387 protein-coding genes, 3 tRNA genes, 21 pseudogenes and 1 riboswitch (2 of these 412 cut by a window edge) are annotated in these 461,373 nt (G+C 62.5%); of the genes and pseudogenes, 168 read left to right on the top strand and 243 right to left on the bottom strand.

Going from position 1 to position 461,373, the window contains the following annotated elements; all coding sequences use genetic code 11:
• The 5 genes and pseudogenes from nagE to ABIE53_RS03320 all read right to left on the bottom strand — a co-directional run.
• On the bottom strand, window positions 1-1,609 hold the 5' portion of the coding sequence (gene nagE / locus ABIE53_RS03340; protein ID WP_114155763.1) for an N-acetylglucosamine-specific PTS transporter subunit IIBC. It extends 167 nt beyond the left edge of the window; only the first 1,609 of its 1,776 coding nucleotides appear in the window; the start codon lies at window positions 1,607-1,609; the stop codon falls past the left edge of the window.
• Between the two features lie 73 nt (window positions 1,610-1,682).
• Window positions 1,683-4,248, bottom strand: a pseudogene (ptsP, locus tag ABIE53_RS03335) (phosphoenolpyruvate--protein phosphotransferase).
• Between the two features lie 38 nt (window positions 4,249-4,286).
• On the bottom strand, window positions 4,287-5,294 hold the full coding sequence (locus ABIE53_RS03330; RefSeq protein ID WP_029969676.1) for an SIS domain-containing protein: 1,008 nt from the start codon (window positions 5,292-5,294) through the stop codon (window positions 4,287-4,289).
• Window positions 5,287-6,390, bottom strand: coding sequence for an N-acetylglucosamine-6-phosphate deacetylase (nagA, locus tag ABIE53_RS03325; protein ID WP_192700004.1), 1,104 nt, complete (start codon window positions 6,388-6,390; stop codon window positions 5,287-5,289). The genes ABIE53_RS03330 and nagA overlap by 8 nt, the downstream gene beginning before the upstream one ends.
• A gap of 56 nt (window positions 6,391-6,446) precedes the next feature.
• Window positions 6,447-7,181: a GntR family transcriptional regulator gene (locus ABIE53_RS03320; RefSeq protein ID WP_029969675.1), complete on the bottom strand. Its 735-nt coding sequence runs from the start codon at window positions 7,179-7,181 to the stop codon at window positions 6,447-6,449.
• A 364-nt stretch (window positions 7,182-7,545) separates the two neighbouring features.
• Between ABIE53_RS03320 and ABIE53_RS03315 the strand changes: the two genes are divergently transcribed.
• Window positions 7,546-8,472, top strand: a complete 927-nt coding sequence (locus ABIE53_RS03315) for a helix-turn-helix domain-containing GNAT family N-acetyltransferase (RefSeq protein WP_192700003.1) — start codon at window positions 7,546-7,548, stop codon at window positions 8,470-8,472.
• A 6-nt stretch (window positions 8,473-8,478) separates the two neighbouring features.
• Here ABIE53_RS03315 and ABIE53_RS03310 read toward each other — a convergent pair whose 3' ends face one another.
• On the bottom strand, window positions 8,479-9,291 hold the full coding sequence (locus tag ABIE53_RS03310) for a MetQ/NlpA family ABC transporter substrate-binding protein (protein WP_006048057.1): 813 nt from the start codon (window positions 9,289-9,291) through the stop codon (window positions 8,479-8,481).
• A gap of 286 nt (window positions 9,292-9,577) precedes the next feature.
• Here ABIE53_RS03310 and ABIE53_RS03305 point away from each other — a divergent pair, with 286 nt between their 5' ends.
• Complete coding sequence (locus ABIE53_RS03305) at window positions 9,578-9,868, top strand: YciI family protein (protein WP_006048058.1); 291 nt, start codon at window positions 9,578-9,580, stop codon at window positions 9,866-9,868.
• A 54-nt stretch (window positions 9,869-9,922) separates the two neighbouring features.
• On the opposite strand, the gene ABIE53_RS03300 is transcribed toward ABIE53_RS03305, so the two are convergent.
• The 5 genes from ABIE53_RS03300 to ABIE53_RS03280 form a co-directional block, all read right to left on the bottom strand.
• Complete coding sequence (locus ABIE53_RS03300) at window positions 9,923-10,540, bottom strand: SCO family protein (RefSeq protein WP_006048059.1); 618 nt, start codon at window positions 10,538-10,540, stop codon at window positions 9,923-9,925.
• A gap of 6 nt (window positions 10,541-10,546) precedes the next feature.
• Window positions 10,547-11,452 (bottom strand): heme o synthase, encoded by a 906-nt coding sequence (cyoE, locus tag ABIE53_RS03295; RefSeq protein ID WP_006048060.1) that lies wholly within the window; start codon window positions 11,450-11,452, stop codon window positions 10,547-10,549.
• A gap of 6 nt (window positions 11,453-11,458) precedes the next feature.
• Window positions 11,459-12,568: a COX15/CtaA family protein gene (locus ABIE53_RS03290; RefSeq protein WP_006048061.1), complete on the bottom strand. Its 1,110-nt coding sequence runs from the start codon at window positions 12,566-12,568 to the stop codon at window positions 11,459-11,461.
• Between the two features lie 22 nt (window positions 12,569-12,590).
• Entirely contained in the window at window positions 12,591-13,319 is a 729-nt protein-coding gene (locus ABIE53_RS03285; RefSeq protein ID WP_107710504.1) for an SCO family protein, read from the bottom strand.
• 69 nt (window positions 13,320-13,388) lie between these two features.
• Window positions 13,389-14,105, bottom strand: a complete 717-nt coding sequence (locus ABIE53_RS03280; RefSeq protein ID WP_006048063.1) for an SURF1 family protein — start codon at window positions 14,103-14,105, stop codon at window positions 13,389-13,391.
• A 111-nt stretch (window positions 14,106-14,216) separates the two neighbouring features.
• Between ABIE53_RS03280 and ABIE53_RS03275 the strand changes: the two genes are divergently transcribed.
• Window positions 14,217-14,426: a twin transmembrane helix small protein gene (locus ABIE53_RS03275; RefSeq protein WP_006048064.1), complete on the top strand. Its 210-nt coding sequence runs from the start codon at window positions 14,217-14,219 to the stop codon at window positions 14,424-14,426.
• A gap of 190 nt (window positions 14,427-14,616) precedes the next feature.
• Here ABIE53_RS03275 and ABIE53_RS03270 read toward each other — a convergent pair whose 3' ends face one another.
• From ABIE53_RS03270 to ABIE53_RS03235, 8 genes and pseudogenes are all read right to left on the bottom strand, one after another.
• The gene (locus tag ABIE53_RS03270; RefSeq protein ID WP_006048065.1) at window positions 14,617-15,474 is read right to left on the bottom strand and encodes a cytochrome c oxidase subunit 3; all 858 of its coding nucleotides are present in this window, start codon (window positions 15,472-15,474) and stop codon (window positions 14,617-14,619) included.
• Window positions 15,475-15,625: 151 nt separating this feature from the next.
• Window positions 15,626-15,835, bottom strand: coding sequence for a DUF2970 domain-containing protein (locus ABIE53_RS03265; protein ID WP_013587014.1), 210 nt, complete (start codon window positions 15,833-15,835; stop codon window positions 15,626-15,628).
• A gap of 54 nt (window positions 15,836-15,889) precedes the next feature.
• Window positions 15,890-16,504: a cytochrome c oxidase assembly protein gene (locus ABIE53_RS03260; RefSeq protein ID WP_006048067.1), complete on the bottom strand. Its 615-nt coding sequence runs from the start codon at window positions 16,502-16,504 to the stop codon at window positions 15,890-15,892.
• A 41-nt stretch (window positions 16,505-16,545) separates the two neighbouring features.
• Window positions 16,546-16,680, bottom strand: a complete 135-nt coding sequence (locus tag ABIE53_RS03255; RefSeq protein WP_006048068.1) for a cytochrome oxidase small assembly protein — start codon at window positions 16,678-16,680, stop codon at window positions 16,546-16,548.
• 153 nt (window positions 16,681-16,833) lie between these two features.
• A complete protein-coding gene (ctaD, locus tag ABIE53_RS03250) occupies window positions 16,834-18,447 on the bottom strand; it encodes a cytochrome c oxidase subunit I (protein ID WP_006048069.1) in 1,614 nt (537 codons plus the stop codon).
• A 43-nt stretch (window positions 18,448-18,490) separates the two neighbouring features.
• On the bottom strand, window positions 18,491-20,149 hold the full coding sequence (gene coxB, locus ABIE53_RS03245; protein ID WP_107710508.1) for a cytochrome c oxidase subunit II: 1,659 nt from the start codon (window positions 20,147-20,149) through the stop codon (window positions 18,491-18,493).
• An 80-nt stretch (window positions 20,150-20,229) separates the two neighbouring features.
• Window positions 20,230-20,703 (bottom strand): DUF2244 domain-containing protein, encoded by a 474-nt coding sequence (locus ABIE53_RS03240; RefSeq protein WP_006048071.1) that lies wholly within the window; start codon window positions 20,701-20,703, stop codon window positions 20,230-20,232.
• Window positions 20,704-20,982: 279 nt separating this feature from the next.
• Window positions 20,983-21,949 (bottom strand): annotated as a pseudogene (locus tag ABIE53_RS03235) (methyltransferase domain-containing protein).
• Between the two features lie 83 nt (window positions 21,950-22,032).
• Between ABIE53_RS03235 and ABIE53_RS03230 the strand changes: the two are divergent.
• Together ABIE53_RS03230 and trmL are read left to right on the top strand one after the other, a co-directional pair.
• Window positions 22,033-22,818 carry a ComF family protein gene (locus tag ABIE53_RS03230; protein ID WP_114155759.1) on the top strand — a complete coding sequence of 262 codons (786 nt, stop codon included), beginning with the start codon at window positions 22,033-22,035 and terminating at the stop codon, window positions 22,816-22,818.
• Window positions 22,819-22,836: 18 nt separating this feature from the next.
• On the top strand, window positions 22,837-23,307 hold the full coding sequence (gene trmL / locus ABIE53_RS03225) for a tRNA (uridine(34)/cytosine(34)/5-carboxymethylaminomethyluridine(34)-2'-O)-methyltransferase TrmL (RefSeq protein ID WP_114155758.1): 471 nt from the start codon (window positions 22,837-22,839) through the stop codon (window positions 23,305-23,307).
• Here the strand turns inward: trmL and ABIE53_RS03220 are convergent.
• The 5 genes from ABIE53_RS03220 to ABIE53_RS03200 all read right to left on the bottom strand — a co-directional run bounded on the left by ABIE53_RS03220 (window position 23,280) and on the right by ABIE53_RS03200 (window position 26,296).
• Window positions 23,280-23,828 (bottom strand): O-acetyl-ADP-ribose deacetylase, encoded by a 549-nt coding sequence (locus ABIE53_RS03220; RefSeq protein ID WP_029969656.1) that lies wholly within the window; start codon window positions 23,826-23,828, stop codon window positions 23,280-23,282. The two genes, trmL and ABIE53_RS03220, sit on opposite strands and share 28 nt — an antisense overlap.
• A 140-nt stretch (window positions 23,829-23,968) precedes the next feature.
• A complete protein-coding gene (locus ABIE53_RS03215; protein WP_114155757.1) occupies window positions 23,969-24,967 on the bottom strand; it encodes an NAD(P)H-dependent glycerol-3-phosphate dehydrogenase in 999 nt (332 codons plus the stop codon).
• Window positions 24,968-24,988: 21 nt separating this feature from the next.
• On the bottom strand, window positions 24,989-25,459 hold the full coding sequence (gene secB / locus ABIE53_RS03210) for a protein-export chaperone SecB (RefSeq protein ID WP_114155756.1): 471 nt from the start codon (window positions 25,457-25,459) through the stop codon (window positions 24,989-24,991).
• A gap of 154 nt (window positions 25,460-25,613) precedes the next feature.
• Complete coding sequence (gene grxC / locus ABIE53_RS03205; protein WP_006048078.1) at window positions 25,614-25,874, bottom strand: glutaredoxin 3; 261 nt, start codon at window positions 25,872-25,874, stop codon at window positions 25,614-25,616.
• Window positions 25,871-26,296, bottom strand: coding sequence for a rhodanese-like domain-containing protein (locus ABIE53_RS03200; protein ID WP_029969654.1), 426 nt, complete (start codon window positions 26,294-26,296; stop codon window positions 25,871-25,873). The genes grxC and ABIE53_RS03200 overlap by 4 nt, the downstream gene beginning before the upstream one ends.
• 137 nt (window positions 26,297-26,433) lie before the next feature.
• Between ABIE53_RS03200 and gpmA the strand changes: the two genes are divergently transcribed.
• From gpmA to ABIE53_RS03185, 3 genes are all read left to right on the top strand, one after another.
• Window positions 26,434-27,180, top strand: a complete 747-nt coding sequence (gene gpmA / locus ABIE53_RS03195) for a 2,3-diphosphoglycerate-dependent phosphoglycerate mutase (RefSeq protein WP_006048080.1) — start codon at window positions 26,434-26,436, stop codon at window positions 27,178-27,180.
• A gap of 329 nt (window positions 27,181-27,509) precedes the next feature.
• Complete coding sequence (locus ABIE53_RS03190; protein ID WP_006048081.1) at window positions 27,510-29,087, top strand: S41 family peptidase; 1,578 nt, start codon at window positions 27,510-27,512, stop codon at window positions 29,085-29,087.
• A 63-nt stretch (window positions 29,088-29,150) separates the two neighbouring features.
• Entirely contained in the window at window positions 29,151-29,909 is a 759-nt protein-coding gene (locus ABIE53_RS03185; RefSeq protein WP_114156664.1) for a HesA/MoeB/ThiF family protein, read from the top strand.
• Window positions 29,910-29,993: 84 nt separating this feature from the next.
• Here ABIE53_RS03185 and ptsP (ABIE53_RS03180) read toward each other — a convergent pair whose 3' ends face one another.
• From ptsP (ABIE53_RS03180) to ABIE53_RS03150, 7 genes and pseudogenes are all read right to left on the bottom strand, one after another.
• Window positions 29,994-31,742 (bottom strand): phosphoenolpyruvate--protein phosphotransferase, encoded by a 1,749-nt coding sequence (gene ptsP, locus ABIE53_RS03180; protein ID WP_053857456.1) that lies wholly within the window; start codon window positions 31,740-31,742, stop codon window positions 29,994-29,996.
• Between the two features lie 248 nt (window positions 31,743-31,990).
• Complete coding sequence (locus tag ABIE53_RS03175; RefSeq protein ID WP_006048084.1) at window positions 31,991-32,260, bottom strand: HPr family phosphocarrier protein; 270 nt, start codon at window positions 32,258-32,260, stop codon at window positions 31,991-31,993.
• 97 nt (window positions 32,261-32,357) lie between these two features.
• On the bottom strand, window positions 32,358-32,846 hold the full coding sequence (locus ABIE53_RS03170) for a PTS sugar transporter subunit IIA (protein ID WP_006048085.1): 489 nt from the start codon (window positions 32,844-32,846) through the stop codon (window positions 32,358-32,360).
• A 340-nt stretch (window positions 32,847-33,186) separates the two neighbouring features.
• The gene (gshB, locus tag ABIE53_RS03165; protein ID WP_114155755.1) at window positions 33,187-34,143 is read right to left on the bottom strand and encodes a glutathione synthase; all 957 of its coding nucleotides are present in this window, start codon (window positions 34,141-34,143) and stop codon (window positions 33,187-33,189) included.
• 156 nt (window positions 34,144-34,299) lie between these two features.
• Window positions 34,300-35,589 (bottom strand): glutamate--cysteine ligase, encoded by a 1,290-nt coding sequence (gshA, locus tag ABIE53_RS03160; RefSeq protein ID WP_006048087.1) that lies wholly within the window; start codon window positions 35,587-35,589, stop codon window positions 34,300-34,302.
• Window positions 35,590-35,864: 275 nt separating this feature from the next.
• Window positions 35,865-37,364 carry an ammonium transporter gene (locus ABIE53_RS03155; protein ID WP_006048088.1) on the bottom strand — a complete coding sequence of 500 codons (1,500 nt, stop codon included), beginning with the start codon at window positions 37,362-37,364 and terminating at the stop codon, window positions 35,865-35,867.
• Window positions 37,365-37,408: 44 nt separating this feature from the next.
• Window positions 37,409-37,748: pseudogene (locus tag ABIE53_RS03150) on the bottom strand (P-II family nitrogen regulator).
• A gap of 466 nt (window positions 37,749-38,214) precedes the next feature.
• Here ABIE53_RS03150 and ABIE53_RS03145 point away from each other — a divergent pair.
• Together ABIE53_RS03145 and ABIE53_RS03140 are read left to right on the top strand one after the other, a co-directional pair.
• Window positions 38,215-38,472, top strand: a complete 258-nt coding sequence (locus tag ABIE53_RS03145) for an accessory factor UbiK family protein (RefSeq protein ID WP_006048090.1) — start codon at window positions 38,215-38,217, stop codon at window positions 38,470-38,472.
• A gap of 123 nt (window positions 38,473-38,595) precedes the next feature.
• Window positions 38,596-40,179 carry a YifB family Mg chelatase-like AAA ATPase gene (locus ABIE53_RS03140; protein ID WP_192700002.1) on the top strand — a complete coding sequence of 528 codons (1,584 nt, stop codon included), beginning with the start codon at window positions 38,596-38,598 and terminating at the stop codon, window positions 40,177-40,179.
• Between the two features lie 342 nt (window positions 40,180-40,521).
• On the opposite strand, the gene ABIE53_RS03135 is transcribed toward ABIE53_RS03140, so the two are convergent.
• Window positions 40,522-41,052 (bottom strand): hypothetical protein, encoded by a 531-nt coding sequence (locus tag ABIE53_RS03135; protein ID WP_502922725.1) that lies wholly within the window; start codon window positions 41,050-41,052, stop codon window positions 40,522-40,524.
• Between the two features lie 379 nt (window positions 41,053-41,431).
• On the opposite strand from ABIE53_RS03135, the pseudogene ABIE53_RS03130 reads away from it, so the two are divergent.
• A pseudogene (locus ABIE53_RS03130) lies at window positions 41,432-41,967 on the top strand (TlpA disulfide reductase family protein).
• A gap of 106 nt (window positions 41,968-42,073) precedes the next feature.
• Here the strand turns inward: ABIE53_RS03130 and ABIE53_RS03125 are convergent.
• The 8 genes from ABIE53_RS03125 to ugpQ all read right to left on the bottom strand — a co-directional run bounded on the left by ABIE53_RS03125 (window position 42,074) and on the right by ugpQ (window position 52,114).
• A complete protein-coding gene (locus tag ABIE53_RS03125; RefSeq protein ID WP_192700001.1) occupies window positions 42,074-43,426 on the bottom strand; it encodes a sigma-54-dependent transcriptional regulator in 1,353 nt (450 codons plus the stop codon).
• Between the two features lie 16 nt (window positions 43,427-43,442).
• A complete protein-coding gene (locus ABIE53_RS03120) occupies window positions 43,443-45,443 on the bottom strand; it encodes a sensor histidine kinase (RefSeq protein WP_192700000.1) in 2,001 nt (666 codons plus the stop codon).
• 61 nt (window positions 45,444-45,504) lie between these two features.
• The gene (locus tag ABIE53_RS03115; protein WP_029969651.1) at window positions 45,505-46,785 is read right to left on the bottom strand and encodes a dicarboxylate/amino acid:cation symporter; all 1,281 of its coding nucleotides are present in this window, start codon (window positions 46,783-46,785) and stop codon (window positions 45,505-45,507) included.
• Between the two features lie 393 nt (window positions 46,786-47,178).
• On the bottom strand, window positions 47,179-48,249 hold the full coding sequence (locus ABIE53_RS03110; protein ID WP_006048097.1) for an ABC transporter ATP-binding protein: 1,071 nt from the start codon (window positions 48,247-48,249) through the stop codon (window positions 47,179-47,181).
• Window positions 48,250-48,268: 19 nt separating this feature from the next.
• Window positions 48,269-49,060, bottom strand: a complete 792-nt coding sequence (locus ABIE53_RS03105) for an ABC transporter permease (protein ID WP_114155751.1) — start codon at window positions 49,058-49,060, stop codon at window positions 48,269-48,271.
• Window positions 49,057-49,995, bottom strand: coding sequence for an ABC transporter permease (locus ABIE53_RS03100; RefSeq protein WP_006048099.1), 939 nt, complete (start codon window positions 49,993-49,995; stop codon window positions 49,057-49,059). The genes ABIE53_RS03105 and ABIE53_RS03100 overlap by 4 nt, the downstream gene beginning before the upstream one ends.
• 96 nt (window positions 49,996-50,091) lie before the next feature.
• Window positions 50,092-51,204, bottom strand: coding sequence for an ABC transporter substrate-binding protein (locus ABIE53_RS03095; RefSeq protein ID WP_107709275.1), 1,113 nt, complete (start codon window positions 51,202-51,204; stop codon window positions 50,092-50,094).
• Window positions 51,205-51,349: 145 nt separating this feature from the next.
• Window positions 51,350-52,114, bottom strand: coding sequence for a glycerophosphodiester phosphodiesterase (gene ugpQ / locus ABIE53_RS03090; RefSeq protein ID WP_006048101.1), 765 nt, complete (start codon window positions 52,112-52,114; stop codon window positions 51,350-51,352).
• A 308-nt stretch (window positions 52,115-52,422) separates the two neighbouring features.
• Between ugpQ and ABIE53_RS03085 the strand changes: the two genes are divergently transcribed.
• Window positions 52,423-53,193: a DeoR/GlpR family DNA-binding transcription regulator gene (locus ABIE53_RS03085; RefSeq protein WP_006048102.1), complete on the top strand. Its 771-nt coding sequence runs from the start codon at window positions 52,423-52,425 to the stop codon at window positions 53,191-53,193.
• Window positions 53,194-53,237: 44 nt separating this feature from the next.
• Here ABIE53_RS03085 and ABIE53_RS03080 read toward each other — a convergent pair.
• A pseudogene (locus ABIE53_RS03080) lies at window positions 53,238-54,906 on the bottom strand (Na/Pi cotransporter family protein).
• Window positions 54,907-55,140: 234 nt separating this feature from the next.
• Here ABIE53_RS03080 and ABIE53_RS03075 point away from each other — a divergent pair.
• A pseudogene (locus ABIE53_RS03075) lies at window positions 55,141-55,825 on the top strand (histidinol-phosphatase).
• Window positions 55,826-55,865: 40 nt separating this feature from the next.
• On the opposite strand, the gene ABIE53_RS03070 reads toward ABIE53_RS03075, so the two are convergent.
• The 3 genes from ABIE53_RS03070 to tauA are packed head-to-tail and all read right to left on the bottom strand — an operon-like array spanning window position 55,866 to window position 58,593.
• Entirely contained in the window at window positions 55,866-56,735 is an 870-nt protein-coding gene (locus tag ABIE53_RS03070) for an ABC transporter permease subunit (protein WP_006048105.1), read from the bottom strand.
• Window positions 56,732-57,529 carry a taurine ABC transporter ATP-binding protein gene (locus tag ABIE53_RS03065; protein WP_114155748.1) on the bottom strand — a complete coding sequence of 266 codons (798 nt, stop codon included), beginning with the start codon at window positions 57,527-57,529 and terminating at the stop codon, window positions 56,732-56,734. The genes ABIE53_RS03070 and ABIE53_RS03065 overlap by 4 nt, the downstream gene beginning before the upstream one ends.
• A gap of 41 nt (window positions 57,530-57,570) precedes the next feature.
• Window positions 57,571-58,593, bottom strand: coding sequence for a taurine ABC transporter substrate-binding protein (gene tauA, locus ABIE53_RS03060; RefSeq protein WP_114156662.1), 1,023 nt, complete (start codon window positions 58,591-58,593; stop codon window positions 57,571-57,573).
• Window positions 58,594-58,869: 276 nt separating this feature from the next.
• Between tauA and ABIE53_RS03055 the strand changes: the two genes are divergently transcribed.
• Window positions 58,870-59,316: a hypothetical protein gene (locus ABIE53_RS03055; protein ID WP_114155747.1), complete on the top strand. Its 447-nt coding sequence runs from the start codon at window positions 58,870-58,872 to the stop codon at window positions 59,314-59,316.
• 54 nt (window positions 59,317-59,370) lie between these two features.
• A complete protein-coding gene (locus ABIE53_RS03050) occupies window positions 59,371-59,505 on the top strand; it encodes a hypothetical protein (protein WP_006048109.1) in 135 nt (44 codons plus the stop codon).
• A gap of 136 nt (window positions 59,506-59,641) precedes the next feature.
• On the opposite strand, the gene lipA is transcribed toward ABIE53_RS03050, so the two are convergent.
• The 3 genes from lipA to ABIE53_RS03035 all read right to left on the bottom strand — a co-directional run bounded on the left by lipA (window position 59,642) and on the right by ABIE53_RS03035 (window position 61,786).
• Window positions 59,642-60,649 carry a lipoyl synthase gene (gene lipA, locus ABIE53_RS03045; RefSeq protein WP_114155746.1) on the bottom strand — a complete coding sequence of 336 codons (1,008 nt, stop codon included), beginning with the start codon at window positions 60,647-60,649 and terminating at the stop codon, window positions 59,642-59,644.
• Window positions 60,650-60,662: 13 nt separating this feature from the next.
• Window positions 60,663-61,388: a lipoyl(octanoyl) transferase LipB gene (gene lipB / locus ABIE53_RS03040; RefSeq protein WP_192699999.1), complete on the bottom strand. Its 726-nt coding sequence runs from the start codon at window positions 61,386-61,388 to the stop codon at window positions 60,663-60,665.
• A gap of 71 nt (window positions 61,389-61,459) precedes the next feature.
• A complete protein-coding gene (locus tag ABIE53_RS03035) occupies window positions 61,460-61,786 on the bottom strand; it encodes a DUF2917 domain-containing protein (protein WP_029969638.1) in 327 nt (108 codons plus the stop codon).
• Between the two features lie 98 nt (window positions 61,787-61,884).
• Here ABIE53_RS03035 and ABIE53_RS03030 point away from each other — a divergent pair, with 98 nt between their 5' ends.
• On the top strand, window positions 61,885-62,901 hold the full coding sequence (locus ABIE53_RS03030) for a transcriptional regulator GcvA (protein WP_006048113.1): 1,017 nt from the start codon (window positions 61,885-61,887) through the stop codon (window positions 62,899-62,901).
• 25 nt (window positions 62,902-62,926) lie between these two features.
• Here the strand turns inward: ABIE53_RS03030 and ABIE53_RS03025 are convergent, their stop codons facing one another.
• From ABIE53_RS03025 to ABIE53_RS02980, 10 genes are all read right to left on the bottom strand, one after another.
• The gene (locus ABIE53_RS03025; protein WP_006048114.1) at window positions 62,927-63,196 is read right to left on the bottom strand and encodes an HP0495 family protein; all 270 of its coding nucleotides are present in this window, start codon (window positions 63,194-63,196) and stop codon (window positions 62,927-62,929) included.
• Between the two features lie 17 nt (window positions 63,197-63,213).
• Window positions 63,214-64,119: a D-amino acid aminotransferase gene (locus ABIE53_RS03020; protein WP_114155743.1), complete on the bottom strand. Its 906-nt coding sequence runs from the start codon at window positions 64,117-64,119 to the stop codon at window positions 63,214-63,216.
• Between the two features lie 13 nt (window positions 64,120-64,132).
• Entirely contained in the window at window positions 64,133-65,362 is a 1,230-nt protein-coding gene (locus ABIE53_RS03015) for a D-alanyl-D-alanine carboxypeptidase family protein (RefSeq protein ID WP_006048116.1), read from the bottom strand.
• Window positions 65,363-65,695: 333 nt separating this feature from the next.
• Window positions 65,696-66,340 (bottom strand): alpha/beta hydrolase, encoded by a 645-nt coding sequence (locus ABIE53_RS03010; protein WP_114155742.1) that lies wholly within the window; start codon window positions 66,338-66,340, stop codon window positions 65,696-65,698.
• Between the two features lie 8 nt (window positions 66,341-66,348).
• Window positions 66,349-66,672: a (2Fe-2S) ferredoxin domain-containing protein gene (locus ABIE53_RS03005; RefSeq protein ID WP_006048118.1), complete on the bottom strand. Its 324-nt coding sequence runs from the start codon at window positions 66,670-66,672 to the stop codon at window positions 66,349-66,351.
• A gap of 212 nt (window positions 66,673-66,884) precedes the next feature.
• Entirely contained in the window at window positions 66,885-68,042 is a 1,158-nt protein-coding gene (locus ABIE53_RS03000; RefSeq protein WP_114155741.1) for a VanZ family protein, read from the bottom strand.
• A 31-nt stretch (window positions 68,043-68,073) separates the two neighbouring features.
• Entirely contained in the window at window positions 68,074-68,715 is a 642-nt protein-coding gene (locus ABIE53_RS02995) for an ABC-type transport auxiliary lipoprotein family protein (RefSeq protein ID WP_029969633.1), read from the bottom strand.
• Window positions 68,716-68,745: 30 nt separating this feature from the next.
• Entirely contained in the window at window positions 68,746-69,708 is a 963-nt protein-coding gene (locus ABIE53_RS02990) for an MlaD family protein (RefSeq protein ID WP_114155740.1), read from the bottom strand.
• A 30-nt stretch (window positions 69,709-69,738) separates the two neighbouring features.
• A complete protein-coding gene (locus tag ABIE53_RS02985; RefSeq protein ID WP_029969630.1) occupies window positions 69,739-70,617 on the bottom strand; it encodes an ABC transporter ATP-binding protein in 879 nt (292 codons plus the stop codon).
• On the bottom strand, window positions 70,614-71,747 hold the full coding sequence (locus ABIE53_RS02980; RefSeq protein WP_029969629.1) for an MlaE family ABC transporter permease: 1,134 nt from the start codon (window positions 71,745-71,747) through the stop codon (window positions 70,614-70,616). The genes ABIE53_RS02985 and ABIE53_RS02980 overlap by 4 nt, the downstream gene beginning before the upstream one ends.
• A gap of 106 nt (window positions 71,748-71,853) precedes the next feature.
• Here ABIE53_RS02980 and ABIE53_RS02975 point away from each other — a divergent pair, with 106 nt between their 5' ends.
• From ABIE53_RS02975 to ABIE53_RS02965, 3 genes are all read left to right on the top strand, one after another.
• The gene (locus ABIE53_RS02975; RefSeq protein WP_192699998.1) at window positions 71,854-72,771 is read left to right on the top strand and encodes a biotin--[acetyl-CoA-carboxylase] ligase; all 918 of its coding nucleotides are present in this window, start codon (window positions 71,854-71,856) and stop codon (window positions 72,769-72,771) included.
• On the top strand, window positions 72,768-73,589 hold the full coding sequence (locus ABIE53_RS02970; protein ID WP_114155739.1) for a type III pantothenate kinase: 822 nt from the start codon (window positions 72,768-72,770) through the stop codon (window positions 73,587-73,589). Before ABIE53_RS02975 ends, ABIE53_RS02970 begins: the two co-directional genes overlap by 4 nt.
• Before the next feature lie 96 nt (window positions 73,590-73,685).
• On the top strand, window positions 73,686-73,925 hold the full coding sequence (locus tag ABIE53_RS02965; RefSeq protein ID WP_006048127.1) for a hypothetical protein: 240 nt from the start codon (window positions 73,686-73,688) through the stop codon (window positions 73,923-73,925).
• 25 nt (window positions 73,926-73,950) lie between these two features.
• Here ABIE53_RS02965 and rfaE2 read toward each other — a convergent pair whose 3' ends face one another.
• From rfaE2 to ABIE53_RS02935, 6 genes and pseudogenes are all read right to left on the bottom strand, one after another.
• Window positions 73,951-74,433, bottom strand: coding sequence for a D-glycero-beta-D-manno-heptose 1-phosphate adenylyltransferase (gene rfaE2, locus ABIE53_RS02960; RefSeq protein WP_006048128.1), 483 nt, complete (start codon window positions 74,431-74,433; stop codon window positions 73,951-73,953).
• Window positions 74,434-74,646: 213 nt separating this feature from the next.
• Window positions 74,647-75,520: pseudogene (locus tag ABIE53_RS02955) on the bottom strand (ferritin family protein).
• Window positions 75,521-76,111: 591 nt separating this feature from the next.
• Window positions 76,112-76,996: a PhaM family polyhydroxyalkanoate granule multifunctional regulatory protein gene (locus ABIE53_RS02950; protein ID WP_114155738.1), complete on the bottom strand. Its 885-nt coding sequence runs from the start codon at window positions 76,994-76,996 to the stop codon at window positions 76,112-76,114.
• A 277-nt stretch (window positions 76,997-77,273) separates the two neighbouring features.
• Window positions 77,274-78,125 (bottom strand): enoyl-CoA hydratase/isomerase family protein, encoded by an 852-nt coding sequence (locus ABIE53_RS02945; RefSeq protein WP_006048131.1) that lies wholly within the window; start codon window positions 78,123-78,125, stop codon window positions 77,274-77,276.
• Window positions 78,126-78,185: 60 nt separating this feature from the next.
• Window positions 78,186-79,487, bottom strand: coding sequence for an ABC transporter substrate-binding protein (locus ABIE53_RS02940; protein WP_192699997.1), 1,302 nt, complete (start codon window positions 79,485-79,487; stop codon window positions 78,186-78,188).
• Window positions 79,488-79,619: 132 nt separating this feature from the next.
• The gene (locus ABIE53_RS02935) at window positions 79,620-80,603 is read right to left on the bottom strand and encodes a fumarylacetoacetate hydrolase family protein (RefSeq protein WP_114155737.1); all 984 of its coding nucleotides are present in this window, start codon (window positions 80,601-80,603) and stop codon (window positions 79,620-79,622) included.
• 163 nt (window positions 80,604-80,766) lie between these two features.
• Between ABIE53_RS02935 and ABIE53_RS02930 the strand changes: the two genes are divergently transcribed.
• The 7 genes and pseudogenes from ABIE53_RS02930 to ABIE53_RS02900 all read left to right on the top strand — a co-directional run bounded on the left by ABIE53_RS02930 (window position 80,767) and on the right by ABIE53_RS02900 (window position 88,931).
• Window positions 80,767-81,666: an IclR family transcriptional regulator gene (locus tag ABIE53_RS02930; RefSeq protein ID WP_006048134.1), complete on the top strand. Its 900-nt coding sequence runs from the start codon at window positions 80,767-80,769 to the stop codon at window positions 81,664-81,666.
• A gap of 41 nt (window positions 81,667-81,707) precedes the next feature.
• Entirely contained in the window at window positions 81,708-82,976 is a 1,269-nt protein-coding gene (locus ABIE53_RS02925) for a DUF3108 domain-containing protein (RefSeq protein WP_114155736.1), read from the top strand.
• A 205-nt stretch (window positions 82,977-83,181) separates the two neighbouring features.
• Window positions 83,182-83,976 (top strand): alpha/beta fold hydrolase, encoded by a 795-nt coding sequence (locus ABIE53_RS02920; protein WP_114155735.1) that lies wholly within the window; start codon window positions 83,182-83,184, stop codon window positions 83,974-83,976.
• A gap of 111 nt (window positions 83,977-84,087) precedes the next feature.
• Window positions 84,088-84,345: a BTH_I0359 family protein gene (locus tag ABIE53_RS02915; RefSeq protein ID WP_006048137.1), complete on the top strand. Its 258-nt coding sequence runs from the start codon at window positions 84,088-84,090 to the stop codon at window positions 84,343-84,345.
• 306 nt (window positions 84,346-84,651) lie between these two features.
• Entirely contained in the window at window positions 84,652-85,722 is a 1,071-nt protein-coding gene (locus ABIE53_RS02910; RefSeq protein WP_006048138.1) for a homocysteine S-methyltransferase family protein, read from the top strand.
• Between the two features lie 77 nt (window positions 85,723-85,799).
• Window positions 85,800-88,526, top strand: a pseudogene (gene metH, locus ABIE53_RS02905) (methionine synthase); the annotation flags it as partial.
• Window positions 88,527-88,724: 198 nt separating this feature from the next.
• The gene (locus tag ABIE53_RS02900; RefSeq protein ID WP_006048141.1) at window positions 88,725-88,931 is read left to right on the top strand and encodes a hypothetical protein; all 207 of its coding nucleotides are present in this window, start codon (window positions 88,725-88,727) and stop codon (window positions 88,929-88,931) included.
• A gap of 186 nt (window positions 88,932-89,117) precedes the next feature.
• Here ABIE53_RS02900 and ABIE53_RS02895 read toward each other — a convergent pair whose 3' ends face one another.
• Entirely contained in the window at window positions 89,118-89,444 is a 327-nt protein-coding gene (locus ABIE53_RS02895) for a DUF1840 domain-containing protein (RefSeq protein WP_006048142.1), read from the bottom strand.
• A 444-nt stretch (window positions 89,445-89,888) separates the two neighbouring features.
• Here ABIE53_RS02895 and argS point away from each other — a divergent pair, with 444 nt between their 5' ends.
• The 6 genes from argS to ABIE53_RS02865 all read left to right on the top strand — a co-directional run bounded on the left by argS (window position 89,889) and on the right by ABIE53_RS02865 (window position 96,877).
• Window positions 89,889-91,679: an arginine--tRNA ligase gene (gene argS, locus ABIE53_RS02890; RefSeq protein ID WP_053857434.1), complete on the top strand. Its 1,791-nt coding sequence runs from the start codon at window positions 89,889-89,891 to the stop codon at window positions 91,677-91,679.
• Window positions 91,680-91,740: 61 nt separating this feature from the next.
• Entirely contained in the window at window positions 91,741-92,568 is an 828-nt protein-coding gene (locus tag ABIE53_RS02885) for an SPOR domain-containing protein (protein ID WP_006048144.1), read from the top strand.
• A gap of 203 nt (window positions 92,569-92,771) precedes the next feature.
• On the top strand, window positions 92,772-93,410 hold the full coding sequence (locus ABIE53_RS02880; protein ID WP_029969595.1) for a thiol:disulfide interchange protein DsbA/DsbL: 639 nt from the start codon (window positions 92,772-92,774) through the stop codon (window positions 93,408-93,410).
• A 16-nt stretch (window positions 93,411-93,426) separates the two neighbouring features.
• Entirely contained in the window at window positions 93,427-94,200 is a 774-nt protein-coding gene (locus tag ABIE53_RS02875) for an SDR family oxidoreductase (RefSeq protein ID WP_114155734.1), read from the top strand.
• Between the two features lie 3 nt (window positions 94,201-94,203).
• Window positions 94,204-95,031, top strand: a complete 828-nt coding sequence (locus ABIE53_RS02870) for a helical backbone metal receptor (RefSeq protein ID WP_192699996.1) — start codon at window positions 94,204-94,206, stop codon at window positions 95,029-95,031.
• A gap of 259 nt (window positions 95,032-95,290) precedes the next feature.
• Entirely contained in the window at window positions 95,291-96,877 is a 1,587-nt protein-coding gene (locus tag ABIE53_RS02865; RefSeq protein ID WP_006048148.1) for an ABC transporter substrate-binding protein, read from the top strand.
• 125 nt (window positions 96,878-97,002) lie between these two features.
• Here the strand turns inward: ABIE53_RS02865 and ABIE53_RS02860 are convergent, their stop codons facing one another.
• Complete coding sequence (locus ABIE53_RS02860) at window positions 97,003-98,073, bottom strand: MBL fold metallo-hydrolase (protein WP_053857431.1); 1,071 nt, start codon at window positions 98,071-98,073, stop codon at window positions 97,003-97,005.
• A 123-nt stretch (window positions 98,074-98,196) separates the two neighbouring features.
• Between ABIE53_RS02860 and ABIE53_RS02855 the strand changes: the two genes are divergently transcribed.
• From ABIE53_RS02855 to ABIE53_RS02820, 8 genes are all read left to right on the top strand, one after another.
• Window positions 98,197-98,664: a MerR family transcriptional regulator gene (locus tag ABIE53_RS02855; protein ID WP_006048150.1), complete on the top strand. Its 468-nt coding sequence runs from the start codon at window positions 98,197-98,199 to the stop codon at window positions 98,662-98,664.
• 231 nt (window positions 98,665-98,895) lie between these two features.
• Window positions 98,896-100,752 carry a bifunctional isocitrate dehydrogenase kinase/phosphatase gene (gene aceK, locus ABIE53_RS02850; RefSeq protein WP_192699995.1) on the top strand — a complete coding sequence of 619 codons (1,857 nt, stop codon included), beginning with the start codon at window positions 98,896-98,898 and terminating at the stop codon, window positions 100,750-100,752.
• A gap of 103 nt (window positions 100,753-100,855) precedes the next feature.
• Window positions 100,856-101,632 carry a carbonate dehydratase gene (gene can / locus ABIE53_RS02845; RefSeq protein ID WP_029969583.1) on the top strand — a complete coding sequence of 259 codons (777 nt, stop codon included), beginning with the start codon at window positions 100,856-100,858 and terminating at the stop codon, window positions 101,630-101,632.
• A complete protein-coding gene (locus ABIE53_RS02840; protein ID WP_114155731.1) occupies window positions 101,625-102,845 on the top strand; it encodes an acetyl-CoA C-acetyltransferase in 1,221 nt (406 codons plus the stop codon). Before can ends, ABIE53_RS02840 begins: the two co-directional genes overlap by 8 nt.
• A 46-nt stretch (window positions 102,846-102,891) precedes the next feature.
• Window positions 102,892-103,569, top strand: coding sequence for an SDR family oxidoreductase (locus tag ABIE53_RS02835; protein WP_114155730.1), 678 nt, complete (start codon window positions 102,892-102,894; stop codon window positions 103,567-103,569).
• Window positions 103,570-103,631: 62 nt separating this feature from the next.
• Window positions 103,632-104,762 carry an acyl-CoA dehydrogenase family protein gene (locus ABIE53_RS02830; protein ID WP_006048155.1) on the top strand — a complete coding sequence of 377 codons (1,131 nt, stop codon included), beginning with the start codon at window positions 103,632-103,634 and terminating at the stop codon, window positions 104,760-104,762.
• 7 nt (window positions 104,763-104,769) lie between these two features.
• Window positions 104,770-105,219 (top strand): YchJ family protein, encoded by a 450-nt coding sequence (locus ABIE53_RS02825; RefSeq protein ID WP_114155729.1) that lies wholly within the window; start codon window positions 104,770-104,772, stop codon window positions 105,217-105,219.
• Window positions 105,220-105,851: 632 nt separating this feature from the next.
• A complete protein-coding gene (locus tag ABIE53_RS02820) occupies window positions 105,852-107,168 on the top strand; it encodes a dienelactone hydrolase family protein (RefSeq protein ID WP_029969578.1) in 1,317 nt (438 codons plus the stop codon).
• An 11-nt stretch (window positions 107,169-107,179) separates the two neighbouring features.
• Here the strand turns inward: ABIE53_RS02820 and ABIE53_RS02815 are convergent, their stop codons facing one another.
• Together ABIE53_RS02815 and ABIE53_RS02810 are read right to left on the bottom strand one after the other, a co-directional pair.
• A complete protein-coding gene (locus ABIE53_RS02815) occupies window positions 107,180-108,934 on the bottom strand; it encodes a ShlB/FhaC/HecB family hemolysin secretion/activation protein (RefSeq protein ID WP_192699994.1) in 1,755 nt (584 codons plus the stop codon).
• A gap of 71 nt (window positions 108,935-109,005) precedes the next feature.
• Window positions 109,006-109,272 (bottom strand): hypothetical protein, encoded by a 267-nt coding sequence (locus tag ABIE53_RS02810; protein ID WP_114155727.1) that lies wholly within the window; start codon window positions 109,270-109,272, stop codon window positions 109,006-109,008.
• A gap of 190 nt (window positions 109,273-109,462) precedes the next feature.
• Between ABIE53_RS02810 and ABIE53_RS02805 the strand changes: the two are divergent.
• Window positions 109,463-110,524, top strand: a pseudogene (locus ABIE53_RS02805) (hemagglutinin repeat-containing protein); the annotation flags it as partial.
• Between the two features lie 691 nt (window positions 110,525-111,215).
• Here ABIE53_RS02805 and ABIE53_RS31965 read toward each other — a convergent pair.
• From ABIE53_RS31965 to ABIE53_RS31955, 3 genes and pseudogenes are all read right to left on the bottom strand, one after another.
• Window positions 111,216-111,395: pseudogene (locus tag ABIE53_RS31965) on the bottom strand (hemagglutinin repeat-containing protein); the annotation flags it as partial.
• 105 nt (window positions 111,396-111,500) lie between these two features.
• Window positions 111,501-115,304, bottom strand: a pseudogene (locus ABIE53_RS31960) (beta strand repeat-containing protein); the annotation flags it as partial.
• 407 nt (window positions 115,305-115,711) lie between these two features.
• Window positions 115,712-117,526: a two-partner secretion domain-containing protein gene (locus tag ABIE53_RS31955; protein ID WP_502922724.1), complete on the bottom strand. Its 1,815-nt coding sequence runs from the start codon at window positions 117,524-117,526 to the stop codon at window positions 115,712-115,714.
• Between the two features lie 425 nt (window positions 117,527-117,951).
• On the opposite strand from ABIE53_RS31955, the gene bioA reads away from it, so the two are divergent.
• From bioA to bioB, 4 genes are read left to right on the top strand one after another with little or no spacing between them, the layout of a single operon-like run.
• Window positions 117,952-119,313, top strand: a complete 1,362-nt coding sequence (gene bioA / locus ABIE53_RS02795) for an adenosylmethionine--8-amino-7-oxononanoate transaminase (protein WP_114155725.1) — start codon at window positions 117,952-117,954, stop codon at window positions 119,311-119,313.
• Complete coding sequence (bioF, locus tag ABIE53_RS02790; RefSeq protein ID WP_114155724.1) at window positions 119,313-120,497, top strand: 8-amino-7-oxononanoate synthase; 1,185 nt, start codon at window positions 119,313-119,315, stop codon at window positions 120,495-120,497. Before bioA ends, bioF begins: the two co-directional genes overlap by 1 nt.
• Window positions 120,494-121,222, top strand: coding sequence for a dethiobiotin synthase (gene bioD / locus ABIE53_RS02785; RefSeq protein ID WP_029969564.1), 729 nt, complete (start codon window positions 120,494-120,496; stop codon window positions 121,220-121,222). The genes bioF and bioD overlap by 4 nt, the downstream gene beginning before the upstream one ends.
• A 35-nt stretch (window positions 121,223-121,257) precedes the next feature.
• Window positions 121,258-122,352 carry a biotin synthase BioB gene (gene bioB / locus ABIE53_RS02780; RefSeq protein WP_006048162.1) on the top strand — a complete coding sequence of 365 codons (1,095 nt, stop codon included), beginning with the start codon at window positions 121,258-121,260 and terminating at the stop codon, window positions 122,350-122,352.
• A gap of 6 nt (window positions 122,353-122,358) precedes the next feature.
• Here the strand turns inward: bioB and ABIE53_RS02775 are convergent, their stop codons facing one another.
• Complete coding sequence (locus tag ABIE53_RS02775) at window positions 122,359-123,390, bottom strand: sulfate ABC transporter substrate-binding protein (RefSeq protein ID WP_192699992.1); 1,032 nt, start codon at window positions 123,388-123,390, stop codon at window positions 122,359-122,361.
• A gap of 125 nt (window positions 123,391-123,515) precedes the next feature.
• Window positions 123,516-124,118: an RBBP9/YdeN family alpha/beta hydrolase gene (locus ABIE53_RS02770; protein ID WP_006048164.1), complete on the bottom strand. Its 603-nt coding sequence runs from the start codon at window positions 124,116-124,118 to the stop codon at window positions 123,516-123,518.
• A gap of 318 nt (window positions 124,119-124,436) precedes the next feature.
• Here ABIE53_RS02770 and ABIE53_RS02765 point away from each other — a divergent pair, with 318 nt between their 5' ends.
• The 6 genes from ABIE53_RS02765 to ABIE53_RS02740 all read left to right on the top strand — a co-directional run bounded on the left by ABIE53_RS02765 (window position 124,437) and on the right by ABIE53_RS02740 (window position 128,563).
• Window positions 124,437-125,378, top strand: coding sequence for a 2-hydroxyacid dehydrogenase (locus ABIE53_RS02765; RefSeq protein WP_192699991.1), 942 nt, complete (start codon window positions 124,437-124,439; stop codon window positions 125,376-125,378).
• Between the two features lie 36 nt (window positions 125,379-125,414).
• The gene (locus ABIE53_RS02760; protein WP_006048166.1) at window positions 125,415-126,341 is read left to right on the top strand and encodes a hydroxymethylglutaryl-CoA lyase; all 927 of its coding nucleotides are present in this window, start codon (window positions 125,415-125,417) and stop codon (window positions 126,339-126,341) included.
• A gap of 62 nt (window positions 126,342-126,403) precedes the next feature.
• A complete protein-coding gene (locus ABIE53_RS02755; protein WP_006048167.1) occupies window positions 126,404-126,925 on the top strand; it encodes a YbaK/EbsC family protein in 522 nt (173 codons plus the stop codon).
• 5 nt (window positions 126,926-126,930) lie between these two features.
• The gene (locus ABIE53_RS02750; protein ID WP_114155719.1) at window positions 126,931-127,158 is read left to right on the top strand and encodes a DUF1289 domain-containing protein; all 228 of its coding nucleotides are present in this window, start codon (window positions 126,931-126,933) and stop codon (window positions 127,156-127,158) included.
• Window positions 127,155-127,628 (top strand): MaoC family dehydratase, encoded by a 474-nt coding sequence (locus ABIE53_RS02745; RefSeq protein WP_192699990.1) that lies wholly within the window; start codon window positions 127,155-127,157, stop codon window positions 127,626-127,628. The genes ABIE53_RS02750 and ABIE53_RS02745 overlap by 4 nt, the downstream gene beginning before the upstream one ends.
• The gene (locus ABIE53_RS02740; RefSeq protein ID WP_192699989.1) at window positions 127,625-128,563 is read left to right on the top strand and encodes an MBL fold metallo-hydrolase; all 939 of its coding nucleotides are present in this window, start codon (window positions 127,625-127,627) and stop codon (window positions 128,561-128,563) included. Before ABIE53_RS02745 ends, ABIE53_RS02740 begins: the two co-directional genes overlap by 4 nt.
• A 374-nt stretch (window positions 128,564-128,937) precedes the next feature.
• Here the strand turns inward: ABIE53_RS02740 and ABIE53_RS02735 are convergent, their stop codons facing one another.
• Window positions 128,938-129,837, bottom strand: a complete 900-nt coding sequence (locus ABIE53_RS02735; RefSeq protein ID WP_192699988.1) for a DMT family transporter — start codon at window positions 129,835-129,837, stop codon at window positions 128,938-128,940.
• A 114-nt stretch (window positions 129,838-129,951) separates the two neighbouring features.
• Here ABIE53_RS02735 and ABIE53_RS02730 point away from each other — a divergent pair, with 114 nt between their 5' ends.
• On the top strand, window positions 129,952-130,422 hold the full coding sequence (locus tag ABIE53_RS02730) for an Lrp/AsnC family transcriptional regulator (protein WP_192699987.1): 471 nt from the start codon (window positions 129,952-129,954) through the stop codon (window positions 130,420-130,422).
• Window positions 130,423-130,450: 28 nt separating this feature from the next.
• On the opposite strand, the gene ABIE53_RS02725 is transcribed toward ABIE53_RS02730, so the two are convergent.
• On the bottom strand, window positions 130,451-131,341 hold the full coding sequence (locus ABIE53_RS02725) for an alpha/beta fold hydrolase (RefSeq protein ID WP_192699986.1): 891 nt from the start codon (window positions 131,339-131,341) through the stop codon (window positions 130,451-130,453).
• A 287-nt stretch (window positions 131,342-131,628) separates the two neighbouring features.
• On the opposite strand from ABIE53_RS02725, the gene ABIE53_RS02720 reads away from it, so the two are divergent.
• Window positions 131,629-132,588: an NAD(P)H-dependent flavin oxidoreductase gene (locus ABIE53_RS02720; RefSeq protein WP_006048174.1), complete on the top strand. Its 960-nt coding sequence runs from the start codon at window positions 131,629-131,631 to the stop codon at window positions 132,586-132,588.
• Window positions 132,589-132,605: 17 nt separating this feature from the next.
• Here the strand turns inward: ABIE53_RS02720 and icmF are convergent.
• The 5 genes and pseudogenes from icmF to ABIE53_RS02695 form a co-directional block, all read right to left on the bottom strand.
• Window positions 132,606-135,994: pseudogene (gene icmF / locus ABIE53_RS02715) on the bottom strand (fused isobutyryl-CoA mutase/GTPase IcmF).
• A gap of 66 nt (window positions 135,995-136,060) precedes the next feature.
• A complete protein-coding gene (locus ABIE53_RS02710) occupies window positions 136,061-136,996 on the bottom strand; it encodes a LysR family transcriptional regulator (protein WP_006048176.1) in 936 nt (311 codons plus the stop codon).
• Between the two features lie 262 nt (window positions 136,997-137,258).
• Window positions 137,259-138,344 (bottom strand): porin, encoded by a 1,086-nt coding sequence (locus ABIE53_RS02705; protein WP_006048177.1) that lies wholly within the window; start codon window positions 138,342-138,344, stop codon window positions 137,259-137,261.
• A 587-nt stretch (window positions 138,345-138,931) separates the two neighbouring features.
• Window positions 138,932-139,363 (bottom strand): hypothetical protein, encoded by a 432-nt coding sequence (locus ABIE53_RS02700; protein ID WP_029969549.1) that lies wholly within the window; start codon window positions 139,361-139,363, stop codon window positions 138,932-138,934.
• A 243-nt stretch (window positions 139,364-139,606) separates the two neighbouring features.
• Complete coding sequence (locus tag ABIE53_RS02695; protein ID WP_310073918.1) at window positions 139,607-139,729, bottom strand: hypothetical protein; 123 nt, start codon at window positions 139,727-139,729, stop codon at window positions 139,607-139,609.
• 201 nt (window positions 139,730-139,930) lie between these two features.
• Here ABIE53_RS02695 and ABIE53_RS02690 point away from each other — a divergent pair, with 201 nt between their 5' ends.
• The 9 genes and pseudogenes from ABIE53_RS02690 (at window position 139,931) to ABIE53_RS02650 (ending at window position 152,177) form a co-directional block, all read left to right on the top strand.
• Window positions 139,931-140,956: a bile acid:sodium symporter family protein gene (locus tag ABIE53_RS02690; protein ID WP_006048180.1), complete on the top strand. Its 1,026-nt coding sequence runs from the start codon at window positions 139,931-139,933 to the stop codon at window positions 140,954-140,956.
• 307 nt (window positions 140,957-141,263) lie between these two features.
• A pseudogene (locus ABIE53_RS02685) lies at window positions 141,264-143,116 on the top strand (EAL domain-containing protein).
• Window positions 143,117-143,336: 220 nt separating this feature from the next.
• Window positions 143,337-144,323, top strand: coding sequence for a LacI family DNA-binding transcriptional regulator (locus ABIE53_RS02680; RefSeq protein WP_114155714.1), 987 nt, complete (start codon window positions 143,337-143,339; stop codon window positions 144,321-144,323).
• The gene (locus ABIE53_RS02675; RefSeq protein ID WP_006048183.1) at window positions 144,320-145,612 is read left to right on the top strand and encodes an AGE family epimerase/isomerase; all 1,293 of its coding nucleotides are present in this window, start codon (window positions 144,320-144,322) and stop codon (window positions 145,610-145,612) included. The genes ABIE53_RS02680 and ABIE53_RS02675 overlap by 4 nt, the downstream gene beginning before the upstream one ends.
• A complete protein-coding gene (locus tag ABIE53_RS02670; RefSeq protein ID WP_006048184.1) occupies window positions 145,609-146,526 on the top strand; it encodes a carbohydrate kinase family protein in 918 nt (305 codons plus the stop codon). The genes ABIE53_RS02675 and ABIE53_RS02670 overlap by 4 nt, the downstream gene beginning before the upstream one ends.
• A gap of 134 nt (window positions 146,527-146,660) precedes the next feature.
• Window positions 146,661-146,891, top strand: a complete 231-nt coding sequence (locus tag ABIE53_RS02665) for a hypothetical protein (protein WP_006048185.1) — start codon at window positions 146,661-146,663, stop codon at window positions 146,889-146,891.
• Window positions 146,892-146,956: 65 nt separating this feature from the next.
• The gene (locus tag ABIE53_RS02660) at window positions 146,957-147,202 is read left to right on the top strand and encodes a hypothetical protein (protein WP_006048186.1); all 246 of its coding nucleotides are present in this window, start codon (window positions 146,957-146,959) and stop codon (window positions 147,200-147,202) included.
• Between the two features lie 138 nt (window positions 147,203-147,340).
• A complete protein-coding gene (locus ABIE53_RS02655; protein ID WP_006048187.1) occupies window positions 147,341-148,300 on the top strand; it encodes an ion channel in 960 nt (319 codons plus the stop codon).
• Window positions 148,301-148,589: 289 nt separating this feature from the next.
• Window positions 148,590-152,177 (top strand): indolepyruvate ferredoxin oxidoreductase family protein, encoded by a 3,588-nt coding sequence (locus tag ABIE53_RS02650; protein WP_192699984.1) that lies wholly within the window; start codon window positions 148,590-148,592, stop codon window positions 152,175-152,177.
• Between the two features lie 81 nt (window positions 152,178-152,258).
• Here the strand turns inward: ABIE53_RS02650 and ABIE53_RS02645 are convergent, their stop codons facing one another.
• Both ABIE53_RS02645 and ABIE53_RS02640 read right to left on the bottom strand, forming a co-directional pair.
• A complete protein-coding gene (locus tag ABIE53_RS02645; RefSeq protein ID WP_029969539.1) occupies window positions 152,259-152,951 on the bottom strand; it encodes a copper homeostasis protein CutC in 693 nt (230 codons plus the stop codon).
• Between the two features lie 35 nt (window positions 152,952-152,986).
• Complete coding sequence (locus ABIE53_RS02640; protein ID WP_006048190.1) at window positions 152,987-154,264, bottom strand: sensor domain-containing phosphodiesterase; 1,278 nt, start codon at window positions 154,262-154,264, stop codon at window positions 152,987-152,989.
• A gap of 287 nt (window positions 154,265-154,551) precedes the next feature.
• Here ABIE53_RS02640 and ABIE53_RS02635 point away from each other — a divergent pair, with 287 nt between their 5' ends.
• Entirely contained in the window at window positions 154,552-156,201 is a 1,650-nt protein-coding gene (locus tag ABIE53_RS02635; RefSeq protein ID WP_006048192.1) for a Na+/H+ antiporter, read from the top strand.
• A 19-nt stretch (window positions 156,202-156,220) separates the two neighbouring features.
• Here ABIE53_RS02635 and ABIE53_RS02630 read toward each other — a convergent pair whose 3' ends face one another.
• From ABIE53_RS02630 to ABIE53_RS02615, 4 genes are all read right to left on the bottom strand, one after another.
• Window positions 156,221-157,528, bottom strand: a complete 1,308-nt coding sequence (locus tag ABIE53_RS02630; RefSeq protein WP_029969535.1) for a solute carrier family 23 protein — start codon at window positions 157,526-157,528, stop codon at window positions 156,221-156,223.
• A 167-nt stretch (window positions 157,529-157,695) separates the two neighbouring features.
• Window positions 157,696-159,261, bottom strand: a complete 1,566-nt coding sequence (locus tag ABIE53_RS02625; protein WP_114155712.1) for a methyl-accepting chemotaxis protein — start codon at window positions 159,259-159,261, stop codon at window positions 157,696-157,698.
• Between the two features lie 375 nt (window positions 159,262-159,636).
• Window positions 159,637-160,260, bottom strand: a complete 624-nt coding sequence (locus ABIE53_RS02620; protein WP_114155711.1) for a DUF2239 family protein — start codon at window positions 160,258-160,260, stop codon at window positions 159,637-159,639.
• Between the two features lie 87 nt (window positions 160,261-160,347).
• Complete coding sequence (locus ABIE53_RS02615) at window positions 160,348-161,877, bottom strand: sensor domain-containing diguanylate cyclase (RefSeq protein ID WP_114155710.1); 1,530 nt, start codon at window positions 161,875-161,877, stop codon at window positions 160,348-160,350.
• Between the two features lie 402 nt (window positions 161,878-162,279).
• Between ABIE53_RS02615 and ABIE53_RS02610 the strand changes: the two genes are divergently transcribed.
• Together ABIE53_RS02610 and ABIE53_RS02605 are read left to right on the top strand one after the other, a co-directional pair.
• A complete protein-coding gene (locus ABIE53_RS02610) occupies window positions 162,280-164,034 on the top strand; it encodes a methyl-accepting chemotaxis protein (protein ID WP_192699983.1) in 1,755 nt (584 codons plus the stop codon).
• 334 nt (window positions 164,035-164,368) lie between these two features.
• Window positions 164,369-165,289 carry a restriction endonuclease gene (locus tag ABIE53_RS02605; RefSeq protein ID WP_114155708.1) on the top strand — a complete coding sequence of 307 codons (921 nt, stop codon included), beginning with the start codon at window positions 164,369-164,371 and terminating at the stop codon, window positions 165,287-165,289.
• 562 nt (window positions 165,290-165,851) lie between these two features.
• Here the strand turns inward: ABIE53_RS02605 and ABIE53_RS02600 are convergent.
• From ABIE53_RS02600 to ABIE53_RS02525, 16 genes are all read right to left on the bottom strand, one after another.
• Window positions 165,852-166,115, bottom strand: coding sequence for a PAAR domain-containing protein (locus ABIE53_RS02600; RefSeq protein WP_114155707.1), 264 nt, complete (start codon window positions 166,113-166,115; stop codon window positions 165,852-165,854).
• Window positions 166,116-167,515: 1,400 nt separating this feature from the next.
• Complete coding sequence (locus tag ABIE53_RS02595) at window positions 167,516-168,595, bottom strand: 5-methylcytosine restriction system specificity protein McrC (RefSeq protein ID WP_376914556.1); 1,080 nt, start codon at window positions 168,593-168,595, stop codon at window positions 167,516-167,518.
• Window positions 168,592-170,427, bottom strand: coding sequence for an AAA family ATPase (locus ABIE53_RS02590; protein WP_192699982.1), 1,836 nt, complete (start codon window positions 170,425-170,427; stop codon window positions 168,592-168,594). Before ABIE53_RS02590 ends, ABIE53_RS02595 begins: the two co-directional genes overlap by 4 nt.
• Window positions 170,428-170,510: 83 nt before the next feature.
• On the bottom strand, window positions 170,511-170,960 hold the full coding sequence (locus ABIE53_RS02585) for a M48 family metallopeptidase (protein WP_376914553.1): 450 nt from the start codon (window positions 170,958-170,960) through the stop codon (window positions 170,511-170,513).
• On the bottom strand, window positions 170,947-171,540 hold the full coding sequence (locus ABIE53_RS02580) for a patatin-like phospholipase family protein (RefSeq protein ID WP_376914551.1): 594 nt from the start codon (window positions 171,538-171,540) through the stop codon (window positions 170,947-170,949). The genes ABIE53_RS02585 and ABIE53_RS02580 overlap by 14 nt, the downstream gene beginning before the upstream one ends.
• Window positions 171,541-171,612: 72 nt before the next feature.
• Window positions 171,613-172,329 (bottom strand): M48 family metallopeptidase, encoded by a 717-nt coding sequence (locus ABIE53_RS02575; RefSeq protein ID WP_192699981.1) that lies wholly within the window; start codon window positions 172,327-172,329, stop codon window positions 171,613-171,615.
• Window positions 172,329-175,430 (bottom strand): type I restriction endonuclease subunit R, encoded by a 3,102-nt coding sequence (locus ABIE53_RS02570; protein ID WP_192699980.1) that lies wholly within the window; start codon window positions 175,428-175,430, stop codon window positions 172,329-172,331. The genes ABIE53_RS02575 and ABIE53_RS02570 overlap by 1 nt, the downstream gene beginning before the upstream one ends.
• Window positions 175,423-176,670 carry a restriction endonuclease subunit S gene (locus ABIE53_RS02565; protein WP_192699979.1) on the bottom strand — a complete coding sequence of 416 codons (1,248 nt, stop codon included), beginning with the start codon at window positions 176,668-176,670 and terminating at the stop codon, window positions 175,423-175,425. Before ABIE53_RS02565 ends, ABIE53_RS02570 begins: the two co-directional genes overlap by 8 nt.
• Entirely contained in the window at window positions 176,661-179,141 is a 2,481-nt protein-coding gene (locus ABIE53_RS02560) for a type I restriction-modification system subunit M (RefSeq protein ID WP_192699978.1), read from the bottom strand. The genes ABIE53_RS02565 and ABIE53_RS02560 overlap by 10 nt, the downstream gene beginning before the upstream one ends.
• An 8-nt stretch (window positions 179,142-179,149) precedes the next feature.
• Window positions 179,150-180,052 carry a helix-turn-helix transcriptional regulator gene (locus ABIE53_RS02555; RefSeq protein WP_192700090.1) on the bottom strand — a complete coding sequence of 301 codons (903 nt, stop codon included), beginning with the start codon at window positions 180,050-180,052 and terminating at the stop codon, window positions 179,150-179,152.
• 624 nt (window positions 180,053-180,676) lie between these two features.
• Window positions 180,677-181,156, bottom strand: coding sequence for a YbjN domain-containing protein (locus ABIE53_RS02550; protein ID WP_192699977.1), 480 nt, complete (start codon window positions 181,154-181,156; stop codon window positions 180,677-180,679).
• A 92-nt stretch (window positions 181,157-181,248) separates the two neighbouring features.
• Window positions 181,249-182,235, bottom strand: a complete 987-nt coding sequence (locus tag ABIE53_RS02545; RefSeq protein WP_376914547.1) for an ADP-ribosylglycohydrolase family protein — start codon at window positions 182,233-182,235, stop codon at window positions 181,249-181,251.
• A gap of 42 nt (window positions 182,236-182,277) precedes the next feature.
• The gene (locus tag ABIE53_RS02540; RefSeq protein ID WP_192699976.1) at window positions 182,278-182,775 is read right to left on the bottom strand and encodes a hypothetical protein; all 498 of its coding nucleotides are present in this window, start codon (window positions 182,773-182,775) and stop codon (window positions 182,278-182,280) included.
• Between the two features lie 130 nt (window positions 182,776-182,905).
• Window positions 182,906-183,259: a hypothetical protein gene (locus ABIE53_RS02535; RefSeq protein ID WP_192699975.1), complete on the bottom strand. Its 354-nt coding sequence runs from the start codon at window positions 183,257-183,259 to the stop codon at window positions 182,906-182,908.
• Window positions 183,260-183,498: 239 nt separating this feature from the next.
• On the bottom strand, window positions 183,499-183,927 hold the full coding sequence (locus tag ABIE53_RS02530) for a DUF3293 domain-containing protein (protein WP_192699974.1): 429 nt from the start codon (window positions 183,925-183,927) through the stop codon (window positions 183,499-183,501).
• A 28-nt stretch (window positions 183,928-183,955) separates the two neighbouring features.
• Window positions 183,956-184,061: riboswitch (SAM-I-IV-variant riboswitch) on the bottom strand.
• Between the two features lie 556 nt (window positions 184,062-184,617).
• Window positions 184,618-184,920, bottom strand: coding sequence for a hypothetical protein (locus tag ABIE53_RS02525; RefSeq protein WP_192699973.1), 303 nt, complete (start codon window positions 184,918-184,920; stop codon window positions 184,618-184,620).
• A gap of 137 nt (window positions 184,921-185,057) precedes the next feature.
• Between ABIE53_RS02525 and ABIE53_RS02520 the strand changes: the two are divergent.
• Window positions 185,058-185,552, top strand: a pseudogene (locus ABIE53_RS02520) (DUF932 domain-containing protein); the annotation flags it as partial.
• Window positions 185,553-185,816: 264 nt separating this feature from the next.
• Here ABIE53_RS02520 and ABIE53_RS02515 read toward each other — a convergent pair.
• From ABIE53_RS02515 to ABIE53_RS02445, 15 genes are all read right to left on the bottom strand, one after another.
• A complete protein-coding gene (locus ABIE53_RS02515; RefSeq protein ID WP_192699972.1) occupies window positions 185,817-190,271 on the bottom strand; it encodes a helicase-related protein in 4,455 nt (1,484 codons plus the stop codon).
• Entirely contained in the window at window positions 190,261-190,668 is a 408-nt protein-coding gene (locus tag ABIE53_RS02510; RefSeq protein WP_376914543.1) for a hypothetical protein, read from the bottom strand. Before ABIE53_RS02510 ends, ABIE53_RS02515 begins: the two co-directional genes overlap by 11 nt.
• Window positions 190,631-192,295, bottom strand: coding sequence for a phospholipase D-like domain-containing protein (locus ABIE53_RS02505; protein WP_376914541.1), 1,665 nt, complete (start codon window positions 192,293-192,295; stop codon window positions 190,631-190,633). The genes ABIE53_RS02510 and ABIE53_RS02505 overlap by 38 nt, the downstream gene beginning before the upstream one ends.
• The gene (locus ABIE53_RS02500; RefSeq protein WP_192699970.1) at window positions 192,292-193,590 is read right to left on the bottom strand and encodes a hypothetical protein; all 1,299 of its coding nucleotides are present in this window, start codon (window positions 193,588-193,590) and stop codon (window positions 192,292-192,294) included. The genes ABIE53_RS02505 and ABIE53_RS02500 overlap by 4 nt, the downstream gene beginning before the upstream one ends.
• Window positions 193,591-193,725: 135 nt before the next feature.
• Entirely contained in the window at window positions 193,726-194,334 is a 609-nt protein-coding gene (locus tag ABIE53_RS02495) for an OmpA/MotB family protein (RefSeq protein WP_376914539.1), read from the bottom strand.
• A 20-nt stretch (window positions 194,335-194,354) separates the two neighbouring features.
• Window positions 194,355-196,274, bottom strand: a complete 1,920-nt coding sequence (locus ABIE53_RS02490; protein WP_192699968.1) for a hypothetical protein — start codon at window positions 196,272-196,274, stop codon at window positions 194,355-194,357.
• Window positions 196,274-197,539 carry a hypothetical protein gene (locus ABIE53_RS02485; RefSeq protein ID WP_192699967.1) on the bottom strand — a complete coding sequence of 422 codons (1,266 nt, stop codon included), beginning with the start codon at window positions 197,537-197,539 and terminating at the stop codon, window positions 196,274-196,276. The genes ABIE53_RS02490 and ABIE53_RS02485 overlap by 1 nt, the downstream gene beginning before the upstream one ends.
• Before the next feature lie 28 nt (window positions 197,540-197,567).
• Window positions 197,568-198,476 (bottom strand): ATP-binding protein, encoded by a 909-nt coding sequence (locus tag ABIE53_RS02480; RefSeq protein WP_192699966.1) that lies wholly within the window; start codon window positions 198,474-198,476, stop codon window positions 197,568-197,570.
• Between the two features lie 904 nt (window positions 198,477-199,380).
• Window positions 199,381-200,211, bottom strand: coding sequence for a glycosyltransferase (locus tag ABIE53_RS02475; protein WP_376914536.1), 831 nt, complete (start codon window positions 200,209-200,211; stop codon window positions 199,381-199,383).
• Window positions 200,208-200,546 carry a glycosyltransferase family 2 protein gene (locus ABIE53_RS02470; RefSeq protein ID WP_376914534.1) on the bottom strand — a complete coding sequence of 113 codons (339 nt, stop codon included), beginning with the start codon at window positions 200,544-200,546 and terminating at the stop codon, window positions 200,208-200,210. Before ABIE53_RS02470 ends, ABIE53_RS02475 begins: the two co-directional genes overlap by 4 nt.
• A gap of 50 nt (window positions 200,547-200,596) precedes the next feature.
• Complete coding sequence (locus tag ABIE53_RS02465; protein ID WP_376914532.1) at window positions 200,597-201,337, bottom strand: glycoside hydrolase family 16 protein; 741 nt, start codon at window positions 201,335-201,337, stop codon at window positions 200,597-200,599.
• Window positions 201,297-202,598, bottom strand: a complete 1,302-nt coding sequence (locus ABIE53_RS02460) for a nucleotide sugar dehydrogenase (protein WP_192699963.1) — start codon at window positions 202,596-202,598, stop codon at window positions 201,297-201,299. The genes ABIE53_RS02465 and ABIE53_RS02460 overlap by 41 nt, the downstream gene beginning before the upstream one ends.
• Window positions 202,582-203,703, bottom strand: a complete 1,122-nt coding sequence (locus tag ABIE53_RS02455; RefSeq protein WP_192699962.1) for a hypothetical protein — start codon at window positions 203,701-203,703, stop codon at window positions 202,582-202,584. The genes ABIE53_RS02460 and ABIE53_RS02455 overlap by 17 nt, the downstream gene beginning before the upstream one ends.
• A 30-nt stretch (window positions 203,704-203,733) precedes the next feature.
• Entirely contained in the window at window positions 203,734-204,930 is a 1,197-nt protein-coding gene (locus ABIE53_RS02450) for a hypothetical protein (RefSeq protein ID WP_192699961.1), read from the bottom strand.
• A 371-nt stretch (window positions 204,931-205,301) separates the two neighbouring features.
• Window positions 205,302-206,627 carry an EAL domain-containing protein gene (locus tag ABIE53_RS02445; RefSeq protein WP_376914529.1) on the bottom strand — a complete coding sequence of 442 codons (1,326 nt, stop codon included), beginning with the start codon at window positions 206,625-206,627 and terminating at the stop codon, window positions 205,302-205,304.
• Window positions 206,628-206,797: 170 nt separating this feature from the next.
• Here ABIE53_RS02445 and ABIE53_RS02440 point away from each other — a divergent pair, with 170 nt between their 5' ends.
• A complete protein-coding gene (locus tag ABIE53_RS02440; protein ID WP_192699959.1) occupies window positions 206,798-207,388 on the top strand; it encodes a recombinase family protein in 591 nt (196 codons plus the stop codon).
• Between the two features lie 2 nt (window positions 207,389-207,390).
• On the opposite strand, the gene ABIE53_RS02435 is transcribed toward ABIE53_RS02440, so the two are convergent.
• On the bottom strand, window positions 207,391-207,963 hold the full coding sequence (locus tag ABIE53_RS02435) for a recombinase family protein (RefSeq protein WP_192699958.1): 573 nt from the start codon (window positions 207,961-207,963) through the stop codon (window positions 207,391-207,393).
• Window positions 207,964-208,093: 130 nt separating this feature from the next.
• Between ABIE53_RS02435 and ABIE53_RS02430 the strand changes: the two genes are divergently transcribed.
• A complete protein-coding gene (locus ABIE53_RS02430; RefSeq protein ID WP_376914526.1) occupies window positions 208,094-208,789 on the top strand; it encodes a hypothetical protein in 696 nt (231 codons plus the stop codon).
• Here ABIE53_RS02430 and ABIE53_RS02425 read toward each other — a convergent pair.
• From ABIE53_RS02425 to ABIE53_RS02360, 14 genes and pseudogenes are all read right to left on the bottom strand, one after another.
• Window positions 208,786-210,420 (bottom strand): ATP-binding domain-containing protein, encoded by a 1,635-nt coding sequence (locus ABIE53_RS02425; protein WP_192699957.1) that lies wholly within the window; start codon window positions 210,418-210,420, stop codon window positions 208,786-208,788. The genes ABIE53_RS02430 and ABIE53_RS02425 overlap by 4 nt on opposite strands.
• 24 nt (window positions 210,421-210,444) lie before the next feature.
• Entirely contained in the window at window positions 210,445-211,464 is a 1,020-nt protein-coding gene (locus ABIE53_RS02420) for a WYL domain-containing protein (RefSeq protein ID WP_192699956.1), read from the bottom strand.
• A 175-nt stretch (window positions 211,465-211,639) separates the two neighbouring features.
• Window positions 211,640-212,176 (bottom strand): SIR2 family NAD-dependent protein deacylase, encoded by a 537-nt coding sequence (locus ABIE53_RS02415; protein ID WP_376914523.1) that lies wholly within the window; start codon window positions 212,174-212,176, stop codon window positions 211,640-211,642.
• A 130-nt stretch (window positions 212,177-212,306) separates the two neighbouring features.
• Window positions 212,307-212,378 (bottom strand): annotated as a pseudogene (locus tag ABIE53_RS02410) (hypothetical protein); the annotation flags it as partial.
• Window positions 212,379-212,649: 271 nt separating this feature from the next.
• On the bottom strand, window positions 212,650-213,063 hold the full coding sequence (locus tag ABIE53_RS02405; protein ID WP_192699954.1) for a hypothetical protein: 414 nt from the start codon (window positions 213,061-213,063) through the stop codon (window positions 212,650-212,652).
• A gap of 106 nt (window positions 213,064-213,169) precedes the next feature.
• The gene (locus tag ABIE53_RS02400; protein WP_192699953.1) at window positions 213,170-214,711 is read right to left on the bottom strand and encodes a hypothetical protein; all 1,542 of its coding nucleotides are present in this window, start codon (window positions 214,709-214,711) and stop codon (window positions 213,170-213,172) included.
• A gap of 34 nt (window positions 214,712-214,745) precedes the next feature.
• Entirely contained in the window at window positions 214,746-216,878 is a 2,133-nt protein-coding gene (gene recD, locus ABIE53_RS02395; RefSeq protein ID WP_376914521.1) for an exodeoxyribonuclease V subunit alpha, read from the bottom strand.
• Window positions 216,875-220,696, bottom strand: coding sequence for an exodeoxyribonuclease V subunit beta (gene recB / locus ABIE53_RS02390; protein WP_192699952.1), 3,822 nt, complete (start codon window positions 220,694-220,696; stop codon window positions 216,875-216,877). Before recB ends, recD begins: the two co-directional genes overlap by 4 nt.
• Complete coding sequence (gene recC / locus ABIE53_RS02385) at window positions 220,693-224,301, bottom strand: exodeoxyribonuclease V subunit gamma (protein WP_376914518.1); 3,609 nt, start codon at window positions 224,299-224,301, stop codon at window positions 220,693-220,695. Before recC ends, recB begins: the two co-directional genes overlap by 4 nt.
• 201 nt (window positions 224,302-224,502) lie before the next feature.
• On the bottom strand, window positions 224,503-225,339 hold the full coding sequence (locus tag ABIE53_RS02380) for an SIR2 family NAD-dependent protein deacylase (protein WP_192699950.1): 837 nt from the start codon (window positions 225,337-225,339) through the stop codon (window positions 224,503-224,505).
• Window positions 225,340-225,680: 341 nt separating this feature from the next.
• Window positions 225,681-225,935 carry a hypothetical protein gene (locus tag ABIE53_RS02375; RefSeq protein ID WP_192700098.1) on the bottom strand — a complete coding sequence of 85 codons (255 nt, stop codon included), beginning with the start codon at window positions 225,933-225,935 and terminating at the stop codon, window positions 225,681-225,683.
• A gap of 137 nt (window positions 225,936-226,072) precedes the next feature.
• Window positions 226,073-226,381, bottom strand: a complete 309-nt coding sequence (locus tag ABIE53_RS02370) for a hypothetical protein (protein WP_376914516.1) — start codon at window positions 226,379-226,381, stop codon at window positions 226,073-226,075.
• 265 nt (window positions 226,382-226,646) lie between these two features.
• On the bottom strand, window positions 226,647-227,114 hold the full coding sequence (locus ABIE53_RS02365) for a hypothetical protein (protein ID WP_192699949.1): 468 nt from the start codon (window positions 227,112-227,114) through the stop codon (window positions 226,647-226,649).
• Between the two features lie 1,560 nt (window positions 227,115-228,674).
• Window positions 228,675-228,926: a helix-turn-helix domain-containing protein gene (locus ABIE53_RS02360; protein WP_376914513.1), complete on the bottom strand. Its 252-nt coding sequence runs from the start codon at window positions 228,924-228,926 to the stop codon at window positions 228,675-228,677.
• A 121-nt stretch (window positions 228,927-229,047) separates the two neighbouring features.
• On the opposite strand from ABIE53_RS02360, the gene ABIE53_RS02355 reads away from it, so the two are divergent.
• From ABIE53_RS02355 to ABIE53_RS02345, 3 genes are all read left to right on the top strand, one after another.
• A complete protein-coding gene (locus ABIE53_RS02355; protein ID WP_192699947.1) occupies window positions 229,048-229,443 on the top strand; it encodes a hypothetical protein in 396 nt (131 codons plus the stop codon).
• Between the two features lie 65 nt (window positions 229,444-229,508).
• Window positions 229,509-229,778: a hypothetical protein gene (locus ABIE53_RS02350; protein ID WP_376914511.1), complete on the top strand. Its 270-nt coding sequence runs from the start codon at window positions 229,509-229,511 to the stop codon at window positions 229,776-229,778.
• On the top strand, window positions 229,775-229,975 hold the full coding sequence (locus tag ABIE53_RS02345; RefSeq protein WP_376914509.1) for a hypothetical protein: 201 nt from the start codon (window positions 229,775-229,777) through the stop codon (window positions 229,973-229,975). The genes ABIE53_RS02350 and ABIE53_RS02345 overlap by 4 nt, the downstream gene beginning before the upstream one ends.
• 309 nt (window positions 229,976-230,284) lie before the next feature.
• Here ABIE53_RS02345 and ABIE53_RS02340 read toward each other — a convergent pair whose 3' ends face one another.
• Window positions 230,285-230,524: a hypothetical protein gene (locus ABIE53_RS02340; RefSeq protein WP_192699945.1), complete on the bottom strand. Its 240-nt coding sequence runs from the start codon at window positions 230,522-230,524 to the stop codon at window positions 230,285-230,287.
• A gap of 1,029 nt (window positions 230,525-231,553) precedes the next feature.
• Here ABIE53_RS02340 and ABIE53_RS02335 point away from each other — a divergent pair.
• Together ABIE53_RS02335 and ABIE53_RS02330 are read left to right on the top strand one after the other, a co-directional pair.
• A complete protein-coding gene (locus tag ABIE53_RS02335) occupies window positions 231,554-232,603 on the top strand; it encodes a hypothetical protein (protein ID WP_192699944.1) in 1,050 nt (349 codons plus the stop codon).
• Between the two features lie 58 nt (window positions 232,604-232,661).
• On the top strand, window positions 232,662-233,450 hold the full coding sequence (locus ABIE53_RS02330) for an N-acetylmuramidase domain-containing protein (protein ID WP_192699943.1): 789 nt from the start codon (window positions 232,662-232,664) through the stop codon (window positions 233,448-233,450).
• 362 nt (window positions 233,451-233,812) lie between these two features.
• On the opposite strand, the gene ABIE53_RS02325 is transcribed toward ABIE53_RS02330, so the two are convergent.
• Both ABIE53_RS02325 and ABIE53_RS02320 read right to left on the bottom strand, forming a co-directional pair.
• A complete protein-coding gene (locus ABIE53_RS02325; RefSeq protein ID WP_192699942.1) occupies window positions 233,813-234,793 on the bottom strand; it encodes a hypothetical protein in 981 nt (326 codons plus the stop codon).
• Between the two features lie 99 nt (window positions 234,794-234,892).
• Complete coding sequence (locus ABIE53_RS02320) at window positions 234,893-236,008, bottom strand: M12 family metallopeptidase (RefSeq protein ID WP_376914505.1); 1,116 nt, start codon at window positions 236,006-236,008, stop codon at window positions 234,893-234,895.
• Between the two features lie 782 nt (window positions 236,009-236,790).
• On the opposite strand from ABIE53_RS02320, the gene ABIE53_RS02315 reads away from it, so the two are divergent.
• Entirely contained in the window at window positions 236,791-237,255 is a 465-nt protein-coding gene (locus ABIE53_RS02315; RefSeq protein WP_192699940.1) for a hypothetical protein, read from the top strand.
• Window positions 237,256-238,146: 891 nt separating this feature from the next.
• Here the strand turns inward: ABIE53_RS02315 and ABIE53_RS02310 are convergent.
• From ABIE53_RS02310 to ABIE53_RS02285, 6 genes are all read right to left on the bottom strand, one after another.
• The gene (locus ABIE53_RS02310) at window positions 238,147-239,409 is read right to left on the bottom strand and encodes a tyrosine-type recombinase/integrase (RefSeq protein WP_192699939.1); all 1,263 of its coding nucleotides are present in this window, start codon (window positions 239,407-239,409) and stop codon (window positions 238,147-238,149) included.
• Window positions 239,410-239,597: 188 nt separating this feature from the next.
• Window positions 239,598-239,673 (bottom strand) — tRNA-Ala (locus tag ABIE53_RS02305).
• A gap of 64 nt (window positions 239,674-239,737) precedes the next feature.
• On the bottom strand, window positions 239,738-240,085 hold the full coding sequence (locus ABIE53_RS02300) for a c-type cytochrome (RefSeq protein ID WP_006050466.1): 348 nt from the start codon (window positions 240,083-240,085) through the stop codon (window positions 239,738-239,740).
• Window positions 240,085-240,876, bottom strand: a complete 792-nt coding sequence (locus ABIE53_RS02295) for a BON domain-containing protein (RefSeq protein ID WP_006050467.1) — start codon at window positions 240,874-240,876, stop codon at window positions 240,085-240,087. Before ABIE53_RS02295 ends, ABIE53_RS02300 begins: the two co-directional genes overlap by 1 nt.
• Window positions 240,877-240,901: 25 nt before the next feature.
• Window positions 240,902-241,489 (bottom strand): phosphoheptose isomerase, encoded by a 588-nt coding sequence (locus tag ABIE53_RS02290; protein ID WP_006050468.1) that lies wholly within the window; start codon window positions 241,487-241,489, stop codon window positions 240,902-240,904.
• Window positions 241,490-241,744: 255 nt separating this feature from the next.
• Window positions 241,745-242,296, bottom strand: coding sequence for a YraN family protein (locus tag ABIE53_RS02285; RefSeq protein ID WP_192700085.1), 552 nt, complete (start codon window positions 242,294-242,296; stop codon window positions 241,745-241,747).
• A 37-nt stretch (window positions 242,297-242,333) separates the two neighbouring features.
• On the opposite strand from ABIE53_RS02285, the gene rsmI reads away from it, so the two are divergent.
• A complete protein-coding gene (rsmI, locus tag ABIE53_RS02280; RefSeq protein ID WP_006050470.1) occupies window positions 242,334-243,212 on the top strand; it encodes a 16S rRNA (cytidine(1402)-2'-O)-methyltransferase in 879 nt (292 codons plus the stop codon).
• A gap of 148 nt (window positions 243,213-243,360) precedes the next feature.
• Here the strand turns inward: rsmI and ABIE53_RS02275 are convergent, their stop codons facing one another.
• Window positions 243,361-243,963 carry a septal ring lytic transglycosylase RlpA family protein gene (locus ABIE53_RS02275; RefSeq protein ID WP_374710149.1) on the bottom strand — a complete coding sequence of 201 codons (603 nt, stop codon included), beginning with the start codon at window positions 243,961-243,963 and terminating at the stop codon, window positions 243,361-243,363.
• 644 nt (window positions 243,964-244,607) lie between these two features.
• Here ABIE53_RS02275 and ABIE53_RS02270 point away from each other — a divergent pair.
• The 3 genes from ABIE53_RS02270 to ABIE53_RS02260 all read left to right on the top strand — a co-directional run bounded on the left by ABIE53_RS02270 (window position 244,608) and on the right by ABIE53_RS02260 (window position 246,427).
• Window positions 244,608-245,252, top strand: a complete 645-nt coding sequence (locus ABIE53_RS02270) for an MBL fold metallo-hydrolase (protein WP_006050472.1) — start codon at window positions 244,608-244,610, stop codon at window positions 245,250-245,252.
• A complete protein-coding gene (locus ABIE53_RS02265) occupies window positions 245,249-245,878 on the top strand; it encodes a 3'-5' exonuclease family protein (RefSeq protein ID WP_006050473.1) in 630 nt (209 codons plus the stop codon). The genes ABIE53_RS02270 and ABIE53_RS02265 overlap by 4 nt, the downstream gene beginning before the upstream one ends.
• Before the next feature lie 90 nt (window positions 245,879-245,968).
• The gene (locus ABIE53_RS02260; RefSeq protein ID WP_006050474.1) at window positions 245,969-246,427 is read left to right on the top strand and encodes an Lrp/AsnC family transcriptional regulator; all 459 of its coding nucleotides are present in this window, start codon (window positions 245,969-245,971) and stop codon (window positions 246,425-246,427) included.
• Between the two features lie 186 nt (window positions 246,428-246,613).
• Here the strand turns inward: ABIE53_RS02260 and ABIE53_RS02255 are convergent.
• The 3 genes and pseudogenes from ABIE53_RS02255 to ABIE53_RS02245 form a co-directional block, all read right to left on the bottom strand.
• Window positions 246,614-247,856: pseudogene (locus ABIE53_RS02255) on the bottom strand (cation diffusion facilitator family transporter).
• A 325-nt stretch (window positions 247,857-248,181) separates the two neighbouring features.
• Window positions 248,182-248,484 (bottom strand): H-NS histone family protein, encoded by a 303-nt coding sequence (locus tag ABIE53_RS02250; protein WP_006050476.1) that lies wholly within the window; start codon window positions 248,482-248,484, stop codon window positions 248,182-248,184.
• A gap of 395 nt (window positions 248,485-248,879) precedes the next feature.
• Window positions 248,880-249,542: a HugZ family pyridoxamine 5'-phosphate oxidase gene (locus ABIE53_RS02245; protein WP_006050477.1), complete on the bottom strand. Its 663-nt coding sequence runs from the start codon at window positions 249,540-249,542 to the stop codon at window positions 248,880-248,882.
• A gap of 291 nt (window positions 249,543-249,833) precedes the next feature.
• On the opposite strand from ABIE53_RS02245, the gene ABIE53_RS02240 reads away from it, so the two are divergent.
• The gene (locus ABIE53_RS02240) at window positions 249,834-251,045 is read left to right on the top strand and encodes an MFS transporter (RefSeq protein WP_107709180.1); all 1,212 of its coding nucleotides are present in this window, start codon (window positions 249,834-249,836) and stop codon (window positions 251,043-251,045) included.
• A gap of 253 nt (window positions 251,046-251,298) precedes the next feature.
• On the opposite strand, the gene ABIE53_RS02235 is transcribed toward ABIE53_RS02240, so the two are convergent.
• Both ABIE53_RS02235 and ABIE53_RS02230 read right to left on the bottom strand, forming a co-directional pair.
• Entirely contained in the window at window positions 251,299-252,444 is a 1,146-nt protein-coding gene (locus ABIE53_RS02235) for a branched-chain amino acid ABC transporter substrate-binding protein (RefSeq protein WP_006050479.1), read from the bottom strand.
• Window positions 252,445-252,912: 468 nt separating this feature from the next.
• Entirely contained in the window at window positions 252,913-254,025 is a 1,113-nt protein-coding gene (locus ABIE53_RS02230; protein WP_114156659.1) for an NAD(P)H-dependent flavin oxidoreductase, read from the bottom strand.
• Window positions 254,026-254,335: 310 nt separating this feature from the next.
• Between ABIE53_RS02230 and ABIE53_RS02225 the strand changes: the two genes are divergently transcribed.
• Together ABIE53_RS02225 and ABIE53_RS02220 are read left to right on the top strand one after the other, a co-directional pair.
• Complete coding sequence (locus ABIE53_RS02225) at window positions 254,336-255,034, top strand: dienelactone hydrolase family protein (protein WP_006050482.1); 699 nt, start codon at window positions 254,336-254,338, stop codon at window positions 255,032-255,034.
• A 209-nt stretch (window positions 255,035-255,243) separates the two neighbouring features.
• Entirely contained in the window at window positions 255,244-256,782 is a 1,539-nt protein-coding gene (locus ABIE53_RS02220) for an amidase (protein ID WP_114155703.1), read from the top strand.
• A gap of 33 nt (window positions 256,783-256,815) precedes the next feature.
• On the opposite strand, the pseudogene ABIE53_RS02215 reads toward ABIE53_RS02220, so the two are convergent.
• The 4 genes and pseudogenes from ABIE53_RS02215 to ABIE53_RS02200 all read right to left on the bottom strand — a co-directional run.
• Window positions 256,816-257,065: pseudogene (locus tag ABIE53_RS02215) on the bottom strand (MFS transporter); the annotation flags it as partial.
• A gap of 49 nt (window positions 257,066-257,114) precedes the next feature.
• Window positions 257,115-257,426: a high-potential iron-sulfur protein gene (locus ABIE53_RS02210; protein ID WP_006050484.1), complete on the bottom strand. Its 312-nt coding sequence runs from the start codon at window positions 257,424-257,426 to the stop codon at window positions 257,115-257,117.
• A 155-nt stretch (window positions 257,427-257,581) separates the two neighbouring features.
• Window positions 257,582-258,688 (bottom strand): NAD(P)/FAD-dependent oxidoreductase, encoded by a 1,107-nt coding sequence (locus ABIE53_RS02205; RefSeq protein WP_114155702.1) that lies wholly within the window; start codon window positions 258,686-258,688, stop codon window positions 257,582-257,584.
• A 253-nt stretch (window positions 258,689-258,941) separates the two neighbouring features.
• Window positions 258,942-259,919, bottom strand: a complete 978-nt coding sequence (locus tag ABIE53_RS02200) for an AAA family ATPase (RefSeq protein ID WP_029969498.1) — start codon at window positions 259,917-259,919, stop codon at window positions 258,942-258,944.
• A 290-nt stretch (window positions 259,920-260,209) separates the two neighbouring features.
• On the opposite strand from ABIE53_RS02200, the gene ABIE53_RS02195 reads away from it, so the two are divergent.
• The 3 genes from ABIE53_RS02195 to ABIE53_RS02185 all read left to right on the top strand — a co-directional run bounded on the left by ABIE53_RS02195 (window position 260,210) and on the right by ABIE53_RS02185 (window position 263,178).
• Window positions 260,210-260,749 (top strand): hypothetical protein, encoded by a 540-nt coding sequence (locus ABIE53_RS02195; protein WP_114155701.1) that lies wholly within the window; start codon window positions 260,210-260,212, stop codon window positions 260,747-260,749.
• Window positions 260,750-260,905: 156 nt separating this feature from the next.
• The gene (locus tag ABIE53_RS02190; protein ID WP_006050488.1) at window positions 260,906-261,703 is read left to right on the top strand and encodes an endonuclease/exonuclease/phosphatase family protein; all 798 of its coding nucleotides are present in this window, start codon (window positions 260,906-260,908) and stop codon (window positions 261,701-261,703) included.
• Window positions 261,704-262,407: 704 nt separating this feature from the next.
• Window positions 262,408-263,178, top strand: a complete 771-nt coding sequence (locus ABIE53_RS02185) for a ferredoxin--NADP reductase (RefSeq protein ID WP_006050489.1) — start codon at window positions 262,408-262,410, stop codon at window positions 263,176-263,178.
• A 258-nt stretch (window positions 263,179-263,436) separates the two neighbouring features.
• Here the strand turns inward: ABIE53_RS02185 and ABIE53_RS02180 are convergent, their stop codons facing one another.
• Window positions 263,437-263,598 carry a hypothetical protein gene (locus tag ABIE53_RS02180; RefSeq protein ID WP_161966559.1) on the bottom strand — a complete coding sequence of 54 codons (162 nt, stop codon included), beginning with the start codon at window positions 263,596-263,598 and terminating at the stop codon, window positions 263,437-263,439.
• Here ABIE53_RS02180 and ABIE53_RS02175 point away from each other — a divergent pair.
• The 10 genes from ABIE53_RS02175 to ABIE53_RS02130 all read left to right on the top strand — a co-directional run bounded on the left by ABIE53_RS02175 (window position 263,597) and on the right by ABIE53_RS02130 (window position 275,061).
• Window positions 263,597-264,493 (top strand): sensor histidine kinase, encoded by an 897-nt coding sequence (locus tag ABIE53_RS02175; protein ID WP_114155700.1) that lies wholly within the window; start codon window positions 263,597-263,599, stop codon window positions 264,491-264,493. The two genes, ABIE53_RS02180 and ABIE53_RS02175, sit on opposite strands and share 2 nt — an antisense overlap.
• Window positions 264,494-264,503: 10 nt before the next feature.
• Window positions 264,504-265,160, top strand: a complete 657-nt coding sequence (gene rqpR, locus ABIE53_RS02170) for a response regulator transcription factor RqpR (RefSeq protein WP_006050491.1) — start codon at window positions 264,504-264,506, stop codon at window positions 265,158-265,160.
• Window positions 265,161-265,428: 268 nt separating this feature from the next.
• On the top strand, window positions 265,429-266,820 hold the full coding sequence (bcaP, locus tag ABIE53_RS02165; protein WP_192699938.1) for a branched-chain amino acid transporter BcaP: 1,392 nt from the start codon (window positions 265,429-265,431) through the stop codon (window positions 266,818-266,820).
• 557 nt (window positions 266,821-267,377) lie between these two features.
• The gene (locus ABIE53_RS02160) at window positions 267,378-267,932 is read left to right on the top strand and encodes a (2Fe-2S)-binding protein (protein ID WP_006050493.1); all 555 of its coding nucleotides are present in this window, start codon (window positions 267,378-267,380) and stop codon (window positions 267,930-267,932) included.
• Window positions 267,933-267,942: 10 nt separating this feature from the next.
• Entirely contained in the window at window positions 267,943-270,330 is a 2,388-nt protein-coding gene (locus tag ABIE53_RS02155) for a xanthine dehydrogenase family protein molybdopterin-binding subunit (RefSeq protein WP_029969485.1), read from the top strand.
• Window positions 270,331-270,352: 22 nt separating this feature from the next.
• Window positions 270,353-271,150: an FAD binding domain-containing protein gene (locus ABIE53_RS02150; protein ID WP_006050495.1), complete on the top strand. Its 798-nt coding sequence runs from the start codon at window positions 270,353-270,355 to the stop codon at window positions 271,148-271,150.
• A gap of 102 nt (window positions 271,151-271,252) precedes the next feature.
• Window positions 271,253-272,140: an AAA family ATPase gene (locus ABIE53_RS02145; RefSeq protein ID WP_006050496.1), complete on the top strand. Its 888-nt coding sequence runs from the start codon at window positions 271,253-271,255 to the stop codon at window positions 272,138-272,140.
• A 64-nt stretch (window positions 272,141-272,204) separates the two neighbouring features.
• Complete coding sequence (locus ABIE53_RS02140) at window positions 272,205-273,467, top strand: vWA domain-containing protein (RefSeq protein WP_044021450.1); 1,263 nt, start codon at window positions 272,205-272,207, stop codon at window positions 273,465-273,467.
• On the top strand, window positions 273,458-274,066 hold the full coding sequence (locus ABIE53_RS02135) for an SRPBCC family protein (protein ID WP_029969481.1): 609 nt from the start codon (window positions 273,458-273,460) through the stop codon (window positions 274,064-274,066). The genes ABIE53_RS02140 and ABIE53_RS02135 overlap by 10 nt, the downstream gene beginning before the upstream one ends.
• Window positions 274,039-275,061 carry an XdhC family protein gene (locus ABIE53_RS02130; protein ID WP_053857380.1) on the top strand — a complete coding sequence of 341 codons (1,023 nt, stop codon included), beginning with the start codon at window positions 274,039-274,041 and terminating at the stop codon, window positions 275,059-275,061. The genes ABIE53_RS02135 and ABIE53_RS02130 overlap by 28 nt, the downstream gene beginning before the upstream one ends.
• A gap of 54 nt (window positions 275,062-275,115) precedes the next feature.
• Here ABIE53_RS02130 and ABIE53_RS02125 read toward each other — a convergent pair whose 3' ends face one another.
• The 3 genes from ABIE53_RS02125 to ABIE53_RS02115 all read right to left on the bottom strand — a co-directional run bounded on the left by ABIE53_RS02125 (window position 275,116) and on the right by ABIE53_RS02115 (window position 277,487).
• On the bottom strand, window positions 275,116-275,856 hold the full coding sequence (locus tag ABIE53_RS02125; protein WP_006050500.1) for a PepSY-associated TM helix domain-containing protein: 741 nt from the start codon (window positions 275,854-275,856) through the stop codon (window positions 275,116-275,118).
• A 296-nt stretch (window positions 275,857-276,152) separates the two neighbouring features.
• Window positions 276,153-277,178 carry a serine/threonine protein kinase gene (locus tag ABIE53_RS02120; RefSeq protein ID WP_114155698.1) on the bottom strand — a complete coding sequence of 342 codons (1,026 nt, stop codon included), beginning with the start codon at window positions 277,176-277,178 and terminating at the stop codon, window positions 276,153-276,155.
• 96 nt (window positions 277,179-277,274) lie between these two features.
• Entirely contained in the window at window positions 277,275-277,487 is a 213-nt protein-coding gene (locus ABIE53_RS02115) for a hypothetical protein (RefSeq protein ID WP_006050502.1), read from the bottom strand.
• 416 nt (window positions 277,488-277,903) lie between these two features.
• Between ABIE53_RS02115 and ABIE53_RS02110 the strand changes: the two genes are divergently transcribed.
• Window positions 277,904-279,178: an MFS transporter gene (locus ABIE53_RS02110; protein WP_244230958.1), complete on the top strand. Its 1,275-nt coding sequence runs from the start codon at window positions 277,904-277,906 to the stop codon at window positions 279,176-279,178.
• A 325-nt stretch (window positions 279,179-279,503) separates the two neighbouring features.
• Window positions 279,504-279,689: a hypothetical protein gene (locus tag ABIE53_RS02105; protein WP_006050504.1), complete on the top strand. Its 186-nt coding sequence runs from the start codon at window positions 279,504-279,506 to the stop codon at window positions 279,687-279,689.
• A gap of 78 nt (window positions 279,690-279,767) precedes the next feature.
• On the opposite strand, the gene mgrA is transcribed toward ABIE53_RS02105, so the two are convergent.
• Window positions 279,768-280,811: an L-glyceraldehyde 3-phosphate reductase gene (gene mgrA / locus ABIE53_RS02100; RefSeq protein WP_006050505.1), complete on the bottom strand. Its 1,044-nt coding sequence runs from the start codon at window positions 280,809-280,811 to the stop codon at window positions 279,768-279,770.
• Window positions 280,812-281,021: 210 nt separating this feature from the next.
• Between mgrA and ABIE53_RS02095 the strand changes: the two genes are divergently transcribed.
• On the top strand, window positions 281,022-281,228 hold the full coding sequence (locus ABIE53_RS02095) for a DUF3185 family protein (RefSeq protein WP_006050506.1): 207 nt from the start codon (window positions 281,022-281,024) through the stop codon (window positions 281,226-281,228).
• A gap of 80 nt (window positions 281,229-281,308) precedes the next feature.
• On the opposite strand, the gene ABIE53_RS02090 is transcribed toward ABIE53_RS02095, so the two are convergent.
• Window positions 281,309-282,070, bottom strand: coding sequence for a phytanoyl-CoA dioxygenase family protein (locus tag ABIE53_RS02090; RefSeq protein WP_114155697.1), 762 nt, complete (start codon window positions 282,068-282,070; stop codon window positions 281,309-281,311).
• Between the two features lie 509 nt (window positions 282,071-282,579).
• Here ABIE53_RS02090 and ABIE53_RS02085 point away from each other — a divergent pair.
• Window positions 282,580-282,951, top strand: a complete 372-nt coding sequence (locus tag ABIE53_RS02085) for a hypothetical protein (RefSeq protein ID WP_006050508.1) — start codon at window positions 282,580-282,582, stop codon at window positions 282,949-282,951.
• Between the two features lie 82 nt (window positions 282,952-283,033).
• On the opposite strand, the gene metK is transcribed toward ABIE53_RS02085, so the two are convergent.
• Window positions 283,034-284,224 carry a methionine adenosyltransferase gene (gene metK / locus ABIE53_RS02080; RefSeq protein WP_006050509.1) on the bottom strand — a complete coding sequence of 397 codons (1,191 nt, stop codon included), beginning with the start codon at window positions 284,222-284,224 and terminating at the stop codon, window positions 283,034-283,036.
• A 273-nt stretch (window positions 284,225-284,497) separates the two neighbouring features.
• Here metK and ABIE53_RS02075 point away from each other — a divergent pair, with 273 nt between their 5' ends.
• The 9 genes from ABIE53_RS02075 (at window position 284,498) to hslU (ending at window position 293,902) form a co-directional block, all read left to right on the top strand.
• Window positions 284,498-285,382: a lipid A biosynthesis lauroyl acyltransferase gene (locus ABIE53_RS02075; RefSeq protein WP_029969470.1), complete on the top strand. Its 885-nt coding sequence runs from the start codon at window positions 284,498-284,500 to the stop codon at window positions 285,380-285,382.
• Between the two features lie 35 nt (window positions 285,383-285,417).
• Entirely contained in the window at window positions 285,418-286,281 is an 864-nt protein-coding gene (dapF, locus tag ABIE53_RS02070) for a diaminopimelate epimerase (protein WP_044021421.1), read from the top strand.
• Between the two features lie 93 nt (window positions 286,282-286,374).
• Window positions 286,375-287,094, top strand: a complete 720-nt coding sequence (locus ABIE53_RS02065; protein ID WP_114155696.1) for a DUF484 family protein — start codon at window positions 286,375-286,377, stop codon at window positions 287,092-287,094.
• Window positions 287,095-287,166: 72 nt separating this feature from the next.
• Complete coding sequence (gene xerC, locus ABIE53_RS02060; RefSeq protein ID WP_107709152.1) at window positions 287,167-288,090, top strand: tyrosine recombinase XerC; 924 nt, start codon at window positions 287,167-287,169, stop codon at window positions 288,088-288,090.
• A gap of 90 nt (window positions 288,091-288,180) precedes the next feature.
• Entirely contained in the window at window positions 288,181-289,383 is a 1,203-nt protein-coding gene (locus tag ABIE53_RS02055; protein WP_114155695.1) for a class I SAM-dependent rRNA methyltransferase, read from the top strand.
• A 210-nt stretch (window positions 289,384-289,593) separates the two neighbouring features.
• Window positions 289,594-290,718: a CobW family GTP-binding protein gene (locus tag ABIE53_RS02050; protein ID WP_192699937.1), complete on the top strand. Its 1,125-nt coding sequence runs from the start codon at window positions 289,594-289,596 to the stop codon at window positions 290,716-290,718.
• A 608-nt stretch (window positions 290,719-291,326) separates the two neighbouring features.
• Window positions 291,327-291,746, top strand: a complete 420-nt coding sequence (gene dksA / locus ABIE53_RS02045; protein ID WP_006050516.1) for an RNA polymerase-binding protein DksA — start codon at window positions 291,327-291,329, stop codon at window positions 291,744-291,746.
• A 263-nt stretch (window positions 291,747-292,009) separates the two neighbouring features.
• Entirely contained in the window at window positions 292,010-292,546 is a 537-nt protein-coding gene (gene hslV / locus ABIE53_RS02040) for an ATP-dependent protease subunit HslV (protein ID WP_006050517.1), read from the top strand.
• 9 nt (window positions 292,547-292,555) lie between these two features.
• Window positions 292,556-293,902: an ATP-dependent protease ATPase subunit HslU gene (gene hslU / locus ABIE53_RS02035; RefSeq protein ID WP_029969460.1), complete on the top strand. Its 1,347-nt coding sequence runs from the start codon at window positions 292,556-292,558 to the stop codon at window positions 293,900-293,902.
• 95 nt (window positions 293,903-293,997) lie between these two features.
• Here hslU and ABIE53_RS02030 read toward each other — a convergent pair whose 3' ends face one another.
• Together ABIE53_RS02030 and ABIE53_RS02025 are read right to left on the bottom strand one after the other, a co-directional pair.
• Complete coding sequence (locus ABIE53_RS02030) at window positions 293,998-294,540, bottom strand: response regulator transcription factor (RefSeq protein ID WP_006050519.1); 543 nt, start codon at window positions 294,538-294,540, stop codon at window positions 293,998-294,000.
• Window positions 294,537-295,847, bottom strand: coding sequence for an ATP-binding protein (locus ABIE53_RS02025; protein WP_006050520.1), 1,311 nt, complete (start codon window positions 295,845-295,847; stop codon window positions 294,537-294,539). Before ABIE53_RS02025 ends, ABIE53_RS02030 begins: the two co-directional genes overlap by 4 nt.
• A 112-nt stretch (window positions 295,848-295,959) precedes the next feature.
• On the opposite strand from ABIE53_RS02025, the gene ABIE53_RS02020 reads away from it, so the two are divergent.
• Window positions 295,960-297,588 carry a tetratricopeptide repeat protein gene (locus ABIE53_RS02020; protein WP_114155693.1) on the top strand — a complete coding sequence of 543 codons (1,629 nt, stop codon included), beginning with the start codon at window positions 295,960-295,962 and terminating at the stop codon, window positions 297,586-297,588.
• A 56-nt stretch (window positions 297,589-297,644) separates the two neighbouring features.
• Here ABIE53_RS02020 and ABIE53_RS02015 read toward each other — a convergent pair whose 3' ends face one another.
• Window positions 297,645-297,869 carry a cysteine-rich CWC family protein gene (locus ABIE53_RS02015; RefSeq protein ID WP_081653027.1) on the bottom strand — a complete coding sequence of 75 codons (225 nt, stop codon included), beginning with the start codon at window positions 297,867-297,869 and terminating at the stop codon, window positions 297,645-297,647.
• Window positions 297,870-298,130: 261 nt separating this feature from the next.
• On the opposite strand from ABIE53_RS02015, the gene argB reads away from it, so the two are divergent.
• The 7 genes from argB to ABIE53_RS01980 all read left to right on the top strand — a co-directional run bounded on the left by argB (window position 298,131) and on the right by ABIE53_RS01980 (window position 305,343).
• On the top strand, window positions 298,131-299,030 hold the full coding sequence (gene argB / locus ABIE53_RS02010; protein WP_006050522.1) for an acetylglutamate kinase: 900 nt from the start codon (window positions 298,131-298,133) through the stop codon (window positions 299,028-299,030).
• A 103-nt stretch (window positions 299,031-299,133) separates the two neighbouring features.
• Entirely contained in the window at window positions 299,134-299,937 is an 804-nt protein-coding gene (locus ABIE53_RS02005; RefSeq protein WP_006050523.1) for a pyrimidine 5'-nucleotidase, read from the top strand.
• Window positions 299,904-300,578, top strand: a complete 675-nt coding sequence (gene slmA / locus ABIE53_RS02000; protein ID WP_114155692.1) for a nucleoid occlusion factor SlmA — start codon at window positions 299,904-299,906, stop codon at window positions 300,576-300,578. The genes ABIE53_RS02005 and slmA overlap by 34 nt, the downstream gene beginning before the upstream one ends.
• Before the next feature lie 307 nt (window positions 300,579-300,885).
• Entirely contained in the window at window positions 300,886-302,031 is a 1,146-nt protein-coding gene (gene metX, locus ABIE53_RS01995) for a homoserine O-succinyltransferase MetX (protein WP_006050525.1), read from the top strand.
• On the top strand, window positions 302,028-302,636 hold the full coding sequence (gene metW / locus ABIE53_RS01990; RefSeq protein ID WP_006050526.1) for a methionine biosynthesis protein MetW: 609 nt from the start codon (window positions 302,028-302,030) through the stop codon (window positions 302,634-302,636). The genes metX and metW overlap by 4 nt, the downstream gene beginning before the upstream one ends.
• A 14-nt stretch (window positions 302,637-302,650) precedes the next feature.
• Complete coding sequence (locus tag ABIE53_RS01985; RefSeq protein WP_114155691.1) at window positions 302,651-304,045, top strand: AmpG family muropeptide MFS transporter; 1,395 nt, start codon at window positions 302,651-302,653, stop codon at window positions 304,043-304,045.
• Window positions 304,042-305,343 carry a M48 family metallopeptidase gene (locus tag ABIE53_RS01980; RefSeq protein ID WP_192699936.1) on the top strand — a complete coding sequence of 434 codons (1,302 nt, stop codon included), beginning with the start codon at window positions 304,042-304,044 and terminating at the stop codon, window positions 305,341-305,343. Before ABIE53_RS01985 ends, ABIE53_RS01980 begins: the two co-directional genes overlap by 4 nt.
• Window positions 305,344-305,456: 113 nt before the next feature.
• Here the strand turns inward: ABIE53_RS01980 and ABIE53_RS01975 are convergent, their stop codons facing one another.
• The 5 genes from ABIE53_RS01975 to gatC form a co-directional block, all read right to left on the bottom strand.
• Window positions 305,457-306,239 (bottom strand): exodeoxyribonuclease III, encoded by a 783-nt coding sequence (locus tag ABIE53_RS01975; protein WP_114155690.1) that lies wholly within the window; start codon window positions 306,237-306,239, stop codon window positions 305,457-305,459.
• 67 nt (window positions 306,240-306,306) lie between these two features.
• A complete protein-coding gene (locus ABIE53_RS01970) occupies window positions 306,307-307,143 on the bottom strand; it encodes a PPK2 family polyphosphate kinase (RefSeq protein ID WP_006050530.1) in 837 nt (278 codons plus the stop codon).
• A gap of 175 nt (window positions 307,144-307,318) precedes the next feature.
• Window positions 307,319-308,794: an Asp-tRNA(Asn)/Glu-tRNA(Gln) amidotransferase subunit GatB gene (gene gatB / locus ABIE53_RS01965; protein ID WP_114155689.1), complete on the bottom strand. Its 1,476-nt coding sequence runs from the start codon at window positions 308,792-308,794 to the stop codon at window positions 307,319-307,321.
• Window positions 308,795-308,799: 5 nt separating this feature from the next.
• Window positions 308,800-310,287, bottom strand: coding sequence for an Asp-tRNA(Asn)/Glu-tRNA(Gln) amidotransferase subunit GatA (gene gatA, locus ABIE53_RS01960; RefSeq protein ID WP_053858938.1), 1,488 nt, complete (start codon window positions 310,285-310,287; stop codon window positions 308,800-308,802).
• A 217-nt stretch (window positions 310,288-310,504) separates the two neighbouring features.
• Window positions 310,505-310,804 (bottom strand): Asp-tRNA(Asn)/Glu-tRNA(Gln) amidotransferase subunit GatC, encoded by a 300-nt coding sequence (gene gatC / locus ABIE53_RS01955; RefSeq protein WP_006050533.1) that lies wholly within the window; start codon window positions 310,802-310,804, stop codon window positions 310,505-310,507.
• Between the two features lie 377 nt (window positions 310,805-311,181).
• Between gatC and ABIE53_RS01950 the strand changes: the two genes are divergently transcribed.
• The 5 genes from ABIE53_RS01950 (at window position 311,182) to rodA (ending at window position 317,828) form a co-directional block, all read left to right on the top strand.
• The gene (locus ABIE53_RS01950) at window positions 311,182-312,225 is read left to right on the top strand and encodes a rod shape-determining protein (protein WP_004189550.1); all 1,044 of its coding nucleotides are present in this window, start codon (window positions 311,182-311,184) and stop codon (window positions 312,223-312,225) included.
• 151 nt (window positions 312,226-312,376) lie between these two features.
• Window positions 312,377-313,501: a rod shape-determining protein MreC gene (gene mreC / locus ABIE53_RS01945; protein WP_114155688.1), complete on the top strand. Its 1,125-nt coding sequence runs from the start codon at window positions 312,377-312,379 to the stop codon at window positions 313,499-313,501.
• Window positions 313,498-314,010 carry a rod shape-determining protein MreD gene (gene mreD / locus ABIE53_RS01940; protein ID WP_006050535.1) on the top strand — a complete coding sequence of 171 codons (513 nt, stop codon included), beginning with the start codon at window positions 313,498-313,500 and terminating at the stop codon, window positions 314,008-314,010. The genes mreC and mreD overlap by 4 nt, the downstream gene beginning before the upstream one ends.
• A 139-nt stretch (window positions 314,011-314,149) precedes the next feature.
• Window positions 314,150-316,669, top strand: a complete 2,520-nt coding sequence (mrdA, locus tag ABIE53_RS01935) for a penicillin-binding protein 2 (protein WP_114155687.1) — start codon at window positions 314,150-314,152, stop codon at window positions 316,667-316,669.
• Between the two features lie 10 nt (window positions 316,670-316,679).
• Window positions 316,680-317,828, top strand: coding sequence for a rod shape-determining protein RodA (rodA, locus tag ABIE53_RS01930; RefSeq protein WP_029969445.1), 1,149 nt, complete (start codon window positions 316,680-316,682; stop codon window positions 317,826-317,828).
• Window positions 317,829-317,945: 117 nt separating this feature from the next.
• Here the strand turns inward: rodA and ABIE53_RS01925 are convergent, their stop codons facing one another.
• The 14 genes from ABIE53_RS01925 to def form a co-directional block, all read right to left on the bottom strand.
• Window positions 317,946-318,665, bottom strand: a complete 720-nt coding sequence (locus ABIE53_RS01925) for a tetratricopeptide repeat protein (protein WP_114155686.1) — start codon at window positions 318,663-318,665, stop codon at window positions 317,946-317,948.
• Window positions 318,662-319,444 carry an HpcH/HpaI aldolase family protein gene (locus ABIE53_RS01920; RefSeq protein WP_114155685.1) on the bottom strand — a complete coding sequence of 261 codons (783 nt, stop codon included), beginning with the start codon at window positions 319,442-319,444 and terminating at the stop codon, window positions 318,662-318,664. The genes ABIE53_RS01925 and ABIE53_RS01920 overlap by 4 nt, the downstream gene beginning before the upstream one ends.
• Window positions 319,445-319,671: 227 nt before the next feature.
• Entirely contained in the window at window positions 319,672-320,115 is a 444-nt protein-coding gene (queD, locus tag ABIE53_RS01915; RefSeq protein WP_107709344.1) for a 6-carboxytetrahydropterin synthase QueD, read from the bottom strand.
• Window positions 320,116-320,124: 9 nt separating this feature from the next.
• Window positions 320,125-320,757: a 7-carboxy-7-deazaguanine synthase gene (gene queE / locus ABIE53_RS01910; RefSeq protein WP_006050541.1), complete on the bottom strand. Its 633-nt coding sequence runs from the start codon at window positions 320,755-320,757 to the stop codon at window positions 320,125-320,127.
• Between the two features lie 98 nt (window positions 320,758-320,855).
• Entirely contained in the window at window positions 320,856-321,587 is a 732-nt protein-coding gene (gene queC / locus ABIE53_RS01905) for a 7-cyano-7-deazaguanine synthase QueC (RefSeq protein WP_192699935.1), read from the bottom strand.
• A gap of 383 nt (window positions 321,588-321,970) precedes the next feature.
• Window positions 321,971-322,046: transfer RNA gene (locus ABIE53_RS01900), tRNA-Phe, on the bottom strand.
• 108 nt (window positions 322,047-322,154) lie between these two features.
• Window positions 322,155-322,844 (bottom strand): response regulator transcription factor EsaR, encoded by a 690-nt coding sequence (gene esaR / locus ABIE53_RS01895; protein WP_006050543.1) that lies wholly within the window; start codon window positions 322,842-322,844, stop codon window positions 322,155-322,157.
• Window positions 322,845-325,259: a sensor histidine kinase gene (locus tag ABIE53_RS01890; protein WP_029969436.1), complete on the bottom strand. Its 2,415-nt coding sequence runs from the start codon at window positions 325,257-325,259 to the stop codon at window positions 322,845-322,847.
• Window positions 325,249-325,848, bottom strand: a complete 600-nt coding sequence (locus ABIE53_RS01885; RefSeq protein WP_114155683.1) for a DUF4390 domain-containing protein — start codon at window positions 325,846-325,848, stop codon at window positions 325,249-325,251. The genes ABIE53_RS01890 and ABIE53_RS01885 overlap by 11 nt, the downstream gene beginning before the upstream one ends.
• Complete coding sequence (gene rsmB / locus ABIE53_RS01880; RefSeq protein ID WP_029969434.1) at window positions 325,845-327,284, bottom strand: 16S rRNA (cytosine(967)-C(5))-methyltransferase RsmB; 1,440 nt, start codon at window positions 327,282-327,284, stop codon at window positions 325,845-325,847. Before rsmB ends, ABIE53_RS01885 begins: the two co-directional genes overlap by 4 nt.
• 179 nt (window positions 327,285-327,463) lie before the next feature.
• Window positions 327,464-328,321 (bottom strand): zinc metalloprotease HtpX, encoded by an 858-nt coding sequence (gene htpX, locus ABIE53_RS01875; RefSeq protein ID WP_006050547.1) that lies wholly within the window; start codon window positions 328,319-328,321, stop codon window positions 327,464-327,466.
• Between the two features lie 114 nt (window positions 328,322-328,435).
• On the bottom strand, window positions 328,436-329,077 hold the full coding sequence (locus tag ABIE53_RS01870; protein ID WP_053857366.1) for a LysE family translocator: 642 nt from the start codon (window positions 329,075-329,077) through the stop codon (window positions 328,436-328,438).
• 113 nt (window positions 329,078-329,190) lie between these two features.
• The gene (gene fmt / locus ABIE53_RS01865) at window positions 329,191-330,174 is read right to left on the bottom strand and encodes a methionyl-tRNA formyltransferase (protein WP_192699934.1); all 984 of its coding nucleotides are present in this window, start codon (window positions 330,172-330,174) and stop codon (window positions 329,191-329,193) included.
• 37 nt (window positions 330,175-330,211) lie between these two features.
• Complete coding sequence (def, locus tag ABIE53_RS01860) at window positions 330,212-330,715, bottom strand: peptide deformylase (RefSeq protein WP_006050550.1); 504 nt, start codon at window positions 330,713-330,715, stop codon at window positions 330,212-330,214.
• Between the two features lie 244 nt (window positions 330,716-330,959).
• Between def and dprA the strand changes: the two genes are divergently transcribed.
• From dprA to ABIE53_RS01845, 3 genes and pseudogenes are all read left to right on the top strand, one after another.
• Entirely contained in the window at window positions 330,960-332,258 is a 1,299-nt protein-coding gene (gene dprA, locus ABIE53_RS01855) for a DNA-processing protein DprA (RefSeq protein ID WP_114155681.1), read from the top strand.
• Window positions 332,259-332,357: 99 nt separating this feature from the next.
• Complete coding sequence (locus ABIE53_RS01850; RefSeq protein ID WP_006050552.1) at window positions 332,358-332,735, top strand: thioredoxin family protein; 378 nt, start codon at window positions 332,358-332,360, stop codon at window positions 332,733-332,735.
• Window positions 332,736-333,044: 309 nt separating this feature from the next.
• A pseudogene (locus ABIE53_RS01845) lies at window positions 333,045-335,718 on the top strand (DNA topoisomerase III).
• A 147-nt stretch (window positions 335,719-335,865) separates the two neighbouring features.
• On the opposite strand, the gene ABIE53_RS01840 reads toward ABIE53_RS01845, so the two are convergent.
• Both ABIE53_RS01840 and ABIE53_RS01835 read right to left on the bottom strand, forming a co-directional pair.
• Entirely contained in the window at window positions 335,866-336,966 is a 1,101-nt protein-coding gene (locus tag ABIE53_RS01840) for a transcriptional regulator GvmR (protein WP_006050554.1), read from the bottom strand.
• Window positions 336,967-337,309: 343 nt separating this feature from the next.
• A complete protein-coding gene (locus tag ABIE53_RS01835; protein WP_053857364.1) occupies window positions 337,310-339,178 on the bottom strand; it encodes a phosphoenolpyruvate carboxykinase (GTP) in 1,869 nt (622 codons plus the stop codon).
• A gap of 374 nt (window positions 339,179-339,552) precedes the next feature.
• On the opposite strand from ABIE53_RS01835, the gene ABIE53_RS01830 reads away from it, so the two are divergent.
• Window positions 339,553-340,566: a D-2-hydroxyacid dehydrogenase family protein gene (locus ABIE53_RS01830; RefSeq protein ID WP_044021454.1), complete on the top strand. Its 1,014-nt coding sequence runs from the start codon at window positions 339,553-339,555 to the stop codon at window positions 340,564-340,566.
• Between the two features lie 30 nt (window positions 340,567-340,596).
• Here the strand turns inward: ABIE53_RS01830 and ABIE53_RS01825 are convergent, their stop codons facing one another.
• Window positions 340,597-341,460, bottom strand: a complete 864-nt coding sequence (locus tag ABIE53_RS01825; RefSeq protein ID WP_107709121.1) for a patatin-like phospholipase family protein — start codon at window positions 341,458-341,460, stop codon at window positions 340,597-340,599.
• Between the two features lie 42 nt (window positions 341,461-341,502).
• Window positions 341,503-341,907 carry a PaaI family thioesterase gene (locus tag ABIE53_RS01820; protein ID WP_029969424.1) on the bottom strand — a complete coding sequence of 135 codons (405 nt, stop codon included), beginning with the start codon at window positions 341,905-341,907 and terminating at the stop codon, window positions 341,503-341,505.
• Window positions 341,908-342,110: 203 nt separating this feature from the next.
• Here ABIE53_RS01820 and ABIE53_RS01815 point away from each other — a divergent pair.
• Window positions 342,111-342,186 (top strand) — tRNA-Lys (locus tag ABIE53_RS01815).
• Window positions 342,187-342,260: 74 nt separating this feature from the next.
• Here ABIE53_RS01815 and ABIE53_RS01810 read toward each other — a convergent pair.
• Window positions 342,261-342,746 carry a hypothetical protein gene (locus tag ABIE53_RS01810; protein ID WP_192699932.1) on the bottom strand — a complete coding sequence of 162 codons (486 nt, stop codon included), beginning with the start codon at window positions 342,744-342,746 and terminating at the stop codon, window positions 342,261-342,263.
• Between the two features lie 405 nt (window positions 342,747-343,151).
• On the opposite strand from ABIE53_RS01810, the gene ABIE53_RS01805 reads away from it, so the two are divergent.
• The 5 genes from ABIE53_RS01805 (at window position 343,152) to ABIE53_RS01785 (ending at window position 348,885) form a co-directional block, all read left to right on the top strand.
• Window positions 343,152-345,377, top strand: coding sequence for a TonB-dependent receptor (locus tag ABIE53_RS01805; RefSeq protein WP_192699931.1), 2,226 nt, complete (start codon window positions 343,152-343,154; stop codon window positions 345,375-345,377).
• Between the two features lie 54 nt (window positions 345,378-345,431).
• A complete protein-coding gene (locus ABIE53_RS01800) occupies window positions 345,432-346,118 on the top strand; it encodes a Fe2+-dependent dioxygenase (RefSeq protein WP_006050561.1) in 687 nt (228 codons plus the stop codon).
• 286 nt (window positions 346,119-346,404) lie between these two features.
• Window positions 346,405-347,058, top strand: coding sequence for a peroxiredoxin (locus ABIE53_RS01795; protein WP_006050563.1), 654 nt, complete (start codon window positions 346,405-346,407; stop codon window positions 347,056-347,058).
• Between the two features lie 78 nt (window positions 347,059-347,136).
• Window positions 347,137-348,207: an MBL fold metallo-hydrolase gene (locus ABIE53_RS01790; RefSeq protein ID WP_192700084.1), complete on the top strand. Its 1,071-nt coding sequence runs from the start codon at window positions 347,137-347,139 to the stop codon at window positions 348,205-348,207.
• Between the two features lie 90 nt (window positions 348,208-348,297).
• Window positions 348,298-348,885 carry a LysE family translocator gene (locus ABIE53_RS01785; protein WP_053857334.1) on the top strand — a complete coding sequence of 196 codons (588 nt, stop codon included), beginning with the start codon at window positions 348,298-348,300 and terminating at the stop codon, window positions 348,883-348,885.
• Between the two features lie 48 nt (window positions 348,886-348,933).
• Here ABIE53_RS01785 and ABIE53_RS01780 read toward each other — a convergent pair whose 3' ends face one another.
• The 7 genes from ABIE53_RS01780 to ABIE53_RS01750 form a co-directional block, all read right to left on the bottom strand.
• Entirely contained in the window at window positions 348,934-349,779 is an 846-nt protein-coding gene (locus ABIE53_RS01780) for an AraC family transcriptional regulator (protein ID WP_192699930.1), read from the bottom strand.
• Between the two features lie 150 nt (window positions 349,780-349,929).
• Window positions 349,930-350,724, bottom strand: coding sequence for an ABC transporter substrate-binding protein (locus ABIE53_RS01775; RefSeq protein ID WP_053857332.1), 795 nt, complete (start codon window positions 350,722-350,724; stop codon window positions 349,930-349,932).
• 130 nt (window positions 350,725-350,854) lie between these two features.
• Window positions 350,855-352,009, bottom strand: coding sequence for a pyridoxal phosphate-dependent aminotransferase (locus ABIE53_RS01770; protein ID WP_192699929.1), 1,155 nt, complete (start codon window positions 352,007-352,009; stop codon window positions 350,855-350,857).
• A gap of 243 nt (window positions 352,010-352,252) precedes the next feature.
• Entirely contained in the window at window positions 352,253-353,656 is a 1,404-nt protein-coding gene (dbpA, locus tag ABIE53_RS01765; RefSeq protein WP_006050569.1) for an ATP-dependent RNA helicase DbpA, read from the bottom strand.
• 35 nt (window positions 353,657-353,691) lie between these two features.
• A complete protein-coding gene (locus ABIE53_RS01760; RefSeq protein ID WP_053857329.1) occupies window positions 353,692-353,892 on the bottom strand; it encodes a hypothetical protein in 201 nt (66 codons plus the stop codon).
• A gap of 44 nt (window positions 353,893-353,936) precedes the next feature.
• Entirely contained in the window at window positions 353,937-354,368 is a 432-nt protein-coding gene (cadR, locus tag ABIE53_RS01755) for a Cd(II)/Pb(II)-responsive transcriptional regulator (RefSeq protein WP_029971152.1), read from the bottom strand.
• 48 nt (window positions 354,369-354,416) lie between these two features.
• Entirely contained in the window at window positions 354,417-354,683 is a 267-nt protein-coding gene (locus ABIE53_RS01750; RefSeq protein WP_310073761.1) for a hypothetical protein, read from the bottom strand.
• Here ABIE53_RS01750 and ABIE53_RS01745 point away from each other — a divergent pair.
• The gene (locus tag ABIE53_RS01745) at window positions 354,678-356,789 is read left to right on the top strand and encodes a heavy metal translocating P-type ATPase (protein ID WP_310073759.1); all 2,112 of its coding nucleotides are present in this window, start codon (window positions 354,678-354,680) and stop codon (window positions 356,787-356,789) included. The genes ABIE53_RS01750 and ABIE53_RS01745 overlap by 6 nt on opposite strands.
• Window positions 356,790-356,837: 48 nt before the next feature.
• Here the strand turns inward: ABIE53_RS01745 and ABIE53_RS01740 are convergent, their stop codons facing one another.
• Entirely contained in the window at window positions 356,838-357,902 is a 1,065-nt protein-coding gene (locus ABIE53_RS01740; protein WP_192699927.1) for a helix-turn-helix domain-containing protein, read from the bottom strand.
• Window positions 357,903-358,247: 345 nt separating this feature from the next.
• Here ABIE53_RS01740 and adh point away from each other — a divergent pair, with 345 nt between their 5' ends.
• Window positions 358,248-359,768, top strand: coding sequence for an aldehyde dehydrogenase (gene adh / locus ABIE53_RS01735; protein WP_192699926.1), 1,521 nt, complete (start codon window positions 358,248-358,250; stop codon window positions 359,766-359,768).
• Between the two features lie 73 nt (window positions 359,769-359,841).
• The gene (locus ABIE53_RS01730) at window positions 359,842-360,237 is read left to right on the top strand and encodes a DUF779 domain-containing protein (RefSeq protein ID WP_192699925.1); all 396 of its coding nucleotides are present in this window, start codon (window positions 359,842-359,844) and stop codon (window positions 360,235-360,237) included.
• A gap of 8 nt (window positions 360,238-360,245) precedes the next feature.
• Here the strand turns inward: ABIE53_RS01730 and eutC are convergent, their stop codons facing one another.
• The 23 genes from eutC to dnaA form a co-directional block, all read right to left on the bottom strand.
• Complete coding sequence (gene eutC / locus ABIE53_RS01725; RefSeq protein WP_029971156.1) at window positions 360,246-361,061, bottom strand: ethanolamine ammonia-lyase subunit EutC; 816 nt, start codon at window positions 361,059-361,061, stop codon at window positions 360,246-360,248.
• Window positions 361,058-362,452, bottom strand: a complete 1,395-nt coding sequence (locus ABIE53_RS01720; RefSeq protein WP_192699924.1) for an ethanolamine ammonia-lyase subunit EutB — start codon at window positions 362,450-362,452, stop codon at window positions 361,058-361,060. The genes eutC and ABIE53_RS01720 overlap by 4 nt, the downstream gene beginning before the upstream one ends.
• 56 nt (window positions 362,453-362,508) lie before the next feature.
• A complete protein-coding gene (gene eat, locus ABIE53_RS01715) occupies window positions 362,509-363,912 on the bottom strand; it encodes an ethanolamine permease (RefSeq protein ID WP_192699923.1) in 1,404 nt (467 codons plus the stop codon).
• Between the two features lie 576 nt (window positions 363,913-364,488).
• Window positions 364,489-365,214 (bottom strand): DUF6708 domain-containing protein, encoded by a 726-nt coding sequence (locus tag ABIE53_RS01710; RefSeq protein WP_376914465.1) that lies wholly within the window; start codon window positions 365,212-365,214, stop codon window positions 364,489-364,491.
• Window positions 365,171-365,569 carry a hypothetical protein gene (locus tag ABIE53_RS01705; RefSeq protein WP_376914463.1) on the bottom strand — a complete coding sequence of 133 codons (399 nt, stop codon included), beginning with the start codon at window positions 365,567-365,569 and terminating at the stop codon, window positions 365,171-365,173. Before ABIE53_RS01705 ends, ABIE53_RS01710 begins: the two co-directional genes overlap by 44 nt.
• A 248-nt stretch (window positions 365,570-365,817) precedes the next feature.
• Window positions 365,818-366,537 (bottom strand): hypothetical protein, encoded by a 720-nt coding sequence (locus ABIE53_RS01700; protein ID WP_310073751.1) that lies wholly within the window; start codon window positions 366,535-366,537, stop codon window positions 365,818-365,820.
• 88 nt (window positions 366,538-366,625) lie between these two features.
• Complete coding sequence (locus tag ABIE53_RS01695) at window positions 366,626-368,038, bottom strand: hypothetical protein (protein WP_192699920.1); 1,413 nt, start codon at window positions 368,036-368,038, stop codon at window positions 366,626-366,628.
• The gene (locus tag ABIE53_RS01690) at window positions 368,038-370,722 is read right to left on the bottom strand and encodes a type VI secretion system Vgr family protein (RefSeq protein ID WP_376914461.1); all 2,685 of its coding nucleotides are present in this window, start codon (window positions 370,720-370,722) and stop codon (window positions 368,038-368,040) included. Before ABIE53_RS01690 ends, ABIE53_RS01695 begins: the two co-directional genes overlap by 1 nt.
• 253 nt (window positions 370,723-370,975) lie before the next feature.
• Window positions 370,976-371,263 carry a PAAR domain-containing protein gene (locus ABIE53_RS01685; RefSeq protein ID WP_192700584.1) on the bottom strand — a complete coding sequence of 96 codons (288 nt, stop codon included), beginning with the start codon at window positions 371,261-371,263 and terminating at the stop codon, window positions 370,976-370,978.
• Between the two features lie 16 nt (window positions 371,264-371,279).
• Complete coding sequence (locus tag ABIE53_RS01680) at window positions 371,280-371,429, bottom strand: hypothetical protein (protein ID WP_192700585.1); 150 nt, start codon at window positions 371,427-371,429, stop codon at window positions 371,280-371,282.
• Window positions 371,417-371,728, bottom strand: a complete 312-nt coding sequence (locus ABIE53_RS01675; RefSeq protein ID WP_192700586.1) for a hypothetical protein — start codon at window positions 371,726-371,728, stop codon at window positions 371,417-371,419. The genes ABIE53_RS01680 and ABIE53_RS01675 overlap by 13 nt, the downstream gene beginning before the upstream one ends.
• Before the next feature lie 2 nt (window positions 371,729-371,730).
• Entirely contained in the window at window positions 371,731-372,054 is a 324-nt protein-coding gene (locus tag ABIE53_RS31950; protein WP_502922723.1) for a hypothetical protein, read from the bottom strand.
• Window positions 371,940-372,380 (bottom strand): hypothetical protein, encoded by a 441-nt coding sequence (locus tag ABIE53_RS01665; RefSeq protein WP_192700588.1) that lies wholly within the window; start codon window positions 372,378-372,380, stop codon window positions 371,940-371,942. The genes ABIE53_RS31950 and ABIE53_RS01665 overlap by 115 nt, the downstream gene beginning before the upstream one ends.
• Before the next feature lie 113 nt (window positions 372,381-372,493).
• Window positions 372,494-372,916: a hypothetical protein gene (locus tag ABIE53_RS01660; protein WP_192700589.1), complete on the bottom strand. Its 423-nt coding sequence runs from the start codon at window positions 372,914-372,916 to the stop codon at window positions 372,494-372,496.
• Window positions 372,917-373,687: 771 nt separating this feature from the next.
• On the bottom strand, window positions 373,688-378,340 hold the full coding sequence (locus tag ABIE53_RS01655; RefSeq protein ID WP_376914457.1) for an RHS repeat-associated core domain-containing protein: 4,653 nt from the start codon (window positions 378,338-378,340) through the stop codon (window positions 373,688-373,690).
• Between the two features lie 45 nt (window positions 378,341-378,385).
• The gene (locus ABIE53_RS01650; RefSeq protein WP_376914455.1) at window positions 378,386-381,448 is read right to left on the bottom strand and encodes a type VI secretion system tip protein TssI/VgrG; all 3,063 of its coding nucleotides are present in this window, start codon (window positions 381,446-381,448) and stop codon (window positions 378,386-378,388) included.
• A 332-nt stretch (window positions 381,449-381,780) separates the two neighbouring features.
• Window positions 381,781-382,815, bottom strand: coding sequence for a T6SS immunity protein Tli4 family protein (locus ABIE53_RS01645; protein ID WP_192700430.1), 1,035 nt, complete (start codon window positions 382,813-382,815; stop codon window positions 381,781-381,783).
• A complete protein-coding gene (locus ABIE53_RS01640; protein ID WP_376914453.1) occupies window positions 382,815-384,710 on the bottom strand; it encodes a phospholipase D-like domain-containing protein in 1,896 nt (631 codons plus the stop codon). The genes ABIE53_RS01645 and ABIE53_RS01640 overlap by 1 nt, the downstream gene beginning before the upstream one ends.
• A 26-nt stretch (window positions 384,711-384,736) precedes the next feature.
• On the bottom strand, window positions 384,737-385,267 hold the full coding sequence (locus ABIE53_RS01635; protein ID WP_192700428.1) for a phospholipase D-like domain-containing protein: 531 nt from the start codon (window positions 385,265-385,267) through the stop codon (window positions 384,737-384,739).
• Window positions 385,267-388,218, bottom strand: a complete 2,952-nt coding sequence (locus tag ABIE53_RS01630; protein ID WP_192700427.1) for a type VI secretion system Vgr family protein — start codon at window positions 388,216-388,218, stop codon at window positions 385,267-385,269. Before ABIE53_RS01630 ends, ABIE53_RS01635 begins: the two co-directional genes overlap by 1 nt.
• 908 nt (window positions 388,219-389,126) lie before the next feature.
• Window positions 389,127-391,598, bottom strand: coding sequence for a DNA topoisomerase (ATP-hydrolyzing) subunit B (gene gyrB, locus ABIE53_RS01625; RefSeq protein WP_006050600.1), 2,472 nt, complete (start codon window positions 391,596-391,598; stop codon window positions 389,127-389,129).
• A gap of 113 nt (window positions 391,599-391,711) precedes the next feature.
• A complete protein-coding gene (dnaN, locus tag ABIE53_RS01620) occupies window positions 391,712-392,815 on the bottom strand; it encodes a DNA polymerase III subunit beta (RefSeq protein WP_006050601.1) in 1,104 nt (367 codons plus the stop codon).
• Between the two features lie 236 nt (window positions 392,816-393,051).
• Window positions 393,052-394,680, bottom strand: coding sequence for a chromosomal replication initiator protein DnaA (gene dnaA, locus ABIE53_RS01615; protein ID WP_029971174.1), 1,629 nt, complete (start codon window positions 394,678-394,680; stop codon window positions 393,052-393,054).
• A gap of 382 nt (window positions 394,681-395,062) precedes the next feature.
• On the opposite strand from dnaA, the gene rpmH reads away from it, so the two are divergent.
• The 4 genes from rpmH to yidC all read left to right on the top strand — a co-directional run bounded on the left by rpmH (window position 395,063) and on the right by yidC (window position 397,741).
• Window positions 395,063-395,197, top strand: a complete 135-nt coding sequence (rpmH, locus tag ABIE53_RS01610; RefSeq protein ID WP_004198824.1) for a 50S ribosomal protein L34 — start codon at window positions 395,063-395,065, stop codon at window positions 395,195-395,197.
• 14 nt (window positions 395,198-395,211) lie between these two features.
• A complete protein-coding gene (locus ABIE53_RS01605; RefSeq protein WP_006050603.1) occupies window positions 395,212-395,709 on the top strand; it encodes a ribonuclease P protein component in 498 nt (165 codons plus the stop codon).
• A gap of 112 nt (window positions 395,710-395,821) precedes the next feature.
• Window positions 395,822-396,052 (top strand): membrane protein insertion efficiency factor YidD, encoded by a 231-nt coding sequence (gene yidD / locus ABIE53_RS01600; RefSeq protein WP_006050604.1) that lies wholly within the window; start codon window positions 395,822-395,824, stop codon window positions 396,050-396,052.
• A 30-nt stretch (window positions 396,053-396,082) separates the two neighbouring features.
• Window positions 396,083-397,741, top strand: a complete 1,659-nt coding sequence (gene yidC, locus ABIE53_RS01595; protein WP_006050605.1) for a membrane protein insertase YidC — start codon at window positions 396,083-396,085, stop codon at window positions 397,739-397,741.
• 109 nt (window positions 397,742-397,850) lie between these two features.
• Here yidC and ABIE53_RS01590 read toward each other — a convergent pair whose 3' ends face one another.
• Window positions 397,851-398,258, bottom strand: a complete 408-nt coding sequence (locus tag ABIE53_RS01590; protein WP_006050606.1) for a transcriptional regulator — start codon at window positions 398,256-398,258, stop codon at window positions 397,851-397,853.
• A gap of 385 nt (window positions 398,259-398,643) precedes the next feature.
• Here ABIE53_RS01590 and mnmE point away from each other — a divergent pair, with 385 nt between their 5' ends.
• The 3 genes from mnmE to ABIE53_RS01575 all read left to right on the top strand — a co-directional run bounded on the left by mnmE (window position 398,644) and on the right by ABIE53_RS01575 (window position 401,826).
• On the top strand, window positions 398,644-400,038 hold the full coding sequence (gene mnmE / locus ABIE53_RS01585) for a tRNA uridine-5-carboxymethylaminomethyl(34) synthesis GTPase MnmE (RefSeq protein ID WP_114156644.1): 1,395 nt from the start codon (window positions 398,644-398,646) through the stop codon (window positions 400,036-400,038).
• 171 nt (window positions 400,039-400,209) lie between these two features.
• Window positions 400,210-401,421, top strand: coding sequence for a tyrosine-type recombinase/integrase (locus ABIE53_RS01580; protein ID WP_114156643.1), 1,212 nt, complete (start codon window positions 400,210-400,212; stop codon window positions 401,419-401,421).
• Window positions 401,422-401,664: 243 nt separating this feature from the next.
• Window positions 401,665-401,826, top strand: a complete 162-nt coding sequence (locus ABIE53_RS01575) for a hypothetical protein (protein ID WP_006050609.1) — start codon at window positions 401,665-401,667, stop codon at window positions 401,824-401,826.
• A 105-nt stretch (window positions 401,827-401,931) separates the two neighbouring features.
• Here ABIE53_RS01575 and ABIE53_RS01570 read toward each other — a convergent pair whose 3' ends face one another.
• Window positions 401,932-402,264 carry a hypothetical protein gene (locus tag ABIE53_RS01570; RefSeq protein WP_006050610.1) on the bottom strand — a complete coding sequence of 111 codons (333 nt, stop codon included), beginning with the start codon at window positions 402,262-402,264 and terminating at the stop codon, window positions 401,932-401,934.
• 255 nt (window positions 402,265-402,519) lie between these two features.
• On the opposite strand from ABIE53_RS01570, the gene ABIE53_RS01565 reads away from it, so the two are divergent.
• Window positions 402,520-402,945 carry an HIT family protein gene (locus ABIE53_RS01565; protein WP_006050611.1) on the top strand — a complete coding sequence of 142 codons (426 nt, stop codon included), beginning with the start codon at window positions 402,520-402,522 and terminating at the stop codon, window positions 402,943-402,945.
• A 64-nt stretch (window positions 402,946-403,009) separates the two neighbouring features.
• On the opposite strand, the gene ABIE53_RS01560 is transcribed toward ABIE53_RS01565, so the two are convergent.
• Entirely contained in the window at window positions 403,010-403,222 is a 213-nt protein-coding gene (locus tag ABIE53_RS01560) for a hypothetical protein (RefSeq protein ID WP_006050612.1), read from the bottom strand.
• Window positions 403,223-403,688: 466 nt separating this feature from the next.
• On the opposite strand from ABIE53_RS01560, the gene sap1 reads away from it, so the two are divergent.
• Window positions 403,689-404,027, top strand: a complete 339-nt coding sequence (gene sap1 / locus ABIE53_RS01555; protein WP_006050613.1) for a surface attachment protein Sap1 — start codon at window positions 403,689-403,691, stop codon at window positions 404,025-404,027.
• A gap of 273 nt (window positions 404,028-404,300) precedes the next feature.
• Here sap1 and ABIE53_RS01550 read toward each other — a convergent pair whose 3' ends face one another.
• From ABIE53_RS01550 to ABIE53_RS01530, 5 genes and pseudogenes are all read right to left on the bottom strand, one after another.
• Window positions 404,301-406,034 (bottom strand): IlvD/Edd family dehydratase, encoded by a 1,734-nt coding sequence (locus ABIE53_RS01550; RefSeq protein WP_029971179.1) that lies wholly within the window; start codon window positions 406,032-406,034, stop codon window positions 404,301-404,303.
• 39 nt (window positions 406,035-406,073) lie between these two features.
• The gene (gene araH, locus ABIE53_RS01545) at window positions 406,074-407,078 is read right to left on the bottom strand and encodes an L-arabinose ABC transporter permease AraH (RefSeq protein ID WP_006050615.1); all 1,005 of its coding nucleotides are present in this window, start codon (window positions 407,076-407,078) and stop codon (window positions 406,074-406,076) included.
• An 86-nt stretch (window positions 407,079-407,164) separates the two neighbouring features.
• The gene (araG, locus tag ABIE53_RS01540) at window positions 407,165-408,691 is read right to left on the bottom strand and encodes an L-arabinose ABC transporter ATP-binding protein AraG (protein WP_376914445.1); all 1,527 of its coding nucleotides are present in this window, start codon (window positions 408,689-408,691) and stop codon (window positions 407,165-407,167) included.
• Window positions 408,692-408,825: 134 nt separating this feature from the next.
• Complete coding sequence (locus ABIE53_RS01535) at window positions 408,826-409,830, bottom strand: arabinose ABC transporter substrate-binding protein (protein ID WP_006050617.1); 1,005 nt, start codon at window positions 409,828-409,830, stop codon at window positions 408,826-408,828.
• 145 nt (window positions 409,831-409,975) lie between these two features.
• Window positions 409,976-411,426: pseudogene (locus ABIE53_RS01530) on the bottom strand (aldehyde dehydrogenase family protein).
• Window positions 411,427-411,573: 147 nt separating this feature from the next.
• On the opposite strand from ABIE53_RS01530, the gene ABIE53_RS01525 reads away from it, so the two are divergent.
• Together ABIE53_RS01525 and ABIE53_RS01520 are read left to right on the top strand one after the other, a co-directional pair.
• Window positions 411,574-412,551 (top strand): LysR family transcriptional regulator, encoded by a 978-nt coding sequence (locus tag ABIE53_RS01525; protein WP_006050620.1) that lies wholly within the window; start codon window positions 411,574-411,576, stop codon window positions 412,549-412,551.
• Window positions 412,552-412,692: 141 nt separating this feature from the next.
• A complete protein-coding gene (locus ABIE53_RS01520) occupies window positions 412,693-413,247 on the top strand; it encodes a YaeQ family protein (RefSeq protein WP_107710105.1) in 555 nt (184 codons plus the stop codon).
• Between the two features lie 36 nt (window positions 413,248-413,283).
• Here the strand turns inward: ABIE53_RS01520 and ABIE53_RS01515 are convergent, their stop codons facing one another.
• Window positions 413,284-413,709 carry a VOC family protein gene (locus ABIE53_RS01515; RefSeq protein ID WP_114156642.1) on the bottom strand — a complete coding sequence of 142 codons (426 nt, stop codon included), beginning with the start codon at window positions 413,707-413,709 and terminating at the stop codon, window positions 413,284-413,286.
• 417 nt (window positions 413,710-414,126) lie between these two features.
• Between ABIE53_RS01515 and ada the strand changes: the two genes are divergently transcribed.
• The 4 genes from ada (at window position 414,127) to ABIE53_RS01495 (ending at window position 418,815) form a co-directional block, all read left to right on the top strand.
• Window positions 414,127-415,302 (top strand): bifunctional DNA-binding transcriptional regulator/O6-methylguanine-DNA methyltransferase Ada, encoded by a 1,176-nt coding sequence (ada, locus tag ABIE53_RS01510; protein WP_114156641.1) that lies wholly within the window; start codon window positions 414,127-414,129, stop codon window positions 415,300-415,302.
• Window positions 415,299-416,216, top strand: coding sequence for a DNA-3-methyladenine glycosylase family protein (locus ABIE53_RS01505; RefSeq protein WP_114156640.1), 918 nt, complete (start codon window positions 415,299-415,301; stop codon window positions 416,214-416,216). Before ada ends, ABIE53_RS01505 begins: the two co-directional genes overlap by 4 nt.
• A 318-nt stretch (window positions 416,217-416,534) precedes the next feature.
• The gene (gene gshA / locus ABIE53_RS01500) at window positions 416,535-418,151 is read left to right on the top strand and encodes a glutamate--cysteine ligase (RefSeq protein ID WP_114156756.1); all 1,617 of its coding nucleotides are present in this window, start codon (window positions 416,535-416,537) and stop codon (window positions 418,149-418,151) included.
• 136 nt (window positions 418,152-418,287) lie between these two features.
• Entirely contained in the window at window positions 418,288-418,815 is a 528-nt protein-coding gene (locus tag ABIE53_RS01495; RefSeq protein WP_029971187.1) for a hypothetical protein, read from the top strand.
• Window positions 418,816-418,834: 19 nt separating this feature from the next.
• On the opposite strand, the gene ABIE53_RS01490 is transcribed toward ABIE53_RS01495, so the two are convergent.
• A complete protein-coding gene (locus ABIE53_RS01490) occupies window positions 418,835-420,433 on the bottom strand; it encodes a DHA2 family efflux MFS transporter permease subunit (protein ID WP_006050793.1) in 1,599 nt (532 codons plus the stop codon).
• 131 nt (window positions 420,434-420,564) lie between these two features.
• On the bottom strand, window positions 420,565-421,110 hold the full coding sequence (locus tag ABIE53_RS01485) for a MarR family winged helix-turn-helix transcriptional regulator (RefSeq protein ID WP_192700424.1): 546 nt from the start codon (window positions 421,108-421,110) through the stop codon (window positions 420,565-420,567).
• A gap of 217 nt (window positions 421,111-421,327) precedes the next feature.
• On the opposite strand from ABIE53_RS01485, the gene ABIE53_RS01480 reads away from it, so the two are divergent.
• Both ABIE53_RS01480 and ABIE53_RS01475 read left to right on the top strand, forming a co-directional pair.
• Window positions 421,328-421,753, top strand: coding sequence for a hypothetical protein (locus tag ABIE53_RS01480; RefSeq protein ID WP_053858921.1), 426 nt, complete (start codon window positions 421,328-421,330; stop codon window positions 421,751-421,753).
• Between the two features lie 178 nt (window positions 421,754-421,931).
• Window positions 421,932-423,515, top strand: a complete 1,584-nt coding sequence (locus ABIE53_RS01475; protein WP_114156638.1) for an efflux transporter outer membrane subunit — start codon at window positions 421,932-421,934, stop codon at window positions 423,513-423,515.
• A 658-nt stretch (window positions 423,516-424,173) separates the two neighbouring features.
• Here the strand turns inward: ABIE53_RS01475 and ABIE53_RS01470 are convergent.
• The 8 genes from ABIE53_RS01470 to gspG are packed head-to-tail and all read right to left on the bottom strand — an operon-like array spanning window position 424,174 to window position 430,197.
• On the bottom strand, window positions 424,174-424,953 hold the full coding sequence (locus ABIE53_RS01470) for a type II secretion system protein N (protein WP_114156637.1): 780 nt from the start codon (window positions 424,951-424,953) through the stop codon (window positions 424,174-424,176).
• A 22-nt stretch (window positions 424,954-424,975) separates the two neighbouring features.
• The gene (locus ABIE53_RS01465) at window positions 424,976-425,479 is read right to left on the bottom strand and encodes a type II secretion system protein M (protein ID WP_006050798.1); all 504 of its coding nucleotides are present in this window, start codon (window positions 425,477-425,479) and stop codon (window positions 424,976-424,978) included.
• Entirely contained in the window at window positions 425,476-426,897 is a 1,422-nt protein-coding gene (gene gspL / locus ABIE53_RS01460) for a type II secretion system protein GspL (protein ID WP_029971194.1), read from the bottom strand. Before gspL ends, ABIE53_RS01465 begins: the two co-directional genes overlap by 4 nt.
• A 28-nt stretch (window positions 426,898-426,925) precedes the next feature.
• Window positions 426,926-428,044 carry a type II secretion system minor pseudopilin GspK gene (gene gspK / locus ABIE53_RS01455; protein WP_114156636.1) on the bottom strand — a complete coding sequence of 373 codons (1,119 nt, stop codon included), beginning with the start codon at window positions 428,042-428,044 and terminating at the stop codon, window positions 426,926-426,928.
• Between the two features lie 43 nt (window positions 428,045-428,087).
• Window positions 428,088-428,789: a PulJ/GspJ family protein gene (locus tag ABIE53_RS01450; protein ID WP_114156635.1), complete on the bottom strand. Its 702-nt coding sequence runs from the start codon at window positions 428,787-428,789 to the stop codon at window positions 428,088-428,090.
• Window positions 428,767-429,201: a type II secretion system minor pseudopilin GspI gene (gene gspI / locus ABIE53_RS01445; protein ID WP_029971197.1), complete on the bottom strand. Its 435-nt coding sequence runs from the start codon at window positions 429,199-429,201 to the stop codon at window positions 428,767-428,769. Before gspI ends, ABIE53_RS01450 begins: the two co-directional genes overlap by 23 nt.
• A gap of 1 nt (window position 429,202) precedes the next feature.
• Window positions 429,203-429,742: a GspH/FimT family pseudopilin gene (locus ABIE53_RS01440; RefSeq protein WP_114156634.1), complete on the bottom strand. Its 540-nt coding sequence runs from the start codon at window positions 429,740-429,742 to the stop codon at window positions 429,203-429,205.
• Window positions 429,733-430,197 carry a type II secretion system major pseudopilin GspG gene (gspG, locus tag ABIE53_RS01435; RefSeq protein ID WP_006050804.1) on the bottom strand — a complete coding sequence of 155 codons (465 nt, stop codon included), beginning with the start codon at window positions 430,195-430,197 and terminating at the stop codon, window positions 429,733-429,735. Before gspG ends, ABIE53_RS01440 begins: the two co-directional genes overlap by 10 nt.
• Before the next feature lie 157 nt (window positions 430,198-430,354).
• Between gspG and ABIE53_RS01430 the strand changes: the two genes are divergently transcribed.
• A complete protein-coding gene (locus tag ABIE53_RS01430; protein ID WP_006050805.1) occupies window positions 430,355-430,768 on the top strand; it encodes a type II secretion system protein N in 414 nt (137 codons plus the stop codon).
• 60 nt (window positions 430,769-430,828) lie between these two features.
• On the opposite strand, the gene gspF is transcribed toward ABIE53_RS01430, so the two are convergent.
• From gspF to gspD, 3 genes and pseudogenes are all read right to left on the bottom strand, one after another.
• Window positions 430,829-432,046 (bottom strand): type II secretion system inner membrane protein GspF, encoded by a 1,218-nt coding sequence (gene gspF, locus ABIE53_RS01425; RefSeq protein WP_006050806.1) that lies wholly within the window; start codon window positions 432,044-432,046, stop codon window positions 430,829-430,831.
• A 4-nt stretch (window positions 432,047-432,050) separates the two neighbouring features.
• Window positions 432,051-433,611 (bottom strand): annotated as a pseudogene (gspE, locus tag ABIE53_RS01420) (type II secretion system ATPase GspE).
• Window positions 433,608-435,953 (bottom strand): type II secretion system secretin GspD, encoded by a 2,346-nt coding sequence (gene gspD / locus ABIE53_RS01415; protein ID WP_114156633.1) that lies wholly within the window; start codon window positions 435,951-435,953, stop codon window positions 433,608-433,610. The pseudogene gspE and the gene gspD overlap by 4 nt, the downstream one beginning before the upstream one ends.
• A 519-nt stretch (window positions 435,954-436,472) precedes the next feature.
• Here gspD and ABIE53_RS01410 point away from each other — a divergent pair.
• Both ABIE53_RS01410 and ABIE53_RS01405 read left to right on the top strand, forming a co-directional pair.
• A complete protein-coding gene (locus ABIE53_RS01410) occupies window positions 436,473-436,919 on the top strand; it encodes a lytic transglycosylase domain-containing protein (protein WP_006050809.1) in 447 nt (148 codons plus the stop codon).
• 144 nt (window positions 436,920-437,063) lie between these two features.
• Window positions 437,064-438,428, top strand: coding sequence for a GTP-binding protein (locus ABIE53_RS01405; RefSeq protein WP_114156632.1), 1,365 nt, complete (start codon window positions 437,064-437,066; stop codon window positions 438,426-438,428).
• A 133-nt stretch (window positions 438,429-438,561) separates the two neighbouring features.
• Here the strand turns inward: ABIE53_RS01405 and ABIE53_RS01400 are convergent, their stop codons facing one another.
• Complete coding sequence (locus ABIE53_RS01400; RefSeq protein WP_006050811.1) at window positions 438,562-438,840, bottom strand: HU family DNA-binding protein; 279 nt, start codon at window positions 438,838-438,840, stop codon at window positions 438,562-438,564.
• 414 nt (window positions 438,841-439,254) lie between these two features.
• Here ABIE53_RS01400 and mnmC point away from each other — a divergent pair, with 414 nt between their 5' ends.
• The 7 genes and pseudogenes from mnmC (at window position 439,255) to ABIE53_RS01365 (ending at window position 448,595) form a co-directional block, all read left to right on the top strand.
• Window positions 439,255-441,273: a bifunctional tRNA (5-methylaminomethyl-2-thiouridine)(34)-methyltransferase MnmC2/FAD-dependent 5-carboxymethylaminomethyl-2-thiouridine(34) oxidoreductase MnmC1 gene (gene mnmC, locus ABIE53_RS01395; RefSeq protein WP_006050812.1), complete on the top strand. Its 2,019-nt coding sequence runs from the start codon at window positions 439,255-439,257 to the stop codon at window positions 441,271-441,273.
• Window positions 441,274-442,133: 860 nt separating this feature from the next.
• A complete protein-coding gene (locus ABIE53_RS01390) occupies window positions 442,134-443,339 on the top strand; it encodes a cation:proton antiporter (protein ID WP_029971201.1) in 1,206 nt (401 codons plus the stop codon).
• Between the two features lie 127 nt (window positions 443,340-443,466).
• Window positions 443,467-444,583 (top strand): annotated as a pseudogene (locus tag ABIE53_RS01385) (YbdK family carboxylate-amine ligase).
• A gap of 539 nt (window positions 444,584-445,122) precedes the next feature.
• Window positions 445,123-445,761, top strand: a complete 639-nt coding sequence (locus tag ABIE53_RS01380) for a MarR family winged helix-turn-helix transcriptional regulator (RefSeq protein ID WP_006050815.1) — start codon at window positions 445,123-445,125, stop codon at window positions 445,759-445,761.
• A 123-nt stretch (window positions 445,762-445,884) separates the two neighbouring features.
• On the top strand, window positions 445,885-446,598 hold the full coding sequence (locus ABIE53_RS01375; RefSeq protein WP_006050816.1) for a glutamine amidotransferase: 714 nt from the start codon (window positions 445,885-445,887) through the stop codon (window positions 446,596-446,598).
• 97 nt (window positions 446,599-446,695) lie between these two features.
• Window positions 446,696-447,808, top strand: coding sequence for an NADH:flavin oxidoreductase/NADH oxidase (locus tag ABIE53_RS01370; RefSeq protein WP_029971203.1), 1,113 nt, complete (start codon window positions 446,696-446,698; stop codon window positions 447,806-447,808).
• A 229-nt stretch (window positions 447,809-448,037) separates the two neighbouring features.
• Entirely contained in the window at window positions 448,038-448,595 is a 558-nt protein-coding gene (locus ABIE53_RS01365) for an SET domain-containing protein (protein WP_029971204.1), read from the top strand.
• Window positions 448,596-448,658: 63 nt separating this feature from the next.
• Here ABIE53_RS01365 and ABIE53_RS01360 read toward each other — a convergent pair whose 3' ends face one another.
• Together ABIE53_RS01360 and ABIE53_RS01355 are read right to left on the bottom strand one after the other, a co-directional pair.
• Window positions 448,659-450,161, bottom strand: a complete 1,503-nt coding sequence (locus tag ABIE53_RS01360; RefSeq protein WP_171800247.1) for a sensor histidine kinase — start codon at window positions 450,159-450,161, stop codon at window positions 448,659-448,661.
• 132 nt (window positions 450,162-450,293) lie between these two features.
• Complete coding sequence (locus ABIE53_RS01355; protein WP_006050820.1) at window positions 450,294-450,980, bottom strand: response regulator; 687 nt, start codon at window positions 450,978-450,980, stop codon at window positions 450,294-450,296.
• Window positions 450,981-451,159: 179 nt separating this feature from the next.
• Between ABIE53_RS01355 and ABIE53_RS01350 the strand changes: the two genes are divergently transcribed.
• Entirely contained in the window at window positions 451,160-451,384 is a 225-nt protein-coding gene (locus tag ABIE53_RS01350; protein WP_006050821.1) for a DUF3717 domain-containing protein, read from the top strand.
• Between the two features lie 39 nt (window positions 451,385-451,423).
• On the opposite strand, the gene ABIE53_RS01345 is transcribed toward ABIE53_RS01350, so the two are convergent.
• Complete coding sequence (locus ABIE53_RS01345; protein ID WP_006050822.1) at window positions 451,424-451,753, bottom strand: 4a-hydroxytetrahydrobiopterin dehydratase; 330 nt, start codon at window positions 451,751-451,753, stop codon at window positions 451,424-451,426.
• Window positions 451,754-451,945: 192 nt separating this feature from the next.
• Here ABIE53_RS01345 and ABIE53_RS01340 point away from each other — a divergent pair, with 192 nt between their 5' ends.
• On the top strand, window positions 451,946-452,437 hold the full coding sequence (locus ABIE53_RS01340) for an Lrp/AsnC family transcriptional regulator (RefSeq protein WP_006050823.1): 492 nt from the start codon (window positions 451,946-451,948) through the stop codon (window positions 452,435-452,437).
• Window positions 452,438-452,465: 28 nt separating this feature from the next.
• On the opposite strand, the gene ABIE53_RS01335 is transcribed toward ABIE53_RS01340, so the two are convergent.
• Both ABIE53_RS01335 and ABIE53_RS01330 read right to left on the bottom strand, forming a co-directional pair.
• Window positions 452,466-453,005, bottom strand: a complete 540-nt coding sequence (locus tag ABIE53_RS01335; RefSeq protein WP_006050824.1) for a class IV adenylate cyclase — start codon at window positions 453,003-453,005, stop codon at window positions 452,466-452,468.
• Between the two features lie 259 nt (window positions 453,006-453,264).
• Window positions 453,265-454,164 (bottom strand): LysR family transcriptional regulator, encoded by a 900-nt coding sequence (locus tag ABIE53_RS01330; RefSeq protein WP_114156629.1) that lies wholly within the window; start codon window positions 454,162-454,164, stop codon window positions 453,265-453,267.
• A 156-nt stretch (window positions 454,165-454,320) separates the two neighbouring features.
• Here ABIE53_RS01330 and ABIE53_RS01325 point away from each other — a divergent pair, with 156 nt between their 5' ends.
• The 6 genes from ABIE53_RS01325 to ABIE53_RS01300 form a co-directional block, all read left to right on the top strand.
• The gene (locus tag ABIE53_RS01325) at window positions 454,321-455,859 is read left to right on the top strand and encodes a CoA-acylating methylmalonate-semialdehyde dehydrogenase (protein ID WP_006050826.1); all 1,539 of its coding nucleotides are present in this window, start codon (window positions 454,321-454,323) and stop codon (window positions 455,857-455,859) included.
• A gap of 133 nt (window positions 455,860-455,992) precedes the next feature.
• The gene (locus ABIE53_RS01320) at window positions 455,993-457,705 is read left to right on the top strand and encodes a GMC family oxidoreductase (protein WP_006050827.1); all 1,713 of its coding nucleotides are present in this window, start codon (window positions 455,993-455,995) and stop codon (window positions 457,703-457,705) included.
• Between the two features lie 322 nt (window positions 457,706-458,027).
• On the top strand, window positions 458,028-458,807 hold the full coding sequence (locus ABIE53_RS01315; protein ID WP_006050828.1) for an ABC transporter ATP-binding protein: 780 nt from the start codon (window positions 458,028-458,030) through the stop codon (window positions 458,805-458,807).
• Complete coding sequence (locus tag ABIE53_RS01310) at window positions 458,804-459,562, top strand: ABC transporter ATP-binding protein (RefSeq protein ID WP_006050829.1); 759 nt, start codon at window positions 458,804-458,806, stop codon at window positions 459,560-459,562. Before ABIE53_RS01315 ends, ABIE53_RS01310 begins: the two co-directional genes overlap by 4 nt.
• Before the next feature lie 53 nt (window positions 459,563-459,615).
• On the top strand, window positions 459,616-460,830 hold the full coding sequence (locus tag ABIE53_RS01305) for an ABC transporter substrate-binding protein (protein WP_006050830.1): 1,215 nt from the start codon (window positions 459,616-459,618) through the stop codon (window positions 460,828-460,830).
• 164 nt (window positions 460,831-460,994) lie between these two features.
• Window positions 460,995-461,373, top strand: partial view of a branched-chain amino acid ABC transporter permease gene (locus tag ABIE53_RS01300; protein ID WP_006050831.1) — the start only. It continues 506 nt past the right edge of the window; the window shows 379 of its 885 coding nt (coding positions 1-379); its start codon is at window positions 460,995-460,997; its stop codon lies beyond the right edge, outside the window.

Raw genomic sequence — 461,373 nt, 5'->3', positions numbered from 1 at the left:
CGACGATACGCAGACGCGTCGCCGCGACGGCATCGAGCGACACCACATTGCCCGCGCCGCCAAACACCGCGAGCCAGCGCAACGGATCGGGATCGAGAGGACCGTTCGCCGCGCCAGTTGCAACGGCCGCGGGAGCCGAAGCAGCAGGAGCCACTACAGCAGCCGGCTTTGCCGCAACCGCGTCACCGCCGCCCTGCCCGATCACCGTGCGAATTTCATCGGCGATGATGTCCGCTTCCGGTCCGATGATTACCTGCACGTTCGTCGCGCCGCGCTTGAGCACGCCGCGCGCGCCGATCGTCTTCAGTTCGCTCTCGGAGACCTTGTTCGAATCGACGACGGACAGACGCAGACGCGTCGTGCACGCATCCACCACCGACAGATTCGCCGCACCGCCCAACGCCGCGATATAGCGCTGCGCACGCGGCACGGCCGCGCCGGCAGCCGGCGAAACGAAGCCGCCAGCCGTGAACGATTCGACCTGCTCGTCGGCCGCGGCCGGTTCGCGGCCCGGCGTCGCCATATTGAACTTGCGGATGAAGAAGCGGAACAGCCCGTAGTACACCACCGAATACGCGATACCGACCGGAATCGCCAGCCAGCCCTTGGTGGACAGGCCGTAGTTCAGCACGTAGTCGATGGCGCCCGCGGAGAACGTGAAGCCGAGGTGAATGCCGAGCGCCGAGCAGATCGCGAGCGCGAGACCCGTCAGCAACGCGTGGATCACGTACAGCACCGGCGCGAGGAACATGAAGCTGAATTCGATCGGCTCGGTCACGCCCGTGAGGAACGACGTCAGCGCCATCGAGAACAGCAAGCCGCCCACGACTGCGCGGCGCTCCTTCGGTGCTTCATGGAACATCGCGAGACACGCGGCCGGCAGGCCGAACATCATCACCGGGAAGAAGCCCGTCATGAACGTTCCGGCAGTCGGGTCGCCCGCGAAGAAGCGATGCAGGTCGCCCGTCACCGCCGCGCCGCCCGGCGGCGTGAAGCTGCCGAACACGAACCACGTCAGCGAATTGAGGATGTGATGCAAACCCGTCACGAGCAGCAGCCGGTTCAGCACGCCGAACACGAATGCGCCGAACGCGCCCGCCGTGGTCAGCCAATGGCCGGCCGTATCGATCACGCCCTGCACCGGCTGCCACACGTAGCCGAACACAATGCCGAGCGCGAGACAGACCACGCCCGTGACAATCGGCACGAAGCGTTTCCCTCCGAAGAACGCGAGGTAATCCGGCAGCTTGATGTCCTTGTACCGGTTGTACAGCAGTCCCGCGACGACGCCCGCCACGATCCCCGACAACACGCCCATGTTGAGCTTGTCGTTGATGTCCTTCATCACCGCGACTTCGATCAGGTAACCGATCGCGCCCGCGAGACCCGCGACGCCGTTGTTGTCCTTCGCAAAGCCAACGGCCACGCCGATCGCAAACAGCAGCGGCAGGTTATCGAAGATCGCGCCGCCGGCGTCGGCGATCATCTTGATGTTGAACACATCGGGCTGGCCGAGGCGCAGCAGCAGGCCGGCAACCGGCAGCACCGCGATAGGCAGCATCAGCGCGCGTCCCAGGCGCTGTATCTTCAGAAACGGATTCCCATCCATTGATTACCTCCAATCCTTGTCTCGTTGTCGACGGACGTCGTTAAGTTATGTAGCGATGCAAGCCGTGCGGAGTTCAGTCCAACGGCCAGGTTTCGCGGCTGACTGCTCTTACCGCCTGCGCCGATTCGAGCGCCAGTGCATCCTGGGCGCGCTGGCGGCACAGTTGATAATCGAGGTTGCGCACACGCGCCTTGATGCCCGGCACCGACACCGGGTCCACCGAAAGCTCGGTCACGCCGAGGCCGACAAGCAGCGGCATCGCAAGCGGATCGCCCGCAAGCGCGCCGCACACGCCGACCCATTTGCCATGCTTGTTCGCGCCCTGCACCGTGGCCGCGATCAGACGCAGCACAGCCGGATGCAGACCGTCGGCCTGCGCGGCGAGATCGGCCTGACAGCGGTCCATCGCGAGCGTGTATTGCGTGAGGTCGTTGGTGCCGATCGACAGGAAGTCCGCGTGTTGCGCAAGCTGATCGGCGAGCAGCGCCGCCGACGGCACTTCGACCATCACGCCCACTTCGATCGGCTCGGTGCGGCCAAGCTCGCGAGCGAATTCGTCGATACGTTTGCGGATGCGGATCAGTTCGCCGACGTCGGTCACCATCGGCAGAAGAATGCGCACGGCGCCGAACGGCTTGACCGCGAGCAGGCCGCGCAACTGATCGTCGAGCAGGTCGGGGCGCACCTGCGCGAGGCGAATGCCGCGCAAGCCGAGCGCCGGGTTCGGCTCCGGCGGCAGCGTGAGGTAATCCACTTCCTTGTCGGCGCCCACGTCGAGCGTGCGGATGATCGCGGTTCGCCCGCCGAGTGCGTCGGCAATGCCCTGATAACTCTGCCGATGCTCGTCCGTGGTCGGCGCGGCGGCGCGGTGAATGAACAGCAGCTCGGTGCGCAACAGGCCAACGGAGTCGGCGCCGTTTTCCACAGCCGTCTTTGCGTCGTCGAGCGTGGCGATGTTCGCGGCCACTTCGATCGCGCGGCCATCGGCTGTCACTGCCGCTTGCTGCGACATGCGGCGGTTCGCTTCGCGCACGCCCGCGAGACGATTGCGCTCGAGGCGCGCGCGCTCGACATCGAGCTCAGTCGGCGCAAACTCGAGACGGCCGTTCGTCGCGTTCACCACGACCTGCGCGCCCTCAGGAATCGCATGCAGCGCGTCGCCGACGGCGACCATCGCCGGAATGCCCGCCTGGCGCGCGAGAATGGCCGCGTGCGAAGTTGCGCCGCCGCGCGCCATCACGAGCGCCGTGACACGCGAGCGGTCGAGAGACGACAGATCGGACGGCGTGAATTCGTCGGCGGCGAGCACGGCTTCATCCGGCAACGTGCGCGCGGCCGCGTTCGTATAACCGAGCGCGCGCAGCACGCGCTTTTCGATGTCGCGCAGATCGGCAGCGCGTTCGGCGAGCAACGCGTCTTCGACATTGTTCAGGATGCCTATCTGTGCCCGGATCGCTTCGCGCCACGCGAAGCCCGCGCTCTTGCCGAGGCTGATCAGATCGCGCGCGGCGTCGAGCAGCGTCGGATCTTCGAGCAGCACGCGATGCACCGCGAAAATGCCCGCCTCGCCGACCGCGCCGCGTTGCGACGCGTCGCGCACTGTCGTGCCGAGATCGGCGTCGACGGTCGCGATCGCCTTGTCGAGCAGGCGGCTTTCCGCAGCGGACGTGCCGCTCGCCTGTTCCGGCGGATCGAGGTCCGCGTCGTCCCAGCGCACCAGCTTGCCGACCGCGACGCCCGGCGACGCGCACACGCCCGCGAGCGTATTCGGCGCGAGCGCTTCGCCGGCGGCAGGCGCCGCCGTTTGCGGCGCCTGCGAACTTTGCCGCGCCGGCTTCTCTTCCACTTCGCCGTGCGCCTCGCGCGTCAGTTCGTGAGCGATTGCGTCGACTGCGGCTTTGGCTTGCGGGCCGACGCCGAGCAGTTCGACCGTCGCACCCTGGCCCGCGCCGAGCCCAAGCAGACCAACCACGCTTTCGATCGCCGCCTTGCGTCCTTCATAACGCACTTCGACGCGCGCATCGAACGCACGCGCCGCTTCGCGGGCGCGCGCTGCCGGCCGTGCATGCAGGCCGCCCGCGTGGACCAGCGTGATCTGCGCACGCGCTTCCCTCGGTCACGCCGGTCGCGCTCAACTGACGCGACGCCGCAGCCGCCGCGCCGTCGCGGGCACGCAGCAGCAACAGCGGCGTTTCGCCCGCCTTCAGCATGCCGCCTTGCGCGCGCTCGACAATTTCGAACGCATCGGAATTGGCGATCGCAATCACCGAGACGAGGCTCGGCGCACGCAGCGCCACCTGATCCTGATCGAACTCGATCAGCACATCGCCGGCACGCACCTTGGCGCCTTGCTCGACCATCGGCGCAAAGCCCTTGCCGTTCAGCTCGACGGTGTCGATGCCGATATGCAGCAGAATCTCGGCGCCTTCCGCGGTCGCCAACGTCACCGCGTGACCGGTGCGCGCGAGATGCGTGACGGTTGCGTCGCACGGTGCGACGAGCCGGCCCTCGAGCGGATCGACGCCGATGCCGTCGCCGAACATGCCGCCCGAAAACACCGGATCGGGCACGTTCGCGAGCGGCACGACCGGACCGGTCATCGGCGCGAGCAAAACAATATGGCCTTCAGAATGGCTCATTAAACGGGACTCCTCGACACGTCGCATCTGATTTCTCGTCAGTGAGTTTCGGTGACTTTGTTGAGATGGCGCGGCGCATCGGGATTGCGCCCGCGCGCGGCCGCAAGGCCGGCGGCCATCACGTAAAAGGACAGGATTGCGGCGATCGGATCGAGCGCCGCATGAGCGGTGGTGGCGAGCGGCAGCGTGGCTTCGGGCACGTCGGACGGCGCGGCCAGCAGCACGCGTGCGCCGCGCGCCTGCATATCGCGCGCGAGTTGCAGCAGGCCTGCCTGCTCCGGTCCGCGCGGCGCGAATACGAGGAGCGGATAGTCGCGGTCGATCAGTTCCATCGGACCGTGACGCACTTCCGCGCTCGAGAACGCTTCGGCCTGAATGCCGGAGGTTTCTTTCAGCTTCAACGCGGCTTCCTGCGCGATCGCGAGACCCAGACCACGGCCGATCACGATCATGCGTTCGATGCCGCGCAGTTCGTCGACTGCCTTCGACCAGTCGAGCTTGCCCGCGTCTTGCAGCGCATCCGGCAGCGTGTTCAGCGCGCCGAGCAGCGCCGCGTCGTTCTGCCAGTGCGCGACCAGTTGCGCGGAGATCGACAGCATCGCGATATAGCTTTTAGTAGCCGCGACGCTCAACTCGGGACCGGCGACGAGCGGCAGATGCCATTCGCAAGCATCCGCGAGCGGCGAGCTGGGCGCGTTCACGGCGGCAACGGTCAACGCGCCGGCTGCGCGCAGCGCCTGCATCGTGCCGACGAGATCGGGACTCTTGCCCGATTGCGAAAACGCGAGTGCAAGCTGATCGCGCACCTGAAGCGGCGCCTGCTGCAGCGTCGCGACCGACATCGGCAGCGAGGCAACCGGCACGCCAAGGCGGCTCATGGTTAGCGATGCGAAGTAACTCGCCGCGTGATCCGAACTGCCGCGTGCGACCGTGAGCGCGACATGGCGCAGCTTTTCTGCGAGCCGCGCGGCCAGCGCCTCGACGCGCGAGGTGTCCGTGAGTTGCGCGGCGACCGTTTCAGCGGACGCCAGCGCCTCTTTAAGCATATTCGACAATTGCTTCTCCTTCGACGTAAGTCGCGCTCAACGCCAGTTCACGATCGAACACGACGACGTCGGCCCACGCGCCGCGCGCCATACGGCCACGGTCTTCGATGCCGAGATAGTCGGCGGCGTAGCGCGACAAACGGTTTGATACATCGGCGATCGGCAGACCGATCGACACCAGATTGCGCAGCGCCTGATCCATCGTCAGGGTGCTGCCGGCAAGCGTACCGTCGGCGAGACGCACGCCGCCGAGACACTTCGTCACGTGTTGGCTGCCGAGGCGATATTCGCCGTCGGGCATGCCGGTCGCCGACGTGCTGTCCGTGACCACGTAGAGGCGCGGGATCGCGCGCAACGCGGCGCGGATCGCGCCCGGATGGACGTGCAGCAGGTCGGGAATGATTTCGGCGAATTCGGCGTGCGCGAGCGCGGCGCCGACGAGGCCAGGATTGCGGTGATGCAGCGGCGACATCGCGTTGAACAGATGCGTGAAGCCGCACGCGCCGTGCTTGAGCGCGGCGACGGCGTCGTCATAAGTGCCGAGCGAATGGCCGAGCTGCACGCGCACGCCGCGCGCCGCCATCGCCGAGATGATGTCCATGTGCCCGGCAATCTCCGGCGCGAGCGTGACCACGCGGATCGGCGCAATGGACAGGTACTTCAGCACCTCGTCCATCACGGCGGACACGGCTGCGTCGGGCTGCGCGCCGAGCTTGCCGGGGTTGATGTACGGCCCTTCCAGATGCACGCCGAGCACGCGCGCGCAGCCCGGCGTGCGCACCCGCGCGACGTCGCCGAGACCGGCGACCACGCTCATCAGCTCGTCGCGCGGCGCGGTCATCGTGGTGGCGAGCAGGCTCGTCGTGCCGTAGCGCGCATGCGTGCGGGTGATCGTCTGGATCGCGTCGCCGGCTTCCATCACGTCCGCTCCGCCGCCACCGTGCACATGCAGGTCGATGAAGCCAGGCAGGATGTACGGCGCATCGTTCGTTGCCGGATCGACGCGCTCGCCGGTGAGCGCGGTGATGCGGCCGTTTTCGAATTCGAGCGTGCCGTGAATCCACCCTTCGGTGGTGAGTATGTTTCCGGTCAGCATGAGTCTCTCTTGCAAGGCGTGATACGGGGCATGGCTGAACTGGTCGGCGGCGCCGCTTAGGTCCGCAGTTCAGCGACGAAGTCGTAGTAGTCGTCGCGGCAATAGGTGTCGGTCAATTCGATTGCGCGCTGGTCGGCGCTGTAACCGATACGGGTAATGACCAGCAGCGCCGAGCGCGGTTCGATGTCCATGAGTGAAGCGATCTCGCTCGAAGCGTTGACCGCGCGAAAGTGCTGCAACGCGCGCACGACTGCCGCGCCGCGTTGCTCGAGATAGCTATAAAGCGAGACGCCGATGGCGAGCGGATCGGGAACGATTGCAACCGGCAGCGCCGAATGTTCGACCGCCATCACGATGCCGTCGGCGCGGCGCAAGCGACGCAGGCTGGCGACCGCGGCGCCCGGCGACAAGCCCAGGTGCACCAGCTCCTCGCGATTGGCGGCGCGAATATCGCGCTCGAGCCAGACGGAGTCGGGACGAAAGCCGCGCTGCTGCATCTTCTTCGTGAAACCGGTGAGCCTGGACAGCGGGTCTTCGACGCGTGGCGTGATGAAGCTGCCCGCACCACGCGCCCGCCGGATCAGACCTTGCTCGACCAGCAGTTCGATTGCCTTGCGCGCGGTGATGCGCGACACGCCGATTGCGTCCGACAGCGTGCGCTCCGAAGGCAGCGCCTCGCCCGCGGACCACACGCCGCAGTGGATCGCCGTCGCCAGATTGCGCGCGAGCTGCAAGTACAGCGGCGTGACGTTGCGAGCGTCAGGCATGAGTGCGGACCAGCGAGTTTCCATGGCGCTCCGGCGGCCTTCGACCAGGTTCGGCCTGCAAAAATGAGAGCCCATTATATAACCAACATAATACCAGTCAACGGACTGGTTATAAGCCGGTACGTTCTGGCGCGAAGCCTTGCCGCATAAGCGTTGGCGGCGGTCAACGCGCGCTCACGGCCCCTTTCTACGCCCCAGGATTTACCCGTATTCGAGTCGTTTGCGACGCGCAAATGACCAGTTGCAGACCAATTGCGCGGGCACGCGCGCCGCAGCTTCATACCGCCTTGATACCAGTCGATTCCCGCCTGCCGGACACGCGGCTTTGTTAATGAGGGCGCGTTCCAATATAGTGATAGCGAACGCATAAAAATCCGGAGATCAGCATTTGACCGATTCCGAGGCGCTGCGGCGGGCTCAGGCAGTCCGCCGCTTCAATCGCTTTTACACGCGGCTTATCGGCGCTCTGCACGAGCATCTGGCTCACAGCACTTTCTCGCTGACCGAGGTGCGCGTCCTGCACGAGCTGTCGCGCGGGCGCGAGCAAACCGCGTCGGTACTTGGCCGCGCGCTTGGACTGGACAGCGGTTATCTGAGCCGTCTGCTGACCAATTTCGAACGACGCAATCTCATCACGCGACGGCCGTCCGAGACCGACGCGCGTCAGTCGCTGATCGCGTTGACGGATAACGGCCACGCTGCGTACGCGCCGCTCGACGCCGCCGCGAGCCAGGAAGTGCTCGACCTGCTGGGCCGGCTCACCGCGGGCTCGCAGGAGCAGTTGATTGCCGCGATGAACATCGTCGAAAGGCTGCTTGGCGACAAGCCTCGGCCGGACACGGTGGAATTGCGTGCGCCGCGCCCCGGCGAATGCGGGTGGCTCGTGCATCGGCAGGCGCAGTGGTTCGCCGCGCAATACGGTTGGGACGAATCGTTCGAGGGACTGCTCGCGCGCGTGGTCGCCGACTACACGCAGCGCAACGATACGGTTCGCGAACGGTGCATCGTCGCCGATCAGCACGGCATGGTGGCGGGTGCGGTGTGCGTCGTCGCGGTATCGACGACGGTAGCGGGCCTGCGGCTCTTATGGGTCGAACCGGACCTGCAACGCCTCGGCATCGGCACGCGGTTGATCGCCGAAGCGACGCGCTTCGCGCGGCGTGCCGGCTATACGAGATTGACGCTGACCACGGCCAGCGCTTTGGAGGAACCGCGGCGCCTGTGCGAGCGCACCGGTTTCGAACTGGTCAGCGCGGCGCCGGAGCGCCGTTTCGGCAAGGACCTGATCGTCGAGCGCTGGGAGCTCGGGTTATAGGCCGCGTCAGAACGACGGCACCACCGAACCCTTGAACTGCGTCTTGATGAACTGGCGCACGTCTTCCGATTGATACGCGGCAACCAGCTTCTTCACCCACGGCTTGTCCTTGTCCTGCGTGCGCACGGCGATCAGGTTCGCGTACGGGCTGTGAACGTCCTCGAGCGCGATCGCGTCCTTGGTCGGCTGCAGGCCCGCGGCCAGCGCGAAGTTGGTGTTGATCGCGGCCGCGTCGACATCGGCGAGCGAGCGCGGCAATTGCGCGGCATCCAGTTCGACCAGCTTGATCTTCTTCGGATTCTCCGCGACGTCGAGCGCCGTCGCGTTGTTGCCGTTCGTGCCCGCGCCGGCCTTCAGCTTGATCACGCCTTGCGCTTGCAAAAGCAGCAGCGCGCGGTTCTCGTTCGACGGGTCGTTCGGCACCGCGACCTTCGCGCCTTGCTGCAAGTCCTTCACCGACTTCAGCTTCTTCGAATAGATGCCGAGCGGCGAGATATACGTGAGACCCGCGCTGACGATCTTGTAGCCGCGCTGCTTGATCTGGCTGTCGAGATACGGCTGATGCTGGAAGCTGTTGGCGTCGAGATCGCCGGCGTCGAGCGCGGCGTTCGGCTGCACGTAGTCGTTGAATTCGACGACCTTCACGTTCAGCCCTTCACGCTTGGCGACCTTGGTGACGACTTCCCAGATCTGCGCATCGGGGCCGCTGATCGTGCCGACCTTGATGGCTTTGTCGTCGGCGTGCGCGCCGAAGCTGGCGACGATCGCCGCGCCGGCGACTACTGCGGAGAGGGCTTTGATGATAATTCTGCGCTGCATGTCATTCTCTCTGTTTCTGGTCGAGTCCATTTGCAAGGGACTCGGGTGATAGCCGAAGACAGACGCTGACGACACGCGCGTCACCGCGCAATGAAGGGCGTCGCCGGCTGGACCGTAAATCGTCTCATATGCGCTGCAAGATGGGAAATACCGCAATCGCATATGAGTATGCAGCGCGCGGCTCGCGGTTCACGGTTCGCGGCGAAAGGTCACGCCGTGACGGATAATCTGGAACGTTGCCGCGAGTGTGCGCGGCATGTTCATTTGCGTGTGAGGACGCCTATCCATGTATGTCATCAACCTGATCTACACCGCTTCGCTCGAACGGATCGACGACGCGCTCGAAGCGCATCGCGCCTTTCTCGCGGAGCAATTCGAAGCAGGCGTATTCGTGGCTGCGGGGCCGAAAGTGCCGCGCGACGGCGGGATCATTCTGGCGGTACGTATCGAGCGCGAGAAGCTGGATGCGATCCTTGCGACCGATCCGTTCGCCGTGCAAATGCTCGCGCGTTATGAGGTGACGGAGTTCAAGACCACGCGGCTCGCGCCGGGATTGAATCTGCCGATGCCGGCTTGAGGTTGTCGCGGGTTGGTGTGGTCGCTACGTGGTTTCGACGCGGGTTTCGCTGCATCAATCCAGCAGCAGCTTGATGTCGTGCACCCAGGGCGCGGCGCCCTGGCCGTCGCGTGCGAAAAGGCGCAGCTTGCCGTCGGTGTCGAACACATAGCTCGCCGCGGTATGGTCCATCGTGTAGCTGTCTGGCGTCTTGCCCGGCACCTTCGCGTAGTAGATGCGGAAGTCTTTGGTCACCTTCTTGACCTGTGCGTCGTCGGCGGGACGCAGACCGACGAAGCTCGGATTGAACGCCGGCACGTATTGCCCGAGCAACGCGGCAGTGTCGCGCTCGGGATCGACGGTGACGAACAGCACTTGCACACGCTTGGCATCGTCGGGACCGAGTTGCTGCAGCGCTTGCGAGAGTTCGGCCATCGTGGTCGGGCAAACGTCCGGGCAATGCGTATAGCCGAAGAACAGCACGACCACCTTGCCCTTGTAATCCGCCATCGTGCGAATCTTGCCGGACGTGTCGGGCAGCGAGAAGTTGCTGCCGAATTGCGTATTGCCCGTAATGTCGAGATTCTGGAATGCCGGCTGCTCTTTGCCGCAGCCCGCGACAAACAACGCGCCGCCGAGCGCGCAGGCGATCACAGCAGCACGCGCGGCGCGCGCGAAGCGGATATTGAGCATGGGTTATTACACGCCGATCAGGACGCGCACATAGTGGTCGACCAGCAGCGCGGCGAACAGCAGCGACAGATAGACGATCGAATAACGGAAGGTTCGGCGCGCCAGATCGTCCGAATACTCGAGATAGATCTTCCACGCGTAGGCGAGAAACAACGCGCCGAGCAGCACGGCCGCGGCAAGGTACACCACGCCGCTCATGCCGGAGATGAACGGCATCATCGTGACGGCGAACAGGATCACCGTGTAAAGCAGAATGTGCAGCCGCGTGTACTTCTCGCCGTGAGTGTTCGGCAGCATCGGCAGGCCGGCATTTTCGTAATCTTTGCGGCGATACAGCGCGAGCGCCCAGAAGTGCGGCGGCGTCCACACGAAAATGATCAGCACGAGAATCCACGCGTCGCCCGGTACATGGCCGGTGACCGCAGCCCAGCCGAGCGCGGGCGGCATGGCGCCCGACGCGCCGCCGATCACGATGTTCTGCGGCGTGGCCGGCTTCAGCAGCAGCGTATAGATGACCGCATAGCCGACGAACGTGGCAACCGTGAGCCACATGGTGAGCGGATTGGCGAACGTGTAGAGCGTCCACATGCCGAGGCCGCCGAGCACGGCCGAGAACAGCAGGATCTGCGACGTGGTGATTTCGCCGCGCGCCGACGGACGCCACGACGTGCGCCGCATCTTCGCGTCGATCTTCTGTTCGACGAGGCAATTGATCGCGAACGCCGCGCCGGCCAGCAGCCAGATGCCGACCGTGCCGCCGATCAGGACGGGCCACGGCACCATGCCCGGCGTCGACAGAAACATGCCGATGACGGCGCAGAACACCGCGAGTTGCGTGACGCGCGGCTTGGTGAGCGCGATGTACTGCGACATCCTGCTGCCGGGCGTTTGGGGAAGTGTTGTGCTGTCCATGTGGAGTCACGCTGGCGCGGCATCGTGCGCGGGCAATACGGCACGGCCGGGACGGCTATAAGCGATTCGAAAGTTTAGCATAACGAGCAGGAGCAGCAGGACCGCCGCGCCGCCGTTATGAGCTACCGCGATAGGCAGAGGCCATTGTAGGACGATGTTCGACAATCCCGTGATGAACTGGATCAACACCACCAGCAATACGCCGTTCGCCGGACGCCGCAGCGACTCGAAGCGGCGCAGCTTGAGCGCAAACCACACGAGGTAGGCAATCACCACGAACGCAAACGTGCGATGCGTCCAATGGATTGCCACGAGCGCCTCCTGCGTGATCATGTCGCCGTCGCCCGTCATGCCGAGCGCACGCCACAGATGGAAGCCGTGAGCGAAGTCCATCGGCGGAAGCCATTGGCCGTTGCAGGTCGGGAAATCGGTGCAGGCGAGCACCGCATAGTTCGTGCTGACCCAGCCGCCCAACGCGATCTGCGCGATCAGCAACGCGAGACCCGCTAGCGCCGCCGTGCGCCAGCGCGCGGCTTCGGGCTCGTAGGCGGGCAGCGGCGTTTGGCGCGCGGCGAGCCAGCCGAGCATGCCGAGCAACGCGAGGCCGAGCAGCAGATGCGTCGTCACGATGACCGGCTGCAGTTTCAGCGTAACCGTCCACGCGCCGAACGCGCCTTGCACGAGGATCAGCAGCAGCAGCGACGTCGGCCACCACGGCGACACATGCAGCGGACGGCGCTTGATGCGCGCGACCCACGCGATGACCGTCTGCGCGACGATCAGCACGCCGATGGCCATTGCGAAATAGCGATGGATCATCTCGATCCAGGCCTTCGTCATGCTGACGGGGCCGGTCGGCATCGCCTGATGCGCGGCCGTGATGGCCGCGTGCGCGATAAACGGCGACGACGTGCCGTAGCAGCCCGGCCAGTCCGGACAGCCGAGCCCGGAATCGGTGAGACGCGTGAAGCCGCCGAACATCACGAGGTCGAGCGTGAGGAACGTGGTGAGCCAGACGAGCTTGCGGAATTTGTTGTCGTCGGCCTTGACCCACACGTAGGACAGCGGCAACAACGCGATACACAAACCGATCAGGCCCAATTGCAATACGAACATCTTGATTACCCTGGTTGCGGCATCAGCCGATGCGGGACCACTTGAGCAGCTTGGTCAGGTCGCCCTTGATCTTGCTCGGGTCGGGATCTTTCGGGAAACGCATCATCAGATTGCCGTTCGGATCGACCATATAGAGGTGGTCGGTCACTCGAGTGCCCTTGTCGACGGGCAGCCATGCCGACACTTGCGCCGGATCGGCAATCAGCATGTTGGTGTCGGGATACGCTTTTTGTATCACGTCAGCGACGTTGCCCGCATCCGTGCGCAGCCACACTTCTACTACACGCTCGCGTTCCGGGCCCTGTGCCGCGCGGATTTGCCGCATGAAGTACAGCTTCGTGACGCAGGCTTTGTCGCAGGCGCTGTTGTCGACGGAAACCAGCAGCCAGTGGCCGCGCAGCGTGGCGAGCTTGAGCGGCTTGCCGTCTTCGCCGGTCACGACGAGCGACTCGGGAATCGGCCGTTGCGGTTCGACGAGCGTGCCGTAGCTCGTCGAACCGCCCGTCGGCTTGACGACGTAGTACATGAAGTACGAGATGGCGATCGGCGCGCCGCAGACGATGGCCAGCAGCAGCAGCATCCAGCGGCCGCGCTGCCACGAGCCGCGGCCATTCGGTTGGCCGGGCATTGGTTTCGCTGCAGCGCGTTGGGCGGCGGCGGGGCTCGCGTTGCCAGGTTTCGCGTTGGACTGTCCGTTGGATTTGCCGCCGGATTTGCCGGTCTCGGGCGAACGGGGAGATTGCGTCGACACTACGTGACCTCTTTCAATGATTGTGCGGCTCGCGTCGAACTCACATGGAACGACACGAAACACGCTGCGTCACACGCCGGGCGCGTGCTCTTTTCTGGCGGCGCGGCGCGCGGCGTAAAGGCCGAAGGCCACCGCCGCCGCCGCCATGCCCCACCACTGGAACATGTAGCCGTAATTGCGCTCCACGCCGCTGGTCGGAGCCGGCCAGTCGCGCACGAGCTTGTCGCCGTCGTCGCTCAATTGCTGGATCACGAACGGCTGCAAAGGCAGTCCGGTTTCAGCGGCGTAAGCGGCGATATCCAGGTTCTGGCGAATCGGCTGATGCGCGGCCGAACCGCCCTGCCCGAGTTCGTAAGCACGCGACGCATCGGCGCGCGCTATGCCTTCGATCTCGATCTCACCCTGCGGCGTGACGTACGGCGCGATCGTCTCGCGATTGCTCATATTGCGCGGCAACCATCCGCGATTGATCAGCACATAACCGCCGTCCGCGAGTTTAAAAGGCATCACGACGTAAAAGCCCGGCTGATCGTTATACGGACGATTGTCCAGGTACACGACCTTGTCCGCGACAAACGTGCCGCGCGCCTTCACGCGATGAAATTCGATGTCCTTCAATGCCACCGGCGCGCGGGTCACGGGTTGAGCGGGCGCGTTTTCGAACTGCGTGATGCGCGCCTCGAGCGCTTCTTTCTGATGCGCGCGGTCGCGCTGCCAGAAGCCGAGCCGCATAGTGACCGCGACCACCAGCAGGATCAATAACGCGGGCACGAGCCGGAATTTCATCGACGATACTCCCTGCCTGCATTGAGCGCCGCGGGGAACGCAGGGCAAACGCCGACGCGCGGTGAGATAATAAACGTCTCGCCTTTGCGCTTTTCCGTTTCAGCAGATTCCATGCACATTCTCGTTCCCATTGCCTTCGCACTGATCATCGCCAGCATGGTGTCGGCGCTGTACTTCATGATGCATGACAAGGGCAAAACCAAGCGGATGGTCTGGTCGCTCGCCACGCGAGTCGGACTATCGATCTCGCTGTTCCTCTTCATCCTGTTTGCTTACTGGATGGGCTGGATTCACTCGACGGGCATTCCGTACGGGCGCTGAATCTGGCAAGAGGTTTTACTGCTCTAAACAAAACGCCGCCCTGACAGGGTCGAGGGCGGCGCTGCATCAAACCGGTATGCCTGCTTCTGCGTACTGCTGATTGCGTACAGCCTGAGCGCCCGCCGAAAAACACGTTGGGCAACAGCCCGCGCAGTTCCGGCAAGCGCCGGCCCGCGCGGACAGTTCAGCCTTACAGCCAGTACACGACAACGTACAGTCCGAGCCAGACCACGTCCACGAAGTGCCAGTACCAGGCCGCGCCTTCGAACGCGAAGTGGTGCTCCGCCGTGAAGTGACCGCGGATCATGCGCGCCAGCACGACCGCCAGCATCGTGCCGCCGAGGAACACGTGGAAACCGTGGAAGCCGGTCAGCAGGAAGAACGTCGAGCCATACACGCCCGAAGCCAGCGTCAGGTTCAGTTCGTTGTACGCGTGGAAATATTCGAAGCCCTGCAGGAACAGGAAGCAGACGCCGAGCACGAGCGTGGCCGCCAGCCAGATGATCGCCTTCTTGCGATGATCTTCGCGCAGCGCGTGGTGCGAGACCGTCAGCGTGGCGCCCGACGACAGCAACAGCGCGGTATTGATAGTCGGCACCGGCCACGGCGTCATCGACTTGAAGGTCGACACGAGCGCCGCAGGACCGTTGTTCGGCCACACCGCCGAGAAGTCCGGCCAGATCAGCTTGTAGTCGAGGCTCGACAGTTCATGCAACGCGATGGCGCGTGCGTAGAACAGCGCGCCGAAGAACGCGCCGAAGAACATGACTTCGGAGAAGATGAACCAGCTCATGCTCCAGCGATACGACTTGTCGACGTTCTTGCCGTACATGCCGCCTTCGGACTCGGCAATCGCGTCGCCGAACCAGTGCCACAACGTAAAGAGCAGCCACAGCAGACCGACGACAACTCCGATCGGCGCCAGTTCATGTTCGTTGATCCAGGCCGCCAGCGATCCGAGCATGATCAGCAAGCCAACCGCGGCGGTGATCGGATGCCGCGACGGATGCGGTACGAAATAGTACGGGCTCTCGTTTTGACCGCTCATTCTTGATTCTCCACTTCAGTCCAGTTGTTCCGGAAGCTCCGGCTGTATCTTCGACGGCGCGTGGCTACCGCACCGCTTCACTCTAATTCGTGGGCGCTGCCGCGCCCGGTCCTTCCTGCATCGTCGCACTGCGCGAGTCGCCTCGATGGTCTCAGCCGACCACCGCGCGAACCACCAGAATCAGCACGCCGATGAAAATAGCCGTGCTGATCAGCGCCGCGATAATCACATGCAGCGGGTTCAGTTGCGTCGCGTCGCTTTCAAGATCGCGCCGCTTGCGCACGCCGAAAAACGACCAGAACACCGCCCGCATCGACTGGCCAAAGCTGCTCTTGCGCGGGCCGCCGCTGTTATCGCTCATTGCTGTCTTCCTTCGCCTGGGCCTGCGCCTTGGCCTGGGTTTCGGCCCTTACCATCAGGCGGGATTGGCGGCCGTGGCCCCCGTCTCAGCCGGAAGCGCCGCGCTTCCAACCTTCGCCGTTGCCGGCGTGTTCAACTCGAAAAACGTGTACGACAACGTGATCGTTTTCACATCCTTCGGCAGCTTCGGATCGACGACGAACACCACCGGCATCCGCTTCGTTTCGTTCGCCTTCAACGTTTGCTGCGTAAAGCAAAAACACTCGATCTTCTTGAAGTACTCGGTCGCCTGCTTCGGCGCGTAGCTCGGAATGGCTTGCGCCTGGATCGAGCGCGCCTGTTCGTTGCTCACCTCGTACATCACCGTGGTCACTTCGCCCGGATGCACGTCGAGGCTGCGCTGCTCCGGCTTGAAACCGAGCGGGCCGCGCGCGTTCGCATCCAGTTCGATCGAAATCGTGCGGCTCATGTCGACTTGCGTGTTCTTCGCCTCGCGCACCGTCGCGTCGCGCTGCACCAGGTTGTTGATCCCGGTGATCTGGCAGATCGCGCGGTACATGGGCACCAGCGCAAAACCAAAGCCGAACATCATCAACGCGACGACGAACAGCTTGATCAGCATCGAACGGTTAAAAGAGCGATCGGCCTGAGCCGGCGGCTGCGTCGACATCTCAATCCTTAACAAACCTGCAAACCAGAGTTACCGCCTGGTCAGGAAAACCAGCCCTGATTGATGATGACGGCGGTGAAAAAAACCGCTGCGATGGCAAGCAGCACGAGACCTAACCGCCTGTTGCTCGCGCGAATCTGCTCCGGGGTACGTCTTTCCTGTGGATTGCGCGTCATGCTCGAGTTTCTGAATACCTTGCTGCTGCTTTTGTCACCGCGGTTGCCGCGATCACCGCGATCACCGCGGTCACCGCTTCGGCGGCTGTCCGGTTCCGATGACGGCACAACCATCATGCCGCCGCCGGAACCGGCCGTCTCGCCCGACGCCGATTACTCGACGGTCGGCGGGTGTTCGAACGTGTGGAACGGAGCCGGGCTCGGCACAGTCCATTCGAGGCCCGTTGCGCCGTCCCACGGCTTGTCGGCCGCTTTTTCGTGCTCGCCGCCGCCGCGATACGCCGGCAGCGCGACCGCGAACAGGAAGTAGACCTGTGCGAGACCAAAGCCGAATGCGCCGATCGAGATGACCTGGTTCCAGTCGGTGAACTGCGCCGGGTAGTCGGCATAACGACGCGGCATGCCGGCGAGACCCACGAAGTGCATCGGCAGGAACGCGAGGTTGAAGAAGAACATCGACGCCCAGAAGTGGATCTTGCCGCGCGTCTCGTTGTACATCCAGCCGGTCCACTTCGGCGCCCAGTAGTACCAGCCCGAGAACAGCGCGAACAGCGAACCCGCCACCAGCACGTAGTGGAAGTGCGCCACCACGAAGTAAGTGCCGTGGTACTGGATGTCGAGCGGCGCCATTGCCAGCATCAGGCCGGACAGACCGCCGAACGTGAACACCAGCAGGAAGCCGACTGCGAACAGCATGGGCGTTTCGAACGACAGCGAACCGCGCCACATCGTCGCAACCCAGTTGAACACCTTCACGCCGGTCGGCACTGCGATCAGCATCGTGGCGTACATGAAGAAGAGCTGACCCGTAACCGGCATGCCGGTTGCGAACATGTGGTGCGCCCAGACCATGAACGACAGAATCGCGATCGACGACGTTGCGTACACCATCGAGCTATAGCCGAACAGCGGCTTGCGCGAGAACGCCGGGATCACCTGCGACACGATGCCGAACGCCGGCAAGATCATGATGTACACCTCGGGGTGCCCGAAGAACCAGAAGATGTGCTGGTACATGACCGGGTCGCCGCCGCCTGCCGCATTGAAGAACGACGTGCCGAAGTGGCGATCGAACAGCACCATGGTGATCGCGCCTGCCAGAACCGGCATCACGGCGATCAGCAGATACGCGGTGATCAGCCAGGTCCAGACGAACATCGGCATCTTCATCAGCGTGAGGCCCGGTGCGCGCATGTTCAGGATCGTCACGACGATGTTGATCCCGCCCATGATCGACGAAGCACCCATCAGGTGGACCGCGAAAATCGCGAAGTCCATGCCCGGGCCCATCTGCGTGGAGAGCGGCGCGTACAGCGTCCAGCCCGCGGCGGTCGCGCCGCCCGGCGAGAAGAACGAACCGACCAGCAGAACAGCCGCGACCGGCAGAAGCCAGAAGCTGAAGTTGTTCATGCGGGCGAAAGCCATGTCCGATGCGCCGATCTGCAGCGGCACCATCCAGTTTGCGAAGCCGACGAAGGCCGGCATGATCGCGCCGAACACCATGATCAGGCCGTGCATGGTGGTCAACTGGTTGAAGAACTCGGGACGCATGATCTGCAGACCCGGTTCGAACAGTTCGGCACGGATCATCAGCGCCATCACGCCCCCGGAGAGGAACATGGTGAACGAGAAGATCAGGTACAGCGTACCGATGTCCTTGTGGTTGGTTGCGAACAGCCAACGACGCCAGCCGTGCGGCGTTTCGTGGGCATGGTCGCCGTGCACGTGCTCGTGGCCCGCGACTACATCGTGTCCGATGCTAGACATGACAATCTCCTAAAGCGAATACTGCGGTGCGATCATGAACACGTCAGGCAGCCGGACTTGCAGCCGCACTAATTTCAACACGTCGGGCTTCTTTCGCGTCGCCGCCGCCCGTGATCGTTTCCGGCTTTTTCAAAATGATATGGTCTTCGGCGATGCCGGCTGCTTTCAACGCGTCGCGCACGGCTTCGGCGCGGCTCTTGGCGAGCTTCGCGTTGGTGTCGGCGGAACCGGATGCGTCGGTGAAGCCCGACAGCGTGAACTTCGCGTCCGGATGCGCTTTGGCATACGCCGAGGCTGCCTCGACTGCCGCTTTCGCGTCGGCCGGCAGCGTGCTCTTGCCGGTATCGAAGTAGACGCTGGCGGGTAGCGCAGCTTGCGATGCGCCCGCGCTTTCCGAACCCGCTGAAGCTGCCTGTGCACCCGCCGCTTGCGCACCCGATGCTTCCGAAGCCGCGGCGCCCGAAGCAGCAGCGCCGCTTGCGGCCGCGCCTGCGTCGGCCAGATGGTTGCCGCCTTCGGGCAGCTTGCCGTTGCGGGCGTCCGCGACCTGCTTCGGCTGGAGAATGTCGCCGGTGTGGTTGCCCCACGAGTTACGCTCGAATGTGACGACCGATGCGATCTCCACGTCGTTCAGCGTAGGCGCCCACGAAGGCATGGCGTTCTTGCCCTTCAGCACGATGCTGACGTGCTCGGCGATCGCGCCGTTGGCAACCTTGCTGCCGTCGAGCGCGGGAAACGCGCCCGCGCCCTTGCCCGTCGGCTGATGGCAGACCGCGCAGTTCGCCGCGTAGACCTTGCCGCCGCGTTCCATCAGTTCCGCCATGGTGTACGTCTTGTTCGGATCGTCCTGACCCGCGGCCATTTTCTTCTTCTGCGCGTCGACCCACTTCGCGTAGTCGTCGGTGGAGAGCACTTCGACGACGACCGGCATGAACGCGTGTTCCTTGCCGCACAGTTCGGTACAGAAGCCGCGGAACGTGCCGACCTTCTCGGCCTTGAACCACGTGTCGCGCACGAAGCCCGGAATCGCGTCCTGCTTCACGCCGAAAGCCGGCACGTACCAGGAGTGGACCACGTCGTTCGCGGTGGTGATGATGCGAATTTTCTTGCCGACCGGCACGACGAGCGGATTGTCGACTTCCTGCAGATACGTAGTGGAAATCGGCTGACGCCCGTCGGTTTCCGAACGCGGCGTGGCGAGCGTGGAGAGGAAGCTGATGCCCTCGCCCGGACCCTTCACGTAGTCGTAGCCCCACTTCCACTGGTAGCCGGTGACCTTGATGGTGACGTCGGCATTGGTCGTGTCCTTCATCGCGACGACCGTCTTGGTGGCCGGCAGCGCCATCAACACGACGATGATGAACGGCACGATCGTCCAGATGATTTCGACGGTGGTGCTTTCGTGGAAATTCGAAGCCTTATGTCCTTTCGACTTGCGGTGAGCGAAGATCGAATAGAACATCACAGCGAACACGCCGATGAAAATCACCGTGCACAGAATCAGCATTAGCGTGTGGAGGCTGTAGAGCTCCTCAGCGATTTTCGTCGCAGGCGGCTGGAGATTGATCTCGTTGACGGCGGGGCCGCCCGGAACATCGCCCACTGCCAGGGCGGCACCGGCGAAAAGCAGTCCGCTCATCGCCAGCACGCCCATGAGCGCTCGCTTGATTGTTTTCATAGCTTCCTTACCCAAAATTTCCATTCAAACCTTCGACCCCGCCGGCCCGCTCGCCCCGATCACCCGCTGCTCCGCTGCGGCGAACGCCGCATGCCCCGACGCGACTAACAACGCGCGAGCCATCTGCGCAATTCGCCGGCAAACTGCGCGCGCCGGTGCTGCGCGAGGTGCTGCCCGATCATGATCGTCTCGCCGCGCGAGACCAGTCTGATCTGATCACGCGGTGTTGCGCCAGCCTCGATCCGCACCCAGCGCGGATTGAACTCGAACTGCGTGACCTGCTCGGCGCTCACCTGTTCGATCACGAGCCGGTTGGGAAACAGCCGGATGCGTTCGTAATCGACAGCATGACGCGCATAGATGGCAAACGCGACGCCCACCGCCAGCAATTCGATACCGGTGAACGGCAACACCAGCCAGGCGCCGACCAGAACCAGCATGAAAGCAATTGCCAACGAGAACAACGCAAGCGACACGTAGAAACATACGAACTGCCGCGGCGACATGGAACAGTTGCGCTTCATCGTCCAGTCTTTAAGGACTGGTTCCGAATCCGCCAGCAGATCAGATGCTTCCATCGCTGCCTCCTGCCGATCGTCCCAAAGGCCCGCTATCGACCTCTATTGACCATTACCGCACCAACCAGTCTTGCTGCCCTGTGCCTCGGGCCTGCCGCCCCAAATGTGGGAACTCCGGGCGACAAACTGACGCATTATAGGCGCGATCCATAGCATCCACAAGCAAGCCCCGGCTGCCTCACAAGCCAGGCGCGACAAGCCTCCGCGCCGTTTTGCCGCACGTTTTGCGCGTGTCTGGAAACGGTAATTTCAGACATAACAGATGTCCTCTTTACCGCTTCAGCGATTCCTTGACGAGCCTCGTCCAATGTCCTCGATTCGCACGATGCCATGCCCTTCGGCCGTCGTGCGCGGCACCGCTTTCCATGCGTGTCCGTAGATCACCTCGAAGGTCAGCGCGATCGTGCCGTCGCCGCGCCGGCGCGCTTCGAGCGCCGCCAGCAATGCCTTGTGCAACCGCCGTGCCGCCGCACCCGACGACGCTTCGCGCTCGAACGGATACGCGCCCCAACGGCGCACGTCCGCGAGCAGCGAGTCGGGTGACTTATAGGTGATTGTGATAGTTTCCTGGTCCATCACGGGAATCTCGAAACCGCTTTCGACCAGCATGTCGCCAAGATCATGCATGTCGACGAAGTCGATCACGTGCTTGCGCGAGCCGACGCCATGCGCCGCTTCGACTTCGGCATAGGCGCCGCGCAACTCCTTCAGCGTGTCGGGGCCGAGCGTGCTGAACATCAGCAGGCCGTTCACCTTCAAGACGCGCTGCCATTCCGGAAAGACGAGATCCGGGCGCGAGTGCCAGTGAAGCGCGAGATTGGACCAGATGAATTCGAACGCGCCCGCCGCGAACGGCAGCGCGGCAAAGTCGGCTTGCGCGAAACGCGGACCGCGCGCGCCGAGCGCCTTGCCGAGCGTGGCCGGCAAGAAGCGCCGCCAACTGGTATCGCCGGAATCGTGGCGCAGCGCGCGCGTGAGCATGCCGCGCGACAGGTCCGTGCCGAACACCGGCGCTTCGAGGAAAGCGCTCGCGCAATGCGGGGATGTCCTCGCCTGCACCGCAACCCGCGTCGAGCACGGCCGCCGGCGCGACCTTGATGTAATCGAGACGCTCGCGCATGCGCTGCGAAATTTCGCGCGGAAGGAAGGCGACGTCGTCGAAAGTCGCTGCGCGGCGGTCGAAAATCCGCCGCAGGCGCCGGGAGTCATAGGCCGGACGGCCAGATTGAGGGGGCGTTGGGGACATGGGTGTCGTGCTGGCGTGGAGCCCGAAGTATACTCGTTCGCTTCCTTCGATTCAGCGCCAAAGGCCTTTGCGGCCGCCCATGCATGCCATTCCGAGCCCGTTTTCCGTCTTCACGAAGCCCCTTCACGCGATTCGCGCGCGGCTTCCGCTCGGCGTGGCCGCATGCGATGCAGGCGATACTGCCTAACGCATGCGCGTTATGCGGCAATTTGTCGCATAACGCGCTGTGCGGCTTTTGCGACGAATCCTATTGGAATGAAGGCGCTTTGCGATGCTGCGTTTGCGCGGTTCCGTTGCCTGTCACATATCGGGGGCGTCGAGCGTCATATTGCTGTGGAGATTGCATCGCCGAAAAGCCGCCGTTCGACGCCACCTTCGCGCTCGCCGACTATCGTGCGCCGCTCGACACGCTCGCCGTCGGCCTCAAGTTTCGTGCGCAGTTGGTGCTTGCGCGGGAATTCGCGCGGCGCCTCGCGCTTCTCGCGCACGATGCCTGGCAAGATCCGTCGGAGTGGCCCGACGTGATCGCTCCCGTGCCGCTTGCGGGCCGGCGTCTTCGAAAGCGCGGCTATAACCAGGCATGGCAAATCGCGAAACCACTGGCTCGCGCGTTGCATGTGCCGCACGACGCGACGCTGCTGCGCCGCGTGATCGACACGGCGCCACAGTCGCGGCTTGACCTCGATGCGCGCCGAATGAACGTCGGGCGCGCATTCGAAGTTGCCGGCAACGTGCAAGGGCTGCACGTCGGAATCGTCGACGATGTCATGACGACCGGCGCAACACTGGAAGCGCTGGCTCGCACACTGAAAGCAGCGGGCGCGCGGCGCGTCACCAACTTCGTCGCGCTGCGCACACCGAAAAACTAGTCCCTACCTGGTCACCTTATGTTCAATGTCGTTCTCGTCGAACCGGAAATTCCGCCGAACACCGGCAACGTCATCCGCCTGTGTGCGAACACCGGCGCACGTCTGCATCTGATCGAGCCGCTCGGCTTTCCGCTCGACGACGCCAAGCTGCGCCGCGCCGGCCTCGACTATCACGAGTACGCGCAAATGAACGTGCACGCCGATTGGGCCGCGTTTGTCGCGAAGGAATCGCCTGATGCCTCGCGCATGTTCGCGTTCACCACGCGCGGCTCGGGCCGCTTTCACGAGCACGCGTTTCAGGAGGGCGACTGGTTTGTGTTCGGCGCGGAAACGCGCGGCCTGCCCGACTCGGTGCTCGGGAAATTCGCCGGCGAGCAGCGCGTGCGCCTGCCGATGCGTCCCGGCAACCGCAGCCTGAATCTGTCTAATACGGTGGCAATCGTAGTGTTCGAAGCGTGGCGTCAAATGGGATTCGAAGGCGGCGCCTGACGGCTTTTCAATTCGGACTGATAGCGCTCGAACATCGCGTCGTCGAAGCAGGCGAAGATCACGCTGCGCAGTTGCGGCATGCGCGGCAGATTTTCCAGTACGGTGTCGACCGCAATGCGGACTGCCTGATCGGCGGGAAAACGGTAGATGCCGCAACTGATCGCGGGGAACGCAATGCTCGCGCAATTCGCCTCGCGCGCCACTTCGAGCGAGCGCTGATAGCACGACGCGAGCAAGTCGGCCTCGCCGTGCGTGCCGCCCCGCCATACGGGGCCCACCGCGTGGATCACATAGCGCGCGGGCAAACGGTAGCCGCGCGTGAGTTTCGCGTCGCCGGTTGCGCAGCCGCCGAGTGCTTCGCATTCGCGCAGCAATTCGTTGCCGGCCGCGCGGTGGATCGCGCCATCCACACCGCCGCCGCCGAGCAACGAAGTATTGGCTGCGTTGACAATGGCATCCACGTCAAGCGTGGTGATGTCGGCCACGCGGGCTTCAAGCGTGCAACGATCGATACTGAGCATGTGAACCTCGCTGATCCGAAGCGTCGATAGACAGTGGACAGCGAGAGCAGACAGCCGTTCAGCGTTTTTTACACACCGAACGGCCGATTGAAACGGCTCAAGGAAGAACCGCAAGACGGCTCGCTTCGGCTTATTCCAGCTTATTCAGCCTTGGAATCGCGCCGCAACAGAGCGCTGACGGCGTCGCGGGGCGCCACGCCGTCGAACAGCACGGCGCAGACGGCCTGTGTGATCGGCATTTCAATCGCATGAGCGCGTGCGATCGCGAGAACCGCTTGCGCGCAGCGCACGCCTTCGGCCACATGCCCGAGGCCGCCGAGAATATCGGCCAGCGAGCGGCCTGCGGCGAGTTGCACACCCACCGTGCGGTTGCGCGACAGATCGCCGGTCGCGGTCAGAATCAGATCGCCAAGACCGGTCAAGCCGGTGAACGTCTCCGCCCGTCCGCCCAACGTCACGCCGAGGCGCGACATTTCGGCGAGACCCCGCGTGATCAACGCGGCGCGCGCGTTCAGGCCGAGACCGAGGCCGTCCGCGATACCCGTCGCGATAGCCAGCACGTTCTTCACCGCGCCGCCTACTTCGACGCCGACAACATCGTCGCCGGTATAAATGCGCATCGCGCCGTGATGAAACGCGGCGACCGTGCGTTCGCGGCACGCCGCCGAAGCACTTGCGATAGTCAGCGCGACCGGCAAGCCCTGGCCCACTTCGCGCGCGAAGCTCGGCCCCGACAGCACGCCGTTGCTGCCGTGTTCCGGCAATTCGGCCGCGACGACCTGGTGCGGCAGCAACTGCGAGTCGGCCTCGAAGCCTTTGCAAAGCCACACGACATGCGCCGGCACTTTGCCGGCATCGCGCATCGACTGGATGAGACTGCGCAGTCCGGCGACGGGCGTCGCGACGACGCATAACGCGTCGTCGGCGAGCGCATGGTCGAGCGCTGCGTTGAGATCCGCTTCGTAGCGAAGCGCCGCAGGCAAAGCAACGCCCGCCAGATAGCGGGCGTTTTCATGCGAAGCGGCGAGATCCGTAACGAGCGCAGGCTCGCGCGCCCACAGCACCGTGTCGTGCCGAACGGCCAGATGGCCGGCGAGGGCTGTGCCCCACGCGCCGGCTCCGAGGACAGCAACCTTCATAGCCGGCACTGCCTGGGACACTTAATGCGTGACGCCGTTTTGCGCCGCGCCGTTCTCGCCGCCCATCTGCGCGAGGCGTTGCTCGTACAGCGCCTGGAAGTTGATTTCGGCGAGGTGGATCGGCGGGAAGCCGGCGCGCGTGATCGCGTCCGCGATGTTCGAACGCAGATACGGGAACAGGATCGTCGGGCATGCAATGCCGACGAGCGGATCGACCTGCTCAGCCGGAATATTGCGGATGTCGAAAATGCCCGCTTGCTTCGCTTCGATCAGGAACGCAACCTTGTCCGCGACCTTGGCCGTAACGGTGCCCGTCACGAGGATTTCGAAGACGGTGTCGGCGAGACGCTCGGCCTTCACGTCGACTTCCACTTCCACCGACGGCATATCCTGCTCGAGGAAAATGCCGGGCGAATTCGGCTGCTCGATCGACATGTCCTTCAGATAGATGCGCTGGATGTTGAAGAACGGCTGGTTATTCTCGTCGGACATGATGGTGTGATTCCCTGATAGATATGCGTAGCGGCGGCCCCTGAGTCTCAAGGGCCGCCAGATAGTTGCGGCGCGCCGTCCGCCCCTTTCAGGAGCAACGATGCGCCGGCTTGTGTTTCACCCGCCGACACGCGCGCGCAACAGGCGCGCGAATTCAGGCGGCTTCGAGCAGAGGCGTCAGACCGCCCGCGCGATCCAGCGCGGAAAGGTCGTCGTACCCGCCGACATGCTTCTCGCCGATGAACACCTGCGGCACCGTGCGACGACCGGTCCTGGTCATCATTTCCTCACGACGGGCCGGGTCCTTGTCGATCAGTACTTTTTCGATATTCTCGACGCCGCGCGACTTTAAAAGACGTTCGGCCATCTGGCAATACGGGCACACCTGCGTGCTGTACATGATCACTTTGTTCACTTGGCTACTCCTTGTTTCACAACCGGCATGCCGGCTTTCTGCCAGGCGTCGACGCCGCCTTCCAGAACGTGGACTTCCGCATATCCTGCGTCCTGCACGATACGCGCTGCCTTGTTCGACTGCTGGCCGGTCTGGCAGACCAGCAGCACGGGGTTGTTCTTATTCTTCACCAGTTGCGCGACCTTTGCTTGCAACTCGGCGAATTCGAGGTGCCGCGCCGCGGGCAAATGACCCTTGGCGAAGTCGGCCGACGGACGCAGGTCGATAACGGCCGCGTTGCGCCGGTTGATCAGTTGCGTGGCTTCGGCGGCCGACAGGCCACCGCGGCCGCGCCGGCTGATGGTCGGCCACAGCAGCAACCCACCGGAGATGAGGACGATCGCGATCAGGACAAGGTTTGTGTAATCAGTGAAAAACTTCACGGAAAATCCGCCGAAAAAGAGAGAAATCGGAAAGGGCAATCCGCCCATTATAAAATAAGCGTCTGACGCGATGGCGGCGCTCCTCGGCGGGCGCTTCGCAGCGCTTTACCGCTTCCTCACTACCGACCGGCAATCTTATGTACAAACTCGTTCTCATCCGCCACGGCGAATCGACGTGGAACAAGGAAAACCGCTTCACGGGCTGGGTCGACGTCGACCTGACCGAACAGGGCAACCGTGAAGCGCAGCAGGCGGGCGTGCTGCTGAAGGAAAACGGCTATACGTTCGACATCGCGTACACGTCGGTGCTCAAGCGCGCCGTTCGCACGCTGTGGCACGTGCAGGATCAGATGGATCAGATGTATATCCCCGTCGTCCATTCGTGGCGTCTGAACGAGCGCCACTACGGCGCGCTGTCGGGTCTGAACAAGGCCGAAACCGCAGCCAAGTTCGGCGACGAACAGGTGCTGGTCTGGCGCCGCAGCTACGACACGCCGCCGCCGGCGCTCGAGCCGACCGACGAGCGCGCGCCGTACAACGACCCGCGCTACGCGAAGGTGCCGCGCGAGCAACTGCCTCTCACCGAGTGTCTGAAAGACACGGTCGCGCGCGTGCTGCCGCTGTGGAACGAGTCGATCGCGCCGGCCATCAAGTCGGGCCGCAAGGTGCTGATCGCCGCGCACGGCAACTCGATCCGCGCGCTCGTGAAGTACCTCGACAACATTTCGGACGACGACATCGTCGGGCTGAATATTCCGAACGGCGTGCCGCTCGTCTATGAACTCGATGAAAACCTGAAGCCTATCAAGCACTACTATCTGGGCGACCAGGAAGCGATCGCGAAGGCGCAGGCGGCCGTCGCGAAGCAAGGCAAAGCCGGCTAAGGTTGGCCGGCATGGCGTGCTCATTGGCCGCCACTCTTTGTTAAAGAAGGTGACGAGAAACGCAGCAGCACGTCGCCAGCGGACCGCGCCGACCGGCAAGACGTACCGGTCAGCGTGGTCCGTTTGTTTTGAGCGCGCCATTCTGGCCGCCGTCTTCCGTTACGGCACATTACTTCGCAGCCGCGCGCACATTGCGCCGAACCCGGCACGCATCCCGCTGTCGAATCACGATTGCCTGCCCCGCGCCCTCTGTTGGCGGGTGTGCAGTTATACTTGTCCGTCCCCATCTCTATCGACGCTGCCACGCGCTTCCGACCGCAACAGACTCTATGCGAAAGAACCTGAAAAATATCGGCCTGATCGCCGCGGGCCTTGCTACCGGTGTATTTGCCACCCTGCAACTTTCCGCTTCGGCGCAGCAGCCCGCCAGCGCCGCCGCCGCGCCCTTGCCGCTGGACCAGCTCAGGCTCTTTGCCGAAGTGTTCGGTCAGATCAAGCACGAATACGTCGAACCCGTCGACGATAAAAAGCTCCTCACCGCCGCGATCAAGGGCATGGTGTCGAGCCTCGACCCGCATTCGTCCTACCTCGACAAGACCGATTACGAGGAACTGCAGGAGCAGACCAAAGGTCGCTTCGCGGGCCTCGGCATCGAAATCTCGTCGGAAGACGGCCTGATTAAAGTCATTTCGCCGATCGAAGACACGCCCGCGTTCCGCGCCGGCATTCGTCCGGGCGACCTGATCACGCGCATCAACGACAAGCCGGTGCGCGGCATGACGCTCGACCAGGCCGTCAAGCAGATGCGCGGCGAGCCGGGCACGAAGGTCACGCTCACCATCTTCCGCAAGACCGACGACCGCACGTTCCCGCTCACCGTGACGCGCGCCGTCATCAAGGTGCAGTCGGTGAAGATGAAGATTCTTGCGCCGGGCTACGCGTACGTGCGTATCACGAGCTTCCAGGAACGCACCACGCCTGACCTCGCGGCGAAGCTGCAGGACATCGCGCGTCAGCAGCCGAACCTGAAGGGCCTCGTGCTCGACCTGCGCAACAACGGCGGCGGTCTGCTGCAAAGCGCGGTCGGCGTCGCCGGCGCGTTCCTGCCGCCGAACTCCGTCGTGGTGTCCACCAACGGACAGATTCCGGATTCGAAGCAGGTCTATCGCGACACTTACGACAACTACCGTCTGCAATCTTTCGACAGCGATCCGCTGAAGGACGAAGCGCCGATCTTCAAGACGGTGCCGATGGTCGTGCTGACCAACGCGTATTCGGCGTCGGCCTCGGAGATCGTCGCGGGTGCGTTGCAGGATCAGCATCGCGCGTTGATCGTCGGCAAGACGACCTTCGGCAAGGGCTCGGTGCAGACCGTGCGCCCCATGACCGCCGACACCGCATTGCGTCTGACCACGGCGTATTACTACACGCCGAGCGGCCGCTCGATCCAGAACAAGGGCATCCGTCCTGACATCGCGGTGGATCAATACGCGGAAGGCGATCCGGACGACGCACTCGTCACACGCGAAGTCGACTACTCGAACCACCTTGCCAACACGCAAGATCCGAACGAGAAGAAGGAAGCCGAGAAGCGCGAGCAGGATCGCATGGACCAGTTGCGTCAGCTCGAAGAGCAGAACGATAAGAAGACGCCGGAACAGCGTCAGAAAGATCGTGAGCGCAAGCCGGTCGAATTCGGTTCCGCCGACGACTTCATGCTGACGCAGGCGCTGAACAAGCTCGAAGGCAAGCCGGTGCAGGAGTCGAAGTCGGTGACCGAACGGCGTCTCGCGCAGAACAAGCCGGCTACGTCGGCGTCCGCGCCGGTTGCTGTGAAGCCCACGCAACCGGTGCCCGGCGCGTCGGGTCCGGCTCCGGCGTCGGCTCCGGCCACGCAAGGCAAGTAGTCGCGCAAGCAACCTCCTGTGTCTTCGCGGTCAATGCGCCGCGAAGACACGCCGGCTCCCGCCATGAACGACGATCAACTCCTTCGCTATTCCCGCCACATTCTCGTCGACGAAATCGGCATCGAGGCGCAGCAGCGTTTTCTCGATGCGCACGCGATCATCGTCGGCGCGGGCGGGCTGGGTTCGCCTGCCGCGATGTACCTCGCGGCGGCGGGCATCGGACGCTTGACGCTGGTCGATGCCGATACGGTCGACCTCACCAATCTGCAACGGCAGATCCTGCATGTGAGCGCGTCGGTCGGACGCAAGAAGGTCGAGTCCGGCCGCGACACGCTCGCGCAGATCAATCCCGAAGTGCATGTGAACGCGGTCGCCGAACGCGTCGACGATGCGTGGCTCGATCGGCAAGTGCCGGGCGCCACGGTCGTGCTCGATTGCACGGACAACTTCGCGACGCGTCATGCGATCAATCGCGCCTGCGTGAAGCACGGCGTGCCGCTCGTGTCGGGCGCGGCGTTGCGCTTCGACGGCCAGATCAGCACATTCGATTTCCGCGACGAAGCATCGCCGTGCTACGCGTGCGTGTTCCCGGAAGACCAGCCGTTCGAAGAAGTTGCGTGTTCCACGATGGGCGTGTTTGCGCCTACGGTCGGCATCATCGGCTCGATGCAGGCGGCCGAAGCGCTGAAGGTGATCGGCGGAATCGGAACGTCGCTCGCCGGGCGGCTGACCATGCTCGATTCGCTGCGAATGGAATGGACCACGATGCGCATTGCGCGTCAGCCGGACTGCCCCGTCTGCGGAAAACGCCACGGCCACTGAGCACGAGCATGAGCGGGACTGCGAGGTAAGCCACAACGACAAACGCCGCACATGTGCGGCGTTTCTCATTGCACCTCTAATCAATCAGGCTTGCGCGACCCGCTTCAGCGCAGCCTGCACCTCTTCCGGTTCAAACGATGCAAGCACATCGGCCACCGGCTTCTCCAGCGTCTTCAGATGCGAGCGCAACACTTCCTGCTTGACCTCGAGCAACTGGCTCGGATGCATCGAAAACTCGGTGAGCCCCATGCCGAGCAATAGACGCGTCAACGTCGGATCGCCGGCCATCTCACCGCAGACCGACACAGGCACGCCCGCCCGCTTCGCCTCGCGCAACGTGAACGCGATCAGATGCAGCACCGCCGGATGCAGCGGGTCGTACAGATGCGCGACCGAATTGTCCGCGCGGTCGATAGCGAGCGTGTACTGGATCAGATCGTTGGTGCCGATCGACAGGAAATCGAGCCGCTTCAGAAAGAGCGGCAGCGCAATCGCGGCGGCCGGAATCTCGATCATCGCGCCGACTTGCACGTTCGGGTTGTACGCGATCCCTGCGTCGTCGAGTTGACGCTTCGCTTCGCGGATCAGGTCGAGCGTCTGATCGATCTCCTGCGCATGCGCGAGCATGGGCACCAGAATCTTCACCGTGCCGAACGCCGATGCACGCAGAATCGCGCGCAATTGCGTGAGGAACATTTGCGGCTCGGACAGGCTCCAGCGAATCGCCCTAAGCCCGAGCGCCGGGTTGGGCGCGGTCTCGTAGCCGTCGCCGCCGCCCATCGAATCGAGCGGCTTGTCGGCGCCCACGTCGATCGTGCGAATCGTGACGGGCAGCCCGTTCATCAACTCGACCGCGCGCCGGTAGGCTTCGAACTGCTCCTCCTCCTCGGGCATGCGGTCTTTGTGATTCATGAACAGGAACTCGGTGCGGAACAGGCCGACGCCGGTCGCGCCCGCATCGAGCGCGGCGCGCGCGTCGTCCGGCAACTCGATGTTCGCGCACAGTTCGATGCGCGTGCCGCACAGCGTCTGCGTCGGCGAAAATTTGAGGCGCTGCAGCTTGCGTTGCTCGAGCGCCTTTTCGCTTTGCCGGTACGAGTATTCCTCCAGCACGATCGGCGCGGGATCGACGATCACAATGCCATGATCGCCGTCGACGATAATCAGGTCGTCCTGACGAATCAGCGCGCTCGCGTGCTGCACGCCGACCGCGGCAGGAATGCCAAGGCTGCGCGCGACGATCGCCGTATGCGACGTGCGGCCGCCGAGATCGGTGACGAAGCCCTGAAACGTTTGCGTTTTGAACTGCATCATGTCGGCCGGCGCGATGTCGTGCGCGACCACGATCATCTCGCTGCAGGCGCCGTGCACGCCGTCCACGAGCGTAGCCGACGCACCCGCCAGCGCCTTGAGCACGCGCTCCACCACTTGCTCGATATCGGCTTTGCGCTCGCGCAGATATTCGTCTTCGATGTCGTCGAAATGACGCGACAGCCGTTCGAGCTGCTCGGTCAGCGCCCACTCCACGTTGTAGCGGCGCGTGCGAATGAGGTCGATGGTTTCCTGAACGAGCATTGCATCGTTCAGGATCATTGAATGAACGTTGATGAACGCGCCCATTTCGCTAGGCGCGTCTGCGGCGAGGTCGGCGCGCAACGCGTCGAGCTCGACATGCACGCGTTGCTGGGCCGTGCGAAAGCGCTCGACCTCGCTCTCGATCTGCGCGGGTTCGATCAGATAGTGGTCTACGTCAAGTGCAGCCGGGGCGATCAGGTAGGCCCGCCCGATGGCGATACCGCGTGACACGGGAATTCCATGCAGCGTGAACGACACGCGCACCTCCTCTAGTTGTGTGATGCCGCGGCAAACCGCTGCAATGCTCTCAGACTCTCGTCGTCATTATAAATTCCGCGCCGCCGCAGACGTACGCGAATGCTGTGTGCAGTGCAGCACGAAAGCGCGTAAGAGCGAGGCATAACGCCCGCGTAGTCATGCGCGTCCGCATATTGTCGCGCGCTAAAAAAAACGCCGCGGAGCGATAGCCGCGGCGTTCTTCTACATTGCACTGTCGATTCGCCAGCTCACTGGCCTTCGCCGAATTTATCCGCGATCAGTTTCAACAATGCGTCCATGGCTTCTTTTTCGTCGGCGCCCTCGGTTTCGATCAGCACCGTGCTGCCGATGCCCGCAGCCAGCATCATCACGCCCATGATGCTTTTCGCATTGATGCGGCGGCCGTTGCGGCTCATCCAGATTTCCGACTGATAGTTGCCTGCGAGTTGCGTCAACTTGGCCGACGCGCGCGCGTGCAGCCCCAGCTTGTTCACGATAGTCGTTTCCTGTTGCAGCATGTGTTGGTCCGAAGCGCGGGTAAGTGTTGTTGTGAAAAGTAGAACTGCGAATCAGGGTGTACTGCGAGGTTGCACTGCAAGCTTGCACTGCGAGCGACTATAAACCGGCCGGCCCGGTCTTCTGTGCGAGGTCCGCATCGGCCGGCAACGCGGGCAGACAGTCGGCGGTGACAGCCGCGGCCTCGGCGGGCGCGGGTGCTGCCGGGCCGATCGCGTGAATGCCCTTGGTCGCGCCGGCGAGCGCTTTGTCTACCAGCGTGTCGAGCGGCGTCGCGCGATAACAGACCGCGCGCACGAGCATCGGCAGATTGACGCCGCACAGCACGCGCACGTCGGGCACGGAAGCCAGCCGCCCGGCGATATTCGCGGGCGTGGCGCCGAACATGTCGGTGAGCACGAGCGCGCCGTTCTCTTCTTTGAGGCGCGCAATCTCGGACTCGGCGAAGGAAACCATTTGCGCGGGATCGCAGTCGGGCGATACGTCCATCACGCCGATGCGAGCCGGCAAACCGCCGTAAATATGCGAAATACAGTCGCGCAACGCGGTGGCGAACGGTGCGTGCGCAATGATCAGAATGCCTGCCATGTCAGCCTACTGCAAAAAGACGGCCCCAAACGTGGATCGGAACGCTGTCCGAAACGCTCGCGCCCTCGGCCGGCCGTTGGCCATGAGAGCCGGAAATACGCCTTTCGCGCACAGAACCTCGAATGCGACGCCGCAGCGGCGCCCGTCGAACCTGCCCGTTTCAAGGCTCCGCCGTGCATGCGATGACTCCTTGCGGAGCGTATCGCTACAAATCGACGCGGAGAGCGGGCATTGTAGCAGGCCCGTTTTTCGGGCCCGCGCCGCCGTTCCGCCCGCAGCGGACATGATGCTCATCCTGTCTGTCAGTTTGGGGGCCGCCGCCCAGTTTCAAGACGGCCGCTCAGCCCGCCGCGCGCTCCAGCGCGTCCACGAACATGGCGGCGACGTCAAAGCTCGTCTGATCCATGATCTCGCGGAAGCACGTCGGGCTCGTCACGTTCACTTCGGTCAGCCAGTCGCCAATGGCGTCCAACCCAACCAGCAGCAGACCGCGTGCCGCCAGCACGGGCGCGAGCGTGTCGGCGATCTTGCGGTCATGGTCGGTCAGCGGACGCGCCACGCCCAGCCCGCCCGCGGCCAGATTGCCGCGCACCTCGTTGCCTTGCGGAATCCGCGCGAGCGAATACGGCACGGCTTCGCCGCCGATCAGCAGAATGCGCTTGTCGCCGTCCTTGATTTCGGGGATGAACTTTTGCGCCATCACTGAGCGCGCGCCGTCGTGGCTCAGCATTTCGACGATCGAGCCCAGGTTCATGCCGTCCGGCTTCACGCGGAATACGCCCATGCCGCCCATGCCGTCGAGCGGCTTCAGAATCACGTCGCCATGCTGCTCGTGAAACGCCCTGAGTCGCGCCGGATCGCGCGTGACCAGCGTGGGCGCGACGAACTCCGGGAACTCGCCGATAGCGAGCTTTTCGGAATGATCGCGAATCGCCTGCGGCTTGTTGAAGATGCGTGCACCCGCGCGCTCGGCCAGTTCGAGCAGCCACGTGGACGTCACGTATTCCATGTCGAACGGCGGGTCCTTGCGCATGACGACCGCGCTGAAGTCCTTCAGCGAGCGCGGCGCGGCGGCGTCTGCCGCATACCATTCGTCGCGGTGCAAATCGGTCACGTCGCCGGTGATCGCAAAACGCCGCACGTTGGCTTCGACGTCGCCGCCCGTCCACGCGAGATGCTTCGGCTCGCAGAAGTACAGCGTATGGCCGCGGCGCGCGGCCTCGGCCATCATCGCGTAAGTGGAGTCCTTGTAGATCTTGAACTGCGTGAGCGGATCGGCGATGAAAAGAATGTCCATGAAGGTCCCGTTGCGCCCTGGAGGGCCTGGCATTGATCGTGAATCGAGCGTGTATTACGCGTGAATGCGGCGTGAATGCGGCGTGAACATCGTCGATGAAAACGGCGCGGGGCGGCCTACGCGCTGCCCGCGCCTGGCAATCTCACGTGGCTGCGTTCAAACCTGAATGGCTTCCGGATCGGTCTTTTCCAGTTCAACCGATGCAGCCAGCAAGCCGAGCCGCGCCACCACGCCGTACATGTAGAAGCGGTTCGGCGGCGCCGCGCCCGGCTTCGCGTGCGCGTCCGGCAGCGCGGTGTGCTCGAAGCCGAGCGGCACGAAGTGCATGCCCGGCGCGTTCAGGTTCTGGTCGCGCTCGCGGCTGCCGTGCACACGGTAGAAGCCGCCCACCACATAGCGGTCGATCATATAAACGACCGGCTCGGCTACTTCCTCGCCGATGCGCTCGAACGTGTACACGCCTTCCTGCACGATCACGTCGTGCACTTCGAGGCCGTCTTTCGTCGCCGCCATCTTCGCGCGTTCGCGTTTCGTGAGCGCGGCCACTTCCGACGCGTCGTGCACCGTCATCACGCCCATGCCGTACGTGCCCGCATCCGACTTGATGACGACATACGGTTTTTCGGAGATGCCGTACTCGCGATACTTTTTGGCGATCTTCTTCAGCACGCCGTCGATCGCGTCGGCCAGCGCCTGCTCGCCGGTGCGCTCCTGAAAATCCACGCCTTCCACGTGCGCGAAGTACGGATTAATCATCCACGGATCGATCTCGACCATCTTCGCGAATTTCTTCGCGACGTCGTCATAGCACGAGAAGTGCGTCGATTTGCGGCGCACAGCCCAGCCGGCATGCAGCGGCGGCAGCAGATACTGCTCATGCAGATTTTCCAGCACGGGCGGAATGCCGCCCGACAGATCGTTATTCAACAGAATCGAGCACGGATCGAAATTCTTCAGCCCGAGGCGGCGCTGCGAACGCTCGAGCGGTTCGAGCACGAGTTTCTGGCCGTCGGACAGCGCAATGGTGACGGGCCCGTTGATGCTTTCGTCGAGCGTGCCGAAACGCACGTTCAAGCCGGCCTGGCGCATGATCGCGGCGAGCCGGGCGACGTTCTCCAGATAAAACGCGTTGCGTGTGTGGCGCTCGGGAATGACGAGCAGATTCTTCGCGTCCGGGCAGATTTTTTCGATGGACGCCATTGCCGCCTGCACGGCAAGCGGCAGCACTTCCTGCGGCAGATTATTGAACGCGCCGGGAAACAGATTGGTGTCGACGGGCGCGAGCTTGAAACCCGCATTGCGCAGGTCGACCGAGCAATAGAACGGCGGCGTGTGCTCCTGCCACTCGAGCCGGAACCAGCGTTCGATTGCGGGAGTAGCGTCGAGGATCTTCCGCTCGAGATCGAGCAGCGGGCCGTTTAACGCCGTAACTAGGTGCGGAACCATTGATCACTCGCAGACTGGAGAAAAAAGATTGTAGAGCAAATGCTTTGCCCATTTGGGGATGGTTTCTCCATTCGCAAGCCAGCCGGAATGCATTCTCCCTATCGCAATGATAGGCAGGGGAAACTGTCGTGAACAAGAAGGCCAGCAAGAAAAAAGCCCGCCATGAAGGCGGGCCAAATCGCTGCGCTTGTTGCTACCTGTTGCTGCCTGTTGCTACCTTTATGAGCCGGTGAGGCTCGGCGAGCCCGGGAGCGCGGGCTCGTGAAACGCCTTCGTTATTCGACGTGTTCGCCGTGCAGGCTCACGTCCAGACCTTCGCGTTCCTGTTCTTCCGTCACGCGGATGCCCATCGTCATGTCGATGACCTTCAGCAGGATGAAGCTCACCACGCCGCTGTAGACCAGCGTCGTCACGACGCCCTTGGCTTGCAGCAGCACGCTGCCGTCGAAGCCGCCGATGTCCTTCACCGCGAACACGCCGGTCAGCAGCGCACCGACGATACCGCCGACGCAGTGCACGCCGAACGCGTCGAGCGAATCGTCGTAACCGAGCTTGTGCTTGAGCCACGTTGCCGACCAGAAGCAGACCACGCCGGCCACGATGCCGATCACGAGCGAACCCGTCATGCCGACGAAGCCCGAAGCCGGCGTGATGGCGACCAGACCCGCCACTGCGCCCGACACGATACCGAGCACCGAAGGCTTACCCTTCGCGGCCCATTCGGCGAACATCCATGCGAGCGCTGCCGCTGCGGTTGCCACTTGCGTTGCGAACATCGCGAAACCGGCACGGCCGTCTGCCGCCACTGCCGAACCCGCGTTGAAGCCGAACCAGCCCACCCACAGCATCGCGGCGCCGACCAGCGTCAGCGTGAGGTTGTGCGGCGCCATCGCTTCCTTGCCGTAGCCGACACGCTTGCCGAGCACGAGGCAGCAGACCAGACCGGCGATACCGGCGTTGATGTGCACCACCGTGCCGCCCGCGAAGTCGAGGATGCCCGCGGTCGCCAGCCAGCCGGTCGGTTCCCAGACCATGTGCGCGATCGGCGAGTAGACGATGATCGACCACAGGCTCATGAAGACGAGCATCGCCGAGAACTTCATGCGGTCGGCAAATGCGCCGGTGATCAGCGCCGGCGTGATGATCGCGAACGTCATCTGATAGACGAAGTAGACCGTTTCGGGGATCGTCTGCGCGAGATGGCTGACGGTCAGCGTCGTGGCCTTGTCGCCCTTGATGTAGTTCATGCCCGACATGAAGAAGCGCGAGAAGCCGCCGATGAACGAGCCGCCCGGCGTGAACGCGAGGCTATAGCCCACGACCGCCCAGATGATCGTCACGAGGCAGGTGATCGCGAAGCTTTGCATCAGCGTCGCCAGCACGTTCTTCTTGCGGACCATGCCGCCGTAGAAGAGCGCGAGGCCCGGGATCGTCATGAACAGCACGAGCGCGGTGGAGGTCAGCATCCAGGCGGTGTCGCCCGAATTGATTTTCGACGAGTCGACCGAGAACGGCGCGGTGGGCGCAGCCGGAGCGGCGTCCGATGCGGCGGGGGCGGCCGCGGCGGCGCTTGCTGCAGGTGCAGCCGAGGCGTCGGCGGCGGGCGCCGATGCTGCTGCGGCCGCCGAAGCGTCCGCTGCCGGCGCGCTTGCCGCCGTATCGGATGCAGCGGCCGAGGCGGCTACGGGGGCGGAAGCGTCGTCCGCGAGGGCGGCGCCGATACCGCCCGCAAGCAGCGAACCGGCCATCAGCAAGGACATCAATAATTTGCGCATCTTTCGTTTCCTCTTGTCGCTATCTGTGTCGCTATCTTTTGGTGTTACAGAGCATCCGCGCCGGTCTCTCCGGTGCGAATCCGGATGACCTGCTCGATCGGCGTGACGAAAATCTTGCCGTCGCCGATCTTGCCGGTGCGCGCCGCGCGTTCCAGCGCCTCGATGGCCTGATCGACGATGTCGTCCGAGACAGCCGCCTCGATCTTCACTTTCGGCAGGAAATCGACGACGTACTCCGCGCCGCGATACAGCTCCGTATGGCCCTTCTGACGGCCGAACCCCTTGACCTCGGTTACCGTGATGCCGGAGACGCCGATCGCCGACAAGGCTTCGCGCGCCTCATCGAGCTTGAACGCGCTTGATGATTGCGGTGATGAGTTTCATGAAATCCCTCGCTTAGTTGCCAAAAACCGTTGCTAACCCGTTTGCGTAACCGCCGCGGAACCGCTGCGTAACCGTCTCGTAAGCTGCCTGTAGCCCGCTCGCGCAAGCCTGGTGGTACTCGTTGCCCTTTCGCCTGGTCTCGTTGCCCTGCCGGAAATTCGTGCCGGCAGAACGCGCGGGGCAGTAAGAGCAACTCGTATGCCATGTTGTGTCAGACTGCCGCCGGTGCACGCCCGGCAAGGGGCGCAGCCGCCCTTGTCCAGATGGCCAACGCGCGCGCTGCGCTGTGGCGCGCCGCCTGGATCATTGCTAGAGTGTCCGCAGGGTCTGCAAGCGCCGACGCGCACCAAACGGGCTCACGCGGCGAAGCACAGCCGGCGTGCACGCACCAACGCAGCGCATCGTCAGACGCGAGGCACAGACGTAACGAAACGCTGCACATTTTTTGTGCATCAAGGGGAACACCATGAAACAACCAAACGACGTTTTCAACGACATCCAGGCGCGCATGAGCGAGCTGTTCAAAAACTCGCCGGCCAAAGACGTCGAACGCAATGTGAAAGCGATGCTGTCGCAAGGCTTCTCGAAGCTCGATCTGGTCACGCGCGAGGAATTCGATACGCAGACCCAGGTGCTGGTGCGCACACGCGCGCGCCTCGAAGAACTGGAGCGCCGCGTCGCGGAACTCGAACAGAAGCTGCCCGTCACGACGCAAACGCTCTGACGGTTTCACAAGCAGCGCGTTAGCTGCGTCGAGCTGCACATCACAGGCAAGCGAGCCGTGACGTCATCAGCGTATTAAGGGGACCGCAGCGCGCCACTTGCGCGCGGTCCGACGGGAGAAAACATGTCGCTTGCCGTGGTGCGCAGTCGCGCGCCGGCCGCCGGCCGCGCGCCCGAAGTAACCGTCGAGGTTCACCTCGCCAACGGGCTACCCTCTTTTTCGATCGTCGGACTTCCCGATCTGGAAGTCCGCGAAAGCCGCGAGCGCGTGCGCGCAGCGCTGCAAAACTGCGGCTTCGATTTTCCCGTGCGGCGCATCACGGTCAACCTCGCTCCCGCCGATCTGCCGAAGGAATCCGGCCGCTTCGATCTGCCGATTGCCTTGGGCATTCTCGCGGCGAGCGGGCAAATCCCGGCCGAATCGCTCGTCAACCGCGAATTTGCCGGCGAGCTTTCCTTAACCGGCGCGCTGCGTCCGATGCGCGGCGCCTTCGCGATGGCTTGCGGCACCGCGCGCGGCGCGGCGGTTTGCGCGGCGGCTCCTGGTCTCGCCGAAACCGCGGCCGGGCACGCGCCGCCCGAGCGTAATCCGCAGCTCTATCTTCCCGCGGCCAGCGCGGCGGAAGCCGCGCTCGTCCCCGGCGTGGATGTGTACGGCGCGAGCGATCTGCCGTCGCTGTGCGCGCATCTCGCCGATGCGCCCGAGTCCCGCCTCTATCCGGTCGCCGCGCCAAACCTGGCCGACACGCGCCCTGCCGCCGTGCCCGACATGGGCGACGTGATCGGCCAACGCGGCGCGCGCCGCGCGCTCGAAGTCGCCGCGGCCGGCGGCCACCATGTACTGCTGATCGGCCCGCCGGGCGCGGGCAAGTCGATGCTCGCCGCCCGCTTGCCCGGTCTGCTGCCGCCGATGACCGACGACGAGGCGCTCAGCTCGGCCGCGTTGCTGTCCGCGAGCCGCGCCGGTTTCACGCCGGCGCAATGGCGGCAGCGGCCGTTCCGGGCGCCGCATCATTCGTCGAGCGCGGCGGCGCTGGTGGGCGGGCGCAATCCTCCGCAACCGGGCGAGATCACGCTCGCGCACCTGGGCGTGCTTTTCCTTGATGAACTGCCGGAGTTCGACCGCCACGTGCTCGAAACACTGCGCGAGCCGCTCGAAGCCGGGCGAATCACGATTTCACGCGCGGCGCTGCAGGCGGACTTTCCGGCGGCGTGCCAACTGATCGCGGCGATGAATCCGTGTCCCTGTGGATGGCGCGGTGACCCGAATGGGCGTTGTCGCTGCACGCCGGAGATTGCGGCGCGTTATCTGCGCAAATTATCGGGCCCGCTGCTGGACCGAATCGATATTCAACTGGAAGTGCCGGCGCTGACGTCGGCGGAATTGTCCGCGCGAGCGCATGCCGCCGGAGAAACGAGCGCGGTCATCGCGCGGCGGGTGCTCGCCGCGCGCGAACGGCAATTGGCTCGGCAAGGCAAAACCAACCGTGAGTTGACGGGCAAAGAAGTCGACGAAGTCTGCCGTCCCGACGCGGCCGGGGAGGCGCTGCTGCGGGAAGCGGGCGAGCGTTTCGGCTGGTCGGCTCGCGCGTATTACCGCGTGCTGAAAGTCGCACGAACGATTGCCGACCTCGCGGGCGCGAGCATGCCGAGCGCCGCGCAGATCGGCGAGGCGGTTCAGTACCGACGGGCTTTTGGCTCTGGTTGAGGAGAAAAAAATGCTGTCAAGACTTGACTTATGCACATGCCCGCGTTCCAGATAGATTTAGAAACATCTGAAAGGTACTTAGAAACTCAGATCCAAACGGCATTGATTTCAAAGGATTTTTTCTTCTGCGTCAACTACATTCAGACTGACGGAATGCCCACGGCGCGGGCATCTGCGGCAAAAAAAGCGGAGTTCTCAACAGAGTTATCCACAGGACGCCCGGCGAGGTGGAAAACTTCAACGTAAACCGCGAATTAGCGCCGAAAGCTGCGAAGGAACTTTCAGTACGTCCGCGCGTCGCTTCGGCGTCAGGTCGGCGCCGAGTCGGCCAAATCTACCGGTTCAATAGAGTTGGAACGACGAGAAAAATTGGTCCACCTGTTCCCGGGGCAGCGGCCCTGACGCGATGATCGCGGCCTGATACGCGTGCCGGCCACGCGCTACGAGGCGCGCATAGACGGTCCGCTTTTCATGGCTGGAGCCGGCCTCGCCGCTCAGCGTCATCTCGAGCCCCAGGACTTTGCCGCCTGCCGCGAGCGGAATTTGCACCGCGCGCGCCTCTGGCGTCACGCCCACGTTTCGCGCGAGGCCGGTGCGCAGGAACTCGAGCGCCTTACGCTGCGTCGCTTCGCTGTCGTCGGGCAGCATGATCGTGCCGACCGCGAACACGGCGTCGCCGGCTTCGGCCGTCTGCATGGCCATCTGCATCGGCGTGCCGTCGACCTGCACCGCGCGCTGATCGTTGCCGGGCTTGGCAGGCAAGTCGATGCTGTAGCCGTTGTCGTTATTCATGACGGTGCGCCAGTCGAAGGTCGGCGAGCAGCCGCTCAGCGCGACGCCGATAGCAAGCGCGCAAAGCGCCGCGCGGGTCATCGACTGCGCGCTTGGCGGGCGAGCCGCCGCATTGCCATGGAAGACGAGGCTGGAAAACAGACGCGAGGGAATTCGAACGAACAGGGAATAGATGCGGAAAACTGTCTGGAACATGAGCAAGAGAGACCGTGAAGCGGTGAAGTTGACGTGAAGCGCAAAACGCCATTATCCGCTGCAAACTGATGGAGCGCGTGGAAGCGGTCAAGCGGCCAAGCGGCCAAGCGCCCGTTTGGCTGTGCCGGCGCAACGCGGGTTGCGAGTTGCGCTCCCTGCCCCGCATCCCGAATAGGACTACAATATCAACGCTCCGTTGCGGCACGCTCCAAGCCACAGCCGACGCACTGTCCTGCGCCCTTGCGCGACTTCCGAGGTTCCGCTCATGAGTTCCATCGCATCGACCAGCGCCGTCAAGCGCACGAATCCGCTTCGCTATCTGATCATCGCCGCGGTGGCGATTGCGATCGGCATCGCCGGCTATTTCGCGTTTGCCGGCCAGCAGCGGGTGCCCGACGCGACCTTTACGCTGCTCTCCGGCCAGAAAGTCACGACCGCCGACCTCAAAGGCAAGGTCTACCTCGTCAACTTCTGGGCGACGAGTTGCGACACCTGCATGAAGGAAATGCCGCAGATGGTGCAGACGTATAACCGCTTCAAAGGCAAAGGGCTCGGGAATTCGTCGCGGTGGCCATGAGCTACGACGCGCCGATGTACGTGACCAATTACACGCAAACGCGCCAGTTGCCCTTCAAGGTCGCCATGGACGACGGCTCGGCCGCCAAACAGTTCGGCAACGTGCAGCTCACGCCGACCACCTTCCTCGTCGACAAAGACGGCAAGATTCTGAAGCGCTACGTCGGCGAACCGCAGTTCGCGGAACTCGATCAGTTGCTCGAGAAGGCGCTGAACGCGGCTTAAACAGTCGCGAAGCAAAGGCAAGCCAACCCAGGCCAGCCCAGGCCACGCCACGCCACCGCAAGCTCAAACAAAAACGCCGGCACTCCCACTTGCCGGCGTTTCTATTTCACCTCTCCCCATCGCCCTTGGCCGCGAGGCCATATCGCTTGATCTTCTCGTAGAGCGTCGCCTTGCCGAGCTGAAGTCGGTCGGCGGCGACTGCGACCGCGCCGCCGCACTGCTCGAGCGCTTCCGCGATCACCGCGCGCTCGAACTGCTCGACGCGCTCCTTCAGCGGCTGCGCCTGTCCGCCGTCGTCGCCGAAAGACATCACGGGATCGTCGGCGACACCGAGCACGAAGCGGTCCGCGGCGTTGCGCAGTTCCCGCACGTTGCCCGGCCAGTCGCGCTGCATCAGGCTCGCGCGCTGACGGTCGGTGAGAATCGGCGCGGGCCGCTGATAACGCACCGCCGCGTCGAGCAGAAAGTGTTCGAAAAGCGGCACGATGTCCTCGCGCCGCTCGCCGAGCGGCGGCAATGCGATCGTGACCACATTCAACCGGTACAGCAGATCGCGGCGGAACGAGCCGTCCGCGACGTGTTCCGCCATATCGCCTTTCGCCGCCGCGACCACGCGGCAATTCACGCGAATCGGCTGATTGGAACCGAGCCGCTCGAGCACGCCGTCCTGCAACACGCGCAACAGCTTGACCTGCAGCGCGAGCGGCATGCTTTCGATTTCGTCGAGAAACAGCGTGCCGCCCGACGCATGTTCGAGCTTGCCGATCCGGCGTTTCGCCGCGCCCGTAAACGCGCCGGGCTCGTAGCCGAACATCTCGGACTCGAACATCGGCTCGGGCAGCGCGCCGCAATTCACCGCGATAAACGGCTTGTCGCGCCGCGGCGACAACTCGTGCAAACTGCGCGCGATCAGTTCCTTGCCCGCGCCGGTATCGCCGTTGATGAGTACGGACGCATCGGTCGGCGCGACGTTCGCGATGAGCCGCCGCACCTGCTCGATCGCCGGACTGCGGCCGATGATCCGCGGCGCCACCGTGTTCTGCCCCGCGAGTTCGCGGCGCAGCGCGAGGTTTTCGAGCACGAGCTTGCGCCGCTCCAGCGCGCGCCGCACGGTCTCGATCAGACGCTCGGAGGCGAACGGCTTTTCGATGAAGTCGTAGGCGCCGTCGCGCATCGCCTGCACGGCCATCGAAATGTCGCCGTGACCGGTGACGAGAATCACGGGCACATCGGGCGCGCGTTCGTGGCACTGCGCGAGCAACTCGAGACCGCTCGCGCCAGGCAGCCGAATATCGCTGACGATCACGCCGGAAAAATCCGCACTGATCGACTTCGCCGCCGATTCCGCCGACGCATGGCCGACCACCTCGAAGCCCGCCAGTTGCAAACTCTGCACGCTCGCGCGCCGCACCAGTTCGTCGTCTTCGATATACAGCACTTGCAAGCCGTCGTTCAGCATGTCGTTCTCATCGGAATCAGGAACCCGTGGTGAGCGGGTCCGCGGTAGGGCTCGTCTGCACGCGGGCGCGGCGCAGCGTCAACACGAAGAGTGCACCGCCTTGCGGCGCGTTGCGCGCCACCAGCGTGCCGCCGCAATCGCGTGCGATCGACGATGAAATCGCGAGCCCGAGACCGAGTCCCTGGCCCATTTCCTTGGTGGTGAAGAAAGGTTCGAACAGGCGCGGCAACACGTCTTCGGCGATGCCTGGACCGTTGTCGCCCACCGCGAACGAGAGATTGTCCGAAGCCACCTCGATATGCACCGAAATACGCGGCGCGCTCATGCCGGCGGTGGCGTCGAGCGCATTGCCGAGCAGATTGATCAGCACCTGTTCGAGACGCAGATCGTCGCAATGCGCGATCAGGCCGGGATGATCGTCGGCAAGATCGAGCGGCGTGCGCGTACCGCTTTCGACATCGAATAGCGCAAGCTGCAGTTCGACGCCCTGAAAGCGCTTCTGCAACAGCGCGAGCGCATTGCGCAGCGCGCGCACAGCCGACGCGCGCGCGCTGCGCGGCCGCGCCCTTCCGACGAACAGCTTCAACTGGTTCGTGATCTTGCCCATGCGCTCGGTGAGCGCCGCGATCGCTTCGAGATTTTCACGCGCCGACGCCTGATCGCCGCGCTCGAGCAGCACGCGCGTGTTGTCGGAAAAACCGCGCAACGCAGCGAGCGGCTGATTCAGTTCATGCGTGATGCCGGCCGCCATCTGACCGAGCGCGGCGAGCTTGCTGGCCTGGATCAACTCGTCGTGCGCGGCGCGCAGTTCCTGCTCGGCGCGCGTGCGCTCGGCGACTTCCTTCTGCAACTGCTCGTTCGCCTGCGACAGATCGGCCGTGCGTTCCGCGACGCGCTGATTCAGTTCGGCATACGCCTTTTGCAACAGCGTACGGCTGCGCATCACCTCGCGCACGCGCGAGCGGCGCATTCTCCAGTAGAACGCGAGCAGCACGAGCGACACATAGCCGAAGCCCGTGACGATGGTCGCGTTGCGCGCGTCGGCATCGACGGGGCTCACGGGCGCCATCGTGATCAGATGCCAATCGGGTTCGCCCATGCCGCGCCGCGACGCGAGATAACGCGGCGCATAGCGGCCGCCGCCCACGCGCACAATCTGCGCGTCGCCTTCCAGCTTGCGCTCGATCGTCACCGGCAGCGGCGCGATCGGCTGCTGCGCATATTGACGCGCCTGGTAAATCGAATCGGCGACCTGGCCCGACAGCGGCCGTATCGTGTGGTATTTCCAGGCGGGCACCGACGACAGAAAGATCACGCCATGATCGTCGGTGACGAGCAACGGCTCGGACGCGTCCGAGCCCTGAAACCATTCGAGATCGAGTTTGACGACCGCCGCGCCGACAATCTTGCCGTCGCGCCGCACCGGCTGCGAAATGTAATACCCCGGCGCCTGCGAGATCGTGCCGATGCCGAAGAAGCGGCCCACGCCGCCCTTGATTGCATCGACGAAATACGGCCGGAACTGATAGCCCGCGCCGATGAAACTGCCCGGCCCTTGCCAGTTGCTCGCGGCCACGCAGTAGCCGTCGAGCGGAATGATGTAGGTGACCGTCGCGCGCGCGTGGCGGTTCAGGTCTTCGAGATAGAGATTCGCGCGCTCGACGTTGGCCGGCGACGGATCGACCAGCACGTCCTGCACGATCGGATGTTCGGCGAGCAGATACGGCAGCGATTCGTAGCGCTCGAGCGTGCTCTTGAGCGAACTCGCGGTCCGGTCGACGCGCCCCGCGGCATTCAACCGCAAGCTGTCGATGCCGCTTTGCCACGCGACGCTATAGGTGAGCCCGCACGCCGCAACGAGCCCGGCGACGAGCGCGAAGAGAATCAGCAGGCGGCGGGTCACGTTGGCACTATCCGGTCGGGTGGGATCGGATATTGTGGCATAAGGCGAAGCGCCGTCGGCCTGCGCTTCCCCGGCCGACGGCACTGGGGTTGGGCGCGCGTTCACCGGTTGCATGGGCTGGTGTCCGCGGCCGCAAACATCACGCTATTTCAGGCGATGCCCGACGACGTCCGGCTTAGACGCTGGCCGGTTCGTCGACCGGCACATCGCCGCGCAGCGCCGCTTCCAGCTTGCTGCGGTCCAGTTCCTTTTCCCATGCCGACACCACGACGGTCGCCACGCCATTGCCGACGATGTTGGTCAGCGCACGGCATTCGCTCATGAAGCGGTCGATGCCGAGAATCAGCACCATGCCCGACAGCGGAATGGTCGGCACCACGGCAAGCGTCGCGGCCAGCGTGATGAAGCCCGCGCCGGTCACGCCGCTCGCGCCCTTCGAGGTCAGCATCGTCACCGCGAGCAGCGTGAGCTGCTGCGTCCACGTGAGGTCGGTGTTCGTCGCCTGGGCGATGAACAGCACGGCCATCGTCATGTAGATGTTGGTGCCGTCGAGGTTGAACGAATAACCGGTCGGCACGACGAGGCCCACCACCGAACGCGAGCAGCCGAGCTTTTCGAGCTTCAGCATGAGTTGCGGCAACGCGGCTTCGGACGAGCTCGTGCCGAGCACGATCAGCATCTCTTCCTTGATGTACGCGATGAAGCGCAGGATATTGAAGCCCACCGCACGCGCAATCGCGCCGAGCACCACCACCACGAACACGATCGCGGTCAGATAGAACGTGCCGATCAGCTTGAGCATCGGCAGCAGCGAGCCGATGCCGTACTTGCCGATGGTGAACGCCATCGCGCCGAATGCGCCGATCGGCGCGAGCTTCGTGATGATGCCGACCATGCCGAAGAGGATGCTCGACAGGCTTTCGATAAAGCTCGTCACCGGCTTGCCGCGTTCGCCGATGTGCGCGAGCACCGCCCCGAACAGCAGCGCGATCAGCAGGATCTGCAGGATTTCGCCTTGCGAGAATGCCGACACGAGCGTGTCCGGAATGATGTGCATCAGGAAGTCGACGGTCGTCTGACCGTGCGCCTTCGCGGCATACGATGCGACTTCCTTGCCGTTCAGCGTAGCCGGATCGACGTTGAAGCCGACGCCCGGCCGCAGCAGGTGCGTCGCCGCCAGGCCGAGCAGCAGTGCGAACGTCGAGACGATTTCGAAGTACAGCAGCGCCTTGCCGCCGACGCGCCCGACCTTCTTCATGTCTTCCATGCCGGCGATGCCGGTCACGACCGTACAGAAGATGATCGGTCCGATCACCATCTTGATGAGCTTGATGAACGCATCGCCGAGCGGCTTCATGTCGACGGCGAAGGTCGGATAGAAATGGCCGAGCGCGATACCGATGATGATCGCCACGATCACCTGGACGTACAGCACTTTGTGGATAGGTTTCTTCACGATGTTTCCTGCGATGTGGGTGAGCCCATGGCCTGCCACGCTGCGCATCATGCGAACGAATGAACGTCGCCTCTGCACGGCATTAGGCCGCGACAAGACGACGAATTCAGAAATACCGGGAAGGGAAATCAGACATCGTTGTCTCCTTGCTTTAGTTGTCGGACCGTTGCGGCCGCGTTATCTATTTTGCAAGGTCGATGCCAGCTTGATGCCTAAGACATACCCTTGATTCTTATGGGTTTGCGCGTAAGACCTGGCGCGCGCGTTCCGGGATTCCGGAAATCCGGACGAGCGGCGTCGGGAAACCCGGACTCGCCGCCGCGCAAACCCTCGGGAAAACCCGAAGCCTTTGCGGGCGGGCTTCGGCGGGCGTTGGCGGGCTTTGGCGGATTGTCAGGCGTTGCCTTCTTCGAGCACCAGCAGGTTGTCGTGCGAAAAGCCGAGCGACACGGGCTGCCCTCTTTCGGGTAAACCGCGATTCGGGTCGTTGAATACGTCGAGCGAAATCACTGCGTCTTTTACACGCGTTCTGATGCGCACTACCGCGCCGAGAAAATTCACTTCTTCGACGGTCGCATTCAGCGTGTTGCGGCCGGGCGCCGCAGGTTCGAGCACGATCGCTTCGGGACGCAGCGCGAGCAGGCGCTTCTTGCCGGCATCGGCGGAAGGAAGTTGCTGCGTGGTGATGAGCTCCTGACCGTCCACGGCCATCTTGCCCGTCGCCGGATCGATCACATGCCCGGCCAGAATATTGAGCGTGCCGACGAACGACGCGACAAAACGCGTGCGCGGATAGTTGTAGATTTCCGATGGCGAGCCGATCTGTTCGACGCGACCCTCGTTCATCACGACGATGCGGTCGGAAATGGACAACGCCTCTTCCTGATCGTGCGTGACGAAAATCGACGTGATGCCGAGTTCGCGCTGCAACGCGCGAATGTCCTGCCGCAACGAGATGCGGATTTTTGCGTCGAGCGCGGACAGCGGCTCGTCGAGCAGCAATACCTGCGGCTTGCCCGCGAGCGCGCGAGCGAGTGCCACGCGCTGCTGCTGACCGCCCGACAGTTGCCACGGATAACGCCCGCCGAGCTGCGGCAGCTTGATCAGATGCAGCATCTCTTCGACGCGCTGATTGATCTCTGCCTGCGGCCGATGCGTGATCTTTAGCCCAAAGCCGATGTTCTCGGCCACCGTCATGTTTGGAAAGAGCGCATACGACTGGAACACCATGCCGACCTTGCGCTGCCGCGTGCGCAGATGCGTGACGTCCTTGTTGTCGAGCCGGATAATGCCGCGCGTCGGCGTCTCGAATCCGGCGATCATGCGCAGCACGGTCGTCTTGCCGCAACCGGACGGTCCGAGGAACGTAACGAACTCGCCGCGCTCGATTTTCATGTCGAAGTGATGCAGCGCGATGTTCGACGCGAAGGACTTGTGCAGATTTTCTATCTCGAGAAATGCCATGGTTCGCTGCCTCAGTGCGTCAGATTTTCTGGCCGCTCAACGCGCGGGCCGAGCCGAACACCTGTATCAATCCCATCGACGCCCACGTAATCATGAACGCGATAATCGCCAGCGCCGAGGGCTCATACGCGCGGTTCGCGCCGATCAGTTGCAGATACGGACCGAATGCGGGACGGTCGAGCAGGCTCGCGAGCGTGAACTCGCCGATCACGACCGCAAAGGTGAGAAAGGCGCCGGACAGAATGCCCGAGCGGATATTCGGAAAGATCACCTTGAACAGAATGGTCGGCCAGTTCGCGCCGAGACATTCGGCGGCTTCGGTGAGCGAGCGGACGTCCACGGCGCGCAGGCCCGCATCGACCGCGCGGTACATGTAGGGCAAGGAGAGCGTCACGTAGCCGAATACGAGCAGCAGATCGGTCGCGCGCTCGTTGCTCGTGAGCGGCAGAATCGAACTGCTGTTGTAGATGCGCAGATAGCCGAACACGATCACGATAGCCGGCACGACGAGCGGCAGCAGCGTGATGAATTCGACGACCGGCCGCAGCCTCGGCAAGCGCAATTGCACCCAGTAAGCGGTCGGCACCACCAGCAATATGCCGACGACGATCGTCAGCAGCGCCATCAGAATGGAATAGCCGAACGACGCCTGAAAGCGCGGATCGCTCAGCACGACGCTATACGCCTCGAAGCTGTAGGTGCCGCGTTTCATCCGCAAGCTGAATTCGAACGTGGCGATCAGCGGGATCAGGAAGTACAGCGAACCGATCACCGTCGCGGTCCACGCTCCGACGCGGGATTGGCTTTTCATCGACGGCCCCTTTCGGCGCGCGAACGCAGCCAGATGTAGCCGCCATTCGAGAGCCCCGTCACGAGCACCATGCCGAGCGCGAGCGCGTAGCCGAGGTTCTGGTTATGCATGACGTCCCCGCGTATTTGTGCAAACAGCAGGATCGGCACGATGTTCAGCGAGCTGCCCGTCAGCGCGTAAGCCGTGGCCACCGCACCGAACGCATTGGCAAAGAGCAGCAGCGTCGCGCCCAGCACGCTAGGCCACAACACGGGCAACGCGACGTGGCGCCAGTATTGATACGCGGTGCCGCCGAGGCAATCGCATGCTTCGCGCCATTCGCGCTTCAGGCCGTCGAGCGCGGGGGTGACGATCAGCACCATCAACGGAATCTGGAAGTACAGGTAGGTCAGCGTGAGCCCCGAGAAGCTGAGAATGCTGAAGCCCGTCGAGTAAAGATTGAAGCCGAGGTATTTCTTCAGCAGCACGGTGACGAGCCCGACGCGCCCCAGCGTGCAGATGAACGCGAACGCGAGCGGCACGCCCGCGAAGTTCGACGCGACGCCCGAGAATGTCATCAACGTCGGACGAATCCAGCCGGGCAGCTTGCCCTGCACCGCCGCCCACGCGAGCAGCGAGCCGATCAGCGCGCCGCCCGCCGCGGACGCCGCGCTCACCTTGAAGCTGATCCAGTAGGCGTCGAGTATCGACGGCTGAAACAGATCACGCAGATTGGCGAGCGTGAAGTGGCCTTGCGCGTCCTGGAACGCGCCGATCATCAGAAAGCCGGTCGGCAGAATCAGGAACAGCAGCGCGAACGTGAAGAACGGCACGACGCCGATCCACGCAAGCATCTGCGACGCGCGGCCCGGTCCGTCGACGCGCGGCGTCGGCGTGGGCACGGGCGGCACCAGCAGATCCGGCGGCACCGATCCAGCATCCGATGAAGCGCTCATAGCTCACCTTTGGGCTTGATGACTAACGCCGCAAACGCCGCTCTTTGCGAACGGCGCCGCGGCGCACACATGACTTCGCGCTTTCTAAAGCTGCGCTTACTTGACGTTCGCGCCGACCACTTCGTCCCAATGCTTCGTGATGGTTTCCTTGTACGCGTCCTGCTGCTGAAGCGTCGGGAACACCACGTTCTTATACGACGACGGCGGCGGCAATTTGTCGAGCAACGCTTGCGGCACTTTCTTCGCGGCCACGAGTTCGTTGTAGCGCATCGGATGGCAATAGCCGGCCAGCCAGCCAAGCTGGCCTTCGTCGGAATAGAGGTACTCCATCCACAGCTTCGCCGCGTTCGGATGCGGCGCGTAGGCGCTAATTGCCTGAACATAGACGCCTGCGACGACGCCCGTTTTCGGAATCACGACCTGCACCTTCGGGTTGCCCTTCAGCGTATCGCGATCGGCCAACGCGTTGTAATCCCAACGGACGACGATCGGCGTCGTCCCTTGCGCAAGCGATGCCGCCTTGCCGATCACCGGCACGAAGTTGCCGCTCTTGTTCAGGTCCGCGAAATACTTGAGGCCGGCTTTATCCGCCTTCGCCGCGTCGCCCTTGCTTTGCGACAAGCCCGCCGCATAGACGGCCTGGATCGCCTGATTCGCCGAGCGCGGATCGCCCGCGAGCGACACGGCGTTCTTGTAATCGGACTTGAGCAGATCGCTCCAGTCGGACGGCGCCTTGTCGATCATGTCGGCGTTGACTTCGAACGCAAGCACGCCGTAGTAATCGCCGTACCAGTAGCCGTCCGGATCTTTCGACTCCTTCGGAATCGAGTTCCACGACGACACCTTGTACGGTTGCAGCAGCCCGTCGGCCTTCGCGGTCGGACCGAACGACAGACCCACGTCGATCACGTCGGGCGCTTGCGGACCTTTGTTGCCCTTGTTCGCCTTGATGGCTTCCACTTCGTCGCCCGAGCCCGCGTCCGGATTCAGCTCGTTGATCTTGATGCCGTACTTCTTCTGGAAACCCGCGACGAGTTGCCCGTAGTTGCACCAGTCGTGCGGCAATGCGATCACGGTGAGCTGGCCTTCCTGCTTCGCGGCGGCGATCAATGCGTCGAGCGGCGCGGCCGATGCGCTGCTCGCGCCAACGGCGGCGACACCCGCGACGGCCGACATCGAAAGTATCCGAGCTAACACGGTGCGGTTCATAGTTTTCCCCATCCTCTGCCGAAGTTGTTGCGTTTGGAAAGTTGCTGGTTCGACTTCAAGGGCACAGCTCGCTCGCACTCGTCCGCTTGTGCTTTCGTGCTTTCGTGCTTGCGCGCCCACGCCATGCCCGCGCCGGCTGCGGCGCTCAAAGCATGTCGTGCGACAGCTTATCGATGCGATCTGTACAAATCATGTCGACGCCCCATTGCGCGAGCAATTCGGCGCGCGCGGGATCGTTGACGGTGTAAGCGAGTACATGCAAGCCGGCCGCGCGAATTTCCGCGACGAGCGGTTCGGTCAGATAAAGGTGGCTCGCGTGCAAGGACACGCAGTCCAGTTCGCGCACGATACGCAGCCAGTCCGCGGGCACTTCCTCGAACAGCATGCCGCGCCGCAATGAAGGCGCGGCGTCGCGCGCGGCCGCGAGCGCGTCGAAAGAAAACGACGACAGCAGCGGCGGCGTCTGGTCTTTCCACAACTCGAGCGCGGCGCTCGCGACGAGCTGGCCGGTGATCTCATCGCGGCCAGGACAGGGTTTGATCTCGATGTTCGCCGCGATGCCATCGCGCGCGCAACGCGCGGCCGCATCGGCGAGCGTCGGCAAACGCGTGCCCGCGAATTGCGGCCCGTACCAGGCGCCGGCATCGAGCAACGCAAGCTGCGCCCATGTGTAGACCGCCGCCGCGCCATACCCGTTGGTGGTGCGCTCGAGCGTGTCGTCGTGCAGCAGGAAAAGCTGGTTGTCGACGGAAAGCTTGGCGTCGAATTCGACCATGCGGTAACCGTAACGCACGCAGGCGTCGAAGCCCGCTAACGTGTTCTCCGGCGCAAGCGTGCCGCCGCAGCGATGCGCGACGAGCGGCGGATACGGCCAGTCTGCAGGTGATGCACGATCGATCCCGTTTGCCACGTCCCGTCACCTTTCACTCAGAATAAGCGCGTTTCGCCGCGCGCCGACGCCAAAGGTCTTGTCAAAAAACGCCATGACAATGCGCGAAAGCACAGATTAACTTTGCCTTCGACGATTCGATGTTCGAATCAGGCGGCGCTTCGATTTGCGAAGGCTAAAGTCAAATACACAAACTTGCAAGCTACCAAAAAAATACAACACAATCCGGCTGAAGTAGTACGCTTGACATCGTCTCGACACACATTCATGTCCACGATGTCGTCAGTCGAAACACGTTGTGCGAGCGCCTTCGCATCCAAGGAAAATGCATGTGGCAGGAAGACCGTCATCAGAGAATACGCGCGTTATTGTCGACGCTCCATAGAGTGTCGACCGAACGGATCATGGCGGACCTGGGCGTGTCGCGCGAAACCGTGCGGCGCGACCTGCTCGATCTCGAAGCGCTCGGTGAACTGCGGCGTGTGCACGGCGGCGCGATCAAACCCGCCGACGAAGCGCCGATCGCCGAGCGCGCCCACATGCGCGTCAAATCGAAAACGGCCATTGCCAAAGCGGCAATCGGGTTGATTGCGAGCGGCCAGACGCTTTTTATCGACGCGGGCACGACGACCGCCGCGCTCGCCGAGGAACTCGCGAAGCTCGCGAATCTGACCATCGTCACGAATTCAATCGACGTCGCGTTGAAAATGCGCGGAGCGGCCGAGCAGTCGGAAGCCGGCAACGAAGTGATTCTGCTCGGCGGCACGATCAGCGACCGCGCAATGGCGACCACCGGCGCGACCACCGTGCTCGACATTCAGCGGTATCGCGCGGACCTCGCGCTGCTGTCGCCGGTCGGCATCGACCACCGGCATGGCGCGACGAATTACGATCACGCCGAAACCGAAGTGGCGCGCGCGATGGTCGCGAATGCGGACCGTGTGGTGATCCTCGCCGACTACAGCAAGATCGGGCAGCGCAGCCGGATTTCGTATTGCCCCGTTGAGCAGATCGACGTGCTCGTCACCAATAAAAAGGCCGCGGATGCGGCTGATTTCGGTGCGCTGAAAAAGAAGCTGGAAGAAGTGGTGCTGGCGTGAAGCGCGACGCGTAAAGCTTCACGCGCATTGCCGCGCTTCGCGATTCATTCCTTCACATGCATGGTATCGAGCACACGCTTGCGCAAGCGCGTGTCGTGCAGCGCGCCCGCGGCATCCAGAACCGGATAAGCCGTCGAGCAAAACAGCGAATTGAGCCGCTTCATGTCGCTGATCAGATCGAGATGCAGCGCGCTGGTTTCGATGCTGCGCAGCGTCTGCCCGGCGAGTCGATCCAGATGTCGATACGAATACGCGCGCTCCAGATCGCGAAAGCGCTCTTTCTCGGCGAGAAGCCGCTCGGCGCAACGCAGATCGTTATTAAGGAACACGGACAAGCCAAGCTGCAGATTGCTGACGAGCCGCGTCTGCAAATCGTCCAGTTCGCCGAGCCCTTCTTCGGAAAACGACAGCCGGTGCGCGATCTTTTTCTCTTCGATGTCGCCCACGATCCGCTCGATGATGTCGCCCGCGTGCTCGAGGTTGATGGTCAGCGAAATGATGTCGGTCCAACGGCGGCTATCGGCTTCGTCAAGCTGCTCGCGTGAAATCAGCGTGAGGTAGTTCTTGACCGCGGCGTACAGTTCGTCGACGTCGTCGTCCATACGAACCGTTTCGCGCGCCTTGTCGAGACGGTTGTGATGAATCAGCTCGGCCACATTGTCGAGCATGGTCCGCACGATGTCGCCGATACGCAGCACTTCGCGCGCGGCATTGGCAAGCGCGAGCGTCGGCGTGGACAGCGCGGCTGCATCGAGATGCAGTGGCCGCAGTTCGCCATTCGGCATCGGCCGGTCGGGCAGCACCCGCTCGCAGATACGCGCGACCGGATCGATCAGCGACAGGCATACGCCGCAGCGCAGCGCGTTGTAGATCAGGTGAAAGCCGACCGTGGCTTCGCGAGGATTGGCGATCAGCATCGGCAGCCAGCGCGCGAGCAAGGACGCGAACGGCAGGATCAGCAACGCGCCCGCGAGCTTGAACGTGAAGCTGCCGAGCGCAAGACGCCGCGCCGCCGAATTCTGCGCGGCCCGCGCCGAGCAAGGCGACGAGACCGCTGCCGAGATTCGCGCCGATCACAAGGCACAGCGCCACCTTCAACGAAATCACGCCCGACGACGCGAGCGTCGCCGTGAGCAGCACCGCTGCCAGGCTCGAGTACGACAGGACGGCGAACGCGGCGCCCACCAGCGCGTCGAGCATCGTGTCGCCCGTCAATGCGCCGAACATCACGCGCACGCCGGCGCCTTGCATCATCGGCTGCGCGGCCTCGACGATCAGATGCAGTGCGAGCAGGATCAACCCGAGACCGATCAGCGTACGGCCGACCTGACCGGCGCGTGTTTGCTTGCGGGACAGAAAGAGCGGCACGCCGAACAGGATAAGGATGGGCGACAACCACGAGAGATCGAGTGTGAGAACCCGCGCCATTAGCGCCGTGCCGACGTCGGCGCCGAGCATGATGGCGAGCCCGCTGGTGAGCGGCAACAGCCCTTGGGCCGCGAACGACATGAGGATGACCGCGGTCGCGTTGCTGCTCTGTACGAGACTCGTCACGCCGACGCCGGACAGAAACGCGCGCCAGCGGTTGCGCGTGCTGCGCCCGAGCACGCCGCGCAGATCGGCGCCCAGCACGCGAAGGATGCCCGTGCGCACGATATGCGAGCCCCACACGAGCAGTGCCACGCCTGCGAGAAGGTTAAGGAGAATCAACATAAGGCACTGCGCACTCGTTCTCTGCTGCCGTAACCGGAACCGCATGCCGCGCACGGCATCCGGGGCGTATGACAGTAGTGTTGCACATTTTTGCCTTATTGTAATTTTGTGCTTTTAAATATACGCTCGCGCAACGATGTCGAGCGCGGCGTGGCGGCTTTTTGCTGCGCACGTCGTGCTCATATCAACCGTATGCCGCTAACGCTTTGGTCACCTGATCACGAGGACAACCGGATGAGCCGCAATCTCGCGCTGTTCGACCTGGACCATACGCTGCTGCCGCTCGACAGCGATCAGGCATGGGCGCACTTTGTCGGCCGGACTCGGAATAGACGGCGCGGCGCGGCACGCGCAGGACATCGACGAGTATTACCGGCAATACGTGGCCGGCACGCTCGACATGGCGGCCTATCTGGAGCGCACCCTGGCGCCGCTCGCTCGCCATTCGCGCGAGCAACTCGACCTCTGGCACGCGCGCTTCATGCAGGAGGTGATCGCGCCCGCCATCCTGCCGGCCGCGCGCGAGCTCGTGCAACGTCACAGGGACGCGGGCGACCTGTGCTGCATCGTCACGGCGACGAATGTGTTCGTGACCGCGCCGATCGGCAAGGCGCTCGGCTTCGAGCATCTGCTTGGAATCGAGCTCGGCACCGAGGGCGGCGATCCGCTCGCGCGCTTCACGGGCGCGTCGGTCGGCATTCCGACTTTCCGCGAAGGCAAAATCACGCGCACCGAGAACTGGCTGGCGTCGCTCGGTCACCGCTTGCACGATTTTCCGCAGAGCTGGTTTTATAGCGATTCGATCAACGACGTCCCCTTGCTCGAACGCGTCACGCATCCTGTCGCGACGAATCCCGATGCGCGCTTGCGTGCGATCGCGAACGAGCGGGGTTGGCCGGTGATTGAGCTTTTTGCATAGCGCACGCGGTGGCGCGCCGTTCAACGCATATGCGGGGTTGTTAAGCCCGGCCCTTCCACGGCACGAGCCACCGCTCAAGCGCGCGCATGCCCAGGTCGAACACCCACGCGATCAAGCCGATCAGCACGATGCCCATCACCACGACATCGGTGCGCAGAAAGCTCGACGCGTTGAGCACCATCTGACCGAGCCCGGCGGTGGCCGCGACCATTTCGGCGGCAACCAGCGTCGTCCAGCCGAAGCCGATTGCAATCCGCAGACCGGTCAGAATCTCCGGCAGCGCAGCCGGCAATACAACGTGACGCACGACCTGACCGAAGCTGCCGCCGAGCGAATACGCCGCATGAATCTGCTCGGTCGTCGCACTGCGCACGCCGGCGCGCGCCGCCATCGCGATCGGTGCGAAGCAGGCAAGATAGATGACGACGATCTTCGCCGTTTCGTCGATACCAAACCAGATCACGACCAGCGGCAAATAAGCGAGTGGAGGAAGCGGTCGATAAAACTCGAGCGGCGGATCGAGCAGACCGCGCGCGACGCGGCTCACGCCCATCAGAATGCCGACCGGCACCGCGGTAAGCGCAGCCAGTGCGAACGCGCCGAACACGCGCAGCGCACTCCACGCGAGATGCTGCGCGAGCGGCAAGCCGCCCTGAATGTGTCCGCGCGATGCATCGACGAAAGCCGCCCACACGGCTTCCGGTGTCGGCAGAAAGAGCGGAGGCAGCCAGTGCAGATGCGTGGCCACCCACCAGAGCGCCGCGAGCCCCGCCACCGACGCCGCGCTAAGCGCGGCAGTCGGCCCTTCGCCCGGCAGACGCCAGGCTTTCGGCGGCCGCGTTCGACGCCGCTCGCCTTGCGCGGCGTCGGCCAGCCGCACATCGGCCAATGAGTCGCGCGAAGCCGTCATGAACTCACCTCTTCCTCGTTGCGCCGATGCAGGTGCCGCACCAGCCGCTCGCGCCATTCGATGAATTCCGCCGACGACTTGACCGCGCGCGCATCGCGCGTCTTCAGAAAGCGCCGCGCGAACGGCAACTCGTAGCTCTCGGCGATGCGGCCGGGACCTGGCGTCATCACGACAAGACGCGTCGCGAGAAAAAGCGCTTCCTCGACGCTGTGCGTGATGAAGAACACCGTCTTGTGCGTGCGCCCCCAAACATCCAAGACGAGTTCCTGCATCGACTCGCGCGTCATGGCGTCGAGCGCGCCCATCGGTTCGTCCATCAGCAGCACTTGCGGATCGCTCGCCAGCGCGCGAGCAATGCCGACGCGCTGCTGCATGCCGCCGGAGAGCGCATGAACGCGCGAATGCGCGTGCTTCTCGAGCCCGACCAACGCAAGCATGTCACGCGCGACGCGCTCGCGCTGCGCCTTCGGCACGCGCTGAAAACGCAGACCGAGCGCGACGTTGTCGAGCACGTTAAGCCACGGCATCAGCGCGTACTTCTGAAAGACCACGCCTCGATCCACGCCGGGTCCGACGACGCGCTCGCCGTTTAACCGCACCTCGCCTTGCGTCGGCGAAACGAAGCCGGCGATGCAGTTGAGCAAAGTCGTCTTGCCGCAACCGGACGCGCCCAATGCAACGACGAACTCGCCGCTTTCGATATGCAGATCGACGTCGTCGAGCGCGAGTTGCGGCGCCGCGCCGCGCGCGCCTTCGTAGGCGACGCGCAATCGGCGGATTTCAAGAGCGCTCATCGGCGGACCTCGTCATGCTCACGTGAAGCCTCATGCGGCGGTCATTGCGCCGCGCGCTGCACGAACCGCGGATCGACGCCAGCCGAATAATCGGCCAGCACGTTCTGAATCGTGCCCTGCGTTTTCAGGAACGCAGCCGTTGCCGCAAGCGACTTCGCCGCGCCCGATTGCGCGCCGCCGCCAAGCCACGCATTCGACGCCTGCTGCGCCGGCGTCGGGAACGCATAGAGCGCGAGGCTCGCCGGCACTTCCTGCGCGTTCGCGCCGGACTCTTTGGCGACGGCCTGGACTTGCGGCGAGGCCGCTGTCCACGCCGATGCGTGATCGCGATAACTCGCGTCGTTGGCGGCCAGCACCTTCACGAAGCGCGCCACGAACTCCGCGTTGTCCTTCGCGAACTTGCGATCGACGACGAATCCGTCGAACGTCGCCTTGCCGGTTTGCTGCGCGATCTGGCCCGAAGTAATGAGCACCTTGCCGTTCTTCTTGACCTTCGCGAGCACCGGGTCCCAGATATACGTTGCGTCGATGTCGCCACGCTCCCACGCGGCCGCGACTTCAGGCGGACGCAGATTGACGATCTTCACATCCGACGGATTCACGCCCGCGCTCTGCAGCGCCACGAGCGTATGAAAATGCGACGTCGACACGAACGGCACGCCGATTTTCTTGCCCTTCAGGGCAGCGATGCTCGCGACATTCGAGCCGTCGCGCGCGACGAGCGCTTCGGCGTCGTTGATGTTGTCCAGAATCCAGAACAACGAAATGTCGACACCTTGCGACAAGCCCGCCGCGATCGGGCTCGATCCGGCCTCGCCCAGTTGCACCGAGCCTGAGGCGAGCGCGCGAATCACGTCGGCGCCGCTGCCGAGTTTGCGATACGTGACCTTGTAGCCCGTCGCCTTTTCTACCTCACCGGTTGCCTGCGCATAGCGCCACGGCACCACCATGTCCTGATACGCAATCACGACTTCTTTGGCGTCGGCGCGCGCGGTGGAAGCGAACAGCGCGGACAGGGCAAGCAGCGTCGCAAACGCGGCGAGCGGACGGCGGAGACGGTTCATCAAAAGCCCCTTGTAGCGGATGTTGTCTGGGAGGCTTTCGACTATAGGGAGTTTGCCCTTATGCGGTTCTAACAAATCCGCGATTGCAAATCACGCTGTTCGAGCATTGCTTTTCACGTTGCGTTGGTTGCGAGCCGCTGCTCGAACGCTCAGTGCGCCGGCTTCCGCACATGATGCGCGATTGCGATGCCTTAAAACAAGCTGGCCATTCGGCTGATTGACGCTTGTAGGATGCGTTCGGGATGATGCGTGAGTCTTCATCGCCTGCCCTCTTTCATGATCGAATTTCTTAGCCGCTCGAGCTGGCTCTTTTTCAATATCGGCGTACCCGCGCTGGGTCCAATTGCGCTGCTGCCGCTTCTCAGTTTCTCGCGCTCGTATCGACAGACGTCGAAGGGAATTGCCGCCCGATCGATACGCGACGGACAACTTTTATGGGTCGTCATTTCGATGTGCGCAAGCGCCTGCTACGAGATCGGATGCGCGCTGGGCGATGCACCGACGCGCGGCACACTTGCGCTGGTGCTGGCGGGCTTGTTGTGGTACGTCGGCTTTATCGTCGTCGCGTCGATTCTGGTTTCGTTCGGCGCGGCGGATTCCACACGCCGCCCTGGCTATCGGCGCCGTGACGGCAAGCAGGAAGGAACGCTGATGTGGCCATCACTCGTCATGACCGCTGTGGTCGCCGCGTCATTCGCCGCATCTCATTATTCGTTAACCTAACTAAATTTAACGTGATCAGATATACTTTTTGCTCACGCTTACCGGAGAACTCACATGCCCAATCTCATCGACTACGTCATCGAAAATCCGGCTGTGCGCGACCGCTTTATCGCATTCACGATTCCGTTTTCGATAGTCGGCGGCACGCTCGCATCCGTTTGCATGTTGCTCGCGCGGTACTACCGGTAGCGCGCCGCAGTCGCCGCGCTCGCGGGCCGGCGTTTCGCGTTTTGCGTTTTGCGTTTTGCGTCTTGCCTACCGCGAATAAAAATGCCCGCAGCATGTGCGGGCACTCTTCAAACTGCCGGAGCAAAGCGCGAGGCGCTTACACCACGCCGGCTCCATGCGCCTGCAAATCGGCGTGGTAGCTGGAGCGCACCATCGCGCCCACTGCTGCGTGCGTGAAGCCCATCTTGTACGCTTCTTCCTCGTACATCTTAAAGGTGTCCGGGTGCACATAAGAACGCACCGGCAGATGGTGTTCGGAAGGCTGCAAATACTGACCGATGGTGAGCATGTCCACGTCGTGCTCACGCAGATCGCGCATGACCTGCAAGATCTCTTCTTCGGTTTCGCCGAGGCCCACCATCAGACCTGACTTGGTTGCGACGTCCCGATGCAGTGCCTTGAAGTCCTTGAGCAGCTTCAGCGAATGCGCGTAGTCCGAACCCGGCCGGGCTTCCTTATACAGACGCGGCACGGTCTCGAGGTTGTGATTCATCACGTCGGGCGGAGCGGCGTTCAGAATGCCGAGCGCGCGGTCGAGACGTCCACGGAAATCCGGCGTCAGAATTTCGATGCGCGTGTCAGGCGACAGTTCGCGCGTCTGACGGATACATTCCACGAAGTGCGCCGCGCCGCCGTCGCGCAGATCGTCGCGATCCACGCTGGTGATCACGACGTACTTGAGCTTCAACGCGGCGATGGTGCGCGCGAGGTTCGCGGGCTCGTCCGCATCGAGCGGATCGGGACGGCCGTGTCCGACGTCGCAGAACGGGCAGCGCCGCGTGCACTTGTCGCCCATGATCATGAAGGTCGCGGTGCCCTTGCCGAAGCATTCGCCGATATTCGGGCAGCTTGCTTCCTCGCACACCGTATGCAGGTTGTGCTCGCGCAAGATCTGCTTGATTTCGTAGAAGCGCGAGTTGCCGGTTGCCGCTTTGACGCGAATCCAGTCCGGCTTCTTGAGCTTTTCAATCGGAACAATCTTGATGGGAATACGGGCGGTTTTGGCTTGAGCCTTCTGCTTCGCCGTGGCGTCGTAGGCAGCAGCGGATGCCGGCACGCCTTCGGGCGCGGGAGAAGCTGCGAGGTTCGCGGTAACGTCAGTCATTCGTTCGATCCAGTCAGGCGGTGAGCGCACCGGCCTGCGGTTGGTCGACGGCCGCGGGACTGCCGTCGAGGTTTGCGGTGAGGCGTGCTGCAAGGGTGCGGGCCACGTCGTCCCAGCCGGCCGCAACGCCGAGCGTTGCCATGTCGACTGTTTCGAGCCCCGCGTAGCCGCAAGGGTTGATGGCCAGAAACGGCCGTAACTCCATTTTCACGTTCAGGCTGACGCCGTGATAGCTGCAGCCGTTGCGGATTTTGAGGCCCAGCGCGGCAATCTTCGCGCCGGCATGCAAGCCGGCCTGCGGCCCGGGCGCGACATAAATGCCGGGCGCGCCCGCCTTGCGTTCTCCGGCGAGATTATACGCCGCAAGGGTGTCGATCACGGCCTGCTCGATCCGCGTGACCATCTCGCGGACCATCAGTTTGCGGCGCCGCAGATCGAGCAGCAGATAGGCCACCACCTGGCCGGGGCCGTGATACGTGATCTGGCCGCCGCGGTCCACTCTCACGAGCGGGATGCCGCTGTCGGCAGCCAGCAGGTGCGCGGGATCGCCGGCCTGGCCAAGCGTGAAGACGGGCGGATGTTCGACCAGCCAGATTTCGTCGGATGTATCGGCGGTGCGCGCGTCGGTGAACGCGCGCATCGCTTCGAAACTGGCTTCGTAGGGTTCGTTGCCGCGCCAGCGCAGCGTGAGCGGCGCCGCGGCGGGCAATAGAGATGAAGAAACCGGAGAGGCGGACATGATCCCGGCAGTTTACCGAAATACGGCAATGCCCGCCCGACGTCGCCGCGGACGCGCCGCGGCGTCCGCCGTCAAACGGTGCGCCAGCCTCCACGCATCCGCGCCGCGAGGCGCTCGCCGATGCGCGCAAACCAGTTCAGCGCGCGCTCGTCGCAACGCGTCGGCACCGAAAACGCGACCGTCGCGCGGGGCGTGCCCTCGGCGCTCAGCCACAGCCGTTCGCCGCGCCGCAATCTCAGCGTGTGGCCGGGCTGCAGCCAGTAGTCTTCGGTATCGTCGCTGCGCGTCACCCACACCGCGCCGCCACGCACGACCAGCTTGGTGCTGCGCGCCACCTTCAGGGGCAGCGTTTCGCCGCTATGAATTTCATACGCGATGCTAGAGGATATTTCTCGCATGATGCCCTCGCCAAAAGTCGTTTCATGGCTACAATCGTAGGCGTAGCAAGGGCTTACGCAAAACGATCAATTTTCACCTCTATGTGAGAAAAATTGCGATGGAGCTGCGCCATCTTCCACCACTGAATGCGATCAAGGCCTTTGAGGCGGCCGCCCGCCACGAAAGCTTTTCGCGCGCCGCGGACGAGCTTTTCGTCACCCACGGCGCGGTCAGCCATCAGATCCGGGCGCTCGAGGCCGAGCTTGGCGTGTCGCTCTTTGCGCGCGACGGCAAGCGCGTGCGGCTCACCGAAACCGGCAGGCGCTACGCCAGCCACGTGCGCACGGCGCTCACCGCGCTGTCCGACGCCACGCGCGAAATTCGCGCCGGCGACCGCGAACGGCGGCTGGTGGTGTCGATGCTGTCGTCGTTTGCCGCGCGCTGGGTGACGCCGCGCATCGGCAGCTTTATCGAGGCGCATCCGCAGTGGGACCTGGAACTGCTGTCCACCAACGCGTTGACGGACTTCGCGCGCGACGACGTCGACGTGGCAATCCGTTTCGGCTACGGCAAATATGCGGGCCTGTATTCCGAGCTGCTGCTGGAGGAAATCTTCTTCCCGGCTTGCGCGCCGAATTTCAACGGCGGGAAGCTGCCCAAAACGCCGGCCGATCTGGCCAATCTGCCGCTGCTGCGTTCCGACGACGAACTGTGGCGTCCGTGGTTCGACGCCGCCGGACTCACCGACTGGCCGGAGCCGAAACGCGGCGTGCTGTATCAGGATTCGTCGAATCTGTTGCAGGCGGCTATCGACGGTCAGGGCATCGCGCTCACACGCCGCTCGCTGGCGATGCACGAGATCGCCGCGGGCCGCCTCGTGCGGCTTTTCGACGTGGATGGGCCGAGCCCGTGGCAGTACTACTTCATCTGCACGCCGCAGATGCTGGAAACCGCGAGGGTGAAGGCGTTCCGGGACTGGGTGTTCGGGGAGGTGGGGCGGTTCAAGCTGCTTTTCGACCAGGTCTGCGAGGCCGGGCCGGCGGCGCGTGTCGCAAGCAAGAGCGCTGAAGATGCCGCAAACGCAACAAGCACCGGCGGGACGGCGAACGCGAACGCATTGCGCGTCGCGCCCTAACGCGGCACCAACCGGCGCGTAAAACTTAAAGCACCACCTTGACCATCGGATGTCCGGTCAGCGCGCGATAAATGTCGTCGAGCTGCGTGCGGCTGATCGCACGCACGGTCACCGTCAGTCCGGTGTAGTTGCCGCCGCTCGACGGACGCGTTTCGACGCGCGATGCGTCGACTTCGCTATCGAACTGCCGGACCACCGAGACGATCGTCTCGGCGAACTCGGGATGCGATTTACCCATGATCTTGATCGGGAAATCGCACGGATACTCAATAAGTGATTCTTCCGCCGGATTCATGGCTTGCTCCTTGCCGCTCACGCCTGTTCTGCCTTGGCTCGCTGATACGCCGCATACAGCGCCGCAAACACCGCGCCCGGCTTGCCGTCGCCGACCGGCTTGCCGTCGAGCTGCGTGACGGGCAGCACTTCCTTGGTCGCGGAACTGATCAGGATTTCGTCGGCAGCGCGCACCTCGGCTTCGGCGATCTCGCGCACTTCGAAGCGAATGCCGCATTGCGCCGCGAGTTCCTCGATCAGCCCATAACGGATGCCTTCGAGAATCTTGTGGCTGCGCGGCGGCGCGGCCAGCACGCCGTTCTTCACCACCCACACATTCGACGACGACCCTTCGGTCAGCACGCCATCACGGAACTGGATGGTTTCGAGCGCATCGTTTTCGGCTGCGTATTGCGCCATCAGCACGTTGCCGAGCAGCGAAACGGACTTGATGTCGCAATGAAGCCAGCGGCGATCCTCGGCGCTCACGCAGCGCACGCCCGCCGCGCGCTGTGCGGCGCCCGGCAGAGTGAGCGGCGTGACCATCACGAACACCGTCGGCTGGATGCCTGCGGGAAACGCGTGAGCGCGCTTCGCGACGCCACGCGTGATCTGGATGTACGCAATCGCGTCCTGGTCGGCGGCGAGGCCGGCCTCGGCTTCGTTCGCCGCGGTCACGCGCTCGATCAGCGCGCGCCAGCCGGCATTGTCCAACGGATTGGCGATGCCGATCTTCTCGAGCGAACGCGCAAGGCGCGCCAGGTGATGCTCGAAGCGGAACGCCAAGCGGCCGCTCGCGCGCGCATACAGCGGCGCGACTTCGTAAATGCCGTCGCCGAAAATAAAGCCGCGGTCGAGAACCGGCACGCGCGCTTCGGACAACGGCACCACTTCGCCGTTCAGATAAACGATCGGTTCGAGCGAAACATCGGGAAGAGCGGTCATCGCAGTCAGGTCTTTACTTTTTCTTGTTGAACATGAGCATCAGCGAATCCCACACGCGGCCCACCACGCCGGCCTGCGGCACGGCCTGCAATGCGACCACCGGGAATTGCGCGAGCACCTTGCCGTCGGCAACCAGCTTGGCGGTGCCGACCTGCTGACCGTTGGCGATCGGCGCGATCAGCGGATCGATCTGCTCGATCTGCGGCTTGACCTTGTCGGCCATGCCCTTCGGCACGGTGATGTACTGATCGCTCTTCACGCCGATCTGCACCGTATCCTGCGCACCCTTGTAGACGCGCGGCGTGCCGACCACCTGATTCGCCTTGTAGAGGCGCGCCGTGTCGTACGCGGAGTAGCCGTAGTTCAGCATCTTCAGGCTGTCCTGCACGCGGTCGTGTTCCTTGGTCTCGCCCATCATCACGGAGACGAGCCGGCGCGATGCGTCCGGCGTGCCCGGCAGCGAACGCTTCGCGCTTGCGATGAGGCAGTAGCCGGCGGCCTGCGTGTGGCCGGTCTTCAGGCCGTCCACCGTCGGGTCGATCCACAAGAGACGATTGCGGTTCGGCTGCTTGATCTTGTTGTACGTGAAATCCTTGACCGAGAAGATGTTGTAGTAGTCAGGGAAGTCGCGAATCAGACGCGCCGACAGCACCGCGAGGTCGCCCGCGGTCGTGTAGTGCTGCGGGTCGGGCATGCCGTTCACGTCGGCGAAATGCGTGTGCTTCATGCCGAGGCGCTGCGCCTCGGTGTTCATCATGTTGACGAACTGCGACTCGCTGCCGCCGACCAGTTCGGCCAGCGCGATCGCTGCGTCGTTGCCCGACTGCACGATCATGCCGTACACCAGATCGTGCACAGTGACGGGCTTGTTCGCCTCGATGAACATGCGCGATTCGTCCGTGCGCACGCGGCGCACCGCTTCGCCCGGCGTCACCGTCTGGTCCATCGTGATCTTTTTCGTCTGCAATGCTTCGAAGACGAGATACGCGGTCATCAGCTTCGTGAGCGAAGCGGGTTCCACGCGTTCGTCGGGATTGCCCGACGCGAGCACCTGATTGCTGGTCGCGTCGACGAGCACCCACGAGCGCGCGTTCACCGCCGGCGGCGGCACTTGCGCGAACGCGGTGCTGGCCACGAGCGTTGCGGGCAGCACGACGCCGAGCGCGAATGCGCGGGCTGGCGTGGAAGGAACAAAGGATGCAACAGAGGGGAAAGACAGGCGGCCGGAGGTCGAAAAACGCATAGGGTCGGTTCGTGCAGAAAAATACAACGCGCAGGGCGCAGAGTGGGAAGAGCCGGTCGGCGAGCGTCGGGCCGCAACAACATCAAGCGTAACGGCGCGGGCGCCCATTGGACTTCCGGCCACGCGATCGGTTCGCGCAGCACACTTGCAGGCGGCACCGCTGCGCGCGTGAAAAGAAGCTACGCGTCGCGCGAACTGCCGCACAAGCCGTGCTGCGCCCAAAAAAGAGCGCCCATTATACGCGCGCTGCTCGGGTAACTTCGCGTAGTGGCAGGCGATTAATTGTGCGTTTTCGCGTACCTGTACCCCGGAAAACGCGCGGCGCCCGCCGCATCAACGCCATGCGTCGACGATGATCCGCTTCAGAATGTGCAGCTTGCGATGCAGGAAATGCTCCGCGCCCGGAATCACGACGACCGGCAATTCCTGCGGCCGCGCCCAGTCGTAAACCGATTGAATGGGAACGGTATCGTCGGTTTCGCCGTGAATCAGCAGCGTGTTTTCCGGCACCGGCGCGACTTCCCAGCGGCTCGCCGCGGTGCCCACGAACACCATGCGCTCGATGGCCTGGCCTTCGTCGCGCAGCTTCGCGGCCACGTGCGACAACACGAACGTGCCGAATGAGAAACCCGCCAGCACGAGCGGCAGGTCTTCGTGCCCCGGCTGCGCGCGCATGTGATCGAGCACGGCGCGCAGATCGTCGCGCTCGCCGATGCCGGCGTCGTGTTCACCTTGCGTTTGCCCGACGCCGCGAAAATTCGAGCGATACGTCACGTAGTTCAACTGGACGAGCGTGCGCGCGAGCGTCTGCGCGACCTTGTTGTCCATCGTTCCGCCGAAGAGCGGATGCGGATGCGCGACGAGCGCAATGCCGCGCGGCGCGGCGCCGTTTTCGCGCGCTTCGTCGGGCAGGTCCAGCGCGACCTCGATCTTGCCGACCGGGCCGTCGATCAGATACTTCTTGGTGTGTACGTTCATGGCGGCGCTTATTGATCGATCTTCAGACGCTCTACGATTTTGCCGTTCGCGAGATGGGAGTCCACGATTTCGTCGATGTCGCTTTCATCCACGTACGTGTACCAGACGCCCTCCGGATAGACCACGAGCGTCGGACCCAGCTCGCAGCGGTCGAGACAGCCGGCCTTGTTGATGCGCACCTGGCCGGGCCCCGCGAGGCCGAGTTTCTTGACGCGCTTTTTTGCGTGCTCCTGCATGGCCTGCGCGTTGCAATTCGCGCAGCTCGGCCGCTCCGCGCCCGGCTCGCGCTGATTCAGGCAAAAGAAGACGTGATACTTGTAGAAGGAATCCATGATGTACGCAGAGGGAGACTGTCGGAAGGGCAATAGTGCAGCAGAACGCCGTTCGGCGCAGCGGCGCGAGGTTTTGTTCGCTGATCGTAGCGGCGGGCAATTGCTGTTGGGGTGCGGACGACCGAGCCGAGAGCCTCTTGCCGACCGCCCGTAGCAAACAATTATAGCGAGCGGGCAAGCCCCACCCCGCCACACGCATCCCGCCCCCGCCCTCAAGCGCGCCGCGTGCGCCGCCCCAACCACACGCGTTCGACGACAAACGCGAGCCACACCAGCGCCGCATAAGGCCAGACCCACGCGAGCCAGCGCGCGAGGCCGTTGAAGTGCAGATACCGTCCTTGCCGCCAGTCGGCCAGCACGACGTCGAAATAAGGATTCACCGGCAGCAGATTGACGAACACCAGCGTCACGACGAGCGCACTGGCGGCCAGCCCCGCTCGCGCGCTGCGCGTGAGACGCAGCGCGGCAAGCCCGAGCAGCGCGCCGCAGCCGAGCCCCGCGAGCGCGCCGGGCGTCGCCCAATCGAACGCGAGGCCGGATTGCGATTGCAGAAACGTCGCGCCCGCCTTCACGCCCAAAGCCACGACGATGAACAGCAGCAGCAGCCGCACGCGCGGCGCATGCCGGCGCACCGTTAGCGACGCGAGCGCCAGCGCGGCGAACAGATTGAGCGTCGTAATGAGCGCTTCCCAGCCGTCGTCCGGCAACCACGCGGCGACCCACGCCGGCCATGTGCCGACGTGCCAGCCGGCCGGCGCCCACGCGAAGAGCGCGTCCTGCGTCGTCGAATCGAACCGTGTCCACAACGCACGCGGCCAGTTGCCGAGTCCGAACAGACGCGGCGACGGATACATCGTCGCAAACGGCCATGCCGTTACGAGACACGCGAGCGCCGCGCTGTCGCGCTCGAACCACATGAGCCGCAAACGCCGCAGCAAGCCGCGGTCGAGCAGCGCGCCGGTGGCGGGCGACATGATCGCCGCGCCGAGCAGCGCGCCGAGCGCGTTGGCCGCGAGATCGAGGTTGGAAGCGACGCGCGTCGGCAGATAGGTTTGCACGGCTTCCATCACGCCCGACAGCAGTCCGCCCAGCACGAACGCGAGCGCAACCGCGAGCGGTCCGCGCCAGCGCGGGTAAAGCGCGAGCACCATCAGCGCGCCGAACGGCATATAGCCGAGCACATTCGTGACGACGTCGAACGCCGTGAGGTACTGCGGCATCGGGTCCGACAGGTACGCCAACGGACCGAGGCCGAGCGAACGCCAGCCCGAAAACGGGTACCACGAACCGTAGACGATCAGCGCGGTGTACAGCACCAACGCTTGCCGCGAGAGCACCGACGGGCGGCGCAGCCAGGATCGTTCGCTCATGCAGCGCTCCGTTGCGTGCGCTGCGCGGACGTCATTGCGCGGCGACCAGCGCCTGGACGCCGAGCCACGCGCCGATTTGCGCGACGAGGTCGTCGCTGGCGGCGGCGAGCGCCTGCGCGCCGCCGGCGGCGTCGGCGGAACGGGACGGCGCACGCGAAATGAAAGTGCGCTGGCCGATCACCTTGCCGTTCTGCGTCAGCGTGGCGCGCGCGGTCACTGCCGCATGGCTTTGCGCCTGGCTGTCGAAAACCTGCTCGAACTCGTTCAGATCGACTTTCAGCACCGGCGCCGGGACGCCGTCGGCGCCCGTCAGCACCGTGCCGCGCGAACTGAGCGCGCCGCGCAGACGCTGCGTGAGCAGCTCGGATGGCGGCATCGTCCAATGGCTGTTCGCGTACGCGGCGACCTGCTGCGAGTCCGCATAGCCGATCCGGTACACGAGCTTGTCGGAGCGCAGCACTTCGGGCGCGCTCACGTCGAGCACTTTGACAGCCGGCTGTGTTCCCGCCGACGATGCCGGCTTCGGCGGACCGAAGTCATAACGGATGTCCGACAGCGCCGCCGGCGTGCTCGTGCAGCCCGCGGCCAGCAGACCGACGGCGACGAGCGCCGCGCACGCCGCACCCGCACGCGTGACGCGCGAGGACAACAACCGGTGAATGGAGCGTGACATGACAATCTTCCTTTCTTCAAACCTTCAGATTCATTTCCCGGCGCTCGTGGCGGGCCACGTAAAGCCGGCCTCGCCGGGCCCAGGCGCCGCAGTCGGTGCACCGAAGAACACGCTGCGCGGACTGGTGCTGAACGTATCGGCGGCCCGGTCGACCGAGCGCGCCGCCGAGCGCACGTCCTCGGCGAGCGAATTGACGCGCGGCAGCGTGTCGTAACCGACTCGCGCCGACAGTTCCTGCAACGAGCCGTTCATCTGCGTCAGCGCGCCGCCCGCCTGCTGTGCGGCGGTGCCTACCTTGTTCAGGTTCATCTCGAACGGACCATCGGGGCGGTTCAAGCTCGTGATCAACTGGTTGGTCGAGACGAGCGTCCTGTCCAGCTTGTCGATGGTCGCGGGCAACTTGCCCGCCGCCGGCGCCATCTGCTGCGTAAGCGTGGCGACGCCGTCCGCGGCCTTCTGGATGCTGGCCGCCGTGCCGTGCAACTGATCGACCATTTCCTGCGACAACAGATTGTCGACGTCGTCCGTGACTTTTTCGAGCTTCTTCAGCAGCACGTCGCCGCGTTGCTGCAACTGATCGAGCAAGCCTGGACGCATCGGCAACTGCGCAACCTGTTTCGGCGACGAAGCGAGCGGCGACGGATCGCGCCCGGTGTCGTCGAGCTGAATGAACGCAATGCCGGTCACACCCTGAAAACCGAGACTGCCGAACGTGGAATGCGTGATCGGCGCATGCGTGTCGACGAGAATGCGGATCACGATCTGCCCAGGATGAGCGCGGTCGAACTTGATGGACTGCACCTTGCCGACGTCGAGCCCGCGATAGCGCACGGCGGCGTCGGTAAACAGGCCCGTCACGTTGGTGCGCGCAATCAGATCGTACGGCACGCGCACGGCGCGGTCGACATTGAACAAAAATGCCGCCGTGGCAATCGCGCCGAGCAGCACGATCGTGAAGAGCCCAGCCCAGAACGCATGTGATTTGTTTTCCATTACCAGGTTCCCTGATTTACAGCGGCAATTTCACAGCGGCAATTCCGACGACGCCGGCTCGAGCGCCGCGCGCGGCAGCTTCGCACGGCGCTCGGGCGGCAGCGCCTGCAACGCGCGGCGTCCGCGCAAGCCCAGAAAATATTCGCGGATAAACGGATGATCGACGCCCGCCGCTTCTTCAACGGGCGCGGCGACCAGCACCTTGCGGTCCGCGAGCACCGCGACGCGCGTGGACAGCGCGACCATCGTATCGAGGTCGTGCGTGACCATCACGACCGTCAGGCCGAGCGCGCGATGCAGCGCCGAGATCAGTTCGACGAACTCATCGGACGCCTGAGGATCGAGGCCGGCCGTCGGCTCGTCGAGAAACAGCAGCTCCGGTTCGAGCGCGATCGCACGGGCAATGCCGACGCGCTTGATCATTCCGCCCGACAGCGCCGACGGCATTTTCGACGCGTGCTTGCACGGCAGGCCGACCATCTCGAGCTTCAGCATCACAATGTCGCGCAGCAGGTCTTCGGGCACCTTGCCGAGTTCGCGCACCGGCTGCGCGACGTTATCGAACACCGACAGCGACGAGAACAGCGCGCCTCGCTGAAACAGCATGCCGGAGCGGCTGCGCATCAGCAGCGCGGTTTCGGGCGAAATGGTCGCGAGGTCCTCGCCGAACAGCTTGATGGTTCCCGACGACGGCCGCTCCAGGCCGAGAATCTGCCGCACGAGCGTGGTCTTGCCCGATCCCGAACCGCCGACAATCGACAGGATTTCGCCGCGCCGCACGTCGAGATTCAGATGCTGATGCACGATGTTGCGGCCATAGCGCTTGGTGACGTCGATCACCTCGATCACCGGCTCGGCGATCGAAGGCATCGGCTGGCCGCGCACGGCCTGAGTGAGCGGCGCGATCATCCGAGCCCCACGTTCTGGAACAGGATGGCGAACACGGCGTCCGCGAGAATCACGATCGTGATCGACGTCACCACCGATGTCGTCGTGCCCTCGCCGAGGCTCTGCGAATTCGCCTTGATACGGAACCCGAAATGACAGCCGGCAATCGCGATCAGCATGCCGAACGCGACGCCCTTGCCGAGCCCGATCCACAGATTCGCCACCGGCACGACGCCCGGCAACGCGCGCGCAAAGTAGCTCATGTCGATGCCGAGCACGATCTTCGCGGCGACTGCGCCGCCCGTCAGCGCGATGATGTCGGTCCACATCACGAGCAGCGGCATCGCCACGCCGAGCGCGATCACGCGCGGCAGAATCAGCCGCAAGCCGTGTGGAATGCCCATCACGCGCATCGCGTCGAGTTCCTCGGTCACGCGCATCACGCCGATCTGCGCGGTGATCGCCGAGCCCGAGCGGCCGGCCACGAGAATCGCCGACAGCACGGGGCCGAGTTCGCGGATCACCGAAAGCCCGAGAATATTGACGATGTACTGATTCGCGCCGAAGAGCCGCAGTTGCTGCGCGGACAGATAGCTCAACACGATGCCGATCAGGAACGCGACGAGCGCGGTGATCGGCAGCGCCTTCGTGCCGGCGTTGTAGATGTTCGCGGAGATTTCCGTCCACGGCGTGATGGCCGGCTTGCGCGCGATGGCGAGCAGATCGAGCACGACGCGCCCGAGCATCGCGACGCCGCCGTACAGATGCTCGAAGAACGAGAAAATCGCGAGGCCGAGCCGCGTGAACGGATCGAATCTGACGACCGGTTCAGCCGTCTCGCGAACCGTGTCGAGCAACGCGATGCGCTCGAAAATGTCGCGCTGGGTGTCGGTCAGCTCGGTGTCGGGCGGCATTCTGTGGCCCCACACGCGCCACAGCGCCTGGCCGCCCACATGGTCCATCCGGTCGATACGCGACAGGTCCCACTGGCCGATGCCTTCGGCGCCCTCGAGCGAGCGCAGTTGCGGGATCACGTGTCCGGTTGCGCGATCGCGCGCGAGCGCGAGCGCCGTCCACTGGCCCGAGAGCCGGACGATCTTGCCTTGGCTGCCGGCCGCGACTTCGAGGCCGGGCGGAGTGTCGTAGTTCAAGGATCGCTGCAATCTGGTTATCGGATTAGCGGCCATTGTAGCGAAGGCGCAGCGGAACGACCGTGCGGGCGGCCTCGCGCGGTTCGCTGTCGTTACAATATGGGACATGAACGCTTCCCGCACTCCGCCCCAACGTCCAGCCGCTGCCGCGAACGCAGCTGACTGGCGCATCGACCGTGAACGCGCCGTCGCGCTTTTCGGCGCGCATGCGCATGACTGGCCGATCGAAATCGTCGAGGAAACCGGCTCGACCAATGCCGACCTGATGTCGCGCGTAAAGGCGCTGCCGCGCAAAGCGGGCGCGCTGCCGCGGCCGATCGTGCGGGTCGCTTATCTGCAGACCGCCGGGCGCGGCCGGCGCGGCCGTCCGTGGTACGCGGAGCCGGGCAATGCGCTGCTGTTTTCGGTGGCCTGTGTGCTGCCGCGTCCGCTCGAAGGGCTCGCGGGATTGAGCCTCGCGGTGGGTGTTGCGCTCGTCGACGGATTGCGTTCGTTGCCGGTCGCGGGCCCCGGCCAGATTGCGCTGAAGTGGCCGAACGACGTGCTGCTCGAAGGCGACAAGCTCGCGGGAATTCTGATCGAAACCGCGTGGAGCACGGAGCACGCGAGCGCGGTCGTGATCGGCATCGGCACGAACGTGAAGGGCGCCGACGAACTCGCCGCGAAGATCGGCGCGCTGAACGCCGACGCGCCGCCGCAGGCGCGCGGCACGGCGCCGACCGCGTTGCAGCGCGCGCTGCCGAACGCCAATCTCACCGATACGCTCGCCGCCGAACTCAATGCGCTCGAACCCGCGTTGCAGCGCTTCGGCGCGGAAGGTTTTGCGCCCTTCCAGGCGCGCTGGAACGCGGTGCACGCGTACGCGGGCCGCGAGGTCGTGCTGCTCGAGCAAGGCCAGGAAGTCACGCGCGGCGTGGCTGCGGGCGTCGATGAACGCGGTCAGTTGCTGCTCGACACGGCTGCGGGACGGCAGAGCATCGCGACCGGCGACGTGTCGCTGCGTCTCGCCGACGGTGCCGCATGACGCGCGGCGCGCCTTATCTTTTGATCGACGCGGGCAATAGCCGCGTCAAATGGGTGATGGTGGCGGCGGACGGTGCGCAGATCGCGGCCGGGGCGCTTGCGCATGGGGATGGCGATTCGCCGGAGTGGTCAAAGCTGCCCGCGCCGGGCGGCGCGTGGTTATCGAATGTCGCCGGCGATGCGGTCGCGGCGCGCATCGCCGAACTCGTTCACACGCAGTGGCCGGGCTTGCCGCTCACCACGATCCGCGCACGCGAACGCCAATGCGGCGTGACCAACAGCTACACGACGCCGCATGCGCTCGGCAGCGACCGCTGGGCCGGCATGATCGGCGCGCACGCGGCGTTTCCGGGCGAGCATCTGCTGATCGCGACGTTCGGCACTGCGACCACGCTCGAGGCGTTGCGCGCGGACGGCTGCTTCGTCGGCGGACTGATTGCGCCGGGCTGGAGCTTGATGATGCGCTCGCTCGGCGAGCACACGGCGCAATTGCCGACGCTCGACGCGGACGCCGCGCGCGGCCTTCTCGACGACGACGCTCGCGGCACGCGGGACGCGGCCCGTCGCGGGCCGTCCTTTGCGACAGACACGCCGCGTTCGCTCTCTGCCGGTTGCACGCTCGCGCAAGCGGGTCTCGTCGAACGGATGTGGCGCGACTTGCAGGATGAATGGCAGGTGCCGGTGCGCCTTGTGATCGGCGGCGGCGCGGCGGACGAAGTGGCGAGCGCGTTGAAAGTGCCGCATACTCGCCACGATTCGCTGGTCTTATCCGGGCTCGCATTGATCGCTTCGGAGCGCGCTTCGGATCACGGCGCTTGAAGCACAGTCGAATATCATCGGCACGGCTCGATGTCGTGGTGCAGCGGCGATACCGGCGGCTAAACTGACTCAGCTTATAGATGGGAAAATAAAACGATGCTGCGCTGGCTGATTGCCATTTTGTTTCTAGCCAACCTTCTGGCATTCGTCGCGGTGCGCGGCGTATTCGGTCCGACGCCCACCGCAAGCGGACGGGAACCCAATCATCTGAGCCGGGAAGTGCATCCCGATGGGCTGAAGGTGCGCCCGATCACTGCCGCCGAGGCGGGCGACCAGGCGGTAGTCGGCGCGCCGGCCCCGGCTGCGCCGATCGCGGCGTCAGCGTTACCGCAATAAAGCACGGTGAAACCGCGCGCCACATTCAACCCTGCGTGCGAACCTTGTTGAGCAGCGCCGTGGTCGAGCGATCGTGCTCGAACGGAATCGCCAACGCCTTACCGCCCCAGCCACGCACGATGGCCGATTCCGGCAACGCATCCATGTCGTAATCGCCGCCCTTCACGAGCACGTCCGGACGCACCGCCGAGATAAGATCGACCGGCGTCTTTTCCGTGAAGCAAACCACGTAATCGACGCTTTCCAGCGCCGCGAGCAGCGCCATGCGGTCGGCTTCGTTGTTGATCGGACGGTCGTCGCCCTTGCCGAGCATGCGCACCGACGCGTCGCTATTCACGCCGACAATCAGGCAAGCGCCCTGGGCTTTGGCATCGGCGAGATAGGTCACATGCCCGCGATGCAGGATGTCGAACACGCCGTTCGTAAAGACGACCGGCGACTTCAGTGAAGGGCGCAATGCGACGAGTGCGTCGCGCGCGAGAATCTTGCGTTCGAAAATGGCAGCCATGAGGATGTGGAAGAGACAGAAGGAGCGCCGTCACGATACACCGCGAGCCGTATCGAGAACGCAAAACCGATCAAAAAAGAACCTGATGAAGCCGGTCAGATAGAGCGAATCGAACTGAGTCATGAAACGGAACGGCCCGGCAAGCTGATGCCTGCCGGGCCGTCTTTTTTACGAATCAGAAGCGTCGAACCGGAACTTACGAGCGCTCGGCCATTAAGCCGGCTGTTCGGCCGATTTCTGGTCGGCCTGCAGGCGCGCCACCACTTCCTTGCGATAGCGGTTCAGTTCCTGCGCGGTGTTGAACGTGCGTTCGAACAGCAGCGACAGATTGTGCAAAATGCGCTCGACGACCTTCTTTTCCCAACCGTCGTCGAAACGGATCTGCTCGTCGAGCCAGCGCTCGAGCCATTCGGGGTCGGGCAGACGCGACTGGATCGTGTCGCGCGGGAACAGAGCCTGATTGACGTGCAGATTCGTGGGATGCAGCGGCTTTTCGGTGCGGCGCGCGGACGCCATCAGCACACCGATCTTCGCAAAGGCAGCGCGCGCGATGTCGCCGGTTTGCACCATCGCCTTCTTCATGTAGCGCAGGTAGGCGCCGCCATGCCGGGCTTCGTCGCGCGAAATGGTTTCGTAGATGTGCTTGATGACCGGCTCGGTGTGCCATTCGGCCGCACGGCGATACCAGTGATTCAGGCGGATTTCGCCGCAGAAGTGCAGCATCAGCGTTTCGAGCGGCGGCGCCGGATCGAATTCGAAGCGCACGGCGTGCAGTTCTTCTTCGGTGGGGGCACATTTCGGGCTTGAAGCGGCGCAGGTATTCCATCAGCACCAGCGAATGCTTTTGCTCTTCGAAGAACCACACGCTCATGAACGCGGAAAAATCGCTGTCGTGATGGTTGTCACGCAAGAACATTTCCGTGGCGGGCAGCGCCGACCATTCGGTGATCGCGTTCATCTTGATCGTCGCGGCCTGCTCGTCGGTCAATAGCGATGCATCGAACTTGTCCCAGGGAATGTCTTTCTCCATGTCCCATCGAACGGATTCGAGCGATTTATAAAGTTCCGGATAAAGCATGGTGTTCATAGTCCCACCCCTGTTCTGCACATACTGTGTGTGTCTGTCACTACTACGTGTAGCACTCTTGCTGACGACGAACCTGGTGCACCGGGCGTTGTGCCCGAATGCCGCGCCGTTCGCCGGCCAAAGCTTCAATTTTACGCGGTAACCGGCCGCCTGGATGCACGGGCAGCGAAGAAGTCCGGGCGCTTGCGCGAAGAGCGGCTAACGCAAAATTTGCATGCTCAACGTTACGCGCTGCGCGGCCAACCGTGGGTGAGGGATACCCTATGCCTGAGGTCGAGCCAGTCTGCGATGAAAACCGCACCGTCCAGCCCTGCGCCGGTCCTGCCGGCGGCGAATGGAGCAAGGGCGGCTGGATTGGTTGTTTTTCAGCGCACGCCCAAAAGCCAAACAAATACCTTCCAATGATAGCACGCTGATTTGCCCAAACCCGCGCGGGAACAGACGCAATTCCGGTGCCCGCTTGACGTGTCTCAATGACGCGCGCAATCGGCGGAGTGTGACGGGCGATCGGGGACAAAACGGTGACAGTCGGCGATTTCTGCTGTTGTTTGCCGCCGACAGTCGATGCGCGCCGCCGTCCGGCGCGCGTGCTTACAGTGACTTTTTGGGCGCTTTCGACGCGTTGCTGCCGGTGCCGGCGGCGGTGCGCTTCGTCGCGGTCGGCGCGCGCTTCGCCGCGGGACGCTTGGCGGCAGACTCAGCGCTGCCGCTCGATCCACCGGACGCCGCGGCTGCCGCTGCAACGTCCGCCGGCGATGGACGCGGCACATCCGTCGCGCCGCCTACCGCTTCGCTCGCCTCGTCCAGGTGGTCTTCCGTCGATGCCGCCTGCGCGCCGCCGCTCGTGGCCGCGCCGGCAGCACCCGCTGCGCCGGCCGCTGGCTGCGTCATCGCGAACTGGGCGATCTGATTGAATTGCGATTGCAGCAGATTCCACCATGCCGATGCATCGAAGCTCGGCGTGGCGGGCTCGGCTTGCTCATCGCTCGCAGATTCAGCGGCGCTCGCGCTTTCCGCGGAACTGGAGGCCGAAGCCGACGCTGGCGAATTCGGCCAGCCGCTCGCCGCCGACGGGCTCGGCGCGGGCGCCGGCGACTTCGCCTCGGCCGCCGCCGCAGGCTGCGCCATCGACTGTTGCGCGAACGCGCCGAACGCACGCAGCGTCGCAAGCGTCGCGCGCTGCACCTCGAGCGCCTGAATCGCGGACTGCAGCATGCTCAGGTTCAGCTTGAGCCACTGCTCGACGGCGCGCATGTCGGTGATGCGCTTGTCGAGTTCCTCGACATTGGTGAGCGGCGCCATCATGTCGGACATCATCGACAGCGATGGGCCGAGGCTCGCGCCCGGCTGCGCGCCCGAAAACGCGGAGCCGAACGGCGACAGGCGCATCATGCCCCACATGCTCTCGAGCATGTCGGCGGGCGGAAAACCAGGGAAGCCAGGAAACGGCGGCGTTGAGCCAGGTGTGTCGGTCATGCTTGTCGCCTCGCTGCATTAACTGAAAAAACACGGAACAAAGAGCGCACAAACGCGCTGAGTACCGCGCACACGCATCTGAATCCGATCATACCGCGCGCGGCGTTGCCTGATCGCACCGTGGCTGTCGCCGTACTCGCGACGCGCTGATGCCGCCAGATCGGGCCGCGGCTCACAGCGTACTCACCATGCGCCGCCTCTACCCAATCACGCCACGGCTCTCATGGTGCGCATCAGGCGCACGAGCCGTCAGAACGAGCCGCCGCCCTCACCGCCCTCACCGCTCGCGCCACGGATCTGCGCCGCCGAAATCCGGCGCGCGCCGCTCGCGCAGCGAGTTCACGCCTTCGCGCACGTCGGGCCCTGCGAAGCCCATGAACTCCAACGCAAGCGACGTATCGAACGCCGGGCCGGCCGAGCGCAGCCAGTTGTTCAACGCATACTTGGTCCAGCGGATCGCCGTCTGCGAGCCGTGCGCGAGCTTTTGCGCGACCTCGAACGCTTTGGGCAGCAGATCGTTTTCGTCGACGGCAAGCGAGACGAGGCCGATGCGCTCCGCCTCCGCGCCGCTCACCGGCTCGCACAGCATCAGGTAGTACTTGGCCTTCGCCATGCCGCACAAAAGCGGCCAGACAATCGCCGCATGGTCGCCGGCAGCGACACCGAGCCGCGTGTGCCCGTCGATGATGCGCGCCGTTTTCGACGCGATCGAAATATCCGCGAGCAACCCGGCGACAAGTCCCGCACCGACCGCCGGACCATGCATCGCCGAGACAATCGGTTTGCTGCAGTTGATCACGTTATAGACGAGGTCGCGAGCCTCGCGCCACACGCGTGCGCGCACATCGAAATCGGTCGCCATGTCTTCGACGAGTTGCAGATCGCCGCCCGCCGAAAAGCCCTTGCCCTCGCCGCGAATAATCGCGACGCGCGTGTCGGGATCGCGGTCGATGTCGCGCCAGATTTCCGCAAGCTCGTAATGCATGCGCGCGTCCGCGGTGGCGAGCGCGCTTTTGTTCGCGCCCTCGCCGCTCATCACCACCTCGAGCACGCCGTGCTGATGGCGACGCAGTCGAAGCGACCGGTAGTGTGCGTAAAACGCGTCGTTGCTGTGAGCTTGCTCTGACATGGCGATCGATCCGTGTGTCGGTAAAGGCGCGCGTGGCGCGCGTCGTGAGTCGATTTAACGCTAACGCGGCTGATAAACCCACTTGCCGTTCCTGATTTCGACCATCACGCGTGCGCGTTGATCGAGACCGAGGTGGTCCGTGGGGCTCATGTTGACGACGCCGTTGGTGTCTGCGAGACCGCGCGTGGTTTCGAGCGCGTCGCGCAACGCGCGGCGGAATTCGGGCGTGCCCGGCGAGGCCGCCTTCAATGCGATCGGCACGGCATGATTGAGCAGCATGCCCGCGTCCCAGGTGTAGGAGCCGAACGCCGACACCGTGCCTGCGCCACGCAGCGCCTCGAAACGCGCGATGTAATCGAGTGCAAGACGCTTCGCCGGATGATCCGCCGGCAATTGCGCCGCCACCAGCACCGGGCTCGCGGGCAGGAACGTGCCGTTGCAATCGGCGCCGCACACGCGCAGGAAGTCGTTGTTGCCCACGCCGTGATTGTGATAGATCAGCCCTTTGTAGCCGCGCTCGCGCAGCGTCTTCGGCGGCAGTGCGGCGGGTGTGCCGGCCGCGCCGACCACGACGGCATCGGGATGCGTCGCGAGGATTTTCAGCACCTGGCCGGTCACGCTCGGATCGGTGCGGTTAAAGCGCTCGCTCGCCACCATCTGCATGTGATGCAGTTGCGCGAACTTCGCGACTTCGTTGTAAAAAGTCTCGCCGAGCGCGTCCGCCTGGCCGATGAACGCGACCGTTTTAACGCCGCGCGTGCTCGCGTGCTCGGCAATCGCCGAGGCCATCATCGCGTCCGTTTGCGGGGTCTTGAATACCCAGTGGCGCTTCGCATCCACGGGCTCGATGATTTTCGCCGACGACGCCAGCGAGATCATCGGCGTCGTTCCGTCGGCGACCACGTCGATCATCGCGAGCGAAATCGGCGTGATCGAAGAACCGATAATCGCGTCGACGTGATTTTCGGAGATCAGCTTCTTCGTGTCCTGCACGGCCTGCGTGGTGTCAGAGGCATCGTCGAGCACGATGTATTCGACGCTCTGCCCGCCGATCTGTTTAGGCAGCAAGCTCGCCGTGTCGCGCGCGGGAATGCCGAGCGACGCGGCCGGTCCTGTCAGCGACAGCACGAGCCCGATCTTGACCTGAGCAAGCGCGACGGCAGGCGACAGTGCGGCAAACATCGCGAACAAAATCGCCGGGCGACGCACAAGAGGCATCAAGCGCAGAAACCAGGCAAACCGCTTCTCCTGTCGCGCAACCTGCTGCGCGAACCGCTCCGCGAACTCGCGCCCTATGCCCGCACGCGCAGGCTGCCCGCAAGCGCCCGCCATCCCCGCTTCCAACGATCCAGCTCGCCGCATGGTGTCTCCTCACATGAGTTTTTGTTCTGCTTCGTTCTAATCATCCGCCGATGCCGCTGCGCCAGTCAGTGTAGCGGCGCGCGATGGCAGCGGCATCGGGCGAAACCCTTTCGGACCGGCGCGCGTGCCGCGTCAGTCAAGCGGTGCGATGCTCTGCTCGATGGACCCGAAAATCGACTTGCCCGCTTCGTCGAACATTTCGATTTTCACCGTGTCGCCGTACTTCATGAACTCGGTCTGCGGCGCGCCGTGCTCGATGGTCTCGAGACAGCGCTTTTCGGCGATACAACAATAGCCGCGCTTCGCGTCCTTGTTCGACACCGTGCCCGAGCCGACAATCGCGCCCGCGCGCAAATTGCGCGTTTTCGCCGCGTGTGCGATCAGTTGGCCGAAGTGAAACACCATGTCAGTACCGGCATCCGGCTGGCCGACTTTCTTGCCGTTCCAATGGACGATCATCGGCCGATGCACGCCGCCTTCGCGCCAATGCTCGCCGAGTTCGTCGGGCGTGACCGCAACGGGCGCAAACGACGTGGCCGGCTTGCTCTGGAAAAAGCCAAAGCCCTTCGCGAGTTCGGCGGGAATCAGATTGCGCAGCGAGACGTCGTTGACGAGCGTGATGAGGCGCACGCTTCTGAGCGCCTGGTCGGGCGTGGCGCCCATCGGCACGTCGCTCGTGATGACGGCAACTTCCGCCTCGAAGTCGATGCCGAACGCTTCGGACGCGCACACGACGTCGTCTTTCGGGCCGATGAAATCGTCGCTGCCGCCCTGGTACATCAGCGGATCGGTCCAGAATTCCGGCGGCATTTCCGCGCCGCGCGCGCGCCGCACGAGTTCGACATGATTCACATACGCGGAGCCGTCGGCCCATTGGAACGCGCGCGGCAGCGGCGCCATGCAGTCGCTCGCGTCGAACGAAAACGTGTTGCGCGCGCGGCCCTGATTGAGCGCGTCGTACAGGTCGAGCAATTGCGGCGCGTAGAAGGCCCAGTCGTCGAGCACGCGCTGCAACGTGGGCGCGATCGCGTCGGCAACGGCAGCGGTATGCAGATCGCGGGACACGACAATCAGTTGGCCGTCGCGCGTGCCGTCCTTCAGCGTGGCAAGTTTCATGGAGGAATGAACCGTGTTAGTGACGATAAGGGGAATCTATTCTACGATGGTGAATCGGCGCCGCCCAAGTCCGGCGCGCCCTGGCCGGCAAGAGGCGCATTGCATGCGCGCGGCAGCCGGTTCTTCCTACATTGCTTTTGAACGCGCTTAGCGCCTTTTGCTCATGCCGCACACTGCCCGCTCCGGCGCCATTGCTCACGATGCTGACGCCGCTGCCGAACCGCTCGACGCATCGGAAGCGCCCGACACCGACGACGATACCGCCGACGCCGGCGAAGAAAAACTGCGCTCGGGAATCCAGTCGATCGAAGTCGGCTTCAGGCTGCTCGACGTGCTCACTCACGAGCCGCGCGCGATGATGCTGCGCGACCTCGCGCAGCGCGCGGGCATGAGTCCGGCGAAAGCGCACCGCTATCTGGTGAGCTTTTTGCGGCTCGGCGTCGTCGCGCAGGATCCGTTGTCGGGGCGCTATGAACTCGGCGGCTTCGCGTTGCAACTCGGACTCGCGCGGCTGGCGCGCGTCGACGGCGTGAAGCTCGCGCGTATCGCGCTCGCCGAATTGCGCGACCGCCTGGACCTGACGGTCGGCATCGCCGTGTGGGGCAACCAGGGGCCGACCATGGTCCACTGGATGGAGTCGAGTCATCCGGCAAAAGCGTCGCTCAAGCTCGGCGACGTGATGCCGCTTCTCAGTTCCGCGACCGGCTTGCTGTTCGCGGCCTATCTGCCCACAGGCAAAACCGCCGCGATGCTCGAGCGTGAGTTGGCCGACACGCGCCGCTCGTCGCATATCGGCGTGCCGCGCACGCGCGAGGAAGTCGAACGCGCGCTCGCGGAAGTGCGCGAGCACGAAGCGGCGCGCGTCGAAGGCATGCTGCTGCCGACCATCCACGCGTTCTGCATGCCGGTGTTCGACTCGACCGGCGAACTCGCGCTCGGCCTCGTCGCGCTCGGTCACGAAGGCGCGTTCGACATTAGCTGGGGCGGCGAGATCGACACGGCCCTGCGCGAATGCGCGCGCAAGCTGTCGTACGAGCTGGGGTATAGTCCGACGCCTCGCTAAAGCGCACGCCGCTTTCCGTCCGCTCGCCCATTTTTCCGCCGATGGCCTTCCCTTTCGCCGCACGTTCCGCCGAAGCCACTGTCACGCCGCCAGACGAGCCGCGCGCCCGTTCGCGCATGTGGCGATGGATCGTCGTGCTGCTCGTCGTGGGCGTGCTTCACTGGATCGCCGCGCAATGGGTCGAGCGTCATCGCGCAACCCTGAATCCTTCGGATGACGAACACGTGCCCGTGCAGGTCGCGCTTCTGAAGCCCGAACGTATCGAGCGCAATCCGGCGGCCGTGCCGCCCGCGCCGGCCGCGCAGCCGGCGACGCGCAAGCCCGCCGCGAGCAAGCCGCGAGAACATGTGCTGACAGCAATGCAATCGGCCGAACGGGCGGCAATGCAAGCGGCGCGCGCCGCATCGGACGCCGCGGCGAGCGCGGCCGCCGCAAACGCGATGCCCGCGAGTTCAGCGAGTTCCGCGAGCGGCGCGTCGGCAAGTGCATCGGCAAACGCAACCGCGCCGCAGCCAGTTCCCGGCGCAAAGTTCTCTGTCCCGCCGTCCGGCGATCTTCAATACGACACGTTTTACAACGGCGTGCGCAATCAGCCTGGCACCATCCATTGGACGAGCAGCGGCGAGCGCTACGAAATGGTGGTTTCGGTGCCCTTACCTTTTGTCGGCACGTTCGTCTATTCGAGTCATGGCCGTATCGACGCATTCGGTCTCGCGCCGGAGCAATATGTGGAAAAACGCGGCCATCGCGCGGAAGACATTTCAATCTTCAACCGCGCCGACCGGAAAATCGCCTTCACGCGCACGCCGGCCACCTTGCCGCTGCCCGACGGCGCACAGGACCGCTTCAGCATGGTGATGCAGTTGGCGAGTCTCGTGCGCGGCGACCCGACTGCGTACAAGCCGGGCGTCACGCGGCAGTTCTTCGTGGTGGATAGCGACAGCGGCGAGAACTGGCCGGTCGAGACCATCGGCGACGAAACCATCCGCACCGCGCAGGGCTACCTCGAAACGCGCCATTTCAAACGCCTGCCGCGTCGCGAGGGCGATCAGCGCCGCATCGACGTATGGCTCGCGCCTTCGCTCGGCTGGCTGCCCGCGCGGATCGTGCAAACGGAGCCGAACGGCACGCAATTCGAGCTGGTGTGGCGCGGCAAGCTGAACGCGGAGAACGGCGCGGGCACCGATTCGCCGGATGGGTCCGCCAATACCTCGTCTTCCGCTGCGCCCGCAGCGGCACCCGACCCAGCGCCACCCGCACCGGTCGATTCGACCGCTCCCGACGACACTTCCGGCAACATCAAGCCATAACGACATGCCATTCGGCTAAACGCGCAAAGGCAAGCGCCGCACCCGAATGGTGCCTCTGACATTCCGCGAAACTTCCGCCTGGCCGCCGACTCTTCATCATCTGATGCGACCGTTCGGCGGACCGCTGCGCATAAACGCCAGGCAGCGACATGCAACAACCAGCGCCGACGGACTCTCCCACTGCATTCCCCTCGAAGGAGCTTGCATGCAAGTGAACATCAACGGTATCGAGACACGCTACGTGCTGAGCAATGAAGGTGGTGGCCCGTGGCTGACGTTCATTCATCAGCTCGGCGGCGATCTGTCGGTCTGGGACCAACTCGCCGGCTATTTCCGCGACGACTACACGGTTCTGCGCTACGACGTGCGCGGCCACGGCGAGACGGCGGTGTCGAAGGAGCCGTTCACGATTGCCGATCTCGCCCGCGACCTCGCCGCACTGCTCGATGCGCTCGGTGCACCGAGCACGCACCTCGTGGGCATGTCGATGGGCGGCATGATCGCCCAGCAGTTCGCGCTCGATCACCCTTCGCGCGTGGACACGCTCACTATTGCTGACAGCAGCGCGGCCAATCTCCCGGAAGCCCGCCCGCTATGGGATCAACGCGCTGCGAGCGCACGCCGGGACGGCATGGCATCGCTTGCGCCCGCCACGCTCGAGCGCTGGCTGACGCCTGAGTTTCGCAGCGCGCATCCCGAAGCCGTCGAGCCGATCCGCGAGGCGCTCGTGCGCACGTTGCCGGAAGGCTACGCCCTGGCGTGCGAAGCGCTGCGCGATTTCGATGTACGGGGTAAGCTGGGAAGCATTCGCTGCGCAACCCTGGTGGTGGCTGGACGCCACGACACGGGCACGGCGCCTGCTGCTAGTCAGGCAATAGCAGATGCCATTGAAGGCGCGCAGTTCGAATTGCTCGACGCCGCTCATCTCGCGCCTGTCGAGCAGTCCCAACGGTTTGCCGCACTGCTTGAAACGTTTCTTGAAGGCCGGTCTAACCGGTAGGTTCGGAACTTTTACATGCGTCAATCCGGACCCACCCCTTGAATTCCAGACCACAAGCTCCACGTAAGGCGCAGGAACGGCCAGGAGCCAACGGAAATAAGGAGTGTCGCCATGCAAATGATCTACAACAGCCCCAACTATTGTGTCGTCGAATTTCCGCCGCAGGAAGGTCCGCTGGCCATGAAATCGGGTGGCTATGAGATCGTCGACAAGAACATGCAGCGCGAGATTTACATCGACGGTGCAATGGCGGCGCGGTTTCGCGAGAGCGTGCAAAAGCTGATCGAAGAGGAACCGTCGCTCGATGAGGTCGACGAATTCCTCGGCCAGTTCGACAGCCTGATGCATCAGCCGGTCATTCTTCACTAACCGCAAGGAGTGCAGGAAGCGCCAAGGTTTTTGGCGTGCGAGCATCTCGACGTTGTTGGCGACATTTGCCGACGCCGCCGCCCGGCTTCACGGGCGCGCTTCACAAGGCGGTCGGTTTTAATGGAATCGGTTCAGCGGGCTTAAGGCGCGCTGGACCGTTTTCTTTTGCAAAGCGCGTTTCGCGCGGCCGGGCGCGCTGTGTCGTCCAGTGCTGCCACGTGCCGCCCAGTGCCGCGCCCGGCGCGATAGCCCGGCTGCGGCTACAATGACAGGTCCCAGAAAAGCCGGCCCAAGCCATCGTCAGCCATGAACCAGCCTGCCCAAACCGTCAAGCCTATCCGTCCCGAGCGCGATTACACGCGCGGCGCGACACTGCCCGCGCTGCTCAAGTCGCGCATCCTGATTCTGGACGGCGCGATGGGTACGATGATCCAGCGCTACAAGCTCGACGAAGCACGCTATCGCGGCGAGCGCTTTGCGGACTACGGACGCGACATCAAGGGCAACAACGAACTGCTGTCCATCACGCAGCCGCAGATCATCAGCGAGATTCACGAGCAGTATCTGGCTGCGGGCGCCGACATCATCGAAACGAATACGTTCGGCGCGACCACCGTCGCGCAGGCTGACTACGGCATGGAAGCGCTTGCAGTCGAGATGAATCTGGAGTCGGCGAAGCTCGCGCGCGCCGCGTGCGACAAGTATTCGACGCCCGACAAACCGCGCTTCGTCGCCGGCGCGATCGGACCGACGCCGAAGACCGCGAGCATTTCGCCTGACGTGAACGATCCGGGCGCGCGCAATGTCACGTTCGACGAACTGCACGCCGCCTATTACCAGCAGGCGAAAGCGTTGCTCGACGGCGGCGCCGACCTGTTCCTCGTCGAAACGATCTTCGACACGCTCAATGCCAAAGCCGCGCTGTTCGCGCTCGACGAACTGTTCGAAGACACCGGCGAGCGTCTGCCCATCATGATTTCGGGCACGGTCACGGACGCCTCGGGGCGCATCCTGTCGGGACAGACCGTCGAGGCGTTCTGGAACTCGCTGCGCCACGCGAAGCCGCTTACGTTCGGCCTGAACTGCGCATTGGGCGCGGCGCTGATGCGTCCGTACATCGCCGAACTGGCGAAGCTGTGCGACACCTACGTGTCGTGCTATCCGAACGCGGGCTTGCCGAATCCGATGAGCGATACGGGCTTCGACGAATTGCCGGCTGACACCTCGGGCCTGCTGAAGGAATTTGCCGAAGCGGGTCTCGTGAATATTGCCGGCGGCTGCTGCGGCACGACGCCCGAGCACATCGCTGCGATCGCCCGCGCGCTTGCCGAAGTGAAGCCGCGCAAGTGGCCGACGCAATACCGCGACGCCGCCTGAGCGGCATCGAAAAACAGCCGCCGCTCAAGCCGCATCAGACGCACCCAGGCCGCACCTAACGCACGCATTCGACTCGCACCTACGCCATGACCGATCACACCATGCGCCTTGCCGGCCTCGAGCCGTTCAACGTCACGTCCGGGACGCTTTTCATCAACGTTGGCGAACGTACCAACGTGACGGGCTCGAAAGCCTTCGCGCGAATGATTCTGAACGACCAGTTCGACGAGGCGATTGCCGTCGCGCGTCAGCAGGTCGAGAACGGCGCGCAGGTGATCGACGTCAACATGGACGAGGCGATGCTCGATTCGAAAGCGGCGATGGTGCGCTTCATGAATCTGATCGCGTCGGAGCCGGACATTGCGCGCGTGCCGATCATGATCGATTCGTCGAAGTGGGAAGTGATCGAAGCGGGCCTGAAATGCGTGCAGGGCAAAGCGATCGTCAACTCGATCTCGCTGAAGGAAGGCGAAGAGGCTTTCCGCCATCACGCGAAACTGATTCGCCGCTACGGCGCGGCAGCCGTGGTGATGGCCTTCGACGAACAAGGCCAGGCCGACACGTTCGAGCGCAAGACGCAGATCTGCAAACGCTCGTATGACTTTCTCGTGAACGAAGTGGGCTTCCCGCCGGAAGACATCATCTTCGATCCGAACATCTTCGCGATTGCCACGGGTATCGAAGAACACAACAACTACGCGGTCGACTTCATCAACGCGACGCGCTGGATCAAGCAGAACCTGCCGTACGCGAAGGTGAGCGGCGGCGTGTCGAACGTGTCGTTCTCGTTCCGCGGCAACGATCCGGTGCGCGAAGCGATTCACACCGTGTTCCTGTATCACGCGATTCAGGCCGGCATGGACATGGGCATCGTGAATGCGGGCCAGCTCGGCGTGTATGCGGATCTGGATGCGGAACTGCGCGAACGCGTCGAAGACGTCGTGCTGAATCGCCGCGCGGACGGCACCGATCGTCTGCTGGAAGTCGCCGACAAATACAAAACCGGCGCAGCGAAGAAAGAAGAAAACCTGGAGTGGCGCAATCAGCCGGTCGAGAAGCGTCTGTCGCATGCGCTCGTGCACGGCATCACGAACTTCATCGTCGAAGATACTGAGGAAGTGCGCGCGAAGATCGCGGCGCAAGGCGGCCGCCCGATCAATGTGATCGAAGGCCCGCTGATGGACGGCATGAACATCGTCGGCGATCTGTTCGGTCAGGGCAAGATGTTCCTGCCGCAAGTCGTCAAGTCGGCGCGCGTGATGAAGCAGGCGGTCGCGCATCTGATCCCGTTCATCGAAGAAGAAAAGAAGCAGCTCGCGGCCGCGGGCGGCGACGTGCGCGCGAAGGGCAAGATCGTGATCGCCACCGTGAAGGGCGACGTGCACGACATCGGCAAGAACATTGTGTCGGTGGTGCTTCAGTGCAATAACTTCGAAGTGGTCAACATGGGCGTGATGGTCCCGTGCAACGACATTCTCGCGAGGGCGAAAGTGGAAGGCGCGGACATCATCGGACTGTCGGGCTTGATCACGCCGAGTCTCGAGGAAATGGCCTACGTTGCGTCTGAAATGCAGCGCGACGACTACTTCCGCGTGAAGAAGATTCCGTTGCTGATCGGCGGCGCAACGACCTCGCGCGTGCATACGGCCGTGAAGATCGCGCCGCATTACGAAGGGCCGGTCGTGTATGTGCCGGACGCGTCGCGCTCGGTGTCGGTCGCATCGAGCCTCTTGTCCGACGAAGGCGCGGCCAAGTACCTCGACGAACTGAAGGCCGACTACGATCGCATTCGCAATCAGCACGCGAACAAGAAAGCGCTGCCGATGGTCACGCTCGCCGAAGCCCGCGCGAACAAGACGCCGATCGACTGGAAGAGCTATCAGCCGGTCAAGCCGAAGTTCATCGGCCGCCGCGTGTTCAAGAACTTCGATCTGAGCGAACTCGCGAACTATATCGACTGGGGTCCGTTCTTCCAGACGTGGGATCTCGCCGGTCCCTACCCCGCGATTCTGAACGACGAGATCGTCGGCGAATCGGCGCGGCGCGTGTTTTCGGACGGCAAGTCGATGCTCGCGCGCCTGATCCAGGGCCGCTGGCTCCAAGCGAACGGCGTGATTGCGCTGCTGCCGGCCAACACCGTGAACGACGACGACATCGAAATCTATACCGACGATTCGCGCAGCGAAGTTGCGCTGACATGGCGCAATCTGCGGCAGCAAAGCGTGCGGCCGGTGGTCGACGGCGTGATGCGGCCGAACCGCTCGCTTGCCGACTTTATCGCGCCGAAAGATTCGGGCGTGGCCGACTACATCGGCATGTTCGCGGTCACGGCGGGTCTGGGCGTCGACGTGAAGGAAAAGCAGTTCGAGAAAGATCACGACGACTACAGCGCGATCATGCTGAAGGCGCTTGCCGATCGTTTCGCCGAAGCCTTCGCCGAAGCGCTGCATGCGCGCGTGCGACGCGACTTGTGGGGCTACGCGAGCAACGAGACGCTTGCGAACGACGAACTCATCGCCGAAAAGTATCGCGGCATTCGCCCGGCGCCCGGCTATCCGGCGTGCCCGGATCATCTGGTCAAGCGCGACATGTTCGACGTGCTGCAGGCGAATGAAATCGGCATGACCGTAACGGAATCGCTCGCGATGCTGCCTGCGGCGAGCGTCTCCGGTTTCTATCTCGCGCATCCGGACAGCACTTATTTCTCGGTGGGCAAGATCGGCCAGGACCAATTGGAAGATTACGCGCAGCGCATGTCGCTCTCGAAGGCGGATGCCGAACGCGCGTTGGCGCCGTTGCTATAAGCCGTTCCGGCAAGGCAGCGTTGAATGCATCGATGAGCCGAGCCGGCGTGGCGCGAAACCCACTATATCCGGCGAGAAAGACTGAATATTTGCGGCAACGTAATTTTCGGCTTTGTAGACTGAGGCGGCTTGACCCGCCAGACGCAACCAGAATGCGTCGGCTCATCTAATTGCAACCGTCAACGGAGAGAAAATCATATGAAGAAGCTGGCGCTGTTATTGACCGCTGTTTCGTTTGCCGTGGGCGCTTCGGCGGCGCTCGCACAAACCGCCGCTCCGGCCGCATCGAGTTCGGTCAGTTCGTATTCGCCGCCCACGACGAAACACGTCAAGAAGCCGAAGAAGCAGAAAATGAAAAAGGGCGCGTCAGCTCCCGCGGTTGCTCCGGAAGCCGCAAGCCAGTAAACCGCTTTCGCGTTTCTGGCTTGCAAAGAAAATGAGCCCGCTTCGAGCGGGCTCATTTTTTGGCGCCGTACACACATTGGACACGGCGACAGGCCGTGAGTCACAGCAAGTGCCGCGGCCACGATGGCCGTGTTTGTCGCCCTGGCCACGACAGTCGCCGCGGCCGTCCCGGCGAACCTGCCTCGACTACAGCCCCCAGACGATGTCCGCGTTTTCCTTCTGGGCGGCGCGCAGCATGTCGAGGAACGGATACGCACGTTGCGCAAGACCCGGCGGAATCTCGTGATGCTCGTGGCCTTCTTCGCCTTCGTGGAAATGGCCGTCGTGTTCGGCGCGTTCCTGCTTGTCGAAGTTGATAGCCGCTTCGAGTTTGGCGATCGCTTCGCCGGTTTCGGCGTGCGTAATCACACCGCGCTCACCGAGGCGCTTGCCGACAATGCCGACCAGATACTGCGCCAGATTCTCGAGCATCATCACATCTGGACAAGCTCGGCATTTGAAAGTAATCAGCATGACAATTCCCTTTTTCGTTATGTTGGCTTCACGCGCAAGCGGAGCCGAAAGCGGCCTCTCGCATGTTCCGTTAGCCGCGCGAACAGACGCGGCGGCCACGGCCCTTGCTGGGCTTCTCATTGAACATATTAGCACCTGCTAAAATCCGTCTGGACGGAAAAGCGCGCCGCATTGCACCGCGCGCGGCAAGGCGCAGCGGCGCGGCCGGCCAGCCGGTTGCGGCCTGCATGCCGCAGCGGCCAAGCCTTCGCCTCGCGGCCGAACGGCGCGCTGATTGCATTGCAGGCAAAGTGCCCAACAGCTCGCCTCGTCATGCCGATATGTCATGACAGACCGCGCCGCCGCGCAACCGCCGCTTTCCACGCTTCTGCCGAATCGGCCGCGCTCGAGGCGGCCGGCGCTTCCTCCGTATCACCGGATTGCCTCACTGGACTCGCAACAAGCATGCTGCCCGCACATAAACACACTCTGGAAACACTGCTCGCCGACACGGTGAAGCAGGTCGCTCTCGCCACGCAAGGCGCGACGGAAGCCGCCTTCGTGTCGCCCACCATCGCGCTGGAACGTCCGAAGGTCGCCGCGCACGGCGACGTCGCGTGCAATGTGGCGATGCAACTCGCCAAGCCGCTGCGCGCGAATCCGCGCCAGTTGGCGCAGCAAATCGTCGACACGCTGCTCGCGCAGCCGCAGGCACAAGGCCTGATCGAATCCGCCGAAGTCGCGGGCCCCGGCTTCATCAACCTGCGTCTTGCCGCTGCGGCGAAGCAGGCGGTGGTCAAGGCCGTGCTCGCGGAGAAAGACGTGTATGGCCGCTCGCAACGCGACGCGGGCAAGCACGTGTTGATCGAGTTCGTATCCGCGAATCCGACCGGACCGCTGCACGTCGGCCACGGCCGTCAGGCCGCGCTTGGCGACGCGCTGTCGAACGTGCTCGCGTCGCAAGGCTGGGACGTGCATCGCGAGTTCTATTACAACGACGCCGGCGTGCAGATCGGCACGCTCGCGCTGTCCACCCAGGCGCGCGCACGCGGCCTCGCTCCGGGCGACGCCGGCTGGCCCGCTTCCGCGTACAACGGCGAGTACATTGCCGACATCGCGAAAGACTATCTGAACGGCGTCACGGTATCGGCGAGCGACGGCGAGCCCGTCACCGGCGCGCGCGACGTCGAGAATCTCGACGCGATCCGCCGCTTCGCGGTGGCGTATCTGCGCCGCGAGCAGGACATGGACTTGCAGGCGTTCGGCGTGAAGTTCGACCAGTACTACCTGGAGTCGTCGCTTTACACTGAAGGCCGCGTCGAGAAGACGGTGCAGGCGCTCATCGCCGCGGGCAAGACCTACGAGCAGGAAGGCGCGCTGTGGCTGCGCACGACGGACGACGGCGACGACAAGGACCGCGTGATGCGCAAGACCGACGGCACGTACACGTACTTCGTGCCCGATGTCGCGTATCACGTCGCGAAGTGGGAGCGCGGCTTCACCAAGGTCATCAACATTCAGGGTTCCGACCACCACGGCACGATCGCGCGCGTGCGCGCCGGGCTGCAAGGTCTCGGCATCGGCATTCCGAAGGGCTATCCCGACTACGTGCTGCACAAGATGGTCACGGTCATGCGCAATGGCGAAGAGGTGAAAATCTCCAAGCGCGCGGGCAGCTACGTGACGGTGCGCGATCTGATCGAATGGTCGGGCGGCGCGCTGCCCGGCACCGAGGCAGCCGTCGATCAGATCGACGAAGAGACGATTCGCCGCGGCCGCGACGCCGTGCGTTTCTTCCTGATCTCGCGCAAGGCGGATACGGAGTTCGTCTTCGACATCGACCTCGCGTTGAAACAAAATGACGAAAACCCCGTGCACTACGTGCAATATGCGCATGCGCGGATCTGCTCGGTCATCGCCGAATGCAAAACTCGCTACGGCGCGGACGAAAGCACGCTTGACAGCGTGGACCTCGCGCCGCTGTCGAGCGAGCGCTCAATGGCCTTGCTGAACAAGCTCGCGGAGTTCCCGGACATGCTGCAACACGCCGCCGACGAACTCGCGCCGCACGCGGTCGCGTTCTATCTGCGCGACCTCGCCGGGGAATTCCACTCGTTCTACAATGACAGAGCCGAACGCGTGCTGGTCGACGATGCGGCCGAACGCAATGCACGCGTCGCGCTGCTCGCAGCCACGCGTCAGGTGCTCGCCAACGGTCTTGCGATCATCGGCGTCTCCGCTCCCGTCAAGATGTAAGTCCTCCGGCGCAACATGCATGCGGCCGTCGTTATAATCGGCGGCCGTTCCAGGATTCTTTTTGCAGGTGATTCATACGATGGCAAAACCACGCCGCACAACAAAGCAATCGAAACAAACCGGGGGTACTTTTCTCGGCATCGTGCTGGGCCTGATTGTCGGCCTCGCGATCGCGGTAGTGGTGGCGCTGTATATCACCCGTGCGCCTACGCCGTTCGTGTCGAAGGTCGCGCCGCCCGCGGCGTCCGAGTCGAGCGCGAGCCAGGCGCAATACGATCCGAACCGTCCGCTGCAAGGCAAGACGCCGGGTCAGCCGGTGCCGCAGGCCGCGCAACCCGCGCCGCCGAACACCGCGCCTGGCCAGACCAACTCGCAGACGCAGTCGGGCATGCTCGAGCAGCCGCAAATCATCGAAGTGCCGCCGACCCTCGGCGGGAACAATAATGCCGCGGGCAATGCCAACGGCACGGCGGTCGCGCCGAAGCCCGCGCCGGATAACGGCAGCAGCGCCACCGCCGCGGTGAAAAAGCCGCAAGCCACGAGCGCGCCGGCTGCGACCACAGCGGGTTCCGCGCCGAAGAGCACGTCGTCGGCGGCGGTCGCGAACGTCAAGCCGGGTTCGGGCGCAGCGCCCGCGCCGGGCGACGCGAACACGGGCTACTTCCTGCAAGTGGGCGCGTACAAAACCGCTGCGGACGCCGAACAGCAACGCGCGCGTCTCGCGTTCCAGGGCTTCGAGTCGAAGGTCACGCAGCGCGATGCGGGCGGGGTCACGTATTATCGCGTGCGTATCGGGCCGTTCTCGAAGTTCGAGGACATGAACGCGAGCCGTCAGCGTCTGTCGGACGCGGGCGTTGACACCGCCGTGATCCGCTTCACCAAACAATAAGCAGCGCGGGACCCGCAGGCAGGCGCCGCCGCCGAACTATCGGCGCGCGGCGCCTGTCACAGGAATCGCAGGCAACAAGCACAGTAAGCACGATTGAGCATGATTGAGCACGACGGCCGATAGAGCCGTCCAACGCCGATTTGAAAACGGTGACGGGCATTTGCGTGGCGCCACTGTTTTACGCCTACCTGGGTCAAGACAACATGAAAAAACTGCTGAGCATTCTGTTCCTCTCGTTGGGCCTCGTCGCGGCCTCGGCGCACGCGTCGCCGACCGCGCCGGTCTCGGGCAAGGACTACACCGTGTTGCCGAGCGCGCAATCCACCGACGTGCCCGCCGGCAAGATCGAAGTCACCGAATTCTTCTGGTACGGCTGCCCGCACTGCAACGAATTTGACCCGTATCTCGAAGCATGGGTGAAGAAGCAGGGTCCGGACGTCGTGTTCAAGCGCGTGCCGGTTGCCTTCCGCGACGACTTCATTCCGCATTCGAAGATGTATCACGCGCTCGACGCGCTCGGTCTCGCCAACCAGCTCACGCCGAAGGTCTTCAACGAAATTCACGTCAACAAGAACTATCTGCTGACGCCGGAAGATCAGGCCAAATTCCTCGCGAAGAACGGCGTCGATCCGAAGAAGTACATGGACGCGTACAACTCATTCTCGACGCAAAGCGCGTTGCAGAAAGACAAGAAGCTGCTCGAAGACTACAAGATCGACGGTGTGCCGACCATCGCCGTGCAGGGCAAGTACGAAACCGGCCCGGCTGCGACCAACAGCCTGCCTGGCACGGTCCAGGTGCTCGATTACCTGGTCCAGCAGGTTCGCGCGAAGAAGATGTAAAGCGCGAGGCGCCGGAATGAGCTCACCGTTGAAAGTTTTCATTACCGGCGCTTCGAGTGGAATTGGCCTCGCGCTCGCCGCCGAATACGCGCGGCGCGGCGCGACGCTCGGCCTCGTTGCCCGCCGCGGCGAAGCCCTCGCCGCCTTCAGGCGGTCTCATCCGCAAAACTCCATCTCCTGCTATAGCGTCGACGTGCGCGACGCCGAGGCGCTCGCCGAAGCGGCCGCGCAGTTCATCGCGGAACATGGCCAGCCGGACATCGTGATCGCCAATGCGGGCGTAAGCCGCGGCGCGGTCACCGGCGAAGGCGACCTGCGCACCTTCCGCGAAGTGATGGACATCAACTACTTCGGCATGGTCGCCACCTTCGAGCCGTTCGCGGCCGCGATGGTTGCCGCAAGACGCGGCACGCTCGTCGGCGTTGCGAGCGTCGCGGGCGTGCGCGGCTTGCCCGGTTCGGGCGCGTATAGCGCGTCGAAGTCGGCGGCGCTCAAGTATCTCGAAGCGTTGCGCGTCGAAATGCGCCCGCACGACGTGGGCGTTGTCACGATCGCGCCCGGCTATATCCGCACGCCGATGACCGCGCACAATCCCTACACCATGCCCTTTCTGATGGACGCCGACCGCTTCGCCGCGAAAGCCGCGCAGGCCATCGAGCGCCGCACCGCTTTCGCGGTGTTTCCGTGGCAGATGCGTGTCGTGGCGATGCTGCTGCACGTCGTGCCGCGCTGGCTCTACGACCGCGTGTTCGAACGCGCGCCGCGCAAGCCGCGCGCCGTCGTCGAGTAAATCATGTCTGCCTGTGCGGTCGATGCAGCCGGCGTCGCGCACGAAAAAACGGGTGCCGGCGCGCGCATCGTCTCGCTGGTGCCGAGCATCACCGAACTGCTGTTTGCGCTGGGTCTAGAACGCCAGGTCGTCGGGCGTACCGGTTTTTGCGTGCATCCGCGCGACAAGGTGCGCAATGTGCCCAAGGTCGGCGGCACGAAAGCCGTGAAGGTCGACGCCGTTCGCGCGCTGCGGTCTACTCACCTGATCGTCAATATCGACGAGAACGAGCGCGACACCGTCGAGCAACTGCGTGCTTTCGTGCCGCATGTCGTCGTGACTCATCCGCTCACGCCGCACGACAATCTCTCGCTGTACGCGCTGCTGGGCGCGATCTTCGATCGCGAGCACGAAGCGCAGCGTCTCGCCGATGCGTTGCAGGCGCGTCTGCATGAAGCCGCCGCGCATGCATTCGCCGCGCAAAACGTGCTGTATCTGATCTGGCGCGAACCGTGGATGACCGTCGCGCGCGACACCTACATCTCCGCGATGCTGCGCGTCGTGAACTGGCAGACGCTGCCGGAGGTGCAAGGCGGCGCGACAGGCGCGGGCCGTTATCCATCGTTCGAATTCGACGACGCCGAGCACGCGCCGTGGCTTGCCGGCGTCGACCGCATTCTGTTTTCGAGCGAACCTTATCGCTTCACGCAGGCGCATTGCGATGCGCTGAAAAGCGATCCGCGCATGGCCGGCAAGCGCATCGAGTTGATCGACGGCGAGATGGTCTCGTGGTACGGCGTGCGCGCGATCGACGGCATCGCTTATCTGATGCAGCGTGCGAGCGCCGCGTGAAGCCAGCACGCGCACGGCACAGGCTCCATACGATCCCATATGGATATGCGGATTATGTTGTTGTCGCGCGAACTGCCCTTCGATAAGCTTTCGCGAAGGCCGGCGCGCACGTGAGCCCGCATTTTGGCGAGCATGCGCGAGCCCCGGAAAGGTATCAGAATGAAGTCGACGGCGAGGCCATAAACGTCGCTGTCACTCGTCAACGGAATAACCACACAACCAGACGCACTGCCTGACTGCGCTTGTTATCGGAGATCTTATGCGCTTCAAACTGCTCGCAGCCGCCGTACTCTTCACGGCGCCCGCGCTCGTGCTCGCCAAACCGCTGACCGTCTGCACCGAGTCGAGCCCCGACGGCTTCGATGTCGTGCAGTTCAACTCGCTCGTTACGACCAATGCATCGGCGGATGTGATTTTCAATTCGCTCGTCTCCTACGATGAGGCCGCGAAGAAAGTGGTGCCGTCGCTGGCCGACAAGTGGGACGTGAGCGCGGACGGCCTCACGTACACGTTCCATCTGCGCCCGAACGTGCAGTTCCAGACCACCGACTACTTCAAGCCGACGCGGCCGCTGAATGCCGACGACGTCGTCTTCACGTTCGACCGCATGCTCAACGACAGCAACCCGTGGCACAAGGTGACGGGCGCGAGCGGCTTTCCGCATGCGCAGTCGATGGGCTTGCCGAAGCTCATCAAGGCGATCAGCAAGGTCGACGACAACACCGTCAAGTTCGAACTGAACGCGCCGGACGCGACCTTCGTGTCGATCCTGACGATGGGCTTCGCGTCGATCTACTCGGCTGAATACGCGGATCAGTTGCTGAAAGCCGGCAAGCAGGTCGATCTGAATTCGAAGCCGGTCGGCACGGGCCCGTTCGAGTTGAAGAGCTACACGAAAGATGCGGTGATCCGCTACGACGTGAACCCCACCTACTGGGGCTCGAAACCGAAGATCGACCGTCTGATCTACGCAATCACGCCCGACGCCACCGTGCGCGCGCAAAAGGTGAAAGCCGGCGAATGCCAGATTGCGCTGTCGCCGAAACCGCAGGATCTCGCAGATGCGAAGAACGACAAGTCGCTCGCCATCGTGCAGACGCCCGCGTTCATGACGGCATTCGTCGCGTTGAACACGCAGAAGAAGCCGCTCGACAATCAGAAGGTGCGCGCCGCGCTGAACATGGCGTTCGACCGCGGCACGTATCTGAAGACCGTCTTCGACAACACCGCGACCGCAGCGGTGAATCCGTATCCGCCGAACACCTGGAGCTACGACAAGGCCGTGAAGGCCTGGCCGTACGATCCGGCCAAGGCAAAGAAACTGCTCGCCGATGCCGGCTACCCGAACGGCTTTGAAACGACCATCTGGGTGCGTCCGAACGGCAGCGTGCTGAATCCGAATCCGAAAGCGGGCGCCGAGCTGTTGCAAGCGGACTTCGCGAAGATCGGCGTGAAGGCTGACGTGAAGGTGATCGAATGGGGCGAGCTGATCAAGCAGGCCAAGCAAGGCCAGCACGACTCGCTATTCATGGGCTGGGCGGGCGACAACGGCGATCCGGACAACTACCTGTCGCCGCTCTTTAGCTGCAATGCGGTGAAGTCGGGCATCAACTTCGCGCGCTTCTGCGATCAGGATCTCGACAAGCTGATCGCCGACGGCAAGTCCACGCCGGACCAGGCCAAGCGCACGAAAGCGTATCAGGCTGCGCAGCAGATCATTCACGATCAGGCGCTGTGGATTCCGCTCGGTTATCCGACGGCGGCGGCTATCACGCGGACCAATGTGAGCGGTTATCACGTGAGCCCGTTTGGGCGGCAGAACTTCGGGGCGGTGTCGGTGCAGTAATACCGCACGAACATACCGCACGAACCCGAAGCAGCAGAAGCCCGGTCGCCCAATGCAATGCAATGCAGTGCAAACGCGCGACCGGGCTTTTTTTTATGCGTAGGCCACCGACATCGAGCAAGGGCTCACGCCGAAAACCGCATCACGCCATCCGCATCGTGCGTGCGTTTTAACGCGCCCGCCAGCCACAGCAGATGCAAATGCGCGAGCGCCTCGCCCATCGCGAACGTCATCTGGTGAATATCCAGCGCGCGCTTGAACATGAGCGGCACGATGTCCGCCGCGCTTTGCGGCTTTTGCGCGCACGCCTCTCGCACTTCGGCGAGACGCGCGTCGTGATGCTCGCGCAACTGCTTCACGCGCGTACGCACGCCGCGAAACGGCTTGCCGTGCGACGGCAACACGAGCGTGTCTTCAGGCATTACCTCGTAGCGCGCGAGCGACTCGAGATAAAGCGCAAGCGGCGAGCCTTCGGGCTCCATCGCGAACACCGACACGTTCGTCGAAATACGCGGCAGCACCATGTCGCCGGAAATCAGCACGCCCATCTCTTCGCAATGCAGCGCACAGTGCTCCGGTGAATGGCCATAGCCCGTCACCACGCGCCACGTTTTTCTGCCGATCCGCACGCGGTCCGCTTCACGCAAACGCCGGTATTGATCGGGCACCGACGGCACCAGATTCGCGTAATAACTCTGCCGGCTGCGCAGCTTCTCGAGCGAGTCCTCGTCGGTGACGCCGTGCAGCGCGAAGTGCCGCGCCGCCGCTTCGCCGCCCGCGTTGGAGCCGTCGCCGGCCGCCATCACGCGAGCCTGCATGTATTCGCCGAGCGTCATCCACAGGCGCGCGTTCCAGCGCTTCTTGTCGCCGCCGCTGCAAACCCAATCCGCGAGACCGACGTGGTCGGGATGGCAATGCGTGACGATCACGCGCAGCACCGGCAAACCGTCGAGCACCGACTCAAACACCTTTTCCCAGTTCTCCCGGATCGCGTCCGACGCGATCCCGCAGTCGATCACCGTCCAGCCTTCCTCGCCGTCGATCTGATCGCGCAGCAGCCACAGATTGATATGGTCGAGCGCGAACGGCAACGGCATGCGCAGCCAGAACACACCGGGCGCGACTTCCTGCGCGTGGCCGGGCTCGGGCAGCGTGTCGTTGAACGGATAGTCGAGTTGATGTTCGAGTGCATTCATTCGGTGTCTTCCTCCACGCTTTCCGCGTACTTGCCGCAGGTTGCATTCAACCCAAGTTGACGATAACGTAAACGTCGATTCTATCGTTCAATCTGACTTTGTGCCCGGCCAGTGAATGCCCCGATGACCACTCAATACACGATCACCGAACTCGCGCGGGAATTCGACGTCACGCCGCGCGCCATACGTTTCTACGAAGACCAGGGTTTACTCTCGCCGAGCCGCGAAGGTTCGAGCGGCTTGCGGCGCGTCTATTCGGGCCGCGACCGCACGCGCCTGAAGCTCACGCTGCGCGGCAAGCGGCTCGGCTTCACGCTCTCCGAAATTCGCGATCTGCTGGACGTGTACGAATCGCCGACAGACACCGTCCCGCAACTGCACGCGTTTCTCGGCACGGTCGCGCGTCATCGCGAGGTGCTGGAGCGGCAACTGGAAGACCTGAACGCGACGCTCGAAGACCTCGCCCAATACGAAGCGCAGGCGCGCGCGCTGCTCGAAGGCGGCAAGCATGCGGCTTCCGAGGCACGCAAAGCGACGCAAGCGCAAGAAACGCAACAAGGGCGACGAGCGCGCGAAGCCAAGCCCGCATGACGAGACCCGCGCACCAGGTAAGGTCGTGAACGAAATTTTTTCTTGCCGCAAATTGAGCCGTTTAACAACGCCGAACCAGGGCATTGAGCGCAGTTGCCCGGAAAAGTCCGCAAATGCCCGGCACCGCTCACACGGCGCCGGCGCACGAGCCGGTTGACGCAATGCGTCGCGAGCGCACCCGACGATACAATCACGGGTGTCTTCACGACACGAGACGAATGCACGGTCGACATGAATCACTTCCCCAAACTGTTGTCGTCGCAAATCGGCTTTGACGTCGCGCAAACCATGCTCGAAGGATTCAACCGGCACTACCGGATCTTTCGCGACGCGGCGATTCATGCCAAGACGCTGTTCGAACACGGCGACTGGCACGGTCTGCAAAAGCTCGCGCGCGAGCGCATTACTTCATATGACGACCGCGTGCAGGAATGCGTCGAGCTGCTCGAAGACGAGTACGACGCGGAGAACATCGACAGCGAAGTGTGGCAGCAGATCAAGCTGCACTACATTGGCCTTCTCACCACGCACCGTCAGCCCGAGTGCGCGGAAACGTTTTTCAATTCGGTGTGCTGCAAGATTCTGCACCGCTCGTATTTCAACAACGACTTCATTTTCGTGCGCCCGGCAATCTCGACCGAATATATCGAGAACGACGAGCCCGCGGCGAAGCCGACTTATCGCGCGTATTACCCCGGCAAGGACGGCCTCGCCGCGACGCTCGAGCGCATCGTCACGAATTTTCAACTCGAGCCGCCGTTCGAAGATCTGACGCGCGACGTCGGCTGCGTGATGCAGGCGATTCACGACGCGTTCGGCACCTTCGACGAAGCGCCGAACTTCCAGATTCATGTGCTCTCGTCGCTGTTCTTTCGCAACAAGTCCGCGTATATCGTCGGGCGAATCATCAACGGCGACAGGCTGCTGCCGTTCGCCGTGCCGCTGCGTCATGTGAAGCCCGGCGTGCTCGCACTCGACACGGTGCTGCTGACGCGCGAACAGTTGCTGATCATCTTCAGCTTCTCGCATTCGTACTTTCTTGTGGATATGGAAGTACCGTCGGCATACGTCGAATTTCTCGGCATGATCATGCCGGGCAAGCCGAAGGCGGAAATCTACACGTCGGTCGGTTTGCAGAAGCAGGGCAAGAATCTGTTCTATCGCGATCTGCTGCATCACCTGTCGCATTCGAGCGATCAGTTCATCATCGCGCCCGGCATCAAGGGGCTCGTGATGCTGGTGTTCACGCTGCCCTCTTTTCCGTACGTGTTCAAGCTCATCAAGGACAACTTCCCGCCGCCGAAGGAAACCACGCGCGCGAAGATTCAGGAGAAGTACCAGCTCGTCAAACGGCACGACCGCCTCGGCCGCATGGCTGACACGCTCGAATATTCGAGCGTCGCGCTGCCCATTTCGCGGCTCGACGAAGCGCTCATGCGTGAACTGGAGAAAGAAGTGCCGTCGCTGCTCGAGTACGACGGCGACAATGTGGTGATCCGCCATATGTATATCGAGCGCCGCATGGTGCCGCTGAATCTGTTCCTGCAAAACGGCAGCGACGACGACGTCGATCACGGCATCAAGGAATACGGCAACGCGGTGAAGGAATTGATGCAGGCGAACATCTTCCCCGGCGACATGCTGTACAAGAACTTCGGCGTGACGCGCCACGGCCGCGTGGTGTTCTACGATTACGACGAGATCGAATATCTAACCGACTGCAACGTGCGTGCAGTGCCCGCGCCGCGCAACGAAGAGGACGAGATGTCGGGCGAGCCGTGGTACTCGGTCGGGCCGCACGACATTTTCCCCGAGACGTATGGCACTTTTCTGCTCGGCGACCCGCGCGTGCGCCGCGCGTTCATGCAGCATCACGCGGACTTCTTCGATCCGGCGCTGTGGCAAAAGCACAAGAATCATCTGCTGAAAGGCGAACTGCCCGACTTCTTTCCGTATGACAGCAGCGTGCGTTTTTGCATTCGCTATCCGGAGCGTTTTGTCGATGCAGAATCCGCAGAGTGGAACGCAGCAGATGCTATCAGTGCCGCTGGACCGCAGGCCGACGAGCGCAGCGTGAGAGTTGCTTAACGCATGCACACAGAATCCAACGTAACGAAACCGGCCGCTGAAAGCGGTCGCCTAACCGCCAGATAACCACTGAATAACCGTCGATTAACCGCCAAGACGCATCATGAACATGAACGCTTCCAACCCCGCCCATCCGCTCGCGCATCTATTCGATAACAACGACGCGTGGGTCACGCGCAAGTTGTCCGAAGATCCCGAGTACTTCTCGCGCCTCGCGCATCAGCAGACGCCCGAGTATCTGTGGATCGGCTGCTCCGATTCGCGCGTGCCCGCGAACCAGATCATCGGTCTGCCGCCGGGCGAAGTGTTCGTGCATAGAAACATCGCGAACGTGGTCGTGCATACGGATCTGAACTGCCTCTCGGTGATCCAGTTCGCCGTCGATCTGCTGAAGGTCAAGCACATCATGGTGGTCGGCCACTACGGCTGCTCGGGCGTGGCCGCCGCATTGCACGGCCGCCGCGTGGGTCTCGCGGATAACTGGCTGCATCACGTGCAGGACGTGCGCGCGAAACATGCCGCACTGATCGACGAGTGGCCCATTGGCGAGACACGTCACCGGCGTCTCGTCGAACTGAACACCATCGAGCAGGTCGTGAACGTGTGCCGCACGACCATCATCAACGACGCATGGGCGCGCGGCCAGGAACTCACGGTGCACGGCTGGGCCTATGGCGTGCACGACGGCAAGGTGCGCGACCTCGGCATGACGATCAACAACGCGGCCGCGCTCGATGAAACCTATCGGCGTTGCGTGGCCGGCGTGTCGGCGAGCACCGCGCATACGGCGGACAACGACGTCGTCGCGTCAGACGCGGCGCAGCTTGGCGACGTGCCGGCGATAGTCCAAGGCGTAATCAAGGAGCTAAAACATGAGTGAGACGAAGACAAAGACAGAGACGAACGGCACGACGGCCGATCCGATTGTGATCGTGAGCGCGGCGCGCACGCCGATGGCTGCATTTCAGGGCGATTTCGCATCGCTGACCGCGCCGCAACTCGGCTCGATCGCGATCGAAGCCGCGGTTCAGCGTGCGGGCCTCAAGCCCGAGCAGATCGATGAAGTCGTGATGGGTTGCGTGCTGCCCGCGGGCCTCGGCCAGGCGCCCGCGCGGCAAGCCGCGCTCGGCGCCGGCTTGCCGCTTTCGACGGGCAGCACGACAGTCAACAAGATGTGCGGTTCGGGCATGCGCGCGGCCATGTTCGCGCACGACATGCTGGCCGCCGGTTCGGTCGACGTGATCGTCGCGGGCGGCATGGAGAGCATGACGAACGCGCCGTATCTGCTGCCCAAAGCGCGGGGCGGCATGCGCATGGGTCACAGCCAGGTCATCGATCACATGTTCTACGACGGCCTCGAAGACGCCTACGAAAAAGGCCGTTTGATGGGCACGTTCGCGGAAGAATGCGCGGCCTCGTTCGACTTCACGCGCGAAGCGCAAGACGCGTTCGCCGTCGAGTCCCTGAACCGCGCGAAACGTGCGAACGAAGACGGTTCGTTCGCGTGGGAAATCGCGCCGGTGAAAGTGCAAAGCCGCAAGGGCGAAGCGACCATCGACCACGACGAACAGCCGTACAAGGCGAACCTCGAAAAAATTCCGACGCTCAAGCCCGCGTTCAGCAAAACGGGCACGGTGACGGCCGCGAACTCGTCGTCGATTTCGGACGGCGCCGCGGCGCTCGTCATGATGCGCGAATCGACGGCGAAGCGTCTCGGCGTCACGCCGCTTGCGCGCGTGGTCGGCCACTCCACGTTCGCGCAGGAGCCGGCGAAGTTCACCACCGCGCCGGTCGGCGCGATCCGCAAGCTGTTCGACAAAAACGGCTGGCGCGCGGACGAAGTCGATCTGTATGAAGTCAACGAGGCTTTCGCCGTCGTGACGATGGCCGCGATGAAGGAACACAAGCTTCCGCACGACAAGGTCAACGTGCACGGCGGCGCGTGTGCTCTCGGCCATCCGATCGGCGCATCGGGCGCGCGCATTCTCGTCACGCTGATCGGTGCGCTGAAAAAGCGCGGCGGCAAGCGCGGCGTCGCCACGCTTTGCATCGGCGGCGGCGAAGCGACGGCAATGGGCATCGAACTCGTTTGACGCGTCGCGCGCATGTTCAGGCGCGTCACATAGTCGGAGGTGATTCATGAAGACAGTGTTGATTGTCGGTGCGTCGCGTGGCATCGGCCAGGAATTTGTCCGGCAGTACAAACAAAGCGGCTGGCGTGTGCTCGCCACCGCGCGCGACGGCGCCGCGCTCGACGCGCTCACGCAACTCGGCGCGCAAACCTATTCCGTCGACGTAACCGAGTCCGCGGACATCGCCGCATTGGGCTGGAAGCTCGACGGCGAGCAGGTCGATGTGGCCATCGTCGTGTCGGGCGTTTATGGTCCGCGCAGCGACCGCATTGAAACCATCACCGCCGAAGACTTCGATCATGTGATGCACACCAACGTGCGCGGCCCGATGCAACTGATGCCGATCCTGCTGCCGATCGTCGAGGAAACGGGCGGCGTGCTGGCGGTGATCTCGAGCAAGATGGGCAGCATCGCCGATTCGAGCGGCACGAGTGGCTGGCTGTATCGCGTGAGCAAGGCCGCGCTGAACGACGCGCTCAAGCTCGCGTCGCTCGAAGCACAGAGCGCGACGTGCGTGTCGCTGCATCCCGGCTGGGTGCAGACGGACATGGGCGGCGCGCACGCGGCAATCGATCCGACGACGAGCGTCGCCGGCATGCGTGACGTGCTCGCGCAGGCAGCGGCCTCGCGCGACGCGTTCAATGGCCGCTTCTACCAATACGACGGCACGCAGCTGGAGTGGTAGCACGAGCGCGTGAGTGGTCTGGTCGGCCCTTATGCACGAGGCCAGAGTGAGGAGGCAGATTCATGGTGCTTGATCAGGATCATCTGATGGTCCGCGACGCGCTGCGCACCTTCGTGCGCGAAGCCGTCACACCGCACGCGGCGGCGTGGGACCGCGAGCGCACTTTTCCAAAAGAAGTGCATAGGCAACTTGCGGAACTCGGCGCGTATGGCGTGCTCGTGCCCGAAGAGTACGGCGGCGCCGGCATGGACGCGCTCGCGCTCGCGCTGATTCTCGAGGAAATCGCAGCCGGCGACGGCGGTACATCGACGGCGATCTCCGTGAACAATTGCCCTGTGTGCAGCATTCTGCTGAGTTACGGCAACGACGCGCAAAAGCGCGACTGGCTCACGCCGCTCGCGCGCGGCGAGATGCTCGGCGCGTTCTGCCTGACCGAACCGCAGGCGGGTTCCGACGCGTCGGCGCTGCGCACCACCGCAACGCGCGATGGCGACGCCTACGTGCTCAACGGCGTCAAGCAGTTCATCACGAGCGGCAAGAACGCGAATGTCGCCATCGTGATGGCCGTCACCGACAAGGCCGCCGGCAAGCGCGGCATCAGCGCGTTTATCGTGCCGACCGACAGCAAGGGTTATCTGGTCGCGCGGCTCGAAGAGAAGCTCGGCCAGCATTCGTCGGATACCGCGCAAATCATTTTCGACGATTGCCGCGTGCCCGCCGCGAATCTGATCGGCGCAGAAGGCGAGGGTTATCGCATTGCGCTGTCGGGGCTCGAAGGCGGGCGCATCGGCATCGCCGCGCAAAGCGTCGGCATGGCGCGCGCGGCGTTCGAAGCAGCGCTGAGTTACGCGAAGGAGCGCGAGAGCTTCGGCCAGCCGCTGTTCTCGCACCAGGCCGTGCAGTTCCGTCTCGCCGATATGGCGACGCAACTCGAAGCCGCGCGTCAGTTGATCTGGCACGCCGCGTCGTTGAAAGACGCAGGCCAGCCTTGCCTTACCGAAGCCGCGATGGCGAAACTGTTTGCGTCGGAGGCCGCGGAGCGCATCTGTTCGGCGGCGCTGCAAATTCACGGCGGCTATGGGTATCTGAGCGACTTTCCGGTCGAACGGATTTATCGCGATGTGCGCGTGTGCCAGATTTACGAAGGCACGAGCGACATCCAGAAGATATTGATCGCACGCGGTCTTGGTTAGGAGTTCGATGAGCAAGCACGAGTCGTCCACACAGCGGCCCGCCGACTGTCCATGCGGCGGCGCGGCGCCTCGCCAGTCCGCGGCCGCGAAAGCACCGCGTTTCGCGGCGTGCTGCGGCCGTTATATCGACGGCGGCGAATTGGCGCCGCGCGCGCTCGAACTGATGCGCTCGCGCTACAGCGCGTATGTTGTCGGCGCAACGGATTATTTGCGCGCCACGTGGGCGCCCGCCACCTGCCCCGCCGATCTCGACGCCGACCCTTCCGCGCCCGATGCGCCGCGTTGGCTCGGACTGCAGATCAAGGCATTCGCCGAAACGGACGCGCAACACGCGACCGTCGAGTTCGTCGCGCGATACAAGGTGGCCGGGCGCGCGCATCGGCTGCACGAGTTAAGCCGTTTCATTCGCGATGATCGCGGCCACTGGCTCTACGTCGACGGCGATGTAAGCGAATAGTTTTTTAAGCGTCAACGGAGAATCCGCCGTCATCGCATATGGCCCCTTAGCGGGGCCGCTTCAAGGCGTTGGCTCGACGCGACAGTCCGGTCAGCCCGCTATCGCGCGATGCAAAGCGAGCCCGGCCAACGCATCGCCCCAATCCGCCGATTTAAGGCCCTTTTCGCGGCTTTATTGCCCCCACCTGCGCGGGTTTTCACCGCGCGTCTTGCTCATCGAGCCTGCCGCTCTGCCTCTCGCGCGACGCGGCAATTTTTTCGTCAGGGGTTCTCCTTGATTGCACAAAACAAAATTGTCGTGCCAGGATGAGGCCGTTGCTTCGTGACGCCATCAAGCGAGGACCCGCTGGTAAGGGTTCCGCAAGTTGCGCCGGCGCCTGCCGATAACCAGTTAACGAGGTTATGGCAGCGGCGTCCGGCAGCGGAGGTGGCGTTCATCATCGGCGCGTGGGGTCGCGTCGGCCGTTGGGTTTATCCCGTGCGATCTCGATTGGCGTGCGTGCGCTTCGCGCAATGCGTACGTGAGCATGTTTTTGTTTGTCGCAAACGCGCGTGCGAAAGATAAATGTCAGCCGCGCGATTCGATGAACAGACACGAGATGTCGAGGCAGATTTTTTGAGGCAGGTGGGTGAATGGCGTTGAGCAAGGTTCTGGCGAAGTGGGCAGCGATGTGTGCAGCAGCAGCGGCGGCGTGCGCTGTCGCAGCGGCGCACGCGACCCCGCTCGCGGACGCCCAGCCCGGACCGCTCGCCCGCGCTCACGTGCCGCGCATCGCACTGCCGGACGACGTGTATCTGCCGAGCGCGCGGCTGAACGAACAGATCATCCGCGTACCCGTCGATGCGGACGGCGACGTCACCCTTCAAACGACGATCTACAAGCCGGACGGCCCAGGCCCGTTTCCTATGATCGTCTTCAATCACGGCAAGATTCCCGGCGATCCGCGTATGCAGGAACGCAGCGACCCGCTGCCGTTCGCGCGCGAATTCGTGCGCCGCGGTTACGTGGTCGTGGCGCCGAACCGCCAGGGCTTCGGCCAGTCGGGCGGCGTCTATCAACAGGACGGCTGCGACGTCGAACGCAATGGCATGTCGCAAGCCGGCGACGTCGCGGCGACGATCGACTACATGTCGAAGCAGCCTTACGTCGACGCCACGCATATCGTCGTGGCGGGCACGTCGCATGGCGGCCTCGCGACGATGGCCTACGGCACCGAGGCGGCGCCGGGCGTGCGGGCGCTCATCAACTTTTCCGGCGGCTTGCGCCAGGACGCGTGCGGCGACTGGCAGGGCAATCTGACGCGAGCATTCGGCGCGTATGGCGACAAAACGAAAGTGCCGTCGCTGTGGATGTACGGCGACAACGATTCGGTGTGGAATGCGCCGCTCGTGGCCGGCATGCACGCGGCGTACGTCGCGCACGGCGCGAGCGCGAAGATGGTCGACTACGGCACGTATAAGAACGACGCGCACCGGCTCGTCGGCGACCGCGACGGCGTGCATGTCTGGTGGCCGGCTGTGGAGTCGTTCCTTGCACGCGTGGGCATGCCCACGGGCGTGCAGTATCGCGTGTCCGATCCTTCGGCGCCGAAGGCGAGCGGCTTTGCTTCCGTCGATGCCGTCGACGCGGTCCCCTACGTCGATGAAGCCGGGCGCAACGGTTATCGCAACTTCCTGCACCAGTACCCGAGCCGTGCCTTCGCGGTGTCGGACACGGGCGCGTGGTCGTGGGCCGAGGGCGGCGACGATCCGATGTCGGTTGCGATTGCGAATTGCCAGAAGCAGAGCTCGGCGCCTTGCCGGTTGTATGCGGTCGATAACTCCGTTGTGTGGGGTGATCAGGGATCGCGGACGGCTGATAGTGGTGCGGGTGGGTCTGGTTCTTCGGTTTCTTCTTCCTCTGTGTCTTCCGATGGTGACGTGCGACCGGCTATTGCTAGTCGGGAGTGAGGCCCTTCCCGCTAGAACTGCGCTGTCGCCTGGAAGCCAAGCGTGACACGCGCGGTTGGGAATGCTGCCGGTTTGTAGACGGGCGTGCCGGCGAACACGTCATAGGCGAGTCCGCCGATCCGCGTGCCGACGCTACCGCGTAGGCCGATTACCGCGCCGGCCAGTTGCGTGCCCGCCAGGAACGCCGTGTTTGGTCCGAATACGTGGCCGTAGTCGATCCCCGTGTAGAGCGTCTGCCCTGTTTGGCCTAGGGGCATCTGTAGTTCATTGCGCCAGTAGAAACCCTTCTCCGCCGCCAGCATCGTCTCGCCGTCGAAGCCGCGTACCGTGTAGCGGCTGCCGATCGTCAGGTCGTCTAAATAGAACAGCGTGTCGTTCATGAACTGTGCGTGAACGGTTGTCACGTAGCGGAAGTTTTGTGTCTTGATTGAAAACGGCACCGACAGGTTTGTGTCCAGCACGGCGAGATGGTAACGGTACGTCGGACCGTCCGGGTGCGGGTCAGGCGTCGCACCCAGTCCGCCGATGCCCTGACGGTACGCGAGCGTCCCGTCGAACTGTGCCGCGCCAAAGTAATGCCGGTCGGTCAGCCCCGCCTCGATGAACGTGTTGTTGCGGCGCTGCGTTGGAATGTCGGTGCCGTCGATGAAGCTCTCGCCGAAGCGCTTCGATAGCTGGAATTCCACGCCGAACACGTCGGTCTGGCTGCGTCTCAGGACACGCGCGAGTCTCAGCGCGGCGGTCTGCGAATTGCCGCTGGAGACGAACGTCTGATTCACGCCCGCAATGTTCTGGTAATAGGTGTTCGCAGTGGCCGACAGTGTGGCCGTCCAGTAACCCCACGGCAGCGAGTACGATCCGTTGAAGCCGTGCGAGCCCAGGCGCTTGTCGCCGAATTCGAGATCCTGACTGGCGCCCGCCGTGAGAACATCATTCAGGCCGAGCGGGTTGTCGATGCCGACGCTAAGGTTGCCCTGTAGCTTGCCGGTTGCGCGCGAACCCGAGTTGTCCACGGACGCGACCACGCTCCACGGCTTAGCGCGTTTCATCGATATGACCACGTCGCTTTCGCCCGGCATGTCGGTCGGCTCGATCTTCATATCGACATCCTGGCTCGCGACGCGCTTCGACTGTTCCAGACCTTGCTCAAGATCGCGCAGGTTCAGCAGGTCGCCATCGCGTGCCGGGAATGCGGTTTTCCATGTGCCGCGCGTGTCGGGATCGGCATAGCGCAGCTTGCGGATGACGCCGGGCACGAGCGCGAATTTCAGGGTGCCGGTTGACAGATCCTGTGCAGGTAACAGCACGCGTGTCGTGATGTAGCCCTCGCTCAAAATGGCTTGCTGCAATCCTTTCGTGATGACATCGAGCCCGGCCTTGCCGATGCACTGGCCGCGATAGTGCGCAAGCCATTCGCGCGCGAACGCGAAGCGGTCGAGCGGCAGTTGCGAGGCGCCGTGACTGCGTACTGCGTCAGGCAGATTGGGCGGCACGTCGAGTGAAAGGGAGTCGATGCGGAAGCACGGTTGCTCTGCCGGCAGATCGGGCCAGCCTTGCACGCGTGGGACTTCGGAACGCACGACCGGCGCCTGCACTGTTGCGTCGCGCTGCTGGGCGTCGCGTTGCTGCTGGAGTTGCTGGTTCTGTTCTGCGTTGGCGCGTGCCGCGGCGGCTGTGTCCGCGGGTGTGGGTGCCTGCTGCGCGTTGGACGCGAGTGATACCAGGGCTGTGAGCGGGAGTACCGCCAGCCTATTTCGAATTTTCATGGGTGTTTCATTCCGTGATTCGATACGACATGCAGCGGCGGGCATCGTTAGCCCGCTGCTGCATCAACGGTTTATTTCCCGTTTTCGTCGTCCTTCGTTTTGTAGCTGTCGCGTGCTTTCTTGTAGCTGTTATCGAAGGGCTTGATATTTAGCAATTTGGCCCGACTGGTCATTCCGCCGACAAGCACTGAAAGAAAGCCGACTAACAAGAAAACTCTCGCCCAAAGGACTGGGAGTTCACATTCAAGTGCGATAGCGGCAAGTCCTATTCCAATAACGATTAGCGTCAAGCGAAGCCATGAAGCTAGGTTGCCGTTGTCGATGAATCTGATCTTCATTTTCTCCCCTTGGAAGTTTGCGGCCCGAAAATGCCATCTATCTTTTCTTGCACGTTCTTAGCCACGCCACTACCGTTCACTTGATTCACCAACTCATTCACGGCAGGGGTCAATAGGGGAGATGCCGCTGAAATGTAGTTCGATGCAATAGACGTAGAACCATTAAAAACGTACTGCCCCGTATTCGGCTTGGGGCGTGGACGCGTCGATGTCGAAGGCGCACGGCGACGGCAATAGCGATGCGGCCATGCAGAACAACGCACACGTGACGGCGGCGAATACCGCGACGATCATCTCGGGAGGCGATACCAACATCATCGGTTCGAACGTCAATGGCCGTCAGGTGAATGCCGATGTCGGCGGCAACCTGAACATTGCAAGCGTGCAGGACACGATGACGAGCAGCGCGCATCAGGAGAGCACGGGCGGCGGCTTCAGCATCAGCCAGGGTGGCGGCAGCGCGAGTTTCAGTCACACGAACGCGAGTGCGAACGGCAGTTACGCGGGCGTGAACGAAGAGGCCGGCATCCAGGCGGGCGATGGTGGTTTCAACGTCAACGTCAAGGGCAATACCGATCTGAAGGGCGCGGTGATTGCGAGCGATGCCGATGCGTCGAAAAACAATCTCGCCACAGGCACGCTGAGCTATAGCGATGTACAGAACTCGTCGAGCTATAACGCGCATACGGGCGGCATCGGCGGAGGCGTGACGGCCGGCGACGGCGGCGCGAACTACGGCACGACCGGCAGCACGTCGGGCCACAACGCAGGCGGCGCTGCGCCGATGCTGAGCCAGAACGACAGCGGCAGCGATAGCGCGACCACGCGTAGCGGCATCAGCGCGGGCACGATCAATGTGACGGATGCGGCTCATCAGACGCAGGACATCGCGAGCCTCAATCGTGATACGTCGAACGCCAACGGCACGGTCGCGAAACTGCCGGACGTGAATAATCTGCTCGACCATCAGGGGGACATGATGGCGGCCGCGGGTGCGGCGGGTGAGGCGGTGTCCCGGCGTATTGGTGACTATGCAGAATCGAAGTACAAGGAGGCAAAGGCGAACGGCGATCAGGCCGGCATGGATGCGTGGAAGGAAGGCGGCTTAGCGCGCGCCGGAATGCAGGCCGCGGGCGCTGCGCTCGTGAGCGGGCTTGCTGGCGGCAATGCAATTGGCGGCGCAGCGGGTGCTGGCATCGCTTCGATCGAGGCGGGCAAGCTGAACGAGCTGAGTGGCGACATTGCCGGTTCGAAGCCGACCGGCAATGCGGATATGAATGAAGCGCTGGGCAATATTGTTGCAAACGCGATTGCTACAGGGGCGGGTGCGGTGGTTGGCGGCAATGCGGGGGCGTTTGAAGGCTACAACGTGGATAGGTTCAACCGGCAGTTGCATCCCGAAGAAAAGGCCGTAGCCAAGCAGCTTGCAGATAAGAGCGGTGGCAAGTACACGGAGGCGCAAACTGAGGACCAGATGCGTATTATGGGCGTAACCGTGAACGGGACCAACGAATCAGGCGCACCGACGACGCTGATTGGCCAGGCGCCCACGGATTCCGGCGCAAAGTGGATATCGGGTGGTACGACGGCGGACGGCAAACCGATTCTGACGCAGGTTACGGCGCAGGCGAATCCGGAGTTGCAGACATACATCCTGTCGAACTATGTCACGGACGTGCCGGGCACAGTTTCGTATGATCCGTTGTCCGGCTCAAAGTCATCAACTATAACGGGGCCGTTCACCAAGTTCGACAAGAGCGACGCGGACTTTATGCGTAACACAACGGCAGATGCAGCGGGGATGGTTTCGACTAACGCCGGACGTGTATCGTCACTTGCGGCAGCGGGTGCGTCAATAACGCCTTGCTCAGTAGTCTGTGAGGGTATTGCATACGGCGGAACAATCATAGCAATCGCCGCAGATGCGGTTGGGCAATTGGCTAACCCTGCGTGCCATACGAAATACCGACGCTTGCGCTGCTCGACTGGTTCGTGCTGCGCGTCGAATCGGTGTCGGTCGTGTTCACGACATTGACCTGATTCTTTGCCGCGAGGATCACGGCATCTGCCGAAACCATACTGCCCTGCGACAACGTCGTCGTGCTGTTGCTCGAACTCGACACTTCCTTGCCGCTCACCACATTGCTGTGCTTGTGCTGCTCCTGCGAATTGTCGACGTGCGTCTCCGTCGCCGCGCCGATATTGACGTTGCCTGTCGCCGCGAGCGTCGCGGTTCCCTTGTCGAGACTGATTGCGCTGCCCGTGACGTTGATATCCTTGCCTGACGCGACCGTCAGCGAGTTGCCGGCATTAAGCGTCGTCGCAGTAAGCGTGTCGTCCGACCGGTGCAAGGACTCCGAATAACTGCCGTGGCCATCGCTGCCTGAACTGTTGCTGTTCGTGGTCGACGTGGCTTTTGCAGCCTGCAAGGTCACATTGCCGTTCGCAGCGAGCGTTCCGCCGCCCGCGAGGCGGATGTCTGCCCCGGTTGCAGTCAGGTCGCCGCGCACGCCAATCTGCGAAACGCCACCGACCTTGATGGAACTGCCGGTCGTCTGGTTAAAGTCGGTGTTCGACACACCGTTCGCGCGCTCGACAATCTTGTGTTCGCCGGTCTGCACCGCGCCGATATCGTAGTTGCCACCCACGGCCATACCGAGGTTGCCGCCGACGTTCAGATTGCCCGCGTTCTGCTCGACGTTGCCGCCGGTGACGATGACCGCGTTACCCGCGACGTTCAGGTTCGCAATCGGGCCGAGCGTGGTCGTCGTGCGCGTGGCGCCGGTTGCGCTCACCTGGTCAACCGTCTTGACCGCCGTATTGAGCAGCAGGTCGCCGCCCGCCTTCAGCGCAAGACTGCCCGCATTCACGGTCGCCGAGGTGAGGTCAATATTGCCCTTTGTGTTCAGCGACATGAGGCCGCCGCTTTGCAGCGTGCCGAATGCGTTGTTGATCTGGTTGCCCTGGATTGACAGCGTATTGCCTGCCTGCACCGTGCCGCTGTTCGTGAAGGTCTGCGCGTTCTGGATGTCGATGTCGGTTGCGGCGATCAGCGGACCATTCATGTTCTGCTGACTGGCCTTCGCAAGATAGACGACCGGCACGAGCACGGCCTGGCCGTCGACCATCTCGGTCTGCATGATGACGACGTTGCTGGTGAGCGCGGCCACCTGCTCGGGCGACAGGCTCATGCCGAGCGGCAGGTTCAGCGACTGCGAGAGCGAGGCGCCCGCAGCAAGCAGCGACTGGTACATCGACTGGAGATCGGTGTAAGGACCGAGCACGGCCTTGCCAGTCAGCGACGTCACCTGGTTACGCACGAGCTGCTGCTCGTAGAAACCATCGCCGAGACGCTTTTCCGTCGTCTGCGGATTCACGCCAAGCTGTTGCAGGTAGTAGTCGCTCGAAATGAACGTCTTCTGGTTCGTGAAGGCCGGGTTCGTCTCGATCAGATAACGGGCGCCCGGTGCGCTCGCCGGTCTGAACAATCCGCCCTGCGGAACCGTCAGGTTTTGCAGGACGGTCTGCGCCGTCGCACTCGCGATGACCGGATTGACCATGCCCGCGCCACCGTTGACCGACGCCGCGCCGGACTTCGCGCCGCTCGCGTTGCCGCTCAGGCCGCTGATATTCACCCCGGACATGGCCTGGCCAGGTGCGAGACCGATCGACGGAATGCCCGCGTTGCCCGCCGTGTTGTTGATGCTGATGCCCGTGCCCGAGAGCGTGCCGCCCGCGACAAAGCTCGATTCGTAACCCGGCAGCGCGTAATAGCGGATGTCGGCCGGCGCCGCCTGCGTGTAGCCGCCCGGCCGCTTGCCGACGAACGGCGCATCGCCGAACGGCAATTGCCAGTCGTGTTCGCTGTTGTCGTAGTTGTTGTAGTGGTACTCGCCGGAATACGTGACCTGCACTTGGGGAGCCGTCTGGCCCTGCCAGCTATTCTGGTCGAGTGTCATGGGCGCGGCGATGTTGCCGACCGCTGCCACCGCGCTCCAGTAGTTCTGGAACAGTCCCACCTTCGACGCGTCCAGATTGCCGCCCGCGATGATCTGCGCCTGCGGGCTGATGCCTGCGATCAGGTTCGCCAGCGCGACGCCTGTGTAGGTGGTGTACTGGTAGGTCGAATTCCATTGGCCTCCGTGTGGCGGATCGGTAAAGACGCCACCGATGCTGTTCGGGTCCTGTATGCCGACCTGGCCGGTGCGGCCGGACAGGCTGATGCCAAGTTCGTCGAGCAGCGCCGGAGCGACCGGCTGGTTCAGGCCGGTCGTCGTCATCGTCGTGCGCGTGTTCGTCACCTGGGCGGCGTGCAGTTCCATGTCGCCGGCCGATTCAATCAGCGCTGACTGGTTGCGGATCAGGGCCGCGTTCGTGTAGCTGCCGTCTGCATTCTTGCCGCCCGCCAGTATCATCTTGCCGAGACCGTAAATCGCGGTGGTCGCCTGCGTGTCGGTCGCCGTGGTGTCGTCGCGGTTCTCGATGTCGTTCGACAGCAGTTCGAGCGTGCCGTTACTGTCGGTTGCGCCGATCAGCGCCGTCGGCCCCGTGTTCGTCAGCGATTGCGTCGCGTTGAGCGAGACGCTTCCGCCGACCATCGTCCCGGTGTTCTCCAGCGTATTCGAGTGCGTCGTGAGTGTGCCGCCCGCCATCATCACGCCGCTGTTCTGCACGTCGGCCGCGTTGATGTTCAGGTTGTTCGCCGCTTCGACGAGCGCGCCGTTGCTGAATGTTCCGGGCAGGGTGAAGGACAGGTCATGGCCTGCGGCGAACTGCAGGTCGGGCGTCGGCGTGAAGTCGCCCTGCACGCTTACCGCTACGTCGTTGGCCGCGCTATATGCGCCGCCGCCGGTGAGCGCCGCCGCATTGACGGCAAGGTTATGCGCCGCGCCAATCTGCCCGTTCGTGTTCGTGACCGCGCCGGTCGTCGTGATCGCGACATCGCCATTCGAACCGCTCAGGTTGCCGATCTGGCCGTTGCTGTTGTCAACCGTGTCCGCCCGCACGGCGACATTCACGCCGCTGATCTGGCCACCGCGCTGGCCGTTCTGCGTGTTCACGAGCGCCGACGTATCGACGGCAACATTGCCGTTGCCCGTCATGACGCCGCCGCTGTTCACGGTCTGGCTGCCACCTTGCACGGTCATGTCGCCCGTGCCGAGATTGCCGACGAGGCCGTTCGTGTTGTTGACCGACGCGGCCTGAATCGCGAGCGTGCTCGCGTCGCCAGCCGCGCCCGTGCCGGACTGGATCTGTCCGTTCGTGTTCGTCAGCGTGCCGCCGCTCGCGAGCGTCAGCGACGAGAGGGAGCGAACCGAGCCTTGCGTATTGTTCACATCGCCCGCGATGTTTGCCGCGATGTTTCCCTGCGCGGCGAGCACGCCATTCGCGTTGTTCAGGCTGCTGGCCCGCGCGGTGAGCTGCCCGGCCGTGATGATGCGGCCGCCGACGTTCGAGAAGGCACCCGCGCCATTGCCCGGTGCAATCGTCAGCGTGCCCGTGCCGGCGTCGAGGATCGTGCCACCGTCGTTGATGAGCGCGCCAGGCGCGAGCGTCAGGTCGGTGCTGTTGGTCTGGAATGTGCCGCCGCTTGAATTGTCGAAGGTGCCGCTGACGTTAAAGCCCATCGACGACGCGCCGTATTGCGTGATCGTGCCGCCGTGGTTCACCAGGTCGGTCGCGTTCAGCGCAAGCTGGTTCGCCTGGATGTCGCCGCCGCTGTTGTCCAGTGTCGACCCGGTGGTAAGCGCCAGGTTCGGCGCGACAATCGAGCCGCCGCTGTTGGTCAGCGAGCCCGTGCGAATCGTTTCGTTTGCGCCCGCGCCGATCTGGCCGCCGTTGTTGTTCAGCGTGCCACTGGCGAGGCTCAGGTCCGTATTCGAAAGCAGCTTGCCGTTGGTGTTGTCCAGCGTGCCGCCGACGCTTGCCGTGAGACCGTTCTGGCCGATGATCGAGCCAGCCGTGTTGTCGAGCGTTCCGGCCTGAAGCGCAGCCTGGCCGTTACTGGCGATCGTGCCGCCGACGTTGGACACCGCGCCCGCGCCATTGCCGGCGTCTATCGTCAGCTTGCCGTTCCCGGCATGGCTAATCCTGCCGCCGTCATTGTCGAGTGTGGCCGGTGCAAGCGTCAGGTCGATGCTGTTCGTTTGCAGCGTGCCGCCCGCCGAGTTGTCGAGCGTGCCCGCTACATCGACCGTCGTCGCGCCGGTTCCGGTCTGCGTGATCGTGCCGCCGTGATTGACGAGGTTCGTCGCGTGCAGTGTGAGCAGGTTTGCGCTCGTCGAGCCGCCGCTGTTATCGACGGTCGCCGCGCTGATCACTGCCTGCTGGCCGGCCGTGAATGTGCCGGCGTTCGCGAGTGTCGTGCCTGCCGATGCGTTCACGTTTCCGTTGGCGGCCAACGTGCCGTTGCTGAACAGGCTTTGCGCCGCAGCCGCAGTCAGGTTCTGCACACCGCCGTGATCGAACCCGCGTTCGCAATCTGTCCGGCCTGCACGGTCACATTGCCGTTGCCGCCGATGGTGCCCAGACCCGTGCCGCCCGCGCCGTTATTCAACGTGCCCGCCGCGGAGAGCGTCAGGCCGTCCGCATTGAGCGATGCGATATGGCCCGCGGTGTTGTCGAATGACCCAGCGTTCGCCGTCAGCGCGCCTGCGGCCTGCATCGTGCCGCCCGTGTTGGACACGGCCCCCACGACGTTTGCATTTAAAACACTGCCCGAAACGATCTGGCCGTTGCTGTTCGAGAGCGCGCCCACATTGACCGTCTGCGTGCCACCCGATGAAAGCGCACCGCCGTCATTGGTCAGCGAGCCCGCTGCATTAACCACGAGCGTACTGCCGGCGGTTGTCGTCGCGCCAGCGGTATTCACATCACCGCCCGTCGCGGTCAACGCCATGCTCCCATTCGCCGACGTACTGCTGCCCGCGACATTGACCCACTCGCCTTGCAGATTCGCATTCCTGCCCGCTGCATTGCGCCCGGTTGCCGCGAGGGCACCGCCCGCCGTCACCGACAGATCGCCGGATGTTGCCAGGCTGCCATCGCTGTTCACGCCCGCGCCGAGCGTACCCGTCGATGCCACGCTGCCCGCGTTGACGGTGGTGCTCTGCTGCGCGGCAAACGTGCCGCTATTACTCAGCGTACCTGCGGTACTCGCGCTGACATTCTGCTGCGCATACGTGGTCCCGCTATTGTCGATCCCGTCACGCGCGTTAATCGCGATATTGCCGCTCGCGTTCGTCTGCCCGCCGAGGACCAGCTTGCCCTGCGTGGTCAACGTCACGTCACCCGCCTGCGCAGCGAGCACGCCCTTCGTCGACACGCCCACACCGTTCTCGGTGCCCACCAGAACGATACGATTTGCGTACATGCCACCGAGACTGCTCACGTCGATGGACACCCCCGGCGCAGCGCCACTACCCGCGATGGCCGTCGCGTTCAGCGTCCCATAATCGACACTGTTCGCGCCCGTGATGACGTTCAGGTTCTTCGCGTAAATCGCGGCATTCGCCTGCACGGCGCGCGCAATCAGATCGACCTGATCGACGTCGCCCGCATTCAGCCCCGCGCCCTGCACGGTGATATTGCCGCCGCTCACGTTAAACCCGGTGAGGCTGCCGTCCGTGCCGTAGTTCGGCGTGCCGGTGGTGAGCGTCGCGCGCGACGTGTTGATGAAACCGCCACCATTCACGCTGATCCCCGAGCCGTTGGCGATCACGACCTGCGCCTTCTGCCCGGCGACTTCGAGATAACCGTTAATCTGGCTCGCCGCGCTGCTATTAACCTGGTTGACGATGATCCGCGCGGACTGTCCCGGCGCGAAGTTCGGATTGCCGTTGATCATGCCCGCCTGCTGCGTCTGCACGATGGTCGGCGAGTTGTTAAGGATCGCGCCGCGCTGCTGCACGTCGAACTGGTTATATGTGTTGACCGACACGCCCGCGCCGGACGGCCGGTTGATGTTCACCTGGTTCAGCCCGTTCGGCGTCGTGATGACGCCCGGCGCGTTCGCGCCGCCCGGCACGATCTGCGCTACGGTGAAAGCGGGCAGGGCGCCGAGCAGCACAAGGGCCGCAAGTGCGATGCTTCGCAGCGCGAAGCTGTGCTGTTGCGTGCTGGATGGAGTCGCGAGCACGCGCCTCGTTGCAGCGGTCTCGCCATTACCCTTGCCTGTTGCCGTGGCCGATTCCTCGACGGCAACCAGCATTGCCCTTAGCCGGCTGAATACCAGCCTGAATGCCCTGCGGTTCATCGTTTTTCTGTTGCGGATTGGTAAGAAGGCCGTAACGTACCGAACCGCGCGAGGCAGATGTGTCAAGATTCGTCAAGGTCAGCATCGACACAACGATTGCCACAAAATAGGTCATATCTGATTGCGAGGCCCCCGAGCGCCCATCTTTTGCTCCACTACCCCCAATACTTTTCCGTCGCTAATTCCGCCCTTCTGCGCCCTTTACGGCAAAACGCAAATCACCTGCCGCGAACAGCGCCGAACCCCGCACCGGCAGCCGAAATTCGCCGCCAAACCGCTAGTGCAAAGCCCCGAAGAAACCGCTAATCTCGACCCCGCACGCTAGCCGTAGGGTCGCGCATCGCTGAAAAACGCGACGCACCGCGCCCCAAAAACCTGACAAAAAGAACCCACGGCGGCCGCAAAAAAGCACCCTGGAGTACGCCTTGGAAATGTCAGCAACATCACCCACATCCACGGAAGACTGGATCGCCCGAAGCCTGCGCGCGGTCTGGCATCCCTGCACGCAGATGAAGCATCACGAGCGTCTGCCCCTGATACCCGTCGCGCGCGGTCAAGGCGCGTGGCTCTATGACCAGTCCGGTCATCGCTATCTGGACGCGATCAGCTCGTGGTGGGTCAACCTGTTCGGCCACGCGAATCCGCGCATCAACGCGGCGCTGAAGGATCAGCTCGACACGCTCGAGCACGCGATGCTTGCCGGCTGCACGCACGAGCCCGCAATCGAACTCGCCGAGCGCCTCAACGCGCTCACCGATCACACACTGGGCCACGCGTTCTTTGCATCGGATGGCGCATCCGCCGTCGAAATCGCGCTGAAAATGAGCTTCCACGCGTGGCGCAATCGCGGCTTCGCCGACAAGCAGGAATTCGTCTGCATTGCGAACAGTTACCACGGCGAGACGATCGGCGCGCTCGGCGTGACAGACGTCGCGTTGTTCAAGGACGCCTACGACCCGCTGATCCGCAACGCTCACGTCGTGGCTTCGCCGGACGCGCGCCTTGCACAACCCGGCGAAACAGCCGCCGATGTCGCGCGTCGCGCGCTCGAAGCGGTGCGTTCGCTCTTCGAAGCACGCGCCACCAGAATCGCCGCGCTGATCGTCGAGCCGCTCGTGCAATGCGCAGCCGGCATGGCGATGCACGACGCGTCGTACATCGCCGGTTTGCGTGCGCTGTGCGATCAGTACGGCGTGCATCTGATCGCCGATGAAATCGCCGTCGGCTGCGGCCGCACCGGCACTTTCTTCGCTTGCGAACAGGCAGGCATCTGGCCGGACTTCTTGTGTCTGTCAAAGGGCATTAGCGGCGGTTATCTGCCGCTTTCCATCGTGCTTTCACGCGACGAAATCTTCGAAGCCTTCTATCACGACGACACGGCTCGCGGCTTTCTGCATTCGCATTCGTACACCGGCAATCCGCTCGCGTGCCGCGCGGCGCTCGCAACGCTCGACCTGTTCGCGAGCGACAACGTGCTCGCGGTCAACGCGCAAAAGTCGGCAACGCTGAAGGCCGCACTCGCGCCGCTCGCGGAACACGCGAATGTGCGCAATCTGCGCCAGTGCGGAACGATTTTCGCGTTCGACGCAGTCATCGAAAACGCTCAGCATGCCAAAACCTTTTCGCGCCGCTTCTTCGAAAATGCCTTGCAGCGCGAGCTATTGTTGCGCCCCATTTCGACCACCGTGTACCTGATGCCGCCATACATTCTCGACGACGAAGAGATCGCGCTGCTCGCCTCGCGCACGCGCGAAACGTTCGACGCCACGCTCGCGGAGCTGCGCTAATGCATCTGCTCGACAAACTTTCGCAGGGACTCAAGGAGATCGACGAACACGGTCTGCGCCGTCGCCGCCGCACCGTCGACACGCCGTGCGCGGCTCATATGACGGTCGACGGCCGCGAGATCGTCGGCTTTGCGAGCAATGACTATCTCGGACTCGCCGCGCATCCGCAGTTGATCGCGGCCATCGCGGAAGGCGCACAACGCTATGGTGCGGGCAGCGGCGGTTCGCATCTGCTCGGCGGCCATTCGCGCGCGCATGCGCAGCTCGAGGACGATCTCGCGGAGTTCGTCGGCGGATTCGTCGATGCGCCGCGCGCGCTGTACTTCAGCACCGGCTACATGGCGAATCTCGCGACGCTCACCGCGCTCGCGGGCCGCGGCACGACGCTGTTCTCCGATGCGCTCAACCATGCTTCGCTGATCGACGGAGCGCGTCTGTCGCGAGCCGACGTGCAGATCTACCCGCACTGCGATATGGAAGCGCTGAGCGCGATGCTCGACGCGTCGGACGCGGACGAGAAGGTCATCGTCTCCGATACGGTGTTCAGCATGGACGGCGACATCGCGCCGCTGCCGCGTCTTCTCGAACTTGCGGAGCGGCACGGCGCGTGGCTGATCGTCGACGATGCGCACGGTTTCGGCGTGCTCGGTCCGCAAGGCCGCGGCGCGATCGCCGAAGCCGCGTTGCGCTCGCCGAATCTGATTTCCATCGGCACGCTAGGCAAGGCGGCGGGCGTGTCGGGCGCATTCGTCGTGGCGCACGGGACCGTGATCGAGTGGCTCGTGCAACGCGCGCGTCCGTACATTTTCACCACGGCTTCGGTGCCGGCTGCCGCGCACGCGGTGTCGGCGAGTCTGCGCATTATCGGCGGCGATGAAGGCGATGAGCGGCGCGCGCATCTTCGGCAATTGATCGAGCGCACGCGCGCCATGCTCAAGACCACGCCGTGGCTTCCCGTCGATTCGCATACCGCCGTGCAGCCGCTCATTATCGGCGCGAACGACGCGACGCTCGAGATTGCCGCGTCGCTCGATCGCGCGGGTTTGTGGGTGCCCGCGATTCGGCCGCCGACAGTGCCGGCCGGCACATCGCGCTTGCGCATTTCGCTGTCGGCCGCGCATTCGCATGCGGATCTCGACCGGCTCGAAGCGGGCTTGCAAGCCGCGGGGGAGCAAAGCGCATGACGTCTGCGAACACTGCACTGTCACTCTTCGTCACCGGCACGGACACGGAAATCGGCAAGACCTTCGTGTCGTCGGCATTATTGCGAGGCTTCGTTCGCGAGGGACTGCAAGCGGCCGCGATGAAGCCGATCGCAGCGGGCGCGTTCGAGGTGAACGGCGAACTGCATAACGAAGACGCGGACCAGCTCGACGCGGCCTCCAACGTGCTGTTGCCGCCTGCGATGCGCACGCCGTATCTGCTGAAAGAACCGGCCGCGCCGCACATTGCCGCCGCGCTGGAAAACGTTGCATTCGATATCGACCACATCGTCGCGTGTCATAGCGAAGCGTTGACGCGCGCGGACGTCGTCGTCGTGGAAGGCGTCGGCGGCTTTCGCGTGCCGTTGACGGCGACGCACGACACGGCCGACCTCGCCGTCGCCCTGAAGCTGCCCGTTGTGCTGGTGGTCGGCATGCGCCTTGGCTGCATCAACCACGCGTTGCTAACCGCCGAGGCCATCGCCGCGCGCGGACTCACGCTTGCCGGCTGGGTCGCGAATCGCGTCGATCCCGACATGACTTTTCCCGACGAAAACATCGCGTCGATCCACGAGCATCTCGCGCGCGAACATCACGCGCCGTTGCTCGGCATCGTGCCGCATATGAGCCCGGCATCGCCCGAACTCGCGGCTGAACGGCTCGACATTCACCGGCTATTGCAAACGCTGCGCGACGCGCAGCGCTGAATTGAACATCACGTCCACTCATGAGGATCGACCACATGACGCAACTGAACATCGCTGCTGCATCCGCTGATACGGCTGCCCTTAACAATGCCAACGTCAACGCGAACGCCAATGCCAACGCCGACGCTGCGGGCAAACAGCTCGCGCGCTGGCGCGTCGCCGACATCGTCGCGCTGTACGAACTGCCGTTCAACGACCTGATGTTTCGCGCGCAGCAAACGCATCGCGAGCATTTCGACGCCAACACCGTGCAACTGTCGACGCTGCTGTCGATCAAGACCGGCGGCTGCGAGGAAGATTGCGCCTACTGTCCGCAGTCGGTGCATCACGACACGGGCCTGCAAGCCGACAAGCTGATGCCGGTCGACGAAGTGCTCGCCGCCGCGAAAGCCGCGAAGGAAAACGGCGCGACGCGTTTCTGCATGGGCGCCGCATGGCGCAATCCGAAGGACCGCCATCTCGAGCCGATCAAGGACATGATCCGCGGCGTGAAGGCGATGGGACTCGAAACCTGCGTGACGCTCGGCATGCTCGAGACGCATCAGGCGCAAGCGTTGCGCGAGGCCGGCCTCGACTACTACAACCACAATCTGGATACGTCGCCGGAGTTTTACGGCCAGATCATTTCGACGCGCACGTATCAGGATCGTCTCGACACGCTGGAACGCGTGCGCGATGCGGGCATCAACGTGTGCTGCGGCGGCATTGTCGGCCTCGGCGAATCGCGCCGCGAGCGTGCGGGCCTGATCGCGCAACTGGCGAACATGGAGCCGTATCCGGAATCGGTGCCGATCAACAATCTGGTGCAAGTGGAAGGCACGCCGTTGACCGGCACGGAAGCGATCGATCCGTTCGAATTCGTGCGGACCATCGCGATTGCGCGCATCACGATGCCGCGCGCGATGGTGCGCCTGTCCGCCGGCCGCGAGCAGATGGACGAGGCGTTGCAGGCAATGTGTTTTCTCGCGGGCGCGAACTCGATTTTCTACGGCGATCAGTTGCTGACTACCAGCAACCCGCAAGCCGAAGCGGACCGCAAGCTGCTCGCGCGCCTCGGCATTCGCGCCGAAGCCGCGCAGCAGATGCCGCTCGACAAGAGCGGCTGCGAGCACGGCTGCGAACACGCGTAAAGCGCATTACTTCCTGTCGACGATGATCTGATCGAAAGTCCCGCCGTCGGAGAAATGGGTTTGCTGCGCTTTCTGCCAGCTACCGAACATTTCTTCGACGGTGAAGGTCTTGATCGGCTTGAACTCCGCGGCGTGTTTCGCGAGCACGTTCTTGTCGCGCGGACGCAAGTGATGTTGCGCGATGATCTCCTGCGCGGCCGGCGACCACAGATAGTCGAGATACGCCTGCGCTTCCTTGCGCGTGCCGCGCTTGTCGACCACCTTGTCGACGATCGACACCGGCGGTGCGGCCAGCAGGCTCACCGACGGATACACCGCCTCGAAATTGCCGCCGCCCACGTCGCTGTTCATCAGCGCGACTTCGTTTTCGAACGTGACCAGCACGTCGCCGATACCGCGTTGCGTGAACGTCGTCGTCGCGCCGCGGCCGCCCGTGTCGAGCACCGGCACGTTTCTGAACAGCGCCTTTTCGAAGTCGAGCGCCTGCGCATCGGTGCCGCCGTGCTGCTTGCGATAACCCCACGCGGCGAGGTACGTGTAGCGTCCGTTGCCGGACGTCTTCGGATTCGCGATCACCACTTGCACGCCGGGCTTCGCGAGATCGTCCCAGTCCTTGATGTGCTTCGGATTGCCCTTGCGCACGAGGAACACCATCGTCGTCGTGTACGGCGCGCTGTCGTCCGGCAGACGCGTGCGCCAGTTTGCGGGCACCAGTTGGCCTTTTTCCGCAAGGAGGTCGATGTCGTTCGGCTGGTTCATCGTCACGACGTCGGCCTGCAAGCCCTGCAATACCGACAACGCCTGTGCGCTCGACGCGCCATGCGACTGGCGAATCGACACCGTCTCGCCGCTCTTCTGCTTATACGCGGCGATGAAGCCCGCGTTGATGTCCTTGTACAACTCGCGCGTTACGTCGTACGACACATTCATCAACGACGTCTCGGCATGCGCCGCCGATATGCCGCCAGCGCCGAAGCCGAGCGTGAGCGCCGTAAAGCCGGCCGCCAGCCAGCGTGAAGTCCCCGTCTTGCCTGCCATCTTGTCCCCGCTATCGATGTTAAAAACCTGTGGCCGCGCAATCGCGCAGCATCAAGCGGGATTCTAGCGGATCGCTTATACGCGGCGAGCCGGGCAGGCCCGAGCAACGCACTCGAGCCCGCGCGTTAAACCAGCGCGTGCTGCCCGATCTCGAGCGCTTCGTCGCGAAAGCGCAGCGGCGCCGCGCAGTGCACGAGCGTGTCGATGAAATACTTGGCCCGCGGCCACGGTCCGAATCCGGCTGCGGTATTGATGTGCCCCGCATCGCCGAGATTGACGAACGCACTGCCGAAACGCTGCGCCAGTTCGCGAGCGCCGGCAAGCGGCATCCACGGATCGGTTTCGCTGCCGATCAGAATGGACGGCACGCCCAGCCGCCGTGCCTCGAACGATCCGGCGAAGGCGAACTTTTGCGGGCTCGCGGGCGCGACGAGGAGCACGCCGACCACTTCGTTCGCATACGACGCCTGCTGCAACGCGTGAGCGGCAGCAAGACATCCGAAGCTGTGCGCGGCGAGCACGAACGGCCCGCGTTCGCGCGCGAGCAACTCGCGCAGCGAGTTGGCCCAACCGGCGACGTCCGGTGCATCCCAGTCGGCCTGCTCGACGCGCAACGAGCGCGCGAACTGGCGTTCGAGCCACGTTTGCCAATGTGCGCCCTCGCTGCCGTGCAGACCCGGAACGGTCACGAGCCGCGGCGGCCACGGCGATCTGGTGCATGAAAGCATGTCTGTCCCTCGCAAAGGGAAAACCGGGTAGTCATTGTCCCGCCGCCCGTCGCGCGGACGAACCAAGTTTTTGTGCTTTGTTTATCGGTTGAATCTGCGGAGCGCGAAGCCGAAAACGGACGGTCGTGCGCAAGCGCGCGGGATCGTCGGCGAAAAAGTAGAATGAAGCCTGCCCATAAAAGGAGGAGCCCTCATGTCGTCAGCGTCGCGCGCCGCGCCGCAGCCGTCGCGAGCCTTGCAGCCGTCCCGCCGCCCGACGCGCCCGCACCGCGCGCGCGGCGTGACCCGGGGCCGTTGCGCGTGCAACGGTGAGGCCGCATGAAAGTCCTCTTCTATATGCCGAACGCCGAAGCCGCGGCCTGGCTGCATGACTTCGCCCGCTTGCTGCCGCAAGCCGATCTGCGCGAGTGGCAACCCGGCGACACCGCGCCCGCCGATTTCGCGGTCGTCTGGCGGCCACCGCGCGAGATGCTGGCCGGCCGTGCCGATTTGCGCGCGATCTTCAATCTGGGCGCGGGCGTCGACGCGATTCTGGCGCTCGAACGCGAGCAGCCCGGCACCTTGCCGCCCAACGCGCCGTTGATCCGTCTCGAAGACACCGGCATGGCGCCGCAAATGGCCGAGTATGTGACGCACGCGGTGCTGCGTTATCTGCGGCGCTTCGACGAATACGAAGCGCTGCAGCGCGAGCGCCGCTGGCAAGTGCTCGATCCGCATCCGCGAGACACGTTCACGGTCGGCGTGCTCGGGCTCGGCGTGCTGGGCGCACATGTCGCGCAAACGGTCGCGCGATTCGGCATGCCGGTGCGCGGCTACAGCCGCAGCGCGAAGCAAGTGGAAGGCATCACGACGTTCGCCGGCGAAGCGCGTTTCGACGCGTTTCTCGACGGCGTCAAAGTGCTCGTCAATCTGCTGCCGCATACGCCGGATACCGCGAACGTGCTGAACGCCCGCACGTTTTCGAAGCTCGCACGCGGCGCGTATCTGATCAACGTTGCACGCGGCGCGCATCTGGTGGAAGCCGATCTGCTCGACGCGCTGGCAAGCGGTCAACTCGCCGCGGCCACGCTCGACGTGTTTCAGGAAGAGCCGTTGCCGCCCGATCATCCGTTCTGGCAGGAGCCGCGCATTACCGTCACGCCGCACATGTCGGCGCTGACCTTGCGCGAAGAAAGCGTCGCGCAGATCGCGCAAAAAATGCTCGCGCTCGAACGCGGCGAAGCCGTCGGCGGCGTGGTGAATATCGAGCGCGGATATTGACGGCGTGGAGTCACAATCACGTCAAGGAGACACAACATGGCCGTACCCCAGCAAGTGAAAATTGTCGAAGTCGGTCCGCGTGACGGTCTGCAAAACGAGAAGGACTTCGTGCCGACGGCGATCAAGGTCGAGTTGATCAACCGGCTCGCCGCAGCGGGTTTTCGCAACGTCGAAGCGGCGTCGTTCGTGTCGCCGAAATGGGTGCCGCAAATGGCCGACGGCGCCGACGTGATGGCCGGCATCGAGCGGCGCCCCGGCACGATCTATTCGGTGCTCACGCCGAATCTGCGCGGCTTCGAAGGTGCGCTCGCCGCGCGCGCCGACGAGATCGTGATCTTCGGCGCAGCGAGCGAAGCGTTCTCGCAGAAGAACATCAATTGCAGCATCGCGGAAAGCATCGAGCGATTCGCGCCGGTCGCGCAGGCGGCGAAGCAGCACGGCTTGCGCATGCGCGGCAGCGTGTCGTGCGCGCTCGGGTGTCCGTATCAGGGCGAAGTGCCGGTGGCGTCGGTGGTCGACGTGGTGCAACGTTTCGCGGCGCTCGGTTGCGACGAGATCGATATCGCCGATACGATCGGCGTGGGTACGCCCAAGCGCACGCGCGAAGTGTTCGAAGCCGTGACCCGCGTGTTTCCGCGCGAGCGTCTGTCCGGGCACTTTCACGACACCTACGGCCAGGCGCTCGCGAATATCTACGCGGCGTTGCAGGAAGGCATCGAGATTTATCACGCGTCGGTGGCCGGGCTCGGCGGCTGTCCGTATGCGAAGGGCGCAACAGGCAACGTCGCCACCGAAGACGTGCTGTACTTGATGAACGGCCTTGGCATCGAAACGGGCATCGACCTCGCGCAAGTCGTGGGCATCGGCGATTTCATTTCGACGGCAATCGGCCGGCCGAACGTCTCGCGCGCGGGCAAGGCGTTGCTTGCGAAGGCGCGCAGCGAAGCCGCCAATTGCGTATGAGCCGGACCGAACGGCATGCTTGAGGCGCAACACCCATACTCAAACCATCAGGACCTGAAACGATGACGGACCACGCTTTTCTCGACTCCGACGACCTCACCGCATTGCCGGATTCCGCACGCCGTGTCGCGCTGCTGCTGCGCGAACGCGGTCACGCGGGACGGGTCGTGATGCTGCCCGAAACCGGCAAGACTTCCGCGGAGGCCGCCGCGGGCCTCGGCTGTTCGGTCGCGCAGATCGCGAAGTCGATTCTGTTTCGCCGCCGCGAAGACGACGCGCCGGTGCTGGTGGTCGCGAGCGGCGCAAATCGCGTCGATGAAAAGAAAGTGGCGGCGCAGGTCGGCGAGATTGGCCGCGCGGATGCGAAGTTCGTCCGCGAAAAAACCGGCTATGCGATCGGCGGCGTGTGTCCGGTCGGGCATGCGGTCGAACCCGTCACGCTGATCGACGAAGACCTGCTCGCGCTCGACAGCCTGTGGGCCGCCGCGGGTCATCCGCACGCGGTGTTCAATCTGACCGCGCAGGAACTGATTGCGTTGACGGGCGCGCCGGTGGTCGACGTGGCGCTGCGCGAGACGGCCTGAATCCGATGACAGCGCGAATCGATCACGCAGCGACAGGCGGCGGCGTGCCGTCGCCGTGCATCAACGTGTGCCGGATGGACGCGTCGAGCGGCTGGTGCGAAGGGTGCCTGCGCACCATCGACGAAATCGCCGGCTGGTCGCTCTACGACGACGACGAAAAACGCGCGGTGTGGGACGCGCTCGAAGCGCGCCGCGCCGAATTGATCGCCCGCCAGGCGAAGGTGCAACGATGAACGCGGCGCCGCGCATTGTCACCATCGGCGAGACGTTTAGCGCGACGCTCGCGCTGTCGGCGGATTCGGTGAAAACGTTCGCGACGCTCGTCAACGATCTGAACCCGCTGCATCACGACGAGGCCTATGCTGCGCAAAGCCGATTCGGCGGTCTCATCGCGTCGGGCACGCAGCCCACCGCGCATTTCATGGCGCTTCTCGCCACGCATTTTTCGACCTACGCGCAGCCGCTCGGACTCGAGTTCGACATCAAGCTGAAGAAGGCTGCGCACGCCGGCGACACGCTCGTCATGACATGGCGCGTGCGCGATGCTTACTGGAAGCCGAGCCTGCACGGCGACCTGACGCATCTGGAAGGCACGGTCAGAAATCAGCGCGGCGAAGTGACCGTTGTGGGCGCATCGACCATTCTCGTGATGCCGAAGCCCGAGGCGTCCGTCGACGCGAGCATCAACACGGGCACGCTATGACCGAGTTGACCACTGCATTGACCATCGCATTGCCCGCATCGGTGCGCGTGTTCGAGCGCGGCTGGCTGTCGTCGAACAACGTGCTGCTCATCGACAACGACTGCGCCGCGCTCGTCGATACCGGCTACGCGACGCATGCGCAGCAAACACGCGCGCTCGTGCAGCAGGCGCTGGGCGAGCGGCCGCTCGATCTGATCGTCAACACGCATCTGCATTCGGATCATTGCGGCGGCAACGCGCTGTTGCAAACGACGTGGCCGTGCCGCACGCTCATTCCCGCCTGCGAAGCCGACGCGGTGCGCGACTGGGACGAAGCGCGTCTGACTTTCCGCGCGACCGCGCAGACTTGCGAGCGCTTTGTGTTCACCAGCACGATCGCGCCGGGCGCGATGCTGCGCCTCGGCGCACTCGACTGGCAGGTGCTCGGCGCGCCCGGCCACGATCCGCATTCGCTGATGCTGTACTGCGCGGCCGAGCGCCTACTGATCAGCGCCGACGCGCTGTGGGAAAACGGCTTCGGCGTGATCTTTCCGGAGCTCGAAGGCGACAGCGGTTTTGCCGAGCAGCAGGCGGTGCTCGAGGCGATTGCCGCGCTCGACGTGCGCGTCGTGATCCCCGGTCATGGCGCGCCCTTTACGAACGTCGAGCAGGCGCTGGAGCGCTCTTTCTCGCGGCTCGCGTGGCTGCGGGCCGATCCGGCGCGCAATGCAAAGAATGCGCTGAAGGTATTGATCGTCTTCAAGCTGCTCGATGTGCGCGCAACGAGCTTCGCGGCGTTGCTGGAGATGCTCGACGGCGCTGCGGCAATGCGCGCGGCGGCCTCGATGCTGAAACCGCGCGGCGAGTGGCCCGCGCTTGTCAAAGCGATCGTCGGCGAGCTGGCTGCCGGGAATGGGCCGCTTACGGTGGATGGTGAAAGGATCGTCGCGCGATAGCGCTGCAACCGGGAATGCAGTCGTGCAGTGAAGTAAGGCAGCGACGTGCAGCAGCAGCAGCGCTCACGCAAAAACCGCCGCCACAAAAAGAAAGCCGCTCAACCTGTGAAGGCGAGCGGCGGAAATTCTGTCGGACGTGATCAGCGTCTGCCCGAATGATACGCGCGCGCGATTTTCGGCCGCATCAGTGATTTCCCTACAGATGCATGACGGCGGCTGTTAACCCGCATACACGCCGGCGCGCGCAAACCGGCGCCGACATTAGCTTTGCGAACCATTATTCCGCTGATATGAACAAACGTGGTTCGTTTGCAATCCGTAGCATTTGGGCGTTTGCATCGGCTGCCTCCGGCTGAAACAGGAAAGCGCCGCATTCAAACAGACGGCGCGCGTCTTTGCGGCACGATGCGCCAGCCGAGATTGACGCCCGCGGCGGCAAGCAGAATCAGCACCGCGCCCAGCACCTGAATCCACGCAAGCGTCTGTCCGAACGCGATTCTGTCGACGATGATCGCGACCACCGGATAGATGAACGACAGCGCGCCGGTCATCGAAGTCGGCAGCTTCTGGATCGCGCCATACAGCAGCACATACATGAGCCCGGTGTTCACCACGCCCAGCACGACCAGCTCGAGCCACTGCACGCCCGTGGCCGGCAGCGCGTCGAAACGCACGAGCGGCGCGAGCATCACCACGCCGAGCAGCACCTGGATCAGCGCGATCAGATGCGGCGGCGTGCCCTTCAAATGCTTGGTGATGATCGACGACACCGCGTACATCGCCGCCGCGCCGACCGCATAGCCGATGCCGACCAGATACTGCCCCGGCACGGCCAGCACCGCGGGCTCGACCTTCACGACGAACACGAGCCCAATGAACGCGAGCACGAGCCATAGCACCGTCGACGCGCTGATCCGCTCGCGAAACACGATTGCGCCGAGCGCGACCAGCATGAAAGGCTGCGTGTTGTAGACGGCCGTCGCCATCGAGATCGACGCACGCGAATACGCGGCGAACAGCAGCACCCAATTGGCGACGATCGCCGCGCCGCCGAGCAGCGCGAGGCCAATCATCTTCCACGAGAACAGCTTGCGCCTGAAGAGGCCGAGCGCTGCGCATACGAGCGCGAGCGTCGCGCCGCCGAAAATGCAGCGGAAGAACACCACGTTAAATGCGCTTTGCTGCGACGACACGACCAGCCAGCCGATTGTGCCCGACATCAGCATTGCCACGCTCATCTCCGCCGCGCCGCGGCGGATGTCGTTTGAAGCCATGATTCGATCCTCGAATGGATTCCTGTATGGCAAGCAGTGTAAATAATCCGGTCGAGCGAATACATGGATAAACTTAAGCCATACCGCCATACCACCTAAAATTCGAAGGCCGTCATGACGAAACGCCTTACTCCGTTAGCGCCTGTCCCGCTCGACGAAACCGATCGCGCGCTACTCGCCGCGCTCGCCGAAGATGCGCGCCGCCCGGTCAGCGAACTGGCGCGGCTCGTCGGACTTTCGGCGCCGAGCACGGCCGAGCGCATCCGCAGGCTCGAGGCGCAAGGCGTGATCGAGCGCTTCACGGTGCAGCTCGATCCGCGCGCGCTCGGCTTCACGCTGCAAGCCATCGTGCGTGTCAAGCCGCTGCCGGGGCAGTTGCATCTGGTGGAAGAAGTGATCCGGCGAATTCCGGAGTTCGTCGAATGCGACAAGGTGACGGGCGACGATTGCTTCATCTGCCGTCTTTATCTGCGGACGATCGATCAGCTTGACGAGATTCTGTCGAAGGTCACCGAGCGCGCGGAGACAAGCACGGCAATCGTCAAGTCAACGCCTTTGGCGCGGCGGCTGCCGCCGCTTGGGTAGGCGCGCGAAGCACAACGGCCTTCGCGCTTTACCGCTCTATCGCTTCAAAGAAGGACAGCATTTCGGCGAGCAATTCGTCCGGCGCCTCTTCCGGCAGATAGTGGCCACACGGCAACGAACGCCCGCTCACGTCGCGCGCCACATGACGCCATTCGGCGAGCGCGTCGAAGCACTTTTCGATGACGCCGTTTTCGCCCCACAGCACACGCAATGGGCAAGCAATCTTATGTCCGCGTTCGATGTCGGCGCGGTCGTGTTCGAGATCGATGCTCGCCGACGCGCGGTAGTCCTCGCACATCGCGTGCACCGCGCCTGGTTGCGCGAGCGCCGCGCGATACGCGTCGAGCGAGGCCGGTTCGAACGGCGCGAGGCCAGCATGACGGCTGCCCATCACCGCATCGACATACGCGGCGGGATTGGCGCCGATCAGCGTCTCCGGCAGCGGCTCGGGCTGGATCAGGAAGAACCAGTGGAAGTAATGCGTGGCGAACGTGCGGTCGGTGGCTTCGTACATCGCTAGCGTCGGCGCGATGTCGAGCAGCATCAGACGCTCGACGGCATCCGCGTGATCGAGCGCCATGCGATGCGCGACGCGCGCGCCGCGATCGTGCGCGCAAACCAGAAAGCGCTCGAAGCCGAAGTGGCGCATCACGGCGATTTGATCGGCGGCCATCGCGCGTTTGGAATACGGCGTGTGCGCCGTGTCGCTCGCCGGCTTGCCCGATGCGCCGTAGCCGCGCAGATCGGTGGCGATGACCGTGAAGTGCTGAGCCAGTCGCTCGGCGCAGCGCGCCCAGATCAGATGCGATTGCGGATGGCCGTGCAGCAGCAGAAGCGGCGGCCCCGCTCCGCCCTTCACTCCAAAGATATCCGCATCGCCCGCGGCGACGCGAAAGGGCGTGAAATTCTCGAAGGCCATGGCCGTGTCTCTTGTCGTTTGGAGTGCGTGCATTGTAAAAGCCCAATGTGTCCGCACGCGGTGGGATAGCCCACGCAAGCATAGAACCTGAACACTCCTTCCAACCGTTCTAAACGATGCGGCGAACGCGGCGCGAGCGCTTCGCCTATAATCGAACGACCGTTCTTAAACGTTCCAGCATCTATGCATGCTGTCGGCTGCAACGCGGCGCGCGCCGCATGCCGCTAAACTCATCAAATAGCCGGGCGCCTCGCGCACACCGGCTCGTCAATCAGGAGACTCGCACTATGGCATTGCCCGCCGTTCTGCAAAATCTGGCGTTGCCTGTCGTCGCCTCGCCGATGTTCATCGTCAGCTATCCCGAGCTCGTGCTGGCGCAGTGCAAGGCCGGCATCGTCGGTTCGTTTCCGGCGCTGAATGCGCGCCCTGCCGAGTTGCTCGACGAATGGCTCACGCAGATTCAGGCGCAACTCGCCGAGCATCGCGCTGCGAATCCCGACGCGCGCATCGGACCGATTGCCGTCAACCAGATCGTTCATCAATCGAATACGCGGCTCGAGCACGACGTGCGCGTATGCGTCGAACACAAGGTGCCGATCTTCATCACGAGCCTGCGCGCGCCGGCGCGAGAAATTGTCGACGCCGTGCACAGCTATGGCGGCATCGTGCTGCATGACGTGATCAATCTGCGTCACGCGCAGAAGGCGCTCGAAGCGGGCGTCGACGGTTTGATCCTGGTGGCGTCGGGCGCGGGCGGTCATGCGGGCACCACGTCGCCGTTTGCGCTGGTCGGCGAAGTGCGGCGCATTTTCGACGGCCCGATCGTGCTGTCCGGCGCGATCGCGAACGGCGGCTCGATCCTCGCCGCGCAAGCGATGGGCGCAGACCTCGCGTACATGGGCACGCGCTTCATCGCGACCAAAGAGGCGCACGCGGTGGAGAGCTACAAGCAGGCTATCGTGAGCTCGTCGGCGTCGGACATCATCTACACGAACCTGTTCACGGGCGTGCATGGTAATTACATTCGCGAGAGCATCGTCAACGCCGGGCTCGATCCAGATGCGCTGCCGGAATCGGACAAGACCAAGATGAACTTTGCCAACGAAAAGGCCAAGGCGTGGAAAGACATCTGGGGCGCGGGCCAGGGCGTCGGCCTGATGGACGACGTGCCGAGCGTGAGCGAACTGGTCGCGCGTTTGTCGAAGGAATACGACGACGCGAAGGCGCGCCTCGGCATCGCGCGCTGACGCCAGGCTTCGCCCGCCTACATGTTCCGCCGATACTGCCCGCCAACCTCGAACAGCGCGTGCGTGATCTGTCCGAGCGAACACACGCGGACCACGTCCATCAGCACCGCAAAGACGTTTTCATCGTCGATCACCGCGCGCTTCAGACGCTCCAGCGCGGCAGGCGCGGCCTCGCGATGCCGCGCCTGAAAATCGCGCAGGCGTTTTAGCTGGCTTTGCTTTTCTTCGTCGGTGGAACGGGCGAGCGCGATGGGCTGCGGCGCCTCATGCGGATGCGCGCTCACGAATGTATTCACACCCACGATCGGATACGAGCCGTCATGCTTGCGATGCTCGTACAGCATCGACTCGTCCTGAATGCGTCCGCGCTGATAACCCGTCTCCATTGCGCCGAGCACGCCGCCGCGCTCGGTGAGCCGGTCGAACTCGGCGAGCACCGCTTCTTCGACGAGATCGGTCAATTCGTCGATCACAAAACTGCCCTGATTCGGGTTCTGATTCTTCGCGAGTCCCCATTCGCGATTGATGATCAACTGAATCGCCACCGCGCGACGCACCGACTCTTCGGTGGGTGTGGTGATGGCTTCGTCGAAGGCATTGGTGTGCAGCGAGTTGCAGTTGTCGTAGATCGCGATCAGCGCTTGCAGCGTGGTACGAATGTCGTTGAAGTCGATCTCCTGCGCATGCAGGCTGCGCCCCGACGTCTGCACGTGATACTTGAGCTTCTGGCTGCGCTCGTTCGCGCCGTAGCGTTCGCGCATCGCGATTGCCCAGATGCGTCGCGCGACGCGGCCGAGCACCGTGTATTCCGGGTCCATGCCGTTCGAAAAGAAGAACGACAGGTTCGGCGCGAAGTCGTCTATCGACATGCCTCGTGCGAGGTACGCCTCGACATAGGTGAAGCCGTTGGCGAGCGTATAGGCGAGTTGCGAGATCGGATTCGCGCCGGCCTCGGCAATGTGATAGCCGGAGATCGACACCGAATAGAAATTGCGCACGCCGTGTTCGACAAAGTACGCCTGAATATCGCCCATCACTTTCAGGCTGAATTCCGTCGAAAAGATGCAGGTGTTCTGGCCTTGGTCTTCTTTGAGGATGTCGGCCTGCACGGTGCCGCGCACATTTTCCAACGCGATGTGGCGCGTCGCGGCGAGTTCGTCGTCGGTGAGTGCGCGGCCTAGTTCGTGTTGCTTGCGCGTGATCTGCTGATAGATCGCGACGTTGAAAAACATCGCGAGGATGGTCGGCGCGGGGCCGTTGATCGTCATCGACACCGACGTTTCCGGCGCGCACAGATCGAAGCCGTCGTAGAGCGCGTGCATGTCGTCGAGCGTCGCGACCGACACGCCCGAATTGCCCACCTTGCCGTAGATGTCCGGCCGTTCGTGCGGCTCTTCGCCGTACAGCGTGACGGAATCGAAAGCAGTGGAAAGACGCTTGGCCGGCATGCCCTCGGACAGCAGCTTGAAACGCCGGCTGGTGCGCGACGGGTCGCCTTCGCCCGCGAACATACGCGTCGGGTCTTCGTTTTCGCGGCGGAACGGGAATACGCCTGCGGCGAACGGGAAGTAGCCGGGCAGGTTCTCGAGCATGAGCCAGCGCAAAATCTCGCCGTGATCGACGAACTTCGGCAGCGCAACTTTGCGGATCGGCGTGCCGGACAAGGTGGTGACCGTGAGCGCCGTGCGGATCTCGCGGTCGCGAATGCGGATGACGTGTTCGTCGCCGGAATACGCGGCGACGGTTTGCGGCCAGGCGTCGAGTAGCTTGCGTTCGTGTTCGCCTAGTGCGGCTGTACGTTGCTCGATTAGTGCGTCGAGTTGGGCTGTGGGTGCGTTGGCGTTTGTGTCGTTGTTTGTGTCGTTGTCATTCGTGTCGGCTTCGCCGAGCATTCGGCGCGCTTCGATGAGTTGCCAGCGTTCACGCGCGATGCGCGCCTGCGCATCGGCGCGCTCGCGATAAACGTGAACGGTCTGCGCGATTTCCGCGAGATAGCGCACGCGCGCCGGCGGGACGATTGCATGACGGCCGCTCGAAAACCGCAGGTCGGCTCGCGCGGCAAGACGTCCGCCGCCGTCCGCGCGCAGGCCATGCTTGTGCAACGCGTTCGCGAGATGCACGTAGAGCGCGGTCACGCGCCGTCGTCGTTGAAACGCGAAGCGATCGTGCCGAACACCGGCATCGCGTCGGGCGGCTTCACGAACTCGCCGCGATTGCGCTGCACCTGCTTCGCGACATCGCGAAGCGCATCGGCAGCACCCTTGCGGTCGAACTTGTTGATCGCGACGAAGTCGGCGAAATCGAGCATGTCGATTTTTTCGAGCTGGCTCGCCGCGCCGAACTCAGGCGTCATCACGTACAGCGATTCGTCGACGAACGGCACGATGGCGGCGTCGCCCTGACCGATACCCGACGTCTCGACGACGATCAGATCGAAGCCCGCTGCCTTGCAGAGCATCAGCGCGTCGGGCAGCGCGTTCGAGATTTCGCTCGACGCCTCGCGCGTCGCCATCGAGCGCATGTAGATACGTGCACCGCCGCGCGCGCCGCCGTCCCAATCGCCGATCGCGTTCATGCGGATGCGGTCGCCAAGCAGCGCGCCGCCCGACTTGCGGCGCGATGGGTCGATGGCGAGCACGGCAATGGTGAGCGCGTCGCCGTAATCTAGGCGGAAGCGGCGGATCAGTTCATCCGTCAGCGACGATTTACCCGCGCCGCCCGTGCCGGTGATGCCCAGCACGGGAATCTGCGCGGCTTGCGCCAGGGTCGCGATTTTGCTGCGCTCGGCGGCGGTGACGGCGCCGGTTTCGAATGCGCTGATGAGTTGGGCGAGGTGGCGGAACGCGATGGTGGTGGGGTGTTCGGTGCGTCCAGCCGTCAAACCGTCGATCCATTCGCCGACTGCGCCGGCTGTGCCCCTCGGCACCGCGGCGCTCTCGCGCGCAAGCGCTGCGCACCGCCCAATCATGTCGTCGATCATGCCTTGCAGGCCAAGCCGCTGGCCGTCGTGCGGCGAATAGATTTTTTCGACGCCGTATCGTTCCAGCGCGACGATTTCCTCGGGGACGATCACGCCGCCTCCGCCGCCGAACACCTTGATGCGCTCGCCGCCGCGCGCGCGCAGCAGATCGACGAGATAGCGGAAGTATTCGTTGTGGCCGCCCTGGTAGCTCGACACCGCGACGCCGTCGGCGTCTTCCTGAAGCGCGGCGGTCGCGACTTCATCGACGGAACGGTTGTGGCCCAGGTGGATGACCTCCACGCCGCTTGCTTGCAGAATGCGCCGCATGATGTTGATCGACGCGTCGTGGCCGTCGAACAAGGCTGCGGCAGTGACGAAACGCAAGCGCCGGCCGGCGGGCAGCTCGTGGCTGGCGGCGCGCTGCGGCGAGGACAGATCGGTCATGTCTCCCCCAATCGTTACGCTGTTTGCGTGTGCGGGTGCTGGCAACCAGTATAGCGAAAGGGGGCGCTACCTCACCGCCATCGCCTTGATCTGCTCAAGCGACGGCCACAGCGATTCGTTCGCGAAGCGGTCAGCCAGAAAATCCACGAACGACCGCACCTTCGCCGACAAATGGCGACGGCTTGCGTAGACGACATGGATCGGCAGCTCGCGCGGCGGCACTTCATCGACGAGCAGCGGCACGAGACGCCCTTCCGCCAGATCGGCGCCGATCACCTCGGTGCCGAGCAGCGCGATGCCCGCGCCATGCAGCACCATCACGCGTTGCGCCTCGAGATGGTTGACGATCAGATTGCCGGACAAGCGCACGCGCGCCGCCTCGCCCGTGGTTTGCATGACATCGAGCGCCGACACGCCCGCGTACTGCAGATAGTTGTGGCGCGCGAGATCGGCGGCTGTTTTGGGCGTGCCGCGCCGGCGCAAGTAATCGGGCGACGCGCACAGCAGCAGATGCGCCATCGCGATCGGCCGGGCAATCAGCGACGACGACTTCATGCCGCTCGGCGAAGCGCGAATCGCAACGTCGAAGCCCTCGTCGATCAGCTCGACCACGCGGTCGGACAACGTGATGTCGACGGTGACCTGCGGATACTGCGCGGCGTAGTCGGCGACGGCGGCCATCACGTGGCTGAGCCCGAACGCCGACAACGACGACACGCGCAAGCGCCCTTGCGGCACCACGCTCGCCGCGCCGACCACCTGCTCGGCTTCCTCTAGTTCGGTGAGCACCTGACTCAGACGCTCGTAGTATTCGCGGCCCGCCTCGGTCGGCGCGACGCGGCGCGTCGTGCGATTGAGCAAGCGCGCGCCGAGCTGCTGTTCGAGATGCATCACATGCTTGCTCGCCATCGCCGCCGACATTTCCATCCGCTCAGCCGCGCCGACGAAGCTGCCCACCTCGACCACTTGCCGGAACACTTTCATGCTGACGAGGGTGTCCATCGAATCGCTCGCTCAAGGAATTAATCGGCGTCATTTTGCATGGTTTATCAAGAACCGGTGGGGAAAGGCCGCGTGCGAGCAATGCCGAATGACTAAAACGACGAAAGCCCGCGTTCGGTGAGAACGCGGGCTTTGTGGTTACTGCGAGCCTGGCTGCGACTTCGACTGCGGCTGCGACTTCGACTGCAACGTTAACTGCGCCGAACATCGCTTGGCGCGCAGCGACACAAGCGAGCCGCCGCGCCCCGCGTTTCAGCCGCGCCTAGAACTTCGCGCGCAAGCCGACGCCGTACGTGTTGCCGCTCGACTGATTGCTGATGTGGTCGTACAGATAAGCCGCATAAACGTCGGTGCGCTTGGACAGCGGATAGTCGTAGCCGACCGCGGCCGTCTGACGGGTCTGGTCGAAGCCGCCGCCATCGCGCGAGTACGCGTACGACGCCATCACCGTGCCCGGCCCGAACGGCACTGACACGCCGCCTTGCGCCGTGTTCACATGCCAGCTCGTCAGCGTCTGGTCGTTATGCGTGTACATGTACTGACCGAACAGCTTCACGTACTTCAGGTCGTACGACAGGCCGAGTTGCGCGACGCTTTGCGCCTTCAGGCCCGGCACGCCCGACGAATCGAAGCTGCCCAGATCACCCGGCGTGTTGTTGAAGTTCACGTACTGATAGACGGCGGTCGCGGCGAACGGGCCGTGGAAATACAGCACCTGGCCGCTCCACTTCTTCGCGCCGTTCTGCGTCGTGTTGCCGAGCGCGTACATCGCGCTTGCCGACAGTCCGTTGAAATTCGGCGATTGGTACTGCACCGCATTATTCCAGCCGGAGTCGCCGGTCACGCCCTGGTCCGTCGAGTACGTCGGGAACGTGCCGAGCCCGAGATAGACGTGGTAGACCATCGGCGAGAAAACGTACGAGTCGATGAACGGGTTGAACAGAATCGTCGACACGAACAAATGGGTGGTCAGACGGCCGGCCGTGACCGTGCCGTACGGCGATTCGATACCGACGTAGGCGTTGCGCGAGAACGTGCTGTCGCCGGTGAAGCGGCCGTACTGGCCGTTTTGCGCGCGGAAAAATCCTTCGAGTGTGAAGATCGCCTTGTAGCCGTTGCCCAGGTCCTCAGCCCCTTTGAAACCCCAGTACGAGGTCGACATGCCGCCGCCGGACACGCCCACTGCGGTCTTGCCGCCGGGGAATTTCTGCGCGCCGACCCATTCGTCGACCTGGCCATAAAGCTGCACGCTCGATTGCGCGAAAGCAGACGATGCGCCGGCCAGCAAAGCGGCACATGCGGTCGCCTTGAGGGTGGTCTTCAGCGCACGGCTGATGTTTGTTTTCATGGATTCTCCAGTCTTTGTCAAAAAGGGTGTGGCTGTGCGAAAGGGCAAGCTCGCGCGAACCATTGTTGTTGTCCGTCCGATCATCGAGCCAATCTGGGCGGGACCATCTTTGCGGACCATTTTTATAAACAAAAACATGGCTCGTTATTGCCGGTATATCGGTCTGATTAGGTTCGTCGTTTATCGGCCGGTTAAAGACCGTTGTGCAAGCCGTTTCGCGGTGCCGCGGCAGACGCAATGAATCGCGCCAGGCAGCGCTCGCGGCACGCCAGCCGGTTAATAACGCTTCACATGACATCCCGATGACGCAGCGCCGCATAACCGCCCCGATTTGACGACGGGAGACGGTCTGCTGCCGAGTGTTTTCAAAAAAGTGTGGCGTCGAAACGTCAACTAGAGCGGAGGCGTTTCAATGCTTGTGACAAGAGAATTGAGATGTAATGCGGATGCGAAGCGGATTGAAAGGCGGAGTTGCTTGTGAAATGCGCGGGATACGTCGTGGAGCAACGGACGTTGTATGCGTATGCGACGTGCGCGTGTAAACGCCTCGGGCCAAACCGGCTGCAAGCGGCCAACGTCAGCGCAAGTTAGTTACGGTAGGGCGAAGCTTCGGGCGGGCGGCTGTCGTCGCCCTGGCGCTGGATCGAGCGGATGGAGCTGCGTTCTTCGTTATATCGCGCGACGTCGGCGCGGATCGAGCCCGAGCGAACCGGCGGGTTGGACTGCGGCCGCTGTCCGGGACGCGATTCGGCGCTGACGGGCGTGATCACGCCGGGGTACGGTATGCCGCCGCGGCCTTCGCCGGGATAAGAGCCCGGTCCGGCGACACGGCGAATATTGGAGACAGGCGCGCCCGAGCGGTGGAAGGCGCCGCCCACGTCGCGGTTGACGTAATTGCCGTGACCGTAGCTGTCGACGGCGAAACCGGCAACGCCCGGCCCTTTGGCGTAGGCGAACGAGCACAGCGCGACAACAAGCGCGCCCCACAGCCAGTGCTTCGTTCTCGACAACCCGTCCACCCGTGACTCACTTGCCCGAAGACTTGCCTGAAGCCCACCGTTCGAGCTGCGGCGGACTTGTTGAGGGACTGGCGCGGGCGCCGCGGAAAAGCTCGCGGCGCGGGGCATTCCCGACGGCCTTTGAACGGTAATTTATGGTCGTCGGCAGAGGGTGTCGAGCCAAAAAGTGTTAGGCCTCGCCCGCTGTTGTAACACCTTGTTACTGCGACGTTTTTCTACGACATAACCCTTGCGGAAACCGCCTTATGGCGGTTCCGGATCGCGCTCCTGGCATTCGCGGAACGCGTAGCGGAAACGGGTGGCAAGGGTCTGTTGTGCGCGCATGATGTCGGGACCGACAAAGCCAAAACCGTGCGCCTCGCGCATGCACAACCGCCTGCGAATTCACGGCCAACCGTGGACAGCACGCAGCTCCGAATGCGCATCACTCATCAATAGATTCGGCAAATGAATTTGCGTTTTCAATCGCTTTCGCGGGAGAATACTGGTTTTCCCTGGCGCTGATCCGCGGCGCTTCGCGCACGCCCCTTGCGTGCAGTCCCGCATTACCGATTTCGAGAATCCGACATGGCCCGCCCGAAACTGCTTCCCGACAACTTCACCTTGTGCCTCGTCGGCACCGTGATATTCGCCAGCCTGTTGCCGGTTCACGGGCAGGCCGCCGTCGGGTTCGACTGGGTCACGAACGTCGCGGTCGGCCTGCTGTTCTTCCTACACGGCGCGAAGCTTTCGCGGGAAGCGATTGTTGCGGGCGCCACGCACTGGCGTCTGCATATAGTCGTACTGCTCAGCACGTTCGCGCTGTTTCCGCTGCTCGGCCTCGCGCTTAAACCGCTCCTTTCGCCACTTGTCACGCCGGCGCTCTATGCCGGGGTCCTCTTCCTCTGCACGTTGCCGTCGACGGTTCAGTCCTCTATCGCGTTCACGTCCATTGCCAAAGGCAACGTGCCGGCCGCCGTTTGCAGCGCGTCGGCCTCGAGTCTGCTCGGCATCTTCGTCACGCCAGCGCTCGTCAGCGTCCTCGTTACGAATCAGGCGGCGGGCGGTAGCTCCCCGTGGCACACCGTCGGCAATATCGTGCTGCAATTGCTGGTGCCGTTCGTGGCGGGCCAACTGCTGCGCCCGCTGATCGGCAAGTGGATCGAGCGGCATCGCAGCGTGCTCAAGTTCGTCGACCAGGGCTCGATTCTGCTGGTGGTGTACGGCGCGTTCAGCGAGTCCGTTACCGAGGGCCTGTGGCACCAGATTCCGCTCTCCGCCCTCGGCGGCGTGCTGCTCATCAGTGTCGTGCTGCTCGCGCTCGCGCTGGGCGTCACCATTCTCGTGAGCAAGCGGCTCGGCTTTTCGCGCGCGGACCAGATCACCATCATCTTTTGCGGCTCGAAGAAAAGCCTGGCCGCCGGCGTGCCGATGGCGAAGGTCATCTTCGCCTCGCAGGCCGTGGGCGCAGTCGTTCTCCCGCTCATGCTGTTCCATCAGATCCAGTTGATGGTGTGCGCCGCGCTCGCGCAGCGCTGGGGCGCCCGCGACATGAGCGGCGAAACGCGCGCCGCCTCGCGCGGGCAAACTGCCGCCGCCGTGGCTCGTCGTTGAACTCGCCGCTGAGTTCGCCGCTGAGTTCGCCGGTAAGCTCGCCGTTGAATACGCGCGCAATGCAAATAGAACATTCATAAGCGCCCTCCCTGAGCGTCGTTTTTCGAAAAGCCGCCTTGCGCGGCTTTTTGCTATTTCACGCGCAAACGCCGCGGTTGTCGCCTCGGCCGGATGGCATAGGCCGATTCCGCAAAATTCCTGGGACGACGCTCGCGCACCACTCAAGTGCAACGCTTCATCAAAAGTTCACTTAATTCTTCGCATGGGCGGTCGTTAAGCCGCAGGTCCATCGCTACGCCGACCTGCCATGCAACTTCGCTCGCCCTCCCGATCCGCCGCGCCGCGCATCGATGAACTGATTGCCCGGCGTGAGCTGTCCGCCGTGTTCCAGCCGATCATCGACTTCGAGGACGGCGCGATTCTCGGCTACGAAGGCCTGATCCGCGGCCCGGCCGGCACGCCGCTCGAAGCGCCGTTCGCGCTCTTTTCGCAGGCGCTCGCCGAAGGCTGCACGATCGAGCTCGAGCAGGCCGCCGCGCGCGCGTGCATCGACGCGTTCGCGCAGCTCGGTCGCGACGGCAAGCTGTTCCTCAACTTCAGCGCGGGCGCGCTGCGGCGCCTGGCCGACGCGCCCGACGAAACGCTCGCGCTGTTGCGCCACCGCGGCGTGGACCCGCAGCGCATCGTGATCGAGTTGACGGAGCAAAGCACGATTCCCGACGTCGGCGCCTTTCTGCCCGTGATCGCCTGCCTGCGCACGGCGGGCGCGCAATTCGCGCTCGACGATTACGGCACCGCGAACGCCAGCATGAATCTGTGGGTGCGGCTGCAACCGGACGTCGTGAAGATCGACCGCTTCTTCATTCACGACATCGCCTGCGATCCGCTGAAATTCGAAGCTGTTCGCGCGATGCAGCACTTTGCGAGCGCGAGCGGCGCGCGGCTCGTCGCCGAAGGCATCGAGAACGAAGCGGATCTGATCGTCGTGCGCGATATGGGAATCGGCTGCGGGCAAGGCTTTTTCTTCGGCCGTCCGCATGCGCAGCCGGCCAGCAAGGTCACCGACGACGCCCGCGACGCGCTGCGCGCCGGCCACATCGCCGTGTTTCCCGAAGCGACGCGCACGCTCGGCGGCGCATCGCCATCGGGCGGCATGGCGTCGGAAAAGATGCTCGTGCACGCGCCCGCGCTGCCGCGCCACGCGACCAACAACGACGTGCTCGAACTCTTCAACCGGCTGCCCGAACTGCACGCGGTGGCCGTCGTCGAACACGACGAGCCGGTCGCGCTGATCAACCGCCGCAGCTTCATGGACCGCTACGCGCTGCCCTATCACCGCGAACTGTTCGGCAAGCGGCCGTGCCTGCTGTTCGCGAATGCGTCGCCGGTCGTGATCGAAAAATCGATGACGGTCGAGCAAATGGCCAAGCTGCTCGCGAGCGACGACCAGCGTTATCTCGCCGATGGCTTCGTCATCACCGAAAACGGCAAGTACGCGGGGCTCGGCACCGGCGAAAACCTCGTGCGCGCGGTCACCGAAGTGCGCATCGAAGCGGCGCGCTACGCGAACCCGCTGACTTTCCTCCCGGCAACATTCCGATCAGTTCGCACATTGCGCGGCTCGTCGGCAACCACGCGGGTTTCTACGCGTGCTATGTGGACCTGAACCACTTCAAGCCCTTCAACGATCAATACGGCTACTGGCAAGGCGACGAAGTGCTGAAGTTCGCCGCCGCCGTGCTCGCCGACGTCTGCGACCCGACGCGCGACTTTCTCGGCCACGTCGGCGGCGACGACTTCCTGATCCTGTTCCAGAGCGACGACTGGCGCGGGCGCGTGCTGCGCGCGATTCACGCATTCAACGAAGGCGCGCAGCGTTTCTATGCGCCCGCGGACCGTCTGGCCGGGGGCATCCACGGCGAGGACAGGCGCGGCAATCCGACCTTCTTCGGCTTCGTGACGATGGCGATTGGCTGCGTGCGCGTCGAGCCGGATTCCGCCGACGGCGTGTCGCTCTACAACAGCGAGGCAATCGCCACGGTCGCGGCGCTGGCCAAGCGGCGCGCGAAGATGGAAGCGAGCGGCTTCGTGCTGATCGACGCCGAGGAAAGCGTGGCGTTGTTACGCGGACAATCGGAAGCCGCGCTGCACGCAGACTGACGGACTGATAGCGCTCATAGAGGCGAGAGCGCCGCCGAACGCTTTTCCCCGGGCGTGTTTAGCTAGTTTTACTAAACACCAAAAACTCACAAATAGCCCGTACATGCGGGTATTTACGGGTGTGGTCAGCGCTTTTTTCAGGCTGTTTCGGCTACGTTTTACTATACAATCGCCCGGACCCAAACACCGCGCGGCCGCCTTTGCACGGCCGCCTGCTTCGATGGCGATAACCATTCGCGACGTCGCGCGCGCGGCCAGCGTGTCGATCGGCACCGTATCGCGCGCACTGAAAAACCAGCCAGGGCTTTCCGAGGCCACCCGCGTGCGCGTGGTCAAGGCCGCGCGCGAACTCGGCTACGACGCCGCGCAACTGCGTCCGCGTATTCGCCGCCTGACCTTCCTGCTGCATCGGCAGCACAACAACTTCGCCGTCAGCCCGTTCTTCTCGCACGTTCTGCATGGTGTCGAAGACGCGTGCCGCGAGCGCGGCATCGTGCCGTCCGTGCTGACTGCCGGACCGACCGAAGACGTGATTGAGCAGATGCGTCTGCATGCGCCGGACGCCGTCGCGATCGCCGGCTTCGTCGAGCCCGAGACGCTTGCCACGCTCGTCGCGATGCAGCGGCCGCTCGTGCTGATCGACCTGTGGGCGCCCGGCCTGCGCTCGGTCAATCTCGACAACGCCGCGGGCGCCGCGCTCGCCATGCGCCATCTGTTCGAACAGGGGCGCAAGCGCGTCGCGTTCATCGGCGGATCGCTTGCGCACTTCAGCATCGCGCAGCGCGCGCTCGGCTACCGGCGCGCGTTTTTCGAAGCGGGGCTGCTGTTCGACCCGTCGCTGGAAGTGACGATCGACGCCGGCCTCGACCCCGACAGCGGCGCGGCCCGCGCGATGCAGCAACTGCTCGATGCGCCCGATCCGCGTCCGGACGCGGTATTCGCCTACAACGACGCCGCCGCGCTCGCGGCGCTGCGCGCCTGCTTCGCGCGCGGCGTGCGCGTGCCGGAGGACATCGCGGTGATCGGCTTCGACGACATTCCCGCCGCCGCGCATGCCACGCCGCCGCTCTCCACTATCTCCGTCGACAAGGAAGCGCTCGGCCGGCGCGGCGTCGAATTGCTGCTGGAAGACGCGCCCGCCGAAACGGAAGTCCGCTTGCCCGTCCATCTCATCGCCCGTGCCAGTACTTTGGTGAAAACGCCATGACGCAATCCGCCACGCCTCATTCCGCGAACGGCCCTGCCGTGCCGCCCGTCGCCAGTTTCAGAAGCCGCGAGTTTCTGCTCTCGCATATCGAGGACACGCTGCGCTTTTACGCGCCGAACGTGCTCGATCCGAGCGGCGGCTTCTTCCACTTTTTCCGCGACGACGGTTCCGTCTACGACAAAACCACGCGGCACCTGGTGAGCAGTTGCCGCTACGTGTTCAACTACGCGATGGCGTATCGCCAGTTTGGCGACCCGAAGCATCTGGAATACGCGCGCCACGGTCTGCGCTTTCTGCACGACGCCCATTGGGACGCGCAGCACGAAGGCTACGACTGGGAGATCGAGTGGCGCGACGGCAAAAAGCGCACGCTCGACGCCACGCGTCATTGCTACGGCCTGGCCTTCGTGCTGCTCGCGTATTCGCATGCGGCCATGGCCGGCATCGAGGAAGCCAAGCCGATGATCGGCGCGACCTTCGAACTGATGGAGCACCGCTTCTGGGACGCCGCCGCGGGTCTCTATGCCGACGAAGCATCGCCCGAATGGCGCGTGAGTTCCTATCGCGGGCAAAACGCGAACATGCACACCACCGAGGCTTTGCTGACCGCACACGAAGCGACCGGTCATCTCGTCTATCTGGATCGCGCCGAGCGCGTCGCGTCGAACATCACGCTGCGTCAGGCGAAACTCTCGCAGGGTCTCGTGTGGGAGCACTTTCATGCGGACTGGTCGGTGGACTGGCACTACAACGAGGAAGACAGCTCGAACATTTTTCGTCCGTGGGGCTTTCAGCCGGGTCATCAAACCGAATGGGCGAAGCTGCTGCTGATTCTCGAGCGCTACCGTCCGTTGCCGTGGCTCTTGCCGCGCGCAATCGAACTGTTCGACGCCGCGATGACGCACGCATGGGACGAAGACCACGGCGGCCTCTACTACGGCTTCGGCCCCGACGGCACCGTCTGCGATCACGACAAATACTTCTGGGTCCAGGCGGAGACCTTCGCGACCGCCGCGCTGCTCGGCAAGCGCACGGGCAACGAGCGCTTCTGGGACTGGTACGACGAGATCTGGCGCTATAGCTGGACGCACTTCGTCGATCACAAATACGGCGCCTGGTATCGCATACTCACCTGCGACAACCGCAAATACAGCGACGAAAAGAGCCCGGCCGGCAAGACCGACTATCACACGATGGGCGCGTGCTACGAGGTGCTCGCGCACGCGCTGCCCGACGGCGCGGCAACGGCCGGAGCCACTGCAACCGCTCAAACGGAGCAGGCAAAATGACGAACGCGGACACAAACCATGAACTGCCGGTTTTCGTTTCGGCAGGCGACATCCTTACCGACCTCGTGCGCACGGGCGCCTCGCAATGGCTGTCGCGTCCGGGCGGCGCCGGCTGGAACGTGGCGCGCTGCGTGGCGCAGCTCGGCTTGCCGACCGCGTGCGCGGGCTCGCTAGGCGTCGACAATTTCTCCGACGAGCTGTGGGACGCGAGCGTCGCCGCCGGCCTCGACATGCGCTTCATGCAGCGCGTCGAGCGCCCGCCTTTGCTCGCGATCGTTCATCGCACGCATCCGCCCGCCTACTTCTTCATGGGCGAAAACGGCGCCGATCTCGCGTTCGATCCCGCGCACCTGCCGGCCGGCTGGATGGAGCGCGTGAAGTGGGCGCACTTCGGCTGCATCAGTCTCGTGCGTCAACCGCTTGGCGATACGCTCGCGGCATTGGCCGCCGAGTTGCGCTCGCGCGGCGTGAAGATCAGCTTCGATCCGAACTACCGCAACCTGATGGAGCATGGCTACGAACCCACGCTGCGCAAAATGGCCGCGCTCGCCGATCTCATCAAGGTCTCCGACGAAGACCTGCGCCTGCTCTTCAAGACCGACGACGAAGCGCAAGCTCTCAGCCAGTTGCGTTCGATGAACCCGAGCGCCACGGTCCTCGTCACGCGCGGGCCGGAAACGGCGCTGCTGATCGACGGCGCGATGACGGTCGAAGCGCGGCCGCCGCGCGTCGAGGTGGTGGATACGGTCGGCGCGGGCGACGCGTCGATCGGCGGCTTGCTGTTCAGCCTGATGACCGCTTCGCAACGCGCGTGGCCCGAGCATCTGGCGTTCGCGCTGGCGGCGGGCGCGGCGGCGTGCCGGCATGCGGGCGCGCATGCGCCGTCGCTGGATGAAGTCGTCGCGCTGTTGTAACGCGGGTGGTTTATGTTGGCGTTGCGCTGTCGTTGCGCGCGGCCTGCGCCCTGCGGCACGTCGCCGCTTCTGCCGATGCGCGATGGCCGTGCTAGCATGAAAACACGGCAACCTTTGGAACGAGGAGCGACGCCATGGAGGACATCACCTACACCAAAGGCATCTACACGGCCACTGCGTCGGTAAGAGAACTCGATCGGGACACCTGGCAAGGCGTAGTCACACTCGCGCGCGACGAAGGCGAAGCGAGCGAGGACCAGGAAACCACCGTCTACGAAGTCGAGGCTACGTCGTCCACGCCAGGCGAGGCACTGGAAGAAGCGAAGGCGCTCGCTCATCGCATACTCGGGGAAATCGAACTCTAGGCAGGCCGGCGCCGCGCTCGTGCACCTCGCGCCGCGCCGCCTGAACGCAATGGTTGGAGGCGATCATGGCTGAACAGCTGTTCCTCTACGGCGTGTACTCGATTCACGTGCGCCCGATCGAACTCAGCGGCGCGCGCTGGGACGCCGAGTACGAAATCCGGCATCGCGAGAAAGCGGTCAAGCCGTGGACGACCGTCGGCGGCGACAACGGTTATGGCGACTCCGCCGAGGCGATCGCGGCCGCGCATCAGCAAGCGGTCGAGGACATCGAACACGGCGCGGGCATTCCGAAGCCGCGGGCGTTTCCATAAAGCGGCATTAAGGCTTGCGAGTGCGAAGCGCGGCGCGGCGTGCGGCTTTCGGGCGCGCCGCGCTTCGCACTCGCAAGCCGCGTTCGGCGAGCCAGGCGCCGTGCTACGCTTGCGCCGTTTTCATTCCTCGAGCACGCGATGGCTACCGAACCGACCGACCGTTTTCCCGGCATCGGCGACGCTGAAGAGCGCGCGCGAAAACGCCGCTTGCGCGGCAGCCGCGAACTGCGTATCGAGGATCAGGTGGTCGTCGCGCACGGCATGCCGATGCGGTTCTGGCAGGATCTCTATCACCGCGCGCTAACGGTTCGCTGGCCGACGTTTTTCGTCTCGCTCGCGGTGCTGTTCATGCTGCTCAACACGAGCTTCGCCGCGCTCTACATGCTCGGCGACGCACCGATTGCCAACCTGTATCCAACGGGCTTCGGCGGCGCGTTTTTCTTCAGTGTCGAAACGCTCGCCACCGTCGGTTATGGCGACATGCATCCGCAAACGGTCTACGCGCACTGGATCGCCACGCTCGAAATCTTCGTCGGCATGTCGAGCATTGCGTTGGCAACGGGGCTGATATTCGCGCGCTTCTCTCGCCCGCACGCGAAGATCATGTTCGCGCGCTACGCGGTCATCCGGCCGCTCGACGGCCACATGACGCTGATCGTGCGCTCGGCCAACGGACGTCAGAACGTGATCGCCGAAGCGCATGCGCGGCTGCGCATTCTGCGGCGTGAAACCACGGCCGAAGGCTACACATTGCGGCGGCTTCATGACCTGACGCTCGTGCGCGATCAACATCCGGTGTTCAAGCTCGGCTGGAGTCTGATGCATGTGATCGACGAAGAGAGTCCGCTGTTTGGCGAAACCGCCGAAACGTTGAAGGCGCGCGACACCTCGCTGCTGCTGACGCTCGAAGGCGTCGACGAATCGACGTCGCAAACCATGCAGGCGCGCCATATGTGGTCGTGCGACGAGATCTTCTGGCATCACCGTTTCGTCGACATCATGAGCGAGCAGGACGGCGTGAGCCATATCGACTACTCGCATTTCGACGAGATCGTGCCGCTCGACGAAGCGCCTGTCGCGGCAAGCGTGCGGCCGTAAGCGGCGATAAACGGCCAAAGCAGCAACACGCGAAGCGCGGGCGACAATCGCCCGATATAACCCGGCGAAGCACCCAGGGCATACCCGAAGCCATCCTTCGCGTGGCATATCCATCTCAAAACCGCGTCAAAACGCGGCGCTCTTCGCGCGCATTCGCGTGCATGCGCGGAAAGTAGAAAAAATCCACTCTGATTGGCGCTAAAAAATAGAGTCTCTTTCGCTGCGCGGGCTTCGTGGTTCCCACCGGTCCCCATCGCGCGCGCGAATGCAAAATTACGGAGACTCACCCATGACCGCTCGCCTGCCCATCGACGGCACGCCCGCTCTCGCCGACTACAAGCTGTCCGACAATCTCACCGCGACCCGCGGCCGCATCTTTCTGACCGGCACGCAGGCGCTCGTGCGCCTCGCGTTGATGCAGCGCGCGCTCGACAAGGCGTGCGGCATGAACACCGCGGGCTTCATCAGCGGCTATCGCGGCTCGCCGCTCGGCATGGTCGATCAGCAATTGTGGAAGGCGAAGAAACTGCTCGAAGCGAGCGACGTGCGCTTTCTGCCCGCGATCAACGAAGAACTCGGCGGCACCGCCGTGCTCGGCACGCAGCGCGTGGAAGCGGACCCGGAACGCACGGTCGAAGGCGTGTTCGCGATGTGGTACGGCAAGGGCCCAGGCGTCGACCGCGCGGGCGACGCGCTCAAGCACGGCAACGCGTACGGCTCGTCGCCGCATGGCGGCGTGCTGGTCGTGGCTGGCGACGATCACGGCTGCGTGTCGTCGTCGATGCCGCATCAAAGCGATTTCGCGATGATGGCGTGGCACATGCCGGTCGTGAATCCGTCGAACATCGCCGACATGCTCGAGTTCGGGCTGTACGGCTGGGCGCTGTCGCGCTTCTCGGGCGCGTGGGTCGGCTACAAGGCGATCTCCGAAACCGTCGAATCGGGCTCGACCGTCGATCTCGATGCGCTGCGAACCGACTGGACCGTCCCGCACGATTTCGAAGTGCCGGCAGGCGGCCTGCATAACCGCTGGCCCGACTTGCCGAGCCTCACCATCGAATCGCGGATGCACGCGAAACTCGACGCGGTGCGCCATTTCGCCAGGACCAACAGCATCGACAAATGGATCGCGCCGAGTCCGCATGCGAACGTTGGCATCGTCACGTGCGGCAAGGCGCATCTCGACCTGATGGAGACGTTGCGCCGCCTCGATCTGACCGTCGCCGATCTGGACGCGGCCGGCGTGCGCATCTACAAGGTCGGCTTGTCGTTTCCGCTGGAAATGACGCGCATCGATACGTTCGTCGACGGTCTTTCCGAAGTGCTCGTGATCGAGGAGAAAGGCCCGGTCATCGAGCAGCAGATCAAAGACTATCTGTACAACCGCACGCAAGGCGCGCGGCCGGCCGTGATCGGCAAGCATGCGGAAGACGGCAGCATGCTGCTGTCGTCGCTCGGTGAATTACGGCCTTCGCGCATTCTGCCGGTGTTCGCGAACTGGCTCGCGAAGCACAAGCCCGCGCTTGATCGCCGCGAGCGCGTGGTCGATCTCGTCGCGCCGCAAATTCTTTCGAACGCCGCCGACAGCGTGAAGCGCACGCCGTATTTCTGCTCGGGCTGCCCGCACAATACATCGACGAAAGTGCCTGAAGGTTCGATTGCGCAGGCGGGCATCGGCTGTCACTTCATGGCTTCGTGGATGGAGCGCGACACCACCGGTCTCATTCAGATGGGCGGCGAAGGCGTGGACTGGGCATCGCATTCGATGTTCACGAAAACGCGCCACGTGTTCCAGAATCTCGGCGACGGCACGTACTTTCATTCGGGCATTCTCGCGATCCGCCAGGCCGTCGCGGCGAAGGCCACGATCACGTACAAGATTCTCTATAACGACGCGGTCGCGATGACGGGCGGCCAGCCGGTCGACGGCAGCATTTCCGTGCCGCAGATCGCGCGTCAGGTGGAAGCCGAAGGCGTATCGCGCTTCGTCGTGGTCAGCGACGAGCCCGAAAAATACGACGGCCATCATGATCTTTTCCCGAAGGGCACGACGTTCCATCACCGCAGCGAAATGGATGCCGTGCAACGCGAACTGCGCGACACCGACGGCGTGACCGTGCTGATCTACGACCAGACCTGCGCCGCCGAAAAACGGCGTCGCCGGAAAAAAGGCGAATTCCCCGATCCGGACAAGCGGCTCTTTATCAACGAGGAAGTGTGCGAGGGTTGCGGCGATTGCGGCGTGCAGTCGAACTGTTTGTCGGTGGAGCCCGTTGAAACCGCGTTGGGACGCAAGCGCCGCATCGATCAATCGTCGTGTAATAAAGATTATTCGTGCGTGAACGGCTTCTGTCCGAGCTTCGTGACCGTGGAAGGCGGCAAGCTGAAGAAAGCCGCGGGCGTCGCGTTCGATCCGCAAGCGCTGACCGAACGCGTGAACGCATTGCGGCTGCCCGCCACGCAGCTCGATGCCGCGCCGTACGACATTCTCGTGACGGGCGTCGGCGGTACGGGCGTCGTGACGGTCGGCGCATTGATCAGCATGGCTGCGCATCTGGAAGGCAAGAGCGCGTCGGTCCTCGACTTCATGGGCTTCGCGCAAAAGGGCGGCTCCGTATTGTCGTTCGTGCGTTTCGCGGCGCGCGACGAATGGCTGAACCAGGTGCGCATCGACACGCAGCAGGCCGACGTGCTGCTCGCCTGCGACATGGTGGTGGGCGCAAGCGCCGACGCATTGCAAACGGTACGTCATGGGCGCACGCGCATCGTCGTCAACACGCATGCAATTCCAAACGCGACCTTCGTCACGAACCCGGACGCGACGCTGCACGCCGACGCGCTGATCGACAAGATGCGTCATGCGGCCGGAGCCGAACGCATGTCCGCCTGCGACGCGCAGGCGCTCGCCACACGTTTTCTCGGCGACACGATCGGCGCGAACATTCTGATGCTCGGCTTCGCGTGGCAACTCGGCCTCGTGCCCGTGTCGTTCGGCGCGTTGATGCGTGCGATTGAGTTGAACAACGTCGCGGTGCAGATGAATCAACTCGCGTTTTCGATCGGCCGTCTTGCCGCCGACGATCCCGCCGCGCTCGAATCGCTGTGGCAGGCGCGGCATGCCGCGAAGCAAACGGTGCGCGTCGATACGCTCGATGAACTGATCGCGCATCGCGAAGGCCGTCTGCAGACTTATGGCGGCGCGAGCTACGTGACGCGTTATCGCGCGCTGGTCGACGCCGCGCGTCGCGCCGAACATGCGGTAGATGCAAGCAGCGAACGCGTGACGCGTGCAGTGGCTACGACGTTTTATCGCTTGCTCGCGGTGAAGGACGAATACGAAGTCGCGCGCCTGCACACCGACGCCGCGTTCCGCGAAGCACTCGAAGCGCAATTCGAAGGCGTCGCGGGCAAGGACTTCGGCATCAAGTTCAATCTCGCGCCGCCGACGCTCACGCGCCCGCATGACGGCGCGCATCCGACGAAGAAAACCTTCGGTCAATGGATGTGGCCGGTTCTCGGCGTACTCGCAAAAGTGCGTGGACTGCGCGGCACGATGCTCGATCCGTTTGGCCGCACGCTCGAACGCAAGATGGAACGCGAACTCGCCGACGACTACGAAACCACGTTACAGCGCGCGCTTGCCAAGCTCGACGCAGGCAATCTCGAAGACGTCGCGAAGCTCGCCGATCTGCATGCTCGCGTGCGCGGTTATGGTCATGTGAAGGTCGCGAATCTCGCAGGCGTGAAGCGTGGCGAACGTGAACTCGCGGCGCGCTTGCAGATTGAAGCGGCGACGGGAGCGTCGGTGAAGAAATCGCTGGAGGATGTTAAAGGCGCGGGGCAGTTGCGCGGCATTCCGGTTGTGGTCGGGAAGTAGTACGCGTTGTAGAAACCGGCGCAACGCTTGCTGCTGCGCAAACGATGAAGCCGCTTCATGTGTCGACATGAAGCGGCTTTTTTATGCGTTCAGCAATGCCCTGACTCGCGCAACTTTGTCGATGTCGATCGGCGCAAGTCCGTTGCCGCCCACACGCACACCAGAGCCGAAGTGCACCGCTTGCACTTGCGTCCGGCTCACGAAGCCGGCGACTGCATCGACTGTCAGACCCGCGCCCGCGAGCACCGTGCAATGCGATCCCGCCGCCTGGCGCACAAGCGCGCGAATCGTCGCCTCGGCATTCAGTACGGAAGGCTGTGCGCCTGACGTCAGCACGTTCGTCACCGCATCGAAACCGAGCAGCACGTCCAGCGCTTTTCGCTGATCGCGCACTTCATCGAACGCGCGATGGAAGGTGACGGCAAGGCCATCGGCGGCGTCGATTGCGCGCGCCAGTTGTTCGCGATCGATCTCGCCGTCAACGTTCAACATGCCGATCACCACGCCGTTCGCGCCCGCCGCTTTCACGGCGCGCACGTCATGCAGCATCAGCGCATGATCGTCGGCGTCGTAGACAAACGAGCGGCTGTGAGGACGCACGATCACGTTGACGGGAATGGAGACCGCGTTCACCACGGCTTCGATCAGACCGATGCTCGGCGTGAGCCCGCCCTCGCCCATCGCGGTGACGAGTTCGAGACGGTCAGCGCCCGCCTGCGCGGCGAGCCGCGCGTCGGCAACGGTAGTGGCAATGACTTCGAGCAGAACGGACATGAGCGCAACCGGGTGTCGTTGAAAACGACATGATGTCAGAAGCGCTCTTCGTCCACCCAGTCGATATCTCCGCACAGCACGCAGATTTGTCCGCCAACCTGCGTGGCCACCGACAACGTCACGCACGGCAACGCCTCGTTGATCGACAGATACGGACGCGTGACATGCACGCGCTCAGGTGCATTGATCGCATCGCGAAAGTACGGACGACGCAGCCAGTTCGCACCTTGTGCGTCGGCGAGCGGCAAGAAGCGCGTTTCATGCGCCGCGCGGTCGGCGCGCAGCACGACGTTGCGGCCCGCTTGCCGCCCTTTCGCGTCGAGCAGAAAGCAGCGCGCGGCGTGATCGAGCGCGAGAAAATTCCAGCACACTTCTTCCAGCGGCTCGCCGGCCGCAAGCCGCTCGGCCGCGCGTTCGAAGGCGCGCAGATACGGCGCGAGGCGAGTCGCATTGCGGCGCTCGCCCGCTTCAGTCTGGTCGCGATAACGCTCGGTGAGTTCGCCGATGCAACTGGCCGCATGCGTCGCGTCGGCCGCGCCAGGATTCGGGCGTCCAAAGAAAAAGCCTTGCACGAAGTCGGCGTTGCAGGCGAGCGCCATCTGCGCTTCGTGCTCGGTTTCCACGCCTTCGATCAGCACGAGCTTGCCCGCTTCGTGCAACAGCGCGACGAGGCCCGGCAGGATCGTCGCCATGTCGGCGCGATGCGCGGCGTGCGACAGCATGATGCGGTCGAGCTTCACGATGTCCGGGTTGAGTTGCCAGATGCGCTCGACGTTCGAGTGTCCCGCGCCGAAGTCGTCGAGTGCGATCAGAAAGCCGCGCTCGCGGAATTGACGCACGGCATCCGCGAGACGCTCGAGGTCTTCCGCGCGCTGCTCGAGCACCTCGAGCACGATGCGCCGCGGCGGCAAATCGAGGCGCTTGAGCGTGGCCAGCAATGCAGCGGACAGATACGGATCGGTCAACGCGCCGGGATGCACGTTGAGAAAAAGCCACTCGCGTTCGGCGCCGAGCACCTTGAAGTTTTCCAGATGCAGCGTCTGCGCGAGCCGGTCGAGTTGCAACACGTCGCCGACGCGCGCCGCCTCGCCGAACACGTCGAGCGGCGACACCGGCCGGTCGAGCATATCGTGCGCGCGCAATAGCCCTTCATAGCCGACAGCCCGCATGTGCGACAGACTGAAGATGGGTTGAAACACGCTCGTGAGCGTCAGCTCGCCGTGCTGCACCGAAAATCGTTCGAGGCCCGATGTCACTTCGACGTCGAAGCCATGAGGCGCGGCGGCCGTTCTTTCCTGTTGCGCAATCGTCATGCAATCCTCTCACGCGAGAGCCGGGCCGGTCAGAACGCGGATGCGAACAACCCACGGCGCCATTGCTCCAAAATGTGCGTCATCGATATGGCTTAAGCAAGCTCCATGCGCACGCTTGCGCACATAGCGATGTAACTCGCGTGAAAGATTGCACCGACGGTATGGCGCGTGCGCCACCAGAGGGCGAGCGCGCACCGTTAAGGTGCGATGGACGTGCGTGTGCGCGCCCTGGCTCCGATGCGCCGATCCGTCGGATAATCCCCGTTGTCTTTTTATGCCCTGTACCGATGGATATCGTCTTCACCGTATTGATTCTTCTGCTTGCCGTGGCCGCCTCCGGTGTCGTGACCCGCTTGCTGCCCTTGCCGTTGCCGCTCGTGCAGATCGCGATGGGCGCGATGCTCGCATGGCCGAAGCTCGGGCTGCATGTCACGTTCGACCCTGAAATCTTCATGATGCTGTTCATTCCGCCGCTGCTGTTCGCCGACGGATGGCGCATCCCGAAGCGCGAATTTTTCATGGCGCGCCGCTCGATCCTGATGCTCGCGCTCGGCCTCGTGTTCATGACGGTGCTGGCCATCGGCTACTTCGTGCACGCGCTGGTGCCGTCGATGCCGCTGCCGGTCGCGTTCGCACTCGCCGCGGTCCTCTCGCCGACCGATGCCGTCGCGCTCTCGGGTATCGCCGGCAAAGGCAAGGTGCCGGGCAGGCTGATGCATATTCTCGAAGGCGAAGCGTTGATGAACGACGCGTCCGGCCTCGTCGCGCTCAAGTTCGCGATCGCCGCTGCGTTGACCGGCGTGTTTTCATTGCGCGATGCGTCGATCAGTTTCGTGATCATCGCCGTCGGCGGTCTCGCGACGGGCGCGGCGGTGAGCTGGCTGTTCAGCTTCGTGTCCGTGCGCTTTCTCAATCTGACGGAAGAAGGCGACCCGGCGCCCGGCGTCGTGATGACGCTGCTGATTCCGTTCGCCGCCTACCTGATCGCCGAACGTTTCGAGCTCTCAGGCATTCTCGCGGCGGTCGCCGCCGGCATGATGATGAACTACACGACGCTCGCCACGTCGGGATCGGTCTCGTCGCGCCTGCGCGCAAACAATACGTGGATGATGATCGAGTTCGTCTTCAACGGCATGGTGTTCATTCTGCTGGGGCTGCAGTTCCCGCACATTCTCGGCCGCGCATTGCTCGACGCGCATCAGACGAGCGACGCGCAAGTGGGACGCCTGATCGGCTACATCGCGGTCGTCGCTGTCGCGCTGTATGCGTTGCGCTTTACGTGGGTGTGGCTGCTGCGCTGGTTCTCGAGCCGCGGCGCAGCGCGGCATGGCCTCGTGAACGCGGTGCCGGGGCTGCGCACCGTGGCGGTTACGACAGTTGCCGGCGTGCGCGGGGCGGTGACGCTTGCCGGCGTGTTGTCGTTGCCCGAGACATTGCCTGGCGGCGCAGCGTTGCCTGGGCGCGACCTCGCGATCTTTATCGCGTCGGGTGTGATTCTCGTGTCTCTCGTCGTCGGCGTGATTGCGTTGCCGTTGCTCCTGCGCGGATGGCGCCGCGGCAAGGACCCGCACGCCGCGGAAGAAGCGCTTGCGCGCACGATGGCGGCGCAAGCGGCGATCCGCGCCGTCGACGATCTGCATGACAAGGAGTGCGCGAATCTCGATGAATCGGCCTCGGCCTATGCCGCCGACGTGACCGCGCGCGTCATGGACATTTATCGCCGCAGGCTGACGGCACTCGCCGGAGATCAGGAACCGCGCGACATGGCGCGGCGCGCGGACGCATTGGAATTTCGCATGAAGCTCTCGGCAATGCGTGCCGAGCGCCAGGTATTGCTCAGCTTGCGCAGCAATCAGACGATCAACGACGAGACGTTCAACAAGCTCATGCACGAAGTGGATTTGTCGGAGACGGCGCTGACCGCGCGCTGGAAGTAACGTCGTCTCCTGAAAACGCTCAGGCCACCGGCCCTTGCGCCGGCTTCCGTCTGAGAAGCGCGTAAAGAATGATTGCGCCGAACGTCGCCGTGCCGATGCCGCCAAGACCAAAGCCGCCGAGCTTCAGCGAGAAGTCGCCGGCGCCGAGCACGAGCGTGACCGCGGCCACGATCAGATTGCGGTTATCCGAGAAGTCGACCTTGTTGACGACCCAGATGCGCGCGCCGGTCACAGCGATCAGACCGAACACGACAATCGAAACGCCGCCGAGCACAGGGCCCGGAATGGTCTGGATCACCGCGCCAAACTTCGGCGAAAAACCGAGCACGAGCGCGATCAAGGCGGCGATCACGAACACCAGCGTCGAATAGATTTTGGTCACGGCCATCACGCCGATATTTTCCGCGTAGGTGGTCACACCCGTACCGCCGGCAAAACCGGAAACGACGGTCGCGAGTCCATCGCCGAGAAAAGCGCGGCCGATATAGCGGTCGAGGTTCTGTCCGGTCATCGCGCTAACCGCCTTGATATGCCCGAGGTTTTCGGCGACGAGGATCACCGCGATCGGCGCGAGCAGCGTCATGGCCTGCATGTTGAACACGGGCGCCGTGAAATGCGGCATGCCGAACCACGCAGCGTTCGCAACGATCGAGAAGTCGACTGGCTTGCCCATGCCGAGGCCGTTCGTCACGATTGCGTAGATCACGTAGGCCATCAGCAGGCCGACGAGAATCAGCAGGCGTTGCAGCATGCCGCGGCCAAACACCGCGACCGCGCCGACGCACAGCACGGTGACGAGCGCCATCCACGAATCGAAGTTGCTGCCGCTCACGCCGCGCACGGCAATCGGCGCGAGATTCAAACCGATCACGCAGACAATCGCGCCGGTCACGACTGGCGGCATCAGCGTTTCGATCCAGCGCGTGCCGACCGCCGACACGATCAGGCCGATGACCGCATACACCACGCCGCACGCGATGATGCCGCCCAGCGCGACCGGAACGTTCATGTTCGGCCCGTGGCCGCCGTAGCCGGTGACCGCGATCACGAGACCGATGAACGCGAAGCTCGAGCCGAGATAACTCGGCACGCGGCCGCCGACCAGCACGAAGAACAGCAGCGTGCCGATGCCCGACATGAAGATGCAGAGGTTGGGATCGAAGCCCATCAGCAAGGGCGCGAGCACGGTCGAGCCGAACATCGCGACGACGTGCTGAATGCCCATCGCGAACATCTGCGGCCAGGCAAGGCGTTCGTCAGTACCGACGATGCGCCCCTCGACGGCATCTGGCTGCGCGCGCCAGCGGGGAAAATAGGAATCGGCCATCGCGGGGGTTCTCCTCTATTCGGCGTTTTTCGTGGACGACGGCGCGCAAAAATAGCGCCGTGCGGGAATTACGCGCGAGTGTACGGAGTGCGATTGGAGGTGGCAAGCGCGGACAATATCGCGCGCGGCCAGGCACAAACGCGACGCGCGCGATGACGCGACGTTCGTCACGCGTGCTTCGGCTCGAGCGAGAACACCGTCACCGCCGCCTGCAACTGCCTCGCCTGATCCGCCATCGACGACGCCGCGGCCGCGGCTTGCTCGACGAGCGCGGCATTCTGCTGGGTCACGTCGTCCATTTGCGCGACCGCGCGATTCACGCCTTCGATGCCTGTGCTTTGTTCCTGCGACGCCGCGGAAATCTCGTTCATCAAGTCCGTGACGCGACTGATCGCCTGAGTCACTTCGGCCATCGTCTGGCCGGCCCGCTCCGCGAGTTCCGCGCCGCTGTCCACGCGCGCAGTCGAGTTTTCGATCAGTTCCTTGATCTCTTTCGCCGACACCGCGCTGCGCTGCGCGAGCGAGCGCACTTCGCCCGCGACGACCGCGAAGCCGCGTCCCTGCTCGCCGGCGCGCGCGGCCTCGACCGCGGCGTTCAGCGCAAGAATGTTGGTCTGGAACGCGATGCCTTCGATCACCGCGATGATGTCGGTCATGCGCTTCGAGCCGGCCGCGAGTTCGCGCATCGTTTCGACCACATCGCCGACGAGATGGCTGCCGCGCGCCGCCACTTCCGAAGCGCCGTGGGCAACGCCGCCCGCCTGCTGCGCGTTGCCGGCGTTCTGCTTCACCGTCGACGTCAGTTGCTGCATGCTCGACGCGGTTTCCTGCAAGGCCGCGGCCTGCTCTTCGGTGCGTTGCGACAGGTCGGTGTTGCCCTGCGCGATTTCGCCCGATGCAGTGAGGATCGATTCGCTCGATTCGCTGATGCCTGCAACGATGCCCGAGAGCCGCTCGCGCATGTTGCGCAGTGCGAAGAGCATGCTCTGCGTGTCGCCGGGACGGGTTTCGACGCGCACGCTGAGGTCGCCGTCGGCGATGCGGTTCGCGATGTCCATCGCGTAATCCGGTTCGCCGCCCAACTGACGCGCGAGGCGCCGCGCGATGATCGCGGCCAGTACGCCGCCCGCGACGATCGCGCCCAGCACCAGCACGAGCATCGCCATGCGCATGCGCTGATAATTGGCGGCGGCTTCGGCCTGCGCGTCGTTGCCTTGCTGACGGCGATAGTCGATCAGCGCCGTGATGCGGTCGCGCAATGCCTCACTCGACGCGATGGCGCGGCGCACCAGTTCGTCGTTGTCGACGCCGGCCGGGATCGGCGCAAGGCCGATCTGCTGCTGCACGATGCCTTCCCAGACCGCGGACTTCTGCAGCACGTCGTCGAACATCTGGCGGCCCTGGGCGGTGACGATCGTCGCGCGATAATTGTCGTAGCCCTCGTGCATTCGCTTGAGCGACGCCACGATGCTGTCCTTGAGCTTCTGCCGGCCGGCGTCGCCGCTCACATAGCCGAGGTTCGCGGCGGCGAGATCCGAATCGATCTTGTGGCGGTTCGCTTCTTCGAGCCAGTAAAGGCCGTCCATATATTTATCGCAGATGGCATCCGTGATGTCATGCATCGACGACAGCGTCTTCAGCGAGGTGCCGCCGATCACCACGCAAAACGCAATCACCACGGCGAATGCCAGCAGCAGTTTCCTGAACACGGTCATGCGGTCGAACCACTTCATTGGCCTATCCTTCACAAGTCACAACAAAAATGCTCGCTGCCGCGTCACGGCCGGAACATGCCAACGACTCGTCATGAGCGAGAAGGCAGGTTCGGGACGCAGCGCTCGGCAGCGTTCAGTTCGTTTTACGGCGCGCAGCGCGCGGACTTGATGCAATGAATCCCGGAATAAGCGGGACAGGATAATGTAAGGAATGCCTGGCAGATGCAAACGAGCTACGCGTTTGAGATTCGTCCGATAGCGAAGCAGCGATTGGGCTCTTAGACTTGCCCCGCTGCGTTGACCCCAATTAACGCATGCGATGTTGTTGTAACTCTCCGACTTTCCGCTCACGCTCTCCGGGTGTGAGCGGTTTTTTTTTCGCCTTGCTTCGGTTCAGGCGTGCGGTTCGAACGCATTCTCAGCGAGCCGCAGCGTGTACCTGCGGACATCGTCCGGCCATTGCGCGATTTTTTCTTCGAAGCGCGGCCGGTCGCCGGCATAGAGCGCACGAGTCGCATCTTCGTAATCGGGCAGGTTGCCCGCCAGCGCCGTCATGAAGCGATACACCGCTTCCTGCGCTGCGCGTCTGCGGTCGACATGCTCGCCGGTTGCGCGCGCCGTCTCTACCAGCTTGCGTAGCGCGACCGACGCGCCGCCCGGCTGCGCATTCAGCCAATCCCAATGACGCGGCAACAAGGTGACCTCGCGCGCGACGACGCCAAGCCTCGGCCGTCCGCGACCGCGTGGCGTGCTGGTGTCGGCGGCGGCGGCGGTGGTTGCGTCGGTGGTGGGATATGCGGCGCGGTCGGCCTGATTCAAGCGCGCGACGATGTCCTCCGCACTGCCGCGCAAATCGAATTCGACGGGAGCCGCGCTGACGTCGTCGAAAACGAGGACGGGCGCCTGTTCGCCCCGCGCGAGGACCTCTTTGACGGCGAGCGCGACCCGCGGCAATTCGCCGGAAGCGATAAGGCGATGGCCCTCAAAGGCCGTACAGGTGCGGGAATACGTGGTCACGACAATCTCCGGTTCGGGAAGTTGTCGAATTATATCCGGGTTAAATAAAAGCGCAACATATTATCCGGGTATTATTGTGAGGCAGCGCTATCGACCAACGACAGTTGTCGCGCTGCCTTCCGCCGCCGGCACACCCGGCCCGTACGAAGACACGCGATTGCGGCCCGCATCCTTCGCGGCATACAACGCCTGATCGGCGGCGTCGACGAGCGCGCGGCTCGACGTGAACGCCTCGCCCTGCATCGTCGCGACGCCGATGCTCACGGTCAGCACATGGTGCGAGCTGGCCACGTGACCGAGCCCAACCGCCTCCACGGCCGCGCGGATTTTCTCGCCAATGGACATTGCGCCGGCCTGGTCGGTGTCCGGCAAAAGAACCGCGAACTCTTCGCCGCCGTAGCGCGCCGCCGTGTCGCCCGGACGCTGCACGTTCTGCGTGATGCAGCGAGCCACCGTGATCAGCGCATCGTCGCCGGCCGAGTGGCCGTACAGGTCGTTGAATCCCTTGAAACTGTCGACGTCGATCAGCAGCATCGAAAGCGATCCGCCGTTGCGGTGTACACGGCGCCATTCGTTCTCCGCGGACTGCTCGAAGGTGCGGCGGTTGTCGACGCCCGTGAGACCGTCCGTGCTCGCGAGCGTGCGCAGTTCTTCCTCGGCGATGAGGCGCCGCCGTATCTGCTGCGCGAACAGCACGGCGAGCGCGATCATCGTGAGATCGAGCGCGCCGATCAGCGAGCCGATGATCCATGCGCGCCGCCGCCAGCCGACGTAGATATCGCGCGTGGACAGCGCGACGTCGAGAATCAGCGGATACATGTCGATGTGGCGAAACGCGTACCAGCGCTCGACGCCGTCGATCGCCGCCGTTCCGAAGAAGTCGCCGCTCGGCTGCTGGACGAAGCGCGAATAATTGGCTGTGCCCATCAGATTGATGCCGATCGTCTTCGGATCGTACGGACGCCTCATCAACATCGTGCCGTCGCTCAGCATCAGCGCCATCGATCCGCCGGCGCCGAGGTTCATCCCGTCGAACAGGCTGCGGAAATACTTCAGGCGCATCGTGCCCACGACTACGCCGCCGAAGCTGCCATCCAGCCGCGTGATGCGCCGGCTGAGGCCAATGCTCATGTCCGCGCCCGTCGTGCGCGGCATGAACGGACGGCTCACGTACAAACCGACGCTAGGCGAATCGCGATGCACCTTGAAGTAGTCGCGGTCGCCGAGATAAACGTGGCGCGGCGGCAGCGACTGCGAATCGATCGCGATATAGCCCGTTTCATCGATGACGAGAATCGAGCCCATGTCTTTCGCCGACGCCGAGCCGTCGAACAGCACCATCTGACGCAGCGCCGGATCGAGTTGCATCACGCGCGACTGCTTGAGCCCGTCGATCACCGTTCGGATCGACAAATCGTAAATTTCCAGGTTGCGCGAGACGTCGCGCTCAACCAGCAGCGAAACGTTGAAGACCGAGTCCTGCGCGCGCCGCAACGCGTCGTCGTGCATCTGCGCGAGCACCCACACAGCGAGCGCGAGGATTGCGCTCGCCAGCACGCCACTGATCGCGATGATGAGGTTGGGACGACGCGTGACCATGTTGTTCGGTTCGGACATGCGCGGCCTTGGCGCGCGGTGGGGAAAGGACGCGCCCGTGGGCACGTATGGCAAGCCGGTAGCGTAACAGAGGGAACCGCGGCCCAAATCGTGGAAAAGACGGGGGTTTGACGGCTTGCGCGGGGCTTACGGTTGTCTTTTGGTTGTCTTTGGTTGGCGGTGAGAGTTGGGTGGAAGTCTAGACGGCGGCGGACGTTAACGGGTCGTGGATTACCCGGCTTCTCTCAAGTCCATCTGCGAAGCTCCGATAACCAATAAATGGGATGCCGCTTTTTGTGCTCGCACGAAGCGGCAACACCGCGCGAGGTCGTCGACTGTCCGGCGGCCGCATAGACGCTCCCATTCCCGGACCTGAGAGTCCATTACGAAGCGCTCGTTTCGTCCCTGGAGAAATACAGATACATGGCCGCTCTGAACCAGTTCACCATTAAAGCGAAGCTGATAGCCGGCTTCGGCATGCTGTCCCTGATCGTCGTTGCGGTCGCGGGACTTTCGCTCAAGTCGCTCGCCGATTCCACCGATGGCTTTTCCAGTTTCGTGCGCGGCATCAACGCGCGCGCCGACATGGCGGTTCAGGTGCGAACCGCGGTTGATCGCCGCGCGATCGCGGCGCGCAATCTCGTGCTCGTCGTCAAGCCCGAGGATCTCGAGATCGAAAAAGCGCAGGTCACGCGTGCACACGAAGACGTGGCGGCGAATCTCAAGAAGCTGAACGAGATGGTCAGGGACGCCGGCGCCGACGACAAGGCGCGCAGCCTCGTGGCCGAAATCAATCGCGTGGAGACCGCGTATGGCCCGGTCGCGACCGACATTGTCGGCCTCGCGCTCGCCAACAAGCGCGACGAGGCGATTGTCAAAATGGACGATCAGTGCCGGCCGCTCCTCGCGGCGCTGATTCGCGCGACCGACGCGTATGCCGGGCACGCGCATGCGCGGCAGGAGACGATGATCGCCGACTACGCGGCGCATTACGAGAACCAGCGCAATATGCTGATCGTCATTTCGCTGCTGGCCGTTGCGCTTGCAGTCGGCGCGTGCCTCGCGATCACGCGTGCCGTGAGCGGGCCGTTGAGCGTTGCGATCGACGTCGCGCGGACCGTGTCGCAAGGCGATTTGCGTACGCGCATTCGCGTCGACGGCAAGGATGAGGCCAGCAAACTTCTCGGCGCGCTGCGCGAGATGAACGAGCGTCTGACGACGGTCGTCGGACGCGTGCGCGACGCCAGCACGAGCATCGCGGGCGCGGCTCGCGAGATCGCGGCGGGCAACATGGATCTGAGCCAGCGTACGGAACAGCAGGCGGCGTCGTTGCAGGAGACGGCGTCGAGCATGGAGCAGCTCACGTCGACGGTGAAGCAGAACGCCGATAACGCGCAGCAAGGCAGCACGCTCGCCGCGAATGCTTCGTCTGTCGCCCGGAAAGGCAGCGCCGTGGTCGGCCAGGTGGTGAGCACGATGCAGGACATCAGCGATAGCTCGACGAAGATTGCCGACATCACGGGCATCATCGAAGGGATCGCGTTTCAGACCAACATTCTTGCGCTGAACGCAGCCGTGGAAGCGGCACGCGCGGGCGAACAGGGACGCGGGTTCGCGGTGGTCGCAAGCGAGGTGCGGAGTCTTGCGCAGCGCTCGTCGAGCGCGGCGAAGGAGATCAAGGATCTGATCGCCGATTCGGTGGGAAGGATTCGCGACGGCTCGTCGCTTGCCGGCGAAGCGGGCAAGACGATGACCGAAGTCACGCATGCCGTGGCGCGCGTGACGGACATCATGTCGGAGATTGCGGCGGCCTCGAGCGAACAGAGCCGCGGCATCGAGCAGATTAACCTCGCGATCACGCAGATGGACAACGTCACGCAGCAAAACGCGGCGCTGGTGGAACAGGCGGCGGCGGCTTCGCGGTCGATGGAGGAACAGGGGGAGCGGTTGAGTGAGACTGTGGGGTTTTTTCGGGTGGGGGTGGGTGTTGACCTCGTGCTGAGGGAAGACGCGGGGGCTGGGGTGGCTGGGGTGGGTAAGCTAGCCAATGGTGCTCACGTCAAGCCGGTGAGTGCGGTCCGCGTTGGGGCGAAGGCTGAACCGGTGCGTGTGCCGGCGAAGGAGTTGGCGTCGCCGGTTGCTACCGTCGGTGGCGATGACGGGTGGGATAAGTTTTGAGTGGATGCTTCGGTGGATGGGTTGCGAGGGCGGGTGAAGAAAAACCCCCGGCAGTTTGAGGCTGCCGGGGTTTGTGCGGCGGTGAGACATCAAGCAATTTCTTCCAATCAGTTGGAACCTTCTCTTTGCACCTCAACTACGGGCAGCTTGAACCTCGCAAAGCTGCGACCAACGGCACTCGGCACGGACCGTCACCATGGCAAAGTGTCAATGAGGCGTCCCTGACAGGAGCGGACGTTCGGTGGGGAAGTCACCGGTCGAGGTAAGCGGTATGATCTTCCGGAGCACCGCAAAGAGCCAGCATCGGCACCGTTCTACTAATTGACTAGCGATAATGGCCATTCCTGATTTTCAGACATTGATGCTTCCCGTCCTACGTTCGTCCGAAATGGGCGAGGTGAAAATTTCTGATGTCGTCCAGTTGTTGGCGGGCAAATTCCAACTGACAGAGGACGAGCGCTCAGAACTACTGCCATCCGGAAAGCAGACGACCTTCGCTAACCGTGTGCATTGGGCCAAGAGCTATTTGGGCAAAGCGGGCCTGGTTGAGTTGACCAGGCGCGCCCACTTCCAGATAAGCGATCGGGGACGTGATGTATTGGCCAATCCGCCGGGAAAAATCGACATTCGCTTTCTGGAACAATTCCCAGAGTTCATACTGTTCCGGGACGCCAGCAATGGTAGCGACAACGCCGGAAAAAACTCGCCGGCGGTGGAAGCTGTCCAGGCGAGCGGCATGACGCCGGACGAAATCATCCGAAAAGCTCACGGTGAGTTGGACGACGAACTCAGTCTTGATCTGCTCGCCCGTGTCATTGCGGCGCCGCCGGAGTTTTTCGAGCGTCTCGTAGTCCAATTGCTGCTGGCCATGGGTTATGGGGGGTCCACAAGTGACGCCGGCCGTGCGTTAGGCAAGAGCGGCGACGGCGGGATTGACGGCGTTATCGATCAAGACGCCTTGGGCTTGGACCGCATTTACGTACAGGCCAAGCGCTATTCCGACGGCAATAACGTCAGCTCGGGTGCGATCCGGGATTTCTTTGGATCACTGGATCGTTTCAAGGCGGCAAAGGGACTTTTTGTTACCACTTCGGCGTTTTCGGCTTCTGCCAGAGAGACGGCCGATTTCCTCAGTAAGCGTATCGTCCTTATTGATGGTCGCCAGCTAGCCAAGCTGATGATCAGGTACAACGTTGGCTGTCGCGTTGAGGAAACAATCCAGCTGAAGAGGGTCGACGAAGAATTCTTTGAGTAGTCGTTGAACGGCAGCGTACTGAGCGGAGCCCGGTCTGAGGGGCCTAGATAACGGCGCCTGCGAACGACGCCTCCTGGGCGACGCGTGCCGGTCGCAGCGCTTATTGACATAAAGACGACGACGATGAGACCGCGACCAACCGGATGACGATATTGCAAAGTTAGTACGTGGAAAGGTAAACGCCGCCCCAAGGGGCGAGCCGGCTGCCCATCAACGCTCTTCCTGTCGAAGCTTCTAATGCCCGTCATTGTACTGAACGGGGCGCGAGGCGCGCTGTTGATCCTGGGGAAGATTGGTCACCGATACCAATCAATGCGACCGCGCCGAAATTGTCTTTTCGCGGGACAAGAAAGCTACCGGTGGAAGGCGAATACCTCTTTTAGACGCGACCGAAGGTTTGCTTCCATCTGAAATCGAAACAGATTGCTACGACGCGCAGTCGCCACTAATCGCGAGTTCCAACGCCATGCGGTGAGAACATGGTCAGCGTGCATGACGAGCGAACATGAACCATAGATAGACCCTCTCTCTATGACTTCAACTTCGCGGCGCCAATTGTCGACTATGACTTCCCCGACGACGACAGACTCGAAATCAGCGTCGCTCCGCAAGACGTCTTGTGTCCGTCAAATGCCACGGCGCGGCCGTTGATCTTCACATTCTCATCCCCCTCTGCAATCACGCAGTCGCGATGGCCACTGGTCGGGCAGGTGCATCTATCGCCTATGCGCGCCACGCCCCTCCCCATAACCAGCGACGTTTCGCTGCCAGTAACCACCTTACCGCCGTGACTTGTACTGTCACCAATGCGTATCACACCTCGCATTCTGTACCTCACTGGTCCTTTCAAAAGACGAGGCATCCCCTGACGCGTTGCCTAAACCCAGTGACAGCTTCCCGAGTTTCGTTGTCCCTGTAGGCCTCATCGATCAGGCCTCCGATGTATGACCAGCTGGTTGCGCTTTTCACGGACGACCCGCTCTTGGTGCTTCCTCTGCAATTCCGCGACGCGTGCGACCAGTGCATCCACCGAGTGCCGCGCCGACTCGCCGCCCGCACTACTTGGTCCTCGCCCCTGCACGGAAGCGCGGACAATGCTGCCCCTCAAATCATCGAGCGGCATGACTCACCACCTGACGTCGTTCTGCGCGCGCTTCGCTACTGATTCGGCCTTAGTTGGGCGACCCCGCCGGCGCTTTTCAGGTGACGCCAGTGCCGTCGCGTTCGGAGAGTCGGCTGCGGCGACGTGTAGACCAATCCATCTCTCTACATCTTCAGCGCGCCAAAGAAGGCGCTTCGTGTTGGGGAGGCGGCAGATCGGCGGAAGGGACTGAGGATTACGCGTCGCATCGCTACGGATGCTGGCGACAGATTTCTGTAGATGCTCAGCGAGCTGATCGACCGTGAGTAGCGCTTGCATGGACATTGGCCCCTTGTTGGCGCCATGTCACATTTGTGCACACAGCGGCGTTGGTTAGCTGATGTATGCAAGGTTGACCCGTGGGGTCACTGAAATCTCGGTAGAGACACGAAGTGTTTTCTACCAATGAGCTGCGCGATCTCGAATCACTGCGCAGCGCCACAAATTTGCCACACCCCGTGTGCAAAAACCTGCGCCGGAATGCAAAACAACGCACTACATCGCAAGACGTAGTGCGTTGTTTCTAAAGAAAAACTTGGTGGGAGGAGGACAACCTAACTAATCCGCCAATCAGCCTACAGAAAGACACTCTAGGAACCATTCCTGGATCATGCCCCCCAAACATGCCCCCGTCCATGTTCCTCTGCGACTTACCTACGTTTTGCCGTACGCTCCGCCTGAACCTCGCCCTTCCATTGTCGCGGAAATGCCACGCAAGCTTTCCGCTCATGGGCCACACGTTCATCGTGGCCGACGACGTAATGATCTTCGGCTCAACGAACTTCACGCAGGCGCGCGACAAACGGAATTCCGAAAATTTCAACGTGCTTCACGGTCCGGGCTGCGCTCCCCGACGAATGTGTCAAGTTGGTCCAGTGGTCGAGCTGTCCGCACAAGCTATTCGGACAAACCGAGATAAGGATGGCTTCCCGTGACCGCGAGCCCTTCACCGGCCTAAGTTCTCTCCCGGGGAAAACCACTGGGCGGCGCTGTCCCACTCCGGCCGGACGCGCAGCCGGCTGCGATATTAGTTAGTACGTTCGTTGGAGCGCCGCCGATCAGTACCCGACAGTATGTCGCGAAGCTCAGCCCGGATGGTTTGCGCTTCCTGCGCAAGGTCCACCGTGGCGAACGAGATGGCATGCCCTTGAATCATGACTGATTCGCGAATGCGGACATTGACTGCTGGGTGCAGAAACAATCCCGACGCCTGGTCCCATAGCAAGCCGAGCCCCTCTTGCGATCGCAAATACGCGTACATCTGGTACAGATACTGGCTTTTCAGACTCGCACCGCCCAAAACGGCTAGCACCGAGAACCGATGTGAACTTGGTGTCGATGACAAGCCTGCGACCAGCGCCGGGATCATCAATGATGATGTCCGTGATCATGCCTGGCAGAATCTCGGCAACCCCATCGGACGCCGCCGACGTCTGCCAGTCCATATGCGTGCCACCACGGACACGCCACCCGATGGGCTCCAGCTCAACGCGCGCGAAACCGAGTACTGCCTTTTCGAACAGGCGACGTACCCATACGTCACCCCGCTCAGGAGAAACCAGTGTCGTCGGGCCAGCCTCTTCGGTCGGAAGAGCCAGATCAAATGCCAATTTCGCCAGTTCAACCATGAGACGGTCATCGTGGTCATTTCGGCCGATCTGGTCTTGCGCCAGTTCGGCACGAGACGGGCGGGCACCGATCACCCCGGAACGACCGAGGGTCGCCGCAAGGGAGCGACATCGCCGGCCTAGGTCACGATCACGCACGAGAGCCGCCAGCACGTCCAATGCTGCTCGAACATGACGGTTTCGCGGCGTGTTGGTCGTCAGCTCCTCAAAACGGCAATACACCTCGCCTCGGGATAACAACTGCTGCGCTTCGGTTCTCAAGATATCGATGCGGCCCCGGACACGGGTGAGGTTCTGCGCCCGATGCTGATATCCGCGCGAAACGTTCCGGCGCAAACGCTGCTCCACGGCATGAGCCAGCAGTTTTGCGATCAGATCGGGAATATCCTCAAGATCGTCCTCGACGAGCGCATTGAATGCTTCCTTGATCCGCATCAGATCCGAGGCATACAGCATCAGGAGCCACAGGTTACGCACCGGAATGCGGCCAATCTTCCGGCTCCCAATAACGACATTCTGTCCGGCGAACGTGTTCAATCCAGCCCCGCGAGTAGCTTCTGTTTGGCCTCGCGAGCCGTTGCTGGCGAGTCGTACCAGTACTCATCCAGCAACGGGCCAATTTCCGTTTCGACCTTGGCCTGGAACCAGGCTGCACCGTCGTCAACCGTGCCATCCGGCGTCAGATACGAATGACCAATCCGAAACTGCGGCCCCAGCGAAACCGTCGTTTCGATCTTGCCATTCAGATCAACAATCCGGCGTTCGATTTCAGCAATCAGCCCGTCTTCAAGACCGCGCGCGGCGCACCATGCGCGCCATGGCGCATCAAACCGTGGCGCAAGGTCGATGAAGGCAAACCGGCGCCGAAGCGCCAGATCAACAATGGCGAGCGAGCGGTCCGCAACATTCATGGTGCCGATAACGTACAGATTGTCCGGCACGTGAATCCGCTCGCCCGGCTCCTTGCGGTACGCCAGCTCCATTGCCTCGGAGCGATGGCGTTTCGATGCTTCCAGCAACGTCAGCATTTCACCGAGGATCTGCGCCGGGTTTCCTCGGTTGACTTCCTCGATCACCAGCACAAACGGCAGATCGGGTTCGCTCTCTGCCGCCTGAATGGCCTGCATGAGGATGCCGTCCACCAACGCAAGTTGACCGTTTCCAGCAGGGCGCCAACCACGCACGAAATCTTCATACGCCAATGACGGGTGAAACTGCACGATCCGCAAACGGGAGCGCGTTGCATCGCGGTCATCCGATCCCACAAGCGCGAAGCCCAGACGCTTCGCGAGCCAGGTCTTGCCCGATCCAGGTGGCCCTTGGAGGATCAGGTTTTTCTTGGTTCGCCACCGCCCCAATATCGTTGCAAGCTCGTCGACCGACAGAAAACACCCATCGGCGATGATCTGATCGACTGTATAGGACGGGGTGGCCTCCTCCGTGACTTCTTCCGCATCCTCAAGGGAAGCCGGTTCGATCTCGCTAGGCGCAGCAATAAAGCCGACGCGATCGCCGTACTTGTCTTTCCAGTAAGGCTGAGCCAGGAATGATGCGTAATCCTGCGAGGCCCCTTTGAACGTAAATTCGATCAGGCGACGCCCGTTCTCTGCTTCGGGATCGACTTGGGCAATGGTGTTGCGGTACGTGTAAAAGAACCAGTCACGTGGCTTGGTCGCAGGGTCCCAGGCCACGCGCACCGTGCGACCATCGTCCAGGTTTTCCAGCACGGTACCCGTTGCCTTGATTCGCATCGCCGAGACGGACTTGCCCCCGACATCAAACGGTAAGCGCCGCTTCTGAACAAAGGCCGCCTTGACAGCAATCTGGTCTCCCGGCCGAATCTTGCGAACCTGATCGAGGAATTGATCCGTGTATCCGTTTTGCCAGATACCCTCGCTCAGGAAACGTGGGAGTTGATCATCCTTCCATAGCGCCCCGACGAACCAGTAAGCCTTGCTGTCGTCCGAATCTTCCTCAAGATCAGGGGCGGAAACCTCATCTTCAGGAGCCGCATTTGCAGGGCGGCTCGCATCGCGGATGCGAACGTATAGATCCCATGTCTCGTCGGGCGTCAAATGGGTGCCACGACCTTCGGGCGTCAGCGCCCAGACACCGCGTTTTGCATTGCTGATGAGCCCACCCTTTACGAGGTAGAAACGAGCCCAATGCACATCGTTTTCGAATATTGACTGGTCACCTCCTTGAATATGGCGAGCCAGATCCTCCTCAGCAACGGCACCCTGCGCTCGAATCCAGGCCATCGCTTCGGCTGGACGCATTGGATTCGGATCAACCGACCGCAAAGCATCCAGCAATAGCGGGAAGTATTTCGTAAAGCGATTTTTTCTCTCTTCTGCAGCAGTCGTCACAAATTAATCCCGTATGGTCGTATTAAATCGGCGCCCCCATCTTCAGCCCCGTACGTTGGGGGCGCGACTGCAATCACCACGCACTAATAAGCCCAGTCCTCGTGCCGGACTGGCAACCGGTTCACCTCGTCGCGAATCTGCCGCCACTGCGGCATGAACCGATCCATCAACGACTGAAACCGCGCGTTATGGGCCGGCTCAATCAGGTGCAACAACTCATGCACGAGGATGTATTCCACGCATTCTGATGGTTTGCGTGCCAGGTCCGTATTCAGGCGAATATTGCCGGTCACCGGGTTACAGCTTCCCCACTTCGTTTTCATGTGCTGAACGAGGATACGTCGGGTCTTGACGCCCAGCATGGGCTCCCACTTTTCCAGCAACGGGGGCACCGCAACCGGGAGTTGCTCCCGATACCATGCTTCAAGCGCCTCGCGGCGCTTGCTCACATCGCTGCCGGGGCGCAAAGCTAGCTCCAGAATCGGATGCTTCAGCTTTACCGTCGGTGCGGCATCGGTTTCAACGATACGCAACAGGTAACGCTTTCCCCAGACATAGTGGCTCTCCCGGTCCCAGGTATTCGCGGGCCGTCTCCCGTTCCTGCGCCAGCAGCTTGCGCTGCTGTCGACTGATCCAGTCCAGCCGGGTGATGGCATATTCGAGGCTTGGTGCTGAAGTCGTAAATAATGTCTTCGACAACCCGATCCATGCGCGAGCGCGAACTAAGCACGTGCTCTGCATCGTGCCCCACTGCTTCTTCGGTTCGTTTTTCTGCCAGTCGTTTAAGCTCTTGGTTTTGGCTTCGAACCAGGTATCGATCTTGTCTTGGGAGCCGAGCGTCTGGTCAATGTCCCGGCTTCGCGACAGCGCCGCCCGAATGTCCATCTCTTCGGTCTGAAGATAACTCGGCCCCTCTTTGCGATAGAGCTCCGTCACCTTTAAAATCGGGATGCCAAATGCAATCGCGGCGGCGATGATGGAACCAGTGCTCGTCCCAGCGATCAGATCGAATTCACTATGGAATACAGTATTGAATTCCCTCTGAATACGTTCAAGGACATGGCTGGCATAGGTACCACGAATACCGCCACCATCAATTGCGAGCAATTTCATCGCAGCGAATTCTCCTTGGACAAATTCGCAAAGGCGCTTGCAGCTGTACTGAGTAAACCTTTCCTCATCCAGTCATTCCTTCCAAACCTCTGCCGCCAGCGGCAACTCATTGAGCTCGGCACGCGCCTCTCGCCAGCTGGGGTAATGCTCTTCAAGGATTGCGATGAAGCGATCACTGTGCGTGGGCTCAATCAAATGGGCCATTTCATGCACGATGACGTACTCAAGCAGATCCTTCGGCTTTTTCACCAGCTCCGTATTGAGGCGTATATTTCCCGCTGCGTGATTGCAACTGCCCCACTTGGTTTTCATTCGTTGCAGGAAGTAGCCTGAAACGCTCACCTTAAGTTTGCGCTCCCACTTTTGAATCAGCGGCGGTACGACCTCATGCAGCAGCGACTTGTGCCACTCATGCATCACCTCTGCGCGCTTTTCTGCGCTGCAGCTAGGACGAACAATCAAGGTGATCCGCTTATTACTTAGGGTAACGAATGGCTTCACATCCTGGTAGTCGACCGTCATCAAATAGCGCCGCCCCCAAACATGGTGGCTCTCGCGTTCGATGAACTGGCGCGGTGTTTCCCGCGCCTGGCACTCCAGCTTTCTCTGCTGTTCACGAATCCAAACCAACTTCGAGATCGCGTAGGCACGCGCTACTTCAAGGCGTGTGTTGCTTGGAGCTGCAAGGGTCACACGTCCATCAGGCGGATGAACGGTGAGGTGAACATTCTTGATGTCCTTCCTAGTCACCGTTATCGAAATTTCGCCCAGTTGGATCGTCTCGCTCATCAGTACCCCGGTTGGTTCTTGATGATTTCAAAAATGGCCTGCGTCGCCACGCGATCACGAGACATGATGGGGAACAGGGCATTGAGCACCTGCTTCTCCCGGGTGTCATCGCCTTTCCAGCCTGCCGGTGCCTGCTCTCGCATCGCCTGATCGAGTTCAAGCGCGAGCGTAGCTTTGCCATCGTCGTCAGCCGGACAAACGAAATTTGTGGCCACGATGCTCCCCAAGTTGTTGAAGAGAGCGATAGCTTCCGAGTGGCCGTTGAGTACATGGGGATGGCTGCCCGTATTCTTTGCCGCCATCTTTTTCACCAACTCTTCGGCCTTCTGGAGAAATTTCTCGTAGGCAGCGGTGTCGTCGCGCTTTTGCTTGATCAGGTCTTCGAGGAGCTTGGAGATCTCGTCGTAAAACTTCGGATCAGTCAGCTGATCACGAATGATCGTCTTGCGAACGTTGTTGATGATGCCTTCCGCAATCGCATTTCTCGACAGCTTCCCTTTTTGGTTCAGCTTTTTGGCAATGGCGTCATGAATGCCGGTTTCAATGATCAGCTCGGTGAGCGAGAGTGAGCTCAAGTTGCCCAAGTCCTGTGCCGGGTCTGCTTGGATGTAGGTATTGATGAGGTGACGCATGTCCGCCTCGTAAGGCTTGATGTCCAGCTCTTCACCTGAGTGCTTTTTGATCGCAGTGCGCGTGTCGCTGTAGAACTCGATTTCTTTTTCGAGCGCAGCAATATCAGCCGCTGAATACCCTGCGTCTTCGAGGTTCTGGGCAATTGCCGCGTAGGCTCGCAGGAACGCTGCGGCTGACTTGTAGAACGAGATGCGCAGCGGCTCGGTGTTCAGCAGCGCTTCCGGGTCATTAGCATCACCGCAGAAATAATGCAGGTACTGCTCCATCTCGCGCGGCATGGCCACCGGCTCGCACAGGTAGCGCAGCGCCTCGCGGGCCGCATGGAGCTGCGCCTTGCCTTCCTTCAGCCAGTTTTTCACGGTGACGTTGCCGTCGTCGCCACCTTCGTCGATGTCCAGCTCGTCCGAGGTGTAAACGGCGATGGAGTCCTGCACCTGCTCGAACAGCTCTTTGTAATCGACGATGTGGCCATAGTCCTTGTCGTCGCCGTCGAGCCGGTTGGTGCGGCAAATCGCCTGGAACAGGTTGTGATCGCGCAGCTCGTTGTCGAGGTAGATGTAGGTGCAAGAAGGCGCGTCGAAACCGGTCAGCAGTTTGCTCACCACAATCAGCAGCTTCAGGTTGGCAGGCTCGTCGATGAAGCGCTGCTTGGTCTTGTCCTCGTAGTCCTTGGTCGTCTGGTCTTTTTGCAGGACGTGCTGGGTGTAGGTGTCGAACTTGTAGCGCTCGTCGCTGTCCTTGGGCTCGCGCGAGATCGCGTTGTGATTGGGCTCGTAGGAAGTAACGATTCCGCAGTACTTGCCGAACGACGTGTTCTGGAACAAGCGGAAGTAATGGCAGGCGTCGTAGATGGAGGCTGCCACAAGGATGGCCGTACCCCGGTCATTGTTCAGGCGCGGCTGCACACCGAAGTCGTGGATGATGTCGGCAAGGATGCGCTGCTTGCGCTCACCGGCACTCATCAGCTCTTCCATCGTCGCCCAGCGCTTACGCAGGACCGAGCGCTGGAAGTTGTTCAGCCCCTTGGTCTTCTGATCGAACCAAGCATCAATGGCCTTCTTTGAGGTCAGTCGCTGCGGTACATCACGTGCTTCGTATTTCAGGTCGAGCACCACCTTGTCGGCCACCGCTTCATCGAACTTGTAGGTGTGGATGTAGGTGCCGAATACCTCGCGGGTGGTCTGCTTGTCTTTGCGCAGCAGAGGCGTGCCGGTGAAGCCGATGAAGATTGCGTTCTCCAGCCAACGCTTCATCTGCTTGTTCATGTCGCCGCCTTGCGTGCGATGACATTCATCGACGAAGACGTAGATGCGGCCCACCACCTTCGGAGGCTCACCCTTCAGATCGGTCGTATCAAACTTGTGGATCAGCGCACACATCAGGCGCGGCGTGGCCGCCCCCAGCTTTTCGACCAATTCCGCGCGGGAGGTGATGCGCGGCGATGCTGCATCCTCGCCAATCACGCCAGCATTCTTCATCACACCCACGATCTGCTTGTCCAGTTCATCGCGGTCGGTGATGACCAGGATGCGGGCGTGCGGGTCAAACTCCAGCAGCCACTTGGCAATCAGCACCATCAGAATGCTCTTGCCGCTGCCTTGGGTATGCCAAATCACACCGCCTTCCTGCTGCTTCACCCGCTCCTGGGCGGCTTTCACGCCCTGGTACTGATGGACGCGGGGCACCTTCTTCTGGCCGCCATCGAAGATGATGAAGTTGCGGATCAGATCCAGCAGACGCACCTTGTCAAACATCTGCGCCAGCGGCTTATCCAGCAAAGCACCCTCAGCAAGCGGCTCTGACGTGGTGGCGCTTTTATCTTTGCGCTCCTTCCACTCCACGAAGAACTTCTCTGGGGTGCCGGTGGTGCCGTAACGCAACCCCTGCGAATCGCTGCCCGCCAGAACCAACTGCACCGTGCTGAAAAAGCCCTTGTTGAAAATCTCTTCCTGATTCGTGATGAGCTGGCGAACACCGTCGGCCACCTCCACCGAGCTGCGTTTCAGTTCGATGACTGCAACGGCGATGCCGTTGATGTACACCACCAGATCGGGCCGACGCTCATAGCCCCCTCGCAAGGTGACCTCTTCGGCCAGGCCAAAGTCGTTGTTGCCGGGCGTCTCCCAGTCGATGAGATGCACTGTCTCGTGTGCCTGCCCGGCAGCAATCTGCACTGGAACGCCATAGCGCAACAGCTGATACGTGCGCAGATTGGCCGCATAGAGCGTGATCCCGGTGGAGTCTGCTGCGGTCAGGAGTTTTTGCAGCGCTGCAGAAATGTGCTCATCAGAATAGCCACGCTTCTTGAGGTTGCTGCGCAGGAAGTCAGCTTCGATAGGCCGGTTGTTGTCGCGCTTGCTCCACTCACCCAGGTGGTCGTAGCCAAGGCAGTCCGGGCGACTCATATCTGTAAACAGTACCCCCACGCGGTTCTGCGTCTTGCGCTCAGAGCGGGCTTGTTCAGACATGGCTTTCCTCCTTGGCAATCAGACGTGTGCTACCCGTTAGTAGCTCCTGCATCATTGCTTGTTTCAGCAAGCGTAATTTCTCAAGACTTTTCTCTAATGCCTCCAACTCAGCATCCATGTCGGAGAGTGATGCGCTGATGGCAATTTGTTCTGACACAGAAGGGAGCCGAACTAAAAACTTCCTTAAAACCGACCAATCTGAGCGCGGCATATGGGTTCCGTATGACACGCAAGCCGCGTCAACAAAGGAATTCATTTGCACCAACAAATGAAGATAGCCCCCGTCGAGACGTTCATCGCGCGGGATCAAAGGCCAAATCTCGGTCGAGCAAACGCCATCGAAAGTGGCCATCCAATACTTCCTAAGATAGGCACGAAGTCTGCCAAACAGCACATCGCCCTTCTTAAAGCTGTATTTCGATGACGCACCCGTGGCTTCAATAAATCCATTTAACCTTCCATTCGCTTGGCCAATGAATTCAAGCTCCACGCAGGGCGTTCCCTCCGGGGTAGACGAACACAAAACTTTCCCATTACGAATTGTTGCCACGTCGCCAAACTCTGCCAGATCCCAATCTCCACTAAACCCAGGCAGACGAGTTTCGCAAGTGAGCAACTGCTGCATGGTCGCTTGCTTCAGGTCGCGCTTCTTGGCGATCTTTTTTTCGAGTGCGGCAAGCAATGCGTCCATATCGCCCAGCGCGTTCGCGATGGCGCGTTGTTCCGAAAGAGGCGGAACAATGATCGGCAACTTCAACAAATCACGGGTATAAATAGCCGCAACACTCGTCGTTCCGGTAGCAAGTCCGCGAAGTCGGGAAATCACACCCACGGTGTTCAGGGCGTAGTTTGCGTACTCATTAGAGCAAACCTGGCCAGCGTCGAACTCCAGCCGCATAAGGTTGGAGTTGTAGTAAGCAACAGGAATTTCGTCGCGCCAAATGGCAACTTTGCCAACCAGGTCCAATGTGTTCCGAGTATTGAACAAAACATCGCCGTAAACGAGGCGGTGCGAGGGTTCCGGAAGAACTCTTGGCGCGATGAACTGCACTTTCGACAGATCGAAAGTTCCACGAGCAAGATTGCCCATCTTCATCAGCGGTAGTTCAGCCTCCGCGTCCTGATTCGCATAGTTGCCTCCGAGTCGTCCTTTACTCAGTACTGAACCAAGCGGCTTGATATCCCAATCCTCCGGAATCAACCCTGCCTCAGTCAGGTTGTAACCGGTCGTCAATTCCATACAGCCCCCATCTTCTTCAGGTGCTCATCAACACGGGCCGAAAGCGTTGACAGCTCTTTGGTGAGCGTCGGCAATGGGGTGGCATACCGCTCTGCAAGCTGGCGGATGCGGCCTGTGAGGGTCTGAGAAACTCGATCCAGCTCGCCTTGCACGTCGTTGGCCAAAGTCGCGAGCCATTTGTCGTCCACCACGAGGTTCTTGATCTCTTCCTCGGTCAGCTTGGGGTACTTGGCATCCAGCTTGGCCTCAAGGTCGTCCTGCGCAGATTTCAGCTTGGCCTTGATATCGGTTTGCTTGTCGAGCAATGCAGCGTAGTCCTGCAGCGCCTGCCGTTCGTCTGCGTAGTCAGGGTCTTTGCCGATTTCCTTCAGGCGCGCTTTGACGGCCTTGGCGGTGATCTTCTGCTTGTCGCCTTCGCCCTCAATGACCTCGGCCAGCAGCCCTTCCTCGCCGCTGTTTTCTTCCATCATTTCCTGAAGTTGCTGCTCGACATCGGCCAGCTTGGCCTCGAGCGCTTCAATCGCGTCGCGTTCGCTGATGAAGTAACGGGCGATCAGAATCGGTGCTGGAATCAGATCGGATTTGAAGCGGCGCTTACCTTTCTTATAGTCATGCGCTTCGGGCCAAGCCAGCTTGCCGTCCTTATTCTTGACTTGCAGAATCTCGCGCGGCTGGGCACCCGCCTGCCAGCCTGCGTCGGCGATCAAATAGCAGTCGTCTTGCATCGTCTCTGCCCAGTAGTCCATGAGGTGCTGGTACACGTCATAGGCATTGACCAGGGGCGTCGGCTTGAATCGGGTAAGCAAATCCTCAGACAGCGCCTCGATCAATTGCTTTGGGTGGCCGTTTTGCGCAAAGGCCTTCAGCTGCAGGGTGCTGGCCTGCTTCCAGTCAACAAACACCTTGGTGGCGGCCTGATTGAATGCAGTGAACTCGGGATGCGCAAAGATGGTGGTCTTCACCTCGGCGATGGGCAACTTCAGCTGGGCATAACCAGCGCGCCCGGCTGACTCGAACAGGGCGCTGCGCACACCTGGAATGACCTTCCAGCAGTCGTCCAACGCATCGAGGTCACGCTCAGGAATGCCGCCCCGCAGATGGCCATCGATGTCCTGGATGTCTTCAGGCTCGGTGCTATCGATGTAGCGCGGCAGGTTGAGGTTGTAGTCGTTCTTGGGGTCTGCGATCTCGGTGAGCGGCACCATGCGCGAGTAGCGTGGCAGCTCAGCCAACTTTGTGAAGGCATCGACGATCTTGTGAATGTCCTGCTCACGCAGGCGGTTCTTGGGGCCATCTTTGATGAAGCCCTTGGAGGCATCGATCATGAAGATGCCTTTGCGGGCAGATGCGTTTTCCTTGTCGAGCACCAAGATGCAAGCGGGAATGCCAGTGCCATAGAACAGGTTGTCCGGCAGGCCGATGATGCCTTTGAGGATGCCGGATCGCACCAGCTTCTCGCGGATGACAGCCTCAGCATTACCCCGGAAGAGGACGCCATGCGGGAGAATGCACGCACCTTTGCCGGTGCTTTTGAGTGAGCGGATGATGTGCAGCAGGTAGGCATAGTCACCTTGCTTCTTCGGCGGTTCGCCCCAAGCAAAACGCTGGTACGCATCGCTGACCGGGATCAGGCCGGTACTCCAGGTCTTGTCGGAGAACGGCGGATTGGCGACGACGTAGTCATAGGTACGCAGCGACTCGCCATCCTTGAATTTCGGCGAAGCCAGCGTATTGCCCTGCAGGATGTTGGCGGTTGGAAAGTCGTGCAGGATCATGTTCATGCGGGCGAGACCGGCGGTGGTCACGTCCATTTCCTGCCCCTCCAACGTGATGTGCTTACCAGCCTCTGCCGCAACCTTGAGCAGTAAAGAGCCGGAGCCGCAGGTAGGGTCATAAGCGGTGGTCGAGGCCACTGCATTGGCCGGGGAGATACCCACGACCTTGGCCATGATCCGACTGACTTCGGATGGGGTGTAGAACTGGCCTTTGCTCTTGCCACTCTGCGAGGCGAAGTGCCGCATCAGGTATTCGTAAGCATCGCCCAGGATGTCGTCGTTCTCGGCACGGTTCTTTGAGAAATCCAGCTCGGGCTTTTGGAAGATGCCGATCAAGTTGCTGAGGCGATCCACCATCGCCTGACCTTCACCGAGCTTGTTCGGGTCGTTGAAATCAGGGAAGTCGCTGCGTGCAAGGCGAGAGTTGGTGTCGATCAACGGCTGAATGACCTGTGTGTTGATCTTGTCGCCGATATCGCTCTTGCCCTTCAGGGCAACCATGTCCTTGAAGCTGGCTCCGGGCGGAATGGTGACCGGCGGGGCAAAGTCATCAGAGTCGCCGTACTTGTCCGAGACGTACTTGATGAACAGCATGAACAGGACGTAGTCCTTGTACTGGCTGGCATCCATGCCGCCGCGCAGTTCATCGCAAGACGCCCAGAGAGATGAGTAAAGGTCTGATTTCTTGATGGCCATTTGCGATCCTATTTCCGTGTTGTGCTGTTCGCCGGGGCGCGGTAGCCGGGCGCGAGCTTTGCGTTTTCGACGCCATACAAGGCCAGCGGGTCGCTGAGCCATAGGCGGTACTGTTCTTCTTTAAGACTGTGATCGGGCGACGCATCAACGCTCCAGCGCAGCAGCATGTAGCCCGCAACCGCTGCGCGCACACGCATGCGTATCGAGCCGTCGGTCATTCCGTAGTCCATCTTGATGATCTCGGGGCGCGCGAGGCGTGGATGCACTACTAGATCCAACTCCACGATCCGCGTCCACTGAATGTCGTTGTCCGGGCGCTCGTTGGCCTTGGGTTCTTCATCGACCAAGGTTGGAGCTTCGATGCGCGTGACGACGAAATCGCGGAACTCGCCCCTCTTGCGATCAAAGGCCCGAACGTGCCAGCGCAGGCCGGTGTCGACCAGGGCGAACGGGACGATGACCCGCTCGGACTCTCCGTTGCTCATCGAGTGGTAGCGAATCGCCACCGGGCGCTTGCCATGGATGGCGCGGCAGATCGGAGCCAGTACGTCCATCCGAGGGCTGCTCAACGCCGCAGGGGACTCGCAGGGCAGCAGCGGCTGCGAGTCGACGTTCACTCCATCGCCAAACCCAAGAGCAAGCGCCGACAAGACACGCTGCGTCGCGTGCTCGAAGATCGGGACGAAAGCCTTACCGATGCGGTAGATCTTGTTGCTGCCGTCGAACTCGATGTTCTGCGGCGCGATTTCCCGATACAGCGCCAAATCGCGCGTTGCCCCGGCAGGGGCCACCCCAAAGCGGTTCGCCAAGTCTGGACGGCCGATTTCACCCATGAAGTACAGGCGAAAGTCGATATAAGCCATCCGCTCGCGCTGGGCATGGCTCAGGCTCTCGACGCGTTGGAGATGCATGGTCAGGCAGTCTTCATCCACATCTGATGGCCGTAAGACCGAAAACAGGAGTCCGATTGCTCATTGGCAGGCGCTCAATATCATCAAATCGATGACATTATCCGGTACTGCTTGTAACTGAGCAAGCAATCGAAATGGACGAGTCGTCGAATCCACGCCCTCAAGGCCCATGCGTTACTATCGGGTTCTGTAAGCGGACGCGGGTTCGGTTCCGTGTTTTCACCACCCGTTTCTCCGGTCGAAATTTCAACTGCTATCCGCCCTGTTAAGTCGGAACCTTCCCATTCGCACATCGCAGATTTCTTTAAACCTATATCACCCACCTGAGCCAGGTCCTGATGCCGCTCCGTTGGCACGTTTCCGTGCTGACGCATTCCGACTCCGGAGTAAGGTGATGATCCCGATTTCCCCCTCGATTACCTGATCGCCTTCGCGATCGCATTCCTTCTTGGCGCGCTCCGGACGTTGCGCTTCGGCTGCCACACCGACAAGAATCCGGCGGCAGGCGGCCCGTGCGTGATCCGCGTTTCTATCTCCATCCTCACGAGCCGTACGATCTGGGGACGACATGGACCCACTCGAACGTCCACCCTACCGAGTTCGCCTGACGGCGTCGCTGAGCCATCAGTGCAACCGCTCACCGCCGGCGTCAAGCACGGGCATCGCTGATACGGCTTCCGGCGCACCGAAGTCGATGAGCCCGTCGTCGTTGTAGGTCTGAACTATGAATTCCAGCACGGACGCGAATCGGTTGACGACGGAGACGAAGTTCCCGGCAATCAGGCCATGCGTGTAAGGCAGCACATAGGCGACCGTCAGGTCTTCATCGCGGTCCAAGGCGAACACGGGCAAAAAGACCTCTTCGTTCAGTCGTCGCGCGAGTGCTTGCTTCCGATCAGCGGGGGCCAGCCGGTTTAAGGGAAGGTACGTGCTGAAGCGGATGAACTTCTGCTCAGTGATGAGAAAAACGCTATAACCGATACCGGTCTCGGTCCGCAGCGAAATGCGATCGGGCTGTACCTTGTACGGCACCAGGCCGCTATCGCGGATATGGGCGACAAGGGTTTCGATGGTGAGCTCGGATTCCGCAAAGATTTTCGGCAAATGTTTCTCCTGATGGTAAGTTCGCTCTACAGATGCGATCCAGCAAGCGACGACACGGATTTGAGGCGTCGTGCCGTGCCGCAGGCGGAACCTTAGGCCCGAATATCCATGAAGCGTGTGATCAACGGTTCGACAAGGGCAAACCCTCGAAGCTGTTGGAGCCAGCGTTCGGGGATGCCATCCAGACCGAACTTGATCCCGGCCAGGCCGCATGCGACTGCGGCCGTCGTATCTGTGTCGTTCCCGAAGCAAATCGCAGCCCGGGTAACATCTTCGAACGATTGCTCTTCCAGTGCCTTGCGTGCCGACCAGATCGTATCAACCACGTAGCCGGTCCCGCGTGCTTCGCTCGTCTTCGAAAAGCTCCTCAGTTCGCCGAGTTCTGCAAGAAGCGTTTTCCGTTCCTGAGGATCTGACCAGTCCTGGTAAATTGCTTCGAGACGCTGATCGGCCCACGACCAAGGGTCCGATAGTTTCTTCAAATACCCGCGTCCGGTGAGGCAGTAGAACGCACAGGCGACCAACGAACGAGGGTGTGCATGTGTCGGCATCGATTGCAGATGAGCGTTTCTTACCAGCTCGCAATCGTTACCGTCATGCCACAACGCCAACGGCAGCACTCTCATCAGCGAGCCGTTGCCGTTATCCCATTCGGACGCGCCACCTGATTCAAGCGCTGGCACGCCATCGCGTAGGCGATCCAGGGCGCGGGCGGTTTGACTGCCAACATCAAAGACGTCGCCGTCGACTGCGAAATAGCCCGTATCAAACCATCGCATCAGCCTGTCCGCGAAGTCTGTTAGTGAGAATTTGCCGCGTTCAATCAGGCTGGCAAGCAGGCACAGCGCCTGCGCCCCATCATCCGACCACGTTCCGGATGGCACGTGGGACCACGTACGCCTGAACGTGGCCGGCATGGTCATTTCAATCTCTGCACGCGGAGGAATCTGTTTCGGATTCTTGAACTCGAATCCCACGCCGAGTGCGTCACCGACTAGCAGGCCGACGAGTCCACCGATAGCTGCATTGGACTTGTGATCTTGCAACAATGCTACGAACCCAATGTTCTTTTCCATCATTTGATCTCCCACGATCGAATTTTTATTTATGGCACATCAAATCTACCGAATCCGGAGATATGAGACCGCGTGTGACAACGGCTCACGTTGCAGTTCGAGATCTCCGGTGACGTTTAGCTGGATCGGTTCGCTATCAAACGTCGGACGGTAGAGGTAGCCAATGATCTTTCCTGTGAAATACGTTCGTCCGTCGTGTTTCGCAAAGTTCTCGGGCACAACCTGTTTCAGATAGGCGAGTTGTTTTCCCCACGGCCATGCCGATATGTCGTCCGGCAGTCGGGTCCCAAATCGTCGATTACCGCCCGTGAGGCAGAACGACGTTATCTGTGTCGGGCGTGATAGCTCCGGGATCACATCGAGGTAAGGTTGAAAAGCTTTTCTCGCCTCAGCTTCCTCACGCTTTGCTACCGCCTCACGCTCCCGCTGTAACATGACATCGTTTTCGGCCATTGCCTGCTTCAGCAGATTTCCCTCGATGGCAAACCGGCTAGATTGAAGTCTTTCTAGCAGCAGGATGTTTCCTTCTCCGCGCTCCAGCAATCAAGTCGTTCTACCGCCTTGGAGAAATTTGCGAATCCAAGTTCCGAGAGGAACGCTTTGGGATCCAATCCAGATTCATCGATCACGTTCAGAAGCAGCTTGCCGATGGGGTTATTGGAATAACGCGCTCTCATAGTTCGATTCTCGCCTTGCAAACGAACCGCTCGTGTTCGGCATACGGAACAAGCGCAGCGAAGAAGCTGGCAATGTGAGGTGGGTCGTAGGCATAAACGGGAAGCAAACCTTGCTTCATCCATTGTGCAGAACGGATTGCGCGAAAGCCGCCGATGACGCCATTCGTGCAGCGTGCTGCAATGGCTTCACGCACGTCTGCGCGCGGTCTGGCGAACAGGAATGATCCGGTACGGATGGTGCCGGGAAGTCCCGTCAGCAGTACGTGATTCTCAGGCGTATCGATTTGAAACTGGAAGCCTTCGAATAGGCTGTCCAGGGAGGCCAGAATGCCCAGTAGAGCTTGCGTCATTTTTCTCTCCATCCCCGTGGTTCGGCGTGCACCGGCCTTTGGGGTAGAGAGGCGTGGCGACGCTTTAGCAGAATTTATGAGTCGCGCTGCAAGTTGTGCTTTAAATCCGCGACATAAACGAAACAAAACCGTCCAAATTGCGCTAAAACGGGATTGACCCTCGCGTTAGCTGCATTTGCAATGCCCTGTCGGCTGAGATCCGAAACGCGGCAGATAAGCCGGATCAGGTCAACCGCGACTCAACGCAATAGCACGAGTTGAGGCGTGGCGTCGGTTGCGGACCAGACAATCGCGTTCTGACCGTATTGCGCACCGAGTGCCTTTGCGGCTTCAAGCGAGAGTCCAGGAACAAGATAGCTTTCCTCGCCAGGCCAGTTGTTCGACTGGTGCTTGCCGATACCGGCGATAGGAGTGAAGCCAAGTCGCTTCAGTTCACACGCCAACGCCTCCTGACTGGCAGCGTTGAACTCGGCACTACAATTCCGGCTAAAGGGATTACATGCAGTGATGAATGCACTGCAATTGACGTCGTGAGCTTTGTGCAGCGCGGCCAACTTCGGATTGATCTCGCCAACCCTTAACGTCGTGGACGCGTCGTCAAAAGCGAAGTATTCCGTCTCCAGGTAAGCCTGGATCGTTTCGCAAGGAATCTCTGAGCCTGAAAACAAAAAACCCTCCGTTAAAGGAGGGTCGACGCGTTACCCGCTTGGTTGCTCTCGTTAGAGCCACATTCGCTTTCGCGTTCCACCTTGCCCGGGGAGGCAGGTTGGCATGGGCGTCGACCCAATTCAGAATGCAGGCCAGATTAAACTACAGACTTCTCCCATCTGTCAAGTCAACAGTACGGGACGATCTTTCTGCGGAAGATGGTGGCCCAGCCACTCGCTAGGCATGTGTCCGGGTCTCGGTCATTCGACAGGTGTGTGACTGAATGACCGAAACGGGTTCGAAATGCGCCGGATGTCATAGCCGCATATCAGTCACCCGTCCCGATTCAAAAAAATAGACTTATATCACCGCTCCGAGCACGGCAGCATCCTGCCGCTCCGCCCGCACAGTCCTGTGCAGACGCAACTCTCCGGGAGCCGTGATGCCTACCTACCCTTCCCCTTTTGAATTTCTGCTCGCATTCGGCCTTGTCTTCAGCGCCGGTGTGCTCACGTCGATCGGCCTGCGCCAGTATGCCCACAGGATACAGCGGGAGGCGACTAGCCGTGCATGACCCTCGCCTTTTCCATCCTCACGGGCCGCATGCCCCGGACGATATGTACCTGCACGAGCACGACGAAGACCAACAGTTCGAGCCGGCTTTCGTCCCGCCACACGTCCGGCAGAGCCATGCCCGGGCCAGCATCCAATCACGCTCGATCCCAGCGTGCCCGAAATGCCAGTCCGATTCTGTCGATGCTCGCCATCGCCCCCACAAGACTGGCGGTGCAATTGGCGCGGTCGCCGGAACAGCCAGCGGTGTCGCGTTCGCCCTGTCCGGCGCGGAAACCGGCGCGGCGGTCGGCGTACTGGTTGGACCAGCCGGCGCCGTGTGCGGAGCCATCGCCGGCGCCGTGATCGCCGGCCTCATCGGCGGCACGACAGGTTGCGCCACCGGATCCGTCTTCGGCGAAGTTATCGATGACAAGGGGCTCGACAATTTCTGTTGCCATGCCTGCGGGTACACGTTCAGTCGGTCCAAAGCATCTACCTGATCCGTAGTTTTTTCCTTCAGCAGTGTCCCCTTCACTTTTCTCTTGCATCTACCCGGCCGCGTGTCGGGCTTTATGCCGTTTACAAGGAGCTATTCATGCGTTTCGTCAAAACGATGGCCTATGTCGGTGAGCGACCATGGCATGGGCTTGGCAATCAGCTTTCCCCACGCCAGCCGATCGAAACATGGGCCCGTCAAGCCGGCATGGACTGGCAGATCGAATCGGCTGAGCTCCGCTATGTCGCCGGTGGTTCCAGCAACCTCGGATCGATTCATGCATTCCCCGAACAGCGCGTGCTGTATCGCTCGGATACCAAGGAACCGTTGTCGGTCGTGTCATCGCGCTATCAGGTCGTGCAGCCGATGGACATCCTGAACTTCTACAAGGATCTCACCGAGGTTGGCGGCTTGAAGCTGGAAACCGCGGGCGTGCTCAAGGACGGCAAAAAGGTGTGGGCCTTGGCTCGCACGGGTCAGTCCGTCACGCTCAAGGGCAAGGACACGGTCAACGGCTACCTGCTGCTCGCCACCGCCTGCGACAGTTCGATGCCGACGACGGCGCAATTCGCGTCGGTTCGTGTGGTGTGCAACATTCCACGCGACGCCCCACGGGCTGCGCATGATTTTGCTCGAGTGCCGCCGGCGTGCTGATTCGCCGCAGAGAGGAGGTGCTGACCCCGGCTGCCTCACACGCATACTGCGAAGTATCATGCGCACGACCTGACATTAGCGTACAAGAGCCGTTCCTAACCCAGATAAAAGAAAGCCGGCGCCCAGGGATCCGGACACCACAAGCGTGGCCGCACAGCTATACCCTGTTTCTGTGCGACGGCCCGATGTTGCAAATTCCTCTGCTCACAAATCCACTTTCACCGCACCGACTGCTTCTACAAACGCATCACGACAGGCCTTCTTTTGAAAGTTGGCCAGCGCCTGCGTCTTCATCCGAACGACTTGCCATGCCTCCAGCAGTCCAGCCCGAGCGCTGTCCCACGACCCCGGTGCGTGATACACCGCCACGAAGCGGTACTTATCGCCTTTACAGGTGAAAGCACTGCACCCATCGGAATGCTCTCCTTCCCATGCGTCCATCGAGACGTGGGGAAACTCATGGAGTTGCGATAACGGCAAAACCGGTCTTTGTCCTTTCGAAATTGGACTTGCAGCTAGTTCCCACAACATTTTGGGTCCCGCAAACACGCTGCCCCCCGAAATTGCATCGTTCAGGTCCAGATAAGCCTGCAAGCGGAAATGCTCCGCTCCGTTGGTGCTCAAACGCAGGACACCGCCTTCCAAAAACTCAAGGGGTGTCACGGTCAGTCGGCGCTCCGCAGAGTCACCGCCCTCCTCATACAACGCGTCCAGAACTGCGTCGAAAGCCTCCGAAAACCATGCCCGAACCCCGGCAAGCACCTGTCCACAAACCATCAGATCTTCGTGTTTCATATTGGAGATGTCACCGCCTTTAGCTTTGTTGAGTAATCGCGAAACGCGCAGGTCACCGCCGCCGGAATAGGCCGCGCTCAACGTATCAACAGAGGGAAAAGCGCACCGCGACCGATACGTAGCCTCCACATGCACGGCCGCGTTTGTAACCAGACTTCGGTAAAAAAATGCCACCCGTCCTGCGTGCCCAGCGAGTTGCGCGAGCAGACGCCACTCGGCGCCGCCGGCCTCGCGCACCATGGCCGCGAACCAGATGATGCCCGCGTCCTCCATCAGATAACCCCATCGCCGCTCGCCGTTTTGCCCTGCAAGCCATCGCGGCACGTTTTTCCCATCTTGGATCTCGCGCACCGCGTCGGTTGCGCATACGGCTGCACGCAGCAACCAGAACTCGCCGCCGATCGACTCCAGCAGCACCTTGCCGGCCACGCTCCCAGCAGCGGTGAAGGCGAACGACACGTCTACCTCGCACGCAACCGTGTTGCGCGAACGATCGAATGAGAACCGGCTGTCGGGTACGTGACGCACGCCCCATGGACCGCCGTCGCGTAGCGCCGTGGCCGAAGATCCGGCCAGATCGGCAGTGAACGGAACCAGAACCTCTTCCGTGCACCGGATCTGCGGATCCTTCGCGGACGCTCTCGAGAGCCGCAGGACATTCGATCCGCTCGTGACCACGCGTCGCACACGCGTGCTATCGAACGCAGGCAGGTACACGGTCGATTCCGGCAAAGTTTCGTCGGCGAGTTGCGTTGGCCGCACGGTCTCGCCCGCGTGCTTGTGCCGGATCCCGCGCGGCAAGGCGATCGGCACCGCCACGTCGCCGTCCTGCACAAACATCGCGCTGTCGGGATAGAACACTGCATCGCCACTCTTCGCGCCCGTCGCGGCCGTGACGAGTATCGAATCATCGGCGTCGAGCGAGTTGACATCGAGTTCGCCGATTTCTTCCTTGCGTTTGCCAAGATCCATCCGCAGGTCGCTGGCGATCTTCCCCCTAATTACGCGGTCTACCTGATAGCGGTCAAGTGTACCGTCGAGATACGGGAATGCCACACCGAGGCGAGGCAGCCCTTCAGTTGTGCCCGGTTGCGCGCTCGCGTACTTTTCGATCCGTCGCCCGATCAGGCTCCCGAGGCGGTCGATCCGTCCGATACGCTGCTCAAGGTCGCCCGACGTCCACGCGACACCGTAATGCACGATGTTGTCGCAGAAGAGGTGCATGTCGACGCCTTCCTTGAGTACGTCCGTGCAGACAAGTACATTCGGGTGAGTGGGAAACTTGAACTGCGTAACGGCGTTCTGGTTTTCCAGCCGGCTCGATCGTCCAATCACCGGCGACATCAGGCGAAACGCCATGTGAACGCGTTCGCGGCAAATTTGCTCCCAGTCGACCGCCGTTCCGCCGCGCAAACATTTATCGACGATCAGGTCGAAATGCTCGATCCAGCGCCGGAACTTCTCCTTCCAGTTGGCGATATACGTCGCCAGCCCATGCAATACCGACGTCTGGGCGTTCTCGAGCATCCACAGCAGCTTGTCGGGCAGTTCGGTTGCACCGTCAGGTGTGTTCGAGACGTGCGTGTTGAGCATGTAGAGATCGATAATGAAGTCGGTCTGCCGCATCGACTGCAGTACGCACAGTTGCAAGGCGGCGAGCTTCCACGCATCGGGCGACGAATGCGTAGTGTTTGCGAAAAGCCACCCGTGCGTGTTGTCGGCGCGAAGTTGGGTCACGCGTTCTACGCCCAGAATCGCCGCCAGGAAACGCAGCCAGCGTTCACCGTTCTTTACCCAGATTGCTTCGTGCGCATGGCCTGATTCGTCATTGCTGTTTTCCGGGCGTTTCAAAAGAAATCCGCGCAGGGGCTTCTGCGATGGATCCTTCGCGCTCAGAAGTCGCGACCCGAATGACACCAGCTTCCCGTGGTGCTCCTTGATACCCGAGGCCCGTTTCAACGCTTCGAAGTAAGGCAGGCTGACCGCATCGCGAAACTGGCTACCGCGGACCGTTACGCCTGAAGCGCCGAAATCGTCGTCCTCGTCACCGTCGAGCGACTGCGTGGGGATGTCGATGCTGTCCTCGTCAATCACCTCGCCTGAGTCATCCACTCGGTTCCACCAAGACGCACCCGAATCCCATAATGACTTGCTCCGCTGCTCGAAATCCGGTTTGACGAGCAAGGCTCGCCACACGGCAATCCGCTGATCGACCTGCTGCTGGAACCGCACGTTCAGCAGATCGCGAATCTCCTCGACTGTGTCGATGCGACGGACAAACACCAGCGTCTTATCGTTGCCACCGTCTTTCAGACTGTGCTCGAAGAGTTCGTCGGCGGTGCGGTTCAGCTTGGCGTGAGGCAACGCGACAGACTGAGATGCGAGCGGTTGCGCGCGGTTCTGGGGCGTCATCGCTTTCACGAAACTGTGATTCAGATCGTCGATGACGGTCCGGTCCAGCGCCACGTTCGGCTGGTCGTTCTGCTTGCCCTGCTTGCCGTCGCGAGCCGCCTCATACTCGCGCGCAGCCTCAGGGGAGGCCACGGCAGCCGCCCTGCGTCCGATGATCCGCCCAACGGACGTCGAGAGCGACTCGAACGACGCGCACTCGCCCTGCCGGAACCTGTTCTGCTTGCCCGCAAGCGCGCCGACCAGCTGCTTTTGGACGAGTGCCATGGTCAGCGAGAGGAACGGATCGTCGGCGCCTGAATGCCGCACGCGCTTGTATTTCCGGTACTGGATTTTGCCGTAACGATTGTTCTGGCTATCAGCATAGGTGCGCGTGCGACGCACCATCATCTGGCCGAGCAGTTCCACCACGTCGGGCTTGGTGCCGGGCTGCGAATCGAGCTGCCACGTGACGCGACTGCATCTGGCCTGATGTTCGCAATCTCCGCAGTCGCGGGGGATTTGCACGGCGCGCTCGCGACCACCGGCTTCAGCGACAGACACCTTGCGGCATAAATAGGTGTCGAGGCTCCTGATATCGCGCGTGCTGGAGTGCAATGGCGTGGCGCTCATGAAGAGCCAGCGGTCGACATGGCGCCGAAAGATCTGGGCGATGTGCTGATTTTGATAGTTACCCGTGTGACGCAGGTACTGTGCTTCGTCGAAGATTACGAGGTCGAGTGGCTGGTTCGGCCTCGGTTCGCAGTTTTCGTCGATTGTCGTGCCGTTGGTCAGCAACGCTCCAATGCGTCGACAGTAAGCCGCGCCGAGCGCGTGTGTCGCGTCCTCCTTCCACGTATCCGACCGCTCGAAGAAACTTTCAGCGATTGCCTTTTCGTCCTCATCCAGCTCCCCTGAGTCCGCCACGCCGACGAGCGCCGCATATTCCGCCAACATCGATTCGGGATTGGCGCCTTTGAGCGTGAGCGGCCGGCTGAAAGACGAATACCGCAGCAAGTGAATACGTGCATCACCGAGCCGCATCGCTTTGATGAAATCGCGCAAGTTGTGGTGGAAGTGCAATTCCTCGAGCTGGCTGGCGTCGGCGGAACTGAGGAGCCGATCATCCAGCAGCGTATAGCAGGTGCGCAGGAACTCCGACCATTCGCTTTGCCACTGGCGCTGCAGCGTAGCGCTCGAACAGACGATTACCACCCGCGAATCCGGCTTGCGCAGGAATTGCGTCGCGATTATGCCCATCGCCTGACGCGTTTTCCCCATGCCGACTTCGTCGGATAGATAGGCGAAACCCCTGTGCTCGAGAAGATGCCAGAGTCCGGCGACACCTTGGCTTTGCAGCTTGGCCTGCAGACTGACCATCGCCGAGCGTGCCGCATCGTGTCCGTCGAAGTCGATGTACGACCGCACCATTCCCGCAGTCAATCGGGCAGGGATAAGGTTTTTGTTATTCGGCATGCGCTACTCCGGTTTCCTGACTGAACTCCTTGCTGATCTCGTGGTGGAACCAACCGAGGAAGTCTTTGACCCGCTCGGGCGTCGGCGTCCCGAACATCGAGATGAACGATGGTGAGTTGCTGAGCAGTGACACCATGTCTTCGTGAAGTTCGTCGATCTTCTCGTCGATATCCTTCCGGAACGACGGGCTTGACACATACTGTCCGGTCGCATCCAGTCGATCCACGACGTCGCGCATTTCCGTCAGCTGGATATACCGGCCGATCTTTTCCTCGGGGGATGTGGCAGGTTGTAGCGTTATTGCGCGGTACAGATTCGTCGCACCATATGGCGCCTGCTTGTCATAGGGATCGCGCTTCTTACCAGCGCTGCGCGGCTTCTGGTAGTACTCGAGCAACTTCCACGTGCCTTGGAACAGGCCGAAGAAATCGAACGTCGGCTCGGCCGGTTCCCTCTTCGCCGTCGCCACCGCCAAGGCCAAGCGCAGCGCGTTCACGCGTCTTGCTATCTGGGGCATCGGGATTGAGACTGCGCAAGAGTTCGAGAACTTTCTTCAAGCGCGGACGCGGCTGGTAGCCGAGTTCGTCGGGCAACGCGTTCATCTGCGTAACGAGACCTCGAAACGTCGCCGTGCCATCTTTACCAGACGTGTATGAGACGGAAAACGAACGCACCGGCTGGGCGCCCTTGAACGGCAGGGGCGGCATCGCCTGCGTTTCGCCTGCCGGCGTCACGGCAAACTGATGCTGGAAACCATCGACACGCAGAACGATATCGCTAATCGATTGGTCGCTGGTAATGGTCAACTGAGCGCAAAATACGCGCGCCCTCCAGTCACACAGCACGATGGCATCGAAAGGCGGGAGAGGCGGCGCGTTGTCTTCGTCTTGTCCCGGCTCGGATGGTGTGAGTTCGCCTTCGCCCAGCGGCTGAAAGCGGTGATTCCAGAGATCGGGAGCATTCTTCAGGTCGTAACGAAGCATCGCCTCGACGTTTGCGAGCGACTGGCCTTGAGGCGCAAGCATCGCTGCCTGCGTGAAGTTTGCAGAGCCAATGCACAGCACGCGCGCTTTGTTAGCGTCTTCGAGCATCAGCGCTTTAGCGTGCGTGTAGCGCTCGCCGTCCTTGCTGAATTTGCGAAATCCACGCAGATAACCGGGCGACGCGCTGAGCGTTTCGACTGGGAACCGGTACCTGCCGTCGGCATTGAGCGACGGCACGAAGAGGCATTCCTCGACTCCGAGCTTTTGAACGAGCGTTTCGACGCCGCTCCAGTATGGAGATACTACTGTCGCGGAGCGCCACGGCCGCGGTCCTTTTAACGTGTTAAGCAACGAGTGTCGCGTATCGCGCTCAAACGGCAGAGACAGATGCAATGTCGGCATGTCTGCGGTGTCGGGCGCGAGTTGGCTGACGTCGGAGAGCGCTTCGAGCAGCGCCGCGAGGATCGCGCGCACATCGCCTTCTTCCTCGTGCGGTTGGCCACCGGCAAATGCGAAGTGGCCCTCCGCCTGGCTGGCGAGCCATGCGAGCAAAGGGCGCAACTCATCGGCGTGCTGGCGTGCCACGGCGGTCATGCCAACGACCTCGCGATTCACCGCCCAGCCGGACAGCGTGAGATTGCCGCTGCCAACGGACAGCCACAAACCCTTTTCCTGCGTTTGCTTTAACGTGCCGGCCATCAGCATCAGCTTCGGATGGAAGCGACCTTCGGGGAGTCCGACAGGCAGCAAACCGTAACGCATATCGCCTTTCGGCTCCGGGCACGTCGAGCGATCGCAGGCAACCAGACACTTGATGACACTCAGATCTTCGTTGATCACATAACGCGTTTCCGATGTCCCTTTCAGTTCATCGACGGTATCGCCTACCAGCAGCGGCAACACATTTGCCTCGAAGAACTGCGACACGAAGTTAAATGTCGTGAAGAGGACGTAGCGAGGATGGCCCGTTGAAAAGCGGTCGCGAATATGTTCGAGCGTGCCGCGCATCACGGGATCGATCCTGGCTGGTGCTGCGCTCATGCCGGCTCTCCAAAAACTTGCGCGTAAAGATTAGACGCGGTGTTGAGGTAGTAGTCGTTCATCCACGGAAAGCCGTCAACGAGCCGCTTTTTCGCGTCCTGCGGATCGCGGTCGCCTACGACCGGCAGCACGATGACGTCGCCTTCGATCACCACCAGCGGATCGCGCCCGCGCTCGGTCATACATCGCTTGTGATAGTCCAACAGCTCGCACGTGAAAGCGATCAGACACGCGCGGTGCGCGGCGGAATTCGCGGCGGGAGCGCTGGCTGCGAGGATGTCGGCGAGCATCTGCATCTGCTTCATCCGAGGTGTTTCGAGCTCGCTTCCGAGCCACTGGAAGGCCGCAGCACGCTCGCGCATCTGAGAGAACACGTCTTCGAGTTCGCGTGCAAGTTGCTCAAGTTTCTTGCCCGGCGATCCGCGCAGAAAGTCGAAAACGTCCTGCATCACCAGGAGGAACGGCTCGCAGCGAAGCACGCAGTCGATGTCGTGCGCCAGTTCTTCTGATTGAAGACGGCGAACACGCTGTTCGAAGCGCAAACCCTCCATCTCCGATGATCGTCTCAGCGCGAGAAAATCGCGCGCAAGTGCTCGCTGGAATTCCTGACCGAACAGGCTCTCCTGCAGCGTGTGCAGGAGGGTACCGTTGTCGAAGATGCGATTGAGCGCCTTCGACAGCGCTGTGCCGTCAAGGTAGCGATCCGGCACGAGAGCGGTCTTCGCATTCGAGAGAGGGCCTGTCAGCGCGCCGAGCAGTTCATCGGTGGCTTTCGGAGTCCAGTGACGATTCAGCTCTTTGCAGACTTCGGGCTCGACGTTCCAGTTGTCGTCGACCAGACCGGCGCGTCGACTGCTACCTCGGTAGTATTGGTACAGGCCATTCGCGACGGTCTTGCCGGTCTTGGTCGTCACATAAAAGTTATTCTGTTCGGCAGCGAGCGTGTTGTTGCCAAAGCAGTAAGGGCGACCGTTATGATAGAGCCAGTATTCGACAAGACCTTCCATTAGTCTGAAAAACTTGCGGGCCGCGTCGTCGCCGGCCAGTAGGGGCCGAAGCTTCTCTTGCTCATTCGCGAGCCACTGAATCAGGACGACGGCCTTGATACCGTTGACTTGCCCAACAGGCGACGCCACGTGAGGAACCAACTTTCGCCCGAACGCGCTCCACACCGGCAAGAGCCCGAGTGGATCGCGGCCGCCGGACGAGCGGCTTAACGCAGGATCGGGTTCCGTGAAGTAAGGCAAGCCGATGGCGATGCCATCGGCGGCGGTACTGCGGTCGAGTTCAGTCATCGAGAGGGGATCGGATTCGTGGCGGAAAAGGGGCAATCGATACGGCTGCTGGCGTCGCCGAGTAGACGTAGGCAAACCGAAATCACCACTACATGGAGGCGAAACTGCATGTTTGGCTTAACTGGCTAACGTGGGTTACATGCCGAAGCTGACTTCCACCCGGCGATTCCGCGGGTCACCCGGATCGATTTCGGGCAACGGACGAGAGTCTCCGAACCCCGCCACGATGACGCGCCTTGCCGCACCCGGATCAAGCGTGCTCGTCAACAACTTGCGCGCTTCGCGGGCGCGGGCCGCCGACAGTGTGTAGTTGTCGTCATACACCGTGCAAAAGCGGGCGAAATCGACTACAGGCTTTTCAACGGGTAGATTGTCGGTATAACCTTCGACGACAATCTGCCCACTTTGCGCCTGCTGCAGATAGCGGACGATTTCGGGCTCGACGCTCTCGAACGCGGTTTGCGCCTGCTTGGTGACGCACGCGCTGCCCCGCGCGAAGACGTTGTCCTTGAGCGTCATCTTGTTCGCCTGCATGTCGAAGGAGACAAGGTTCGACGCGCCTTGCTCGTCGAACGAGCGTTTAATGTCGGCGAGAATGATGCCGACGCGCTGCTGCTTCGTGACGGCGCTTTGCGCAAGCTCCTGTTTGTGCTTGATAGCCGCGTACTGATTCTGCAGCACGGCGACGACGAGTAGGAGCATAACTACTGCCATCGTGCCTGCCATCAGGTCGGCAATCGACACCCATTCATTTGGCTTTTCTTTCATGAGAGGCTGGGGCGTCGCGTACGTTCGGGCGTGGTTTTCGAATTGCGCCGGGCACGCTCGGGAGCCGCCTTGGTCCTGGGCGCCGGGGCGCTGCGTTGCGAGATTTCCTCGAAAATCTTGCTGATCCTGACGTTACCTTCGGACACCGAGATCAACCCCAGTTCAATCGGCTTGGTGAGATCTTTAATCATCTCAGTGGACTCGGCAACGGATTGGGACAACTGGTCAGTCAGCGCTCCCAGTGAAATGGACGCAGTGGCCTGCGATTTGGTGGAATCATTGATGGCGCTCTCGACGGTATCGCTTACCTTGTCGAGTGTCTTGCCCACCGAGCTCGACAATTCAGTGACCGACGTCCTGATCCCATCCGTTGCCGTTTCCAGTTGTGCGCCCATCTTGCCGAGCGTCTTGTCCACGTTGCTCGACAACGAGACGACGGAATCGCGGATGCCGTCGGTTGCCGCTTCGAGTTGCGTGCCCATCCTGTCGAGCGTTTTATCCACGTTGTTCGACAAGGAAGTGACCGAGTCGCGAATGCCATCCGTCGCCGCGGCCAGCTTCGCGCTCATCTCATTGAGATTGCTGTGGAAGCTGCCGTTCATCGAAGTGATGCTGTTCGCGAGACCTTCCTTCACATCACTGAGGACCGAGACCAACTGTTCTTGCAGCCCGCCAATGGCGACCTGCAGTTGGCCTGCGCTGCCGGACATGTCCTGTGCTGCCGTCGACATCGTCTCGCCCGCTTTGCCGAGGCGTTCAATGTTCTCGATATTGGCCTTCACGAAGGCCTCAATAGCCGCGCGCGTATGGTCCGCGTGCGTGGTCGCGGCGCTGATTTGCTCTGTTTGGGCGTCGAGTCTTCCATGGATCGCCTCGGTCGCCATGACACTTGCGCGCGATACGTCGTTCAGGCTATGAAGCAGGTCTGACTGCTTCGTGGCGGCGCGTTGCTGCGCTTCATTCATGTGACCGAGCCCAGCGACGATGCGTGCCGAAGAATCTTCCACCGCCGAAACACCCGCCCGCGAGAGGTCGATCAGGCTCAGCAGCATCCGCGAATGCTCCGCGAATTCGGTCTGACGTCGCCCGTTATGGTCCTGCATCACAGCGGCTACTCGTCGCGTCGCTTCGCCGACGATTGCGCCAAGCTGCTGCGTTTGCGCATCGAGTTTCGCGTGCGTGGTGGCAATCCCGGCAACACATGCACTCGCTGTTTCCTTCAGGCTCTGAAGCAGTGCGGTGTGTTCGGCAGACTCCGCGCGTCGTTGCTCATCCGTCTGCTTCAAACCGGTGACGATGCGCTCGCCCACACTTTCCAGCGTACTCACGAGGCGATTCTCGGCACGCCCCTTTTCTTCCGTTTGCAGACGGGCAACCTCCGCAGCGTGGGTCTTCAGCGTCGCGACGCACCAGCGCAGACGCCGGTCTTCGTAGCCGTTGACAACGGTCCACGCCTTCAAGGTGAGGAAGGCCATGATCCCCCACGTAGACGTCTTGAACTTCGTTCCGAGGCCCTCCATCATGCCCTTCAGGTTTTCCATCGTGCCGTCCATCGAGACGCTGCCCGCGCTCGAGTGCTGCAGGATGTAGGACGCCTTGTTCAGCGCGATACCGAGACCAAGGAACGTGCCGAGCAATCCAAGAATCAACAGGATGCCCGGCATGATGTCGGCGAGCTTCTCCCACCGCGTCGCGACGATGTCGCTCAATTCGTGGCTCGATCCATATTCGGCGGCCAGCACGTCAGTCTCTGCGGTGTCCGTCCGGCGGTGCCAGTTCATCTCCCATCGACGCTCATTGGCACTGAGCCTGACGCCGACGATAGTGAAGGCGAGCAGGAGCGCCATCACCGAGGAAAAGACGATCTGTAGGAATTCTTCTCGAGGAAGCAGAAACGTGAAAATGTCTTGAATCATCAGCCGGCCACCATCACAGCAAATTGCTCCGTGCGGGCCTTGCTCGCCGCAGCGAAGATATTGGAAAAGTCGTTGATCAAGGAGAGTTCTGCTTCGGGCAGATCGCTGAAGCGCTTCTTGCTCTGCACACAGGTGATCACCATCTTGCCGACGCTCACCGCGCTCTCGGCGAGCCAGGCGAGATCTTCTTCTTCAAGCGTCGCCTCGTCCTTTTCGATGATTTGCAGGAAGCCTTCCGAGGCCTGGATGAGAATCTGGAACTCGCTGTTCCTGCTTCGATCCTCGCTGATCTCTTCGTCAAGCTGTTTGACCTGGTCCTGTAACGATTTGAGTGTGACCTTCTCGGCTTCGCCCAGAAGATTCAACTTGTCGGCGAGTTCGAGCTTCTTCATCTGAATCTTCTTCTGTGCCAGAGTGGCTTCCTTGCCCGTCTGCTGTTCGCGCTCGGCTTTGAGGTCGTTGCCCCACGCGACCACCAGTTCCTCGAACACGAACGCGATCAACGGCTTGCCGTAGCGCTTCTGCAAGATCCTCTCCAGTCGTGCGGCGTCGACATCGCTCAACTTCGGATTCTGGTCCAGCAGGTTTGTGCTGACCTGAATGAGGAACATATCGTTGTCGCTGATCTTCTCGATGTCGCTGAGCTTGCGGATCTTCTTCTCGGCATTCGCGAGCAGGCGCTGCGCCGCTCTCAGGCGCAGGTAGTGGTCTACGTCCTCGGTCGCGCTGTGGTTGAGCAGTTCGTCGATGCGGGTTCTCAGCAGAATGGAATTGTTGATGAACTCGGCAATCTTGACGCCGCGCTGTAATTCCTCTGGGGCCATTTCTTTAGCCTTCGCCAGCACTTCCTTATATGCTTCCGCGGCATCGACCTCTTCTTGCGTCTGGTAGTGTCGCCGCGCTTCCTTCGCCATCTTGATGACCCATTCGATGGCGGCTGCAATGCGCTTGGCCAGCGGATGCTCGTCGATGGTGATCACGAAATCGAGCACCTTGGCAACCGCGGCTGCGGCGGCCCTGATCTCAGGGTACGGTATCGTGGCAGCGGCCGCCGCAGCCACATCGCGCGCCTTCACGAGCCATGGCTTGACCACGGTCCAGACTTTCTTGATCTTGGCGACGGTGTGCTCGGCCTCGTCGGCGAGAAATATAACGACCTTGCCGGTCACTTCCTTGGCCTTGCGAATGACCGGGTTGATCACTTCGTTAACGACGAAGTGCTTTGCTGCCCGAAAGGCGGAACCTACGAAGGAAAACAAACCCATGGTTACCCCGATGAATGATGTACTTGATCTATGAATTCAGGCCGAGCAGCCGGGTCGCCGCCTGCGTGGATGCCCCGAGCGTATGGCCGCCAGACGCGACGTTCGCGCGAGCATTGAGGATCTGCTCGATGGCCGAAGCGATGTGGCCCGACGTCAGTTGCGCAGCGTGACGCGTGTGATTCGTGGCGAGAATCGCCTTGGGTAATGCAAGCCGCATCGCGTTGCGAATATCGCGGCCGGAGAAGCCATCGGACAGCGCGGCGGCTTCTTCGATGATTGCGTCGCGCGCCTCGCCGAGCGGGATGCCGGGAACGAGCATGCGCGCCCACAACTTCCGACGCGCATCGAGATCCGGGAGCCGGAACGAAACGTGGTGAGTGATCCGCCCGAGAAACGCCTCGTCGTAGTTGCGCGCAAAATTGGTCGCGAAGACGACGACGCCTTCGAAGCGCTCGAGTTCGATGAGAAGCGTGGAGCGCATCGAGTTCACTTCGTTGTCGATACCTTGTGTGACCGACGACAGACGCTTGCCGAGCAGCGTGTCGGCTTCGTCGAAGAAGAGCAGCGCGCCCGCCTCATACGCGCTTGCAAAGGCCGCCTGGATGTTGCGCGCCGTTTCGCCCATGAACTTGCTCTCCAGCTCGGCTATGCTGATCTCGATAATCGGCAGGTTGAGCACGCCGGCGAGCGCATCGGCTGCCATCGTCTTGCCAGTGCCGGGTGGCCCGTAGAAATTCAGAATCGTCGAGCGCCCCATCAGATCGACTGCACCGAAACCCCAGTCCAGATAGATCGTTCGGTGAAAGCGTATTTTGGCGAGACTCTCCTCGAGTTCGAGACGTGTATCAACTGGCAGAATGAGATCGTCATCCAGCTTGAAGCGTGCTTCCCGGCAAGAGAACGATGGCACCGGCTCAAGTGCGGTGTGAGTGGTCATAGATAGTCGAATACGCGAATTGATCAGCGTCAACGCGGATGCGGCAATTCCTGTATTTGCCTGACGCCGTTACATAGGTGTTATCGACAGACTTAAGCGGATCTTTAGTATTCTGCGCGTTAGCGTCCAAGTGCGTGGCGTTACCCACGCGCCGGTTGCAATCCAGAGGCAGAAATTATGCGATTCGCATTGAACAATGCGTCGCCGTCGTGATCGGGCGGCGCCCGAGCTGCTTCAAGGGAAAGACGACACGAACGCAGCGCATCGTACGGTGTAACCTAGATATTTCGTGTCCCAATGGAATCCGACGGTGCTCTCCATCTGGACACTGCGGCAAATTCTAGGCTTGGGCTGTGAGCGCTGCGCTCCTGAAGCAGCACACATCCATCATTCTCGGGCCGCCGGTCAAGCCGTAATCTGCAGGTCCTTTTAGGCCGATCCTGCACACGACCCGAGTTTTCCCATCGCCACGGCCCGTCACCGCGAAGAGAACCGCTGTCCTGCGTTTGCCTCGAGTCCGCAGACCGCGCCCCAGCCGGCGTCTCGAGACAGGCCAGCGCTTCTCGGGTCTACGGATCGCCTCGCCGCAACTTACTCGCCACGTCTTCCGACGTCTGATACCAGAGTTGGTCATCGACGGAGGTGATCCAGTGATGGCATCGCGCACGACGTGATGGCAGCTAGGCTCGTACCGTGACGGAAACGTTCCATGGAAACGGATTCGTTCCGCTGTGCCCCGAACTTCTTTTGCGACACAGTCCCCCAGCGGATTCTTGTCCTGTTGAGAGCTCTGACCGACGGGAAAACTTCTGCTGATCGAGTGCAAGGCACCCGCGACCAGCCCGGACGCCGCATGAGCGGCGTCCGCCTTCTGAAACGAGCCGCACAATATTCCTTGTATCGCTCAAACCTTTCTCGACGACGTACCCCGCGTCCCCCACTCCCCGACGTCGAACGTACAGAGCGCAACGAGGGTAATCAGAAAAGAATCCGCGATAAACCACATCCCAAGCGCACCGATGATCAATGGATTCACTTTCTGTTCAGGGTTATGCCACCGGACGTACAGGTTGTAGAGCAAACCGATTACAACCCACAATCCGAAATAAAGCTGCATGTCGCGCAGAAGATTTTCCGCAAGCCAACCCGACGCAAGACCGTAAATGCACATTGCAGGCCAAAGCACTTGCAGTGCGCCCGGGATCAGGAGATTCACGACTGTCAATGGATGCAGCACTTCGAGATTTGTCCAGAACTTTCGCACCGTCCAGAACAGATCGCGCAGACCGCTGCGCCGCCAGCGCAGCTGCTGCATGAATAGTTGCCTGAAGTTGTTCGGTGCCGCTGTCCAGCATTGCGCGCTGATGTTGATATAGGTCTTCAGGCCTTTCAGCAACAGCAGGTGCGTCATGTAGCGATCTTCGCCGTCTCGCACGCCGACACCAAACCAGTTCCGGTGCTTCACCTGCTCCTCGATGGCCTCGAAATGCTCGCGCCGTACCGCGAACAGGCACCCCGAGATACAGATCACGTTTCGCGTCCAGTTCTGCAACATCTTCATGATCTGGAAGCTGTAGTAGTAAACGACCGTCTGACATTGAGTCAACACGTTTTCGCGCGCGTTACTTATACCGACCCGGCCTCCCACTGCACCGATCGTCTCATCCACGAAGCATGCGGTAAGTTCTGCGATGGCGCGTCTGTCGAAAATGCAATCGGAGTCGATGCAGATCAATATCTCGCCCGAGACGAATGCGACAGGGCATGCGAGAGCGTCTGGTGCTTGCCGGAATTGACCGGGTTACGGAACGCCCTTACGTTCTTCCAGCGCCGCGCAGCGCGTTCGATCCATTCGAACGTGTCATCGGCGGAACAGTCGTCGACGGCGATGACGTCGACCTTCTCCATCGGATAATCGCTCGCGAGAATGCTTTCTATCGTCCGGAACACATGCTCTCCTTCATTGAAGCAAGGAAGAAGCACGCTCACTCGCGGCTGCAAAGCGTAGTTTTTTTCCAAAAACGTCGATTTCGCGCCGAACCGCAACATCAGCGTCACGCCGAAGTTCATCACCATCACCATCAGCGGCAACGCAAAAATCAACTGAACAAATATATCGGTCACAGTGGCCTCAAAGACTTGATCATGAACTCGATCTCTTGCTGGCTTCGCGGGCAAGGCCGCTTGAATAGCCATAGGTTGATCACCAGCGTCTGGGGTCGATCGCCAATATCTCCTCGAAAGCTCACTTCACGGCCCTGCTGCAAAGGCGACTCCCAGCTCACTGAATCACGTTGCCAGTTAAAGGCGAATCTCGAATGCGTGATGTGTTTCGGCATGCTCAGCGCCGCATGACGTTTGCCGATATGGCTTCGATTCCACACCGTGTAGTTGACTTGCGGCGCATCCACTTCGCCCCATCGCGCGATCTCGATGTCGATCTCGTTGGTGCCGTCCGGGCCCACGTCTGCGGGCGGATACATGAACACGCCGAGTACGACGTCAGGATCGACGCTGCCGATCGGGCCACGAACATCGAATCCGTACCGGCCAAAACCGAATCGTCTTGTCGACTCGAGTTCGACGCAGGCAAACCGACCGTCCGGCAAGCGCGCGATCTTCAGATGCAACCATCCGTCCGGATCGACCCAGGCGCCATCGGCATTCCATCGGTCCGAAGCGCATGGCTTGCCCGCCCCCGTCCTGACGCGCCATTCGGAGCCCGCCCACTCGATCCCTGTCGCCGATGCCGCCGACACCCAGAGCAGCGCAAGGATCGCGCACAACAGCCTTTTCATCGGATTCACCTCTTGCGTAGGCTCAGGCTCGCACCAGCGTGACATTGTGCGGTTCGCTGCCACGGGCGAGCACACCCTTCACGTCTGTGACAACGGCTCCATGTCGCGGATGAATGTGTTGGAGAATCATGTTCCAACCGCCATACACGAATTCGGTGTGAGCGACGGTCAGCACCACGGCGCGAGCCGGTTCGCGCCGCTCGAAACTCGTGAGCCTGATGCCGTATTCCCGCTCGACTTCTTTCGGGTCAGCGAGAGGGTCGATCACCTGCACGTCGATGCCCCAGCTCATGAATTCCCGAACGAGTCCCACCGCTTTCGAATTGCGAATGTCGGGCACGTTCTCCTTGAACGTAATGCCCAGCACGGTGATTCTCGAATCGAGCGGCAAGCCGCGATGACGCATCGCCTTCAAGGTCTTTTCCGCGAGAAGGCCCGGCATCTTGTCGTTCACTTCTCGCGCCGCAAGGATCAGCGATGGTATGTAGCCAACCTGCGCGGACCGGTGCGTCAGATAATACGGGTCGACGGAAATGCAGTGACCACCGACAAATCCCGGTACATACCGGTGAAAATTCCATTTCGACGCAGCGGCGTCGATTGCGTCATGCGTGTCGACGTCGAGCCGCGAAAAGATTTGCGACAACTCGTTCATCAGCGCGATATTGACGTCCCGCTGGGTGTTTTCGATCACCTTGGCTGCTTCCGCGACCTTGATGCTCGCTGCGCGATACGTCGTCGTGATCTTCGAATACATTCCGTCGACCAGCTCAAGCGTTTCGGGCGTATCGCCCGACACGATCTTTGTGGTGGAAGTGAGCGTATGAACCTTGTCGCCGGGATTGATGCGTTCCGGCGAGTAAGCCACCCAGAAGTCCACACCATGCTGTAACCGGCGCGCACCCGAAAGCTCGTCTCGATGCTCGAGCAGCGGCACGCAGATGTCCTCCGTCACGCCGGGATACACCGTGCTCTCGTAGACAACCGTTGCGCCCGCTTTCAAATGCGCGGCGATCGTCCTCGTCGCACCGATAACGGGCCCGAGGTCGGGCACATTCGCGTCCGTGACGGGCGTGGGAACGGTGACTACGATGAGGTCGGTGTCACGCATGGCTTCACGTGCATCGCTCACGAGCCGCCAGTTCGCGGACTGAAGATCGGCTTCTGCGAGTTCGCCTGTCCTATCGCGGCCAGCGAGCAACTCGTCTATCCGGTTACTATCGATATCGTAGCCGGTCACATCGAAATGCTTGGAGAGTTCCAATGCAAGCGGGCATCCAACGTAACCCAGTCCGACAACCAGAATCTTATTGATCTTGCGCATAGTTCTGAGAAAGTAGCGTGATTTGCAGACGTGCCAGATGGACTTTCATGGCAGCCATGGCGAGGCTGACGCGGACCTGCGATTTCATCCTTAACGCTTCTGGCGAATCCAGCTTGCGCAGCCGCTCATACTCTTCGCTCAGGCGGACCTGTTCATCGATCAGTTGCGGCAGGACCTCGTTCTGCACGCTCAAAAGATCGGCCATGTTTTTTTGCAGTCCGTCGACTTTTTGTGCAAGCTCGTCGTTCAGCTGTCGCCGCATCGTCATCAGCGAATTCGTCGCGTTATCCAGCTTTCTGCCGTACGACATCGCATTGAAGTTATAGGTGAAGGTGACAGAAACGAACGGCTGATACCCCGTCGACGTGTTAAACGGTGCGCCCGAAATTGGCTTTTGCACACCACCGATCAACGACACATCCCACGCCCGCAACTTCTGCTTGTGATTCAGTTCGTCCTGAAGGGCCAGCGTCGATTCGTCGATCTGCGTCATCGCCTCCTTCAGATTAATTTGCGGAACATCGGGAATCTGCTGCGACGCCACGTCAGTTCTCGCGGCAACGTACTGCGTGCTCACCTGGTCGCGCTGCTGCCTGAGCGTAAGCATGTCCGACAACGTCCCGTTGCCGGTGCGCAGACGCTTTTCTGTCGACGTAATCTCTTCGTTCAGGATATCGAGCACGTCCTTCAGATCCGCTGCCTGCTGAGCGGCAATCTGCTTTTCGATAGAAGGCATGCGATATTTGACAACGCGATCGACACTCAGCGTACGGCTGTACAACTCGCACTCCAGCTCCGCGGCCCGTGTGGCCGACCTGCCCTGCAGATCTTTCGACAGGCTTTTCGACAGACCGACCACGACCTGTTTTAGCGACGGATTCGAGTCCGATTGCCCTAGGCGGCCAAAGCCCTCAACGCCGGAATCCAGCGTGCGTTCGGCGTCCGCCTGGTCCTTCACGTACTGGCAATAGGCCTGCTTCTCGCCTTCCGACGAAGTTTGCGCAACCGCGGCAGCGTTCAGCGTACCGATCAGCGCGAATACAAACACTCTTCTGATTTTGGATGACATCAATTCGGCTATGTTGTTACTGGAGAGATTCTTCAATCGGCGTGCGGCAATAGATTGGCCGGCTTCCTAAAACAGAAGCGGCTTGTGTCCGATAAAGACAACAGGCGACTGTTCTGCAACCTTCACCGAAAAATCCACTCTCGCAAACCTGCCTTTGATATCCGTCTTGAACAGAGGCTGTCGCGCATATTCCTCGGCCTCGTACACCTGCTCGATGGAGCCCACCCTCCGGCACACGACAACCTGGAGATAACAATCGAATACGGGCGCCCCCGGCGTCGCATTGACGAGGTTGTCATACTCGACGAAGACAACGGGGACGCTGCGGGTCAACGCGAGGTAGTACGGGGAACGCTTGGCGACGTTTAATACGCGTTCCGCATTCGCCACCGTTGCGCGCAACTGGTCGACGGATTGGCGCGCCGTTTCGGCGTCGACGGTGGCTTGCGCGAGCGTCATGCGCAATTGCGCCTCATTGGTCAACGATTGCAGCGCGCTCAGCGACGATGCCTCCCCTCCGCCAAGCGTCCTACTTGCAGCGGCTGCCGTGCGCGCCTGTTCTCGGAGCGTGATCTCACTGATGTGCGTGTTCGTTATCGCATTGATCGCAGACTGGATATTGAGGCGCCGCGACATGGCCTCGTCTTTGGTAATCAGACCGGCAGTCAGATCGGAGTCGACGGAAGCAAGCATCGGCTTCACATCGGATGCGGCCTTTTCAGTTTGCGCGGCGTCGATGCGCTTTCTACTCAACGCAGACCGTATATCGGACTCGCTTAGCGCGAGTGCGTGCGACTCGCTATGCGCCGCGGCATCGAATCGCTCGATGAGCTTCTGCGTGTCGGCAATCTGTTCATTGATGACGCGGTATTTTTCAGTCGCCGTGGCAAGGTCAACACGGTTCTTCAGCAACTCGGCCTCGAGCGCCGATACCTGGGGCTGATACGCCAACACCTTTTCCTGCGTCGGCGACAGGACGATCGGCGCGGACCAGTTGCGATTGACCGCGTAGAAGCCCATCAAAAACAGGTACGACAGGACCCCTATCACGATTACCAGAAGAATTCCGGCCATCGTAATTCGGTACGTGGAAACAATAGTGCTTTGAAAGCGCTTGAAGTTCATTGATCGATGTGCTCTTCTTTTGCCTGCTGCCTGTTTTATTTTCAGTCCATGCGAGCGGCCGTTTTCTCCGTACGCGATGGATGAATGAATCTGCTTTATTTGCCGCGTTCGTCGGGTCAAGTAAACACCACCCGACATACTGTAGACACTGATCCGGACATCTCATGTCCAGACTGAAGAGAATCGCGCCTCTCTCAAGTTCGGTCTCGTTCCGCACTCCCGGAAGTACGCAAACCTGCGGAACGCGCTCTACAATTTCGGTTCAGTTCCGCGCACGTGGCATGTCCGCTACTTGACACGCGTTTGTTCGATTGCAGTGGTTCGCATTGTGCGTGGCTGTCTAGACAAACGATGTTTCTATCGCCGCGGGGAAAACAGAAGACGGCTGAACCGGAATAGTTGGTTTAACGAATAGACGTCCGCGTGATGGTGAAAACGCTTTCGAAGGGTGTCGTATCTTCTTTGAACCGGTCACTCTGTATGTTCCGGACCAAAACCACTGACATGCGCTACCGGTTCGCTACCCTGTTCGCATACGTGGGATACAAATAGCCTTGCAGACCTGTTGCGCCGTTTGCACAAGCCGTCCGCGCATCGTCCGCCGTTTCAATTCCCTCAACGACAATCGATGTGGCGCAGACTTTCGCGAACCCGATGAGTTGGACCAGACGTGCCGCCGCTGCCTTGTCGTGGCGGCTCTCAGCCACCAGCGAGCGGTCGATCTTGACGATGTCGACACCGAGGCTGAGAACGTTTCTCAAACTGCCGAAGTCGTGCCCGACATCGTCGAGCGCAACGCGGCAACCAAGCCATTTGATGACCGAGACAAATTCGCGTGCACCGTCGAGATTGACGAGGGGAAAGGTTTCTGTGATCTCTATTGTCAGGCGCGATGCAACTTCAGGTTCTTCGACCAAGGTGAGGATGATCGATGCCCACCATGCATCGATTGCTGCGCTTGCAGCCGATACGTTGCAGCCCATTCGCGCGTCGGGGTTCGCCCTCAACCTGCCGATGATCGACTCGACGACCCACCTGTCGAGACGTCGCACCACGCCCAGACGCTCGAGCGCGCGCACTTCCGAGCCGATCCGGCAACGCTCGTCAGGACCATCGCCTGTCTTGCTTAGCAGCGCTTCGTGATAATGCGTCGTCCCTGGCTCCTTCGCGTCGCATATACGCTCGAGGTCGAAGTCGAGCTGGCGTTCGTGCATTGCGCGGAACACCCGTTCGGCCACTCTAGTATCCGCGAGGAACTGTTCGCGCCATTCGTCGCCAGACTGCATTTCTGACACGCGCGCGGCATTGACGGAATCGATATCGAAGGGCTCGTCGGCGAAGTGGGCAACGTTCGCCTCGATCACAGGGAACGCGACAGCGGAGCCTGATCGCACGGGACGATCTGCAAGATCCGTCAGAATGCGATCCAGCAGAAGCGAGGGAAGCGCGCCAAGACCGCGATGGGTGTCTTGCATATCCGACGACGCGTCGAACACAAACAATATATGTTCTGCGCTCATCGCCACTGTGCCGGGGTATTGCCTGCACAATTCGCGGGCCCGCTCGCGGACCACATGGCGCACCGTTGTCGCGAACATCGGACCGTAAGCTCGCTCGATCTGCGGAAGATTGACAAATGTCGCGACGATGCACAGTGCCGCGGGCCAGTCGCTTCTCGCAGCCGGTCCGATGCCGAAGCGTTTCAGCAGCGACTCGAGCTCCGGCCGAAGCCCAGGTAGTCTTTCGTGACTCATTGCGCCGAACCCGTCCTGCCGTCGCGCAGACCAGCCCCGCAGCGGGGTACAAAAGGGTTCCTTTGTGTCACGATCCATCATAGTTCAAGGCTTCAGAAAAACCAGAGAGAAATCATGAATCTGCTGTGCCCGCTGACGCGGCTTTGTGCGGCGACAAAAGGGAACCTTTGTGTCAATGCATGAAGACCACTTTCTTGCACGGTATGCATGCACGCCGAAGCCAGGGAGATAAGTTTCAGTGAGGCGCTACGATGAAGATCGGCTACGCTCGCGTTTCGACGGAAGAACAGAACCTCGATTTGCAGGTCTCGGCGCTGACAGCAGCAGGCTGCGAACGGCTCTTTCACGATCATGGCGTCTCGGGCTCGACGTTCCGTCGTCCAGGACTGGATGACACGCTCGCGCAACTCGATCGGGGCGACACGCTAGTCGTATGGCGCCTCGACCGCCTGGGCCGATCATTGATGAAGCTCGTTGAGCTGATCGAGACGCTCAATTTGCGGGGCATCCGCTTTCAATCGCTCACGGAAGCGATCGACACCACAACGTGTAGCGGCATGTTCATCTTTCACATGATGGCTGCCATGGCTCAATTCGAACGGACGCTGATAAGCGAACGGACGCGCTGTGGCATGCAAGCGGCACGCGAGCGCGGCCGTCGAGTGGGACGGCGTGCCGCGATGACTTCAGCGCAATGCGCTGAGGCGCTTGTGCTTTCGCGCACAGTGTCTGTTGCCGAACTTGCCGTGCGGTTCAGTGTGCATCCGCGAACGGTGCAACGCGTGCTGCGCAATTCGACCTTGCCGGCCCCGCCATCGGAATCATGTCGCGACCAGGAATAGCGTTAGGCCAGCCGATGCGCTTCGAGCCCATAACGGCGCAAGCTGCGAAGCAGCGTGCGTGGATGGACGTCGAACCGTTTGGCAACGATGTCGGACGAATGAAGCGTCAGCAATTGCTGGGCTTCGACGCACTCGATCTGCGTCATCGCGTGGCGTCTGCCGACGTGCTGCCCGCGCGCTTTAGCGGCGAGCATGCCGGCCCGCGTTCTTTCGCCAATCAGCGAGCGCTCGAATTGTGCGAGCGCGGCCATGATGTGAAACAGCAGCGTTCCACCCGGCGAGGTCGTGTCGATGCACTCGGTGAGAGAAACAAACTGAACGCCTCTTACGCCGAGCTCGTCGACCAGTTCGACGAGCTTCGTCAGCGAGCGCCCCAGACGGTCCAGACGCCACACGACCAGCGTATCGCCTCGGGTCAGCGCAGTTATCGCCTGGCCGAGGCCGGGGCGAGAGAACCTTGCACCCGAGATTCCCTGATCGGTGAAGATGTCGTCGCAGCACGCCGTTTTCAACGCTGCTAGTTGCAGGTCGAGATTTTGATCATCGGTAGAAACTCTCGCGTACCCAATTCTCATTCGTTTTGGAGTTGTGCAGCGCGGCCAGGCCCGGCAAGCGAACCCGAACTGGGCATCGCATCGTTGCGGCTCTGCGATGTGCGGTTGGACAATACGACTAAGTAACACTGGACATCATTGATGGAGCTCGATGAACACTCTCTTCGTCAAATGCCCGGATGCGCACTATAGAAATCGAACAGGACAAACTGTGTCTGAATTGATCGCGCGCATCGTCGGCTTGTTTGGGACATGGTTTGACTCAAGGGTCCCGCACACTGCGCACTCAGACAACGACCGGGAGTTCCCCAGACACATGACTAAACCGACCAACACGGTTCACGCAGGCGCAACGCAGACCGATCGCAATGCACACGGTATCGGACAGACGCTGTGCATTGCGTTGCGGCTTTGGGGATACGAAGAATCGGAGGTTCAGTCGTGGATGAGAGAACTGCCCGGACTGAACGGCGCAATAACGTGGAAGATTTCTCGTGACAGGATTGCGCGCGGCGCTGACGTGGTCGTGCACATCGTCAAGCCTTCGCGTCGCGCAAGCGCCGCGTTCTGCTGGAATTGCGCAGGGGCCAACTACGCCGTATCGCAATCACTGGCGGACTGCGGGATTGAAATGATCCTGTTTGAGGGTAATGCGGATCAGTTGCCGCGCAAACGCGCAGGTCATTGGGCAGTGGCCGGCACGTTGTCGCCGCAGGCCGCGCTCGGCCGCCTGGGCTGTCTGATCGCTGCTTCCTCTACGCGTCAGCCGCACATGCCTGCCGTCGTGCGGCGCGATCTGCTCTGCATGATCACGCCACAACTCGACGCAGCCCGATGCGCGCTTTAGCTCATTCTCTCGAGCAACAGCGCCGCAGTCGGCTCTGACATCACAACAATCAGCTTCATCGTCGCACGCGTCGCGCCAACGAAAAGACGCCGGAACGTCGCGTCGTCGAACTGCTCGAAGTCGACCTCCGTCAGGATCACGCAGGGCGCGCTTTGCCCCTTGAAGCGATAGATCGTTTCGACCGTGACGTCGCCGTCGCGATAGACGGGCGCGCCGTGCTCGTCGTACGTACCCGTGAAGCTGCGCAGCGCGTAACGTCCGAGCCGGTCGAGCACGGGCAACACTGACTTGTCCCGGCCATTGAAGGTCAGCAGCGCGATATCCGCGGGAGCAAAGCCCGCGGATATCGCCTGCTCAAGTGCTTCACGGGTCGCTTGTGTCGCGCTGCCGCCGGAATACGTGATCAGGGCAACATCCGACTCGGTGAACGGTCCCGCCGCTTCGATCGACATGGGCGCGCCCGCCAGCATGCCGATAAAGCGCACCACGTCGTGCGGACTGCGATGATTGGCCATTGCGCGCACTTCGACCCAGCCGGGCAATTCGACGTTCTTGCGCAGGTACAGGTTTTGCATCGGATCTTCCAGCCACCAGAAGCGCCCGTTCTTGCGCAACAGCCGCTCGATCGGCAGCACCCATTCCTGACGGAAGTCCTGGCCTTCATCGACGATGACCGTATCGAAGCATTCAGCGTCGTCCGGCTGCGATGCCAGCAACGCACGTTCGAGCGAATCGAAGACGTGCTCGTCAGCAAAGTCGATCACCTGACTCACGCGCGCCGCCGCCTGCTGGCAAAGCTGGTGATACGTGAGTACCGTCGAACCGGCAGGCGCGATGCGCCGAATGTGATCGGCAAGGGGCCGATTGAAGCACAGATAGAGCGCGCGCTGTCCGGCGTTGACGACATCGTCGAGAATGCGGATGGCAAGCTGTGTCTTGCCTGACCCCGCCGTACCGATCACACGCAACCTGAACGGCTGGAACTCGATCGAACGCGCCCACGTCGCGAGTCCGCCCGAGACGCGCGTCACGAACTTCGTGACCTCGCCGATCATCGCGCGCACGTCCGGCGTCAGCGAGAGCTCGTCCGCAAGAAACGCATGAATGCGGCCAAGACAAGGCAACGGCGGTTCGTCAGCGGGCAGAATGGCCTCGATCAACGACACGAGGTCGTCCCTGCGCGCAGCATCGACGATTCGCGTGGGATTGACGCCGGAAATCGCTGGATATTTCACCTGGTAGTCCGGGCAGTACAGCATTTCTTCAAGCCTGTAATTTTGGCCGCCAAATGCGGCCTTGAAGCGGCCATGCATTCCGCCGATCGTTCGTGCGATCTGAGAAGACACGCTTTTGCTCTTGCCCGCATACAGTTTAGCGAGGCCGTCGGGCGTCTCTTCCAGGCCGCCCGATTTCTGTTCGATCACGAGCACGCGGCCCGCCGGGCTCACGACCACGAAGTCAGCCTCGCCGAAAATTGAAAACCCTTTGTTCAACTGCGTCCAGTGAACACCGTGATAGACGGCATACGTATCGGGCAGACCGCGTTGCAGAACGCTGAGCGTTTCGATTTCACGCTGCGCGGCGCCGCTTACCAGCTGGTCGTTCCAGCCGGCAGGGAATATCTGGGCCATGCTTCAATGCCTCTCGCACAGTGGCTATTTGCCGTAGATTCTCGCCAGCTCGCCGGCTTCCTCGGCAAGCTCGCCGCGCAGGCTCGCCGGTCCGATTACCTCGACGTACGGCCCGAACGAGCGCAACCACCAACGCAACCTCTGACTCAGCATGACGCTTCCCTGCACATGCAGCGCGTCGTCCTTGCGCGCGCTCTTCTGATCCTTCGACATGGGCGCTTCAAGCAGATGATCGCCCGCTCCGCCGACAAACCTCAGCTTGAGCTGCACTTCCTTTTCGACCATGAAGTCGAAGCTGCGTTGCTGCTTGACATACGCATCGAGCGAAAACGTCGAAGGATAGGCAAACGATTCGAGCAGTGCCGCGGCGCGCGCGAGACGGTCCAGGCGATACATCGTGGGATTGGCCTTGCCTTCCGTGCCCGCCACGAGGTACACGAGTCCACCCACCTCGACGAGACCGAACGGCAATACGACCTTCGCGCGATCGTTATCGGTGTTGTGACGCGGACGGTAGACGATCTCCAGCTTGCGTTCTTCGAACAGCGCACTCGAAACCGTAGCGAACAGTTCGCGATCGATCACGGGATAGTGCAGCGCGAAGCCACCGCTCTCCACGGCAACCTTGCTCGTCCAGCGCGAGTATTTCCGCTCGGTTTCGCTGTTGGTCCTCCGCAGCCGCGTGTCTGCAATTTCAAACATCGCCGAAAGCGACTCGGCCACCAGTTCCGGAATCTGCCGGGAAGAGAAGCGTCTGAGGGTCTGCAGCGCCAGTGCTTCGTCGAAGTTCATCAGCCCGCCGCCTTTAGCCGCCATGCCGCTCGCTCCCGCCTTCTTGCGCCATACGGATGCGGTTCCGCGCTGGTCCATCTCGACGAGTCCCTCTTCCTCGAGCTTCGCCAGATGCCGGTATATCGTCTTCGACGAAGGCATGTCCGGCACGGTATTCGTCAGACGCCGATGGATTTCGGGGGTGCTGAGGTAGTTGCTTTGCGTGGCTGCGTCGGGAAGGACGCGCATGATTTCGCGGTCGATGTCAGACATTGAACGATTCGGTGGTTTGGATGGATAGTCTCGGGTATATCGGCACCTTTTGGTGTTTTCTTGAGTGCGCGTAGATATATTGCCGGCCACCAACACTGACGTAATGCAGGCTCGCCTATCGGCCCATGCGAAGGACGCATCCTTTGCATCGGCCGACACGAACGCTGGCGCGAGATCAGGCCCTGGCGAGCGCCGCGTCGATTGCGGAAAGCACGTCGAGCGACGTGCCGCGAATGCCGACGCCATCGCCCACCACCTCGCTTTCGTCGAGATTGACGCGGATCAGCGGGCCGCGCACTGATTCCGCGAACATGCGCACGCTCGGCACAGCCGTTCCCGCGCCGAGTTCGATCACCACCGGCCTTTGCACGGTGCGCAGCCAGATACGCAACCGTTCCCATTGCGCGGAAGAGCGTGTCTCGACCCAGAAGCCGTCGTCGAACAACAGGAAGTTCGGCCGCGCGAGATGGCCACAATGCGGGCAACGCGGCAACGAGGGAGCAGCGAGCGCGTCGATATCGATCCCATTGATCATGCTGCACGATGGCCAGATCGCGTCGCCGCATGGTTTGCCGCACTGCATGAAGTTGATGGTGCCGTGACACTCCAGAACGCGTGCCTCGTCGTAGCCCGCCGCCTGAAAGTGGCCATCGACGTTGCTTGTGAAAACGAAGGCGCCATGACGCGCACCCTCGGCCCAATGCTTCAGCATCGCGTAGCCCGCGTGGGGTTTCAGTTGCCTGCACACCTGAAGAGCGCGTCCCGTAGAATCGCCAGGCGTCAACGGGTTTTTCGACGAAACAGTCGCCCTGCGTCAGCGAGCCGACGTCGCGTTCGGTCATGCCCGCGGGCAGCAGCGACGTCCATAGCCCGTCCGTGCCGCGAAAGTCGGGCAGACCCGAGTCCGCGCTCATGCCAGCGCCTGCCGCAATCACAATGCCGTCCGCGTTGCGGATCCAGTCTGCTGCGCGTTGAATGTCGGTGCTATCGATCATAGTCGTTTTTCTCGTTTTTCTCGTTTTTCTCGTTTTTCTCGTTTTTCTCGTTTTTCTCGTTTTTCTCGTTTTTCTCGTTGTTCTCGTTGTTCTCGTTGTTCTCGTTGTTCTCGTTGTTCTCGTTGTTCTCGTTGTTCTCGTTGTTCTCGTTGTTCTCGTTGTTCTCGTTGTTCTCGTTGTTCTCGTTGTATTAGAAGCGTTCGGCCCAGCTTTCCCAGAAGCCCGGCTCGTCATGGTGTGCGTTCTTTTGCGCATAGTCGAGGCCGATTACGAGGAAGCGCATATGTGGCATGCGCAACGAGCCGTCCGGGTACTCGAGGAACGCCTCGAGCGCGCGGTACGACGGATCGCCGGAATCGTACGGAACATCGATATAGATCGAACCGCGATAGCTGATCATCATCCGTTCGTCCGCGACTTCTCCGCAGGGCTGCCAGGGATACCCGTGAGCGTCGAGCCACTCGACGACGGCCGCCCGCACAGGATGCGATTTCCAATGATGCGGCGACCGCTCGCCGGAAGGATCGTCGAAGAACGTCACGGAGAGCACATCGCGTTGCTTGCGACGCGCGATCGCGTCGATATGGTCGATCATCTGCGGCATGACATGGGTCCATGCTGGAAGGAGGACTCACATCGTGGGAGATTGTCGGGACATTTTATGTCCCGACCGATACGACTGGCTAGCGTGGGTCCGCGTCGCGGCCATTTCAATCGACACCGAGCCGGTTTCGGAAATACTCGAAACCGTCGCCGAAGAAGCGGTGGAAAAGGGCGGTCGGCCTGTTGTCGTCGTCGAGCAAGCCGAAGTGTTTGCCCACGCTGCGGCCAGTGGTCAACAGCAAGTTTGCTGTGCTCTCCTTACCCGCGAAGCCCTTATCCACAAGACGTTTGACGCGGGCGTTGGCGTCCGATACGCCGACTACACTGGAGTTGATCAACTGACAGTACCCGGCCAGGCCTGTACAAACCAAGCAGACCTGTTGGCGCTCGTCCCCTTCGATGAACTCTCGTTCTCCGTTATTCGCGAGATACAGTCCGTCTTCGACGCCCGACTCTATCAATCGGACATCCTCAAGCGAGCGACAGGTGATATTCAGTTCTCGTTCACCAAGCGGATACCGATAGCTCTTGAAATTTCCAGCCATTGCCTGATAGCGAACAGCTTGTGGAGCGGTTGCCAGCCATTGCTCAAACCCGTCCAGACCAGAGTTAGCCGAGACTTCGCGGTACTCGAGATAGGCCTTCAACGCAGTATGGAAGACATGCCCAGTCGGCACCCACATCCCGGCTTGCGTCGAACGCCGTCGTGGGCGTCCAGTTTCGCTGACAGAGCCCAACTCACCTTCGTCTAGCAGACTCCGAAGGTCATACCCGATCATAAAGAGTGCGGCCTCGAATGCATGGCAACGCGCGGCAACATGGCTCGCGGAGTCGCCGGCGGGTTCGCTCGCGAACAGCGTGCTCCGTTCGAGAACCGCTCGAATGATCCAGCCCGCCCGCAGTTGCCAGCGCGCCCAGTCCTCACGAGGAACCTGAGGCGTGTAAAACTGAGGCGACGCCGTAAAGCTCAGCTCACCGGGATTGCGCATCTGCCGTCCACGCGCCGGCCCCGATGGAAAACCCAATGCTTCATGCTGAATACCATTGGTCCGGGCGTCGCACCTGAACATTTCATGCAGCATCGCCAGCGCAGCGCCGACACGGCTGTCGTAGATCGGCGAGCCTGTCGTATCGAGCAGCGCATGAATCTTGGTCAATCCCGAGTCGAAGCGGTGCACATTGCCCGCGTGCAATCCGTCGAGCGTCTTGTCGCCGTCGAGCGCAAAGAGCGGCGCCAGTTCTTTCAGATACGCGCACCACGCGTTTTGCCTGACCTTCGATTCGATGAAGGGAATCGCGCTCCGCACGCCTCCCCAGCGCAGCGCTTCGCGCGCCGCAGCGCCTGCGGCAAATTCGTCGCCACTCGCGACGCTCTCGCGCAGCCACGCACTCAGACGTTCGAGCGACGCGCGCGTCGATGCCCAGTCGCCGGACTCAACCGGCTTGCCACTGCGCGGATCCAACCAGGTGGCCCGCCAATGGTAGTGCGCATGAACCGCTTCGATACCGTCCACCCGTGTATCGATTCCACCTGGGACAAACTGGCTGTGTGCAAAGCGCAACCGAACGGGCAGCGTCGGCAGCCGCTCGGCCAGCCACGCCACAAAAGCTTTCACGTCGGATTGTGCAAGAAACGCGTTACGGTTCATCAGCCCATGCCCCTCAAAAGAAGTTTTCAAAAAGTCACTGAAAATCGAAACCAGCGGAAAGACCGCTCGCGCGCAGCACGCCCACACTCACGGCCCGCTCGACGACCGATCTGCCACCCGCGCTCGCGATCGTCAGATAGCTGCGCGCGCGCGTGATGCCTGTGTAGACGAGCTCGCGCGTCAACACCGGGCTAAGGGTGTCGGGCAACACGAGCGCGGCGTGAGTAAACTCCGAGCCTTGCGATTTATGGACAGTCAGCGCGAACACCGTTTCGACGGCCCGCAAGCGGCTCGGCAGCACCCACTTGATGCGTCGCGAGCCGTCGCCCGCAGCGAACACGACCCGCAGGCTCCAGCCGCCATTGGGCGCAGGTAGTGCGAGCGTGATGCCGATGTCGCCGTTCATCAGCCCCAGTTCGTAGTCGTTGCGCGTCACGAGAACTGGCCGGCCCAGATACCATTCGCCCGTCGCCGCGATCAGCCGCTCCTCCTGTAGCAGATGCGCGACGCGCCGGTTCAGTCCTTCGACGCCCCACGCTCCGCGCCGCAACGCGCACAACAACTGAAATTTGCCATGTGCGTCGAGCACGGCGTTCGCCCACACATCGAATGCCGCCTGATCGGCGTCATGCGGCGGCTGCCTGTCACGCAGGGTCTGCAAATAGTGGCGATAGCCATGTCGCGCACTGGCGTCAGGCTTATGAACGCCAGCTTCGCAGTTCAGCTGTGCGCCGTCGGCCATGCCGTCCACGACGAGCGCCTTGAGTGCTGCGTCGCCCTTCTCGATGGACTCGATCACGCCGAGATCGGCGTGGCCGCACGCCCAGACGCTCGCAACTTTTTCCGGCTCGCCGCTGTTGACCGCTTCCGCCAGTTGACCGATGCCGCTTTCCGCTGAAAAGCGGTGGCTGAAACGCAACATCGCAATCGACTGGTCGAGTGCGCTGCCCGACTCGTCGATGAGCTCGGCATCGATGTGCTCGCCCGTCGCTTCCTGCAGCCACGCCTGGGTCGCGCGCGTGTAGTGGCCTTTGCTCGCGCGCTGACACAACTCGCCGAGCACGGCACCCGCCTCCACCGAAGCGAGCTGATCCTTGTCGCCGAGCAGAATCAGGCGGGCGTGTTCGGGCAGCGCATCGAGCACGGCGTTCATCATCTCCAGATCGACCATCGACGCCTCGTCGATCACCAGCACATCGAGCGAAAGCGGATTGCCCGCGTGATGCCGGAAGCGTCGCGTGTCAGGCCGCGTGCCGAGTAACCGGTGCAGCGTCGTGACGACGACGGGAATCGCTGCGCGTATCGCCTCGCCTTGCGGAAAACCGCCGAGTGGCAGACTCGCGACCGCGTTGGCAATCGATTCATTCAGGCGCGCGGCCGCCTTGCCCGTCGGCGCTGCGAGGCGAATGCGCAACGGCTTGCCCGCGCCACCCGCGAGCGTCTGCGATTGCAGCAACGCGAGCAGCTTCACGACGGTCGTCGTTTTTCCAGTGCCCGGTCCTCCCGTAACAATGCTGAACGCGCTACGCGCGGCGAGCGCGCAAGCGAGTTTCTGCCAGTCGGCGTGCGCGTCGCCCCGCTTTGCCGGTGCGGGAAAGAGCGTCGCAAGTGCATCGCGCAGACGATTGGCATCCAATTCGCTTTCAAGCTGGCTGGCCGCTTCGAGACGCTGGCCAATCGCGCGGCACACGTTCTGTTCGTATTGCCAGTAGCGGCGCAAATAGAGCCGCGTGCCAATCAGCACCAGCGGCGAGCTACCCGCGCCGTCGCCAACCAGTTCGGAATGAACGAGCGCCGCCCGCCAGCGCTCCAGCGTGACGTTCGCCAGCACGCTCGAAGGCAGCACGATGTCCTGGTCGGCTTCGTCGACGTCACGGGCGGCGCGCCCGTCAGGTGGAAGCGACAACACGGAGGCGGGATCCGCAAGCGTCGCGGCAAGATCCAGGCACGCGTGGCCTCGGCCCAACTGATGGCTCGCAAGCGCTGCCGCGAGGATAAGCAGCGCGTGTGCATCCGGCACTTCGCGCGCGAGAAATCGCGCGAAGGCTGCATCGACATCGCGCAGCCAGCCGCGCCCAACCCAGCCTGCCAGCATCCGCTCGACCTGCTCGCAGCTCTCCACGCCCTGAACCATCAAGAAGGAGCCTTCATAAAGAGTCGTGGTCATGCAGCCTCCCGATCGGCGATCCCGGCGTCGCCCGTGAACAGTGCATCGAGCCGTTCGATCAGCTCGCGCGGCGGCCGCTCGGCGTATATACCCTGCGTCGACGCATTCAGGCCGCGCAGGAACAGATAGACAGCGCCGCCAATATGCGTGTCATAGTCGTAGCCGGGCTGCCGCGCCTTGAGCAGCCTGTGCAGCGCCAACAGGTACAGCACGTATTGCAGGTCGTAGCGCGAGCGCAGGATCTGCGCGCGAATCCGCTCCGCCGTGTAAGCGGCGTCGCCGGAACCGAGCCAGTTCGACTTGTAGTCGGCGACGTAGTAGCGGCCTTCATGTTCGAACACGAGATCCATGAAGCCCTTGAGCATGCCGTTCAGTTGCGCCGGTTCAATCGCGGTGCGTCCGGCGTGGCCGACCGTGTATTCGCTCACGAGCCGGTCGACGGCCGCTGTATCGACGCGATGCGCGGCGAGCCAGAACTCCATTTCGCCGATCGATGTACGCAGTTCCGACAGCGTGATCGAGGTCGCCTCGACACCATGAGCGGCTTTCAACGTCAGTGGCGTCGTGACGATCTGCACAATCCATTGCGTCAACGGATCAATCCAGCGCTCCCAGCCGCGTACGCTGCAACGGCGCGCGATCACTTCGCGTAACGGCCCGATGTCCGCCGCGACCTGCCTGAACCCGTGTTGTGCGGCCCATTCGAGCAGATCGTGCAGGAAGCTGCCTTCGTCGGAGCCCCGCGGGAAGTCGTGCAAGGCGCGAGCGGCCAGCTGCGTTGCGACGCGGCGCAGCGGTTGTGCGGACAAGGCCGTGTCGTCTTCCTCGATCTCCACCTCGGCGTCGCGCTCTTCGATGAATTCTTCTTCGCGCGATGTGTCGGGCGCCACGCGCGCGCCGTGGCTCAGCTTCTTGAGGCTCGAATAACTCTCGACCGACCATGGCTCGCGCATCACGCGTACCGACTCGTGCGCCTTGCCTTGTTGCGACACCTGGTCCTGACGCGCGAGCTTTTCGTCGCCTGGCTCGGGCGCCGGCGTGACCGCGATGTCCGTCGACGCGCCGAGCACCTCTTCGAGACAACGCACAAGGTCGCCCGCCGCCAGCATCTTTCCACCGTTGAGCAGATAGCCAATCGCGCTGCGCTCGAATTCCTTGAGTTCCGCCATCCCAATCCACGTCGCGTAACGGGCGCGCGTCAGCGCCACGTAGAGCTTGCGGAGGTCTTCGCCTAGTCGCTCGCGGTCGACCTTTTGCAGTACGCCACCCGTGTCGGTGAGCGAGACCTGCAGCGTACCCTGTGCGTCGTGCCATTTGAAGGGCACATCCTTCGGGTCCGCTGGACGGTGTGCGCAAACGAACGGCAGGAACACCAGCGGATATTCGAGCCCCTTTGACTTGTGAATGGTCACCACTTTCACGAGGTCGCCGTCGCTTTCCAGACGGATCTGCCGGGCGTCGCCGCCGCCATTGCCATCTGCCGCCGCCTCGCGCTGTTCGACGAGATAGCGGATCAGGCCATGCTCGCCCTCGATCATCGGGCTGGCCTGCTGCAGCAGTTCGGCCAGATGCAGCAGGTCGGTCATGGTCCGCTCGCCACCCTGCACGCCTTGCGTGTCGTGGGCATGCAGGCCGAGCAGGCGCGCAGGCACGCTGAAATCGTTCATCAGGCGGCGCAGCATCGGCAGCACGCCCAGGCGACGCCAGCATTCCCGATAGCCACGGAACTGCAACACGCACGTTTCCCAGGCCATTCCGTTACTGTAGAGCGCATCGAGCTGCGCCCAGCCGAGCCCAAGCGTCGCGGTGGCGAGCGCGGCCCGTACGAGCCGTCCGTCATCCGGGTCCGCGCAGGCAACGAGCCAATGCTGCATTTCGGCCGCCTGCGGGCTCTCGAACACGGAGTCCTTGTCGGACAGATAGACCGTGCGCACGTCGCGTTTCGAGAGCGCCTTGCGGATCGCGCCGGCCTCTATGCGGTTGTTGACGAGCACGGCCATGTCGGCGGGGCGCAGCGATCGCAGACGGCCAGCGTCACCCGCTCCCGCAAACCCGGCGCTGCCGCGCCGCCCGAGATCGAGCAGACGCACCATCTCCGTCGCGCAACTTTCCGCCATGCGATCGATATATGTGGACTTGGCGAGCGGCTTGCCGTCGCTGGATGCCGGTAGCCACCATGCTGTCAATGCGCGCGGTGTTTCACTGTCAACGACGAACGCATCGTCACGTCCTTTCGCGCCGACTTGGATAAACGGCACAGGGTTGCCGTCGCTCGTGCGAAAGAGAAACGCCCCCTCGCCTTCGTCGCGCTGCTCCGCGACGTTGAAGCAGTGATTCGTCGCATTGACCATCGCATGCGTCGAGCGAAAGTTCGTCGCGAGGGTATAGAGCTGCGCGCCGCACGAACGCCGCGCCGCGAGGTACGTGTAGATGTCCGCGCCACGGAACGCGTAGATTGCCTGCTTCGGATCACCGATCAGGATGAGCGCGTTTTTGGCCTCGCTTTCGGCCTCGACATTCGCGCCATCGTTGGCCGGTCGATAGACGGCATCAAAAATGCGGTATTGAATCGGGTCGGTATCCTGGAACTCGTCGATCAGCGCGACGGGGAACTGCTTGCGGACGATGTCGGCAAGACGCTCACCGTTCGGGCCATGCAACGCGGCGTCGAGGCGCGTCAGAAGATCGTCGAAGCCCATCTGCGCGCGCCGCCCCTGTTCCAGCGAGAAACGCTCGGCCACCCAGCGAGCCGCATGCGACAGGAGATCGTCGCGCGCGTCCGGCAACGCGGCGATTTCGCCGCGCAACTTCGCGAGTTCGTCGAAGCCGGGATGCGAAGGGGGGGTGCCATGCTGGCAGTGTCTTGCGAGCGCTTCATGCGTGAGTCTGTCCCACGCAGTATCGGTCAGGTTGGGCTTCGTCTTCAGCGGATCGTCGGCCCATCCAGCCAGTTCCTTCAGCCAGCGGTCGCAGGTGGCCTGCGCAAACTCTCTGCCCAATTGCCCATCTGCGCGCGCGACATCCAGCACGGCCTTTATCTGCAACGGCAGCGTCTTCCATGGCGCCTTGATCGCGGCGAGGCGGCGCGCGAACTCTTCGCGTGCCGCCTGCAACGCGTCAGCGGGCGCGGACGCGTCAACCAACTGCGGTGCGACGTCGATCAGATTGCGCAGCTTCTTCTGCAAGTCCAGCGGACCGCGCACCCATTCGGCGACGGTTGCCGCGTCCGCGGCATCGAGCGGCGTCATAAACGTGCGCCAGTAGTCGCGCACGACTTCGGCGAGCAGGTTGCTCTGGTCGGTTTCCAGCGTCTGGGTGAACAGGCTGTCGCTGTCGAATGCGTGCTCGCGCAGGATGCGGTTGCACCAGCCATGAATGGTCGATACTGCCGCTTCGTCCATCCACTCCGCCGCGAGCTGCAGGCGGCGCGCGCAGCCCGCCCATTGCTGCTGGGAGTACGCATCCCGCAACGCGTGCAGCAAATCGGTCTCACCCGGCCCGAGGGAGGTCACGCCGGCCGGGGCGGCCTGGAAATACGCCGCCGCTTCCGTCAGCCGTGCGCGGATACGGTCGCGCAGCTCCTTGGTGGCGGCGTCGGTGAAGGTCACCACGAGAATTTCGGGGGGCGTCAACGGACGCGCACGCTCATTCGACACACCGTGTCCCAGCACGAGCCGCACATAGAGCATCGCAATCGTAAAGGTCTTGCCGGTGCCCGCGCTGGCTTCGATCAGACTGCGGCCGGACAACGGGAAGCACAGCGGGTCGAGCGTCTGCGGGGTGTGCATCGCATTCGTCGGATGGATCGGCGCATTCATTCGTTAGCTCCTGCGTTGTTCTTCACAGCGACGATGAGCGGCCCGAGCAGCGTCGCGGCAAGAGACGCAAACTCACCACTCGCGGACAATGCATCGAAGTCAGGATACGCGCGGCTCAGGCTTGCGCTCCTGTCGACCTCTCCTGGCGAGTAGCCGCCGTTGTACTTGTCACGCGCGGCCTTGCCGGCAGCCGCAAGATCCTGCTCCGACCGCCCGTCATCGCGAGGCGCGCCGCCGCTCGCGAACAGCCATTCGAAGGCTGACTCCACGGCAAGCGGCAGCGGCCTGCGCATCCCTTCTTCCCACGCGCGCAGCAACGCGCCAAGATGCGCCGCGGCCACACCGTCCTTCAGCGGCGGGAACTCGACCGTTCCCTTCTTGCTGACGATCACAGTCGTCACGCAGCGGCCTTCGAGATTCGCCGCCAGATGTTGCACCCAGGGCCCAATGAGCTTCGGATAGCGATACCGCCTTGCCCTTGCGTCGACGAGTTCACTCGTTTCGAGCAACAGGCGCGCGAGCTTGCCGCCGGCGTCGGCGCGCCACTGGCCGAGCCAGTCGGCGATGGCCAGCGGCCCGTGTTCGCCCGTCATCTGGAAGCCGATCTCGTGCTCACGCGCGATAGCAGCCGGCCAGCGCTCGAGCTGCGCGCGATATTCCGCGAAGAGCTTGTCCATCGGCTCGACGAGGCTGGCGCTCGCGAGGTCGCCGAAACCGCCCTCCATGACGTCGCCGCGGCGGCGGATAACACCGAGGTGCGCTTCGAGCGCGGCGACGACGACGGCTTCATCCTGGCCGCCTCTGTGAACTTCGGTGGCCTGCGCGCGGATCAATTCATCCTGCAGCTTCCATGTATCGAGCGCATTGAGTTCGAACGGCTCCTGGTCGTCGCTTGCCGTTTCCTGCGCATCCAGCGCAACGCGCAAGCGCTGGCTGAAGAACGCTTTGACGGGGCTCTTCAGGAAATCCGCGAGTTCGCGCAGCGACAAGGGCTCGTCGCGCGTGACGGCGGCAAGCGGCGCGTCCGACGCAGACGCGCACGTTCCGTTTTCACGCGGCGCGGAGCGCCACTCGGCCGCATACGTGAAGAGCGGCGAGCCTGTAGCGACAGCAGCATCCACGGGGAAATACTCGGCGCTGAACGGCTGCAGGCGATGTTCGACTGTCAATGCTTCGATGAGCGCATAGCGGTCGTCACGGCTTGCGTGCGAGAGCTGCCAGCCTTCAGCGAGATGGTCGCGAAGCTGGCCGATCAGCACCGACGGCGGGCGCTCACTGTTGTCGTTGATGCTGCGTCCCACCCACGATACGTGAAGATAGTCGCGCGCCGACAGCACCGCTTCGAGCAGCAGATAGCGATCGTCCTCGCGGCGCGAACGGTCGCCCGGCCGGTAGTGGCCGCGCATCAGGTCGAAATCCATCGGCACGCGAGTACGCGGATAGTCGCCGTCGTTCATGCCGAGCAGACACACGCGGCGAAACGGGATCGCGCGCATCGGCATCAGCGTCGCGAACGTCACCGCGCCCGCGAAGAAGCGTTGCGACAGGCCGCCCTCGTCGAGCTGGGTCAACCAGTAGTCGCCGACGACGGAAAGCGGCAGCGCGTCGACGAGACCCGCTTCCGCGCAGGCGTCGAGCCACGTTTGCAGAATGTTGTCGAGGCGCGCGAGCGTGTATGCATCGGTGCCGTCCTCTGCGCTGAAGAACGCCTGTTTCAGCGTGCGCAGACGTTCGCACCACACGGCGGGCGTCGCCGGTTCGCGCAATGCGTGCCACGCATCGTCGAGTTCGTCGATCAGCCTGACGAGCGGCCCGAGCAGCGCGGCATCGAGTCCGCCCACTTCGCCGAACGGCTCGATATCTCGCCACGCGCGCGCGTCGCCGCCGACGGCATAGCCCAACAGCATCCGGCGCAGGCCGAACATCCAGGTGTGCGGCGCCGCTGCGTGGTCGTCGCGCGGCAGGTCGAGGCTCGCGCGATGCTCGGCGTGCAGACCCCAGCGCACGTTCGCGCCACGTATCCATGCGCGCAGCGTCGGCAGATCGCTTTCGTCGATGCCAAAGCGCCTGCGCAGTGCGGGAACGTCGAGCAGATCGAGCAGATCGTTAACGGTCACGCGCGAGTGCGGCAAGCCGACTAGCATCTCGAGCGCGCCCACCAGCGGGTCCGCCTTGCGCTGTCCGCGATCGGCGACGCTGAAGGGAATGTAGCGTGGGTCTTCGCGGTCAAGCAGTCCGAACACCGACTGGATGTGCGGCGCGTAGGCTTCGATATCCGGCACCATCACAATGATGTCGCGCGGCCTCAGGCTCGGGTCTGCGTTGAAGGCCGCCAGCAACTGGTCGTGCAGAATCTCGACTTCGCGTTGCGCGCTGTGCGCGACATGGAAACGGATCGAGTTGTCTGTGGCGGGATCGACGGGCGGCCATTCGGTTTGCGACTCGCGCAGCGGACGCAGATCGCGGATGTCGTCCTGCAATTGCTGAAGCAGGCTCGCCGCATGGCGCTCCTCGAACAGGTCGATACGCTGACCGATGCCCGCAAATTGCGGACGATAGCGATCGCGCGCTTCGGCACTGTCGAACTCGTCGAGCAAGCCGATGAAGTCGCGCCCCTGCTTGCCCCACGACGCGAGCAAAGGATGCACGTGCAGATGCAACTGGTCGGCGGGCAGTTCGGCGGGCGCGCCTTCGCGGCGCTGCTGCCGCGAGTGTTGTGCGCGCAGAAGTTCCTTGTCGGGCACGATGTCGGCCCAGTAGTGCGCGCACGGATTCGGCACGCACATCAGCACCTGGGCCCAGCGCGCGAGCGCAGCCAGCGCCTCCAGCGACTGGCGCGGCAGGCTCGAAATGCCGAACACGATGATCCGCCGCGGCAGGCCCGCCGGACGCGCATCGCTACCCCATGTCTCGACGCGTCTCAGGAACGCCTCGTGGACAGCTGCCCGTCCGCCGTTTGACATCGCGTCCTGTGCCGCGCCGCCGTCCGTCGAATGCGCCACGTCGGCAATGAGCGCGCGCCACAGGTCCGCCTGCCAGCACTGTTCTCCGGGAAGGGGATGTGTCTCGCCTCGTGCGTCCAGCACAATGTCGTCACCCCGCGCCCAGCGCGCCAGCCAGTCGGAGCGGTACATCTGGTACTGGTCGAAGAGATCGGCGATGCGCTCGGCGAGCTGGAACCGCTTGCGACGGTCGTCGTCGTGGCTGATGAAGCGCCGCAGAGGCTCGAACGCGGGACGGTCGATGAGCGCGGGCAAGACCCGCATCAGCCGCCAGACGAGGCGCGATTCGTCGAATGGCGAAACCTCGGCCACTGCCGACGCGCCCAGCACCGCGCGATACGCCTGCCAGATGAAGCGCGAAGGCAGCGAGATTTCCAGCGCGGCCGCGATGCCGCAGCCGCCGGAGCCTGTCGCGGGATCGCGATCGGCGGCGAGCGCGAGCTTTAGCCATTGTGCAATGCCATTGCTCTGCACGAGTATCGTCTCGTTCTCGAGCGGCGCGAGCGGGTAACGCCTCATCCATTCGACAAGCAGGTCGCGAAGCCGCTCGGACCGGTTGCCGTGGATGAGCATCAGCCCTGGAGAAATGGAATTCGATGTCAAGAAAAGCTCCATGAGCGCGAGCAAACAAAATCGGCACACTCGGGCGATACGCGCCCCGATTCCGTTTGCGCAATGCGCGTGGTCGTGAGTTGACAGGTGCTACGCACGTCTGCAGGCGGCATCACAGCGCGACATTCTCGTCATGTTGCAAAAGTGCGCCGGCATTTGACGGGGCCGTTACAGCCCGCCCTTGTCTCGATGTCATCGGGCCTGCGTGCCGAGGGCGTGGTCGAGCGTGGTGAGAGCATCGAGCGCGGTGCCCCGAATGCCAACGCCCATCGCCGGAGCGATCTTTGGCTCTCGCGCATTGATGCGGATGACGCGCGGTCCGTGTCGCTCGCTGAAACGGCGGATGGTCGGCAGCGCAGTGCCTGCGCCGATCTCGACGATCACTGGCCGTCCGACAGATGCAATCCAGCGCTGAAGACTCGCTTCCTGTTCATCGGTGCGCCTCGGAAGCCAGGCGGAGTCGCCGAACATCAGGATGTTGGGACGGGCGATTCCGCCGCATTTCGGGCAACGCGGCAGCGCGGAGACAAGGCGGCAGGCCTGCCCGTCGAGTTTCGGCTCGAACCCGGCTGCGGGCCAGGTGCGCGAGCAGCACGGCGCCACGCATTGCATGTAATGAATCGAACCGTGGCACTCCGCGACAAGTTCCTCGGCAAAGCCCGAGCGCTGAAACTGGCCATCGACGTTGCTGGTGTAAACGAATGCACCGCGCGGCATGCGCTCCGCCCAGCGTCTGAGGATGGCGAAGCCAGCGTGCGGCTCGATCTCGCGATACAGCTTCAGGCGATGGCCGTAAAACCCCCACGCCAGCGCGGGGTCTTCGTGGAACGATGCCGGATTGGCAATCGATTCGAAGCCGATCTGTGCCGCGCCGAGCGCGGGATAGGCGCGCCACAGCCCCTCATTGCCGCGAAAGTCGGGCAGCCCCGAGTCCACGCCCATGCCCGCGCCTGCGGTCACCAGCAGGCCGTCCGCATCGTGCAGCCATGCAGCGGCCTGCGCAATTGCCCTTTGATGTTGTTCTTCCATCACGTTCGGCCCTCGTATCCCCGCCTGCGTATTGCCCGCTGCTGCGTATATGTTATCGAAGCGTCCCAATTCCGTACTAAGGCTTCATACGTGAGCCGACCTTGAGTCGGAGCAAAATCAGTTCGGCAAGCGCTGCGGGGCCGTCCAGCAGACCCGCCACGGTTCGCTCCAGGTCTTCGCCGCCGCATGCCGCGCACGCGCCGGGCAGCACCACTGAGTCGCTGCGCTGCGGATACACGTGACGCCAGCAACATGACCGACACGTCAGTTTTATCGAAGGAGCGGGAATTGGCATGAGGAGGACGCACGCTGGAAAAGCGATTCGACGCCGGAGTGGCAGGTCAAGCTGCGCCGGACGCGGCGTTCTGTGCGTCGCGGCGCACCTTTTCAATGTACTTTCCAAGCGCGACCGTCGACAGAATGCCGGTGGCGAAGACAATTGCAAATGCTGCGAGGCTTTCGAGTGGAGAATTGTTGTTCAGCATATCGGTCTCTTCCAGGTTAGTACGGCGGGTTGATGCCGCCAACGTCGCCCTGCTCTGACGAGCTGCGCGGCCCGAGGCACTTTCAATTAAGTTTGCGCAGATAGTTTGCATGGCGCTTTGGACAAACGACGTCCTGATTGCACGAGCCGATACCTGGTCACACCTGCGTATTTACGGCACATAACTCGATTTCTTTAATCATTCGCTCACAAAGTTTCGCTTGGCGAATCGCAGCGAGCGTGTCGCCGCTATCTGACCGTGCGCCAGATCAACGCCGAAAGCTGATTGCCCGTGCCGATGATCCGGTAATGGCTGTCGCGTGTCAGATCGGCCTTGGGATCGTATTCACCGACCCGGTTGTAACGCGCGTCACGGGCAATCTGTTTGCCGCTCGACTCGGTCACGATAGTGCCGATGATGTGATAGTGGTCGTCTCTCAGGTATTCGGTGGCCATCAGTGCTCCCCGTAGCGCCTGGATATGTGCAGGCTTCGCGATGACCGGAATATAGACGCGCATCGGGACAATTCGCGTCCCGGAGACGTCGGTAAAGCACATGGGCGGCGCCATCGATTTGCCTGAAAACGATTGCGCAGGTCGTCACAGAACATATACGCTGATCCGAGACAATAAAGTCGGTGACAGCCACCTCTCGTAGGCTGCTGTTTAAAGGGGCACTTTTTTCGACCACATTTTTTCGACCATACGTCGGGGAGAGTCAGTCACGGATTGTGTGGGACAGCCCAACCGCGCCCCCCCTTTGGCATGTCGCAAAGGATCAGCGGTATCGGTCGACCCGCTACCGCAGTTCGACCCGGCGTGGTTACAACGACTGCTTTTTGTGCGGAGCGGCGGCTTGAATGGCCGTCTGAGCGTGAAGGTGAGAATCCCACTTCTCACCAAACCATGTTTCAGGTGTGTTCAGTCGTTGGCCGAGTAAGGAATTCCCAGTGCTTTGAAAAGATCTTCCACGCTCTCGTTCGTTGTCCACTAAGTTTCGTCTTCCGGTTTGAGCAGTTTCAATTTGTCCACAACCCGGTCCTGTCTTCTGACTCCCGCCGAACGATATTTCATACAAGACACCATCAATAGCCTGGACGACTGTTGGACTCATTACAAGGAACTTGCGGGGCTCTCGGTGGAAATTTTCAGTGGTGCTGTCGCTATCAATAATGCGCACTTCGGGATCGAAACGCAGTGGCAGGTTCAGCAGTTCAGCGAGCGGTGAATACGCAAGCGCATAGCGGATCCGGCTTCCCTTTCTGTATTCGCCCCCCCAACTGCTCAACATCGTCCCGCAACTCATAGCCGACGCCACGAAGGCACAGGCGATGGCTTCCGGTAAGCTCGCCGGTGCCGCTGTCCATTCCCAATTGCGGAAGAGCTGAAGGTATTCGATCGCGGCCGCATCATTTTCGCCGGCAGTACGGTCGGGCGCTCACTTCCCGCGCTTCGTTCAGGTACGCGGTCGCGCCCACATGCCCGAATACCTGGAGCAGAGCAGGACTGATCTTTAGCAGCGAGAAGATATCCCGAACGTAGACTTCTCCTTCGAAACGCACAGTCTCCATCAGGTACGCCACCGGGCAAGTCCTGTATCCGCCGTGCGCGGGCCATGCGCTTTCGCCTGCTCTCCGGCTCGCAGGTGGAGCGCATTTTATTGTTTCACCGAAACGCATTTTTAACGCACTCGGTTTGTGCTACGTGTGACCATCTTGACGCACGTCCGTACGCACGAGGTACACACACAGATGCGCAACGCCGCACGAGTGAGGTTCGCAATTTTCTCGCACTCGGTTTGACCTGAACCGGGAGAGCATGGCGTACGGGGAAACGCATTTTTTACGCACCGGTAACACACGACGTTCGCGTTCTCACGACGACTGTTACACCATTGCTCCGCCAAGGAGTTACGCAACGTTTCTAACAGCGCCTGAACTGTCATTTGCGTGAAAGCCGCGACCTCCGCGCAAAACGTTTATTCCATGCAACAAAAAGCGCAATGAAAATGAGTGAGTGCAGGATAGGCTAGCGCCGGTTTTGGGCGCCATGGACGATTATGCCGGTGCGATTCTGCAGGCGGGATGATCGATATAGCAGGAAAACAGGTGGGCGACGTGATCGCCATCAATCGCAGACCTCGCAATCGCGAAAGCCTCGGCATGCGGCTGAGCGCCCCTGAGCAGCGAGGCGTTTGTCCCGTTGCTCTCGCGACTCGACCTCGGAACTCTCGACACATTCACGACAAAGCAATTGCCGACAGGCTGACTTTCGATGGTCCGCCATAGGGTCCGTTTGCGATCACGCAATACCCCTTGAAGCTGAAGGCGCATGCCGAGAATTTCGCAAGACGATCGAGGAAACCAGTGATCCAGAGCCCTACGTCAGACGCCCCGATAATCGGCGATCACGCTCAAGCGTGGTCGAAGGGCAGTCCACGGCTGTCCTGAAGGAGACTTCTTAGATACGAATCGCAATTTTCGATTCAATACCGGGCGCTGCTAGGCAGACTCACGAATGACCATCTCGGCAAACTGATCTACAGGAGGACCAACGGCAGCGTGTGCGATGGGCACGCATAGGAAACGTCCCGTGCCGCACCTCCTCCGCCGGCGTTCACGACTGTCATCATCCGATATTCCTGAACAGTCGGCCGGTTCTGCGGCAAAAATGTCGGCGTCAACAAATCTCTCCTGAAAGGAAGACCGGTCAGCAGACGATACTCGTCGGTGAACGCCGTAGACCGGCGCTGTATTACCGCGGAAATTCGGCGATCGCCTTGACGAGCGCCAGCACACCACTCTTCTCTCGCGCTTTCAACTCGCGAAACCCAGCCAGAAGACGCTCCTCATCATCCGTTAACGCGAGCGTGGCTGGCGAAGCCGTTCGACCGGTCAACAAGAAACTGAACATCGACGCCGGCCTCAGCGACGCCGACCAGATAACTGGCGTCCGGATATCTCAAGCCTTTCTCATAATTGGATTGCGCCTGTTTCAAAACGCCGCCCGCGGTACCAAGTTCTGTCTGGTTCAAGCCCAGGCGCCGCCGTTCCTGCTTCAGTCGAAGCGCAAAGTTACCCAAACGTGGATTTTCTGTTGACATGATCGTTTTTGTTGACTAATGTGATATGTACACAATTGAGTACAACGGTACTGCGCGGGCCGCGAAATATGCCTGCTTGCGCCCCGTAAAACGGCCATCCCTTGTTGCAGGAGGCAGCCCCATGCCGTTCACCTACGAAATCTGCGGCGCTTTACCCGTCCTCGAGAGTTTCCGGCACAGTCATGCCCAGCAATTCGCCGAGGCCGTCGCGAATCCCGCCCGTGTTTACTTTGCCACCGACGCTGTCACGCATACCTTGGTGATCCGCATCCGCGGCGTGCTCACCGACGACGAGGTGGTATCGGTGGAGAATGCACTGGAGGAATTGTCCTATAAATGGGCGCGCGCAGGCGCCGTCTTCCGCCGTTTGCGCTATGGCGAACCGTCGTTCGTGCCAATCGGGCTCGCTCAGCACGTTGAACTGCTTGAGGAGCTTGCAGACGAGCACGTGCAACTGGATGCATTCCTGCAACGGCAGGCCCGGATTCTCGAAAAATTTCGATCGTCGATTAACTGACCCAGGAAAGGTTTAATACCCTAGTACCGACCGCCAATCCTTAACTGAAGCAAGGGAGATGCGTGATGGATGAACCGGCACCCTACGTCTTATCAGGCGCTCTAGCCGTGCAGGAGGATTTTGAGGACGAGCAACTCGATCGGGTATCGCGCCATCTGAGCGGCATCGCCACTGTGCATCTGAAGCACGACAAGGTGGCGCACGCTGTCTCGCTATGTATCTCGGGCACTCTGCTGCGCGACGACGCACGCTACATCGAGCAGCGTGTCGAACGATTTGCGGAGAGGAAAACGCACGCGCCGGCGCAATTCTCCTTTGCGAGTGGAATGGCGTGACGAGCGAGATCGTCGTGGGGATGAACTGGGATGCGCAGTGCCTGATGCAACTTGGCGCTGTACAAGGACAGATCGCCAAGCTCTCTGGACGGCACTTCGATTTCCTGCTTCGGCTGGAGCCTCCTGGCTCTCCCGTCAAGGGCAAACCACTCATGTGCATCTCGATTGAAACCGACGACGAACCGCCGGCCCGATGATGCGCTAGCTCGTGGCAACTACCGCAATCGACTTCTGCTGCCCGCATCAAAGATGCGTAAAGTTTCAGCGCTGCCTGATCAAGCCGGTTGCTCTAGCTCGTCGACCAAGTGCCGTTCCGTTCTTGTTTTGCCGAAGTAACCGACAAGCCGAATTCTTAAATCGCCAGACGGACGCTTTCGATCCGGACATCAAGCGCTCACTTACGGGCCTGCAATTGAATGCGGCGGCAAATCGCGCGGTTATGGGGCAGAAAACCGGCGAATTCACTCGCTTTAAGCTCGGCTTATCCTGGTTCTCGTGAATCAATTTCAGGAACCCGAACCGAAAATCTTCCCGAATCCGAACTGGCAAAGCTTCGACATGTCCTCTGGGACCGGTTGACGGTCGCTGGGGATGGTTGCTGCCTCGCGAACGGTATCATTAACTTCCGAGAACAGCTCCTTGACGCCGGCGCTTGCCAGCTTGCGCTGTTTGTCGGTCAACATCGCCTCAAGGTCTTTCCAGACTGGAGCTAGCTCGTCGATCGACGCACCGAATAGCTCCAGCACATCGTGGATGTTCAGGACGTCCTAGGTCGCTTTGCCGACATTCGCGACTATGCGTCGACGACTGTGGGCTTTCATTTGGTGCGAATGAGTCTTTTCGACCCACTCCGGTCAGACGATTCTCTCTAAAGCGGTCAGTCAGTCTAGCCAGCGTTTTGCAGACTGGAGCACCATGAAGCGGACGTTGACGAGCTCACCCGATCGGCCAGGAAGCGCCATTGGCCTATCGCGTCGTCCGGTCGCTCAGACGGCTGCTCCGACTCACACAGAATCCATTCGATAACTGGCCAGTCGCCGGCTTCGCGGTTGCCGTCAGACAACAACCGCATGGCGCCGTTGTATTTGCTTCGAGCATTCAGATCAGAGTCTCCGCATTGTGCCGTCTCTGATCTTCCCAGTTGTCGGTCTACATGCCAAGCGAGTTACCTTGATTGCAGCCAGTCGCTCTCAACCGAGATGGAAAACACACTGGTCGCCCGTCGTGGGACAAGGTCCAGCAGAAACGCGAACCTTCTCAGTGACCGAGCGGCATCTCGCCAAAGTGGAATTTCGACACGTCCACCTGAGGGACCGAGAGCCAAATGGATGCTACGACATACGAACGGGATGCCATAAAGCAGATTTTGCAAACGTACTGGGTTGAAGCGCAAACGAGCGAGACAGCCAATCGCCGCTTATCAAGCATCTGGGCCTGCGGCAGGCTCACCACGCAGGTCGCCGTCTCAAAGTGTTCGGTAGGCCACATTAGAGTTCATAAAGACGATTCACACTGTTCCGCACCGCCCAGAGTAGCAGGGCAGCGCGCCCAAAGGCGCCCTGAGAGGAGCGTCCGTGAAAGCTTCGTGACCGCCGCGTTCAGGCCAGCACACCAAAAAAGTGAGGAGATTCATCTTGCCAACGCGGTCTCGATCCGGCGGTCGGGCAATGTGGACGAAGGCGTTTGCGGGGGTTGTTATCCTGGTTACGCTATCTTTTCTCGCCGGGTGCCCAACTGCCAACGGGCCACAGCCGATCATGACGGCATCAGGGCCAATGACTGACGGCAGGACGGGGGCGCTCGCGGAGAATTTCAACAACTATTCCAAGAAAGCGTTCGCTGACGGCGCCACCAACGAAGACGCAAGAAAGATGCTTCGCTCAGGTTTTTCGTTGATCGTCGCCTCCTGCGACGATTACTTTAGATCGGCAGGAACTACGCAACGCTGGGTGATCGTGGCCGGTGACTACGTTGCCGCTGCGGGAACCTTGGCGACGTCGATTCTCGCGCTTACGCATGCCGGCGCGGCGGCGGTTTCCGCGACGGCCCTTGGCACTTCGGCGGTCCTCACTGCCACGTCCATTTATACAAAAGACTTCCTTTTCGCATCTGAGAACATGGACTCGGTCAGAACGCTGACCATGAACGCGATCCACGAACATCAGAAACTCGTCAACGCGACTGTAACCGGTAACCTCGACGCAAACGACGCTGTTACCGCGATTTTTGACGACCAGGTTATCTGTACGCTTCCGCATATTGCGACGATGGTTAGATCTGCGATCAAAAATGCGAAACCTAGGCAATCCTCGAGCACTGAAACGAACGACGAGACGGGCGGTGGCACAGGAGGAACTACTCCGCCGACGCAAGCACCGGCCCAACTGGCAAAGGACGACGCATCGGTGACCGCGAGCCTGAAAAAATTGATCAGTTCGGATCTCTCCCCCGCTCAGACGGAGGCCCTGTATTGGCTATTGTTCATGAACCCAACACAACAGGAAAAGGATGGCCCGATCTGCGCGCAGATGTTGACGCTACCTGCGAACAACAGTCCAGTCATCAAGACAAAAAGCTCCCAAGGGAAAGTCATATGCACGTACAGGCCGTGGTCGAACCAACAGAGCGTTAAAGACCTACTGGGCAAGCTGTCGCCCACTTCGCGCTCGGCACTGGAACAAGACATCGCTCGAGCGCGGGCGAGCGCGGCTACTGGCGGCGCTGCTGGAACTCCGGGAACTCCGAAAAGTGGAGCGCCGGCCGGCGAGAAAGCGGGAGGCTCAGGACGTCAACCGTCGACCCATATCAACGTCGATATTTTGTGACTGCTGGCCGAGCCTCTGGGCCTTCAGTATGTCGCCCGGAGGCAGTGAGGAGGCAACGATGATCCTACTTGGGAAGGGTGCTCCGCTTACGGCGCCCGGTCTTACAAGTGTGTGCAGCCAACTCGGCGTCGGGGCAGCCGAAGTATGGGCTCCGGCGTTTACTGAAGCCGATTATCCGTACTCTGGGTTCTGGGCGGACCGCAGGCCACAGATTCTCTACGAGCAGCACATTTTCAGCCGCCTGACGAACGGCATCTATGACAAACACGCGCCCGATATCAGCAATCCAACGCCCGGCAATTACGGGGCAAGCGGCGACAACCAGTACATGAGACTGCGCAAAGCAATGGACCTGGATGCGGATGCCGCTGTGCAAAGTGCATCTTGGGGGATCGGGCAGGTACTGGGTGAGAACTATAAGTCGGCCGGTGCAAGTTCCTCTGAGGACTTTTTGAGCAAGATGCTGGCCTCCGAGGATGAGCAACTGCTGGCTGCGGCAAATGAGATCCTGTCGCACAAGACGGTGAGCGTTTGCGGCTTTCTGGCGACGCACGACTGGCCAAATTTCGCGTACTACTACAACGGCAGCAAGTATGCGGCATCAGGCTATGACAAGCACCTGTCGAGCTGGTATGCGAAGTTCTCAGCCGGCGCATTGCCCGACATCAGAGTGCGCGCGGCGCAAATCTACCTGATGTACCTCGGGTACAACCCGAACCTGATAGACGGCATATGGGGACCGAGAACGGCATCGGCGGTATCGGCGTTCCAGAAGGATATGGGCGATCCTGTGACGGGCGAAATCGACGATCCAACGTTGCAACAATTGATCAACGCGAACACTTAAACGATAGCCGCAGCGGCCGTCTCCCCTCAAGGCATAAACCCGTCAAGTCCAGCGATGTCTGGCTAGCATTGAATCTGAACGTCCGAAAGGTCTCCGGAAGCAGCCGTCGAAGTTGGGCCAGCCTGATCGGCAACTAGCGGGCGTCCTGAGCCGGCCGCCGGTGGGCTCACTGCGGCCATGAAAAGTCACTCGCTCGCTCCGTCGCTCCGACATTCAGGCGTCGGTTCTACTCAGGATCCGGCCATTCAGCTCGCAACCAAACCAACAAATAGAGGAACCCTTCCCTCCCCCCTTTAAACAGATGCATATATCGATGGTCCCGCCAGCCTTTAGCTCATCCCGGCACATGCGCGATTTTGGTGTTATTGCTGCTGGTCCGTTTTTTCGTTGTCCTGATTCTCACAGGCCGACCCGCTTAGTATATCCGGGCTAAGTGCATGTCTTTCCATAAAAGCTGTACATAACGTCTTGAATGTTTCAACGCTAATTTTGTTCGAGGCGCTGCAGCTGAGTTCGAATTCTGTTGCGTCGTCATTTCTTTCGTTCCAATCAGGATAGGGGTCGACCACAGCAAGGATCGCGATTGAGGAAACGTAAGACTTATCGTTTTTATAGACCGCAAGAGACTCCGTATTCAAATCGACGCCGTCCTCGTAGACCATTTTTCGGCGTATTGAAAGGTCACCCACCTTCTGCTGCCTCATCGTTGACAGCGTTTGTGCCAAATCTGTACCGGGGTCTGCGTACAGTAGTTCCGAAGCTTCGGCCGGAATAATGGCCAGCTCCGCAGGAACGAGTTCTCTAATTTTTTCTACCCGTTGAAAGAATTCTTGAGTCCAACCTGGAAGCTGCTCATGGACTGTATCCCAGTCGAGTTGATGAACATATACAAAACTGGATTGACTCCCACCAGAAGGTGAGACTCCGAATCGAAAATCGTATTGGGCGAAATATGTGCCCGCGTTCGGGAAAATTCGGTTTCCATTATTGGCGCTGTCCTGCATAATGGTCCACCCCATCGATGGGGTCGTCAGAGGACATTGAGCAATCCAGCTTCCGTTCACAACTGCCTGGACAAGCTTTTTCTCGGTGGGAATATCGCATGTTATGTTGACGGTTACGTTCATCCCCGCTTGAACATTTTGGAGAATTGTGGCGCAGTCGCCCGCATTTGTTTCGCTTACTTGGGCTTTAGGTTGCGAGGCAATACTTGGTTGATTCGAGGACGCGCTTGCCACGGCATCTGACGACGCCGCTGCGGGCGTGTCGTTTGCAGTCTTATCGCACGCGCCTAACGCCAGACAGGCGAGGCCCAATGCAAACACGGCGCTTTTGGAACTCATTTTATCTCCGGTCGATGGCAGCAGAAGCTGAGCGTGATCACCAAGCCCACCCAGGTCCGGCAAGGAACGGTGATTCAAAATTAATCCGTCGCGGCTCTGCTATTTTCCCGGTGCGCCAACATTGATATCTTTCGACGAGCCGATGCACGTTGTAACGTTGGAGTTCGAACCTGCATTGATCGTGACACCTGAAACGTCTTTGCATACTGTTATGTTCGTCGACGTCAGATCAATCTTGTAGCCGGGAGCGGCGGTCTGTGCTGCCGAACCGATCAAGTCCTGGCTCCATTGCTTCTGTTGATCTGTGGTCAACAACTTCTGCAGAATAGGTTTCGACTGCTCACCATAGCGATTTATTAACGCTACCTGTTCTTGTGCCGTTTTAGGATACGTTTCGGCAATGGTTTGTTTATCCACAGATGATAGGACGAAATTCTCGTTACTCGAGCAGGGACTAAGGCTCCCGTTCTTGAACATCCATGCTGCAAAGTAGTAATTCATGATCGACGACCTGTCATACGGTGTCGTCCGCAATCTTGGAGACGAAATCAGCGCCCGTAAATTGTCGTCGACCTTCTTTTGATCCCACCCGTAGTCTTTCGAAAAGGTGCTGTAAATTTTTGGCCAATCGAATTCTGCCTCGCAGTTGGCTTTCGGGCTCTGATGCTCATGCTGAAGCCCCAAGGCATGGCCCGTCTCGTGCAGGATTACTCCTTTTAGACGAATTTTGTCTACGGATGGAAAGGGGGCAGACGTCGCATACGCGATGTTCATGGACGGTGAGTCATAAGCAATTTTTGTACTATCCGTTCCAACATAAGACCAGTTTCCGAGGGTGTGATCGAAGGACACACGAATGTGATAAGGAGTCCCGTCACATTTGTTATATGCGTCAGGTTTCCCAAAATCGATTTTTAGATTCGCGTAAATCACAATCTCTTGAATCGAGTCGACAAAGAATTTTTGGATCTCGGAAGGACCACCAATGAAGCAGCCGGCCAACGTGCTTCCGGTTGTCCACAGACGGAACTGATCAACCACGCCTTCGACTGCATGCGGATCAAAAGCTCCTCCTGCCGCTGGCTGGGGAATTCTCGGGCGCGGCGTTTGAATGTCTGGCGGTTGACCCGCGTCTATTCCGTGAGCAAGAGCTGGTTTCGGAAATATCGGCATCAAAGCCAAAATCATCGGAGCGATAAACCCGAGCCTGTACATGTATATTCTTAAATACATTTTATCTCCGTCGGTTTGATGCAACACCAATAATAGTAGGCGAGCAGCTCGGTACTTTCTAGGCTGCGCTTAAGTTAGTTATAACCCGTAAGCCTTGGTCAAAGTGATCTTCGAACCAGTTCGGCATTCGCCATATGAAGCGCACCTTTTCTCGTCGTAGATGGAGTACGTTCGCATGTCGACTTAACATCAACAGTATTCGACGGGGAAACCGCAGCTCCAACATCCGGGAATACCCGCATCAGTACGGCTTGCCATTGTCGCGACCACGCCGAGGGAAAGCGGCCTTCGGATCGATGGTTGCCTGCGCTACAGCGGCTGATACGCGACGTGAAGCAAAGAAAATTGATTTCCAAATCATCTCGGATTGCGACATTAAGCTTGGGGGACCTAAATATGCGCGAGACTGAAACTCTGTGTTTCATCGGGCTGGTCGTTCTGAGTCGGGACTGGTAGCCGTCCGTTTTCGCTTCGAAAGCGGCCCCGCACATTAGCGGTGCGCGAGCGTGTGATTCGGGTCGGGCCGAGTCAGTCCGCTCATCAAATGCATCGCCCTAGAGCGGTCAGTGGAATTTCGCTGCCCGGAAACGGCCAGTCGTCAGTGCGTACTCCCCATAGCGGAAACTGGAAGGGCGCGGAAGCAGACGTTCCAGCTTCATTCGGTTCGTGAAAAGACGGATCGCGGTGGGGACGCGCCCTTGCTGACTGGCAAAGATCGGCATACAGTGATCACGGATCCAAGTTTGACCTAGACGTGCCGCGATATGCACAATATCGTCAACCTGATCGTCAATAAAAGTCGAGACAGTGATCCCGGCTTGGAGGCTTCGATGTACCGGGCTAAGGCACAGCACCCCTTGAGCGATGCACGAAGTCCCCTGCCGGAGGAAGTGAACGAGGCGATGTGGCGACTCTTCGTCGCGATAGGAACGTTCTGGGAAACCGTCGCCGATCCCACGCCCTTTCGCTCCAGATTGCAGTCGTTCATGGCAAACCGCATCGCACTGATGCCTCTGTACGCCGACTACTATGCGATTGCCAAGCGCGTCATCGATGACCTTGTCGTGGAATGCGGCAGCGAGGCCGCCGCGTACGAGCGACTCTTCACGAGCAAGGACGCAGCCAAGTCGCCTCCTACGACTCCCCTTGCGTTGACCCGGCAGTCAGTCTCTAACGAGTTCCTCACGCTGCAAATGGCCCTCGGAGTGTTGATTTGCACTGAATCCTGACCCACGGGGGGTCAGGTTTCAGTGCAAATCAACACTCCGACCTTTGTCTGCAGACACTGCGGCGCCCCGATGATCATCATCGAGATCCTCCCGCGCACCCATCCGATTCGCGCGCCCCCGACATTCCGAGGCAGCGTATGAGCGCAAATGACCAGTATCTTCATTCGGACCGTCGGCTCTTCGGCAACGAGCGCAACAGGAGACACTCACGTCTGCCGCTCCAGGCAGCCCCCAGCGCCGCTCGCGGCATCGTCACATCATCCCGGTCGACACCTTCGAAACCGCCTTCGACACCATCCCGACCCAGGTTCGCTTCAGCATCCGGTGGCAAGGCTGACGGTGAGCCCGCTTTATTCCCCATAGCCGATCAAGGTTCCGGCCGCGTCGGTTCACTCCGCGGTTTCCTCCCTCGAGCCTTGTCCAACGCCTGCCCGCACGCGTCGCCATGCACTCATGGGCTGCGGACAAGGGCAGGCATCGAACAACGCTTAACGAGAGGACCCGTTCGCGATTCTCGTGAGCGGACATTCGGCCGTGTCCCGTCGCCGAACGACTGCAAAGCGGCGCACTGCGGCCGCATGGCCGCGCGATGGTGAGCGTCGGCTATGGCCGAATTGTGCACGCAGCTCGTTCGACAGGTTCCGGAGTATTCGAGCCGTTCGAACGGCAGAGTTCTCCGCTCGCCGAACGGCAGATTGTGGCCCGAATTGAGCCGGTCGCCATCTCGGGCGCGACCCACCACGCCGTCTGTTGGTCGTCCCGAATCAGGAAGCCACCGCGGCGACGCCACCTCGCTTTTCCGCTCGTCAGATCCGGGCCGCCTGGCGCGCGCAGCGCAGACTTGAGTAGACAAAGTTAAGAGTTACGGGATACCTCGACACCTCGGTCGTGCTACGGGGTCCTCGCATTGAGGTTTTCAGCCTGCTGCAGCAGATCATGCCGACTATCGTTCGCCCGACTCATTCCAACATCCGCCTTCGTTTTCAGCCGATCTAGATAATCGGCCCATGCCTGCATCATTGCGATGCGGTCGTCGATGAATTTCGTGCGGTTATAGGCCGATCCGAGCGCGTCCGGTACTTTGTGCGCAAGCTGGTGCTCGATGACTTCGGCTGGAAATCTGAGCCGTTCGTGGAGGATCGTTCGCGCCATCGCCCGGAACCCATGGCCAGTGATCTCGGTCTTGGTGTCGAAGCCTAATCTCTGGAGCGCGGCATTGATCGCGGCCCCACTCATTGGTTTTCTGCGGTCCCGCCCGGGAAAGACGTAGCGCCATTGCCCGGTCAGCGCCTGCAGCTCTTTCAGGATCCCGACCACCTGCGTGGCCAGCGGCACGAGATGTTCAGTCTTCGTTTTCGACACGGTGTAGCGCCACTCACGCCGCTCCAGATCGATGTGCGCCCATTCGGCTTGCCTTAGCTCGCCAGGGCGCACAAATAACAGCGGCGCGAGCTGCAGAGCCGCGCGCACCACGAAAGTGCCCGAAAAACTGTCGAAAGCGCGCAGCATTTCGGCAACCTTGGTTGGGTCCGTGATTGACGCGAAGTGCGTGTGCCGATTAGGCCGAAGTGCGCCGCGCAAGTCGGCGCTCACATCTCGTAGGGCGCGCCCGGTAGCTATCGCATAGCGGAAGATCTGTCCGCAGTTTTGATGGATGCGATGGGCGGTGTCATTCGCCCCGCGCCTTTCGGCCCTGCGCAAGACCTCGAGCACTTCTGGCGCAGTAATCTCAGCGATCGGGCGAGGCCCTAGCCACGGCAGGACATCTTTCTTGAGCCGCCCCATGATTTTTTCCGAGTGGCTCGGTGCCCATGCAGAAGCCTGCCGTTCGAACCACTCCAGCGCCACCGCCTCAAAGGTGTTGGCAGCGCTGAGTCGTGCCAAGCGCTTCTTGTCCTTCTTGGCTTGGCCGGGATCGATACCGTCGGCGAGCATTGCGCGAGCCTCGTCCCGCTTCCTGCGAGCATGAGCGAGCGTCACGTCAGGATAGACCCCCAACGCCAGGCGCTTCTCGCGGTCGTTGAATCGATATTTCAGCCGCCAATACTTTCCGCCGGCCGGGGAAATCTCCAGATACATCCCGCGGCCATCCGAAATCCGATACGTTTTCTCTTTGGCTGGCGCGCGGCGAACTTCCAGATCCGTAAGGGGCATGGGGCACTCCCGGTCCTAGGGGGCATAATTTTCGCCGGTGGCGAAAAAAGACCTGATGCCCCCTAACGTGCGCCGAAATGCCCCAAGCTGTCAAGGGAATCGGTGAGGCAATCTAGGAACAAAAAACCCCGCAAGCCTTGCTGACTGCGGGGTTTCAGGAATACTTGGGAACTGCTGAGAACATCCGATGGTGGAGAGGAGGAGGATCGAACTCCCGACCTTCGCATTGCGAACGCGACGCTCTCCCAGCTGAGCTACCCCCCCACTATCGAAACAATTCTAGCACAGCCCTTTTCGGTTTTGCCAAGCCGCAACGGGCCACAAAACCTCACTTCGACGGCGCCCCCGCAAGCACCCAACCGACTACAGTACGGACATCCGCATCGCTCATCGACTGATGCGCCGGCATGGGAATCATGCCCCACACGCCCGAGCCGCCGTCCTTCACCTTGCGCGCCAATTTTCCGGCCGCCTGCGCATCGCCCTTGTACCGGGCGGCGATCTGCTGGAACGACGGGCCGACCAGCTTGCGATCCACCGCATGGCAGCCCATGCACGCATTCGCATTCGCGACACGCTGACCAGCGGGTACATCGGCGGCAAACGCTTGAGATGCAAACACAAGCGCCACCGAGCCCGCCATCAACGCCATAAAAACACCGCCAACCCCACGCATCACTGCGGCGCCTTCGGATTGCCCGGATGCACCGCGTTCGAATTCGTGACCGGCGCCGGCGCCTGCTGTTCAAGCGGCCGCGCGCTCACCGACGAATCCGGAATCGCGCCCACCGTCGCCGCGCTCGCGTCGGGCTGCGACGCGGCGACCGGAGCCGTTGCCGCAGCAGCGGCCGCCGCAGCGGCTTCCTGCGGCTGGATGTACTGGAACACCTTCACGACCTGCGTCACGCCCGGCACCCGGCTCGCGACGTCCGCGCCGCGATTGCCTTCATCCATCGTGACGAGGCCCATCAGATACACCGAACCGCGCTCGGCCACGACCTTGAAATCGTTCGCCGAAATATCCTTCTCGGCGATCAGCGCCGTTTTCACGCGCGTCTCGAGATACGTGTCGTTCGTGCGCGACGAGAACGAACTCGCGGGCATGATCGCCAGTTCGTTGACGATCGTATTCACGTTGTTCAGTCCGCGCACGATGCTCTCTGCGCGCTGCTTCGACGCGTCCCCCGCGACTTCGCCGGTCAGCAGCACGCGGCGATTGAACACCGTCACGTTGACGTGCGCCGAGTCCGGCAGGTTCTGGCTCGTCTGCGAAAGCGCCTTCACCTGAATCTCGCGGTCTTCGGTCTGCGCGCCGAGCGTGCGCCGGTCGGTAGCCATCAACGCGCCGCCGCCCGCCGCGCCCGCAACGGCGAGAAAGCAACCCTGCAACGTCGCGGACAACCCCGCCGCAAAACCCACCACCAGCACGGTTCTCACCAGTGTCTTCTTGACGCGGAATACGCTCATCAACTAGCTCTCCTTCGGATCGTTCTCAGTCTTCGCCCAGCAACATGGCATCGATGCCGTCGCACAGACAATGGATGGTCAGCAAATGCACTTCCTGGATACGCGCGGTGCGATCCGACGGCACGCACACGTGGATGTCGGTATCGCTCAGTATTTCCTGCATGCGTCCGCCGCCTTTTCCGCTCAGCGCGACGACGATCATTTCGCGCTCATGCGCAGCTTCGATCGCGGCGATCACATTCGCGGAATTGCCGGACGTGCTGATCGCGAGCAACACATCGCCCGGCTGTCCGAGTGCCCATACCTGCTTCGAGAAAATCTGCTCGAACGAGTAGTCGTTGGCGATCGCGGTAAGCACGGACGTATCGGTGCTGAGCGCGACGGCCGGCAAGCCGGGCCGCTCGCGCTCGAAGCGGCCAATCAGTTCCGCGGCGAAGTGTTGCGCGTCGGCGGCCGAGCCGCCATTGCCGCAAGAAAGAATGCGATTGCCGTTGGCAAGCGCGGCGAACATCGTGTCGATCGCTGCAGCGATCGGCATCGACAAGGTTTCCAGGGCTTCGAGTTTGACTGCCGCGCTATCGCGGAAGTGTTGTTGAATGCGTTCGACTGACATCGAGTCTCTATCTTCTACCGCGAGTGGGCCGCAATGCGCAGCCATGTTGTGAAGTCGTATGAATGAAGTCGTGCAGCCTGCCGTGCCGCTGCGGTGAACGTGTTACGCAACGCGTGACGCGACATACGTGAATCCGAAGAACACCTCGCGAAATGCGCTGTACGGAGCACTGTTATGCCGCATGTCGTCCGCCGCCCCGTAGCTCGCACGCGAGCGCAAGTTTATCGCACTAACACGCGTTGTCCGCGCATTGCGTCAGACTTCGTCGGCGCGGAAAGCATCGCGCAGCCACACGAGCCGCCCCGCTTCGAAGGCAATCACGTCGAAGCGGCAAGCGGGCTGGGCGCCTTGCTGCGACACCTGCGTCGCGAGGTAATGCTGCGCGGCGCGCACGATCCGCTGCCGCTTCTGCCACCCGATGCTCGCCGCGGCGCCGCCATACTTGCGTTGAGCGCGCGCCCGGACTTCGACGAAGACCAGTGCGCCATCGCGCTCGCGCATGACCAGATCGATTTCGCCGCCGCGGCACGACACATTGCGCGCGACCAACCGCAAACGCTGGCGCTGCAGAAACTCCTGCGCGTGTGCTTCGAAAGCGGCGCCGACGAGCTTGGACCCGGGTTGCGTGGAAAAGTTGTCGCGCATGGGCGCATGCGGTTTTGGCGGCCTACGCTCCTGCTCCTGCTCCTGCTCCTGCTCCTGCTCCTGCTCCTGCTCCTGCTCCTGCTCCTGCTCCTGCTCCTGCTTCGAGCGAGACGCGCTCCGAGCACGCACGCCGCCAGGACCTGGTGCCCCTGCGTGGCACAATGACGGCCTCATTCCGTCCGTCTGCGTTTTCTGCCTCATGACTTCTCTCTCCGAACTCGCGCAAGGACAGCAGTACCCTGCCGCCGCGCTGTATGTGGTGGCCACGCCGATCGGCAACGTCGCCGACATCACGCTGCGCGCGCTGCACGTACTCGGTCTCGTCGACCGCATCGCCGCGGAAGACACGCGCAACACGGGTCAGTTGCTCGCGCGCTATGGAATCTCGAAGCCGCTCATCGCCGTCCATCAGCACAACGAGCGAGCCGCGGCGCAACGCATCGTCGAACATTTGCAGGCGGGCGAGCGGGTGGCGTATGTGTCCGACGCAGGCACGCCCGGCATCTCGGACCCAGGCGCAAAGCTCGTCGATGCAGCGCGCGAAGCGGGCTTTGCGGTCGTTCCGCTGCCGGGCGCAAGCGCGCTTGCCACCGCACTGAGCGCGGCGGGCGACTGGGTCGCGACGTTCTCGTTCCTCGGCTTTCTTCCGCCGAAAGCCAAAGCGCGCGCCGCCACACTTCAGGGGCTCGCCCATCATCCGCATGCGCTGGTCTTCTACGAAGCGCCGCATCGCATCGTCGAAACGGTGCAGGCGCTGGCCGATACGTTGGGCGGCGAGCGCAAGCTGCTGATCGCGCGAGAACTGACGAAGTTACACGAAGCGCTGCATTGCGGCACCCTGGCCGAAGGGCCAACGTGGCTCGCCGCCGATCCAAACCGGCAACGCGGAGAATTCGTACTGGTAGTGGAAGGCGCGCAGCAGGAAGCGGCCGGCGAACACGATCATGATGCGTTGCTCGAAACGCTGCTCGAAGAATTGACGGTGAGCAGCGCGGCCAAAATAGCGGCGGCGATCACCGGCGCGTCGCGCAACGCGTTGTACACGCGCGCGCTCGAGCTCAAGAAAGAAGAGGACTGACGCGCGAAGCGGCCGCGCCGCAAGCACAGCGGGATACGTCACGCAAAACAAAAGGGCCGCTCATACCGATGAGCGGCCCTTCTTGCATTTACACGCAGCAGCGTGGCTGTTCGTCATGCGAGGCAGCGCCCAAAGCGCCGCCGCAAAATCATTTCTGCGCAGTCGATCCCGAGTTGGACGCCAGCGTTTCGTCGCGTGCGGCGCGCGCTTCTTCCTGCGTCAAACCTTCGATCTTCACGCGCGCCGTGCCGGCGTGGCGCATATCGAGCACGTTCGCCGCCGCCATCGACAGATCGATCACCCGGCCGCGCGCATACGGACCGCGGTCGTTGATTCGCACGACGACCGAGCGCGACGTGGCGGGATTCGTCACGCGCACATATGAGCCGAGGGGCAGCGTGCGATGCGCGGCAGTCAGCGCGTGCATGTCGTAACGTTCGCCATTCGCGGTGCGGCGGCCATGGAAACCGCGGCCATACCAGGAGGCGCGGCCGATCTGATGAAAGTCCGACACGTCGGTGCCGTCATCGGTGAGCGGTTTGGCGTCGGCCAGCGACGAGCCCTGGACGGCGACGTCCGAGGCCGGCGCGCTGCCGTAGGCTTGCGGTCCGAAGGACGCTGCTTGCGCGTTTTTTGTGCGGAGCGGCACAGCGTTTGCAACGCTGTTGTCGGCCCCCGGCGGCGTGGCGCAACCGGCCAGCACAAAAAAGGCGAAAAGAGTCCCCAGACTACGGGATAACCGAGTTTTCATAAGACGTGCAATCACATTGTCGAGCCGCATCACGCGAAGTTGAGCGTGTTGCCTGCGACTCCGGCGGCAAAGGACGACAACGCGCCGCGCAGACGAGCGCAGTACGTCGAAGCCCGGATGCAGCTCACTGAGCCGCTACCGCACGGTTAATTTTCACGTCTGGCGCAACCTGTCCCCGGCAGCCTGACCAGACCCCACATGCCGCCATCGAACGTGGCAAACACGTTCTTGCGCGCGAAAGTTCAGCGCGCAGGAACGGCGGCGTAGGCCCCACCCAGCGTCACGACCGTTAAAGTCGTAGCAGGCGCGCGGCGCCTGGCTGGGCAAGACGTGTGCATCGAATGCATCGATACCTGATGGCCGTCATACCGCGACGGCCCTTACTTGAGTGGCGATCCGCGCGCCCATTTTTGATGGGGACGCATCGCCTTGTGGCAGCACGATTCCTCGTGCATGGGGTCCATTATACCCAAAACAGAAGTCTGCGTTGCTAAGCGACTGAAAACCTTGATGAATCTTCACCATTGCTGCAAGAATCGACAGACAAAAGCCGCAGGCGCGGCGTTTGCGGGGAGGCGACAAGCCTCGGCGCGCGCCGGAAAGACGCCGGTACAATCAACGTTTTCACTGCGGCGCCGTCATCCATGAAAGTCACCTTGATCCCCGTTACGCCGTTCCAGCAAAACAGCTCGCTGCTCGTTTGCGAGGCGACCGGACGCGCGGCCGTCGTCGATCCGGGCGGCGATCTCGACATCATTCAAGGCGAGATCGCGCGGCAGAAGGTGAGCGTCGAAAAAGTGCTGCTGACGCATGGCCATATCGACCACTGCGCCGGCGCGAAGACGCTGGCCACGCATTACGGCGTGCCGATCGAAGGCCCGCATCCGGACGAACGTTTCTGGCTCGACAAGCTGCCGGATCAAAGCACGCGCTTCGGCTTTCCGGCTGCGCAGGCGTTCGAGCCCGACCGTTGGCTCGACGACGGCGACACCGTGCAGTTCGGCGATGAAACGCTCGAGGTCTATCACTGCCCCGGCCACACGCCGGGCCACGTCGTGTTCTTCAGCCGCGCGCATCGGCTCGCGCTGGTCGGCGACGTGCTCTTCGCGGGCTCCATCGGCCGCACGGATTTTCCGCGCGGCAACCACGCCGATCTGATCCGCTCGATCCGCGAAAAACTCTGGCCGCTCGGCGACGACGTCACGTTCGTGCCGGGCCACGGTCCCACGTCGACGTTCGGCGCGGAGCGTCGCAGCAATCCCTATGTCGCCGACGGAGTCGCCGCATGAGCAGCGAAATCTATGTCAGTACCGACGTCGAAGCGGACGGCCCGATTCCCGGCCCGCATTCGATGCTGAGTTTCGCCTCGGCCGCCTACACGGAGGACAAGCAGCTGATCGCCACGTTCTCCGCCAATCTGGAATTGCTCGACGGCGCGGCGCCCCATCCGGTGCAGGAAGCGTGGTGGAAGACGCAGCCCGAGGCGTGGGCGGCCTGCCGTACCGACTTGCAGCGTCCGGACGCGGCGCTCGCGGCCTACGTCGACTGGGTCGAGGCGCTGCCCGGCAAGCCGGTGTTCGTCGCCATGCCCGCCGGCTTCGACTTTACGTACATGTTCTGGTACATGATGCGCTTTGTCGGCCGCTGCCCGTTTTCGTGGTCGGCGCTCGACATCAAGACGCTCGCCTTCGCGATGACCGGCCTGCCGTATCGCAAGAACATCAAACCGCGCTTTCCGAAACACTGGTTCGACGAGCATCCGCACACGCACGTCGCGCTCGATGACGCCATCGAACAGGGCGCACTTTTCTGCAACATGCTGAAGGATCTGCGCACGATGCAGGCCGCCAGCCTTGCGTCGGCGCAAGAAGGGGACGCCTCAGGACAAAATCCCGCTGAGGAACCGGCAAATTAGGTAATCTCCCTCGCGGGAGGCGTTTTGCATTGCGTTTCGTTTTCGCGCCCTCTACCATGCGGTGATACGGCGACGCAAACGGAGGCGCAGTTGACACTCGATACGTTCTCTCAAAAAATTCTGCGCCTTTTGCAGTTAGATGCACGCCGTTCGGTGCAGGAAATATCCGATCAGGTCGGCCTGTCGAGCACGCCATGCTGGCGGCGCATCAAGGACATGGAGCAGTCGGGCGTGATCCAGCGCTACACCGCGCTGCTGGATCGCGAAAAACTGGGGCTGCACGTGTGCGCGCTCGCGCACATTCACCTCACGCGTCACACCGAAGGCGGCGTCGAACAGTTCGAGCGGGAGATCGCCACCTGCCCGGAAGTCACCGAGTGCTACAGCACGACCGGCGAATCCGATTACATCCTCAAGATCGTCGCGCCGGACATCAAGGCGTACGACACGTTTCTGCACGAACGCATCTTCAAGATTCCCGCGGTGGCGCAAGTGCGCACGAGCGTCGTGCTGCGCGAGATCAAGTTCGATACGCAGTTGCCGCTTTGAGGGGATGCGCTTTGATGCGCTTCGCTTCGATGGGGTTTGATGCGCGTCGGTGTGCCAGAGGTGCACGTGTGATGCGCCTGATGGTCCGCAATCCGCCGATGATGCGCCGGCGAGCCGCCGCAATCCATCAAGAGCGCCGTTCGGCATGGCGACGCGGCCCGCCGCGCGTTGCGTTGCTCTCAAGCCTCAGTTAGTGCCATGCGGCACTGTGGTACGGCGACGACCATGGCCCGTAGCGCCCGCCTGCGTGGACGAACCGCTTTGCGTCGACGGCGTGCTCACCTCGCGTAACACCTCCAGCATTGCGCGCACCGAGCCGGCGCTTGAGCGCGGCGAGATCCACGCGCTCGAGCCCCTCTGCGTCGCCCTTGCCGGACCCATGCGAAGGCAGCGCCGGCAGCACGACTTCGACGTCGAGCCCCGTGCTCAGATAATGAATGTTGACCGCGGCCGCCTTCACGCCGCCGGCGGCCAATGCCGCGTTGACGTCCGCGACGATCCGCTCGCGCGGCGGCAAACCGACGGGCGGATGCGCGACGGCATCGTTCTCGGGATCGACGTGAATCAGCGCGTCCAGCACGCGGCTGTCGTTCAGCACGCGCAGGCGCGCAGTCTCCGCGATGTAGTGCCCCTCGGAAACCGAGATGAGCGGATCGACCAGAATATGCGCGTCGACAAGCGCGAAATCTCCCATTTTCCGCGTGCGTAATTCGTGGACGTCGCGCACGCCTGGCGTGGACAGCAGCAGCGCGCGCATGTCGGCGGTGGCGGCATCGTCGAGCGCGCGGTCGGACAGATCCTGCAGCGCGTCCCATCCGAACATCCAGCCCATGCGCGCCACCATGAAACCGACGATCGCCGCCGCGATCGGATCGAGCAGCCGCACGCCCGCAAGGCTGCCGAGAATACCGAGCGCAACCACCAGCGACGACGCCGCGTCCGAGCGCGCATGCCACGCATTCGCGATCAGCATGGCCGAACGCACGCGCTGAGCTTCCCGCAGCATGTAGCGAAACAGTCCCTCTTTGGAGACGAGGACGAGCACGGCCACGATAAGCGCGCTCAGATGAACGGCGGGGATGCTCTCGAGATCGGCGAGACGCGTACCGGCACGCCATAACATGCCGAAGCCGACCGCAATCAGCAGCGCGCCGAGAAAGAGCGATGCGACCGTTTCGTAACGGCTATGGCCGTAATTGTGATCGGCATCCGGCTTTGCGCCGCTGTGCCGATTGGCAAACAGCACGACAAAATCGGAAATGAGATCGGCGAGAGAGTGGATGCCGTCAGCCACCAATGCCTGCGAGTGCGCGAACACACCGACGGCGATTTGCAGCGCCATCAATACCGTATTCAGCGCAATACTGACAAACGTACTTTTGCGCGCGACGCGGTGTTTTTCAGCGGACTCAATGGCGGCGGAAGGCATCATGGAAGCGGTGGGTGTTCAACCTCTCCATTCTACCCGTCCGGTCTTAAGAATGAGCGCCCACGCCAACAAACATCTTTTAGAATCAATCGCTTATGAAAACGAAAAGCATTCGCATTCGAATTGCGCGAAGCGGCAGTGCGCGTGGCACACACACGATTTGAACGGACGACAAAAAAGCCGCGCCTGGAAACTGCGCGGCCTTAGTGAATGAGTCCAGCGCACTCGCGACGCGAGCCTCATTCGTATTACGTTAATGCTACACATGCGAGAGGCATTACACCTGATTAATTCCGGGCAAGCACTCAGTAAGCCTGGCGCCTGATTACTTCTGAATGAGAAACTTGTCGCGATCCATGCCCGCAATCCAGCGCGGCGGTTTGCCGCGGCCCGACCACGTGCTGCCGCTTTCCGGGTCACGATATTTAGGCGCAACGCCGGCACGCGGACGAGCGGCTTTTGCACCCTTGGGCGCGCGCCCGCCGCCGAGTTCGCTCAGCGAAATGCCGTAGTCGGCCATTTTCTGTTTGATTTCGTTCAGCACTTCCGCGTATTCGCGCGACTTCGCCTCTTCGATCTGCTTTTCCAGCTTCTCTCGCTGCGCGAGTAGTTCCTTGTAGGAAGACATAGGTTCCCTTGTGGTTTGGATTAACGACTGCCAGTCTTAAGCCGGCTTGCCCTTTGAAGGTGTTCATGCCTCGGAATTTGAACGCGAGATTAACACAAAATAGAAAGACTACAAACGCGTCCGCGTAAAACTAATACTTGTCCGTTTCAAAAACTTTCGCGGCGAGGCGCTGTCACGCGTCAGCTTTCATTTAGCCACTCCGCGTTTTTTGCAGACGAAGCGTCGCGCGAATCGGTAAATATGGGATTAATTATCAGCGCATGAAAATTAAGACAGTTTCCGCAAGCAAACATTTCATTGCATGAGAGCTTCGACATGAAATGTCGGCACATATTTGAAGCACTTTGGGCCCACCGTTTTCGGCGATAAGGTTTTCCCGAATAGGCAATAAACGCCTAATTGGCCCGCCGTCGAATGCAATCTTCTAGCGCCGCACGCAATGTTTCCATGTCCAGCTTCGCGCTTTCGAATGCGAAACGTTTGCGCAGACCGTTTTGCCGCAAATCGACGCCATATCTGTCGACGCCGATTAGCCGGTAGCCGCAGGCGTCGGACACTGCGTCGGCAAATTCGCCGATCAGCGCGTCTTCCTCGTCGTGCTCAAGCACCGGCAGCGGGTCGAGTTCATCGCCGCCGAGCCAGCCCATCGCGCCGAATCCGCCGATATAACGCAGGCGGTCGAGCTTCATCGTCCAGAACGTGAAGTCGCCGAGGACAAGATAGCGCTCCGCGTCTGGGTGATAGCGCAGATACCGCGCGACGAGTTCCGGTGCCGGGTCGACCGGTTCGAAGGTGCCGAGCAACGTGACGCGCTGACCGTTGAGCACGTCGCCGTCCGGCGCATCGACGACGAGGAAGCCGGCACGCGGATCGGCGTGCAGGTTATGCGTGTGCTCGGCGAGCCGGCTCACCAGAATCGTCGGCCGATGCTGTTCATCAGGCGCAAACGGCAGCACCGACGGATAAGGGAAGCCTTCGGGCTGGCGCGCGTGCGTCGCCAGCGTGCCGACCGCGGCGGTATGCAACAGGTGCAATGGAGCTTGTGCGGGAATGTTCAAGTGCGTTCCTTTCGTCGATGAGCGAATTCTTGCCGTCCGTGATGCGCGGATTGGCGTGACGTGCAATGCCGGCTGCCCGCCTATATATATATTGCATGCACCTCGTGGATTCGCGGATTCGCGGATTCGTGAGTCGCTGGGCGCTCACATCCGCGAACCGTCTGCCAACGCGCGACGAATCCAGCAAAAGCGCAATTCCGTGGGTTCAAGCATAAGACAGCGCCCTTCGTTAGAATCGGAAATTCGCTTTCAGTGCGCTTTCTTCCGCATCTTCCTCCTCACGAGACTCCCGTGTCCGATCGCTCCACCGACTTCGCCGCCATCCCCGCCGCTCACCGGAACCTGTCCGACACCGCGCGTCAGCGAGCGCGCATCGCGACGATGGCGCTGTTTTTCATCGCCGGGATGGTGTACGGCTCGTGGGGCGTGCATGTGCCGACCGTGCGCGACCGCTTCCACCTGAGTCCCGCCTTGCTGTCGGTCGCGCTTCTCGCGGTTGCCGGCGGCTCGATCGGCGCGATGGCCGCGAACGCGTCGTGGATTGCGCGCGTCGGCACGCGCCGCGCCTGCCTCACCGGCGGGCTCGTGATGTCGGTCTGCGTCGCGTTGATCCTCGTGGTGCCGTTCTACTGGATGCTGCTGGTCGTGCTGGCCCTGTTCGGCGCGGGCATGGCCACGCTCGACGTCGCGATGAACGCCGAAGCGAGCGCCGTCGAAAAGGCGCTGCGCAAGCCGATCATGTCGTCGTTGCACGGCATGTTCAGCGTCGGCGGGATGGTCGGCGCGGCGGTCGGCGGCGCGCTGCTCGCGCACGGCATGGCGCCGGCCGTGCATCTCGGCTTGGCCGCGGCCGTCAGCGCGCTGGTGCTGATCGCGGCCTGCCCTTCCGTGTTGCCGCACGTGCCGCACGACGAACATCCCGACTCGGCGACGCCGCGTGCGAACCGCTGGCGCTCGCCCGCGTTGTGGGCGCTCGGCACGGTCGCGCTCGTCGCGCTGATCGCCGAGGGCGCGATGTACGACTGGGCGACCGTCTATATGCGCGATGTCGTCCTCTCTTCGCCGGCCGCCGCGAGCGCCGCGTATGCCGCGTTTTCGGGCGGCATGGCAGCCGCGCGTTTTGCCGGCGACGCGGTGCGGGCGCGCTTTGGCGCTCCGCAACTGGTGATGGCCAGCGCGACGCTGGCGCTCGCCGGCATGATCGGCGCGCTGTTGGTGCCGACGCCGGTCGCGGCGCTGACCGGCTTCACGCTGATGGGCCTTGGTCTCGCCAACATGATGCCGGTGCTGTTCGCGGCCGCCGCGAGCGTGAAAGGCATCCACGCTGCCGAAGGGCTCGCGCACGTCGCCGGGCTGGCTTACTTTGGGATGCTGTTTGGGCCGGTCCTGATCGGCGCGGTGGCGCAGGTGACGAATCTGTCGATCGGACTGTCCGTGGTCGCGGTGTGCTGTGCGCTGATTGCGATCGCGGGGCCGAAGGTGCTGCAGCGGCTGAAGATTTAGCGGCCAGGCGCTGCTGCCCTCGCCTGTTTCGTCGATTGGCGCGGAGGGGGCGGGTCGCGTTGGTTGCGATAGCCGTTACTCCTCTTAGAACGCAAGCAACGCGGGCAACGCGCCCGACGCACGCAACGCGACGAACACGGCTGACGCCAACCACCAACCACCACCCCAAAACAAAAGGCACGCGACCGAAGGTACGCGTGCCTTTCCAATCATGCGATCACGGACAGCGCAAGCTGCCCGCACCCATGCGGTATTACATCTTCACCACGTCGAGCAGCGTCTTCTTGCCCGACTTGTAGTTGTACAGCGAGATCACGCCGTGCTTCAGATCGCCCTTCGAGTCGAAGGTCGTCTGGCCGATCACACCCTTGTAGTCGGTGTTCGGCATTGCAGCGAGGATCTTCGACGGATCGGTCGAGCCAGCGCGCTTCATTGCGTCGACGATGATGTACACAGCGTCATACGTGAACGGAGCGTAGATCTGGATCGGTTGACCGAAACGCTTCAGGTACTTCGCCTGGAACGCCGAACCGCCTTCCATCTTCTCGAGCGCCATGCCGGCTTCCGAGCAGACGATGTTGTCGGTTGCGTCGCCAGCGAGGTCCGACAGCTTGTCGGTACACACGCCGTCGCCTGCCAGCACCTTCGCGCGCAGGCCGAGCTGCTTGGCTTGCTTCGCGAACGGGCCGCCGGTGGCGTCCATGCCGCCGTACATGATCGCGTCCGGGTTTTCGCCCTTGATCTTCGTCAGAATCGCGCGGAAGTCGACAGCCTTGTCGTTCGTCGCGTCATGCGACATCACGTTCAGGCCCAGCGACTTTGCGGTCTTTTCGAATTCGTTCGCGAGACCCTGGCCGTAAGCGGTCGAGTCGTCGACGATCGCGACGCTCTTCACTTTCAGACCCTTGGCTGCGTAGTTAGCCAGTGCCGGACCTTGTTGCGCGTCGGTCGCAACGACGCGGTACGTCGTCTTGAAACCTTGTTGCGTATAGGCCGGGTTCGTTGCCGACGGCGAGATCTGCACGATGCCTGCATCGCTATAGATCTTCGAAGCCGGAATCGACGTGCCCGAGTTCAGGTGGCCGACCACTGCCACAACCTTGTCGTCGACCAGCTTCTGCGCGACTTGCGTAGCAGTACGCGGGTCGGCTGCGTCGTCTTGTGCGTCGAGTTGCAGCGTGACTTTCTGGCCGCCGATCGTCAGGCCCTTCGCGTTGATTTCTTCAACCGCGAGGCGTGCGCCGTTTTCGTTGTCTTTCCCCAGGTGAGCGATACCGCCAGTCAGCGGTGCAACGTGACCGATCTTGACGACCGTGTCGGCTGCAGCCGATGTTGCCAACGTCGCGAACAGCATCGCCGCAGCGCTGATCGGCAACAGCTTTTGAATCTTGATGTTCATGTAAGTCTCCAGTTTCGGTCCCAAAAACAACGTAATCGCCCTGTGCCCCCGCTTCCCCAACACGTGTCGCTCAGTCCCGTGGACGACCACGCCGGTTGCATCGTTCATGCACTTGGCCAGTACGTCTGCCGGACTGTTTGTGACAGGCGGCAACCCGTACTTGCGCGCAAGTGTAGGCTATCAAATTAATTTGTGGGACTTTTTTGAGGAAGTGGGATGAACACTAATAGCGTTTATCCAGTGGCGCCGGCTTCCGGCTTGCGTCGCGGGCTGGAAAGCACCGGCCCATGCGGGTTTCCGCTATATGAGCAACGCATCGGCGAGTAAGCGCTAAAGGTTTTAGCGAGTCAAACCGTTAATGGTTCGAATGAGGCGGAATACGTCGAAATGGATTCGAGCGGCCGGCACTTTTTTTGAAAACGACGCGCGCCGCAAGCGGGGGCGGCACGCGTCCTGACTCGTCGCGGTTCAGCGTTTAAATCCAGCGACGAACGCCGCGATGCCGGCGCTTGCCGCACGCCATTCGTCGTCGAGTTGGGCCATCAGTTCTGCCGCGCCGAAGTCCTCGCGCCGCGAGCGGCCGAGCGGCGCACCTTGCCCCGACCACAGCGACAGATAATCGCCGTTCTGCGCGCGGCCGGCCGTCTGACGCAACTCCTGCGTCAATGCGTTCTGCACGGGATACGGCGCGATCTTCTGCGGCGCTTCGCTCAGGCGCTGCATCAGCGGATTGCGGATGCCGCGCGCGTGGCGGCCAGTGATCGCGTAGGTCACCGAAGTCGACGTGTCGGAAATCGAGCGCAGCCGGTCTTTCCATGCCTGCGGTATCGCGCTTTCGCGGGAAGTCAGGAACGCGGTGCCCATGACCGCGGCTTGCGCGCCGAGCGCGAGCGCGGCGACGATTCCCCGTCCGTCCATGATGCCGCCGGCGGCGAGCACCGGCAGTCCGGTTGCGTCGACGACTTGCGGCACGAGCGCCATCGTGCCGACCAGCGCTTCTTCGAATGAACCGATGAACGTGCCGCGATGCGCGCCCGCCTCCGAACCCTGCGCGGCGATCGCATCGGCGCCCGCGTCGCGCCACGCGACGCCTTCCGCAACATGCGTCGCGGTGCCGATTACATATTGACCGTTCGCCTGCAGCCGCGCGACGTCTTCGCGTGACAGCAGCCCGAACGTGAAGCTGACCACCGGCACACGCGATTCGATCAGCGCCTCCAACTGCGCGCGAAAATCCGGCGCGTAGCGTTCGAGCGGCCGGCCCGGCGGCAAACCTAGGTCCGCGCGCACCGGGTCGATGGCTTCGAGCGCGCGGCGCACGGTGGCGTCGTCGGGCGCGGCAGGCTGCAGCACGAACAGATTGACGCCGAACGGGCGATCCGTCAGCGCGCGAATCGCCGCGACGTCGCTCGCGATTTTCTCCGGCGACAGCGCCGCACCGGCCAGCGTGCCGAGGCCGCCGCTATTCGACACGGCCGCGACCAACTCGGGCGTCGTGGCGCCCGCCATCGGCGCCTGCACGACCGGCACACGCAAGCCAAAACGCTCGGCAAACGGCGTCACAAAACTGCCTTCACTCATGATCGATTCTCCTTCGCGCAATCCGCTCGCCATCCCCGCGAGACCTTACCGTGGACTCTACCGGCGCGACGCGCAACAGGAAAATGAATAATCGAGAACGTTCGGATCGTCCAATGAGATTGCCTTGACGATGCCCGTCGAACGGGCTTTCGAAGGCTGTTCGCAAGGCTTTGCCGGGGGTGCCTGCACCGGCTTTCTTTTGGTGGCACACTGACCGCCCGCTTCAGGCATTCGCGCCTCTTGCATTCGTTTTGTCTCAACTCGCCCACTCAATTCATTCGCGCGACCGCGCGCGATTACGGAGGACACCATGAGCATCACTTCGCGATGGATCGACATTCCCGCCGGCAACGACACGTTCGGCGGCTATCTCGCGCTGCCCAAAAGCGGCAAGGGACCGGCTGTCATCATCATTCAGGAAATCTTCGGCGTGAACAGCCATATCCGCTCGGTCGCGGATCAATATGCGCAAGACGGCTACGTCGCGCTCGCACCCGACGTGTTCTGGCGCGTGCAGCCGCGCGTCGAGTTGACGTATGAAGGCGCGGACCGCGCGAAGGGCGTCGAACTGATGCAGAAGCTCGACGCAAACCAGGCGGCCGACGACATCGGCGCAACGGCCGCGGCGCTGCGCGCGATGCCCGAAGTCACCGGCAAGATTGCGGCAATCGGCTTCTGCTTCGGCGGACTGCTTGCATATTTGACGGCCGCGCGCGGCAGCGTCGACGCCGCGGTCGCCTATTACGGCGGCGGCATTCAGAACAAGCTCGACGAAGCCGCGAAGGTCAAAGTGCCGATGCAGTTTCACTACGGCGAACTCGACCAGCATATTCCGCTGTCGGCCGTCGGTCAGATTCAGGAGCGCTTTGCCGGCCGCACCGATGCCGAGTTCCACATCTATCCGAACGCGGATCACGGCTTCAACTGTTCGGACCGTGCGTCGTACAACCAGCGCGCCGCCGCGCTCGCGCATGGCCGCACGCTGACGTTCCTCGGCGAGCGGCTGTAAGTCGGGCAAGTGACGCAAGTCACGCACTGACGCGATAGGCTCGCCGCGGCGGCGCGCGAGTCGGTTACGCTTGATGGGCGGCGCGCCGCGTCCGCTCTCTTTGCGTCGATGCACGCGGCGGCAAATCACGGCGTAGCTGTGCCGCCGCGTCGCCGCTTGCGTGCATCGACGATGGACATCCCACATCCGCCAGCGAGGTCCTTTCCGCCGTGCTATCAGACTATCTCGCCCATGACGCCCTCGGCCTGGCCGAACTCGTGCGGACTCGCGAAGCCAGCGCGCGCGAGTTGCTGGACACAGCGATCTCGCGCACGGAAGCGGTCAATCCCGCGATCAACGCGATCGTGCTGAAGGACTACGAAGCCGCCCGCGAACGCGCGTCGCGTTACGACGCGAGCATGGCGAACGGCATCAACGGCGCAAATGGCGCGGACGCCGACAGCCCGCAAACCGCGCAGACCGCGCTCGCCGGCGTGCCGTATCTGATCAAGGATCTGGGCGCCGCCGTCGCGGGCCTGCGCATGACGATGGGCAGCCGTCACTATCGCCACTTCATTCCCACCGACGACGCGCCCGTCGTCGCACTCGCCAAAGCGGCGGGCCTCAACATCTTCGGCAAGACGAGCACGTCGGAGCTCGGTCAAATGCCTTATACGGAGCCCGAACTATTCGGTGCGTGCCGTAATCCGTGGAATCTCGACCATACGCCCGGCGGCTCGAGCGGCGGTGCGGCAGCGGCAGTCGCGGCGGGCATCGTGCCGCTCGCGCATGCATCGGACGGCGGCGGCTCGATCCGCATCCCCGCGTCGTGCTGCGGACTGTTCGGGCTCAAGCCCTCGCGTGGACGCGTGCCGCGCATGCCCGCCGCGGTCGCGGCCGGCGAACTCGGCGTCGATCACGCCATCTCGCGCAGCGTACGCGACAGCGCGGTGTTGCTCGACCTGCTCGCGGGCAACGCGGACCGTCCGCTCGGCGCGCCGGGTACGTTTCTCGGCGCGAGCCGCGAGCCGTGCAAACCGCTGAACATTGCGTACGTGACCGAGCCGATGCTCGCCCCGTCGCTTTCCGCCGATGCACGCGCCGCGCTCGAAGACGCCGCGCAACTTGCAAGCTCGCTCGGACACAACATCGAGCCTGTTTCGCTCGGGATCGATTTCGACGCGGTCAGGCACGCGTTTCTCACGCTGTGGTCCGTCACGGCGGAAGACCTCGTGCTGAACGCCGAGCGCATCACCGGACGCAAGCCGTCGCGCGACGAGTTCGAAATCTCGACGTGGGCGATGGCGCACGTGGGCCGCAAGCTCGGTGAGCGCGGCCTGCCCGGGGCGCTCGAAGAACAGCGCCGCATCACCGAACGTCTGACCGATCTGTTGAGCCGCTACGACGTGATCCTCTGCGCGACGCTCGCCGCGGCGCCCATCAAGATCGGCGAGATGCATCCGACGCAGGCCGAGCGCATGCAGATGCGCGCAGTCAGCGCGATGCCGCTCGAGCCGCTGATGAAGAAGTTGCTCGCCGAGGCGTCGAACAAGGCGTTTGCGTGGGCGGGCTGCACCGAGCTCTTCAATCTGAGCGGCCAGCCGGCCATGTCGATACCGCTTTACTGGAATGCGCGCGGACTTCCCGTTGGCGTGCAGTTCGCGGCCCGCGACGGCGGCGAAGCCACGCTGCTGCGCCTTGCCGCGCAACTCGAAGCGGCACGGCCGTGGTTCGACAAGCGTCCGCCGCTGATCAAGGCGCGCAGCTAGGCGGTGCGATGTGAGGTGAACGGTTTGCGTCGCGCGTGCGTCGGCATCGACGTGACGATGGCCCGGCATGCAAGCCACTGCGACGATCGACGCAGCCAGTCCGCGCATCAAGTAATAAGTCGGTGGGAGCGGCGAGCCGCTCGCCTCGGTAAGCGACGTGACGACGAACGGTCCAAAGCCGCCGAACATCGTCACGGCAATGCGGTAGACCAACGATAAACCCGTGCAGCGCAAATCCGCAGGGGAACAGTTCGGCGATCAGCGCGCCGAACTGCCCGTCATATTGCAGCGCACTTCAGCCAACGCATGAAGGCAGCGTGAGAACCACGCGATCAGGCCTTCTTGTTATACGCACTGCACCAGCCCTTCGCCGCAACCTGCTTGCCGGCGAACATCGGACACGGCGCGTACGGATCGCTCGCTTTGCCCTGATAGAAGCTGCAATTGCCGCAGTCCTGGCCCGGTGCGTACTTGGCGAACTTCGCCTTGTCGACCTTGCTGGCGTCTTCCTTGTAGCCGAGCGCCTGTGCGGTCGGGTCGCTTTCTGCGACCTTCGGTGCATCGGCGAATGCCTGGCGGGACAGTGCCAGCGACGAGGCCACGCCGATACTGGAAATCAAAAACGTGCGACGGGAAGCTTTCATGGGGACTCACTCCATTTATATTGAACTGATCGCCGTTCTGATGACAGCGGTCCCCAAGGATATCAATGAAGCCGTCTCAGGTGACGGGTCAAATGATAGAGATAAGCGAATCGCAACGACATCAGGCCGCCCGCGTGAAGCGCAACGGCGTGCGCTCATGCGCGGCCGCTCAATTCGCACACCCGCTGCGCGATCGCCAGGCAAGCCGTGAGTCCCGGCGATTCGATGCCGAACAGATTGACGAGTCCGCGCACGCCATGCGCGGCCGGTCCCTGGATCACGAAATCGGCGGCGGGTTCGCCGGGGCCCGACAGCTTCGGACGGATTCCCGCGTAAGCCGGCTGCAGCGCGTTGTCCGGCAGCGCCGGCCAGTAAGCGCGAATCGCTGCGTAGAAAGATTCGGCGCGCTGGGGATCGACGTCGTAGTTGATGGCATCGACCCATTCGACGTCCGGACCGAAGCGCGCCTGGCCGCCAAGGTCGATCGTCAGATGCACGCCGAGTCCTGCTTCGTTCGGCATCGGATAGATCAGGCGGCTAAACGGCGCGCGTCCGGAGATGCTGAAGTAGTTGCCGCGCGCGAGGTAGAGCGGCGGCACATGGCGCGCGTCGAGTCCGCGAATCTTGCGCGCCAGCGCGTTCGCGTGCAGCCCGGCGCTGTTGATCACGCAAGCGGCGCTGATCGTGGTGGGCGCGTCGCCGCCGACCTTGATGATGAAGCGGCCATTGCCCGCCTCGATTGCCTCGACCGGCGAGTGGAACGCGAACATCACGCCGTCGCGCTCGGCGTCGCCTTGCAAGGCCAGCATCAACTGATGACTGTCGACAATGCCTGTCTGCGGCGAGAACACGGCCGCCACGCATTCGAGCGCCGGTTCGAGCGCCTGCGCCTCGCTGCCCGTAATGCGCATCAGGTCGAGCACGCCGTTGTCGCGGCCCTTGGCCATGATGCTGTCGAGCTGCGGAATCTGATTGTTCGACGTCGCGACGAGCAGCTTGCCGCAGCGCGAATGCGGCACGTTACGCTCGACACAATAGTCGTAAAGCATCTCGCGGCCGCGCACGCACAGCGTTGCCTTCAGCGAGCCGCGCGGATAGTAGATGCCCGCGTGAATCACTTCGCTGTTGCGCGAACTCGTGCCCACGCCGATTGCCTCGGCGGCTTCGAGCACGATCACTTCGCGCCCGCGCGCCGCGAGCGCACGCGCCACCGCGAGCCCGACCACGCCCGCGCCGATTACGACACATTCGATCTGGTCCATGTCCCTCGACGCAGCCGACTTCGCTACGCGCCGCCTCGTTCATCCATGTAGATGGCAACAGCATGCGGCCAACGAACGCCGTACACCGCTCGCTGCCGAACGCACTGCCGTTTTGCGACCGTTTTACAACGGTCATCCGACCGCTGCCTCAAATTGTACGACGCCGCGCGCACGGCGATGCGCTCCCGCTGTTTCCAGCGGCAGCGCATCGTGCGGACACTTGCAGTTTTTGGCGGGAATGGACAGTGGCTGCCTAGAAGCCGATCGGCCTGCGACGGTTGCCGAAGTCGAGCCGGATGTCGCCGCCGCCGATCTCGTCGCGTCCGTCGATGCGCGCCGCGCCGAAGCCGTTCAGAATCGCCCGGCGCATTTCGCGAGGCGACGCGTTTTTCAGCGCGTCGAGCGCGTCATCGCCGAGCTGCTCCGGAAAGCGCAGACCCCAGTTGTGGGCGCCGCGGATCTCCGCGTAGATGGACTGCGCGATGCGGCGCGCGCCGTCGCGATCCGGCGGCGGAATCTCATACACGTTCATCCGGTTCATGATCGGCTCGGGAATCGAGCGCGCGTCGTTCGCCGTCGCAATCCATATCACGTGGCCGGCATTGATCGGAATTTCCGCGAATTCGTCGATGAAACTCTGCGCCGTGTCGTGCTCCAGCAGCGCGTACAGCGCACCGAGCGGATCGTATTGCGAGTCGCCGGTAGCCTTGTCGATTTCGTCGACGGTAATCACCGGGTTCGCGTAGCTGCCGTTCACGAGCGCGTCGAACACCTTGCCGGGCTTGGCGTTTTTCCATTGCGACGACGCGCCCGAAAGAATCCACCCGGCCGTCAGCGAGCTCATCGCGACATACTGATAAGCCGTGCCGAGCAGGCGCGCTAACTGCTTCGCAAAATGCGTCTTGCCGATGCCGGGATCGCCGAGCAGCAGAATCGGCATCAGCTCCAGGCGGTCCTCGGTCTCGAGACAGAGCGCGACCTGCTTGCGGATGTCGTCGAGCGGATCGGCGAAGTTCGGCAATGCGTCGATCAGATCGTCGATCGACGGCATGCGGTTCGGCTTCACGCAGAACCGCAGATTGCCGGTTTTCAGCATCTTTTCGTAGGTTGTGCGCAGGGCGTCGTTGGCGCCTTCGCTCAGATCGTTCAGCGCGGTCTCGACCTGATCGAGGTCGTACACCTGACTGAAAGACGCTACGGCGATTTCCTGTCTGACCATTGCTGTTGTCATTGCTCACCCCGTCTGACTGGCCTTGCTAGGCGGCATCCGATGGACGCCGTTTCAGGTCCAGTTTAACGAGGACAGATCGGCACGCAAGCCAGCAGTCGTGCGGCTCTGCTGCTAACAGCCGGTTATGCTGCAAAGCCGCGCCAGGCGCGCAGCGAGCACAACCGGCGCGCTTCGAAATAGATTGTTGCTGAACCCGGCCCCGTTTAACGTGTCAGAAAAGCGTTGCGCTCATCAGGCGTAAGATGGCCCTCTGACCAGGCTGCCGGACGCAGTCACCGGAGATTCGTTCTATGTGGAAAACGTCTATCGCGGCCGTGCTGATCGGCACTTCGATGCTGGCACAGGCGCAGCAGCGGCCGCAGCAGCAGGTCGTGCAATGGCAACTGCAAGTGCTGCTCAATGGGCAGCAGATCGACACCTTCGACGGCACGACCACGGTCGGCCAGGCGCGCACGGACACGCATCACAAGGTGGTGCAGCACAACGTCGGCTGCAAGGATCAGCCGGCGGGCAGCATCGACCTGGCGCGCACGCTCACCGTGTCGCCGCTGCAGGCGGACAGTAACGAAGTGACGCTTTCCATCGAGGCGCAGGAAACGTTCGAGGACAGTGCCGCGCGCCAGACCGACACCGGCTGCAAACTGCCGCCGCAGCCGCGCCAGGTGAGCGCGAGCCATCCTGGTCTGAAGGTGGCGGCAGGTCAATGGGCGAGCTGGACGATCGTCGACAAAGACCCGGCGCTCGTCTACCGCGTCCGCGCAAATCTGACGAATGGCGCCAATGCGGCAAGCGCGACAGATGCGGCGAGCGCGGCCAGTGCGGTGAACTGACTGCGCTGCGAGCCAGCGACAAACCCGCGGCAAATCAGGCGCAAGCGCGTTCCGTCGACGGGGTTGAAAAGCGAAGCTGAAGAGCCAACCTGAGAGACCCGCGAACAACGCATGAACAATCGAAGCTCCGAAAACAGAACACGTGGATAACGCGGCATGCGAAACCCCGAAGAATTGATCCGCGAAAGCACAGCACCCAAGGATTTCGTGGCGGTGAGCTGGAACCTTCACAAGGGCCGCACGCCGCTCGGCTTTCAAGCCTGGCAAGCCATGCAGCGCTGGGTTCAGTCGACCCACGCGGACGCCTATTTTCTGCAGGAAGCGATGGCGCGCCGCATGCCGTCGCCGGTATTGGCGAGCAGCTTCGGCGCGCCCGTCGCCGATCCCTTGAACGATGTCTGGCATTGTCAGGCGACCGAAATCGCGCAGGCGCTGCAACTGGAAATCGCGCTCGGGCCGAACGTGTTCAAGCCATCGTGGCGGCACGGCAATGCGATTCTGTCGCCGCATCCGCTGGATCTCGGCGGACGCTGGGATATTTCCGCGCATCGCTTCGAGAAACGCGGGCTGCTGGTTGCGCGCGCGACCTTCGGCGGACACTCGGTCACCTTGCTGTGCGCGCACCTCGCGCTGACGCGCTCGGCGCGCTTGCGTCAGATGAACTGGATCGCTCACTGGATCGCGAAGGAAGCGCCGGACGGTCCGCTCGTGCTGGCCGGCGACTTCAACGACTGGCGCAACGATTCGGTGCCGCTTTTCGGCGAGCACGGCCTGCATGAAGTGGCCACGCTGCTCGGCGAGGCGGGCCGCACGTTCCCCGCTTTTTCGCCCGCCCTCGCGCTCGACAAAATGTTTGTGCGCGGCATGAAGCCGATCGAATGGATTCCGCCGACGCAGGAAACCGCGTGGCTGTCGGATCATTTGCCGTATATGGCGCGCTTGCGGGTGGAGTGACGGCGCAGGCGTGGTTTTGCATGCGGGCCGGAACGAAATGCGCGCTTTCGATCGACACGATTGCGCTTGCGAACTGTCTGTCACGTAGAAACAAACCAGACGCCGGCTGGGCCTATGCGCTTTCTGCCGAACGCGAGCCTCGGCGCGACGTCACTCGTTGCGCGGTTGCAGCGGGCAAACGCTGACATTCCCGAGCCTGGTTTTCCGCCCGTTTGCCTGCTTTATTGGCAGGGTCTATGCTGCGCCGCACGGCAGCTTTCTGTATCATCCTGAAAATGTTGCCCGCGCGGCGCGCCTACCCGGCGCGAGCCGGACAGCCGGTGGCAGCCGCCCCGCGCGGCCTTCGTCCATCGCCGTACCCTTGGTGACGCGCGGCGGCAAGCACGCCTGGCACTGCCCGTCGCCGGTCGTAATCGGACCCGGCGGACCCGGCGGACCCAGCGAAAACCGGCGCCCGCGCTCTTCGGCCGGAAATCCGCATGATGAGTTCGACGAACGCCGGTTGATCACCGCCGCTCGACCGCTTGATTCGCTGTTTGATTCGCTTTTCGCGCCCCATCGCCGCGTCTCGGCCCGCTGGCGGCGGGCGCGGTAAAATAACGGATTGCGCGCCATTCCGCCCGCGGGTGAGCGCAGCATCGCCCTTGCCGTGCCGGCCGGCTCCAACGACTGGCCGCCTTTGTTTTCGCACTATCCAAGAAGCCATGAGCAACCTCAATTCACAAACCGTCCTGAGCGTCCATCACTGGACCGATACGCTTTTCAGCTTCACCTGCACGCGCGATCCGTCGTTCCGTTTCGAAAACGGCCAGTTCACGATGGTGGGCCTCGAAGTCGACGGCAAGCCGCTCTTGCGCGCGTACAGCCTCGCGAGTGCGAACTACGAAGAACATCTCGAATTCCTGAGCATCAAGGTGCAGGACGGCCCGCTCACGTCGCGTTTGCAGCATCTGAAGGTGGGCGACCAGGTGCTGATCGGCAAGAAGCCGGTCGGCACGCTGATGGCGGACAACCTGCTGCCCGGCAAGACGCTGTGGCTGCTGTCCACCGGCACGGGCCTCGCGCCGTTCATGTCGATCATCAAAGATCCGGACATTTACGACCGCTACGAGCGCGTGGTCCTCACGCACACCTGCCGTTTCGTCGACGAACTGGCGTACAAGGAATACATCACCGACCACCTGCCGGCGCACGAGCACCTCGGCGAACTGGTGCAGGAAAAGCTGCTGTATTACCCGACGGTCACGCGTGAAGCGTTCGAGAACCGCGGCCGCATCACCGAACTCATCGAGACGGAAAAGCTGTTCGCAGACCTCGGCGTGCCGGGCTTCTCGCTCGAAAACGACCGCGTGATGCTCTGCGGCAGCCCGCACATGCTGCGCGACACGCGCAAACTGCTCGACGACCTGGGCTTCCAGGAAGGCAGCAACAACGAGCCGGGCCACTATGTGGTCGAAAAGGCGTTCGTCGGTTAAGCGATTTTTCGCGGTTCGCGCCGCGAAACCAGGGAAAAGGAGCCTTCTGGCTCCTTTTTTTTCGCCGTTACAATTGGGCGTCGGATATTTGACATTTTCTGTCGGCAATCTTCCTACAGAACGGCATGAGCGGCATGTCAGGCGTTACGTGAACTAATGCCGGTAAGCCTTGGTGGGCCTGCATCTTTTTCTTTTTTGGGATATGATCGCGGCGCGCCGCCGGGCGATTTCACTGCCGCTCATGGCACGACCCGGTTGTTACTGAATGTAAATTTCGTTACGTTGCTGCGTAGTGATCTGCCCGTCGTAGTCATCCGAGGCGGCCATATTGGAGGCCCGAGACCTGATGCGCTCTTTCGTCTTCGCGGCGCCGATGCGCCACCGCTTCGCCGTCCGCGCCGCTTTCTGAGAGAAAGTCATGGATACGTCGACTGTCGTCCGTTTCACCAGCCATTCGTCGGCCTTGTTGCCGCGCTCCGCCGAAGACGCGGGCCGCGCGGCGGCGTCGGCGTCGGCGTCGGCGGAACGGGAATTGGCTCGCCTGCGCTCGCGCGTGCGGGAGCTTTCCGCCGAACTGGTCCGGGCGCAGGAAGCGGCCTGCCGTCACGTCGCGCGCGAACTGCATGACGGCGTGGGCGCCGAATTGACCGCGACGCGCTTCGCGCTCGCCGGCGTGGAAACCTGGCTGCCCGCCGACGCTCCGGCGCAATGCTCGGCCGCGCTCGCCGTCGCCAACCGCTCGCTCGACGCCGTTTGCGCCGCGACCCGGCAGGCGGTGGCCGAACTGCATGCGCCGGCGCTCGAAGCCGGCATCGTCGGCGCGCTCGCCCAGTGGACCGGCGACTTCGCCGCCCGCACGCAGTTGCGCACGAGCTTCGTCTGCGCGGCCGACGTGCGTCTCACGCGCCTCTCCGCCGACGCCGCGCTCGCCGTGTTCCGGGTCGCGCAGGAAGCGCTGAATAACATCGCCAAGCACGCGCGCGCCGAATCCGCCGACGTGCGGATCGAAACGAGCCGTCGTCATCTGACGCTGATCGTCAGCGACGACGGCGTCGGCGTTTCGCGCCACGCGCATCGCAGACACGGCCATTTCGGGCTGAGCGGGATGAAAGCGCGCTGTGCGGCCTTCGACGGCACGCTGAGCGTGACCGCCCGGCGCGGCGGCCAGCCGCTGGTGCAAAACCCGACGCAAAAGCCGGCGCAACGCAGCGATAGCGAAGGCCCGCGCGGCACGCTCGTGCGCGCGCGCTTCGCGTGGGACTCGATGCTCGCCGACGCGCAGCCAGGCGGCGGCCTGCGCGCGCTGCAATCGTGAGCGAGCCGTCATGAGCCTGCGCATCCTGCTCGCCGACGATCACGCCGTGGTTCGCCAGGGCGTGCGCCAGTTGCTGCTGGATCGCGGCGTCGCACGCGAGGTCACCGAGGCGCAGACCGGCGCCGAAGCGCTCGACGCCGTCGCGGCCCACAGTTTCGACGTCGTGCTGCTCGACATTTCGCTGCCGGACATGAACGGCGTCGAAGTGCTCAAGCGCCTGAAGCGCAAGGCGCCGCGCGTGGCGGTGCTGATGTTCTCGATGTATCGCGAGGATCAGTACGCGGTGCGCGCGCTGAAGGCTGGCGCCGCCGGCTACCTGTCCAAAACCGTCGATGCCGCGCAGATGATCGGCGCGATCCAGCAGGTCGCGGCCGGCCGCAAATACGTGAGCCCGGCGATGGCCGAGGCGCTCGCCGATTATGTCTCCTTCGACGGCGAGCAGTTGCCGCACGAAAAGCTCTCCGACCGCGAATACCAGACCCTGTGCATGCTCGCGTCAGGCAAACGGCTGACCGACATTGCCGAGGCGCTGTCGCTGTCGGTGAAAACGGTGAGCGTGTACCGCACGCGCCTGCTCGAGAAGATGAAGCTGCGCAACAACGCCGAACTCACTTTCTATGTGATGAGCAACCGGCTCGTCGACCTCAATCCGGCGATGGCGGGGTAAGCTCGCGGCTGCGGCAGGTCGGATGCCGCCGGGTTGCCGCCGGGTTGCCGCCGGGTTGCCGCCGGGTTGCCGCCGGGTTGCCGCTGGATTGCCGCTGGATTGCCGCTGGATTGCCGCTGCGATGCCGCTCGGTCACGCCAGCGCCACGTATCCAGAGTCCCGTCTTTTTAGTGCGTCCCAAAAAGGTGCATGCGCGCGCATCCGCTAAAATCGCGGGTTTCCCGACATTCGGCGCGCGACACGCGTGCACTACTGGAGACCCCCGCCAATGTCCCTGTTCCGCAAGAAGAGCGTCGAGCACATGCTCGCGACGAGCGCCCAGAACGCCGGCCTGAAGAAAGCGCTCGGTGCGCTAGACCTGACGTTTCTCGGCGTCGGCGCCATTATCGGCACCGGCATTTTCGTGCTGACCGGCACGGGCGCCGTGCAAGCCGGCCCGGCGCTGATGATCTCGTTCCTGATTGCGGCTGTCGCGTGCGGTTTCGCGGCGCTCGCCTACGCCGAATTTGCATCGACGATTCCGGTCGCGGGCTCCATCTACACGTATTCGTACGCGACGCTCGGCGAACTGGCCGCGTGGATCATCGGCTGGGATCTGATGCTCGAATATGGGCTCGCGACGTCCGCGGTTTCGGTGGGCTGGTCCGGTTATCTGCAATCGCTGCTGTCCGGTTTCGGCGTGTCGTTGCCGGTCGCGCTGACGGCGGCGCCGGGCGCGTTGCCCGGCCATGAAACGCTCTTCAATCTGCCCGCGTTCCTCGTGATGATGGCGATCACCGCGCTGTTGTCGGTCGGCGTGCGCGAGTCGGCGCGGATCAACAACGTGATGGTCGCGATCAAGGTGACCGTGGTGCTGCTCGTGATCGCGGTCGGCGTGTTTCATGTGGCGCCGGCGAACTGGCACCCGTTCATGCCGAACGGCTGGAACGGCGTGTTCGGCGCGGCCGCGGTGATGTTCTTCGCGTTCATCGGCTTCGACTCGGTATCGTCCGCGGCCGAAGAGGTGAAAAACCCGAAGCGCGACTTGCCGATCGGCATCATCGCGTCGCTTGGCGTGTGCGCGGTGTTGTATGTCGCGGTGGCCGCTGTGGTGACCGGCATCGTGCCGTCGGCGCAGTTCGCGAACGTGTCGCATCCGGTGTCGTATGCGTTGCAGGTTGCGGGTCAGCCGTGGGTGGCGGGCTTCATCGATCTTGGCGCGGTGCTCGGCATGCTGACCGTGATCCTCGTGATGGCTTACGGACAGACGCGCGTGATCTTCGCGATGTCGCGCGATGGTTTGTTGCCTGCACGGCTTTCGCGTGTGCATCCGCGGTTTGCGACGCCGTTCTTCACGACGTGGCTCGTCGGCATTTTCTTCGGGCTCATTGGAGCGCTGGTGCCGTTGAATGTCTTGGCGGAACTGATCAACATCGGCACGTTGGCGGCGTTTTCGATGGTGTCGATCGCGGTGCTGGTTTTGCGTAGGACGCATCCGGAGTTGCCGCGGGCGTTCCGGTGTCCTGGTGTGCCGGTGGTGCCGGTGCTTGCTGTCGCTTCGTGTCTGTTTTTGATGGTGAATTTGCAGGCTATTACCTGGGTGGCTTTTTTGGTTTGGTTGGTGGTGGGGATGGGGATTTATTTTGGGTATTCGAGGAGGCGGTCGCATTTGGCCCGATGAGGGCAGGGGTTTTTGTTGTTGTTGTTGTTGTTGTTAGTAACCCCCTTGGCCTTTCCTTGATTTCGCGGTGGTCTATTTCGCGTTGCCCCTGTGCGGGGCGGCACTCACTTTCTTTGCCGCCGCAAAGAAAGTAAGCAAAGAAAGCGGGCTCACACCGGTGGCTTATAAATGGGTCCCACTGGCTCGCTTTGGCCTTTCCTTGATTTCGCTTTGGTCTATTTGTGTTGCCCCTGTGCGGGGCGGCACTCACTTTCTTTGCCGCCGCAAAGAAAGTAAGCAAAGAAAGCGGGCTCACACCGCCAGCTTTTAGATGGCTCCCCCAGCCGCCCCGCACAGGGGCAACGCGAATAGACCACAGCGAAATCAAGGAAAGGCCAAGGGTGTTAAAAAAAGCGCCGAAAGGCAAAACAACCCCCATAGCGCCCCCGCCCAATTTGTGCTTTACTTTTCGGCAGACTCATAAAAAACCGCAGCACCCTAATCGGACCTCGCGAACGAGCAGCAGGCTGAAGGCAAAACAAAAGCGGTCCGGTTTCCCCCCATCAGGAGACGACTTCATGGCGATCAGCATTAGTCTGACGGTGAACGGTGCGCCCATCAGCGCTTCAGTCGAGCCCGGCACCCTGCTTGTTCAGTTCCTTCGCGATCAACTCCGACTCACCGGCACGCACGTTGGCTGCGATACGGCCCAGTGCGGCGCGTGCACCGTCCACCTCGACGGCCGCGCGATCAAATCGTGCAACATCCTCGCGGCACAGGCGGACGGCGCGCGCATCACCACCATCGAAGGTCTCGCCAAAGACGGCGCGCTGCATCCGATGCAGGCAGCCTTCAAACACTGCCACGGCCTGCAATGCGGCTTCTGCACGCCCGGCATGGTGATGAGCGCAATCTCGCTCGTCGAACGTCAGCCCAATCTCACCGGCGACGACGTCCGCGCGCAACTCGACGGCAATCTGTGCCGCTGCACCGGCTATCACAACATCGTGAAAGCCGTGCTCGAAGGCGCCGCAGGCATGAAGTCCTCGGGCGCGGCTAACGCGGACGCAAACGCGACTGCAAACGCCAATGCAAACGCGAACGCAAGCGCCACCGCGCAAGCCACCGCCTGAGGAGCCGACGATGAACGCACCCGACACTCACAACCTGATCGGCGCTTCCGTCGAACGTAAGGAAGACTACCGATTCCTGACGGGCAACGGCCAGTACACCGACGACATCCTGCTGCCGCAGCAAACCTACGCGGTGTTTCTGCGCTCGCCGTATGCGCACGCGCGGATCAACAGCATCGACACGACCGCGGCCAGGCAGTCGCCGGGCGTCGTCGCGATCTTCACCGGCAAGGACATGGCCGCGGAAAACGTCGGCGGCCTGCCGTGCGGCTGGCTGATCCACAGCACCGACGGCAAGCCGATGAACGAGCCGCCGCATCCGGTCATCGCGCATACGAAAGTGCGCCACGTCGGCGACCAGGTCGCGCTCGTCATCGCCGATTCGATCAAGGCCGCGAAAGACGCCGCCGAACTGATCGAAGTCGATTACGACGTGCTGCCCGCCGTGGTCGACACCGCGCACGCAGCCGACGCCGGTCAGCCGGCCGTTCACGATGAAGTGCCGGACAACGTCTGCTACAACTGGGGCCACGGCGACAAAGCCGCGACCGACGCCGCGTTCGCCAAAGCCGCGCACGTGACCACGCTCGACATCGTCAATAACCGCCTCGTGCCGAACGCGATCGAACCGCGCGCGGTCAACGCGAACTACTCGCCGCAGGACGACAGCTACACGCTCTACGTCGCGAATCAGAATCCGCACGTCGAGCGCCTGCTAATGGCCGCTTTCGTGCTGTCGCTGCCGGAGTCGAAGTTGCGTGTGATCGCGCCGGACGTCGGCGGCGGCTTCGGTTCGAAAATTTTCCTCTACGCCGAAGACGTCGCGCTGACCTGGGCGTCGAAGAAAATTCGCCGTCCGGTGAAGTGGACCGCCGAGCGCTCGGAGGCTTTTCTCTCGGACGCACATGGCCGCGATCACGTAACGAAAGCCGAACTCGCGCTCGACGCCAACGGCAAGTTCCTCGCGATGCGCATTCACACCATCGCGAACATGGGCGCGTACTTGTCGACGTTCGCCTCGAGCGTGCCGACCATCTTGTACGCGACGCTGCTCGCCGGCCAGTACGCGACGCCCGCCATTTACGCCGAGGTCAAAGCGGTCTTCACCAACACCGTTCCCGTCGATGCTTATCGCGGCGCGGGTCGTCCCGAAGCAACCTACGTGGTCGAGCGTCTCGTCGAAACAGCCGCGCGCGAGATGAAGATCGACCCGGCCGAGATTCGCCGCCTCAACTTCATCCGCGAATTTCCGTACGCGACGCCGGTCGGCCTCACGTACGACACGGGCGACTATGAAACGATTCTCGCGCGCTCGCTCGAACTCGCCGATGTCAAAGGCTTCGAAGCGCGCCGCCAGCAATCGGAGAAGAACGGCAAGCGGCGCGGTCTCGGTTACTCCTGCTATATCGAGGCATGCGGTCTCGCGCCGTCGAACATTGCGGGCGCGTTGGGCGCACGCGCGGGCCTCTTCGAAGTCGGACAGATTCGCGTGCATCCAACGGGTTCGGTCACCGTGTTCACCGGCTCGCACAGTCACGGCCAGGGGCACGAAACGACCTTCGCGCAAGTCGTCGCAGACCGGCTCGGCATTCCGCTCGACAGTGTCGAGATCGTGCACGGCGACACCGGACGCATTCCGTTCGGCATGGGTACGTACGGCTCGCGCTCGATCGCAGTCGGCGGCTCGGCGATCATGAAAGCGCTCGACAAGATCGAAACGAAGGCGAAGAAAATCGCCGCGCATCTGCTCGAAGCCGCGGCGGAAGACATCGAGTTCAAGAACGGCGTGTTCCGCGTTGCGGGCACCGATCGCACGAAAGCATTCGCCGAGATTTCACTCGCCGCGTATGTGCCGCACAACTATCCGCTCGAAGTGCTCGAACCGGGCCTCGAGGAAAGCGCGTTCTACGATCCGAGCAACTTCACGTATCCGTCGGGCGCGTATATCTGCGAGATCGAAGTCGATCCTGATACCGGCGTGTGCGAGATCCAGCAGTTCACGGCCGTCGACGACTTCGGCAATGTGATCAATCCGATGATCGTCGAAGGCCAGGTGCATGGCGGCCTCGCGCAAGGCATCGGACAGGCGATGCTGGAGCGCTGCGTGTACGACAACGAAAGCGGCCAGTTGCTATCCGGCTCATACATGGACTACGCGATGCCGCACGCGTCAGACTTGCCCGACTTCACCGTCGAAACCGCGAAGGGCACGCCGTGTACGCACAATCCGCTCGGCGTCAAAGGTTGCGGCGAAGCGGGCGCGATCGGCTCGCCGCCGGCGGTGATCAACGCGATCATCGACGCGCTCGCGCCACTCGGCGTGACCGATCTGCAAATGCCGGCCACGCCGCATCGCGTGTGGTCGGCGATTCACGCGGCAAACGTGGCAGCCCATTGAGATCCTGAGCGGAGCATTCGACATGTATTCATTCGAGTATCAACGCGCGACGGACCCGCAAGCGGCCGCCGCGGCCATCGCCGCCGACAGCGAAGCGAAGTTTCTCGCCGGCGGGCAGAGCCTGTTGCCGACCATGCGGCTGCGTCTCGCGCAGCCGTCGCAACTGATCGACGTCACGCGCATTCCCGCGCTCAAGTCGATCGCCGTCGACGCCAACACGGTGAAGATCGGCGCAGCCGTCTGTCACGCCGATGTCGCGGAACACGCGGAACTGCGGCGCGTGTTGCCGGCGCTCGCGGAACTGGCCGCGCATATCGGCGACCGGCAGGTGCGCGCGCTCGGCACGCTCGGCGGGTCGCTGGCCAACAACGATCCGGCCGCCTGTTATCCGGCGGCGGCGATGGGTCTGGACGCCACCATCGTCACGCAGCGGCGGCGCATTGCATCGAGCGAATTTTTTGTGGGCATGTATGAGACCGCGCTGGAACCGGACGAACTAATCGTCGGCGTCGAATTTCCGGTCCCCGAGCGCGCGGCTTATGAAAAGTTTCGCAACCCCGCGTCGCATTTCGCGCTCGTCGGCGTGTTCGTCGCGAAGTTTGCAAGCGGCGTGCGCGTCGCGGTGACGGGCGCGGCGGCTTCGGTGTTTCGCGTGCCCGAACTGGAAAGCGCGTTGTCGGCAAATTTCACGCCCGAGGCCGCGCGTGCCGTCAGCCTGTCCGCCGCGAATCTGAACGACGACATGCACGCGAGCGCCGAGTATCGCGCGCATCTGATTCCGGTGCTCGCCGCGCGAGCGGTGGCGAAGGCGAATAGTTAGCGATCCTTTGCATGTCCGGCCGGCCTTGAGATGTTGAACGACACGCTCAGGTCGGCCGCATTCGCTCACCCGCGTCGCTGACCGCGCAGATTCAGGAACGCCATGCACCCCGCTTCAATCGACGACACCCTCGCGCAACTCGCCGCGCAAAACTATTTCGCGAGCCGCGAACTGGCGACGGCGTTGTACCTTGCGTTGCGCATGGAGCGTCCGTTGTTCGTCGAAGGCGAGCCGGGCGTCGGCAAGACCGAGCTTGCGAAAGCGGCGGCGGGCATGCTCGGCACGTCGATGCTGCGGCTTCAATGCTACGAAGGACTCGATACCGCGAGCGCGCTGTATGAGTGGGACTATCCGCGGCAGATCATGGCGCTGCGTCTCGCCGAAGCCGCCGGCGAGCGCCCCGATAACGACACGCTGTATCGCGGCGAATTTCTGCTGAAGCGTCCGCTGTTGCAAGCGCTGATGCCCGACGAAAACCATCCGGGCGCGCGGCGCGTGCTGCTGATCGACGAGATCGATCGCGCCGACGAACCGTTCGAAGCGTTCCTGCTCGAACTGCTGTCCGATTTCCAGGTGTCGATTCCCGAGTACGGCACCGTGCGCGCGGCCGTGCCGCCGCTCGTCGTGATGACGTCGAACCGCACGCGCGAAGTGCACGACGCGCTGAAGCGCCGCTGTCTCTATCAGTGGATCGGTTATCCCGAGCGTGATCGCGAGCTTGAGATCGTGGCGGCGCGCGCGAGCGCGACGTCGGCGGAACTGCAGCGGCGTGCGGTCGATTTCGTGCACCGGCTGCGCGGCATGGATCTGTTCAAGGCGCCGGGCATCGCCGAAACGATCGACTGGTGCCGCGCGCTCGAAGCGCTTTCGGTGACGGAACTCGATCCGCAATCGGTGCAGAACACCCTTGGCGTGCTGCTGAAGTATCAGGACGATCTCGCGCGCGTCGACGCGGAGCAGATCGCGCAGTGTCTCGCGGCGCCGGGATAGCGGCATGACGACGCCAACTCGCGTTGACAGCATGGGAGACGGCGATACCGCGCGCGTTCAACGGATGACGGACGCCATGAACTCAGCCCCCACCGCATCGCTAACCAACGACACGCCCACGCTTGCCCGCAACGTCGTGCATTTCGTGCGCGTGTTGCGCGGCGCCGGTTTGCCGATGTCGCCCGCGCATGCCGTCGACGCGCTCGCCGCTCTGCATTGGATCGACCTCGGCCGCCGCGACGACGTACGCGCCGCACTCGCCGCAACGCTCGTCTCCGCGCCCGACGAACGCGATCTGTTCAACGCCGCGTTCGAGCTCTTCTGGCGCGATCCCGATTGGGAAGGCAAATTGCGCGCGCTGCTGTTGCCGAAAGTCCGCGACGGCCTGCCGCCGCCCAAACGCAACAACCGTCTCGCCGACGCGCTCGCGGTCCGCGCGCCGCCCTCGCCGAATACGCACAAGCCGCAGGAAACCGAGCAGCATGAACTGCGCGCGCACGCGACGTTCAGCGCCGAAGAGCGGCTGCGTCATCGCGACTTCGACACCCTTTCCGCCGATGAGTGGCGCACGCTGCGTCACCTGATTCGCGCTCAGCGCCTGCCGCTCGCGAAAGAACCGACGCGGCGCCTGAAGGCCGCCTCGCACGGCACGCATGCCGACTTGCGCGCGAGCGCGCGGCAGGCTGTGCGCGCGGGCGGCGACTGGACCGTGTGGAAGTATCGCGCGGTGGTCGAGCGCAAGCCGCCGCTCGTGCTGTTGCTCGACATCTCCGGCTCGATGAGCAGTTACTCGCGCGCGGTGCTGTATTTCTGCCATGCGCTCGTGCAGTCGCGCGAACGCTTGCAGGTGTTTCTGTTCGGCACGCGGCTCACCAACGCGACGCGCGCGCTGCGCGAGCGCGATCCCGACGTGGCCATTGCGGCGCTGACCGAGCAGGTTGTCGACTGGTCGGGCGGCACGCGCATCGGCGCGGCGCTCGCCGAATTCAATCGACGTTGGGCGCGGCGCGTGCTCGCCGGGCGCGCGAGCGTGCTGCTCGTGACCGATGGACTCGATCACGAAGCCATCGACGTGCTCGACACCGAAATGGCGCGCTTGCGCCGCTTCGCGCATCGCATCGTATGGCTCAATCCGCTGCTGCGTTACAGCGGCTTTTCTCCGAAGGCGCGCGGCGTGCTGGCGATCCTGCCGTATGTCGACGCCCATCGCCCCGTTCATAATCTCGAGAGCCTGGCCGCGTTCGGCCACGACTTCGCGCAACTCACGCGCGCGCCGCGTCCGCGCGTTCTTGCCACGCCAACCGCAGGAGCAAGTTCATGGAACTGACCGAAACTCATACGCTGCCGGTTTCGCAGCAGCGCACGTGGGACGCGCTCAACGACACCGAGGTTTTGCGCGCGTGCATTCCCGGCTGCGAAAGCATCGACCCGGACGGCGAAAATGCGTATCTCGTCGCGCTGAGCGCGGCGGTCGGGCCGGTTAAAGCACGCTTCAAAGGACGCATGCAGCTCACCGACATCGACGCGCCAACTTCATACAACATCGTGTTCGAAGGCCAGGGCGGCGCGGCCGGCTTCGCGAAGGGCAACGCGCGCGTCGTGCTCGAAGCCGACGGCGACGCCGCGACCAAGCTCAGCTACACGGCGAGCGCGCAGGTCGGCGGCAAGCTTGCGCAGATAGGCTCGCGGCTCGTCGACGGCGCGGCGCGCAAGATCGCCGGCGAATTCTTCAAGCGCTTTAGCGCCCAGGTCGGCGGAGACAATACGAATGCCGCCGAAGCCGACGACGCCGGCAATGTTCCGGACGCTGCAGCCGCCGACGCGGCGGGGCACAATACTGCATCGACCGACGCCGAGGAAGGCGAGTCCGGTGGCGATGCAACGAAGAGGAAGAAATCATGGACAGCGTGGATCTCGAAGTCCTGAAGTCCAGCGCACGTTGGCTGGAGGAAGGACATCGCGCGCTACTGGTGACAGTGGTCAAGACGTGGGGCTCGTCGCCGCGGCCCGAGGGCGCGATGCTCGTGGTGCGCGACGACGGACTCGTGGTGGGCTCGGTATCGGGTGGCTGTATCGAAGACGATCTGATCGATCGCGTGCGGCAAAGGGGCATCGAACAGACGCATCCCGAGGCGGTGAAATACGGCATCACGGCCGAAGAAGCGCATCGCTTCGGGTTGCCTTGCGGCGGCACGATTCAACTGGTGCTCGAACCGTTGACGCCGCAAAGCGGCATCGCCGAACTCTGTCATGCGGTGGAAGAAGGACGGCTCGTCGCGCGCGAGCTCGACATGGCGAGCGGCAAGGCGCAACTCGGCAAGGCGCTCGCGACCGACGGCGTGCACTTCGACGGCGAGCGTCTTCTGACGATTCACGGCCCGCGTTACCGGATGCTCGTGATCGGCGCGGGACAGTTGTCGCGCTATCTGTGCAACATTGCCGTGGGGCTCGATTATCAGGTGACGGTCTGCGATCCGCGCGAAGAGTACACGGAAGAGTGGAGCATTCCCGGCACGAAGATCGTGCGGACCATGCCCGACGACACCGTGCTCGACATGAAGCTCGACGAACGCTGCGCGGTGATTGCGCTCACGCACGACCCGAAGCTCGACGACCTCGCATTGATGGAAGCGCTCAAGACGCCGGCGTTTTATGTGGGCGCATTGGGTTCGCGGCGCAATAACCAGGCGCGGCGCGAACGGCTGAAGGAATTCGATCTCAGCGAGACCGAGTTGGCCCGTTTGCATGGGCCCGTGGGCATTTATATCGGCAGCCGGACGCCGCCTGAAATTGCGGTGTCGATTCTCGCGGAAGTGACGGCGGCCAAAAACGGCGTTTCGCTGCCGACACTGCTTCAGGTGGAGGGCGCAAAGGCCGCGCGGGAAATCGCGGCGTCGGGCGGAGCGGCCTGCAGCGCGTAGGCTAGTGTCGGGTGCTGGGTCGCGCGCTGCGAGCGTGCGCGCGCGTCGGCATGCTTACACCAAGCCGCACACCACGGCGGCGATGATCGATCCGCCCACCAGCACCACGCCCACCACGCGTCGTTTGTTCAACTCGGTCCACAACAGCACGCCCGTCAGCGAAAGCAGGATCAGCGAGCCGGCAATCGTGTCGACCAGCAGCATCCAGCCGATGCTCAGGCCCACGCCTTTGTGCAGGTTCGTCATCGTCGCGAGAAAGGTGTTTTGCGTGCGCTTCACGGCGACGAAACCATTGCCGACCCAGTATTCGGCCTGCACGTTCTGCGTCGGCGCGGCGAATGCCACCTGCCAGAATTCCGGCTGAATCGTGCTCTGATCGCCCCACGCCACCGGATGCGCCGGTTCGCGTTTCATCCGGCCCGGCTTGCCGTCTATTTTCAGCTCGCCCTTGAGCCACTTCGCCATGTCCATCGGCGAATGGAATGGCTTGTCGGGCACGGCCATCTGCAATTCCTCGACCTGCGGCTGCCCGGTCGACACCTTCATCGGACCCGCGCGATGGTTCAGCAGAAAGCCGGTCGCGCCGAACAGCAGTCCGAGCACGGCGCCCCACAGGCCGACCCATCCATGCACCTTGCGCAGCCACTTGATAAAGTTCGCGCGCCGCGAACGCTGACGCCGCGCCGCCTGCTCGGCGCCGTCCATCAGATGACGGCCCGGCGGCTCGTCATGCGCGACGTAGCGCGTGGCGCCATCGGCTGCGGGTTTCATATCGATCGAGTCAGGCGCGTTCACATCCATGCTCCGGTGCAGCAGGTTAAGCCGCCGCCGGGGCGCACGCGCACAGCACGCGCGCGCTCGCAAACCGGCAGCGAAGGAATTCGAAAAAGGAGAAAGCAGACGGCTCCGGCTTGCGCTCGGCAGCCGCCCCATTGAGAGGCTGGCTGGCAGTCACAGAGGAGGAGAAATGTGACAGGAAGCTGGCGACGCCCTTCAATTGAGAATGGCTATCATTACACAATTGATGCGTTTGCTCAATCGCGGCGTGCCGGGAATGTGGCGTCGGCGCTTCGGTTCACACGTTCACACGTTCACACGGGCCAGAGCGGCCCTTCCTGCATCGCGCCGAGCTGCTCGCGCATTTCGAGGATGCGGTCTTCCCAGTAACGCTGCGTATTGAACCAGGGGAACGCGGCCGGAAACGCGGGGTCGTCCCAGCGTCGCGCGAGCCATGCCTGATAGTGGATGAGCCGCAGCGTGCGCAGCGCTTCGATCAGATGCAGTTCGCGCGGTTCGAAGTCGCAGAAGTCTTCGTAGCCGGCGAGCAGGTCGGTGAGTGCGCGCGACGCCTCCGCGCGTTCGCCCGGCAGCAGCAGCCACAAATCCTGCACGGCCGGACCCATGCGGCTGTCGTCGAAGTCGACGAAATGCGGGCCCGCGTCGGTCCACAACACGTTGCTCGGATGGCAGTCGCCGTGCATTCGCAACATGCGAATCTCGCCCGCGCGTTCGAAGGCGCGTTCGACGCCTTCCAGCGCGAGATTGATGACGGTTTCCCACGCGCCGCGCACGTCGTCGGGAAGAAAGCGGTGCGCGAGCAGAAAGTCGCGCGGCTCATAGCCGAAAGTCTGGATGTCGAGCGCGGGACGCTCCGTGTAGTTTTGCGTCTGCCCGACCGCATGAATCCGCCCGATAAAACGCCCGAGCCACTCGAGCGTATCCCGACGATCAAGGTCGGGCGCGCGTCCGCCGCGGCGCTCGAAAATCGAAAAGCGGAAGCCGTCGAACGTATGCAGCGTGCGGCCCTCGAACGTGCGCGCAGGCACGGCGGGAATTTCGCGCGCCGCAAGTTCGGCGACGAACGCATGTTCTTCGAGAATGGCGGCGTCGCTCCAGCGCTCCGGTCGATAAAACTTCGCGACCACGGGCGGCCCGTCTTCGACGCCCACCTGATACACGCGGTTCTCGTAGCTGTTAAGCGGCAGCATGCGCCCGTCGGTGCGAACGCCGACGGAGCCGAGCACGCTGTCGAGCGCGTCGAGTACGACTTCCGGCTGAAGCCGGGCGAAAGGCACAGCGCGCGCGGCGCCGTCCTGTGGATCGAGAATGTCGTTCATGCCCGCATTGTGCGCCGCGCCGCCGTCAAAGACGAGTGGCCCGGTTCGCGGCGCGCGTCTGCGAGATAGCGGCAGACGCGCGAAACCGCAACCGCTTCAATGCATCTGCGCGCTTGACGGACGCACGAGTTCGCCGGTGTCGATAAGGTCTTCGAGGAAAAAGGGTTCGGTGTTCAGTTGCGGCGAAGCGCCGGGCTCGCCGGCGTACCACGCCACCATGGCCATGTCGCCGAGAATGCGCATGACGATTCCGCGCGCGCCTTGCGGCACGGCGATATGCACCGATCGGACAATGGAACCGATTTGCATGATGTTTCCCCGTTCTCCCATAGCCGGCTTTCTGGATTCATGCCGGTCAAGGTGATGATAAAAGCGCCGCTTCGCCGGTAACGTTGCGTACGCACCCAAACTGCTGCGCGTGAATACGCGTGAGAGCATCTCGTCATTGTTCCCGTTTTGCGGGGCCCTTGAAAGCCGGAACTCGGGGCGCTTCACCCGTCGTTTCGCTGGATTCGTCGCGACGCGCGCATCGCAACGAGACCATCATAAACCCTGCTGGGCGCGGAGATCAAAAACGCGGAGCGTCGGCGCAACGCGCGCAGCGCTCGCACACCAGGGCGCGATTTTCAGCGTATCCTTAACTGCTTTGCATGCGCGGCGTCTCGCGAATAGCGGCCGTGATCGTGGCAATGATCATGACCCCGGCGCTTTAGAACGCTTCGACTATGCGGCCGTTTGCACTTCCGCCTTTTCCGCTTTCGTCTTTCTTCGTCTTTGCCGTGCCCAACGCCTCTCACGCCTCCCACCTCTCTTACCTCGAACGCGGCACTCGTGCCTATTGGCGCGCCAGCATCGCCTTGTTGTTTGCCGGCTATGCCACGTTCTCGTTGCTGTATTGCGTGCAGCCGCTGCTGCCGTCGTTTTCGTCGACATTCAACGTGACGCCTGCGCAAAGCAGCCTCACCGTTTCGCTGTCGACGGCCGCGCTCGCCGTCTCCATCTTCACCGCGGGCTTTGTCTCCGAAGGCTGGAGCCGTCACAAGCTGATGACGATGTCGCTGACGGCTTCCGCGTTGCTGACCATCGGCGTGTCGATTGCGCCGCAGTGGCATCAGTTGCTCGTGTTGCGCGCGCTCGAAGGACTCGCGCTCGGCGGCGTGCCGGCCGTCGCGATGGCCTATCTCGCGGAAGAAGTTCACCCCGACGGTCTGGGCCTCGCGATGGGGCTGTATGTCGGCGGCACCGCGATTGGCGGAATGGCGGGGCGCGTGATTACCGGCGTGGTCGCGGATCTGTTTTCGTGGCGCGTCGCGATCGGCACGATCGGCGTGCTAGGCATTCTGTCGATGCTCGCGTTTCGCGCGCTGCTGCCGCCGTCGCGTCACTTCGTGCCGCGGCGCGGGCTCGGCTTCACGCATCATCGCAGCGCGCTGCTGCGGCAATTCACGCGGCCGGGCTTGCCGTTGCTGTTCCTGCTCGGCTTCGTGCTGATGGGCAGTTTCGTCACGCTGTACAACTACATCGGCTACCGGCTGCTCGCGCCGCCGTATCGCCTGAGTCAAACGGAGATCGGCGCGATCTTCGTCGTCTATCTGACGGGCGTCATCGCGTCGCCCTGGTCGGGGCGCATGGCCGATACGTTCGGGCGCGCCCGCGTGCTAAGCGCGAGTCTTCTGCTGATGGGCGTGGGGCTCGCGCTCACGATGCTGAGCGCGCTTGCGGCGATTGTCGGCGGCATTGCATGCGTGACGTTCGGCTTCTTCGCGGGACATGCTGTCGCGAGCGGCTGGGTCGGGCGTCTCGCGAAAGAAGCCAAGGGCCAGGCGGCCGCGCTTTATCTGCTCGCGTATTACATCGGCTCGAGCGTGATCGGCTCATATGGCGGCCATATGTGGGCCGGCTATGGATGGAGCGGCGTTGCCGGACTCGTTGCCGCGCTGCTCGTGATCGGTCTGCTCGCGGCGTTCAGATTGCAGCGGCTCGACTCGGCTCACGGTTGAGTCGAACACGACTCGATCGCGACTTGGCCGCGACGCGCTCGCCGACCGCGCCGACGATTCACCTCGCATCGAAAATCGATAAAAAGTAAGGGGTGCGTAAGCAAACGCTTCACTTTTTGCGGCGTATTTTGCTGCGCCGCCACAAGCGCCGCGAGCCTTGCAGGCGTTGGCTTCTGCGGCCTGCGAATAAGCGTCGCGAAGCTCGTGGACGCGGCTACGCCGCTTCAGGCGTCATCTATACTCAAATCGAGCGTTGGCACTGCACGGCTCTTGAACAGAGCTGCTGTTTGGCGGCCACACGCGGCCAATACAACAGGAGACGAGTATGACGACCTACTTCACGATTGGCGACTTCATCCTGGTCATTCCGATGGCGCTTGCCGGGGCATTGTTCGTAGGCGCGCTGCCTTGCAAGACGGAGTTGCGGCACAACGCGCTGCGCGTGCTGGGCGCGCTGCTCGGCGTCGTCTTCGCAGTCGTGCTGGTCGAAGGCTTGCCCGCGCTCGTCTAGCGAAAAAAAGCCGCCTGTGCGGCGGCTTTCTGTTCATCTGTTGATCTGTTCGTTTGCAAGGCGGCAGCGTCGCCGGAATCAGATCGCCTGATCCGTCGACGGTTTCTCCCACAGATTGACGCCGCCTTCAGTCGCGTAACGATCGATCTCCGCGAGTTCCTCCTTCGAGAACGCGAGGTTCTTCAACGCGCCGACGTTTTCGCGCACCTGCTCCGCGCGGCTCGCGCCGATCAGCACGGAAGTCACGCGCGGATCGCGCAGCGCCCAGGCAAGCGCCATTTGCGCGAGGCTTTGTCCGCGACGCTGCGCGATGTCGTTCAGCTTGCGCACGTGCTCGATGTTCTGCTCGCTCAAATGTTCCTGCTTCAGTGATCCGCCGCCCGGCTTGTTGACGCGCGCGTCTTGAGGCACGCCGTTCAGATACTTGCCGGTCAAGAGGCCCTGCGCCAGCGGCGTGAACGCAATCGTGCCCGCGCCGACCTGTTCGAGCGTGTCGAGCAACTCACGTTCGATCCAGCGATTCAGCATGTTGTACGCAGGCTGATGAATCAGCAACGGCACCTTGTATTCGGCGAGCAGCTTCGCCATTTCGAGCGTCTTGCTTGCCGAGTACGACGAAATGCCGATGTACAGCGCCTTGCCCTGCTGCACGGCGCTGGCCAATGCGCCCGCGGTTTCCTCGAGCGGCGTGTTCGCGTCGAAGCGATGCGAATAGAAAATGTCCACGTAGTCGAGGCCCATGCGCTTAAGACTCTGATCGAGACTCGCGAGCACATACTTGCGCGATCCGCCGCCTTGTCCGTACGGACCCGGCCACATGTCCCAACCCGCCTTCGACGAAATCAGCAGTTCGTCGCGATACGGCTTGAAGTCGTCCTTGAAATGACGGCCGAAGTTCGTCTCCGCGCTGCCGTACGGCGGCCCATAGTTGTTGGCGAGATCGAAATGCGTGATGCCGAGGTCGAAGGCGGTACGCAGAATTTCGCGCTGCGTCGAGAGCGGCGTGGTGTCGCCGAAGTTGTGCCACAAGCCGAGCGACAGCGCGGGAAGTTTGAGACCCGTCTTGCCGCACACGCGGTACTGCATGTCCGAATAGCGTTCTGAAGCTGCTTCGTAAGCCATTGCTAGTGTCCTTGATGATGATGTCGCCCGGTGATTTCGGGCATGGGCAAGCGCATTCTGCGGGAGGCGTGCTGCTGCGATCTGTTTTTATAGGCGGCGAGACCGCTATGGTAGCCAATCGACGCGATGCGTGCAGACGCCCGCCATGCACGATGGACGAGTGCTTGCAGGTCCCCTACACTTTCGCCGACCAGGCTTAGGGAGCATTCAATGGCGAAGGCGATTTCGATTGCGCTGATTGTCGGCGGCGTATTGCTGCTGTACTTCGGCGGACAGGCATTCAATTCGGTGAGCAGCGACGTCTCGCGCGTATTTACGGGTTCGCCGACGAACAAGGCGATCATGCTGATTGTCGGCGGCGTCGTGGCAACGCTCGCGGGAATTACGGGCATGGCGTTGTCGGGACGCAAGCGCTAGCCGGCTAAGCGGCGGCGCCAGGGTTAAACGCTCTCGCGCGTGCGTTTGGCGCCGTCACAAAGCGCTAGTGAATCGTCGGATCAGAAAGCAATTTCAGGCTTCGCGGCCGACCGCGTTCCGGGCAACGGCACATTGCTCGCGCCGTGATACGTGTAGACGAGCGAGAACTTCACGCGGTCGCTCAGATTCTTGCCCGCCGAGTGCAGCGTATTGCAGTGGAAGAACACCACGTCGCCGGCTTTCAGTTCGGGCGAAACGGCCGCGCGAATCCACGCCTGGTTTTCCTCCAGATCGGAGCGGAAGAACTTGGCTTCGTCGAAACGATCGCCGGTGAATGGCGCGCTGTGCGAGCCGGGCACGAGCCATAGCGCGCCGTTGTCGACGGTTTCGTCGCCCAACGCAAGCCACACCGAAACGAGATCGTCGCGTTCGAACGACCAGTAACGCACGTCGCGATGCCAGCCGGTCAGGCTGCCGTACGCCGGGTGCTTGGTCATCATGCAGTTGTGATGCGCGCGCGACAGGCGCGGCTCCTCGCCGAAATACAACTCCATCCAGCCGCGAATCTCGGGCGCGGTCGCCCATTGCGCGAAACTGGGATCGCGGCCGTAGGCGTCGAGCAAACGGCGCACGGTATGACCGCCGGGCGCGAGTTTCGACGACGGCGCGCCGGGATATTGCAGATCCGCTTCGAACTCGATCGGCGCGGCGGCTTCTTCAAGTTGACGTTGCGCGATCTGCTTCATCTGCTCGCAACGCTCGGCCGACACGAGACCCGGCACGACGACAAAACCCTGCTCGCGCAACGTGTGAATCTGCTCTTTCTTCGAATGGAGTGACATGGTGATCCGTGACCGTCGACTAACCGATCTTCGATTGTAAAACGGGCGCGATCATACCGCGTGCTGTTTCACCGTCGCGCGTCGACATGAAGTTGATGCAGGTCCGCAATGCCGCGCACTATTTGCAGGCGGCGTGCGGCTTGCCGACGCACGCGGGCTGTGCGGGCACGCACGGTAACGTGCATGAAGAGTGTCCGCGAAACCCGTGTGCACTTGCCCTTTGCCGCTCTGCGAACTACGTATGAACCCTCATCCGCAGGGTAAAAACCGACTTTCAGACGTCATGAATCACGTGTAGCCTGCACGCATGTTGATCGCTATTCCCGTCTGTTTTCGCGTCCCACGGGCCATGAAGCCCAAGGCGCTGTTCTCCGCGCAGTTCCCCGCCGCGCAGTTTTCCACCGGATTCCGGGCTCCCGAACCATCTATCGCGAGACCGCCATTGGCACGCTTGGTGCTGCTATTGGGCGCACATTTCGTCGCGCGACACGCTGCCTACTTGTGAAGCCATGCATACTCTTCTGAGCACACGTTTTACCCGAGCCGCCCTCAAAGCCGCCCGTCCGGCGCGCCGCCATGTCGTGCGCGCGCTGCGTCATCACGCCACGCGCACACGCGCCTTGGGCGAACAATGGCGCGACACGAAAGCCGTCGACGGCATTCGCACCTGGTTCAACACATTCTTCTCGGCCTTGCGTACGCGAGGCGGTTCGCGCCGCTTCTCGCTGCGCACGCTGCTGCGCAAGCCGACGCCGCTGCGCCTCACCGCAGCGCAGCGCGCGCCGGTTGCCGTGCCGTCGCAAAGCACCAGTCGCCGTCCGCGTCGTATGTCGACGAACGGCAGCACGGGCTGGTTCGCGTTCGCTTTCGCGAGCCGCTAGGAGCCACCACGAGCGCCAAATAAAAAACCCTGCGCGGCGCAAGCCGGCAGGGTTTTTCGCATTCAGACGCCTGAATCTAGCGTTAGTCCGCCAGCGCAGCGACCGGCTCAGTGCCGGCGGCCTCCGCGAGGGCCAGCGCCTTGTCCGTGGCTTCCCACGTGAATTCCGGCTCTTCGCGGCCGAAGTGGCCATAAGCCGCGCTCTTCTCGTAGACCGGACGCAGCAGGTCGAGCATCTGAATGATGCCCTTCGGACGCAGATCGAAATGCTCCTGCACGAGGCGCGTGATCGTCGCGTCCGACACGCGGCCGGTGCCGAACGTGTTGACCATGACCGACGTGGGCTGCGCGACGCCGATCGCGTACGACACCTGGATCAGGCAGCGCGACGCGAGGCCCGCGGCCACGATGTTCTTCGCGACATAGCGGCCGGCGTAAGCGGCCGAACGGTCGACCTTCGACGGGTCTTTGCCCGAGAACGCGCCGCCGCCGTGCGGAGCCGCGCCGCCGTACGTATCGACGATGATCTTGCGGCCCGTCAGACCGCAGTCGCCTTGCGGACCGCCGATCACGAACCGGCCGGTCGGGTTCACGAGGAACTTGATGTCGCCCTTGATGAGTTCAGCCGGCAGCGTCGGCTTGATCACCTCTTCGATCACGGCTTCGCGCAGCGTATCCAGATCGATGTCCGGCGAATGCTGCGTGGAGAGCACGACGGTGTCGATGGAATGCGGCTTGCCGTCCACATACCGCACGGTGACCTGCGACTTCGCATCCGGGCGCAGCCAGGGCAGGCGGCCGTCGCGGCGCAGATTCGCCTGACGCTCGACCAGACGATGCGACAGGTGGATCGGCAACGGCATCAGCTCAGGCGTTTCTTCGCATGCGTAGCCGAACATCAGGCCCTGGTCGCCGGCGCCCTGGTCGAGGTTGTTGTCGTGCGCGCGATCCACGCCCTGAGCGATGTCCGGCGACTGCTTGTCGTACGCGACCAGCACCGCGCAACCGCGATAGTCGATACCGTAGTCGGTGTTGTCGTAACCGATGCGCTTGATCGTGTTGCGCGCGATCTGGATGTAGTCGACGTTGGCAGTGGTGGTGATTTCACCCGCGAGCACGACGAGACCGGTGTTGCACAGCGTTTCCGCTGCAACACGCGAGTACTTGTCCTGCGCCAGGATGGCGTCGAGAATCGCGTCCGAAATCTGGTCCGCGACCTTGTCGGGATGGCCTTCTGAAACGGATTCGGAGGTGAAGAGATAGTCGTTTGCCACGTTGCAGACTCCTGTTATGTGGTTACGGTTAATGTTCACGTAGCCAGCTTCGGGAGCCTGAAGCGGCGACGCTTTAGCGGATTACCTGACTGGCAGGCGCTTATCACATGGATCGCGCCGCCTGGCTTCGCCCCGCAAGTTGTCTATTAACTCGGCGAAGCCCTTATTATAGCGACTTCCGATGATTGTCACAGAGTGTCTACGAGTGCGGTATTACGTCAACTTCTCCGCTTTCCTTAAATGCATCACGCCGAGCGCCTTCCAGGAGGTCACATGCTGAGCCGCCTTGGTCCCCGGCTCGCGATCGGCCTTCTCAAACTGTTTGCACTATTGCCGTATGGTTTCATCGCCCGCCTCGGCGACGGACTCGGCTGGCTGCTCTATCAGATTCCGAGCCGCCGCAAGCGCATCGTCCACATCAATCTGAAACTGTGCTTTCCGGAGTGGAACGACGAGCGCCGCGAAGAAGTCGCGCAGAAGCATTTCCGTCACGCGATCCGCAGTTACCTTGAGCGCAGCGTCCAATGGTTCGGCTCCGCGAAGAAGCTCGAAAAGCTGATTCAGGTCGACAGCGCAATCGATCTGACCGATCCGAACCTGCCGCCCACGCTGTTCCTCGGCTTTCATTTCGTCGGCATCGAGGCGGGCTCGATCTTCCTCAATTACTCGCTCAAACGTCAGTGCGGCTCGCTGTATCAGCCGATGTCGAACCCAGAACTCGAGGAGGTCGCCAAGGCCGCGCGCGCCCGCTTCGGCGCGGACATGGCAAGCCGCGCCGACAGCGCGCGCATCGTGCTGCGCTGGCTGCGCGAGCGCAAGCCGGTGATGCTCGGCGCCGACATGGACTACGGCGCGCGCAATTCGACTTTCGTGCCGTTCTTCGGCGTGCCGACCTGCACGCTGACCGCCGTCGGCCGCCTCGCGAAAGTCGGTCACGCGCAGGTCGTGCCGTTCATCGGCGAAGTGCTGCCGAACTACAAGGGTTATCGGCTGAGGGTGTTCAAGCCGTGGGACAACTACCCGACCGGCGACGACGACGCGGACGCGCGGCGCATGAACGCGTTCCTCGAAGAACAGATTCCGTCGATGCCCGAGCAGTACTACTGGGTGCACAAGCGTTTCAAGACGCGGCCGCCCGGTGTGCCGAGCGTGTATTGAGGGCGCTCGAGGGGCGCGTCACTTACAATAGCGTGATGAAACTGAAATTCACCAAGATGCACGGCGCGGGTAACGACTTCGTCGTGCTCGACGGCTACACGCAAGCGCTCAACCTGACGCCGGAGCAGGTGCGCGCGCTCGCCGACCGCCATTTCGGCGTCGGCGCCGACCAGTTGCTGCTGGTCGAAAAGCCTACCGTGGATGGCGTCGATTTCAGGTATCGCATCTTCAATTGCGACGGCGGCGAAGTCGAGCATTGCGGCAACGGCGCGCGCTGCTTCGTGAAGTTCGTGCGCGACAGCGGGCTGACCGATCAGCGCAGCGTGCGCGTGCAAGTGCAGAACGGCACCATCACGCTGACCATGCAGGAAAACGGCGAGGTGCTCGTCGACATGGGCTCGCCGGTGTTCGAACCGGAACGTGTGCCTTTCGCCACCAAAGGTCTCCAGGGACGTCGCGAAGGCGCGGATACGCTCTGGCCGCTCGACGTGAACGGCACGACGCGCTGGATTTCGGTCGTGTCGATGGGCAATCCGCACGCCGTGCAAGTGGTCGACGACGTCGAGGCGTTTCCGGTGCTCGTCGAAGGTCCGGTGATCGAGCGGCACGCGCGCTTTCCGCAAAAGGTGAACGCGGGCTTCATGCAGATCGTCGGCCGGAGCGAAATCAAGCTGCGCGTCTATGAGCGCGGCGCCGGCGAAACGCTGGCGTGCGGCACGGGCGCATGCGCGGCGGTGGCCGCGGGCATTCGGCGCGGACTGCTCGACGCGCCGGTGCTCGTTCACACGCACGGCGGCAAGCTCACCATTTCGTGGGACAGTAATAAGGAAAGCGAACCGCTGCTGATGGCGGGTCCGGCCACGACCGTTTTCCAGGGCGAGATCGAACTGGCCGACTGAACGTGTCGCCTTCGATCGCGCATGAACGATTCATTAACTCACTGACCGACGCGTCGCATGAAGGCGTCGTCCTGTAGTCCTTTAGCCGAAACCATGAACGATCGCGAAGTCGCCGAATACCTGCTCGCCAATCCCGAATTCTTCGCCGAACACGCGGAAGTGCTCGCCACCATCCGGCTCGCAAACCCGCACGGCAAGGCCGCGGTGTCCCTGCAGGAGCGGCAGATGGAAATGCTGCGCGACAAGAACAAGCATCTCGAACGTCGTCTCGCCGAACTGCTGCGCTACGGCCACGAAAACGACAGCATCGCCTCGAAGTTCAACCGCTGGACGATTCGCGTGATCGCCGAGCGCGATCCGTACGCGCTGCCGCGTACCGTCGCCAATGGCCTGCGTGAGATTTTCGACGTGCCGCAAGCGGCGCTGCGCGTGTGGGACGTCGCCGAGCCGTATGCTCAGGCCGACTTCGCGCGCCACGTCGGCGAAGAAGTGCGGATCTTCGCGAACAGCCTCGCAGCGCCTTACTGCGGCGCGAACACCGGTTTCGAGGCGGCGCAATGGCTCGTGCCGGCTGCCGGCAGCGCCGACGAAAACCCGTCCGGCGGCGCTGCGCCGGAGCCCACGCACGTCACCGAATCGATTGCACTGCTCGCGTTGCGCGACCCGGAAGCCAATGAAGAAGCGTCGGCCTTCGGCCTTCTCGTGATGGGCTCCGCGGACGCGCGCCGCTTCCACGACGGCATGGCGACCGACTTCCTCACGCAGATCGGCGCGCTCGCAAGCGCCGCGCTGAGCCGTCTGCTGCCGCGCTGAACGCGCGAGCGCACGCGTCCGCCGTCAGCAAAAGTTAGCCGAACCCTGCTCGATCAAGCCAAACCGCCCATCGTGACCGAAACCGACTTCATCGCCGCGTATCTGTCGAATCTCGAGCACGAGCGGCGGCTGTCGGCGCACACCTTGCGCGGCTACACGCACGAACTCGAACAATTGCGGCTGCTGGCGAAAGGCCGGCCGCTCGAAAGCCTGACCGCTGTCGATATTCGCGGCGCCGTGTCGCGCGCGCACGCGGGCGGGCTAACGGCGCGCTCGATCAGTCACCGTCTGTCGGCGTGGCGTGCGTTTTACCGCTGGCTCGCGGGCCGCATCGATCTGCCGGCCAACCCCGTCGCCACCGTGCGCGCGCCCAAGCAGCCCAAGGCGCTGCCGAAGGCGCTGTCCGTCGACGACGCGAACCGCCTGATGGAAAGCCCGCCTGCCGCATCGGCGGAAGGTTTGCGCGATCACGCGATGCTCGAACTGTTCTACTCGTCGGGGCTGCGTCTGTCGGAACTCGTCGGTCTGGACGCCCGTTTCGCCGACGCCGACGGTTATCGCTCGGCCGGCTGGCTGAAGCTCGATTCCGCGGAAGTCGAAGTGCTCGGCAAGGGCAAGCGGCGCCGCATCGTGCCGGTCGGCAGCAAGGCGCTCACCGCGCTGAACGCGTGGCTCGCCGTGCGCGATCAGATGGTCAAGCACGATCCGCATCCGCTCTTTCTGTCGGCGCGCGGCAATCGCCTGTCGCCGAACGTCGTGCGCGAGCGTGTGAAGCGCGCGGCGCTGCTCGCCGGCATTCCGGCCAATGTGCATCCGCACGTGCTGCGGCACTCGTTCGCGACGCACGTGCTGCAGTCGAGCGGCGACCTGCGCGCCGTGCAGGAATTGCTCGGCCACGCGAGCATCACCGCGACGCAGGTGTACACGGGGCTCGATTTCCAGCACCTCGCGCGCGTCTACGATCAGGCGCATCCGCGCGCCAAAAAACGCGACTGACGCCGCCCTTGCGGCTCGATAGTCACCGCCCTTGCTTCATCCGCCGCGCGCGCAGCAGTTTGCGCGGCCCTTGCTTCTGCTGACACCCTCATGAATATCGTTACGCTCAAACCGTCGAAAGAAAAATCGCTGCTGCGCCGCCATCCGTGGGTCTATGCGAACGCGATTGACCGGATCGACGGCAATCCCGCGCCGGGCGCGACCGTGCTCGTGCGCGCGCACGACGGCCGGTTTCTCGCGCGCGCCGCCTACAGCCCGCACTCGCAGATCCGCGCGCGCGTCTGGAGCTTCGACGAAAGCGAGCCGATCGACCACGCATTCTTCAAGCGCCGCGTGCAGCGCGCGCTCCTCCATCGTCAAACGATGGTGCGCGACACCGGCGCCGTGCGGCTGATTTTCGGCGAAGCGGACGGCCTGCCGGGCCTGATCGTCGATCACTACGTCGCCGAGGACGAAGGCCAGCGCAGCCAGCTCGTCTGCCAGTTCATGGCGGCGGGCGTCGAGGCGTGGAAGGAGGCGATCGTCGCCGCGCTCGTCGGCGCGACCGGCTGCCCGAACGTCTACGAACGCTCGGACGTGTCGATTCGTCAGAAGGAAGGGCTAGAACAGACGACCGGCGTGCTGGCGGGCGAAGCGCCGTCGGAAGCGCTGATCGCGAGCGAAAACGGCGTGCGTTATCACGTCGACGTGCGCAACGGCCACAAGACCGGCTTCTACGTCGACCAACGCGATAACCGCCTGCTCGTGCAGCAGCTCGCGCAGGACCGCGACGTGTTGAACTGCTTCTGCTACACGGGCGGTTTCTCGCTGGCGGCGCTCAAAGGCGGTGCCAAGCGGGTCGTTTCAATCGATTCGTCCGGCGAGGCGCTCGCGCTCGCGCAGCAGAACGTGGCGGCGAACGGCTTCGACGCCGAGCGCGCGACCTGGCTCGACGCGGACGCGTTCAAGACGCTGCGCCGCCTCTACGACGAAGGCGAGCGTTTCGACCTGATCGTGCTCGATCCGCCGAAATTCGCGCCGTCGCGCGAGCATGTGGACCGCGCGTCGCGCGCGTACAAGGACATCAACCTGACCGGGCTGAAGCTGCTGCGCCCAGGCGGCCTGCTGTTCACCTACTCGTGCTCCGGCGCGATCGATTCCGAGCTGTTTCAGAAGATCGTGGCAAGCGCGGCCGCGGACGCGCGCGTCGACGCGCGGATTCTCAAGCGTCTTGGCGCCGGGGTGGATCATCCGTTGCTCACAGCATTTCCGGAAGGCGAATACCTGAAGGGCCTGCTGTTGCAAATCGCCTGATCGCCTATAACTTCACGGTTATTTCGCAGCGGGACGCGAGCGGCGGCGGCCCGGCCGTGCCGGCTGCCAGCGCCGCGTGGGCAGATATGTTTCAATAACCGGCTAGACAGGCTGCGCGCCGCGAGGTTGCCGCGCCCGGCTCATGCATACCGCTATGCATCCGCTAAGCATACGATTACGCATCGTTTCACGACTCTATAGGCGAACAACATGATCCCAGTCACCATCCTGACCGGCTTTCTCGGCAGCGGCAAAACTACCCTGCTCAAGCGCATCCTGAACGAAAAGCACGGCATGAAGATCGCCGTGATCGAGAACGAGTTCGGCGAAGAGAACATCGACAACGAGATTCTCGTGCAGGACACGAGCGAGCAGATCATCCAGATGAGCAACGGCTGCATCTGCTGCACGATCCGCGGCGACCTTTCGCGCGTGCTGAGCGATCTTGCGGCGCAGAAGCAGTCGGGCAAACTGGACTTCGACCGCGTGGTGATCGAAACCACCGGCCTCGCGAATCCCGGCCCCGTCGCCCAGACCTTCTTCATGGATGACCAGATCGCCAGCGAATTCCTGCTCGACGCGATCATCACGCTGGTCGACGCGAAGCACGCGAATCACCAACTGGACGAGCACGAAGTCGTGCAGCGCCAGGTGGGTTTCGCCGATCGCCTGTTCATCACGAAGGCCGATCTCGTCGACGAAGCGCAACTGGGCGATCTGCGCCACCGTCTGCTGCATATGAATCCGAAGGCGGCGATCAAGGTCGTCAATTTCGGCGACGCGGACATCAAGGAAATCTTCGACCTGCGCGGCTTCAATCTGAATTCGAAGCTCGAGATCGATCCGGACTTCCTCGTTGAGGACGAACACGCGCATAACCACGCGCATGCGCACGACGAGCACGGCCACACGCACGGCCACGATCACGACCACGCAAATTGCGATCATGACCACGGCCATTGCGATCACGAAGGCCATGAAGGCCATGAAGGCCATGAAGGCCACGATCATGCGCATCATCATCACGCGCATCACGACGACAAGATCAAGTCGTTCGTGTACCGCAACGATCGTCCGTTCGATCCGAACAAGCTCGAAGACTTTCTCGGCGGCATCCTGCAGATCTACGGCGAGCGCCTGTTGCGTTACAAGGGCGTGCTGTACATGAAGGGCGTCGACCGCAAAGTCGTGTTCCAGGGCGTGCATCAGATGATGGGCAGCGACCTCGCGGCCAAATGGCAGCCGGCCGAGAAAAAGACCAACAAGATGGTGTTTATCGGCATCGAATTGCCGCAAGACCTGATTACCGACGGCCTCGACGCCTGCCTCGCCTGAGCGTCGCGCCTGGCAAAAGCGTATTGGTCTGCTGTTACTCGGGGCGCGGGGGCCAAATGGCCGCCGCGAAATGTGCGGTGGCGCACATGTATGAAAAACGCGTGAAAACCCTGCTGTATTAGTGGGCGCTCAACCATCGCTTTTTGACCGTTCGCGCGTTATATTTTCGGGATACCAGTGCGCCGCCGAGGGATTTCCACCAGTTGCGGCGCCGGATTGTGATTCAGTTACAATACGTGCCCACTGGAGAATGAGAACGATTTGCCCGGTCAGTGCGCGGTGATTACATATTGCGCAGTGGGGCGCACCGGGCTTGTAGCGGCGCCGGAAAATCTTGTCCGGGGAACTCGCCGACAATACCCGCCGCAGCAGCCCGAGGAGGCTCGCTGCCCGGGAGCAAATACCTCAGGAGCATTTGAGAACCGGTTTCCAGAGGAGTTCGGCCCCGCATTGGCGTTGCGACGCCCGAGGTGGGCGTGAGGCGCTTCGGCGTCACGACAGTTCATCGTCCGTGTCAGCTTGTGCTCAACGTCCCAGGCGCCTTGCGGGCAATACGAAAGTGCGGGCACTATGTAAGAGTTTTGCCTCACATTGAAGAAGTAAGCCAGATGACGACGAAACGACTCTTGACCGAAGCCGAAATCCTGAAGATGAGCGACAAGGATTACATGAATGAGGATCAGCTCGCTTTCTTCAAGAACAAGCTCGAACAGCTGCAGGCGGAAATTCTCCGCAATGCCGGCCAGACGACCGAGAACCTGCGCGAAACAGTAATCGTGCCGGACCCGGCCGACCGCGCAACGATCGAGGAAGAGCATGCACTCGAGCTGCGCACGCGCGACCGCGAGCGCAAGCTGCTGAAGAAGGTGCAGCAGTCGCTCGCCCGCATCGACTCTGGCGACTACGGCTGGTGCGAAGAAACCGGTGAGCCGATCGGCATTCCGCGTCTGCTCGCGCGGCCCACGGCCACGCTGTCGCTCGAGGCGCAGGAGCGCCGCGAACTGCGCCAGAAGCTGTTCGGCGACTGAACGCCGGCGGCGCGGCTTCGGCGCCGCGCCCACAAACGCTGCTTCGTCGAGAGGCGCACGGTGATCCGTGCGCCTTTTTTCTTTTGTCCTATCCCATTTGCCGGCTCTTGATATGCCCGCGCGCGCCCTAAAATAAATCCGACATGCGCTGCACGAGCGCGCGAGGCGGCTCACTTCCCGCGTCGCGCGCCGTCTGCTTCCAGGATTCATGCGGTCGCGCATCGCGCTGCCGCGTCCTACCCGCTTTGCAAAGAGGAACGCATATGGAGCAATTTCACGGCACGACGATCGTCTCCGTGCGCCGCGGCGACAAGGTCGCGCTCGGCGGCGACGGCCAGGTGACGCTCGGCAACATCGTCATGAAAGGCGGTGCGAAGAAGGTCAGGCGCATTTACAACGGCAAGGTGCTGGTCGGTTTCGCGGGCGGCACGGCCGACGCGTTTTCGCTGCTCGACCGCTTCGAGGCGAAGCTGGAAAAGCATCAGGGCAATCTCACGCGCGCCGCGGTCGAACTCGCGAAAGACTGGCGCACCGACCGCATGCTGCGCCGTCTCGAAGCCATGCTGATCGCCGCCGACGCAACCACCACGCTCGTCATCACCGGTAACGGCGACGTGCTCGATCCGGAAGGCGGCATTTGCGCGATCGGTTCGGGCGGCGCGTATGCGCAGGCCGCCGCGAAAGCGCTCGCCGACAACACGGAGTTGTCGCCGCGCGAAATCGTGGAGAAGTCGCTGGAGATTGCCGGCGACATGTGCATCTACACGAACCACAACCGCGTCATCGAGACGATCGAGTAAGGACCCACGATGAGCACCATGACCCCTGCCGAGATCGTCTCGGAACTCGACAAACACATCATCGGCCAAGGCCGCGCGAAGAAAGCGGTTGCCGTGGCGCTGCGCAATCGCTGGCGCCGTCAGCAGGTCGACGACCCGCTGCGTCAGGAAATCACGCCGAAAAACATTCTGATGATCGGACCGACCGGCGTCGGCAAAACCGAAATCGCGCGGCGCCTCGCCAAGCTCGCCGACGCGCCGTTCATCAAGATCGAAGCCACCAAGTTCACCGAAGTGGGCTACGTGGGCCGCGACGTCGACAGCATCGTGCGCGATCTGATCGAGATTTCGGTCAAGCAGACGCGCGAATCGGAAATGCGCAAAGTGCGAACCAAAGCCGAAGATCAGGCCGAAGACCGCATTCTCGACATTCTGTTGCCGAGCGCGCGTCCGGTCGGTTTCGGTTCCAGTTCGAGCACGATCGACACGGCCGACGAAGGCAGCACCACGCGCCAGACTTTCCGCAAGCGTCTGCGCGAAGGTCTGCTTGACGACAAGGAAATCGAGCTCGACGTCGAGCAGCCGCAAGTCGGCATGGACATCATGGGGCCGCCGGGCATGGAAGACATGACCGAGCAGATCCGTTCGATGTTCGCGAACATCGGCGGCGGCAAGAAAACGCGCCGCAAGATGAAGGTGAAGGAAGCGCTGAAGGTTCTCACCGACGAAGAAGCCGGCAAGATGCTCAACGACGAAGAGGTGAAAACCAAAGCCGTGCAGAACGTCGAGCAGAACGGCATTGTGTTCCTCGACGAAATCGACAAGATTGCGTCGCGCAATGAAGCCGGCGGCGGTGAAGTGTCGCGTCAAGGCGTGCAGCGCGATCTGCTGCCGCTCGTCGAAGGCACCACCATCAACACCAAGTACGGCATGGTGAAGACGGATCACATTCTGTTCATCGCGAGCGGTGCCTTTCATCTCGCGAAGCCGAGCGATCTGATCCCCGAACTGCAAGGGCGTTTTCCGATTCGCGTGGAGCTCGATTCGCTGTCGGTGAACGACTTCGAGTCGATCCTCGTGTCGACGGATGCGAGCCTCGTCAAGCAATACCAGGCACTACTGGCAACCGAAGACGTGCATCTGGAATTCGCCGACGACGGCATTCGCCGTCTCGCGGAAATCGCTTATTCGGTGAACGAAAAGACGGAGAACATCGGTGCACGCCGTCTTTACACGGTCATCGAAAAGCTGCTGGAGGAAGTGTCGTTCGCCGCCGGCAATCACTCGGGACGCACGGTGCAGATCGACGCGGCGTATGTGGATCGCGCGCTGAACGAAGTCGCCGAAGACGAAGACCTGTCGCGCTACGTGCTGTGATGTAACGCCGAAGCGACGAAGCAAAACGGGCCGCCTGCAGAAAGGGCGGCCCGTTTTCTTTGCGCCACATCAAACGATGCGGCGATGAAGGCAACTTACTGCTTGACCGGCCGCTTCGCGAGTTTGCGCTGCAAGGTCCGGCGATGCATGTTCAACGCGCGCGCCGTCGCCGAAATATTGCCGCCGTGCTCGGCCAGCACGCGCTGAATGTGCTCCCATTCGAGACGCGCAACCGAGAGCGGCGTGGGATGCTCGATCGCCTCTTCCGCCTGCAGCGCACTCGCCTCGCTTTGCAGCGCCGACAGAATGGTTTCGACGTTCGCAGGCTTCGCCAGATAGTTGTCGGCGCCGTCTTTCACCGCTTGAACCGCGGTAGCAATGCTCGCGTAACCGGTCAGCACGAGCATGCGCGCGTCGGGTTGCAGGTCGCGCAACGGCGCGACGAGCGTGAGGCCCGAGTCGTTGCCAAGATGCAGATCCACTGTGATCTGACTGAACTTCTGCTGGTTGGCCAGCCTGATCGCTTCGTCCGCGTTGTGAGCTTCGCTCACCGTATAGCCGCGCCGCGTCAAACCGCGCGCGAGGATACCGGAGAACACTTCGTCGTCGTCGATCACCAGAAAATTCATCTCGCTCATGCCTGTTTCTCCGTGTTGGATGGCGCGGCGCCTTGGCGGCCCGGGCCGGAACTTTTGCGACCGGTGAGCGGCAGCCGCAAGACTGCGCGCGTGCCACGCGGTTGGGTCGCATTGACGTCCGTCAATTCAATCGATCCTTTCAGGCGCGCCGCCGCCGAAAACGCCAGGTACAGGCCGACGCCGTGCCCGCCTTGCGTGCTGTCCACCGGCATCGCTCCGAGTGAGCCGCGCAGCGCAGCCGGAATGCCGGGGCCCGCGTCGCAGACTTCGAATTCGATCTGATCGCCGCGCGCCGTGAGCCGGCACGACAGCGTGACGTGATCGCGGCTCGCGCGCGCGGCGTTGTCGAGCAGAATCGTCAGAATCTGGCTGACGGCTACCGTGTCGTCGAGACTGACATCCGCGGGCGGAGCGCCGAGCCGCTCGAACTTCACATGCGGATGGCGCAAGCGCCATTGCTCGGCGAACGATCCGAGCCACTCGTCGACCGGCTGGCGATTGGTGGCGGTCGTTGCACGGCTCCTCAACCTCGCGAGCGCGGATGTGCACAAGCTCATCTGCTGTTCGAGCAGTTCGAGATCGGCGCTGTATGGCGCGAGCCCTTTGTCGGTACGCGCCGCGTCGCGCAATTCTTCGGACAGCATTGCAATTGTAGACAGAGGCGTGCCGATTTCGTGAGCGACGGTAGCGGCCTGGACACCGAGCGCGACCGCGCGTTCGTCCTGGAGCAAGCGCTGCTGCGCTTCTCCGAGCGCTGCGTCACGTAGCCGCAGGGCTCGCGACATGCGCGCGACGAACCACGCGATCAGCCCGACGCTCACCATGAAGTTGACCCACATGCCGGCACGGTAGTAGTCGAACAGGTTGGCCGGGTTGTCGAGATTCAGCGGCACCGAATCGAAGCCGAGGACTGCATAGCAGGCCACGGCGAACGCGGCGAGCCACGCCATCAGTCGCCAGGGCAGCACGGCCGCCGCGATGGCAAGCGACGGCAGGTACAGCGAGACAAAGGGATTGGTCGTGCCGCCGGACAGAAACAGCAACGCGGACAACGCGCCGAGATCGACCCAGATCTGGCCGAACAGCTCCATGTTCGACTCGGGCCGCTGCTGCGTGACGCGCCACCATGTGAGTGCGTTAAAGATCACCTCGAGCGCGATGACGAGCAGCATGGCCGGCAACGGCAAATGCACGCCGATGAAGATCTGCACGAACGCGATGGTCAGCAACTGCCCGATGATCGCAAGGCTGCGCAGCCAGAACAGATGGCCGAGATTGACGCGGCCGGTGTTGGTTATACGATGCATGACTTCAGTTCACTTTACCCGTTCGGACGCTTCCCAATAGTGCCGCCGCAGCCCGGTGATACTATAGCTTTCTCCGTTAGCGCCTCGCGCCGATCTCTCGGCCGCAATCCTCATGGTCGACTCCGACATCCCGTCAGCTTTCCTTAATTTCATGCAGCAAGCCGCCGCAGCGCGTGTGAGCGGCGCGGTTGAGCCGGAAGCACAAGCGCTTCGCGCGGCAGCGCAGCTTCATCCGCTGGATGAGGACTCGCTGACCTCGCTCACTCAGAATCTGATCGGGCAACAACGCCTGGGCGATGCGATCGAACTGGCCTCCATTATTGCCCAACTGGATAGCGGCAACGCGCGTGCGCACTTCCGTCTCGGTTACGCGCTTCAGGTCGCGGACCGGCACGGCGAGGCGGTCGCTCCCTACCGCCGCGCGCTCGCACTCGAACCCACGTTGCCGTCGCTACGCAGCAACCTCGCTGGCGCGCTTTCGCTGTCGAATGGCGACCTTCGCGAGCAAACTGCGCTTCTTGAACAAGCCGTGCTCGCACATCCCGACGATGGAAACGCCTGGACCAATCTTGCAAACGCTTATCGCCAGAACCTGGATTTGTCGGGCTCGCTCAAAGCCGGCGAGCGAGCGGTTCAATGCGCGCCGTCCAGTGCGCTCGCCCACAACAACTATGCACTGGCGCTAAGAGAGGCACAACGTTGGGACGCGGCTTTGCAGGCCGCTGAAACAGCCTGCACACTCGCGCCCGACCACGCGGGCATGCGTTCGAATCTGTCGATGCTGCAACTGATGCGCGGCGACTACGCGAACGGCTGGCTCTCGCATGAGGCGCGCTGGAGCGGCTCGTCGGAGCTGCGCGGCAATCGTCCCGCCTTCCCGGCGCCGACCTGGAAGGGCGAGCCGCTCGCCGGCAAAACATTGCTGGTATGGGGCGAGCAGGGCATGGGCGATCTGCTGCAATTCTGCCGCTACATTCCAATGCTGGCCGAGTACGTGCATCGCGAAGGCGGCCGTCTCGTGTGGAACTCGTTCCCGCAGATGGGCGGCTTGATGGCGCGCAGTCTGGCCGCTCACGTCGATCAGTTTTCGGCGGGCGGCGGTGTCGAATCGCTGCCGCCCTTCGACTTCGAGATTCCATTGCTGAGCCTGCCGCTGGTCTTCGGCACGAGCGAGGCGACCATCCCGTCACCCGGGCCTTATCTTCACGCGGACGCCGCTGCTCTCGAGCGCTGGCGTCAACGGCTCGCCGGCGAGCCGAGGCTCAAGGTCGGACTCGCGTGGACGGGCAGCCACGGGCATCAACGCAATCCGTTTCGGCGTGTCGGCTGGGAACGCTATGCGGAGCACTTTGCGGGCATGCGCAATGTGGCGTTCTACTCGCTGCAACCGGGCGCGAGCGCCGACGTGAACGCAGCCGCGGCCGCCGGCCTGCCGATCACCGACTACACCGCCGAATTCGCCACGTTCGACGACACCGCAGCGTTCGTCGGCGCGCTCGATCTCGTCATTACCGTTTGCACGTCGGCCGCGCATCTGAGCGGCGCACTCGGGCAACGCACGTGGGTGCTGCTCGACGTCAACCCGCACTGGGTCTGGCTGATCGATCGACGCGACAGCCCGTGGTATCCGAGCGCGACGCTGTACCGGCAGCCGGGCTTCGGCGAGTGGACGCCGGCGCTTGAAGCCGTCGCCCGCGATCTGGAAGCGCTCGCGGCACAGCACGTCGCCGTACAACGCTAAGCGCTAAAGCGAGGAGCGAGCGTGACCGTGAGCCTGACCGCCCATAGCAGACGCGTTCACGGCACGTCCGCACCGGGCTCCGGCTGAGCCGTCCGCGCGATTTCCGCAGCGAGGCATTCGGGGCAAAGGCAACGGCCGGCGGGGTCCAGCCGCTCGCGCGGCAGTGCCGGCATCTCGCGGCACCAGCAGTCGAAAGGCTCTGCGTGCATCGCGCAATCGAACGCATTGCCGCAGCGCGGGCAGCGCGCGCTGCCTGGTGGGCGGGAAACAGACGGTTTCATGACAGGCGGACGGTCTCGCGGGCATCGACAGGGAAATGATGCCACGGCTTGCGTCCTACCGTGAGTCGTCCATTCGGCTAGTTCACAGGCACACGGAAGACGCGCTACGCTTGACTCCGAGTTGCCGCTGCAAAGCACGGTTTCATAGCACGCAAACGCGGCGTTGCACGCCGCCGCCGCACGCGTCGAAAACCCTGTTGCAGCGCGCCAGTCCTGTACAATTCGCCCTGTTTTAACTGTTCCGTGCCCGAGCCTGCCGCCATGTCCGAGCTTCCCGACCTTTCGCAGATTGCGCCCACCCTGAAGGCTGAAATCCTGGCCGAGGCGCTGCCCTACATTCGCCAGTATCACGGTAAGACCGTGGTCATCAAATACGGCGGCAACGCCATGACGGAGGAGCGGCTGAAGCAGGGCTTCGCGCGCGACGTCATTCTGCTGAAGCTGGTCGGCATCAATCCCGTCATCGTGCACGGCGGCGGTCCGCAAATCGACCACGCGCTGAAGAAGGTCGGCAAGCAGGGCACGTTCATTCAAGGCATGCGCGTTACCGACGAAGAGACGATGGAAGTCGTCGAATGGGTGCTCGGCGGCGAAGTGCAGCAGGACATCGTCACGCTGATCAATCACTTCGGCGGTCACGCGGTCGGTCTGACGGGCAAGGACGGCGGCTTGATCCACGCGCGCAAGATGCTGATGCCGGACCGCGACAATCCCGGCCAGTACGTCGACATCGGCCAGGTCGGCGAGGTCGAGGCGATCAATCCGGCCGTGGTGAAGGCGCTGCAAGACGACGCGTTCATTCCCGTCATCTCGCCGATCGGCTTCGGCGAAGACGGGCTGTCGTACAACATCAACGCCGATCTCGTCGCGGGCAAACTGGCGGTCGTGCTGAACGCCGAGAAGCTCGTGATGATGACGAACATCCCCGGCGTGATGGACAAGGAAGGCAATCTGCTGACCGATCTGTCCGCGCGCGAAATCGACGGGCTCTTCGCCGACGGCACGATCTCGGGCGGCATGCTGCCGAAGATTTCGTCGGCGCTCGATGCCGCGAAGAGCGGCGTGCGCTCGGTGCATATCATCGACGGGCGTATCGAACATTCGGTGCTGCTCGAAATTCTCACCGAACAGCCGTTCGGCACGATGATCCGCTCGCATTGATGCCTGCGTCACACGGGGCACACGGGGCGCGCCGCTGCACCGCGCCTCGTGTGTCCATCACGCCGCTAGCCGCAGCGCCCGGCGCCTGAACAGCACTCTTCCCATGCGCACTCCGACTTCCCGGCGCCGTCGTCCGCAGATCGCAAGTGGCGGTCCGGTCTGGCTGTTCGATCTCGACAATACGCTGCATCACGCGTCGCACGCGATTTTTCCCGCCATCAATCAGGCGATGACGCAGTACATCATCGACGCGCTGCAAGTCGAGCTCGACGAAGCGAACCGCCTGCGCACCGGCTACACGCAACGTTACGGCGCGGCGCTGCTGGGCCTCACGCGCCATCATCCGCTCGATGCAAACGACTTCCTGAAGGTCGTCCACACGTTCCCCGATCTCGGCTCGATGATCCGCCACGAGCGAGGCGTCGCGCGTCTCGTCGCGGCGCTGCCGGGCCGCAAGATCGTGCTGACCAACGCGCCCGAAAGCTATGCGCGCGCAGTGCTCGCGCAACTGCGAATCGAGCGTCTGTTCGAGCAGGTGATCGCCATAGAGCATATGCGCGACCGGCGCCGCTGGCGCGCGAAGCCCGATCACGCGATGCTGCGCAAGGCGATGCGCGACGCGCATGTGTCGCTGAAAGACGTGATCCTCGTCGAAGACACGCGCTCGCATCTGAAGAACTATCGGCGGCTCGGCATCCGCACGGTGTGGATTACCGGCCATCTGCCGCGTAAGCCGCATATGGACGGCGTGCCCACGCGTCTGCCGGGCACCGGCCGGCCGCATTATGTCGATCGCAGCATTCGTTCGTTAAAATCGCTACGACTGAGCACCCGCTCGGTTCGATTGAAGCGCCAGCAGACGGGACGACAGCCATGCAGCCGATCGACAAGCCTGACGAAGCCCTAGCCGAACCCGACCCCGCTGCAGCGGCTGTCCCGCGAGCGCAGCGTCTGAAGCCAGGCGAGCGCCGCGTGCATATCCTGCAAACGCTCGCCGCGATGCTTGAAGCGCCGAAAAGCGAAAAGATCACCACCGCCGCCCTCGCCGCGCGGCTCGGCGTATCGGAAGCGGCGCTTTATCGTCACTTTGCGAGCAAGGCGCAAATGTTCGAAGGACTAATCGAGTTCATCGAACAGACCATCTTCGGCCTGATCAATCAGATCGTCGACAAGGAAAACAACGGCGTACTTCAGGCGCGCGCGATCGCGTTGATGCTGCTGAATTTCTCCGCGAAAAATCCTGGCATGACGCGCGTGCTGACATGCGAGGCGCTCGTCGGCGAACATGAACGGCTGACGACGCGCGTCAATCAGATGCTCGAGCGCGTCGAAGCTTCGCTGAAGCAATGTTTGCGCTTGGCTGCGGTGAGCGTCGATGCGTCCGCACACGAAGCGCTCGCGCCTCTTCCGGCGGACTACGATCCTGCGGTGCGCGCGAGTCTGCTGTTGAGCTATGTCATTGGACGCTGGCATCGCTTTGTCCGTAGCGGCTTTGTGCGCATGCCGGCCGACGACGCCGATTCGCAATTGCGAGTGATCCTTCAGTAGCGTTCTCGGGAAGCCGCGTGGGCTGCCGGCCAGACGTTGCCGCCCGGAATTTTCCGCTATACTTTGCGCCTGACTGCGGCCCTTGCATTACCTGAAAGCACATGACAGGTATCGAGGGAACCGCCTTCCAGAACACACGTACTACGCGCCGATTTGCTGACTCGATTGCGGGCGCGCGAACCAGTGGAACAATTCCGCGGTTCACTATAAATGCGGCTAAAGAGGTCGTCAGCCGCGCACAAGTCGTTCTCCTCCGTGCTTTGCCGACGCCGTCTAGCCGCCCTGTCTTTGTCAAATGGCGGAATGAATGGAATCGATCGGTATCGTCGCTCCACAAAAAATGCATTTCACCGAGCCGTTGCGTCTGCAAAACGGCAGCTCGCTTGCCGGCTACGACCTGATGGTCGAGACCTACGGCACGCTCAACGCCGCGCGCAGCAATGCGGTGCTCGTGTGTCACGCGCTCAACGCATCGCATCATGTGGCGGGTGTCTATGCGGACAATCCAAAGGACATCGGCTGGTGGGACAACATGGTCGGCCCAGGCAAGCCGCTCGATACGGATAAGTTCTTCGTGATCGGCGTGAACAATCTCGGCTCGTGCTTCGGCTCGACGGGGCCCATGAGTATCGATCCGGCCACCGGCAAGCCGTATGGCGCGGCCTTCCCCGTGGTGACGGTGGAAGACTGGGTCAATGCGCAGGCGCTCGTCGCGGACCGGTTCGGCATCGAGCGCTTCGCTGCGGTCATGGGCGGCAGCCTCGGCGGCATGCAGGCGCTCGCGTGGAGCATGATGTATCCGCAGCGTGTCGCGCATTGCATCGTGGTGGCGTCCACGCCGAAGCTGTCCGCGCAAAACATTGCGTTCAACGAAGTGGCGCGCTCGGCGATTCTGTCGGACCCCGACTTTCACGGCGGCAACTACTACGCGCACAACGTGAAGCCGAAGCGCGGCTTGCGCGTCGCGCGCATGATCGGCCACATCACCTATCTGTCGGACGACGACATGGCCGAGAAATTCGGCCGTTCGCTGCGACGCGCGGAAGGCGCGCTCGACGCGTACAACTTCAACTTCGACGTGGAGTTCGAGGTGGAGTCGTACCTGCGCTATCAGGGCGACAAGTTCGCCGACTATTTCGACGCGAACACGTACCTGCTGATCACGCGCGCGCTCGATTACTTCGATCCGGCGAAAGCCTTCGAAGGCGATCTGACAGCGGCCCTTGCGCACACCACGGCGAAATATCTGATCGCCAGCTTCTCAACCGACTGGCGTTTCGCGCCGGCCCGCTCGCGCGAACTCGTGAAGGCGCTGCTCGATCACAAGCGCACCGTGACGTACGCGGAAATCGACGCGCCGCACGGCCACGACGCCTTCCTGCTCGACGACGCGCGCTATCACAACCTGATGCGCGCCTACTACGAACGCATTGCGAACGAGGTGAACGCATGAACCAGCGAGCACTCGATTATCTGGCGCTGCGCCCGGACTTCCGCGCGATCGCCCGCTGGGTCGAACCGCGCGCCACGGTGCTGGACCTGGGTTGCGGCGACGGCTCGCTGCTGTCGCTGCTCACCGAGGAACTGGACGTGCAAGGCTACGGCATCGAAATCAACGACGCGGGCGTGCTGGCCGCGACGCAAAACGGCGTCAACGTGATCCAGCAGAATCTCGAAGACGGCCTGCGTCTTTTCGAAGACGGCAGCTTCGATTTCGCGGTTTTGTCGCAGACGCTGCAAACCATTCATCAGACCGCGGCGATTTTGCGGGAAACCGTGCGCGTCGGTCGCGAATGCATCGTGTCGTTTCCGAACTTCGGCTATTGGGCGCATCGGCTTTCCGTAGTTCGGGGACGCATGCCGGTGTCGAAGTCGCTGCCCTATCAATGGCACAACACGCCTAACGTGCGCGTGCTGACCATCAAGGACTTCGAGGCGCTCGCGCCCGAAGTCGGCATCGAAATTCTCGACCGTGTCGTGCTGCACGACGGTCAGACGGTGCGGTGGGGCGTGAACTGGCGTGGTAGTCTTGCGGTCTATCGCGTCAAGAAAAGCTAACGCAAGCTATCCACATGTCGAACCCGCCGCACGAGGCGCCTGCACTTACCGCTCACGAAGAACATCCCGGCTGGCGCGCGTTTTTTAATACGCGCATGCTGATCTGCGTCTTTCTCGGCTTTACGTCGGGATTGCCGCTGTTCACGCTCGTCTATCTGGTGCAGGCATGGTTGCGCTCTGAAGGCGTCAATCTGAAGGAGATTGGCCTTTTTGCGCTGATCCAGTTTCCCTATACCTGGAAGTTCATCTGGGCGCCGCTGATGGATCGCTACGTCCCGCGCTTTCCGGGCTGGCGTCCGGGCAGACGGCGCGGCTGGATGCTCGTCACGCAGATTCTGGTCGCGGGCGCTATCGGCACGCTTGGGTTCGTGTCGCCGAGCGACTCAATCTGGACCGTCGCGGCATTGACGGCGCTCGTCGCGTTTTTCGGCGCAAGCCAGGACATTTCAATCGATGCCTACCGGCGCGAGTTGCTAAGCGACACGCAACAGGGTCTCGGCAATGCGGTGCATGTCAATGCCTACAAGATCGCGGCACTAGTGCCCGGTTCGCTGGCGCTTATTCTGTCGGATCATTTGCCGTGGACTACCGTGTTCATCGTGACCGCTGCGTTCATGGTGCCCGGCATGGTGATGACGCTTGTCGTACGCGAGCCCGAAGTGCACGGCACGCCGCCCAAGAATTTGCGCGACGCGATCGTGCAGCCGTTCCGCGAATTCGTCGAGCGCGATGGCTGGCGCGGCGCGCTGTTCGTGCTCGGCTTCATCTTTCTGTACAAGCTCGGCGACACGATGGCGACGACGTTGTCCACATCGTTCTTCCTCGACATCGGTTTCTCGCGCACGCAGATTGGCGTGATCGCGAAAACGACGGCGTTTGGCGCGAGTCTCGCGGGCGGAATTGTCGGCGGCATCTGGCTGATGAAGATCGGCATCGGCCGCGGCTTGTGGATCTTCGGCATCCTGCAGATGGTGTCGACGCTCGGCTTCGCCTGGCTCGCGCATCTCGGACCGGCATCGCCTGGCTTGACGGCGATTTACGACATCGCCGTGTGGACCAGCGAAGGCACGACGAAGCTGCTGTCGTGGGTCGGCATCGACTGGTCGGTGCAACTCGAACCGCGCTCGGTCGCGCTCGCGCTCGTCTACGGTTTCGAAACTTTCTCCACCGGTCTGACGATGGCGGCCTTCACCGCGTACATCGCCAGCACGACCGATCCGCGCTATACGGCCACGCAGTTCGCGCTCTTTACGAGCTTGGCTTCGGTGCCGCGCACGTTGGCGTCGGCGGCGAGCGGCTATGTGGTCGCGAAGATCGGCTGGTTCGACTACTTCATTGTCTGTACCGCGTTGGCTGTGCCGGGCATGCTGCTTCTGTTGCGCATCGCGCCGTGGAGAGTGCGGTCGTGAAGGTGCTTTTCGCAAAACAGCCATTGCGCCTGGGTGCGCGCCGCGGCGTCGCGTTGCGCGATGCTGGCCGTGGTGCGCTTCGCGCAGCGTTGTGGGTCGGCTGTTCGGGGTTTGTGAGTTTGATCGCGCCGTCCGCTGCTGTTTACGCAGCCGCTGGAACGCCGGCCGCCGGAACGCCAGCCACTGGAGCGCCGGCCGCCGCCGCGCCGACCACCGCTGCACCGCCCGCCGCTAACAGCGCCGCGGCCGGCACGTCGCTCAACGCTGCAACGGCTGCAGCGCCGCAACCGCCCGGGCCCGCGGCTAAATCTGCTGCGGCGGCCACGAACGCCGAAAGCGCGCCGGCTGCACCGCCGGCCGCGAACAGCGCGACGAGTTCCGGCAACGCGCCGCCAGGACCAACCGCTCAACCATCCGCGAGCGCGAAAGCCGCGGCGCCGACGTCATCGCCCGCTGGCGCTGCGAAGCCGGCTGCGTCGTACGGCCCGAGCAACCAGTTGCGTTACGGCGGCTATCTGGTGTTCCGCAACCTGATTCCGTCGCCGATGCTCGAGGCGCAAGCCGCCGAAGAGTTCAGCCAGATCGCGTACGGCGCCGAGCACGCCAACCGTCTATACGGCGACGCCGACGCGCACGTCACGCGCGTGCGCTCGATCGTCGACAAGATGGTTCCGTACTCGCTCAAATGGAACGAGCGGGCGAAAGGCTGGAAGTGGGACGTCGCCGTCGTGCGTTCGCCCGACATTCGCATGTACTGCCTGCCGGGCGGCAAGATCGTCGTGTACGGTGGGCTGCTCGACCGCGCGCATCTGAACGACAACGAGCTCGGCATGCTGATCGGCCATGAGATCGCGCATGCGCTGCGTGAACATGCGCGTGAGCGGCTCGGTCAGTTGCAGGCAAGCCAATTGGATTCGTCGGGTACGATCCCGCAGCTCTTCGGTCTCGCGGACCTGGGCGCGGCGCCGCTTGGCATCGGTTCGCGCCTGCTCGAAATGAAGTACGAAAACACGGACGAAACCGAAGCCGACGTGATCGGCAGCGACATCGCCTCTCGTGCGGGCTTCGATCCGCGCGCGGCAGTCACGCTGTGGGACAAGCTCGCGCAGGCCACGCGCAGCAATCGCGAGCAGGGCTTTATCTACGTGCATCCGTACTCGCCCGCGCGCCGCCAGGACATCGTCAAGCGTCTGCCGGACATGCTGCCGCTTTATGCCAAGGCCATCGGCAAAACCGTGGATGCGCTGCCGGACTATGCGGGCATAGGCCGTCCGCGCCGCAAGCTGGCGCGCGATTAACGGGCGTCACGCTTCACGCCTCCGCGATCTCGAGCGCGCGTCTTGCGGACGCCGCTCAAGCGCTCTTACCGACGCGGCGCTTCAACTCAAGGCCGCCGCGCAGAATCTAAAACTCACTTCTTCGTCACGTCGTGATCGTAGTCGACCGTCAGCGGCGCGTGATCGCTGAACTTGATGTCGCGAAACACGTCAGTGCGTTTCGCCTTGCTCGCGATGCCCGGTGTCGCGATCTGATAATCGATCCGCCACCCCACGTTCTTCGCATACGCCTGGCCGCGATTGCTCCACCACGTATATTGCTCGGGCCGCTGATCGAGCGTGCGGAAGACGTCGACGTAACCGACTTCGTCGAACAGTTTGGTGAGCCACGCGCGCTCTTCCGGCAGGCAACCCGAATTCTTCTGATTGCTCTTCCAGTTCTTGATGTCGATTTCCTTGTGGACGATATTCACGTCGCCGCACAGGATCACTTCGCGCTCGCGCGCGAGCTGCGCGAGATGCGGCATGAACTCGTCCATGAAACGATACTTGGCCTGCTGACGCTCTTCGCCGCTCGACCCTGACGGCACATACACCGACACAACCGACAGCTTGCCGAAACGCAGTTCGACATAACGCCCTTCGGGATCGAATTCCTCGCTGCCGAAGCCGATCACAACCTCATCCGGCTCGTGACGCGTATAGACGCCCGCGCCGCTATAACCCTTCTTCACCGCGTGCTGGAAATAGCCGGTGAAATCATGCGGCGCGAGGAATTCCGGCGTCATGTCGTCCTGCGAACATTTGATTTCCTGCACGCAAAGTACGTCGGCATTCTGCTCGCCGAACCAGTCGAAAAAACCCTTTTTGGCCGCTGAGCGGATGCCGTTCAGGTTGGCGGTAATCACACGCAACATGTCGTTCCTTTGTGTTCGATTCGTTTGGAGATTCGTCTTCGAGATGGTTTTCCGACGACGCCGAAAGTCATTCGATCTTCACGCCTTTCAGCGATTCCTTGGCCGGCGGGAATTCCAGCTTCAGGTCCTGGAAAGTGCGCAATAGCAACTCGGCGACCATCACATTGCGATGCGTTTTCGAGTCCGCGGGAATGACGTACCACGGCGCGTATTCGGTCGAAGTCGCGGCCAGCGCGTTGCGATAAACGCCCTGGTATGTGTCCCACTGCTTGCGTGCGTCGAGATCCGCTACGTCGAACTTCCAGTGCTTGGTCTCATCGTCGACGCGCGCCTGAAGCCGCTCGCGCTGCTCGTCCTTCGAAATATGCAGCATGCACTTGATGATCGTCGTGTCGCTATCGGCAAGCAGTTCCTCGAACTGGCGAATGTGGCGGCAGCGCACGTCGAATGCATTCGCGTCGATGTTGCCGAGCACGGTCGGCACCAGCAGGTCTTCATAGTGGCTGCGATTGAAGATTGTCAGTTCGCCCGCAGCGGGCGCTTGCGCATGCACGCGCCACAGGAAGTCGTGCGCGAGTTCGTCGGGCGTCGGCGCCCTGAACGGCGCGATGCGCAGGCCGAGCGGGTCGACTTCGTGAAATACGGCGCGAATCGTGCCGTCCTTGCCGCTCGTGTCCATGCCTTGCAGGACCAGCAGCACGCGGCGTTTTCGTTGCGCGTGCAAGCGTTCCTGCAAGACGTCGAGCTTCGCGCCGATCTCGGAGAGCCGCTCGCGGTCGGAATCTTTCGATCCCGTGGAAAAAGGCTTCGACGCGGGATCGAAATCGTCGAGCGAGAATTTGCCGTTCTTTTTGCCCTCGAAATAAGGCACGCGGAAATCGTCGAGGTCGGGTCGCTTCGCCATCCACACACTCCGTAATCTGCGTTCGGGTTCGCAAAAGCGGGCCCGCAAATGAAACGGGCCGTTGCCGCACTTTCGTTTCCGGCAACAGCCCGCGGTCGCCGAAGCGCAAACAATGCCTCGGCTATAGACGTTCGACCGCACGTCTGTCAGGTTTCAGCCTGGCCCGAACGAGGCGTCAGCCCAGCTTCTTCTTCAGCAGTTCGTTCACCTGCGCCGGATTCGCCTTGCCCTTCGTCGCCTTCATGGCCTGGCCGATCAGCGCGTTGAACGCCTTCTCCTTGCCCGCGCGGAATTCTTCCACCGACTTCTGGTTCGCCGCGAGCACCTCGTCGATGATCGCTTCCAGCGCGCCGGTATCCGAAATCTGCTTCAAGCCCTTCGCTTCGATGATGCGGTCCGCGGCGGCCTCGTCGGTCGCCTTCTCTTCCCAGATCGCGAGGAAAATTTCCTTCGCGATCTTGTTGGAGATGGTGCCGTCGGCGATACGTTGCAACAGCAGCGCGAGTTGCGCGGACGACACCGGGCACTCGGCAATGTCGAGACCTTCGCGATTCAGTTGCGACGACACTTCGCCCATCACCCAGTTCGCCGCGACCTTCGCGTTGGCCGCGCCGAGCTTCTCGACGACCGCTTCGAAATACGCGGCCGTCGCCTTGCTCGACGTCAACACGTTTGCGTCATACGGCGTCAAACCGTATTGCGACACGAAACGCTGCTGGATCGTTTCCGGCAACTCCGGCATGTCGCGCTTCACGCGCTCGACCCACGCTGCGTCGATCACGAGCGGCATCAGATCGGGATCGGGGAAATAGCGGTAATCGTGCGCGTCTTCCTTGCTGCGCATCGAGCGCGTTTCGCGCTTGTCCGGATCGTACAGACGCGTTTCCTGCACCACCGTGCCGCCGTCTTCGATGAGTTCGACCTGACGGCGCACTTCATACTGGATCGCTTCTTCGAGGAAGCGGAACGAGTTGAGGTTCTTGATCTCAGCACGCGTGCCGAATTCGGCCTGGCCGACCGGACGCACCGACACGTTCGCGTCGCAACGGAACGAGCCTTCCTGCATGTTGCCGTCGCAAATGCCGAGCCACGTGACGAGCGTGTGCAGCGTCTTGGCGTAGGCCACCGCTTCAGCCGCGCTGCGCATTTCCGGCTCAGTGACGATTTCGAGCAACGGCGTGCCCGCGCGATTCAGGTCGATGCCGGTCATGCCCGCGAAATCTTCGTGCAGCGACTTGCCCGCGTCTTCCTCGAGATGGGCGCGCGTCAGATTGACGACCTTCGTGTAGGCCGCCGTGCCCGCCTTCTCGTTGGCCGGCACCTGGATCGTCACCTGGCCGCCTTGCACGACGGGAATCTCGTACTGGCTGATCTGATAGCCCTTCGGCAGATCGGGGTAGAAATAGTTTTTACGCGCGAAGATGCTGCGCGGCGCGACCGTTGCGCCGATAGCAAGACCGAACTCGATTGCGCGCTCCACGGCGCCGCGGTTCATCACCGGCAACGTGCCGGGCAAGGCCAGATCGACGGGGCAAGCCTGCGTGTTCGGCGCGGCGCCGAATTGCGTGGGGGCGCCGGAGAAAATTTTAGATTGCGTGGACAGCTGCGCGTGGGTCTCCAGACCGATCACGACTTCCCATTGCTTGGTCATGGTGCTCACACTCCTGCCGGTGCCTTGCGGTGCCAGTCGGTCGCGCGCTGGAACGCGTCGGCCACCTGCAGCATCCGGGCTTCATTGAAATAGTTGCCGATGATCTGCAATCCCACCGGACGCTGTGCATTCGTGCCCGCGCCGAAGCCGCACGGCACGCTCATGCCCGGCAAGCCGGCGAGGCTCACGGACAGCGTGTAGATATCGGCGAGATACATCTGCACCGGGTCGTCGCCCTTCGCGCCGAGATCCCACGCCACCGAGGGTGCGACCGGTCCCATGATGACGTCGCACTGTTTGAACGCCTCCTGGAAATCCTGCGCGATGATGCGGCGAATTTTCTGCGCCTGAAGGTAATACGCGTCGTAATAGCCGTGGGAAAGCACGTAAGCGCCGACCATGATGCGACGCTTCACTTCGGGCCCGAAGCCTTCGGCACGCGACTTCTTGTACATGTCGAGCAGATCGCGATATTCCGCGGCGCGATGGCCGAAGCGCACGCCGTCGAAGCGCGACAGGTTCGACGATGCCTCCGCCGGCGCGATCACGTAATAGACCGGAATGGACAGCTCGGTCTTCGGCAGCGATACGTCGACGAGCGTGGCGCCGAGCGCCTCGTATTGCTTGAGCGCGGCGTCGACCGATGCACGCACGTCGTCGGCGAGACCGGCGCCGAAGTACTCTTTCGGCAAGCCGATGCGCAGACCGTCGAGCGGCTTGCCGGCGCCGTCCTGCTTCCATGCCTGACCGAGATAGCGCGTGTAGTCTTCGTCGTCGCGCACGAGGCTCGTGGAATCGCGCTGGTCAAAACCGGCCATTGCGTTAAGCAGCGTTGCGCAGTCAGCGGCGCTTTGCGCCATCGGACCGCCCTGATCCAGCGACGACGCAAACGCGATCATGCCGTAGCGCGACACGCGGCCGTAAGTCGGCTTGATGCCGGTGATGCCCGAGAACGACGCCGGCTGACGGATCGAGCCGCCGGTATCGGTGCCGGTTGCAGCAGGCGCGAGACGCGCGGCCACAGCCGCCGCGGAGCCGCCTGACGAACCGCCCGGCACTGCCTGACGATCCCACGGGTTCTGGACGGGGCCAAAATACGAATTTTCGTTCGACGAGCCCATCGCGAACTCGTCCATGTTCGTCTTGCCGACGCACACCATGCCGGCGCTCTGCAGACGCTCGACCACGGTGGCGTCGAACGGGCTTTCGTAGTTCGACAGCATTTTCGAGCCGGCCGTGGAGCGCCAGCCTTTGGTGACGAACACATCCTTGTGCGCGATCGGCACGCCGGTCAGCGGGCCGCCGTGGCCCGAGTGAAGCAGCGCGTCCGCGGCTTTTGCCTGAGCGAGCGTGAGATCCGGGTCCACCTGGATGAACGCATTGAGGCCGCGCGCCGCGTCGATGCGTTTTAGATAGAGCTGAGCCAGCTCGACTGCGGAGCATTCCTTGGCGGCCAACGCGGCGCGCAGTTCGGTCAAACTTTTTTCATGCATTGCGTGTTGTCCTGGAAAGCGCGGCAACGCGGATCGCGCTGCCGTGGAAGCGTTCGGTTGCGGGCCGGCGAACCGGGCCGAGGTGTCGACGAACATATCGGCGAACATACCGGCGACAAGCGAAGCTGCGCGCGCCGGATTCGGCGCGGCATGCCGCTCGCGGTGGTGGCTCGCGGCCCGCAAGCCGCGCCGCGCCCGCCGCGCGCTGATATCGCCGTTATTCGATCACCTTCGGCACGAGATACAGACCGTCCTGCACGGCCGGTGCGGGACGCTGGAAAGCCTCGCGCTCGATCGTTTCGGTCACCGCGTCGTCGCGCAGACGCAGCGCGACGTCTTCGATCTGCTCGATCGGATGGGCAAGCGGTGCGATGCCCGTGGTGTCGACCGCCTGCATCTGCTCGACGAGGCCAAAAAACTCGTTGAGCTGGACAAGCGTGTGTTCGGCGTCGGCGTCGGCCAGTTCGAGCCGCGCGAGATGCGCGATGCGCTTAACATCGGTCAGGGTCAAAGCCATGCAGTCACCGGAAAAAGTGGCGGACCGCCGCAGCCGGAAAAGCGCGCTGCGACAGCGAGTTAGGACGCTGGAGGAAGACCTCGAAAAAGGGGCCGGCGGCGGCAAAAAGTGCCGTCCGTTTCCTTCAAATCATCCAAAATTATAAGGTATCATTACGCGTTCGACCCAAACCCGGACCGACTTACCCAGGCCTTTCTGGACATTTCGTAAAGAGAGTTCGGATATTTCTGACCTGGCTTTGTATCGGCCTCCGGTAGACTCCCCCGCAGCTTCAAGTTCCAGTGGCGCCGCTTCGCCAGGTTGAAGCTGTTATTTTTTTTCCGCTGCCGCCCTGCGCAACGTTGCGAGGCCCGGCCCCAAGCGAGACAGGATTTTGAATGTTCGGTTTTTTGCGCAGCTACTTCTCCAACGATCTGGCGATTGATCTAGGCACCGCCAACACGCTTATCTACATGCGTGGCAAAGGCATCGTTCTTGACGAACCGTCGGTGGTGTCCATCCGCCAGGAAGGCGGTCCCAACGGCAAGAAAACCATTCAGGCAGTCGGTAAGGAAGCCAAACAGATGCTCGGCAAGGTGCCGGGCAACATCGAGGCGATCCGCCCCATGAAAGACGGCGTGATCGCCGACTTCACGGTGACCGAGCAGATGATCAAGCAGTTCATCAAAACGGCTCACGAATCGCGCATGTTCTCGCCGTCGCCGCGCATCATCATTTGCGTGCCGTGCGGTTCGACCCAGGTCGAGCGCCGCGCGATCAAGGAAGCCGCTCACGGCGCGGGCGCATCGCAGGTCTATCTCATTGAAGAACCCATGGCCGCGGCAATCGGCGCTGGCCTGCCGGTGTCGGAAGCCACCGGCTCCATGGTCGTCGACATCGGTGGCGGCACGACGGAAGTCGGCGTCATCTCGCTCGGCGGCATCGTGTACAAGGGCTCGGTGCGCGTAGGCGGCGACAAGTTCGACGAAGCCATCGTCAACTACATCCGCCGCAACTACGGCATGCTGATCGGCGAGCAAACCGCCGAAGCCATCAAGAAGGAAATCGGTTCGGCCTTCCCCGGTTCCGAAGTCAAGGAAATGGAAGTGAAGGGCCGCAATCTGTCGGAAGGCATTCCGCGCAGCTTCACCATCTCCAGTAATGAGATTCTCGAAGCGCTGACCGATCCGCTGAATCAGATCGTGTCGTCGGTGAAGATCGCGCTCGAGCAAACGCCGCCGGAACTCGGCGCGGACATCGCCGAACGCGGCATGATGCTCACGGGCGGTGGCGCACTGCTGCGCGATCTGGACCGCCTGCTCGCCGAAGAAACCGGCCTGCCGGTGCTCGTCGCCGAAGACCCGCTGACGTGCGTCGTGCGCGGCTCGGGCATGGCGCTCGAGCGCATGGACAAGCTCGGCAGCATCTTCTCGTACGAGTAAGCGAGCGAGTTCGATGTCAGCAGCGCGGATCTGGCAAACGGCCCCTTGCGGGCCCGTTTGCCGTTGGCTGCGCCGCCCAGCGTCCGTACGCTGAACCGCGTTTTTAGCGCGCCGCCGCCTCACACAACCGCTTACGCCCCCGGCGCCGACCATGGAATACAGTCCGCCGCCTCTGTTCAAGCAAGGCCCGTCCGCCCTCGCACGACTCGTGTTTTTCGTCGTGCTGGCGCTCGCCCTGCTGATCTCCGACGCACGCTTCAAGACGCTCGAAATCGTTCGCGGCGTGCTCGGCGTGGGTCTCTATCCGTTGCAGCGCGCAGCGCTGGTGCCACGCGACGTCTTCATGGGCGCCGCCGATCTGGCCGTGACGAGCGCCACCTTGCGCAGCGACAACGAAAAGCTGCGCACGCGCAACCTTCAACTGTCGCAGCAGGCCAATACAGCCGCCGAACTCTCCGCTGAGAACGGCCATTTGCGCGCATTGCTGCAACTGTCGCAGCGCGCGACCACGCAATCGTTGCCCGCTGAAATCCAGTACGACACGCGCGATCCGTTCACGCAAAAGGTCGTCATCAATCGTGGCGCGCAGCAAGGCATTCAGAACGGCTCGCCGGTCGTGAACGAAGACGGCGTGATCGGTCAGGTGACCCGCGTGTTCCCGCTGCAGGCCGAAGTCACGTTGCTGACCGACAAGGATCAGGCCGTGCCCGTGCAGATCGTGCGCACCGGCTTGCGCAGCGTCATTTACGGCACGCTTAAGGGCGATACGCTCGACCTGCGCTTCGTGCCGATCAGCGCCGACGTTCAGACGGGCGACGAACTCGTCACGAGCGGGCTCGACGGTGTGTATCCGCCGGGGCTGCCGGTCGCCAAGGTCGTGCGCGTCGACAAGCAGGCGGACACCGCCTTCGCGCGCGTGATCTGCCTGCCGATTGCGCCGGTGCGCGGCGCGCGTCAGTTGCTGGTGCTGCATTATGTGAACGACGTGCCGCCGCGTCCCGCCGAAGAGCCCGACCCGGCCGCAGCCGCCAAAGAGGCGGCCAAAGCGAAAAAAGGCGCGAAGGCAGACGGCAAGGCCGCCGCCGACAAATCCGCGAAACCGGCGGAAAAACCCGGCGCGGACAAAACCGCCGCGGCCAAACCTGCGGACAATACGCCAGCCCAAGCTGCGCAAGCAGGCAAGCAAGGCGCCGCCGACCAGAAATCCGCTGCATCGAAGAAACCCGCCGCCGCCGAAAAAGCGAAGCCGCAAGCCGCGCCCGGGGCAAAGCCATGAACCGCCCTCAATACATTCTGCAGCCGGTCAATCCCTACTTCATCGCATTCAGCCTCGCCGCGGCGTTTCTGCTGAATCTGATGCCGTGGGGCCGCATGATCGGCGTGCCCGATTTCGTCGCGCTCGTGCTGCTGTTCTGGAACGTGCACCAGCCGCGCAAGGTCGGCATGGGTATCGCGTTCTTCCTCGGCCTGCTGATGGACGTGCACAACGCAAGCCTGCTCGGCGAGCACGCGCTGGCGTACACGCTGCTCTCGTACGGCGCGATCACGATCCATCGCCGCGTACTGTGGATGTCGCTCGGCGTGCAGACTTTTGCAGTCATGCCGCTGCTCGTGACTGCGCAAGTAGTGCCGTTCGTGATCCGTCTGCTGACGGGCGCGGCATTTCCCGGCTGGGGCTATCTGGTCGACGGTTTCGTCGAAGCCGCCCTCTGGCCGGTCGCGAGCGTGCTGCTGTTGATGCCGCAGCGCCGGCCCGCCGACCCCGACGACACGCGGCCGATTTAACCAGGCGTCGAGCGCGCCGGCCGTCCATGGAACGTATGTTTTCTGCCCGCCCGACGCCCACTGCCGTTCATGCCTTCCGGTTTCGCCCGGATCAGGCGCACACTCATGATGGCCGTCGCCCGGCCTTTTGCAGAATCGCATGACCGAATTCAAGGACACTCAGCAACAGCTCTCGAAGTTCCGCCTGCGCGTCGCGGCGGCGGGCCTGTTCGTGTTCGTCTGCTTCGGGCTGATCGGCTTTCGCTTCCTGTTTCTGCAGGTCTGGCACTACAGCAAGTACTCGCTGCAAGCCGACGAAAACCGCATTTCCGTCGCGCCGATCGTTCCGAACCGCGGCATCATCACCGACCGTAACGGCGTGGTGCTGGCCAAAAACTATTCGGCCTACACGCTGGAAATCACGCCGTCCAAGCTCGGCGCGCCGCTCGAAACGGTTATCGACGATCTGGCCACGGTTGTCTCCATCGACGCCCGCGACCGCCGCCGCTTCAAGAAGCTGCAGGAAGACTCGAAGAACTTCGAGAGTCTGCCGATCCGCACGCGCCTGACCGACGACGAAGTCGCGCGCTTCACCGCGCAACGCTTCCGCTTTCCCGGCGTCGAAGTGCGCGCGCGCCTGTTCCGCCAATATCCGCTCGGCCCGACGGCCGCGCACGTGATCGGCTACATCGGCCGGATTTCGCAGCGCGACCAGGAGCGCATCGACGACGCGAGCGATCAGAACGACAGCGATCCCGAGCACTACGATCCGCGTCTGGACGCCAACAACTACAAGGGCACCGACTACATCGGCAAGATCGGCGTCGAGCAGAGCTACGAGACCGAGTTGCACGGGCAGACCGGTTTCGAGGAAGTCGAAGTCACCGCGGGCGGCCGGCCCGTGCGCACGCTGTCGCGCACGCAGGCCACGCCGGGCAACAATCTCGTGCTGTCGCTCGACATCGGCCTGCAACAGGTCGCCGAGCAGGCGTTCGCGGGCCGGCGCGGCGCGCTGGTCGCCATCGAACCGGCCACCGGCGACGTGCTCGCGTTCGTGTCGGCGCCGAGCTTCGATCCGAATTCGTTCGTCGACGGCATCGACCAGCAGACCTGGGACGAGCTCAACAACTCGCCCGACCATCCGCTGCTGAACCGGCCGCTGCACGGCACGTATCCGCCGGGTTCCACCTACAAGCCGTTCATGGCGCTCGCCGCGCTCACACTGCACAAGCGCACGCCGGGCTGGGGCTTCCAGGACCCGGGCTCGTACACGTTCGGCGGTCACACCTTCCGCAACGACGTGCGCTCCGGTCAGGGCTGGGTCGACATGAACCGCGCGATCGTCGTCTCGAACGACACGTACTTCTACATGCTCGCGCACGATCTCGGCGTGAACAACATCGCGAACTTCATGAAGCCGTGGGGCTTCGGCCAGATCACCGGCATCGACATCGCGGGCGAGGCGCGCGGCATCCTGCCGTCGACGGAATGGAAGCGCAAGGCGTACCGCAAGCCCGAGCAGCAAAGGTGGTACGAAGGCGAGACGATCAGCCTCGGCATCGGGCAAGGCTACAACTCGTTCACGATCCTGCAGCTCGGGCACGCCACGGCCACGCTCGCCAACAACGGCGTGGTGATGAAACCGCACCTCGTGCGCGACATCGAAAATCCGATCACGAAAGATACGCGTCCGGTCGTGCGCGATCCGAGCGACAAGATTCCCGTCAAGCAGTCGGACATCGACATCATCAAGCGCGCGATGGAAGGCGTGGTGACGAACGGCACGGCGTCGAAGGTGTTCATCGGCGCGCCGTATCTGGCGGCGGGCAAGACCGGCACGGCGCAGGTCTACTCGCTGCAGGGCGCGAACTACAAGGGCCACGCGATCGCCGAACATTTGCGCGACCACGCGCTTTTCATCGCTTTTGCGCCGGCCGAGCAACCGAAAATCGCGCTCGCGTTGATCGTCGAAAACGGCGGCTGGGGCGCGGAGTCGGCGGGGCCGATCGCGCGCAAGGTGCTCGACTACTACCTCGTCGGCAAGAACAAGCCGGGCGCTCAGGCGGCGGCTGTGGCAGCGGCGGCATCGGCGACCGAGGACGCGTCCGCGCCGGAAGTCGGCGGTGCGCCGGCGCCGCAGGAAGCGGCGCAACCGGTGAAGATCGCGGCGGGGTATACGGCGTTGCCGATGCCGGGGGTTGCGGCGGCGGGTGCGAGTGCGAGTGCGGCCGTGAATGGTGCGTCTGGGGCGGCGGCATCGGTGAACGGCGCCTCGGGGGTGAATGGTGCGTCGGTGAGCGGTGCGCCGGCGAATGGCGCGCAGGCGAACGGAGTTCCGGCGAAGGGCGCATCGGTGAACGGTGCGCCTGGGGCAACAGCATCGCCTGCCGCTTCGGCTCCGGCCGCGGCGACATCGAGATCTCCCGCGCCGGTGGCGCAAACCGGCGCAGCGCGCAATCTGCCGGCATCGGCGACATCGGCTGCGGCCACACCAGCCTCAGCGACAAAAGCCCCCGCCCAGCGCAAATCCGCCGCCCCCCGCCAGCCACGACCGGCAAGCGAGCCGGCCCCTGCTGCGGCCGCACACTCTACGCCCCACCCGGCCCGGGAATCATCGCGCGACAGCGGCACTGAGCCCGCGCCGCCACGCCAGCCGGTTTCCGGCGGCATCGACGAATAAGGAGAAAGGCATGCAATTCGACAAGCGCGCCTGGCTCGACCGCATCAAGCGGATGTTCGCGGGCTTCGATCGCCCGCTCGCACTGATCGTGTTTCTGCTGCTGTGCGTCGGCATCATCACCTTGTACAGCGCGAGTCTCGACGTGCCCGGCCGCGTGGAAGACCAGTTGCGCAACATCATGCTGACGTTCGTGCTGATGTGGGCGCTCGCCAATGTGCCGCCCACCACGCTGATGCGTTTCGCCGTCCCGCTCTATACGTTCGGCATTGCCTTACTCGTCGCGGTCGCGCTGTTCGGCCTCACGCGCAAGGGCGCGAAGCGCTGGATCAACGTGGGCGTGGTGATTCAGCCGTCGGAGATTCTGAAGATCGCGACGCCGCTGATGCTCGCCTGGTACTATCAGCGGCGCGAAGGCGTGATGCGCTGGTACGACTTCGTGGTCGGACTGCTGATCCTCGCCGTGCCAGTCGGTCTGATCGCCAAGCAGCCTGACCTGGGCACTGCGGTGCTCGTGTTCGCGGCCGGCTTATTCGTGATCTATTTCGCGGGCCTGAGTTTCAAGCTGATCGTGCCGGTGTTGATTGCCGGCGTGATCGCAGTCGGCTCCGTCGCGGCATTCCAGGACAAGATCTGTCAGCCCGACGTGCAATGGCCGCTGATGCACGACTACCAGAAGCACCGCATCTGCACGCTGCTCGATCCGACTTCCGATCCGCTCGGCAAGGGCTTCCACACGATTCAGGCGGTGATCGCAATCGGCTCCGGCGGGCCGCTCGGCAAGGGCTGGCTGAAGGGCACGCAAGCGCACCTGGAGTTCATTCCTGAGAAGCACACCGACTTCATCTTCGCGGTGTTCTCCGAGGAATTCGGGCTCGCGGGCGGCATCGTGCTGCTCACGCTTTACATGCTGCTCATCGCGCGCGGGCTGTATATCGCGGCGAACGGCGCGACGTTGTTCGGACGCCTGCTCGCCGGCTCGCTGACCATGGCGTTCTTCACCTACGCGTTCGTCAATATCGGCATGGTGAGCGGCATCTTGCCGGTGGTCGGCGTGCCGCTGCCGTTCATGAGTTACGGCGGCACCGCGCTGACGACGCTCGGCGTCGCCATCGGCCTCATCATGAGCGTCGCGCGCCAGAAGCGGTTGATGCAGAGCTAGCGTCCCGGCATCGCGAGCGCGAACGCAGGCGCAAGCGCTGCAAAACAGAAGGGGCGCACCGCAAGGCGCGCCCCTTCTTGTTCACTGCGTCGACCGCATGCACCGCGCTCACTGCGCCTACTGCGGCTTCACTTCCTTATGATCCCGCAACTGCGCACTCAGTTGCTGATACTTCAGACGCGCCGCCGGATCGCCCTGCGCGGCCGCCGCTGCGTAATACGCTCGCGCCACGTTCAGATTCTTGTCCACACCGTCGCCGCCGCGCTCGTAGAACGAGCCGGTCACGTACTGCGCGGTCATGTCGCCGCCCTCCGCCGCCTTCTTGTACCAGACGAACGCCTGCTTGTTGTCGCGGTCCGTGCCGCGTCCATCGAGGAACTGATTGGCGAGCGCCAGTTCCGCCTGCACATGGCCCTGCTGCGCGGCCCTGAGAAACCAGCGGTGCGCCTCGACCGGATCGCGGCCGACAAACTCGCCATCGTCGTACATCTTGCCGTACACATACTGCGCGTGCGACATGTTGGCATCCGCCGCCTTCCGCAGCCATTTCTTGCCTTCGTCGACGTTGACCGCCGTGCCCTCGCCGTTGAGCAGCATCATCGCGTAATTGAACTGCGCGAGGCGGCTGCCGCGCTCGGCCGCCTTGCGGAATTCGGCAAGCGCCGCAGCGAAATTGCCGGCGTTGTAGTCGGCAACCGCCGTTTGCGTCTCGGGATCGTTCGGTTTCGCGAGGCGATCCTGCGCCTGCGCCGCCATGCCCGTCATGCCCGTCATGCCCGCCGTCAGCGCCGCCGCGATCGCCAGCCGCACGACGACGCCACGCATCATCCACTTCATGCTCTTACCTCCTGCAACGCCTGGCGGGTTGCGCGCAACATCCACATGACGTCGGCGGCCAGAGCGATAAAACGAAAACCGCTATCGCGATGCTGCCTTGCGCTCGCGGCGTCCATCGAAAAAATGCCGGCTGCGATGCCCGCCTTGTCGGCCGCGCTGACGATGCGCGCCATGGCCGCCTGCACGTCGGCATGCTTCGAATCGCCGAGATGGCCGAGGCTCGCCGCGAGATCGGCGGGGCCGACGAACAGGCAATCGACGCCCGGCGTCGCCGCGATCTTTTCCACTTCGTCGAGTCCGCGCGCCGACTCGATCTGCACGATGGTCGCGATCTGCGCGTTAGCCGTTTGCACGTAGTCGCGCCGCATGCCGTAGGCCGCGGCTCGCACCACTCCGGCGACGCCGCGCAGACCATCGACCGCCTCGGCGCTCGGATATTGCGTGAGCCGCACCGCGTGCGCCGCTTCTTCGGCGGACTCGATGTTCGGAAACATCAGCGTGCGCGCGCCGGCATCCATCACACGCTTGACGAGCCACGCCTCGCTGGCCGGCAGACGCACCACCGGTTCGCTCGGCAAATGCGCGGCGGCGATCGCACGCAATTGCGAGGTCACGTCGCCGCTGTCGTTGGGCGCGTGTTCCATGTCGATCAGCAGCCAGTCGAAGCCGGCGTGCGCGAGCGCCTCCGCGGCGGCATCGCTGCCGAGCGACAGCCATAGCCCGAACAGCGGATCGGCTTCTTTCAGACGTTGCTTGAGGGGATTCGTGGAGGTGCTCATCGCCCCGCTCCATGACGGTGAAGGCCGCCGCCGATGGGCCAGCGGCAGCCGACGAGCGTGCCTGCCGGATGAATGCGGCGAGAAGCCTGGCCCGGACGCGGGCGGCCTCTCTGCCTGCTGCGACGCAATGCTGTGACCGGCATGTCTCGCTCCGTGTGGTTGTGGGAGCGATCATACCGTGACAATAACGCGGCAGCAGGGCCGCGCAGCCGCAGCGTTCGGAAGCGTTAGTCGCGGACCACGTCGGCCCAGCAATTCGGCGTCTCGTACAGGCGCACCTTATGCAGACGCAGATTCACGCCGTAGTGCGCGTCGTAGACGTTGGCGAGCACGTCGAACGCAACAGCCGCGAGATTTTCCACGGTTGGAATGCGGTCGAGCACGACCGTCTTGTGGCCCGCCATGGTTTCGAGGAAGCCGCGCACTTGCGAGTCGCCTTCGTAGACGAGGAACGCGTGGTCCCACTTGTCGACGAGATGCTCGACAGCCAGCGACTTCACGTCGGCGAAGTCCATCACCATGCCGCGATCGGGCGCGCCTTCGGTGTCGACCAGGTCGCCTTGCAGCGTGATTTCGAGCACATAGCGATGGCCGTGCAGATTACGGCACTGGCTGCGGTGATCGGGGATGCGGTGACCCGCGTCGAATTCGAGTTTTCGTGTAATCGTCAGCACGGCAAATCAGGGAATGTTCAGATACTTGTGGGTCTGCATCGACAGGCGCCATTGCGGATGGCGTTTGCACCAGTCGATCGCGAGCCTGGTGTTGATGTCGCGCGACGGGCCGTCCATCGGCTGGACGAGGAAATAGTCGAAGTCGAGCTTCGCGTAGTCGGACAGGCGCTGGTTGTCCTGCGGAATCACGACTTTCAGTTCATTGCCCTTCGTGACGACGAGCGGCGCGTCGGCCTTCGGGCTCACGCAAATCCAGTCGATCGTCTCGAGCACCGGCAACGAGCCGTTCGTTTCAATGGCGATTTCGAAGCCGGCCGCGTGCAGCGCGTCGACGAGCGGCTGGTCGATCTGCAGCATCGGCTCGCCGCCGGTGCACACGACAAAGCGCTGGCCCTCGCCCTCGGGCCATTGCGACGCGATCATCTGCACGAGGTCGGCGGCGGTGCGGTACTTGCCGCCGTTCTCGCCATCGGTGCCGACGAAATCCGTGTCGCAGAAGCGGCACACGGCGTCCGCGCGATCTTCCTCGCGACCCGACCATAGATTGCAGCCGGCGAAGCGGCAAAACACGGCCGGGCGTCCGGCATTCGCGCCCTCGCCTTGCAACGTGTAGAAGATTTCCTTGACCGCGTACGTCATGCTGCTTTCCGCCCTGTACCGTGTGCTTGTACTTTCGTACCTTGTAGTGCTTGTGTACCTAACAATGATTGCGAAACCCGCGCCGCTGCGCGGAATTCTCACGCCGGCTCGGTTACCTTCTCGCCGACGAGATACGCTTCATAGCCACGCTTGCGCAAGCGGCACGCCGGACATTCGCCACAGCCGAAACCCCATGCATGCAGTTCCGCACGCTCGCCGACGTAGCACGTGTGGGTCTCGACGCGCACCAGTTCCACCAGTTCGTCGCCGCCCAGTTCATGCGCGAGCCGCCACGTGTCCGCCTTGTCGAGCCACATCAGCGGCGTTTCGAGCGCGAAGCGCGAGTCCATGCCGAGATTCAGCGCGACCTGCAACGCCTTCATCGTGTCGTCGCGGCAATCGGGGTAGCCGGAGAAATCCGTCTCGCACATTCCGCCGACCAGCACCTCCAGACCCCGCCGATAAGCGATGGCCGCGGCGATCGTCATGAACATCAGGTTGCGGCCCGGCACGAAGGTGTTCGGCAAACCGCCCGCCGTGGCCTCGATCTCGATTTCGCGCGTCATTGCCGTTTCGCTGATCGCGCCAAGCACCGACAGGTCGATCATGTGATCGTCGCCGAGGCGCTCGCCCCATGCGGGAAACGTGCGCGCCACTGCATTGCGAAAACCCTCGCGGCATTCGAGTTCGACGCGATGCCGCTGACCATAATCGAAGCCGAGCGTCTCGACCGTGTCATATCGTTCAAGCGCCCATGCGAGGCACGTGGCGGAATCCTGGCCGCCGGAAAACAGCACCAGAGCGCTACGTTTAGCGTCTTTGCGGATCACCGTGAAACTCCGTGAATGATGAGTGCCGCGTCGCGCTGCGCGAGGTGCGCCATGCAAGCAACGCGGCGCGACGCGAGCCGGCACTGCTGCCGGCCCAAAGCAGTATAGGCCGCGCCTTTAGCCGCAAAGCTGCTGGGCGCTTATACCGTTGATCGTCGGGCGAGGGGTTCGGTGCGGATCGCGGCGTGGTCGCACGCGCTTCGACACATTCGGCGGCGGGCGACGCACTCGCATGCAAGTCATTGAACTGGCGCGATTTTATCACGCGATGCCGAAACTCGCCGGGCGCCCCAGCCTACTGCTGACGCCACACGGATGACGCAATGAAACCCACCGCAAAAGGAAAAGCCCCAGGAATCTTGCGATTTCCTGGGGCTGAATCCTGGTGGCCTGGGACGGAATCGAACCATCGACACGCGGATTTTCAATCCGCTGCTCTACCAACTGAGCTACCGGGCCAACGAAGAACGAAATGATATCAAAGGGTCATCTACTGGGCAAGCCCCCTTGTCCAAAAAATCTGCGAAAGCAAAGTCGGCCCGCGATCCGCGGTCTCCGCTCGCCCTTTCACTCACCTTTGTTCTTGCCGAGATCGACGCCGAGTTGCTTGAGCTTGCGATACAAATGCGTGCGCTCCAGTCCGGTCTTTTCCGCGACGCGCGTCATGCTGCCGTTCTCGCGCGCGAGGTGATATTCGAAGTACGCGCGCTCGAATGCATCGCGTGCATCGCGCAGCGGAATGTCGAACGAAATGGACGCCGTTTGCGCCGCAAGCACGCCGCTGCCGTGACCGTCGGCGGACAGCATCGGCAGAGCCGCGGCCGAAGCCACCGTCGACGAATTCATCGGCAACGGGGATTTCGCCGCCACGCCGCCAGGCGCGACCGCCGCCGTGCCGCGCGCGAGGCCCTGTTCGACGGCTTTCAGCAGTTTCTGCAACGCGATCGGCTTCTCAAGAAAGTTGAGCGCGCCGATCTTGGTCGCTTCGACTGCCGTGTCGATGGTCGCGTGACCGGACATCATGATCACCGGCATGGTCAGTTGCCCTTGCGCAGCCCATTCCTTGAGCAACGTCACGCCGTCGGTATCGGGCATCCAGATGTCGAGCAGCACCAGGTCCGGCGCCTGACGCAAGCGGAACTCGCGCGCCTGCTGCGCGTTTTCCGCCGCCTCCACGACATGCCCCTCGTCGCTTAGGATCTCCGAGAGCAATTCCCGGATGCCCATTTCATCATCTACCACCAGGATGGTTGCCATTTACGCTGCCTTTGTCTGCACTGTTGCTTTTGTCTTTCCCTGCGACGTACCGCCGTGCGCAGGACGCGGTCCCGCTTCGGGAGCCGCGGCGTCGTCTGCCAGTTGAAGGAAGAGAATCGAAATCTGCGCGCCTTCGATCACATCGCCCGCTTTCATGCGGTTGCGAATGTCGATGCGCGCGCCATGTTCGTCGACGATCTTCTTGACCATCGCAAGACCCAGGCCCGTGCCCTTGGCCTTGGTCGTCACGTAAGGTTCGAATGCACGCGTGAGAATGCGCGTGGGGAAACCCGGTCCGTTATCCGACACTGTCAGCCGCACCGCGATGCGCGCCTTGCCTTGCGCATCGGGGTCTCCGTATTCTACTGTCCTCGTCTCGAGCAGCACACGCGGGCGCTCGACGTCGGCCACCGCGTCCTGTGCATTCTGCAGCAGGTTGTGGATCACTTGGCGCAATTGCGTGGCGTCGCCGCGAATCGCGGGCAGTTCGGAGAGCTCGACCTGAATGGCGCCCTTGCCTTCTTCGATACCGTACAGCGTCAGCACTTCGCTCACGAGTTCGTTCAATTGCAGATGCGCGAGCACAGCGGGCGGCGTGCGCGCGTAGTCGCGGAAGTTGTCGACCATCTGCTTCATCGCCGCGACCTGGTTCACGATCGTGGTCGCGCCGCGCTTCAAGACATCGGCGTCGGACGGCGTCAGCTTGTCCGCTAGCTTCATCTGCAAACGCTCGGCCGAAAGCTGGATCGGCGTGAGCGGATTCTTGATCTCATGCGCGAGCCGCCGCGCCACTTCGCCCCACGCAATGGAACGCTGCGCGGAGATCACGTCCGAGATGTCGTCGAACACAACGACGTAGCCCGACGTCTGCATGTCCTGCGCGTCGCGATCGGTTGCGGACACAAGGCGCGCGCCGCGCACGAGCAGCGTGAGCGGCTCGGATTCGCCCGCCACCTGAACCGAAAACTGTTGCTGCCAGTGACCGCCGTCGTCGTGACCGTCGCCGCTTGCCGCTTCGCGATCGGCAAAGGCCTTGCGCACCATGCCGCCGAATTCGCTTAGCACGCCGATCTGTTCGAGCGCCGAGCCGAGCACTTCCTGGAACTGCTGACGGAAGATGCGCTCGGCGCCGCGATTCGCGGTAGTGAGGCGGAACTGCCGGTCGAACACGAACACGCCGGCCGTCAGGTTCGCGAGAATGCTCTCCAGATACGCCTTCGAATGCTCGAGCGCGATGCGGTTGTTCTCAACCGCGGCGCGCGCCTCGGACAACTGCCGCGTCATCGCATTGAACGACTGCGTGAGAAAGCCGAGTTCGTCGCGCGACTTGATTTCGCGCTTCGGCGTGTAATCGCCCTCGGTGATTTCCTTCGTGCCTTGAGCGAGCAGGAAGAGCGGCCGTGCGAGCTGATTGCCGAGCGCGAGCGCGAGCATCATCGCGATGAAGGTCGCGAGGAACAGCGCGAGCGTCAGCGTGCCGATGTACATCTTGCGCAGCCCCGTACGTCCGAGCGCTTTCTCCTGATACTCGCGATACGCGCGCTGCACGGCGTCGGCATTGCGTGCAAGCGATTGCGACACCGGCTGCGTGAGTTGCAGGAAGCGCTCGGTGGGCTGCAGCAGCGACGCGTTCGAATCGGGAATGCGCTGCACGACGCGCAGCCGCAGCGCGCCCTTGCTGCCGTGCGCGCGAGGATCGCCGTCGACTTCGCCTTCGATCGCCGCGTAGCCGCGCCCGCGCGCCGCGTCGACCATCAGCGGCGTGGGCAGATCGTTCGGCACGAGCGACGCGTAGTTACTCGATGCCTGCGCGACCACGTGCATGTCGGGCGTCGCGCCGGACATGCTGCGCGTCGGTTCGACGATGGTCGCCTCCTGCACGCCGAACTGATCGCGCAGACGCAGCAACGTGAGCGTCGTGCCGGCGGCGTCCGCGCTCGCGAGCTGCTCCGACATCAGGCGGCCCTTGGTTTGCAGATCGGACAGCGACGCGTCGAGCATGCCGCGCCCGAGATTCAGGCCCGACGTCAGCGCGGTTTCCACATTCACGTCGAACCACGATTCGATGCTGCGCGACACGAACTGATACGAGACCACATAGATGATGCCGCCCGGCACCACGCCGACGAGCGCCATGAAAAACGCCAGCTTCGCAAGCAGCCGCGTGCCGAACTTCCCCTTTCGCAATCGCACGATGATGATGATGACGAGCGTCGCCACCACCAGCAGAAAGATCATCGCGACCACCAGATTCGCGGCATACAGCCACTGGTAATAGCGGTCGAAGAATTCGGTATTCGCGCTTGCCGCGGCGAGCAGCACGAGCAGCAGCACGGCCGTCACGGCGACCGTGGAGACCAGCACGCGCACGACGATGCTGCTGACACTGGTGGCGGAGCGCACTTTATTTAGCACGTTCGGTCACCGTGAAAGTAAAGCGCTTCCATTCGGAAGCGAGGTTCCAGTCGCGGTTATTCACCGCGTCGATCTGAAACGGCTTGGGCATCAACGCGATGTCGAGCTGCATGCGCACCGACGCGTTGTAAGTCTCACCGGCATGCACGTCGTTGCGCTCGATCACATGCCACGACGACACATGCTTGATGACCGCGAGCGCGTCTTTCAGCGTGGAAAAGCCAAGCTGCAAACCGCCGGACGACACGCTCGACACGCGATATTCGCGCGTGAGCGGCTGGAACGACAGACGCAGACTCTGCGACACGTTGACCGGCTGTTCGTCGAACCAGTACCAGCGCGGCCGGCTCAATTCGAAGTCGGTCGTGAAGTAAAGCGGAATGCCTTTATTGACCGCGTCTTCGAGATTGCTGTTCAAATCGAAGTCGAAACGCGCGTCGAGGCTCCAACCGGTGTTGTCCGCTTGCAGCGAAGCGCGCTGCACGGCGATCGAGTCGGCGTGCGCCACGCCGGGTGCCGCAAGCCAGACGGCTAGCGCGACCCAGAGCACGGCAGCGAGCCGAAGCGGGAAGAAGCGTTTGATGGTCACCGTTTCTGAAAGCGCGCGTAGAAAAATCCGTCGTGGTCTGAGTTCGCGCCGGCGCTGATGTCAGCGAATTCTCCGGCATGGGAACCGGCCGATGTGTCGGCGGGCGCGCGGGCGACTGAAGGTAGAAGTTGCCCCGGCGCGTCCAATCGTACCGCATCCTGATATTTGTTTCCAAACCACTGCGCCTGCAACTCGCCTTCTTCGGGAAAGATCGAGCACGTAACGTAAAGCAATTCGCCGCCAGGTTTCACGAGCGGCCAGAGCGCGCCGAGAATGCGCCGCTGTTCGTCGACGAGAGCGGGAATATCGGACGCGCGGCGCAACCAGCGAATGTCCGGATGACGCCGCACGATGCCCGACGCCGAACACGGCACGTCGGCGAGAATGCGGTCGAACGGCTGGTCGATGTCGTCGTGCCATTTGGACGGCGCGCCGGCGTCGCCGATTCGCACCTCCGCTTCGAGCTTGAGCCGCTGCAGGTTTTCGCCGATCCGCCGCGCGCGCGACACGTCGCTTTCGAGCGCCACCAGCTGCAGGTTCGCGAGTTCGAGCAGATGCCCGGTCTTGCCGCCCGGCGCGGCGCACGCGTCGAGCACGCGCATGCCGTCGCGCACGCCGAGCAGTTGCGCGGCGAGCTGCGCGCCCGCGTCCTGCACGGACACGACGCCCTCGTTAAAGCCAGGAATGCGATCGACCGGCATCGGTGTGGCGAGCATCACCGCGTAGTCGCCGACCTTGCTCGCGCTGATGTGATGGTCCTCGAGCACTTGCAGGTACGCTTCGACCGTCGAATGACGCGCGTTCACGCGCAGCGTCAACGGGCCTTGCGTATTGCCGGCCGCGAGCACGTCTTGCCATGCGTCGGGCCATGCGCGTCTCACCGCGTCGATCCACCATGTCGGGTAATTCCAGCGCGCGACTTCGTCGGCTTGCGCTTCTGTCAGCAGCGCGTCGCGTTCGCGTAGGAAGTTGCGCAGCACGGCGTTGACGAGCCCCTTCGCGAAAGCGAATTCACGGCGAGCCGAGATCGCCCCGACCGCCTGGTCGACCACGGTGAACGGCGTGTAGGCGGCGCTCGCTTCGTCGTCGATTAATAACGCGAGCGCGCAGGCCAGTACGTGACCGACATGCGGCGGCGGCGCTTTCTTGACGAGCTTCGCGATCAGCCACTCAGCCGTCCCGAGACGCCGCATCGTGCGATACGCGATGTCCTGCACCGCGCCGCGCGCGGCAGCGGCACTGCCCTCGGGTGCGGCCACGAAAACGGTTTGCAGCGCGGCCGGCAAAGCCGCGCCGAGGCGCACGGCGCCGACGGCCTGCGCGGCGCAATCGAGCGCGAAGCCGAGCGATTCCGGCGCGAGATGCAGCACGGACAAGCGGGATTCGCGCGGACGCGCCGACGAAGAAGCAGAACGCGAAGAAGGCTTTGGGATCATGGAAGAACAAAGGCAGGCCGCGCGGTAGGCGCGGCACAATGAGCACACATTGTAGCGTGGCGCGGCGTGTGGACCGCGAGCGGGCGTGTGCAGTGCGCGCGGCCGCGTCGATCACCGCGGCCAGCAAATAAAAAGGCGAGCCCGAAGACTCGCCTTTCGTCACGCCGCGCGCTACGCGCTTATTCGAAGCGCCCTGTGCGGGCCATTTCCATCAGGCGGGCAATGCGCTCTTCCGTTGCCGGGTGCGTCGAAAACAGATTCGCGATGCTCCCGCCCGCGAGCGGGTTCATGATCATCATCTGCGCGGTGGCCGGATGCTGTTCGGCTGTGGGAAACGGAATGCCGCTCGCATAACGATGAATCTTGTCGAGCGCCGACGCCAGCGCCTGCGGGTCGCCGGAAATCTGCGCGCCGCCGCGGTCGGCCTCGAATTCACGCGCGCGCGAAATCGCCATCTGGATCAGCGCACCGGCGATAGGCGCGAGCAGCGCGACCGCGATGCCGGCGATCGGGTTCGTGGTACGCCCGTTTTCGTCGCGGCCGCCGAAGAACATCGCGAAGTTCGCGATCGCCGAGATCGCGCCGGCCATGGTGGCCGAGATCGTCGAGATCAGAATGTCGCGATGCTTGACGTGCGCGAGTTCGTGCGCCATCACGCCGCGCATTTCGCGCTCGGACAGCACGCGCAGAATGCCGGTGGTCGCGGCAACCGCCGCGTGCTCCGGATTGCGGCCCGTAGCGAACGCGTTCGGCGCATCTTCGTTGATCAGATAGACGCGCGGCATCGGCAAGCCGGCACGCGTGGAGAGTTCACGCACCATGCGATAAAACTGCGGCGCACTGGTTTCGTCGACTTCCTGCGCGTTGTACATGCGCAGCACCATCTTGTCCGAGAACCAGTACGAGAAAAAATTCATACCGAGCGCAATGACGAGCGCGATCGTCATGCCGCGCGACCCGCCTATCATTCCGCCGATCACGATGAAAAGGGCCGTGATCGCGGCCATCAACATCGCGGTTTTGACCCAATTGAACATGTCTGCAACTCCTTGCCCTAACGCGGGGTTCATATCCGTGCCGCATCATCGCGGCGCCTGATTATGCCTGACTGTAAGCGAAATGTTAGATATGGACGCGCGCGAAAAATTCAATCATCTCGATGCAGTGGCGAGCTTGATGCCCAAGCCGACAAAGGCGCTGCCGACACCGCGGTCCAGCCACTTCTTGACCGACGGCTTGCCGGAGAAGCGCTGCGTGACGCTGCCGGCGATCCACGCGACAAAGCTGTTCCACAGCATGCTCATCACCACGAACACCGCGCCGAGCGTCAGAAAGGCGAGCGCCTTCTGATCGGTGCCCGCCGTAACGAACTGGGGGAAGAACGAAACGAAGAAAAGCACCACCTTCGGGTTCAGCACGTTGGTCCAGAAGCCTTGCAGAAAAAGCTGTCGCAACGACTTCGGCGCACCGGCCCCGCGTGCGTGGCCGCGGGCCTCGTCGGCGGCTGGCTTCGCAAAAATAAGGCGTACGCCGAGATAGATCAGATAAATCGCGCCGACGAACTTGATGACGGTGAACGCAGTGGCCGACGCCGCGAGCAGCGCCGTCAGGCCGAACGCGCACGCGAGCGAGTGCACGCAGCAGCCCGCCGAAATGCCCAGCGCGGACATGAGCCCCGCCCCGCGCCCCTGTGCGACGCTGCGCCCGACGATATAAGCCGTATCCGGCCCGGGCGTGACGTTCAGCAGAAAAACGGCGACGACGAAAAACTCGAAATGGGTGATGCCGAACATGGGAATCCTCGAAAGCTGGGCCTTTGCATGACGGATTCTAACGCGCGGCGGACGCGCGACGGGGCCGCTCGCCATCGGCCGAATGGACGATGGGCAAGCGCCGCGAGGCCGTGCTAGTTTGCGTCGGGAATGTGGAAGCGCTGACCTGCGGCGAGTCCGAAGCCAGCCAGGAATTCGCGGACCGGCAGCCGTTTGCCGCCGGGTTTTTGCAGTTGCGTGAGACGCAACGCGTCTTCGCCGCAGGCCACGACGACGCCTTCCGGCGAAACACCGGTGATCGTGCCGGGCGCCGCGTTGTTTGTGCTGTCTTGGGCGGCGGCCGCCCAGATCTTGATCGCGGTTCCGTCCTCGAGCGTCGCCACGCCGCCAGGAAACGGATCGAACGCGCGCACCTGGCGCGCGAGCACCGCGGCCGGCCGGCGCCAGTCGAGCGCGGCCTCGTGCTTGCCGATCTTTTCGGCGTAGGTCACGCCGTCGGCGGGTTGCGGCGTCGAGGCCAGCTTGCCGCTGCGTTCGAGTTCGACGAGCGCTTCGACGATCAGCTTCGCGCCGGCCTGCGCGAGGCGGTCGTGCAAGGTGGCGGTGGTGTCGTCGGCGGAAATGGGCGTGCGGATTTCGGAAATCATCGCGCCCGTGTCGAGGCCGGCGTCCATCTGCATCAGCGTGATGCCGGTTTCGGCGTCGCCCGCCTCGATCGCGCGATGAATCGGCGCCGCGCCGCGCCAGCGCGGCAACAGCGACGCGTGAATATTGATGCAGCCGTGCGGCGCGATGTCGAGCACTTCCTGCGGCAGGATCAGGCCGTACGCGGCCACCACCATCACGTCGTGCGGCGTGGCGCGCAACTGCTCGATGGCCGCCGCCTCAGCCGGATACTTGCCTGCGCGGCGCAACGAAGGCGGCTGTGCGACCGCGATCCCATGTTCCACGGCGTAGCGCTTGACGGGACTCGCCTGCAATTTCATGCCGCGCCCCGCCGGCCGGTCCGGCTGCGTGAGCACGAGCGGCACCGCAAAACCGGCGCCGTGGATGGCCGCCAGAGCGGCCGAAGCGAATTCCGGCGTGCCGGCAAAGACAACGCGCAACGAATGACTCATGAGCGGGAGGGCAAGCAGGTAGCGGAATGGGCGCGCATTACATCGCGTGGGCGAGCTTCTTCATCTTGCTCTTGATGCGCGTTTGCTTGAGCGGCGACAGATATTCGACGAACACGTGGCCCATCAGGTGATCCATCTCGTGCTGGATGCACACGGCAAGCAGTCCCTCGCAGTCCATCTCGAAGGTTTCGCCCTTTTCGTTGAGCGCCCGCACGCGCACTTTCTCCGCACGCTCGACGTTGTCGTAAATGCCCGGCACGGACAGACAGCCCTCTTCCGACAGCTTCTTCTCGTTGCTCGACCAGACGATTTCCGGGTTGATGAACGCGAGCAGTTGATCGTGCGCGTCCGAGACGTCGATCACGATCACGCGCTCATGCACGTCGACCTGGGTGGCCGCGAGGCCCACGCCCGGCGCGGCGTACATGGTTTCCGCCATATCCGCGACGAGGCGGCGGATACGGTCGTTAACCTCTTCCACCGGCTTTGCAACCTTGTGCAGCCGTTTGTCCGGGTAATTGAGGATGTTCAGTAAAGCCATGATTTCGAGAGTGATTTTCAGACGCCGCTGACCATGAGAAGGCCCGCGTTGGCCATTCGGCCAGGTTGTCGGCACGTCGCAATGCGCACACGATAGATGGTGTCGAACCGGTTCGATTCAACGCGCCACACGCGCTAGACGACGAGCCCGCGCGGGTGGGCGCGGCGCTGCAGTTATTTCGGATGATGAAAATTTTAGCATGGCGCCCGCCTGCCCGCTGGCGCTGCACGAGGATCGACCCGCAATGCACACCTTGCCTTCAACGGATCTTGAACTCGCCGCGTGGCTGCGGCTCTCTCTCGCGCCGGGGCTCAAACCCACCGCGCTGCGCCTGCTGCTGGGCGCTTTCGGGCTGCCCGAGGCGATTCTTCGGCAGGAGCATGAGACGCTCGCCGCGATTGCCGGCGACGCCGCGGCGCGCGCGGCGCTGGCGCCGACCGGCCCGGACTTCGACGCCCAACTGGAAGCGGTGATCGCATGGCGCGAGTTGCCCGGTAACCAGGTCGTCACGCTCGACGATCCGGCCTATCCACCGGCGCTGCTGACCATGCCCGATCCGCCGCCGCTGCTATATATAAAGGGGCGGCTCGAGCTGTTGCACGCGCGCGCGGTCGCGCTGGTGGGCAGCCGCAGCGCGACGCCGCAAGGTGAGGAAGACGCCGAACGCTTCGCGCGGACGATTTCGGCGGCGGGCGTGACGGTTGTGTCGGGGCTCGCGAGAGGCATCGACGGCGCGGCGCATCGCGGCGGGCTCGCGGGCGTCGGCAGCACGGTCGCGGTGATCGGCACCGGCGCGGATCTCGTTTATCCGGCCGCGCACCACGCGCTCGCGCGGCAAATCGCGCTGCAAGGCGCGATTCTGTCGGAGTGGCCGCTCGGCACGCCGGCGCGCGCGGCCAATTTTCCGCAGCGTAACCGGCTGATCGCCGGTCTCGTCAGCGGCGTGCTGGTCATCGAGGCGGCCATGCGCTCGGGCTCGCTGATCACCGCGCGGCTCGCCAACGAGATGGGCCGCGACATCTTTGCGTTGCCGGGCTCGATCCACGCGCCGTTGTCGCGCGGGTGTCATCGGATGATCAAGCAGGGCGCGAAGCTGGTCGAGACGCCTGAGGAAGTGCTGGAGGAACTGGGGTTTGCGAAGACTGCGGCTGTGGGCGTTGGCGCAGGCGTTCGCGGACAGCGGGCGTCGACGCGCACGTTCGACGACGACGCAACGGCGGCGGACTGCACGGCGCCGGCGCGACATTCGGCGCAGCGCGACGAGGCGGCGACATACGCGCAGTCCCAGGCGAAGGCGCAGGCAAACGCCGACCCGCAACCCATAGCCGCCGAAGCACGCGCCCCGAACGTACGCGATGTACCCCACCCCGACGCGCAAAAACTTCTGGCGGCGCTGGGCCACGCGCCGACCAGCCTTGAAATTCTCGCCACGCGCACCGAGATGGAATACGCGGTCCTGCAGACGACGCTGCTGCAACTGGAACTCGCCGGCCACGTCAGCGCGCTGCCCGGCGGGCGCTACACGCGGGCAAGCCACGGCTAACGCACATTGACGCCCCTTGACCACTCTCCGGGATCGGCCATGCTACATTCGCGCCAACGCATCCGCCAAAGCATTCGACAAAGCACTAGAGGAACCACCATGCCCGCGCTGAATCTCGACACCGACCACGACCGGATCGCCGAGCGCGTCAATGAGCCCGACACGCTGTTCGTGGCCTGCCTGTGCGCGGAATGGTGCGGAACCTGCCGCGAGTATCGCGAGGCGTTCGACAAGCTGGCCGAGCGGCATCCGCAAATCTGCTTCGCATGGATCGACATCGAAACGCATGCGGATCGATTCGACGATCTCGACGTCGAGAATTTTCCGACCATCCTGATCGAAGACTCGGTAACGACACGTTTTTTCGGCACCGTTTTGCCGCAAGCAGGGATTGTCGAGCGGATGCTCTCGGACCTGACCGCGCTGCCGGGCGTCGTCGGCGCGCCCAAATTGCGGCCCGCGCTGGCGGCTGCCTGAGCGCCAGATTCACGGCTTCGTCGACAGCGCCGAGCGGATCGCGACGGCCTCGGCGGCACGGCGGTTGCGAGCGGCGCACAGCGCGTTTGCCGCAGCTTGTCCGAGCGCCGGACGCGCAATCATGATGGCGCGCTTTTAGGGCCGCTTTTAGGGCCGCTTTTATGCCCGCTTTTATGGCAGTTGACACGCCGCTTTCGCGCCGTGTGCTATAAAGCGGTCGTTAATGGGTAGCAAGGTCGCAAACGAGGGTCGCGCCAACTGGGCGCGCTCAAGGCCACCAACCCGGATATACCAACCTCACATCGAGTCATGTCTAAAGCACTGATCATCGCCGAAAAGCCTTCCGTCGCGAACGACATCGCGCGCGCTTTGGGCGGTTTTACCAAGCATGACGAGTACTACGAGAGCGACGAGTACGTTCTCTCATCGGCAGTGGGCCATCTGCTGGAAATCGCCGCGCCCGAAGAATACGAAGTCAAACGCGGCAAGTGGAGTTTCGCCAATCTGCCCGTCATTCCGCCGCATTTCGATCTGAATCCGATCGCGAAGAGCGAGTCGCGCCTGAAGGTGCTGACCAAACTGCTCAAGCGCAAAGACATCGACCGCCTCATCAACGCATGCGACGCGGGGCGCGAGGGCGAGCTGATCTTCCGCCTCATCGCGCAGCACGCGAAAGCCAAGCAGCCGGTGCAGCGCCTGTGGCTGCAATCGATGACGCCCGCGGCGATCCGCGACGGCTTCGCGCGTCTGCGCAGCGACGAAGAGATGCAACCGCTTGCGGACGCGGCTCGTTGCCGCTCCGAAGCGGACTGGCTCGTCGGCATCAACGGCACACGCGCGATGACCGCGTTCAACAGCAAGGGCGGCGGCTTCTTCCTGACCACCGTCGGACGCGTGCAGACGCCGACGCTCTCCATTGTCGTCGAGCGCGAAGAAAAGATTCGCCGCTTCGTGCCGCGCGACTATTGGGAAGTGAAGGCCGAGTTTGTTTGCGCGGCCGGCTTCTACGAGGGCCGCTGGTTCGATCCGAAGTTCAAGCGCGACGAGTTCGACCCGGAGAAGCGCGACTCGCGTCTGTGGGCGTTGCCCGCGGCGGAGACGATCGTCGCCGCTTGCCGCGGTCAGATCGGTGTCGTTAGGGAAGAGTCGAAGCCGTCCACGCAACTGTCGCCGGCACTGTTCGACTTGACGAGCTTGCAGCGCGAGGCCAACGGCCGCTTCGGCTTCTCGGCGAAGAACACGCTGGGTCTCGCTCAGGCGCTGTACGAAAAGCACAAGGTGCTGACCTATCCGCGGACTGACGCGCGCGCGCTGCCCGAAGACTATATGGACACGGTCAAGCAGACGCTCGGCATGCTCAAGGAGAGCAACAACTACTTGCCGTTTGCCAAGCAAGTGCTCGACAAGGGCTGGGTGAAGCCGAACAAGCGCATCTTCGATAACTCGAAGATCAGCGACCACTTCGCAATCATCCCGACGCTGCAGGCGCCGAAGAACCTGTCCGAGCCGGAACAGAAGCTTTACGACCTCGTGGTGAAGCGTTTTCTGTCGGTGTTTTTCCCGGCTGCCGAATACCGCGTGACCACGCGTATCACCGAAGTCGTCGGTCATCACTTCAAGACCGAAGGCAAGGTTCTGGTGGAGCCGGGCTGGTTGCAAATCTACGGCCGCGAAATCAGCGGTGAAGATGCCAACCTCGTGCCGGTGCAGAAGGACGAGAAGGTCAAGACCGACAAGATTGCCGCGCAGCAGCTCGTCACCAAACCGCCGGCACGCTACAACGAAGCCACGTTGTTGTCAGCAATGGAAGGCGCGGGCAAGCTCGTCGAAGACGACGAATTGCGTGAGGCGATGGCCGCGAAGGGGCTCGGTACGCCGGCCACGCGCGCCGCCATCATCGAAGGGCTGTTGGGTGAAAAGTATCTGGTCCGCGAAGGCCGCGATCTGATTCCGACCGCCAAGGCATTCCAGTTGATGACGCTCTTGCGCGGGCTCGGCGTGAAGGAATTGACCGCGCCCGAACTGACGGGTGAATGGGAATACAAGCTGTCGCAAATGGAACGCGGCAACCTGCCGCGCGACGCGTTCATGCAGGAAATTGCCCGCATGACGCAGACCATCGTCAAGCGCGCGAAGGAATACGATTCCGACACGATCCCGGGCGATTACGCGACGTTGCAGACGCCGTGTCCGAATTGCGGCGGCCAGGTGAAGGAAAACTACCGCCGCTTCGCGTGTTCGAAGTGCGAGTTCTCCATCTCGAAGATTCCGGGCGGCCGCCAGTTCGAGATTGAGGAAGTCGAAGAACTGCTGAAGAACAAAACGATCGGGCCGCTGTCGGGTTTTCGCAGCAAGATGGGCCGTCCGTTCTCGGCGATCCTCAAGCTGTCGCTCGACGACGAGATCAAGAACTACAAGCTCGAGTTCGACTTCGGCCAGGACGCGGGCGGCGAAGACGGCGAACCGCCCGACTTCTCCGACCAGGAACCGGGTCGGCGCGTGCCCGAAGTGCAAGGGCCGCGTGTTCGAGCACGGCATGAGCTACGTCTGCGAGAACTCGGTTGCGAACCCGAAGACTTGCGACTTCCGCTCGGGCAAAATGATCTTGCAGCAGGAGATCGCGCGTGAGCAGATGGCCAAGCTGCTTGAAGAAGGACGCACGGATCTGCTGACGAACTTCAAGTCGTCGCGCACGGGCCGTAACTTCAAGGCGTTCCTCGTCAAGCAGAACGACGGCAAGATCGGCTTCGAGTTCGAGAAGAAGGAGCCGTCGGCCAAGACCGCAGCGAAGACGGCGGCGGCGAAATCGGCTGCGAAGGCAGGCGGTTCGGAGTTCGAGTCCGATGACGGCGATGCGGCGGTCGCGGTGAAGGCAGCGCCGGCGGCGAAAAAGGCTGCGGCGAAGAAAGCGCCCGCGGCTAAGACAGCGGCTGCGAAGAAGGCGCCGGCCAAAAAGACTGTAGCTCGTAAGACCGGTTCGTGATTCTTCGGTAGGCGCGATGGGCGCCTGCGGTGCATATCGAAGCCGATGACAAAAAGCGCGATCACCTGCAAGGTGACCGCGCTTTTTTATGCGTTCAGCCAGCCGCGCTGGACGCGCCGACATCCTACATCGGCGCCTGAACCGCCTCTACAGCGGCGTCAACGCCGCCGGCCGCGTACGACTTCCGGGCTTCGCCAACGTCTTCGGCACCGGCGATAACTCGCTGTCCAGCAGACGCGACAGCGGCTCCGCGCCGTCGAATGCTTCCGGCGGCATCGACGCATCCGCCGGTTCAAACGACGCCGACGCCGGGCGTCCAACGCCGTCCTTGATCCATTGCTCGCCGAGCAGGCTATTCGGCGTCTGGCTGAAATGCTCGACCAGATGATCGATGAACGTGCGCACCTTTGCCGGCAAATGACGACGGCTCGGATAGGCGATGTTGATCTCGACTTGCGGCAAACGGTAATCGCCCAGGAGGCGCACCAGCCGGCCGCGCGTCATGTCGCGCCCGATCAGATAGCTCGGCAGAATCGCGATGCCCATGCCGAGCAGCGCGAACTGACGCAGCATCTCCGTGTTGTTCGCCACGATCACATTCGACGGACGCACGCGCACTTCGCCTTCGGGACCGGTAAACACGCGCTCGTCGCCCCAATACTCGGAGGGCAGGCTCAAACACGGATGCTCGAGCAGATGCTCGGGACGCGTGGGCGTGCCGTGCTTCTCCAGATACGCCGGAGTGGCACACACGGTCATGCAGCCCGTGGTCAGACGCCGCGTGACGATGCTCGCGCTGCGCATCTGCCGCGCGATTACCACGCCCACGTCGAAACCTTCTTCAACCAGATCGACCTGACGATCGACGAGCGTGACGTCGGGAATGACCTTCGGATAGCGCTCCGCGTACGTTTGCAGCACCGGAGCGAGATTGTGCAAGCCGAACACGACCGGCGCGACGATGCGCAACGTGCCGACCGGCTCGTGATTTCGCGCGACCACCATCTGCTCGACGTCTTCAAGCTCGTCGAGAATCTGGCGCGCGCGTTCCAGATAAACCTGACCCGATTCGGTCAGGGACAGACTGCGGGTCGTACGGTTGAGCAGCCGCGTGCCAAGACGCCCTTCGAGGTCGGCAACGTGACGGGTGGCAACTGCGTTGGAAATATCCATCGCGCTCGCAGCGCGGGCAAAACTGCCGAGATCCGCCACTTTGACGAAAACTCGCATCGACTGCAAATGATCCATATCACAACTCCTGCCGTGTTACGGCTCCCTGACAATTGGTGATAACCAGTGGAAGCGAATTAGGGATTCTCCTACGACTCGCGCAATCGTGCAGAAGTTGCCCGCAAAAGCGGAAATTTCGTCAATTTTCGTGCGACTGTATGCCCGAATGTGGGGCATCGGGGGCGATTGTTCCGTCCTTAGAAACAATGTGCTGCGGCGCAGCTTGCCCACGCGTGCCTTTCGAACAGATGAAAGATCAGTGCGTCGAGCGCTGAACGCGGCTCTCGCCCGGCTTGGCGGCGCTGAAAATGAAAAAAGCCGCCCGAAGGCGGCTTCTGCGAGTTAGCGAACACTCACGTCGTCAAGCCGCGAGCTTGCTCTCCAATTGGCTCTTGGCTTTCGCCAGCGCGGGCGGAAGGCCGTGCTGCAGCGTGTCAAAGAGCTCCGTATGCAGCGCGAGTTCGGCGCGCCAGGCCGCGTCGTCGACGGAAATCACCTGCTCGAACTGCTCGCGGCTGAAATCCAGACCGCTCCAGTCGATGTCCTCGTAATGCGGCGACACGCCGAACGCGTGCTCCTCGCCCTGCGCCGTGCCCTCGATGCGGCCAACCATCCAGCCGAGCACACGCATATTTTCGCCGAAGCCCGGCCACACGAACTTGCCGTCCGCGCCCTTGCGGAACCAGTTGACGCAGAAGATTTTCGGCAGCTTCGCGTTCAGTTGCTGCAGCCGCTCGCCTGTCTTCAGCCAATGGCCGAAGTAGTCGCTCATGTTGTAGCCGCAGAACGGCAGCATCGCGAACGGGTCGCGCCGTACGACGCCTTGCTGGCCCGCCGCGGCGGCGGTCGTCTCCGAACCCATGGTCGCGGCCATGTAGACGCCCTCGACCCAGTTGCGCGCCTCGGTGACGAGCGGCACGGTCGTCGAACGGCGGCCGCCGAAGATAAACGCGTCGATTGGCACGCCCGCCGGATTCTCCCAGTCGGCGTCGATGGACGGACATTGCGACGCCGGCGCCGTGAAGCGTGCATTCGGATGCGCCGCCTTGCGGCCCGTTTCCTTCGCGCTCGCGGGCGTCCAGTCCTTGCCTTGCCAGTCGATCAGGTGCGCGGGCGGTTCGTCGGTCATGCCTTCCCACCAGACGTCGCCGTCGTCGGTCAGCGCGACGTTCGTGAAGATCACGTTTTCCTTCAGCGTGGCCATTGCGTTGAAGTTGGTTTTTTCGCTCGTGCCGGGCGCGACGCCGAAGTAGCCGGCCTCGGGGTTGATCGCGTACAGGCGGCCGTCCTTGCCTGGTTTGATCCACGCGATGTCGTCGCCGATGGTCGAGATCTTCCAGCCGTTCAGCCCTTCGGGCGGAATCAGCATCGCGAAGTTCGTCTTGCCGCACGCCGACGGAAACGCGGCCGCCACATGGTGTTTGCGTCCTTCGGGCGAAGTCACGCCGAGAATCAGCATGTGCTCGGCAAGCCAGCCTTCGTCGCGGCCCATCGTCGATGCAATGCGCAGCGCAAAGCATTTCTTGCCGAGCAATGCGTTGCCGCCATAGCCCGAGCCATAGCTCCAGATTTCGCGCGTCTCCGGGAAATGAACGATGTACTTGGTCGGATTGCACGGCCACGGCACGTCTTTGGCGCCCGCTTCGAGCGGCGCGCCGACCGAGTGCACGCACGGCACGAACTCGCCGTCTTCGCCGAGCACGTCGTACACCTTGCGGCCCATGCGCGTCATGATGCGCATGTTGGTGACCACGTACGGGCTGTCGCTCAGTTCGACGCCGATATGCGCGATCGGCGAGCCGAGCGGGCCCATCGAGAACGGCACCACGTACATGGTGCGGCCGCGCATCGATCCTTCGAAGAGGCCGTCGAGTGTCGTGCGCATTTCGTCCGGCGCGACCCAGTTGTTGGTCGGACCGGCGTCCTCACGACGTTGCGCGCAAATGAAAGTGCGGTCCTCGACGCGCGCGACGTCGGAAGGATCGGACCATGCGAGATACGAGTTCGGACGTTTCGCCGGATTGAGCTTCCTGAGTGTGCCGGCTTCGACCATCTGCGCGCACAGGCGGTCATACTCTTCCTGCGAACCGTCGCACCACACGATGTTGTCCGGACGGGTCATAGCGGCAACGCGCTGGACCCAGTCGATCAGTTTCCGATGTTTCACCCACGCTGGCGCTTCTACTGCCGCCTTGACTGCGGGCTGTGCCTCGAATGATGGAAGATTCATCGACTTGTCTCCGTTTGTAGGGATTGGAAAACGGTACAAGCCCGGCGACGCTGCATGCGAGAGGCATTTTGTTCGTTGCGCCAGTTTCTACAAACCGACGCGCAACTGCACAGGTCATCACGGGCTTCAACGCAGCTTGTTGGGCCAGGGCGCATGGGACGGGCGTCTGCAACCGTCTGTAAAGCGGCTTGCCTGTACACTCAACAAACTGTTAAAAACGATGTCAATTGGCCTTGCTGTAGCGCTATCGTTCTACGCGGTAGTTGCTACGGTAAGGCATTCAGCTAAACCGGCATGTGACTTGGGTCACATGATGGGACAGTCAGCATAACACTCCGTTCCGCACCGCCATGGTGCGCCGCAAGACACATACCATGAAGATTGCCATCCTCGACGACTATCAGGACGCCGTTCGCAAGCTCGACTGCTTTCAATTGCTCGCCGATCACGAAGTCAAAGTTTTCAACAACACCGTCCGCGGACTCGGGCAACTCGCGAGCCGTCTTTCGGAAGTCGACGCGCTGGTCCTGATCCGCGAACGCACCCGCATCAGCTCGCAACTCCTCGACAAACTGCCGCGTTTGCGCATGATCAGCCAGACGGGCAAAGTGTCCAGCCACATCGATCTCCCGGCCTGTACCGAGCGCGGCATCGCCGTGCTCGAAGGCAGCGGCTCACCGATCGCGCCCGCCGAGCTGACGTGGGCTCTCATCATGGCGGCGCAGCGGCGCATTCCGCAATACGTAGCGAACCTGAAGCAGGGCGCCTGGCAGCAGTCGGGGCTCAAGACTTCGGCGCTGCCGCCAAACTTCGGTTTGGGTCAGGTGTTGCGCGGTCAGACGCTGGGCATCTGGGGCTATGGCAAGATCGGGCGGCTTGTCGCCGGTTACGGCAAGGCCTTCGGCATGAACGTGCTGATCTGGGGCCGCGAGCATTCACGCGAAGCCGCTCGCGAGGACGGTTATGGCGTGGCCGAGAGCCGCGAAGCCTTGTTCGAGCAGAGCGATGTGCTGTCGCTGCATTTGCGGCTGCACGACGACACGCGCGGCATCGTCAAGCAGGAAGATCTGATGCGCATGAAGCCGACCGCACTGCTCGTGAACACGAGCCGCGCCGAGCTGCTCGACGACAACGCGCTCCTCGGCGCGCTGTCGCACAATCGCCCGGGGATGGTCGCCATCGACGTGTATGAAAGCGAGCCGATCCTGCAGGGCTACAGCCTGCTGCGTATGGAGAATGTGATTTGCACGCCGCATATCGGCTATGTCGAGCGCGAGAGCTACGAGTTGTACTTCAGCGCGGCGTTCAAAAACATTCTGGCTTTCGATGCCGGCGACACGGCCAGCGTGGCGAATCCCGAAGCGTTGCAGGGTGGACGTCGGCGCTAAGCGATAGCCGCGGGCGTCAGGCGTCCTGCGTCAGGCGGCAAACTCCAGCAGGTCGGGCATGCGTTCGAGGAAGGTCTCGCCGTCCGCGCGGCCGAGGTTGTACGCATGCACCATCTGCGAGGGGCTCGTGTAGTCCCAGCTCGAGATCGGCACTTTGCGCGACGGCTGCACATACAGGCGCTGCTGCACGCCGTGCGGCACCACGAACATCTGCGGCCGCGGATAAAGGCGCGTCACCATGACGAGCACGTTGCCGGGCGCATCGGCGTCAAGCGCGCCGACCGGCACGTTGTCGACCATGCCGCCGTCGAGCACCGGGCGGCCGTTGCGCCGCAAGACCGGCGTGAAAGGCGGCGTGCTCGACGATTGCAGAATCAGATCGGCGAGATCTTCGACGGTCGCGCAATCCTGCGCACGCACGAATTCCGGATGAAAACCGAGCGTCTGACCAAGCGTCGGGTGCAAGGTCTTGCGCACATATTTTTCGATGTTGTACGCGATGAGTCCGGCCGCGACTGCGCTGCGCGCGCCAAGCCAGCGCGGCAAATGTGAAACGCCGATGCGAATCTCGGGCGCATCGGCAAGCGACGAAAACTTCTCACCGTAGATGTCGAGCAATGCCTGACGATAGATGCGGTAATGCGGAAACACCGACTGACCGCGCAGCAGGTTGCCCCAATAGGCGTTGCGCGAATTGTGGCGCAGCGCGTCTTCGTAATAGCGCATGACCCACTCGGAATCGCGCGTGTAGAGCATGCAAGCGGTGGCCGCGCCCGCCGAAATGCCCGTGATGACGCGTGGACGGATGCGCAGTTCCGGTTGCACGACGTCCCAGAAACCCGCCTGCCACCAGCAGCGATTGCCGCCGCCGGCGAATACGACCTGATCGAACATCTTATTTCCTGGTGCCTTGTCTTATGACGCGCGCCGCTTTGCTTATTCGAGCAGCGCGTACGTCGTGGTCGCGTGGACGGCCATGTTGCCGGTCTCGTCGAACAGCTCCACTTCGCCGAAAACGAGGTTGCGGCCGAGGCGCAGCACGCGCGCGGTGACGAGCACGTCGCCCTTGCGCACGGCGCGCATGAAGCTGATGTTGAGCGACACGGTGGTCATCGGCTTGAAGCCGCCTAATGCCGCGGAAATCGCCACGATCATCGCGGTGTCGGCGGCGGCCATGAACACCTGGCCGCAAATCACGCCGCCTGAATGACGCAGCGCGCCGGCGAAAGGCAGGCGCAGCGTGGCGCCTTCCGCATCGGCTTTGACGGGCGTGAGCGCCAGTTCGCGGACCCACGGCGCGAGGATGCGGTCGAGCAGCTCGATAGTCTCTTTGTCGTCCATGGCGATTCCCGTCGAAGGCCGCGCGGAGCGTGAGCGGCAAGTGTCCGCGAGTCCGCGACATGATACCGGGATGCCCGGCGCAGCGCCTTTTCGGAGGCAGCGCTTTCGTTGAGGGATGACTCGAAGTGGGAGCGGTTTTTTTAAGAAATCTGCTAAGGGGGCTTGGCAAGCCCAAAAACATCCTGCATAATTTCGCTTCTGTTGGGGCGTTAGCTCAGTTGGTAGAGCAGCGGACTCTTAATCCGTAGGTCGAGTGTTCGAGTCACTCACGCCCCACCAAAGAATTTCGAAGGGTTACAAGCGATTGCTTGTAACCCTTTATTTGCATTGGTTCTGCGCCGATAGCAAACCCGTCAGTCGTAGCTGACCACGACCGTCACCGGTTTGTTCGCCGAAGGCACATTACCGCTTTTCGCGCCGAGCGACAGTACGCCACCCGCGCCGCCCACGTGATACTGACCGTCCGCTCCTGGCTTGGCCGTACGGCCTGTGCCGTCGATGAAAGACGTCGCGACGGTATCCAGCGCGGCGGCGCCGATGCGTGACGCCGCGCCGTCGTTGATCCGCAACGTCACATCAGCGCTTGGCGCGCCGCCGGGTGGCGCCGCGAACGTCACAGTGACTGCGGACCCGTCGTGTCCAGTCCAGAGCGTATCCGACCGCGGCGCAGGTGTTTGTCGCACGGTCGTGATATTGAACTGCGGACCGACGAGCGCGCCGGAGAAATGTATCGTGCCGCCATTCGCCGCGGATGCCGCTCCCGGAACCGCCAGGAACGCCACCGTACCCCATGCAGCCACGCGGGCCAACCGCCCAATTCGCCGACTCTTCGCTTTCATCACGACCTCCGTGCGGGCAATCCTCTCTGCCGCCTTGCGGCGGATCCAGTGCATCAAGCCTTGTTTACGGCATGTCACGAATCTGTCTTGAATATGACGAAATATAGTAGGCAAATCGTAAGACGGTGGATCCTTTCACCATCCGCCGACAGCGCCCAAGGTTGAGCGCGTCATGCGCCGTCATTCCCACATCCCGCCAGAACCCCCGCACATTCCCCCGCCGCCGTGTTACCGATGCGTAACGAATTATTGCGAACTATTATCATCCATGTAATGATACTGATTCTCATTTGAGAACAAGACGATGGGTCCAGCCCTTTGACGCAGACAGTCCGGCTGTCGGTGCTGCAACGGGCGCTGGCGTCCGTCGAATCAGAACAATAGCGACAACGACAGGGTATTGAGATGTTCCGAAACACGCCTCTCGCGGCGGCCGTTCTGGTCGCGTTCGCGACGCCGCTTTACGCTCAAACGACGACAACGCCCGCGACCGGCGCCCAGCCCGCGTCATCCAGTTCGACTTCGACTTCCACGCCCACCCAGACCGCCGATAGCGCCACGCTGCCCGCCGTCAAGGTGACCGGTCAAAGCGGCGCGTCCACGGAATTCGCGGCTGACGTCTCGAGCGTCGGCGCAAAAGTGCCGACCGCGCTGCGCGACATTCCGCAAGCCGCCGTCGTGGTGCCGAAGTCGGTGCTGCAATCGCAAGCCGCGAGCTCGTTTACCGACGCGTTGCGCAATGTGCCGGGCATCACCATCGGCGCCGCGGAAGGCGGACAGATCGGCAACAACATCAACCTGCGCGGCTTCTCGGCGCGCACCGACATCTATCTCGACGGTTTCCGCGATCGCGGCCAGTACTATCGCGACACCTTCAACCTCGAATCGATCGACGTGCTGTACGGCCCGTCGTCGCTGTACTTCGGACGCGGCTCGACGGGCGGCGTCATCAATCAGGTCAGCAAGCAGCCCACGCTCAAGCCGCGCGCCGACGTGTCCGTGCAAGCGGGCACGCACGACCGCTATCGCACGACCGTCGATCTGAACACGCCGATCACGTCGACGTCCGCGTTCCGCATCAACGCGTTCGGCCAGGACCTGGGTTCGTCGCGCGACGTGATGAAGAGCAAGGATTACGGCGTCGCGCCCGAAGTCAAATTCGGCATCGGCACGCCGACCGAAATCACGCTGTCCGCGCTGATCCAGCACAACCGCGATCAGCCCGACTACGGCATTCCCGCGCTCAACGGCCACCCGGCGCCGGTCAATCGCGGCACGTTCTACGGCTTCACCGACGACCGCACGATGCAGGACGTGCAAACGCTCAACGCGCGCATCGAACACCGCTTCAACGACAACCTGAAGGTGCGCAATCAGACGCAGTTCAGCCACTACAGCACGGAAGCGCGCGCGACGAACGCGGCCTCGGTGCTCACGGGTCCGCTGCCGACATCGACGGCGCTGACCAACGGAAATTTCACGAGCATCGATCCGTCGAAACTGTTCGTGAAGCTGCAGGGCAAGGACCGCAACATCAACGACCATTCGGTCTACAACTCGACGGATGTCGAGGCGAAATTCAACACCGGCTTCATCAAGCATGAAGTGGTTGCGGGCGTCGATCTGAGCCACGAGACGTACAGCAACCAGAGCTTCACGACGACGACGCCGGGCTTACCGTCGAACACAATCGCCATCGTGCCGCTCGTCGATCCGTCGTACACGAAGCGTCCGTCGAATGCGAAAACCGTTGCGACGAATCTCGCGGAATCGAGCGCGAACGGCGTCGGCATTTATGCGAACGATACGGTGTCGATCGGTGAACACTGGAAGGTCGTGGGCGGCCTGCGCTGGGACCGCTACGAAGCGTCGATTCACAACTCGATCAATGTGCCTTCGTATGCGACGCAGACGAATTACTTCACGAGCGTGCGCGGCGGCGTGATCTGGCAGCCGACCGACTGGCAGTCCTACTACGTGTCGTACGGCACGTCGTTCAATCCGTCGCTCGAAGCGCTGACGCTCACGAACCAGCAGCAGAATCTGCCGCCGGAGCATAACAAGTCGTATGAAGTCGGCGCGAAGTGGGACCTGCTCGGCGGCGGTCTGTCGGTCACGCAATCGCTCTTCAACATCGAAAAGACGAACGCGCGGACGTTAAACTCGGACGGCAGCTACACGCTCGACGGCGACGTGCGCGTGCGCGGCTACCAGCTCGGCGTGGCCGGCCACATCACGAACAAGTGGCAAGTGTTCGGCGGCTACACGTACATGGACGCGACGATCCTGAAGGCGCTCGACGGCACCGCCGGCAAGACGCCCGCGAACACGCCGCGCAACATGCTGACGCTGTGGACGACCTACGCATTCACGCCGCACTGGGAAATCGGCGGCGGGCCGATCTACACGTCGTCGCGTTACGCCGCGAACAACAACTTCGTGAAGGTCGGCGGCTATACGCGCTGGGACGCGATGGCCGCGTATCACGCGAAAAAGTACGACGTCCAGTTCAACGTGCTCAACCTCACGGACAAGAACTACTATGACGCGCTGATTCCATCGGACGGCGGACGCGCGGTGCCGGGCAACGGCCGCACGTTCCTCGCGACGCTAAACTATCGGTTCTTCTGATCGCCGAGGCGGCGATCAGCAGCACAACGCGCGGTTTCGCAGGAAAGTCCAACGATGATTGTCTCGATCCCCGATGTATTCAGTCCCGCCGACACCGCCGCGATGCGTGCGCAACTCGAAGCGGCCACGGACGCATGGGTCGACGGCCGCGCGACCGCGGGCTATCAGGGCGCGCCCGTCAAGCGCAACCAGCAGATCGCGGAAGGCTCGTCCATCGCGCTCGAAATGGGCGACAGAATCATCGCGGCGCTCGAGCGGCATCCGCTTTTCATCAGCGCCGCGCTGCCGAACAAGGTTTATCCGCCGCTCTTTAACCGCTACGAAGGCGGCATGCATTTCGGCAGCCATGTCGACGGAGCGATTCGCCTCGTGCCCGGCAGCGGCGTACGCGTGCGCACCGATCTATCCGTCACGCTGTTCCTCACGCCGCCCGACGAATACGACGGCGGCGAACTGCTGATCGAAGACACCTTCGGCGTGCAGGAAGTGAAGCTGCCCGCGGGCCATGCGATCCTTTATCCCGGCACGAGTCTGCACCAGGTGCGGCCCGTGACGCGCGGCGCGCGCGTATCGAGCTTCTTCTGGGTACAGAGCCTGGTGCGCGACGACACGCAGCGCGCGATGCTGTTCGACATCGACGGCGCGATCCAGCGTTTGAACGCCTCGAACGCGGACGATGCCGCGCGCCGCACGCTAGTCGGCTGTTATCACAACCTCCTGCGCATGTGGAGCGAAACGTAAATCGGCAATAACGGCGGATTTGCCCTGCAAGCTGGCTAGAGCGACGCGCATTTTTGTCCTACGCTTTAAGCGCGACGCGTGGCGCATCCGTGTGTTTGCGCAGCACAGCAATCCGGCGAGCACTCCGCCTTCACGCGTGCGCAAGGTCCTCCCGCACAATCACAGTCCAGGTGGCTGGAGGCTGATCGTGAGTCAAGCAATCGCCTGATCGAAGATTCAGGCAGCCCGGGGATTGCAGCTCCGAGAACCGGTGCACCTCCCCGGCGCATTCTCATGGAGGATGACGATGTCGATTCGACTTGGAGAAGAAGCGCCCGATTTCACCGCGGAAACCACCGAAGGCACGATCCGTTTCCACGAATGGATCGGCGACCATTGGGTGATCCTGTTTTCGCATCCGAAGGATTTCACGCCCGTCTGCACGACCGAGCTCGGCTACATGGCCGGGCTCAAGCCCGAATTCGAAAAGCGCAACACGAAGATCATCGGCCTGAGTGTGGACCCCGTCAGCGATCACGAGAGGTGGGTGAAGGACATTGAAGAGACGCAGGGCCACGCGGTCAACTATCCGCTCATCGGCGACGCGGATCTGAACGTCGCGAAGCTCTACGACATGATTCACCCGAATGCGGGCGGCGGCACGCGCACCGCGGCGGACAACGCGACCGTGCGCTCGGTGTTCATCATCGGCCCGGACAAAAAGGTCAAAGCCATGCTCGTGTATCCGATGAGTTCCGGGCGCAATTTCGACGAAGTGCTGCGTCTGCTCGACTCGTTGCAGTTGAACGCGAAGCATACGGTGGCCACGCCCGTGAACTGGAAACCGGGGGACGATGTCATCATTCCGACATCCGTCTCGAACGATGATGCGGCGAAGAAATACCCTGAGGGCTTCAAGACCTTGAAGCCGTATCTGCGGTACGTTGCACAGCCACGGTGAGATTGCGGCGCAGTAAAACCGGGCGCCGCCACGCGCCCGGTTGTCTCGACGATGCGCGCCACGGAGAAAACAACCTTGCTGATTTTCCGCCAACTAATCGACCCGCAATCGTCCACGTACACGTATCTTCTCGCCGATAGCACGACGCGAGAGGCCATTCTGATCGATCCGGTATTCGAGCAGGTGCGCCGCGATACGGCGCTGATCCAGGAACTCGGGCTGCGCCTTCTCTATACGATCGACACGCACGTCCACGCCGATCATGTGACGGGCGCCTGGATGCTCAAGCGCCGCACCGGCAGCGCGATCGCCATATCGGCGGCAAGCGGCGCGGAAGGTGCGGACCGCTATCTGATTCACGGCGACCGATGCGAGTTCGGCACGCGCTGGCTCGAAGTGCGCGCGACGCCAGGCCACACGAACGGCTGCATCAGCCTCGCGCTCGACGACGGCACGATGATGTTCACCGGCGACTGCCTGCTGATCCGCGGCACGGGCCGCACCGATTTCCAGAAGGGCGACGCACGCGCGATGTTCCGCGCGATCCACGGCGAGATTTTCAGTCAGCCCGAAAGCTGCCTGCTTTATCCGGCACACGATTATCGCGGCTTGACGGTGACGAGCGTCGGCGAAGAGCGGCGCTTCAATCCGCGCCTCGGCGGCGAACTGTGCGAAGACGACTTCGTCGGCTATGTGACGAATCTGCGGTTGCCGCATCCGAAGCAGATCGACATTGCGGTGCCCGCGAATCTCAAGTGCGGCGTTGCGGCCAGCGATCCCACGCAAGCGGCCGAACCTGATTGGGCGCCGCTCGTCTACACGTTCGCGGGCATCTGGGAAATCGGCCCGCAATGGCTCGAGGACAATCTGCGTTTCGTGCAGATAGTCGATGTGCGTGAGCCGGACGAGTTCAACGGCCCGCTCGGCCGCATTCCGGCAGCGCGGCTCATCTCGCTCGGCGATCTCGCCACGCGCGCCGCCGAGCTCACGAAAGAGCGCCCCATCGTGACCGTGTGCCGTGCCGGCGGCCGCTCCGCACAAGCGACGGTGATCCTGCGCCAGGCCGGATTCGACGAAGTCGCGAACCTTGCGGGCGGCATGCTGCGCTGGCGCGCGGAAGGCCGCGTCGTCGAAAATGCCGGCATGTAGCGCATATAGCAATTTCCTTCAATACACACCGCCCTGCCGCCGATACCGTTGAACCGCGTCAATCCCGCGCATTCACGTATCGAGGCACCGATGTCCGCTTTGCTTTCCATGGCCGCGTTCGCGCTGGCTTCGTCGATTTCGCCGGGTCCCGTCAACGTCGTCGCGCTGAGCGCCGGCGCGCAGCATGGCTTCGCCGCGAGCATGCGGCATGTGAGCGGCGCGACCGTCGGCTTTACCGTGCTGCTTCTGCTGATCGGCCTCGGGCTGCATGAACTGCTCGTGCATGTCCCCGCACTCGTGAGCATCGTCAAATGGGCCGGCGTGGCGTTTCTGCTGGTCATGGCCTACAAGCTCGCCGTCGATGACGGTCAGCTCGGCGCCGACAAACCATCGCGCGGCCCTTCATTTGCGTATGGCGCGGCGATGCAATGGCTCAACCCGAAAGCATGGCTCGCGTCGCTGGCCGGCATGGGCGCGTATGCCGCCGATGGCGACGGCAAACTCGTCTGGCAATTCACTGTGATCTACTTTGTGATCTGCTATGTGTCGATTGCAAGCTGGGCCTACGCCGGGACGTTTCTGCGCAAGTACTTGCAGGCGCCGCAGCGCGTGAGATTGTTCAATCGGGTTATGGCGGCGTTGCTTGCGGCGAGCGCGTTGTATTTGCTTGTGACGTGATGTGATCTCGCGTCGCGTGAGGCGCCGAAAACTGCGGCAACCCCGCAGTCAACTGCGATATTGGCCCGGCGTCGCGGCGACGAGCCGCTTGAACGTGCGCTGCAAATGCGCCTGATCGGCGAAGCCGGCGTCGAGCGCGACGTCGGCGATCAATCGGCCGCGCCTCAGTTGAGCGCGGCTGTACTGAATGCGCCGATTGATCAGATACGCGTGCGGCGTCATGCCGTAGCGCTCCTTGAACGCGCGAATCAGATGCGACGCGGACAGACCCGCGGCCTCGCATATGTCCTCGAGCTTCAGCGGGTGCGTGCAATTGTCGGCGATGAATTCGGCCGCTCTCGCGAGTTGACGGCTGGCGTCGTCGTGTGAAAGCGGCGCGGGGTTCAGGCGCTGCTGCACCTCAGTGAAAAATGCCACGGCGGCGCTTTGTTTGCGCAGCAAATCCGCATCGTTGTCGACCAGAATTCCATGCAGCCGATTGAGGCCGTCGAAGAGTTCGGCGTCTGTCGTCATGGTCTGCGAGAACGCGCGAAACGCGTAGTTCTCGCTGAAGCCGAGTTCGTGTTGCAACGACGTGAGCCACGCGACGTCGACGTGAAGCATGCGATACGACCAGCGCTCGTCGGCGATGGGATTGCATGCATGAACGTCGTCGGGATTCATCAGAACAACCGCGCCCGCGCCGGTCCATTCGCGCGCGTGGCGGTTCACGTACACGCTGCGTCCGCCAGTGACCGCGCCGATGGAGAAGGTTTCGTGAGAGTGCTTCGCGTAGCAGATTTCGCGGCCGTCTTCGATGGAGCGCGCCTCGATGAACGGCAACGCCTCGCTACGCCAGAATTGCGGCTCGCTTGCGCGCTTCGCATGAATTGCCGCCGCTGTCGTTCCGCTCATTCGCGCGCCTCCTCCGGTGTACGTGGGCCTCGCGGAAATGCGCGGCTGTCAAAAGCCGCAAGTTCGGCGAGGCCACTTATCGTAGCCGTCAAACGCGCGGCCAACAAGCGGACTTATGCGTTCGCTGCGGATGTTGCGCACCGCAAGCGGTTACTTCGCGGAAACGTCGATATTGCCGAGGTATTTCGCTGCGAGCGTCTTCACGGTGCCGTCCGCCTGCACCTTCGCAATCGCCGCGTTCAAGCGCTCGCGCAATGCCGTATCGCCCTTGCGGATGCCATAGGCGATACCGCTGCCGAGAATCTTGTCGTCGCGCACCGGTTGTCCGACGAATGCGTAGTCCTTGCCGTTCGGCTTCGACAGAAAACCGGTTTGTCCCGCGGGCGCGAGCACGAGCGTTGCATCGACACGCCCCGCGACCAGGTCCGTGTACACCTGATTCTGATCCTGATACGGCACGACGGTGACGCCCGCGGGTTCCCAATGCGTCTTCGCAAACGTCTCCTGAATTGACGCCTGCAACACGCCCACGCGTTTGCCCTTCAATGCTTCGGCAGTCGGCAGCAGACCGCTGTCGCGCTTTGCGATCAACTGCGTCGGCACGCGATAGACGACCGTCGTGAAGTCGATCGCCTGGCGACGCTGTTCGGTCGCATTCATCGCCGAGTTGATCGCGTCGAATTTGCGGCCTTGCAGCGCCGGAATCAAACCGTCGAACGATGTCTCCACCCATTTGCAGGTCATCTTCGCGGCGGCGCACACTGCATTGCCGACGTCGATGTCGAGACCTTGCAGCTCGCCGCCCGGTCCCTTCGATTCGAACGGCGGATACTGCGCTTCGAGCCCGAAACGCAGCGTCGATGTGTCGGCGGCAACGGCAGCGGACGATGCCGCCACCGATGCGAACGCGCAAGCGAGCGCCAACAAAGACTTGAGCAGTTTCATAGCAGGTCCCTTTCCTTCGGTTTCGTTGTAGTACGCGTTGTAGTACGAATGCGTAGCGTGTGAATATGCAATGGCGCGACGATCATACTGCGTTCAAAAATGACAGCGCCGCGCTCACGCGCACGCAGTTTCATATCTCGCACAAACGGCGCGCGCCTTCGATCAGCGTCGCGTCGTCTTTCGAAAAACTCAGGCGAATCAGGCCGGAATCCGTACCGTCGCCATAGAACGCCGAGAGCGGAATCGTCGCGACGCGCGCATCGCGAATCAGGCGCAACACGAAGTCGCTGTCCGTTTCATCGGAGAAGCCGCGAAAGCGCGCGAGCATGAAAAAGCTGCCTGCACTCGGCAGCAACTCAAAGCGCGATTCGCGAAGCCCATGTGCAAGCAGATCGCGTTTTTGCTGATAGAACGCAGACAAGCCGAGATAGCTTTCGCGATTCGCCAATGCATCGACGAACGCGTACTGCATCGGTGTATCGGCGGAAAACACCATGAACTGATGCACCTTGCGGATCTCGTTCATCAACTCGGCGGGCGCGAGGCAATAGCCGACGCGCCAACCCGTCACGTGATACGACTTGCCGAACGACGACACAATCACGCTACGTTCGGCGAGCTCGCTGTGGCACGCCATGCTCTGATGCTTCGCGCCGTCGAACACCACATGCTCGTAGACCTCGTCCGCGAGAATCACAATGTCCGTGTTGCGCGTGAGCGCTTTCAGGCGCGCGATGTCGGCCTCGTCGAACACGGTCGCGGTCGGATTGTGCGGCGTGTTGATGATGATCATGCGCGTCTTCGGCGTGATCGCGGCGGCGACCTCGTCCCAGTTCACGCGGAAATCGGCGAGCGACAATTTGATCGGCACGGGTGTCGCGCCTTGCAGCCGGACGATCGGTCCATAGCTGTCGAACGAAGGCTCGAAGTAGATCACTTCATCGCCCGGATGCACCAATGCGCTGATCGTCGAATAAAGGCCCTCGCTGGCGCTCGCGATCACCGTTACTTCGCTCGCGGGGTCATAGCGCACGCCGTACAGCGTCTCTACTTTATCGGCGAGCGCTTCGCGCAAGGCCGCGATGCCGGACATGGGCGCGTACTGGTTGTGGCCCGCGCGCATGGCGTTCGCCACGCCGTCGATCAGCTTCGCGTCCGGCGCGAAATTCGGCGCGCCTTGCGACAGATTCAGCGCATCGTGTTGCGCGGCCAGTTGGCCGATCACGGTAAAAATCGTCGTGCCGACATCAGGCAATTTCGAGCGGGCTTGCATGGCGCTCTGCATATGGCTTCTCCCTATCTTCATCCGGCGGCGGACTGACGGCGGCGAAGTATGCAGCCGTCCATTGCGCTCGAGCGCCGGTTGAATGATTAGGCATCAGCCAAAGAACCATCACAATCGAAACTTTGTCATGCGGCGCATGCGTTTATTTCATGGCTTAAACGCACGCGCGATCGTGGCGGCGACGCGGCGTGGAAAACAGCACGCGCCGCTTTTCGCACGCGCGCCGCCGCCCACGCCACGAGATCAGGCGTCTTCCATCAGCCGGACCTTGACCTTCTTGCCCTTCACCTTGCCCGCACTGAGCTTGCGCACCGCTTCGCGCGCAATGCTGCGCTCGACGGCCACATAGGTCGACATCTCCGTCACGTTGATCTTGCCGATCTGCGAGCCGGCGAAACCGGCGTCGCCGGTGAGCGCGCCGAGCACGTCGCCGGGACGGATTTTTTCCTTGCGGCCGCCGAGAATCTGCAGCGTTTCCATGGGCGGCAGCAGCGGCTCATTGCTCTTTGGCGTGAGCTCGGACAGCTTATGCCATTCGACGTCGCGCTTGTGCGCCTGCTCCAGACCGCCGACGCGCCCCATTTCATTCATGCTCGCGAGGCTCAATGCCCAGCCTTCCTGATCGGCACGACCCGTGCGGCCGATACGGTGCACATGCACTTCGGGATCGGGCGTCACGTCGACGTTGATCACCGCCTCCAGTTGCGCGATGTCGAGGCCGCGGGCGGCGACGTCGGTGGCGACCAGCACCGAGCAACTGCGATTCGCGAACTGGATCAGCACCTGATCGCGCTCGCGCTGATCGAGTTCGCCGTGCAGCGCCAGCGCATGAAAACCCTGCGCGCGCAGCACGTCGAGCAAATCGCGGCATTGCTGCTTGGTGTTGCAAAACGCGAGCGTGCTGACCGGACGATAGTGGTTGAGCAACAGACCGACGGCATGCAGACGCTCGTCTTCGGTCACTTCATAGAAGCGTTGGCGGATCTTCGTATTGTCGTGCCGCTCGGCCAGCTTCACTTCCTTCGGATTCCGGAGGAATTGCTGACTCAACTTGACGATACCCTCGGGATACGTCGCCGAGAAAAGCAGCGTTTGCCGTTCCTTCGGGCATTGCCTGACCACCGTCGCGATGTCGTCGAAGAAACCCATGTCGAGCATGCGGTCGGCTTCATCGAGCACGAGTGTATTGAGCGATTGCAGCGGCAGACTGCCGCGCTCGAGGTGATCCATGATGCGGCCCGGCGTGCCGACCACGATATGCGCGCCGTGTTCGAGACTCGCGGTTTGCGGACGCATCGGCGTGCCGCCGCACAAGGTCAGCACCTTGATGTTTTCTTCGGCGCGCGCGAGCCGGCGGATTTCCTGCGTGACCTGATCGGCGAGTTCGCGCGTGGGACACAGCACCATCGCCTGCACGGCGAAGTTGCGTGTGTCGAGACGCGCGAGCAGCGCGAGAGAAAACGCCGCGGTCTTGCCGCTGCCGGTTTTTGCCTGCGCGATGAGATCGTGGCCGGCGAGTGCGATAGGCAAACTCGCGGCCTGAATCGGCGTCATCTCGACATAGCCGAGTTGCGTGAGATTCGCGAGCGTGGCGGCCGGCAGCGGCAGTTGGCTGAACGGCGCGCCGGCCGTAGTGGGACTGTTCATAAATGGTTGGCTCGTGATCGTCTAAAGGCTGGACACTATTCGGCTAGGGGTCCGGGCGACGGACGGCCGTCCATCTGCTCGTACAGCACCGCGCCGTCGTCGCCTTCGAAACGCTCGACGTAATTGCGCGCGCCACACAGCGGGCAGCGGAACAGAAGCCCTTGCCCTTCGTTTTTGATGATGACGTCCGACTGCTCCCACTGCGCGCCGCAGGACTGGTTTCTACATGTAAACACGTTGCTTCTCCAACTGGATTCGATTGTTGATTCGACTGGCCGCATCAACCGAGATGCGTGTGCCGTGTGCGCGGCGCGCTGACGTCCATTTCGCTGAGACCTTGCACGATGCCGCAGTCTTCGACCGCCTGTTCGCCGTGGCATTGCTCGCGCAGCACGTGCAATTGCGCCTTGAGCTGTTGCAGTTCGTCGATACGCGTATCGACGTGCGCAATATGCTCGTCGATCAGATTATTGATGCCGCCGCAGCCGTTGGCCGGCGCGTCGGTCAGACGCAGCAGCGCGCGAATTTCGTCGTGCGTCATGTCGAGCGCGCGGCAATTGCGGATGAAGCGCAGCCGCTCGACGTGCTTCGCCGTATAGCTGCGGTAATTGGCCTCAGTGCGCTCCGCTTCGGGCAGCAGCCCTTCTTTCTCGTAGAAGCGGATGGTTTCGGTCGTGCAATGGGCGATTTTCGCCAATTCGCCGATTTTCATGGGCCCTCCGATACCGGCCTTGACCTTGTAGTGGCTTCAAGGTGTTTACTAGACCACAAATCGAACGAGGAAGCCACCATGCAGCATGCGCACGACGCGAAAGACGACCGTCTGGAACAAGCGGAAGCAAGCTCCTGTGAGCAAGGGCATGAACATGAGCATGGGCATCGGCACGAAAAGCGCGCACATGACCATGCGGGCGGAGGCTGCTGTTCTGCTGTCGCCGATGCTTCCTTGCCATTGCCAGCCGCAGATTTGCCGCAATCCGAACGAGTGCAAGGCGGCGATGTGCGCACGGCGATCCGCATCATGCAAATGGATTGTCCGACCGAAGAAGCGTTGATCCGCAAAAAATTCAGCCGCATGGCGGACGTGCGCAGCATGGAGTTCAACCTGATGCAGCGCGTGCTGACCGTTGTGCATGCACCGAATGCGCTCGACCCCATTCTCGACGCGCTGCGTTCGCTGGACTTCACGCCGGAACTCGCGGATGCCGACTCGCCGAATGCATCGGCAACGACGCGGAACGCTGCGCAAGATCAGCGAAAGCGCGTGTCATGGTGGCCGCTCGCCTTCGCAGGCGTCGCCGCGGTCGCTTCAGAGGCCGCTGGCTGGCTCGGCGCGCCAGCCTGGATGGCAGCGAGTCTCGCGATCCTCGCGATCGTCTCCTGCGGGCTCACGACCTATCGCAAGGGCTGGCTCGCGATTCGTCACGGCGACCTCAACATCAACGCGTTGATGAGCATTGCCGTGACCGGCGCGCTGATCCTCGGGCAATGGCCGGAAGCGGCGATGGTGATGGTGCTTTTCACCGTCGCCGAACTGATCGAGGCGAAGTCGCTCGACCGCGCCCGCAATGCGATTCAGGGACTGATGCAACTGACGCCAGAACAGGCGAGCGTGCAGCAGCCCGACGGCGACTGGCGGCTCACCGATCTCAAGGCGATCGCGCCGGGCGCGCTGGTCCGCGTAAAGCCGGGCGAACGGATCGCGCTCGATGGGGAAATCATCGCGGGACGCTCGAGCGTCGATCAGGCGCCGATCACAGGAGAAAGCCTGCCAGTCGACAAAACCGTGGGCGACGCGGTGTTCGCGGGCACCATCAACCAGGCCGGTTCGTTCGACTATCGCGTGACGGCGGCGGCGAGCAACACGACGCTCGCGCGCATCATCCATGCAGTCGAAGAGGCGCAAGGCACCAAAGCGCCCACGCAACGTTTCGTCGATCAGTTCGCGCGCGTCTATACGCCGCTCGTGTTCGCCGTCGCGTTGGCGGTGGCGCTCGTGCCGCCGCTCTTCTTCGGCGGCATGTGGCACGCGTGGATCTACAAGGCGCTCGTGATGCTCGTGATTGCGTGCCCGTGCGCGCTCGTGATTTCGACGCCGGTGACGATCGTCAGCGGGCTCGCGGCGGCTGCGCGTAAAGGGATACTCATCAAGGGCGGCGTGTACCTTGAACAGGGTCGCAAGCTGAGCCGTCTCGCGCTCGATAAAACCGGCACGATCACGCACGGCAAACCTGTACAAACCGATTTCGCGATGCTCGCCGAAATGCTCGCGGATGCGGATGCCGACGCGGCGCGTTGCCGTACGCTCGCCGCGAGTCTTGCGGCGCGCTCGGACCATCCCGTTTCGATGGCGATTGCAAGCGCGGCGCAAAAAGACGGCGTGACGAGTCTCCTCGTCGATTCCTTCGAAGCGCTCGCCGGACGCGGCGTGCGCGGCGAGATTAACGGCGCGACGTACTGGCTCGGCAATCATCGGCTCGCGGAAGAACTCGGGCGTTGTTCACCGTCCCTCGAAGCGCGGCTCGACGCGCTCGAGCGTCAAGGCAAGACCGTCGTGCTGCTGAGCGACGCGCAACGCGTGATTGCGCTATTCGCCGTCGCCGATACGGTGAAGGAGACGAGCCGCATGGCTATCGCCGAGTTGCATCGCGCGGGCGTGCGCACTGCAATGCTCACCGGCGACAACCCGCACACGGCGGCGGCCATCGCGGAACAGGTGGGCATCGACGAAACGCGCGGTAATCTTTTGCCGCAAGACAAACTCGACGCGGTCGCGCAGTGGTCGGCCGAGGGCGCGACAGTCGGCATGGTCGGCGACGGCATCAACGACGCGCCCGCGCTGGCCCGTGCCGACATCGGCTTTGCGATGGGCGCAATGGGCACGGGCACCGCAATCGAAACCGCCGACGTCGCGTTGATGGACGACGACTTGCGCAAGATCCCGCTGTTCATCCGCCTGTCGAAAGCGACGCATTCGGTGCTGGTGCAAAACATTGCGCTCGCGCTCGGCATCAAGGGCGTCTTTCTGGTGTTGACCGTGATGGGTCTCGGCACCATGTGGATGGCCGTGTTCGCCGATGTCGGCGCGAGCTTGCTCGTGGTCGCGAACGGTTTGCGGCTGCTGCGCAAATAGTTAGCCATCCAATGCAATGCGCCGCACCGCGATGCACATTCAAAGCCGCTAGTGCGCGAACGAGCGGGTATTCGTTGCCGAATGCGTGCCGATTGCGGCCTTCAACGTATCCGAAGGCCGCATGCCGAAGAGCTTGCGATAATCGGTTGCGAACTGGCTCATGTGCCAGAAACCCCAGGCCGCCGCCACATCTTGCACCGAGCGCGAATCGCGCGATGCGTTGCAGAGATCGCGCCGCGCGCCGTTCAAACGGATTGCCCGCACATAAGTAGCGGGCGCCATGCCGAGCACGTCCTGAAAGCAGTATTGCAATGTGCGCCGGCTCACATGCAGACGCTCGCACAGTTCCGGCACGCTGACCGCGCGATCGCGATTCGCGAGCACATAATCGCGCGCCTCCGATACGATCGACTGACGACGTGCACGCGCCGGCATCGCAATCGGTTCGGAGCACGCGGGCAACGCGCCCACGTCGAACAGGGAAGCAAGCACGGCGGCCTGCAAGTTCTCGCGCGCAGACGACGACAACGGCGCGGCACTTGCGGCGCTCTGCTGAAGCAGCTCACGCAACGAAGCACATAAACGCTCTTTGCGCGCCATGCCGATCTTCACGACCTCAGTGTCTGCCCACTGCTCGGCCAGCCCGACGCGCTCCACTTGCGCGGCATAGCGGCGCAACACTTCGCCCTTCACGACTACACCGAAAATCTCATAGTCCGCCGACGTCAGCAATTCGAATTCGATGCCACCCGGACGAAACGCGAGGGCATCGCCGGTAATGATCTGCGCGTCGATGCGGCCCGATCCGGCGCGGCATGTCGGAATGCCGAACCAGTACGCGTCTTTCTGCACTTCGCAGGTCTGCCGCAACGTGTGGCTCGTCGTTTCGACGAACACCTGCATATGGTCGAGGCACAACTCCGTGAGACCGCCGACAAAGCTGCCCGCGGTCAATTGGTCGTAGGTCTGATGCCAGCCGTGAAGATTGCGCGCCTGCTCGTCGGCGTCGTGAGCGACGCGGGTCTGTACGCGAAAGCTTGGCTGCGGCGCACGCGTCGAAGCCGCACAGGTGGCCGAGGTTGTCGCGCTGTCGCTGAGGGTTTCGATCGTCATGGCCAATCCGCGCGATGGAGTATCGAAGAGAAAAAACAAGGCAAGTCCCATGCCGATCGCGAGCGCCCATTCAACACGCCGATTGCTCCAACCCGTGCCAGCGCGCTGTTCAATTGATGAACAGCAACAACTGCACTGCTCACAAACGACGCGCGCACCGGCCGCCGATTCGACCTTGAAACACAGGCTGCGGTGCGCGCGTGCTTGCCGTGCGTGCACGCCTCACCAGCCAGGTGCATTGGCATGGTTCTGGCTCTATGGGTCACGCGCCCGCTTCAACGGATTGCAAACCGGTCGCGACATCGCGCCGACTATAGCCCATTCAAACATGTGAGGAGCACACAGATGAATCACGCGGAGATGCAATTTCTGACGACCGAATTCCCGTACAAAAAGCAGTATGCGAACTTTATCGGCGGCGAATGGGTGAAGCCCGTGGGTGGCGAGTACTTCGACAATGTGTCGCCGATTACGGGCGAACCATTCACGTCCATTCCGCGCTCGCGCGAAGCGGATGTCGAACTGGCGCTCGACGCGGCGCACCGTGCCAAGGCTGCGTGGGGCAAGACGTCAACGACGGATCGCGCGAACATTCTGAACCGCATTGCCGATCGTATGGAAGCGAACCTGCAGCGCCTTGCAGTGGCTGAAACGATAGACAACGGCAAGCCGCTGCGCGAAACGATGGCCGCCGATATTCCGCTTGCCATCGATCATTTCCGCTATTTCGCCGGCGCCGTGCGTGCGCAGGAAGGTTCGATCTCCGAGATCGACGACGACACCGTGGCCTATCACTTTCATGAGCCGCTCGGCGTAGTCGGTCAGATCATTCCGTGGAATTTCCCCATTCTGATGGCCGTGTGGAAGCTCGCACCCGCACTCGCAGCCGGCAATTGCGTCGTGCTCAAACCGGCGGAGCAGACGCCGGCATCGATTCTCGTACTCGCTGAACTGATTCAGGACTTGCTGCCCGCCGGCGTGCTGAATGTGGTGAACGGTTTCGGTCTCGAAGCCGGCAAACCGCTCGCGTCGAGCAAGCGCATCGCGAAGATCGCGTTTACCGGCGAGACGACGACAGGCCGTCTGATCATGCAGTACGCGAGCCAGAACATCATTCCGGTGACGCTGGAACTCGGCGGCAAGAGCCCGAATATTTTCTTCGCCGACGTGATGAATCAGGACGACAGCTATTTCGACAAAGCACTCGAAGGCTTCGCGATGTTCGCGTTGAATCAGGGCGAGGTGTGCACGTGTCCGTCGCGCGTGTTGATCGATGAAAAGATCTATGACCGCTTCATGGAACGTGCGTTGAAGCGCGTCGCGGCGATCACGCAGGGTCATCCGCTGGATACGAAAACGATGATCGGTGCGCAGGCTTCGCAGGAACAATTGGAGAAGATCCTGTCGTATGTCGATCTCGGCAAGCAGGAAGGCGCCGAGTGTCTGATCGGCGGCGAACGCAATACATTGAGCGGTGAATTGAGCAAAGGCTATTACGTGAAGCCGACCGTGTTTCGCGGCAATAACAAAATGCGCATCTTCCAGGAAGAGATCTTCGGGCCGGTGGTTTCGGTCACGACGTTCAAGACCGAAGAAGAAGCACTCGAAATCGCCAACGACACGCTTTACGGTCTCGGCGCCGGCGTATGGACACGCGACGGCACGCGCGCCTATCGCTTTGGCCGGCAAATTCAGGCGGGCCGCGTGTGGACCAATTGCTATCACGCTTATCCCGCGCACGCGGCGTTTGGCGGCTACAAGCAATCGGGCATTGGCCGTGAAAATCACAAGATGATGCTCGACCATTATCAGCAGACGAAGAACCTGCTCGTCAGCTATAGCGAGAAACCGCTCGGCTTCTTCTAAGCATTCAACCGTAGCGATTCTATTGAAGCGGGCCGCTTTGCGCGGCTCGCTTTATTTCTGCGAGGACCTATTGATGGCCGACGAAAAAGAAGTGGCTCGCGTGATCGCAACGCCCGCCGCAAAAGAGCTGATCGACAAATTGCGCGCGGAACATGGCGATGTACTGTTTCATCAATCCGGCGGATGCTGCGACGGCAGTGCACCGATGATGTTTCCGCAAAGCGAATTCATGGTCGGTTCTTCCGACGTGAAACTCGGCACGCTTGCGGGCGTGCCGTTCTACATGAGCGAATCGCAATTCGAGTACTGGCAGCACACGCAGTTGATTATCGACGTGGTGCCAGGCAACGGCGGTATGTTCTCTCTCGAGCGGCCGAGCGGTCTGCGCTTTCTCACGCGCTCGCGACTCTTCGACGACGATGAGAATGGGTGGCTCGCAGTGCATCCTGTGCAACGCGCCGATGCGTGAAGGTGCTTTTACTTTACGTCGGAGTTTGAGTCTGGTTTTGCATTCGCTTCGCCGCCGATTGCGGGCGCTATCGGCGCAGCGGCGAGCAGCGCGTCGCTGTCGTCTTTCAAACCAACGCCGGTGAGGCCGAGGCGCCGCGCATGCGTCAGCAGATAATGCAGCTTGTGCGCGGCCAACGGATAGTCGAGTCCTTCGGGACGCACGTTCGAAATGCAATTGCGCTGCGCGTCGCTGCAACCCACTTTCGGCGCGTACGTGAGGTAGATGCCGAGGCTATCGGGCGAACTAAGTCCAGGCCGCTCGCCGATCAGCATCACGACGATCTTCGCATGCAGCAACTCGCCGATCTCGTCGCCGAGTGCAACGCGTGCCTGCCGTGCGACGACGACAGGCGCGATCTTCCAGTCCGCGAGTTGCGGAGCGACGGCTTGCAATAGCGGCACTGCTTGCTTCGATGCAGCGAACGCCGACAAACCGTCGCCGATCACGAACACGACGTCCGGCGCTTCGTCCGCCAATTGCGCGAGCGCGACGCGACTCTCTTCCGACAAGCGCCGGCCGAGATCGGGGCGGCGCAAGTAGTGCTCGCGATCGGGCGCAGCGCTATGCACGTCCAGCGTCTTGAAGTTCAGCACATGCAACTGCTGATGCAATGCTTCGTTGTCCAACGGATGATGCACCGCGTCCCGCGCTTGCGCATGCGAGAGATTGAACGCAAGTAAAGGCTCAGTGGGCACGCTGTTGCCGGCGCGACCCAACGCAATGCGCGCGTTAGTGAACTGACGCAGCGCATTCCACGAGTTCTTCTCGACAAAGTCGCTCATGCGATGCCCATCCAGTCGCGCGCGCCCTCGAGCAGCGGTTGATGTGTCGACGCACTCAGCAATGCGCCGCGCGCGTCGGTAATTTGCATCGACTCGAGCCACTCTTCGAATTCCGGCGCGCGGCGCAAGCCGAGTACGTCGCGCACATAGAGTGCGTCGTGGAAGGACGTGCTTTGATAATTGAGCATCACGTCGTCCGCGCCCGGAATGCCCATGATGAAATTGATGCCCGCCACGCCAAGCAGTGTGAGCAGGTTATCCATGTCGTCCTGATCGGCTTCCGCGTGATTCGTGTAGCAGATGTCGCAACCCATCGGCACGCCGAGCAGCTTGCCGCAAAAGTGGTCTTCAAGGCCGGCGCGCGTGATCTGCCTGCCGTCGTACAGATACTCGGGGCCGATAAAGCCGACCACGGTATTGACGAGAAACGGATTGAACTTGCGCGCGACCGCATACGCGCGCACTTCGCAAGTTTGTTGATCGACGCCGAAATGCGCGTCCGCCGACAATGCGCTGCCCTGCCCCGTTTCGAAGTACATCAGATTGCTGCCGACCGTGCCGCGTTTGAGCGACAGTCCCGCTTCATACGCTTCTTGCAGTAGCGCGAGCGAAATGCCGAATCCGGCGTTGGCTTTTTCTGTGCCCGCAATCGATTGAAACACGAGGTCGACGGGTGCGCCTTTTTCGATCGCGGCAATCGTGTTGGTGACGTGCGTCAGCACACAGGATTGCGTGGGCACCTGATAGCGTTGACGGAAGTCGTCGATCATCAGAAGCAGTCGCGTGATCGCGGCGAGGTTGTCGCTGGCCGGATTGATGCCGATCATCGCATCGCCGCAACCGTACATCAGGCCATCGAGCATCGAGGCTGCAATGCCTTTGACGTCGTCTGTCGGATGATTGGGTTGCAGGCGCACCGACATGTGGCCCGGCAAACCCACCGTGTTGCGAAAGCGCGTGATCACCGGACGCTTGCGCGCCGCTGCGATCAGATCCTGGTTGCGCATCAGCTTCGAAACGGCCGCCACCATTTCCGGCGTGAGGCCTGCGGTGATACGTGTGAGCGCGTCCGCATCCGTCGACGTGCTCAGCAGCCAATTGCGAAAGTCGCCTACCGTGAGATGCGAAATCTCGGTGAATGCCTGCGGCGAATGATCGTCGATCACGAGACGCGTGACTTCGTCACTTTCGTACGGAATCAGCGCTTCGTTCAGGAACGTGCGCAACGGTACTTGCGCCAACGCCATTTTTGCGGCGACGCGCTCCTCTTCGCTTGCTGCCGCGACGCCCGCGAGTTGATCGCCGGAACGTTGCGGGCTCGCCTTCGCCATGAGTGTCTTCAGATCGGCAAACCGATACGTGCGGCTGCCGATTGTCTCCGTATAGCTCATCTTTACGACTCCAGCTTACGACTCAAACGCCGCTGCGCGCGCAGCGGCTTCGACCGTCATTCTTCGAGCAATGCGTCGGCCGGTGCGGCCTCGCGTTGATGGCGCGTCATGAGGAAATAGACGTAGCCGAGTGCGAGGAAGATGGCGAACACCACTGCCACCAGAAAGTTAAAGTACACCATAGTGGCCAGACAGATCACCGCGGCCACCAGCGCGAACGCCGGAAAGAACGGAAAAAGCGGCGCGCGAAACGGACGCTCCATGTTCGGCTCGGTGCGGCGCAGCTTGAACAGCGACAACATGCTGATGATATACATCACGATAGCGCCAAACACGGACATCGTCACGATGTTCGCCGTGAGCGTCTGGCCGCCGAACTGAATCAGTTCGTCGCTATAGATCGCGGCGATGCCGATCACGCCACCGGCGAGAATCGCGCGATGCGGCGTCTTGAAGCGCGGATGCACACTCGAGAGCCACTCCGGCAAATAGCCCGCGCGAGCCAGCGCAAAGATCTGCCGCGAATAGCCGAGGATGATGCCGTGAAACGACGCGACGAGCCCGAACAGTCCGAGCCACACGAGCATATGCATCCAGCCGCTATGTTCGCCGACGATGTACTTCATCGCTTGCGGCAGCGGGTCGTTGATATTCGACAGCTTGCTCCAGTCGCCGGCCGCGCCCGCAAACACCATCACGCCGATGGCGAGCACCACGAGCGTGAGGATGCCCGCGACGTAGGCGATCGGAATCGAGCGCTTCGGGTTTTTCGCTTCTTCCGCGGCCATCGCGACGCCTTCGATCGCGAGGAAGAACCAGATCGCGAACGGGATCGCTGCGAACATGCCGTTGAACGAGCCCATGCTGAACGTGTCCGCGCCGGCCCAGCCGCCCTTCGTAAAGTTCGACCATTGAAAGCCCGGCGACACGACGCCCATGAAGACGAGCAATTCGAAAATCGCGAGCAACGTCACGCACAATTCGAATGCCGCGGCGATCTGCACACCGACGATGTTCAACGCCATGAAGACGAGGTACGCGCCCATTGCCGCGTGCTTCGGTTCGAGACCCGGGAACTGCACGTGCAGATAGGCGCCGATGGCGAGCGCAATGGCCGGCGGTGCAAACACGAATTCGACGAGCGTCGCAGCGCCCGCGAGATAGCCGCCCGTCGGGCCGAATGCGTGACGCGCGTAAGCGAACGGACCGCCGGCATGCGGGATCGACGTGGTGAGTTCGGTGAAGCTGAAGATGAACGTGGTGTACATCGCGGCGATAAAGACCGCGGTGACCACGAAGCCGAGCGTGCCCGCGCTTGCCCAGCCGTAACTCCAGCCGAAGTATTCACCGGAAATCACGAGGCCGACCGCGATTCCCCAAAGTTGCCACGTGCCGAGCGTCTGCTTCAACTCGTGATGCGTGACTTTGCCGACGTGCTGACTGGTTGACTCTGATTTCATCGGACGCTCCCGGAGTTTGCCGCTTGCTCGGCGCCGCAAGGTTTTGCGGTGCGTGGGCGGGCAGGCTTTCGCCGATGGTAGTGAGCCAATATTCGAGGTGTTATCGAAATTCGGCAAAGTTGGGGGGTGGTTTGTGGGGGAGTGCTTAATTCGGGGGGCACTCGTTTTGGCTAGGGTGTGTATCGGGCTGGCGAGGGTGATTGTGGTTCTTCTGGTTTTTATAGTCTTTGTATATGTATACGTAGTAGTAGTAGTTAACAAGCGGCGTTGGCGGTTGTGGATAAGTGGGAGCCTCCGTTTGAGATCAAGGGGTTGCGCGGGCGATAAGCTTGCGGAGTAAGCGTGGATAGTGCGGTTGAGTTGGGGAAAAGTCTTGGTGCGTTTCGGCGGCTGTGGTTTTTATCAAGGTTTGTCCCACAAGATGTCAGCGGGTTTTTACAGCGGTTGTGCAGAGGGGGTTGTTGATAAGTTGGGTCAGGTCAGGTGTGGCGGGGAGTCGTCCTTGAAGTCATCGCTAGCGGTCGTTACATGACCGCCGTGAGTCGTCTTGTCATTCAGGCGCGCCCGGCTTCGTCTTTAATTGCCCCTTTGCATGACAAATGATCCCGCACGGCCGGCCGGGTCCTTGAGCCACGCGGCGGCGTGCTGTTTGCCGTCATCCGTGCCCAGCCATCCTTCGGCTCGGGCGCTCGGATTGTTCGAATACTCACCGCGCTCTTGCGCCAACACAGTCTCTGCCCAACCTACGGGGGTGCCTGGGCGAGGCTCCTCATACGGATCACCGGACGCAACGGTGCAGATGCTTCCAATTGACGATGGCCAGAGAGGAGCGCGGCTCGTTGCATTCGCAAGGTAGCGCAATGCTGTGAAGATCAGGATGTGCGGCATCATCACAATGCGAAAAAAAGCAGGTGTCCGCAGTCCGAAACTGTACATGGAGAAGAGGAACGATTCGCGCAGCGTTTCGTGCTCGGTATGGAACAGCATTGGTTTCGGCAATTGGCTCGGCCCGTCGTTCATGTACGTGCACCAATAGTTCCATTGCGCCAATGCCATCTCAACTTGCGCTTCGCCCGTCCACTCTCGACCGATCGAAAACGCCTGAACCACGTTACCGTCGTCGTCAATGGCGTAGTGGCGGATATGAAACACGGTGCCAAACGGCGTGTCCTCGCTATGCAGGCAGAATATTGAACCCCTTGTCCAAGGCGCCTCCCATACGATGTCGCCATCGCCTGGACCGGCGAAATACCGGCGCTTACGGATCGAATAAAGCGTTTTTTTCTGACGGTGAAAACGCACCGGTCGATAACCGCAGACCGAAGAAAAAGCGTCGGAGGACTTTGAATGCAATATGAGCAAAGACAGTGGAAACGCAAAGCGCAAAAAAATTGCCGAAGATGCCGCCTGCGTCTGGATAACGGATTTGCGTGAGCCAATACACATAGGGGCCGATGCCCACGCAGACAAATGCGAGAGTGCCGCCAGTGATATACCACTGCTTCTCGAGAAACGACGGTTCGACCGCGTCCATAAAAGTCGAGTTGACGCGGAACGTCGAACCGAAGTCCTGAATCTTTGGGCCCACCGGTCGGTCGATTGGCAGCCGATGCGCCATATCCCACGCGGGCACAGGCTTACCGATACATTTCTTCATTAAACTCCCTCCCGACTATCGACCGGCGGCTGAAAACCGGCTCATCAAAGTTCTGCGAGATATTTATTCGGGCGCTATGTTCCGTTGCATCAGAAATTCCCATCTGTCATTCATGAGCACGGGAAAGCCGTACTACGGCGCTGGAGGTCTTCGCAGGATGCAGCACGGCCGTATCCGACGAGTTCAGTGACGAGCGAGCTAGCGCCGCTAAGGAGCTCGTCCGGTGATCGAAGGTTCCAACTATTCTTCTAATCGGCCACTAACACAGGCTTGTGGTGTTCCCTCTCCAGCTTTCTAGGTAAGCTGACCATCACGAGATAGATCCGGACGAGCAGACCAACAAACCAAAGAGACACTGGCATACCCAACACCGCCAGGGCTAGCAACACACCGCTCGCGCCGAAGTTTGACGACAGTAGCCGACCCAGCATCAGATAGAACGGCGCGATACCGAAGACAATGTAAGAATAGATTTTCGGAAACGGCGAGCGCTCTTTATTGAGCCGCTCGAACAGTGCCATTCCGGCTTGGTTTCGATAACGAAACTCTGATGCGCTCTCTTCAAAGGCCCGTTTGACGAAAGAGGTCTTCGTGATCGTATGCATCGCCGTTTGCCTCGACACGATCACCCAGTACAGCGTCAACGCGATCCCACCCAGCAGTCCCGGCCAACGCAGAACGGATGACATCGGTGCAAACACGAAATAGTAGAAGTAGGCAAATATGCCGAAGAAGAAATATGTGGCAAATATCGCAATCGATAGTATCAGTCCGCATACCCAAAGCAGGTTCGAACGGCGGTACATCATCGAGATGACGAATGGCAGGAAGAGGCAAACCAGCGTAACCAGTAGTCCGATTTTCCATGGCCATCCAGATACGGCAAGATCGTCCGCATATGCCGCGTACGAAATACCTGTGCCCAGCAAGGGAAGCAACAGGCTCATCGGCGCCACTTTCTTCGTCATCTCCCAAACCGAGTCTTTCGGTCCCGCCTGGGGCTTCGTTGTCGATCGTGCTCGTGGCATCTAGGTTCGCTTTCAGGTGGATGTCATATCACGGCATGTACATCATCGGGTACGCATCGTAATCTTTTGGCATGGACTTTTCCAAGTATTCGGCCGCGTGCTTCATCGACTCGCCGATGGAGCGAAACCATGAAGTGACATGCTCCGTCGCGTGCGTTTTCTTGTCGACCCAGTCGAGCCCGTAACCCACTGCGATCGCCACGACAATGGTCCCCACCACGATTGCGGCGACCGGCAGGGCCACAGTGCCCGCCAATCCGGCCACGATGGCACCGACCACGACGGAGGCAATGGCGGCACTTAAGCCTGCCTTGGCGAGATCGATGCCTATCTTGCCCAGCAAATCCGCAAAGTCCTTCTTTCTCTTTCCGTCCGGACCGATCTCCTCGTAATCGTGCAGCCATTCAGCCGTATCGAGAGTGACGGTAAAAATCAACGCAATCAAACCGGCCTTCTTGAATGCACCCTTGGATCCTTCCCAGGCAGCCGCCGCGCCCGACTCTGCCGTGCCGGCGCCGCCAGCAATCGTCAGCACCTTTTCGTTCTTCACGCCGTACCGCGCGGCCGTCACCAACTTGCGCAGTCTCGGGTTGCCGGTGAAAACGACATACATCCTTTCTCCCACGTTCTTGTGAACGACTTTCGTCAGCCTGAACTTCTCTCCCCAAAGCTCCTGAATCCACTGCTTGTTGTCGTTCAGAAACGCCGTCGCACCAGCCAGTTGCCCAATGAGCCAGTTACGTGTCGCAATCTTGTTGGTGTCGATGGCCGTTTCTTCGGCGCCGCCCGCGGCCAGCGCATCCACGACTTCCTTGGGGATGGAGTTCTTGTCGACTTCGAAAATATGCGCTTCCTGCATCGGCTCAACCGTGGTACCAGGCGCCAACTTGATCGGCAACGGGCACGACCAGAGCCGATCCGCGCGCAGCGGATCGAACGGCGGCGCAGGGCGCAGATACTCGGGAACGGCCGCTTGCGGGTACGCGATCAGTGGCGAGATGTTCGTCGGCTTCGGCGGCGTTGAAGCGCTGGGCGGATGCGAGTCGTGATTGGTACCGATCGCAATGATGATCGGCTCGGGCTTGGCTTTCGGTGAAGGGTCGGTGTTCGTCAAACCGAACATCCGCATCGAATAGTTCTGATACACCTTGCCATTCTGCTTGAGTGTCAGATGCCCCTTGAAATCCCTGCTGATCCAAATATGGTAGCGCTGCCCGTCTTGAAACTGTCCCTGCTTAACGCGCTTCTTCTTGGCCACGTCGTAGATCCAGTCCTCGGATGCTTCAACGGTGTAGATTGCGCCTTTCTTCACCTGGATATCGAATATCACGTCGCGGTGCTTGCGGAGCAGAACCGTGATATCGGTCTCGGCCCAGCATTCGACCGGCTCACCCGGTAAATCGATGCATACGGTATGTTGGATCAAGGGACGGTCGCCCATTATTGTTCTCCGCTTCGCTTGATTTGGTCTGCAACAAATTTGCCGAAATCGATGCCCTTCAGTTCGCCCTTGCCCTCGCCATCGAGAACGACGTTATGCAACGCGCCATCCTCCGATGCGAGCTTGATCGGCTCACCTTCGGGCACATTGCCCTCCGCGTCCATGTAGCGGATCCGCATGTCCGCTTTCTTGCCTTCCGCGTTGTAGGTTCGATCAAGGCTCGTGGGGCCGGCAAAGGAATGTTGGCTGCCTTTGATGTCGATCTTTCCCGGCGCATGAATCTCGATGTTGCCGCCGGAAATGCGCACGTACGCTCCCCCCGACGTGAGAAGGATTTCCTGCTTGGCAGCCACATCGATCCTCTCCGTCGCGGAAAGCAGTTTCAGCGTCTTCTGAGCGGTGATTTCAAGGTTATTGCTCTGCGCCTGAATTTCTACTTTGCCCTTCGCCGCAAACAGTTTCATGCCCGCATTCTGCACGAACAGGCTGATTTTCTCGCCGACGCTTGCCAGCAGTGATTTGCCTGTCGCAATATGCGTGCTCTGGCCGCTGACCAGGTTTATGTGCTCCGTCGCCGCGATGTGAGTCGATTTCTGCGTCGACATCGCGATGCCCGCGGGCGTCGCGAACAGCATGATCGGCTCCTTGAATGCATTGGCGCTGCCCGTGCCACCGCCTGCTGTATTGCCACCACTGCCTGCAGCGCCTGTGACGCTGTTCTGCGTCGCGTCGGTGAAGGATTTCAACGAGTCATAGCCATCTTTCAGGCTTTCCGCCTGATGGGTTTCACTCGCCTGGCTTAGCGCTTCAATCACGCTTTCCGAATTGACGAGCTGGCTATTTGCTTCGCGGACGTCCAGAGGCTGGCTTGATGTCCCGGTCGCTGGGTGCGTCGATACATACAGACCTTGCCCCGCCCGGACCGCGCCATACGCATCCGACTTCAGATCGAAGCCGCTGCCGAGATACGCACCGCGCGAGTTACCGGTTTGCGCAATCAGATAGCCCAGATGCAGTTGGGAATTTGCACTCGTGCTGTAGAGCTGCACGCGGTTCTGACCGGTGGCATCGTCCATCACCATCTGGTTGTAGCCGCTGCCCTGATATTCCTTCGACTTATAGCCGGACAGGATGCCGTTCGAATGCCAGTCGGGCGTCTTCGCACCGTTATAGACGCGCCCGGTGATGATCGGCCTGTCACAGTCGCCATCGAGGAACGACACAATGACTTCTTCGCCGATGCGCGGTACGTGGACCGCGCCATAGCCGCCGCCCGTGTCCGACTGAACCACCCGCATCCAGCATGAGGCGTTCTCATCGCCTGCGTTCAGCCGGTCCCAGTGCATCTGCACCTTGACCCGGTTTAACGAATCCGTGAAGACCTCTTCATTCTGCGGCCCGACCACGGTCGCGGTCTGCATGTGCATCCCGGGCTTCTGATGCTCAAGGGGACTGCGAAACGGGATGGCCTTGCGCTGTGCTTCGACCATCGCCATGAAGAAGCCTTCGCTGCCGTCTGCCGCCTTGACGAGCAGCGCGGGATCGTTCGCGTGCTGTGCCCGCGCTGCGGCGATCGTCTGTTTCAGGCTGTGCGGGAAGTCCGTCGTGCCATTTGAGACAGGCAGGTTGTTCTCGATGACCCATTGGACATTGATCACGGCAAACTGCCGGTCCTGCTGACTGCCCGTGTCGTGCTCCGGGTGGTTGTGCAGCTCGAACCAGCGGCCTGCGTCGATTCGGCGGACGGCGCCTACGCCGTGGAAGCGCTTCGCGCGCGATTCCCACTCCTCCATCCTCACCTTCGAGAGGTGGTCACCGCGGTCCTGCTGTCCGTACGTATACGCGCCGGTGTACTCATACACCTCGGCCTGCTGCGGCAGGTCGCCCTGCGTGGTCAAGGTCGGGACCGTCGTGCCCTTCGGGTTCGCGGCAGAAGACGGTGCCTTGTAGTCGAAGGTGCGCGTGGTGAGCGTCGTGCTTTGCAGCGTGCGCGTACCGCTCCACTGTACGAACGCATCGGTTTCGCTGTTCGTGCCCGAGCGGTAGAAGTCGACGGTTTGCGGCGACAGCGGTGGCAGGCTGCCGATATCGTCGGTAATGACCAGCGTGTGCGATTTGCCGTCGGCGGCCTGTTCAAAATAGCCGAACAGCCCTTCCGTTTCCATCAGCCGATGACAGAAATTCCAGTCGTCCTCGTACTGCACGCAGAACGAGCGCTGCGGCAATGAATTACGCAATGAGAAACGGAATGCACCCTGCGCCTGCGGATGCATATTGAATACATCCGTGAGAATTTCATCGGCCGGTTTGTCCTGCCAGATCCGCGCATCTTTCCTGAAACGCAGAAAATGCATCCATGACACAAAGCCGATCTGATAACTGGTTATCGCGCTGTCCGAGCCCAGGCGACGGGCGGTGTGGACATAACCGTGGTGCGGGGCGTACGACCGATCGGTTTGCTGCACCCAAAGCGTGACGGGCTGGGCGATCAGCGTTTTAAGCTCGATATTGTCGCTGGTTGAAACCGCGTCCAGCGTGAATTCAAAATCGCGGCCGAGCCCGGAATGCCCCACCAGCCTTTGGGGCAGAAGGACATTGGTGCCCAATGGCGTGTCCAGTCCGAGTAGACGGTCGTTTTGCAACAAGCCGCCTTTAATCGCCGCGATAATGTCCTGCGCGCCCATACCGCCTCTTGTTTATGCAATTTTGCGCCCCCGCGCTACCGCGCGATAATACAAAACATTACGCTCCCGTCGCAATCACCTATTCAAAAACAAATGTTAAATCGGGATTTGTTTCCCTCCGATCTGTCGAAAATATGGATTCGGTAAAAAGAACATGGCCGCTCGCAAATGCTGCCGCAACGATACTTCCTGGCTTTTGTGGAATCTCTCGCTCTTCCCGGGTTAAGCCAACGACAGAAGAATAAGTCTTTGGTCAGGCATCTACAGACATCATCTGTTGCGAGGACACCAATCGCGGCGGCGGATGGCAGCCGCAAATGCATAAATCGTCACTTAAAGCGGCATGCCTTCCGTCTGGCGCGGTCATGACCTGACGTGGTCCGTCGCACTGGATCTTTCCCGTTGTATTGCAAGCGGGGCACGCGACCGGATCACCTTCATGAGCGACGTCCTTATCGCTCAATTGAATGGTGGTTGGCACGGCTTGAACGACGCCGTTAACTGTCGTTTTGTCGCCGTTCAGAATCAGATATCGTTTCATGGTGCGCGTGTTGTCGTTACTCGGTATAAGCAATGGTGAGCGTGACCATCATCGACCGTGTGTCGGCACGAACCGATGTCGTCCCCCAGTTGAAGACGAACGAATCGACGCCTTGTGAAGTCGCAACGCGTGTCGTTTCCGGCTCCTTCATGATCAGTTTTGCCAAGGTCTTTTTTTCGCGGACCAGGTCGTCATCAGTCGCCGACCAGTCCTGTTGCGAATGCTTCCGTCATTCCGAAGGCAATCGATCGCCGCGAATCTTCCTTCGTAAAAATGTGCCGACACCGCGAACGAGTGCCGCCAAATAATTATCTCGTCGGTGCTGAAGGATTCCCAGCCATTGCGAGCGTCCAGCGCTTTCGAGCCGGCCCCGGTGACATCCGCCACTGTTGTGCGGTCCGGCGCGAGCACTAGCCCTGTGCCCACATCCAGCTCGCCAGTTGATAAATTGAAGATGCCCGACATCATTAACTCCCAAATTTCAATACATTGCCGCCGACAAGGCTATTCTTATCCTGATCCGAAACGAAGTATTGCGTACCTCCGCCTTTACCAAGATTCGAATTGGCCGCTGCCTTGCCTTTGGCGACATAAATGTCTTTGGTCAGCAAAAAGGCGCGGAGTTGAGACCTCATCATTCGACCCTGCGGCCAGTTTCCGGAGTGTGCGACCTGAGTCAGACCGTTGTACTCCCGCGCTGAAACCGCGGCTGTTCGACACGGTGCGAGCGTACCGTAAGCGTTCCCCAGTTGCCGACAAACGTATCCGCGTTGATCGTAGAAGACACACAAGGCTGCCGTGCTTCCGCACGCGATAAATTCGATAGCATCTTCTTTTCCTTCACAACGTCGTCTTCAGTCGTCGAATAGTTGGCTTCCCTGGCGACGCCGTCTACGCATATGAAGTCGACCATTGCGAGCTCTTCTTGCAATAGCCAGCCGTCACGCCAAACGTCTTCCCCTGGACCTTCACGCCCTTGATGCCATAGTTTTCCCATCCCGCCGTACTTCGCGAGTTCCGTTGCCCCGGTCAACGGCAGGTCGTCAGGCGACGGCCTGCCGTGAAAGAGACTCGTAAAGGCATCAATGGTCAGCGTGCCCGTGGAAAAATCAAACATGGCCGTCTACTAGCGACTGCCGCCGTCGACGTATGCTGCATCGAGGAATCATTCGACGCGTTCCTAGATACCGACGATCACATCGTCTTAGACCGAACTCGCTGAATATTTATCTACGGCCGTGCATATCTGATCGTAATGCTCGAGTCTCCTGAACGCTGGTCGTACGAAGCACTCACAATACCCCAGGCAAAGCGCTGTCCGTTGGCAATTCCTTGCTGCGTGAGAAGATCGACAAGAGATTGGAACCGCTTCTGTTCCTCGGCTTCTCTCCAACTCCCCAAACCTGTCGTCGGGCTTGAGTCGGCGACATACAATGAAATGGAATCAAGGATACCGGACTGAAAGTACAACGTAGATATGTACTTATGGTCGCCGCATATTGACTCTATCTTGTACGTCACGAAAGGTCCATTCTCCAGCACCTTCGTGTGAGGCTGATACATGGCGGCGGCCAGGAATTCTTGCAATGTCAGCGTCGACGGAATGACACTTTGACCGACCGTCAGGGTACCGTTCGTTGTATCAATGCTCATCGTTTAGTCAAACCGGCCGGGCTTGCATGCGGAACTCCGCTGTCCCATCTAGCATAGGCGACGTCTTTGTCACTCAATCGAAGTTGGCTCGCTTGGACGACCCCATTAGCCGTCGTCTTGTCGCGCCGTTCAAATCAGATACCGTTTGAATGTGTCTCCGAGGTCTACCGCAACCGTTCCAATCCAGCCTGACGACCTGCGATGCAGCCGGGCCATCACTCGGAACCACGCGTCGAGCGCGGCGCTCGTCGAGTCGCACGAAGACGTCAGACCGCTGTTCATCGCGTCGACATCCACCTACCGACTTTCTGTGACTTGCACCAGAGCGCCGTCTGCCTCTCGCACTTCGAGACGAACGTCTCTTCCGGGCGCCGCAGCCAGAAATGCGACTGAGCCGTTAGCTTCGATCACGTCATAAAACATGACACGCTCGGCCCCGATTTGTGCGGGAATTCTCGCCCTCAATGACCCGTCTGCATTGACGATATAAGCCCGATTCGCCGAAGGGTCGTATGGCCCTTCAACGACTGCGATACCGCTAGCGTCACCAAGAAGTCGTCCACTCACGCCCGCCTGATTGTGAATGGCGTGTTGAACGCCCCCGGACTGCCACGTAAGGCCGACAGGCGCCAATTCCGCAACGCTCAATCGCTGAGGATTGTTGACCTTGTCGTAACCGGGGTAGCGGTCGACGATCCGAACGTCTGAGATTTTTCCCAAGGTACTCATTCAATAGGTCTCGGCGCTCCGATCGGAACCAACTTGGCCCGATCAGAGTAGTTTAGGATCTGTACCTGACTTCCTCCCCCCCGGATACAACGCGCAACCGTATTCTTGAGGACCAACCGTACCGTGCTGTAGTTGCACGCCTTCAGGAATATGGAAAGTCTGGACGTGAGACACGTCTGGCTTAAACTGGGGCGTGACAGCCAGATCATTGCGCACGTAATCGACGCTGGTGATGTTATCCGTTGTCGCCCATCCCCCCGGACGTGTCTGGCCCGGAGCCATCGCCATCTGGACCGTCAGCCCCCCTGTCGGGGCAGGCGCCGACATCAGCGGCGTATTTGGCATCCATGGTTCCGCATTGGTAGGAGCGGGCAGCGCAAGTATGTTGACACCAGCCCAACCTAATGGATCAACCCAGCCAATGGCGTTCGGCGCATACTGATAGAGATTGAGGCCACCGGCCAGCCCGATCGGATCCTTGCTAACGAACCGCCCTGAATCGGTGTCGTAGTAACGATGCCGATTATAGACAAGCCCTGTTTCGCCGTCTGCCTGCTGGCCTTGAAAACGGATCGGATTCTGCGGCGCAGTTCCAGTCGCACTGGAGGCGCGGGCGATCACCTCTTTTGCTTCGCCCCAAGCCTTGTACGATGCTTCCCAGGCTACATCGCCCAGTTCATCGGTGAGCAAAAGCGGCGTGCCAATCTGGTCGCAGTGATAGAAAAACAGGTGTACATCCGAAACAGGCGCCGGGATGCGTTGCAATGGATCGTCTTCAGGTGCATACCTTTCATGCGCCCCAGACACCGGTGTTGGTGTTCCAGATACCGGCTCCCCAGCATACTGGGCAAGCGGGACATACGACCCGGCCTCGTAAACAAAATGCGTGCTGCGCTTTACACTGCTTTCGTACGCGAGAGTATTGCCGCTCCATCCAAACACAGTCCGTTCGCCGTCCACCTCTCGCGCGATTCTTCGACCAAACGCATCGTAGAAGTAACGTGCTTCGACACTTTGATCGAGCTTCTCCGTGCGTGCTCGCGTCAGGCGGTTAAACCCATCCCATTCAAAGCTCTGTTTCCGTCCGGGGGAACGCTTTTCCGTCAGATTTCCGCGTTCGTCGTAGTTGAAATGAGTCCCTGCATATTCCTTGAGAAGATTTCCCAGCACCTTGGGCGCCCTTGCCGGCAAGGTGCTTTCCGGTCGAGCGGCGCTCAAGGTGGAATGGGGCTGAGCCCTTTCTGGTGTACCTGCGTCAAGCAAATTGCTCGCAGGATCGAACGAGAACAGTTCCGTGCCACCCGGGCCAATCGATTCGACCAACCGGCCGAGCGGGTCATAGCGATAATCCGTCAGGCCCTTACGGCTATCCTCAATGTGTGAGAGCTGGCCGGCCGCATCGTAACGGTACATGCGCGCAGCAAGCGGCGCGGGCGCGTTGCCGCGCTGGATGGTTTGCCGCAGTATCCGTCCCGCCGAGTCGTAGTCCATGCGCTGAACAATCTTGCTGGGCAGAATGCGCTTTACTTCGCGGTGAAGATCATCACGTTCAATCTGAAGACATTCCTCACCATCGAGCGCCATGCCGTGGACGTGGCCCGAGCCGTAGGTCAGCCAGTCGATCGCGTGACCATCCGGTCGCACCGTTCGAACGCGTACGCCCAGCTCGTCGTACGTGTGGTGCCACACGTAGCTACGCTGCACATCGAACAGGTTGTAGGCATGATGCTCGCGCACCAGGTTGCCCGCCGCGTCGAAGAAATGCTGTATGCGACTATAGGCGTTCTGGGCATCGATCAACCGCCCCATTGCGTCGTAAGCGAACCGTTCCGCAACTTCACCACTGGCGCGGCTCGTCAGGCGGCCACCTCTATCGAAATCCAGATGCGTTTTCTGTCCGCCTTCCTCGATCGCGCACAACCGACCGCTTTCCGCGTCATACTCGTAGCGAGTGAGCATCCCGTCGAAACCGATCGATTCGAGCAGGCGGCCGGTCGGATCGTACTTGAACTGGTACGTCGCGCGGTTCTGATCGGTCAGCCGAACCAGACGGCCCTGCCGGTCGTAGCCATAGCTCAGAGAATGGCCCATCGGATCGATACGGCTGGCGATCCGCCCAGCGCCGTCGTAGTTGTACTGAGTGGTGCGCGCCAACGGATCGGTTCTCGTCAACAAGCGCCCCTCGGCGTCGAACTGAATGCGTTCGATGCCGGCCGCACTCTCGATTTCCTGAGGAAAACCATTCGATCCATAGCGGTAGGTCGTGGTGCCACCCGCCGCATCTTTTACGGTTTTCAGGCGCCCATCGAGGTAGTGCTCCCAGGCCGTCGTTTTGCCTGAACAGTCTGTGTACGACGTCATCTGTCCGGCTTCGTTGTAAGCGATGACCTTGGCGCCGCCCTTGGCATCCGTTACCTGGACAGGCAAGCCCTGGGCGTTGTAGCTGTATTTCGTGGAATGGCCTAGCGGATCCGTTTCCTCCACCACATTGCCAGCATCGTCATAAACACGCTTCCAGGCATGCCCCTCGGGGTCGACGATCTGAACCATGTGGTCCTTTTCGTCGTAGACCATTTCGATCGTGCTGCCGTCCGCGCGCGCATGTCGGGTCAATCGACCACGAGCGTCGTAGGTCATGCGCTCGCTAGTGCCGTCCGGATAGACGTGCTGGACAAGGTTGTGATTGATGTCGCGATACATCCACTCCTCGCGACCATCGGGATAAACGATACGGAACGTATAACCGTGCAGATCGTAGTAGTGCTGCGTAACATTGCCCGTTGCGTCCGTCACGCTCACCTTCCGGAAATCCGGATGCCAGGCCAGGCGCGTGTCATGACTGCCGTCGTCTGCGTACTCGCGGACGCATTTGGCCTTTGGATCGGCACCGCTCCATTCGAGATTCATTCCTCGTCCGGTCCGATCCGTGTAGCGCGTAATCAGGTGGTGGCGATAAGCATACTCACGCCGGTTGCCGAAGCGATCCATTGCGCCAACCAGGTCGCCATCGGCGCTGTAGGCGTACTCAGCGAGCGTACCGACTCGTTTGCCCTCCACGTCGTGATGAGCGACCTCGATGATTCGGTCATGGGCGTCGTATCGAAACGCCACGACGGCTTGCGCCGTAATCAGCCGGTGCAGACGGTGCGCCTCGTCATAGTCAAGCGTGACCTGGTTTCCCGACTTGTCGCGATAGAACGCAAGACGGAAAGCATCGTTTCGCTTTTCGTATACTTCGAGCAGCACATGGCCGCGCGCAAGCGTCAGCCATTGCTCATCGAGACGGAGGAGAGTGAACCCCTCGGACGCATCGTCGTGCTCATCGCCAGGTGCAAGAAGAGGGTAGTCGAGGCTTCGTCCGGTGGCGTCGTGATACACCAGTTTGTCGGGACGTATATCCAGCCGCGTGGTGTACGCGGTGATCCAGCGTGCGCCCAGTTCTCCTCGCTCGTCGTTCGCGTCGAAGAACGAGCGGTAAGTTCTTGTCCAATCGATCGCCATCGCGCCGGGGAGGACGAAGTCTTGATGATTCAGCCGCTCGTCACCCAGCGCAAAGCCCACCGAGTGAGCGGTCCGAGCAGGTGGGGAGGGTCTTGGACAATGAACCTTGCCGTCGTTGGGGCCGGGATGCTTCGCATCCTCCGTATGCCGCAATGTCTCCTTCTGTCCCTCCCCCTCCTGACGATGCACTTTCGTCGTGCCACGCTCTTTAATGCCGGTCGAATGTAAGCGCTGACGCGCCAGGATGTCACGCTTCTTTTCGATTGCGACCTGAATGAGGTTGATCAGCCAGCCGATCTTGCCAGCATCCGTTCCGCCGAGTGCCAGGATTCGCTCCTTGACCGTTGGCACCATCGCCCGCAACGCAGCCGCCATCTCACGTAGCGGTTTCTGATATGAGACGTCTAGCGCCTTCGCCACGTACGTGCCGGTGTTGATCAGCCCCTTCGCCTCGATCTTGACGAAGTCGACAATCAGATGGCCGAGACCGCTGGCGGTTTTACGGGCATCACGAGCCGCAAATGCGGCGGCGGCCTGATCCAGGTGGTGGCCAGCCGCACGCACATTTCCCGCTGCGCTGAGCGGCTCGTCACCGGCCGCCTGAGCGAACAGACGAGCGAAGCCCAACATGAACTTCTCGATGTACTCCGCACAGGTCTTGAGCAGGCTGTCGAGTTCCTTTTTGACACCGTCCACAAAGCTTTGTATCCGGCCGGCGAACTGTTCGCTCAGGCTGTCGATCACCGCTTGCAACAGTGCAGTCTGCATGACCTGCAACGACGCCTCGCCGATTGCTTTGCCGCTCTCGACGATCTTTTGTCGAACCAGCTTCATCACTGGCCGCGCGCCCATGCGGAATTCCGCAGTCCCAGGCGGAATCGGGATGATGCCGATCAGGTCGAGACCGAGGTTCATCCAGTCGAACACATCGGGATCTTTCCGTTGCTGGCTGTGCTCGACCATGTCCTTGATATCGAGCACAAGATCCACGGCCGCCATGATGTTTGCTACGACGGGCAAGGCGTTGGCCACCATCTGGATGCGCTCGATGGTGATGAAATCATCGCTGATGCTGCGCAGCCAGCGATCGCAGGCCTTGATGCCAGCGCTCACATCGACGGTTTCTATCTGCAGCAACGGACCGACGAATACCTCTGTCGGTTTGGGAAGAAGGACACCGGAAGACTCGGCCATAGCGGTTTTTTCTGGGAAGATGATGTTTCGCGTCTGACGCGAGCTTCAGAGAGAGGTCAATGCAGGTATGGACGCGCGCGCGGTTTGCGCCAGTGTGCTGATTTGCTTCGCCGCGGCTCCCAGTTGGCTCGCCTTCGACAAGGCGGCGCTGGCTTGCCCCGGAAGGGCTTGCGAAAGCGCGCCTTGAGCGAGGCCGACTGCCTGACCGCTTAGCGCCTGCGTCAGCCCGCCGCTGCCTTGCGCTGCCTGTCCTGCCACACTCGCGAGCTGCGTTGCGCCGGAAAGCGCTTTACCGGCGCCGCCGATGTCGGACGGCAACAACGCACCAAGCTGCGAGAGTGCCGATGTTGCGACGCCGCTTGACTGAGGCGGCTGTGCAGGCCATGTCGTGGTCTTGAATACGCTGGACGGGTCGTACTGATTGCGCGGATCTTCGCCAAACTGGACCTGTGCAACACCGGGCGGCAAGCCGCTCACGATCGTGTGGCCGCTCCCGTCCAGCGCGCCTTTACGCAGAATTGTGCCGTTGGCATCCAGCACCGAGAACGCTCCGCCCTTGAATGCCTCGCCGTTCGCATACTGGTGCAGCAACTCAAGCTGCCCCGGTTGATCGGGGCGCGCGGCCGGCAGCGGATAGCCCTGACTGGTCGGGCCGTTGAAGCTGTGCTGGGCACCTTTAACATCGACCATTCCCGGCGCGTGGATATCGATATTTCCGCCCTTGATGCGGATGTACGCACCGCCGCTCGTCAACAGAATTTCCTGGTCAGCGGCCGCTTCTATTTTTTCTGTTGCGGAGAGCAGCCTGAAGGTCTTCTGCGCTGTGAGTTCGACGTTGTCCGACTGCGCTTTGATCTCAACTTTGCCTTTGGCAGCGAACAGTTTCATGCCCGCGTTCTGAACAAACAGGCTGATTTTCTCGCCGACGCTTGCCAGCAGTGATTTGCCTGTCGCAATATGCGTGCTCTGGCCGCTGACCAGGTTTATGTGCTCCGTCGCCGCGATGTGAGTCGATTTCTGCGTCGACATCGCGATGCCCGCGGGCGTCGCGAACAGCATGATCGGCTCCTTGAATGCATTGGCGCTGCCCGTGCCACCGCCTGCTGTATTGCCACCACTGCCTGCAGCGCCTGTGACGCTGTTCTGCGTCGCGTCGGTGAAGGATTTCAACGAGTCATAGCCATCTTTCAGGCTTTCCGCCTGATGGGTTTCACTCGCCTGGCTTAGCGCTTCAATCACGCTTTCCGAATTGACGAGCTGGCTATTTGCTTCGCGGACGTCCAGAGGCTGGCTTGATGTCCCGGTCGCTGGGTGCGTCGATACATACAGACCTTGCCCCGCCCGGACCGCGCCATACGCATCCGACTTCAGATCGAAGCCGCTGCCGAGATACGCACCGCGCGAGTTACCGGTTTGCGCAATCAGATAGCCCAGATGCAGTTGGGAATTTGCACTCGTGCTGTAGAGCTGCACGCGGTTCTGGCCGGTGGCATCGTCCATCACCATCTGGTTGTAGCCGCTGCCCTGATATTCCTTCGACTTATAGCCGGACAGGATGCCGTTCGAATGCCAGTCGGGCGTCTTCGCACCGTTATAGACGCGCCCGGTGATGATCGGCCTGTCACAGTCGCCATCGAGGAACGACACAATGACTTCTTCGCCGATGCGCGGTACGTGGACCGCGCCATAGCCGCCGCCCGTGTCCGACTGAACCACCCGCATCCAGCATGAGGCGTTCTCATCGCCTGCGTTCAGCCGGTCCCAGTGCATCTGCACCTTGACCCGGTTTAACGAATCCGTGAAGACCTCTTCATTCTGCGGCCCGACCACGGTCGCGGTCTGCATGTGCATCCCGGGCTTCTGATGCTCAAGGGGACTGCGAAACGGGATGGCCTTGCGCTGTGCTTCGACCATCGCCATGAAGAAGCCTTCGCTGCCGTCTGCCGCCTTGACGAGCAGCGCGGGATCGTTCGCGTGCTGTGCCCGCGCTGCGGCGATCGTCTGTTTCAGGCTGTGCGGGAAGTCCGTCGTGCCATTTGAGACAGGCAGGTTGTTCTCGATGACCCATTGGACATTGATCACGGCAAACTGCCGGTCCTGCTGACTGCCCGTGTCGTGCTCCGGGTGGTTGTGCAGCTCGAACCAGCGGCCTGCGTCGATTCGGCGGACGGCGCCTACGCCGTGGAAGCGCTTCGCGCGCGATTCCCACTCCTCCATCCTCACCTTCGAGAGGTGGTCACCGCGGTCCTGCTGTCCGTACGTATACGCGCCGGTGTACTCATACACCTCGGCCTGCTGCGGCAGGTCGCCCTGCGTGGTCAAGGTCGGGACCGTCGTGCCTTTCGGGTTCGCGGCGGAAGACGGTGCCTTGTAGTCGAAGGTGCGCGTGGTGAGCGTCGTGCTTTGCAGCGTGCGCGTACCGCTCCACTGTACGAACGCATCGGTTTCGCTGTTTGTGCCCGAGCGGTAGAAATCGACGGTTTGCGGCGACAGCGGTGGCAGGCTGCCGATATCGTCGGTAATGACCAGCGTGTGCGATTTGCCGTCGGCGGCCTGTTCAAAATAGCCGAACAGCCCTTCCGTTTCCATCAGCCGATGACAGAAATTCCAGTCGTCCTCGTACTGCACGCAGAACGAGCGCTGCGGCAATGAATTACGCAATGAGAAACGGAATGCACCCTGCGCCTGCGGATGCATATTGAATACATCCGTGAGAATTTCATCGGCCGGTTTGTCCTGCCAGATCCGCGCATCTTTCCTGAAACGCAGAAAATGCATCCATGACACAAAGCCGATCTGATAACTGGTTATCGCGCTGTCCGAGCCCAGGCGACGGGCGGTGTGGACATAACCGTGGTGCGGGGCGTACGACCGATCGGTTTGCTGCACCCAAAGCGTGACGGGCTGGGCGATCAGCGTTTTAAGCTCGATATTGTCGCTGGTTGAAACCGCGTCCAGCGTGAATTCAAAATCGCGGCCGAGCCCGGAATGCCCCACCAGCCTTTGGGGCAGAAGGACATTGGTGCCCAATGGCGTGTCCAGTCCGAGTAGACGGTCGTTTTGCAACAAGCCGCCTTTAATCGCCGCGATAATGTCCTGCGCGCCCATACCGCCTCTTGTTTATGCAATTTTGCGCCCCCGCGCTACCGCGCGATAATACAAAACATTACGCTCCCGTCGCAATCACCTATTCAAAAACAAATGTTAAATCGGGATTTGTTTCCAGTTCTCTTTGGCCGGCTTCACATCGGTATTAATGACATGCGTCGCGTCGCGTTTTCTGCTGATTCGCAAGTGTCTTTGAGCAACGCACGGTGGGTGGCTGCATCACCGGCACCCATTCGCGGTAAGCAATAGGCAGAGATGACAAGCCGCGCCGATATATCCGCGGAATACGGTTGGCACCATCGCTGTACGCACCGGCCCAGCAAGGTCCCCCGCTACTGAGTTGCCCGCCGCCTTATCGACGCCGCAATCGCCTTCGCCATCAGATCAAGCTCCTCCGCCGACACAGGCGCATTCCCTTTTGCATACTTTGCGTTTCTCTCAACCAGAAGAAGCAGATTAGGCGTATCAACCGGCGCATTGGAATCCCCTTGCACCGTAGCGAGATAGCCATAATCCGTCGAGTCGTCATCGCGCGTGATGATCGCCGAAGTCTCAACCCCCTCGCGGCCATCGAGCTTGACAGTCTGGTAAGGCGCCGCACCAACAAGCCTGATCCGCTTGCCGATTCCGTATTCGTAACCCCATACGAACTCAGTCTTCTGTTTAGACGTAAGCTTGGGGTCGACTGCCAACGCTTTCTCATCGAGAAAGAAAATCGTGACATCCGGGTGGTTCTTCAGGCGAAACGTTACGCCCACCTGGCGCGCCGAGTCTTTCCCGCTATCGGCAACGAACATATCCGGCAAACATACGCCATCGCCTTTTGGGATTTCGTTAGAGCGGCGCGCGGAAAGCCCCTTTAGAACCGCTTCAGTACGTTTCTTCGCCACGGATGGATCCGACGATGACTCACGAAAGCTGATCGCCCGCCCATTGTCGTAAATGTAGAACCCAGCCGCTCGAGGCCCGGCCCAGGCAAATGCGTCCGGTCGTCCCGCCGGTATCGCCTCGAACCGTCCGTTTTCATCCGTCGACGCTGCGCTCAAGGACACCCGCGTTTTAATCCCGCCCAGGATCGAACCGAACTCGGCATGTGACATCGATCCGGTTATTCGGAAGGTTCCGTCGTAGATAAAAACGGAGTGCGCCGCGGGCTGATCATCGGAAAATCGAATTGGATTTTCTTGTGGTTTGGAGTACGCGGTGGGAATGGTCAAAGCAACATCGGCTTCCCCAGGAATCGTCAATTCATAGCGGCCGACGCATTCCTGACGTCCTTCCGCCATGGAACGAGACGACACACATTGCATCGCACAGACCAGCGACGCGAGTGCGATGAATTTCCACCAACTTCCAGACTGTCTCATCAGCTAAGTTCTCCGCCCTTGCTCGCATCGGCGACCGACGCATCCTGTTCATAAGCGTCGGTCCGCTTCGGCACCTGATAATTCTCCGCAACAAGCGACGTGGCAAAACCCAGGTTGTTGTTCTCGCCCTTCGTCCACTCGATAGGCAGGGAAACAATGAATCCCCTCAGTTGGGACAGATTGGCCGCGGCCTTCTCGTGTTGCGGCTTCGCCCAGAAGGCGTCCTCAAAAGGCATCTTCCCACCGGTCGACTTCCTCTTCGGATCCCATGTTGGCCATATAGACGCAAAATCGCCTTGCTCGTCCGGCGAATCAGACAACGCTCGATTGCGGGGGATAAAGGCAAACGCTGCTTCATATAACTTCTGATTTGCGTCCGCCACCGTCTGTATCGCTTTCCAGTTCGCTGGATTCGCAGGCTGATCGATCGCTCCCATCAATTGCGTCGCCGGCCGGACGTTGCCCGCAATGCCAAACAACTTTTTCCAAACCTCCTGCCGCAGATGCCGTGCAAATGTCCTCGTCACCTTGACGGGGCCACTCCCGTCGATGTCGTGTTTCTCCGTTGCGCTATCCGCAACCAGGACGGCGATTTCAGAGTCCCGCGACCCCAACAGACTACGGTCGTTGATATTCGCGCTGCCAACCAGAGCAAACAGATCGTCTACGACCATCAACTTGGTGTGCACGTAGATCTGTTCCGTCACATAACGCTCCCCCAGCCTGGTCCAATTTCGCAGGTTCAACAGAGTGACGTAGTCTCGGCATTTTTCGATGGCAATGTCTTCATATCGCTTGTCGTTCGGATCGCTCAGCACCTTGTTCCAGTCCGGGGCTTTCTTGTCGCGCAACTCCTTGGCCTTGAGAAAGCGCCGAACGCGATTCAACAGACTCAATGTCCCGAACACGAGCGACTGCATTGTCCAGTGAACCTGCGTCATGATGCTTTCGTTGTTCAGCATACCCTCCGGATGCACGGGCAGCGTAATGATGACGTGGAAGTGTTCCTTCACACCGGACATGATGGTTCGCCCGATCCGATGACCCAGCATTTCACAAATGAAATTCTTCGGCGCTTCTTCGGCGTGCTCTGAAGTTCGCCGGGTTGCCCACTCACCAAATCCTTGCCCTTTAACCTGTGCGGCAGGTCCGGATAGCGGCTGTGAAGACGTTACGTTGGCTGCGGTGGTATCGGGATTTGTATGCTCGATGCCAAACCCTGAAACAAAAAATTGATTCTCGATATAGATAAAAGATGTGGCCTTGTTGATGAGATTGCGCATTGCCACCGCAATTTCACATTGCTTGCCATCAGGCGACGATTGAGAAGTCTTGTCGGCACCGTGCAAGCCATCGAATTCGGCCGAACGCATCGCGGCAGGCGCGCTTCTCAGTACCTGAACCTTGCATCCGCCGGTCTGCACGGCTGGCTCAGGCGGCAGATCCAGTCGGATCCGTTTAGCACCGCCCTCGCTGTTCCAGCGTACGACGAAGTTATGCGCTACATCGCTTGCCGACGGGCCATCAATGCGAAAATGTACGTCCTGCCAAGGCATGCGGGGCTGCCTGCTGGCGTCGAGTGTACTGTCATTGGACGGCAGGCCGGTTGGGTGAGTCGTAGCAGACACATACGGGGTTTCATCCCCATACGCAATCTGATAACCACCGGCCTCGATCTTCTTCAGTATGTCCTCACGATTGGACGGCAAAAGCCCCCACAAGGTCGGATGGTTATCTACCGCGCCCGTCAATAAGTCCGGATCGATAAGACTTTCCTTCGACACATGTCCGAGGTGCGGAATGCAACCGTTGTAGCGATTCAGCGCCTGCCGATTCTCGGCGTCCGCTTTGAGATCGTAGGTCGCATCATCGAAACGTCCGTAAGCGAGATCCATGCCGCCAATGTAGGCGCGTCTTTCCGTCAATCGCGACGAGTTTCTGGTGATGGCTGAAAAAAACTACGGTCCTCGTCAGCGAGGCACGCAGCAAGCGTGACCCACACGCACGTGCGCCCGACAATCTCATTGATAGCCTCAAGGACGGACTTCGTTTGATTGTCGTAGGTTTGCACCGGCGGCGAATGCATCCAGGGCATGACATAGACTTTGAGCTGCGCATTGCCTTTTACCGCCTTCAGCAGAACATCGAAGAGACGCACGCCTTGTGCGAGTTCAGCGTCCCAGTTCACTTGCCATCCGGCAATGTAGACCACCTGGGCAGCGGCTTGAATAGCGGACGCAAGATCACTGAAATACGCTTTCCCCGTGGTGAATGCTTTCAGTGCATTCCCGGTTCGCGGCAGGGAAAACGGCTGCCCCGCACCCACCCACACGTTCTCCGTCGCGAATGCCTTGTACGCAGCACCCGCGTGGTCGATGATTTGCCTGAGCGAGAGGATATCGTCGTTAAAGAGCTTGTCTGTAGGGGTTTCACGGGCGACAACGTCGGCCATCACGCATCTCCTTTCAATTTGCCCAGCACAGCATCCCCGTCATTTGCCTTTAACTCTTGCCGCGCCCATTGAGCGAAGGATTGATCCACGTCACTTTCTTGAGCGGAAAACGGTTGGTCGCTGTAGCCCATTGCGTCGATGGCTTCGTAGAATTTGTCGCTTTCACTCCAGCTGTCCGATTGCCGGCTAAGTGATAGCAAACGCACCTGTCCCACGTAGACGAGCCACACCTGCCCGGGCGTCTTGTTATATGCCTCGTGCAGTGTTTTCTCGTCAGCGTCGGAAAGCGCCAGCTTTCCGCTAATGTCGCTCTGGCCGGTCAAAATCGAGTCCGAGGACATGAGCGCTTCATCTGCTGTGGGTGCCGAGACGATCCGCCATGCGGTGTTGATATGAGGGTATCCGTCGGGGCCCGGCGTGTCGGCAAGAAGCATGTTAAATCTGACCGGCCCTTGCGTTTCGGGCTGCGGCCAATTCGGCAACGGGTAGTTCTTCCGTACCGGTCCGTTAAACGAGTGCTGGCTGCCTTTGATATCAACAATCCCCGGCGCGTGGATCTCAATATCGCCGCCTTTCAGGCGAATGTACGCGCCACCGGAAGTCAGCAGGATTTCCTGTTTCGCCGCCGCTTCGATCATCGCCGTTGCGGCCAGCAATTTCATCGTCTTCTGCGCTGTCAGTTCAATGTCGTCCGCGTGCGCCTGGACTTCGACCTTGCCCTTCGCCGCGAACAACTTCATCCCCGCGTTCTGAACGAACAGACTGAGTTTTTCCGTGACGCCGGCAATCAGCGATTTGCCTGTCGCGACATGAGCGCTCTGGCCACTTACAATATTGGTCTGCGTGGCGCTCGCGATGTGAATGGATTTCTGCGTCGACAACGCAGCACCGGATGGACTTGCGAACAGCACCACGGGCTCCCTGAATGCATTGGCATTGCCCGCGCCACCGCCCGCCGCGTTGCCGCCGGATGCCGATCCTGCAACACTGTTCTTAGTTGCATCGGTGAATGACTTCAGCGCCTCGTAACCCTCTTTGAGGCCTTCCGCCTGGTGCGCAGTGCTGGCATCGGAGAGCGCCTCCATTGTGCTTTCCGAATTGACAAGCTGTCCGCTCGCTTCACGCGCATCCAACGGCTGAGTGCTTGCGGGGTGGGTTGTCACGTACAGCCCGTGACTGGCACGCACTGCGCCGTACGCGTCGGACTTCAGGTCGAAGCCGCTGCCCAGATACGCCCCACGCGTGTTGTCAGCCTGTGCGATGAGATAGCCGAGATGCAGATGCGCATTGGTGCTGCTGCTATACACCTGCACACGGTTCTGGCCCGTCGCGTCATCCATGACCATCTGGTTGTAGCCACTGCCTTGATACTCTTTCGACTTGTATCCCGACAATAAGCCATTGGAATGCCAATTCGGCCGGGTCGCGCCGTTGTAGATACGGCCGGTTACCAACGGTCTATCGCAATCGCCGTCCGCCCAATCAATCAATACCTCTTCGCCAATTCTCGGCACGTGAACACCGCCATATCCACCACCCGTGTCGGACATGACGACTCGCACCCAGCACGATCCCTTTTCGTCGCCGTCATTAAGCCGGTCCCAATGAAAATGAACCTTGATACGGTTGAGTGAGTCGGTGTAGACCTCTTCATTAGCCGGACCGACGACGATTGCCGATTGTAAATACATCGTTGGCTTGTGATGTTCGAGCGGGCTGCGAAACGGCACGCCCTTGCGTTGCGCTTCGATTTCAACGAGGAAAAAACCTTCGCTGCCATCCACGTGTGCAATTGACAGTGCATCTGTCGACTCTCCATGATTCGCTCGAACATTGGCCAATTCGCTCTTCAGGCTATGCGGGAAATCGGCGGCCTGACTGGACACGGGAAGATTGTTTTCAATGAACCACGCGGCCTCGATAATGGCGAATTGCCGGTTCTGGGCACTATCCGCGGAATGGGCAGGGTGGTTATCGAGCTCGAACCAACGGCCTGCATCTGCCTGTCTCACACCACCCGAGCCAAAGAAGCGCTTGGCTCGCGACTCCCATTCCTCCACGCGAACCTTCGACATCTGATCGCCTCGATCCTGGGCGCCGTAAGTGTAGGCGCCGGTGTACTCGTAGACCTCGGCCTGCTGGGGCAAATTGCCCTGCGTGGTCAGCGTCGGTATGTTTGTACCCTTCGGGTTGGCGGACGAAGCGGGTGCCTTGTAATCGAAGGAGCGTGTAGTGAGCGTCGTACTCTGCAATGTCCGCGTGCCGGACCATTGCGACAACGCATTGGCCTCGCTGTTGGTGCCCGTGCGGTAGAACTCAACGGCTCGTGGCGAGAGCGGCTGGAAGGTATCGAGGTTGTCTGTGACGACTAGCGTGTGCGACTTTCCATCTGCGGCCTGTTCAAAGTAAACGAAGAGTCCTTCGTTCTCCATCATCCGATGAACAAAATTCCAGTCGTCCTCGTACTGCACGCAGAACGATCGTGAAGGCAGCGTATTGCTCAGCGCAAACCGAAATGCTCCTTGGGCCTGCGGATGCATGTTGAAGACATCGGTCAGGATTTGATCGGCCGATTTGTCTTGCCAGATTCGCGCGTCTTTGCGAAAGCGCAGGAAGTGCAGCCAGGACGCGAAGCCAATCTGATAGCTTGTGAGTCCGCTATCCGATCCTAAGCGTCGCGCGGTATGCACATAACCGTGGTGAGGCAGGTAAGACTTATCGGTTTGCTGGATCCACAATGTGACGGCTTGGGCAATCAGGGCTTTGAGTTCGATGGTGTCGGAATTGGAAACGACATCGATCGTGAATTCGTAATGGCGGCCGATCCGCGAATAACCAATAACCCGCTGTGGAACCAGAACATTGTTGGCCAGCGGACTATCCAGTTTCAGCAGACGATCACTCTGAATAAGCCCGCCGGTCATTGCCGCAATTGAGTCCTGCGCTCCCATACCGCCTCTCTTTGTTGTGATCGCACCGTCGCGCAATGCGCGATCGTACGAAAGTTTAGACGAATCAACCAGTAATGAGTATCGGGGGATGCGGGCAAAAGTTATTCGAACTCGCTTTATGCGGTCGGCATACGGCAGCTACTTTTTTCAATTATCCGGCTTTTCTACCGAATTCCGTGGTCGGAGAAAGATCTAAACAACTCCAAAGATTTAACAATTTCAAATTCGCGACATCGTGGAAAACAGCTGACCTTTTTGTTTCAGCTGCGCAATTGCTGTTGTGCCGATTGATCGCGTTCGAACACTATTGAAGGACAAGCAGACACGCGCGCAGTTGCTCTGCTCGTTGATCGCAACGTGGACTTTAAGGAGCCGTCCGGGGCAAATCGATTTTTACCTTGTTTGTCTGGTTCACGCCGGGCGACCTGGTCCCATAAGCACTATCACCGCCTGCGCCAGATCGTTAGCCAGCCCTCCGACGCAGGTCGCCATGCGGGTTATTGACCGGTGGTTGGATCAGACGCCTGAGAAGTACTCCTCCTCGCGTCACGGCTGCGGAACGAGGCCGCCATGACTGACAGCACGAAAGGTGCTTCGAGCTCAATGCCGCGCTCGACGACGGCCCAGCAGCCGCCGCCGAGCGTCGGCAGGCATTTGCGGAGGGCGTAGTTGAGCGCGCCGGGCAGCTCATCGATCAGGGGTGGTTAATGGATCTTCTACTCATTCGATAGCACCGGCGAATGACCCTCCTGACCGGTTCGAACATTGCCGTCCATAAAAAAACGCCCGGACAAGCCGGGCGTTTCGGTAATCCGATCCAGTCGGATTTTTCTACTATCTGTGGCAGCAGTTTTTCACTTACTTGGCACAGTTTTCACTTTCCGTGGCGTCCGACGGCTACGCCAAACTCAAACATCAATATTCCCCGCCCTCAACGCATTCGACTCAATGAAAGCCCGCCGCGGCTCAACATCATCCCCCATCAGCGTCGTGAAAATGCCATCAGCCGCGATAGCATCCTCAATCTGCACACGAAGAAGACGACGCACGGTCGGGTCCATCGTAGTCTCCCAAAGCTGCCCGGGGTTCATCTCACCGAGCCCCTTATAGCGTTGCTTCGAGATATTGCGTTCGGCATCAGCCAGCAACCACTTCATCGCAGACTTGAAGTCAGTAACAGCCATACTCCGCTCACCGCGCTTGATAACGGCGCCAGCGCCAATCAACCCCTTAAACGTATTCGCGGTGTTCACCAACTGCTGGTAGTCGGCAGTCAATTGAAACTCTTCATCGAACACGGAGATTTTCTGATTGCCGTGATGCGTCCGCGCGACCTTCAGCGAGCGCAATTCACGCACCGGGTCATACATGGTCGTAACCCTAACCTCGGGCTTCAGAGCATCATCGCGAAGCTTAGCCTCAAGCGCTTTAGCCGATGTCTCAGCGGCCGCCTCGCTGGAAAGGTCAATAACGACCCCGTCCATCACAGCCTCTAGCGCGCCCGCGTCATACAAGCGGCTCAACCGGTTCACCACCGCCTGCGCCAGCAAATAAGCCCGAGCCAATTCGCCCAACGCATCGCCGGTAATCGGCGTTGCATTCTCAGAAGCCAACAGTTCCGAACCCTGCAACGCGAGCTTGAGGATGTGAGCATTAACCTCGCTCTCGTCCTTCAGATACCGCTCGTCCTTGCCCGCCTTGATCTTGAACAACGGCGGCTGCGCGATGTAGATATACCCACGCTCGATCATCTCCGGCATCTGCCGATAGAAGAACGTCAGCAGCAGCGTGCGGATGTGCGCGCCGTCCACGTCAGCATCGGTCATGATGATGATGCGGTGATAACGCAGCTTATCGAGGTTGTAGTCTTCCTTGCCGATACCGCAGCCAAGCGCCGTGATCAGCGTCACGATCTGCTCCGAAGAAAGCAGCTTGTCATAACGCGCCTTCTCCACGTTCAGCACCTTGCCGCGCAGCGGCAAGATCGCCTGGAACTTCCGGTCGCGCCCCTGCTTCGCCGAGCCGCCTGCCGAGTCGCCCTCGACGATATAAATCTCCGACTTCGCCGGGTCCTTCTCCTGGCAATCCGCGAGCTTGCCGGGCAGACCGACGCCATCGAGCACGCCCTTGCGGCGCGTCATCTCACGCGCCTTGCGAGCGGCGTCACGAGCGCGCGCGGCGTCGACGATCTTGCCGCAGATGATCTTCGCGTCATTCGGCGTTTCCAGCAGGAATTCCTCGAGCGCCTTCGCGACGACGTCTTCCACGGGCGCGCGCACTTCCGACGACACCAGCTTGTCCTTCGTCTGCGCGCTGAACTTAGGCTCCGGCACCTTCACCGACAACACGCACGAAAGCCCTTCGCGCATGTCGTCGCCGGACGTCTCGACCTTCGCCTTCTTCGCGACTTCATGATCGGCGATGTACTTGTTCAGCACACGCGTCATGGCCGCGCGCAGGCCGGTCAAGTGCGTGCCGCCGTCGCGCTGCGGAATGTTGTTCGTGAAGCACAGCACGTTTTCGTTGTAGCTGTCGTTCCACTGCATTGCCACCTCCACGCCCACGCCGTCTTTCTCGCCGCTCACGTGGAAAATGGTCGGATGCAACACGCTCTTGGTCTTGTTGATGTACTCGACAAAACCCTTCACGCCGCCGACAAACGCGAAATCGTCCTCTTTGCCCGTACGCTGATCGGTCAAACGAATCCGCACGCCGTTATTCAGGAACGACAGTTCGCGGATGCGCTTGGCCAGAATGTCGTAGTGATATTCGACGTTGCCGAAGATCGTCTCGTCGGCCATGAAATGCACTTCGGTGCCGCGGTTTTCGGTATCGCCCACCACTTGAATCGGCGACACAGCCACGCCGTCGATCTCTTCGATCACGCGATTCTGCGGCACGCCACGGTGGAATTCCATGAAGTGCTTTTTGCCGTCGCGGCGAATCGTCAAACGCAGCCACGCCGACAGCGCATTCACGCACGACACGCCGACGCCGTGCAAGCCGCCCGACACCTTGTAGCTGTTCTGGTCGAACTTGCCGCCCGCGTGCAACTCGGTCATCACGATTTCGGCGGCGCTGCGCTTCGGCTCGTGCTTGTCGTCCATCTTCAAGCCGGTCGGCACGCCGCGGCCGTTGTCGGTGATCGAGATGGAGTTGTCCGCGTGAATGATCACCTGGATGTCGTTGCAATAGCCGGCCAACGCTTCGTCGATCGAGTTGTCGAGCACTTCGAACACGAGGTGGTGCAAACCGGTGCCATCCGATGTATCCCCGATGTACATCCCCGGCCGCTTGCGCACCGCCTCCAGACCTTCGAGGATCTGAATGGACGAGGCGCCGTAGCTGTTGTCGGGTTGCGTATTGTTCGTTTCAGTCATGGATTTTTTCCGGTTCTGCATTACTGCTGGGTTGCTGCTCGGGACTTTTCAAAACACCATAAAAACGCCAAAGGGGCGCTGCGCCCCTTGGTGTGTTCTTGGTGTTGGACGCGTTAGATGCGCATCGGCATCACGACGTATTTGAATTCGTCGTTCTCGGGAATCGTGATCAGCGCACTCGAGCTGGCGTCGCCAAGGCTCACTTGCAGCGTGTCGACCTTCAGGTTCGCGAGCACGTCGAGCAGATACGTGACGTTGAACCCGATATCGACGCTGTCGCCGTCGTACGCGATTTCCAGTTCTTCCTGCGCCTCTTCCTGGTCGGCGTTGGTCGACATGATCTTCAACTGGCCCGGCTCGATGATGCAGCGCACGCCCTTGAATTTGTCCGACGTCAGAATCGCGGCGCGTTGCAGCGAACGCTGCAATTCTTCACGGCCGATCACGAACTGATTCTTGTGCGACTTCGGAATCACGCGCTGGAAGTCGGGGAATTTGCCTTCCACCAGCTTCGACACGAGTTCGACCTGGCCAAACGTGAACTTCACCTGCGTTTGCGCGATGTCGATCTTCAGCGTGTCGTCGATATCTTCCAGTAGACGCTGCAACTCCAGAATCGTCTTACGCGGAATGATCACTTCCTGGCGCGCAAACGAGCCTTCAATCTTCATCGACGAAAACGCGAGGCGGTGGCCGTCGGTCGCGACTGCCATCAACTGGTCGCCGTCCACCACCAGCAGCATGCCGTTCAGGTAGTAGCGAATGTCCTGCTGGGCCATCGAAAAATGGACCATGCCGAGCAACTGGCGGAACGTCTTTTGGGGAACCACAAGGTTCGCGCCGTAGTCTTTAGCTTGCGCGACGGTCGGGAACTCGTCCGCGGCGAGCGTTTGCAGCGCGAAGCGGCTCTTGCCGGATTGCACCGTCAGACGCTTGTCGTTCAGCGTGAGCGTGACCTGGCCGTCGGGCATGGCGCGCAGGATGTCGAGGAGCTTTCGCGCTGCCACCGTGGTCGCCACGGTATCGCCGCCCACGCCGAAATCGGCGCGCGTGGTGATCTGCAACTCCAGGTCGGTTGACAGGAACGACACGTCGGGACCGTTCTTGGTAATCAGCAAATTGGCGAGGATCGGCAACGTATGGCGGCGTTCGACAATGCCGCTCACGGTTTGCAGCGGCCTGAGGAGGTTATCGCGTTCGGTCTTGACCAGTTGCATAGAGTTCCTTCGTTGATATAACGGCCTGCGCGCCTTCGAGCCGTTCAAGGCATTTCCGGCATGCTGCCGTGGCTCCCCGCCGGCGCCACGCAGCGCCCGTCACGGCGTGAAATCCGCCCGCGGCCGCGCCGGGCGGTTAAACCTGTATTGTGCCTGAAAAAGGAACCGCCTCACTAAATTGGGGGCGACTTTGGAAATAAACAGGTCGATTTTCCCGCCCACCACCTAGCCCTTGCCTAGCCCTTCAGCGTCTGCTCCAGCACGTGCAATTCGTGATTCAGCTGCGCGTCCTTGCTGCGCTCGTCGGCGATTTTGCGCACCGCGTGCAGCACCGTGGTGTGGTCGCGTCCCCCGAACAGCTCCCCGATTTCCGGCAGACTTTTCTGCGTGAGCTCCTTCGCCAGATACATCGCGATCTGCCGCGGCCGCGCGATGTTCGCCGGACGCTTCTTCGAATACATGTCCGCGACCTTGATGCTGTAGAAGTCAGCGACGGTCTTCTGAATGTTCTCCACCGAAATCTGCCGGTTCTGCACCGTCAGCAGATCTTTCAGTGCTTCTTTCGTCAGTTCGATCGTGATCTCGCGGCCGTGGAACTTCGAGTACGCGAGAATTTTCCGCAGCGCGCCTTCCAGTTCCCGCACATTCGAGCGCAAATGTTTCGCGACGAAAAACGCCACGTCCTCATTCAGGCTCACGAATTCCGACTGCGCCTTGCGCATCAGAATCGCGACGCGCATTTCCAGTTCGGGCGGCTCGATGGCGACCGTCAGGCCGGAGTCGAAGCGCGAGATCAGACGGTCGTCGATACCCGAAATTTCCTTCGGATACGTGTCGCTGGTGATGATCACCTGCGCCTTGTTCGCGACGAGCGCCTCGAACGCGTAGAAGAACTCCTCCTGCGTGCGCGACTTGCCCGAAAAGAACTGAATATCGTCGATCAGCAGCAGATCCAGCGAATGGTAGTAGCGCTTGAAGTCGTCGAACGCCTTACGCTGATAGGCCTTCACGACATCGGACACGTACTGTTCCGCGTGGATGTAGCGGATGCGCGCGCCGGCCTTGTCCATCAGCAACTGGTTGCCGATTGCGTGGATCAGGTGAGTCTTGCCGAGGCCCACGCCGCCATACAGGAACAGCGGGTTGTACGAGATGCCCGGATTGTCCGCGACCTGGATTGCCGCGGCGCGCGCCAACTGGTTCGCCTTACCGGTCACGAAGTTGTCGAAGGTCAGAACCGGGTTCAGCTTGGAACGCTCGTACATGGAGTCGTTCTCGCCGTTGCCATTCGAACTCGCGCTCTGGCCCGGACGCCATGTGCGGCGCGCCGCGGCGGCTTCGTTCGCGTCGAGGCTCGGCAGATCGAGGTCGGCGGCATCTTCGGCCGCCGCGCGTGCGTTGGCATTGTGCTCGGCTGCCGCGCGGGCATTCGCGTTGAGGTTGGCCATTGCGCTGTTAGCGCTGTTCGGGCCGTTCGCGCGCGTGGCCTGCGCCGCTTGCACGGCGCCAACGGCCGCGTCCACGGCAGCGGCATTGCCCGCGCTGCCGCCCATGGAATTCGGCGCGGAAGCCGGACGCGCCGCAGCCGGCGCGGCTGCCGCAGGGGCGCGCATGCCGGCTTTCGGGTCCAGTACGAATTGCACGTCGACAGGCGCCTGCCAGAAATCGCGGGCCATATCAGCGATGCGACCGGAGAACTGGCTCTTGACCCAGTCGAGCTTGAAGCGGTTCGGCGCGGCAATGCTGAGCGTGTTCGCAGCGGCGTCGAAGGCGACCGGGGCCAACGGTTTGATCCACGTCACGTACTGCTGGGGCGTGAGCTCACGCTCCAGCAATGCGGAACAGTGTTGCCAGAATTCGTTCATCGAGTGCTGTCGTTATGGTGTGCACGCGGTTCGCCGCAGCCCCCGTCGCGCGCACGCAACAAGGCCCGGAGCAGCCAGGCGTAACAGCTCCAGGCGCTTGCGCCACAAGGGTTTGCGGGACAAGCGAGCCGGAGCGGCGTGCAATATTTTTGGGAAGTAAGGCGAGATTCTAACGCCAAATCGGAGGCGAAAGGGAGTTATCCACAGGGACGGATCATCCGCCGAAGCAGGCCGCGCGCTCGCGCGGCACCGGCTAAACTATTGACGGTCAACGAAAAACGGGTTTAAATAGCGGGTTCCGCGAAAACCAATTCAGCAAACCTCCGGCCATTGCGCTTTCAGCGATGATCGCGCGGTTTTTTTTCGATCAAGTGAGAGCAACATGAAACGTACTTACCAACCTTCCGTTACCCGTCGCAAGCGCACCCACGGCTTTCGCGTTCGCATGAAGACTGCTGGCGGCCGCAAGGTCATCAACGCACGTCGCGCGAAGGGCCGCAAGCGCCTCGCCATCTAAGGCAGGCGAGCGGATTGCGCGCTCTGTCCGTGCCAGGCGACAACCGCGGCGAAGCGGAATCGGCAGAGGCGCCGCAGCAGGGCTCCGTACCGTTGCGAGCGCAAGCCGCCTTTCCCAAAGCCGCAAGGCTACTGAAAACGGATGAATTTTCATCCGTTTTTCGTTTGCGCCCCTGGCGCCGCACCGCGCACTTCGTCGTGTACGGCCGGCCCACCGGCAATGACGCTCGCCTCGGCCTCGTGATCGGCAAGAAGTATGCGCCGCGCGCGGCCACGCGTAATCTGGTACGCCGGATCGCGCGCGAAGCCTTCCGGTTGCGTCGCGCGGAATTCGGCGGTTGGGATGTGCTGCTGCGTTTGCACACGCGCTTTGACAAGAAGGCTTTGCCGAGCGCCGCGTCGCCGCCGTTGAAGGCGCTGTGCCGCAGCGAAATCGAGGCGCTGCTCGACAAGGCAGCGCGCGAAATCACCCGTCGTCAGGCGCCGCCCGCGGAAGCGCCCAGGACGGAATGACGTTCAGATGACCGTCCGCCTTTTCGCTCGTGCCGCCACAGCTTCGGCAGCCACGGCCAGCGGGCGTCGTCCGGTATTTCACGTTGCGCGGCGCCGTCCGGCCGCATGAGCCATGCAAACGGTACTCATCGCTTTATTGCGCTTTTACAAGCTTGCCGTCAGCCCCATGCTCGGCAACCGGTGCCGTTTTTACCCTTCCTGCTCTGATTACGCGCGCGAAGCAATCCAGTATCATGGCGCCGCGCGCGGGACTTATCTCGCCGCCAGGCGTATTTGCCGCTGCCATCCGTTTTCCGCGGGCGGCATCGATCTCGTCCCGCCTCCCACTTCTGAAAAGCGCTGATGCGCCGTTCCATCGACACTGAGACAACGCATGGATATTAAACGCACCGTCCTATGGGTCATCTTCTTCATGTCAGCGGTCATGCTGTTCGACAACTGGCAACGCGACCACGGACGCCCGTCGATGTTCTTCCCGAGCGCCACGCCGACCAAGACGGCCGGCAGCGCCGCACCGGGAACCACGACGCCGGGAACCCAGCCCGCCGATTTGCCGGCCACCAACGCAGCCGCGCCGGCCAACACGCCGGCCGCCACGCAATCGCAGCTCGTCAAGTTCAGCACCGACGTCTATAGCGGCGAAATCGACACGCGCGGCGGCACGCTGTCGAAGCTGTCGCTCGTCAAGCAAGGCGACGGCAAGCAGCCGGATCTCGTCATCACGCTGTTCGACCGCGCGGGCAATCACACGTACCTCGCGCGCACGGGCCTGCTCGGCGGCGATTTCCCGAATCACAACGACATCTACACGCTGATGCCGAATCAGCAGACCGAGCTGAAGGGCGATCAGAAATCGTTCAGCCTGAGCTTCGAGTCGCCGGTCAAGGGTGGGCTGAAGGTCATCAAGACCTACACGTTCACGCGCGGCAGCTATGTGATCGGCGTCGACACGAAGATTCAGAACGTCGGCACCGCGCCGGTCAGCCCGTCGGTGTATATGGAACTGGTGCGCGACGACCAGCCGGTCGAAACGCCGCGCTTCTCGCACACGTTCATCGGCCCGGCTGTCTACACCGAACAGAATCACTTCCAGAAGATGACGTTCGGCGACATCGACAAGAACAAGGAAGACTACGCGAAGCAGGCCGACAACGGCTGGATCGCGATGGTGCAGCATTACTTCGCGTCGGCGTGGATTCCGCAGCAGGGCGTTAAGCGCGACATCTACGTCGAGAAGATCGATCCGGCGCTGTATCGCGTCGGCGTGAAGCAGCCGGTCGCGGCCATCGCGCCGGGCCAGACCGTGGACGTTTCCGCACGTCTTTTCGCCGGTCCCGAAGAAGAGCGCATGCTCGAAGGCATCGCGCCGGGCCTCGAACTGGTGAAGGACTACGGCTGGGTGACGATCATCGCGAAGCCGCTGTTCTGGCTGCTCGAAAAGATCCACAGCTATGTCGGCAACTGGGGCTGGGCAATCGTGTTGCTCACGCTGCTGATCAAGGCGGTGTTTTTCCCGCTGTCGGCCGCGAGCTACAAATCGATGGCGCGCATGAAGGCGATCACGCCGCGCATGCAGGCGCTGCGCGAACGCTTCAAGGGCGATCCGCAGAAGATGAACGCCGCGCTCATGGAACTGTACAAGACCGAGAAGGTGAATCCGTTCGGCGGCTGTCTGCCGGTCGTGATCCAGATTCCGGTGTTCATTTCGCTGTACTGGGTGCTGCTGTCGTCGGTGGAAATGCGCGGCGCGCCGTGGGTTCTGTGGATTCACGATCTGTCGCAACAGGACCCGTACTTCATCCTGCCGGTGTTGATGGCCGTCTCGATGTTCCTGCAAACGAAGCTGAACCCGACGCCGCCCGATCCGGTTCAAGCCAAGATGATGATGTTCATGCCGATCGCGTTCTCGGTCATGTTCTTCTTCTTCCCGGCGGGTCTCGTGCTGTACTACGTGGTGAACAACGTGCTGTCGATCGCGCAGCAGTACTACATCACGCGCATGATGGGTCAGTCGAAGGCAAAGCCGGCCTGACGCCGGTCTGAAAAGACGCAGTAAACGTAGCCGCAAAAACGAAGCCGCCCGGTTCAACGAACCGGGCGGCTTTTTTCATGGACGCATGCGTGCGCATGAGACGTGTCCGCTACTCTTCTTCGTTATCCTCACCGTAGAAGCGCACAATCATTTCCTCGACGAGAAAGCGGTCCTTCGGCGTCAGCGACTGAATCTTGGAAGCGAGTTCAATGATTTCCGGCGATGGCGGATACTTCTCGCCGCGCGCCATGGGTCTGGCGCTCGCACCGGGCGAAGGTCCATAGTGGAGCCAATGCTCTTTCACGTTCAACCACTCGGCCAGCGTGCGTAACTTGTCCGGCTTCGGAATGGTCGTGCCCGTCAGCCACTTGTGCGCGGTTTGCGGCGTGACCGGACGATCGCCGCGATAGCGAAGGTTGAATTGCTCGGCGAGTTTGGTCCCGCCGCGAATTTTCAGCGGCTCCAGGCTGTCCTTCAGCCTCTTGGCGAAGGCGGCTTTTTCTTTTGGGGTTGGCATGGGCCAGATTGTGCAATTCAGCGTCCTCCCCGTTGACAACCAAACAAGTTCATGTTTAGCGTATTTGAGATACTTTTAGCTTGACGCGCCCAAGGCATCGGCAGTTCGGCGCGATGTCAAAATTTGCGAATTTTCCATGCTCGGCTTGAGTTCGTGCGATTCGCGTATCGCGTCGAATGTGTGGATTTGTGCTAATGCCGCAGTAACAATCCTAGCTTGATTAAGATCAATCTTACGCGGGGCAAAAAAGGCGCGCGCGGCGACCGGTAGGCGACCAACAGGCGGCTCCTCGGCAGGCTTGCCGCAGGCCCCGCGTTACAATGCCCAGCGCCGCGCAGCTGTGCGCGCCGCCCTCCCCGTTCTCCGATTTCGCCGCCCTTCTCTCATGCTGACCACCGACTCCGATCCCATCGTTGCCATTGCCACCGCGCCCGGCCGTGGAGGCATCGGCGTCGTGCGAATCTCGTTCGGGCGCGCGGGCGATGCTGCCGCGCAGCCGCTGATGCAGGCGCTCACCGGCCAGGCGCTTGCGCCCCGCCACGCGAGCTACGTGCCTTTTCTCGACGACAACGGCAACCCGCTCGATCGCGGCATCGCGCTGTACTTTCCCGCGCCGCATTCGTACACCGGCGAGCACGTGCTCGAGTTGCAAGGTCACGGCGGCCCGGTCGTGCTGCAACTGGTGCTGCAACGCTGCATCGACGCCGGTCGTGCGTTCGGTCTGCGGCTCGCCGAACCCGGCGAATTCACGCGCCGCGCGTTCCTTAATGACAAGCTCGATCTCGCGCAGGCCGAGGCCGTCGCCGATCTGATCGAGGCGAGTACAGAGGCCGCCGCGCGCTCGGCGGGCCGTTCGCTCGACGGCGCGTTCTCGCGCGACATCCACGCTCTGGTCGAAGAAGTGATCACGCTGCGCATGCTGGTCGAGGCCACGCTCGACTTCCCCGAAGAAGAGATCGACTTCCTCGAGGCCGCCGACGCCCGCGGCAAGCTCGCTCGCATTCGCGAGCGCCTCGCGAGTGTGCTCGCCGAGGCGCGACAAGGTGCGCTGCTGCGCGAGGGGCTTTCGGTGGTGCTTGCGGGGCAACCGAATGTCGGCAAATCGTCGCTATTGAATGCGCTCGCGGGCGCCGAGCTCGCCATCGTCACGCCGATTGCGGGCACCACGCGCGACAAGGTCGCGCAGACCATCCAGATCGAAGGCATTCCGCTTCATGTGATCGACACCGCCGGCCTGCGCGATACCGAAGACGAGGTCGAGAAGATCGGCATTGCGCGCACCTGGAGCGAGATCGAGCGCGCGGACGTGGTACTTCATCTGCTCGATGCACGCACCGGCATGACCGCCGAGGATGAAACCATCGCAAAGCGCTTTCCCTCGGGCGTGCCGGTCATGCGCGTGCTGAACAAGACGGATCTGGTTGGCTTGCCGCCGCACACGCGCGCGCTCGACGCCGACCTTGAACTCAGCGAAGTCCGGCTGTCGGCGAAACAGGGCGACGGCGTGAGCCTTTTGCGTGATGAGTTGCTGCGCATCGCCGGCTGGCAGGCGGGCGCCGAGAGCGTCTACCTTGCGCGCGAGCGTCACCTGATCGCGTTGCGCGCGGCGCAGGAACACCTGGCGACGGCCGCCGCCCATGCCGATCAGAACTCGCAGGCACTGGATCTGTTCGCCGAGGAACTGCGGCTCGCGCAGGATCAGCTCAACTCGATTACCGGCGAGTTCAGTTCGGATGATCTTCTCGGAGTGATTTTTAGCAGGTTCTGTATTGGCAAGTGAAGCCGAAGTCGAATGCACCTATAGAGGCACTGTAAACGGTGGCGCACAAGGGAACTCCGCCATTGCGAGCCAAGCGCGCCAGCCGCGTTTGTAGACCATCAACGCCGCGATTATTTGGTACACAACGCCAAACAGTTTAAACTCGCGCTGTCGCCTCTCAGCCCTCCGAGCATGCCCCGCCGAGCCGTTCCCCTCACCGAATCCCAAGTGCGCGCGCTCGAACCGCGCGCCGCCCGCTACAGTCTCGCCGACGGCAACGGCCTCGTGATCGAAGTGATGACCACGGGCACCAAAGTCTGGCGCTTTCGCTATTCGCTGAACGGCAAGCGCCAGCCGCTCGCCACGATCGGCGATTACCGGATGATTTCGCTGCGCGTCGCACGAGCCAAGGCGCAAAAGTACGCGGAACTGGTCGCGCAAGGCATTTCGCCGGTCGCCACTGCGCGCCGCGATCGCGGCGCCGAAGCGAAAGCTGAGCTCTTGCGCGAAGCCGCGGAGCTCTACATGGCGACCGAAATGGCGGGCAAGTCGGACGAATATCGCCGCACCACGCGTCGCGCGCTCGACAAGGACGTGTTGCCCGCAATCGGCGGCCTGCCGGTGAAGGCCGTCACCGCGGAGCACGTCGTCGCCATCTGCGACAGGATCAAAAGCCGCGGTTCGCCCAAAATGGCGCTGCATACCCGCAACGTCATCAAGCGCCTGTACGAGTATCTGATCGCGCGACAGCTTGCGACCGCCAACCCGGCGGAAGTCGTGCCGGCGCGCTCCATCGCGACTTTCGAGAGCCGCACGCGCGTGCTGTCCGGCGACGAAATCGGCGCGATGCTGCATTCAATCGAAACGTCGAGCATTCGCCGCCCGCTCAAAATCGCGCTGCATCTGCTCGTGCTGACGATGGTTCGCAAATCGGACTTGGTGGAATCGACGTGGGACGAGTTCGACCTCGATAAAGCGCTGTGGCGCATCGGCGCCGCGCGCCTGAAGAAGGACGCCGATCAGCTCGTCTACCTGCCGCTGCAAGCGGTGACGATGCTGCGCGAACTGCATCGCACGCGGGCGAGCGCCACGTTCGTCTTCCCGAGCGTGAGGGGCGACGACCGGCCGATCGCGAAGAGCACGCTGAACCAGGCCGTGAAGGCGCTCGGCCTCGACGTCGAGCATTTCGTTCTGCACGACTTCCGGCGAACGGCGGCCGCACATCTGCGGGGGATGACGGAGCACGCGCAAACGGACAAAAGTTCAGCGAAAACGCGACAAAGCGCGTCGCGCGAGGACAGCTCACGCGATGCCGCGGCACAGCGGCAAATCGCGCAGCGTTGGGCAGACTTTGTCGACGCCCAGCTTGACGCAGCGGGGCAAAGCGCGAGCCGCACGGGCTAACGAACGCCGCAGCGCCACGCGCGGACATGCAGTGGTCGCAAGCCCTCATTTTAGGTACACAGCGCCACCACGCCACGCGGTAACGCGTTGTCCGTAAGGAGAAACCGTGTGCGTTCATCAGGTTACTAAAACACTGCTCCGAGCCGCGAAGCACCCTGGCGGCCATAGCGTCACGCGGCACTTTTCTCCTGCAATTGATCGCCTACACTGGAGCAACGATGCAACCTTTCCAAGGAGGCTGCCATGTCCGAATCGTTGATCGCTTACCTGCTTGGGCCTACCGTGATGCTGCTGGTCGGCGCGGCAATCTGGGCGACGTCCCGCTATTTCCACAAGGCGGAGCCACCCAGGCTTGAGCGCTGGCTCGATACGCATTACGCGGAGTGGCTGCATCACAGGCACTGACTCGTAACGCCACGTAGCGCCACGCGGCGCTCAAAATGAAAAAGGCCGTCGCAGTGTGGCGACGGCCTTTCTGTCTGCGGCGCGCGGTCATGGCGCGACTACGAGCTACCACCTAGGGTCCGCATACTCGTATTGCCGCGGCTGCGCTCCGCATGCCACATACGCGCGCTGGTACTGGTCGTAGCAGTAGCCCGGCGGCGGGCCGTCGTAGGCCGGCGCCGGCTGATACACCGGCTGCGCGTAAACCGGCTGCGCATAGACAGGCTGCTGATAAGCCACCGCCGGCGCCGGATTCAGTACCGACGTCACCACCGCGCCGAGCACGGCGCCGCCGATCAGCGCACCGACCAGATCGCCGCCGTCATGGCCATGAGCCGACGCTTGTCCCGCGACGCTCAGGCTGCCCACCATCATCAAAGCCACTGCTAACTTTTTCATTTTTCGCTCCCGCCGTTGAGGCATGGAACGAATTGTCGGCGAGCCGCACGGAAATAGATGCTGCAAGTGGTAACGACACATTACCTGTGTAACTTCGAACGGTGCCGTAGGTACGCGAAGCGGCGCGGGGAATATCGCGAACGAACGCGGTCAAGTGACTCCGTCGAAAATCGAACTGACGCCGATCTGGCGGACAATAGGCGCGAATGCCCTGCCCGCACCCAATCTGCAATGATCGATATGGAGAAAAAAGCGATGACCTACGACGACAGCAACCCGTTCGCGAAAATTCTGCGTGGCGAACTACCGTGCATCAAGGTCGCGGAAACGGATGCGGCGCTCGCCTTCATGGATCTGATGCCGCAAGCCGACGGCCATCTGCTCGTCGTGCCGAAGGAAGCCGCCGCGGAAATCTTCGATCTCTCGGATGCGGCGACGGTCGCGTGCATCCGCATGACGCAGAAGCTGGCCATCGCCGTGCGTGCGGCGTTGCGTCCGGATGGCGTATTCATCGGCCAGTTCAACGGCGCGGCAGCCGGTCAGACGGTGCCGCATGTGCACTTCCACGTGATTCCGCGTTGGGAAGGACAGCCGTTACGCATGCATGCACGCGACATGGCCGACGCCGACACGCTCGAAGCGCTCGCCAAACGCATTCGCGCGCATTGGCGCGCCGATTGACGAGCAGCGCTTGCGCATTCGAGTACGACGCCGCTGCACCGTCATCGCCGTCGACGAACACCGCTTATAGCCGATGCCGCGAACGACGCAGCGGATGACGCCAGTCGAGCCGCCGCGGCTTCGCGTGCATGGGTCGCATGTCGTGCAGATGCCGGTGTTCCTGCCACAATTCGTCGGAGAAAAGAAACGCGACGATGAGGAGCGGAAGGACGAGAAAAACGCCCAGTATCAGGTTCTCGATCACGGTGGCCTCCGTTTGCACGAGCATCGAATTCATTTTAGAGCAGCGCACGTACCTGCGCTGCCGGCCACCGCGCATTAACTCTGGCGCATAACGCGCGACGTCGCCTGGCATCGTTTATCTTCTGCACGTGCACCGTTATTTCCCAATTTCGACGCGAGTAAACAAATACTTTGTGTGCAATGCACCAAGCGCATTCCCGCTTGTAGTAATTCGCTTAAATCTAATATCGCGTTTACGCTAATGCCGCGTCGCAAAGCTTTACTGGTTAAAGCGCTGCACAATATATGTCGCTTAGGTATCCGTCGTATTTCCACTGGTTTGCCGCGCTGCTTAAGGGTTAAGCACATGCGGCGCGCGGTGCGACAATTCGCCACTGTTGCAACCGCACACAAGATGTGCTTGTTGTTCTGCACAGTTCTCCTAGAGTGCAAGGTGCGGGTTAGACGATGGAGTTAAACACATAGCTAACCTGAGCACTTGGCCCGCACCGGAGGAACCTATGAAAGCTCGACTCGCCCTTGTTTTCGCCATTGCAAGTCTGGCTGCCGCAACCGTTCAGGCGCAAGACGCCGTGATCAAGCCGCAGCAAACCATTCAGTTCAAGGCCAACGCGTACGGTTGTCTGTCGAAAGACAAGCTCGACGCCGTCAGTCAGCACGCTCAAGCCGGCGAACAGCAGAAAATGCAGGAGTTCTTCTCCGGATATCAATGCGTTTCCACGCCGGAGAATTCGAGCTTCCGCGTCGTGCGCGTTGTCGGCCACGATTTCGAATTCGTGAATGCAGGCAATAGCGATACGCAAGGCCTTTGGGCGAACGATCGATTCATCAAGCAATAATTTGCAGCACGCCAGTATGCGGACGTTCCGGTAAAACGCCGGAACGCAATTGGCTTAAGCAAATTCTCTGGCTTTAAACGCCGGAGACGCTGAGCTTGCGATTAAAAAAACCGGTTGGACATTTCGAGTGTCCAACCGGTTTTTATTTTTTGCGCGGAACGATTTACGCAGAGCGCGAAAAAAAGCCGATGCGGCATGTCGATCCGCATCGGCAGTACGCCTTCTCGCAAAGGCAGGAACAACCGTTTATCTCGTCGGAATCGCTCGTGACGTTCAGTGAGAATCGCGCGGCACCGGCGCGCCGCTTGAGCCGACGAGGAAGTCGAGATCCGCGCCCTGATCCGCTTGCAGCACATGCTCGACGTAGAGCTTGTAGTAGCCGCGCTTGGGCGACTCAGGCGCCTGCCATGCAGCGCGCCGGCGTTCGAGTTCCTCGTCGCTGACTTCGAGGTGCAGGCGCCGCGCTTCGACATCGAGTTCGATCATGTCGCCGGTCTGCACCAGCGCGAGCGGGCCGCCCGCGGCCGCTTCCGGCGAGACGTGCAGCACGACCGCGCCATACGCAGTGCCGCTCATGCGTCCATCGGAAATGCGCACCATGTCCGTGATGCCTTTTTGCAGCACTTTTTTCGGCAGCGGCATATTGCCCACTTCCGCAAAGCCAGGATAGCCCTTCGGCCCCGCGCCCTTGAGCACCATGATGCAGTTTTCGTCGATGTCGAGTGCCTCGTCGTCGATCTTCGCGTGCAGCTCCTCGATGTTCTCGAACACCACCGCGCGGCCGCGATGCTTGAGCAGCTCGGCAGTCGCCGCCGACGGCTTGATCACCGCGCCATTCGGCGCGAGATTGCCCTTCAGCACCGCGATGCCCGCCTTCGCCTTGAACGGCTCGGCGAATGTCGTGATGACTTTCTCGTCGTAATTCGACGCGTTGCGCACGTTGTCCCAGATCGTCTTGCCGTTCACGGTCAGCGCTTCGCGATGCAGCAGACCTTGTTCGCCGAGCTGCTTCAGAACAGCGGGCAAACCGCCGGCGTAATAAAAATCTTCCATCAGGTATTCGCCCGACGGCTGCAGGTTGACGAGACACGGCACGTTGGAACCGAGCTCCCAGTCTTCCAGCGAAAGCTCTACGCCGATGCGCTTCGCAAGCGCGATCAGATGCACGACCGCATTGGTCGAGCCGCCAATCGCGGCGTTCGTGCGAATCGCGTTTTCGAACGCCTGGCGCGTGAGAATCTTGTCCATCGTCAGATCTTCGCGAACCATGTCGACGATGCGCCGGCCGGCCAGATGCGCGAGCACCTGACGGCGTGCGTCGACAGCCGGAATCGCCGCGTTCTGCGGCAAGCCCATGCCGAGCGATTCGACCATCGAAGCCATCGTCGAAGCCGTGCCCATCGTCATGCAATGGCCGCGCGAGCGGTTCATGCACGACTCGGCTTCGGTGAATTCTTCCTGCGTCATCGTGCCGGCGCGCACTTCCTCGGACATCTGCCAGACACCCGTGCCCGAGCCGATATGCTTGCCGCGAAAGCGCCCGTTCAGCATCGGTCCGCCCGACACCGCGAGCGACGGCAGATTGCACGACGCCGCGCCCATCAGCAGCGCGGGCGTAGTCTTGTCGCAGCCGACGAGCAGAATCACGCCGTCCATCGGATTCCCGCGAATCGATTCCTCGACGTCCATCGAAGCGAGGTTGCGAAACAGCATCGCCGTCGGCCGCAGATTCGTTTCGCCGAGCGACATCACCGGAAACTCGAGCGGCAGGCCGCCGGCCTCATGCACGCCTTTTTTCACGTACTCGGCGAGCTCGCGAAAATGCGCGTTGCAAGGCGTCAGTTCCGACCACGTATTGCAGATGCCGATGACCGGCCGGCCGTCGAATTCGTCGTGCGGAATGCCCTGGTTTTTCATCCACGAGCGATGCAGAAAACCGTCGCGGTCCTTGAGGCCGAACCACGCCTGGCTGCGCAGCGGCTTTTTAGTCTGGTTGGAATCAGCCATGAAATCTCCTGTTGGCAAACGTGTAGAGCGGGGCGCCTGTCAGTGCACGCGCTTGCTGCGGCGGAACTGGTCGAACAGCACCGCGAGCAGCAGAATCCCGCCGCGAATCAGGTATTGATAGAAAGTCGGCACGTTCATCAGGCTCATTGCGTCCTGCACCGAGCCCATGATCAGCACGCCGACCAGCACGCCGGAAATCGTCGCGACGCCGCCCGTCAGCGACACGCCGCCGAGCACGCACGCGGAAATCACGCCGAGTTCCAGGCCGACCGATGTTTTCGGATCGCCGAGACTCATACGCGACGCAAGCATCACGCCCGCAAAGCCCGTCACGAGACCTTGCAGCACGAACACCGTGATCTTGATGCGCGTGACGGGCAGACCCGCCAGCAACGCGGCCTCGCTATTGCCGCCGACAGCCAGCACGTTCTTGCCGAACACGGTCTTCTTCAGCAGAAAACCAAACAGCACGAAGCCGACGATGTTGCTCCAGATCGGAAACGAAATGCCGAGGAACGAGCCGCCGCCAAGATCGAAGAAGCGTTCTTCCGAAATCATCACCGCGTCGCCGCTCGACGTGATGTAGGCGAGACCGCGGACGACTTCCATCATCGCGAGCGTGACGATCAGCGAGTTGATCTTGTAGCGCGCGACCAGCACGCCGTTGACAAGCCCGACCGCGCCGCCCGCGAGCACGCCCGCGGCCACGCCGAGCATCACGCTATGCGTCGCCGTGATGAGCGTGGACGCCACCACGCCCGCAAAGGCCACGATCGACGCCACCGACAGATCGACTTCGCCGAGCGCGAGGACGAACATCATCGTCACCGAGATCGAGCCGATCAGCGTGACGGAAAGCAGCAGGCCCTGAATGTTTCGCGAGCTCAGAAAGTCCGGCACGGTGAACGACAGCACCGCGAACAGAATGATGAACACCATCACGATGCCGGACTTGTTGATCAGATCCCACGTGCGCGCCGCGCGCGCGCTCAGGCCCGCGGAAGCGACGGCCGGCGTGGAGGATTCGGTTGAAGGTGTGTTCATGATGTGTGTTCCGTTTCAATGCCGCGGTTTCGATTCAGCGGCGCGACTCAGTTTGCGTTCGGTTGCGTTCGTTCGGTTGTGTGCGGCTAGCGGGGCAGGGCGAGCTTGATGAGCACATCGGGCGTGGCCTGCGCCTTGGGCAGATCGCCGACGAGGCGTCCTTCCTTCATCACGATCACGCGGTCGGCCACGCCGATCACTTCCGCGAGATCGCTCGACACCACGATCACCGTGCGGCCTGCTTCGGCGAGCCCATACAGCAGCCCATAAATTTCGCTGCGTGCGCCGACGTCGATGCCGCGCGTGGGCTCGTCCATCAGAAATACGTCGATCTCTTCGGCCAGCCAGCGCGACAAAATCACCTTCTGCTGATTGCCGCCGGAGAGCGTGCCGATCGGCGTCTCGCCGTTGCGCGTCTTGATCGCGAGCTTGCCGATGAACTCCTTCGCGGTCTGCGCTTCCTTGCGGCCGTTGAGCACGTTAAAACGGCTGAAATGGCGGCGGCAACTGATGTTGAGGTTGTCCGATACCGAAGCGATCGAGACGATGCCTTCCTGTTTGCGGTCTTCCGGACACAGCGCGACGCCTGCGCGCACCGCGTCGCGCGGCGTGGCGAAACGCGCCGGCTTGCCTTTGAGCGTGATGTCGCCGGCGGTCGGCTTGACCGCGCCGTAGATGAGCTTCATCAACTCCGAACGCCCCGCGCCGACGAGCCCGAAGAAGCCGACTATCTCGCCTTTGCGCGCGGAGAACGTGGCCGGTTCGCGCAGCCCCTTACCCATGAGTCCCTTGACGTCGAGCTGCACGTCGCCGAGTTCGCGCGTGCGATAGCCGTACACGTCGGCGATCGAGCGGCCCACCATGCAACTGATCAGACGATCGCGGACGAGCCCGGCGCCTGCATCGAACGTATCGATGCGGCGGCCGTCGCGGAACACGGTCACGCGATCGCACAGCTCGTAGACCTCGTCCATCCGGTGCGTGACGTAGACGATCGCGCGGCCTTCGGCCCGCAACGCCCGGATGATCCGGAACAGTTGCGTCGTTTCGCGCGACGACAGCGAACTCGTCGGTTCGTCGAATGCGATCACGCGCGCGTCGCGCATCAGCGCCTTGCCGATCTCGATCATCTGCCGCTGACCGATCGACAGATTCTTTACCTGCTGCGACGGGTCGATTTTTTCGCCGAGCCGTTCGAGTTCGCGCAGCGCGCGCGCAACCAGCGCCTTTTCGTCAAGGATGCCGAAGCGATTCGGCAGCGCGCCGAGCATGAGGTTTTCCGCAACCGTCAGCTCGGGCACCAGATGCAATTCCTGATAGATGATCGCGACGCCCGCGGCAATCGCCGCCTTCGTCGTAGTGAACTGCTGCTCGACGCCGCCGAGCGACAACGTGCCCGCCGCCGGCTGATTCACGCCGGACAGCACCTTGAGCAGCGTCGATTTGCCCGCGCCGTTTTCGCCCATCAGGCCATGCACTTCGCCGCGCCGCACTTCCAGCGACACCTGGTCGAGCGCGAGCACGCCGGGAAAGCGCACGGTGATGCCGTCGAGTTGCAGATACGGCTCGCTCGACGCAAGCGCCGCAGCAGGCGAGGGCGCTTGCACCGGCACAGAAGCATCGCCGATGGAAGGCGCAGTGTGTGTGGGACGTCATCGAAAAAAACCTCGGTAGTGATCAGGCTGTGCGGGCCGCGCGCGCTTCAGCGCATGAGACGCGGCCCGCCGCGTGCAAGGTCGAACGCGGCTTAGATGCCGAGTTCCTTGCGCACGTCCTGCCAGTTGCCGCGCACCATCAGCTTGCCGGTGGTTTGCGTATCGGCGGGCGGCTGCTTGCCGTCCTTGATCCACTGCACGAGGTTCTCGGTGCTTTCGCGGCCGTGCATCGTCGAGCTCACGGCGATCGTGCCGTAGAAGCCCGTCGGCTCCTTCTTCTGGAATTCGGCAAAGGCTTCGCCCGCGCCGTTGATGCCGACGCCGATCACGTCCGCCGCCGGAATGTGCAGTTGCTCGGTGGCGCGCACGCCGCCCAGCACGCTTTCCTCGTTCAGCGCGAAGATCACCCACTTCTTGATGTTCGGATGCTGCGCGAGCACCGGCGACGAAGCGTTGAAGCCGCCTTCGTCGTCCGTCGTCTTTTGCGGAGCGTCGAAGATATTCTCTTTCTTGAAGCCGCCGGCGAGCAGCGATTGCGTCGCGCCGTCGGTGCGCAGCTTCGCGGTCGGCAGCTCGTAGTTCGTGATGCGCAGCGCGCCGACTTCTTCCGGCTTCCAGCCGCGGCGCTTCATTTCCTCGGCGATCGCCGTGCCGACCTGATTGCCGATCTTGAACGCGGACATGCCCAGATGCGGCACGTTCGGCAGCGGCTTGCCGCTCGAGTCGACCAACTGATCGTCGACGGTGACGAACTTCATGTTGTAGCGCTTCGCGCGCGCCTGAATCGCCGGTCCGAGACGCACGTCGGGCGCGCAGATCACGAAGCCCTTCGCGCCTTGAGCGCCGAGATTGTCGATAGCGGACAGCACTTTTTCACCGTCCGGCGTGCCGATGTTCACCACCGAAAAGCCGTCCTTCTGACCGAGCGCCGTCGCGGCTTTCTGTTCGTTGATGAACCATGCCTGTTCCGGCATCTTCACAAGGAAGCCGACTTTGAGCGGCTGGTCCGCATGCGCGGAAAGTTGCATCGCAAAGGGCGCGGCGAGGGTGGCCGCGGCGATCGCGGTGAGCGTCAAACGACGAAGCTTGCTGGTCATGTCTGTCTCCTGAGGTTGAAAAGCTGCATTGATTTCGTTTATGTGCAGCGAGGCGATACACGGCGTTAGCCGGAACTTGAAAACTGAGCCAGGAAATCCGATGCGGAATCGATGCGGGCGGCGACGTGCATATGAGTCACCGGGATCAGCTCGCGACGTAGGCCGTTTTCACGGCCGTCCAGAACGCCGCGTCGGTCGAGCCATACGCGGACGCCTTGCGCCCGCCGCCAGGCGCGTGATGCTCGACTGCCGTCGTCGGCAGATTGATCGTGACGAGGCCGCTATGCACATGGCGGCGAAAATGCCGGGCGCGGCTCAACGAACGCGTGCAGATGCCGGCGCACAGACCATAGGCGGTGTCGTTCGCGAGAGTCAGCGCGTGCTCGTAATCGTCGGCGCGCAAGACGACCGCGAGCGGTCCGAAAATTTCTTCGCGCGCGATCCGATGCTCGGCTTCGCCCGCGAACAGCGCCGGTTCGAAGAAGTAGCCGCGCGTCGCGCGTTCGAGTTGCCGGCCGCCGTGCAGCAGTTGCGCGCCTTCCTGCGCCGCGATTCGCACGTAGTCGAGATTGCGCTCGAGTTGCGCGGCGTTCGCGACGGGGCCCACGTCGGTGCCGTGCTTCAGCGCATGGTCGACGGTGAGTTTCGCGAGCCTTGCCTGCAACGCGTCGACGAACGGCTCGTAGATCGCGCGTTCGACGATCAGACGCGCCGCCGCCGTGCTGCGCTGGCCGGTCGAGCCGTAGGCGCCGGTCAACGCGGCATCGACCGCAATGTCGAGATCGGCATCGGCCAGCACGACGAACGGGTTCTTGCCGCCCATCTCCAGTTGCACGCGCGCCTGACGCGCCGCCGCGGCTTGCAGTACACGCGTGCCGGTTTCCGCCGATCCGCTGAGAAGCTGATGCCCGCGACGAGCGGATGCGCGACGATCCGCGCGCCGACCTGCCGGCCGCTGCCCATCACCAGATTGAACGCGCCCGCCGGCAAACCCGCGCGGCTCACGATGGAAGCCAACGCCGCCGCGCAAGCCGGCGTCGATTCCGCCGGCTTGAAGACGACGCAATTGCCGTGCGCCAGCGCGGCGCCGATCTTGGCCGCGGCAGTCGCGAGCGGCGCGCTCCACGGCGCGATGATGCCGACCACGCCGAGCGGCTCGCGCGTCATGTCGATTTCGACGCCGGCACGCGCCGACGCCACAGGCTCCGAGTACGCGCGCTGTGCATCGGCGGCGAGCAGCTTGAAGGTCTGGCCGGCGCGCGTGGCTTCGCTCAGCGCTTCGGGCAAAGTTTTGCCGACTTCGCGCGCTAGCAGACGGCCGAGTTCGTCGCGGCGTGCGAGCATTTCGCTGCCGATCGCGTCGAGCGCGTCCGCGCGGCGCTGGCCCGAACTCAGCGACCATTCGCCGAAAGCCGCATTGGCCGCTTCAATCGCGCTGTCGGTCTGCCGCACGTCGGCGCGAACATATTCGCCGACGGGGTCGTCGAGATCCGACGGATTCAGCGAAACGCCCGTGGTTGCGCCCGTCTCCCAGCCGCCATTGATGTAATGGCGCAGCGGGCTGGCAACGAGCGGGACGAGCGGATCGCGGTTCATCGACGGAATGGCGCCATGGGAGAAGCCTGGAAAGTCCACGAATGGTATGAGCGGGCGCAATAACTTTCCAATCCCTTTTTAGGCTATCCCGATAACAATTTCGGTATGGCATCATGGCGCCAACGATAATGATGTTGGAGACAGGCCATGACGCGTAGCTACTCGAACTGGTTCGTGCGTGCGCGGCTGAAGACGCGGCAGTTGCTGCTGCTGGCCGCGATGGAGGAAGAAGGCAACGTGCGGCGCGCCGCCGACGTGCTGGGCATGACGCAGCCGGCGGCTTCGCGGCTCCTCAAGGAACTGGAGGACATGCTGGGCGTGAGCCTCTTCGACCGCACGCCGCACGGCATGCACGCGACGCTGTACGGCGAGGTGATGATCCGTCATGCGCGCATGGTGCTCTCGAATCTGAGCCACGCACACGACGAAATCTCGGCGCTGCGCGCGGGACTCGCCGGGCAGGTGCGCATCGGCGTGATCGCGGCGGCGGCGGCCACGATGGTGCCGCGCGCGATCGCGAGCGTGAAGGAGCGTTATCCGCAATTGCAGATCTGGGCGGAAGTCGAAACGTCGGACGTGATGTTGCCGCGGCTCGCCGAAGGCGAACTCGACATCATGATCGGCCGGGTGCTCGAGCGGCAAAATCAGTTCAAGACCGAAGTCCGCTACGAACCGCTCGCCGACGAACCGCTGTGCGTGGTCGCGCGGCCAGGCCATCCGCTGGAAAACGAGAGCGGGCTGACGCTGCGGGGAATCGTCAACGCCAGTTGGGTGCTGCATCCGCCGGGCAGCGTGTTGCGGCATCGTTTCGATCTGATGTTTTCGCAGATCGGCCTGAATCCGCCGCAGAACGTGGTCAACACCAACAACTTTCTGGCAATTTCGAGCCTGCTGCTTCAGAGCGACATGTTGGCGGTTTTGCCGAACGAAGTGGCGGGCCAGTACCAACAGTACGGCGTGCTGAAGCGCCTGCCGATCGATTTGCCATGCAGGATGGACACTTTCGGTATCATCACGCGCCAGTCGCACCTGCTTTCGCCGGCCGCGTCGGTCGTGCTGGAAGCGCTGCGCGAGGCCGCGGGCGAGGTGTACGGCGCGCCGTCGGAGGCGGCCATGGTTCGATAAATGCTTCCTCCCTTCATGAGATGGCCGGCTGACGGCAGGGAGGGACGCAAAATGTACAACAAACACGGAAGACGGCAACGCGCCGTCGACGACTCATTTTCCGTTCGCTCCGGTGGGGCGAGCGTCTGGTTTAGCAACGGCATGGCTCTCAAATCGACGATTTACAAGGCGGAACTGCAGATCGCCAATATGGACCGGCACTATTACGCCGACCATTCGCTCACCATCGCGCGTCATCCGTCCGAAACCGACGAGCGCATGATGGTCCGCGTCGCCGCGTTCGCGCTCTTCGCGCAGGAACGGCTCGAATTCTGCAAGGGTTTATCGGATGTCGACGAACCCGATCTCTGGCAAAAGGATCTGACCGGCGCGATCGAAACGTGGATCGAAGTCGGCCAGCCCGACGAGCGGCGCATCGCCAAGGCGAGCGGCCGTTCGAACGAGGTGATTGTGATCGCCTACGGCGGGCGAACTTCGGACATCTGGTGGCAGGGCGTGCGGAACAAGGTCGAGCGCATGCGCAATGTGACGGTGTGGTCGCTCGGCGAAAACATCGCGGCCGAACTCGGCTCGCTCGCGGAGCGCACGATGCGGCTGCAATGCACCGTGCAGGACGGCGAGGCGTGGCTCGGCAGCGCTGAAGCCGACGCCGTGAAAATCGAGTGGACGGTGTTGAAGGCGCCCGCGAACGCTTGACTTTGCGCCGGCCCGGCCGCCCGCGACGCGCGAGGTTCAGAGCGACGTCACGCGCGCCGCTTCGGGCGGTCCTTTGAGCTCGACCATGTTGCCCTCGGGGTCGAACAGATACAGCGACGGCCCGTAGCCGTCCGCGCCATAACGCACGCCTTCTTCGCCGATCCGCGCGCCTTGGGCGGCCAGGTGCGCCTTGAGCGCCTCGGCATCGAACGGCTCGACGCGCAAACACAGATGATCCATATTGCGTCCCGCGCCGGGCGTGCCGTTTTCCGGGCGATCGATCTTCGCGCCCACCTGCAGCAGGTCGATCAGCGAGCGCCCCGCCCGCAACTGCGTGAGACCCAGCTCGCGCTGCTCTTTTTCGACGCTGCAACCGAGCACGTCGCAGTAAAAGCGCGCCATCGACGCACCGTCGGTCGCCCGAATCACGACGTGGTCGATCTCGCGAATATGAATCTTCATATTGAGCGCCTCCCGTGGCTGATTTATCAAACGGAGAACAGCCAGTTTATGGGAAAGCGGGGCGGGCGTTGACGGGCTAGATGCCGTCCAGCGCCGGCCGGCACGCAAAACGTATAGACGAAAAAAAGCCCGCTCTATGTGGAGCGGGCTGAATCCATATCAGGAGGAGACATGGAGGAGACAGGTACTAATATACACATGCGCTTGGTGCGACGCAATAACTTTTTAGGGGAAAACCCGACATCGTGCAAAATTGTCGCACCTGGAGGCAAAACGAGCCGTCAGATGACGCCGAGCGGCGCCCGCCGGGCGTCTGCCGGCTACGAGGAAGCGCAATGACAGAGCAAGAACCGGAGCGTAGTGTGTCGGGATGCGGCCTACATTGGTGAGCATCGACAGCACCCATCCGGGACCATCATGAACCGCACCCATCAACCCGCCGAGACCGACACGACCGCCCGCACCGCCGCCTGGCATTCCGACGACGAACGGTGGGAAGCCGTCGCCCGTCGCGATCCGCTCGCGGACGGCGCTTTCTTCTACGGCGTGAAGACGACGGGCGTGTTCTGCCGTCCGTCCTGCGCATCGCGCCAGCCGCGCCGCGAGAACGTCGCGTTTTTCGCCGATGCCGCCGCGGCCCGCGCCGCCGGCTTTCGCGATTGCAAGCGCTGTCAGCCGGGCGGCTTGCCGCGCGAACTCGACATCGTGAACCGCGCGTGCGCGGCGCTCGACGCCGATCCGCAGCAACGTCTCACGCTCGCGCAATTGAGCGACGCCGTGCACCTGAGCCCGTTCCACCTTCAGCGCCTGTTCAAGCGGGTCGTCGGCGTGTCGCCGCGCCAGTATCAGGCTGCGCGGCGCGGCGCCGCGTTGCGCGACGCGCTCAAGCGCGGCGCCGACGTCACGCGCGCCACGCTCGACGCCGGCTTCAACTCGCCTTCGCGGATGTACGAGAGTGCGTCGGCGGAACTGGGCATGGCACCGTCCGAATATCGCCGCAAAGGCGCGGGGCTGACCGTGCGCTACGCCAGCGCGCCGACCTCGCTCGGCTTCGTGCTGGTGGCCGCGACGGCCAAGGGCATCTGCAAGATCGGTTTCGGCGACGACGCCGCCTTGCTCGTCGACGAACTGCGCGGCGAATTCGCCAATGCCGATCTGCTGGAGGACGCCGAGCGGCTCGCGCCGTTCGTCGCGCAGATCGACGCCTATTTGCGCGGCACGCGTCAGCATTTCGACCTGCCGCTCGACATCGCGGCGACGGCCTTCCGCCAGCGCGTGTGGGACGCGCTGCGGCACATTCCCTACGGCGAGACGCGCAGCTACACGGAGATCGCCGAAGCCGTCGGCGCGCCGCGCGCCGTGCGCGCGGTCGCGAGCGCCTGCGCGACGAATCCGGTTGCGCTTGCCATTCCGTGTCATCGCGTCGTGCAAAAGGGCGGGGCGCTTGCCGGCTATCGTTGGGGCTTGCCGCGCAAAGCCGCGCTGCTCGACAACGAGGCGCAGCACGCGCACCGCGTTTCCGCCGACGAAACCGCCCGCCCCGAAACGACGCCTGTTCAACCCCTCGCCAACAAACTGGACCACGCCGCGTGAGCACGCTCGACGACGTTGCAACTCTTGAACTCCCGTACAAAGCGCCGTTCGACTGGCGGCGCCTGCTGCGCTTTTTCAGCGGACGCGCGACGCCCGGCGTCGAGACCGTCGAAGACGGCGCGTATCGCCGCGCGATCGAATGGGCCGGCGACAGCGGCACGCTCAGCGTGTGCGAGCATCCGCGCAAGCGCTGTCTGGTGGCGAGCATAGAAGGCCCGGTGAGCCGTCACGCCGACGCGCTCGCCGCGCCGATTGCAAAGATGTTCGATCTGCACGCCGATCCGAAGAAGATCGGCGCCGCGCTCGCCGCGGACCCCTGGCTTGCGCCGCTGATCGACGCCGCGCCCGGCTTGCGCGTGCCGGGCGCGTGGTCGGGCTTCGAACTGGTGGTGCGCGCGATTGTCGGCCAGCAAATCAGCGTGAAGGGGGCGACCACTATCATCGGACGATTGGTGCAGCGGGCGGGCGAGCGTATCGAAGGGCATCCGCATGACAACACGGCGTGGCGTTTTCCGACGCCCCAAGCGCTGGCAGCCGTCGACCTCGCGCAAATCGGCATGCCGGGCAAGCGCGTGGCCGCGCTGCAAGGCTTCGCGCACGCGGTCGCGACGGGCGATGTGCCGCTCGACAGCGCCACGGCGGACGCAAGCGAACTGCGCGCGGCCTTGCTCGCCCTGCCGGGCATCGGCCCCTGGACGGTCGAGTATGTCGCGATGCGCGCGTGGCGCGATTCCGACGCCTGGCCGGCGTGGGATCTCGTGCTGATGCAGTCGATCTGCGCGCGCGACCCGTCGCTCGTGCGGCCCACGCAGCAGCGCACGCGCACCGACGCTTGGCGCCCGTGGCGCGCTTATGCGGCGATGCATCTGTGGAACGAGGTGGCGGATCGGGCCGGGGCCGCGCGCGGCGGTTAGTGCTGCGCGAGCTAGCCGTCTAAGGCGAAGGTGGCGACACGTCATGCCGTGTCGCCACGCTCACTAAAAAACGCGGCTGCAATGGCCGCAATAACCTGGAATCCGTGTGGCCAAATCCGCAAATCCGGCGTGAAAACACACCGGCCAACAGACGCCCCGGCGGCCTGCAATCGCCCGCCGAAGCGGCCTCAAGCAGGCGCGGTGGCGAGATGTTAAAGTGCCCGCTACTGAAAATTCCGCCGAACGTTGTCAACCGCAACATGCTGCCCGCGAGCAGCCAGGCGGCACATGGCGGCCGACAACGCCCGACTCGCATCAATGCCAAACACGACCTCATCCCGCACGACCGACGCGTTCCTGCACCGCCTGTCCGTGCTGACTTCAGGGCCGCAGCGCGACGCGCTGCTACGCGGCCTGCGCGGCATCGAAAGAGAAAGCCTGCGCGTGACGCACGAGGGCCAGCTCGCGTTGACGCCGCATCCGCGCGCGCTAGGTTCGGCGCTCACGCATCCTTCGCTGACCACCGACTATTCCGAAGCGCTAATCGAACTGATCACGCCGGCCGAGCACGACGTCGCGCTCACGCTCGAGAAGCTCGACACGCTGCATCGTTTCGTCTACGCGAACCTCGGCGACGAGATTCTGTGGAACAACTCGATGCCGGGCCTGCTGCCCGACACCGATGAAGGCATTCCGATCGCGGATTACGGCTCGTCGAACATCGGCAAGCTGAAGTACGTGTATCGCATCGGCCTCGCGCTGCGCTACGGGCGCACGATGCAATGCATCGCGGGCATTCACTACAACTATTCGCTGAACGAAGAAGTGTGGCGGCTCCTGCACGCCGAGCAGCAATCCACCGCGAACGCGGTCGATTTTCAGTCCGACCGTTACCTCGCGCTGATCCGCAATTTCCGCCGCACGAACTGGCTGCTGATGTACCTGTTCGGCGCGTCGCCCGCGCTCGACCGCCGCTTCTTGCGCGAGCGCAAACATTCGCTCGAAACCTTCGACGCCGACACGTTGTATCGCCCGTATGCGACGAGCCTGCGCATGAGCGATCTCGGCTACTCGAACACCACCGCGCAAGCCGCGCTGCACGCCGACTACGACACGCTGCCCGGTTATCTCGACGCGCTCGCGAAGGCCGTCAGCCAGCCGTATCCGGCGTATGAGGCCATCGGCACGCAGCGCGACGGCGAGTGGGTGCAGATCAACACCAACGTATTGCAGATCGAAAACGAGTTTTATTCGACGATCCGTCCGAAGCGCGTCACGTATCCCGGCGAGCGGCCGCTGCATGCGCTCGCCGCGCGCGGCGTGCAATACGTCGAAGTGCGCTGCATGGACATCGATCCTTTCGAGCCGGTCGGTATTTCGCTCGAAACGTCGCGCTTTCTCGACGCCTATCTGCTCGTGTGTGCGCTCGACGACAGCGCGCCGCTGCCGCCGCCCGCGTATTGCGAGGCGAACCAGAACTTCGCGCGCGTGACGACCGAAGGGCGCAAGCCTGGCCTGGAACTCACGCGCGACGGGCAGACCATCGCGATGACCGAATGGGCCGACGAACTGTTCGTCAAGATCGAAGCGGCCGCCGCCGCGCTCGACGCGCTCAACGGCGGCGACGCGCATGCGCGCTCGGTTGCGGTTCAGCGCGCGAAGCTGGCGGATGCGTCGCTGACGCCGTCCGCACGCGTATTGCAGACCATGCGCGAGAAGCAGCAGAGCTTCCTCGAATTCGGTCTTGAACAGAGCGAAGCGCATGCGGCGCATTTCCGCGCGCGTCCGCTGCCTGCAGACGTGGCAAAGGAGTTTGAGGAGCTGGCCACGCAATCGCTGGAGGAACAGGCGAAACTCGAGCGGGAAGAAGTGGGCTCGTTCGATGCGTTCGTCGCCGCTTATCGGGCTTATACGTTGAACCGCTTCAGCGTGTGACTGAAGCGGCTGCCGCATCGGCACGCATCGGTAAGTTGTCCACGCATTTGCACGTTTCTCTGATCTGAAGGAAACACCCTCTACACGACGCGGTCCAAACTGATAAGACACGCTAACAAGAGGGAGGATCAACGTGATGAAGCAACGTCTGTTGTCCGTACTGTGCGTTACCGCGGCTGCCGTTGCCGCGACGGCATGCTCTACACAGGGACAAGTCGATCCCGACGTCATGCAGATCGCCACCACGCCGCTGACCTGTTCGAGCAAGGCCGAGTGCGACCTCTGGTGGCAGCGCGCGCAAACGTGGGTCGCGAATAACTCAAAGTACAAGATCGAAGCCGCGACCAGCACGCTGATCCAGACGGCCGGCCCGGACGGCGGCAAGCGCGCGCTCGCCTACCAGATCACCCGCACGCAGAATCCGGACGGCACCGCGACGATCGGCTTCGCCGCGCATTGTGACGGCTCGCTCGGCTGCAAGCCGAACCCGTGGGAAGCGGGCGCGGACTTCAAGCAATATGTGCGCGGCACGCCGGCAGGCACACAGGGAACCGATGCCAAGCCGGCGCAGCCCGCGTCCGCCGCGGTGCATCCCGCCCTGCATCCCGATATGCAGCAAGGACAGTCGGTCACGCCATCCACTGGCGAAGCCGTGAGTCAGTGAGCGACGCGTTGCGCGCCGCTCAATGCCCCATCGACGGACCGACGCCTTTGCGCGGCTTCGTGATCCACACGAGCACGGCAAGCACGAGGAAGCCCGCGCACGAAATGCGGAAGAAGTCGTTGGTGGCCAGCATATAAGCCTGCGCGGTCACCACCTGGTTGAGCTGCGCCGTGATGCTGTCGCCGGAAAGGCCGGCGCCGGCCAGCGCACTCGTGTACGCGTTCGTGTTCGCCGTGTAGACGTTGACGTTATCGACCAGCATCGCGTGATGGCGAATCGTGTCGTTCTCCCAATACGTCGTGCTGATGGCGGTGCCGATTGCGCCTGACAACGTCCGGAAAAAGTTCGATAGGCCCGAGGCGCTCGCGAGCCGGTCGTCCGACACGCTCGAGAGCGTGATGGTCGTCATCGGCACGAAGAAGCAGGCCACGCCGATGCCTTGCACGAGGCGCGGCCAGATCACGTGATTGAACGGCACGTCGAGCGTAAAGGTGGAGTTCCAGAACGACACGAACGCAAACACGATGAACGCGAAGCTCGCGATCACGCGCAGATTCAGCCGGTGCATGTTCTTGCCGATCATCGGCGAGAGGAACAGCGCGAGGATGCCGACCGGCGCGGTGGCGAGACCGGCGAGGCCCGCCGTGTAACCCATCACCGTTTGCAGCCACAGCGGAAAAATCACCACCGAGCCGAAGAACGCCATGAAGCCGAACGAGATGATCAGCACGCCGAGCGCGAAATTGCGGTCCTTAAAGAGCGATAAATCGACGACCGGCTCTTTCTCGGTCATCTCCCAGACGAGCATGAACGCAATCGAAATCACCGCGATCACCGCGAGCGTCACGATGAACGTGGAGTTGAACCAGTCGCGGTCCTTGCCGAGGTCGAGCACCATCTGGAGACACGCCACGCCGATCACGAGCAGCGAAAGGCCGATTGCGTCGATACGCTGCTGCGTGGTTTTGGTTTCGCGCCCGCGCAACAGCACGAACGCGCAGGCCGCGGAGAAAAGGCCGATCGGCACGTTGATGTAGAAGATCCACGGCCAGGTGTAGTTGTCCGTGATGTAGCCGCCCATCACCGGGCCGAAGATCGGCGCGCAGATCACGGTCATCGCCCACAACCCCAACGCGAGCCCGCGTTTCTCGGGCGGATACGAGCGCATCAGAATGGTTTGCGACAGCGGGACCATCGGGCCGGACACAAGCCCTTGCACGAGCCGGAACAAGATCAGCGACTCGAAGTTATGCGCGAAGCCGCACAGCGCTGAGGCGATCGTGAAGAGCAGAACGGACAGCGTGAAGAGCCGCACTTCGCCGACGCGCCGCGCGAGCCAGCCCGTCAACGGAACGGCAATCGCCGAAGCCACCGAATACGACGAGATCACCCATGTGCCCTGACTCGTCGCCACGCCGAGGCTGCCGGAGATGGTCGGCACGGCGACGTTGGCAATCGACGTGTCCAGCACCTCCATGAACGTGCCGAGCGCGAGCCCGACGGTCAGGAGCGCGAGCGCGCCGCCTTTGAGCGGCGCCGGCTCGGCCGCGGGCGGGGTGGCGGGCTGGTGTGCAGGTTGAGCTGCGGGTTCGTCAGCGTTGGAAGCCGTAGCGGCCATGTGTTGTTCTCCTCAGCGCGGAAGTGTGTCGTGCCTGGCTTGTCGCGTTTCTCTGGGCATTTGCATGCTGCATCACACTCTGCCCAGACAGATATTGTTTTACAACTGCGCCCCTAGAAGGCGCTCTGCGGTTAATGCTCGCCCTTCTCCGGCGATGAATCGTCGGCCGTTGCATCGCCGGGCGGCTCAGCTTCCGCACACAAACCGCAGCCTGTGTTCGCCCCCGGGTCGATACCGTTGGCGATGAAACGGCTGAGCAGTTCGATCAGCGTCGCGAGGTCCGCGTCCGAGAAGCCGCGCAACTGCTCGTTCAGCACGGCCGCGCCGATGCCGGGCAACTGCTGCGCCGCTTCATGCCCTTGCGGCGTCAACTCCAGCTTGACCATCCGACGATCGGCGTCGCTACGCGTGCGCTGCAAAAAGCCTTTCTTTTCAAGGCGGTCCAGCAGACGGGTCATCGAGCCGCTGTCATAGGACATCACGCGCGACAACTCGAACGGCGTGTTCGCGCGCCCGGCAGCGAGCAACAGGATCACGCCGATCTGCTGCGCCGTCAGCCCCAGCGGCTTGACCGCGCGGTCGGTGCGCTCGACTAGCACGTTGCGCGCTTTCGACAAGTGATAGCCGAGACTCGTATCGAGCCGGATCTCGTCCGCTTTGTAGGGGCCGTCAGTCATTTGGGTACAGGAACATTGCAGCAGACGCACATTCTGGACGCGCGCGACACCGAAAAACAACAACGCGGCCGCGCATCGCGCACAGTATCTTGAAATTTACTTGCATAGTCAATATTATATTAAGCAACGAGTTACGCGATCCGCGCCACCCGAGACTATGTTCTGACCGCTTTTTTTGTCCGCCGCCAGGCCGGCGTGACCCAAGGATGTCCCTCCCATGCTGTACCTGAAAAATACCCTCGGCGGCCTCAGCCGCTCTCTGACCGATTCCGCTTTGCACAGCTTCCAGGGCCCGCATCGCTGGTGGAAGCTCGCGTTGTTCGCCGTGCTGTTCGTGCTGCCCGGCGGATCGGTGGGAGTCGCGGTGTTGGCGTGGTTCGAGCATCGTCGGGCGCGCAAGAGTTTGAAGGGCATCGCGGACATCAAAGCTGCGAAGGGCGGGTCGGTGGACAGCGCGGCGGCGCTCGCGAACGCGGCAAGCGTGTCAGGCGTTAAGAGCGCGGCACCTGTCATTGCGCACGGTGCGGCAAGCGCCTGCCAGTCGCGCGGCGAAGCACCGTGCCGGGCCGCAGCCGGCAAGCTCGCGCGCAAGACGACATCGACGGAATCGCGGATCGATTCGCGCACCGACGCCCGCGTTTGAACGGCAGCCAGTAACGGCGCGTAACCTTCGCGACACCGTCAGTAACACACCTTCGTCGCTGCCCGCATTAACCTTTCTGTTTCCCGCGCCCAGCGGGCTCATACGCTAACATGCCGGCACATCGTAGGCCGGCGCCGTCCGTCATTGGCGGCGTCGTGGCGTCCAGAAGGAAAAATGCATGCAGTCTGACCGAACCTCGTCCGCGCGGACCTATGCGCCTCGCGTCCTGACCCTCGCCGTCGCGCTGGCCGCCGCGGGCCTCGTCGCAGCCTGCGCGGTCGGCCCCGACTACCAGCGCCCCGCCGCCGAGATTCCGGCTTCATACAAGGAAGCCGCGCCCGGCTGGAAAGTCGCGCAACCGGCGGATCACGAGGACCGCGGCGCATGGTGGACGATCTATCAGGACCCGCAACTCGATGCGCTCGAAGACAAGCTGAACGCCGCCAATCAGACCATCGCGCAATTTGCGGCCGCCTATCGGCAGGCTCGCGCGCTGGTCGGCGAGGCGCGCGCGGCATACTTCCCGACCCTCGGTTTGTCGGCGGGCGCGACGCGCTCGGGCAGCGGTGCTTCGTCGAGTACGCGATCGACGAGCGTCAGCCGCTCGGGCGTCAGCAACAGCTACGACCTGCAACTCGACGCTAGCTGGGAGCCCGACCTGTGGGGCTCCGTGGGCCGCTCGGTGAATGCGCAGAAGGCCGGCCAGCAAGGCGCCGCGGCCGATCTGGCGAACGCGCGGCTGTCCGCGCAGGCCACGCTCGCGCAGACGTATTTCGCGCTGCGCGCGCTCGACGCGAATCAGAAACTGCTGGACGAAACCGTCGCCGCCTATCAGCGCTCGCTGCAACTCACGCAGAACCAGTACGCCGCGGGCGTGGCCGCGCGTTCGGACGTGATCCAGGCGCAAACGCAACTGCAATCGGCGCAGGCATCCGCGATCGACAACGGCGTGCAGCGCGCGCAGGACGAACATGCGATCGCGGTGCTCGTCGGCGAACCGGCCTCCACCTTCTCGATCCCGCCGATGCCGCTCACCGCCACGCCGCCCGCCGTGCCCGCGCAAATGCCGTCGGCGCTGCTGGAGCGGCGGCCGGACATCGCTTCCGCCGAGCGCAAGGCTGCGGCGGCCAACGAGCAGATCGGCATCGCCATCGCCGCGTTCTTTCCGTCGCTGACCTTGTCGGCGAGCGGCGGCTTCGAAAGCTCGGTGTTCTCGCAATTGCTGACGGCGCCGTCGCGCTTCTGGACGGTCGGCCCGCAACTCGCGGCGACGCTCTTCGACGCGGGCCTGCGCCGCGCCCAAACCGAAGCAGCGCGCGCCGCCTATGACCAGAACGTCGCCACCTATCGTCAGACGGTGCTGACGGCGTTTCAGGACGTCGAAGACAATCTCGCGTCCCAGCGCATCCTCGAACGGGAAATCGTGGTGCAGCAGCAGGCGGTGGAGTCGGCGCGCCAGGCGCTTGCCATCGTGACGAACGAATACAAGGCGGGCACGGTCGGTTATGTCAACGTGCTGACCGCGCAGACCACGGCGTTCACGGCCGAGCAGAAGCTGCAAACCATCGCGGGGCAGCGGATGGTGTCGTCGGTCGGGCTGGTGAAGGCGCTGGGCGGCGGCTGGGATGTGTCGCAGATGAATCGCGAAACCGGTGGGGTGGCGGCGCCGGAGCCGGCGTCGGCATCGGCGGCGACGCCTGTCGCGCAGGGAGGAGCTGCGCAGACGGCGACGTCCGCGCAGATGCAAGCGCAAAGCAAATAGGCGGGCGAGCGGGGCGCCGCGCGATACAGCGGCGTTCAAAGAGGCATAACGGGCCAACGAAACCCGTCATGCCTTTTTTGCATCTAGCGCTGTACGAGCCGCCGCGGGTTCAACTCGACATGCGAGCGGCAACGACGTCCGTGTGCCGTTCGCTGCTAATTCGAAGTGCCGCACGGCGGCTTTGTCAGCACCCGCGCCGCGCATCCGCGGCTCTAGCCCGAGTTGCGAGCGACAACCTTGACCGGTCTCGTTTTGCCGCCAGATCAAACGCGTCGCTCCGCGCGTTGCAGCATCCGCGCCACGCATCGGCGGGTCCAGCTCGACGTCCGAGCGACGACGTTGTCTGCCGTCGAACTCGACGTGCGAGCGACAACCTTGACCCGTCTCGTTTTGCCGCTAGCTCAAAGGCGCTGCTCCGCGCGTTGTTAGCACCCACGCGACGCATCTGCGGGTCCAGCTCGACGTCCGCGCGACGACGTTGACCAGTCTCGTTTAGTCGCTAGCTCGAAACGCCGCACCGCGGCTTTATCAGCATCCGCGCGTCCGCGCGTCAGACTAACGCGCGAGCGGCAGCAACGCGACGACCGCATCCCCTTTTGCCGCGACTTCAAAAGCACCGAACGGCGCGGTCTATCACCACCCGCGCCACCCACCCACCTCAATGCACGAACGACAACGCAACCGTATCCGGTCCGCTCGGTCGTCCGAGCAGGTTCAACAGTCCCGCGAGATTGTCGCGTGCCTCGGGCGCCGATGTCGCCGTGCCATGAAACGACGTCGAAGCCGGCGACACGACCCCACGTCCGTTAAGCATCAGCGGCCCCTTGATGGTCCGCAGCTCGAGCGTCGACGACGCCCCTTCCGCCTGAAACACCAACTGATACGAGCCGAGCGGCTTCACCGGCGAGACACGCGAACTCACGTCGTTCAGCGCGACCGTCAACTGGCCGAACGCCTGACGGTTGAAACTGCGCCAGTCGGACCACGAGAGCCGCACGTCGCCCTGTAGATCCAGCGTATTGAACGGCGCGCCGAGACCGCTCAGCAGCGAGGCCGGCACCGCGATCGCGCCGGGCGTCACATTCGCGCTGCGCGGCGTGGCGTCGACGGTGATCGGCTCCGGCATCGCCTCGCTCTGCCGCATGGTCATGCGCACGCGGCCCGTGAAGAGCGGCCAGAAGGCCGTGCGCCATTCGATGCGTCCAGGCAGCAGCGTCGCGGCGCTCATGTCGGAGCCCGGGGCGAGCATCAGCGTGGCGGAGCCGTGCCACAGCGAACCGGCCGGGTCGACGAGGTTCACGTGCCCGCCGCTCTGACGGGCGAATTGCGGCGTGATCCAGGCGGCCGGCAACATCGCGAGCATCACTGCCGCGCTGGAAAACACCGCGACCACGAGCCAGGGCAGCGCGGCGCGCAGGCGCCGCATCCAGTAAGTCATGCGAGATCCCGTGGCAGCGCGCTCATTTCGCCGTCGATGGCTGCAGCGACGCCGTCACGTCCACCTGGCCGTCTTCTTTCAGCGCGGTCACGTGCGCTTCGGCGACCTGCACTTTGAACTGGCGGCGCACATCGTCGACCCAACCCGTCCACACGGGAAACGACGCGTTCTTCATCTGCACCTGCACCGCATTGCCGATCACCTGAACCTGCGTGGCCGCTAGGCCATGATCGGCAAGCGACGCGGACAGCGCGTCCTTCAGCGCGCCGCCGGTCGGCGCCACACCCTGAGCGGCGCCGGAAAGCTGACGCGCTTCGTTGGCTTGCGCCGTCATCTGCGCGAGTTGGCGCTGCAAGGTGGGCAGCGATTGACGCAGACGCGCGCGCCCCTCCTGCGCGGGCGCCCACAGCACCGACCACGCGATCACCACCGCGAGCACGCCGCCGCCCCACGTCAGCAGACCCTTTTCGCGGTCGGTCCGCTGCTCCCAGAAGCCTGCCCAGGTTTGCGCGAGTTGAGCTTTCATTGTCCGTTCCTGATGGTCCACTTGCCGGTATTGCTGTCGATCGCGCCATTCAGTCCGTTGCGCGCGAGGCGCGCGGCGAAATCGGGATCGAGCTTCACCTCCGGCTTAAAGGTCACGTCGAGCCGCCGGTCGTGATAATCGAGCGCGGCAATGCCGTTGACGGGCACGGGCGGCAGAGCGCGCGCGAGACGATCGGCGATGGAGAGGAAGTCGTCCGGGGAAAGCTCGCCGGCCGCCACACGCAACTGCTGCAACTGACGCGACATCTGATCGGGCGCATCGAGCACGACCGTCGTCTTCGGGAACGCGTTGAGCAGCAGTTCGGTCATCTGCGTGTTGATCGCGTCGCGCTGGCGCGACAGCATCAGCCACTGCACATTGGCGCCGATGATCGCGACCAGCAGCGCGCCGACAGCGAGCAGCACCGGCAGGCGCAGGCGGCGCAGCGTCGCGCGGTCGAGCCGCCACGGCTGCGACGCGAATTCGAACTGGCACAGATCGAAGCGGCACGCGAGCGCGCGCCGCGCGAGTTGCTCGAACGGCAGCGGACTCGCGCCGTGCACATGCGCGGCAAGCCGCGCCGGGCTGCTCGCGCCGAGACTCGGCTCGTTGCCAGGCACTTCGGTGAGCATATAGAGCGACACGGGCATCGCGCCGGCGAGCGCCGCGAGCGTCGCGTTGACCGCGTTCGCCGGCACTGCGAGCCCTTCGCCTTGCGCGCCGCGCGCAATCGCCAGTTCGACGCGCGGCGTGCCGGTTTCGACAGCGCCTTCCAGCAGCAGTGCCGGCGCGGTTTGAACGACTGCGCCGAGCACCGCCGCGACCATCGGCATGGCTCCAGTTGCGGCGTCGGACAATGTATCAGCCGCGCTTGCCACCGGCGCGGCATCGCGGCGTGGCGAAGCGTCGGCGCCCGCCAATGCTGGCTCGGCCGCGCTCACCGTTTCGGCAACGTCGACCGGCGCCGCGGATAACCGCGCCTCCGGCAGACAGCGTGTAACCGGCACCGCGCGCAAACTGCGGTGCCCAGCAGCGGAAAACGCTTCGTAGATAAAGCGGAACCACCCTCGGTCGATGATCGCCAGCACTTGCCGTCCGCCCGCCGCCGGTTGCGGGTCCACGGCGATATGGCAGGTTTGCGGATCCTGGATCAGCTGATCCTCGACGATGTTCGGCAGCGCCTGGCGCAGCTTCGGACCGCGCAGCGGCGGCAGCGTGGCGGGCATCATCAGGAGGTCGCGCGCGGCGACCATCAGCACCGTCGACGTCGCGCGCGGCAACAGCGCAAGCGCCGAACGCCCGGCGCGCTGCGTGCGTCCCGACTTGTCGAGCAGCACGAACGGCAAGTCCGGCAACTGCCATTCCTGCGACGGCACCGCCGGATCACGCGGCGGCAATAAGACGATCAGCGTGCTCAAAGGCCACTCTCTCTGGGAAAGGCGTTGTTCATAGTTGGTCTTGCACCCGCACGATACGCGTAGTGTGAGTCAAAGCATCGCGATAGACGAGCGTCGTGCGGTCGACTTCGGCGCGCTCGTGCTGCACGCGGCCATGAATCAGGAAGTAGTTCGTGTTGACGTCGAACTGGTTTGGATCGATCGAAGTCTGCGGCGCGCCCGCGCCGCGCAACGCGAGCTGCACGTCGCCGGCGTTATGGAAAAACACGGTCTGCCGCCGCGCGACGAACGCCTGCGCGGAAGACAGATTCATGCCCGGCACAACGGCCGCAATCACTTCGGCGGGCGCCGTGTTCATGTTGATCGCCGACACGGTCGGCAGCACGGTCACGAAGGGCCGCAAGCGCGCGACCATCTCCGGCGTGTAGCCGGGAATGTCGAGCAGCGAATCGACGCTCGTCATTTGCAGCGGCGCGTGCGCGGCGCTGTCCTCGCCGTCTTCGATGCCCGGTTTGTCCGTGAAGCCGCCGCCTGTTGCCCCACCTGCGGCGCCGCCCTGGATCGCCGGCGTCGACGGCGTGCCGGACGTCGATGTGACGGTCTGAAAGCGCGTCGCCGATTGCATCAGGCTCGCGCGCACCTGGACCGCGGTGTTCTTCGCGAGCTGGCTGTTCACGCCGAGCGAAACCAGCAGCCGCTGATACGCGCCGATCTGCTCCACGTCGAGTTGCATGACGCCGGGCGCCGGGCTCGCGACCAGATTGCGCAGATTGAATTTGGCCTGAGCGTCTTCGATCGAACCCGACAGGTAAGTCGCGGCGCCTTGCTGCGCGCGCACCTCGCCGATCTGACCGAGGAAGTCGGAAAGCCGCGTCTTCGCGATCGGCACGCCCCACACGCCGCCGAGATACGTGATGCCCGCGGACGTATCGCCTTCGGAGCGAAGAATCAGACGCGTCCAGTCGAGCGCGCCGCGCGCAACCCATTGCGCCTGCGCGAGCAGACGCTGGTTCTCGATCCGGCGGATCTGGACTTGCTGACGCCACAACATGCCGGAGACAAGAATCGCCGAGAGCGCAACGACGAGCAATGCGCTGATGATGGCTGCGCCGCGCTGGTGGGTGCGGTGGGCGTGGCGTGAGTTAAGCGCGCCGCGCGTTCCGCGCATAACACGGGTCGAGCGTCCCGCGCTGAAGGAGAACAATCTCATCTCATTCCCCAATCAAAAAAACGCGCGTGATGGGCCGTGCGAGCGACTTCGCGCCCACGCTCACTTCGAGCCCCGTCACCGAGCGCGGCAGCGGAGCATTGCCAAGCTGCGGCACCTTGAGATTGTTGTCGGCCTCCGTGATCGCGCCTTGCACGTCCTTCATCTGCGTTGTCCAGCCGACGCGCGGCACGTAGAGCCGCGCCGAAATTGCGCCGACGCCGCCCATCAACGGCACGGCCGACCAGCCTTCGCCTTCACTGCCGCGCGACGCCGCGCGCAGATCGCCGACGCTGGCAAGCGGCGGCGACGCATAGCGGATCACGCGGCCTTCCGTGACGCGGTAACGCACGACCTGCAAGCGCGGCGCGGAGCCGGGCAAGCTCATCTGTCGCACGATCTGCAATGCGCCGCCGAGGAGCGACACCGCCGGCTGACCGGATTCGTCGTCGGAAGCGGCCTGACGCGCGTCGATGCGCATCTGGTCGAACAGTTGCGCGAACACGCGCTCGTCTTCCATCGCGTTCGTGATGGTCTGTCGGCCGCGGATGATCTGGTCGAGCCCGCGCCACGACAGCACCGCGATCACCGCCATGATCGCGATCGCGACGAGCAGTTCGATCAGCGTGAAGCCATGCACGCCCGCGCGAGAGCGGCGGCGGCCGGTGCGCTCGCCGCGGCGCTCAGAGCGAACGATTCGTTTCATTCGCGACCACCGTGACCATCTGGGCGAGATTGCCGGAGCGCCCGGGCATCGTCACCATCACTTCCACGCGACGAAACACCGGATTCGGCGTCGCCGACACTTGCTCGGTACAGATCAACTGCAAATTTCCTTGCGAGCAATCGAAACTCGTCGAGCCGACATTCGGCCATGCATGCGTGAGGCGCAATTGCGCGAGCGTGTTATCCGCGCTCCAGCCGGCCAGCAAGCGCCGATGAAGATCGGCCTCGCCGGTCGCGAGTGAGCCGACCGCGCGCAGCGATGCGGCAAGCGCGACGGCGATGATCGCGAGCGCGACCAGCACTTCGATCATCGTGAAACCGCGCTCGCGGTGGACGGCCCGGCGAGCCGCCGTGCTGCTGCTTCTGCTACTGCTGCTGCTGCGATGGCGCATGTCAGTGCACCTCGTAGCGGCCATTGCCGGTGCCGACGATCGTCGCGCTGCCCGCCGCGGAAAACAGCGTGACGCGCACTGGCACGTCGATCGCCTCGGTGCCGAACACGACGCGATTCGCCTTCGAATTCGAGCCCGGATAGTCGATCGTCACGCCGCTCACGCCGCCTTCCCACTGACGCGGCTTGAGCAGATCGTCGCGCAGCGGACGCCAGCCGTCCTCGGTGCGCAAGTCGAAACGAAAGCCGCCGTCGAACGGTTGCCACGCGATCGGGCGCGCGCGCACCTGCGCTTCGTCGCCGGCCGATTCGAACAGCAGCGCGAGGCGCTGTGCTTCCTCGTTCAGATCGGTGCGCGGATTGCGCGTCATCGTCAACGCGGTCAGAGAGACCAGCAAGCCTGCAATCACCAGCACCACCATCATTTCCAGCAGCGTGAAACCTGCCTGATGCCGGCGCAGGCCGCGCGCGTGCAACGCCGCGCCCGCCGCGCGGGGCGGCGGGTTCGTTGCGACACGTGCGTTGCTATCGTCTATTGCCACGAGCCCACGTCGGCGTCATTGCCTTCGCCGCCTGCCTTGCCGTCCGCGCCGTAGCTGAAGACGTCGATTTCGCCGTGCACGCCGGGGTTCAGATATTGATAGCCGTTGCCCCAAGGATCGTTCGGCAAACGTTCCAGATAGCCGCCGTCTTTCCAGTTGTTCGGCACGGGGTCCGTCGCGGGCTTTTCGATCAGCGCGCGCAGACCTTGCTCCTGCGTCGGATAACGGCCGTTGTCCAAACGATAAAGCTTGAGCGCCTGCATCACAGTGCCGATGTCCTGCTTCGCGGCGACGCGCCGCGCTTCGTCGGGACGGCTCATGATTTTCGGCACGATCAACGCGGCCAGGATGCCGAGAATCGCGATCACGACCATGATTTCGATCAGCGTAAAACCGCGTTGACGACGGCTGCGCGAACCCGCAATTGCTGTGCGGCGAATGGTCGACAGTTGCATAGCTTGCTACCTCTTTTCAGGTGAATTATCGACTGGGCGGACTCGGTGCTCTGGCACTCGCGGTGCCATTGAACGTGCCCGGCCGGTCATTTTAATGTCATGCAGTTGAAGGGTTTCAACCCAACGCAATTTTCACAATAGTCCGTACAATGTGCGCATGAACGCACTCCAAATCCGCCTTCTGTCGCTCGCGCTCTTCGCCGTGTTCTGCGCGACGCTGACCTACTGGACCATCACACTGACCGCGATGTCCGGTGCGCCGGTGCCCGCAGCCGCCGCGCACGCGCAGGTCTCGACCGATCAGGCCGCCACGCTGTTCGGCGGACAGCTCACGCGCACGGTCAACCAGGACGTGCATCTGTTCGGCATTCTCGCGCTGACTCAAGGCGCCGCGGCCATCGTCAGCGTAGGCGGCGAGCCGCCGCGTGCGGTGTCGCTCGGCAGCACGCTGATGCAAGGCGCCAAACTCTCCGAAGTCCGCGCCCGCTCCATCGTGATCGACCGCAATGGCGCGCATTCCGAAGTATTCCTGCCGGCCAACGCCGCGGGTCCTACTATCTACGTGCGTTAAGCCTGATCGCCAAGGTCAGCCATCACGCCGCTGCGCAATCGCGCCGCGGCATTCCACGCCTCACTGCACCAGATTATTCAACTCGATGATCGGCAGCATCACCGCGAGCACGATCACCAGCACCACGCCGCCCATCGCCAGAATCAGCAGCGGCTCCAGCAGACTCGTCAGGAACATCGTGCGGCGCTCGAGCTCGCGCGCTTCGCCGTCGGCGGCACGGTCGAGCATCGTCGTGACGTCACCGGTCGCTTCGCCGGAACGGATCAGGTGAACCAGCACCGGCGGGAACGTCTTGGTATTGCCGAGCGCGCGTGACAGCGACGTGCCTTCACGCACGCGCACGATCGCATCGTCAATGTTGCCGCGCATCGCCGTGTTGCTGAGCGTTTCAGCGGCGGCTTGCAGCGCACGCAGAATCGGCACGCCGGCCGCCGTCAGAATGCCGAGCGTGCTCGCGAAGCGCACGGTGTTGTAGCCGCGCACGAGTTTGCCGAGCAGCGGCGCGGTGAGCAGCCACCGGTCGAACGCGAAGCGCGGGCCCGCTTGCCTGAGCGTCGAACGCACCACATAGAACAGCACCGCGACCGCGATCAGCACGGCCCACCACCAGTTCCGCACGAAGCCGGAGAGCGCCATCATCATGATCGTGAGAAAGGGCAGTTGCTGCTTGGTGCTCGCGAACACGTTGACCACCTGCGGCACCACATAGCTCAGCAAAAACGTGACGATGCCGAACGCGATGATCGTGACGATCGTCGGGTAGGTGAACGCCAGCACGATCTTCTGCTTGAGCGCGTTGCGTTGCTCGATGTAGTCCGCGAGCCGCGATAACACCAGGCCGAGCTTGCCGGTATGTTCGCCGGCCGCGACCAGCGCGCGATAGATCTCCGGAAAGTCTTTCGGATGCTGCGTGAGCGCATTCGCGAGCGAATGGCCGCCGAGCACCTCGGCGCGAATCGCCGCCATCAATTCGCGGATGTAGTCGCGCTCCGATTGCTCCGTCAAAACCGCGAGCGCTTCGTCGAGCGGCAAGCCGGCAATCAGCAGGCTCGCCAGTTGCCGCGTGAGAATGGCCTGCTCGCGCTGCGACAGCCGCCGTCCCAACGAAAGACGCTGATTGCGCTCGCCGCGCGTGCGCGTGGCGGCCGGCTCGACGACGAGCGGCGTGAGTCCTTGCGAACGCAGATTGGTGCGCGCGCCGCGCGCGCTGTCCGCGTCGAGCACGCCTTTTTGCGCCTTGCCCGCCGCGTCGATCGCTTCGAAACGAAATGCCGGCATGCGCTTAAGCTCCGCCCGTCACGCGAATCACTTCTTCAAGCGACGTCAGCCCGGAAGCGAGCCAGCGATCCGCGTCCTCGCGCAGTGTGCGCATGCCTTGCGCGCGGCCGGCCGTGAGAATTTCGGCGTCCGATGCATTGCGGTGAATCAGCGCGCGGATTTCGTCGTCGATAAGCAGCAGTTCATACACGCCGCGCCGCCCCGCATAGCCCGATTGACCGCACTTGTCGCAGCCGACCGGATGCCAATGCACGCGCCCGTCTTCCTCGACGCGCTTTTCGCGGCATACCGGACACAGCCGCCGCACGAGCCGCTGCGCCAGCACGCCGAGCAGCGACGACGCCAGCAGATACGGCTCGACACCCATGTCGGTCAGACGCGTGACGGCCGAGGCGGCGTCGTTGGTATGCAACGTCGCGAGCACGAGGTGGCCGGTGAGCGAAGCCTGCACGGCGATCTGCGCGGTTTCGAGGTCGCGGATTTCACCGATCATGATGATGTCCGGGTCCTGCCGCAGAATCGAGCGCAGCGCGCGCGCGAAGGTCATGCCGATCCGCTCGTTGACCTGCGTCTGGCCGATGCCCGACAGGTCGTATTCGATCGGGTCTTCGACCGTCATGATGTTGGTGGTCGCGGTTTCAAGCCGCGACATCGACGCATACAGCGTGGTCGTCTTGCCCGAACCCGTCGGGCCGGTCACGAGCACGATGCCGTGCGGCCGGCCGATCAGCTTGTCGAACTTGACGAGCGTGTCCGCGCCCATGCCGAGCGCTTCGAGGTTCAGGCGCGACGCGTCTTTTTCCAGCAGACGCAGCACGGCGCGCTCGCCGTGACCTGTCGGCAGCGTGGACACCCGCACGTCGACCGGACGACCGCCCACGCGCAGCGTGATGCGGCCATCTTGCGGCAGACGTTTCTCGGCAATGTCGAGCTGCGCCATGATCTTGATCCGCGAAATCAGCGCGCCATGCAGCGCTTTCTTCGGACGCACGACATCGCGCAGCGTGCCGTCGACGCGAAAACGCACCACAGAAGAAGTCTCGAACGGCTCGATGTGAATATCCGACGCGTGCTCGCGCGCGGCCTGCGTGAGCAGCGCGTTGATCATGCGGATGATCGGCGCGTCGTCTTCCGATTCCAGCAGGTCTTCCACTTCGGGAATGTCCTGCATCAGTCGCGAGGAGGTCGACTTCGCCTTCCACTTCGCCGACCACCTGAGCCGCGCTGCCGTCCTGGCGCGCGTAGGCCTGGTTGATCGCTTGCGCGAGTTCGTCGGCGGGAAGACGCACCACCGACACCGCGCCGAAGTTGCGTGCGACTTCGGCGAGCGCGGCCTCGCTGGTGCGCTCGCTGATCCAGACTTCGAGGCTGTCGGCGTGCTGATGCGCGACCAGAATCTGGCCGCTGCGCGCGAAGCCGTAGGGCACGAGCCGCGCGGCAATCGCCGACGGCGCCGCGCGTTCGGCGTGGTCCGCTTGCTCTGTCATCGCCGCCGAGGCAATCTCGGCGGCTCGCGACGATGCCGGCGACGTTGAGGCTGACGGCGGCATGGACGGCGTACTCACGGCTTGGCTCCTGGCGATACGGTGGACGGTGCGACCGGCACCGGATTACTTTGCACAGCGCCGTTCGTGGCGGGCGGCGTTGTCGGCGCGGCCGAGCCCGGCTGAGTTTGCTGCTGCGGCGGCTGCATCTGCTGACGGCGCATCTGGTCGAGGTCGAACAGGTTCAACGTCGAACCGCCCTGGCTCGGGCCGACGGGCTTCGGCGGAACCACCGGATCGTCGTTGTCCTTCATCAGATTGTTGTCCTGACGATACGCGCCCTGCACACCTTGAATATAGTCGTAGCGATTCGACGTGACAGCCTGCGCGGTATCGCGATCGCCGATGATGACCGGACGCAGGAACACCATCAGGTTCGTCTTGTTGCGGTTCTTCTGCTCGGAACGGAACAACTGACCGATCCACGGGATGTCGCCAAGCAGTGGCACCTTGCTGTTGCTGACCTGGTAGTTGTCCTGCATCAGGCCGCCGAGCACGATGATTTCGCCGTTGTCGGCGAGCACGGTCGACTGGATCGAGCGCTTGGTGAACTGCGGGCCGGCCGGGTTGGTCGTCGCGTTGGTCGTGCCGTTCACGATGGCGGAATCTTCAGTGTAAAGCTGAAGCTTGAGGATGCCGCCGTCGGTGATTTGCGGTTTGACGTGCAGCGTCAGGCCGACATCCACGCGGTCGTACGTGTTGAACGCCGAACTCGCGTTGCCGCTCGTCAGATTCGAATACGAACCGGTCTGAATCGGTATGTTCGTACCGACGACGATCTTCGCTTCCTCGTTGTCGAGCGTGATCAGGTTAGGCGTGGACAGCACGTTGGCGTCCGCGGTCTGCGACAGCGCCTGAAGCAACGCGCCGAGTCCCTGCACGCCGAACATGTTGTGAATCCAGCCGACGTTCAAGCCCTGCTGAACACCTGAGCCGAGCGCGTTGGCGAGACCGCCGGTCGCGCCCGCTGCGCCCGCCGCCGCAGCAGCCGCCGTCAGGTTGATGATGCTGTTGCTCGAACCCGTGGCGAGGTTCGTGCCGGCAAAAATCGAGTTGTTCGCGACCTGCCATTGAATGCCGAGATTGCCGCTCGTGTTCGAGTTCAGCTCGACGATAAGCGCCTCGATGTAGACCTGCGCGCGGCGCGCGTCGAGCTGGTCGATCACCGCGCGCAGATTGCGGTAAACCGGCTCCGACGCAGTGATGATCAGCGAGTTCGTCGCCGAGTCCGCCTGGATCATGCCGCCCGGCTGATTGTCCTCGTTCTTGTCCTTGTCGCCGCCGAGCAGGCCGCCGGATTGACCGCCGCCGTTCGCGCCGTAGCCGCCCGCGCCGCCGCCGCCACCCATCGGCGAGGACAACGAACTGTTGTTCAGTCCGCCCGACGGCAGCGGCGGGGTGCCCGAAGTGCCCGTCGAATTGTTGCCGCCAATTCCGCCACCGCCGCCATTCTGGTTGAACGCGTTGGCCTCGTTGCCGCCGCCCGCCGAGCCGCCTTCGCCGCCCTTGCCGAGCATGCCGCGCAAGGTCTTCGCGAGCTTGCTTGCCTCGGCGTTGCGCAGCGGCACGACGTGCATGTTGCCCGGCATGCTGGTCGGCGCGTCGAGTTCGCGCGCGAGCGTTCTCGCGGCGGCCAGACGCGCGCCGTTCGACGCGCGGATGAGCAGCGAGTTCGTGCGCGGGTCGGCGGTGATCGACACTTTCAGCGTGGCGTCCGTGCTGCCGATCGCGCCCGGGTCGAGCATCTTGTTCAGTTGCGTGGCAATGTCGAGCGCGTTTGCATTCTTCAGTTGTACGACGGACACCGACTGACCGGCCGCCGTATCCACACCGGCGATGATCTGCGCGATACGGCGCACGTTGTCCGCGTAGTCGGTGACGACGATCGTGTTGTTGGCCGGATAAGCGGCCACGGTATTGTTCGGCGAGATCAGCGGACGCAGCACCGGCAACAGGTTATTCGCCGATTCGTTCTTCAGCACGAACACTTGCGTGACCACCTGATCGCCGCGCGCGCTCGGCGAATTGCCGACGTAGGTCGGCACGCCTTGCAGCTTGGCGTCGGCCTCGGGCACGACTTTCAGTACGCCGTGATCCTGGACGAGCGCGAAGCCCTGCATGCGCAACGCGGATTGCAACGTCTTCAGCGCCTGATCCTCGGGCACCGCGTTTTCCGACACGAGATTCAACTGACCTTTGACTCGTGGGTCGACGATGATTGTCTTGCCGGTCGCCGCGCCGATCGCCTTCGCGACCTGGTCGATATCGGCGTTGACGAAGTTCAATGTCACCTGCGCCTGTGCGGTCTGCGCAGTGATCAAGCCAGCCAACAGCAACGCCGTTGCGACGCGACGCAAAGCCATACGATTTCTTCTCATGGAATGTAATGTCGATGCCGGCAGCGCAGGCCGCCGGCGGTCATGCAGCGCGGACACAGGAGCAAACCGCCGGTCGGTCGGTCTGCCGGCGGGCCAGGTGGGCGAAAGCCGCCCTAAAATGCTGGCCATCCGATGTCCGAAAAGAAGGAACAGTAACAGTTTTTCATGTCGGATTTGTCACAAAAGGAAAGCCTCAGTGAGTTTCCCTAAACGTTCGGGCCCGCTCGGCGGGCCTTGAAAGCGAAACCACTGCGGACTGAAAGCGGCAAGAAAACCTAGTGTTTCCGCGCTCTTATGTCTGTTAGCCAACTTGACGGGTCACGGCCTGCCGGTATCATACGAGCCGTTCAAGCCGTCGGATCGCCGTTGCGAACACGGGTTTTCCCGCATCTTCCGTCAATGCCCCGGCCAGATTGCGCCCACCGGCTAGTCCCGGCTGAACAATGGCTGACACGAGCCCTTACGATCCCTTACTCTTGCGGTTTGCCCCAGTCGTCTTGACCGATGAAACGAAGCTTCGTCACCTTTCTGGCAGGAATTACCATCTTGGCTTCGGCCGGGACGGCACGCGCCGATTGCTTCGACGAAGCCGCGAAATATCAGAAAGTGAACCCGCTGATTCTGCGTGCGATCGCCTGGCAGGAGTCGCATAACCGTCCGGACGCGCAGCACAAAAACGCAAACGGCTCGACCGACTACGGCGTAATGCAGATCAACTCGATTCATCTGCCCACGCTCGCGCAATACGGGATCTCGCAAGGCACGCTGATGGAGCCGTGCAAGAACGTGTACATCGCCGCGTGGCATCTGCGCCGGCAGATGAACAAGTACGGCAATACGTGGCAAGCCATCGGCGCTTATCACTCCGAGACGCCCGCGCTGCGCGACAAGTACGCTCAACAGATCGCCGCAATTCTACGCAAGTGGAACCTGATGCCGGCGTCACGCTGATCGACCGCTCGCCGTTTCCGATTTGATGCACAATGCGGCTTCGTGCTGCCGCCGGCGCTCGAGCGTCCGCTGGACCGCGGCTAGACTCGCGTAGCAATGCGGCGCCCGGCACGCCTTCCACTCCTCCCGATTTTCCGTACTGCGATGAACCAGCCGCCACTGCCCGTCACCGTGCTCTCCGGTTTTCTGGGCGCCGGCAAGACCACGCTCCTGAATCACATCCTCGCGAATCGCGCCGGCTTGCGCGTCGCCGCGATCGTCGACGATCTCGCCGCCGTCAATATCGACGCGGCGCTTTTGCGCGATCCGGCCGCGCTGTCGCCCAGCGAAGAAAACCTGGCCGAACTGTCGAACGGCTGTGTCTGCTGCACGCTGCACGACGATCTGCCCGCCCAGGTGAAACGGCTGGCCGCCGAAAAGCGCTTCGACGCGATACTGATCGAGTCGGCCGGTGTGGCGGAACCCATGCCGATCGCCGAGACCTTCGCCTTCGCCGACGATGACGACGACGGCGCGCCGCTCGCCGAGCTCGCGCGGCTCGACACGATGGTCACGGTGGTCGACGCGTCCAATTTTCTGCGCGACTACGGTTCCGCGGATGCGCTCGCCGAACGCGGCATCGCCGCGAGCGACGAAGACGACCGGACTCTAGTGGAACTGCTGATCGAGCAGGTCGAGTTCTGCGACGTGCTGGTCGTGAACAAGGCCGAACTCGTGACCGCCGACGAGCTGACGCGCCTGCAACGCATCCTCGCGCGCATCAATCCGCGCGCGGTGCAAGTGGTGAGCCGCTTCGGCGCCGTGCCGCTCGAACAGATCGTGAACACCGGCCGCTTCGATTTCGACGAGACGGCGAACGCTCCCGGCGCGATCGCGTTGCTCAACCAGGCCGAGAAGCACGTAGACGAACGCGGCCACGGTCATCGCAGCGAAGCCGACGAGTTCGGCATCGGCAGCTTCGTTTATCAGGCACGCCGTCCGTTCCATCCGGAGCGGCTGTGGGCGTTGCTGCACGAGGAGTGGAAGGGCGTCTTGCGCAGCAAGGGTTTCTTCTGGCTCGCGACGCGTAACGACATCGCCGGTTCGCTGTCGCAGGCGGGCGGCGCTTGCCGGCACGGTCCCGCAGGCATGTGGTGGGCGGCTCAGGACCGCAGCGAATGGCCCGATGCCGACGACGAGCTAGCCGCCGAAATCGCCGCCGACTGGTATGGCACGCCGGACGACGTCAGTATTGGCGACCGTCGCCAGGAGCTGGCGATGATCGGCGTCGGCATCGACCCGACGCTGTGGTCGGCGAAGTTCGACGCGTGCCTGCTGACCGACGACGAGTACGCAGTGGGACCGCAAGGCTGGCAACAGTTCGCCGATCCGTTCCCGGCGTGGGACTTCGACGACGATCACGATCACGACGGACATGATCACGGTCATCATCATGATCATGATCACGGCCACGACGACCATGATCACGATGGCCACGGCCACGGCGGAACAGCACATCGCCACGACTAAGCGGCTCTTTCAACTGCGTCGACAGTAGCAACGAAACCCGCCGCACACTCCCCTGCGGCGCGCCCATTCGCAAAGAAAAAAGACGAAAAAAAACCCGCCGTTGGCGGGTGTCAACTGCCTGGCAGTAATCTGCTTAGCGCTTGTTGACTGCGTCTTTGAACGCCTTGCCTGCCGTGAACTTGACGGTCTTTGCGGCCGGAATCTTGATGGTTTCGCCCGTCTTCGGGTTGCGACCTGTACGCGCTGCGCGCTTGCCCGAACCAAAGCTGCCGAAGCCGATCAACTGGACCGCGTCGCCCTTCGACACAGACTTCTTGATCACTTCAAGCAACGTGTCCAGCGTTTCACCGGTTTGAGCCTTGCTGGCGCCCGTCTGTCCTGCGACAGCGTCGATCAGTTCCTGTTTGTTCATTAAGGTTCCTTTCTGAGTTTAGGTTGACACGAACAGCGCGAACGCGCCGATTATACGTGCGCGCGCCGCGCCGTCGAGCAGCTACGGCTCCGGAGCCCCTCCAGATCAAAAGCGCCGGACAGCGAGTGTCCGTCGGCCGTGCTGCCGCTCCCTTCGCGGCGCTTGCTATGATAGCGCAGCGCAAACCCAATCAGGACAAGGGTTTCGAAGAATTACGCGGTTTTGGAACAGATACAGCAAGGAAACGGCACTTTTTGCTGATCCGGCCTCGCTGAGAAGCCCGAAACCCAGTGTGGACGGGGCTTTGACGTTGGTTTTTGCCAACGCTCGGCGCGTCTATTTCGCCGCCCGGCGAGCCGCGCGCGCTGGCGGTAACGTTGGACCCGCTTCTCGGGGCCTCACTTTGCGTCGCGCATGACCGATCCGCTGATCCCAGCCGTCCTCTCGTTCCGGGACAACGGCACGCCTTTTTCGCCTCTCTACGACGACATCTATCACAGCGCCGTCGGCGGTCTCGAGCAGGCCGACCATGTTTTCTTGCGCGGCAATGCGCTGCCCGAGCGCTGGCAAGGCCGGCGCATTTTCACGGTGCTGGAGACGGGCTTCGGCATGGGCATCAACTTCCTCACGACGTGGGCCGCCTGGCGCGCCGACCCGTCGCGTTGCGAGCGGCTCCATTTCGTCTCGACGGAAAAGCATCCGTTCGCGCTCGCCGATCTGCGCCGCGCGTACGCCGCGACCATTGCCGATCCGTCGATTGCCGCGCTCGCCGACACGCTCGCGAACGACTGGCCGATGCTCGTGCCGGGCACGCATCGGCTGGAATTCGAGGACGGGCGCGTGGTTCTCACACTCGTTTTCGGCGACGCAGAGCAGAGCTTGCCGAATCTCAGGCTGCGCGCGGACGCGTTTTACCTCGACGGCTTCTCGCCGGCCAAAAATCCGGAGCTTTGGACGCTCGCCATCTTCAAGTCGCTTGCGCGGCTCGCGGACGACGGCGCGACCTTCGCCACTTACACGAGCGCCGGCGACATCAAGCGGGCGCTGACTCAATGCGGCTTCGAGTATCGGAAGGTCGAAGGTTTCGGCTGGAAGCGCGCGATGCTGGTCGGCCGCTTCGCGCCTCGCTGGCGCGTGCGCCGTCATGAGCCGCCCTCGCCACTCGGACCACTCGGAGCGCTCGGATCGCTCGGACCGCTCACGCCTCGCGAACGGCATGCGGTCGTGATCGGCGGCGGTCTCGCGGGATGCGCGATGGTCGAGCGGCTCGCCGCGCGCGGCTGGCGCGTGACTTTGCTGGAGCGGCATGCGTCGGTCGCGCAAGACGCGTCGGGCAATCCGGCCGGCGTATTCCACCCGATGATCTCGCGCGACGACAGCGTCGCGTCGCGCGTCACGCGCGCCGGCTTTTTATACGCGCTAAGACGCTGGACGGCGCTCGAACGGCTCGGCCACGCGCCGCTGCGCGGCGGCTCGGGTCTGCTGCAAATCGCCGAAAACGCCGACGAAGCCCACGCGATGAGCGAAGCCATCGCCGCGCTGCGCTATCCGCCGGAATTCGTCACGCCGGTCTCCGCCGACGACGCGCAAAAACTCGCCGGTACACCGCTCGCGCGCGGCGGCTGGTTCTTCCCGCACGGCGGCTGGATCGACCCGGCCTCGCTTTGCGCCGCGCAATGCGCCGCCGCCGGTGATTTGCTCGAGCGGCGCTTCGGCGTCGAAGCCGCGCGTCTCGAGCGCTCGGGCGATCAGTGGCTGGTATTCGACGCGGCCGGCGACGTGCTCGCGCGTGCGCCGGTCGTGATCGTCGCCAACGCTCACGACGCGGCGCGCATTGCCGGTTTGCGTCACGCGCCGACTCGCAGCATCCGCGGCCAGCTCACTTTGCTGCCGCCGGGCGCGGCGCCGTCGCTGGAGTTGCCGGTGATTGGCGAAGGTTATGCGATACCGCTGCCCGGCGGCGTCACGCTGACGGGCGCGACTTACGAACTCGACGACGCTCAAACGTCGCTTCGTCCTGCCGGTCATCTGGAAAACATCGAGCGCGTCGCGCAGATGCTGCCCGCGTTCGTGAGCGTTGTCGGGCGCGGCGATGCCGCGGCATCGGGTCATGCGCTGACCGGCCGCGTCGCATTCCGCTGCGTGACAAGCGACCGCATGCCGATGATCGGCAACCTCGCCGACGAAGCGCTCGCCGCACACAACGCGCAACGCCTGCGCGGTGCGTGGCCGCTCGATCTGCCGCGCGTCGACGGTCTCTACAGCGCCTTTGCCTACGGCTCGCGCGGTCTCGTGTGGGCGGCGCTTGGCGCGGAACTGATCGCGTCGCAGATCGAAGGCGAGCCGTTGCCGCTCGAACGCGATCTCGCCGAAGACATCGACCCTGCGCGCTTCCTGCTGCGCACTTTGCGGCAAGGCGGCGTCATCAGTTAACTCTTGGCGGTGCGCAGCGCGGTTATCCACCGCAAATTGTGGATAACCACGTTGTTTACTAGCGCAACTCATGTGGAACCGTTGTGGACGTAAACGGGGTAACTCGAGCGCCGTCGAATTTCGCGGAAAGTTACCCGCGACTACCCGGCGTCGCCGCACATGCTGTGCATCCGGTTATGAAGTCTGCAATCCGCTGATTCGCTTCGGTAAACCGGGGTTATCCACAGAAAAGCGGGCTGCTTGTTAACTGCTACTACGTATACATACAGTAAACACGTAAACAGCAAGGCCCGAGCTGGACCGTGCGCCACCGCACAGATCGGGCGACGCATTCAACCCGTGTGCTAGCGGCTGTCCTGAAAAGCACACGTAGATGGTGCAGACTCCATCGACGGGTACTGGAACAAGCCAGCAATCCAGGCGTCGCGAGCTTCAAAACGGTCGCTTTTTCCACATCTCGCGAAGATGAAGTACTTTCTTACCGTTTTGCCTGCATGTTCGTGTCTTTTCGGTCGAAGCTAAAAAAGCTATGGCACAATCGCCGTTCTTTTCCGCGTGGTGCCTGGCCCCCTGCGGTACCCGCTGCAATGGAACGGTCCCGTTCAATCAGAATCTGATTCAACGTCGACGGCGTTCTTTCACCGTGCCGAGCCGGTTGCTACGGCCGCACCCCTGAATGCGCCGAGCTCCCTGCGACTGCGGCGCGTTCGAATCATCCGATCGTTGAAAACCCGCAACGCGGATCACGCGAAGCGATTGCGACAGTGGCCCGCGTCTTGCGCCCACCCGCTCGCCGGTGTTCGCGCCGGCTCATGCTGGTTCATGTGATCTGCCGTTGCTGCAAAGGAGAACCCATAACGATGAATTCGGCGTTTTCATTTTTTCCAGCCTGGCCGCTTTCACCCGACGCCATTTTTTGGGCTGGTCTCGCCTTGCTCGCCGCGGGCTTGTGCGGCGAGTTGTGCTATCGCGCGTGGCGCTTGCCGCGTATTTCGGGCTATGCGGTCATCGGTCTGATTGCCGGCGCGGCTGGCTCGGGCGTGATCGATGCCGAATCGGCGAAAGCCGCGCGGCCCTTGCTCGACGTTGCGCTCGGCTTGCTGCTGTTCGAACTCGGCAGCCGGCTCGATCTGCGCTGGATCCGTCGTAATCCGTGGCTCGTGATGTCGAGCGTCGCGGAAGCCACTTTGACTTTCGCCCTCGTTTTGCCCGTGCTGCTGTTTTTGAACGTGCCGCTGATGGTCGCAACCGTGCTGGCCGCCATCGCGATGGCGACTTCGCCGGCCATGGTGATTCAGCTCAAGACCGAGCTTCGCGCCGAAGGCCAGGTCACGCAGCGTCTGTTGACGCTGACCGCGTTGAACAGCATGTATGCGGTCGTGATCGAAAAGCTCGTGTCGAGCTGGCTGCATCAGGAAGCGTACGGCAATGTTTTCGCGACCATTCTGCAGCCGCTTTATCTGCTGGTCGGCTCGCTCGTGCTCGCCTATCTGCTCGCGCGCACCTGCACGTTCTTTTATCGCCGGCTCAACATGCAGGACGAGCATTCGTTCGTTGCGCTATTCGGCCTGATTCTGGTGGCCATCGCGGTCGCGCATCTGTTCAAGCTGTCGACCATTCTCGCGCTGCTCGCCGCCGGCATCATCGTGAAGAATCTGGAGGCTCGGCCGCAGTTGTGGCCGCGGCATTTCGGCACGGCCGGCTGGCTTCTCACTGTGATTCTGTTCGTGCTGACGCTCACTTCGTTTGAATGGAAAGACATTGCGCTCGGCGGCGTTGCGGCGCTGGGCCTGATTGTTGCGCGGCTCGTCGCGAAACTCGTCGGCGTGCTTGCGTTTGCAAAGCCGAGCGGTCTGGACTGGAAACAGGGCATGGCGCTCGGTTTGTCGCTCTCGCCGATGTCGGCGCTGGCTTATCTGCTCGTCGACGATACGTACAACCTGTATCCAAATTTCGATCCGCAATTGCGGGCGATCATGATGTGTTCGATTGTCGTGCTGCAGATTCTCGGGCCGTGGCTCGTTTATCGCAGCCTCGCGCTGGTCGCCGAGCGGCGCGAAGAGTAAGCGGTTAAGCGGTCATAAGCGACCGTGAGCGCTCCGCGCTGCAAGCCACACGTTATTCAAATTTATTCGCTTCAAAAAACGGCCGGGCTTCCGACAACCGTCCGGCCGACCTCACTCAGGGGACGCCATGTCACTCGAACCCTTCATCGATTCGAAGCCGTTCACTTTCGGTGTCGAACTCGAGATGCAGATCGTCAATACGCACGACTATGATCTGACCAAAGCCGGCTCCGATCTGCTGCGCCTCGTCAAGGATCAAAAGATCCCCGGCAACATCACGCCGGAAATCACCGAGAGCATGATCGAGCTGTCCACCGGCATTTGCACGAACCACGAACAGGCACTCGCCGATCTGCGCAAGATTCGCGACACGCTCGTTTCCGCGGCCCGATCATCTGAACGTCGGCCTGTGCGGCGGCGGCACGCACGCTTTCCAGCAATGGAGCGAACGGCAGATCGTGGATACGCCGCGCTTTCAGTATCTTTCCGAACTGTACGGTTATCTTGCGAAGCAGTTCACCGTATTCGGCCAGCATGTGCACATCGGCTGCCCCGATCCGGACAGCGCGCTGTTCCTGCTGCATTCCATGTCGCGCTTCATTCCGCATTTCATTGCGTTGTCCGCATCGTCGCCGTTCGTGCAGGGCGTGGACACCGGCTTTCATTCGGCACGCCTGAATTCCGTGTTCGCGTTTCCGCTATCGGGCCGCGCGCCGTTCGTGCTGACGTGGGACAGCTTCGAGGAATATTTCTCGAAGATGGTCCATACGGGCGTGGTCAACAGCATGAAGGATTTTTACTGGGACATCCGGCCGAAGCCGGGCTTCGGCACCATCGAAGTACGCGTGATGGATACGCCGCTTTCCGTCGATCGCGCCGCGGCGATTGCCTGCTACATCCAGACGCTTGCGCGCCATCTGCTGCTCGACAAGCCGATCACGCCGCACGAAGACGACTACCTCGTCTACACGTTCAACCGCTTCGAGGCATGCCGTTTCGGTCTTGCCGGAACCTGCATCAATCCGCAGACAGGCGAACGCAAGACGATTTCGGAAGACATTCTGGAGACGCTCGACCTCATCGCGCCGCACGGCGACGCGTTGGGCTCGGGCCATGCGCTTGCCGAAATCGGCGCGATTGCGCGCGGTCAGATCAACGATGCAACGTGGCTAAGAGGCGTCGTCGAACAGGAAAAGTCACTGCATGAGGCTGTCCGGCAACAGTGTCTGAAGTGGCGAGCGTGATCGGCCGAACGGTGTCGCTTGTGTTCAACAGTAAGAAAACCCGCCTGCGCGGGTTTTTTTTCGTCGTTAAAATTTTCCAGTTCGGGGCCCTTAAGGTTTTTCCAATAAGTACGTATACAAACGTAGTAGTAGTTAACAAGCATCGCCGCCGACTGTGGACAACTGAATAATTCCCTGCAAAGTCAAGGCGCTGCGTAAACCATAAGTAGGCCGGTGAGCAGTGCGTGGCCGGCGGTAAACGAGGACAACTTAAGGACTCACAAGTGGACGCGGGTGCTTATCAAGAATCGGCGCACATGTCATCCCTGATGTTGTCCCACGGTTATCCACAGATTGCATTGGATAACTTAGCTGTACGATTCGCCGCTCTCGCATAGAATGTCGTCTTAACCGCTTCGGCTTGCAAGGCGGTGAATTTTTGAGATAGTTAGAGACCGTCTCGTCCTGTTTTGGGCGGGGCTACCCCACACAGGCTACGGGCGTTCCCGGCAACAACGGCCGGCACCGCACAAAAGCTGTAAATAAACCAATCGAAGATTATGAGCGAAGGCGTATACGGAGAACAGGCAACCGGGCGAGTCACCCACAGCCTCTTGCGACTGAGCACGGCGATGCGAAGCCAGGCTTGGGAATGGGCGGAAGGCGCGGGCCTCACGCCCACGCAGGGCGAAATCCTGGTTTTGCTGATGCAACGAAAGGGGCCGATGCGGCTCGGGGAAATCGCGCGCGAAACGGCACTGACCGCCGCGACCACCAGCGACGCGGTCAGTACGCTCGAGACCAAGGGACTGGTCGAAAAGCGCCGCGCTCTCGATGACGGCCGCGCGCTCGCCGTTCGTCTGACCACTCGCGGCCGCACGGCTGCGAAGCGCGCCGCGCAATGGCCTGACTTTCTGGCCAAGGCTGTGGGCACGTTGCGCGACGACGAGCAGGCCCTGTTCTATCGCACGCTGCTCAAGACGGTTCATCAACTGGAAGCGCAGGGCAACATTCCGCCGCACCGCATGTGCCTGAGCTGCACGCATTTCGAGCCGAGCAAGAATCCGAAGAAAACGCCGCATCATTGCGCGCTGCTCGATCTGAACATGGCGGATACGGATCTGCGTCTGGATTGCGCCGTGCATGAAACCGCCGACGTCGCCACGCAGAAAAAGACCTGGAAGATCTTCGCCCAGTAAGGCGACTGCTTCGCTGCCAATCCGCTACACTGCAACCGGCAACAGCAGGCGGCGTTTGCCGCCTGCCTGCTTTCTCGGTGCCGCGCAGCGGCAGTCTGCAGTCAATCTGAAGGTGACAGGCTGATGAATCAGGAAGTTCTGGCCATTCGCCACGTGCACTTCGAGGATCTGGGCAGTCTCGAACTCGTGCTCGGCGAACGCGGGCGGCCCGTGCGTTATCTCGATGTCGGCTTTGCCCGCATCGAGGCGCCGAACCCGGTCACGTCATCGTTGATGGTGGTGCTCGGCGGCCCGATCAGCGCCACCGACGACGCGCGCTATCCCACGCTCGTGCCGCTGCTTTCGATGATCGAAAAACGCATCGAAGCAGGGCTTCCCACACTCGGCATTTGTCTCGGCGCGCAACTGATCGCGCGTGCGCTCGGCGCGCGGGTCTATCCCGCGGGCCATACCGAGCTCGGCTGGGAACCGCTTACGCTGACGGAGGCCGGCCGCGCATCGCCGGTGCGTCATCTGGATGGCGCGCATACGTCCATGCTGCATTGGCATGGCGATACCTTCGACCTTCCCGCGAACGCGACGCGTCTCGCATCCACGAGCGCGTGTGAAAACCAGGCGTTCACGTGGGGCAGCCATGTGCTCGCGTTGCAATGTCATCCCGAGATCCGCACGGATCGCTTCGAGCCCTGGCTGATCGGTAATGCGGGCGAACTTGTGGAGCACGGAATCGACGCGCGTCAATTGCGCGCCGAGACCGCGCAGTTCGGCCCGGCTCTCGAGGCCGCAGCTTGCCGTATGTTCGGCGAATGGCTCGATCAGGTGCAAGCGCAGCCCTAAGCGAGCGCTTCAGCGGCGGCCGCAAGTGGCCTGCCTGCAGCAAATGACCCGCGGTGCTATCCTCGTTCGCTCTCGGTTTTCTACTGGGCGGTGATCCATGAGCGCGCTATTTTCTCCACTCACGCTGCGTAGCGTGACGCTTCCGAATCGCATCGTCGTGTCGCCGATGTGCCAGTATTCCGCCGAACGCGGCGAAGCCACCGCGTGGCACATGATTCACCTCGGCAGTCTCGCGTTGTCCGGCGCCGGCATGTTGTGCATCGAGGCGACGGCTGTCGAACCGGACGGCCGCATCACGCCCGGCGATCTCGGCTTGTGGGACGACGCGACCGAAGCCGCGCTCACGCCCGTGCTTGCCGCGATCCGCAAGCACTCGCACATCAATGTGACGATGCAGTTGTCGCATGCCGGACGCAAGGCGTCGAGTCATGCGCCGTGGGAAGGCGGCCAGCTGATTCCGGTCTCGCAGGGCGGCTGGTTGCCGCATGCGCCGTCGGCGTTGCCGCACAAAGCGGGCGAAGAGCCGCCGCTCGCGCTCGACACGCCTGGCCTGAATCGCATCCGCGAAGCATTCGCCGCGTCCGCGCGGCGCGCCGCGCGTCTCGGCATCGACGCACTCGAAGTGCATGCCGCACACGGCTATTTGCTGCATCAGTTTCTTTCGCCGCTCGCCAATCAACGGGATGACGACTACGGCGGTTCGCTCGAAAACCGCATGCGTTTTCCGCTCGAGATCTTCGACATCGTGCGCGCGTCTTTTCCCGCCGACAAACCGGTCGGCGTGCGTGTGTCCGCAACGGATTGGGTCGACGGCGGCTGGTCGCTGGAAGACACCATCGCGTTCGCACACGAATTGAAAAAGCGCGGTTGCGACTGGATCGACGTATCGTCCGGCGGCGTCTCGCCGTTGCAGAAGATTCCGCTCGAGCCGGGCTATCAGATTCCATTCGCCAAGGCCGTCAAACAGGCGACGGGGCTCACGACCATCGGCGTCGGACTCATCACCGATCCGTTTCACGCGGAGCAACTGATCGAACAGGGCGACGCCGATCTGATCGCGCTGGCTCGTGCGCTGCTATACAACCCGCGCTGGCCGTGGCACGCCGCTGCGCAACTCGGCGCGACGGTCGAAGCGCCGCCGCAGTACTGGCGCTCGCAACCGCGCGATCAGAAGGCGCTGTTCGGCGAGATTTCATTCGGACAAAGATGAGGCGGCTCATGCGTGACGCACGATCGCATGAGGTCCACGTTTTTGACGGTTGAACGAAGCCGTCTTCAGCGTGTAGGATGCCGGTTGTGGCGCGTGAGCGTCGCAGGTCGACGCGGCGCTCGCAGGGCGCCGCGTTTGCTATGAGCGCCAGAAAAAATCAGCGCGTCAGACGCGAGCTTTTCCGACGGCTGCCGGACTTCATCCCCAGTTCTTCACAAGGATTCATTCAATGAGTTCACGCAGGATCGCCGTGCGTCGTTCCGGTGTGCACGGCAAAGGCGTGTTTGCGCTCGAACCGATTGCGGCCGGCGAGCGGCTAATCGAATACAAGGGCGAGCGGATTTCCTGGAAAGAAGCGTTGCGCCGTCATCCGCATAATCCTGACGAACCGAATCACACGTTCTACTTTGCGCTCGATAGCGGCAAGGTGATCGACGGCAAGGTGAGCGGCAACAGCGCACGCTGGATCAACCACTCGTGCGCGCCGAACTGCGAAGCGGAAGAGATCGACGGTCACGTGTACGTGCATGCACTGCGCGACATCGCCGAGGGCGAGGAGATCTTCTACGATTACGGTCTCGTGATCGACGCGCGTCAGACGAAGAAGCTCAAGAAGGAATACGAATGCCGCTGCGGCTCGCGCAAATGCCGCGGCACGATGCTCGCGCCGACCGAGAAGGACAAGGCCGCGGCTAAAGCGGCGAAGCCGGCCAAGGCTGCGAAAACCGCTAAGTCGGCTAAGTCCGCGAAGCCGGCCAGCTCGGCCAAGAAGGCCAAGAAAAAGTAACGCGCGAGCTGCGCGGTTCGTCGTGCGAATGACGCCCGCGCAGCGCGAAGACCTAAGTTACCGCTACAGATCGACCGGCGCCGAGTGCGCCGGTTTTTTTTCGTGGTCTTGCGCGTCGTCGCTGGCGTGTGCCGGCCGCGCCGTTTCCACGATCGGAATACGCACGATGAAACGCGCTCCGCCTTCGGGCGCGTCTTCGTAATGCACGCTGCCGTGATGCAGCGCCATGATGTCGTGAACGATCGCGAGACCGAGACCGGCGCCGCCGTCCACGCCGTCATCGCTCTGACCGTCGCCGCGGAAAAACCGCTTGAACAGGTCGGCTTGCTGCGTGTGAGGCACGCCCGCGCCATTGTCTTCGACGACGATCTCGGCCATGCGCACGTCGTCGATCACGGTTTGCGACACCGTGACCGTAATGCGCCCACCGTCGAAGCGCGAAGGCGGCACGTACTTCAGCGCGTTATCCAGCAGATTCGCGATCACTTCGTGCAGCAGCACCGGATTGCCGCGCGCGATCAACGGATGATCGTTGGCCGGATCATCGAGCCGCTGAAAACCCAGGTCGATGTGCGAGGCCAACGCGCGCGGCACCCATTCCGCGCCGGTATCGAACGCGAGCGCGGCCATATCGACATTGACGAAGCGCGCGGCCTGCTCGGCCGGTTCCGCGCGCGCAAGAGACAGCAACTGATTCGACAGACGCACCGCGCGATCGGCCGCCGCACGCAGCTCGCGCACGGCGGCGAGCGTTTGTTGCGGATCGCGCGCGACAGCCGCCTGCTCCGCGTGCAGCTTGACGGCCGTGAGCGGCGTGCGAAGTTGATGCGCGGCATCGGCGATGAATTTGCGTTGCCCGTCGAGCGCGGTCTTGAGACGGCCGAGCAGCGCATTGACGGCGCCGGTCAGCGGCCGGATTTCGACGGGGACATAGGTCTCGTCGACCGGTTCGAGCGACGTGTGCGTCTGCCGGTTCAACGAGTCCGCGAGATCGGTCAGCGGATTGAGCTGCTGATTCACCACTCGCCACACGATCACCCAGCCCGCGAGCAGCAGCAGCAACAGCGGCATCATGATCGCCACGAGAAATTCCGCGGCGATGCGAAAGCGGTGATGCACCGGCTGCCCGACCTCGACGACGATCGGATTGCCCACCGGCTGATCGACCCTCACCTGCGCGACGCGCACGGTCACGCCTTGATGCTGCGTTTCGAACACATACGCGTAATGCATGCGCCGAACGCTGGTGCCTTGCAACGGCAGCGTTTCATCGCCGGCAATTTCGGTTTCGCCATCGCTGATTCGATAGACGAGATGCTCGACCGGATCGGAAAACATCGCTTGCGCGAGCGGCGGCACGGTAATGGGCGCTTCGGGGCCCGCAATCTGAATCTGCTTGGAGATGGCGGTCGCGAGGTCCGCAAGCGAGCGATCGACCACGTGCTGCGTGTACTGCCACGCGAGCCAATAGGCGATCAGGCCGCTCATCAGCGCGAGCAGCGAAAGCGGAGCAGCTAGGCGCCGCAGCAGCGTGCGGCGCAGACTATTGGCGGCCGGCTGGGGCATGATCGAACGCGTGGGAAGAGGGCAGGCGCGAGGCGCCATGAAGTTTCACCGGACGCCGGCGACTCGCGCACGCAGTGCGCCGCGCCGGCCCGGCGCCGTCAGGCCGCAACAGAGTGGCGGCCTTCACGACGATTATGCGGCCTGACGGATTTCCTGCAACAGGTAACCGAAGCCGCGCACCGTAACGATTTCGACGCGGCAGCTCTCGAGCTTTTTGCGCACGCGGTGCACATAGACTTCGATCGCGGTGTCGCCGAGATCGCCGCCGAAATGCGTGAGGTGGTCTTGCAGTTGCGCCTTGCTGACCACGCGGCCGTGGCGCAGCAGCAGCATTTCGAGCACGGCGAATTCGCGCGGCGACAGTTCGAGCGGCTTGTCGTCGTTGAAAATGCGCCGATCCACGCCCGACAGACGCACGCCGCCCAGCGACACTTCCGGACGCGGCATGTCGCCGTGCGGACCGCTGCGGCGCATCACTGCGCGAATGCGCGCTTCGAGCTCGGTCGGCTCGAACGGCTTGAGCATGTAGTCGTCCGCGCCGGAATTCAGGCCCTGGACGCGGTCGTTCAGTTCGTCGCGCGCGGTGAGGATGATCACCGGCGTATGGCGATTGCTCTGACGGAAACGCGCGAGCAGCGTCATGCCGTCGATGCCCGGCAAGCCGAGGTCGAGAATCACCAGTTCGTGACGGTTTTGGGTGAGAGCCTGTTCGGCGAAAATGCCGTCGTGGACCATGTCGACGGTGAAGCCGGCTTGTTCGAGGCTGCTTTGGATGCCGCGTGCGATGGGGCGGTCATCTTCGATCAGAAGGAGTCGCATGGATCTCGCTCAATTACAATGGGTTTAGGCGTTCGGGCAAGCGGTTCGCCGGGGCGCCTGCTTTACAGATCTGCTACGCGGACCGCGGTGTGTGCTCATGCCGGATCGGCCCAAGCCACCAAGCAGTCAACCACGCAGTCATCGAGCAGCGCGCTCGCGCCCTCCGGGTAATCGAAGCCATGTCCGAGATCAGCATTCAGGAACTCGAAGCCGCGATCAACTTCTGGCGCGCCCGCTCACCTTCGAGCGGAGACGAACTCGTTCTGTGCAAGGAGGCAAGCGCGCTCTCCAAGCCGTATGCGCTCCTGATTGTACAGCGTCGGAACACGCTATCGCGGGATCGTTTGGACGCCAATGCACGCCAGGCGTGGGATTCTTACGTGCGCCTTAAAAATAGCCTGTAGAACTGAAGGTTTTCGTCCGCGGTTGCCTGCAAAGGCCTTTCAGTACGACGAATTCTGCGTGTTGGCCGCGTTGCGCGTGTGTGCCGTGATCGTCTCGATAAAGTGCGCCAGTTCGATATCGCGCTTCGTCAGTCCATTTGCTTCATGCGTCGACAGCGTGATCTGCACCTTGTTGTACACGTTGAACCATTCGGGATGGTGATCCATTTCCTGCGCTTTGATTGCGACACGCGTCATGAAGCCGAAGGCTTCGTTGAAATCGGCGAACTCGAACTGCCGCTGGATCGCATCGCGGTCGGTCGCGGGTTGCCAGCCGTGCAAGCGGGCGAGTTCGGCGGTGCGTTCTTCGGAACTCAGTTTGTGGATCATCGGGTCACCTCGTGTGCTCGGTTTGCGTCGCCATGCCGACGCTTTCGTTTATTTTTCCACGGATGCGGCGGGCTCGCTGAGAGGTGGGGCGGCGGCATGCAGCGGCCCGTCGGATGAGCGGGCGTTGGGCGTATCGTCGGGATCACATGCAATAATCCCGCATTGAACGGCTATTTAATGCGGAATTGCACCATGCTAGACCTCGACCACTTCGACCTCGCGCTGCTGGACGTGCTTCAGCGCTTCGGCCGCGCGACTCATCAGCAGCTTGCCGAGCAAGTGCCGCTGTCGCCGTCGCAGATCGGGCGGCGCTTGCAGCGGCTGGAACAGATCGGCGTGGTGGACGGCTATCGCGTCGTGCTGCGGCCGGAAAAGCTCGGCCTGGGCGTGACGGCCTTTACGAGCCTCAAGCTCAAGCATCACGGCGATTCGATCATCGAGCAGTTTCAGCAGCAGATCGACGCGTTGCCCGAAGTGCTGGAATGTCACGCGGTGGTGGGCGACGCCGACTATCTGCTGCGCATCGTCGCGCCCGACCTGAATTACCTGTCCACGTTCGTGATGAAAAAGCTGATGCGCGTGCCCGGCGTGGACAGCGTGCGCTCGAACATCGTGCTCACGACGTTCAAGCGCAACGGGCCGTTGCCGCTTGCGCATCTGTCGCCGGGAACGGCTGCGGCGTGAGCCGCGCTCGAGCGGCGATACGCGCGTTTTATGCGGCCTGCTTCGGCTCGCCGCCGGGGCTCGTCAGCAGATCGACATAAGCCACCGCCACCAGATCCGATTCCGGCACGCCGAGACTCGCGAACATCGCATGCGCTTCCGCGTGACCGTCTTCCTCGTTATCGTCTTGCGCGAGGACCACTTCCAGCTCGACGAAATCGCCGAGGCCATCGACGCGGTCCAGATGAATGCGCGTGCGCCCCGCCAGATACACATGCCGTTCCTTGGTGACGATGCCGCGCGTGGTCAGCGCCGTGGCAAGCAGCGAGTGCATCGCTTCGGGGTTCGTCACGGGACTGCGTGTGTAGTACGACGCCTTCGGACCGTCGCGGTCGTCGCGCCGGTAGAAGATCAGTTCGGCGGGCGTGCCGTCGTCGAACTGGCGCAGCTTCAGACGTCCGCGCGGCACGTCGTAGAAGAAATCCTGCTGGCGGAAGATCAGCGGCGCGTCCGGCGCAAGCTGCGCCGCGCGTTCGCGCAGCTGTTCGAAATGCTGGGCGCGGGCTTTGATTTCGATGTTGCGTGCCATGTCAGGCTCCTGTCGGGAATAGGGTGGTAAGCGGCTTCGTCGTGAGTGGGGCGAAGCTGCCGGGAAGACAGAGTCGGTCGGAACGGGAAAGCAGGGACAGCACGAAGGGCCGGCGCATGCGCGAACCGTCAATCTAACAAAAACTCCGTGACGCCGCGGTTTCAGTCGGACTCGATTACTTTGCGGGAGTGCCCGCGCGCTGTCATGAGAACCGCTCATATCGCGGCGGTCCAATACCGGACCCAAGTTCAGGCGGTTTTCACGTCGTCCACTGCAGTTCGATCAGCTTCAACGCGGCGGCTATCGCAGGCTCGTCCTTGCGCTCGGCCAGCGTGATAAAGCTCAGTTGCGTCGGCACCGTAATGCCTTCGACGATGGTCAGCGCATGCGCGTGAGCCTCGGCGATCGCAATCGCGTCGCGCGCGAGCGTGAGGCCCACGCCCGACTTGACGAGATCGAGCATCGACGGCTCCTGGTCCACTTCGGCCACCTTCACCGGCTTGACGCCCGCCTCGCCGAACGCTCGGGACAGCAGCCGGTTATGCGCCGACGCGGGCGGCGTCCAGATCCACGGAAACGCGGCGAGCGAACGCCAGTCGCGCGCGCCTTTGACGCGGTCTTTCCAGCCGGCCGGCGCGAGCACGCGGTACTGGAAGTGCGTGAGCGTCAGTGTATGGAACGCGGAACCGTCGCGTGGATCGTCGTCGGACGGCACGCCGATGTAGTAGCCGACGTCCAGCTCGCCTGCGCGAACCTGGTCGAGCACCCAGCCCGACATGCCGTGCCGCAAAGCCGTCTCGATGTGCGGCCACGTCTCCACCAGTTGCTTCAGAAAGCCGCCGAGCCGCAGGAACTCCGGATCGAGGATCGTGCCGATGCGCAAGCGCCCGCGCACTTCCTGACGCAGCGATTGCGCGGCGCGCTGCACGTCGCTGGCCGCGGTCAATGCACGTTCGGCATGTGGCAGCAGCGCCTGGCCGTCGCGCGTGAGCGAGAGCCCGTGCGAGGTCCGCGTGAACAGCGCGACGCCGAGCGTCTCCTGCAAATGCTTGATTTGCAGACTGACAGCCGGCTGCGTGAGATGCAGTTGCACGGCGGCACGCGTGAGATTGCCCTCGCGTGCCACAGTGACGAACGCGCGTAGCAGAGTGAGATCCATCCACTGATATTAACGCGGCTTATAGCGCAGTTGAGCATTACTCATTGGATTTCGCGCGACGAAGCGCCGTAACCTCGTATTTCAGTACGCCGTTTTGTGGCGGAAGATAGGCAGCAAACCATCGCGAACGATGGTCCCCAACCGAGAGGACAGAACATGAGCGAGACATATCAGGACGAAACCGTCCGCAGCGCCGCGGGCGTGCGGGCGCTGACGCATTTCATCAACGGCAAGGCCATTGACGGAACGAGCGGCCGTTTCGCCGACGTCTTCAATCCCGCGCTCGGCGAAGTGAGCGCGCGCGTGCCGCTCGGTAGCGTCGCCGAAGTCGATGCGGCCGTCGCCGCCGCCTACGCCGCGTTTCCCGCATGGAGCGAAACGGCGCCGATCAAACGTGCGCGCGTGCTGTTCAAGTTCAAGGAACTGCTCGACCGCCATCACGACGAACTCGCGGAACTCATCACGCGTGAGCACGGCAAGGTGTTTTCCGATGCGAAGGGCGAGGTGATGCGCGGCATCGAAGTGGTCGAGTTTGCCTGCGGCATTCCGAATCTGTTGAAGACGGACTTCACTGACCAGATCGGCGGCGGCATCGACAACTGGAATCTGCGCCAGCCGCTCGGCGTGGTCGCCGGCATCACGCCATTCAATTTTCCGATGATGGTGCCGTGCTGGATGTTTCCGGTCGCGATTGCCTGCGGCAATACGTTTGTGCTGAAACCGTCGGAGCGCGATCCGTCGGCATCGAACCGTATCGCCGAATTGCTCAAAGAGGCCGGTCTGCCCGATGGCGTGTTCAACGTCGTTCACGGCGACAAGGTCGCGGTCGACGCGCTGCTCGTGCATCCCGATGTGAGCGCGGTGTCGTTTGTCGGCTCGACGCCGATTGCCGAGTACATCCACAGCGAAGGCACGCGGCACGGCAAGCGCGTGCAGGCGTTGGGCGGTGCCAAGAATCACCTCGTCGTGATGCCGGACGCCGACCTCGATCAGGCCGTCGACGCGTTGATCGGCGCGGCCTACGGTTCGGCCGGCGAGCGCTGCATGGCAATCTCGGTCGCGGTGGCAGTCGGCCATATCGCGGATGAGCTGGTCGAGCGGCTCACGCCTCGCGTGAAGAGCCTGAAGATTCTGAACGGCATGGAAGCGGCCGCCGAAATGGGACCGTTGGTGACGGCCGCGCATCGCGAGAAAGTGCTCGGCTATATCGAAGCCGGCGTCGCGGCAGGCGCGAAGCTCGTCGTCGATGGCCGCGGTCATCAGGTCGATGGTCACGAGAAAGGCTTCTTCCTCGGCGGCACGTTGTTCGACAATGTGTCGACCGATATGAAGATCTATCGCGAGGAAATTTTCGGGCCGGTGCTGTGCGTGGTGCGCGTGCCCGATTTCGCGTCGGCGGTGGAACTGATCAACGCGAATGAGTTTGCCAACGGCGTGTCGTTGTTCACGTCGGACGGCGGCATCGCGCGCGCGTTCTCGCGGCAGATCCAGATCGGCATGGTCGGCATCAACGTGCCGATTCCCGTGCCGATGGCGTGGCATTCGTTCGGCGGCTGGAAGAAGTCGCTGTTCGGCGATCATCACGCGTACGGCGAGGAAGGCGTGCGGTTTTACACGCGCTACAAGAGCATCATGCAGCGCTGGCCCGACAGCATCGCGAAGGGCGCGGAGTTCACCATGCCGGTCGCGAAGTAGTTCGCGACGTAGTTGGAAGCGGTTCACGGTTGTGGCCTTCGGCGTGCGTCGCGCGTTTCTCGTGACGCGCGCCGAAGGTGTCGATAAAGCCGGGCGTGAAGCCGTCGGCAAAAAATGATTAGGAGACTGAACGATGAGCCACGCGCAAGCTGCGTCTTCGGGGCGGCGTCTCGAAGGCGAATTCGACTACATCATCGTTGGCGCCGGGACGGCGGGCTGCGTGCTCGCCAATCGCCTGACCGAAGATCCGGACGTGCAGGTCCTGTTGCTCGAAGCGGGCGGCAAGGACGACTATCACTGGATTCATGTTCCGGTCGGCTATCTCTACTGCATCGGCAATCCTCGCACTGACTGGCTTTATAAAACGCAGGCCGAGCCGGGGCTAAACGGCCGCGCGCTCTCGTATCCGCGCGGCCGCGTGCTCGGCGGCAGTTCGTCGATCAACGGCATGATCTATATGCGCGGCCAGCGCGAGGATTACGACGAATGGGCACGCGTGACCAACGACGCGTCGTGGTCGTGGGACGCCGTGCTGCCCGTCTTCAAACGCAGCGAGGACCACTACGCGGGTGCGAGCGAATCGCATGGCGCGGGCGGTCCGTGGCGCGTCGAGAAGCAACGCCTCAAATGGAAAATACTCGAGGAGTTCGCGAAGGCCGCGCAGGAAACCGGCATTCCCGCCACCGACGACTTCAATCGCGGCGACAACACGGGAGTCGGCTACTTCGACGTCAACCAGAAGCGCGGCATTCGCTGGAATGCTTCGAAAGCGTTCTTGCGCCCCGCGATGAGGCGGCCGAATCTCACGATCATCACCGGCGCGCATACGCAGCGCGTCATATTCGAAGGACGCCGTTGCACGGGCGTCGAATATCGCGGCAACGAGATCGACTACGTGGCCAAAGCGCGCTGCGAAGTCATACTGAGTTCGGGCGCGGTGAACTCGCCGCAATTGCTCGAGCTATCCGGCATTGGTAACGGCGCGCGTCTGCACAACCTCGGTATCGAAGTCGTCAACGATCTGCGCGGTGTCGGCGAAAACTTGCAGGACCATTTGCAACTGCGCATGGCTTATCAGGTCGACGGCGTGCGCACGTTGAACACGGCGTCCGCCCATTGGTGGGGCAAGCTGATGATCGGCGTGCAGTACGCGCTGTTTCAAAGCGGCCCCATGTCGATGTCGCCGTCGCAACTGGGCGCGTTCGCGAAGTCCGATCCCGACGATCGCTCGCTCGCGCGGCCCGACCTCGAATATCACGTGCAGCCGCTTTCACTCGATCGCTTCGGCGAACCGCTGCACCGGTTCAATGCATTCACGGCATCCGTGTGTCAGTTGCGGCCGACTTCGCGCGGCAGCATTCATATCGAATCGGCGGACTCGTCGGCGCCGCCGTTGATCGCGCCCAACTATCTGTCGACGGATTATGACCGCCATGTGGCGGCGAACGCGTTGCGTCTCACGCGCCGCATTGCTGCCGCGCCTGCGCTCGCGCGTTACCAGCCGCGGGAAATCTTGCCGGGTATCGAGTATCAGAGCGAGGAAGAACTGCAACGTGCGGCAGGGCTTGTGGGCACCACGATCTTCCATCCTGTCGGCACATGCCGCATGGGCACGACCGACGATCCCGCTGCGGTCGTCGACAACAGGCTACGAGTTATCGGGGTGGATGGGCTGCGCGTGGTCGACGCATCGGTCATGCCTACCATCACATCGGGCAACACGAACTCGCCTACGTTGATGATCGCGGAGCGCGCAAGCGACATGATCCGCGAGGATCGCCGCGCGCGCGTGGCCGGCAGCGTGACCGCGCAGGCAGGCAAGGCAGTCTCGATGACCGCAGCCTGACACACATCTCGCATCGCGGCACGCGCCATGCGTGCCGCGCATTCCAAGCACAGTCGCGTGCATCCACACGCCGCCTGTCTCCAATGAGAGACTGCCGTGCGCGGTCGCACACGCATCATCCACTAAGTGCAAATCCCAATGAATGCGCTGCATCATTGGCGCGACAATGGCAGCCATGCTGCGTGTTGCCCCAGGGATTACCGTCCGGATTGGTGCAGCACGCCAACGAGCGTGCACGGGGTGCCGCCGTCCAAATTAAAAGTCGCGCAAGGCTTCGCGCGAAAGCTCGTAGTGCTTCGCCTAACTCCGTATGGAAGGGAACATGATTCTCGGCGATACGATTCTCGAAACGCGCGGCCTCACCCGTGAGTTCAAAGGCTTCATTGCCGTGAACGGCGTGAACCTGCGCGTGCGCCGTGGCTCGATCCATGCGCTGATCGGCCCCAATGGAGCAGGCAAGACCACCTGCTTCAACCTGCTCACCAAGTTCCTCGAACCGACAGCCGGCCAGATCGTCTTTAACGGCGTCGACATTACGAAAGAGCGGCCGGCGCAAATCGCGCGGCGCGGCATCATTCGTTCGTTCCAGATTTCCGCTGTGTTTCCGCATCTGACGGCATTGCAGAATGTGCGCATCGGTTTGCAGCGCTCGCTCGGCACGGCTTTTCATTTCTGGAAAAGCGAGCGCACGCTGCGCCAACTCGACGACCGGGCGATGGACCTGCTCACGCAAGTGGGCCTGACCGATTTCGCCGATGTACTGACCGTCGAACTCTCATACGGCCGCAAGCGCGCGCTGGAAATCGCCACCACGCTCGCGATGGAACCCGAACTCATGCTGCTCGACGAGCCGACGCAAGGCATGGGCCACGAGGACGTCGATCGCGTGACGGCATTAATCAAGAAAGTATCGAGCGGCCGCACGATTCTGATGGTCGAACACAACATGAACGTGATTGCCGGCATCTCCGACACGATCACCGTGCTGCAACGAGGCGAAGTGCTCGCCGAGGGCACGTATGCCGACGTGTCGAAGAATCCGCTCGTGATGCAAGCCTATATGGGCAGCGCCGACGCGGCGCTCGCCGGAGCCCACGCATGAACACAATTGCCGAGCGCGAAAGCCTCGAGGTGAGCGGCAAGGCCGCTGGCGCGCCCGCGCTCGAAATCACGGGATTGCAGGCCTGGTATGGCGAGTCGCACATCCTGCATGGCGTCGATCTGACCGTGGACCGCGGCGAGGTTGTCACGCTGCTCGGACGCAACGGGGCGGGGCGCACCACGACATTGCGCGCGATCATGGGACTCACGGGTCGGCGCACGGGCTCGATCCGCATCGGCGGACGTGAAACGATCAATCTGCCCACGCATCGCATCGCGCATTGCGGCATTGGCTATTGTCCCGAAGAGCGCGGCATTTTTTCGAGCCTCTCGTGCGAGGAAAATCTGTTGTTGCCGCCGCCTGTCGGCGACAAGGCGCACATGATGTCGCTCGAGGAAATCTATTCGATGTTCCCGAATCTGCAGGAACGCCGCATGAGCCAGGGCACGCGGCTCTCAGGCGGCGAACAGCAGATGCTCGCGGTTGCGCGCATACTGCGCACCGGCGCGAGCCTGCTGCTGCTCGACGAGATTTCCGAAGGGCTCGCGCCTGTCATCGTGCAGGCGCTCGCGCGCATGATCGTCACGTTGAAGGCGCGCGGCTACACGATCGTGATGGTCGAACAGAATTTCCGCTTTGCCGCGCCACTTGCCGATCGCTTCTATGTGATGGAGCACGGTACGATCGTCGAACACTTCGGGGCAAGTGAACTCGAAAGCAAGATGCCGGTGCTGCACGATTTGCTGGGCGTGTAGAGAGCGCGCCCAACTGCCTCTGATAACCACAAGCGAAGAACCAGGAGACACGAATGAAAAAGAACCCACTCGCGCGGCTTGCCTCAGTTTGTTTCGCGGTCGCCGCCGGCGCCGCTATCACGATGAGTAGCGCGCAAGCGGCTGACGACGCAGTGAAGATCGGTTTCATCACCGACATGTCGGGGCTTTACGCGGACATCGACGGCCAGGGCGGCCTCGAGGCGATCCGCATGGCGGTTGCCGATTTCGGCGGCAAGGTCAACGGCAAGCCGATCACCGTGCTGTATGCGGATCACCAGAACAAGGCGGACATCGCGGCATCGCGCGCACGCGAATGGATGGATCGCGAGGGACTCGATCTGCTGATCGGCGGCACGAACTCGGCAACCGGCCTGTCGATGAACACCGTCGCCGGTGAAAAGCACAAGGTGTACATCAGCATCGGCGCGGGCGCGGACACGCTGACCAACGAGCAATGCACGCCGTACACGATTCACTATGCGTACGACACGACGGCGCTCGCAAAAGGCACCGGCTCAGCGGTCGTGAAGCAGGGCGGCAAGTCGTGGTACTTCCTGACGGCCGACTATGCGTTCGGCAAAGCGCTTGAAAAGAACACGTCGGACGTGGTGAAGGCGACCGGCGGCCAGGTGCTGGGCGCGGTGCGTCATCCGTTGTCGGCGTCGGATTTCTCGTCGTTCCTGTTGCAGGCACAGTCGTCGAAGGCGCAGGTTCTCGGTCTCGCCAATGCGGGCGGCGACACGATCAACTCGATCAAGGCCGCGAAGGAATTCGGCATTACGAAGAGCATGAAGCTCGCCGCGCTGCTGATGTTCATCAACGACGTGCACAGTCTCGGTCTTGAAACAACACAAGGTCTCGTGCTGACCGATAGCTGGTACTGGAACAAGGACGCGAACACGCGCAAGTGGGCGCAGCGTTACTTCGACAAGATGCGCAAGATGCCGTCGAGCCTGCAGGCCGCCGACTATTCGGCGACGATGAATTACCTGAAAGCGGTGCAGGCAGTCGGCTCGACCGACTCCGAGAAAGTCATGGCGCAACTGAAGAAGACGAAGATCGACGACTTCTATGCGAAGGGCTACATCCGTCAGGACGGCAGCATGATCCACGACATGTACCTGATGCAGGTGAAGACGCCGGCTGAGTCGAAAGAGCCGTGGGACTACTACAAGATCACCGCGACGATTCCGGGCGAGCAGGCGTTCACGACGAAGTCGGAAACGCGCTGCGCGCTGTGGAAATAAGCGCGGATTGACGGCCTGACTGTGACGGCTGGCTGTCCGCGTGGGCAGTCAGCCGTTCGCTTCGCTTCGCTTCATATGCCGCGCGCGGCCGGCGTGATGCGCGCTTCGCGTGCCGGCCCGATCGTGCGCAACCGATCTCGCCTTGACGATAGGTGAAGGCTTCAATGGACATCTTTGGCATTCCGCTTCCCGCGATGCTGAGCCAGTTGCTGCTCGGACTCGTGAACGGCTCGTTCTACGCAATTCTGAGTCTGGGCCTTGCGGTGATCTTCGGCCTGCTGAACGTGATCAACTTCGCGCACGGCGCGTTGTTCATGCTCGGCGCGATGCTCGCGTGGATGGGTTTCTCGTACTTCGGCGTGCCGTACTGGCCGATGCTGATCATCGCGCCGCTGCTCGTCGGCCTGTTCGGCGTACTGATAGAACGCTCGATGCTGCGCTGGCTGTACAAGCTCGATCATCTGTACGGGCTGTTGCTCACGTTCGGGCTGACGCTCGTCGTGGAAGGCGTGTTCCGCTCCATCTACGGCTCGTCCGGTCAGC

It is taken from the genome of Paraburkholderia sp. OAS925 (genome assembly GCF_040543975.1).
Classification (GTDB): Bacteria; Pseudomonadota; Gammaproteobacteria; order Burkholderiales; family Burkholderiaceae; genus Paraburkholderia; species Paraburkholderia graminis.
This window is presented reverse-complemented; position numbering and strand designations above follow the sequence as displayed.

Coding starts and splice junctions, on each gene's coding strand:
- ABIE53_RS03330 (WP_029969676.1), bottom strand. CDS start 5,294: ATGCTTAAAGAGGCGCTGGCGTCCGCTGAAACGGTCGCCGCGCAACTC.
- nagA (WP_192700004.1), bottom strand. CDS start 6,390: ATGCTGACCGGAAACATACTCACCACCGAAGGGTGGATTCACGGCACG.
- ABIE53_RS03320 (WP_029969675.1), bottom strand. CDS start 7,181: ATGGAAACTCGCTGGTCCGCACTCATGCCTGACGCTCGCAACGTCACG.
- ABIE53_RS03310 (WP_006048057.1), bottom strand. CDS start 9,291: ATGCAGCGCAGAATTATCATCAAAGCCCTCTCCGCAGTAGTCGCCGGC.
- ABIE53_RS03305 (WP_006048058.1), top strand. CDS start 9,578: ATGTATGTCATCAACCTGATCTACACCGCTTCGCTCGAACGGATCGAC.
- ABIE53_RS03300 (WP_006048059.1), bottom strand. CDS start 10,540: ATGCTCAATATCCGCTTCGCGCGCGCCGCGCGTGCTGCTGTGATCGCC.
- cyoE (WP_006048060.1), bottom strand. CDS start 11,452: ATGGACAGCACAACACTTCCCCAAACGCCCGGCAGCAGGATGTCGCAG.
- ABIE53_RS03290 (WP_006048061.1), bottom strand. CDS start 12,568: ATGTTCGTATTGCAATTGGGCCTGATCGGTTTGTGTATCGCGTTGTTG.
- ABIE53_RS03280 (WP_006048063.1), bottom strand. CDS start 14,105: ATGAAATTCCGGCTCGTGCCCGCGTTATTGATCCTGCTGGTGGTCGCG.
- ABIE53_RS03275 (WP_006048064.1), top strand. CDS start 14,217: ATGCACATTCTCGTTCCCATTGCCTTCGCACTGATCATCGCCAGCATG.
- ABIE53_RS03270 (WP_006048065.1), bottom strand. CDS start 15,474: ATGAGCGGTCAAAACGAGAGCCCGTACTATTTCGTACCGCATCCGTCG.
- ABIE53_RS03265 (WP_013587014.1), bottom strand. CDS start 15,835: ATGAGCGATAACAGCGGCGGCCCGCGCAAGAGCAGCTTTGGCCAGTCG.
- ABIE53_RS03260 (WP_006048067.1), bottom strand. CDS start 16,504: ATGTCGACGCAGCCGCCGGCTCAGGCCGATCGCTCTTTTAACCGTTCG.
- ABIE53_RS03255 (WP_006048068.1), bottom strand. CDS start 16,680: ATGACGCGCAATCCACAGGAAAGACGTACCCCGGAGCAGATTCGCGCG.
- ctaD (WP_006048069.1), bottom strand. CDS start 18,447: ATGTCTAGCATCGGACACGATGTAGTCGCGGGCCACGAGCACGTGCAC.
- coxB (WP_107710508.1), bottom strand. CDS start 20,149: ATGGAAATTTTGGGTAAGGAAGCTATGAAAACAATCAAGCGAGCGCTC.
- ABIE53_RS03240 (WP_006048071.1), bottom strand. CDS start 20,703: ATGGAAGCATCTGATCTGCTGGCGGATTCGGAACCAGTCCTTAAAGAC.
- ABIE53_RS03230 (WP_114155759.1), top strand. CDS start 22,033: ATGCCATTCCGAGCCCGTTTTCCGTCTTCACGAAGCCCCTTCACGCGA.
- trmL (WP_114155758.1), top strand. CDS start 22,837: ATGTTCAATGTCGTTCTCGTCGAACCGGAAATTCCGCCGAACACCGGC.
- ABIE53_RS03220 (WP_029969656.1), bottom strand. CDS start 23,828: ATGCTCAGTATCGATCGTTGCACGCTTGAAGCCCGCGTGGCCGACATC.
- ABIE53_RS03215 (WP_114155757.1), bottom strand. CDS start 24,967: ATGAAGGTTGCTGTCCTCGGAGCCGGCGCGTGGGGCACAGCCCTCGCC.
- secB (WP_114155756.1), bottom strand. CDS start 25,459: ATGTCCGACGAGAATAACCAGCCGTTCTTCAACATCCAGCGCATCTAT.
- gpmA (WP_006048080.1), top strand. CDS start 26,434: ATGTACAAACTCGTTCTCATCCGCCACGGCGAATCGACGTGGAACAAG.
- ABIE53_RS03190 (WP_006048081.1), top strand. CDS start 27,510: ATGCGAAAGAACCTGAAAAATATCGGCCTGATCGCCGCGGGCCTTGCT.
- ABIE53_RS03185 (WP_114156664.1), top strand. CDS start 29,151: ATGAACGACGATCAACTCCTTCGCTATTCCCGCCACATTCTCGTCGAC.
- ABIE53_RS03175 (WP_006048084.1), bottom strand. CDS start 32,260: ATGCTGCAACAGGAAACGACTATCGTGAACAAGCTGGGGCTGCACGCG.
- ABIE53_RS03170 (WP_006048085.1), bottom strand. CDS start 32,846: ATGGCAGGCATTCTGATCATTGCGCACGCACCGTTCGCCACCGCGTTG.
- gshB (WP_114155755.1), bottom strand. CDS start 34,143: ATGGACATTCTTTTCATCGCCGATCCGCTCACGCAGTTCAAGATCTAC.
- gshA (WP_006048087.1), bottom strand. CDS start 35,589: ATGGTTCCGCACCTAGTTACGGCGTTAAACGGCCCGCTGCTCGATCTC.
- ABIE53_RS03155 (WP_006048088.1), bottom strand. CDS start 37,364: ATGCGCAAATTATTGATGTCCTTGCTGATGGCCGGTTCGCTGCTTGCG.
- ABIE53_RS03145 (WP_006048090.1), top strand. CDS start 38,215: ATGAAACAACCAAACGACGTTTTCAACGACATCCAGGCGCGCATGAGC.
- ABIE53_RS03140 (WP_192700002.1), top strand. CDS start 38,596: ATGTCGCTTGCCGTGGTGCGCAGTCGCGCGCCGGCCGCCGGCCGCGCG.
- ABIE53_RS03135 (WP_502922725.1), bottom strand. CDS start 41,052: ATGACCCGCGCGGCGCTTTGCGCGCTTGCTATCGGCGTCGCGCTGAGC.
- ABIE53_RS03125 (WP_192700001.1), bottom strand. CDS start 43,426: ATGCTGAACGACGGCTTGCAAGTGCTGTATATCGAAGACGACGAACTG.
- ABIE53_RS03120 (WP_192700000.1), bottom strand. CDS start 45,443: ATGCAACCGGTGAACGCGCGCCCAACCCCAGTGCCGTCGGCCGGGGAA.
- ABIE53_RS03110 (WP_006048097.1), bottom strand. CDS start 48,249: ATGGCATTTCTCGAGATAGAAAATCTGCACAAGTCCTTCGCGTCGAAC.
- ABIE53_RS03105 (WP_114155751.1), bottom strand. CDS start 49,060: ATGAAAAGCCAATCCCGCGTCGGAGCGTGGACCGCGACGGTGATCGGT.
- ABIE53_RS03100 (WP_006048099.1), bottom strand. CDS start 49,995: ATGAGCGCTTCATCGGATGCTGGATCGGTGCCGCCGGATCTGCTGGTG.
- ABIE53_RS03095 (WP_107709275.1), bottom strand. CDS start 51,204: ATGAACCGCACCGTGTTAGCTCGGATACTTTCGATGTCGGCCGTCGCG.
- ABIE53_RS03085 (WP_006048102.1), top strand. CDS start 52,423: ATGTGGCAGGAAGACCGTCATCAGAGAATACGCGCGTTATTGTCGACG.
- ABIE53_RS03070 (WP_006048105.1), bottom strand. CDS start 56,735: ATGACGGCTTCGCGCGACTCATTGGCCGATGTGCGGCTGGCCGACGCC.
- ABIE53_RS03065 (WP_114155748.1), bottom strand. CDS start 57,529: ATGAGCGCTCTTGAAATCCGCCGATTGCGCGTCGCCTACGAAGGCGCG.
- tauA (WP_114156662.1), bottom strand. CDS start 58,593: ATGAACCGTCTCCGCCGTCCGCTCGCCGCGTTTGCGACGCTGCTTGCC.
- ABIE53_RS03055 (WP_114155747.1), top strand. CDS start 58,870: ATGATCGAATTTCTTAGCCGCTCGAGCTGGCTCTTTTTCAATATCGGC.
- ABIE53_RS03050 (WP_006048109.1), top strand. CDS start 59,371: ATGCCCAATCTCATCGACTACGTCATCGAAAATCCGGCTGTGCGCGAC.
- lipA (WP_114155746.1), bottom strand. CDS start 60,649: ATGACTGACGTTACCGCGAACCTCGCAGCTTCTCCCGCGCCCGAAGGC.
- lipB (WP_192699999.1), bottom strand. CDS start 61,388: ATGTCCGCCTCTCCGGTTTCTTCATCTCTATTGCCCGCCGCGGCGCCG.
- ABIE53_RS03035 (WP_029969638.1), bottom strand. CDS start 61,786: ATGCGAGAAATATCCTCTAGCATCGCGTATGAAATTCATAGCGGCGAA.
- ABIE53_RS03030 (WP_006048113.1), top strand. CDS start 61,885: ATGGAGCTGCGCCATCTTCCACCACTGAATGCGATCAAGGCCTTTGAG.
- ABIE53_RS03025 (WP_006048114.1), bottom strand. CDS start 63,196: ATGAATCCGGCGGAAGAATCACTTATTGAGTATCCGTGCGATTTCCCG.
- ABIE53_RS03020 (WP_114155743.1), bottom strand. CDS start 64,119: ATGACCGCTCTTCCCGATGTTTCGCTCGAACCGATCGTTTATCTGAAC.
- ABIE53_RS03015 (WP_006048116.1), bottom strand. CDS start 65,362: ATGCGTTTTTCGACCTCCGGCCGCCTGTCTTTCCCCTCTGTTGCATCC.
- ABIE53_RS03010 (WP_114155742.1), bottom strand. CDS start 66,340: ATGAACGTACACACCAAGAAGTATCTGATCGACGGCCCGGTCGGCAAG.
- ABIE53_RS03005 (WP_006048118.1), bottom strand. CDS start 66,672: ATGGATTCCTTCTACAAGTATCACGTCTTCTTTTGCCTGAATCAGCGC.
- ABIE53_RS03000 (WP_114155741.1), bottom strand. CDS start 68,042: ATGAGCGAACGATCCTGGCTGCGCCGCCCGTCGGTGCTCTCGCGGCAA.
- ABIE53_RS02995 (WP_029969633.1), bottom strand. CDS start 68,715: ATGTCACGCTCCATTCACCGGTTGTTGTCCTCGCGCGTCACGCGTGCG.
- ABIE53_RS02990 (WP_114155740.1), bottom strand. CDS start 69,708: ATGGAAAACAAATCACATGCGTTCTGGGCTGGGCTCTTCACGATCGTG.
- ABIE53_RS02985 (WP_029969630.1), bottom strand. CDS start 70,617: ATGATCGCGCCGCTCACTCAGGCCGTGCGCGGCCAGCCGATGCCTTCG.
- ABIE53_RS02975 (WP_192699998.1), top strand. CDS start 71,854: ATGAACGCTTCCCGCACTCCGCCCCAACGTCCAGCCGCTGCCGCGAAC.
- ABIE53_RS02970 (WP_114155739.1), top strand. CDS start 72,768: ATGACGCGCGGCGCGCCTTATCTTTTGATCGACGCGGGCAATAGCCGC.
- ABIE53_RS02965 (WP_006048127.1), top strand. CDS start 73,686: ATGCTGCGCTGGCTGATTGCCATTTTGTTTCTAGCCAACCTTCTGGCA.
- rfaE2 (WP_006048128.1), bottom strand. CDS start 74,433: ATGGCTGCCATTTTCGAACGCAAGATTCTCGCGCGCGACGCACTCGTC.
- ABIE53_RS02950 (WP_114155738.1), bottom strand. CDS start 76,996: ATGACCGACACACCTGGCTCAACGCCGCCGTTTCCTGGCTTCCCTGGT.
- ABIE53_RS02945 (WP_006048131.1), bottom strand. CDS start 78,125: ATGTCAGAGCAAGCTCACAGCAACGACGCGTTTTACGCACACTACCGG.
- ABIE53_RS02940 (WP_192699997.1), bottom strand. CDS start 79,487: ATGCGGCGAGCTGGATCGTTGGAAGCGGGGATGGCGGGCGCTTGCGGG.
- ABIE53_RS02935 (WP_114155737.1), bottom strand. CDS start 80,603: ATGAAACTTGCCACGCTGAAGGACGGCACGCGCGACGGCCAACTGATT.
- ABIE53_RS02930 (WP_006048134.1), top strand. CDS start 80,767: ATGCCGCACACTGCCCGCTCCGGCGCCATTGCTCACGATGCTGACGCC.
- ABIE53_RS02925 (WP_114155736.1), top strand. CDS start 81,708: ATGGCCTTCCCTTTCGCCGCACGTTCCGCCGAAGCCACTGTCACGCCG.
- ABIE53_RS02920 (WP_114155735.1), top strand. CDS start 83,182: ATGCAAGTGAACATCAACGGTATCGAGACACGCTACGTGCTGAGCAAT.
- ABIE53_RS02915 (WP_006048137.1), top strand. CDS start 84,088: ATGCAAATGATCTACAACAGCCCCAACTATTGTGTCGTCGAATTTCCG.
- ABIE53_RS02910 (WP_006048138.1), top strand. CDS start 84,652: ATGAACCAGCCTGCCCAAACCGTCAAGCCTATCCGTCCCGAGCGCGAT.
- ABIE53_RS02900 (WP_006048141.1), top strand. CDS start 88,725: ATGAAGAAGCTGGCGCTGTTATTGACCGCTGTTTCGTTTGCCGTGGGC.
- ABIE53_RS02895 (WP_006048142.1), bottom strand. CDS start 89,444: ATGCTGATTACTTTCAAATGCCGAGCTTGTCCAGATGTGATGATGCTC.
- argS (WP_053857434.1), top strand. CDS start 89,889: ATGCTGCCCGCACATAAACACACTCTGGAAACACTGCTCGCCGACACG.
- ABIE53_RS02880 (WP_029969595.1), top strand. CDS start 92,772: ATGAAAAAACTGCTGAGCATTCTGTTCCTCTCGTTGGGCCTCGTCGCG.
- ABIE53_RS02875 (WP_114155734.1), top strand. CDS start 93,427: ATGAGCTCACCGTTGAAAGTTTTCATTACCGGCGCTTCGAGTGGAATT.
- ABIE53_RS02870 (WP_192699996.1), top strand. CDS start 94,204: ATGTCTGCCTGTGCGGTCGATGCAGCCGGCGTCGCGCACGAAAAAACG.
- ABIE53_RS02865 (WP_006048148.1), top strand. CDS start 95,291: ATGCGCTTCAAACTGCTCGCAGCCGCCGTACTCTTCACGGCGCCCGCG.
- ABIE53_RS02860 (WP_053857431.1), bottom strand. CDS start 98,073: ATGAATGCACTCGAACATCAACTCGACTATCCGTTCAACGACACGCTG.
- ABIE53_RS02855 (WP_006048150.1), top strand. CDS start 98,197: ATGACCACTCAATACACGATCACCGAACTCGCGCGGGAATTCGACGTC.
- aceK (WP_192699995.1), top strand. CDS start 98,896: ATGAATCACTTCCCCAAACTGTTGTCGTCGCAAATCGGCTTTGACGTC.
- can (WP_029969583.1), top strand. CDS start 100,856: ATGAACATGAACGCTTCCAACCCCGCCCATCCGCTCGCGCATCTATTC.
- ABIE53_RS02840 (WP_114155731.1), top strand. CDS start 101,625: ATGAGTGAGACGAAGACAAAGACAGAGACGAACGGCACGACGGCCGAT.
- ABIE53_RS02835 (WP_114155730.1), top strand. CDS start 102,892: ATGAAGACAGTGTTGATTGTCGGTGCGTCGCGTGGCATCGGCCAGGAA.
- ABIE53_RS02830 (WP_006048155.1), top strand. CDS start 103,632: ATGGTGCTTGATCAGGATCATCTGATGGTCCGCGACGCGCTGCGCACC.
- ABIE53_RS02825 (WP_114155729.1), top strand. CDS start 104,770: ATGAGCAAGCACGAGTCGTCCACACAGCGGCCCGCCGACTGTCCATGC.
- ABIE53_RS02820 (WP_029969578.1), top strand. CDS start 105,852: ATGGCGTTGAGCAAGGTTCTGGCGAAGTGGGCAGCGATGTGTGCAGCA.
- ABIE53_RS02815 (WP_192699994.1), bottom strand. CDS start 108,934: ATGAAAATTCGAAATAGGCTGGCGGTACTCCCGCTCACAGCCCTGGTA.
- ABIE53_RS02810 (WP_114155727.1), bottom strand. CDS start 109,272: ATGAAGATCAGATTCATCGACAACGGCAACCTAGCTTCATGGCTTCGC.
- ABIE53_RS31955 (WP_502922724.1), bottom strand. CDS start 117,526: ATGAACCGCAGGGCATTCAGGCTGGTATTCAGCCGGCTAAGGGCAATG.
- bioF (WP_114155724.1), top strand. CDS start 119,313: ATGCATCTGCTCGACAAACTTTCGCAGGGACTCAAGGAGATCGACGAA.
- bioD (WP_029969564.1), top strand. CDS start 120,494: ATGACGTCTGCGAACACTGCACTGTCACTCTTCGTCACCGGCACGGAC.
- bioB (WP_006048162.1), top strand. CDS start 121,258: ATGACGCAACTGAACATCGCTGCTGCATCCGCTGATACGGCTGCCCTT.
- ABIE53_RS02775 (WP_192699992.1), bottom strand. CDS start 123,390: ATGGCAGGCAAGACGGGGACTTCACGCTGGCTGGCGGCCGGCTTTACG.
- ABIE53_RS02770 (WP_006048164.1), bottom strand. CDS start 124,118: ATGCTTTCATGCACCAGATCGCCGTGGCCGCCGCGGCTCGTGACCGTT.
- ABIE53_RS02765 (WP_192699991.1), top strand. CDS start 124,437: ATGAAAGTCCTCTTCTATATGCCGAACGCCGAAGCCGCGGCCTGGCTG.
- ABIE53_RS02760 (WP_006048166.1), top strand. CDS start 125,415: ATGGCCGTACCCCAGCAAGTGAAAATTGTCGAAGTCGGTCCGCGTGAC.
- ABIE53_RS02755 (WP_006048167.1), top strand. CDS start 126,404: ATGACGGACCACGCTTTTCTCGACTCCGACGACCTCACCGCATTGCCG.
- ABIE53_RS02750 (WP_114155719.1), top strand. CDS start 126,931: ATGACAGCGCGAATCGATCACGCAGCGACAGGCGGCGGCGTGCCGTCG.
- ABIE53_RS02745 (WP_192699990.1), top strand. CDS start 127,155: ATGAACGCGGCGCCGCGCATTGTCACCATCGGCGAGACGTTTAGCGCG.
- ABIE53_RS02740 (WP_192699989.1), top strand. CDS start 127,625: ATGACCGAGTTGACCACTGCATTGACCATCGCATTGCCCGCATCGGTG.
- ABIE53_RS02735 (WP_192699988.1), bottom strand. CDS start 129,837: ATGGCTTCAAACGACATCCGCCGCGGCGCGGCGGAGATGAGCGTGGCA.
- ABIE53_RS02730 (WP_192699987.1), top strand. CDS start 129,952: ATGACGAAACGCCTTACTCCGTTAGCGCCTGTCCCGCTCGACGAAACC.
- ABIE53_RS02725 (WP_192699986.1), bottom strand. CDS start 131,341: ATGGCCTTCGAGAATTTCACGCCCTTTCGCGTCGCCGCGGGCGATGCG.
- ABIE53_RS02720 (WP_006048174.1), top strand. CDS start 131,629: ATGGCATTGCCCGCCGTTCTGCAAAATCTGGCGTTGCCTGTCGTCGCC.
- ABIE53_RS02710 (WP_006048176.1), bottom strand. CDS start 136,996: ATGGACACCCTCGTCAGCATGAAAGTGTTCCGGCAAGTGGTCGAGGTG.
- ABIE53_RS02705 (WP_006048177.1), bottom strand. CDS start 138,344: ATGAAAACAAACATCAGCCGTGCGCTGAAGACCACCCTCAAGGCGACC.
- ABIE53_RS02695 (WP_310073918.1), bottom strand. CDS start 139,729: ATGCGCGAGGCGCACGGTTTTGGCTTTGTCGGTCCCGACATCATGCGC.
- ABIE53_RS02690 (WP_006048180.1), top strand. CDS start 139,931: ATGGCCCGCCCGAAACTGCTTCCCGACAACTTCACCTTGTGCCTCGTC.
- ABIE53_RS02680 (WP_114155714.1), top strand. CDS start 143,337: ATGGCGATAACCATTCGCGACGTCGCGCGCGCGGCCAGCGTGTCGATC.
- ABIE53_RS02675 (WP_006048183.1), top strand. CDS start 144,320: ATGACGCAATCCGCCACGCCTCATTCCGCGAACGGCCCTGCCGTGCCG.
- ABIE53_RS02670 (WP_006048184.1), top strand. CDS start 145,609: ATGACGAACGCGGACACAAACCATGAACTGCCGGTTTTCGTTTCGGCA.
- ABIE53_RS02665 (WP_006048185.1), top strand. CDS start 146,661: ATGGAGGACATCACCTACACCAAAGGCATCTACACGGCCACTGCGTCG.
- ABIE53_RS02660 (WP_006048186.1), top strand. CDS start 146,957: ATGGCTGAACAGCTGTTCCTCTACGGCGTGTACTCGATTCACGTGCGC.
- ABIE53_RS02655 (WP_006048187.1), top strand. CDS start 147,341: ATGGCTACCGAACCGACCGACCGTTTTCCCGGCATCGGCGACGCTGAA.
- ABIE53_RS02650 (WP_192699984.1), top strand. CDS start 148,590: ATGACCGCTCGCCTGCCCATCGACGGCACGCCCGCTCTCGCCGACTAC.
- ABIE53_RS02645 (WP_029969539.1), bottom strand. CDS start 152,951: ATGTCCGTTCTGCTCGAAGTCATTGCCACTACCGTTGCCGACGCGCGG.
- ABIE53_RS02640 (WP_006048190.1), bottom strand. CDS start 154,264: ATGACGATTGCGCAACAGGAAAGAACGGCCGCCGCGCCTCATGGCTTC.
- ABIE53_RS02635 (WP_006048192.1), top strand. CDS start 154,552: ATGGATATCGTCTTCACCGTATTGATTCTTCTGCTTGCCGTGGCCGCC.
- ABIE53_RS02630 (WP_029969535.1), bottom strand. CDS start 157,528: ATGGCCGATTCCTATTTTCCCCGCTGGCGCGCGCAGCCAGATGCCGTC.
- ABIE53_RS02625 (WP_114155712.1), bottom strand. CDS start 159,261: ATGAAGTGGTTCGACCGCATGACCGTGTTCAGGAAACTGCTGCTGGCA.
- ABIE53_RS02615 (WP_114155710.1), bottom strand. CDS start 161,877: ATGTCCGAACCGAACAACATGGTCACGCGTCGTCCCAACCTCATCATC.
- ABIE53_RS02610 (WP_192699983.1), top strand. CDS start 162,280: ATGGCCGCTCTGAACCAGTTCACCATTAAAGCGAAGCTGATAGCCGGC.
- ABIE53_RS02605 (WP_114155708.1), top strand. CDS start 164,369: ATGGCCATTCCTGATTTTCAGACATTGATGCTTCCCGTCCTACGTTCG.
- ABIE53_RS02600 (WP_114155707.1), bottom strand. CDS start 166,115: ATGCGAGGTGTGATACGCATTGGTGACAGTACAAGTCACGGCGGTAAG.
- ABIE53_RS02580 (WP_376914551.1), bottom strand. CDS start 171,540: ATGAAATTGCTCGCAATTGATGGTGGCGGTATTCGTGGTACCTATGCC.
- ABIE53_RS02575 (WP_192699981.1), bottom strand. CDS start 172,329: ATGAGCGAGACGATCCAACTGGGCGAAATTTCGATAACGGTGACTAGG.
- ABIE53_RS02570 (WP_192699980.1), bottom strand. CDS start 175,430: ATGTCTGAACAAGCCCGCTCTGAGCGCAAGACGCAGAACCGCGTGGGG.
- ABIE53_RS02565 (WP_192699979.1), bottom strand. CDS start 176,670: ATGGAATTGACGACCGGTTACAACCTGACTGAGGCAGGGTTGATTCCG.
- ABIE53_RS02560 (WP_192699978.1), bottom strand. CDS start 179,141: ATGGCCATCAAGAAATCAGACCTTTACTCATCTCTCTGGGCGTCTTGC.
- ABIE53_RS02555 (WP_192700090.1), bottom strand. CDS start 180,052: ATGCATCTCCAACGCGTCGAGAGCCTGAGCCATGCCCAGCGCGAGCGG.
- ABIE53_RS02545 (WP_376914547.1), bottom strand. CDS start 182,235: ATGATGGAAAAGAACATTGGGTTCGTAGCATTGTTGCAAGATCACAAG.
- ABIE53_RS02535 (WP_192699975.1), bottom strand. CDS start 183,259: ATGACGCAAGCTCTACTGGGCATTCTGGCCTCCCTGGACAGCCTATTC.
- ABIE53_RS02525 (WP_192699973.1), bottom strand. CDS start 184,920: ATGGCAACAGAAATTGTCGAGCCCCTTGTCATCGATAACTTCGCCGAA.
- ABIE53_RS02515 (WP_192699972.1), bottom strand. CDS start 190,271: ATGCCGAATAACAAAAACCTTATCCCTGCCCGATTGACTGCGGGAATG.
- ABIE53_RS02505 (WP_376914541.1), bottom strand. CDS start 192,295: ATGAGCGCAGCACCAGCCAGGATCGATCCCGTGATGCGCGGCACGCTC.
- ABIE53_RS02500 (WP_192699970.1), bottom strand. CDS start 193,590: ATGACTGAACTCGACCGCAGTACCGCCGCCGATGGCATCGCCATCGGC.
- ABIE53_RS02490 (WP_192699968.1), bottom strand. CDS start 196,274: ATGATTCAAGACATTTTCACGTTTCTGCTTCCTCGAGAAGAATTCCTA.
- ABIE53_RS02485 (WP_192699967.1), bottom strand. CDS start 197,539: ATGGGTTTGTTTTCCTTCGTAGGTTCCGCCTTTCGGGCAGCAAAGCAC.
- ABIE53_RS02480 (WP_192699966.1), bottom strand. CDS start 198,476: ATGACCACTCACACCGCACTTGAGCCGGTGCCATCGTTCTCTTGCCGG.
- ABIE53_RS02470 (WP_376914534.1), bottom strand. CDS start 200,546: ATGAACTTCGGCGTGACGCTGATGTTGCGGTTCGGCGCGAAATCGACG.
- ABIE53_RS02460 (WP_192699963.1), bottom strand. CDS start 202,598: ATGCGCAAGATCAATAAGATTCTGGTTGTCGGACTGGGTTACGTTGGA.
- ABIE53_RS02450 (WP_192699961.1), bottom strand. CDS start 204,930: ATGTCGGGTGGTGTTTACTTGACCCGACGAACGCGGCAAATAAAGCAG.
- ABIE53_RS02445 (WP_376914529.1), bottom strand. CDS start 206,627: ATGATGGATCGTGACACAAAGGAACCCTTTTGTACCCCGCTGCGGGGC.
- ABIE53_RS02440 (WP_192699959.1), top strand. CDS start 206,798: ATGAAGATCGGCTACGCTCGCGTTTCGACGGAAGAACAGAACCTCGAT.
- ABIE53_RS02435 (WP_192699958.1), bottom strand. CDS start 207,963: ATGAGAATTGGGTACGCGAGAGTTTCTACCGATGATCAAAATCTCGAC.
- ABIE53_RS02430 (WP_376914526.1), top strand. CDS start 208,094: ATGAACACTCTCTTCGTCAAATGCCCGGATGCGCACTATAGAAATCGA.
- ABIE53_RS02425 (WP_192699957.1), bottom strand. CDS start 210,420: ATGGCCCAGATATTCCCTGCCGGCTGGAACGACCAGCTGGTAAGCGGC.
- ABIE53_RS02420 (WP_192699956.1), bottom strand. CDS start 211,464: ATGTCTGACATCGACCGCGAAATCATGCGCGTCCTTCCCGACGCAGCC.
- ABIE53_RS02415 (WP_376914523.1), bottom strand. CDS start 212,176: ATGCTGAAGCATTGGGCCGAGGGTGCGCGTCATGGCGCCTTCGTTTTC.
- ABIE53_RS02405 (WP_192699954.1), bottom strand. CDS start 213,063: ATGCCGCAGATGATCGACCATATCGACGCGATCGCGCGTCGCAAGCAA.
- ABIE53_RS02400 (WP_192699953.1), bottom strand. CDS start 214,711: ATGAACCGTAACGCGTTTCTTGCACAATCCGACGTGAAAGCTTTTGTG.
- recD (WP_376914521.1), bottom strand. CDS start 216,878: ATGACCACGACTCTTTATGAAGGCTCCTTCTTGATGGTTCAGGGCGTG.
- recB (WP_192699952.1), bottom strand. CDS start 220,696: ATGAATGCGCCGATCCATCCGACGAATGCGATGCACACCCCGCAGACG.
- ABIE53_RS02380 (WP_192699950.1), bottom strand. CDS start 225,339: ATGGAAGAACAACATCAAAGGGCAATTGCGCAGGCCGCTGCATGGCTG.
- ABIE53_RS02375 (WP_192700098.1), bottom strand. CDS start 225,935: ATGCAAACTATCTGCGCAAACTTAATTGAAAGTGCCTCGGGCCGCGCA.
- ABIE53_RS02370 (WP_376914516.1), bottom strand. CDS start 226,381: ATGTGCTTTACCGACGTCTCCGGGACGCGAATTGTCCCGATGCGCGTC.
- ABIE53_RS02365 (WP_192699949.1), bottom strand. CDS start 227,114: ATGTTGAGCAGTTGGGGGGGCGAATACAGAAAGGGAAGCCGGATCCGC.
- ABIE53_RS02360 (WP_376914513.1), bottom strand. CDS start 228,926: ATGTCAACAGAAAATCCACGTTTGGGTAACTTTGCGCTTCGACTGAAG.
- ABIE53_RS02355 (WP_192699947.1), top strand. CDS start 229,048: ATGCCGTTCACCTACGAAATCTGCGGCGCTTTACCCGTCCTCGAGAGT.
- ABIE53_RS02350 (WP_376914511.1), top strand. CDS start 229,509: ATGGATGAACCGGCACCCTACGTCTTATCAGGCGCTCTAGCCGTGCAG.
- ABIE53_RS02335 (WP_192699944.1), top strand. CDS start 231,554: ATGACTGACGGCAGGACGGGGGCGCTCGCGGAGAATTTCAACAACTAT.
- ABIE53_RS02330 (WP_192699943.1), top strand. CDS start 232,662: ATGATCCTACTTGGGAAGGGTGCTCCGCTTACGGCGCCCGGTCTTACA.
- ABIE53_RS02325 (WP_192699942.1), bottom strand. CDS start 234,793: ATGAGTTCCAAAAGCGCCGTGTTTGCATTGGGCCTCGCCTGTCTGGCG.
- ABIE53_RS02320 (WP_376914505.1), bottom strand. CDS start 236,008: ATGTACAGGCTCGGGTTTATCGCTCCGATGATTTTGGCTTTGATGCCG.
- ABIE53_RS02315 (WP_192699940.1), top strand. CDS start 236,791: ATGCACAATATCGTCAACCTGATCGTCAATAAAAGTCGAGACAGTGAT.
- ABIE53_RS02310 (WP_192699939.1), bottom strand. CDS start 239,409: ATGCCCCTTACGGATCTGGAAGTTCGCCGCGCGCCAGCCAAAGAGAAA.
- ABIE53_RS02300 (WP_006050466.1), bottom strand. CDS start 240,085: ATGCGTGGGGTTGGCGGTGTTTTTATGGCGTTGATGGCGGGCTCGGTG.
- ABIE53_RS02295 (WP_006050467.1), bottom strand. CDS start 240,876: ATGAGCGTATTCCGCGTCAAGAAGACACTGGTGAGAACCGTGCTGGTG.
- ABIE53_RS02290 (WP_006050468.1), bottom strand. CDS start 241,489: ATGTCAGTCGAACGCATTCAACAACACTTCCGCGATAGCGCGGCAGTC.
- rsmI (WP_006050470.1), top strand. CDS start 242,334: ATGACTTCTCTCTCCGAACTCGCGCAAGGACAGCAGTACCCTGCCGCC.
- ABIE53_RS02275 (WP_374710149.1), bottom strand. CDS start 243,963: ATGAAAACTCGGTTATCCCGTAGTCTGGGGACTCTTTTCGCCTTTTTT.
- ABIE53_RS02270 (WP_006050472.1), top strand. CDS start 244,608: ATGAAAGTCACCTTGATCCCCGTTACGCCGTTCCAGCAAAACAGCTCG.
- ABIE53_RS02265 (WP_006050473.1), top strand. CDS start 245,249: ATGAGCAGCGAAATCTATGTCAGTACCGACGTCGAAGCGGACGGCCCG.
- ABIE53_RS02250 (WP_006050476.1), bottom strand. CDS start 248,484: ATGTCTTCCTACAAGGAACTACTCGCGCAGCGAGAGAAGCTGGAAAAG.
- ABIE53_RS02235 (WP_006050479.1), bottom strand. CDS start 252,444: ATGAACATCAAGATTCAAAAGCTGTTGCCGATCAGCGCTGCGGCGATG.
- ABIE53_RS02230 (WP_114156659.1), bottom strand. CDS start 254,025: ATGAGTGAAGGCAGTTTTGTGACGCCGTTTGCCGAGCGTTTTGGCTTG.
- ABIE53_RS02225 (WP_006050482.1), top strand. CDS start 254,336: ATGAGCATCACTTCGCGATGGATCGACATTCCCGCCGGCAACGACACG.
- ABIE53_RS02210 (WP_006050484.1), bottom strand. CDS start 257,426: ATGAAAGCTTCCCGTCGCACGTTTTTGATTTCCAGTATCGGCGTGGCC.
- ABIE53_RS02205 (WP_114155702.1), bottom strand. CDS start 258,688: ATGGACCAGATCGAATGTGTCGTAATCGGCGCGGGCGTGGTCGGGCTC.
- ABIE53_RS02200 (WP_029969498.1), bottom strand. CDS start 259,919: ATGACAACAGCAATGGTCAGACAGGAAATCGCCGTAGCGTCTTTCAGT.
- ABIE53_RS02195 (WP_114155701.1), top strand. CDS start 260,210: ATGTGGAAAACGTCTATCGCGGCCGTGCTGATCGGCACTTCGATGCTG.
- ABIE53_RS02190 (WP_006050488.1), top strand. CDS start 260,906: ATGCGAAACCCCGAAGAATTGATCCGCGAAAGCACAGCACCCAAGGAT.
- ABIE53_RS02185 (WP_006050489.1), top strand. CDS start 262,408: ATGAGCAACCTCAATTCACAAACCGTCCTGAGCGTCCATCACTGGACC.
- ABIE53_RS02175 (WP_114155700.1), top strand. CDS start 263,597: ATGGATACGTCGACTGTCGTCCGTTTCACCAGCCATTCGTCGGCCTTG.
- ABIE53_RS02180 (WP_161966559.1), bottom strand. CDS start 263,598: ATGACTTTCTCTCAGAAAGCGGCGCGGACGGCGAAGCGGTGGCGCATC.
- rqpR (WP_006050491.1), top strand. CDS start 264,504: ATGAGCCTGCGCATCCTGCTCGCCGACGATCACGCCGTGGTTCGCCAG.
- bcaP (WP_192699938.1), top strand. CDS start 265,429: ATGTCCCTGTTCCGCAAGAAGAGCGTCGAGCACATGCTCGCGACGAGC.
- ABIE53_RS02160 (WP_006050493.1), top strand. CDS start 267,378: ATGGCGATCAGCATTAGTCTGACGGTGAACGGTGCGCCCATCAGCGCT.
- ABIE53_RS02155 (WP_029969485.1), top strand. CDS start 267,943: ATGAACGCACCCGACACTCACAACCTGATCGGCGCTTCCGTCGAACGT.
- ABIE53_RS02150 (WP_006050495.1), top strand. CDS start 270,353: ATGTATTCATTCGAGTATCAACGCGCGACGGACCCGCAAGCGGCCGCC.
- ABIE53_RS02145 (WP_006050496.1), top strand. CDS start 271,253: ATGCACCCCGCTTCAATCGACGACACCCTCGCGCAACTCGCCGCGCAA.
- ABIE53_RS02140 (WP_044021450.1), top strand. CDS start 272,205: ATGACGGACGCCATGAACTCAGCCCCCACCGCATCGCTAACCAACGAC.
- ABIE53_RS02135 (WP_029969481.1), top strand. CDS start 273,458: ATGGAACTGACCGAAACTCATACGCTGCCGGTTTCGCAGCAGCGCACG.
- ABIE53_RS02130 (WP_053857380.1), top strand. CDS start 274,039: ATGGACAGCGTGGATCTCGAAGTCCTGAAGTCCAGCGCACGTTGGCTG.
- ABIE53_RS02120 (WP_114155698.1), bottom strand. CDS start 277,178: ATGAACGACATTCTCGATCCACAGGACGGCGCCGCGCGCGCTGTGCCT.
- ABIE53_RS02115 (WP_006050502.1), bottom strand. CDS start 277,487: ATGCAAATCGGTTCCATTGTCCGATCGGTGCATATCGCCGTGCCGCAA.
- ABIE53_RS02110 (WP_244230958.1), top strand. CDS start 277,904: ATGCGGCCGTTTGCACTTCCGCCTTTTCCGCTTTCGTCTTTCTTCGTC.
- ABIE53_RS02105 (WP_006050504.1), top strand. CDS start 279,504: ATGACGACCTACTTCACGATTGGCGACTTCATCCTGGTCATTCCGATG.
- mgrA (WP_006050505.1), bottom strand. CDS start 280,811: ATGGCTTACGAAGCAGCTTCAGAACGCTATTCGGACATGCAGTACCGC.
- ABIE53_RS02095 (WP_006050506.1), top strand. CDS start 281,022: ATGGCGAAGGCGATTTCGATTGCGCTGATTGTCGGCGGCGTATTGCTG.
- ABIE53_RS02090 (WP_114155697.1), bottom strand. CDS start 282,070: ATGTCACTCCATTCGAAGAAAGAGCAGATTCACACGTTGCGCGAGCAG.
- ABIE53_RS02085 (WP_006050508.1), top strand. CDS start 282,580: ATGCATACTCTTCTGAGCACACGTTTTACCCGAGCCGCCCTCAAAGCC.
- ABIE53_RS02075 (WP_029969470.1), top strand. CDS start 284,498: ATGCTGAGCCGCCTTGGTCCCCGGCTCGCGATCGGCCTTCTCAAACTG.
- dapF (WP_044021421.1), top strand. CDS start 285,418: ATGAAACTGAAATTCACCAAGATGCACGGCGCGGGTAACGACTTCGTC.
- ABIE53_RS02065 (WP_114155696.1), top strand. CDS start 286,375: ATGAACGATCGCGAAGTCGCCGAATACCTGCTCGCCAATCCCGAATTC.
- ABIE53_RS02055 (WP_114155695.1), top strand. CDS start 288,181: ATGAATATCGTTACGCTCAAACCGTCGAAAGAAAAATCGCTGCTGCGC.
- ABIE53_RS02050 (WP_192699937.1), top strand. CDS start 289,594: ATGATCCCAGTCACCATCCTGACCGGCTTTCTCGGCAGCGGCAAAACT.
- dksA (WP_006050516.1), top strand. CDS start 291,327: ATGACGACGAAACGACTCTTGACCGAAGCCGAAATCCTGAAGATGAGC.
- hslV (WP_006050517.1), top strand. CDS start 292,010: ATGGAGCAATTTCACGGCACGACGATCGTCTCCGTGCGCCGCGGCGAC.
- hslU (WP_029969460.1), top strand. CDS start 292,556: ATGAGCACCATGACCCCTGCCGAGATCGTCTCGGAACTCGACAAACAC.
- ABIE53_RS02030 (WP_006050519.1), bottom strand. CDS start 294,540: ATGAGCGAGATGAATTTTCTGGTGATCGACGACGACGAAGTGTTCTCC.
- ABIE53_RS02025 (WP_006050520.1), bottom strand. CDS start 295,847: ATGCATCGTATAACCAACACCGGCCGCGTCAATCTCGGCCATCTGTTC.
- ABIE53_RS02020 (WP_114155693.1), top strand. CDS start 295,960: ATGGTCGACTCCGACATCCCGTCAGCTTTCCTTAATTTCATGCAGCAA.
- ABIE53_RS02015 (WP_081653027.1), bottom strand. CDS start 297,869: ATGAAACCGTCTGTTTCCCGCCCACCAGGCAGCGCGCGCTGCCCGCGC.
- argB (WP_006050522.1), top strand. CDS start 298,131: ATGTCCGAGCTTCCCGACCTTTCGCAGATTGCGCCCACCCTGAAGGCT.
- ABIE53_RS02005 (WP_006050523.1), top strand. CDS start 299,134: ATGCGCACTCCGACTTCCCGGCGCCGTCGTCCGCAGATCGCAAGTGGC.
- slmA (WP_114155692.1), top strand. CDS start 299,904: ATGCAGCCGATCGACAAGCCTGACGAAGCCCTAGCCGAACCCGACCCC.
- metX (WP_006050525.1), top strand. CDS start 300,886: ATGGAATCGATCGGTATCGTCGCTCCACAAAAAATGCATTTCACCGAG.
- metW (WP_006050526.1), top strand. CDS start 302,028: ATGAACCAGCGAGCACTCGATTATCTGGCGCTGCGCCCGGACTTCCGC.
- ABIE53_RS01985 (WP_114155691.1), top strand. CDS start 302,651: ATGTCGAACCCGCCGCACGAGGCGCCTGCACTTACCGCTCACGAAGAA.
- ABIE53_RS01975 (WP_114155690.1), bottom strand. CDS start 306,239: ATGTTGCGTGTGATTACCGCCAACCTGAACGGCATCCGCTCAGCGGCC.
- ABIE53_RS01970 (WP_006050530.1), bottom strand. CDS start 307,143: ATGGCGAAGCGACCCGACCTCGACGATTTCCGCGTGCCTTATTTCGAG.
- gatB (WP_114155689.1), bottom strand. CDS start 308,794: ATGACCAAGCAATGGGAAGTCGTGATCGGTCTGGAGACCCACGCGCAG.
- gatA (WP_053858938.1), bottom strand. CDS start 310,287: ATGCATGAAAAAAGTTTGACCGAACTGCGCGCCGCGTTGGCCGCCAAG.
- gatC (WP_006050533.1), bottom strand. CDS start 310,804: ATGGCTTTGACCCTGACCGATGTTAAGCGCATCGCGCATCTCGCGCGG.
- ABIE53_RS01950 (WP_004189550.1), top strand. CDS start 311,182: ATGTTCGGTTTTTTGCGCAGCTACTTCTCCAACGATCTGGCGATTGAT.
- mreC (WP_114155688.1), top strand. CDS start 312,377: ATGGAATACAGTCCGCCGCCTCTGTTCAAGCAAGGCCCGTCCGCCCTC.
- mreD (WP_006050535.1), top strand. CDS start 313,498: ATGAACCGCCCTCAATACATTCTGCAGCCGGTCAATCCCTACTTCATC.
- mrdA (WP_114155687.1), top strand. CDS start 314,150: ATGACCGAATTCAAGGACACTCAGCAACAGCTCTCGAAGTTCCGCCTG.
- rodA (WP_029969445.1), top strand. CDS start 316,680: ATGCAATTCGACAAGCGCGCCTGGCTCGACCGCATCAAGCGGATGTTC.
- ABIE53_RS01925 (WP_114155686.1), bottom strand. CDS start 318,665: ATGAAGTGGATGATGCGTGGCGTCGTCGTGCGGCTGGCGATCGCGGCG.
- ABIE53_RS01920 (WP_114155685.1), bottom strand. CDS start 319,444: ATGAGCACCTCCACGAATCCCCTCAAGCAACGTCTGAAAGAAGCCGAT.
- queE (WP_006050541.1), bottom strand. CDS start 320,757: ATGACGTACGCGGTCAAGGAAATCTTCTACACGTTGCAAGGCGAGGGC.
- esaR (WP_006050543.1), bottom strand. CDS start 322,844: ATGGCAACCATCCTGGTGGTAGATGATGAAATGGGCATCCGGGAATTG.
- rsmB (WP_029969434.1), bottom strand. CDS start 327,284: ATGATCCCAAAGCCTTCTTCGCGTTCTGCTTCTTCGTCGGCGCGTCCG.
- htpX (WP_006050547.1), bottom strand. CDS start 328,321: ATGTTCAATTGGGTCAAAACCGCGATGTTGATGGCCGCGATCACGGCC.
- ABIE53_RS01870 (WP_053857366.1), bottom strand. CDS start 329,077: ATGTTCGGCATCACCCATTTCGAGTTTTTCGTCGTCGCCGTTTTTCTG.
- fmt (WP_192699934.1), bottom strand. CDS start 330,174: ATGAGTCATTCGTTGCGCGTTGTCTTTGCCGGCACGCCGGAATTCGCT.
- def (WP_006050550.1), bottom strand. CDS start 330,715: ATGGCTTTACTGAACATCCTCAATTACCCGGACAAACGGCTGCACAAG.
- dprA (WP_114155681.1), top strand. CDS start 330,960: ATGCACACCTTGCCTTCAACGGATCTTGAACTCGCCGCGTGGCTGCGG.
- ABIE53_RS01850 (WP_006050552.1), top strand. CDS start 332,358: ATGCCCGCGCTGAATCTCGACACCGACCACGACCGGATCGCCGAGCGC.
- ABIE53_RS01840 (WP_006050554.1), bottom strand. CDS start 336,966: ATGGATCATTTGCAGTCGATGCGAGTTTTCGTCAAAGTGGCGGATCTC.
- ABIE53_RS01835 (WP_053857364.1), bottom strand. CDS start 339,178: ATGAATCTTCCATCATTCGAGGCACAGCCCGCAGTCAAGGCGGCAGTA.
- ABIE53_RS01830 (WP_044021454.1), top strand. CDS start 339,553: ATGAAGATTGCCATCCTCGACGACTATCAGGACGCCGTTCGCAAGCTC.
- ABIE53_RS01825 (WP_107709121.1), bottom strand. CDS start 341,460: ATGTTCGATCAGGTCGTATTCGCCGGCGGCGGCAATCGCTGCTGGTGG.
- ABIE53_RS01820 (WP_029969424.1), bottom strand. CDS start 341,907: ATGGACGACAAAGAGACTATCGAGCTGCTCGACCGCATCCTCGCGCCG.
- ABIE53_RS01810 (WP_192699932.1), bottom strand. CDS start 342,746: ATGAAAGCGAAGAGTCGGCGAATTGGGCGGTTGGCCCGCGTGGCTGCA.
- ABIE53_RS01805 (WP_192699931.1), top strand. CDS start 343,152: ATGTTCCGAAACACGCCTCTCGCGGCGGCCGTTCTGGTCGCGTTCGCG.
- ABIE53_RS01800 (WP_006050561.1), top strand. CDS start 345,432: ATGATTGTCTCGATCCCCGATGTATTCAGTCCCGCCGACACCGCCGCG.
- ABIE53_RS01795 (WP_006050563.1), top strand. CDS start 346,405: ATGTCGATTCGACTTGGAGAAGAAGCGCCCGATTTCACCGCGGAAACC.
- ABIE53_RS01785 (WP_053857334.1), top strand. CDS start 348,298: ATGTCCGCTTTGCTTTCCATGGCCGCGTTCGCGCTGGCTTCGTCGATT.
- ABIE53_RS01780 (WP_192699930.1), bottom strand. CDS start 349,779: ATGAGCGGAACGACAGCGGCGGCAATTCATGCGAAGCGCGCAAGCGAG.
- ABIE53_RS01775 (WP_053857332.1), bottom strand. CDS start 350,724: ATGAAACTGCTCAAGTCTTTGTTGGCGCTCGCTTGCGCGTTCGCATCG.
- ABIE53_RS01770 (WP_192699929.1), bottom strand. CDS start 352,009: ATGCAGAGCGCCATGCAAGCCCGCTCGAAATTGCCTGATGTCGGCACG.
- dbpA (WP_006050569.1), bottom strand. CDS start 353,656: ATGAACAGTCCCACTACGGCCGGCGCGCCGTTCAGCCAACTGCCGCTG.
- cadR (WP_029971152.1), bottom strand. CDS start 354,368: ATGAAAATCGGCGAATTGGCGAAAATCGCCCATTGCACGACCGAAACC.
- ABIE53_RS01745 (WP_310073759.1), top strand. CDS start 354,678: ATGCAAATGGATTGTCCGACCGAAGAAGCGTTGATCCGCAAAAAATTC.
- ABIE53_RS01740 (WP_192699927.1), bottom strand. CDS start 357,902: ATGACGATCGAAACCCTCAGCGACAGCGCGACAACCTCGGCCACCTGT.
- adh (WP_192699926.1), top strand. CDS start 358,248: ATGAATCACGCGGAGATGCAATTTCTGACGACCGAATTCCCGTACAAA.
- ABIE53_RS01730 (WP_192699925.1), top strand. CDS start 359,842: ATGGCCGACGAAAAAGAAGTGGCTCGCGTGATCGCAACGCCCGCCGCA.
- eutC (WP_029971156.1), bottom strand. CDS start 361,061: ATGAGCGACTTTGTCGAGAAGAACTCGTGGAATGCGCTGCGTCAGTTC.
- ABIE53_RS01720 (WP_192699924.1), bottom strand. CDS start 362,452: ATGAGCTATACGGAGACAATCGGCAGCCGCACGTATCGGTTTGCCGAT.
- eat (WP_192699923.1), bottom strand. CDS start 363,912: ATGAAATCAGAGTCAACCAGTCAGCACGTCGGCAAAGTCACGCATCAC.
- ABIE53_RS01705 (WP_376914463.1), bottom strand. CDS start 365,569: ATGAAGAAATGTATCGGTAAGCCTGTGCCCGCGTGGGATATGGCGCAT.
- ABIE53_RS01700 (WP_310073751.1), bottom strand. CDS start 366,537: ATGACGAAGAAAGTGGCGCCGATGAGCCTGTTGCTTCCCTTGCTGGGC.
- ABIE53_RS01695 (WP_192699920.1), bottom strand. CDS start 368,038: ATGGGCGACCGTCCCTTGATCCAACATACCGTATGCATCGATTTACCG.
- ABIE53_RS01690 (WP_376914461.1), bottom strand. CDS start 370,722: ATGGGCGCGCAGGACATTATCGCGGCGATTAAAGGCGGCTTGTTGCAA.
- ABIE53_RS01685 (WP_192700584.1), bottom strand. CDS start 371,263: ATGAAACGATATCTGATTCTGAACGGCGACAAAACGACAGTTAACGGC.
- ABIE53_RS01675 (WP_192700586.1), bottom strand. CDS start 371,728: ATGTCGGGCATCTTCAATTTATCAACTGGCGAGCTGGATGTGGGCACA.
- ABIE53_RS01665 (WP_192700588.1), bottom strand. CDS start 372,380: ATGTTTGATTTTTCCACGGGCACGCTGACCATTGATGCCTTTACGAGT.
- ABIE53_RS01660 (WP_192700589.1), bottom strand. CDS start 372,916: ATGAGCATTGATACAACGAACGGTACCCTGACGGTCGGTCAAAGTGTC.
- ABIE53_RS01655 (WP_376914457.1), bottom strand. CDS start 378,340: ATGGCCGAGTCTTCCGGTGTCCTTCTTCCCAAACCGACAGAGGTATTC.
- ABIE53_RS01650 (WP_376914455.1), bottom strand. CDS start 381,448: ATGGGCGCGCAGGACATTATCGCGGCGATTAAAGGCGGCTTGTTGCAA.
- ABIE53_RS01645 (WP_192700430.1), bottom strand. CDS start 382,815: ATGAGACAGTCTGGAAGTTGGTGGAAATTCATCGCACTCGCGTCGCTG.
- ABIE53_RS01640 (WP_376914453.1), bottom strand. CDS start 384,710: ATGGATCTCGCTTACGGACGTTTCGATGATGCGACCTACGATCTCAAA.
- ABIE53_RS01635 (WP_192700428.1), bottom strand. CDS start 385,267: ATGGCCGACGTTGTCGCCCGTGAAACCCCTACAGACAAGCTCTTTAAC.
- ABIE53_RS01630 (WP_192700427.1), bottom strand. CDS start 388,218: ATGGGAGCGCAGGACTCAATTGCGGCAATGACCGGCGGGCTTATTCAG.
- gyrB (WP_006050600.1), bottom strand. CDS start 391,598: ATGACTGAAACGAACAATACGCAACCCGACAACAGCTACGGCGCCTCG.
- dnaN (WP_006050601.1), bottom strand. CDS start 392,815: ATGCAACTGGTCAAGACCGAACGCGATAACCTCCTCAGGCCGCTGCAA.
- dnaA (WP_029971174.1), bottom strand. CDS start 394,680: ATGAACGAATTCTGGCAACACTGTTCCGCATTGCTGGAGCGTGAGCTC.
- rpmH (WP_004198824.1), top strand. CDS start 395,063: ATGAAACGTACTTACCAACCTTCCGTTACCCGTCGCAAGCGCACCCAC.
- yidD (WP_006050604.1), top strand. CDS start 395,822: ATGCAAACGGTACTCATCGCTTTATTGCGCTTTTACAAGCTTGCCGTC.
- yidC (WP_006050605.1), top strand. CDS start 396,083: ATGGATATTAAACGCACCGTCCTATGGGTCATCTTCTTCATGTCAGCG.
- ABIE53_RS01590 (WP_006050606.1), bottom strand. CDS start 398,258: ATGCCAACCCCAAAAGAAAAAGCCGCCTTCGCCAAGAGGCTGAAGGAC.
- mnmE (WP_114156644.1), top strand. CDS start 398,644: ATGCTGACCACCGACTCCGATCCCATCGTTGCCATTGCCACCGCGCCC.
- ABIE53_RS01580 (WP_114156643.1), top strand. CDS start 400,210: ATGCCCCGCCGAGCCGTTCCCCTCACCGAATCCCAAGTGCGCGCGCTC.
- ABIE53_RS01575 (WP_006050609.1), top strand. CDS start 401,665: ATGTCCGAATCGTTGATCGCTTACCTGCTTGGGCCTACCGTGATGCTG.
- ABIE53_RS01570 (WP_006050610.1), bottom strand. CDS start 402,264: ATGAAAAAGTTAGCAGTGGCTTTGATGATGGTGGGCAGCCTGAGCGTC.
- ABIE53_RS01565 (WP_006050611.1), top strand. CDS start 402,520: ATGACCTACGACGACAGCAACCCGTTCGCGAAAATTCTGCGTGGCGAA.
- ABIE53_RS01560 (WP_006050612.1), bottom strand. CDS start 403,222: ATGAATTCGATGCTCGTGCAAACGGAGGCCACCGTGATCGAGAACCTG.
- sap1 (WP_006050613.1), top strand. CDS start 403,689: ATGAAAGCTCGACTCGCCCTTGTTTTCGCCATTGCAAGTCTGGCTGCC.
- ABIE53_RS01550 (WP_029971179.1), bottom strand. CDS start 406,034: ATGGCTGATTCCAACCAGACTAAAAAGCCGCTGCGCAGCCAGGCGTGG.
- araH (WP_006050615.1), bottom strand. CDS start 407,078: ATGAACACACCTTCAACCGAATCCTCCACGCCGGCCGTCGCTTCCGCG.
- ABIE53_RS01535 (WP_006050617.1), bottom strand. CDS start 409,830: ATGACCAGCAAGCTTCGTCGTTTGACGCTCACCGCGATCGCCGCGGCC.
- ABIE53_RS01525 (WP_006050620.1), top strand. CDS start 411,574: ATGACGCGTAGCTACTCGAACTGGTTCGTGCGTGCGCGGCTGAAGACG.
- ABIE53_RS01520 (WP_107710105.1), top strand. CDS start 412,693: ATGGCTCTCAAATCGACGATTTACAAGGCGGAACTGCAGATCGCCAAT.
- ABIE53_RS01515 (WP_114156642.1), bottom strand. CDS start 413,709: ATGAAGATTCATATTCGCGAGATCGACCACGTCGTGATTCGGGCGACC.
- ada (WP_114156641.1), top strand. CDS start 414,127: ATGAACCGCACCCATCAACCCGCCGAGACCGACACGACCGCCCGCACC.
- gshA (WP_114156756.1), top strand. CDS start 416,535: ATGCCAAACACGACCTCATCCCGCACGACCGACGCGTTCCTGCACCGC.
- ABIE53_RS01495 (WP_029971187.1), top strand. CDS start 418,288: ATGAAGCAACGTCTGTTGTCCGTACTGTGCGTTACCGCGGCTGCCGTT.
- ABIE53_RS01490 (WP_006050793.1), bottom strand. CDS start 420,433: ATGGCCGCTACGGCTTCCAACGCTGACGAACCCGCAGCTCAACCTGCA.
- ABIE53_RS01485 (WP_192700424.1), bottom strand. CDS start 421,110: ATGACTGACGGCCCCTACAAAGCGGACGAGATCCGGCTCGATACGAGT.
- ABIE53_RS01480 (WP_053858921.1), top strand. CDS start 421,328: ATGCTGTACCTGAAAAATACCCTCGGCGGCCTCAGCCGCTCTCTGACC.
- ABIE53_RS01475 (WP_114156638.1), top strand. CDS start 421,932: ATGCAGTCTGACCGAACCTCGTCCGCGCGGACCTATGCGCCTCGCGTC.
- ABIE53_RS01470 (WP_114156637.1), bottom strand. CDS start 424,953: ATGACTTACTGGATGCGGCGCCTGCGCGCCGCGCTGCCCTGGCTCGTG.
- ABIE53_RS01465 (WP_006050798.1), bottom strand. CDS start 425,479: ATGAAAGCTCAACTCGCGCAAACCTGGGCAGGCTTCTGGGAGCAGCGG.
- gspK (WP_114156636.1), bottom strand. CDS start 428,044: ATGCGCGGAACGCGCGGCGCGCTTAACTCACGCCACGCCCACCGCACC.
- ABIE53_RS01450 (WP_114156635.1), bottom strand. CDS start 428,789: ATGAAACGAATCGTTCGCTCTGAGCGCCGCGGCGAGCGCACCGGCCGC.
- gspI (WP_029971197.1), bottom strand. CDS start 429,201: ATGCGCCATCGCAGCAGCAGCAGTAGCAGAAGCAGCAGCACGGCGGCT.
- gspG (WP_006050804.1), bottom strand. CDS start 430,197: ATGCAACTGTCGACCATTCGCCGCACAGCAATTGCGGGTTCGCGCAGC.
- ABIE53_RS01430 (WP_006050805.1), top strand. CDS start 430,355: ATGAACGCACTCCAAATCCGCCTTCTGTCGCTCGCGCTCTTCGCCGTG.
- gspF (WP_006050806.1), bottom strand. CDS start 432,046: ATGCCGGCATTTCGTTTCGAAGCGATCGACGCGGCGGGCAAGGCGCAA.
- gspD (WP_114156633.1), bottom strand. CDS start 435,953: ATGGCTTTGCGTCGCGTCGCAACGGCGTTGCTGTTGGCTGGCTTGATC.
- ABIE53_RS01410 (WP_006050809.1), top strand. CDS start 436,473: ATGAAACGAAGCTTCGTCACCTTTCTGGCAGGAATTACCATCTTGGCT.
- ABIE53_RS01405 (WP_114156632.1), top strand. CDS start 437,064: ATGAACCAGCCGCCACTGCCCGTCACCGTGCTCTCCGGTTTTCTGGGC.
- ABIE53_RS01400 (WP_006050811.1), bottom strand. CDS start 438,840: ATGAACAAACAGGAACTGATCGACGCTGTCGCAGGACAGACGGGCGCC.
- mnmC (WP_006050812.1), top strand. CDS start 439,255: ATGACCGATCCGCTGATCCCAGCCGTCCTCTCGTTCCGGGACAACGGC.
- ABIE53_RS01390 (WP_029971201.1), top strand. CDS start 442,134: ATGAATTCGGCGTTTTCATTTTTTCCAGCCTGGCCGCTTTCACCCGAC.
- ABIE53_RS01380 (WP_006050815.1), top strand. CDS start 445,123: ATGAGCGAAGGCGTATACGGAGAACAGGCAACCGGGCGAGTCACCCAC.
- ABIE53_RS01375 (WP_006050816.1), top strand. CDS start 445,885: ATGAATCAGGAAGTTCTGGCCATTCGCCACGTGCACTTCGAGGATCTG.
- ABIE53_RS01370 (WP_029971203.1), top strand. CDS start 446,696: ATGAGCGCGCTATTTTCTCCACTCACGCTGCGTAGCGTGACGCTTCCG.
- ABIE53_RS01365 (WP_029971204.1), top strand. CDS start 448,038: ATGAGTTCACGCAGGATCGCCGTGCGTCGTTCCGGTGTGCACGGCAAA.
- ABIE53_RS01360 (WP_171800247.1), bottom strand. CDS start 450,161: ATGCCCCAGCCGGCCGCCAATAGTCTGCGCCGCACGCTGCTGCGGCGC.
- ABIE53_RS01355 (WP_006050820.1), bottom strand. CDS start 450,980: ATGCGACTCCTTCTGATCGAAGATGACCGCCCCATCGCACGCGGCATC.
- ABIE53_RS01350 (WP_006050821.1), top strand. CDS start 451,160: ATGTCCGAGATCAGCATTCAGGAACTCGAAGCCGCGATCAACTTCTGG.
- ABIE53_RS01345 (WP_006050822.1), bottom strand. CDS start 451,753: ATGATCCACAAACTGAGTTCCGAAGAACGCACCGCCGAACTCGCCCGC.
- ABIE53_RS01340 (WP_006050823.1), top strand. CDS start 451,946: ATGCTAGACCTCGACCACTTCGACCTCGCGCTGCTGGACGTGCTTCAG.
- ABIE53_RS01335 (WP_006050824.1), bottom strand. CDS start 453,005: ATGGCACGCAACATCGAAATCAAAGCCCGCGCCCAGCATTTCGAACAG.
- ABIE53_RS01330 (WP_114156629.1), bottom strand. CDS start 454,164: ATGGATCTCACTCTGCTACGCGCGTTCGTCACTGTGGCACGCGAGGGC.
- ABIE53_RS01325 (WP_006050826.1), top strand. CDS start 454,321: ATGAGCGAGACATATCAGGACGAAACCGTCCGCAGCGCCGCGGGCGTG.
- ABIE53_RS01320 (WP_006050827.1), top strand. CDS start 455,993: ATGAGCCACGCGCAAGCTGCGTCTTCGGGGCGGCGTCTCGAAGGCGAA.
- ABIE53_RS01315 (WP_006050828.1), top strand. CDS start 458,028: ATGATTCTCGGCGATACGATTCTCGAAACGCGCGGCCTCACCCGTGAG.
- ABIE53_RS01310 (WP_006050829.1), top strand. CDS start 458,804: ATGAACACAATTGCCGAGCGCGAAAGCCTCGAGGTGAGCGGCAAGGCC.
- ABIE53_RS01305 (WP_006050830.1), top strand. CDS start 459,616: ATGAAAAAGAACCCACTCGCGCGGCTTGCCTCAGTTTGTTTCGCGGTC.